Origin of the sequence: Mechercharimyces sp. CAU 1602, assembly GCF_024753565.1 — a bacterium.
Lineage (GTDB): Bacteria > Bacillota > Bacilli > Thermoactinomycetales > JANTPT01 > Mechercharimyces.
The window spans coordinates 519,042-980,414 of sequence record NZ_JANTPT010000001.1 but is presented as its reverse complement, the minus strand read 5'-3'; the positions used below and the strand labels follow the sequence as shown (position 1 = coordinate 980,414).

The 461,373-nt window shown below is 44.0% G+C and carries 459 protein-coding genes, 9 tRNA genes, 1 other RNA gene, 3 pseudogenes, 5 riboswitches and 2 other annotated features (2 of these 479 running past the window's edge); of the genes and pseudogenes, 94 read left to right on the top strand and 378 right to left on the bottom strand.

Translation table 11 applies throughout. The annotated features are described in order from the left end of the window. Together NXZ84_RS05090 and NXZ84_RS05085 are read right to left on the bottom strand one after the other, a co-directional pair. On the bottom strand, positions 1 to 437 hold the 5' portion of the coding sequence (locus NXZ84_RS05090; protein ID WP_258839186.1) for a DUF3050 domain-containing protein. 325 nt of this gene lie to the left of the window's left edge; only the first 437 of its 762 coding nucleotides appear in the window; it begins with the start codon at positions 435 to 437; the stop codon falls past the left edge of the window. A gap of 26 nt (positions 438 to 463) precedes the next feature. Next, entirely contained in the window at positions 464 to 2,602 is a 2,139-nt protein-coding gene (locus NXZ84_RS05085) for an ATP-dependent helicase (RefSeq protein WP_258840338.1), read from the bottom strand. A 210-nt stretch (positions 2,603 to 2,812) separates the two neighbouring features. Then, positions 2,813 to 3,049: a binding site (T-box leader), on the top strand. An 82-nt stretch (positions 3,050 to 3,131) separates the two neighbouring features. Between NXZ84_RS05085 and NXZ84_RS05080 the strand changes: the two genes are divergently transcribed. The 4 genes from NXZ84_RS05080 to coaA all read left to right on the top strand — a co-directional run bounded on the left by NXZ84_RS05080 (position 3,132) and on the right by coaA (position 8,110). Further along, positions 3,132 to 4,301: a pyridoxal-phosphate-dependent aminotransferase family protein gene (locus NXZ84_RS05080; protein WP_309495585.1), complete on the top strand. Its 1,170-nt coding sequence runs from the start codon at positions 3,132 to 3,134 to the stop codon at positions 4,299 to 4,301. Next, the gene (gene serA / locus NXZ84_RS05075) at positions 4,279 to 5,859 is read left to right on the top strand and encodes a phosphoglycerate dehydrogenase (protein WP_258839185.1); all 1,581 of its coding nucleotides are present in this window, start codon (positions 4,279 to 4,281) and stop codon (positions 5,857 to 5,859) included. The genes NXZ84_RS05080 and serA overlap by 23 nt, the downstream gene beginning before the upstream one ends. Before the next feature lie 235 nt (positions 5,860 to 6,094). Continuing rightward, on the top strand, positions 6,095 to 7,096 hold the full coding sequence (locus NXZ84_RS05070) for an LLM class flavin-dependent oxidoreductase (protein WP_258840336.1): 1,002 nt from the start codon (positions 6,095 to 6,097) through the stop codon (positions 7,094 to 7,096). A gap of 63 nt (positions 7,097 to 7,159) precedes the next feature. Beyond that, positions 7,160 to 8,110, top strand: coding sequence for a type I pantothenate kinase (gene coaA, locus NXZ84_RS05065; RefSeq protein WP_258839184.1), 951 nt, complete (start codon positions 7,160 to 7,162; stop codon positions 8,108 to 8,110). 60 nt (positions 8,111 to 8,170) lie between these two features. On the opposite strand, the gene NXZ84_RS05060 is transcribed toward coaA, so the two are convergent. The 3 genes from NXZ84_RS05060 to NXZ84_RS05050 all read right to left on the bottom strand — a co-directional run bounded on the left by NXZ84_RS05060 (position 8,171) and on the right by NXZ84_RS05050 (position 13,065). Next, on the bottom strand, positions 8,171 to 8,536 hold the full coding sequence (locus NXZ84_RS05060) for a hypothetical protein (RefSeq protein WP_258839183.1): 366 nt from the start codon (positions 8,534 to 8,536) through the stop codon (positions 8,171 to 8,173). 12 nt (positions 8,537 to 8,548) lie between these two features. After that, positions 8,549 to 11,542 (bottom strand): AAA domain-containing protein, encoded by a 2,994-nt coding sequence (locus tag NXZ84_RS05055; protein ID WP_258839182.1) that lies wholly within the window; start codon positions 11,540 to 11,542, stop codon positions 8,549 to 8,551. Between the two features lie 191 nt (positions 11,543 to 11,733). Then, complete coding sequence (locus tag NXZ84_RS05050) at positions 11,734 to 13,065, bottom strand: Na+/H+ antiporter NhaC family protein (RefSeq protein WP_258839181.1); 1,332 nt, start codon at positions 13,063 to 13,065, stop codon at positions 11,734 to 11,736. A 105-nt stretch (positions 13,066 to 13,170) separates the two neighbouring features. After that, a riboswitch (SAM riboswitch) is annotated at positions 13,171 to 13,284 on the bottom strand. 183 nt (positions 13,285 to 13,467) lie between these two features. Between NXZ84_RS05050 and NXZ84_RS05045 the strand changes: the two genes are divergently transcribed. Then, positions 13,468 to 15,690 carry a DNA topoisomerase 3 gene (locus tag NXZ84_RS05045; RefSeq protein WP_258839180.1) on the top strand — a complete coding sequence of 741 codons (2,223 nt, stop codon included), beginning with the start codon at positions 13,468 to 13,470 and terminating at the stop codon, positions 15,688 to 15,690. A gap of 48 nt (positions 15,691 to 15,738) precedes the next feature. Here the strand turns inward: NXZ84_RS05045 and NXZ84_RS05040 are convergent, their stop codons facing one another. Then, entirely contained in the window at positions 15,739 to 16,713 is a 975-nt protein-coding gene (locus NXZ84_RS05040; RefSeq protein WP_258839179.1) for an NAD(P)-dependent alcohol dehydrogenase, read from the bottom strand. A 159-nt stretch (positions 16,714 to 16,872) separates the two neighbouring features. On the opposite strand from NXZ84_RS05040, the gene NXZ84_RS05035 reads away from it, so the two are divergent. From NXZ84_RS05035 to NXZ84_RS05010, 6 genes are all read left to right on the top strand, one after another. Further along, positions 16,873 to 18,210: a phytoene desaturase family protein gene (locus NXZ84_RS05035; RefSeq protein ID WP_309495581.1), complete on the top strand. Its 1,338-nt coding sequence runs from the start codon at positions 16,873 to 16,875 to the stop codon at positions 18,208 to 18,210. Continuing rightward, entirely contained in the window at positions 18,173 to 19,048 is an 876-nt protein-coding gene (sigJ, locus tag NXZ84_RS05030; RefSeq protein ID WP_258839177.1) for an RNA polymerase sigma factor SigJ, read from the top strand. The genes NXZ84_RS05035 and sigJ overlap by 38 nt, the downstream gene beginning before the upstream one ends. A gap of 168 nt (positions 19,049 to 19,216) precedes the next feature. Continuing rightward, complete coding sequence (locus tag NXZ84_RS05025) at positions 19,217 to 19,813, top strand: DUF2238 domain-containing protein (protein ID WP_258839176.1); 597 nt, start codon at positions 19,217 to 19,219, stop codon at positions 19,811 to 19,813. A 92-nt stretch (positions 19,814 to 19,905) separates the two neighbouring features. Further along, positions 19,906 to 20,604 carry an SDR family oxidoreductase gene (locus tag NXZ84_RS05020; protein WP_258839175.1) on the top strand — a complete coding sequence of 233 codons (699 nt, stop codon included), beginning with the start codon at positions 19,906 to 19,908 and terminating at the stop codon, positions 20,602 to 20,604. Positions 20,605 to 20,680: 76 nt separating this feature from the next. Then, the gene (locus NXZ84_RS05015; RefSeq protein WP_258839174.1) at positions 20,681 to 21,385 is read left to right on the top strand and encodes a Gmad2 immunoglobulin-like domain-containing protein; all 705 of its coding nucleotides are present in this window, start codon (positions 20,681 to 20,683) and stop codon (positions 21,383 to 21,385) included. An 89-nt stretch (positions 21,386 to 21,474) separates the two neighbouring features. Continuing rightward, positions 21,475 to 22,236, top strand: coding sequence for a tryptophan-rich sensory protein (locus tag NXZ84_RS05010; protein ID WP_258839173.1), 762 nt, complete (start codon positions 21,475 to 21,477; stop codon positions 22,234 to 22,236). 131 nt (positions 22,237 to 22,367) lie between these two features. Here NXZ84_RS05010 and NXZ84_RS05005 read toward each other — a convergent pair whose 3' ends face one another. The 57 genes from NXZ84_RS05005 to NXZ84_RS04725 all read right to left on the bottom strand — a co-directional run bounded on the left by NXZ84_RS05005 (position 22,368) and on the right by NXZ84_RS04725 (position 74,366). Then, positions 22,368 to 24,236, bottom strand: coding sequence for a cell wall metabolism sensor histidine kinase WalK (locus NXZ84_RS05005; RefSeq protein WP_258839172.1), 1,869 nt, complete (start codon positions 24,234 to 24,236; stop codon positions 22,368 to 22,370). Continuing rightward, a complete protein-coding gene (locus tag NXZ84_RS05000) occupies positions 24,233 to 24,955 on the bottom strand; it encodes a response regulator transcription factor (protein WP_258839171.1) in 723 nt (240 codons plus the stop codon). The genes NXZ84_RS05005 and NXZ84_RS05000 overlap by 4 nt, the downstream gene beginning before the upstream one ends. Positions 24,956 to 25,047: 92 nt before the next feature. After that, positions 25,048 to 26,256: a cytochrome c biogenesis protein CcsA gene (ccsA, locus tag NXZ84_RS04995; protein WP_258839170.1), complete on the bottom strand. Its 1,209-nt coding sequence runs from the start codon at positions 26,254 to 26,256 to the stop codon at positions 25,048 to 25,050. A 17-nt stretch (positions 26,257 to 26,273) separates the two neighbouring features. Beyond that, a complete protein-coding gene (locus NXZ84_RS04990) occupies positions 26,274 to 27,866 on the bottom strand; it encodes a cytochrome c biogenesis ResB family protein (RefSeq protein WP_258839169.1) in 1,593 nt (530 codons plus the stop codon). A gap of 108 nt (positions 27,867 to 27,974) precedes the next feature. Continuing rightward, the gene (locus NXZ84_RS04985; RefSeq protein WP_258839168.1) at positions 27,975 to 28,691 is read right to left on the bottom strand and encodes a pseudouridine synthase; all 717 of its coding nucleotides are present in this window, start codon (positions 28,689 to 28,691) and stop codon (positions 27,975 to 27,977) included. Between the two features lie 164 nt (positions 28,692 to 28,855). Beyond that, positions 28,856 to 29,062 carry a capping complex subunit for YIEGIA gene (locus NXZ84_RS04980; protein ID WP_258839167.1) on the bottom strand — a complete coding sequence of 69 codons (207 nt, stop codon included), beginning with the start codon at positions 29,060 to 29,062 and terminating at the stop codon, positions 28,856 to 28,858. A gap of 1 nt (position 29,063) precedes the next feature. Further along, positions 29,064 to 29,939 (bottom strand): YIEGIA family protein, encoded by an 876-nt coding sequence (locus tag NXZ84_RS04975; protein WP_483869636.1) that lies wholly within the window; start codon positions 29,937 to 29,939, stop codon positions 29,064 to 29,066. Between the two features lie 239 nt (positions 29,940 to 30,178). Beyond that, a complete protein-coding gene (locus NXZ84_RS04970; protein ID WP_258839165.1) occupies positions 30,179 to 30,844 on the bottom strand; it encodes a type 1 glutamine amidotransferase domain-containing protein in 666 nt (221 codons plus the stop codon). Positions 30,845 to 31,095: 251 nt separating this feature from the next. Continuing rightward, positions 31,096 to 32,064 (bottom strand): class 1b ribonucleoside-diphosphate reductase subunit beta, encoded by a 969-nt coding sequence (gene nrdF / locus NXZ84_RS04965; protein ID WP_258839164.1) that lies wholly within the window; start codon positions 32,062 to 32,064, stop codon positions 31,096 to 31,098. A 28-nt stretch (positions 32,065 to 32,092) separates the two neighbouring features. Continuing rightward, complete coding sequence (gene nrdE, locus NXZ84_RS04960; RefSeq protein WP_258839163.1) at positions 32,093 to 34,177, bottom strand: class 1b ribonucleoside-diphosphate reductase subunit alpha; 2,085 nt, start codon at positions 34,175 to 34,177, stop codon at positions 32,093 to 32,095. Next, positions 34,113 to 34,529 (bottom strand): class Ib ribonucleoside-diphosphate reductase assembly flavoprotein NrdI, encoded by a 417-nt coding sequence (nrdI, locus tag NXZ84_RS04955; protein ID WP_258839162.1) that lies wholly within the window; start codon positions 34,527 to 34,529, stop codon positions 34,113 to 34,115. The genes nrdE and nrdI overlap by 65 nt, the downstream gene beginning before the upstream one ends. A gap of 404 nt (positions 34,530 to 34,933) precedes the next feature. Further along, positions 34,934 to 35,782 (bottom strand): hypothetical protein, encoded by an 849-nt coding sequence (locus NXZ84_RS04950; protein ID WP_258839161.1) that lies wholly within the window; start codon positions 35,780 to 35,782, stop codon positions 34,934 to 34,936. Between the two features lie 144 nt (positions 35,783 to 35,926). Beyond that, positions 35,927 to 36,451, bottom strand: a complete 525-nt coding sequence (locus NXZ84_RS04945; RefSeq protein ID WP_258839160.1) for a cupin domain-containing protein — start codon at positions 36,449 to 36,451, stop codon at positions 35,927 to 35,929. Positions 36,452 to 36,589: 138 nt separating this feature from the next. Further along, positions 36,590 to 37,762 (bottom strand): MFS transporter, encoded by a 1,173-nt coding sequence (locus NXZ84_RS04940; RefSeq protein ID WP_258839159.1) that lies wholly within the window; start codon positions 37,760 to 37,762, stop codon positions 36,590 to 36,592. 117 nt (positions 37,763 to 37,879) lie between these two features. Next, positions 37,880 to 37,981, bottom strand: a riboswitch (purine riboswitch). 64 nt (positions 37,982 to 38,045) lie between these two features. Continuing rightward, a complete protein-coding gene (locus NXZ84_RS04935; RefSeq protein ID WP_258839158.1) occupies positions 38,046 to 38,582 on the bottom strand; it encodes a spore maturation protein in 537 nt (178 codons plus the stop codon). Positions 38,583 to 38,610: 28 nt separating this feature from the next. Continuing rightward, on the bottom strand, positions 38,611 to 39,201 hold the full coding sequence (locus NXZ84_RS04930) for a nucleoside recognition domain-containing protein (protein WP_258839157.1): 591 nt from the start codon (positions 39,199 to 39,201) through the stop codon (positions 38,611 to 38,613). Continuing rightward, positions 39,198 to 40,352: a D-alanyl-D-alanine carboxypeptidase family protein gene (locus NXZ84_RS04925; RefSeq protein ID WP_258839156.1), complete on the bottom strand. Its 1,155-nt coding sequence runs from the start codon at positions 40,350 to 40,352 to the stop codon at positions 39,198 to 39,200. Before NXZ84_RS04925 ends, NXZ84_RS04930 begins: the two co-directional genes overlap by 4 nt. A gap of 336 nt (positions 40,353 to 40,688) precedes the next feature. Then, the gene (locus tag NXZ84_RS04920) at positions 40,689 to 40,838 is read right to left on the bottom strand and encodes an ATP-binding protein (RefSeq protein ID WP_258840405.1); all 150 of its coding nucleotides are present in this window, start codon (positions 40,836 to 40,838) and stop codon (positions 40,689 to 40,691) included. Positions 40,839 to 40,849: 11 nt separating this feature from the next. Next, positions 40,850 to 41,539, bottom strand: a complete 690-nt coding sequence (locus NXZ84_RS04915) for a DUF3885 domain-containing protein (protein WP_258839155.1) — start codon at positions 41,537 to 41,539, stop codon at positions 40,850 to 40,852. A 45-nt stretch (positions 41,540 to 41,584) separates the two neighbouring features. After that, positions 41,585 to 42,037 carry a hypothetical protein gene (locus NXZ84_RS04910; RefSeq protein ID WP_258839154.1) on the bottom strand — a complete coding sequence of 151 codons (453 nt, stop codon included), beginning with the start codon at positions 42,035 to 42,037 and terminating at the stop codon, positions 41,585 to 41,587. Between the two features lie 142 nt (positions 42,038 to 42,179). Continuing rightward, positions 42,180 to 42,554: a hypothetical protein gene (locus NXZ84_RS04905; protein WP_258839153.1), complete on the bottom strand. Its 375-nt coding sequence runs from the start codon at positions 42,552 to 42,554 to the stop codon at positions 42,180 to 42,182. Continuing rightward, positions 42,532 to 43,077, bottom strand: a complete 546-nt coding sequence (locus NXZ84_RS04900; protein WP_258839152.1) for a DUF2247 family protein — start codon at positions 43,075 to 43,077, stop codon at positions 42,532 to 42,534. Before NXZ84_RS04900 ends, NXZ84_RS04905 begins: the two co-directional genes overlap by 23 nt. A gap of 35 nt (positions 43,078 to 43,112) precedes the next feature. Further along, positions 43,113 to 43,286: a hypothetical protein gene (locus NXZ84_RS04895; protein WP_396654006.1), complete on the bottom strand. Its 174-nt coding sequence runs from the start codon at positions 43,284 to 43,286 to the stop codon at positions 43,113 to 43,115. A gap of 234 nt (positions 43,287 to 43,520) precedes the next feature. Continuing rightward, positions 43,521 to 45,620 (bottom strand): DUF7948 domain-containing protein, encoded by a 2,100-nt coding sequence (locus tag NXZ84_RS04890; RefSeq protein WP_258839151.1) that lies wholly within the window; start codon positions 45,618 to 45,620, stop codon positions 43,521 to 43,523. Positions 45,621 to 46,659: 1,039 nt separating this feature from the next. After that, entirely contained in the window at positions 46,660 to 47,205 is a 546-nt protein-coding gene (locus tag NXZ84_RS04885) for a hypothetical protein (protein ID WP_258839150.1), read from the bottom strand. Positions 47,206 to 47,604: 399 nt separating this feature from the next. Further along, positions 47,605 to 47,859 carry a hypothetical protein gene (locus tag NXZ84_RS04880; RefSeq protein ID WP_258839149.1) on the bottom strand — a complete coding sequence of 85 codons (255 nt, stop codon included), beginning with the start codon at positions 47,857 to 47,859 and terminating at the stop codon, positions 47,605 to 47,607. A gap of 278 nt (positions 47,860 to 48,137) precedes the next feature. Next, a complete protein-coding gene (locus NXZ84_RS15265; protein WP_258839148.1) occupies positions 48,138 to 48,872 on the bottom strand; it encodes a DUF4279 domain-containing protein in 735 nt (244 codons plus the stop codon). Between the two features lie 164 nt (positions 48,873 to 49,036). Further along, positions 49,037 to 49,426 (bottom strand): Imm40 family immunity protein, encoded by a 390-nt coding sequence (gene imm40 / locus NXZ84_RS04870; protein WP_258839147.1) that lies wholly within the window; start codon positions 49,424 to 49,426, stop codon positions 49,037 to 49,039. A gap of 139 nt (positions 49,427 to 49,565) precedes the next feature. After that, positions 49,566 to 50,195, bottom strand: coding sequence for a DUF3885 domain-containing protein (locus tag NXZ84_RS04865; protein WP_258839146.1), 630 nt, complete (start codon positions 50,193 to 50,195; stop codon positions 49,566 to 49,568). 25 nt (positions 50,196 to 50,220) lie between these two features. Next, positions 50,221 to 50,697, bottom strand: a complete 477-nt coding sequence (locus NXZ84_RS04860; RefSeq protein WP_258839145.1) for an SMI1/KNR4 family protein — start codon at positions 50,695 to 50,697, stop codon at positions 50,221 to 50,223. A 163-nt stretch (positions 50,698 to 50,860) separates the two neighbouring features. Then, entirely contained in the window at positions 50,861 to 51,130 is a 270-nt protein-coding gene (locus tag NXZ84_RS04855) for a hypothetical protein (protein WP_258839144.1), read from the bottom strand. A gap of 220 nt (positions 51,131 to 51,350) precedes the next feature. Continuing rightward, positions 51,351 to 51,854, bottom strand: a complete 504-nt coding sequence (locus NXZ84_RS04850) for a hypothetical protein (protein WP_258839143.1) — start codon at positions 51,852 to 51,854, stop codon at positions 51,351 to 51,353. Between the two features lie 77 nt (positions 51,855 to 51,931). Beyond that, positions 51,932 to 52,213, bottom strand: coding sequence for a hypothetical protein (locus NXZ84_RS04845; RefSeq protein WP_258839142.1), 282 nt, complete (start codon positions 52,211 to 52,213; stop codon positions 51,932 to 51,934). Between the two features lie 547 nt (positions 52,214 to 52,760). Continuing rightward, entirely contained in the window at positions 52,761 to 53,126 is a 366-nt protein-coding gene (locus NXZ84_RS04840; RefSeq protein ID WP_258839141.1) for a hypothetical protein, read from the bottom strand. A gap of 213 nt (positions 53,127 to 53,339) precedes the next feature. Next, positions 53,340 to 55,430, bottom strand: coding sequence for an SBBP repeat-containing protein (locus NXZ84_RS15080; protein WP_309495575.1), 2,091 nt, complete (start codon positions 55,428 to 55,430; stop codon positions 53,340 to 53,342). Positions 55,431 to 55,801: 371 nt separating this feature from the next. Then, positions 55,802 to 56,305, bottom strand: a complete 504-nt coding sequence (locus NXZ84_RS04830) for a hypothetical protein (protein ID WP_258839140.1) — start codon at positions 56,303 to 56,305, stop codon at positions 55,802 to 55,804. 1,012 nt (positions 56,306 to 57,317) lie between these two features. Beyond that, complete coding sequence (locus NXZ84_RS04825; protein WP_258839139.1) at positions 57,318 to 58,211, bottom strand: hypothetical protein; 894 nt, start codon at positions 58,209 to 58,211, stop codon at positions 57,318 to 57,320. Positions 58,212 to 59,185: 974 nt separating this feature from the next. Then, positions 59,186 to 59,785, bottom strand: coding sequence for a hypothetical protein (locus NXZ84_RS04820; protein WP_258839138.1), 600 nt, complete (start codon positions 59,783 to 59,785; stop codon positions 59,186 to 59,188). A gap of 154 nt (positions 59,786 to 59,939) precedes the next feature. Next, positions 59,940 to 60,107, bottom strand: coding sequence for a hypothetical protein (locus tag NXZ84_RS04815; RefSeq protein WP_258839137.1), 168 nt, complete (start codon positions 60,105 to 60,107; stop codon positions 59,940 to 59,942). A 1,332-nt stretch (positions 60,108 to 61,439) separates the two neighbouring features. Then, entirely contained in the window at positions 61,440 to 61,718 is a 279-nt protein-coding gene (locus tag NXZ84_RS04810; protein WP_258839136.1) for a hypothetical protein, read from the bottom strand. Between the two features lie 982 nt (positions 61,719 to 62,700). After that, positions 62,701 to 62,967 (bottom strand): hypothetical protein, encoded by a 267-nt coding sequence (locus tag NXZ84_RS04805; protein ID WP_258839135.1) that lies wholly within the window; start codon positions 62,965 to 62,967, stop codon positions 62,701 to 62,703. 681 nt (positions 62,968 to 63,648) lie between these two features. After that, positions 63,649 to 64,131, bottom strand: coding sequence for a hypothetical protein (locus tag NXZ84_RS04800; protein ID WP_258839134.1), 483 nt, complete (start codon positions 64,129 to 64,131; stop codon positions 63,649 to 63,651). A gap of 154 nt (positions 64,132 to 64,285) precedes the next feature. Further along, positions 64,286 to 64,585: a hypothetical protein gene (locus NXZ84_RS04795; protein ID WP_258839133.1), complete on the bottom strand. Its 300-nt coding sequence runs from the start codon at positions 64,583 to 64,585 to the stop codon at positions 64,286 to 64,288. 290 nt (positions 64,586 to 64,875) lie between these two features. After that, positions 64,876 to 65,001, bottom strand: a complete 126-nt coding sequence (locus NXZ84_RS04790) for a hypothetical protein (protein ID WP_258839132.1) — start codon at positions 64,999 to 65,001, stop codon at positions 64,876 to 64,878. A 192-nt stretch (positions 65,002 to 65,193) separates the two neighbouring features. After that, the gene (locus NXZ84_RS04785; protein ID WP_258839131.1) at positions 65,194 to 66,078 is read right to left on the bottom strand and encodes a hypothetical protein; all 885 of its coding nucleotides are present in this window, start codon (positions 66,076 to 66,078) and stop codon (positions 65,194 to 65,196) included. A 1,244-nt stretch (positions 66,079 to 67,322) separates the two neighbouring features. Beyond that, the gene (locus NXZ84_RS04780) at positions 67,323 to 67,808 is read right to left on the bottom strand and encodes a hypothetical protein (RefSeq protein ID WP_258839130.1); all 486 of its coding nucleotides are present in this window, start codon (positions 67,806 to 67,808) and stop codon (positions 67,323 to 67,325) included. Between the two features lie 816 nt (positions 67,809 to 68,624). Next, positions 68,625 to 68,768, bottom strand: coding sequence for a hypothetical protein (locus NXZ84_RS04775; RefSeq protein WP_258839129.1), 144 nt, complete (start codon positions 68,766 to 68,768; stop codon positions 68,625 to 68,627). A 308-nt stretch (positions 68,769 to 69,076) separates the two neighbouring features. After that, positions 69,077 to 69,199, bottom strand: coding sequence for a hypothetical protein (locus tag NXZ84_RS04770; RefSeq protein WP_258839128.1), 123 nt, complete (start codon positions 69,197 to 69,199; stop codon positions 69,077 to 69,079). Between the two features lie 129 nt (positions 69,200 to 69,328). Beyond that, the gene (locus NXZ84_RS04765; protein WP_258839127.1) at positions 69,329 to 70,219 is read right to left on the bottom strand and encodes a hypothetical protein; all 891 of its coding nucleotides are present in this window, start codon (positions 70,217 to 70,219) and stop codon (positions 69,329 to 69,331) included. Positions 70,220 to 70,304: 85 nt separating this feature from the next. Next, the gene (locus NXZ84_RS04760) at positions 70,305 to 70,730 is read right to left on the bottom strand and encodes an immunity 7 family protein (RefSeq protein WP_258839126.1); all 426 of its coding nucleotides are present in this window, start codon (positions 70,728 to 70,730) and stop codon (positions 70,305 to 70,307) included. A gap of 43 nt (positions 70,731 to 70,773) precedes the next feature. After that, a complete protein-coding gene (locus NXZ84_RS04755; protein WP_258839125.1) occupies positions 70,774 to 71,022 on the bottom strand; it encodes a hypothetical protein in 249 nt (82 codons plus the stop codon). 216 nt (positions 71,023 to 71,238) lie between these two features. Continuing rightward, complete coding sequence (locus tag NXZ84_RS04750; RefSeq protein WP_258839124.1) at positions 71,239 to 71,532, bottom strand: hypothetical protein; 294 nt, start codon at positions 71,530 to 71,532, stop codon at positions 71,239 to 71,241. Positions 71,533 to 71,826: 294 nt separating this feature from the next. Further along, positions 71,827 to 72,288, bottom strand: a complete 462-nt coding sequence (locus tag NXZ84_RS04745; RefSeq protein ID WP_258839123.1) for a contact-dependent growth inhibition system immunity protein — start codon at positions 72,286 to 72,288, stop codon at positions 71,827 to 71,829. Positions 72,289 to 72,521: 233 nt separating this feature from the next. After that, positions 72,522 to 72,719, bottom strand: a complete 198-nt coding sequence (locus NXZ84_RS04740; protein ID WP_258839122.1) for a hypothetical protein — start codon at positions 72,717 to 72,719, stop codon at positions 72,522 to 72,524. 453 nt (positions 72,720 to 73,172) lie between these two features. After that, positions 73,173 to 73,397 carry a hypothetical protein gene (locus NXZ84_RS04735; RefSeq protein ID WP_258839121.1) on the bottom strand — a complete coding sequence of 75 codons (225 nt, stop codon included), beginning with the start codon at positions 73,395 to 73,397 and terminating at the stop codon, positions 73,173 to 73,175. 207 nt (positions 73,398 to 73,604) lie between these two features. Continuing rightward, positions 73,605 to 74,057: a macro domain-containing protein gene (locus NXZ84_RS04730; RefSeq protein ID WP_258839120.1), complete on the bottom strand. Its 453-nt coding sequence runs from the start codon at positions 74,055 to 74,057 to the stop codon at positions 73,605 to 73,607. A gap of 36 nt (positions 74,058 to 74,093) precedes the next feature. Further along, complete coding sequence (locus NXZ84_RS04725) at positions 74,094 to 74,366, bottom strand: DUF6881 domain-containing protein (RefSeq protein WP_396654028.1); 273 nt, start codon at positions 74,364 to 74,366, stop codon at positions 74,094 to 74,096. Between the two features lie 498 nt (positions 74,367 to 74,864). Between NXZ84_RS04725 and NXZ84_RS04720 the strand changes: the two genes are divergently transcribed. Next, complete coding sequence (locus NXZ84_RS04720; RefSeq protein ID WP_396654004.1) at positions 74,865 to 75,095, top strand: hypothetical protein; 231 nt, start codon at positions 74,865 to 74,867, stop codon at positions 75,093 to 75,095. Continuing rightward, on the top strand, positions 75,095 to 75,835 hold the full coding sequence (locus NXZ84_RS04715; RefSeq protein ID WP_258839117.1) for an IS3 family transposase: 741 nt from the start codon (positions 75,095 to 75,097) through the stop codon (positions 75,833 to 75,835). Before NXZ84_RS04720 ends, NXZ84_RS04715 begins: the two co-directional genes overlap by 1 nt. A 156-nt stretch (positions 75,836 to 75,991) precedes the next feature. Here NXZ84_RS04715 and NXZ84_RS04710 read toward each other — a convergent pair whose 3' ends face one another. The 25 genes and pseudogenes from NXZ84_RS04710 to NXZ84_RS04585 form a co-directional block, all read right to left on the bottom strand. Further along, on the bottom strand, positions 75,992 to 76,498 hold the full coding sequence (locus tag NXZ84_RS04710; protein ID WP_258839116.1) for a hypothetical protein: 507 nt from the start codon (positions 76,496 to 76,498) through the stop codon (positions 75,992 to 75,994). Between the two features lie 55 nt (positions 76,499 to 76,553). After that, positions 76,554 to 76,967: pseudogene (locus tag NXZ84_RS04705) on the bottom strand (polymorphic toxin-type HINT domain-containing protein). A 451-nt stretch (positions 76,968 to 77,418) separates the two neighbouring features. Next, on the bottom strand, positions 77,419 to 77,784 hold the full coding sequence (locus tag NXZ84_RS04700; protein WP_258839115.1) for an immunity 8 family protein: 366 nt from the start codon (positions 77,782 to 77,784) through the stop codon (positions 77,419 to 77,421). 14 nt (positions 77,785 to 77,798) lie between these two features. Further along, a pseudogene (locus NXZ84_RS04695) lies at positions 77,799 to 78,467 on the bottom strand (polymorphic toxin-type HINT domain-containing protein); the annotation flags it as partial. 80 nt (positions 78,468 to 78,547) lie between these two features. Further along, on the bottom strand, positions 78,548 to 78,736 hold the full coding sequence (locus NXZ84_RS04690) for a hypothetical protein (RefSeq protein WP_258839114.1): 189 nt from the start codon (positions 78,734 to 78,736) through the stop codon (positions 78,548 to 78,550). Between the two features lie 108 nt (positions 78,737 to 78,844). Beyond that, positions 78,845 to 79,333: an immunity 26/phosphotriesterase HocA family protein gene (locus tag NXZ84_RS04685; RefSeq protein ID WP_258839113.1), complete on the bottom strand. Its 489-nt coding sequence runs from the start codon at positions 79,331 to 79,333 to the stop codon at positions 78,845 to 78,847. An 88-nt stretch (positions 79,334 to 79,421) separates the two neighbouring features. Next, positions 79,422 to 79,691 (bottom strand): hypothetical protein, encoded by a 270-nt coding sequence (locus NXZ84_RS04680; protein ID WP_258839112.1) that lies wholly within the window; start codon positions 79,689 to 79,691, stop codon positions 79,422 to 79,424. A 100-nt stretch (positions 79,692 to 79,791) separates the two neighbouring features. Next, a complete protein-coding gene (locus NXZ84_RS04675) occupies positions 79,792 to 80,160 on the bottom strand; it encodes an HINT domain-containing protein (protein WP_258839111.1) in 369 nt (122 codons plus the stop codon). A 382-nt stretch (positions 80,161 to 80,542) separates the two neighbouring features. Further along, positions 80,543 to 81,136: a hypothetical protein gene (locus NXZ84_RS04670; RefSeq protein WP_258839110.1), complete on the bottom strand. Its 594-nt coding sequence runs from the start codon at positions 81,134 to 81,136 to the stop codon at positions 80,543 to 80,545. A 73-nt stretch (positions 81,137 to 81,209) separates the two neighbouring features. After that, positions 81,210 to 92,618, bottom strand: coding sequence for a golvesin C-terminal-like domain-containing protein (locus NXZ84_RS04665; protein WP_258839109.1), 11,409 nt, complete (start codon positions 92,616 to 92,618; stop codon positions 81,210 to 81,212). 574 nt (positions 92,619 to 93,192) lie between these two features. After that, entirely contained in the window at positions 93,193 to 93,666 is a 474-nt protein-coding gene (gene ytfJ / locus NXZ84_RS04660; protein WP_258839108.1) for a GerW family sporulation protein, read from the bottom strand. Continuing rightward, positions 93,639 to 94,307: a DUF2953 domain-containing protein gene (locus NXZ84_RS04655; RefSeq protein ID WP_258839107.1), complete on the bottom strand. Its 669-nt coding sequence runs from the start codon at positions 94,305 to 94,307 to the stop codon at positions 93,639 to 93,641. The genes ytfJ and NXZ84_RS04655 overlap by 28 nt, the downstream gene beginning before the upstream one ends. Positions 94,308 to 94,372: 65 nt before the next feature. Continuing rightward, the gene (locus NXZ84_RS04650; RefSeq protein ID WP_258839106.1) at positions 94,373 to 95,125 is read right to left on the bottom strand and encodes an alpha/beta hydrolase; all 753 of its coding nucleotides are present in this window, start codon (positions 95,123 to 95,125) and stop codon (positions 94,373 to 94,375) included. 25 nt (positions 95,126 to 95,150) lie between these two features. Further along, positions 95,151 to 95,768 (bottom strand): SMC-Scp complex subunit ScpB, encoded by a 618-nt coding sequence (scpB, locus tag NXZ84_RS04645; RefSeq protein WP_396654027.1) that lies wholly within the window; start codon positions 95,766 to 95,768, stop codon positions 95,151 to 95,153. 11 nt (positions 95,769 to 95,779) lie between these two features. Continuing rightward, positions 95,780 to 96,544 carry a segregation and condensation protein A gene (locus tag NXZ84_RS04640; protein WP_258839104.1) on the bottom strand — a complete coding sequence of 255 codons (765 nt, stop codon included), beginning with the start codon at positions 96,542 to 96,544 and terminating at the stop codon, positions 95,780 to 95,782. A gap of 89 nt (positions 96,545 to 96,633) precedes the next feature. Beyond that, positions 96,634 to 97,104: a 6,7-dimethyl-8-ribityllumazine synthase gene (gene ribH, locus NXZ84_RS04635; RefSeq protein WP_258839103.1), complete on the bottom strand. Its 471-nt coding sequence runs from the start codon at positions 97,102 to 97,104 to the stop codon at positions 96,634 to 96,636. Between the two features lie 36 nt (positions 97,105 to 97,140). Beyond that, on the bottom strand, positions 97,141 to 98,340 hold the full coding sequence (locus NXZ84_RS04630; protein WP_258839102.1) for a bifunctional 3,4-dihydroxy-2-butanone-4-phosphate synthase/GTP cyclohydrolase II: 1,200 nt from the start codon (positions 98,338 to 98,340) through the stop codon (positions 97,141 to 97,143). Between the two features lie 14 nt (positions 98,341 to 98,354). Then, positions 98,355 to 99,005, bottom strand: coding sequence for a riboflavin synthase (gene ribE / locus NXZ84_RS04625; protein ID WP_258839101.1), 651 nt, complete (start codon positions 99,003 to 99,005; stop codon positions 98,355 to 98,357). Continuing rightward, a complete protein-coding gene (gene ribD, locus NXZ84_RS04620; protein ID WP_258839100.1) occupies positions 98,990 to 100,114 on the bottom strand; it encodes a bifunctional diaminohydroxyphosphoribosylaminopyrimidine deaminase/5-amino-6-(5-phosphoribosylamino)uracil reductase RibD in 1,125 nt (374 codons plus the stop codon). The genes ribE and ribD overlap by 16 nt, the downstream gene beginning before the upstream one ends. A gap of 209 nt (positions 100,115 to 100,323) precedes the next feature. After that, positions 100,324 to 100,472, bottom strand: a riboswitch (FMN riboswitch). 61 nt (positions 100,473 to 100,533) lie between these two features. Next, positions 100,534 to 101,484 carry a COX15/CtaA family protein gene (locus tag NXZ84_RS04615; RefSeq protein ID WP_258839099.1) on the bottom strand — a complete coding sequence of 317 codons (951 nt, stop codon included), beginning with the start codon at positions 101,482 to 101,484 and terminating at the stop codon, positions 100,534 to 100,536. Positions 101,485 to 101,747: 263 nt separating this feature from the next. Further along, positions 101,748 to 103,853, bottom strand: coding sequence for an SBBP repeat-containing protein (locus NXZ84_RS15075; protein WP_309495569.1), 2,106 nt, complete (start codon positions 103,851 to 103,853; stop codon positions 101,748 to 101,750). A gap of 193 nt (positions 103,854 to 104,046) precedes the next feature. Beyond that, positions 104,047 to 106,581 carry an ABC transporter permease gene (locus NXZ84_RS04600; protein ID WP_258839098.1) on the bottom strand — a complete coding sequence of 845 codons (2,535 nt, stop codon included), beginning with the start codon at positions 106,579 to 106,581 and terminating at the stop codon, positions 104,047 to 104,049. Then, positions 106,578 to 107,261: an ABC transporter ATP-binding protein gene (locus tag NXZ84_RS04595; RefSeq protein ID WP_258839097.1), complete on the bottom strand. Its 684-nt coding sequence runs from the start codon at positions 107,259 to 107,261 to the stop codon at positions 106,578 to 106,580. The genes NXZ84_RS04600 and NXZ84_RS04595 overlap by 4 nt, the downstream gene beginning before the upstream one ends. A 61-nt stretch (positions 107,262 to 107,322) precedes the next feature. Next, complete coding sequence (locus NXZ84_RS04590; RefSeq protein WP_258839096.1) at positions 107,323 to 108,588, bottom strand: sensor histidine kinase; 1,266 nt, start codon at positions 108,586 to 108,588, stop codon at positions 107,323 to 107,325. 20 nt (positions 108,589 to 108,608) lie between these two features. Next, positions 108,609 to 109,292, bottom strand: coding sequence for a response regulator transcription factor (locus tag NXZ84_RS04585; protein WP_258839095.1), 684 nt, complete (start codon positions 109,290 to 109,292; stop codon positions 108,609 to 108,611). A 264-nt stretch (positions 109,293 to 109,556) separates the two neighbouring features. Here NXZ84_RS04585 and NXZ84_RS04580 point away from each other — a divergent pair, with 264 nt between their 5' ends. The 3 genes from NXZ84_RS04580 to NXZ84_RS04570 all read left to right on the top strand — a co-directional run bounded on the left by NXZ84_RS04580 (position 109,557) and on the right by NXZ84_RS04570 (position 114,943). Then, positions 109,557 to 110,564 carry an NADP-dependent oxidoreductase gene (locus NXZ84_RS04580; RefSeq protein WP_258839094.1) on the top strand — a complete coding sequence of 336 codons (1,008 nt, stop codon included), beginning with the start codon at positions 109,557 to 109,559 and terminating at the stop codon, positions 110,562 to 110,564. 142 nt (positions 110,565 to 110,706) lie between these two features. After that, positions 110,707 to 112,848: an SBBP repeat-containing protein gene (locus NXZ84_RS04575; RefSeq protein WP_309495566.1), complete on the top strand. Its 2,142-nt coding sequence runs from the start codon at positions 110,707 to 110,709 to the stop codon at positions 112,846 to 112,848. A gap of 49 nt (positions 112,849 to 112,897) precedes the next feature. Then, the gene (locus NXZ84_RS04570) at positions 112,898 to 114,943 is read left to right on the top strand and encodes an SBBP repeat-containing protein (RefSeq protein ID WP_309495805.1); all 2,046 of its coding nucleotides are present in this window, start codon (positions 112,898 to 112,900) and stop codon (positions 114,941 to 114,943) included. 65 nt (positions 114,944 to 115,008) lie between these two features. Here the strand turns inward: NXZ84_RS04570 and NXZ84_RS04565 are convergent, their stop codons facing one another. The 19 genes from NXZ84_RS04565 to NXZ84_RS04475 form a co-directional block, all read right to left on the bottom strand. After that, the gene (locus tag NXZ84_RS04565) at positions 115,009 to 115,887 is read right to left on the bottom strand and encodes an acetoacetate decarboxylase family protein (RefSeq protein WP_258839093.1); all 879 of its coding nucleotides are present in this window, start codon (positions 115,885 to 115,887) and stop codon (positions 115,009 to 115,011) included. Between the two features lie 81 nt (positions 115,888 to 115,968). Next, entirely contained in the window at positions 115,969 to 116,295 is a 327-nt protein-coding gene (locus NXZ84_RS04560; RefSeq protein ID WP_258839092.1) for a DUF1428 family protein, read from the bottom strand. Positions 116,296 to 116,382: 87 nt separating this feature from the next. Then, entirely contained in the window at positions 116,383 to 116,958 is a 576-nt protein-coding gene (gene spoVAEA, locus NXZ84_RS04555; RefSeq protein ID WP_309495564.1) for a stage V sporulation protein SpoVABEA, read from the bottom strand. 15 nt (positions 116,959 to 116,973) lie between these two features. Further along, positions 116,974 to 117,396 (bottom strand): stage V sporulation protein AB, encoded by a 423-nt coding sequence (locus NXZ84_RS04550; RefSeq protein ID WP_258839090.1) that lies wholly within the window; start codon positions 117,394 to 117,396, stop codon positions 116,974 to 116,976. Beyond that, positions 117,380 to 118,003: a stage V sporulation protein AA gene (locus NXZ84_RS04545; RefSeq protein WP_258839089.1), complete on the bottom strand. Its 624-nt coding sequence runs from the start codon at positions 118,001 to 118,003 to the stop codon at positions 117,380 to 117,382. Before NXZ84_RS04545 ends, NXZ84_RS04550 begins: the two co-directional genes overlap by 17 nt. A 111-nt stretch (positions 118,004 to 118,114) precedes the next feature. Next, a complete protein-coding gene (sigF, locus tag NXZ84_RS04540; RefSeq protein ID WP_258839088.1) occupies positions 118,115 to 118,885 on the bottom strand; it encodes an RNA polymerase sporulation sigma factor SigF in 771 nt (256 codons plus the stop codon). A gap of 8 nt (positions 118,886 to 118,893) precedes the next feature. After that, positions 118,894 to 119,346 carry an anti-sigma F factor gene (gene spoIIAB / locus NXZ84_RS04535; RefSeq protein ID WP_258839087.1) on the bottom strand — a complete coding sequence of 151 codons (453 nt, stop codon included), beginning with the start codon at positions 119,344 to 119,346 and terminating at the stop codon, positions 118,894 to 118,896. After that, positions 119,343 to 119,738 carry an anti-sigma F factor antagonist gene (spoIIAA, locus tag NXZ84_RS04530; RefSeq protein WP_309495562.1) on the bottom strand — a complete coding sequence of 132 codons (396 nt, stop codon included), beginning with the start codon at positions 119,736 to 119,738 and terminating at the stop codon, positions 119,343 to 119,345. The genes spoIIAB and spoIIAA overlap by 4 nt, the downstream gene beginning before the upstream one ends. A gap of 74 nt (positions 119,739 to 119,812) precedes the next feature. After that, complete coding sequence (locus NXZ84_RS04525) at positions 119,813 to 121,039, bottom strand: D-alanyl-D-alanine carboxypeptidase family protein (RefSeq protein WP_258839086.1); 1,227 nt, start codon at positions 121,037 to 121,039, stop codon at positions 119,813 to 119,815. A 158-nt stretch (positions 121,040 to 121,197) separates the two neighbouring features. Then, positions 121,198 to 127,707, bottom strand: a complete 6,510-nt coding sequence (locus tag NXZ84_RS04520) for a hypothetical protein (protein ID WP_258839085.1) — start codon at positions 127,705 to 127,707, stop codon at positions 121,198 to 121,200. 158 nt (positions 127,708 to 127,865) lie between these two features. Further along, on the bottom strand, positions 127,866 to 128,375 hold the full coding sequence (locus NXZ84_RS04515; RefSeq protein WP_258839084.1) for a DinB family protein: 510 nt from the start codon (positions 128,373 to 128,375) through the stop codon (positions 127,866 to 127,868). Positions 128,376 to 128,565: 190 nt separating this feature from the next. Further along, on the bottom strand, positions 128,566 to 129,891 hold the full coding sequence (locus NXZ84_RS04510) for a pyrimidine-nucleoside phosphorylase (RefSeq protein WP_258839083.1): 1,326 nt from the start codon (positions 129,889 to 129,891) through the stop codon (positions 128,566 to 128,568). Then, positions 129,891 to 130,718, bottom strand: a complete 828-nt coding sequence (locus NXZ84_RS04505; protein WP_258839082.1) for a purine-nucleoside phosphorylase — start codon at positions 130,716 to 130,718, stop codon at positions 129,891 to 129,893. The genes NXZ84_RS04510 and NXZ84_RS04505 overlap by 1 nt, the downstream gene beginning before the upstream one ends. A gap of 60 nt (positions 130,719 to 130,778) precedes the next feature. Next, a complete protein-coding gene (locus tag NXZ84_RS04500) occupies positions 130,779 to 131,600 on the bottom strand; it encodes a purine-nucleoside phosphorylase (RefSeq protein WP_258839081.1) in 822 nt (273 codons plus the stop codon). A gap of 18 nt (positions 131,601 to 131,618) precedes the next feature. After that, a complete protein-coding gene (deoB, locus tag NXZ84_RS04495) occupies positions 131,619 to 132,815 on the bottom strand; it encodes a phosphopentomutase (RefSeq protein WP_258839080.1) in 1,197 nt (398 codons plus the stop codon). Positions 132,816 to 132,964: 149 nt separating this feature from the next. Continuing rightward, entirely contained in the window at positions 132,965 to 133,210 is a 246-nt protein-coding gene (locus tag NXZ84_RS04490; protein ID WP_258839079.1) for a YqzK family protein, read from the bottom strand. Between the two features lie 64 nt (positions 133,211 to 133,274). Then, positions 133,275 to 134,408: an alanine dehydrogenase gene (gene ald, locus NXZ84_RS04485; protein WP_258839078.1), complete on the bottom strand. Its 1,134-nt coding sequence runs from the start codon at positions 134,406 to 134,408 to the stop codon at positions 133,275 to 133,277. A 93-nt stretch (positions 134,409 to 134,501) separates the two neighbouring features. Beyond that, complete coding sequence (gene fur, locus NXZ84_RS04480; RefSeq protein ID WP_258839077.1) at positions 134,502 to 134,981, bottom strand: ferric iron uptake transcriptional regulator; 480 nt, start codon at positions 134,979 to 134,981, stop codon at positions 134,502 to 134,504. 108 nt (positions 134,982 to 135,089) lie between these two features. Continuing rightward, a complete protein-coding gene (locus NXZ84_RS04475; RefSeq protein WP_309495558.1) occupies positions 135,090 to 135,653 on the bottom strand; it encodes an NUDIX domain-containing protein in 564 nt (187 codons plus the stop codon). 127 nt (positions 135,654 to 135,780) lie between these two features. Between NXZ84_RS04475 and NXZ84_RS04470 the strand changes: the two genes are divergently transcribed. Further along, positions 135,781 to 135,981: a hypothetical protein gene (locus NXZ84_RS04470; protein WP_258839075.1), complete on the top strand. Its 201-nt coding sequence runs from the start codon at positions 135,781 to 135,783 to the stop codon at positions 135,979 to 135,981. A gap of 12 nt (positions 135,982 to 135,993) precedes the next feature. On the opposite strand, the gene spoIIM is transcribed toward NXZ84_RS04470, so the two are convergent. Further along, complete coding sequence (gene spoIIM / locus NXZ84_RS04465) at positions 135,994 to 136,698, bottom strand: stage II sporulation protein M (protein WP_258839074.1); 705 nt, start codon at positions 136,696 to 136,698, stop codon at positions 135,994 to 135,996. Between the two features lie 159 nt (positions 136,699 to 136,857). On the opposite strand from spoIIM, the gene NXZ84_RS04460 reads away from it, so the two are divergent. Together NXZ84_RS04460 and NXZ84_RS04455 are read left to right on the top strand one after the other, a co-directional pair. Beyond that, complete coding sequence (locus tag NXZ84_RS04460) at positions 136,858 to 137,076, top strand: hypothetical protein (protein ID WP_258839073.1); 219 nt, start codon at positions 136,858 to 136,860, stop codon at positions 137,074 to 137,076. Positions 137,077 to 137,262: 186 nt separating this feature from the next. Continuing rightward, positions 137,263 to 137,610 carry an ASCH domain-containing protein gene (locus tag NXZ84_RS04455; protein ID WP_258839072.1) on the top strand — a complete coding sequence of 116 codons (348 nt, stop codon included), beginning with the start codon at positions 137,263 to 137,265 and terminating at the stop codon, positions 137,608 to 137,610. Positions 137,611 to 137,749: 139 nt separating this feature from the next. On the opposite strand, the gene NXZ84_RS04450 is transcribed toward NXZ84_RS04455, so the two are convergent. Together NXZ84_RS04450 and NXZ84_RS04445 are read right to left on the bottom strand one after the other, a co-directional pair. Continuing rightward, a complete protein-coding gene (locus NXZ84_RS04450) occupies positions 137,750 to 139,105 on the bottom strand; it encodes a D-arabinono-1,4-lactone oxidase (RefSeq protein ID WP_258839071.1) in 1,356 nt (451 codons plus the stop codon). After that, complete coding sequence (locus tag NXZ84_RS04445) at positions 139,093 to 140,286, bottom strand: amino acid deaminase/aldolase (RefSeq protein WP_396654003.1); 1,194 nt, start codon at positions 140,284 to 140,286, stop codon at positions 139,093 to 139,095. Before NXZ84_RS04445 ends, NXZ84_RS04450 begins: the two co-directional genes overlap by 13 nt. A gap of 244 nt (positions 140,287 to 140,530) precedes the next feature. Between NXZ84_RS04445 and NXZ84_RS04440 the strand changes: the two genes are divergently transcribed. Then, the gene (locus NXZ84_RS04440) at positions 140,531 to 140,824 is read left to right on the top strand and encodes a hypothetical protein (protein ID WP_258839069.1); all 294 of its coding nucleotides are present in this window, start codon (positions 140,531 to 140,533) and stop codon (positions 140,822 to 140,824) included. 42 nt (positions 140,825 to 140,866) lie between these two features. Here NXZ84_RS04440 and NXZ84_RS04435 read toward each other — a convergent pair whose 3' ends face one another. Beyond that, on the bottom strand, positions 140,867 to 142,372 hold the full coding sequence (locus NXZ84_RS04435) for an SBBP repeat-containing protein (protein ID WP_258839068.1): 1,506 nt from the start codon (positions 142,370 to 142,372) through the stop codon (positions 140,867 to 140,869). 159 nt (positions 142,373 to 142,531) lie between these two features. Here NXZ84_RS04435 and NXZ84_RS15260 point away from each other — a divergent pair, with 159 nt between their 5' ends. Continuing rightward, positions 142,532 to 142,864, top strand: a complete 333-nt coding sequence (locus NXZ84_RS15260) for a four-helix bundle copper-binding protein (protein WP_258839067.1) — start codon at positions 142,532 to 142,534, stop codon at positions 142,862 to 142,864. A gap of 48 nt (positions 142,865 to 142,912) precedes the next feature. Here the strand turns inward: NXZ84_RS15260 and NXZ84_RS04425 are convergent, their stop codons facing one another. The 10 genes from NXZ84_RS04425 to NXZ84_RS04380 form a co-directional block, all read right to left on the bottom strand. Further along, a complete protein-coding gene (locus tag NXZ84_RS04425; protein ID WP_258839066.1) occupies positions 142,913 to 143,365 on the bottom strand; it encodes a hypothetical protein in 453 nt (150 codons plus the stop codon). Between the two features lie 141 nt (positions 143,366 to 143,506). Then, on the bottom strand, positions 143,507 to 143,983 hold the full coding sequence (locus tag NXZ84_RS04420; RefSeq protein WP_258839065.1) for a hypothetical protein: 477 nt from the start codon (positions 143,981 to 143,983) through the stop codon (positions 143,507 to 143,509). A gap of 130 nt (positions 143,984 to 144,113) precedes the next feature. Beyond that, the gene (locus tag NXZ84_RS04415) at positions 144,114 to 145,259 is read right to left on the bottom strand and encodes a conserved virulence factor C family protein (protein ID WP_258839064.1); all 1,146 of its coding nucleotides are present in this window, start codon (positions 145,257 to 145,259) and stop codon (positions 144,114 to 144,116) included. Between the two features lie 21 nt (positions 145,260 to 145,280). Then, entirely contained in the window at positions 145,281 to 146,402 is a 1,122-nt protein-coding gene (locus tag NXZ84_RS04410; RefSeq protein WP_258840332.1) for a M20/M25/M40 family metallo-hydrolase, read from the bottom strand. Between the two features lie 140 nt (positions 146,403 to 146,542). Then, positions 146,543 to 147,661 (bottom strand): M20/M25/M40 family metallo-hydrolase, encoded by a 1,119-nt coding sequence (locus NXZ84_RS04405; protein WP_258839063.1) that lies wholly within the window; start codon positions 147,659 to 147,661, stop codon positions 146,543 to 146,545. 55 nt (positions 147,662 to 147,716) lie between these two features. Continuing rightward, on the bottom strand, positions 147,717 to 147,902 hold the full coding sequence (locus NXZ84_RS04400) for a hypothetical protein (RefSeq protein ID WP_258839062.1): 186 nt from the start codon (positions 147,900 to 147,902) through the stop codon (positions 147,717 to 147,719). Positions 147,903 to 147,914: 12 nt separating this feature from the next. Next, entirely contained in the window at positions 147,915 to 149,456 is a 1,542-nt protein-coding gene (locus tag NXZ84_RS04395; protein WP_258839061.1) for an acyl-CoA carboxylase subunit beta, read from the bottom strand. A gap of 44 nt (positions 149,457 to 149,500) precedes the next feature. Continuing rightward, on the bottom strand, positions 149,501 to 149,917 hold the full coding sequence (gene mce, locus NXZ84_RS04390; RefSeq protein WP_258839060.1) for a methylmalonyl-CoA epimerase: 417 nt from the start codon (positions 149,915 to 149,917) through the stop codon (positions 149,501 to 149,503). Further along, positions 149,914 to 150,324: a cobalamin B12-binding domain-containing protein gene (locus NXZ84_RS04385; RefSeq protein WP_258839059.1), complete on the bottom strand. Its 411-nt coding sequence runs from the start codon at positions 150,322 to 150,324 to the stop codon at positions 149,914 to 149,916. Before NXZ84_RS04385 ends, mce begins: the two co-directional genes overlap by 4 nt. A 25-nt stretch (positions 150,325 to 150,349) precedes the next feature. Beyond that, on the bottom strand, positions 150,350 to 151,999 hold the full coding sequence (locus NXZ84_RS04380; protein WP_258839058.1) for an acyl-CoA mutase large subunit family protein: 1,650 nt from the start codon (positions 151,997 to 151,999) through the stop codon (positions 150,350 to 150,352). A gap of 136 nt (positions 152,000 to 152,135) precedes the next feature. Between NXZ84_RS04380 and prli42 the strand changes: the two genes are divergently transcribed. The 3 genes from prli42 (at position 152,136) to NXZ84_RS04365 (ending at position 154,678) form a co-directional block, all read left to right on the top strand. Further along, a complete protein-coding gene (gene prli42 / locus NXZ84_RS04375) occupies positions 152,136 to 152,231 on the top strand; it encodes a stressosome-associated protein Prli42 (RefSeq protein ID WP_258839057.1) in 96 nt (31 codons plus the stop codon). Positions 152,232 to 152,307: 76 nt separating this feature from the next. Continuing rightward, positions 152,308 to 152,475, top strand: coding sequence for a hypothetical protein (locus NXZ84_RS04370; protein WP_258839056.1), 168 nt, complete (start codon positions 152,308 to 152,310; stop codon positions 152,473 to 152,475). A gap of 133 nt (positions 152,476 to 152,608) precedes the next feature. Then, the gene (locus tag NXZ84_RS04365; protein ID WP_309495554.1) at positions 152,609 to 154,678 is read left to right on the top strand and encodes an SBBP repeat-containing protein; all 2,070 of its coding nucleotides are present in this window, start codon (positions 152,609 to 152,611) and stop codon (positions 154,676 to 154,678) included. A 128-nt stretch (positions 154,679 to 154,806) separates the two neighbouring features. Here the strand turns inward: NXZ84_RS04365 and NXZ84_RS04360 are convergent, their stop codons facing one another. The 8 genes from NXZ84_RS04360 to NXZ84_RS04325 all read right to left on the bottom strand — a co-directional run bounded on the left by NXZ84_RS04360 (position 154,807) and on the right by NXZ84_RS04325 (position 165,228). After that, positions 154,807 to 156,126, bottom strand: coding sequence for a dihydrolipoamide acetyltransferase family protein (locus NXZ84_RS04360; RefSeq protein WP_258839055.1), 1,320 nt, complete (start codon positions 156,124 to 156,126; stop codon positions 154,807 to 154,809). A 27-nt stretch (positions 156,127 to 156,153) separates the two neighbouring features. Beyond that, on the bottom strand, positions 156,154 to 157,137 hold the full coding sequence (locus tag NXZ84_RS04355) for an alpha-ketoacid dehydrogenase subunit beta (protein WP_258839054.1): 984 nt from the start codon (positions 157,135 to 157,137) through the stop codon (positions 156,154 to 156,156). A 12-nt stretch (positions 157,138 to 157,149) separates the two neighbouring features. Continuing rightward, the gene (locus NXZ84_RS04350) at positions 157,150 to 158,151 is read right to left on the bottom strand and encodes a thiamine pyrophosphate-dependent dehydrogenase E1 component subunit alpha (protein WP_258839053.1); all 1,002 of its coding nucleotides are present in this window, start codon (positions 158,149 to 158,151) and stop codon (positions 157,150 to 157,152) included. A gap of 32 nt (positions 158,152 to 158,183) precedes the next feature. Further along, positions 158,184 to 159,608 (bottom strand): dihydrolipoyl dehydrogenase, encoded by a 1,425-nt coding sequence (lpdA, locus tag NXZ84_RS04345; protein ID WP_258839052.1) that lies wholly within the window; start codon positions 159,606 to 159,608, stop codon positions 158,184 to 158,186. A 26-nt stretch (positions 159,609 to 159,634) separates the two neighbouring features. After that, positions 159,635 to 160,717 (bottom strand): butyrate kinase, encoded by a 1,083-nt coding sequence (gene buk / locus NXZ84_RS04340; protein ID WP_258840331.1) that lies wholly within the window; start codon positions 160,715 to 160,717, stop codon positions 159,635 to 159,637. Positions 160,718 to 160,865: 148 nt separating this feature from the next. Further along, positions 160,866 to 161,957, bottom strand: a complete 1,092-nt coding sequence (locus tag NXZ84_RS04335; RefSeq protein ID WP_258839051.1) for a Glu/Leu/Phe/Val family dehydrogenase — start codon at positions 161,955 to 161,957, stop codon at positions 160,866 to 160,868. 17 nt (positions 161,958 to 161,974) lie between these two features. Further along, a complete protein-coding gene (locus tag NXZ84_RS04330; protein ID WP_258839050.1) occupies positions 161,975 to 162,895 on the bottom strand; it encodes a phosphate butyryltransferase in 921 nt (306 codons plus the stop codon). Positions 162,896 to 163,176: 281 nt separating this feature from the next. After that, positions 163,177 to 165,228, bottom strand: a complete 2,052-nt coding sequence (locus NXZ84_RS04325) for a sigma-54 interaction domain-containing protein (RefSeq protein WP_258839049.1) — start codon at positions 165,226 to 165,228, stop codon at positions 163,177 to 163,179. Between the two features lie 164 nt (positions 165,229 to 165,392). Between NXZ84_RS04325 and NXZ84_RS04320 the strand changes: the two genes are divergently transcribed. Further along, the gene (locus tag NXZ84_RS04320) at positions 165,393 to 165,650 is read left to right on the top strand and encodes a DUF2627 domain-containing protein (RefSeq protein WP_258839048.1); all 258 of its coding nucleotides are present in this window, start codon (positions 165,393 to 165,395) and stop codon (positions 165,648 to 165,650) included. Positions 165,651 to 165,715: 65 nt separating this feature from the next. Continuing rightward, positions 165,716 to 166,678, top strand: a complete 963-nt coding sequence (locus NXZ84_RS04315) for a superoxide dismutase (protein WP_258839047.1) — start codon at positions 165,716 to 165,718, stop codon at positions 166,676 to 166,678. A gap of 43 nt (positions 166,679 to 166,721) precedes the next feature. On the opposite strand, the gene NXZ84_RS04310 is transcribed toward NXZ84_RS04315, so the two are convergent. The 31 genes from NXZ84_RS04310 to NXZ84_RS04160 all read right to left on the bottom strand — a co-directional run bounded on the left by NXZ84_RS04310 (position 166,722) and on the right by NXZ84_RS04160 (position 192,014). After that, complete coding sequence (locus NXZ84_RS04310) at positions 166,722 to 167,633, bottom strand: vanadium-dependent haloperoxidase (RefSeq protein WP_258839046.1); 912 nt, start codon at positions 167,631 to 167,633, stop codon at positions 166,722 to 166,724. Between the two features lie 160 nt (positions 167,634 to 167,793). Then, entirely contained in the window at positions 167,794 to 168,480 is a 687-nt protein-coding gene (locus NXZ84_RS04305; RefSeq protein WP_258839045.1) for a glycosyltransferase family 2 protein, read from the bottom strand. A 79-nt stretch (positions 168,481 to 168,559) separates the two neighbouring features. Next, the gene (spo0A, locus tag NXZ84_RS04300) at positions 168,560 to 169,339 is read right to left on the bottom strand and encodes a sporulation transcription factor Spo0A (protein ID WP_258839044.1); all 780 of its coding nucleotides are present in this window, start codon (positions 169,337 to 169,339) and stop codon (positions 168,560 to 168,562) included. A 120-nt stretch (positions 169,340 to 169,459) separates the two neighbouring features. Then, positions 169,460 to 170,791, bottom strand: a complete 1,332-nt coding sequence (spoIVB, locus tag NXZ84_RS04295) for a SpoIVB peptidase (RefSeq protein WP_258839043.1) — start codon at positions 170,789 to 170,791, stop codon at positions 169,460 to 169,462. 139 nt (positions 170,792 to 170,930) lie between these two features. Beyond that, complete coding sequence (recN, locus tag NXZ84_RS04290) at positions 170,931 to 172,619, bottom strand: DNA repair protein RecN (RefSeq protein WP_258839042.1); 1,689 nt, start codon at positions 172,617 to 172,619, stop codon at positions 170,931 to 170,933. Between the two features lie 12 nt (positions 172,620 to 172,631). Then, positions 172,632 to 173,084 carry a transcriptional regulator AhrC/ArgR gene (gene ahrC, locus NXZ84_RS04285; RefSeq protein ID WP_258839041.1) on the bottom strand — a complete coding sequence of 151 codons (453 nt, stop codon included), beginning with the start codon at positions 173,082 to 173,084 and terminating at the stop codon, positions 172,632 to 172,634. Continuing rightward, on the bottom strand, positions 173,081 to 173,953 hold the full coding sequence (locus NXZ84_RS04280; RefSeq protein WP_258839040.1) for an NAD(+)/NADH kinase: 873 nt from the start codon (positions 173,951 to 173,953) through the stop codon (positions 173,081 to 173,083). Before NXZ84_RS04280 ends, ahrC begins: the two co-directional genes overlap by 4 nt. An 11-nt stretch (positions 173,954 to 173,964) precedes the next feature. Further along, on the bottom strand, positions 173,965 to 174,480 hold the full coding sequence (locus NXZ84_RS04275; protein ID WP_258839039.1) for a hypothetical protein: 516 nt from the start codon (positions 174,478 to 174,480) through the stop codon (positions 173,965 to 173,967). Positions 174,481 to 174,537: 57 nt separating this feature from the next. After that, positions 174,538 to 175,359, bottom strand: a complete 822-nt coding sequence (locus NXZ84_RS04270) for a TlyA family RNA methyltransferase (RefSeq protein WP_258840330.1) — start codon at positions 175,357 to 175,359, stop codon at positions 174,538 to 174,540. Positions 175,360 to 175,396: 37 nt separating this feature from the next. Beyond that, positions 175,397 to 177,289 (bottom strand): 1-deoxy-D-xylulose-5-phosphate synthase, encoded by a 1,893-nt coding sequence (dxs, locus tag NXZ84_RS04265; protein WP_258839038.1) that lies wholly within the window; start codon positions 177,287 to 177,289, stop codon positions 175,397 to 175,399. Next, the gene (locus NXZ84_RS04260) at positions 177,270 to 177,893 is read right to left on the bottom strand and encodes a hypothetical protein (RefSeq protein WP_258839037.1); all 624 of its coding nucleotides are present in this window, start codon (positions 177,891 to 177,893) and stop codon (positions 177,270 to 177,272) included. The genes dxs and NXZ84_RS04260 overlap by 20 nt, the downstream gene beginning before the upstream one ends. 93 nt (positions 177,894 to 177,986) lie before the next feature. Next, positions 177,987 to 178,157, bottom strand: a complete 171-nt coding sequence (locus tag NXZ84_RS04255) for a hypothetical protein (RefSeq protein ID WP_258839036.1) — start codon at positions 178,155 to 178,157, stop codon at positions 177,987 to 177,989. Between the two features lie 473 nt (positions 178,158 to 178,630). Beyond that, positions 178,631 to 179,527, bottom strand: a complete 897-nt coding sequence (locus NXZ84_RS04250) for a polyprenyl synthetase family protein (RefSeq protein WP_258839035.1) — start codon at positions 179,525 to 179,527, stop codon at positions 178,631 to 178,633. Beyond that, on the bottom strand, positions 179,524 to 179,769 hold the full coding sequence (locus tag NXZ84_RS04245) for an exodeoxyribonuclease VII small subunit (protein WP_258839034.1): 246 nt from the start codon (positions 179,767 to 179,769) through the stop codon (positions 179,524 to 179,526). The genes NXZ84_RS04250 and NXZ84_RS04245 overlap by 4 nt, the downstream gene beginning before the upstream one ends. Next, entirely contained in the window at positions 179,762 to 181,156 is a 1,395-nt protein-coding gene (xseA, locus tag NXZ84_RS04240; RefSeq protein WP_258839033.1) for an exodeoxyribonuclease VII large subunit, read from the bottom strand. Before xseA ends, NXZ84_RS04245 begins: the two co-directional genes overlap by 8 nt. A 20-nt stretch (positions 181,157 to 181,176) precedes the next feature. Beyond that, complete coding sequence (folD, locus tag NXZ84_RS04235; protein ID WP_258839032.1) at positions 181,177 to 182,037, bottom strand: bifunctional methylenetetrahydrofolate dehydrogenase/methenyltetrahydrofolate cyclohydrolase FolD; 861 nt, start codon at positions 182,035 to 182,037, stop codon at positions 181,177 to 181,179. Between the two features lie 217 nt (positions 182,038 to 182,254). Beyond that, positions 182,255 to 182,686, bottom strand: a complete 432-nt coding sequence (gene nusB / locus NXZ84_RS04230) for a transcription antitermination factor NusB (RefSeq protein WP_258839031.1) — start codon at positions 182,684 to 182,686, stop codon at positions 182,255 to 182,257. A gap of 117 nt (positions 182,687 to 182,803) precedes the next feature. Next, a complete protein-coding gene (locus NXZ84_RS04225) occupies positions 182,804 to 183,031 on the bottom strand; it encodes a DUF2273 domain-containing protein (RefSeq protein ID WP_258839030.1) in 228 nt (75 codons plus the stop codon). A gap of 13 nt (positions 183,032 to 183,044) precedes the next feature. Next, entirely contained in the window at positions 183,045 to 183,587 is a 543-nt protein-coding gene (amaP, locus tag NXZ84_RS04220; protein WP_258839029.1) for an alkaline shock response membrane anchor protein AmaP, read from the bottom strand. 37 nt (positions 183,588 to 183,624) lie between these two features. Then, a complete protein-coding gene (locus NXZ84_RS04215; protein ID WP_258839028.1) occupies positions 183,625 to 184,029 on the bottom strand; it encodes an Asp23/Gls24 family envelope stress response protein in 405 nt (134 codons plus the stop codon). After that, positions 184,026 to 185,384: an acetyl-CoA carboxylase biotin carboxylase subunit gene (gene accC / locus NXZ84_RS04210; protein WP_258839027.1), complete on the bottom strand. Its 1,359-nt coding sequence runs from the start codon at positions 185,382 to 185,384 to the stop codon at positions 184,026 to 184,028. The genes NXZ84_RS04215 and accC overlap by 4 nt, the downstream gene beginning before the upstream one ends. 17 nt (positions 185,385 to 185,401) lie before the next feature. Next, positions 185,402 to 185,944, bottom strand: coding sequence for an acetyl-CoA carboxylase biotin carboxyl carrier protein (gene accB / locus NXZ84_RS04205; protein WP_258839026.1), 543 nt, complete (start codon positions 185,942 to 185,944; stop codon positions 185,402 to 185,404). Between the two features lie 219 nt (positions 185,945 to 186,163). Beyond that, entirely contained in the window at positions 186,164 to 186,706 is a 543-nt protein-coding gene (locus NXZ84_RS04200) for a SpoIIIAH-like family protein (RefSeq protein ID WP_258839025.1), read from the bottom strand. A 12-nt stretch (positions 186,707 to 186,718) separates the two neighbouring features. Next, positions 186,719 to 187,345 carry a stage III sporulation protein AG gene (gene spoIIIAG, locus NXZ84_RS04195; RefSeq protein ID WP_258839024.1) on the bottom strand — a complete coding sequence of 209 codons (627 nt, stop codon included), beginning with the start codon at positions 187,343 to 187,345 and terminating at the stop codon, positions 186,719 to 186,721. Between the two features lie 15 nt (positions 187,346 to 187,360). Then, positions 187,361 to 188,068, bottom strand: a complete 708-nt coding sequence (gene spoIIIAF, locus NXZ84_RS04190) for a stage III sporulation protein AF (RefSeq protein WP_258839023.1) — start codon at positions 188,066 to 188,068, stop codon at positions 187,361 to 187,363. Between the two features lie 10 nt (positions 188,069 to 188,078). After that, on the bottom strand, positions 188,079 to 189,293 hold the full coding sequence (gene spoIIIAE / locus NXZ84_RS04185; protein ID WP_258839022.1) for a stage III sporulation protein AE: 1,215 nt from the start codon (positions 189,291 to 189,293) through the stop codon (positions 188,079 to 188,081). Between the two features lie 13 nt (positions 189,294 to 189,306). Continuing rightward, complete coding sequence (gene spoIIIAD / locus NXZ84_RS04180; protein ID WP_258839021.1) at positions 189,307 to 189,696, bottom strand: stage III sporulation protein AD; 390 nt, start codon at positions 189,694 to 189,696, stop codon at positions 189,307 to 189,309. A 15-nt stretch (positions 189,697 to 189,711) separates the two neighbouring features. Next, on the bottom strand, positions 189,712 to 189,918 hold the full coding sequence (gene spoIIIAC, locus NXZ84_RS04175) for a stage III sporulation protein AC (protein ID WP_258839020.1): 207 nt from the start codon (positions 189,916 to 189,918) through the stop codon (positions 189,712 to 189,714). A 23-nt stretch (positions 189,919 to 189,941) separates the two neighbouring features. Beyond that, positions 189,942 to 190,460, bottom strand: coding sequence for a stage III sporulation protein SpoIIIAB (gene spoIIIAB, locus NXZ84_RS04170; RefSeq protein ID WP_258839019.1), 519 nt, complete (start codon positions 190,458 to 190,460; stop codon positions 189,942 to 189,944). After that, positions 190,457 to 191,431, bottom strand: a complete 975-nt coding sequence (spoIIIAA, locus tag NXZ84_RS04165; RefSeq protein ID WP_396654026.1) for a stage III sporulation protein AA — start codon at positions 191,429 to 191,431, stop codon at positions 190,457 to 190,459. Before spoIIIAA ends, spoIIIAB begins: the two co-directional genes overlap by 4 nt. A 142-nt stretch (positions 191,432 to 191,573) precedes the next feature. After that, positions 191,574 to 192,014: a CD1247 N-terminal domain-containing protein gene (locus NXZ84_RS04160; RefSeq protein ID WP_258839017.1), complete on the bottom strand. Its 441-nt coding sequence runs from the start codon at positions 192,012 to 192,014 to the stop codon at positions 191,574 to 191,576. 130 nt (positions 192,015 to 192,144) lie between these two features. On the opposite strand from NXZ84_RS04160, the gene NXZ84_RS04155 reads away from it, so the two are divergent. From NXZ84_RS04155 to NXZ84_RS04110, 10 genes are all read left to right on the top strand, one after another. After that, positions 192,145 to 193,410 (top strand): MFS transporter, encoded by a 1,266-nt coding sequence (locus NXZ84_RS04155; protein WP_258839016.1) that lies wholly within the window; start codon positions 192,145 to 192,147, stop codon positions 193,408 to 193,410. Positions 193,411 to 193,517: 107 nt separating this feature from the next. Beyond that, positions 193,518 to 193,916, top strand: coding sequence for a hypothetical protein (locus NXZ84_RS04150; protein ID WP_258839015.1), 399 nt, complete (start codon positions 193,518 to 193,520; stop codon positions 193,914 to 193,916). 192 nt (positions 193,917 to 194,108) lie between these two features. Continuing rightward, a complete protein-coding gene (locus tag NXZ84_RS04145) occupies positions 194,109 to 194,837 on the top strand; it encodes an SDR family NAD(P)-dependent oxidoreductase (RefSeq protein ID WP_258839014.1) in 729 nt (242 codons plus the stop codon). Then, positions 194,830 to 195,843 (top strand): S-adenosylmethionine:tRNA ribosyltransferase-isomerase, encoded by a 1,014-nt coding sequence (locus tag NXZ84_RS04140; protein WP_258839013.1) that lies wholly within the window; start codon positions 194,830 to 194,832, stop codon positions 195,841 to 195,843. Before NXZ84_RS04145 ends, NXZ84_RS04140 begins: the two co-directional genes overlap by 8 nt. Then, the gene (locus NXZ84_RS04135) at positions 195,804 to 196,181 is read left to right on the top strand and encodes a VOC family protein (RefSeq protein ID WP_258839012.1); all 378 of its coding nucleotides are present in this window, start codon (positions 195,804 to 195,806) and stop codon (positions 196,179 to 196,181) included. Before NXZ84_RS04140 ends, NXZ84_RS04135 begins: the two co-directional genes overlap by 40 nt. Before the next feature lie 89 nt (positions 196,182 to 196,270). Next, positions 196,271 to 196,456, top strand: coding sequence for a hypothetical protein (locus NXZ84_RS04130; RefSeq protein WP_258839011.1), 186 nt, complete (start codon positions 196,271 to 196,273; stop codon positions 196,454 to 196,456). A 49-nt stretch (positions 196,457 to 196,505) separates the two neighbouring features. Beyond that, the gene (locus NXZ84_RS04125; protein WP_258840329.1) at positions 196,506 to 196,766 is read left to right on the top strand and encodes a spore coat protein; all 261 of its coding nucleotides are present in this window, start codon (positions 196,506 to 196,508) and stop codon (positions 196,764 to 196,766) included. Between the two features lie 309 nt (positions 196,767 to 197,075). Next, positions 197,076 to 197,876: a phosphosulfolactate synthase gene (gene comA / locus NXZ84_RS04120; protein WP_258839010.1), complete on the top strand. Its 801-nt coding sequence runs from the start codon at positions 197,076 to 197,078 to the stop codon at positions 197,874 to 197,876. Further along, entirely contained in the window at positions 197,873 to 198,583 is a 711-nt protein-coding gene (locus NXZ84_RS04115) for a 2-phosphosulfolactate phosphatase (RefSeq protein ID WP_258839009.1), read from the top strand. Before comA ends, NXZ84_RS04115 begins: the two co-directional genes overlap by 4 nt. A 142-nt stretch (positions 198,584 to 198,725) precedes the next feature. Continuing rightward, positions 198,726 to 199,181: a DUF441 domain-containing protein gene (locus NXZ84_RS04110; protein WP_258839008.1), complete on the top strand. Its 456-nt coding sequence runs from the start codon at positions 198,726 to 198,728 to the stop codon at positions 199,179 to 199,181. A 32-nt stretch (positions 199,182 to 199,213) separates the two neighbouring features. Here the strand turns inward: NXZ84_RS04110 and efp are convergent, their stop codons facing one another. The 3 genes from efp to aroQ are packed head-to-tail and all read right to left on the bottom strand — an operon-like array spanning position 199,214 to position 201,321. Further along, complete coding sequence (efp, locus tag NXZ84_RS04105; protein ID WP_258839007.1) at positions 199,214 to 199,771, bottom strand: elongation factor P; 558 nt, start codon at positions 199,769 to 199,771, stop codon at positions 199,214 to 199,216. A 22-nt stretch (positions 199,772 to 199,793) separates the two neighbouring features. After that, the gene (locus tag NXZ84_RS04100) at positions 199,794 to 200,864 is read right to left on the bottom strand and encodes a M24 family metallopeptidase (protein WP_258839006.1); all 1,071 of its coding nucleotides are present in this window, start codon (positions 200,862 to 200,864) and stop codon (positions 199,794 to 199,796) included. Between the two features lie 22 nt (positions 200,865 to 200,886). After that, positions 200,887 to 201,321 carry a type II 3-dehydroquinate dehydratase gene (gene aroQ, locus NXZ84_RS04095; protein ID WP_258839005.1) on the bottom strand — a complete coding sequence of 145 codons (435 nt, stop codon included), beginning with the start codon at positions 201,319 to 201,321 and terminating at the stop codon, positions 200,887 to 200,889. A gap of 208 nt (positions 201,322 to 201,529) precedes the next feature. On the opposite strand from aroQ, the gene NXZ84_RS04090 reads away from it, so the two are divergent. Both NXZ84_RS04090 and NXZ84_RS04085 read left to right on the top strand, forming a co-directional pair. After that, a complete protein-coding gene (locus NXZ84_RS04090) occupies positions 201,530 to 202,429 on the top strand; it encodes a DUF1385 domain-containing protein (RefSeq protein WP_258840328.1) in 900 nt (299 codons plus the stop codon). Positions 202,430 to 202,465: 36 nt separating this feature from the next. Beyond that, on the top strand, positions 202,466 to 202,792 hold the full coding sequence (locus tag NXZ84_RS04085) for a hypothetical protein (protein WP_258839004.1): 327 nt from the start codon (positions 202,466 to 202,468) through the stop codon (positions 202,790 to 202,792). 52 nt (positions 202,793 to 202,844) lie between these two features. On the opposite strand, the gene NXZ84_RS04080 is transcribed toward NXZ84_RS04085, so the two are convergent. From NXZ84_RS04080 to NXZ84_RS04035, 10 genes are all read right to left on the bottom strand, one after another. Continuing rightward, the gene (locus NXZ84_RS04080; RefSeq protein WP_258839003.1) at positions 202,845 to 203,066 is read right to left on the bottom strand and encodes a hypothetical protein; all 222 of its coding nucleotides are present in this window, start codon (positions 203,064 to 203,066) and stop codon (positions 202,845 to 202,847) included. A 334-nt stretch (positions 203,067 to 203,400) separates the two neighbouring features. Continuing rightward, positions 203,401 to 203,859, bottom strand: a complete 459-nt coding sequence (locus NXZ84_RS04075; protein ID WP_258839002.1) for an SMI1/KNR4 family protein — start codon at positions 203,857 to 203,859, stop codon at positions 203,401 to 203,403. A gap of 5 nt (positions 203,860 to 203,864) precedes the next feature. Continuing rightward, entirely contained in the window at positions 203,865 to 204,128 is a 264-nt protein-coding gene (locus tag NXZ84_RS04070; protein WP_258839001.1) for an HNH endonuclease, read from the bottom strand. 20 nt (positions 204,129 to 204,148) lie between these two features. Continuing rightward, entirely contained in the window at positions 204,149 to 204,841 is a 693-nt protein-coding gene (locus NXZ84_RS04065; RefSeq protein WP_258839000.1) for a PrsW family glutamic-type intramembrane protease, read from the bottom strand. Positions 204,842 to 205,265: 424 nt separating this feature from the next. Continuing rightward, entirely contained in the window at positions 205,266 to 205,757 is a 492-nt protein-coding gene (locus NXZ84_RS04060) for a hypothetical protein (RefSeq protein WP_258838999.1), read from the bottom strand. Positions 205,758 to 205,766: 9 nt separating this feature from the next. Beyond that, on the bottom strand, positions 205,767 to 205,952 hold the full coding sequence (locus tag NXZ84_RS04055; RefSeq protein WP_258838998.1) for a hypothetical protein: 186 nt from the start codon (positions 205,950 to 205,952) through the stop codon (positions 205,767 to 205,769). 408 nt (positions 205,953 to 206,360) lie between these two features. After that, on the bottom strand, positions 206,361 to 206,786 hold the full coding sequence (locus NXZ84_RS04050) for a hypothetical protein (RefSeq protein WP_258838997.1): 426 nt from the start codon (positions 206,784 to 206,786) through the stop codon (positions 206,361 to 206,363). Between the two features lie 76 nt (positions 206,787 to 206,862). Continuing rightward, positions 206,863 to 208,338: a hypothetical protein gene (locus NXZ84_RS04045; protein ID WP_258838996.1), complete on the bottom strand. Its 1,476-nt coding sequence runs from the start codon at positions 208,336 to 208,338 to the stop codon at positions 206,863 to 206,865. A gap of 101 nt (positions 208,339 to 208,439) precedes the next feature. After that, positions 208,440 to 208,778 carry a YolD-like family protein gene (locus tag NXZ84_RS04040; protein ID WP_258838995.1) on the bottom strand — a complete coding sequence of 113 codons (339 nt, stop codon included), beginning with the start codon at positions 208,776 to 208,778 and terminating at the stop codon, positions 208,440 to 208,442. A 437-nt stretch (positions 208,779 to 209,215) separates the two neighbouring features. Continuing rightward, a complete protein-coding gene (locus tag NXZ84_RS04035; RefSeq protein ID WP_258838994.1) occupies positions 209,216 to 209,506 on the bottom strand; it encodes a hypothetical protein in 291 nt (96 codons plus the stop codon). A gap of 326 nt (positions 209,507 to 209,832) precedes the next feature. Between NXZ84_RS04035 and NXZ84_RS04030 the strand changes: the two genes are divergently transcribed. Continuing rightward, positions 209,833 to 210,732 carry a hypothetical protein gene (locus NXZ84_RS04030; protein ID WP_258838993.1) on the top strand — a complete coding sequence of 300 codons (900 nt, stop codon included), beginning with the start codon at positions 209,833 to 209,835 and terminating at the stop codon, positions 210,730 to 210,732. Positions 210,733 to 210,901: 169 nt separating this feature from the next. Beyond that, positions 210,902 to 211,240 (top strand): hypothetical protein, encoded by a 339-nt coding sequence (locus NXZ84_RS04025; protein ID WP_258838992.1) that lies wholly within the window; start codon positions 210,902 to 210,904, stop codon positions 211,238 to 211,240. Between the two features lie 422 nt (positions 211,241 to 211,662). On the opposite strand, the gene NXZ84_RS04020 is transcribed toward NXZ84_RS04025, so the two are convergent. The 3 genes from NXZ84_RS04020 to NXZ84_RS04010 all read right to left on the bottom strand — a co-directional run bounded on the left by NXZ84_RS04020 (position 211,663) and on the right by NXZ84_RS04010 (position 213,712). Next, positions 211,663 to 212,619, bottom strand: a complete 957-nt coding sequence (locus NXZ84_RS04020) for a patatin-like phospholipase family protein (protein ID WP_258838991.1) — start codon at positions 212,617 to 212,619, stop codon at positions 211,663 to 211,665. A 169-nt stretch (positions 212,620 to 212,788) separates the two neighbouring features. Further along, a complete protein-coding gene (gene mntR, locus NXZ84_RS04015) occupies positions 212,789 to 213,217 on the bottom strand; it encodes a transcriptional regulator MntR (RefSeq protein ID WP_258838990.1) in 429 nt (142 codons plus the stop codon). 51 nt (positions 213,218 to 213,268) lie between these two features. After that, positions 213,269 to 213,712 (bottom strand): PCYCGC domain-containing protein, encoded by a 444-nt coding sequence (locus tag NXZ84_RS04010; protein WP_258838989.1) that lies wholly within the window; start codon positions 213,710 to 213,712, stop codon positions 213,269 to 213,271. A 180-nt stretch (positions 213,713 to 213,892) separates the two neighbouring features. Here NXZ84_RS04010 and NXZ84_RS04005 point away from each other — a divergent pair, with 180 nt between their 5' ends. Beyond that, positions 213,893 to 214,036, top strand: coding sequence for a hypothetical protein (locus NXZ84_RS04005; protein ID WP_258838988.1), 144 nt, complete (start codon positions 213,893 to 213,895; stop codon positions 214,034 to 214,036). 110 nt (positions 214,037 to 214,146) lie between these two features. Here the strand turns inward: NXZ84_RS04005 and NXZ84_RS04000 are convergent, their stop codons facing one another. Further along, complete coding sequence (locus NXZ84_RS04000; protein ID WP_258838987.1) at positions 214,147 to 214,470, bottom strand: hypothetical protein; 324 nt, start codon at positions 214,468 to 214,470, stop codon at positions 214,147 to 214,149. 349 nt (positions 214,471 to 214,819) lie between these two features. Here NXZ84_RS04000 and hutH point away from each other — a divergent pair, with 349 nt between their 5' ends. Next, positions 214,820 to 216,346, top strand: coding sequence for a histidine ammonia-lyase (gene hutH, locus NXZ84_RS03995; protein ID WP_258838986.1), 1,527 nt, complete (start codon positions 214,820 to 214,822; stop codon positions 216,344 to 216,346). A 62-nt stretch (positions 216,347 to 216,408) separates the two neighbouring features. On the opposite strand, the gene NXZ84_RS03990 is transcribed toward hutH, so the two are convergent. Continuing rightward, complete coding sequence (locus NXZ84_RS03990; protein ID WP_258838985.1) at positions 216,409 to 217,158, bottom strand: metallophosphoesterase; 750 nt, start codon at positions 217,156 to 217,158, stop codon at positions 216,409 to 216,411. 127 nt (positions 217,159 to 217,285) lie between these two features. Here NXZ84_RS03990 and NXZ84_RS03985 point away from each other — a divergent pair, with 127 nt between their 5' ends. Beyond that, a complete protein-coding gene (locus tag NXZ84_RS03985; RefSeq protein ID WP_258838984.1) occupies positions 217,286 to 217,942 on the top strand; it encodes an SGNH/GDSL hydrolase family protein in 657 nt (218 codons plus the stop codon). A gap of 70 nt (positions 217,943 to 218,012) precedes the next feature. Here NXZ84_RS03985 and NXZ84_RS03980 read toward each other — a convergent pair whose 3' ends face one another. Beyond that, a complete protein-coding gene (locus NXZ84_RS03980; protein WP_258838983.1) occupies positions 218,013 to 221,312 on the bottom strand; it encodes a vitamin B12-dependent ribonucleotide reductase in 3,300 nt (1,099 codons plus the stop codon). Positions 221,313 to 221,651: 339 nt separating this feature from the next. On the opposite strand from NXZ84_RS03980, the gene dat reads away from it, so the two are divergent. Further along, positions 221,652 to 222,485, top strand: a complete 834-nt coding sequence (gene dat / locus NXZ84_RS03975) for a D-amino-acid transaminase (protein WP_258838982.1) — start codon at positions 221,652 to 221,654, stop codon at positions 222,483 to 222,485. Between the two features lie 45 nt (positions 222,486 to 222,530). Here dat and NXZ84_RS03970 read toward each other — a convergent pair whose 3' ends face one another. From NXZ84_RS03970 to NXZ84_RS03925, 10 genes are all read right to left on the bottom strand, one after another. Then, positions 222,531 to 224,369: a hypothetical protein gene (locus NXZ84_RS03970; protein WP_258838981.1), complete on the bottom strand. Its 1,839-nt coding sequence runs from the start codon at positions 224,367 to 224,369 to the stop codon at positions 222,531 to 222,533. Between the two features lie 227 nt (positions 224,370 to 224,596). Beyond that, positions 224,597 to 225,421, bottom strand: coding sequence for a lipoate--protein ligase family protein (locus NXZ84_RS03965; RefSeq protein WP_258840327.1), 825 nt, complete (start codon positions 225,419 to 225,421; stop codon positions 224,597 to 224,599). Positions 225,422 to 225,511: 90 nt separating this feature from the next. Beyond that, the gene (locus tag NXZ84_RS03960; protein WP_258838980.1) at positions 225,512 to 225,640 is read right to left on the bottom strand and encodes a hypothetical protein; all 129 of its coding nucleotides are present in this window, start codon (positions 225,638 to 225,640) and stop codon (positions 225,512 to 225,514) included. Positions 225,641 to 225,759: 119 nt separating this feature from the next. Next, a complete protein-coding gene (gene fadH, locus NXZ84_RS03955) occupies positions 225,760 to 226,527 on the bottom strand; it encodes a 2,4-dienoyl-CoA reductase (RefSeq protein WP_258838979.1) in 768 nt (255 codons plus the stop codon). Positions 226,528 to 226,663: 136 nt separating this feature from the next. Beyond that, on the bottom strand, positions 226,664 to 227,149 hold the full coding sequence (locus NXZ84_RS03950; protein WP_258838978.1) for a tetratricopeptide repeat protein: 486 nt from the start codon (positions 227,147 to 227,149) through the stop codon (positions 226,664 to 226,666). A gap of 11 nt (positions 227,150 to 227,160) precedes the next feature. After that, positions 227,161 to 228,327 (bottom strand): GNAT family N-acetyltransferase, encoded by a 1,167-nt coding sequence (locus tag NXZ84_RS03945; protein ID WP_258838977.1) that lies wholly within the window; start codon positions 228,325 to 228,327, stop codon positions 227,161 to 227,163. Positions 228,328 to 228,418: 91 nt separating this feature from the next. Then, positions 228,419 to 229,030, bottom strand: coding sequence for a class I SAM-dependent methyltransferase (locus NXZ84_RS03940; RefSeq protein WP_258838976.1), 612 nt, complete (start codon positions 229,028 to 229,030; stop codon positions 228,419 to 228,421). Between the two features lie 214 nt (positions 229,031 to 229,244). Beyond that, on the bottom strand, positions 229,245 to 229,790 hold the full coding sequence (locus NXZ84_RS03935) for a DUF420 domain-containing protein (protein ID WP_258838975.1): 546 nt from the start codon (positions 229,788 to 229,790) through the stop codon (positions 229,245 to 229,247). Positions 229,791 to 229,967: 177 nt separating this feature from the next. Further along, a complete protein-coding gene (locus tag NXZ84_RS03930) occupies positions 229,968 to 231,200 on the bottom strand; it encodes an iron-containing alcohol dehydrogenase (RefSeq protein WP_258838974.1) in 1,233 nt (410 codons plus the stop codon). A 31-nt stretch (positions 231,201 to 231,231) separates the two neighbouring features. Further along, positions 231,232 to 232,125, bottom strand: coding sequence for a R2-like ligand-binding oxidase (locus NXZ84_RS03925; protein WP_258838973.1), 894 nt, complete (start codon positions 232,123 to 232,125; stop codon positions 231,232 to 231,234). A 317-nt stretch (positions 232,126 to 232,442) separates the two neighbouring features. Between NXZ84_RS03925 and NXZ84_RS03920 the strand changes: the two genes are divergently transcribed. Genes NXZ84_RS03920 through NXZ84_RS03900 form a run of 5 tightly spaced genes read left to right on the top strand, consistent with a single transcriptional unit; the run spans position 232,443 to position 236,957 of the window. Continuing rightward, positions 232,443 to 234,035, top strand: coding sequence for a long-chain-fatty-acid--CoA ligase (locus tag NXZ84_RS03920; protein WP_258838972.1), 1,593 nt, complete (start codon positions 232,443 to 232,445; stop codon positions 234,033 to 234,035). Between the two features lie 44 nt (positions 234,036 to 234,079). Next, on the top strand, positions 234,080 to 235,249 hold the full coding sequence (locus tag NXZ84_RS03915) for an acyl-CoA dehydrogenase family protein (protein ID WP_258838971.1): 1,170 nt from the start codon (positions 234,080 to 234,082) through the stop codon (positions 235,247 to 235,249). A 30-nt stretch (positions 235,250 to 235,279) separates the two neighbouring features. Continuing rightward, a complete protein-coding gene (gene fabG / locus NXZ84_RS03910) occupies positions 235,280 to 236,044 on the top strand; it encodes a 3-oxoacyl-ACP reductase FabG (RefSeq protein WP_258838970.1) in 765 nt (254 codons plus the stop codon). Positions 236,045 to 236,097: 53 nt separating this feature from the next. Then, complete coding sequence (locus NXZ84_RS03905) at positions 236,098 to 236,544, top strand: MaoC family dehydratase N-terminal domain-containing protein (RefSeq protein WP_258838969.1); 447 nt, start codon at positions 236,098 to 236,100, stop codon at positions 236,542 to 236,544. Beyond that, complete coding sequence (locus tag NXZ84_RS03900) at positions 236,541 to 236,957, top strand: MaoC/PaaZ C-terminal domain-containing protein (RefSeq protein ID WP_258838968.1); 417 nt, start codon at positions 236,541 to 236,543, stop codon at positions 236,955 to 236,957. The genes NXZ84_RS03905 and NXZ84_RS03900 overlap by 4 nt, the downstream gene beginning before the upstream one ends. Before the next feature lie 110 nt (positions 236,958 to 237,067). On the opposite strand, the gene NXZ84_RS03895 is transcribed toward NXZ84_RS03900, so the two are convergent. The 5 genes from NXZ84_RS03895 to gcvT all read right to left on the bottom strand — a co-directional run bounded on the left by NXZ84_RS03895 (position 237,068) and on the right by gcvT (position 243,859). Beyond that, on the bottom strand, positions 237,068 to 238,009 hold the full coding sequence (locus NXZ84_RS03895; protein WP_258838967.1) for a DMT family transporter: 942 nt from the start codon (positions 238,007 to 238,009) through the stop codon (positions 237,068 to 237,070). Between the two features lie 214 nt (positions 238,010 to 238,223). Continuing rightward, positions 238,224 to 239,657 (bottom strand): Vps62-related protein, encoded by a 1,434-nt coding sequence (locus tag NXZ84_RS03890; RefSeq protein WP_258838966.1) that lies wholly within the window; start codon positions 239,655 to 239,657, stop codon positions 238,224 to 238,226. A gap of 292 nt (positions 239,658 to 239,949) precedes the next feature. Next, positions 239,950 to 241,413 (bottom strand): aminomethyl-transferring glycine dehydrogenase subunit GcvPB, encoded by a 1,464-nt coding sequence (gene gcvPB / locus NXZ84_RS03885; RefSeq protein ID WP_258838965.1) that lies wholly within the window; start codon positions 241,411 to 241,413, stop codon positions 239,950 to 239,952. Further along, a complete protein-coding gene (gcvPA, locus tag NXZ84_RS03880) occupies positions 241,410 to 242,756 on the bottom strand; it encodes an aminomethyl-transferring glycine dehydrogenase subunit GcvPA (protein ID WP_258838964.1) in 1,347 nt (448 codons plus the stop codon). The genes gcvPB and gcvPA overlap by 4 nt, the downstream gene beginning before the upstream one ends. A gap of 14 nt (positions 242,757 to 242,770) precedes the next feature. After that, positions 242,771 to 243,859 carry a glycine cleavage system aminomethyltransferase GcvT gene (gcvT, locus tag NXZ84_RS03875; protein WP_258840326.1) on the bottom strand — a complete coding sequence of 363 codons (1,089 nt, stop codon included), beginning with the start codon at positions 243,857 to 243,859 and terminating at the stop codon, positions 242,771 to 242,773. A gap of 151 nt (positions 243,860 to 244,010) precedes the next feature. Further along, a riboswitch (glycine riboswitch) is annotated at positions 244,011 to 244,128 on the bottom strand. 242 nt (positions 244,129 to 244,370) lie between these two features. On the opposite strand from gcvT, the gene NXZ84_RS03870 reads away from it, so the two are divergent. Both NXZ84_RS03870 and NXZ84_RS03865 read left to right on the top strand, forming a co-directional pair. Continuing rightward, positions 244,371 to 246,059, top strand: a complete 1,689-nt coding sequence (locus NXZ84_RS03870) for a DEAD/DEAH box helicase (protein WP_258838963.1) — start codon at positions 244,371 to 244,373, stop codon at positions 246,057 to 246,059. A 20-nt stretch (positions 246,060 to 246,079) separates the two neighbouring features. Next, positions 246,080 to 246,898 (top strand): YqhG family protein, encoded by an 819-nt coding sequence (locus tag NXZ84_RS03865; protein ID WP_258838962.1) that lies wholly within the window; start codon positions 246,080 to 246,082, stop codon positions 246,896 to 246,898. 85 nt (positions 246,899 to 246,983) lie between these two features. Here NXZ84_RS03865 and NXZ84_RS03860 read toward each other — a convergent pair whose 3' ends face one another. From NXZ84_RS03860 to NXZ84_RS03820, 9 genes are all read right to left on the bottom strand, one after another. Beyond that, positions 246,984 to 248,555, bottom strand: coding sequence for an FMN-binding glutamate synthase family protein (locus NXZ84_RS03860; RefSeq protein ID WP_258840325.1), 1,572 nt, complete (start codon positions 248,553 to 248,555; stop codon positions 246,984 to 246,986). Between the two features lie 840 nt (positions 248,556 to 249,395). Beyond that, a complete protein-coding gene (locus NXZ84_RS03855) occupies positions 249,396 to 250,205 on the bottom strand; it encodes a DUF4097 family beta strand repeat-containing protein (protein WP_258838961.1) in 810 nt (269 codons plus the stop codon). Then, positions 250,192 to 250,758: a DUF1700 domain-containing protein gene (locus tag NXZ84_RS03850; protein ID WP_258838960.1), complete on the bottom strand. Its 567-nt coding sequence runs from the start codon at positions 250,756 to 250,758 to the stop codon at positions 250,192 to 250,194. The genes NXZ84_RS03855 and NXZ84_RS03850 overlap by 14 nt, the downstream gene beginning before the upstream one ends. Further along, complete coding sequence (locus NXZ84_RS03845; protein WP_258838959.1) at positions 250,751 to 251,074, bottom strand: PadR family transcriptional regulator; 324 nt, start codon at positions 251,072 to 251,074, stop codon at positions 250,751 to 250,753. The genes NXZ84_RS03850 and NXZ84_RS03845 overlap by 8 nt, the downstream gene beginning before the upstream one ends. Before the next feature lie 261 nt (positions 251,075 to 251,335). Further along, positions 251,336 to 253,297, bottom strand: a complete 1,962-nt coding sequence (locus tag NXZ84_RS03840) for a hypothetical protein (protein ID WP_396654002.1) — start codon at positions 253,295 to 253,297, stop codon at positions 251,336 to 251,338. Between the two features lie 38 nt (positions 253,298 to 253,335). Further along, entirely contained in the window at positions 253,336 to 254,586 is a 1,251-nt protein-coding gene (locus NXZ84_RS03835; protein WP_258840324.1) for an ATP-grasp domain-containing protein, read from the bottom strand. Between the two features lie 248 nt (positions 254,587 to 254,834). Next, positions 254,835 to 254,978, bottom strand: coding sequence for a hypothetical protein (locus NXZ84_RS03830; RefSeq protein WP_258838957.1), 144 nt, complete (start codon positions 254,976 to 254,978; stop codon positions 254,835 to 254,837). A 60-nt stretch (positions 254,979 to 255,038) separates the two neighbouring features. Then, positions 255,039 to 255,773: a hypothetical protein gene (locus NXZ84_RS03825; RefSeq protein ID WP_258838956.1), complete on the bottom strand. Its 735-nt coding sequence runs from the start codon at positions 255,771 to 255,773 to the stop codon at positions 255,039 to 255,041. Positions 255,774 to 256,571: 798 nt separating this feature from the next. Next, complete coding sequence (locus NXZ84_RS03820) at positions 256,572 to 256,949, bottom strand: DoxX family protein (protein WP_258838955.1); 378 nt, start codon at positions 256,947 to 256,949, stop codon at positions 256,572 to 256,574. Positions 256,950 to 257,093: 144 nt separating this feature from the next. On the opposite strand from NXZ84_RS03820, the gene NXZ84_RS03815 reads away from it, so the two are divergent. Further along, positions 257,094 to 257,291 carry a YwbE family protein gene (locus tag NXZ84_RS03815; RefSeq protein WP_258838954.1) on the top strand — a complete coding sequence of 66 codons (198 nt, stop codon included), beginning with the start codon at positions 257,094 to 257,096 and terminating at the stop codon, positions 257,289 to 257,291. A gap of 96 nt (positions 257,292 to 257,387) precedes the next feature. Here the strand turns inward: NXZ84_RS03815 and gbsB are convergent, their stop codons facing one another. Together gbsB and betB are read right to left on the bottom strand one after the other, a co-directional pair. Continuing rightward, complete coding sequence (gene gbsB, locus NXZ84_RS03810) at positions 257,388 to 258,590, bottom strand: choline dehydrogenase (RefSeq protein WP_258838953.1); 1,203 nt, start codon at positions 258,588 to 258,590, stop codon at positions 257,388 to 257,390. A gap of 43 nt (positions 258,591 to 258,633) precedes the next feature. Continuing rightward, positions 258,634 to 260,103 carry a betaine-aldehyde dehydrogenase gene (gene betB, locus NXZ84_RS03805; RefSeq protein ID WP_258838952.1) on the bottom strand — a complete coding sequence of 490 codons (1,470 nt, stop codon included), beginning with the start codon at positions 260,101 to 260,103 and terminating at the stop codon, positions 258,634 to 258,636. A gap of 422 nt (positions 260,104 to 260,525) precedes the next feature. Between betB and cudC the strand changes: the two genes are divergently transcribed. Next, a complete protein-coding gene (gene cudC / locus NXZ84_RS03800) occupies positions 260,526 to 261,089 on the top strand; it encodes a choline uptake/conversion transcriptional regulator CudC (RefSeq protein ID WP_258838951.1) in 564 nt (187 codons plus the stop codon). Between the two features lie 9 nt (positions 261,090 to 261,098). Next, the gene (locus NXZ84_RS03795; protein WP_258838950.1) at positions 261,099 to 262,760 is read left to right on the top strand and encodes a high affinity choline transporter 1; all 1,662 of its coding nucleotides are present in this window, start codon (positions 261,099 to 261,101) and stop codon (positions 262,758 to 262,760) included. A 57-nt stretch (positions 262,761 to 262,817) separates the two neighbouring features. Here NXZ84_RS03795 and NXZ84_RS03790 read toward each other — a convergent pair whose 3' ends face one another. After that, positions 262,818 to 263,594, bottom strand: a complete 777-nt coding sequence (locus tag NXZ84_RS03790; RefSeq protein WP_258838949.1) for a carbon-nitrogen family hydrolase — start codon at positions 263,592 to 263,594, stop codon at positions 262,818 to 262,820. Between the two features lie 250 nt (positions 263,595 to 263,844). Here NXZ84_RS03790 and NXZ84_RS03785 point away from each other — a divergent pair, with 250 nt between their 5' ends. After that, on the top strand, positions 263,845 to 264,021 hold the full coding sequence (locus NXZ84_RS03785) for a hypothetical protein (protein WP_258838948.1): 177 nt from the start codon (positions 263,845 to 263,847) through the stop codon (positions 264,019 to 264,021). A gap of 41 nt (positions 264,022 to 264,062) precedes the next feature. On the opposite strand, the gene megL is transcribed toward NXZ84_RS03785, so the two are convergent. From megL to NXZ84_RS03725, 12 genes are all read right to left on the bottom strand, one after another. Beyond that, on the bottom strand, positions 264,063 to 265,262 hold the full coding sequence (gene megL / locus NXZ84_RS03780; protein WP_258838947.1) for a methionine gamma-lyase: 1,200 nt from the start codon (positions 265,260 to 265,262) through the stop codon (positions 264,063 to 264,065). A 50-nt stretch (positions 265,263 to 265,312) separates the two neighbouring features. After that, on the bottom strand, positions 265,313 to 265,666 hold the full coding sequence (locus NXZ84_RS03775; protein WP_258838946.1) for a hypothetical protein: 354 nt from the start codon (positions 265,664 to 265,666) through the stop codon (positions 265,313 to 265,315). Between the two features lie 68 nt (positions 265,667 to 265,734). Beyond that, the gene (locus tag NXZ84_RS03770; RefSeq protein ID WP_258838945.1) at positions 265,735 to 266,382 is read right to left on the bottom strand and encodes a hypothetical protein; all 648 of its coding nucleotides are present in this window, start codon (positions 266,380 to 266,382) and stop codon (positions 265,735 to 265,737) included. 106 nt (positions 266,383 to 266,488) lie between these two features. Beyond that, positions 266,489 to 267,133, bottom strand: a complete 645-nt coding sequence (locus NXZ84_RS03765) for a flavin reductase family protein (protein ID WP_258838944.1) — start codon at positions 267,131 to 267,133, stop codon at positions 266,489 to 266,491. A gap of 23 nt (positions 267,134 to 267,156) precedes the next feature. Next, positions 267,157 to 268,317, bottom strand: a complete 1,161-nt coding sequence (locus NXZ84_RS03760) for a homogentisate 1,2-dioxygenase (RefSeq protein ID WP_258838943.1) — start codon at positions 268,315 to 268,317, stop codon at positions 267,157 to 267,159. A gap of 145 nt (positions 268,318 to 268,462) precedes the next feature. Continuing rightward, positions 268,463 to 269,455, bottom strand: a complete 993-nt coding sequence (gene lplA / locus NXZ84_RS03755; RefSeq protein WP_258838942.1) for a lipoate--protein ligase — start codon at positions 269,453 to 269,455, stop codon at positions 268,463 to 268,465. A gap of 113 nt (positions 269,456 to 269,568) precedes the next feature. Continuing rightward, positions 269,569 to 270,084 (bottom strand): adenine phosphoribosyltransferase, encoded by a 516-nt coding sequence (locus tag NXZ84_RS03750; protein WP_258838941.1) that lies wholly within the window; start codon positions 270,082 to 270,084, stop codon positions 269,569 to 269,571. Next, entirely contained in the window at positions 270,023 to 272,431 is a 2,409-nt protein-coding gene (recJ, locus tag NXZ84_RS03745; RefSeq protein ID WP_258838940.1) for a single-stranded-DNA-specific exonuclease RecJ, read from the bottom strand. The genes NXZ84_RS03750 and recJ overlap by 62 nt, the downstream gene beginning before the upstream one ends. A 44-nt stretch (positions 272,432 to 272,475) precedes the next feature. Next, positions 272,476 to 273,369, bottom strand: a complete 894-nt coding sequence (locus NXZ84_RS03740) for a cation diffusion facilitator family transporter (protein WP_258838939.1) — start codon at positions 273,367 to 273,369, stop codon at positions 272,476 to 272,478. A 63-nt stretch (positions 273,370 to 273,432) separates the two neighbouring features. Beyond that, positions 273,433 to 274,344 (bottom strand): protein translocase subunit SecF, encoded by a 912-nt coding sequence (gene secF / locus NXZ84_RS03735; RefSeq protein ID WP_396654001.1) that lies wholly within the window; start codon positions 274,342 to 274,344, stop codon positions 273,433 to 273,435. Beyond that, the gene (secD, locus tag NXZ84_RS03730) at positions 274,334 to 275,575 is read right to left on the bottom strand and encodes a protein translocase subunit SecD (protein ID WP_258838937.1); all 1,242 of its coding nucleotides are present in this window, start codon (positions 275,573 to 275,575) and stop codon (positions 274,334 to 274,336) included. Before secD ends, secF begins: the two co-directional genes overlap by 11 nt. A 127-nt stretch (positions 275,576 to 275,702) precedes the next feature. After that, positions 275,703 to 276,020: a post-transcriptional regulator gene (locus NXZ84_RS03725; RefSeq protein ID WP_258838936.1), complete on the bottom strand. Its 318-nt coding sequence runs from the start codon at positions 276,018 to 276,020 to the stop codon at positions 275,703 to 275,705. A 335-nt stretch (positions 276,021 to 276,355) separates the two neighbouring features. Here NXZ84_RS03725 and spoVB point away from each other — a divergent pair, with 335 nt between their 5' ends. Then, positions 276,356 to 277,948, top strand: coding sequence for a stage V sporulation protein B (gene spoVB / locus NXZ84_RS03720; protein ID WP_258838935.1), 1,593 nt, complete (start codon positions 276,356 to 276,358; stop codon positions 277,946 to 277,948). On the opposite strand, the gene NXZ84_RS03715 is transcribed toward spoVB, so the two are convergent. Next, the gene (locus NXZ84_RS03715) at positions 277,945 to 278,628 is read right to left on the bottom strand and encodes a DUF421 domain-containing protein (RefSeq protein ID WP_258838934.1); all 684 of its coding nucleotides are present in this window, start codon (positions 278,626 to 278,628) and stop codon (positions 277,945 to 277,947) included. The two genes, spoVB and NXZ84_RS03715, sit on opposite strands and share 4 nt — an antisense overlap. 106 nt (positions 278,629 to 278,734) lie before the next feature. On the opposite strand from NXZ84_RS03715, the gene NXZ84_RS03710 reads away from it, so the two are divergent. The 7 genes from NXZ84_RS03710 (at position 278,735) to NXZ84_RS03680 (ending at position 284,754) form a co-directional block, all read left to right on the top strand. After that, entirely contained in the window at positions 278,735 to 279,100 is a 366-nt protein-coding gene (locus tag NXZ84_RS03710; protein WP_258838933.1) for a TIGR04086 family membrane protein, read from the top strand. A 110-nt stretch (positions 279,101 to 279,210) separates the two neighbouring features. Next, on the top strand, positions 279,211 to 280,065 hold the full coding sequence (locus NXZ84_RS03705; RefSeq protein WP_258838932.1) for a phosphatase PAP2 family protein: 855 nt from the start codon (positions 279,211 to 279,213) through the stop codon (positions 280,063 to 280,065). 176 nt (positions 280,066 to 280,241) lie between these two features. Then, entirely contained in the window at positions 280,242 to 280,967 is a 726-nt protein-coding gene (locus NXZ84_RS03700) for an ABC transporter ATP-binding protein (RefSeq protein ID WP_258838931.1), read from the top strand. Continuing rightward, a complete protein-coding gene (locus NXZ84_RS03695) occupies positions 280,964 to 281,791 on the top strand; it encodes an ABC transporter permease (protein ID WP_258838930.1) in 828 nt (275 codons plus the stop codon). Before NXZ84_RS03700 ends, NXZ84_RS03695 begins: the two co-directional genes overlap by 4 nt. 51 nt (positions 281,792 to 281,842) lie before the next feature. Continuing rightward, the gene (locus tag NXZ84_RS03690) at positions 281,843 to 282,610 is read left to right on the top strand and encodes an ABC transporter permease (protein WP_258838929.1); all 768 of its coding nucleotides are present in this window, start codon (positions 281,843 to 281,845) and stop codon (positions 282,608 to 282,610) included. Between the two features lie 9 nt (positions 282,611 to 282,619). Then, complete coding sequence (locus tag NXZ84_RS03685) at positions 282,620 to 283,315, top strand: response regulator transcription factor (protein ID WP_258838928.1); 696 nt, start codon at positions 282,620 to 282,622, stop codon at positions 283,313 to 283,315. After that, positions 283,300 to 284,754, top strand: coding sequence for a sensor histidine kinase (locus tag NXZ84_RS03680; RefSeq protein ID WP_258838927.1), 1,455 nt, complete (start codon positions 283,300 to 283,302; stop codon positions 284,752 to 284,754). Before NXZ84_RS03685 ends, NXZ84_RS03680 begins: the two co-directional genes overlap by 16 nt. A gap of 120 nt (positions 284,755 to 284,874) precedes the next feature. Here NXZ84_RS03680 and yajC read toward each other — a convergent pair whose 3' ends face one another. The 16 genes from yajC to NXZ84_RS03600 all read right to left on the bottom strand — a co-directional run bounded on the left by yajC (position 284,875) and on the right by NXZ84_RS03600 (position 303,406). Next, positions 284,875 to 285,147 (bottom strand): preprotein translocase subunit YajC, encoded by a 273-nt coding sequence (gene yajC, locus NXZ84_RS03675; protein ID WP_258838926.1) that lies wholly within the window; start codon positions 285,145 to 285,147, stop codon positions 284,875 to 284,877. A gap of 50 nt (positions 285,148 to 285,197) precedes the next feature. Next, positions 285,198 to 286,334, bottom strand: coding sequence for a tRNA guanosine(34) transglycosylase Tgt (tgt, locus tag NXZ84_RS03670; protein WP_258838925.1), 1,137 nt, complete (start codon positions 286,332 to 286,334; stop codon positions 285,198 to 285,200). Between the two features lie 24 nt (positions 286,335 to 286,358). Continuing rightward, positions 286,359 to 286,529 carry a hypothetical protein gene (locus NXZ84_RS03665; protein ID WP_258838924.1) on the bottom strand — a complete coding sequence of 57 codons (171 nt, stop codon included), beginning with the start codon at positions 286,527 to 286,529 and terminating at the stop codon, positions 286,359 to 286,361. A 5-nt stretch (positions 286,530 to 286,534) separates the two neighbouring features. Then, positions 286,535 to 287,401: a DUF7948 domain-containing protein gene (locus NXZ84_RS03660; protein WP_258838923.1), complete on the bottom strand. Its 867-nt coding sequence runs from the start codon at positions 287,399 to 287,401 to the stop codon at positions 286,535 to 286,537. A gap of 87 nt (positions 287,402 to 287,488) precedes the next feature. Beyond that, on the bottom strand, positions 287,489 to 289,189 hold the full coding sequence (locus NXZ84_RS03655) for a phospho-sugar mutase (RefSeq protein WP_258838922.1): 1,701 nt from the start codon (positions 289,187 to 289,189) through the stop codon (positions 287,489 to 287,491). Between the two features lie 57 nt (positions 289,190 to 289,246). Further along, a complete protein-coding gene (locus NXZ84_RS03650) occupies positions 289,247 to 290,596 on the bottom strand; it encodes a glucose-6-phosphate isomerase (RefSeq protein ID WP_258838921.1) in 1,350 nt (449 codons plus the stop codon). 227 nt (positions 290,597 to 290,823) lie between these two features. Continuing rightward, positions 290,824 to 292,194 carry an alkaline phosphatase gene (locus NXZ84_RS03645; protein WP_258838920.1) on the bottom strand — a complete coding sequence of 457 codons (1,371 nt, stop codon included), beginning with the start codon at positions 292,192 to 292,194 and terminating at the stop codon, positions 290,824 to 290,826. A 224-nt stretch (positions 292,195 to 292,418) separates the two neighbouring features. Further along, positions 292,419 to 292,712 carry a hypothetical protein gene (locus NXZ84_RS03640; protein ID WP_258838919.1) on the bottom strand — a complete coding sequence of 98 codons (294 nt, stop codon included), beginning with the start codon at positions 292,710 to 292,712 and terminating at the stop codon, positions 292,419 to 292,421. A gap of 93 nt (positions 292,713 to 292,805) precedes the next feature. After that, the gene (gene dapF, locus NXZ84_RS03635) at positions 292,806 to 293,636 is read right to left on the bottom strand and encodes a diaminopimelate epimerase (protein WP_258838918.1); all 831 of its coding nucleotides are present in this window, start codon (positions 293,634 to 293,636) and stop codon (positions 292,806 to 292,808) included. Positions 293,637 to 293,698: 62 nt separating this feature from the next. Then, positions 293,699 to 296,440, bottom strand: coding sequence for a calcium-transporting P-type ATPase, PMR1-type (locus NXZ84_RS03630; protein ID WP_258838917.1), 2,742 nt, complete (start codon positions 296,438 to 296,440; stop codon positions 293,699 to 293,701). A gap of 368 nt (positions 296,441 to 296,808) precedes the next feature. After that, positions 296,809 to 297,408 carry a tetratricopeptide repeat protein gene (locus NXZ84_RS03625; RefSeq protein ID WP_258838916.1) on the bottom strand — a complete coding sequence of 200 codons (600 nt, stop codon included), beginning with the start codon at positions 297,406 to 297,408 and terminating at the stop codon, positions 296,809 to 296,811. Between the two features lie 132 nt (positions 297,409 to 297,540). Then, a complete protein-coding gene (gene opp4C / locus NXZ84_RS03620; RefSeq protein ID WP_258838915.1) occupies positions 297,541 to 298,464 on the bottom strand; it encodes an oligopeptide ABC transporter permease in 924 nt (307 codons plus the stop codon). Positions 298,465 to 298,476: 12 nt separating this feature from the next. Continuing rightward, positions 298,477 to 299,511 (bottom strand): ABC transporter permease, encoded by a 1,035-nt coding sequence (locus tag NXZ84_RS03615; RefSeq protein ID WP_258838914.1) that lies wholly within the window; start codon positions 299,509 to 299,511, stop codon positions 298,477 to 298,479. Positions 299,512 to 299,540: 29 nt separating this feature from the next. Next, on the bottom strand, positions 299,541 to 301,220 hold the full coding sequence (locus NXZ84_RS03610; protein ID WP_258838913.1) for a peptide-binding protein: 1,680 nt from the start codon (positions 301,218 to 301,220) through the stop codon (positions 299,541 to 299,543). A 219-nt stretch (positions 301,221 to 301,439) separates the two neighbouring features. After that, complete coding sequence (locus tag NXZ84_RS03605; RefSeq protein WP_258838912.1) at positions 301,440 to 302,417, bottom strand: ABC transporter ATP-binding protein; 978 nt, start codon at positions 302,415 to 302,417, stop codon at positions 301,440 to 301,442. Continuing rightward, positions 302,417 to 303,406, bottom strand: coding sequence for an ABC transporter ATP-binding protein (locus NXZ84_RS03600; RefSeq protein ID WP_258838911.1), 990 nt, complete (start codon positions 303,404 to 303,406; stop codon positions 302,417 to 302,419). Before NXZ84_RS03600 ends, NXZ84_RS03605 begins: the two co-directional genes overlap by 1 nt. 296 nt (positions 303,407 to 303,702) lie before the next feature. Here NXZ84_RS03600 and NXZ84_RS03595 point away from each other — a divergent pair, with 296 nt between their 5' ends. The 3 genes from NXZ84_RS03595 (at position 303,703) to NXZ84_RS03585 (ending at position 307,072) form a co-directional block, all read left to right on the top strand. Next, positions 303,703 to 305,427 (top strand): Rqc2 family fibronectin-binding protein, encoded by a 1,725-nt coding sequence (locus NXZ84_RS03595; RefSeq protein WP_258838910.1) that lies wholly within the window; start codon positions 303,703 to 303,705, stop codon positions 305,425 to 305,427. 198 nt (positions 305,428 to 305,625) lie between these two features. Further along, positions 305,626 to 306,408, top strand: a complete 783-nt coding sequence (locus NXZ84_RS03590) for a YheC/YheD family protein (protein WP_258838909.1) — start codon at positions 305,626 to 305,628, stop codon at positions 306,406 to 306,408. A 55-nt stretch (positions 306,409 to 306,463) separates the two neighbouring features. Then, positions 306,464 to 307,072 (top strand): Maf family protein, encoded by a 609-nt coding sequence (locus tag NXZ84_RS03585; protein ID WP_258838908.1) that lies wholly within the window; start codon positions 306,464 to 306,466, stop codon positions 307,070 to 307,072. A 33-nt stretch (positions 307,073 to 307,105) separates the two neighbouring features. Here the strand turns inward: NXZ84_RS03585 and NXZ84_RS03580 are convergent, their stop codons facing one another. The 50 genes and pseudogenes from NXZ84_RS03580 to NXZ84_RS03335 form a co-directional block, all read right to left on the bottom strand. Next, the gene (locus NXZ84_RS03580) at positions 307,106 to 308,113 is read right to left on the bottom strand and encodes a DUF4003 family protein (protein ID WP_258838907.1); all 1,008 of its coding nucleotides are present in this window, start codon (positions 308,111 to 308,113) and stop codon (positions 307,106 to 307,108) included. Between the two features lie 201 nt (positions 308,114 to 308,314). Then, on the bottom strand, positions 308,315 to 308,896 hold the full coding sequence (gene pyrE / locus NXZ84_RS03575) for an orotate phosphoribosyltransferase (RefSeq protein ID WP_258838906.1): 582 nt from the start codon (positions 308,894 to 308,896) through the stop codon (positions 308,315 to 308,317). Further along, positions 308,893 to 309,639, bottom strand: coding sequence for an orotidine-5'-phosphate decarboxylase (gene pyrF / locus NXZ84_RS03570; RefSeq protein WP_258838905.1), 747 nt, complete (start codon positions 309,637 to 309,639; stop codon positions 308,893 to 308,895). Before pyrF ends, pyrE begins: the two co-directional genes overlap by 4 nt. Before the next feature lie 36 nt (positions 309,640 to 309,675). Then, a complete protein-coding gene (gene carB / locus NXZ84_RS03565) occupies positions 309,676 to 312,912 on the bottom strand; it encodes a carbamoyl-phosphate synthase large subunit (RefSeq protein WP_258838904.1) in 3,237 nt (1,078 codons plus the stop codon). After that, entirely contained in the window at positions 312,899 to 313,999 is a 1,101-nt protein-coding gene (locus NXZ84_RS03560) for a carbamoyl phosphate synthase small subunit (protein ID WP_258838903.1), read from the bottom strand. The genes carB and NXZ84_RS03560 overlap by 14 nt, the downstream gene beginning before the upstream one ends. Next, positions 313,996 to 315,303 carry a dihydroorotase gene (locus tag NXZ84_RS03555; protein WP_258838902.1) on the bottom strand — a complete coding sequence of 436 codons (1,308 nt, stop codon included), beginning with the start codon at positions 315,301 to 315,303 and terminating at the stop codon, positions 313,996 to 313,998. Before NXZ84_RS03555 ends, NXZ84_RS03560 begins: the two co-directional genes overlap by 4 nt. Before the next feature lie 50 nt (positions 315,304 to 315,353). Next, entirely contained in the window at positions 315,354 to 316,238 is an 885-nt protein-coding gene (locus tag NXZ84_RS03550) for an aspartate carbamoyltransferase catalytic subunit (RefSeq protein ID WP_258838901.1), read from the bottom strand. Between the two features lie 254 nt (positions 316,239 to 316,492). Further along, positions 316,493 to 317,029 (bottom strand): bifunctional pyr operon transcriptional regulator/uracil phosphoribosyltransferase PyrR, encoded by a 537-nt coding sequence (pyrR, locus tag NXZ84_RS03545; RefSeq protein WP_258838900.1) that lies wholly within the window; start codon positions 317,027 to 317,029, stop codon positions 316,493 to 316,495. Between the two features lie 207 nt (positions 317,030 to 317,236). Continuing rightward, entirely contained in the window at positions 317,237 to 317,974 is a 738-nt protein-coding gene (locus tag NXZ84_RS03540; RefSeq protein ID WP_258838899.1) for a sulfotransferase family protein, read from the bottom strand. A 179-nt stretch (positions 317,975 to 318,153) separates the two neighbouring features. Beyond that, positions 318,154 to 319,080: an RluA family pseudouridine synthase gene (locus NXZ84_RS03535; RefSeq protein ID WP_258838898.1), complete on the bottom strand. Its 927-nt coding sequence runs from the start codon at positions 319,078 to 319,080 to the stop codon at positions 318,154 to 318,156. Then, on the bottom strand, positions 319,077 to 319,568 hold the full coding sequence (gene lspA / locus NXZ84_RS03530; RefSeq protein WP_258838897.1) for a signal peptidase II: 492 nt from the start codon (positions 319,566 to 319,568) through the stop codon (positions 319,077 to 319,079). Before lspA ends, NXZ84_RS03535 begins: the two co-directional genes overlap by 4 nt. A 272-nt stretch (positions 319,569 to 319,840) precedes the next feature. Next, entirely contained in the window at positions 319,841 to 320,509 is a 669-nt protein-coding gene (locus tag NXZ84_RS03525; RefSeq protein ID WP_258838896.1) for a TraR/DksA C4-type zinc finger protein, read from the bottom strand. Positions 320,510 to 320,530: 21 nt separating this feature from the next. After that, positions 320,531 to 320,851, bottom strand: a complete 321-nt coding sequence (locus NXZ84_RS03520; RefSeq protein ID WP_258838895.1) for a DUF5665 domain-containing protein — start codon at positions 320,849 to 320,851, stop codon at positions 320,531 to 320,533. 152 nt (positions 320,852 to 321,003) lie between these two features. After that, positions 321,004 to 321,462 carry a hypothetical protein gene (locus NXZ84_RS03515; RefSeq protein ID WP_258838894.1) on the bottom strand — a complete coding sequence of 153 codons (459 nt, stop codon included), beginning with the start codon at positions 321,460 to 321,462 and terminating at the stop codon, positions 321,004 to 321,006. Positions 321,463 to 321,795: 333 nt separating this feature from the next. Beyond that, the gene (locus tag NXZ84_RS03510) at positions 321,796 to 326,181 is read right to left on the bottom strand and encodes a S8 family serine peptidase (protein ID WP_258838893.1); all 4,386 of its coding nucleotides are present in this window, start codon (positions 326,179 to 326,181) and stop codon (positions 321,796 to 321,798) included. Positions 326,182 to 326,441: 260 nt separating this feature from the next. Continuing rightward, positions 326,442 to 329,174 carry an isoleucine--tRNA ligase gene (gene ileS, locus NXZ84_RS03505; RefSeq protein WP_258840323.1) on the bottom strand — a complete coding sequence of 911 codons (2,733 nt, stop codon included), beginning with the start codon at positions 329,172 to 329,174 and terminating at the stop codon, positions 326,442 to 326,444. A 67-nt stretch (positions 329,175 to 329,241) separates the two neighbouring features. After that, positions 329,242 to 329,480 (bottom strand) — a binding site (T-box leader). 298 nt (positions 329,481 to 329,778) lie between these two features. Continuing rightward, positions 329,779 to 330,366, bottom strand: a pseudogene (locus NXZ84_RS03500) (DivIVA domain-containing protein); the annotation flags it as partial. A gap of 345 nt (positions 330,367 to 330,711) precedes the next feature. Further along, a complete protein-coding gene (locus NXZ84_RS03495) occupies positions 330,712 to 331,491 on the bottom strand; it encodes a YlmH family RNA-binding protein (RefSeq protein WP_258838892.1) in 780 nt (259 codons plus the stop codon). A gap of 2 nt (positions 331,492 to 331,493) precedes the next feature. Beyond that, the gene (locus NXZ84_RS03490; protein WP_258838891.1) at positions 331,494 to 331,766 is read right to left on the bottom strand and encodes a YggT family protein; all 273 of its coding nucleotides are present in this window, start codon (positions 331,764 to 331,766) and stop codon (positions 331,494 to 331,496) included. 4 nt (positions 331,767 to 331,770) lie between these two features. Beyond that, the gene (locus NXZ84_RS03485) at positions 331,771 to 332,136 is read right to left on the bottom strand and encodes a cell division protein SepF (protein ID WP_309495800.1); all 366 of its coding nucleotides are present in this window, start codon (positions 332,134 to 332,136) and stop codon (positions 331,771 to 331,773) included. Between the two features lie 86 nt (positions 332,137 to 332,222). Continuing rightward, a complete protein-coding gene (locus NXZ84_RS03480) occupies positions 332,223 to 332,915 on the bottom strand; it encodes a YggS family pyridoxal phosphate-dependent enzyme (RefSeq protein ID WP_258838890.1) in 693 nt (230 codons plus the stop codon). Further along, positions 332,912 to 333,742 carry a peptidoglycan editing factor PgeF gene (gene pgeF / locus NXZ84_RS03475; RefSeq protein ID WP_258838889.1) on the bottom strand — a complete coding sequence of 277 codons (831 nt, stop codon included), beginning with the start codon at positions 333,740 to 333,742 and terminating at the stop codon, positions 332,912 to 332,914. The genes NXZ84_RS03480 and pgeF overlap by 4 nt, the downstream gene beginning before the upstream one ends. A 54-nt stretch (positions 333,743 to 333,796) precedes the next feature. Beyond that, entirely contained in the window at positions 333,797 to 334,141 is a 345-nt protein-coding gene (locus NXZ84_RS03470; RefSeq protein ID WP_258838888.1) for a YlmC/YmxH family sporulation protein, read from the bottom strand. Between the two features lie 120 nt (positions 334,142 to 334,261). Then, the gene (sigG, locus tag NXZ84_RS03465; protein ID WP_258838887.1) at positions 334,262 to 335,041 is read right to left on the bottom strand and encodes an RNA polymerase sporulation sigma factor SigG; all 780 of its coding nucleotides are present in this window, start codon (positions 335,039 to 335,041) and stop codon (positions 334,262 to 334,264) included. 82 nt (positions 335,042 to 335,123) lie between these two features. Further along, on the bottom strand, positions 335,124 to 335,846 hold the full coding sequence (gene sigE / locus NXZ84_RS03460; protein ID WP_258838886.1) for an RNA polymerase sporulation sigma factor SigE: 723 nt from the start codon (positions 335,844 to 335,846) through the stop codon (positions 335,124 to 335,126). 21 nt (positions 335,847 to 335,867) lie between these two features. Beyond that, positions 335,868 to 336,779 (bottom strand): sigma-E processing peptidase SpoIIGA, encoded by a 912-nt coding sequence (gene spoIIGA, locus NXZ84_RS03455; RefSeq protein WP_258838885.1) that lies wholly within the window; start codon positions 336,777 to 336,779, stop codon positions 335,868 to 335,870. Between the two features lie 149 nt (positions 336,780 to 336,928). Continuing rightward, positions 336,929 to 338,047, bottom strand: coding sequence for a cell division protein FtsZ (gene ftsZ / locus NXZ84_RS03450; RefSeq protein ID WP_258838884.1), 1,119 nt, complete (start codon positions 338,045 to 338,047; stop codon positions 336,929 to 336,931). Positions 338,048 to 338,076: 29 nt separating this feature from the next. Then, entirely contained in the window at positions 338,077 to 339,306 is a 1,230-nt protein-coding gene (gene ftsA, locus NXZ84_RS03445) for a cell division protein FtsA (RefSeq protein ID WP_258838883.1), read from the bottom strand. Between the two features lie 156 nt (positions 339,307 to 339,462). Further along, a complete protein-coding gene (locus NXZ84_RS03440; protein WP_258838882.1) occupies positions 339,463 to 340,173 on the bottom strand; it encodes a cell division protein FtsQ/DivIB in 711 nt (236 codons plus the stop codon). Between the two features lie 128 nt (positions 340,174 to 340,301). Next, on the bottom strand, positions 340,302 to 341,573 hold the full coding sequence (murA, locus tag NXZ84_RS03435; protein ID WP_258838881.1) for a UDP-N-acetylglucosamine 1-carboxyvinyltransferase: 1,272 nt from the start codon (positions 341,571 to 341,573) through the stop codon (positions 340,302 to 340,304). 14 nt (positions 341,574 to 341,587) lie between these two features. Beyond that, positions 341,588 to 342,496 carry a UDP-N-acetylmuramate dehydrogenase gene (gene murB, locus NXZ84_RS03430; RefSeq protein ID WP_258838880.1) on the bottom strand — a complete coding sequence of 303 codons (909 nt, stop codon included), beginning with the start codon at positions 342,494 to 342,496 and terminating at the stop codon, positions 341,588 to 341,590. A gap of 215 nt (positions 342,497 to 342,711) precedes the next feature. Further along, entirely contained in the window at positions 342,712 to 343,830 is a 1,119-nt protein-coding gene (gene spoVE / locus NXZ84_RS03425) for a stage V sporulation protein E (protein WP_258838879.1), read from the bottom strand. 32 nt (positions 343,831 to 343,862) lie between these two features. Next, positions 343,863 to 345,233, bottom strand: coding sequence for a UDP-N-acetylmuramoyl-L-alanine--D-glutamate ligase (gene murD / locus NXZ84_RS03420; protein ID WP_258838878.1), 1,371 nt, complete (start codon positions 345,231 to 345,233; stop codon positions 343,863 to 343,865). Beyond that, positions 345,230 to 346,267, bottom strand: coding sequence for a phospho-N-acetylmuramoyl-pentapeptide-transferase (gene mraY / locus NXZ84_RS03415; RefSeq protein WP_258838877.1), 1,038 nt, complete (start codon positions 346,265 to 346,267; stop codon positions 345,230 to 345,232). The genes murD and mraY overlap by 4 nt, the downstream gene beginning before the upstream one ends. Position 346,268: 1 nt before the next feature. Then, a complete protein-coding gene (locus NXZ84_RS03410) occupies positions 346,269 to 347,657 on the bottom strand; it encodes a UDP-N-acetylmuramoyl-tripeptide--D-alanyl-D-alanine ligase (protein WP_258838876.1) in 1,389 nt (462 codons plus the stop codon). Then, on the bottom strand, positions 347,657 to 349,147 hold the full coding sequence (locus tag NXZ84_RS03405; protein WP_258838875.1) for a UDP-N-acetylmuramoyl-L-alanyl-D-glutamate--2,6-diaminopimelate ligase: 1,491 nt from the start codon (positions 349,145 to 349,147) through the stop codon (positions 347,657 to 347,659). The genes NXZ84_RS03410 and NXZ84_RS03405 overlap by 1 nt, the downstream gene beginning before the upstream one ends. A gap of 108 nt (positions 349,148 to 349,255) precedes the next feature. Further along, complete coding sequence (locus tag NXZ84_RS03400; RefSeq protein WP_258838874.1) at positions 349,256 to 351,184, bottom strand: stage V sporulation protein D; 1,929 nt, start codon at positions 351,182 to 351,184, stop codon at positions 349,256 to 349,258. Positions 351,185 to 351,290: 106 nt separating this feature from the next. Beyond that, entirely contained in the window at positions 351,291 to 353,027 is a 1,737-nt protein-coding gene (locus tag NXZ84_RS03395; RefSeq protein ID WP_258838873.1) for a peptidoglycan D,D-transpeptidase FtsI family protein, read from the bottom strand. 23 nt (positions 353,028 to 353,050) lie between these two features. Next, a complete protein-coding gene (gene ftsL / locus NXZ84_RS03390; protein ID WP_258838872.1) occupies positions 353,051 to 353,431 on the bottom strand; it encodes a cell division protein FtsL in 381 nt (126 codons plus the stop codon). Positions 353,432 to 353,468: 37 nt separating this feature from the next. Then, positions 353,469 to 354,401: a 16S rRNA (cytosine(1402)-N(4))-methyltransferase RsmH gene (gene rsmH, locus NXZ84_RS03385; protein ID WP_258838871.1), complete on the bottom strand. Its 933-nt coding sequence runs from the start codon at positions 354,399 to 354,401 to the stop codon at positions 353,469 to 353,471. A 20-nt stretch (positions 354,402 to 354,421) separates the two neighbouring features. Then, positions 354,422 to 354,859, bottom strand: a complete 438-nt coding sequence (gene mraZ, locus NXZ84_RS03380) for a division/cell wall cluster transcriptional repressor MraZ (RefSeq protein WP_258838870.1) — start codon at positions 354,857 to 354,859, stop codon at positions 354,422 to 354,424. 146 nt (positions 354,860 to 355,005) lie between these two features. Then, positions 355,006 to 356,268 carry an adenosylhomocysteinase gene (locus NXZ84_RS03375; protein ID WP_258838869.1) on the bottom strand — a complete coding sequence of 421 codons (1,263 nt, stop codon included), beginning with the start codon at positions 356,266 to 356,268 and terminating at the stop codon, positions 355,006 to 355,008. Between the two features lie 44 nt (positions 356,269 to 356,312). Next, positions 356,313 to 357,938 carry a bacillithiol biosynthesis cysteine-adding enzyme BshC gene (gene bshC, locus NXZ84_RS03370; RefSeq protein ID WP_258838868.1) on the bottom strand — a complete coding sequence of 542 codons (1,626 nt, stop codon included), beginning with the start codon at positions 357,936 to 357,938 and terminating at the stop codon, positions 356,313 to 356,315. A 73-nt stretch (positions 357,939 to 358,011) separates the two neighbouring features. Continuing rightward, positions 358,012 to 359,394, bottom strand: coding sequence for an MFS transporter (locus NXZ84_RS03365; protein WP_258838867.1), 1,383 nt, complete (start codon positions 359,392 to 359,394; stop codon positions 358,012 to 358,014). 50 nt (positions 359,395 to 359,444) lie between these two features. Next, positions 359,445 to 360,386: a ketopantoate reductase family protein gene (locus NXZ84_RS03360; RefSeq protein WP_258838866.1), complete on the bottom strand. Its 942-nt coding sequence runs from the start codon at positions 360,384 to 360,386 to the stop codon at positions 359,445 to 359,447. Positions 360,387 to 360,513: 127 nt separating this feature from the next. After that, positions 360,514 to 362,049, bottom strand: coding sequence for an acyl-CoA carboxylase subunit beta (locus tag NXZ84_RS03355; RefSeq protein WP_258838865.1), 1,536 nt, complete (start codon positions 362,047 to 362,049; stop codon positions 360,514 to 360,516). A gap of 19 nt (positions 362,050 to 362,068) precedes the next feature. Beyond that, positions 362,069 to 362,833 (bottom strand): enoyl-CoA hydratase-related protein, encoded by a 765-nt coding sequence (locus NXZ84_RS03350; protein WP_258840321.1) that lies wholly within the window; start codon positions 362,831 to 362,833, stop codon positions 362,069 to 362,071. 48 nt (positions 362,834 to 362,881) lie between these two features. Then, on the bottom strand, positions 362,882 to 363,775 hold the full coding sequence (locus NXZ84_RS03345) for a hydroxymethylglutaryl-CoA lyase (protein ID WP_396654000.1): 894 nt from the start codon (positions 363,773 to 363,775) through the stop codon (positions 362,882 to 362,884). Between the two features lie 29 nt (positions 363,776 to 363,804). Continuing rightward, on the bottom strand, positions 363,805 to 364,017 hold the full coding sequence (locus NXZ84_RS03340) for an acetyl-CoA carboxylase biotin carboxyl carrier protein subunit (RefSeq protein WP_258838863.1): 213 nt from the start codon (positions 364,015 to 364,017) through the stop codon (positions 363,805 to 363,807). A 124-nt stretch (positions 364,018 to 364,141) separates the two neighbouring features. Next, positions 364,142 to 365,485 (bottom strand): acetyl-CoA carboxylase biotin carboxylase subunit, encoded by a 1,344-nt coding sequence (locus NXZ84_RS03335; protein ID WP_258840320.1) that lies wholly within the window; start codon positions 365,483 to 365,485, stop codon positions 364,142 to 364,144. Positions 365,486 to 365,663: 178 nt separating this feature from the next. Here NXZ84_RS03335 and NXZ84_RS03330 point away from each other — a divergent pair, with 178 nt between their 5' ends. After that, positions 365,664 to 366,131 carry an N-acetyltransferase gene (locus NXZ84_RS03330; protein WP_258838862.1) on the top strand — a complete coding sequence of 156 codons (468 nt, stop codon included), beginning with the start codon at positions 365,664 to 365,666 and terminating at the stop codon, positions 366,129 to 366,131. 71 nt (positions 366,132 to 366,202) lie between these two features. On the opposite strand, the gene NXZ84_RS03325 is transcribed toward NXZ84_RS03330, so the two are convergent. Both NXZ84_RS03325 and NXZ84_RS03320 read right to left on the bottom strand, forming a co-directional pair. After that, positions 366,203 to 366,814 (bottom strand): RsfA family transcriptional regulator, encoded by a 612-nt coding sequence (locus tag NXZ84_RS03325; protein WP_258838861.1) that lies wholly within the window; start codon positions 366,812 to 366,814, stop codon positions 366,203 to 366,205. A 223-nt stretch (positions 366,815 to 367,037) separates the two neighbouring features. Beyond that, positions 367,038 to 367,811, bottom strand: a complete 774-nt coding sequence (locus tag NXZ84_RS03320; protein ID WP_258838860.1) for an enoyl-CoA hydratase/isomerase family protein — start codon at positions 367,809 to 367,811, stop codon at positions 367,038 to 367,040. A 159-nt stretch (positions 367,812 to 367,970) separates the two neighbouring features. On the opposite strand from NXZ84_RS03320, the gene NXZ84_RS03315 reads away from it, so the two are divergent. Continuing rightward, positions 367,971 to 368,198: a DUF2626 domain-containing protein gene (locus NXZ84_RS03315; RefSeq protein WP_258838859.1), complete on the top strand. Its 228-nt coding sequence runs from the start codon at positions 367,971 to 367,973 to the stop codon at positions 368,196 to 368,198. Positions 368,199 to 368,233: 35 nt separating this feature from the next. Here NXZ84_RS03315 and NXZ84_RS03310 read toward each other — a convergent pair whose 3' ends face one another. From NXZ84_RS03310 to trpE, 16 genes are all read right to left on the bottom strand, one after another. Continuing rightward, a complete protein-coding gene (locus NXZ84_RS03310) occupies positions 368,234 to 369,340 on the bottom strand; it encodes a class I SAM-dependent methyltransferase (RefSeq protein ID WP_258838858.1) in 1,107 nt (368 codons plus the stop codon). A 148-nt stretch (positions 369,341 to 369,488) separates the two neighbouring features. After that, complete coding sequence (locus tag NXZ84_RS03305) at positions 369,489 to 369,809, bottom strand: rhodanese-like domain-containing protein (RefSeq protein WP_258838857.1); 321 nt, start codon at positions 369,807 to 369,809, stop codon at positions 369,489 to 369,491. A gap of 20 nt (positions 369,810 to 369,829) precedes the next feature. Next, the gene (gene resA, locus NXZ84_RS03300) at positions 369,830 to 370,372 is read right to left on the bottom strand and encodes a thiol-disulfide oxidoreductase ResA (RefSeq protein WP_258838856.1); all 543 of its coding nucleotides are present in this window, start codon (positions 370,370 to 370,372) and stop codon (positions 369,830 to 369,832) included. Positions 370,373 to 370,405: 33 nt separating this feature from the next. Then, positions 370,406 to 371,122: a cytochrome c biogenesis CcdA family protein gene (locus tag NXZ84_RS03295; RefSeq protein WP_258838855.1), complete on the bottom strand. Its 717-nt coding sequence runs from the start codon at positions 371,120 to 371,122 to the stop codon at positions 370,406 to 370,408. Between the two features lie 22 nt (positions 371,123 to 371,144). Next, positions 371,145 to 371,753: a TlpA family protein disulfide reductase gene (locus NXZ84_RS03290; RefSeq protein WP_258838854.1), complete on the bottom strand. Its 609-nt coding sequence runs from the start codon at positions 371,751 to 371,753 to the stop codon at positions 371,145 to 371,147. A gap of 172 nt (positions 371,754 to 371,925) precedes the next feature. After that, complete coding sequence (copZ, locus tag NXZ84_RS03285) at positions 371,926 to 372,132, bottom strand: copper chaperone CopZ (protein ID WP_258838853.1); 207 nt, start codon at positions 372,130 to 372,132, stop codon at positions 371,926 to 371,928. 73 nt (positions 372,133 to 372,205) lie between these two features. After that, a complete protein-coding gene (locus tag NXZ84_RS03280; RefSeq protein ID WP_258838852.1) occupies positions 372,206 to 374,296 on the bottom strand; it encodes a heavy metal translocating P-type ATPase in 2,091 nt (696 codons plus the stop codon). Next, positions 374,289 to 374,675 (bottom strand): ArsR/SmtB family transcription factor, encoded by a 387-nt coding sequence (locus NXZ84_RS03275; protein ID WP_309495515.1) that lies wholly within the window; start codon positions 374,673 to 374,675, stop codon positions 374,289 to 374,291. Before NXZ84_RS03275 ends, NXZ84_RS03280 begins: the two co-directional genes overlap by 8 nt. 158 nt (positions 374,676 to 374,833) lie before the next feature. After that, a complete protein-coding gene (aroA, locus tag NXZ84_RS03270) occupies positions 374,834 to 376,117 on the bottom strand; it encodes a 3-phosphoshikimate 1-carboxyvinyltransferase (protein ID WP_396654025.1) in 1,284 nt (427 codons plus the stop codon). Between the two features lie 20 nt (positions 376,118 to 376,137). Next, positions 376,138 to 377,277: a prephenate dehydrogenase gene (locus NXZ84_RS03265; protein WP_258838850.1), complete on the bottom strand. Its 1,140-nt coding sequence runs from the start codon at positions 377,275 to 377,277 to the stop codon at positions 376,138 to 376,140. After that, on the bottom strand, positions 377,267 to 378,076 hold the full coding sequence (gene trpA, locus NXZ84_RS03260) for a tryptophan synthase subunit alpha (protein ID WP_258838849.1): 810 nt from the start codon (positions 378,074 to 378,076) through the stop codon (positions 377,267 to 377,269). The genes NXZ84_RS03265 and trpA overlap by 11 nt, the downstream gene beginning before the upstream one ends. Continuing rightward, positions 378,073 to 379,296, bottom strand: coding sequence for a tryptophan synthase subunit beta (gene trpB, locus NXZ84_RS03255; RefSeq protein ID WP_258838848.1), 1,224 nt, complete (start codon positions 379,294 to 379,296; stop codon positions 378,073 to 378,075). The genes trpA and trpB overlap by 4 nt, the downstream gene beginning before the upstream one ends. After that, a complete protein-coding gene (locus NXZ84_RS03250) occupies positions 379,286 to 379,924 on the bottom strand; it encodes a phosphoribosylanthranilate isomerase (protein WP_258838847.1) in 639 nt (212 codons plus the stop codon). Before NXZ84_RS03250 ends, trpB begins: the two co-directional genes overlap by 11 nt. Further along, positions 379,921 to 380,703 carry an indole-3-glycerol phosphate synthase TrpC gene (gene trpC, locus NXZ84_RS03245; protein WP_258838846.1) on the bottom strand — a complete coding sequence of 261 codons (783 nt, stop codon included), beginning with the start codon at positions 380,701 to 380,703 and terminating at the stop codon, positions 379,921 to 379,923. Before trpC ends, NXZ84_RS03250 begins: the two co-directional genes overlap by 4 nt. Beyond that, positions 380,693 to 381,733, bottom strand: coding sequence for an anthranilate phosphoribosyltransferase (gene trpD, locus NXZ84_RS03240; RefSeq protein ID WP_258838845.1), 1,041 nt, complete (start codon positions 381,731 to 381,733; stop codon positions 380,693 to 380,695). Before trpD ends, trpC begins: the two co-directional genes overlap by 11 nt. After that, positions 381,730 to 383,274 (bottom strand): anthranilate synthase component I, encoded by a 1,545-nt coding sequence (trpE, locus tag NXZ84_RS03235; protein ID WP_258838844.1) that lies wholly within the window; start codon positions 383,272 to 383,274, stop codon positions 381,730 to 381,732. The genes trpD and trpE overlap by 4 nt, the downstream gene beginning before the upstream one ends. A gap of 436 nt (positions 383,275 to 383,710) precedes the next feature. On the opposite strand from trpE, the gene NXZ84_RS03230 reads away from it, so the two are divergent. Then, positions 383,711 to 385,234, top strand: coding sequence for an L-lactate permease (locus tag NXZ84_RS03230; RefSeq protein WP_258838843.1), 1,524 nt, complete (start codon positions 383,711 to 383,713; stop codon positions 385,232 to 385,234). 149 nt (positions 385,235 to 385,383) lie between these two features. After that, positions 385,384 to 387,483 carry an SBBP repeat-containing protein gene (locus tag NXZ84_RS03225; protein WP_258838842.1) on the top strand — a complete coding sequence of 700 codons (2,100 nt, stop codon included), beginning with the start codon at positions 385,384 to 385,386 and terminating at the stop codon, positions 387,481 to 387,483. Positions 387,484 to 388,119: 636 nt separating this feature from the next. Here the strand turns inward: NXZ84_RS03225 and NXZ84_RS03220 are convergent. From NXZ84_RS03220 to NXZ84_RS03210, 3 genes are all read right to left on the bottom strand, one after another. Then, entirely contained in the window at positions 388,120 to 388,680 is a 561-nt protein-coding gene (locus NXZ84_RS03220) for a beta-class carbonic anhydrase (protein ID WP_258838841.1), read from the bottom strand. Between the two features lie 90 nt (positions 388,681 to 388,770). Beyond that, positions 388,771 to 389,412 carry an MBL fold metallo-hydrolase gene (locus tag NXZ84_RS03215; protein WP_258838840.1) on the bottom strand — a complete coding sequence of 214 codons (642 nt, stop codon included), beginning with the start codon at positions 389,410 to 389,412 and terminating at the stop codon, positions 388,771 to 388,773. A gap of 132 nt (positions 389,413 to 389,544) precedes the next feature. Continuing rightward, positions 389,545 to 389,997, bottom strand: coding sequence for a PNPOx family protein (locus tag NXZ84_RS03210; protein WP_258838839.1), 453 nt, complete (start codon positions 389,995 to 389,997; stop codon positions 389,545 to 389,547). Positions 389,998 to 390,134: 137 nt separating this feature from the next. On the opposite strand from NXZ84_RS03210, the gene NXZ84_RS03205 reads away from it, so the two are divergent. Both NXZ84_RS03205 and NXZ84_RS15185 read left to right on the top strand, forming a co-directional pair. Beyond that, positions 390,135 to 390,470: a DUF5665 domain-containing protein gene (locus NXZ84_RS03205; RefSeq protein WP_258838838.1), complete on the top strand. Its 336-nt coding sequence runs from the start codon at positions 390,135 to 390,137 to the stop codon at positions 390,468 to 390,470. A gap of 23 nt (positions 390,471 to 390,493) precedes the next feature. Beyond that, positions 390,494 to 390,691, top strand: a complete 198-nt coding sequence (locus NXZ84_RS15185) for a DUF2197 domain-containing protein (protein ID WP_396653999.1) — start codon at positions 390,494 to 390,496, stop codon at positions 390,689 to 390,691. 145 nt (positions 390,692 to 390,836) lie between these two features. Here the strand turns inward: NXZ84_RS15185 and NXZ84_RS03195 are convergent, their stop codons facing one another. The 5 genes from NXZ84_RS03195 to NXZ84_RS03175 all read right to left on the bottom strand — a co-directional run bounded on the left by NXZ84_RS03195 (position 390,837) and on the right by NXZ84_RS03175 (position 393,448). Continuing rightward, positions 390,837 to 391,112: a hypothetical protein gene (locus NXZ84_RS03195; protein ID WP_258838836.1), complete on the bottom strand. Its 276-nt coding sequence runs from the start codon at positions 391,110 to 391,112 to the stop codon at positions 390,837 to 390,839. A gap of 30 nt (positions 391,113 to 391,142) precedes the next feature. Continuing rightward, positions 391,143 to 391,427: a YlaH-like family protein gene (locus tag NXZ84_RS03190; RefSeq protein ID WP_258838835.1), complete on the bottom strand. Its 285-nt coding sequence runs from the start codon at positions 391,425 to 391,427 to the stop codon at positions 391,143 to 391,145. Between the two features lie 27 nt (positions 391,428 to 391,454). After that, positions 391,455 to 392,285 carry a deoxyribonuclease IV gene (locus tag NXZ84_RS03185; RefSeq protein ID WP_258838834.1) on the bottom strand — a complete coding sequence of 277 codons (831 nt, stop codon included), beginning with the start codon at positions 392,283 to 392,285 and terminating at the stop codon, positions 391,455 to 391,457. 40 nt (positions 392,286 to 392,325) lie between these two features. Next, positions 392,326 to 393,060 carry a glycerophosphodiester phosphodiesterase gene (locus tag NXZ84_RS03180; RefSeq protein WP_258838833.1) on the bottom strand — a complete coding sequence of 245 codons (735 nt, stop codon included), beginning with the start codon at positions 393,058 to 393,060 and terminating at the stop codon, positions 392,326 to 392,328. Positions 393,061 to 393,256: 196 nt separating this feature from the next. Further along, entirely contained in the window at positions 393,257 to 393,448 is a 192-nt protein-coding gene (locus tag NXZ84_RS03175) for a hypothetical protein (RefSeq protein WP_258838832.1), read from the bottom strand. A 284-nt stretch (positions 393,449 to 393,732) separates the two neighbouring features. On the opposite strand from NXZ84_RS03175, the gene NXZ84_RS03170 reads away from it, so the two are divergent. The 3 genes from NXZ84_RS03170 (at position 393,733) to NXZ84_RS03160 (ending at position 396,606) form a co-directional block, all read left to right on the top strand. After that, entirely contained in the window at positions 393,733 to 394,371 is a 639-nt protein-coding gene (locus tag NXZ84_RS03170; protein WP_258838831.1) for a YktB family protein, read from the top strand. A 462-nt stretch (positions 394,372 to 394,833) separates the two neighbouring features. Next, on the top strand, positions 394,834 to 395,052 hold the full coding sequence (locus NXZ84_RS03165) for a hypothetical protein (RefSeq protein WP_258838830.1): 219 nt from the start codon (positions 394,834 to 394,836) through the stop codon (positions 395,050 to 395,052). Positions 395,053 to 395,148: 96 nt separating this feature from the next. Beyond that, the gene (locus NXZ84_RS03160; protein WP_483869631.1) at positions 395,149 to 396,606 is read left to right on the top strand and encodes an aminotransferase class I/II-fold pyridoxal phosphate-dependent enzyme; all 1,458 of its coding nucleotides are present in this window, start codon (positions 395,149 to 395,151) and stop codon (positions 396,604 to 396,606) included. A 98-nt stretch (positions 396,607 to 396,704) separates the two neighbouring features. Here NXZ84_RS03160 and NXZ84_RS03155 read toward each other — a convergent pair whose 3' ends face one another. Beyond that, complete coding sequence (locus tag NXZ84_RS03155; RefSeq protein ID WP_258840318.1) at positions 396,705 to 396,830, bottom strand: GapA-binding peptide SR1P; 126 nt, start codon at positions 396,828 to 396,830, stop codon at positions 396,705 to 396,707. A gap of 188 nt (positions 396,831 to 397,018) precedes the next feature. Beyond that, positions 397,019 to 397,468, bottom strand: a complete 450-nt coding sequence (locus NXZ84_RS03150) for a hypothetical protein (protein WP_258838828.1) — start codon at positions 397,466 to 397,468, stop codon at positions 397,019 to 397,021. A gap of 313 nt (positions 397,469 to 397,781) precedes the next feature. Here NXZ84_RS03150 and NXZ84_RS03145 point away from each other — a divergent pair, with 313 nt between their 5' ends. The 3 genes from NXZ84_RS03145 to NXZ84_RS03135 all read left to right on the top strand — a co-directional run bounded on the left by NXZ84_RS03145 (position 397,782) and on the right by NXZ84_RS03135 (position 400,256). Beyond that, on the top strand, positions 397,782 to 398,183 hold the full coding sequence (locus NXZ84_RS03145; protein WP_258838827.1) for a DUF1885 family protein: 402 nt from the start codon (positions 397,782 to 397,784) through the stop codon (positions 398,181 to 398,183). Positions 398,184 to 398,262: 79 nt separating this feature from the next. Continuing rightward, entirely contained in the window at positions 398,263 to 399,480 is a 1,218-nt protein-coding gene (gene dinB / locus NXZ84_RS03140) for a DNA polymerase IV (protein ID WP_258838826.1), read from the top strand. 254 nt (positions 399,481 to 399,734) lie between these two features. Beyond that, entirely contained in the window at positions 399,735 to 400,256 is a 522-nt protein-coding gene (locus NXZ84_RS03135) for a DM13 domain-containing protein (RefSeq protein WP_258838825.1), read from the top strand. A 338-nt stretch (positions 400,257 to 400,594) separates the two neighbouring features. Here NXZ84_RS03135 and NXZ84_RS03130 read toward each other — a convergent pair. The 7 genes from NXZ84_RS03130 to NXZ84_RS03100 form a co-directional block, all read right to left on the bottom strand. Then, positions 400,595 to 400,669 (bottom strand) — tRNA-Val (locus NXZ84_RS03130). Between the two features lie 22 nt (positions 400,670 to 400,691). Next, positions 400,692 to 400,767: transfer RNA gene (locus tag NXZ84_RS03125), tRNA-Ile, on the bottom strand. A 10-nt stretch (positions 400,768 to 400,777) separates the two neighbouring features. Then, positions 400,778 to 400,853 (bottom strand) — tRNA-Asp (locus NXZ84_RS03120). Between the two features lie 101 nt (positions 400,854 to 400,954). Further along, positions 400,955 to 401,030: transfer RNA gene (locus NXZ84_RS03115), tRNA-Asp, on the bottom strand. 8 nt (positions 401,031 to 401,038) lie between these two features. Next, positions 401,039 to 401,114: transfer RNA gene (locus NXZ84_RS03110), tRNA-Met, on the bottom strand. Between the two features lie 37 nt (positions 401,115 to 401,151). Beyond that, positions 401,152 to 401,227: transfer RNA gene (locus NXZ84_RS03105), tRNA-Met, on the bottom strand. A 36-nt stretch (positions 401,228 to 401,263) separates the two neighbouring features. After that, positions 401,264 to 401,339 (bottom strand) — tRNA-Met (locus NXZ84_RS03100). Positions 401,340 to 401,843: 504 nt separating this feature from the next. On the opposite strand from NXZ84_RS03100, the gene NXZ84_RS03095 reads away from it, so the two are divergent. Both NXZ84_RS03095 and NXZ84_RS03090 read left to right on the top strand, forming a co-directional pair. Beyond that, complete coding sequence (locus NXZ84_RS03095) at positions 401,844 to 402,380, top strand: 2'-5' RNA ligase family protein (protein ID WP_258838824.1); 537 nt, start codon at positions 401,844 to 401,846, stop codon at positions 402,378 to 402,380. A 16-nt stretch (positions 402,381 to 402,396) separates the two neighbouring features. Continuing rightward, positions 402,397 to 402,831: a GNAT family N-acetyltransferase gene (locus tag NXZ84_RS03090; RefSeq protein WP_258838823.1), complete on the top strand. Its 435-nt coding sequence runs from the start codon at positions 402,397 to 402,399 to the stop codon at positions 402,829 to 402,831. 48 nt (positions 402,832 to 402,879) lie between these two features. Here NXZ84_RS03090 and NXZ84_RS03085 read toward each other — a convergent pair whose 3' ends face one another. The 4 genes from NXZ84_RS03085 to NXZ84_RS03070 all read right to left on the bottom strand — a co-directional run bounded on the left by NXZ84_RS03085 (position 402,880) and on the right by NXZ84_RS03070 (position 406,973). Next, positions 402,880 to 403,098: a hypothetical protein gene (locus NXZ84_RS03085; protein ID WP_258838822.1), complete on the bottom strand. Its 219-nt coding sequence runs from the start codon at positions 403,096 to 403,098 to the stop codon at positions 402,880 to 402,882. An 86-nt stretch (positions 403,099 to 403,184) separates the two neighbouring features. Further along, on the bottom strand, positions 403,185 to 404,648 hold the full coding sequence (locus NXZ84_RS03080) for an SEC-C metal-binding domain-containing protein (RefSeq protein WP_258838821.1): 1,464 nt from the start codon (positions 404,646 to 404,648) through the stop codon (positions 403,185 to 403,187). A gap of 170 nt (positions 404,649 to 404,818) precedes the next feature. Further along, on the bottom strand, positions 404,819 to 405,802 hold the full coding sequence (locus NXZ84_RS03075) for a 3D domain-containing protein (protein ID WP_258838820.1): 984 nt from the start codon (positions 405,800 to 405,802) through the stop codon (positions 404,819 to 404,821). A gap of 193 nt (positions 405,803 to 405,995) precedes the next feature. After that, positions 405,996 to 406,973, bottom strand: coding sequence for a VanW family protein (locus NXZ84_RS03070; RefSeq protein ID WP_258838819.1), 978 nt, complete (start codon positions 406,971 to 406,973; stop codon positions 405,996 to 405,998). A gap of 255 nt (positions 406,974 to 407,228) precedes the next feature. Here NXZ84_RS03070 and NXZ84_RS03065 point away from each other — a divergent pair, with 255 nt between their 5' ends. The 3 genes from NXZ84_RS03065 to NXZ84_RS03055 all read left to right on the top strand — a co-directional run bounded on the left by NXZ84_RS03065 (position 407,229) and on the right by NXZ84_RS03055 (position 410,576). After that, complete coding sequence (locus NXZ84_RS03065; RefSeq protein WP_258838818.1) at positions 407,229 to 408,563, top strand: cytochrome ubiquinol oxidase subunit I; 1,335 nt, start codon at positions 407,229 to 407,231, stop codon at positions 408,561 to 408,563. 20 nt (positions 408,564 to 408,583) lie between these two features. After that, positions 408,584 to 409,609, top strand: a complete 1,026-nt coding sequence (locus NXZ84_RS03060; protein WP_258838817.1) for a cytochrome d ubiquinol oxidase subunit II — start codon at positions 408,584 to 408,586, stop codon at positions 409,607 to 409,609. A 118-nt stretch (positions 409,610 to 409,727) separates the two neighbouring features. Next, complete coding sequence (locus tag NXZ84_RS03055; RefSeq protein ID WP_258838816.1) at positions 409,728 to 410,576, top strand: alpha/beta fold hydrolase; 849 nt, start codon at positions 409,728 to 409,730, stop codon at positions 410,574 to 410,576. Positions 410,577 to 410,747: 171 nt separating this feature from the next. On the opposite strand, the gene NXZ84_RS03050 is transcribed toward NXZ84_RS03055, so the two are convergent. From NXZ84_RS03050 to NXZ84_RS02985, 14 genes are all read right to left on the bottom strand, one after another. After that, positions 410,748 to 411,449 (bottom strand): gamma-glutamyl-gamma-aminobutyrate hydrolase family protein, encoded by a 702-nt coding sequence (locus NXZ84_RS03050; RefSeq protein WP_258838815.1) that lies wholly within the window; start codon positions 411,447 to 411,449, stop codon positions 410,748 to 410,750. A gap of 198 nt (positions 411,450 to 411,647) precedes the next feature. After that, complete coding sequence (locus tag NXZ84_RS03045) at positions 411,648 to 411,869, bottom strand: DUF378 domain-containing protein (RefSeq protein WP_258838814.1); 222 nt, start codon at positions 411,867 to 411,869, stop codon at positions 411,648 to 411,650. 135 nt (positions 411,870 to 412,004) lie between these two features. Next, positions 412,005 to 413,087 carry a flavodoxin-dependent (E)-4-hydroxy-3-methylbut-2-enyl-diphosphate synthase gene (gene ispG / locus NXZ84_RS03040; protein WP_258838813.1) on the bottom strand — a complete coding sequence of 361 codons (1,083 nt, stop codon included), beginning with the start codon at positions 413,085 to 413,087 and terminating at the stop codon, positions 412,005 to 412,007. A 223-nt stretch (positions 413,088 to 413,310) separates the two neighbouring features. Continuing rightward, complete coding sequence (locus NXZ84_RS03035) at positions 413,311 to 413,562, bottom strand: YkuS family protein (protein ID WP_258838812.1); 252 nt, start codon at positions 413,560 to 413,562, stop codon at positions 413,311 to 413,313. 73 nt (positions 413,563 to 413,635) lie between these two features. Continuing rightward, positions 413,636 to 413,839 carry a YqzE family protein gene (locus NXZ84_RS03030; protein WP_258838811.1) on the bottom strand — a complete coding sequence of 68 codons (204 nt, stop codon included), beginning with the start codon at positions 413,837 to 413,839 and terminating at the stop codon, positions 413,636 to 413,638. A 46-nt stretch (positions 413,840 to 413,885) separates the two neighbouring features. After that, the gene (locus tag NXZ84_RS03025) at positions 413,886 to 414,416 is read right to left on the bottom strand and encodes a shikimate kinase (protein ID WP_258838810.1); all 531 of its coding nucleotides are present in this window, start codon (positions 414,414 to 414,416) and stop codon (positions 413,886 to 413,888) included. Between the two features lie 33 nt (positions 414,417 to 414,449). Continuing rightward, positions 414,450 to 415,772 carry a helix-turn-helix domain-containing protein gene (locus tag NXZ84_RS03020; protein WP_258838809.1) on the bottom strand — a complete coding sequence of 441 codons (1,323 nt, stop codon included), beginning with the start codon at positions 415,770 to 415,772 and terminating at the stop codon, positions 414,450 to 414,452. Between the two features lie 197 nt (positions 415,773 to 415,969). After that, complete coding sequence (locus NXZ84_RS03015) at positions 415,970 to 416,356, bottom strand: hypothetical protein (protein ID WP_258838808.1); 387 nt, start codon at positions 416,354 to 416,356, stop codon at positions 415,970 to 415,972. Between the two features lies 1 nt (position 416,357). Continuing rightward, positions 416,358 to 416,798, bottom strand: coding sequence for a hypothetical protein (locus NXZ84_RS03010; protein ID WP_258838807.1), 441 nt, complete (start codon positions 416,796 to 416,798; stop codon positions 416,358 to 416,360). Continuing rightward, positions 416,795 to 417,202, bottom strand: a complete 408-nt coding sequence (locus tag NXZ84_RS03005) for a type II secretion system protein (protein ID WP_258838806.1) — start codon at positions 417,200 to 417,202, stop codon at positions 416,795 to 416,797. Before NXZ84_RS03005 ends, NXZ84_RS03010 begins: the two co-directional genes overlap by 4 nt. Beyond that, positions 417,199 to 417,633, bottom strand: a complete 435-nt coding sequence (locus NXZ84_RS03000; RefSeq protein WP_258838805.1) for a GspH/FimT family pseudopilin — start codon at positions 417,631 to 417,633, stop codon at positions 417,199 to 417,201. Before NXZ84_RS03000 ends, NXZ84_RS03005 begins: the two co-directional genes overlap by 4 nt. 6 nt (positions 417,634 to 417,639) lie before the next feature. Further along, entirely contained in the window at positions 417,640 to 417,978 is a 339-nt protein-coding gene (locus tag NXZ84_RS02995) for a competence type IV pilus major pilin ComGC (protein WP_258838804.1), read from the bottom strand. A gap of 19 nt (positions 417,979 to 417,997) precedes the next feature. Continuing rightward, positions 417,998 to 419,044, bottom strand: coding sequence for a type II secretion system F family protein (locus NXZ84_RS02990; RefSeq protein ID WP_258838803.1), 1,047 nt, complete (start codon positions 419,042 to 419,044; stop codon positions 417,998 to 418,000). Next, positions 419,037 to 420,125: a GspE/PulE family protein gene (locus NXZ84_RS02985; protein WP_258838802.1), complete on the bottom strand. Its 1,089-nt coding sequence runs from the start codon at positions 420,123 to 420,125 to the stop codon at positions 419,037 to 419,039. Before NXZ84_RS02985 ends, NXZ84_RS02990 begins: the two co-directional genes overlap by 8 nt. Positions 420,126 to 420,346: 221 nt before the next feature. On the opposite strand from NXZ84_RS02985, the gene NXZ84_RS02980 reads away from it, so the two are divergent. Then, a tRNA-Gln gene (locus NXZ84_RS02980) sits at positions 420,347 to 420,418 on the top strand. A 115-nt stretch (positions 420,419 to 420,533) separates the two neighbouring features. Continuing rightward, the gene (locus tag NXZ84_RS02975; RefSeq protein WP_258838801.1) at positions 420,534 to 421,355 is read left to right on the top strand and encodes a metallophosphoesterase; all 822 of its coding nucleotides are present in this window, start codon (positions 420,534 to 420,536) and stop codon (positions 421,353 to 421,355) included. Between the two features lie 47 nt (positions 421,356 to 421,402). On the opposite strand, the gene NXZ84_RS02970 is transcribed toward NXZ84_RS02975, so the two are convergent. The 10 genes from NXZ84_RS02970 to queF form a co-directional block, all read right to left on the bottom strand. After that, complete coding sequence (locus tag NXZ84_RS02970) at positions 421,403 to 422,077, bottom strand: TerC family protein (RefSeq protein WP_258838800.1); 675 nt, start codon at positions 422,075 to 422,077, stop codon at positions 421,403 to 421,405. A gap of 31 nt (positions 422,078 to 422,108) precedes the next feature. Beyond that, entirely contained in the window at positions 422,109 to 423,776 is a 1,668-nt protein-coding gene (locus tag NXZ84_RS02965; RefSeq protein ID WP_396653998.1) for a M20/M25/M40 family metallo-hydrolase, read from the bottom strand. Between the two features lie 113 nt (positions 423,777 to 423,889). Further along, the gene (thiI, locus tag NXZ84_RS02960) at positions 423,890 to 425,089 is read right to left on the bottom strand and encodes a tRNA uracil 4-sulfurtransferase ThiI (protein WP_258838798.1); all 1,200 of its coding nucleotides are present in this window, start codon (positions 425,087 to 425,089) and stop codon (positions 423,890 to 423,892) included. 25 nt (positions 425,090 to 425,114) lie between these two features. After that, positions 425,115 to 426,269 carry a cysteine desulfurase family protein gene (locus NXZ84_RS02955; RefSeq protein ID WP_258838797.1) on the bottom strand — a complete coding sequence of 385 codons (1,155 nt, stop codon included), beginning with the start codon at positions 426,267 to 426,269 and terminating at the stop codon, positions 425,115 to 425,117. Positions 426,270 to 426,353: 84 nt separating this feature from the next. After that, positions 426,354 to 427,055, bottom strand: coding sequence for a TetR/AcrR family transcriptional regulator (locus NXZ84_RS02950; RefSeq protein ID WP_258838796.1), 702 nt, complete (start codon positions 427,053 to 427,055; stop codon positions 426,354 to 426,356). Next, a complete protein-coding gene (locus NXZ84_RS02945) occupies positions 427,052 to 427,804 on the bottom strand; it encodes an ABC transporter ATP-binding protein (protein WP_258838795.1) in 753 nt (250 codons plus the stop codon). The genes NXZ84_RS02950 and NXZ84_RS02945 overlap by 4 nt, the downstream gene beginning before the upstream one ends. Then, positions 427,801 to 428,697, bottom strand: coding sequence for an ABC transporter ATP-binding protein (locus NXZ84_RS02940; protein ID WP_258838794.1), 897 nt, complete (start codon positions 428,695 to 428,697; stop codon positions 427,801 to 427,803). Before NXZ84_RS02940 ends, NXZ84_RS02945 begins: the two co-directional genes overlap by 4 nt. An 11-nt stretch (positions 428,698 to 428,708) precedes the next feature. Then, positions 428,709 to 430,007 (bottom strand): ABC transporter permease, encoded by a 1,299-nt coding sequence (locus NXZ84_RS02935; RefSeq protein WP_258838793.1) that lies wholly within the window; start codon positions 430,005 to 430,007, stop codon positions 428,709 to 428,711. Positions 430,008 to 430,160: 153 nt separating this feature from the next. After that, positions 430,161 to 430,967, bottom strand: coding sequence for a hydroxyethylthiazole kinase (gene thiM, locus NXZ84_RS02930; protein WP_258838792.1), 807 nt, complete (start codon positions 430,965 to 430,967; stop codon positions 430,161 to 430,163). A 60-nt stretch (positions 430,968 to 431,027) separates the two neighbouring features. Next, positions 431,028 to 431,453 carry a preQ(1) synthase gene (queF, locus tag NXZ84_RS02925; RefSeq protein WP_258838791.1) on the bottom strand — a complete coding sequence of 142 codons (426 nt, stop codon included), beginning with the start codon at positions 431,451 to 431,453 and terminating at the stop codon, positions 431,028 to 431,030. A gap of 442 nt (positions 431,454 to 431,895) precedes the next feature. Between queF and NXZ84_RS02920 the strand changes: the two genes are divergently transcribed. Together NXZ84_RS02920 and NXZ84_RS02915 are read left to right on the top strand one after the other, a co-directional pair. Continuing rightward, on the top strand, positions 431,896 to 432,780 hold the full coding sequence (locus NXZ84_RS02920) for a prohibitin family protein (RefSeq protein ID WP_258838790.1): 885 nt from the start codon (positions 431,896 to 431,898) through the stop codon (positions 432,778 to 432,780). 288 nt (positions 432,781 to 433,068) lie between these two features. Further along, on the top strand, positions 433,069 to 433,998 hold the full coding sequence (locus NXZ84_RS02915) for a cation diffusion facilitator family transporter (protein ID WP_258838789.1): 930 nt from the start codon (positions 433,069 to 433,071) through the stop codon (positions 433,996 to 433,998). Between the two features lie 58 nt (positions 433,999 to 434,056). Here NXZ84_RS02915 and NXZ84_RS02910 read toward each other — a convergent pair whose 3' ends face one another. Both NXZ84_RS02910 and NXZ84_RS02905 read right to left on the bottom strand, forming a co-directional pair. Then, positions 434,057 to 434,710 carry a YczE/YyaS/YitT family protein gene (locus NXZ84_RS02910; protein ID WP_258838788.1) on the bottom strand — a complete coding sequence of 218 codons (654 nt, stop codon included), beginning with the start codon at positions 434,708 to 434,710 and terminating at the stop codon, positions 434,057 to 434,059. Between the two features lie 133 nt (positions 434,711 to 434,843). Then, positions 434,844 to 435,392 (bottom strand): group-specific protein, encoded by a 549-nt coding sequence (locus NXZ84_RS02905; RefSeq protein ID WP_258838787.1) that lies wholly within the window; start codon positions 435,390 to 435,392, stop codon positions 434,844 to 434,846. Positions 435,393 to 435,535: 143 nt separating this feature from the next. Here NXZ84_RS02905 and rnz point away from each other — a divergent pair, with 143 nt between their 5' ends. Next, entirely contained in the window at positions 435,536 to 436,447 is a 912-nt protein-coding gene (gene rnz, locus NXZ84_RS02900) for a ribonuclease Z (RefSeq protein WP_258838786.1), read from the top strand. Positions 436,448 to 436,464: 17 nt separating this feature from the next. Next, positions 436,465 to 436,890 carry a GNAT family N-acetyltransferase gene (locus NXZ84_RS02895; RefSeq protein WP_258838785.1) on the top strand — a complete coding sequence of 142 codons (426 nt, stop codon included), beginning with the start codon at positions 436,465 to 436,467 and terminating at the stop codon, positions 436,888 to 436,890. 62 nt (positions 436,891 to 436,952) lie between these two features. Here the strand turns inward: NXZ84_RS02895 and NXZ84_RS02890 are convergent, their stop codons facing one another. The 3 genes from NXZ84_RS02890 to NXZ84_RS02880 are packed head-to-tail and all read right to left on the bottom strand — an operon-like array spanning position 436,953 to position 438,274. Beyond that, positions 436,953 to 437,201 (bottom strand): phage holin, encoded by a 249-nt coding sequence (locus NXZ84_RS02890; RefSeq protein ID WP_258838784.1) that lies wholly within the window; start codon positions 437,199 to 437,201, stop codon positions 436,953 to 436,955. A 54-nt stretch (positions 437,202 to 437,255) separates the two neighbouring features. After that, positions 437,256 to 437,489 (bottom strand): hypothetical protein, encoded by a 234-nt coding sequence (locus NXZ84_RS02885; protein ID WP_258838783.1) that lies wholly within the window; start codon positions 437,487 to 437,489, stop codon positions 437,256 to 437,258. Beyond that, positions 437,474 to 438,274 (bottom strand): ParM/StbA family protein, encoded by an 801-nt coding sequence (locus NXZ84_RS02880; RefSeq protein ID WP_258838782.1) that lies wholly within the window; start codon positions 438,272 to 438,274, stop codon positions 437,474 to 437,476. Before NXZ84_RS02880 ends, NXZ84_RS02885 begins: the two co-directional genes overlap by 16 nt. A gap of 179 nt (positions 438,275 to 438,453) precedes the next feature. On the opposite strand from NXZ84_RS02880, the gene NXZ84_RS02875 reads away from it, so the two are divergent. Next, the gene (locus tag NXZ84_RS02875; RefSeq protein WP_258838781.1) at positions 438,454 to 438,720 is read left to right on the top strand and encodes a DUF454 family protein; all 267 of its coding nucleotides are present in this window, start codon (positions 438,454 to 438,456) and stop codon (positions 438,718 to 438,720) included. 49 nt (positions 438,721 to 438,769) lie between these two features. On the opposite strand, the gene NXZ84_RS02870 is transcribed toward NXZ84_RS02875, so the two are convergent. From NXZ84_RS02870 to NXZ84_RS02855, 4 genes are all read right to left on the bottom strand, one after another. Further along, positions 438,770 to 439,932, bottom strand: a protein-coding gene (locus NXZ84_RS02870) for an IS3 family transposase (protein WP_396653997.1) whose coding sequence is annotated in 2 segments (ribosomal slippage) — positions 438,770 to 439,656 and positions 439,656 to 439,932 — 1,164 coding nt in all. Because the reading frame shifts where the segments join, the coding sequence is not laid out codon by codon here. Positions 439,933 to 440,060: 128 nt separating this feature from the next. Further along, positions 440,061 to 440,696, bottom strand: coding sequence for an O-methyltransferase (locus NXZ84_RS02865; protein ID WP_258838780.1), 636 nt, complete (start codon positions 440,694 to 440,696; stop codon positions 440,061 to 440,063). Between the two features lie 112 nt (positions 440,697 to 440,808). Continuing rightward, a tRNA-Gly gene (locus NXZ84_RS02860) sits at positions 440,809 to 440,882 on the bottom strand. Between the two features lie 115 nt (positions 440,883 to 440,997). Beyond that, positions 440,998 to 441,402: a DUF4190 domain-containing protein gene (locus NXZ84_RS02855; RefSeq protein WP_258838779.1), complete on the bottom strand. Its 405-nt coding sequence runs from the start codon at positions 441,400 to 441,402 to the stop codon at positions 440,998 to 441,000. 174 nt (positions 441,403 to 441,576) lie between these two features. Here NXZ84_RS02855 and NXZ84_RS02850 point away from each other — a divergent pair, with 174 nt between their 5' ends. Then, entirely contained in the window at positions 441,577 to 442,158 is a 582-nt protein-coding gene (locus NXZ84_RS02850) for a YqaA family protein (RefSeq protein WP_258838778.1), read from the top strand. 98 nt (positions 442,159 to 442,256) lie between these two features. Then, positions 442,257 to 443,174, top strand: a complete 918-nt coding sequence (locus tag NXZ84_RS02845) for a C40 family peptidase (RefSeq protein ID WP_258838777.1) — start codon at positions 442,257 to 442,259, stop codon at positions 443,172 to 443,174. Here NXZ84_RS02845 and dacB read toward each other — a convergent pair. The 4 genes from dacB to NXZ84_RS02825 form a co-directional block, all read right to left on the bottom strand. Continuing rightward, on the bottom strand, positions 443,171 to 444,484 hold the full coding sequence (gene dacB, locus NXZ84_RS02840) for a D-alanyl-D-alanine carboxypeptidase/D-alanyl-D-alanine endopeptidase (RefSeq protein ID WP_258838776.1): 1,314 nt from the start codon (positions 444,482 to 444,484) through the stop codon (positions 443,171 to 443,173). The genes NXZ84_RS02845 and dacB overlap by 4 nt on opposite strands. Before the next feature lie 14 nt (positions 444,485 to 444,498). Continuing rightward, entirely contained in the window at positions 444,499 to 444,924 is a 426-nt protein-coding gene (locus NXZ84_RS02835; RefSeq protein ID WP_258838775.1) for a DivIVA domain-containing protein, read from the bottom strand. A gap of 30 nt (positions 444,925 to 444,954) precedes the next feature. After that, entirely contained in the window at positions 444,955 to 445,497 is a 543-nt protein-coding gene (locus tag NXZ84_RS02830; protein WP_258838774.1) for a YhcN/YlaJ family sporulation lipoprotein, read from the bottom strand. Positions 445,498 to 445,607: 110 nt separating this feature from the next. Continuing rightward, positions 445,608 to 446,309 (bottom strand): zinc metallopeptidase, encoded by a 702-nt coding sequence (locus NXZ84_RS02825; protein ID WP_258838773.1) that lies wholly within the window; start codon positions 446,307 to 446,309, stop codon positions 445,608 to 445,610. Positions 446,310 to 446,696: 387 nt separating this feature from the next. Between NXZ84_RS02825 and NXZ84_RS02820 the strand changes: the two genes are divergently transcribed. Next, a complete protein-coding gene (locus NXZ84_RS02820) occupies positions 446,697 to 447,908 on the top strand; it encodes a cation:proton antiporter (protein WP_258838772.1) in 1,212 nt (403 codons plus the stop codon). Between the two features lie 60 nt (positions 447,909 to 447,968). Here the strand turns inward: NXZ84_RS02820 and NXZ84_RS02815 are convergent, their stop codons facing one another. Both NXZ84_RS02815 and NXZ84_RS02810 read right to left on the bottom strand, forming a co-directional pair. Then, positions 447,969 to 448,184 carry a DUF1540 domain-containing protein gene (locus NXZ84_RS02815; RefSeq protein ID WP_258838771.1) on the bottom strand — a complete coding sequence of 72 codons (216 nt, stop codon included), beginning with the start codon at positions 448,182 to 448,184 and terminating at the stop codon, positions 447,969 to 447,971. Between the two features lie 83 nt (positions 448,185 to 448,267). Next, positions 448,268 to 448,549: a hypothetical protein gene (locus tag NXZ84_RS02810; RefSeq protein ID WP_258838770.1), complete on the bottom strand. Its 282-nt coding sequence runs from the start codon at positions 448,547 to 448,549 to the stop codon at positions 448,268 to 448,270. Between the two features lie 316 nt (positions 448,550 to 448,865). On the opposite strand from NXZ84_RS02810, the gene ftsW reads away from it, so the two are divergent. Further along, positions 448,866 to 450,014, top strand: coding sequence for a putative lipid II flippase FtsW (gene ftsW, locus NXZ84_RS02805; protein WP_258838769.1), 1,149 nt, complete (start codon positions 448,866 to 448,868; stop codon positions 450,012 to 450,014). A 75-nt stretch (positions 450,015 to 450,089) separates the two neighbouring features. Here the strand turns inward: ftsW and NXZ84_RS02800 are convergent, their stop codons facing one another. The 15 genes from NXZ84_RS02800 to NXZ84_RS02735 all read right to left on the bottom strand — a co-directional run. Beyond that, positions 450,090 to 450,851, bottom strand: a complete 762-nt coding sequence (locus NXZ84_RS02800) for a thiazole synthase (protein WP_258838768.1) — start codon at positions 450,849 to 450,851, stop codon at positions 450,090 to 450,092. Between the two features lie 2 nt (positions 450,852 to 450,853). Then, positions 450,854 to 451,060: a sulfur carrier protein ThiS gene (thiS, locus tag NXZ84_RS02795; RefSeq protein ID WP_258838767.1), complete on the bottom strand. Its 207-nt coding sequence runs from the start codon at positions 451,058 to 451,060 to the stop codon at positions 450,854 to 450,856. Further along, positions 451,047 to 452,198, bottom strand: a complete 1,152-nt coding sequence (thiO, locus tag NXZ84_RS02790; protein WP_258838766.1) for a glycine oxidase ThiO — start codon at positions 452,196 to 452,198, stop codon at positions 451,047 to 451,049. Before thiO ends, thiS begins: the two co-directional genes overlap by 14 nt. Continuing rightward, positions 452,195 to 452,815, bottom strand: a complete 621-nt coding sequence (locus NXZ84_RS02785; RefSeq protein WP_258838765.1) for a thiamine phosphate synthase — start codon at positions 452,813 to 452,815, stop codon at positions 452,195 to 452,197. The genes thiO and NXZ84_RS02785 overlap by 4 nt, the downstream gene beginning before the upstream one ends. 78 nt (positions 452,816 to 452,893) lie before the next feature. Beyond that, a riboswitch (TPP riboswitch) is annotated at positions 452,894 to 452,990 on the bottom strand. A gap of 52 nt (positions 452,991 to 453,042) precedes the next feature. Continuing rightward, complete coding sequence (locus NXZ84_RS02780; RefSeq protein ID WP_258838764.1) at positions 453,043 to 453,345, bottom strand: 2Fe-2S iron-sulfur cluster-binding protein; 303 nt, start codon at positions 453,343 to 453,345, stop codon at positions 453,043 to 453,045. Between the two features lie 60 nt (positions 453,346 to 453,405). Further along, a complete protein-coding gene (locus NXZ84_RS02775; RefSeq protein WP_258838763.1) occupies positions 453,406 to 454,026 on the bottom strand; it encodes a DedA family protein in 621 nt (206 codons plus the stop codon). Between the two features lie 183 nt (positions 454,027 to 454,209). Then, positions 454,210 to 455,286, bottom strand: a complete 1,077-nt coding sequence (locus NXZ84_RS02770) for a M42 family metallopeptidase (protein WP_258838762.1) — start codon at positions 455,284 to 455,286, stop codon at positions 454,210 to 454,212. Positions 455,287 to 455,528: 242 nt separating this feature from the next. Further along, positions 455,529 to 456,206 (bottom strand): efflux RND transporter periplasmic adaptor subunit, encoded by a 678-nt coding sequence (locus NXZ84_RS02765; protein ID WP_258838761.1) that lies wholly within the window; start codon positions 456,204 to 456,206, stop codon positions 455,529 to 455,531. 3 nt (positions 456,207 to 456,209) lie between these two features. Then, complete coding sequence (locus NXZ84_RS02760; RefSeq protein ID WP_258838760.1) at positions 456,210 to 456,527, bottom strand: efflux RND transporter periplasmic adaptor subunit; 318 nt, start codon at positions 456,525 to 456,527, stop codon at positions 456,210 to 456,212. A gap of 169 nt (positions 456,528 to 456,696) precedes the next feature. Then, positions 456,697 to 456,912, bottom strand: a complete 216-nt coding sequence (locus tag NXZ84_RS15180) for a DUF5970 family protein (RefSeq protein WP_396654024.1) — start codon at positions 456,910 to 456,912, stop codon at positions 456,697 to 456,699. A 1,152-nt stretch (positions 456,913 to 458,064) separates the two neighbouring features. Next, positions 458,065 to 458,340, bottom strand: coding sequence for a hypothetical protein (locus NXZ84_RS02755; protein WP_258838759.1), 276 nt, complete (start codon positions 458,338 to 458,340; stop codon positions 458,065 to 458,067). A 68-nt stretch (positions 458,341 to 458,408) separates the two neighbouring features. Then, entirely contained in the window at positions 458,409 to 459,242 is an 834-nt protein-coding gene (locus NXZ84_RS02750; protein ID WP_258838758.1) for a GDSL-type esterase/lipase family protein, read from the bottom strand. A gap of 170 nt (positions 459,243 to 459,412) precedes the next feature. Further along, positions 459,413 to 459,832: RNase P RNA component class A (gene rnpB, locus NXZ84_RS02745), an RNA gene on the bottom strand. A 110-nt stretch (positions 459,833 to 459,942) separates the two neighbouring features. Next, a complete protein-coding gene (locus NXZ84_RS02740) occupies positions 459,943 to 461,058 on the bottom strand; it encodes a Nif3-like dinuclear metal center hexameric protein (protein WP_258838757.1) in 1,116 nt (371 codons plus the stop codon). Next, a protein-coding gene (locus NXZ84_RS02735) for a tRNA (adenine(22)-N(1))-methyltransferase (RefSeq protein ID WP_258838756.1) crosses the window boundary here: on the bottom strand, positions 461,034 to 461,373 show its end. It continues 404 nt past the right edge of the window; 340 of the gene's 744 nt are visible here — the last part of the coding sequence; its start codon lies beyond the right edge, outside the window — the gene reads right to left on this strand; the stop codon is at positions 461,034 to 461,036. The genes NXZ84_RS02740 and NXZ84_RS02735 overlap by 25 nt, the downstream gene beginning before the upstream one ends.

Here is a 461,373-nt window from a genome sequence, read left to right as displayed (position 1 = left end):
GAGACATTATGCCTAACGAAAGACTTTACCGTGTCAGGAAGAATAGCACTCGCCTCTTCTACCTTCTGTCCTGTCCGCAAGCTCTCCAAAAAAGTAGTAATCGGTTTTGTATCTGCTCCTGCTTCTTTCATAGCACGTAGATATAATTCAAAATGACTAATATACCCTCCCTCACCATCCTCATCCGTCTCCTCTTCCAACACGATCTCGTTAATAAACCGTGCATACGCCGGTTCCGCAACCGGAAACCAAGGAGTGCTTGTACAAGTGAATTCTTGCTGCAAACGCTTTAACAAAGTCATAAAATCCCACACTGCAAATACGTGATACTTCATAAATATTTTTACTCGCTCCGGATTGGTCATAGCATGATAAACGGGGTGCTCTAGTAGACGCTCCCGCTCTGTTTGAATGTGCTGTAATCGAATGGAATCCATATGGGCTAATCCTCCAGTGGTCTCTTCTAAATAACAATTAAGCCTAATTGTCGCGACAACTCATAGTGAATGCTTTTTTTCCCTGCAGTAAAATGAACAACCATCTTTCGTCCTGCTGTTAACCCCTCCAAGTACTCGATTTCCACTACATGGCCTTTACCCCACTGTGAATGATGAAGAGACGAACCCACACTGATCTCCTCATGCGCAAATTGTTGCTGGGGCTTTTCCTCACGGCGTTTCTTTGTAGTGAATCGCCGTTTCGCTCGTTCACGATCGAGCAGTGGATCATCTTGAGGTTGGAAACAATCAGGATCTATCCAACCCAACTCTTTCATAAAGGGAGAAGGTGCCACCCGTTTACCTTGCCGAGAGCGACTTATCGAAAAAACCAACTCCGATTTCGCCCTTGTCATCCCCACATATAAAAGACGACGCTCTTCTTCCCAGGCGCCTCTTTTTCTTCCTTCAGGTACCTCTAAACTTTTGCGGTGTGGAATTGTCATAGCATGTAGACCGATTAGAAACACACGCTCAAACTCTAACCCCTTTGCTTTATGAAATGTCATTAGATGGACAGCTGGCTCCCCACGCGGACGCCGAACAGCCAGCTTTACTTTTTCCACATGTACCAATAATGCTCGTCCAGAAGGAAAACGCTTTGCTGCTAACGATAACTCTTCGACCGGTTCCAACAAGCCCAATGTATCTTGGCTCGCGTGCTTTGCAAAGTCACGGATAAATCGGTCGTAACCGATCTCTTCACGAATAAACGTAATCGCCTCCGCTGCCGTACGCGTAAGTCGCAAACGATTCATCTGCTGTAGCAGTGTTTGCATCGCTTTACGCTGATATACTTTTAATCCCTCCAGCGTCGGCAACGCCTCTAACAAAGAACACCCTTGTCTCAGCGCATTCCTCTCAGCCATATGTAGCCACTCATCTCCATTGAGATAACGCTTTGGTTTATTTATAATCCGAAGAAGCGCATCTCTATTACTCCCGTCCTGCGCCAACTGGAGATAAGCGAGTAAGTCACGCACTTGCCATTGATGATAAAACCATGCATCACCACTGGAAACCTGAAACGGCACCTCTTGTTGTACCAAAGCGTCAATCAGTGCACGCGCCTGAGTCCCACTTCGATACAATATTGCCGTCTCTACTCCATCCTGTATGCGTGTGAGCAACTGATCCGCCTCTTCTTCTTCATCGGAGGGAGTTATCCAGCAGGGAGCAGAGCCTGTCCGCTTTGTCCCACTGATCTTTTTCACCTGTCTAAGTTTATTATGTTGGATCAATTTTTGACTAAGCTCGATAATAGAATCCGTACTCCGGTAATTTTTCGTCAATATAATCTTTTCACAGCCAGGAAAAGACCGCTCCAATTCCAACATCCATTTCGGATCGCTGCCACGAAATCCATATATCGACTGATCATCATCTCCTACAACAAATAAATGCTGATGCTCTGAAGCCAGACAGCAGAGTGCTTCAAATTGGACACGGTTTACATCTTGAAATTCGTCTACCAAAATCGCTTCGAAGGACGGCATCGAATAACGTCCACTCTCTTGCATGGACAAAAAAGCAATCAAGATATCATCAAAATCCCACGCATGTTCTTCTTTTTTCCGTGCCTCATAAGCCTGATAAAGTTGCTTTAAGCGAACATTCTCCTCTTTCTTTACTTGCAAAGAAGCCGGGTAGATACGCTGACTTTTACACAATCCTATGCGCTGCACCAGCGTCATTACCTCATCATCTTCCGCAGGGAGATCGGCTTCTATCAAAGATTCTCTCACCCACTTCCGCTGTCGATCTTCCCCTACAATAGTGGGAACGGGCACACCCAACTGGCGAAAAATCTTAAGATAGATAGAGTGAAACGTACCGATCATAAGATGATGTACCTGCTGCCCGATCAGTGGTCGCAATCTCTCTTTCATTTCCGTCGCCGCCGCTTTCGTAAAGGTGACCACCATCATCTTCTCTGGCGTGATCCCCTGTGCGATAAGGTATTCTACCCGCCTTGTCAGCACAGTTGTCTTTCCACTTCCCGGTCCCGCAAAGACCGCTACTGGCCCAATTGGAGAGGAAACTGCTCTGTGCTGGCTTTCATTTAACGATTTGAAATGTGCACTTGTGGCTGCCGCTGTTTCCACTATCAACTCTCTTACCTCTCTTCTTTAAAATCGCTAGACCAATCATATCATAGAAATAGTGTATCAACGGCAGTTGTAACAGAATTGCAACCAATCACTCCGCCCTTAAAAAAAGAATAAGTGTGAATTGACGTTATCTTCTCTCCATGATAAAGTGTTAAAATAACAACGAGTTATAATCATCTTAATTAGGTGATAATAGTACATACACTATCGACCATGATGGAGAAAATCATCCCCCGCTGAACCCTCAGAGAACCGGTGGTAGCTGCGAACCGGTGGTCAGAGATGATGATGTAGCACTCCAGAGTCGACCTGCTAAAAGGATTCTTCCCGTAGGCAGATCCGGATGACCCGTTATCATCAAGAAGCGCATCATAAGCGCTTTACAGAGGTCACCGTTTGGTGACAAAAGAGGGTGGCACCACGAGGTCTCTCGTCCCTCACATGCATCTATATGCGTGTGAGGGACGAGGGACCTTTTTTTCTACCTTCAACTATATCGATGATTATAAGGAGGAGCTTTACCATGATTATCCCAGACAAATGGAATTTACGCATTCCCGGACCTACTCCTCTTCCTCCTCGGGTTCAACAAGCACTGATCCAGCCGATGATTGGGCATCGCAGCCCTACTTGCCGTCAGCTTGTTCAAGATGTGAGCCTGCGGCTGCGGCCGTATTTTGGCACTGAAGAAGAGGTGATGATCATAAGCGGGAGCGGAACCTCTGCACTAGAGGCTGCGGCCATATCCAGTTTAGACCCTGCAACAGAAGAGGCGGTTGTTGTCGTTACAGGTGCCTTTGGTGATCGCTTTGCACAGATCTTAACAAAATATCGTATGAAAACTCATCGTCTTGACCTTCCCTGGGGGACTGCCTGCACACCTGAGATTCTGACACACTTTTTAAAGCAACACCCACACATAAGCGCAGTCTTTCTCACGTATTGTGAAACCTCCACTGGCATCCTTAACCCTATTCAAGAGCTGGCAACGGTCGTGCAACAAGAAAGTGACGCGCTCGTTATTATCGATGGTGTTAGTTGCATCGGAGCGGTAGAGTGCCAAATGGATGCGTGGGGTGTCGACCTCATGGTAACCGGATCCCAAAAAGCGCTGATGCTCCCTCCTGGTCTCGCTTTCATCGCTGCGAGTAAACGCGCTCAAGCACGAATGCAAAACATATCTACTCCTTCTTTTTATTTAGATTTATCCACTTATCATAAAGAAATCAAGCAAGGAAACACACCCTATACTCCTGCTGTCTCGCTCTTGTTCGCTCTTGATGCTGCCTTAAAACTGATGGAAGACGAGGGGTTTTCGCATATTATACAGCGTCACCATCTGATGAAAGAGATGACCCGTCGCGGGATCGAAGCTCTCGCACTCCCTTTATTGACGGATGATCTCTACTCTTCTCCCACAGTTACTGCTGTGCGTGGCCGCATCGATGCGAGCGCTGATGAGATACGTTCTTTCCTACAAGCACGCGGCATTCTCATAGCAGGTGGCCAAAAAGATTTAAAAGGAGAAATATTCAGGATTGGTCATATGGGCTACTGCGATCCAATGGATCTATTTCCTGTTCTTAGTGGCATTGAAATGGCACTTTCTCGCTTAACTACAGAGCCGCTGTACGGAGTAGCCGTGCAAGCAGCTGAGGAGGTATTTACTCATGTTTCAAGTACTCGTCACTGACCCTCTAAGCACTCTCGGTTTAGCCCAACTTGAGGCGGAATCTGATATTGAAGTGATTCAGAAAATAAATCCGACAACAGCTGAATTGTATACAGCCATCCAAACAGCCGATGCCTTACTGGTACGGAGCCAGACACAAGTAACTGCAAAGATTTTGGATGCTGCTCCTCGTCTTAAAGCTATCGGACGTGCTGGAGTCGGGGTAGATAATATTGACGTACAGGCTGCTACTGAACATGGAGTTATCGTCTTAAACGCACCAGATGGTAACACCATTTCAACCGCTGAACACGCCTTTGCTCTTTTAATCTCGCTAGCACGCAACATCCCACAGGCACATGCCTTCACTCAAGCAGGCATGTGGGAACGAAAACGCTTCCTCGGTACCGAATGCAGGGGAAAAGTGCTCGGTATTATCGGAATGGGTCGGGTCGGTTCCGAATTAGCCAAGCGTGCACTTGCTTTTCAAATGGACGTTATCGCCTTTGACCCTTATCTAACGACAGAGCGAGCACGCAAGTTAAATATAAACAAACTCTCCTTTACTGATGTGATTCAACAGGCAGATTTTATTACGGTTCATACCCCATTAACCAAAGCTACCCATCATTTAATCAACCGGGAAGCGTTAGCTCAGATGAAGGAAGGGGTACGCATTATCAACTGTGCTCGTGGAGGAATCGTGGATGAAAACGCATTGGAAGAGGCCCTCGCCAGCGGAAAAGTGGCAGGGGTCGCTCTCGATGTATACGAGGTTGAGCCTCCGGGAAGGCACCCTCTTTTTCACTATCCACAAGTGATCGCTACCCCTCATCTCGGGGCTTCTACCACAGAAGCACAAGAAAGTGTAGCCATTGATGTTTGCCGAGAGCTCATCCATATCTTGCGCGATCAGCCATTTCGTAATGCCGTCAACTTACCCTCCCTCCCTCCTGAAGTGCGGGAAAAGATTCGACCGTACCAACAATTAGCTGAAAAGATGGGCAAATTAGCAGCACTAACCTGCATTGGCGCACCCGCTCGCATCACACTCTCTTATGCAGGCGAGCTAGCTGAGTGGGATACATCCTATCTCACCCGACTCGCGCTAAAAGGAGCACTTTCTCCACACTTAAGTGGAATCAACAACGTAAACGCTCCTTACATCGCTGAACAGCGTGGCATTATCATTACCGAACAGCGTTCATCAAAACAACATGGCTTTACCAATCAACTTACGGTTTCTATTGAGAGCGAACACCACCATCGCACGATCGCAGGCACTTTACTAAATGGGCTAGGCCCACGTTGTACACAAATAGATGGATATGCGATTGACTTGATCCCCGAGGGAGATATCTTACTCATCCATCACCACGATCGCCCTGGGGCAATCGGGCGAGTAGGCTCCCTGTTGGGAGACTTAGAAATAAATATTGCTACGATGCAAGTTGGACGCAAAGACCGTGGAGGTAATGCTATTATGCTACTAACCATGGATCGACCTCTCCAGCCAGAAGGTATCGGCTCTCTCGAAGCATTAGATGAAATTCAATCGGTTCTCCAATTTGAATTATAACTCTCCCTTTTATAATAAATTTGTGTAGATTTTCAACCACAGACAATCTCATCAGTCTGTGGTTGAATACTCCTCCTGACCTCCATTCCAAGTTTAGATATAATAAAACAAGTAACCATCGATATAAGTGAGCACTCACTTTAATCTGTGTAACCTTTATTCTTCTGTCTGACGACCCTCTTTCTGGGGGAGAGTAAAGAGAACCGCATACCAGACTAACTCCCGAGGTGACTACATCATGAAACTAAGTATATTAGATCAATCCCCTATTCCATCTGGTAAAAACGCAAGCGAAGCATTAATGGATACCCGTCGCTTAGCACAAGCAGCCGACCAACTAGGATATCATCGCTTCTGGGTATCTGAGCACCACTACTCCCCTAGCTTAGCAGGTTCCAGTCCCGAAGTACTCATCAGTCATTTGGCTGCTGCGACCGATCGCCTGCGAATAGGATCTGGTGGTGTGATGCTTCCCCACTATAGCTCCTATAAAGTAGCCGAGAACTTTAAAGTGTTAGAAGGACTTTATCCTAACCGTATCGACCTGGGTGTTGGGCGCGCACCTGGTGGGATGCCCTTAGCAACCAAAGCGTTACAAGAAGGAAAACGACATCAGCGAGATCATTATGCAGAACAATTAAGTGACTTGATGACTTACCTTCATGACCAAGCAGATGAACAACACCGCTTTCCTCGTCTATTGGCTACACCGCTGCTGGAAACGGCTCCTCAGATGTGGCTTTTGGGTTCCAGTGGAGGCAGTGCTCGTCTCGCGGCGGAGCGAGGAATAGGATACGCCTTTGCCCAGTTTATCAATGGTGCGGGCGGAGCAGAAGTGGTCCACAATTATGTCCGGAACTTTCGTCCCACAGTAATTAACCAAACTCCACACACTCTCCTCGCCATCTTCGTCATTTGTGCAGAGACGGATGCTGAGGCCGAGCGCTTAGCCAGTTCACTCGACCTCTCCCTCCTGATGTTAGAAAAGGGTATGATTGGTGGTAGAGGAATTCCTTCAATAGAAGAGGCGGAAAAATATCCTTTTACAGCGATGGATCGCATGATTGTAGAACGTAATCGCTCCCGTATGGTCGTCGGAAGTAAAACCCGTGTAGCCGAACGCCTCTTACAACTAAGTGAAGAATACAGCACTGATGAACTGATGCTCGTTACCATCACCCATGATATTGAGGCAAAAATATACTCATATCAATTAGTCGCAGAAGCAATTGCTTAAAACTAGCACAAGTTCTCTATCCGGTGTAGAATAAAGGTGAATAGAGCTAAATAGGAGAGTAGCATGGACAAGCAATCCTTTTCACCGTACTTAACTTTTTCCAAAGAAGAATGGGCAGAACTGCGCTTTCATACGCCCATGACTATAACCGAATCAGAGCTAGAGGAATTGCGTGGCATCAATGAATCTGTGTCCATAAGCGAAGTAGAAAATATCTACCTTCCTCTAACACGCCTTATCAATCTGTACACAACTGCATCCCAGCAACTACATGCTGTTACAGACAATTTCTTCGCAAGAAGTACCCGCAAAGTGCCTTACATGATCGGCATTGCAGGTAGTGTCGCAGTTGGAAAAAGCACCACTGCCCGCATCATCCGTGCACTTCTTGCTCGGTGGCCCAACCATCCATCAGTAGAGATCATCACCACTGATGGATTTCTCTATCCCAACGCTGTCTTAGAAGAGAAAGGACTAATGGAACGCAAAGGATTCCCCGAGAGCTTTAATCTCCCAGCCCTCATCGCCTGTCTCGATCAATTAAAAGCAGGAATTGAAAAAGAGGTAGAAGTTCCCCTCTACTCCCACCATGTCTACGATGTACTGGAAAGTAAGAAACAGTATATATACCAACCCGATATCGTAATCGTAGAGGGGATCAACGTCCTACAAGTCCCGCAAAACGAAGAAGGCACTTCATTACCTAGCGTTTTCGTCTCCGACTTCTTCGACTTATCTATCTATGTAGACGCTAAAGAAGAAGATCTACACTCGTGGTATACTGATCGCTTCAAAAAACTACGCGCTACCTCCTTTAGCGACCCCGATTCCTATTTCCATCGCTTCGCCACCCTCAGCGATGAAGAAGCAGAAAGCATTGCCACTGACATCTGGAATCGTATTAACTATGTCAACCTAAAAGAAAATATTGAACCTACCCGCCGCCGCGGTGATATCATCTTAAAAAAAGCAAGAGATCACTCCATCGAACAGATCCATCTACGAAAGATATAGAAAAAGCCCGCTTAGGAGCGGGTTTTTTCTAATGGTTCCCTTTATGTCATGCTCTATCTATCACTCCATTAAAGGTCGAACGTAGGTCAATATTACTGAAGAGATACTTCCAATTCCTGATGCGGCTCCAAAAACTGATTGCCACTCTTCCAAAGTCTGAATTACCCTACGGGTACGTGACTTTTTGCTACGATGACCCTCGCTTATTAACTTCAATATTTCAATTGCCTCTTTTCTTTTATCTTCACTAATGCTATCTATCACAAGTGCATGCTGATGCAAATCTTCAATTAGCCTTTTAAAGGTGGTACTGTCATGAGACACATTAATTGAATGAGAATGAATTATTGAACCATGATTCGCATAGTTCATATTTCCAGCATTCACATTAAAAACTATATTTTCCTCGGGATTATTTTTATTCATACTCCCATCCCCTCACCTTTTAATATTTTGATTATAAATCGTTGATCCATGGTCTGCGATATTTACTGTTTCAGCAACAAGAATACTCTTACTTATGCCTTTCTTAACAGTTTCTTTGTTTTTATTTACAATTTGATCGACGGCTTTCAGATCACTATCATCAAAAGATGAAACTGAATTTACACGTCTATTTAACAAAAATGATGGGCTATTGGGATAACGACCAAAAGTTTCTTTATCACCAAATACTAAAAACGATTCTTTTGCTCTCGACACTGCGACGTTGAGAAGGTTCTTTGTCTTATCGTAAAAAGGAATCTGATTTTTGCATTTTTCACCAGAAAATGTAGGTGAAAATATGATAATATCTTTTTCTGCGCCTTGGAGAGCATGTACTGTGTTAATCGTTAAGTTATCAATACGAAACTCCGATTTAAGGTATCTTGTGATCAACCTCGCCTGCTGCTTATAAGGTGTAACCACAGCTATTACATTCGCCAAATTAGAATCGTAGTCTGTAAGTAATTTTTTATTTTTGTTTATCCAATACGCAATCGAGACTGCTTCTCGCTTGTTTTGCCAACTACTAACTATTTTCTCTGCTTCGCCTTCCACATTCACAAAACCCAGCATAGGAATATCTCTATATTTCTCTTCTCCTTTTTCTGGATTTTTCTTCTTGGGAATCAACCTTCCTTGATAACATAATTCGTTACTGTACTGAATGATATCCTCACGACATCGATAATGTTCTCTTAAGAGCATGCCTCCTAACTCCTCATGTTCCCCAAATCGACTTATTCTCTGCGCCAATCTCATCAAATTACCTTGTGAAGCAGATAGTCCACTCTTATGAAATGAATCTATCTCAGTAAATGTCTGTATTGCATATTTTTTTATATTTCCTTCGTCAACATGAGCATTAACACCTGCAATCGGCTCTAATTGTTCAGTATCTCCAACTATTACAGCTTTTTTAGCCAATGCCAACACAGTTCCTGCTTGCTCCGGTTTAACTTGTCCTGCCTCATCTACAATTAATAAATCAATTGAGCCATAAAGATATTCTTCTGGGTAAGAGGAGGTTTTAAAGAAACCAGGTGCTGAACTCATTGTAGCTACCACACAGGGAGTCAATTTAGCGTATCTTTTCCATCTTTGATAATCGTTTTTATCCAACCCTGCATTAACATCCATCAACCAGCGTGCTTCCCAATAGTGGGTCGCCAATAAAAATGCTTGAAAACGAAGCTTTTCGTCTAATATTTTAAACATTGAGGCTTCAGACTCATCATTAATATTGTTTTGATTTCTCCAATCACTCCACTCCCTTCTCATCAGAAGAAGCCTTTCCTTAAAAGCCACCATCTCAACTCTCTGTTCGCGATACGACTCATATTCTGATAAACATTTCATTTCTTCCCTTTGAATTAGTTGTCTTATATATTTATCCTTAAGTGACTTACTAGAAGAAATGAGATTCGCTTTATTCTCTCGTAAAAATATCTCATTATCTATTTTTTGTAGATATCCTATGAGAGAATGAAAAAATGAACGCTTTTTCACATGATTAAGCCAGTTACTATACAATTCTTTTGATTCCTGATAAGCATGATATTTTCCCTCTTCTTCTTTCGTATGTTTATCCACACACAATCCTAACTGATGTATTGATCCATATTCATTGTACAATCTATCATCCATTTTTTTCTTCTCAGTATACAACGTTGTTATTTTAACGATCTGCTGGCATGTATCCTCTAGCATTCTATATATCTCAACTTTAGCATCATTTAAATCGTCAATATTCTTATTTAGATAACTTGAGCAATTCTTTAAATATAAGTCTACCTTTTGATCAATATTCTCTTTCTCAAAATCTGAATGATATCCTAAAATATCCATTTTTCGACTTTGATTATTATATTTCCGAGTAAAAAGAGGATGCAGACCATCATACTTATCATACTTGCTTTGTGCAATACAGAATAAGCCATAGCTGCTTAAACCCTCGATCCATCTCTTCGATAGTATTTCTTGACTTCCATCAGAAGGAAGAGCTGCCTTAAAGCTGTCCAAGATATTTTCTATCGCTTTATTATTACTTGATGTAGCTAAAATTAATGGAGGCTCATCTTCAGTTAATGCTGATTGTATCCATGCAGATGAAACAATACTCTGAAGCAGGGTAGTTTTCCCCGTCCCAGGTGGACCGTTCACAGCAAGAAGTTGACCCTCTTCTAAGGCGAAGAAGTGATGTAAAGCCTTCCTTTGTGAGTCTGTTAGTGAATATTGATTTGTCATTTGTCCAAAGTGTAAACTGCTAAATTGATCATGATTTTTTAAAAAAGTTTGTTTCTCACCCACAGGTGCGTCTATAAGTCTGTGGAGCAAAGGTGAATACTCTCCCTTCTTCTTCATATCCGAATAGCACTGCCTAATTTGATAAGTCGCCATGTTTGAAATCCTACCAAACCAAATCATACTATGAGATAATGGTCTATACCCATCCACTATTACCTTCTGCCCTACTACTTTATTAACTAAAGACTGAGCATCTCTATAAACCATTTCCCAAGTTCCTTCTTCTGAATGCGGATTTAATCTCCTATAACTTTCTGCATCATAATTTTCACCAATTGAACTAGAATGTTCAGTCGGTTCTAAGTATTTTCGCGGAATGAAAGGAGCCACTTCTTTATGTGGATGTAAAGAACCACTCTCATCAAGCTTAGCTGGGATAACAAGTGGGAAAATTAAACTTTTCTTCTTTTTACTATGATTTTCTCTATACTGTGGACACGGACAAATAAACACATCAACGTTTTCATTCCATTTATCAAATTTTTTAGATACTGCTTCAAAGGAAGAGGGGAATAGTTCTCCAACTTTAATTTCATTCGTCGGGACTTCAATAAAGTCCAGCCTATCCTCATCAAAGTTTAGTTGATCCCCATCCTCAATACTTTTAATCCAATAACTAATTAAATTATTTATATCTCTCAAAAGCATCACTTCCTCTTTGTTGTTTACATACGCAATAACCCCACATCTTCTCTAAATACAAAATTCTCCATAACTCACTAAAATCCTCCTATTAAAGAAAAAAGGATAACAAAAAAATAACCTCCTCCCAGCTAAATGCTGAAACGAGGTTGTAGAATCTCTTCGTATTTGACTATACCTATCACATTCTCTTACTGGTTAACAACCACCTCAGCGGAAGCCACCTTTTTCTCTCTTTTCTTTCCCTCCAGACGTGGTAGGCTAAAGATGATAGCGAGGATGCCACAAACGCCGATCAGGAGTGGATAAAAAGCGTAAGGGAGAATGGTTAAAGGGGAGACACCTGCCGTATTGGCAACAAGAAGCATTTGTGCTCCATACGGGAGAAGACCTTGCACAGCACAAGAAAAGATATCGAGGATGCTGGCAGATTTACGCTTATCAACATCATATCTATCAGCGATCTCTTTAGCGACAGGTCCTGCGAATAGTATGGAAATCGTGTTATTAGCAGTCGCTACGTTAGCCAGGCTGACAATACCGGCGATCCCTGCTTCCGCACCTTTTCTGGAGTGAACGCGGCGAAGAATGCCATCCAGTAAGTATTGTAATCCTCCATTGGCACGAATGAGTTCCACCATTCCACCGATCAGCATAGAAAGAACGATTAACTCAGACATCCCCAACATTCCTTCAGATACCGTCTGTGCCACATTGCCTACTGTAAAACTTCCATCCCACCAACCGATGAAGACTGACAGCAGGATTCCTCCAGCCAAAACAGCAATCACATTTAACCCCCATAGTGCAGCCAGCAAGACTCCAATATAAGGTAACACCTTTATGAAATGAAATTGACCCGTAGCAACAGTGGACGTATTGCCTGCCCCGAGAAAAAACAGAAGCAGCATTGTAAATACGGCAGCCGGCAATACAATCCAAAAATTCGCTTTAAATTTATCACTCATTTTAGTTTGTTGCGTGCGTACCGCCGCAATCGTCGTGTCGGAAATGATAGACAGGTTGTCACCAAACATGGCCCCTCCGACTACAGTTGCCATCACCAGTGCCAATGAAAGCTCTGTCTGTGCGCTAAGTCCAACACCGATCGGTGCGAGAGCAGCAATGGTGCCCATCGATGTGCCCATCGAAAGGGAGATGAATCCGGCAATTACAAATAGACCGACTAGAAGTAAATGTTGGGGTATCCAGGTGAGTGCCAAGTTTACCGTTGCTTCCACAGCTCCCATCCCACTTGCAGTCGCACTAAAAGCACCGGCTAATAAGAAAATAAAGACCATCATAATGAGATCAGGATGCCCTGCCCCTGTGGCTATGCGTTCAATCTTATCCCCCAATTTTTCTTTCCCATTTACCATAACTGCTACAGCCAAAGCGATCACAATCGCCACAAGCGCTGGTAGTTTATAAAAATCACCTGATACAATACCTACCCCCACAAAGAGTAATAAAAATACGGCTAAGGGGAGGAGTGCTACTGCTTTACCTTCTGATTGTTTCATAATGATCCACCTCAATTAGAAAATGATAGCCACAAGAAAAAGACAACCTCTTCCCGACAAGAAGAGGTTGTCTTACATGAGCTAAACGATATGTAAGCATTCCTCTTCTCATCTCTCAAACGAATTCACTTCGCTTGCTGGAGTTGGCACAGCACTCTACGCACAGAGTCCGTTGCCGAGGTTTCATAGGGCCAGTCCCTCCACCTCTCTGGATAAGAAGATATGTCATATTCAATTCTTAACAGCTTTCTCTACTGTAAATCGTTCGACTATACTTGTCAAAGGAAAATATTCTCATAGAGCAAAACGGGCGCTTCCCACATGGTACCAAACCCTTTTCCTCTTCAACGTTACTTTGTTGTACACTAGTAAAAGAACATATATACGGGAGGGGAGCCATACATGAAACTTGTCATCACCGAAAAACCAGATCAGATGCGAAAACTAGCTGCCTGCTTTCCTATTCAAACAAAAAGCAGAGATTCCATTCGTATTAAACCTTGCACGGCTTTCCCGCAAGGAGCTGTATTTGTCACCTGTTACGGACATATTGTGCGTTTGCAAGAACCACACGAAATCGACCCTGTCTATAAACGATGGAGCTTACAACAACTACCCATCCTTCCTGAAACACTAAAATACAAGGTGGAGAAAAGTAAGGCGAAGAGCTTCCAATTGATAAAACAATATGTGAATGATCCTGAGGTGACCAGTGTTATTATCGCCACCGACCCCGCACGAGAAGGAGAAGCGATCGCTCGCCTTCCCCTGATGTTAGCGAAAAATCGCAAGCCAATCGAACGTCTCTGGACATCGTCGTTAACAGATGCCGCCATCAAAAAAGCATTCCTCCAGCTTAAAGACGGAAAAGAGACTTATCCTCTCTTTCAAGAAGCACAAGCTCGTGCCATCTCTGATTGGATGATTGGGATGAATGGTAGCCGCACGTATACGTTACTGTTACAGCGTGCAGGGATTGGAAAAGAGGTGTTTTCTGTCGGGCGCGTGCAAACCGCTCTGTTACGCTTACTCTATGATCGAGAAATAGCAATTGAACAACATGTGCCTACCCCCTATTACGAAGTATTTGCTACCTTTAATATGAATGAGAAAATATATGAAGGTAAACTATTTCTCGAAGATAGCGACCGGATTGCAAAGAAAGCGCAAGCGCTAAGGGTAAAAGAGTTTTGTCATGATCAAGAGGCTATCATCACCGACATAAAAAAAGAGAGACAGGTAATTCGTCCACCGAAACTTTTCGACCTGAACAGTTTGCAGACGACAGCCAATCGTCGTTTCAAATATCCGCCTTCGCAAACATTGAAGATCGCACAATCTCTTTACGAAAAATCACTCATTAGTTACCCTCGAACAAACAGTGCGTTTGTCTCCGCTGAAGAGATCGACTCATTCGCAGATATTTTACAACAGTTTCAGCAAAAACGGATTTTCCCTGATTTTGTCCCGCCACCTAAGAAACCTACTTCACTACTTCAAGATAAGCGCTTTTGTAATCCATCTAAGATTGAAGATCATTATGCCATCATTCCCACCGAAAAAGTACCACTGCTTGCGAAAATGGGGACTGATGAGCGAAACATCTATGAGCTAGTGGCACAGCGGTTAATCGCCGCCCATTACCCTGATGCACTTTACGATACCACCGAGATTATTACAGTCGTTTCAGAGCGCGCATTTTTTCGTACCAAGGGAAAACAATTGGTCGATCTAGGGTGGAAAGTTGTTTTTGGAGGGGAAGAAAAAGAAGAAAAAAAGAAAGGAAATGAAGACGAGATTGCTCTGCCTTCACTAGATAAAGGCGAACAGGGTAGAGTGACACAAGTAGAAATCAAAGAGAAAATCACACAGCCTAAGCCTCGTATTACCGCCGGACAGATGATCAATGTGATGAAAAATGCATACGACTATATCGAAGATAAAGATAAAAAGCGTTTCAAAAAGACTGAGCTTAGTATTGGTACACCCGCAACACGTGCTTCCATTATTGATACCTTACAGCAGAGAAGCTACATCGAAAACCACAAAAATGAAATATTTGTAACCGCTAAAGGACGTGTCCTGATCGAAGCTATTGGCGATCACTTGATTACTTCGCCCATGATGACCGCTTCTTGGGAAACATACCTTCATCAGATTGGCAGAGGGGAAAAAGAGGCAGCACCTTTTATCGCTCAATCGAAGAAGGTATGTAACGATCTCCTTCAGCATGCACAAAGACAAGCGTCTTCTTGGAGATTTACTCCCATAGCAGAGGCTCCTTCCCCTGTTAAGAAGAAACCAAAGAAAAAATCCACACCTGTGAAATCACAGACAGCTGGTGTTAACACCCCCTCTCTCGGTGCTTGCCCGCTTTGTGAGCAAGGGAAGATTACTGAAGAGCAGAATGGGTATCGTTGTTCGGTAGGCACCTGCTCTTTTCTGCTCCCCTTCAAATGGTGTGGAAAAGCACTTTCCAAACGCTCTGTGAAAAAAATGATTGTAGGTGAAGCAACCCAAGTACTTAAAGGATTTAAGAGTAAGAGCGGTAAGAAGTTTGACGCAGCCCTCACTTATGATTCCAAACAGCAAAAGATCATTCCGCAGTTTACACAGAGCAAATAGTGTGTGAGAAGAGCTCTTTAATCCCAAGAAAATAGAGGGCTCTTCATTTTATTTACTTTCATAAATAGAGAGAATCACATTCCCCTTCTTACGTCCCGTCTCCACATACCGATGAGCTGTTACCACTTCCTCTAATGAATAACGACGATCAATCATTGACCGAATCTTTCCTTGCTCACACATCTGGAGAAGGTATTGTAATTTCTCTTTTGTCTGCTTTAAGCCTGTAGCGGCAAATTTCGCTTTCTTTTTCCCCACCATTTTTGTCCATACCATCTGCATGATCCCCGATAAAGTTGGTACCGTTGTCAGATATACTCCTGTTGGTTTTAGAGCCCGCTTACAACGCGCAAACGAACTCTTCCCTACCGCATCAAAAATGATGTCATAGGTTGAAGGTGTCTGGGTAAAGTCACTACTAGTATAATCAATCACATGGTCAGCCCCGAACGACTTCACTAACTCGGTATTAGCCGTACTACATACCCCTGTCACTTCTGTTCCCATCTCTTTTGCCAGTTGCACTGCAAACGAACCGACCGAACCGGATGCCCCATTGATCAAAACCTGATATCCTGGCTTTATTTCGCACTCCTCTTTTAAAAAAGTGTAGGCAGTCATCCCTCCATCGCAAATACCAACGGATTCACTAAAACTAACTTGAGCAGGAAGAGAGACCACCACTCCTGATTCGGGTATACATACATATTCCGCATGCGCGCCTGTTTTAGGTGCTGTCGAACCAAATACACGATCACCCACGCTAAATTGAGTCACCTTAGTGCCTACGGCTTCAACGATCCCCGCGAACTCCACTCCTAACACGAGATTTTTGGGCCTCCATAATCCATTAAAGAAGCGGATGATAACAGGATCTGCTTTGCGAAAAGCACAATCTGCAGGTGTAACGATACTTTCATGTACCTTGATCAACACCTCATCTTCTTGTGGAGACGGTTTTTTCACCTCAGTTACTTGCAAAACCTCGGGTGGTCCATATCTTTGAATGCTAACTGCTTTCAAAAAATACCCTCCTTGTCATCTGAAATACTAAATATATATGAAACTAGCACACCTAAAAGCCCTCACCTCTTCTTTTTGTTTATTTCCAGAGTATATCCTGCACCCATCTGTCACAAAATTACCCCTTCCCTCGTCTTAAGAGTAAAAGGAGTGATTAAGGTGACAAACACTATCCAAACATGTGATGTAGCCATTATTGGCGGAGGGCTAAGTGGCCTAACTGCAGCTCAATATTTAGCTCAATCTGGATTGAACGTGCTCATATTAGAAAAAGGAGAACGGCTGGGGGGAAGGGCACAAACACAAGTGAGAGCAGGCGCGCACTTCAATCTGGGCCCCCATGCATTTTATCATCGGGGAGAAGGCTTAAAAATCTTGAAAGAACTCGGTCTGCAACCGCAAGGCGGATCCCCTGCCTTGGATGGTAAAATCGTGTTTCAAAAGAAAATGTATTCGCTTCCCGCATCTCCTACATCTGTGTTAGCAACAACTTATCTCCATCCAGTGGACAAAATAAGATTTATTACGATGATGAGCCAGCTTCCCAAACTTGATCCACAAAATTATCGTAATCTGTCTGTGCTAGAATGGGTACAGAAAAACATAAGTAGCAACAAACTGCGGCTGATGTTCCTCGCCCTCTGCCGGCTGTCAAGCTATAGTCATCAACCTGAAAAGATGAGTGCCACCGTCGCACTTACACAGTTACAGCGATCGATGGGGGGTGTACGATATATAGATGGGGGCTGGGAGACAGTCATCCAATCCTTAGCGAAGCGGGCACGAACACACGGCGTACAAATGAGGACAGGAACAACCGTAGCACGAATAGAGGGAGAACACCCTCAGTTTCACCTGCATCTTAGCAACGGAGAAAAAATTTCAACTACATTCGTCCTCTCCACCGTCGGCCTCTCACAAACGGCCAAACTGGTAGCTGACCACAAGCTGGGCAAACCCATTGCACAACTGGCTAGCGAAATGGTGCCCGTCTACGGGGCTACTCTCGATATTGTGACCTCCCACTTGCCAGCCCGCACATCCTTTGCCCTCGGCGCTGACCAACCAGTCTATTATGCTAATCACTCCAAGGTGGCCGCATTAACAGATAATCCTGAGCACTCCGTCCTTCACGTCTTTAAATATTTGCATGAAGAGGATATCGGAAAAGACCATAAGACAGAATTACTCTCCTTCATAGACACGATTCAACCTGGTTGGCACAAACATGTGTTGGCAAAAAGATACTTACCTCGCCTGCAGATAACTGAAGGGCTAGCTACTGTTAAACGACTACAACAAACAGAAGTTGAACAAACAGGTTTACAATGTATCCCAGGTCTCTATTTCGCCGGAGATTGGCTTTTTCAAACAGGACTTCTGGCGGATGCAGCTATCGGTAGTGGAAAACGAGCCGCGGCAGATATTGTGGGCCACCACTGGAAAGGAGAAAGGCATGATGGAGATTTCCGAACGACTATATCATCAATACTATAACCTATTATTTTCCATAGCATATCGCATGACGAGTAGTGTTTCAGATGCGGAAGATATGGTACAAGATGTCTTATTGCAATCGATTAACCGAGTAGATTGGAAAGCGATCACCAATCCCAAGGCATACTTATGTAAATTGATTACCAATCGCTGTCTTGACTATCTCAAATCAGCACGAAATCAACGCACTTCTTATATAGGCGAATGGCTGCCAGAGCCCTTAATTACAGAAATATCTAATCCACCAGAGGAACAGGCTATCTCCAGTGAACAGCTGGGGGTTGCTTATCTTCTCCTCTTGGAACAATTAATACCGACTGAACGTCTTGTCTTCGTATTTCGGGAGGTATTTCAATACCGTTACCGTGAGATCAGTGAGCTTACAGAGCTATCCGAGAGTAACTGTCGCAAGCTGTACAGTCGTGCCAAACAAAAACTGGCTATAGGATTGGAGCGAAAAGATTATCCACCAACAGGAATGCAAGAGAATCAAATATTGATGAACAAATTTATCCGTGCAATTCAATCTGGCGAACGCGATACTTTGAGTTCGCTCTTATCACAGGAAGTGGTAGTATATGCTGACGGTGGCGGTAAAGTATCCGCAGCCATGCGCCCTATTTTCAAGATGGAGCGCGTCATTGCCTACCTTCTTGGGATCGAACGCAAAGCTAAGGGAGAATACACTTATCAAATCACCACTGTGAACGGCGGCCCGGGAATCGTCTTTTTCGTTAACGAAAAAGCATATTGCGTATGCACATGCGAACTTACTGGAGACCTTATTAGTAAGCTTTTCTTTATCTTAAATCCAGATAAATTACGCCATGTGCAGTGAAAAGATAATGTCATGAGAATGCTATCTCATGACATTATTCTGTATAAATACACGTTCAGTGGACAAAACGAAAGGCATCCTCCCATCAAACATTCACATACTCTGCTTCCTAGCACCATATACTAAGCCTTCTATCCCACCTTTCTCCTCAGCAAAGGAGGCATTGATTTGAAGAATCATCTCCCTCTCTATCTTACTTACATCACAATCATACTCGCATTAGCGATCTGGTCGGGCATTCATCCCGTCGATCGTGCTATCTGGTTTTTTGAGGCTTTCCCAGCACTTATAGGGATATTGTTACTCTCCCTTCTTTATAAGCGCTATCCCTTTACTCCCATGGCTTATCTATTTGCTTTTATCGCTGCGCTCTTCATGCTTCTTGCTAGCCATTATACTTACGAGGAGGTGCCGATTCAGCTTATTGTGGGGGGAATGGAACGAAATCATTTCGATCGCTTGGGACATGTATTTCAGGGAATAGTCGTTACTCTCTTTCTACGCGAAATTTTTATTCGTGAAAATATCGTTGCGATCAAGTACCTCACCCCTATCGTTATCATACTTGCCCTCGGCTTTGCCGCAGGATATGAATTGGTTGAGTTTTTATCCGGGTTAATAAAAGGAGGAAATTTGGAGGAGTTCCTTGGATATCAGGGGGACCCTTGGGATTCGCATTGGGATATGATTTGTGCACTATTAGGGAGTATCTTCTTTTTGTGCGCCCTGGCCCCCCTTCATCTGAAGCAAGTAAAAAAGATATAAGTGTAGGCGATTTTACTATGTTTGCTCCTCTATCTTTGGTGGAAAGTATAGCAGTGAGACACATCATACATACACCAGGAGGGTTTTATAATATGGAAAAAATAGAAGGTCATGTAGCCATCGTAACAGGAGCGAGCCGAGGTTTAGGACGGGCCATCGCAACGCGGTTGGCACAAGAGGGTGTTTTCGTGATGGCAGCAGCCCGTCATGAAGGTGAATTACAGCAGCTAAGTCAAGAACACCCTCGGCAGATCACACCCGTGCAGTGTGATATTACCTCATCAGCACAAGTAAAGCAGCTCGTGCAGCAGACGATCGACCAGCACGGAAAACTGGACTTTCTTATCAACAATGCAGGACTAGGTCGCTTTGCTCCTGTACATGAATTGGACGAGAGTGACTGGGATGACATGATGAATGTCAACCTGAAAGGCTCTTTTCTCACCTGTAAGTATGCTATCCCACACCTGATTACACAGCGTGGGCACATCGTCAATATTTCAAGTGTCGCAGGTACGGTAACCTTTGCTGGTGGAGCTGGTTATTGCGCTTCTAAATTTGGCTTAGGTGCTCTCTCTAATGTCTTAACAGAAGAATTGAAGCCCCATCAAGTAAAAGTGAGCACACTTTGTCCAGGCTCAATTCAAACTTACTTCTCTAACAAGGAAAAGCCGTACGCGCTTCAACCCGAGCAAGTAGCCAATACCGTTTGGACAATTTTATCCGCTGATGAAGGCGTGATTTATAACCAAGTCATTATGCGTCCGCAAGTTCCGCCACAAAACATGTAATCATGGGAAAAGTAAGGTTTTCCACTCACTTTATACGGTATAATGACCCTGATTCGCAAAATGAAGGGGGATTACTGTGAAGAAAACACTTTTGGTGCTCGTCTGTCTACTGCTTCTTTCCGCGCCTAACTTCGATGCTCCTGCCATTGCCAAAATGGAAGATCGCTCTGTATTTCGTCAAGTTGAGATCTCTGATGCGTCTGTTCAGTTTCAGATTACAGGTGAAGCACGTGCTTTTGAAGGTGCCTATTCCTACGCTGTAAAAAACGGTGATGAACTCCTATCCGAAGGGCATGGACAAGCTTCTGTAGGTGCACCCTCATGGGGTGAGATCTCGTTTAACGTGAACGTAGCAAGAGACAGCTTTCCCACTACGGGCTCCCTTTTCTTAGAACTGTATGAATATTCCGCTCGAGATGGCTCCATCGTTAATGTGCTGCGCCTCCCTCTACAGGCTGGGGAGTACGAAGAGGAAAACATAGCTTTTCGTCAACTATCAATCGCTGAACCCACTTATCACTATATGTTAACCGGACAGGCGCGTACATTTGAAGGAGCATTTCACTACGCTGTCAGTGATGGACATAACTATCTGCTCGAAGGGAATGGAACAGCTAGTAAAGGAGCTCCGCTATGGGGCGATATGAGCGAAGAACTTATCTTTTCACAATCAACCATCCCCGTAAATGGAACGCTTGTTTTGGAACTGTACTACATGGATGCAAAAACAGGCAGACAAATATTGGACGATTTTTATGTGGTTGACCGGTTTCCATGGTAGGAAATAACGAACACCTTTTTTGATATCTATCCTTCAACCAACATATTATGGGATTAAAGAGGACGCGCTTTTAAGAATGGAGGGATCACATGCAAACGCAGCTACTGTTAAGAATAAGTAATGTAATAGCCTTACTGGCTGTCGTCTCGGTTAATTTCCTCGCTAACTGGCTTCCGATCAACGGAAAAACAACAGGAGAACTTTCCAGTCAGTACCCGGTGCTGATTACGCCTGCTCCTTATGTCTTCTCTATCTGGGGCTTAATCTATCTACTACTCGCCGCTTTTGTCCTCTATCTCCTCTTTCTTCCCGTGTCTGACACAAAAACTGTACAAACCGTGGGCTGGTGGTTTGTGATCAGCTCTATACTCAATATTAGTTGGATCTTCTTGTGGCATTACGAACAGATTGGATTATCGGTACTGGTGATGCTGATGCTGCTACTAACATTAATCGTTTTGTACAGGCGCATTCAAACAAACATCGTCGTAGATGCCACCATCGGAGAACAGCTCTTTGTGCGTCTTCCCTTCAGTATTTATCTGGCTTGGATCTGTGTCGCTACCATTGTAAATATTAGTGTATACCTGTATGCAAGTGGTTGGGATCGTTGGGGCTTATCAGAAGAGGCGTGGACGATTTGCATGATGGTGATCGGCACAGTGCTCGCCATGATTGTGAGTCGGCGGCATCGTGACTACGCCTTCGCCCTCGTCTTTGTCTGGGCATGGATAGGGATTGCCATCAAACAAATAAATGACCCTGTTCTCATTTCCGCCACTGGATATATTCTCTCCTTCGTTCTATTCCTTTGGGTCTATCTGCTGATTAGACAACAGAGACAAACTTGACACTTACCCACGCAAGAATACGAGGAATTCCTAAGAATTCCCGTCTAGTGTAAGGGTTTGTTCCAAGTATAAAAGAGCAAGGGGGGCTGATAAACGCCTCCCTTGCTCTTTTTTCGAGTATCCATCTTGCTTTAGGCAAACTGGATCCCATCTTCGCCATCTCCGATCGGTATGCGGATCGTAAACATTGTTCCCACTTGCTGTTCACTTTCTACAGTCACGCTACCTCCGTGTGCTTCTACGATATGTTTCACAATAGCTAATCCTAATCCTGTTCCACCCTGCCCGCGCTTCCGCGCCTTATCCGCTTTATAAAAGCGTTCAAAGATAAAAGGTAAATCTTCTTCTGGAATGCCACTCCCCGTGTCACGAACAGTAAGATGAATCATCTCCTTCACCGCCTCCGCTCGCACATGAACAGTTCCTTCCTCTGATGTGTGCCGAATCGCATTATCAATTAAGTTGGTTAGCACCTGCTCCATCTTATCTTCATCCCAGTAGACAAAAGGTAAAGATGTGGATGTCTTCACTTCTAGTTCTATTTGTTGCTCCACAGCAACCCCATGAAATTTACGCTCCACCCGTTCCAGCCATTCTTTTACCCCCATGCGGTCGCGATGAAGTCGTATATGTCCTGATTCCATACGTGCCAAATCTAGCAGTTCGTGCACCAATCGTCCCATTCGCAATGATTCGTCATGAATCACCTTGGTCAACTCTTTCCGTTCCTCCGGTGACTGTGCAACGTCATCCAATAATGCCTCACTATACCCTTGCAGCATCGCCAGTGGTGTGCGCAATTCATGTGATACGTTGGCAACAAAGTCTTTACGCAATTTATCTAAGCGCTTGGCCTCTGTTACATCGCGCAACACAGCCACACCTCCTCGTACTTGTTCTCGAGCGTACAAGGGGGCCATGACGACCGACCATGTACGGCCGTGAACGGTAATCTCCCCACTATGATCTTTTTCATCTTCAACCACTGTCTGAAAAATATCTTTTAAAGGGGAGGGTAAATCCTCCTCTAGCAGGTCAATATGGACGTCACCTGCCTCTTGATCGCGCCACTGCATCAACAACTTTTCCGCTGGAGGATTGGTAACAATCACTCGACCGTTGGCATCCATCGTAATAACTCCATCCACCATACTGCGTAAAATGCTGGATAACTGTTCTTTCTCCTGCGATAAGGCTGTCACCGATTCATACAACTTTCCGGCCATACGGTTAAAGGTAATCGCTAATTCGCCAATCTCATCCCATTCGTAAATGCGTACAGGTATACGGCGTGAAAAGTGACTTTGCGCCATCTCTTCCGCCGCCTTTTTCATCAGTATCAGAGGTTTGGTAATGCGGCTCGTCAAGAAAAACGCAAAAAATGTCGTTAAGATAATCCCAATCAATGCTGAGTAAAAAATGAGTTGATGCACCTGCGGCTCATCGATGGGCTGATAAAGAACGACCGCTCCAGTTACTTCCCCATCTTCCCGAATGGGAACAGCTACTAGCAAATTCTCTTCTGAGAAAAGAGAGAATTGATTAAAATGAAAGTTACTCCGCTCTTCTTCCGCTTGTGGTACAAACTCTCCCTGCAAAGTAAGCTCTTCACCTTTGTATACTTTTTCTAACTGAATTTTTTTTACGATGCTTGTCCATGCATCAGCGGGTACGTTACTTGAAGTGGCAATAGGTGTTTTTTTACTCTCTTCCCCAAATAACAACACATGCGTATCAAACTGTGAGGTAACAGAAAATACATTTTTAATATACTGTTCCACTTGCAATCCATCATCCGCTTTTGTAGCCGTATCCGACCATTCCATACCTTCCAGTGTTTGTTGCATATGATGCGCAAGTTGGAGAAGGTTTTCTTCTTGGCGTGCGCCGTATGTGTCTACCATTTGGTCACTGATAAACACACTGAGTACGATCAACACAGTTGCTACCAAAGCAATAATGGTGAGCCACAGCTTACCTACGACACTGCGCCATATCACCCTTTGGGCACCTCAAGTTTGTAGCCGACGCCCCATACAGTCTTGATCATCTCTGCCGCATGTTCAGACGCACGACTCAGTTTTTCTCGCAAACGTTTGATATGTGTATCTACCGTACGCAAGTCACCGAAAAATTCATACTGCCACACATCGCGCAGAAGATCTTCACGTGAAAACACTTTATCTGGAGAACGAGCCAGGTAGTGAAGCAGCTCATACTCCTTCGGTGTAAGAGAGACCGATTGCTCACCTGCCCGCACCTCGTGCGCATCATGGTCGATCACCAATTCTGGAAATACGATAACATTATGCATCTCCGGTTCGGGTGAGAGAAAAGCTGTTGCCGATGAGCGTCGTAACACAGCTTTGATTCGGTGTACAACCTCGCGCGGGCTAAATGGTTTGACCACATAGTCATCCGTCCCTGCTTCAAAACCTTCGACGCGATTCATCTCTTCGCCGCGAGCAGTTAGCATGATAACGGGAGTTGCCTTCTCTTCGCGCAAACGACGACAAACTTCTATCCCATCCATCCCCGGTAACATCAAATCCAGCAGAATTAAATCATAATCGCCTTCCAGTGCTTTCTCCAAGGCCGATTCCCCATCTTCTGCCTCTTCGATCTCATACCCTTCTCGTTCTAAGTACATCCGCAATAGACGGCGAATACGATCCTCATCATCGACCACTAGAATATGAGCATGCTGTTGTTCTTCCACCTTACGAACACCTCCGAATTAAGTGATTTCCATCCTCTTTTCCAAGCACTTTCCCTAACTTTATCTTGCTTAACCCTTTGGACGGTTTTCACTTAGGCATATGAATGCAAACCTGCAACCACCAAGTTGATTACTAATAGATTGATCATAATAATGATAAACCCGATCACTGCCAGCCACGCTGACTTTTCCCCTTGCCAGTCACGGGAAAGGCGCAAGTGAAGATATACACTATAAAAAAGCCACGTAATTAACGCCCAGTTCTCCTTTGGATCCCAGCCCCAAAAACGCCCCCATGCCTCATGCGCCCAAATCATAGCAAAGATTAAACCTCCCAAAGTGAAGAGCGGGTAGCCAATAACATTGGCACGATAACTAATCTCCTCTACCAATTGGGGGTTGAGACCGCGTACCATCGGATACAATCCTTCGTATAAGCGTTTGCGGATGATCAACCTGGTTATAAGCGCTAAGATTAAACCGGAGAATACAGACCAGAGCACCGAATTAAATTTCTTCGCTGCACCTTCTCCTTTCATCCATGATGGTGCATCAAAGAGAGGGGTGTCTCGACCGAGAAAAGAATCCGCTGCTACAACTTCTCCCTCATGTGGTCCTACAATAGCGGGTAAGCGATACTCTTCCTCCCCTGTTTGTCCAGTGGAGGCAGTATATTTAAAGGTAGCCTCATAATCGCTAATAGAAAAGGCAAAAGAGACAACAATAAAACCAACCACCATCATCATCAGTACCAGTGATGCTTCGAGAAAAAACCGACTCTTTGGGGTTGGCTTCTCCCCTACCACCCGTACCAGATATATCAATCCAACAACAAAGCCAATCGAAAACGCCCCTTGGCTTAAGGCGACTAACGTCACATGGATATATAGCCAGTAACTTTGCAATGCTGGAATGAGTGGCTCCACTTCACGTGGGAATACAGAAGCAAACGCAAGCAAGATTACCGCCAGTGGCATAGCGAACGCTCCAATTACCACCATCCGATATAAGTAGTAAATAACAACAAAGAAAAGGACAATCCCAAAACTTAAAAACGCCATAAACTCGAACATATTACTTGTTGGAAAGTGACCGCTGATCATGATACGTGTCACTGTAAACGCTACTTGTGCTAATAAACCGGTAAAGGTAACAAAGATCCCCGCTTTACCCCAACGGCGGACGTGCTCCTCTTCACCCGACTCTACTTTTTTCCCCACAACCGCGACGACAAAGATCACCGAGGCTGCTAAGTATAAGAAGAAGGTTCCTAAAAGTAACCAATCCATCAATTCATTCATACCCGTTCCTCCTGCACCTACCGTTTTTCCCTCAAGGTAAGTGGCCACTTCGCTTGCTCTGCAGCCTTCTCCACCTCTTTTGTGAATCCATACCAGTTTTTGTTCGTATGCGTGCCTACATACATTGTTCCCTCATCATAGCGGAACCAGACGCGGCGATGCTGCCAGTAGAAACCAACAATCAAGCCTAGCATTCCAATCGCTGCCCCGAAAAATATAATTGGCAAGCTTTTTTCTGTTCTTACCATCAAACCGGTTTCATTCGCATGCTTGATAGAACCAAAATTAATGTTATAGCGGTTCTCTGTCTGAATTTTACCCCAGTCCACACCTGCGATTACCCACATCTTTTCGCCTTCAGGCTTTTCGGGAGTAGTCACATGGAAGACCATCGCCGGTCTATTAGGAACTTCCGAACGGGTTGTCGGCTTACCGCTGTCCATCACAAAATCAGGGAAGTAATCAAGCATCTGCACTTTGATTCCATCTCCAAGATCTTGTTCGCTGTCCGGCTTAAATAGATCAACGGTAAAGCGCCCCAACTCTTTATCCCCTTTATCTTCATCGACCAGCACTAATTCCAATTCACTCTGCCGTGGTTCTAACGCAGATTGATAAAGAAGCAACTCTTCATATTTGAAGGGATGATTTACTTCAGTACTCCCTTGCTTCACTTTTTCTAACTCGCCGTCCTCACCTTTTTTAAACAACTCCAGCTTTGTGCGGTACTCTTTTACCGATTGTTGAGCCATGCTCTTATCCACACCTGGAGCGAGATCCTCCTCTTCATATAGAATCGTCTCCGCCTTTACATTTTTGAGGTGGTAATCAGCATAGGGTGCAGGCAGTTGTTTGGTTTCGCCATCGCGAATCCAGATAAACTCATCCATCGACCACCCTGGAATGAGACGGAGAAAGGTACCGAAGAAGAACAGAATTAAACCTATATGTAGAATATAGGGCCCCCATCGACTGACACGACCTTTTTCCGCTAACATCGCTCCATCGTCTCTGCGTACGCGGTAACGCTTCTTCTCCAATGCTGAGTGCATCTGATCCAGGTGCTGCTGCGCCTCGGCTGCACTCATCGTCTCTTCCACATGGTAACGCTGCCTTTGAATAAAGAGCGGACTCTTTTTCACGCGCTGGTGCTTCAACGCTTGGTAAAGTGGAACCACCCGATCTAAGCTACAGATGATGAGCGACGCAGATAACAGTCCTAGTAAGAAAACAAACACCCACGACTGATATACATCATATAACCCTGTTTCAAAGTAAACCTTCCCCCAGAAACCATACGTCTCTTCGTAATATAACTCCGGTTTGGGAGAGGGAATGTATCGCTCCTGCGGGAAGATTGTCCCCAGTGCCGAGACGATCAAAATGATAACGATCAACCAGATCGCCACTTTCACCGAAGAAAAGAAATTCCATATCCGGTCGATCACTGTATTGCTAAATGTCTGAGAGCGTCGAGCTTTTCCTTCATAACGCATATCGATGGGACCTTCGTCTACCATCTTCTCATCGAGTGGTTTCCCACAGTATTCGCATAGTACAGTGCCTACAGGGTTGGGATGTCCGCATTCGCACTTAATATCCTTTATCATTGGCCCGTTCACCCCTTACAACATCAACATAGTTAACGAAATCTAATCCCTATTATATCGTGCGCATCCCGTGCTCCCCCTCATCCATTATGAAGATTGTTTGAAAGATCATCCTCGCAATAACATGTCCAACTTTTCAATTTCATGTTTCTTCAACTCCCGAATATCACCACGCTTTAATCCATTCAAGCGTAAAAAGGCCACTTGGGTACGCACCAGCTGTTGTACAGGATGCCCGACCGCCTCACACATACGCCGTATCTGTCTGTTTCTCCCTTCGTGAATCACCAGCTTAAGCACGGTTTGATGATTGCTCATCTTCTGTCGTTCTACTTGGGCTGGCTGTGTCCATCCATCTTCTAGACGGATTCCTTTACGCAAGCGTTCTAACTCTTTTTCCTCTACTTGTCCTCTCACTGTCGCTAAGTACGTTTTTTCAATCTCGTAGCGCGGATGCATCAGCCGATTGGCCAATTCACCGTCATTCGTAAGTAAAAGAAGACCCTCTGTATCAAAGTCAAGCCTGCCCACCGGATACACACGTTCAGGAATATCCTCCACAAAGTGAGCCACCGTACGTCTTCCTTCCGGATCAGACATCGTTGTCATCACATTTATCGGTTTATAAAAAAGAAAAATGCGCTTTTGTTCCTTGTTGATGGCTCGTCCATCCACCATAATTTGATCTTTTGCCGGATCTACTTGTGTCCCCAATTCCGTTATCACATCACCGTTAACTGTAACTCTTCCTTCAAGAATAAACGACTCACACTTCCGCCTCGAAGCGACGCCTGCGTGTGCCATCACTTTTTGTAATCGTTCCATGGTTATCTTCACCTCGCTTTCTATTGTAACGATAACGACAAGTAAAAACGAGCATCCACGATGAAGAAAGAAAATAGCAAAAAAGACACACAGGCAAAGGAACATATCATAGCGAGCGCATAGATCCCTTTACAGTGCGCCTTCTCAGCAGATTCATGAACTCATCAAACACGCAGTACCATATAATCTCCCGACTTCAGTTGTACCACATCTGCTTTCATCGCTTTCGCAATATCAAGGGTTAATAATTTGGCCTCTTCCTCATCTGCCGCCCACAATGAAAGAGCCTTCCCCGCTAATACACGTTCCTTGTGCAAAGTAACATACGCCAAAATTTCGTAACTAGGCTCTAAGGTAGATTCTCTTCCCATTCTATCTTCTCCCTATAAAATTAGTATCCATAACGGAATGGCTTTTCTTTACATTTTCTAATAAGGGGGTATTTTGAATCGTCTCTTTGAGCAAATCTGGATTTTTTAACACTGGCACCAAAGTGATTACGACTTTTCCTGTGTCATACTCTTTCCGTGTAAAATGATATCTCTTCACTCCCATAGCGCGTGTTGCTTCAAATAGAATCGCTTGTCGCTGACCAAAGTGATCCAAGGTGATGCGAAGGTGATTCTCCTTTGGTTCGATAATAGCCGCTATCCCTTCATTTTGAAACATGGTACGTGCGTTTTCTGTTCCCAATAGATTGGAGATGTAGATTTCGTCAACAAACAGCTCCGACCCTTCCACCTTCACCTCACCTAGACGAACAGTAGCAATATCACCCACCGTCTTTCCTTTGGAAAAGCGCTTTAACCATAGCAATATGAGAATACCTACGGTACAACCACTACCTACATTAAGCCATATCCACTTACTATCCATCACTTGCATCGTAAGACTGGTCGCAAAAGCGACCAACAAAGAGAAATAATTACGGGCCTCAAACGTTTTGGCAATACCATCGATATACGCGTCGCCACGATAAGTATATTCTGTATTCTCCAGATCCTGCATACTTTCTTTTTCTATCTTACGAATGTCCCTAAACTGTTGAATAGCTAAAGCTAGAAATGTGACCGCAACGTAATTTTTGGTCATCAGTGCGGGGATGGCAACCGCCCCCAAAAAAGCAGCGACAAAGCTGGTTAAGACGTGAATCATATACCCGTTCGGATAACTTGGATATTGGCGATAATCTTCTTTAATGGTGCTAAAGCGCGCAATCGTACCCATGATAATCCCCGTAACAATCATGATCACATACTGGTTGGAAATGAGTTCTTCTTCCAAATCGGATTTACCCCCTAAAACAACAGCACTCCTCCCTTATCATTGGAAATAAGAGGATCTCCTATACAACACCCGTCACTACGTTTCCACTACATCAACCGAATCATGAACCCGAAAAACGAAAACCAAAAACAGTTTGAGACACCCACACTAAGCGGGTGCCTCAAACGGATGTATGTCGCTATCTACTTTATCTCTTGCCCTTATCTCTGTAATATTTTTATGACTTCCTCGGCTACACCTTGACTAGACTGTGGATTCTGCCCAGTAACCAGCGTACCGTCCACCTCGACGTGCCCCTGCCAGTCTTCGACCGTAATTACCTCTGCCCCTAGCTCCCGCAACTTACTTTCCAACAGGAATGGCATATATTCCACCATATCGACTGCCTTTTCCTCTGAATCTGTAAATGCACTGACACGTTTCCCCGCTACAAGAGGGTTCCCGTCTTTATCCTTCACATTAACCAATCCTGCGGGTCCGTGACAGACTGCTGCAACCACCTTATTTTGGGCTATGAGACTTTCCACTGCATCGATAAGCGGCTCGTGATCTGGGAAGTCAAACATGGTTCCATGACCACCTGGTAAGAAAATAGCATCAAACTGACTCACATCGATATTAGCTAAGCGCTCCGTACGTTCACATTGCTTAAGCAATGCCTCCGCACTTGCTAACTCTTCCTTACTGGAGATACTATTGGGGTCAACAGGTACCTTCCCTCCCTCAGGACTAGAAAGAGTGATATCGTATCCCTTTTCTTTAAATCTATCGTAGGGAACGGAGAGCTCCTCTAACCAGAACCCCGTTTTTATATCATTAGTAATCGTATCGTGATTTGTGATCACAAATAGGATGCTTTTACTCACTGTTATTCTCCTTTCCGTTGGATCATTTAATCCTCCTCCACACAGTAGGGAGAAGACCCTTACTATAATGCCCCATAATCTTTTTCACATCACTTCTGGGACACTACTTACGGTATACCCTTCTCCACTGCGACAAAACGTTAGTAGGAATTGTGCCTCTATTTCACCACAGTTCACAGAAAAACAGGTGAGAGAACGATCGTTCTCCCACCTGTTTTTCGTAACAAGATAAACGCTGTCTTTTACTCATTTTAAGCAAAGAGGAAATCATCATCCGTCAGCTTTTCCACATTAAGCGCTTTTACATATCCATTACCCTTAGTGGAGAAGAAATCGTGGGTCTTGGTATCCGTCTTAATCCCATTTTCCACAATCGGATTAATGGTAGGATCCGCAAAAACCGGATCTAAGCCTAAATTCATCAACGCTTTATTAGCGTTATACTCCACATATTGGATCACTTCGTCAGTAAGCCCAATCGAATCATACAGTTCAGCCGTATAAGCACGTTCTACTTCATACAATTCCTCCAGCAGAGCTGACACCTCTGCACGCAACCGCGCTTGCTTCTCCGGCATCTGAGCGAGCAGTTCTTGTGCCAATAAGCCTGTATATACGCCGTGGATCGCTTCATCACGCAGAATCAAAGATATGATCTCACCTGACGCAGTTAATTTCCCTTGTCCTGCCAAATAAAGCGGATAGAAAAACCCACTATAAAAGAGGAAGCTCTCCAAAAAGACACTGGCGACCATTGCCAAATATACTTCCTCTTTACTCGCTTCAGGCTTTAACAATGCGTGATAATATTTGAGAATAAGCCCTGCTTTCTTTTGCAAAAGGGGATGTTGCTCCACCCACCGAAAGATTTCATCGTTTTCTTCCTCCGTTACGAGGGTGGTAAAAATACTGCTATAACTCTTCGCATGAATCTGTTCCATCGCACCGAAAAGAGCAAGCACAGCCTTTTTCTGCAGACCCTCCACATGGGTGGTGAGAAGGGGCATCCCCTCTCCACCTTGCTGTGTATCAAGCAGAGTTAAACCACCCAACACCCGTTTGTATGTTTCTTTTTCTGTGGAAGATAATTCATTCCACGTATTAAGATCAGAGGAGAGCACAATTTCTTCTTCTGTCCAAAACTGAAGAATTTGTTGCCGATAAAACATTAAGCTCATCTGATCTTCTTCACGATTCCAGTTGACCGCTTTTAAACTCACGCCCATCCCTCTCCTTCTATATCTAAAACTAGACTGAACACGACAAGCATTCTTCTACATCCAACTTGCGCGAACGTGTGTAGTAGAGGCTTTTTAAACCTTTGTGATTGGCATATACATAGTATCGCGCCAACTGACGTGTGGAAATATCACTATTTACAAACAAAATCGCACTAATTCCTTGATCAATATGCTCCTGCGCCTCTGCGACCAGATCAATTACTTTCATCATGTCCATATCGTAAGCAGACTTATAATACCAGAAGTTTTCCTTTGCTAAGAACGGCATCGGATAATACGTGGTCGCATTCGCATATGTGCGCGATTCGATTGCACTTGTAATCGGCATGATGCTAGAAGTAGCATTTTGCAAATAGGAGATACTCCCTGTCGGTGCAATCGCCAAGCGGTAAGCATGATAGAGGCCATGCTGTTGAACTTGTTCCATCAAAAGACGCCAGTCTTCTTGTGTAGGAATAGCCATTCCAGCAAACAATTCTTTCACCTGCTCCGTGCGCGGTGAGAAGTCTACATTTACGTATTTGCTGAAGTAACGACCATTGGCATAATCTGAGCGGTCAAAGTCTTTAAACGTTTCCCCTCTATCTCGAGCAATCCACATCGATTTTTCGATAGAGTGGAAATTTACCACCATAAAAAAGGTGCGTACAAAGTCGCGTGCCTCTTCCGATTCAAACATGATCCGATTCTTAGCGAGGTAGCCGTGTAAATTCATCGCTCCCAATCCCACCGAATGCATCTCACGGTTTGCTTTTCGTACTGTCGGTGCGTTTTTGATGGCAGTCATATCGGAAACCGCAGTCAGTGCTTCCATTCCCGTATGCACCGCTTCGCGAATTTTGTTGGCTTCCATCACGTTAACAATATTTAGTGAGCCAAGGTTACAATTAATATCTCTTTTAATAACATCTTCTTGATCGTAATCGTTAATTTCGCTCGTCTCCATCAGCTGGAAAATCTCCGTACACAGATTGGACATTTTCACCTCACCAATATCACGCAAAGCATGTGCGCGATTCGCATTCGATTTATACATGATATAAGGGTAACCCGATTCCAACTGAATCGTCGCCACCTTACTGAGGAAATCACGGGCACTCATTAACATGCGTTTCTCCACTTGAGGGTTGGCCACCAGCTCGTCATAACGCTCATCCAAATCGATATCATCTAAATGCTCGCCGTAGGCACTATAGACAGAGTACGGAGCAAATACATACATGGGTTGGTTTTCTTTTGCCAGTTGGAAAAGTTTATCTGGTACGATTAAGCCGATAGAGAGCGAAGCTATTCGGATTTTTTCGTCTGCATTAATTTTCTTCGAATCGAGAAACTCATTTACATCCCAGTGAAAACAGTTGAGATAAGCTGCACCTGCGCCACGACGCTGACCCAGTTGATCGACATAGGAGAAGACGTCTTCTAACAGCTTGAGGACTGGCATCACTCCACTGGCCGCACCTTCGATTCCTTTAATTGGTTCACGGCGCGCACGCAAGCGAGACAAGTTAATGGCGATTCCGCCTCCATTCTTACTCAGTTGCGCCGCTGTATTAATGTTAAACATGATCGAATTTAAGGTATCGTCCATTCCCAAGAGAAAGCAACTTACCATCTCTCCCCGCCGACTCTTACCCGCATTGAGAAAAGTGGGGGTAGCTGGTTGATACCACTGGTTCATCATCGCAATCACAAAGCTCTTCGCCTTTTCTACATCGCCTTGTGCTAAATAGAGAGAAACCGCCACTACACGATCTTCATATGTTTCAAGATACTGCTTTTTATCGTTTGTTTTCAACGCATAATCCGTATAAAACTTGGTGATGGCCATATATGATTCAAACGTAAACCCTTGGGCATATGCCAATTCATATACAGATTCAATCTCCTCTAGCGAATACTGCTCGACTAATCGCGGATCATAGTAGTCTTGTTCCACCATATAGTGAAATTGTTCTATTACAGAGTTAAAACGGATAAGCTTTTCAGCTACCTCTTCTTCAAATTTTGCAATGGCCTCACGATCCTTATGTAGCTGATAAAACCCGTCTACCGTTTTCGTAACCTCGTTGTTTAACTCGATATGTTTCATGCTGTAACCTCTCCACCCTTTCCTTGATGATCTCCCGATCCGTCGGCGTACCTGATAACTCAAATTTATGAAGGACTGGAACTTGATACTGCTCTGCAATCACATCGGCACTACGTGCAAAATTTTGTGCGAAGTTCCGATTTCCACTGGCCGCTACGCCACGTAAATAATCACCATTTTTTTGCAAAAAAGTTTCCACAGTCGGTGGAACTTGTCCAAAACCAGTCGTAAAAGTGATAAGTACATATGGTTCATCTATAGTAAGGTTAGGCTCTATCTTTTGTGCGTCCCAACCCAAATGCTGAATTAGCCGATCTACATTTCCTGTTTTGGAGTCATAAATGACACGCATCTTTTTTCCCCCTAGCAAGCAAAAAGAGAAAGAATAGATATCACACATCTTTCTCTCCCGTTCAGTTCGAAACACAAGATATAGTATGTATATAGTTAATCGTATTCAAGATCATGTGTCAATAATGTTAATCCATCATTTTTTGTCAAGGAGTAATTTTGATTTCATGAGGCGAAAATGAGAGAAAAGCTTGCCCGACGGGAAAAAAAAGAGAAGAATAATTTGAGGGAATCAAACACTCATTCTATCATCAAGAAAATGTCCGTTAGGAGGATGGTGTAAACTTGTGATCGAGGGGGTTCAAGAAATATCCACCTTGAAAGTGTACTGGTGCGCGTGAGGAATGTCAATGTGTAGATCGTCAACTAGTGCAAGAAAAAAGCACCACTTGGGTGCTACGGATATTATTCGTTTAGTAGGCCTTGCTCCGCTAGCAATTGTTGCAACTGTTCCGGTGATAAATTAGAATAAGCAAACCCTGCTGGGAGGGGGGAACTACTCTCCACACCGTTGATGGTATAAATCATACGCGGCTGAAAGATCACATAATTATATGTACCAGGAACATCATAGTCTAATAGGAATCTCTGACTTTCTCCTTTTTTTATTACCTCACCCTTCTCGCCTCCCCGCTTGCGTACGTAGAGGGGATTATTGTTTTCAATGCCAACGATCGTTATCTCCTCGTCTGATACATTTTTCATATCATAAGATAGATGTAACTTTCCTTCCGGACTGTGTGAAAAACTGGATCCCTGTATATCAAGCGGGGGTTTATTTCGACTACTCCCTACATGAACAAAAAAGTCTCCCAGCCCAACCTCCACTCTCTTTTCCCCCATCGTGATATTGGTCTTTAGTCCACGTACCGTATATTCACCTTCTACTTGTGGAATCAGAGTCATAGAGACGATATAGTGTTGATACAAACTTTGACGATCGAACAGCTCTACATTCATATCAGTCACTTCAAATCCCTCCAACGTAGGGGCCTCAAAGGAATAGGTCTCTAAGTTAAGTTCATTTGAAAAATCAAGCAGATTCGCTTGTATCATCATTTCTTCTCCTACTAGGGCCGAGTAATCCACATCCGATCCCTGGATCACGACCCCCTCCACCTTACGAGCGAAACGGTAGTCATCTTCAGCCATAGCAAGATATTGAGCACCCTTAAAGAAAAGAATCGACAACACACATACCGCACATAAGATGACGAATGAAACCATTCGCCTCTTCGTACTCCTTTCTCTCACTTACACATCGCCTCTTTCTTTCAACTCATAATACTTTCACCTCTATTCCATATCAGAGTTAGTCATTCCTTTATTTTGTCTAATCCTTCTCTATATAAAAAGGCATGCAGAGAAAGTAACCCCACATGCTTTTGTCCATCTTTATCATATAGAAGCGGCCGCATTACGAGGTCGCGTCAGTGCTGTAATAACTTCTCGATGTTGAGGGTACAGCTCCAACAGCTCCTCCCGCTCAAACAACTCAAAGTCTTGAAAGTCGAACCCAGGTGTTACCATACAACCAACAATGGAAAAGCCTTTACCCCCATTAACCGAACTTCCAAAGATTTTATTTTTAGGAACAAGTGCTTGTAACACTTCTCCGTTTTCCAGATCAGGACCCAACTTAATCTGCTTATACATTCCCTCTTCGTCAATCACGTGAATGGTAAGTGAACTACCCGTATGATAATACCAAAGCTCATCCGACTTAAGACGGTGAAAGTGAGATACTTCATCATGTGGTAAGAGAAAGTAGATGCTAGTTGCTAGCATCCGTTTCTCAGTAAAGGATTGTGAAACCTCTTCATCACTAATCCATTCGGATGAACGGTATGTCTGACGGTAATATCCACCCTCTGGGTGAGGTTGTAAATCTAATTTTTCCAGCCAATAGCGATAATCTTTCATATGCCTAATATCCTTTCATCTAGAAGCACTCCAAGTTTAGAGCAAGTCTTAAACGTCCACTCACTCGCATACCATCATAGCTTCTGAACAAGGGGTTCGTCTACAAGAATTTTCACCCGCATCCCTTTGGACCGGCCATCATAGCTCGACCGCACACTGCTGAGTGATTGCTGCCTTGGCTTTAAGCTGTGCTCTTAGCACGGGTACTAGAATCAATCCCGGTAAGACCACAATGGCCATTCCTAAAAAAGAAACCCCTGGGGAGTACTCATACAAAACACTACCTACGATGGTAAGCACACCTGTTCCTAAACTAGTGGCTAAAGCTGCATATACCCCTTGTGCCAACGAGATCCATTCAGCCTCAATCTCGTCATCAATATAGCGAATAAATGTAAAGTGAGTAAGTCCAAACGTAAGCGCATGAAACATCTGAGTAAAAATAAATACCGCTGGATGTGGGAAAAGAAAGATCAACATCCAACGCAGAATCGATGCCACTAACGCAATCATAAACAGCGTAGGAATAGAAAGTGGTTTAAACCATCTGTCTGCGACAAAGAAGAAGATAACCTCACTACAGACGGCAAGCATTAAAATAAGACCAATCACAGTCCCACCCATACCGATATTCTGCAAATAGAGAAAACCAAAGCTATAGTAAACAGCATGCGCGCCCTGTAACAAGATACATATAGACAAACAGGTTATAAAAGTAGAGGAGCGGAAAAGCGTAAAGGGCGAAAGGCTACGCCTCTCCATCTTCTTATAAAGGAGAGTAGGTATGCTAAAGGAGGTCATGACGCCTAAGAGCAAACAGGAGATCGTCATAACAGTGAAAATAATACGATCTCCATACAACGAGATCAATCCGCCACAAACGATAAGTGCCATCATGAACCCCACTGAGCCCCACAAACGACTACTCCCATACACAACTTTCTTCTCTTTCAATAAGAGAGAAGCAACCGTCTCGTTCATGGGAAGCAAAACGGGATACACCATACTAAAAATAATAGTAACGACCATCAAACTAGAAAAGCCGTCCGCCCATGGATAAAGGCCCAATACAGCTACTGCCGAGAATGGGATGATGAGCGAAATACGTGCCAATGTAAAATAACCGCTAAGAAGCGGAAACAAATAAAGGTTACTAAACGAGCGCACTACCAAACCGGCAGAGATCATTATTCCAGCCTCACTTACTGTTAATCCACGCGAGGTTAAATACACCGTCCAATGCGGAAGAAAAACCCCCCACGTAAAAAAGAATAGAAAAAATCGATTTGTCAGCCACAGCTGGTTGCTCACAACACCACTCCTATCGTCATAATGCCTTAAAAGAACAGACAAACAAGGGAAGCTAGACAACTCAGTAAGAGTTTGTCCGGCTTCCCTTGTTTTCCCGCTCCAAAAAAACCGCTCATAGCGAAAATACATATCATCCGTAGTCTAGCGATTTAAGGTCGCCAGGTAGAAACTCTCAGACCATATTACTGAGGATATACGCAGTAGATTTACTATAATTTTCATAATGACTAATTTTATAGTGTCATATCTGTATTCCCTTCGTCAAGTAACATGATAAGAAAATTTAACCGCCCATCATCATCGTAACAATGATCCAGGAAGCGACTAAGCCCGCGAAGTCAGCCATAAAGCCCACTTTAACAGCATACATAGAGCGGCGAATACCCACCGCACCAAAATATACGGTTAAAACATACAACGTCGTATCCGTACTCCCTTGCATCGTAGATGCCAGCATGCCAAGAAAAGAATCGGGCCCTTGTTGTTGAAAAATGCTTTCCATAAACGCTAACGCCCCTGCACCCGAGATGGGGCGAAGCAAACCGAGAGGTAACACTTCTTGTGGGAAGTTTATCAGCGAAGTGAGGGGATAAAGTAGGCTGAGATAAAACTGAAGTGCACCCGACTCGCGAAATACGGCTACCGCCACCATCATTCCCACCAGATGTGGAATGATTTGAATCACAGTAGGAATTCCTTCCTTCGCTCCTTCAGTAAAACTCTCGTAAATCGGTACTTTTTTAGCAAGAGCATATACAGGAACAAAAGCTAATATTATCGGCAGCAGCCATTTCGAGAGCGCGGTAATCCAATCCACCATCTCCTTCCCTCCCCCATCAAAAACGCTTTTATGCTTCTTTCCCCCACGTTCGACGGCGGTACCAACGATCTAAGAGAATCGCTACCGCAGTAGAGCATAACGTTGCTAAAATGGTTGTGCCAATCACCGCCGCAGGTTCAGCTGAACCATACTGCATCCGCAACCCGATCACAGTCGTCGGTACCAACGTAAGCCCTGACGTATTGATTGCTAGTAACGTACACATGGCAGGCGTCGCTGTTTTTTTGTCCTCATTTAACTTTTGCAACTCTTCCATCGCCTTTAGTCCCATCGGCGTTGCCGCATTACCCAACCCAAAGAGATTCGCTGACATATTGGACAAGATATACCCCATCGCGGGATGATCGTGTGGAACACCAGGAAAAAGAAAGCGTGCAAATGGCCCCAACAGACGAGCTAGCTTCTCAATCAGCCCAGCATCTTGAGCGATTCGCATCATCCCCAACCAGAACACCAAGATACTTAAAAGTCCGAAACAAACAGCAATCGCATCCTTAGCCCCAGTTAATGCAGCCTCTGTCACGATTTCAATGTTCCCCTGAGCGGCAGCAGCAACAAAACCACTTACTAACATAAAGAGCCAGATATAATGGATCATATCTTCTCTCCTTCTTTCCATCCAAGTACACGCGCCAATACTTTAACCCAAGAAGAAAGAAACCCTTCCTCTGTCTCTTCTACATTTACTTGAATTGGAACGGAGCCGATCATCTCTTCTTGAAAATAAATACGCATCGTCCCCACCTCTTGACCTGCTTTCGAAATCTGATTAAGTGGTGTAGTAACCAATGGTTCCATCCTAATCTCGTCTGCTTCCCCGTCCGTCAATGGATAAGCAAATGAACGCCCTGCCGTTAAGTGAATCATTTTATCTTTGCTCGTCTGAATCTCCGCTTGAACACTCTCCCCCTCCGCTACCAGCTCACGCAGCGGATAATATTGAAACCCGTATTCAAACATCTGCATACTATCGTTCCAATCATCGGGTGCGTTTAAGGTCACCGTTATTAATTGCCGACGATCCCGTGTGGCAGAAGAGACCAACGTGCGCCCCGAACGCTTCGTATAACCTGTTTTCACTCCATCTGCACCTTCATACATTCGTAGCATTTTATTTTTGTTGTACCATTTGCGATTCCATTCCTCACCTGGCCATGGTACCGTGGCTACCTTAGATTGAACAATTTCTTGAAACTCGGAATTTTGTAATGCATAGGCACTAATACGGGCAAAATCAGCGGCGGTCGAGTAGTGTTGGGGATCATCCAACCCATGGGGATTAGCAAAGTGAGTATTGGCTAAACCTAAGTAGTCTACTTTCTCATTCATCATGTGAACAAACCCTTCGACAGACCCCCCAATATGCTCAGCAATCGCAACTGCTGCATCATTACCTGAACGTAACATCAATCCATATAAGAGATGCTCTAATGGGATTTTCTCCCCTGCTTTTAAGTAAATAGATGACCCTTCCACTCCCTCTGCTCGTGAGGTTACCGTTACTTCTTCCTCCAAGTCGCCGTGTTCGATTGCCAAGATCGCGGTCATCACCTTTGTTATACTGGCGATCTTCATCTGACTATCTGCGTTTTTCTCATATAAGATCCGTCCCGTTGAACCATCGATCAATGCTGCCGCTTCCGCGCTCACTTGTGGCAACTTTTGCTCCTGTGCATGTATCTGACCGGGGGTAATCCAGATGGAAAGGCAGAGTAGACCACAGCCGATCCATCTCATCACTCGCAACATTTCCCTGTCACCTCACTTCTTTAATCCATAGCTTGTATTTATATATATGTAGGTGGGACGAGGTTATGAGGACAAACCGTCAAAACGATAGGACTTGATCGGTTCATGATCCTTCCTCAACTTCATCCTAATAAGCGCGTTTCCGTTCATCCTACTCACAGCGAAGGGCTCAGCCCATCTTGAAAGAGTAATAATTAAAAAAGCACCTGACCAAATAAGTCAGATGCTTACTTTCTACTATTCAATAATTTCCTCAACTATATGCTTAGGAGATACAGCATATTGTCCCAGAACCACTCGAATTAGGAGATCCATTCTTCTATATACCTCGGCCTTTTACACGCCTTCCTTATAGGGGAGCGTAAACCAAAACTCACTCCCACGCTTCCCATCTGCTCGTGCTCTTATCCCAATGTGACCTTGATGAAGTTCCACTAGCGACTTGGTAATGGCGGATGCAGAAATAGACGTAGAATCTCTCCTCAAATCGTTACTATTTACCTGATAATCTCCCTAAAAATGGAGTTCATCTTATTCCTATCGTAATCCAATAGCCAATGATTATACAACTGATAGATACCTTGTATGGTTTCCTTCCTTCTTGAAATAATATCTACTCCCCTGTGATCATAGTTATGAAAAATTATATCCTTTGTTGCATTAATCATATAGAGATCTCCCATTATATGTTGATTAACCTCCATAGTACTGTTCGCATTCGCATTCAGTAGGTTATAGGTATCTATATCTTTAACTTTGCATTGAGTATAGTAACAATGTGTTACAGTACCATCTTCATCCGTCTCTGTTGGATCAGGATAACGAAAAGGAACTTCCTCTCTGACTACATAAGGCCCTCGATTATTATGTGGGCTAATATACTCGCCGAAAATATGCTGTCTTACATCCGAATCAAATACTGAAAGAGGATAATCATTCCAGCTGTCCATGAACAATATTACATAAACATCGTCTTGCGAATGAAATATTTCACTAAATAAGGTGTTTATTCGGTTATGCACTTGCAAAATATCGCTTTTGTCTACTTGTATCTTAGAGCATAGTTCAATCCTTAACCCTATGGGATAGTTGTAAAATAGAGGGGATTTCAACTCTAAATCGAGAAAATTTCTATCCATGTACTTTTTCAATTTATTAATGAAATGACACTCCTTTAAAATTTTCATCTTGCATCGAATAGCAACCTGTCAATGATCTCTCTTACATATTGTTTATAGAATTGGAACAGGTGCTACTTCACAATGATTTATCTGGTGTAGCTCTAATACATCTAGTGCCCTTTCAGACACAAAGAGATACATATTGTCTCCCAGACAAAAATCGTGTCCAGACCAATCTGTTAAACCTCCTTCTTTTATATTCACCCTGCCTAATGGTAATAGCCTTAAAAATAAAGGTAATACTGTCTTTGGATGTAACTCCAAAAAGGATTCATCCATAGTCACCTTCATCTCTTCACATTGATAACCCGTTAGATTATAAGCTTGAATACTTTTCACTAATGGCTGTGAGACAATATAGCATGGAACTGTCTCCAAAAGACTGTCTCCTAACCATCCAGAAAAAACATAGTGAAGAAATTCTACTTTTCTGTGCCCACTAGTATAAAAATCCTTGGAAAAGAGAGTGTCTTCTCCAACACCACCTGCAACCTCAGGCTCCAATCGATACAATCTCATCTAAATAATCACCTACTAACTGGAGGTTGAACAAGTGACCACACTATCCATTCTTAAATCATCAAGCATAGTGATTTCTCCATAGAAATGATCACTCTAATACAAACAACTATGTGCTTTAATTATGCTATCGATATTGATTCGGGTCGTTCTCCCTAAGTACGGGGCCTTTATTAGCAAAGCTCCATTCAATCATACGATCTGTCATCCTATCATATAAATCATCTTTCACATAAGGCTTTTTATAGTTGCGCAACGTATGGAAATCCTTTTTTATCTGTTGTAACACTTCATAACTAAAGACATCCCGATCGTCTAAGACCTCCCATAAATAAGTACAAAATCGCTCAAATCCATTATCCCAGTTTCCATTTCCATTGTTCTGGGCTTCATACCGAAGTTTTTCTATAGCTCTAAGCAGTTCCCCTTCAACTGACTCAGCTTGACCACTCTTAGGAACATACTTCTTCCAAATCACCTTAGCTTCCTCGAAATATTTCATATGACCCCCTTAAAGTAAGCCATCTTCTCTCTCTTTCTAACCAGCTATGATGCTTGGCTAACACATCTTCGTAGAATTCCTGTGAATAATACTCCTTAGGTTCCATATTAATATTACGTCCCTGCACCATATGAGGGCTATCATCCGGGTAATTGAAATCTGCCCAGAACTCTGTTAAACCGATCATTCCATAAAGAGGATCTCGAGAAAGGTACTTTAGACGTCTTTTTAATAGAACAAATCTCCATTTTCTACACTCTATCTCTTCGGTACTATCCACCGTACTTGACAACCTTTTTAAGCTTTTTTCTATATCTTCTCTATCTGATTCATAGGCGGATGCAATGGCAATAACATTTTCATCTAGTGAGTCGCTTAATACGGTACCTAGCCACTCAACAGCGAAATTAATCACCTCTTTTACTTCAATTAAGGAGTTATGATTTCCCAGACCTTTTAATCCTATCAGTAAGGTCATCCAATTGACTTGAATGCCTTCATTATTAAACAAATGCATATACATCTTATATCGACACCCCATTTTATGAACCTATCATCTTAATTTTCCATATCATCAAGAGCATTGCTAAACATATCTATCACATAGTCGAGAAAATCATCATACCTCATACAACTCTCCCCACCTAAATCCCAATCAACAACGGGGCACTCGCCATATACCATCTTGCTGGTATCCAAACACACTTGATACTCATCTACATCATGAATCACAACATAGAAAGAGGGCAGACCATACCCCTATAGCTTTCTGTAATCACTACACACGTAGGAATCCTTTCATCATTAATAAATCGTTAATTATACGAAAGTTCTTCTCTTCTTTTCTTGGTTCCCCACATTTACACCCCACGACTTCCGTAGATATCTATTATTAATTAGCTTGTTCACTCAGTCTAGCGAGTAGTACTTCAACTGCTTTTGCTTCAATACATCTGTTGTCTCTACTTATAACCCCGTCTCTCCTCCACCAACACCACGCGGACCTCTTGAACCTCTTGGACCTCTGGGTCCACGCCTTCCTCTCGGGCCACTTGGGCCTTGCGTCCCTGCTGGCCCTGCCGAACCGGTTGGCCCTGTCGGGCCAGTTATGCCTGCCGAAGTAAGCTCTCCTACTTTGATTACGAAAGCATCTGATGACCCTGCCAATTGAGACTGAAAGGACTGAGGGGTAACAGGAAAATCGGATGAGTCCGTTCGTCCCGTAAAATACGCACCTCCCTCTGAATCCACCGCTACATCCGATCCTGCATCAGAAAACCTCCCACCTAGGTAAGAGGAAAAGGAAATCCCCTGACCAGAAAAACTCATTTGGGTCACAAAAGCATCGCTATCCGTACTAACAGCACTAGCATCACTATCTTGGAATGCATCTGATGTGATGGGAAAGTTAGTGGAAGTAGTTGCACCCGTCACCCATGCATTTCCAAGAAAATTAATGGCAATGCCGTTCCCTCCATTTGATCCTCCGCTCCCACCTAAATAGGTAGAATAGACCAAAGCACTTCCCACTGGATTCACTTTTGTCACAAACGCATCCAATGTACCTGATAAGGTCATCTGAAAGGCATTGTTCGTCGTAGGGAAATCAATGGAACCCGTTTCTCCTGTCACATACGCATTCCCACCATCGTCCAAGTCGATGGCTCTTCCAATATCCCCATCTGATCCACCTAGTAAAGTAGAGTACACCAGAGATGATCCAGCAGCATTCAATTTGGTAACAAAAGCATCACTTGCTCCACCAAACAATGTTTGGAAAGCACCTGGAGTTGTTGGGAAATCGGTTGATGATGTTCCTCCCGTAAGATAAGCTTGATTGCTATTATTGATAACAATCCCTAACCCTTGAGTAAATCCATTACCTCCTAAAAAAGTAGAGTACAGCAGGGCAGTTCCTGCTGGGTTTAACTTTGTAACAAAGGCATCGATCCCTCCCCCTGAAATCTGCGTCTGAAAAGCACCACTTGTAGTAGGGAAGTTAGAGGAACTGGTAACTCCTGCTACATAAGCATGATCAGTTTCATCAATATCAACGCCAAACCCGCGGTCAAGACTATTTCCTCCGAGGAATGTCGAGTAAAGAAGAGATGATCCTGTTACACTAAGCTTCGCCACAAAGGCATCATCAACTCCCCCACCAAATGCTGTTTGGAACGCCCCTAAAGTAACAGGAAAATTGGTTGAACTCGTTCGTCCCACGATATAGGCAATCCCTGATTCATTCACAGCAATATTTTCTCCTCTATCAAATGCTGTACCCCCAAGATAGGTAGAATATAAAAGAGAACTCCCCGATTCATTAAACTTACTAACAAAGGCATCAGAGCTTCCTTCTCTGACACTTTGAAAAGCACCTGAGGAGACAGGGAAATCATCTGAGGCTGTACTCCCTGTAACATAGGCACTTTTAGCTGTGTCTACGTCAATTCCGAATCCGAAATCCGTATCTGATCCGCCTAAAAAGGTAGAGTAAAACACGATAGGATCAATAATGAGTACCTGTTCAGAATCATACTCCTTTCTATCGACCTCAAAACGAATACATCCATCTGGGTCAAGTTGAAAACGTGTATGTACGACCCTCCTTCCCTGATCAGTCCATTGAAAGCTGACCGGCTTTCTTTCTCGCAGAACACCCAGTGGCAAATGAACGAACAAGTCCCCCTGCTCACTTATTCTCACATCGTCCCCACCCTCATATCGCAGCCTAACATCCTCCACACAAGCACCTGGATGAACCCTCACATCATACTTCAGCTGCTCTCCGTACCCATAAAAAATCACATCAATCCCTTGCCATACACCTTCATAGAGGACACATTCATGTCCTCGTCTACTTAGCTCTATGCCTTTGGGAGCCACCCCATGGTGTGCACCCACAAACCGTAATACCAACTCCTCAGACTTCTCCAGCTTAAAACGTACTCCCTCCGCCAGAAACGTACACTGTATCACTGGGCTTTCTGCATATACTTTCTTTTCACTACTATCCCTTTCACTTTCACACTCCTTAAACCGCAATCCAGTCTTCTTTACGCTTCTCATCCCATACCCCTCCGTTAAATGTCACCATGATGCTTTATCCTATGATCTGCACCCAATTTGGGTATGGGCATCTATATTTGTAAATTACAGAAAGAGGTTTTTCATTAACGAATTCACCTCATCGTTGAAACGGTATGTCATCAATTCTATTAACCTTTGGTAACTGAACCTCTACCAATGGTAGGAGACGTACCCCTCTTTACTCTTTTTCCCTTATTCATATCCGACTACAAAATTTCGTTTAAGGTTCTTTCCAACAATTGTACTGATAATCCCTTTTCTCTAGCACCTACCAATATTTTATATGTATTATTAATGATTCCACTTTCAAGAAATCAGTAACTATCATTCAAATTAAATAAAGTTGCTATCTGCGGGCTAATTACTTTAGATATTATATTTTCATCCCTAGTATATATCAACATTATAAATAGCTTTATCTCCACATTTTAATTCAATAGTCGCGTTCAAGTCATAATGAATACGCATCCCTAAGGATATTTTGATTTGATTTTAATTTCGCTTCCAGCTCTTTTTTCTTCACTTCTCTCACTCCTAGATAAAATCCCATCGAGAAGTTCTTAGACTGAGGGAATTTAAATTAATAATAAGTATATTTTACCTATAAATAAAATGCTAACGACAGCTCCCTCAGATGCCCATTGTAAATGGTGATTGAAAAAATGACTACTTAATCTACTGCAAACGCTTCCTATTGAAGCCGAGGTTTCACGTATCCCTATGACTTTCTCGCTCCGACAAGCCTGGAAGAAGGAGCATCGTATCTCCCTTCGTTATTTTATCAATTAGTGTTACATGTTCACCTTCTCCCATGGTTTCTAAATTCCTTATGATTCAATTCTAACGGACACCAACAGCTCTTCACGCTTATCTCATATCAACGATTCCCCACTTACCAACCGCCATATTACTTCGTACCAGCACCTCGATTAATCCCATTCCTCACAATCCAAGAGCACCGGGGCATTCGATCGAAACCCGAAGGAATTTAAGCTGTCAAGTTAAAGATAGCGCCTATTTAATCTGAATCTGTAATACAAATCAACCATAGTTTTTTATCTTCCATGTCAAAGATTAGCCAAGAAATATCCCATGCGACATCAAAAAACCACGAGCTCCAAGGTTTAAAAGAGTTGAACGCTTTAATATTTGGAAGTTTATCTCCTAAACCAAAAACGTAATCACTAAAGTTAGCTGCTATTGTTCTTGCTTCCCGAGTTGTTCCATCGAACTTCTTATATGCCCCTCCTTCATATATTGCACAAACAAGCTCGTATTCAAAAGAAAAAGAATGACACAGTTTAAAATCAGGTCTACACTGGAGCCCTTCATTGAGATTTAAAGCTGGGACAGACGATTTGATATCAGGTAACATGAGTAGCTTCTCAAGATTTTCCTGATAATCGTTCGATAAATAAAGGATCTGAAAAATATCTTCATTTATAACCTTATAGCACTCTACTAATATTCCGCCATTCAGATGGGTTTTTTCGATTGATTTTATTACATGATCCATTTCTGCCGAATTGATAACTAGCTTTTTTAATGAGTCTCTACAATACATCAATGTCCCCCTTGCCAAGTACCTAAAGAATTATCACCACTATTACTTGAAAACTCCATATTCCACTATATCTGCCCTCAAAAAAAATAGCGCTTCATCCAATAATGTAAAAACAAACTCTTCCGCAGGAAACAAATACTTCTTATCACCCAGTTTGAATATCAAAAATTTATTTGATATCTTAAATAAACTCAAGAACCTCCCTTACAATGTTTTCTATCCCCAAACTTCAAAAAATATTATTTTAGATATGCTCCCCCTCTACCAGCTAACAACTCCTTCTCATTTATCACGGCACTTAATTGTTAATAAAGGTACGAGCTCTGTCTTTCACCAAACTATTTTTGAGTTTTTGGAGAGAAGGGCACTTATCTTTCTTCTCCTACCACCTTATATTTTTTAGGAAAAATGAAATAGTTCATCAGGAAAAACGCTACCTTCTGTATACTCGGTATAATAAAATCTAGCTAAACGTCCTGCTGCACGATTATAGTAAACCAAGCCCTCCTCCCCAGGAACCGGGGAGAGTTGATGAAACGTAAGAATTTTTGTATTAAGCTCGATTCTACCCATCAACTGTTCATTGGGTCCATACTTGTAAATTACTCCTCCATTATGTTCCTTCTCCTTCAACAAGAGAACAGAAATACCCATATGAATTCACCTCCATTCAGAGTATCAAAGTACTACCAGCAACTAGAGCGATGAATCTTCTCATAGGTGAGAACAAAAACGGCTTCCTATATAACAGCAAACTTAGCGATCAAGGAGTCTAGTTTACTTCGAAAACATTTGTCCATTTCTGTGAACAAAACGGGATTCAATAAAGTACGAGCAAGGCTGGTCCCCCTTTTGATAATGCTCCGATGGCATACTTTTTTGGTCAGCCTTTATGCCTTTTCCCGTCCCTAACACATTTTTATCCTGGTCTTTTAATCAGCATATATGTCGATGTCAAACTCAGCTTTTATTTCATTAGCAAGCTCGATAATATCTTTACCTAAATAGATTGCTGGACATCTTCCATCCACAATTTTGATTACAATAAAAAAATTAAACTCGAGATCATATTGTTCTTTTAAACTGATCAAATCACTAGTTCTATCCCCAATTAGATTAGCTATTTTCCCTAACTGTTCATTTAAATCAAAAGAATTTTCATAACCTGTACTAACAGACCAGTTAGTCTCTTTTCTTTTAATATTTCTATCGGCTATTTTCTCTCCTTTTTTCCATGTAACAGAAGGCTTGATAGATAATCGTTTAGTTATGTCATCTGGCGAAAATCCGTTTCCAAAAACAGAGAATTCCACCATTATATTCGTGCTGTTCATTCTTTCCCTCCACCTTTGGACTTGAGTCAATAAGTGAGACAGTAAAAAGTTAAGTCTAAGCTGACAGAGATTGAGTAGGTTGATCCTCAAACTGTTGAGAAGTGAGATAATCGAGTCCACTATGAACTCGGTTTCTATTATACCAGCCTTTAATGAATTGAAAGATTGCCATTTTTGCCTCACCAAAGTCTTGATAATACCTATGATGAACTTCTTCTTTTTTAAAATGGCATGGAAAGACTCGATACAGGCATTGTCATAGGGAATCCTTTTGCACTGAAGGATTGCTAGGTGCTCTTTTGTTGAAGGAATTGGGTCAGATCCGTTACCCACTTCTGATTCAATCCCGTTGTGGTGAAGTCCCTCTTTAAGAGGTTCTTGCGTTCTTGGATGGATGTCTTCTTCGAATAGGGTCGGAATTTCTTATGGGTGATCGAGAAGATGCCCATTTTACACATCAAGCGCTGCACTTGCTTTAAAGACAGCCCTAACAAAAGCTAAATATATTTACTAGCATCTCCAATTACTAATGCATAATAGTAACTTAATCCGTGTTTTTCACTATATTTCTCAATATATCCTATGGCGATTTTTTTACTCTTTAATACATATTCATCCCATGTTTCATTATCATCCTTGTTACAGTACCAATTATCATACGTCACCCTAAACCCGTCATTTTCTAATCTATAAACGTCGCCCCCTAATATTGCGAATCCTATTTTCGTAAGATAATCCATAACTTTTAAAGCATCATCTTTTCCCCATACATAGTTATGTACACCAACACTATCTAGACGGCAAGCTTTACTTAACAATTCTTCGGGATAGTCATTAGGAAGGCTAAAATGATGATTCAATTCCAACCGACACCAACAGCTCTTCACGTTTATCTCACTCCTAGATAAAACCCCATCAGAAGTTCTTAGACTGAGGGAATTAAATTAATGGTATATATTGCTAAAAGAATGAATCAGCTTTACCATAAATAAAATGATAACGACAGCTCCCTCAGATGCCCTATCCTTAATTAAACCAATAAATGGAATTCATTCTATCCTTATCGAAATCCAAGAGCCAATGATTATACTCTGTAAATACACTTATTAATGTATCTCTACTCTTCGATACAATATCCATTCCTCTGTAATCATAAAGATGGAACACTATATCTTTCGAACAATTTAATATAAATAGGTCACCCTTCAATAGAGGCTCAAGATCAAAAGACTGATTAGCACTTGCAATCAAAAGACCTTCCATATCTACCTCATTTACTTTACATTGCAAAGAATATCGAAAGGTCCTAGAATCATTGTCATAAAGACCCGAATAACGATAAGGGACTTTTTTTCTGTCTATGTTTACATGTTTAACATGTGCATTCGCATATCTTTGAAATGAAGCAATAACTTGTTCCTCTTCTTCAGGAGGGTAATCATCCCAACTATCTAAAAAAATAATAATAAAAAGTTCGTCTGTAGGTATACATAATTCATTTATCAATGTATATGCTCGGTTGTATACTTGTTCTTTTATTCCTTCCTCGCTCATCTCGAACCTTAAACCTATATCGAAATTATAGAATAGTGGTGTTTTTAACTCTAAAGAAGGGAATGAGGAAGATAAGTATTGATCTAAATTAAGATTTCTCATGTTGACCCACTCCTATATTTATCAATCAGCATTCATTTTGGTATTCTATATCGTCAAGCTGATTTTCAAACTTGTCAATAGTATAATCTAAGAAATTTTTATATACCATATAGCTTTCTCCCCTGAAATCCCAATCTACAACAGGACATTCGCCTCTGTCCATTCTATATGTATCTAAACACATATAATATTCGTCTACATTTTCGATAACTACATGAGATAAAGGCAATCCATGCTTTCTTAACTCTATGGTGTCTCTCACACATGTACACACTTCTCCTGGTATATCCCCCAGAATTTCGACTCCTCCTATTCCTCCATGGCCAAACTCTCGTAAAAACCACTTATAGCTCTCGGATAGGTTTACATCCAATGTTCTTTCTAAGTTTAAAATACGCTCTTCTTCTACTCCACCCATAAAAAAATCAGATGGTTCAATTTCTTGTGCTTTTTTAATCAAACTTAAAATCTTGCTCTTTTTCTCCTCATAAGAAATATTCATTGATGCCACTCCCAAACCAAGTATAAGGTGCTTTTTTTGACATGCAGCAACTTAATGCTACGTCTGAGTTACGGTGTTCCGTTAAACGCCGCCAAACAGTGATTAGATTCTTTATTTCGTTCAGTTCAATCGAATACTTGACCTTTACAGTATGAGGAATATTTTAGAGGATTATTGCTGTCTCCTGACATTCAATCTTCGATTCCTGTGTTGTATCTTGAAGAAGGTGAGCTTCTCCCAAAAACCTTTTCCCAAGATATTCAGGTTGAAGTGGACCGAAAAATTGGATTGCCCTCAAGCCACCATCATTTATATCGTACATCGCATGGCATCCAATAGAATTACTTGTCTCCTTTATCTCATACACATCGCCATACTTACTCACCTCAAAATCATCCACATTAAAAATTTTTCGGACTTGTTCACTAGACATCCCAAAAAAATGTTGCCTATCCTTTCATACGACTTGATCGTTAGATTCTTAATTATTCGTCACTCTTCGTTAATGATTTGTAAATCTTAGAAATCTATGTCTTAGTTTCTGCTCCACCAAAGTCAAAAATGTGCCCACTCAAATCTACTAACCATTACTACCTTACTGACTTTCAAACCATTCTAAATCCAACCCCAACGTGATCCCTTATTACGGTTTACTAGAAAGATCTCTGACTCACTTCGCGAAAAATTTCCCCCATCACTTTTGAATTGTACTTTTCTTTCCTAATAATGAACTCATCTGAAATACATTCAAAAGTAGAATCCTCCAAACAAAAGACAAAATGCTTCTTATTTGTTAGTTTGCTTTGCCTGTATAAAGGATGAATTTGAGATTGACTATCTAATTCAACTATCCATCGCGAGTTTTCAACTTGAAATACTCCATATGATTCTAATCCCTTATCCCATAGTCTATGACTTTTACGAATTTCTGCGTTTGGAGATCCAAATTGAAGCTTCATACAATTACGCAGTTCGATAATCACTATTTCATCATCATAATCATTATACGCAGAAGGGTGATTCCAGTCTGGTTCATTTACAAGATTGAAAATCATAATAGTTTTTCTGTCATTAGAAACCAATAATGGCTCTGTTATATTCCACCCATTTAGACTCTCAACAGTCTTTACTACTTCTTCACTACCTTTGTAAGACAACATAATTCTCCTCTATTTTCAATATCTGCACAGAAGTATTTTGAAAATATCCCTTGTAATATGCATAACATCTACTCTTAAAAACCCAATCCATCGTTCTGCAAAGAATAATCATCACCCCAATTAAGCCTCTCCAAAAAATATTTATATGAATCTATATCCATCCCCTCACCTTCATGAAATACGTCACTAGGACAACGCCATATATCAACTTCAGAGATGAGAAGTTCTACTGTCTCAATTTGTCCTTTTGCGATAATTTCCTCCCATTCTTTATCTGTGAATATATGTAATTGTATATCGTTAGGTGATTCTCTATTTGAAAGTACTTCACCACACTTACAGATCATACTCGCCATAATATCCCTCCTAATTTCACTCTAACACCATATTCTCACGACAGTTATTCCTTCAGCCACAAGTTATCTATTAGAATTCACAAAACTATGTGCTCCTAGTAACATTTTTTACTTAGGGAACTCAATCGTTGATTTCGAATTTTGGCTAACCCAACACTAATCACCCGCTATATGAATTCTACTAATACCCTCTTTCTATAAAATGTATATTAATTTATTTAATTCTACTGTATACCTACTATCTACTCTATTCGTGAATTTTTGTAACTGTTCTATAAATTCATGAATATCATTTCCTTGTAAAGTTAGGTTCGTTCTATAATAATCTCTCATTTTTCTAATCAAATAGTAGCTACTCCAATTTAGTTGAAGAGCTAAATATTTCTTCATGAAAATCATTCTTTATCTCAATTAATTGTCTTTCATCATTGTGCTTATTATATATAACTATGTCAAATCCCATTATAAATCCTCCTCATGTTATTTGTATCCACGTTCGTGAATGTTCAACTGTGATTAAAGCTGCGCCCTCATCCGGGAGATGGCTCTATGAATTGGAAAGATTCTCGATTGCTTGAAGAGCTAGTTCCAATGCTTTAATCCTTCTTTCTAAAAGTGTCCTTTGAGGACTACCTGACTTCGACTTAGCATAGCTGTTCTCAATTACTGGGAGTAAATCTATAAGAACATCGCGAGCTTCCACTACATCAATCTGGGTATATTGATGGGGTCTTTGATCCCAAACGTTTTCTAGTATAGCTAATCCGATTCGAACGGCTTTGAGTCTTTTTTTTACTAGAGTAATGTTTACGCCTTTCTGAGTCATTTGAGACAAAGCATTCTCTAGTTTGCTGATTGTTGATTGTAATGATTTTATTGATTCTAATCTATCTAGATTTGATACATTCTCCATGTTGATCCTATCCCCCCTTCAAGATTATGGCTCTTTAGTGGAGTAAGACATAAAATGATTTAGGCCGAAGCGACGCGCCGCCGATTGTCTCCAGCCCATTTGTGATCTATTTTGGGGAGGGGGACCATCCCGCCCCACCGATCTTATTCCGAAGAGTGGTTACTTCCATTAACAGATATATTTCTATTGCAACATATATACCCTCTAGGATCCCTACAATCCTCTCTCTCCACCACCAACACCACGTGGTCCTCGCAATCCCCTTGGCCCACGTCGTCCTCTTGGGCCTCTTAGACCTTGTGCCCCGGTTGCTCCTACCGACCCTGCTGCTCCGGTTGCCCCTGTTGCTCCGGTTGCTCCGGTTGCTCCTGTTGCTCCGGTTCCTCCTTTAAGCAAACCTACTTTGGCCACAAAAGCGTCCAGTGGACCGGTGATAAAAGTTTTAATCGCATTGGGTGTAATCGGAAAATCATTTGAAGCGGTTTGCCCAGTAAGATAAGCATTGCTGGCAGAATCCACTGCTAAACCTCGTGCTTGATCACCTCCATTTCCTCCAATGTAAGAAGAATAGATAGCATTATCTCCCCCAATGTTTATTTGTGTTACAAAACCATCGGAACCTCCTTTTAACTTTGATTGAAAGGCATCAGGTGTAGTAAAAAAATCACTTGAAGTGGTTCTTCCAGCCACCCACGCATTCCCAAATGGATCAACCCCAACGGCATTACCTGCATCCGCACCTCCTCCTTGGATATAAGTAGAATAAGTAACTCCCGTACCTGCTATGTTCATTTTTGTTAGAAAGGCGCTTGAGGAGCCTTGTTGAATTGTTTGAAACGCATCCACCGTCGTCGGGAAGTCAGTGGAATTTGTATCACCTGTTACATAAGCATGGCGAGCAGCGTCTACATCAATTCCATTTCCATCATCTACACCAGAACCTCCTAAATAAGTAGAGAATAGAAGGGATGTACCGGTAGTATTCACTTTCGTTACAAATGCATCGGAACCTTGAAATAAGGTTTGGAATGCGCCGCTTGTTATTGGAAAGTCTGGTGACGCTGTACGTCCTGTTACATAAGCATGATTTAAATCATCCACTGCGATTCCTAGCCCATTGTCTGTTGAATTCCCACCCAAAAAAGAGGAATATACAAAGTTGCTCCCGGTCAAATTTAATTTTGTCACATAAGCGTCATTAACTCCTCCTCTTATTGTTTGAAAGGCTCCTGTTGATACAGGAAAGCTATCCGAAGCAGTGGCCCCAGTAAAATAGGCGAAGCCAGAGGAGTCAACAGCTATAGCAAAACAGCTATCCGTCGCCGTTCCTCCAAAATAGGTGGAATAAAGAAGGCTAGAGCCTGATGCACTTATCTTCGTAACAAAAGCATCTAAGGATCCCCTTCGCATAGTTTGAAACGCACCCGAAGTCGTTGGAAAATCGAGTGATGAAGTAAAGCCACCTATATACGTTTGATTGAGAGAATCCACAGCTATTCCGCGGCCATTATCGGAATTGGAGCCTCCAAGATAAGACGCGTAAAGTAAGGTACTCCCGTTTCGATTAAACTTCACCACAAAAGCATCTGGGTTTCCTCCCCCGAAATTTGTTTGAAATGCTCCCGATGTGACGGGAAAATCATTCGAGTTTGTGTCCCCAGTAATATAAGCATTTCCACTCTGGTCAACTGCGGCACCATACCCAATATCCGATCCTGATCCCCCGAGATAGGTTGAGTAAAGCAGCAGCGGATCAATTACAAGTAAATGATCTCTTTCATACTCTTCAACCTCAAATCCAAACGACCGATCTTCCATCAATTTAAACCGAGACACAACTTCTCTCTTCTGTCCCTTTACCACCTGATAACTTATCGGCTTCCGTTCACACAGCACCCCCTGTGATGTAGTAACAAACAAATCACCTTGATCGCTTATAGAAATGTTTTCTCCACCCTCATACTTCAACCGAATATCTTCCACACATGCCCCTGGATGAACCACCACATCATACTTCAACTGCTCCCCGTCTCCTGAGAAAATCACATTAATACCCGGCCAAACATCTTTGTAAACTACACGTTCACTTCCCTGTTCCTCACACTCGATCCCCTTGGGCATACTCCTCTCTCTCTTATGAACAAACCGGAGCATCAGCTCATCGATCCCAGCCAGCGTAAACCGTACTCCCTCTGGCAGAAAAATGGATCGAATGTCCTGCTCTTCTGTCAAATAAGTACCCTCTACACTACCGTCCTCTAGACACGACTTATACTGTAATCTAGCCTCCTGCCCATTTCCCATCTCATACCCCTCCACTGATGAACGTAATGCATTATCCTATGATTCAGCATCCATCTTGGGTATGGGCAGAATTACACCCTCTCCTCATTCGCCACTAACTCCATCAACCTGGCTTCTCCCTCTTCCCCTTCGAGCATTTGTCGTGTCCAAATGACTGCCTCTATATGTTGCAACCCTTACAAAAGCCAGTCTCCCTCGAGTTGAAATTGAAGATATATTGTTAACTGATATATGACTATTCTTGGTGTGAAACTACTCACATGAGTTTTACCATCACGAGCTATCTTATATCCAATGCCAACCCACAGTAATTTATTACAGGCAAAGAGAATCATCTTAATCAATCCTCCTTACCCTTACTATTTAATTATCTAAGTAGGGGATCCAACTAAAGATTGATTACATTGCCTACAATAAACATCCGCTTTATTAACTTCTATAGTCTTAAACAAGCCTTTCCTTTTATCAAACCGCTTTACAAGAACCTTCTGCATAAGTGTTATTCTTAGATTTAACTGATCTTGATCTTGGTACAACGAAAAAATTGTATTACCCCTGTCTAACTCAAACTTTAGAATTGGCAACAAGTGACTACATACTAAATTTTGGGCGTAAGTTTCCCTCCAAGGGCTACCGATTGATTGCTTACATTCTCCACAGAAGTAACCTTGGTTAGAGTGTTCATGGGGGCTCCTGAACTCCCAATAGGTTACTTCCCTACTTATATCCAAATCGATTCCAATTCTCTCTACAGAAATAGCATTTTTTAAATCTAAAGTTTTACCATCTATCGGCCACCCCTCTATAAATTCATATATTTCATTCCCGATTGATAGTTCAAATTCTAGAATTGGCTGTAAGTGCTGACATAGCATATTCGATCCACCTACTTTAATAGATAAGTTTGATGTAGACTTAAGACACTTTCATAACCCTCTATAAGGTCTTGATAGCAACCTCAAATTCCATATTTCTTTAAAACTATTTCATGCTTTTTTACTGCACCCTATGTCGCCGCAGGTGATTATATTGCCCTGAGTGCCTTTTCTGCATAGGAGCTCGTCCTACATTTATAGTCGTCATAGTCATCACCATCAGCTACTTAGCGCTAATTTTATTGGCAGATGACGGAATCAAGCCGAGCTCACTTAGTAGTTTACAATTGTCCCTCAGCGCCCTTAAACACTTTTCCCCGCCACATTTCCTGTGTTCCATTGACAACACCGCGGGATTTGATATCTTTGCGGAGTCGCTCTTTGACTTGTTCAAGAGTTCACTTTAAGGATCGTTCATTCATTCAATTTCTTCGCTTCTTCAAGTTCGTCTCCCTCTGGCAGAAATCTATCACTATCCCTTGTCCTTCTGCAACAAAAGCAGCACTTGCCATTACTATCCCCATTACACGCCGCAAACTGCAATCCGGTCTTCTTCCAATCTGTTTTAAAACACATGTCGGTTGCTTACATTATTTATTCTCAGGAGTAATATTGGGTAAAAGCGGTCAAACTCAGCCCATATCTCCTCTAAAGTTAAAATTTTTACTTTTTTATAGGTTTGTCAAATCGGAATATTATAATCTTACTTGCTACCTCTAAGTCTCTATTTAATAAAAATAACATTTTATATTAAAAGGACAAAGAGAGGCATCTATATCACTTCTCTTTACCCCTTGCTATTTGGTCAAGTCTGTGTGATTGAAATCAACTTGCCGCTTAGTCACTAGATCCCCATATCCAATTTTCTACTAAATATATTTATACTCTGATTCCTTATTTCTCTTTTTACCCACTCTCACTATCCAAACAAATACTCATGTACTGTAGCTGAATGAAGGTGCCTCCTGGACATTTTAATGATAATCTTCTCCCCGATACCCGATCATACTCCCTACTTCTTATTTTCATCCATTCCATCGGGATTTCGTAATATCAGTCGGAGTTCTTTATAAAAATCAATATCACCCTCAAACATTCTAGCATTTTCGTCCATCAACTTTTCATGATTATTCTCTATCTCCATACGATCCTCTTCTGTTAGTTTTTTTTCATTTAATAATCTACTGTGATGATGGAGCAACTCTAGAACTGTTATCCATACTCTCAATTGATACCATCTGGTATGCGAAAATAAGTAACGAAGTAATTTTTTCCGATCCTCGTACGTTTTCAATTGCACATGGTTTTGATAGTATGCAGATCGCACCATTTTTTTTCGATTACGTTCGAGAATCCTACAATCTTCTAATGTGGTTATATGGGTCTGGAAAAGCCTCTTCCTTATTTTCGTTCCGTTTCTATAACACTCTCGAATCACTTTCTGCTCGTAAATGTAGACCTCTGCAACCTGGTAATAAGCCTGCCATGCTTCCTTTATGTCTTCCGACATTTCATCCCAACAATCACCTTGAATACGGGATAGCAATTTGATTATTCGTGTATAAGGGGTGACGGTGTATTTAGACCATTTCCTTCCTGTTCTTGAAATAAACAAACTTGAACCATCTGTACAATTAGCAATCCATACTACATCCTCAAAATTGTCTTGACAAATCTCATCAATATGAGGAATAGAACCGTCGGCTCTAATGATGAGCTTTACAAACCCTCTCGAATTTTGTACACCTCGATAGATGATCTCATAGTAATCCCCTTCATTCGTTCTCACCTTACAAAAGAAATGATCGGTCCATTCCCCCTCTTTCTGATACTCTTTCATGCTTCTCTTTACTGCGTCAGGCAGAGGAACTTTATTTCCAAATAAAAATGTCTTGAGCATACCCATTAGAGAAATTCACTCCTTAAAAGATGTAGCCCCACTATTCATCATAGAAAGGCGTTGTCCCCGGGGAGCGTATGTGTAGGTGCCGGTGAACCCTCCAGCGATTTCTTCACTCATCACCTATTCGGATAAGTCCAGGTGTATGTTTATGCTGTCTTTTTGGAGTTTGGTAGGCTCAATTAGGTGCGTACACAACTATCCCGTTAGAATACAAAAAATAGAAGAGGGAGATTTAAAATTATAGATTTGAGATAGAGAACCGATCTCTACCGCTTAAGCAATATGGGGTGGAAAGGAAGCAATAAAAGTTTGAGGGATTCATTTACTCTCAAGCTCCTGAAATTAAAAAGTGAACCTTATTCCTTCTCATACCATCACTTATTCTGTTGTTAAAGGAATAGACATAGTGCTCCGATGTCAAATGAAACAACTTACAGAATACTACCCCTACTCGTGCCAGTTATATCCTAAAGTTCTACAATCTTTATAATCCAGCCCGTGTTCATCTAACAATATGGATAGATGTTTAAAATTCTTGAAACTAACCTGCTCTCCTTTCTCCCAATATGCTTCGCATTCATCGCAGATGTAAATTATTTTATCTAGTGTAGTTATCTCAACTTCACTGATAATACCATTTCCATTGCATCCGGGGCATACCACTCTACCTTTAAATATCTCCATTATATCATCTACTTTAAATATTATTGGTAAAACTACTGAAGCACATTCTCAAATCTTTTTACTACCATATTACATATCTCATTAGAAAACAGCTGGTCGTAGTCTCGTCAACAATGTCGGACATTCTTCCACCACCCATATAAGATCTCAGTATATCCATATTATATCGGTTGAGGACAACACTTATAATCTAAATATTCTTTCTATTATTTGAAATGAATTGATCCCTCTCTTTTAACCGGTGTCATAAAAACCCTCCTCGCACCTCCAATCAAGAGGAGGTTATCAAGCACTCAACCCTCCTCTTTCATTCTATATAATCTTAAATCATCTGTTATTTCTTCTCCTTCTTCACTTAATCCAAATTCCTGATAGAGATCTCTAGGCAATAAATAATTTTCTTTGTATATATCCTGCAAGCGAAGTTCTCCCACCCCCATTGAGCCAGTTACCTCTTCCCCTACCATAGCAAAATCAAAAGGAGAGCTTTGGAATATAACTTTTGCTAGGTAGATCAATATATCATCTACTTCCAATATCCACGGATTTATTGAAGGTAGAAGTGGGTATCTATATGGGTATATCTTTTGAAGAGCATTCTGAGGAACGCAAATATCTATCCAATCCGATTCATCTTCAACCCTTATGATGAACAACCCAGCGTCTACTATATTCCCGCCTAAATCTATTGCGATTTTACAATTATAGTTATTTAACAGGAGTTTAACTTCTTTGTCTAAAATTTTTTCTTTATCCACATGGATAATTGACTCTTGAACAAGTGCTTCTAACGCCCTGACTATTCTTTGATGATCCCCTGTAGGATTAAATTCAATTGATAGTTCATAATATCCACCACTCGTACTATTATCTTGAGTATGTTTAACGAACATAATATCAGCCTCTCTTATTTTAATTCCATTCCTTTTGTGAGGTACCAGCTGTTCAGATGAGAGTCCCATCCGCTAACAAAATTACCTTCCAAATCAATGTACACAGCTTTATAACCTTCTTCAGCACTGTTAACATGATCTACTATCGTTTTACTCACATTTCTCCATTCTTTTTGTTGGAATTACTTGATAAACTAAATTCATGAGCATGTGCATCATACTTTTTCGAGCTTCTTTCAGGGATTGTCTGAAATTCAGGCAGAGCACGTACTGTATCCGAACCAGCTCCAGCCACTTTAGTTTTTGCACCTTTTAAAACCACCTTTTAGAAGAGTGTCTCTTCAGCATAGATATATTCATACTCATGTGTCTAAATTAAATTGTCCACATCCAACCTTCACTCCGGTCGCACCAATTGGTGTTCAACTTGATGCACTACCTCTGCTCGTGTGAGTTTATCTCTCTAGGCATGGCTGCTACAGATAGTTGTCAGGTATCAGAGCCGACTCTTATACTTTCTTCCACTCCTTGCTCTTATAGAACGCAGTGGCTTTTTTATTAATGGTTCACTTCTTTTTCATAGTAGACAGTTGACCCCTTTTCATTACAAAACAAAAACACCCTTTCGGGTTTGTGTGAGCAATAAACTGGTCGACAACTCAGTTTTAGAATAGTCCTATTTCTATTTCAAACATTTACTTCGCATCTATAATAGCAACTTCATCCTTGCTGGTTTACTCATATATTCTCGCTACCATTAGTACATCCCCCAAAAACCTCCAATTTGTATTTTCCGGCAGTGGTTATTCCGATGCCCATCTAACCTGACCCTAGAATCATGCGAGCGACAACGGTGAAACTGAGTATACCTGGTCATCAATACGTAGCTTCTTACCATCCAATTGGCCTTCTAATGTAATTCCCACTTCCATAGATTCCATCGAATCATTGCTCTTCAGAACTGAGTAAAACAAGAACACCCTCATCATGAGAGTGTTTCGCTGTTTCGTTATTTTAGTAGTGCAATGCTAAGCACCTCTATCTAGATGGAGATCCACCTACAGGATCTGTAAATCTAACTGAGTTAGTACATGATTCTTCACTAAATAATCTCATATTACCACCCCTATGTATGTAATTCACCCGCTTACTGGATCTACCTTCTCGACAAGTAACCCCACACAGGCTCCCGTTGATATCCTTCCCACTGTTCAAAATAGGAACGCACAATCATGAATTGTATTTCCTACTCTATAGTCTTTCTCTATTATATCTAAATTAAGTAATTTGAGCAAAAATTAAGCCTTATTACTCCTGACCCAAGTGGACTTGAACATAATAACGAAAAATAGGACTATCAATACCTTATATTTTTGTTTAGCTTGATCTCAAACACAACTACAAAAATGAAATCCATTGTTAAACATATTTATCTATTAAATCCTACTACACCACAATAACCAAAACACCCTCTGAATAATCTTCTATTGATTCTACATTTACCCAATGCGGTTCATCATTTCGGAGCTTATGGAAGCGCAAAATAGTTTCTTCACCATCAAAGGACAAAATTAAAACAAATTGACTCGAAGGGAAGATCCCTTTTATTTTGTACCTCCATGTTTCCATCAAGTCAAGTGAAATCCTTAAACCTTCAAGTGGATGTAACAATATCAATATAATCCCCTAGATGAACATGATTATAAGTAGCCTCAAATCCTGTTCTATCTGGACAAAACCGATTCGATCTAAATTCCTTAGGTAAGTCCGACGTATCCCCTTGCTTCAAAAGTACGCAATGATCCCAATCTATAAACGTAGGAAACAAGATCTGCTTCACTTTAGGATAATACAAAGTAATGGAGTGTTCCCTTTCAATTCTCGCTAATGATATAAGGTAGTTTCCCATCACCTTGTTTAAGTATTTCTTCATCTACCTTCATCACTTCCAATCGATTATAAGGTCTTCACCAAGCAATTTAGTCATCCCAAATTTAGTATTAACGAATTCCTTATCCTTCAAAATTTCATTCACCCTATTGGTGCTTCGTTCTCTGTAATGACCTGCGGCTTTAATATTGTCTCCCACAGGATTCCTTTGCCGCTCATCTTCTCTAAGAACATGCCCATCTAAAAAACAGTTGAATCCCTCTATATTCATCCAATGTCTAAGGAAATAACCTACATCCAGACATAGCAACTAGGTCAAGGGGAGCCAATAGTATGATTACATTTATTACAAGTATATCCTTGTTTCGAATAATACTCAGAAGGACCTGTTCTCCAATATTCTACAAATGCTTGCAAATGAATATCACAATTAATTTGCTCGATAGACATTTTCTTTTCTAATTCAACCACATAGTTGCTATTAGACCATCCTGTACTTTCCGAGAATATATTATTCCCAGATGTTACTTCAAATTTTAAAATGGGAAGCAAATGTGAACAAAGCGGCATCTTCTTTCACCTACTTTCTCAATATCTATAATTGGTGAGGAGCTAAATTATCAATATCCTCAATATAGTATTCTGAAGTTAAATTCTGATCCCTCATATATTTTATCGCTAATATTAAATTCTTTTTCTAATAAAGATTTGTTTGGTATCAAAATTTTAACATTGTACTCTTTGCCCTTGCAATGACTGTACCCTCCTCACCATATACAACTAGGCATGATATTAAATCAGATCCTATTTCTAAAGGTATCCTCATATCAGACCATCCTGCGAGAAAGGGACTTCTCTCTTAACATATAACCATTCCTTCAATATGACCATACACCCGCACTGATACTTTGTGAGGATTGGGGAGCGAAAAACCTCTTATTTACTGTTTACCATCAACCCCACTATTTTAATGACCTCTACCTCCCCTACTTTCCTACTCCCTTCCATAAAATACCCATTGGATCCTATTTCAATCTTGTTTCTATGAATTTTTTTCTTATCTCATGAGAGACAATCCACATTCTCGCTGTACCTTCAGAACGAACTTTTCGTATATCTAATATTACGTTCCCCTCGCAATCCTCAAACTCTGGATAAATCATATAGTTGTTAGTTAAATCATTTTTAAATGCAAAGTCCCAACGTATCCCTTGATAAGGAAGTGATTCTCTTCCGCCCTCTTCTTCAGAATAAATTCGATACTTTACATCAAAATCTTGAGGCTGTAACAATCTATCTTCATAGGGGATCCAAGTAAACTTTTTCTTAATTTTATTAATAACATTTGATAGAGAATAAATCAGTTCCTGTTATTCAGTCAATTTCAACAACCTTCCTGATTTAATGTTGCGCATTGAAAGTAAGGATTCCACAAGCAAGACACAGAGCAAGATCTTGTATCCAAGTACATCATGGCTCAGTTTCGACCGAACAAAAACACATGTAACGAGTCCAATCTAACCAATCGGCTCAATCGTGAGTTTCAGGCAATATTCAAGATAATTAGGACAGAGTTTGTTGAAACTACGATTTGAACGTCTGCAACAACTAGAGTTAGAATTGTTCGCTTATGTTTCCTAGTTTAATCACATTTGAATCCACAGTACTTTTAATTATTTAACTATGAGGATTTCTTTTTAAATCCTCTATTAAAACACTCAAACAAGTCATAAAGTCATCTCTGTTTCTAGCATCATAGATCAAATCAACAATCTCTATTTTTTTCATTTCATTTCACACTTCCTTTTCTAAACAATTTTCCTTCTTAAACCAAGCTTATCTTCCATATCCATCTTATCTATAACTTCTTTTAACTCAGCGGTATCTACTTGCATATCAATTTGTTCATTAATTCCTCTATCATCTCAGAAACAGAAGCAGGTCACCTAATACCTTCTTCAAACTTCAATTTATTACCCCAATACATCACTTGAAAAATCAATCGAGTAACCCCAACCGCCTTCCTCTTCTACCTTAGATTTTCTATAGGCACCTATGTCAGGAAGTGGGATATCATTCTCATTTAAAATTCGAATAACATTCATTAGAGGGTTTAGAGAAAAATGATCCCTAAAGCCACCGTATAAGTTCTGAGCACCGATATCATACACTTCCACAATTAATTTAAATAACTCTTCCCTTTTATAAGAAGATAAATGTTCAAACCCAAATGTTTTTGCATATATCATCGATTCTTCTTTCGGAAAAAGGTGACCTAGCCTATCTTCCCATTCACTCAGATCTTCTGAATGCGTAAAACTAAGCAATTCCAATATGAGATGATTCATTTTGTCCGACTTAACCCCCCATGTTTCAGTCACTCTAATTATGCAATTTACTCCAAAGGCTAGGCGACCTCGTATTGAAATCTTCTCAAAATCTTTCTTTGAATACATGATACATCACCTTTCCGACCTTCAAAAATTGTAATACCCGGGCAGTTGGGATTTATTCCAACTGTCCGGACTTCAATCACTAGTGATATAGCCACCATCTATTAAAGTGGAATTATACTAGAATGAGAGAAAGTGAAATTACAATTTCACTAAATTACCTCCATCCTCTTAAACATATTTTAGCGTCCCAGCGTTTTTCTTTGTAGCGATACGGATTGTATAGGGCAATCCCCTTTTTGTCTACTCCGGTGAAGGCGTTTTGTTGGTCTTCGCCGTACAGAGTGTAGCCGTAGGTGCCGCGGACGTTCCCCTTCTCATCACACAGCATCTCCACGTCACCGCAGGTATTGGTGCCGTAGTAGGATTCTCCTTGTTCAGGGTGCGTCATGGAAAGACACTGTCCCCCAAGGAGCGTACGTGTAAGAGCGCGCAATCTTCCCTGCCACTTCTTCACTTAGGACCTCCTCCGTTACATTAGCAAAACAAAAAACCCTTTCGAGTGCCAGTAACCAACTTACCGACATTGTATCGGTGGATATAATTGGAATACAACCTACAGAAATAGTAATGTTTCGTCTCCATATATAAACTCACTATCATAATAGTACTGCTTTACGGTAAATAGCGGTCAAATCTATGGTTTCGTTCTCTCCTGACCCGAGTGGCTCTTGAGCATCTATAATGGAGAAGCAGGGATATTCCTTATCATATATATCTAGTACCTGAGTCAAAATCATGCCCTGATCAATCTACAAAATAGTCATGAAAGGGGCATTCTCCTTCGGTCGCTATCGCGTTTGGAAGGCGATAGCCATCGATCAGTTTTGGACTCTCTTGTTTCTCACCTATCTTTATTGTGCTTGCTTCCATGCACAAACAGGAATATAAGAGCTTCACTTCATGAGGAAAAAACGAAGCCTTGGATTCGTGGAGTGTGTCTATGAGCAGTCTCAACAGAGTGCGCTCTTATCCAAGGTGAAACAGCAATTGAACATTGCCTAGGCAATGTCTACCCTATTTTGTTGGATATGTATGTTGGCTGATTTGCTCATCTCAAGTTACTTATTTACTTTCTTCACTCCCTTTGGGATTTCGTAATGCCGAGCGAATATCCCTATAAAAATCACCATCATACAACCTCGAATTATCATTCATTAAAATCTCACGAGTTTTTTTTATCGCTACACGATCCTCTTCTGTTAATTTTTTTTCGTTTAATAATCTACTATGGTGATAAAATAACTCAAATATTATTATCCAACAACCGATTTGAAACCACTTTGTATGTGAAAACAAATACTGGAGTAACTTCTTACGATCCTCATATGTTTTCAATTGCATATCATTTTGATCGTATGCAGAGCGAACCATTATAGTGTGATAAAAGTCGAGTTCATTACAGTCTTCCAAAGTAGCTATATGTGTCTTGAAAAGTCTTTCATTTATGATTTTTCCCTTTTCATAACTATCTCGAATTGTATTTTGTTTATTGATATAGCCCTTCGCAACCTGATTAAAAGATTTCCATGCTTCTTGTATTTCTTCTGGTATTTCATTCCGATGAATATTATTAATACGTGATAATAGTTTGATTACTCTCTTGTAAGGATTCGCTGGGTATTTAGACCATTTCTTTCCTTTTTTTTCGATAAAAGAACCTGAGCAATCTATACTTGTGGATACCCACACTACATCTTCAAAATTATCATGACAAATTTCCTTTACAGGAGGAATGGTACCATCTGCTCTAACGATAAGTTTTGCTACTTCTGACGGGTCTTTAGAATCACTAAAAGTGATCTCAAAGTAGTCGGTTCCATTCATTCTAATCTTGCAACAAAAATGATCTATCAACTCTCCATTTTGATGAAATTCTTTCATCCTTTTCTTTACTTCTTCAGGTAAAGGCACTTTATTCCCAAATAAGAAAGCTTTTATTACACTCATTAAAAAGCCACCCTCCTTTAAGACAATAGTCCCATGGATTAAGTTTAATCCATGGGAGACATTCACTAATTCTGAGCTTCTTCTTTTCTACCAATTGTCTTTGCTGCCAAACCTCCTCTATAAAAGCCAGCTCAAACAACGGCTACTCCAAATACGCCAAGTGCTTTCGTGCCTACTGCCTTAACACCATTCAATACAGGGGATTGTGTAATACTTTTGAATAAGTTTCCCTGTTTTAGAAAAAAGACCTCCCTTACCGAGCTCATTTTGTCCAAATCTCTTAACTGAACTAAATATATACTTATGATAATTAAAATAATCCTTTAAACCAAGAAGATGATCCACTCCAGACCAGACGTCGAAGCCTAACTTCACTTTTTCGTTATCGACAGACACTCCTGCCCCAATCTCTAAGAAATCCTGCCCCTAACTGATAACTATTTTTAGCTAATCCATCTGAGGGTTTCAGGAAATGGAGATGGAGGCGGTGGCGTATCGCTCTTCTGCTGCTTCTCATGCCGTCATTTACATACTGATCCTTCTCTTCTTGAGCGGTTCTTGATTGTTTTCGTGGTCCCGCTACAGAACCGGCTCTTTACGGAAGGTGCCAAGGTTGCCCCCATTCAACGCCCGCTCCAGTCTCTCCTTCAAAGGTAGAACATAGTGCACGACCTCGGCTGGTATGAGCTTCTCACTCCTCAAGCACCGCTGACACAGGTGATGATCTCTTGCTAGTACCAACTCTCGTGCTTTCTTCCATCCCCTACTCATGTAGAATGACTCTTGTTTCTCTCTCATACTGGACACTCCTTCGTACCCAACATCATCATGAGTAGAAGAAAAGACTCGTCATTGCATAGTAAAGCCCCGTCCCTCCTATCCAAATATCACTTGAGTTCAAAGAAACGAGGCTCTACAAATTCCCACATTACCATACTACCACGTTAACACTCTATATATAGGTCAGTAACCGGTCAAAAAGCGATCATATCCACACAAATTAATACGTACAAAGTATTAGTTACTTATACACAAGGTGATCACACAGTGAGTCTACTATTTCTAATTTGTATGGAATTAATATTGAACAAGCGGATACCTTTCTAGCGGGTAGATCTCAAGAGTTCATACACTCTCAAGCTCTTAATTAACAAACCATTCTCTTAACCTAGGTTTCTCCACGTTCAGATTATTGTCCTAACTTCCTTTCTACACACTCCGCAAACTGAACTAACAATCTACCATTAATTAGATAACCAGTAATCACGCCCCACTTGATAACCCCATCCTTCATTCTCTGTTACTTTCGATTTTAAAAAGGGAGTTAAATCAGGAAGTTTAATATTATTTTTTTCAAGTATACGAACAACTTCCAAGGTTGGTATTAAGGTTACATCATTAGAAAAGCCACCTGCCATATTTCTCATTCCAATTAATAGAACTTCATCTATTAATTCTGTGAGATCACGCTGTTGTTCTTCACTAAGATATGTATATGAAAGCTGGGACGCATTAACCCACGGCCTATCATCATCTGGTAATAAATCATATACTTTTTGATCATGGTCATCATAACCTAAGAATTCCATAAAAAGCCAAAAATTACTAATTAATTCATCTGTCTTAGTATTTCTTACATTCCATTCAAAACAAACCTTTTCTAAACATGTAATACCAAAAGCCAGTCTCCCGCGAATTGAAATTGAAGATATCTTATCAATTAAATCCATTTTATACTCCCCCATGTTTAATATTGAATTATCTCAGAGTATCTTAGAAAAGCCTTCAAATCAATGAAAATAGACTTTCAAGAGGACCCTCTTAATAATTTTGAGCACTTATAAAGGTGGAAATATCTCTTGCAAGTTTTAGTTGAAGTCCACTCCGATAAAAATATTATAAATATCTGATGGTACAGTCACTTTACAGTTAGGATATCTCTCGTACGATGCTGGTGAGGGTAGATAGAATGTTCTCTGTATACACATCTAAATTACTTGATGTTGCACCGTCCAATAACGCTGCATTACAGGCTCTAAACTCTGCACCATTGCTAGGCAATTGATTATGTTAAGCACCAGGTGCTTTCTCTGCTAACTTTTTCATATTAGGATGTATCTGATCAGGAACATCATAATTTTTACCACTTACACGGGTCCAAGTCTGACCTGTTGTTCGGTCTACTACGGTAGAAACCGCTGCTACTGAATTTAGTTTTCTTTTTGAAGCTGCAGTAGCATTTATTGCTGCTCTCTTAACTTCGTTAGCAGCCCTTGCAATATCAATGGACTTCAGACCATCCTTAACCGCCTTTGTCGGTATGACCAGTATTATAAACCCAGCAGCGGCATAAAGTCGGGAAGTTTATTCACCATTAATATAGTCATACCCGGTAAAAAAAATTGCAACAAGCAATTGCTTCACCCATGACCCTTAATATCGTAAAACGAATATCTTTTTTTACCTATCCAGAAGATGATTCCATACACCCCACAGCCCGAGGGTTCCATCTACCAGGGCAAGACCTAGGACCACCTCTTGGTTGACTATACGAAGAACCAAACTTGTTTCAGCTTACTTATTTTATCGCCATTATAAGCAAATTGAGGAACAATATGACCGTCGAGATCACTATAACTGATCAGGTTGCCGCCCGTAAAGACATAGCGTGTGTAGTTGGCCACACTCATCGCCAGTTCCATATCCTGTGCGCGTCGTTATACATATCCCGTGTGTGGAAGCGACCTAGACTCGAGTTGTAATTCCGGAAACCCTGGTCGTAACTGTTGGTATCTGCGTCCCTGGCAATCCTCGATTTGTCTACTCCGGTGAAGGCGCTCTCTTGGTCTTCACCGTACAGCGTGTAACTGTAGGTAGCTCGCACATCTTCATCCTCATCATACAACACTTCACTCTGGATATCCTTCGAATTATAAAAGCCCGCTTTCACACATTGGTGATGCGGGCAATAAAACAAACTGTCATCGTTTGATAGATATTAGTTTCGTTCTACAATCAGAGATAGTTCATAATCACCTACTACTTTGCTGTATATATAGTCATAGGTAGCAATAATGAATTGGCGGTACTTGTCGGAACTTACCTTAACTCTCTTATCCATTGAGAATCTGCTACCTCATCAAAACTTAAATCACTCTTATTTTACATGTTTCAAGCCCAGGGTCCTAGTTGTTATAATACAAAACGTTCCTCCTAGTCATTGTATTGGTAATCTTCCCTGTCATACTCCCTACTTATTTTCACCTATTTCGTTGGGATTTCGTAAAGCCAAGCGAGTTTCTTCATAGAAATCAATATCATCTTTAAATAATCTTATATCTTCTTTCATATACTTTTCGTGGTTTATCTCTATATCCTTAAGATCTGCTTCTGTTAATTTTTTTTCATTCAATAATCTACTATGATGATATAACAACTCTAGAATCGCTAGCCACAATCCCCATTTAAACCATTTATTACAGGAAAACAAGTAACTAAGTAATTTTTTACGATCTTCGTAGGTATTCAACTGAACATGATTTTGATAGTATGCAGAATGAGCCATCTTCATATGATAACGTTCGAGTTCTTTACAGTCCTCCAACGATACAACATGCGTCTGAAAAAGCTTCTCATCTATCTTAATTCCTTTTTCATAACACTCTTGAATCACTTTCTGCTTATCAATATAGACCTCTGCAACTTTGCAATAGGACTTCCATGCTTCTCTTATATCTTGTGTCATTTGATTCCAAAAAGCGTTTTGAATACAAGATAACAGTTTCATTACTCTTTTGTAAGGATATGTCGGATATTTAGACCATTTTTTTCCTGACTTAGAAATAGCGACACATGCATTATCTGTGCTGTTGGCAATCCATACTACATCTTGAAAATTATCTTGACAGACCTCTTCTATTGGGGGAATAGAACCATCTTCTCTTATGATCAGCTTTGCTATTTTCGACGAATCTCTCACATTGTTATAGACAATCTCATAGTAGCCCATTCCGCCCATTTGTATCTTACAAAAGAAGTGGTCTATTATCTCACCCTCTTTTTGGAATTTATTCATACTCTTCTTAACTGCATCTGGCAGAGGGACTTTATTTCCAAATAGAAAAACCTTAAGTGTATTCATTAGTAATCGGTATACAGACACCTAGCCTTATATGATCATGCGTCCAAATCATCCCCTAGTTTTACCTCCCTATCAGTTCAAAGGTCTAATTCATTACATCGTAAGGATCTTCAACTACTGGAATAAACGGTTTGAAAAAGGGATCTACTTGCTGATTCAAACTTCCCCTCTTCATTACATATACTTGAGTTTCAGTCCCAGTAGGATCCTCTAAGCTCTGGTGATCAATAATATACAAAAGACCATACGACCCTGGAGTTGTCGTTGCTACATACCTAAAAAACTCAATAGGACTAATATCAGTCTCCAATTTCTTTAAAGGAGCACGATTCCTCATTCCTACAGTGTGCAAATAGTAATAACCATTCACGATACCTAACTTAAGAAGATCGTTTCCCCACTTCAATTCTTTCATTCTCATTTTAATCAAATGAACAGCCCTTTCCAACTCATCATCATCTTCATCACCTGATGTTAATTGTAGTGTAACCCACCCATGAAATTCGTACATTCTCAATCCCCCTAATACCCTAACGGCTTTGTGTAGACAACATCTACTCCATATCTTTCACTATACTCCTAGAGTTTTCTTGTAACATCTCTAACAGGCTCGTCTTCAAAATGTTAATAAACCTTTCTTCCTGTCGCTTTTGCCGCTTCAAAAGTGCAACACGAGATTCAGGCGCTAACTTCGGACCCATTCTCCCCAGCATCCCTGCTCCAAACAATGACACCCTGGCTGCTTCTGCTGCCGGAGTAGGCTCCATTACCGCTAGTGCAAAAGATATGCTTGCTATCCACATTTCTTGCTATGGCGTAAGTTTTACAGGCTTCATTTTTGTATCTGAACTTGTACATCCATAACTTATTTTACTCTGATAACATGGTTTGCTCGATTTGCTGCTCGTTGATGGAGATGGAGACGGTGGTGTATAGCTCCCAACATCTCAACGTCAGCGCGGATGTTAATTCTGTAGTAGATCGGTCTTTAAAGATTTGATTCATTGAATCTTTATAATTCATGAGTTAATTAAATTCCATATTAACCTAGATTTTTCATATACCTCAACCTCATCTGAATACACACCAGGATATTTATCTCTTTCTTGAGAAGAAGGATTAAATCTAGAAGAAGTATCTGATAATTCCATATAAAATAAATGTTCTTCCGAGCTTACTGAATCATCGGGCCCATTCAGATCATAAATCAAATGATATTGTTCACAAAATGTCTTACTATCTATACTCACTGGATCACCATTTAAATAACAACTAAGAATATACTTTATTCGTTCTCTCAAAGTACTTTCCATATAACCTCCACTTTATTTTTGGGAGCAAGCTAGTTTGCTCTCATCATTTTATTATTTCACCTTAGGTATCCCCGAGAAGGGTCCCATTGGATGGTATCATAGTAGGAGATTTCTCCTTAATCATGATGTGTCATGGACAGATGCTGTCCCCAGAAAGCGTCTGTGTAGGAGCTCGAAATTCCCCTGCAAGGTCAACAAAGTGAATAAATTCTTCGATAAGCTGTTCATTTGTTGGTTCAAATATTGGATTTCTTGGTCTATGACCAGATTTTCGATTTTCGCAGATGCTCATTGTCAATCTTGTAATCTGATCTGTTGAAGTTTCTCAAGCAAGGCATCACACATCCTTATTTTATCCACTTTATCTTCTTCATCTACAAGTCCTTCATCGAAACCAATACTCATCTTAGATATTTTTGTTCGAGCCTGCGCTATTTTCAAGTAGGCCTCTTCGATAAGATCTTTGTTATTCATCCAACAATTTTCATCTAAATTTAGGAATGTGAATATCATCTGACCATCATACGAGCCACAAAGTGGCTCCAATTCTAGTCTTTTTAACGCTTCGGGTACTGTGTACTCCAAAAAGATTTCCTGCCTAACACACCTAGAAACATCACTATCATCTAGTTCTGTTAATGCATAATTCCTCACCTTATGATACCATCTCGGGAGGGGGTAATCAGACTCAAAATCCGACTCCTCATCATATTTTATATTGTAAAGTTCCTCTATATCTCTAATTCTGAGAATCATTTTACTTAACCTCCACTCCCCAGTATTTAGTAACCACCCGAAAGAAAGAATTCTCAGGGTGGCTCTAACGTTTAATCCTCGGACGTTCGTTGGTATCTGCGTCCCAGCGTTTTTGGGTGTACCGATACGGGTTGTACATGACATTCTCCGGTTTGTCTACTCTGGTGAGGGCGCTTTCTTGGTCTTCGCCGTACAACGTGTAGCCATAGGTGCCGCGGACGTTCCCCTTCCCATCATACAGCCACGTCATCGCGGGTGTTGGTGCCGTAGTAGAAGGTTTCTCCTTGCTCATGATGCGTCATGGAAAAACGCTGTCCCCAAGGAGCGTACGTGTAGGAGCGCATGATCTTGCCGGCCACTTCTTCGCTTAGGATCTCCTCCGTTAGCAAAACAAAAAACCCTTTCGGGTGGCCAGTAACCAACTTACCCACATTGTATCGATGGATATAATTAGAATATAACCCTACAGATATAGCAATGTTTCGTCTCCATACATAACCTCACTATCATAATAGCGCTGCTTTACGGTAAATAGCGGTCAAAAAGCGGTCGAATCTATGGTTTCGTTCTGATGAAAAGAAAAGCCCCTGCTTCTCCTGACACTTGAGTGTTATCAGAAAAACGGGTTTTGACTAGTTTCAAGATCGCGTTACCACTTCCTAATTAGTGGTCACAATCATTCATCACCTACTCATGCCAGGACTATCTAGTAACAATAGTCCTACCTTCTCAAAGTACTAACTTCCACAGAGATTTTAGGTTGGATTTTGATAATAACTCGTGTGTACGCATCTTCATAGTCAAAAATACCTTCGAGGATATCTTTATCTCCCCATTTTTTCACTCTCAATGCTACTCCGTTTTCAAATGACAAACGGGAAATATTATTCCCCAAATACTCCATTATCATAAGCCTGTACACTGTTAAATTTCAGTTCATAGGGGTACCATTCATATCCCAAATGATTATTCTCACAAAGCTCGCCATTGATTTCGCCAATGAATTTTAGTTGGTTTGGGGAAAACCTCTGTTCTACCGAATCTAAAAATATACTATCTCTTCCATCGATTATTCCTAACTCAGTAATTACAGGAATATGTTTATTCATAATCCACTTCCCTTATTAAACTCGGGGAAGTCCCCCACCGTTTGTTGTTGAGAATCTCCTTGTTGTAGCAAACTCTAAAAGCTAAAAGCATTAACCCATCTGCACATACAATACGGGATTATAGAGAGCAAAGGAAGCTTGTTATATAAAATCTCAATTACAGAGAACTCTTGCTCATGTGCTTTCAATTATCTGGATTCAGATAAATTATACAAAAAAAATATCGCGTTTGTACCTAAGAGACACTCTATTGATTATAGGAAACAAATCATCCCATTCACCACCTGCTAATCCGGCTCCGATTTTGTAAGGAAGTCCAATTTTCGCATCGAAATCCTGAAATCTACCATCCAATTCTTTCATCATGTTAACTAGCGCAGCTTCAAACATAGGAATTACAGTATGGTCTCCCTTCCTTCCGAATTTGTATTGACCATAAAGATTAAAAATAATACGTTTCTTTGTTTGTGCATAAGATATCTTTCCTAAACGCTCTTCCCCAAAAGAGACCTTGAAATTTCTATCCGCATCAAATGCTTCAGGATACAAATGCTTATTTTGTTTAGCCACTCCCGCTCCCATTACATCGAAACAATTACATTGGTGACCTATTACAGTACAATCTGATTTAAGTAAATCTCCAACTATTATATGCACCATAAGTTAAACAACCCCTTTTAATATTCTAATCTCACACTAACTAAGAGGCTCCACCTTAGATTCCCATATATTAAGGAATTCTTGTTTTGATATTTCTGTTGCCTCAAATTCTTTCTCTTCAGATATTTCTTCAACAGTACCTACAGGAACTGGTGATAAAAACGCTCCATATTCAATAGTTTCTGTTGCAAATTCTACTTTTCCATCTCTATACATCACTATCTTACGAATTTCAAACCCTTTTTGATCAACTTCTAAATAATACTCAGTAGGTTCATCTTGTAACTCATGAATCCAAATTACTTTCATATAGCTCAAAAGTATACACTCCTTAAGGATAATCGTATCAAGGTATCTAGATACCTTTGGTATTGGGTCAATAGATTGGACACAAGAAACCTAGAATGTTTTATGCTCGTGACAGAGATCCGAGATTCATAGTAAAGCTGTTCGTACTCACATAGTATATAATAATCAATGTTCGATGTATTTGAAAATGTTTCGTTAATCTTGTTTTCAGATCTGGAAGGTAGAGAGATAAACACACTCTCGTTTGGTGATGCTATCGATACTAACGGTATCATAGCAGTTCCCTTTTCGGCTCATTCCCCTTTCATCGTGTATTGCTGTAGTCGATCTTAGTATTCAAATGAAAGATATAAACCGTGATGAGATCGCTCAGATGTTCATCATCTTTGATGATGTAATGATGAAGGTGTTCATTTTTTTGTTTGCCAAAGAAGGACTCTATGGGTGCATTATCATAAAGGAATTCCGCCTCGTTTACATTTGGAAGAGGGACGATCGATGAGCAGTTTGACAAAAGAATATCGCTTGGGACAAGGAAGCTTAAATCACTGGGTGAAGCAGTACCGCGAAGAATGCCGAAAAACGAATGCAAATAACGGATCTATCACAGGAGACAAAGATGTCTACGATCAACTCGCTCGCCTCCGAAAGGAAAAAGAGGAGTTAGAAAAGGAGAACCGTTTTTTAAAAAAGGCAGCAGCATTCTTTGCGAAGGAAACCGAAAAGTAATGTACTCATTCATAGAAGAGCATGCCTTCGAGTACGGTGTTCGATGGCTTCTCAAGCGGTTTCAATTATCCCCTCATGCGTACTATAACAACCGAAAACAACGAAAAGCGAGCTACTATAGACGAAAAGAAGCTGTGCTTAACATAATCAAAGACATTTATCATCGTTATCAAGGCAAGATGGGTTACCGGATGATTCAACAGCAATTGACGTATGAAGGGTATCGGTATAGCCGTTTAACGGTCTATAAGTACATGAAAGAGCTGGGTCTCCGTTCGATTGTATATAAAAGGAAACCACCGCACCTGAAAGGAAAGCCTCATAAGACCTTTCCTAATATTCTTAACAGAGATTTTTCTGCTAAGGGATCCAACCAGCGGTGGTGTACCGATTTCACCTACGTTCCTTTATCGAATGGGCGAATGCGTTACAACTGCTCCATCTTGGATTTAAGAGACCGAAGCATTGTAGCAACGAAAACGGCTTCTTATATGACAGCGGACTTAGCGATCGAAACCCTTCAAGAGGCCCTAAACCAACACTCTCCAAAGGAAGGGTTGATTTTACATAGTGATCAAGGAGTCCAGTTCACTTCAAAAGCCTTTATTCAATTCTGTGAGCAAAACGGGATTCAACAAAGTATGAGCAAAGCTGGCTCTCCTTTTGATAATGCTCCGATGGAATCCTTTTTTGGTAAGTTAAAGAATGAACAGCTTCATCATTATGTCATCAAAAATTAATGAACAGCTACATTCTCTAATTACCGATTATATTTTTCTTTATTACCATCACGTAAGACCTCATAGTGCTCTAGATGGAAAAACCCCGATGGAAGCAAGGTATCTTTAATATATTCTACTATCCGTTACAACTTTGCTTGACCAGGTCACAGTCTACTAAAAAGATCTCTGACTAACTTCACGAAAAATTCCCTCCATAACTCTAGAGTCATACTTTTCCTTCCTAATAATGAACTCATCCGAAATACATTCAAAAGTAGAATCCTCCAAACAAAAGACAAAATGCTTCTTATTTTTTAGTTTTCCTTGACTGTATAAAGGATGAATTTGAGATTGATTATCCAATTCCATTATCCACGTTGAGTTCTCGACATGAAATACTCCATATGACTCTAATCCCTTATCCCATAGTCTATGACTTTTACGAATTTCTACGTTTGGAGATCCAAATTGAAGTTTCATACAATGAGGAAATTCGATAATGACTATCTCATCATCATGATCACTATATGCAGAGGGATCATTCCAATCTAGTTCATTTACAAGATTGAAAACCATAATGGTTCTTCTATCATTAGAAACCAAAAATGGCTCTGATATATTCCATCCAATTAGACTTTCAACAGCCTTTACTACTTCTTCTTTACTAGCTTTGAAAGACAAAATAATTCTCCTCCATTTTTCAATAACTGCACAGGTACCTGTGCAGTTATTGAATTTAATGTGTAATGACCCTACTCAAGATTACTTTGGAAACGTCCAATGCATCTTTATCACCTACTGATAAATCGTCTACACACTTGTTATGCACAAAGATGTGCATATTCGAAACAAAATACGTGTGGAAATCCGCTACCTCAAAGTTGTACACCTTGACGGGGTTTTCCTTCTTCTTGCGAACCACTTGTTCAACCGGAAGAATCTCTCCATCACTGGTCTCCAACTCATCTCACGCTTCAAGGTCTTTAGCTTTCATCCATCCTTTACCCTTCACCCAGAAAGGATGTTCATCCGTGGTTTCAATCATCTCTCCATCGACATGGACTTTGTAAATCTCGTCCATTTCACGCTGGAAGAGTTGGGTGACTTTCTTGTATTCCGTCTCTCCGGTTCTTAGAGAGAACTTTTTCATCCACTTCGACCCCTTCAATGGGTTTTTCGCCTTCTGAAGTGAAAATCTTCGGTACAAAGAAAAAGCACACACTAGAAGGTGTATCTATTCGAACCATTTTCAGGCCACTTTGTGCCTGCCTATTACTCCTCATCCTGCTCCAGGTAGTATTCAGTCATCTCGCAAAAATAAATCCCTGTTCCTCTTAACTTTTAACCCAAGTAGCACTTGAGCGTTTTAGAGAAACAGGGATTTGCTATATCATCAAAATATAGTCTACTAGCACCCTACATAAGAAAAAAGAACATACTTCAGACATCGAACTCCTGCTACGAATACGTTGATCTCCTTCAATTCATGCAAGATGACGAAGGACCATTTTAATAGGCGTGATTCCTATATTCAATGGGGGGAACTCACTCCCCTAATATCTAAAATTCACTTCGATAGAATTTACAATTTTTTTACTCACCTATATATGCTTATCTATATAATCTTCAAACTCCCACCTACCCAACCGACTCAATTTACCCGCCACTTCTTCCCAGTTATCCCCTGTACAACTGCTGATATATTTTTCTATAAACCCCATCAACCTTTCGAAGTCATACTTAGCCATGATCAAGCGATGTCTCCCCATAACTACTTCACTGCGATCGTATTCTCTAAGAATCCATTTTGGAGTACAGACTTCAACCTCAAATGACTCTTCTCCATCCATACCTTTTGGACCCACCAGCAATTGAAGAGAAAAGGAGAACTCCTCCTCATTAAGAGGCATGAAGTTCAAAACATCATCCACATCAGTCGAGTAGAAACCTTTCAGCTCCGCGTTCATACTAGCATTACCTCCTAGTCTTGTATATATAGGTGTGCATTAGATTGCCATCCTTTGCTCTTCTGCCCTTCAAATCGCTGTTCAAAATTTGCTTGATATATGCCTAGTCTTGGTTTAAAACTTGGTGGACGATACTGCCTCATACCATCCAAACTCACATGAGTTTTACCATCACTAGCTATTTTATATCCAGGGCCAACCCATGCTTTACCCATCAAATCAGCTTCATTAGAACTGCCTTCACCAATTCCAAAATTCCCCTTATCTGCCGCTGCTTCACGTAATTGACCACTCATTTTCGCTTCGTCTACACACTTGTTATGCACAAAGATGTGCATATCCAAAACAAAATACGTGTGGAAATCCGCTACCTCAAAGTTATACACTGTGACGGGGTTTTCCTTCTTCTTGCGAACCACCTGCTCAACCGGAAGAATTTCTCCCTCACTGGTTTCTAGCTCATCTCCTGACTGGAGATTCTTCGCTTTCGTCCATCCTCTACTCTTCACCCAGAAAGGATGTTCATCCGTGGTTTCAATCATTTCTCCATCGACATGAACTTCGTAAATCTCGTCCACTTCACGCTGGAAGAGTTGGGTGACTTCTTTGTATTCCATCTCTCCTGTTTTCTCGTTTTTGGAGAAAACTTTGTCCCCCACTTCGACCTCTTCAATGGGTTTTTCGCCCTCTGCAAGTCGCCTGCCCTACCCGACATCCTACGTATCAAGAAGGATAATTAAAGCATACTTCAACCCCCATCGGACTAACAGGTGGGGGTTATTTTACGCTTACGACTCAAGTAAGCGAAGGCGGTTGTCTCTTCCGTTTCCATGCCTGCGTTGCCCGTTTTGCTCAGGGTACGGCCCGTAGGCGTCATAGCGCTGAATTGAATAAACGAAGAGTAGAGCAAGGATTTAATTCCCCTCACTCTACTCTTCTGGACTACACTCATAAGCCTGTACAGTTTACTCCCTTCATTGTTCCCGGTCAAACTCGACCTTAATTTTCCGGTCCAATCTACTATAGCCGATCCACATATATTTGAGTAACAATGCGAAAATTATCCCTTAATTCCCTCTAACAACTCAGGAAATTCATCTAAAGCACGCTTCACATCATATGAAATCGATCCATAGCTTCCGACTCCATAATCACCGATATATTTAGGTTTATGATTTATTGGATTTCCTTCTTCATCGACTATTTTCTTTATAGTAATATCCCAAAAACCATAATCTCTTTTCATAAATTCAGTTATATCCAAGAACCCTATTGTTTGAAAGTAACCCTTTAACCATCCTTGGTTGTTAATAATTTGGGGTGGAAAAAGGAGATCTTGCGACATCAGATCCTTTGGAACTTCCTTTTTTAATGAAAGAAACTTGTATACATATACAAGGCTCATACCATTAATCATCAAATTTTCACTTGGAATCTTAATACGAACAACAAGCCCAAAAGCATAGATGCCTTCTTTCGGCTGAATAACAAACACGTCCCCTCTCTTTGGTCTTTTTCTTGAGGGAATCATCTTAACCAAATGATCCATGAGTTATAACCCCTTTTCATTATTAACAGGAAGTAGGGGATAAATATGTCATCCCCTAACCTTTTATTACATAACTACGTTGTAACTCTTAATCTGTCTTATACCCATTTTTCCTTCTCCAATTATCTCCCCATTCAACTGCATCATCATACCATGATCTTCTCAGGCTGGTGCTATTAATTTTAATCGAGAAGTGAGGATTATCATTGATGAATGACTGTTCAATTGCTCGAGCCCTCCTTCTACTCAATGGTTCAGTAGTAATTGATGTTAACAAATCAAATCTATCTCCATGCTGTTGAGCACGTTTGGCTGGATCTTTAGCAATTCCCACATAAGTAATTTCTCCATTTTTCAAACCCAAGTATACATGAGTTGGAGCCCCTTTATCTAATACACACTGATTATGCACAAATACATGCAGATTCGAAACAAAATACGTATGGAAATCCACTACCTCAAAGTTGTACACCTTGACGGGGTTTTTCCTGCTTCTTACGGATTACTTTCTCTACTGAAAGAAATTCACCTTCACTAGTTGCCAGCTCATCTCCTGACTGAAGGTCATGTGCACTCACCCAGCCTTGACCTTTTACCCAGAAAGGATGCTCTTCCGTGGTTTCAATGGCCTCTCCATCTACATGAACTTCGTATATCTCATCCACTTCACGCTGGAAGAGTTGGGTGACTTCTTTGTATTCCATCTCTCCTACTTTCTCATTTTTGGAGAGAATTTTATCCCCAATTTCGATTTCTCCGAAGGGCTTTTCGCCTTCAGAGGTAAGAATCAATGTCCCAGCAACAAAACACATTTCAGGTGTTTTCAATAACTTCCGGGCTGCTACTAATACAGGTAGTTGCCACGTATCAGAACCGACTCACGTGCCTTCTTCCACTCCTTGCTATTGTAGAACGGTAGTGGTTTCTTCACAGGTGGACACCCTCTTTATTCATTGTGGACGGTTGACCCTCCCCTTTTTATTCCAAACAAAAACACCCTTTCGGGTGCCTGTGAACAGCTAACTGACTGACAACATGTCGGTCGGTTCAACTGGAATATTCCTTATAAGTATTGTCCTGTTTCAGCTCCATGAACTACCTCACAACCATGATAGCACTGTTTTTCTGGTATAGCGGTCAAAAGCGGTCAAATAATTAGAGTTTATAGTCAGACTTAAGCCAAAACGTCCACATTATTTAGATATATATCTAACTCGGGCTACTTATCCATCCATATCCACTGTTCTTACCCCCACAATTTGGGCAACGTTTGATTAATCGATTATTTGGCTTCCAAGTATGTGTGCAATTTGTACACATGTACCATCCCTCTCCTAAATCTTCTACAGGCATTAGAGAGGATAGAACAATTTCTTCTCCAAAGCGACTCTCTCTACCCATCCAATTGGAAGCATCACGATATAGCATCCTTGAACAAGTTATTCTATTACAATCAAAATCGAGTTTAATAGTTTTTTTCCCATTCATCTTATTTTCCTTGTATTCACCAAATGCATTAGACAAATAGTTGGACTCCACCAAATCTAATTTGCTAACGTTCCCAAGTAATATCTCTATCGCAGATGGATTTTTCCATTGCTTTTGAATGAGAATCCTGAGGTTATATTGGAAATCAGCCGACATTGACAGATCACTATCTACATAGGCTTCATTTATGATATGCATCTCTTTAATTAAGCCATCATGAAGATTATGTGTTAATTTAAAGAAGTCATCAAGTTTTTCTTGTGAGTCTACATCTACAAAGCAATCGAGGGGTTTAACATCCAAAAAATTTTCCATTGTTATAACGACTCCTATTACGATTTGATTAGCAACCTGTCATGTGTGTTTTATGACAGGTTGCTTGCAATGATTATTCCCAGAAATTATAAACGAACTCTTTTCCTTTTATTCCATATCCCGGATCATCATACTTGTATTCATGTAAATGAGGAATAGAATGTGATTCAGGCATGCTGTGATCGGCAAGATCTACTCTATATTGTTGTCTACCTGCAAAGTCATAAATGACTCTAGATTCTTCCCACTTACCTTTGTAATACCTGTAGTGGTCATACTGGGTTCCTGGTGTCCCAAAGTGCTCAGCTTTTTTCTCCCAATGTTCTTCCGGAACAAATGCATCTTTATCACCTACTACACACTTGTTATGCACAAATACATGCAGATCCGAAACAAAATACGTGTGGAAATCCGCTACCTCAAAGTTGTACACCTTGACGGGGTTTTCCTGCTTCTTACGGATTACTTTCTCCACTGAAAGGAAATCACCTTCACTGGTTTCCAGCTCATCTCCTGTCTGGAGATCTTGTGCACTCATCCAGCCTTGACCTTTCACCCAGAAAGGATGTTCATCCGTGGTTTCAATCATTTCTCCATCAACATGAACTTCGTAAATCTCGTCCACTTCACGCTGGAAGAGTTGGGTGACTTCTTTGTATTCCATCTCTCCTGTTTTCTCGTTTTTGGAGAGAACTTTATCCCCGACTTCGATTTCTTCGATGGGCTTTTCACCATCTGAGGTAAGAATCAATGTCCCAGCAACAAAACACATTTCAGGTGTTTTCAATGCCTTGCGGGCTGCTACTAATGGTAATGCTGAAGTTATCGTTCTTCCAATAGAACCTCCATAATTGCCATCTCGCCAGTCTTCTACAATCCCAGAACCATTCCAAGTCTGACTTACTGCTGCTGTAGGATCATTCCATGCCAACTTGTAAAAATCAGCCGTGCTACTATAGCAACCTGCCACGTCACTACCACAAGCCCATAATCCGGTCACTCCATCGGCAAACTGCGTACCCATTCCAATAATGACTTTGTCAGCTGCATTTGGCTTAGTGCTACCACAACCATAGTTAGTTTTACTCTGATAACATGGTTTGCTCGATTTGCTGCTCGTTGATGGAGATGGTTTCGGTTTCGGCTTTGTCCTAGGCTTTGGATTTGGCTTTGGCGTTAATCCCTTGCTTGGAGAATAGTCAAACCCTGCATCCTGGATATCCTTCATCGCCGTCCTGGTATCTTCTTTTACCGGAATATGACCATCCAATTCGCTATACGATACCGGATTACCTCCTGCGAATGCGTAGCGACTGTTTGTCGCTAAACCCATCGCCAGTCCCATATCCTGTGCCGCGTCGCTATACATATCCCGTGTGTGGAAGCGGCCTAGACTTGGGTTGTAATTCCGGAAACCCTGGTCGTAGCTGTTGGTATCTGCGTCCCAGCGTTTTTGGGTGTAACGATACGGGTTGTACAGGGCATTCCCCGGTTGGTCTACTCCGGTGAAGGCGCTTTGTTGGTCTTCGCCGTACATCGTGTAGCCGTAGGTGCCGCGGACGTTCCCCTTCTCATCATACAACATCTCCACGTCGCCGCGGGTGTTGGTGCCGTAGTAGGAGGTTTCTCCTTTTTCATGATGCGTCATGGAGAGACGCTGTCCCCAGGGAGCGTACGTGTAGGAGCGCGTAATCTTGCCGGCCACTTCTTCGCTTAGTATCTCCTCCGACAAGCCCAGGTAGTGGAAGTCGGTGGTTGTCTCCTCTGCCGTCCCTGCATTGCCGGTTTTACTCATTGTCCGGTCAAACGCATCGTACGTATACTGAGATGTGTTCAGCGTACCATCTTCTTGAAGCTTGGTGTGTTCCTTCAGGCGGTCAAAGCCATCATAGGCGTAGCTTTCTTCCACCTGCTTCCCTTGGGTAACCGTGTGCAGGCGACCGGTGGTGTCGTAGTCGTACTGCTGGGTCTTCCCCTCCGCGGTCTGCGTCATCATACGATTGCGGTCATAGGTGTAGGTTTTCGTTTTCCCATCTTGCGTGTGGGAAACGATGTTGCTGTTGGCATCTAACACCACCGACTCGGTGAGCGGGTTGTCGCCCGTTTTTACCATCGAGGTGACGCGATCACGGGGATCGTATTCGTACTTCGTGTTGCTCTCCACCTTGTTCCCGTCGGCGTCCAGCAGTTGTAAGGCTTCTTCGATGCGGTGACCGTTCTCGTTGTAGGTGAGCTCGTGCTGGTTGAGCACGGTGCCATCGCCCTTGGTCGTGGTCTTCGCTTTGAGTAGGCCGTCGGCGTAGTGCTCAAAGCGCGTGACGTTGCCGTTGGGCTCGTTCGTCTGCTTCACTTGCCCCCGCTTGGTGTAGGCATACGACCACGTGCGAGGGTCGGCGCTCTCGTTGCCTTGTTCCTGGATCGCTTGTAGCATGTTGCGCTCGGTATAGGTGTATGTCTGCGTGGTGCCTCCATACGCGCGCTTGGTTAAGTTACCGTTGACATCATAGGCATACCCGACCGTCTGCTGCACCTGATCGCCCACCACTTTTTGCAGGGCTTCCACTTGACCGAGGTCGTTATAGTCGATTCGGTAGGCTTCTGCCGCTTCTGGCGTCTGACTTTCCAGCTCCGTCAGGTTGCCGTTCAGGTCGTAATCGTAGGTGAAGGTTTTCTTATCCGTCTTCATCGGCGCCTTCTCCACTAGCTTGATGCTATCGGCGATGACGACGCCATCGGCTTTGTCGGTCAAGACGACCTTCTGGCCGCTTCCTTTGTCGAACGAATAGGTACCTAGCTCCACCCATTCACTGCCGCGCTCTTGTTGGTTGACGTCTACCGTCTTCTTCCCATCCGCGTGATAGATGGTATAAGGCGCATCCGAGGCGCGATCTTTATACGACAAGTAGCGTGCATACACCGTGTACTCCATCGTTTTCGGGATATCCAGGTTCCAGGTAATGGTATCGGCTCCCGAGCCTTCTTCGTTCCAAAGATAATCCTTGCCATAGTAGCCCGGCACGTTGCTGGAGGTGGTCCAGCCACTTCCGCCCGCGTTCGCGGATGCCTCGGCATTGTCAAAGACGAGTTCGCGTGGCTCGGCTTTCACGATCTTCAGGCTGTCTGCCACAACGGTGCCATTGGCTTTGTTGGATAAGACGACCCGCGGATTTTCTCCTTTCTGGAAAGGATAGGTGCCAAGGAGGGTCCATTCGTCGCCCCGCTCCCGTTGGTTCACGTTGACGGTATCGGTGCCGCTCTCGTGATGAATGGTGTACGGTGCGTCCGTCGCGTAGGCGCTGTGTTTCAGACCTTTCACATAGATGGCGTAGGCGCCATTTTGTTTCAGATCCAGGTTCCACGTGAAGGTGGAGCTGCCATCCCCTTTTTCCACCTGCGCATAGTTCTCCCCTTCCGGGCGCTGGGCATCACAGGAGCCGATGTGTTCATCTTCGTTTTCGACCGGATCATCCGGATCGTACTCCATCAAGTGATAGGTCGAGGTGGAGTCCACGGCATGGGTGATCTCCGCTTTGGCTTCCTTGCCTTCTGAACTAGCTACGGCGCTTTTCTCGAGGAAGTCCGGATCTTCTCCGATCTTCTTCCATTCATCCCCAGAGCGATCATAGAAGGTGACGGAAGTCGATTGGCCGTCCGCTTGATCCTTCTCCAGGTAGAGTTCCGCTTTCAGTGGCGGTGCGGTGCCATCATGGTAGGCGTCGATCCCGTCCCACGTACACTCGGTGGTGACGTCGTCACGCTCCGTCCAGTCGCCTTCCGCTTTTACGTGTGCATCGTCGGTGTTGTCGATCACCGCCCCGGTCGGGCCGGCCCACACCATCTTGATGCCGTCTGCGCTTACCTTGCCATTGGCCTCATCCGAGAGAACGAGCGGATAAGACGTGCCTGCATCAAAACGATAGGTCCCCAATTTCACCCATTCGCCAGCGTACGCTTGTTGATTGACCCGCTTTTCGGTCTTGCCATCGGCGTGATGAATGGTATAAGGCGCATTGGTGGCACTGGTCGGTCCGCCCGCTGCGTGCGCGTAGACGGTGTACTCCCCACTTTCTTCGGTCTTCAGCTTCCAGGTGAAGGTGCCTTCACCGGTGCCGCGTCCTTTCCACCGGAAGCCATCCCCCAGAACGGTCGGAAGAGCATGGCTTGCTACATGCACATCCTCCAGGCCTTCGGTGTCATCTTCATACAGGTTCAGGGAGGAGACGCCTCCGAGCGGTTGCGTCACCACGATTTTCAATTTCCCACCGGGAGTATAGTTGACGCTGCTGCTCTTTAGAGTAAACCCGTCATCTTCGCCAATCTTCTTCCAGTTGCCGTCCCTTCCTTCATAAAAGACCGCTTTCGTCTTCTTGCCATCATACCTCGATTTTTTGAGGAAGAATTCGGCTTGTCCATTGGTTCCGTCTTTAAACGCATCCGCATCGTCGACGATCCATACGCTCGTAATCTCGTCGCTAAAGGTCCACTTCTGCTCCGGCTCTTTGGTATCGGCGTAGCAGACCCCCACATACTCATCGGGATTCTCTCCGTTATCATCGGGATCATACTCTTGCAAGTGGAAAGTGGATTCCCCGCCCACGGGCTGGGTAATCTCCACCTTCAGCTCCCCGGTTTCGGGGAAGGAGACGATCGCGCTTTGCTCGGTAAACGTGTCTTCGCCCAGCTTCGTCCACTTGCCCTTGTCCCCACGATAAAAGACCGCGTGGCTCTCTTTGCCATCCGCTTGATCTTTTTTCAGGTAGAGCTCCGCCATGTGGACCGGATCTTCTTTCGGGCCATCAGCATACGCTCCTGCGTCTTTCCACGTACAGGTGGTGGTCAGCTTCTCCAGCTGGGTAGTCGCATCGACGGCTTCTCCTTCGTCTTCGTCCTCATCGACGAAACGCGCTTCTTTCTCACCACGACGCACCAAGCGTACGCTGTCGGCACTCACGGTGCCGTTCGCACGGTCGGTCAGGGTGACTTTCCCACCGCTACCGGCGCGGAACGGGTACGTCCCCAACCACACCCACTGACTTCCGCTTTCTTGTTGGTTCACCTTCTTCACATCGGTGCCGCCTTCAAAGTGGATCGTATACGGCGCATCGGTGGCGCGATCCGAACCGGATACATACTGAGCATACACATCGTACTCGCCATCTTGAGGGGGGGTCACGTTCCAGGTAAAGCTTTGATTCCCATCTCCCGCTACGTTGCGCAGGGAGGTATCGACGGTACATTTCCCGATATATTCATCCGGATTATCCGGGTCATATTCATGCATCTCATAGGTCACCTGACCCCTCGCCGGCCCTTTGATCACGGCTTTGACTTCGCCTCTAGCGGGAACCACACGGCTTTTCTCGACAAACGCGGGATCCTCGCCAATCTCTTTCCACTCCCCACCCTCTTTTTGATAAAAGGTGACGGAGGATTGACGCACGGGATCCGTCGAGGTGAGGTAGATTTCGGCATCGTCATTGGTGGTTCCATCTTGGAAAGAGGATACGTCCCACGTACATACCCCGGATTTATTCCAAATCCCGTCCACTTCCACCTTGGAATCGGTCGATTCGACCACCACGATATCGCGGTTTTCCCCGATATCCACTTCTTTTTTCACCTTGCCATCCGGGAAGTAGTCCCAGGTCATCTCCCGGGTCTTCGTGCCATCTTCACCGAGCAAGGTGCGCTGGGTGGTTTGACCCAAGTCGTTATACTGATAGCGCGTTTTGATCTGATGGGGATCGGTGGTTTCTTTGATCCAGCCGTTATCGAAGTACGTCAGCTTCGTTTGGTTCCGAAGGGCTTGTCCTTCGGATGCCGGTGCGATGATGTCCGTGATCCGGCTGAGCGGATCGTACTCATACGAAAGCTTCTGCTCTTCTCGCTCGCGTGGATCTTGGCTGTTGGGATCCCGTGGATAGATCACTTCTTTGACGCGATCCAGCTCATCGTAGATCGTCTTGTGCGTATAGTCGCCCTTGGCACTCGTGGCGACGCCCCGGGGGGTGATTGTCTCCGTCAAGTTGCCCACCTGATCATACACATACTGGGTCACGTTTTCCCCGTCGTCATGCGGCGTCCGCATTTCGATCAGGTTGCCGTTCTGATCATAGCTGGCGGTCGTCACATTTCCCTCTTCGTCCGTGACGCGCGTAAGCAGTCCATCGGGGCTGTACGCAAAGGCAATGCTATTTCCGAGCGCATCCGTTTCCTTGATCGCGCGTCCATTCACATCGTACTCGTAGGTCGTGCGATAATCATCGGGATCGTCGCTGGCGACTCCCTTCGGTTCGGTCACCTGGGTGACGTTTCCAACCTGGTCATACTCATACGTCACGCGGTGACCTTGACTATTGACCACGGCTTGCACGCGGTTGAGGCGATCGTAAATATACTGGGTGCTGCCATCTGCTGTCTCTTTTTTCTCTTCGCCTTCGTTCACTTTTTCGATGCGAATCGCATCGGCAATCACGTAAGTGCCTTCACTGGCATCGTCGGATTGCACAATCTGGTTGGCTCCGCTGGCAAATGGATGAATACCAAGGTCCACCCAGGTGCCGCCATTGGTGGTTTGATCCACCCGTTTGGTCACGTCGCCATCCTTTGTTTTCAACGTGTACGGAGCATCGATGGCGCGATCCCGCGCTTGGGCATAGTTGACCGAGACGCGGTACTCTCCGTCCTCGGGAAGCTGAAAGTTCCACGTGAAGGTGTCCCCACCGCCCACACGGTTGTACTGGTAATCCTCCCCGCGATACCCTGGCATGTTGGTAGATGTTCCCCAAATGCCACTGGCTATATGAGCGTCATCCCGGTTATCGAGGGTGATCACCCCTTCTTGGTGATTCCCCTTCGGCTGGGTCTCACGGATCAGGTTGCCCATCTTATCATATTGATACGTGATTTTCCGTATCGGTCCCTTTTCGCTATCCTTGGGAAGGGTAGCGGACGTAACCCAATCGTTCTTGTTGTACGTGTAGGTCACGTGGGCTCCGTTGGGCGAGACGGCTTTGACAATGTTATCGTTCTCGTCATAAACCGGTGCCGGAATCGTGATATACTCCCCGGCGCTCGCATCCTTAGGCACCTTACTCGTCAAGGGACGCAGGAAGGTGTCGTAGGTGTAGGTGCTGGTGTTGCCGAGCGCATCGGTCACTTGCAACACTTCCCCGCGTTTCCCGTAGTGGAGACGGGTCACATTGCCCGCCGGATCGGTGATCGTTTGCGGTTGTCCATTGGCATCGTAATCGGTATAGCGACTGACGCGCCCTTTGGCATCTTTGACCGATTCCAGTAGACCGAGCCCGCCCTTGTGGTACGTATAGGTGGTGGTATAGTTTCCGCTCGTCTCGACGCGGTAGCGCTTCTTCGCGTCGTCATAAGAGGAGAGGGTATTGCCTTGTGGGGCATGTACCTTGAGCAAATGGCCTTCATCGTTGTATTCATAGGTGGTAACCCGTCCTTCCGGTGAGACGGATTGCACCAAGTCGGCCACTTGCCCCTCTTCGCGGTAGTCATAGGCGTATTGCGTGTAGCCTTTGCCTGTTGTTCCCGCTGTGCCGACGAGAGGCGCTTTCTCTACTGCTCCCGTCACCTTGTCCCACAACTTCTCCAGCACATTGGCCTCTTCCGCGGCTTGCTGCTGCGCTTGTTGCTGCTGGTGGTAGAGGGGGCTCTTGTAGGTGAGCACATTGCCGTTGTCATCGTAGGTCCAGGTCGCCGTCGCATCATTGGGGGCGATCTGTTTGACGAGATTTAGCTCATCGTCCCACTCATAGCGGGTTTTTTCGTTGTTGGCATTCACCACTTCGATGGGCTTGCCTTGATCGTTAAAGGTGGTCGCCATCTGGCGGCCCATCGGATCGGTCACCAAGGTGACCGGCTGTTCCTTGTCATCGAGGGTGGTGCGGTAATGAATCGTTGTCTCTTCCCCTTGGCGATCAATGATTTTCGTCAAATGTCCGCCATCGTCATAATACGCTTTGGTGGTGTTCCCTTTGGGGTCGGTAATGGTGCGTAAGAGGTTAAACTCATACGATAACTGGTACTTACGCTCCTCTTTCGATCCTGCCCCTTCCGTAATCTGGGTGAGGCGCCCTTCGTGATCATAGGCAAATTCCACTTTGTAGCCCGAAATATCCGTGAGGCGCTTCACTTGCTGTTGGATTTTCAGGTTGCTGGTTTCCTTGCTACTGTAGTACTCCACTTTGATGGTGCGGCGCCCTTCCGTATCGGTTAAGTAGCGCAGCAATTTCACATTGTGGTTGCCGATGCGGCGACTTTCGTACGTATATGTCATCTTGATGCCGTTGCGATCGGTCGTTTCACTCACGTAGCCTTTGTCGTCGAAGTAATACTTGGAACCGTCCTTGGCGGTAATCTTCCACATGCGGGCTTTGTCCTTCGTCGAATGCAGCTTCAGGCTCAAATGAATGCCTTTGGGGCCGACGAATTTCTTCTTCCCTTTATCGTAGGTGAACGAATACTGGGTACCGTCCCCGTCAATCATAAACACTTTGCCTGATTCGATCTTGCCGTTCACCATCTTCACGCCTTTACTGTTGGACGGCGTGCCCAGGCGCATCATGTTGGTCAAGGCAAACGACCAGCCGGGTCCGACGAGCGAGTCAGAGAAGTCGCGGCTGTTATAGGTCATCTGCGGAGCCGTGGCAAAACCGCGGGAAGGATTGGCAAACGGGGTATAGTCAAACATCGTGTTGCCTTCAAACAGGTTGGCCGTCAAGGCGGTACCCGCTCCCGTCGGCTCGGTGATCAGGCCGCGATCCGGTTCAAAACCCAGCTTTTTGGCGTCGGGCTTCGATTCCACAACAATCGCCTGTTGCAGAGCAGGGATGCCTTGGGCATGCTCGGACAGCCACTTCCCGTTGTGGTCGATCAGGTCCCACTCGATCATCCGGGATTCGCGGTACGCGCCCTTTCCTTTCAACTGCGGCGCATGCACTTCCGCTTTCAAGCGAATCGTCTCTCCCGGCTTCACGTCTTTAGGGAGATTGACGCGATCGGTTCCTTGCGGCGTCTGTAGGTCGGCCCAGCGATAGGCCACCGATTGCTCCCCTTGTTTCCAGATACGATCTGTCGTGTTGGTGAGGGTGATATCGATGTCATATGTTTCCCCGCCCTCCATCACCTGTGGGGTATCCGTCGTATGATAGGTGCTTTCCGTCGTCGGTGTAGTGTAGATCACTTCAAGGGTTGGACGGAGGGACGTTTCTTGTGCCTCGCTATTGAGGAACAAGGTTCGTTCACTATTCTTCTCACTGCCCTCATCGGCTTGCTTGAGTATAAAACCATACTCTTTCTTTTTGCCTGTAACCCAATCCCCTACAACTCCGGTCACATCAAACGTTCGCCAGCGCGAGTCATTCGATATTTCCGAGATTTCGTCCAGGACGGTAGAGTCATATTGTCCACCATCAGTCCAGTTATCTCCATTGGCCGCTATTTTCCAGGTCGCACTGGACTCATCAAAACGGTGAGTCAACTCATGCAGTCGATATTTGGCTTTTCCCGTCACCCCTTGAGGACGCCACATGTACCATGCCCATACCTGAAACTGGGCATCAAACACTTGCGCATCTTCTGGGATCATACTAAGGTCAAAATCAAACACGGAGCGGGTCGTTCCATATTCGTTCCCCTTAATGCCCACTTGAAGCCAAGGGTAGCGCTCAATATCGTTCAAGTTCGTACTCGACTTTTTACTCGATAGGGTTGTATCTTCCGCACCCCGCACCAAGACGCGTGTAAGTCCCGCTTTCGGTAGTTGTGCCATTACGGTGCTGGAAGGATGCAATTTTCCATCTTTCGTCTTCACGGCCACCATATAGTAGTAGATTTGACCGACACGGTTCTCATCTTCGATGGGGGTGGGCTCCACGGTAGTATCCGTAAAGCGAATATCGAAGCGGTCATCAATCGGAGTGACGAGCGTAGACGCATCGGGAACAAACTGCTGATCGGTACTGCGGTGCACCTGGTACTCCACAAACTCCTCCCCATCAGCAAACTTGGACCACTCCAGTTCTGCCCCTGTGCTATGAATCTTTTGTGGTTCTTTCACTGTGACACTGGGTTGACCATAGATCAGGGTCAGTTTCGGTCGCACGGGGATCGTCGGATCATAGAGTTCACTTGTGACGTAAACCGTGCCCCCATGATTGTTGGACTCCGTTTTCGCTTTGAGCAAAAACCCATAGTTTTTACTGCTTTTGTTTAACCACGACTGAACGGTGGAGGTGACATTAAAGCGGTGCCAGCGATTGGTGTGCCCAACCTGTTTCGTTTCCTGATCGAGGGCCGTCGCGTCATAAGCCCCGCCATCCTTCCAGTTATCTCCTTCGCCTGCGTACTTCCACGTCACCGAATCGGGATCCCACGCTTCTTTTACTTTATGAACCGTGATTGGGACGCTATACGTATCTCCCCCTTCAGGGAGATAGATATCCTGATCATAATACAGGGATAGGGTCGCTTGATCTAAGCGCTCCCCTTCCGGGATGGTGTCTAGGTTAAAGCGGACCAGTCCCCGGTATTTGGAACCGCCACTACTGGTTCCCACCTTCATTTGCCAAGTGTTATCATAGTTCTGATCAGGGTTTCCACTATTAATATACGTATCTTGACTCTCTTTTTCCGGTGGTGAAAGGACAATGGTGGGGTCCAACAAGACCGGATAGACCCGTTCCTCCGCTTGTAACCATTCCTCATCTGCCGCCAACGTCACCGTTAATGTATCGCCGTCGGCTTCCATCGTCTGCGTCACGTTTTCACTGTATGAAAACCCATAGGGAGACTCTGGATCTTCCTTGCTGTCCATCATAAACGGTTTCGGTATCATGTAGACCAATGTGTCATCTTTCTTACTAAAGAAGGCGATGGCACCATCTTCTTTTTGTTCTGCATACAGTCCTGTCAAGGTGAACTCAAAGGTATAGACCGGGTTCGTCGGGACACTATTCATACGAATCGTCTCTTTGAGCGAATCTGGACCAATGTCATACAAAAGATCGGTCTGCTGCCACAGCTGTTTAAACACTACCTGATGCTCTTTTCCTTCTGGAACCACATCGCTCGCTTCCAGGGCTTTCATCTCAATCCGATGATCCCCTTGTTCAAAACGCACCAATTGATCCGCTGTTTTGCCAAAGTGGGTTTGGAACGTATTGGATTCATTCGAGAGGACAAACTTGGACTCATCCGAAGCTTCTACTCCCAGTTGAATCTCTTCCCACTCCCCTTTCTCATTTTCATAGTGAACCGGGGTGGCGCTCACTTCTTTTTGCATGCGCCCATCCTCGAGCTCAAACACTTTCGTATGGGCATCGCGTTCTTCTTCCCGTTCTTTTACAATCTCAGGTGGGTCATCGCTTTCCTCCTTTCCCTCCTCCGGATCGGTGGGTTCTTCACCCTCCTTATCCTCTTCCTCTTCCGTTGTAAAAACTTCTTTTACTTGCGCCAACACCTTTTCGCCAGTCGCACGGGTCTGAAGCCACACCGAGCTAAATACGTGAGCCCAAGACCCTCCGAATAAGGCATCGTTTGTAGATGTTGGTGCGCTTCCTGCCGCTAAGGCTGCGGGAGCAGGGGCCACACTCGTAAATAGGAATATACATACAAATAAGATCATGAAACTTTTATGTATCCATCGTCGTTTTCTCTTATTAGACATTGATGTTTCCTCTCTCTTCTATTCATAAAATAGTCGCACTAGACTAGTTTAATAGAAGAAGGGAAATAATCAATGATAAATATTCCTTGTTTTGTGTCTTTCCCCTTTAAAATCAATCGACGGATCTTATTTTCTCAAGAGAGAAACCTAGTAATGTATAGGGTGAGAATAGCTATCTTTCTATTCAAAAAGATGTTTATTAATTTTAAACGAAAATTTTTCCATACAATCGGGATCCAATAATAGTTGTGCTTCATACAATTCAAACCTTCCTTTTCCCAGCACGCCTCCCTCCTCTTCTTGGGAAATATCGACAAAAATAAAAACCCGTACGTATACGGGTTTAAAGCAATGACATGCTCTCTTAAATATCGTTTTTCGGCTCCTGACACTTATCATCTTTTTTACTCGACTTTACCATGCCCTGCAGACGATCCATCAATCCGGGGGCTGCATCGAGCAGGCGATCGTAGAGGTGGGTGGAGCTATCCATATTAAGAATGCGAACCCCTTTATTATTAACAACCAGAAAAGCAACAGGGGAGATAGACATGCCACCCCCACTCCCTCCGCCAAAAGGAAGTTGTTCCGAAGAAGATCCTCCCTTTTCGGAGGAACCTCCTCCATCTCCACCATCTTCTTCTTTGGAAGAACCGCCTCCGCCGCCTTTAAACTCACTTCCGCCTGCGGCAAAACCAAAGCCAACCCTGGATACAGGGATGATAACACTTCCTTCTGGTGTTTCCACTGGATCCCCGATAATTGTATTTACATCAACCATCTGCTTAATATTTTCCATCGCAGTTGTCATTAAACCTTGTATGGGGTGCTCGGCCATTCCAGATTTCCCCCTTTGCGTGAATATCGTACGAGACGAATTCCCATGAGGATAGCTTGCCCGACACGAAAACGGATCATACACTCCAGATCCGTTTCTAATATCGCTTCATTAAAGTGTGGAACAAGCTGCAGATCTGGCTCGCAATCCCATTCTATGTATAAGCGAATTACGCTGATGAGCGTTGTTTTGATTCCCCATCCCATTCCCGTCAAAACACCCGTTTCAGCTGCATCCCCTGTCCCGATACGCGTATGCCACATCAATCGCTCACAGTACATGTGATTCAAAAAGCGTTTAATAATATCGGATAAGCCAACCACATCTTCTTGCATGCGCTTAAATTGACCTCGAAGGCGTACCACTGTCCCTGCTGTGATGCGATCCTTCCATGTTTCTTCCTTTTTTGTTGCTGAGGCGTTTGTTTTCTCCGTACGCACTTCAATATTCCCTTGTGATGAAAGATTGAGCGAAGGTAGATCATACCGAAAGCGAATCAATCCCCACAATAATAAAATCGTCAGATCAGCACGGTCATCTTCACCCACCCGCCGGTATATGAGGTGCAGGCGAACCGATGTAAACAGCAAGAGTATTAACAATAAGAACAATACCCCTCCAATAAGGAGAATGATTTTCATACACCCACCCACCTATTCTTTAATAGCATGGGCAAAAAAGGAAATTTTATGCGTAGTAATAACCCTCACATCCACCGTCGATACCAAGCAAGGGCTTGCTGAGCTATTGGCTGGATAAATCCGTAAAAATGATGCTTTGCCCCCTCAATAATATGTAGTTGTGCAGAAGCCGGGAGAAAATGAAGAGCAGATTGTGAAAGGTGGGTAAGCGCCCTTTCTTCTTCATCGCCATTTCCATGAATGATGAGTACAGGGCATTGGATGGGAGTTAACAACTGTTCTTGTTCTATTTGAGCAAAATCATATAAACTTTGCCATTCAATGAACATTTCTTTGCGCCAACGTAACGATTCTCGACGGAGCGAAGTATACCCCTCCCGTTGTAGCTGTTCCAATTCTGATACATCTAAAACCGTATCCCAATCGTACAACATAGGACCGGTGAGAGCACCCGTTAATACCATCGCTTTGACCTGGGGAATAACCGCTTCCAAACAGATGCGGCTTCCCAAGCTGTGCCCATATAGTGCTAGTTGATCGTAACCATGGCTTAAAGCCCATGATAGAGCAGCATTAAGATCTCGCACACGAGAAGCTACTGTTACGATACCTTCACCACTCTCCCCACATCCACTAGCATCAAATCTTAACACCGCGAAATCTTGCGCGAAACACTCCGCTATTTGCTCAAAACGCCCATCGGAGGATTTGTCAGAAACAAAGCCATGAACCAATATGATCATTTTCTTTGTCTGCTTTGGATAGTACGTTCCCACTAAACGTTGTCCGATCCTATTATAAAATGATATTTCTTCCATGCTATACCTCCTTTCTCAAAACCAACTACGCCTCTTCATCCGGAGTATGCGTAGTATCAAGGAGAACTTCTTGCTCTCTTCCCACACCCAGACGTTGGTAGAGTGCTTCGCGTTCATGCTCCCATTCGGCCCATTCAAACAAAGAATCTGGTTCAGGTAATTCCTGCAAATGACTTAAGCCGAAATACTCTAAGAATGACTTAGAAGTACCATATAAAATCGGACGACCTAACCCTTCTGCTCGCCCAACATCTCTAATCAACCCTTTCCGCACTAATGATTGAATCGTTTTATCACACTTTACACCGCGAACCTCTTCAATCTCCATCCGGGTGATCGGTTGACGGTAAGCAATGATCGCTAGCGTTTCCAATGCAGCACGCGACATTTGTGCACGTTGCGAACTAGATGCCATTTTACTCAAGTAGGGAGCGTGCTCAGCCAAGGTGGTTAGCTGATATGCATCTGCTACCCGCACAATCTGCATTCCACGACCGCTTGCTTTCCACTCCATTTGTAAGTCCTCAATCAACGTACGTACTTCTTTCGTACTCAACTCCAATACTTCCCCAAGTTCCCGCGCCGTTAACCCCTCTTCACCAGCTGCCAACAGCATCCCTTCGATGATTGGCTTTTTTTCCATTCCACTCTCACTCAACTTTGGCTCTCCCCTTCCCTGGTCGCCGTAATCACAACGTCGGCAAAGACGCTTCGCTGATAGCAATAAATCTGCTTCGTTTTCATCAGTTCCAGCACAGCTAAAAATGTCGTAATCACGCGCTCGCGTGTCCATACTTCATACGATAACAGCTGTGTAAAGGTTTGTTCCCCTATGGACTGTACGGTACGCAAGATTTCATCCATCCGATCACTGACGGATATCTCCTCTCGTGTCATATTGGTCATCGGCTCTTCAGCCTCCATCCGCTCTTGCTGCTGTCGCAACGCGCCAATAAACAGCTCCAATAAATCATCAGAGCGTATCCCTTGTACTGGATTAGGCTCTTCCATATAAGGGGTCAAGTCCATCGGGTCGCGTGTATATACTTGCTGCCACTCTCCCTCTTTTTCTCGGAGCTCTTGTGCTAGTCGTTTATATTTTTTATACTCCAACAGTCGTTGAACCAACTCTTCTCGCGGATCCATCGCCAAACCGTCGTCCATTATACTATCCTCGAGCAATGGGTCTTGACGTGGTAACAACATGCGACTTTTTATTGCTAATAGCGTCGCTGCCATCACCAGGAATTCACTGGCCACATCCCATTGCCGCTCCTGCATCTGGTCCAACACCGCCAAATACTGATCCGTTATACGGGCGATCGGGACATCATATATATCTAATTCTGAGCGTTCGATCAATTGTAAAAGTAAGTCGAGCGGACCTTCAAATGTTTCCAGCTTAATCTTAATATCCATGATTCTGCCCTCCTCCTTAGACGTACCACAAAAAAGAAGGAAGACTACTCTCCCTTCTTCTCCGCTCCACTTCCACTGATTCTCCCTCTTTAGTTGTTCAATTCCCGTGTCAAGTTGGCCATTTCTATAGCAGAAGTCGCTGCTTCCCAACCTTTGTTACCCGCTTTCGTACCTGCACGCTCTATTGCTTGTTCGATTGTATCTACTGTAAGAACACCAAAGATGATAGGCAGACCATGTTTTAAGTTGGCCGCAGATACCCCTTTTGCCGCTTCGTTACATACATAATCGAAGTGAGGCGTAGAGCCACGAATTACAGCACCTAAGGTGATCACGGCATCATAGCGCGCAGAAGATGCCATCTGATCCGCAATCAAAGGAACTTCAAATGCCCCCGGTACCCATGCAATATCTACATCTGCTTCATCTACTCCATGACGACGAAGTGCATCTTGAGCGCCACCCAACAATTTGCCCGTGATAAATTCATTAAACCGTCCAACTACAATCCCAATGCGAAGTCCTTTACCAACTAAATGACCTTCATAAATTTTCCCCATCACTGTCACGTCCTTTTGTCATGTTCTTTATTTCTTTTAAAAGTGTAAGAGATGTCCCAGTTTACTTTTTTTCGTATATAAGTACTGTTCATTATCTACATTGGCCGGCAACTGAATCGGTAATACCTCCGTCACCTCTAAGCCATATCCCTTTAGACCGGTGATTTTGCGGGGGTTATTGGTTAGTAGCCTCATCTGACACACACCAAGATCCCGCAAAATCTGGGCCCCGATACCGTACTCACGCAAGTCAGCCTTAAAACCCAACTTCTCATTTGCTTCTACCGTATCATAACCTTGTTCTTGAAGCTCATAAGCACGTAATTTATTTAACAGTCCAATCCCGCGCCCCTCTTGCCTCATATACAGGAGCACGCCAGAACCTTCTTCGTTAATCTGCGCTAACGCCGTATGAAGTTGGGGTCCACAATCGCAACGATATGAACCCAACACATCCCCGGTCAAACACTCAGAATGAACACGTACCATCACTGGTTTCGTCGGATCGATCTCTCCTTTTACCAATGCCACATGCTCTTTTTGATCCAATTCATTCTTATATCCGATCGCTTGAAACTCACCGAAAGGAGTAGGCATCCGCACGGAAGCGACACGCTCTACCAACTTCTCTTTTTTATTGCGATACTGAATCAGGTCCTGGATGGTGATGATTTTAAGATCGTGCTCATCTGCAATTTCCATCAGGTCGGGCACACGTGCCATCGTACCATCTTCTTTAACCACTTCGCATATCACAGCAGCCGGATATGACCCGCACATCCGAGCCAAATCTACCGATGCTTCCGTGTGACCTGCACGCCGTAACACGCCTCCTTCTTTGGCGATCAGAGGAAACACATGTCCAGGACGACGGAAATCTCGCGGTTGTGCCTGCGGATCTATCAGCGCACGAATGGTAGCTGAGCGCTCATACGCAGATATTCCGGTGGTACTATCATAGTGATCAACAGATACGGTAAAGGCGGTACCATGTGTATCGGTATTGTGGTTCACCATTAACGACAAATCCAATTCTTCTGCTCGCTCAGCCGTAAGTGGTGTACAGACCAATCCACGCCCATGTGTAATCATAAAGTTGATCACTTCTGGCGTAGCCTTCTCTGCGAGGACAACAAAATCGCCTTCGTTTTCACGATCTTCATCATCGACAACAATCACGATCTTCCCTTGCATTAGATCGTAGATCGCATCTTCTATCGGGTGAAAAGCTCCCATGAACGACCCCTCCTTTAAGCGAATCCGAGGTTGATCAATTTCTCCTTGGTCAACCCTTCACCGCTAGATTCAGATACCAACATTTGTAATTGTTTGCGCACATATTTCCCCATCATGTCACACTCCACATTAATCGGATCCCCTACACGCGCCGTTTGTAATTGCGTCTGTGCTAGCGTATGAGGAATGATGGAGACCACAATCTGATCCTCACGAACTTCAAATAATGTTAAACTAATCCCATTTAAGGCTATCGAGCCTCGTTCAATCATATAAGAGGTTAATTCCCTCGGTACTTGAAGACGGAAAAGAACCGCATTTTCCACAGGCTTACGTTCCAAGATGGTACCAACGCCATCCACATGCCCTTGAACGAAATGACCACCAAAACGTCCACCAGCTGCCATCGCTCGTTCCAAATTAACGAAGGAACCGCGCTGTAAAGAATGTAGCTGTGTATGTTTCATCGTTTCTGGCATCACGTCCGCTGTAAACGAGCGATGATCGAAGTGAACCACAGTGAGACAAACACCATTAATCGCGATGCTATCTCCAAGAGCTACTCCATCTAACACCTCTTTACACGCAATCGTCAATTTCATCGTCTGCCCTTGTTGCACTAAGTGCTGTACCGTTCCCACTTCTTCAATCAATCCTGTAAACATCGGGAATCACTCCCCTTCCTTTTGCACACCTCACCACTGATCATCACATCATCAGCTAAAGATTGAACACGAATATTGCTGATGGTAACAGCATCATCCATATTGGAAATGCCTTCTCCACCAATTGGAGAAAGGCTGTTTGCACCTCCGACCAATTTCGGGGCAATAAAGGTAACCACGCGATCGATGACATCTTCCATCAGTAAAGACCCGTTTAAGGTTCCTCCGCCTTCAACCAGCACGGATAAGATATTGTGCTCGCCTAGGTGCTCCATTAATTTTGGCAGATCAACTTGTACACCCTCTCCGCAAGTAAACACTTTTACTCCTCGCTCTTGTAATTGTGTTCGTTTGCGAGGATCCGCTGTTGCTGTACAGTATACCCACGTTTCTGCTACGCTGGTATCTGCTACAGGGGTATCGAGTGGTATTTGCAGTTTAGAATCTACGATTATACGCACCGGGTTTTTTCCCCCTTGGGGTAGGCGCGCAGTCAACTGCGGACGATCTGTCAACACAGTTCCAATCCCTACCATGATCGCATCCATACGATGCCGCATAAGATGAACGGCCGCGCGCGACTCTTCATTAGAAATCCACTTACTATCCCCACTTGATGTTGCAATTTTACCATCCAGCGTCATGGCCGTTTTCAAGGTAACCAAGGGACGACCTGTACGGCGGTGATGAAAATAAGCTTCGTTTAGCTGACGACTCTCTGTGGCTAACAATCCTACTTCCACTTCGATTCCAGCTTGTCGCAACCGTTCAATCCCACTACCGGACACGCGTTCATCATTATCTTGTACTGCAATCACCACTTTAGCCACTTTGGCCTTGATAACGGCATCGGTACATGGAGGCGTACGCCCATGGTGACTACACGGTTCTAACGTTACATATAAAGTACTCCCCTCCGCCTCGGCACCTGCCATCGCTAATGCGTGGACTTCAGCATGGGCAGTTCCTGCTCGCAGATGAGCACCACTACCCACTAACCGACCCTCTTTTACGATGACAGCACCCACCATCGGGTTGGGGGACGTATATCCTTCTGCACTCTGCGCTAACGTAAGCGCTAGTCGCATCCATTCTTCCTGTCGATTCATATATAGCCTCCCCATACATCAAAAAAAGCCCTATATTCAAATCAGGGCTTTCATGAGGGAATCAGGAGGGTCATGTTTTACGCCAACACAAAGAAGCCTTCATGCCAAACGTATCTATTCGCATCATTATCACTAGTAAAAGCGCACGAAAGAAAACTACCCGTAGTCTCCCTCAAGCCCTACAGCAATATTATTAGCGACCGCTCCTGTTCACCCTTCTCCCATCCAGACTATCACTGTCGGTCCCGGATTTTCACCAGGTCCACCGCATACACAAAGGCATAACGGGTCACGGACTGAGGTAACAGATGCTACCATCACCGCCGGTCGGGATTTTCACCCAGCCCCGAAGGATGTACAGTACTGCTATTCACTTGTGTACATCTAACGTAAAGTATACTGGATTGCAGATTGAATGTCTATTCATTCTTGCTCGACGCATTTTTCCTAAACGGCCACCCTACTTGTAAACAGAGATAGCAAAGGGCAGCAAAAAAGAGTGAGACGATAGTCGTATGGGTGAGAGCCATCACCAAGTAAAAAGGAGTCAGTACAACAGCAATGCCGCTGGCCGCTTGCAATGTAACAAAAATCACTGACGCAATACTGCCCCAGTACAAGTCCCGCCGCTGGCGATAATGACGTACAATCCAAACCAAGAGCACAATCGCCAATACCCAGGCAGTAATCGCAAATAAGCGGTGCGTTATTTGTACACCTGCTGGCGTAACCAAGTCAGGTAAATAACGGTCTCCGCATAGAGGAAAAGAGGAACATCCCATCGTTGCACCCGCATGACGTACATAAGCACCTGTATAAACGACTAGGTACACATAACACGCATATCCCCAGATAAAGTAACGTAAGCGATTGCTTAATCCGGCACGCTTCTCCGCCGTCGTCTTCGTTCGTCCAGCCGTCTTTTGAAAAAGATAAACAGATAAGAGCGCGACTGCAGCAAAACAGATCAATGAGAAACCGAAGTGAAGAGCCATCGTCATATCTTCACGCCACGCACTACCTTCTTGTCCCCATACCACGGTAGCCGCTCCCAACAATCCTTGTAGGACGATAAAGAAAACACTTGTAAAAGCTAACAACTTAACTGTAAAATCCTTCCTAAACGTACGCCATGCCCATACCGCCAGGATAACAACCACCAAACCGACAAAGCCGGATACCGCACGATGGCTATACTCGATCATCGTAGTCACGGTAGCATAGCTAGGAAAAATTTCTCCATGACAAAACGGCCATGTTCGCCCACACCCTTCACCCGATCCCGTCTTTGTCACGAGTGCCCCCATCAGGAGAATCAGATAAGTACTAAAGGCAGCAAATACGGAAAATCCTTTTAATGCTTTCTGCATATAGATGTCCTCCTCACACCAACCCACTTCAACATCACGCTCGTTTTAAAGGCGCGCGTGCGTTCACCATGCGTATATATTGTTAAGATCGATCACTTTTCTCTTATGATATCGCTATTTATTCTACCACAACCCTCTATGTAATCATGCGGCAACACCTGCATCGGCACAAGATAGTCACAGAAAAAAAGCACCCGCCAGAGCGAGTGCTATAAGCCATATCCAGATCTCTTAATCTAGCATAGGACATTTTAACTCCTGATTTACAACCCCGTTTCTCCTCCGCTACTTCCCCGCGGCCCTCTTGGTCCACGCCGTCCTCGAAGCCCCCTTGGACCTCTCGATCCCTGTGTTCCTTGCGATCCAGTGGCTCCCGTAGGTCCGGTAGGACCTGTCGCTCCTGTTTGTCCGGTTCCTAATGAAGAATCTATTCTTGTGACAAACCCATTCGGCGGAGTTAACAGTTGAGTCTGATACGCTTGAAAAGTGACAGGGAAGTTGGTTGAGTTTGTATCACCAGTCATAAATGCGCTGTCTCTACTATCAACAGCTACATCAACCCCTTCATCAGAACTCCCTCCCCCAAGATACGAAGAGAAGGAAAGGCCTTGGCCAGAAAAACTGATTTTTGTAACGAAAGCATCTGATTCTCCCCCATTACTATCCTGAAAAGCATCTGAGGTTACTGGAAAATTAGTCGATCTAGTAATACCTGTAACCCATGCATATCCAAATGAATCAATGGCCACTCCGCCACTTCCCATGATCTGGAAAGAAGTACTAAGTCCGATCACATCAGTATCACTTCCTCCTAAATAGGTAGAATACTGCAATTTTGAACCAGATGGATTTAACCTCGCTACAAATCCATCAAAGCTTCCCCCTCCGTAGAGTGTTTGAAATGCATTCGCAGTCACAGGAAAATTTGTCGAAGAACTAGTAAATCCACCTATATAAGCTTGGTTTGCTCCATCCAACGCGATCCCTCTGCCGAAATCATTTTGGCTCCCGCCTAGATATGTTGAATAAATCAATGACATTCCCAACGGACTCATCTTAGTCACAAATGCCGAAATTCCCTCTGTTGCCATGGTTTGAAAAGCACCGGAAGTGACAGGGAAGTTTGTCGAGTCTGCAAATCCTGTCACATAGGCACTTCCACTAGTGTCCACTGCAATTCCATTCCCACTGTCGACTAAATCACCGCCCAAATACGATGAGTATATGAGGGACGACCCTGTAGAACTTAGCTTTAATACAAATACTTCCCTATCCCCTGTTATCATAGTTTGAAATGACCCAGAGGTAATGGGAAAGTTGGTGGAATCCGTTGATCCTGTCACATAAGCACTACCCGTAGCATCCACTGCAATTCCATTACCCGTATCGAAAGAGGTTCCTCCTAAGTAAGTCGAATAAATAAGTGACGATCCCAAGGAATTGATTTTCGTGACAAACGCGTCTGTTCCCCCTCTATACATTGTTTGAAATGCATTGGAAGTAACAGGGAAGTTAGTAGATTGAGTAGACCCCGTCACATATACGTTATTTAACGTATCTAACGCGATATCAAAGCCTACATCAACAGACGTTCCACCCAAATAAGTCGAATAGATGAGCGACGATCCTGCAGAATTTAGCTTCGTTATAAACGCATCCCCACCAGCAAACATAGATTGAAATGATCCAGAAGTAACAGGGTAAGCAGTAGAATCTGTAAATCCTGTTACATAAGCATTGCCCACTGAATCTGCAGTTATGCCAAGATTAAGATTATTTACACCTACATAGCTTGAATAAAAAATAACAGGATCAATCACCAAAGGGCTCATCTCATCGTAATACCCCTCTACTTTAAAGCCAAAAGTAGATTCGCCAAGAAGTATAAATCTCGTTTCAATTCCTTCTTCTCTCCCCTTCGTATATTGAAAGCTGAGTGGTTTTTTCTCCAAAAAGACGCCAGTGGGTGTATAAATTTGAAGATTCCCTTGTTCATCCAAGAAAAGAGCTTGTGCACCATCATATGATAATCTAATATCTCTCACATTAGATCCAGGTTCAAGATATATATCGTATTTAAGGGCCCCCTCACTAAATGAGAAGATAATATCTATTCCTGCCCATACTCCCTTATAGACAACTTTTTCGTAACAGAAATGTAAATCATCACTCATCCTACTTTGTCCTACACCGCGAGGGTAGGCTCCCTTACATGTATTTTTAAACTGAAGCATGAGTTGGGATGATTGATTCAGTTTAAATAAAACTCCATCTTTCAGGAATTTAAAGCGTACTCTTCGATTTTCCGTCGTCTCGCTTTTTTCAAAAGAAAGGATTTTTCTCGGGGTACTCTCTTCTACACTCCTCATTTGGATACGCCCTCCTCCAAAGAAAATGTAACTATAACTGCGGACCATCGGATCACGCTAACAGTAGGATGTCAATGAATACTTATTCCTACATCTTCCCCAACATGCAACAGGAGACCATCGCTTATGAGCAAGACGAGCTGATCTAAAAAAAGCACCCGCTAGAGCGAGTGCTTTTAACTATACCTAACGATTAATCTACCATGCGAATATCTTGTATCACGTCAGTATGACGTAGTCGCTTTAGTGGAGGGAGCGTTGAGAGGATGCCGATCAGAATCGAGCTTCCTACCACGATCAGCATATCTAACCACGGGATGGTCCAAGTAACTCCAATGTCTTGTTGAAGGCCCCAATAGATGAGATAACATAAGAGTAGCCCAAAGAACAAACCATAAAACGCCCCTGTAAGTCCATACAACACACCTTCAGTCAGTACCATCTTTCGTACTTGCTTTTTACTCATCCCAATCGTCTGTAACATCGCAAATTCACGGCGGCGTAAGAGCAGATTGGTCGTAATCGTATTAAAGATATTAACACATCCAATTAACGCGACCACTGTGATAAAACCGTAAAAGAAAACGAGGATTTGAATCTGATCCGCGCGTTTTCTTTTACGCTCAGCATATTGATCAACTAGATCGAGAGATGAATCTGCCTTCACCATTTTCTGCAATTTATTTTTAATCTCTTCGTAATCTTTTTCATCATGCAGTTGAATATCATATCCCACTGGATTCGACACTTGTGGAATATAGGTATCCTGCTTCTGATACTGCGCCAGATTCCATTCCTTTAGAATCGCTTGAGCAACCTTCTTAGTTGTAATCAACTGAAATCCATATGCATCAGGTGACCCAAATGGAGAGCGGTCTAGGATGCCCAATACTTTCACCTTTGTTGTCTTCCCAGCTTGTACCTCTTCTTCATCCGGATTATCTAAGTTAAGCGTAAGCTGATCTCCTACCCTTACATCAGCAATATCGAGAAAGGTTACCCTGCTCTCTTTATCATAAATACGATTGTTCATTACAAGCCATACGCCCTTCTCTCCCTCTAACTGCTTCATATTTATTTCCCCAGATTTTATATACGATTTTGCCAAGGAGAAACGGCGTTCATCATATATATTGATACTGGTATAAACAAATTGCTTCTCGCCATCTAATCCCGAAGGTGTTGCGAACATATTCGTAGATTCATATTGCTTCTTAGAAACATTTATTGAGCTTTTAGGGATTATGGTGTGTAGAGAAAAACCTTCATAGATTGGAAGCACTTCCGCTTTCAATCGTTCAATTTCACGTCCCGTATCCTTAGGTAAAATTCGTGAGTCATCGGCACTTGTCTCCAAATGATCTACCGATTTATTTATACTAAACGCAGTCTTGCTCTCCTCATTGCTCAGATTGGTTATCACGTCTCCTATAAACATATTGCTAAACGAACTAAACGCAAGAAACATAACTGCACTAATCATAATCGAGGAGACAGTCACCCAATATCGCTTACGGTTACGTCTCATGTTTTTATATGCCATCTGTATTTCAATTCCTGAATGGCGCAACAACCATCCATTTTTCCGCTTCACCTTTTCTTTCTGAAGTGATCCGCGAGCTAAGATTGCATCGAGCGGAGAGATCTTGGCAGCCCGTCGCGCCGGTAGATACGCGGAAGCAAAAATCGATCCCAGTCCAACCAGCGCACTGATGCCTAATAATAAGGGAGAGAGATGAATCATATCTGCATTAATCCATTCGGTTCCCACAATAAAGAGCAGGGAATAGAGAGCACCGATCCCAACTATAATCCCTAACGGAATTCCGAAGATACTATACAGCATTGCCTCTGCATATACCAGCCTTCGGGTCTGCTTAGGGGAGGCACCCAAAGAACGCAATACCCCGAAGTGACGCACTTTCTCCAATATAGAAATAGCGAATGAATTGTATACCACCATGATTGTAGCGGCGACGACCAGCAAAGTTAAAATGGCTCCAACAATGATAACTCCAAAGTAGTTCTCTGGATCAACCCCGATAACTCTCAAGTAGTTCCCGTTTTCGTTATATCCATCTTCTTGCAATTGATAAAACGCTTCTAAACGTTCCCGGCTCGGCACATCATCTTTTAGTTGCACATGTAATTGCATCCCTGCACGATACTCATCTTCGATTAAGCGCGTAATAGCAATCCCTTTGCGCTCATATTGCGACAACATGTTGTTTTCCAATATGCCGACCAGTTGAAACGACTCATCACCTTCTTGCCCAGGCAAGTGAATCTCTTCCCCTATCTGTTGAGAAGTTTCCATTCCCTCTAGCACCCATTGTTCCAATACGATTTCACGTTCTGACTGCGGCATGCGGCCCATGCCCAAGTGAATCGGGAGCAACTGCAAAGCTTCCTCATTGTACGCATCAATCTGTACATCTATTTTATCTGCTATCGGCTTCGCCTCTCCAGGAATGACGATTCCTAGTGCTCCTACCTCCACATGTCCTTTTAAGGTGGTATATAACTTTTCGTCGGTATTGGTATAGCTAAAATGAGCCGTTCCATAATCAGCGATTGTTTGTTCTACCTCTTCCTGGTACAAACTGTACAACATTGTACTAAGTGAACTGATCATAGCCACGGACATCACAATGCCTAGTATGGTAAGAATGGAACGCCGTTTCGCCTGCTTCATATAACGCCAAGTGATCTGACGATAACTTTTCATCCTCTCATCACCTCATCTTGCACAATCATTCCGTCTTGCATCGTAAGGACGCGTTCTGTTTGTGAGGCAATATCTAAATCATGAGTGATCAAGATAACAGTCTGATTGTAGCGCTGTGAAGTCAGATGTAATAATTCCATTACTTCATCCGTACTTTTCGTATCTAAGTTCCCAGTCGGTTCGTCAGCTAAGAGAATAGCTGGTTTATATGCTAAAGCACGCCCGATGGCGACTCGTTGTTGTTGTCCTCCTGATAACTGTGAAGGGAGATGATGCTTTCGTTCCATTAACCCCAACAACTCCATCAATTCATCAATATACGGTTTATCTTTCCACTTGTGATCAAGAAGTAATGGAAGTCGGATATTTTCTTCCACATCTAATATTGGAATCAAATTATAGAATTGAAATATAAACCCTACCTGACGGCGACGAAAAATCGCCAGCTCGTCTTCATTCAATTGATTAAGTAATGTTCCACTCACACGCACTTGCCCTGATGTTGGGTGATCTAATCCGCCTAACATATGTAAAAGTGTGCTTTTTCCCGAACCACTAGCTCCCACAACCGCAACAAATTCACCTTGCTCGATTTTCAAATTGACATCACTTAAGGCGCATACCTTCGCCTCTCGTTCCCCATAAGATTTATGTAGTCCGATCGTTTCAATCTTCCCCATCGCTCATTCCCCCTTTCTCTTTATAATACAAAGCAAGCCTTACTTCTTAGTGACCCCATTCTTACGATTTTGTAAGCTTAGATAGATGCTTGTAGAAAACAAAGGTAACCGTTGTACCCACTCCTACTTGACTATCAACTCGAATTTCACCTTGATGCCGCTGTACAATCGCTTGCGCTAACGATAGCCCGATCCCTACACTATCCGCTCGTGCATGCTGCGCCTTGTAAAATCGACGGAAGAGATAGGGAAGATCTTGTTTGGCAATTCCCCTTCCTTCATCACCAACCGCAATTTCCGTAACTATAGGTGACTCCGTTATCGTAATCACAATACGTTGCGCAAATGACGAGTGTTCTATCGCATTTTTCAGTACATTGGAAAATGCTTCCGCTAACCAATAGGCATCGTGAATCAGTAACACTTCTTTTTCTTTCTTTTCGATTTCTACTATTATCTCTTTTTGCTCCAACTCTACTGCTACATAGGAAAGTGATTCCATTAATGTCGCCACCACATCTGTCTGCTTCTGTTCTAACTTGATTGCACCTGCCTCTAACTTAGCGGTATGTAGTAGAGTAACGATCAGCCATTCCATCCGTTGGAGTTGACCATCCATCTTAGAGAGGAAATTAGCCTGCTGTTCCCTTTTTAATTCAGGCTTCTGTAAAAGCTCTACCATGAGCGTTAAAGAAGCCAGCGGTGTTTTCAACTGATGAGAGATATCGGAAAGAAATGATTGCAAAAACTGCTTCTCTTGCTCTAGTGCAGTAACCATATGCTTCATGCGCTCCATCATATGATCCAATTGATAAGTGAGACGCGCCAGCTCCCCTTCTTCCATACTTCGCCACTTACGCATGCTTGGGAACTTCCCCTCCACTGCCTGCTCTACACGTGTCGTCATAAGCCTCATCTCCTTAAAGCCGCGGAGAAACTCGTCATAGATGAAAAGGAGCAAGATGAACGTGCTTAAGATTCCAATCGTAATCGTCTCCACTGTTGCAATTTCCAACTCCCTAAAAAACGGAGCTTTTTCTAACGCGAGCCCGATCTCTAGCCCATATCGCTGGGCAATTTGCTCTCCCTGCTTCCATTCTGCTGTAGTCACTTCATCAGTAATAAGAGGAACCATATCCCTTTCCAGCTCAGGATACTCTAATAGTACTTTTCCTAATAACGCAGTCTGCTGCTTGATCCAATCTTGCTTCAATTGATCTGCTTCATGATTCATCCACCCACCTAGTACCAGCATGCAGAGCGTCTGTATCAGCAAAACTTTCCATGTAAGGCGCCGAATCTCTGGATTTTGTAAAAAAGATTCCATTACTATCTTTTCCCCCTTTACTAAACAAAGCGATACCCCACACCTCTAACCGTATGAATATAAGAAGGCTGCTTCACATCCTCTTCAATTTTTTCGCGCAGGCGCCGAATATGAACAGACAGCGTATTATTATCAATAAAATCCCCTTCTACGTCCCATATCTTTTCTAACATAACGGAGCGCGAAATCACTTGCCCCCGGTGTTGAAACAAAAAAAGGAGCAACTTATATTCTATTGGCGTCAGTTCCAATGTAATCCCGTTCTTCATAACCCGGTGTTGCTCAGTGTCCAATACCAAACCATCGCTTTCATATTGGACACTGCGTACCTGCTGCTCCACTGTTTGACTACGCCGTAGGGCTGCATGGATACGCGAGAGCAATTCACGCAAGCGAAATGGTTTGGTGATGTAATCATCGCCCCCTAAATCTAATCCCCTCACAACATGCACTTCTTCCTCCCGTGCCGTTAGAAATAGAATGGGGACAGAACTGATCTCCCTAATCTTTCTACACAACATAAACCCATCTCCATCCGGCAACGTAACGTCTAGTAAGATCAGATCGTAACAACAAGATTGCACTTGTTGCCATCCTTCCTCCATTCTTGTCGCTACTCTTACTTCCTGGCCTTCGTTCTGGAGGGCGAATTGTAAACCCATCGCCAAAGTTTCATCATCTTCAACCAATAAAATCGTAGCCATACCCATTCTCCTCTTACTTATTATTCTCTTAAATTATAGTTGAGGAAGCACCCTTAGCATACCCTTACTACTTTAAAGCACCAGCTTCTAATTATAAATTTGTCATTGACGTCGACGGAAAGCAGATTATACAATGAGTTTAAACGGTTAATCCTTTCAACCAATTGTTTGCTTTTCTTCAACGGAGGGAATTTATACAAGCGAAAGCGATCCCTTCGTACAGATACTTAACATAACGAACTACTTTTTGAGGAGGAATTTCACATGAGCAAAACCAATCGTCAAATTATTTTCGCTGAGCGTCCAGTAGGTATGCCAAACGATTCTACTTTCCGTTTGGAAGAATCCACAATCCCTGAGGCAACCGAAGGTACTTTTGTCGTGCAAACTCTTTATCTTTCTGTCGATCCCTATATGCGTGGGCGGATGAGAGATGCGAAATCGTATATCGAACCATTCGCCGTAAATGAGCCTCTTAATGGTGGTATCGTCGCACGCGTGATCCAATCCAAGCATCCAGAATATAAAGAAGGGGACATTGTAAGTGGGATGATGCCATGGCAAGATTACTCGCTTACCGATGGCTCCAATGTACTGGGAAAACTAGATCCTGAACTCGCTCCTATCAGTACCGCTCTTGGCATCCTCGGTATGCCTGGGCTAACCGCTTACTTCGGCTTACTTGACATCGGTAATCCGAAAGAAGGGGAAACGGTCGTCGTCTCAGGTGCCGCTGGTGCTGTCGGTAGTGTAGTTGGACAAATTGCCAAGATCAAAGGATGTAGAGTAGTAGGCATCGCTGGTTCCGATGAGAAGAACGCATACTTAAAGGAATTAGGCTTTGATCATGTGATCAACTATAAAACAGAAAATGTAGCCGCTGCACTAAAAGAATCATGTCCAGATGGTGTCGATGTATACTTTGATAACGTGGGGGGAGAGATCAGCGATGCCGTCTTCGCACTTATTAATAAGTTCGCTCGCCTTATCATCTGTGGTCAAATCTCTATGTACAACGCTACCAAGCCTGACATTGGGGTACGTCCACAAGTAGGGCTTATTCAAAAGAGTGCCTTGATGAAAGGCTTTGTCGTCAGCGACTATCAAGATCGTTCGCTTGAAGGCATCACGCAATTAGCTACCTGGTTACGTGAAGGAAAGTTAACCTATCGTGAATCGATTGTAGATGGATTGGAAAACGCTCCCTCTGCTTTCCTCGGTCTCTTCAAAGGGGAGAATATCGGGAAGCAACTCGTCAAAGTGGCAGAGTAACAATAAACCAATTCACTATATGAACCTAATTATCCCGCTTGCGTGGACTCATCCGCACAAGCGGGTTTTTAAATTCTGAGTAAACAACTAATGCTAAAAGCGAATAAACTACTTCCATCATCCATAAATGAGGAGGTACGTTATGCACACTCAGGAACTTCAACATACCGTAACGCCTTCTTCTAAAAAAAGTAACAACACGTCATCCATAATTCCTGAAAGGGATGATCCCCACTCTTTCCACGCCCACAGCAACCAGATTTCCTATTATTTCTTGCCGCAACAGTGGTCTTTAACATTGGATCAACTACAATTCCAATTTCAAATACGATCCGATAAGTCCACCTCACCACAACTAGCTATCCAACACTTCTTCACTGGAAATCAGCTTGCTCCCTTACATTCGCCTATTCTGATTTATAAAGAAGCGTGGACAGGAATCGACCTTCTGTTCTATTTCCAAAATGGTCATCTCAAATATGATCTTGTGCTTGCCCCAGGTAGCAATATTCACGATATTGGGATCCAGGTACTCCATACCGATCTCATCGCGATAACGGAATCAGGTGACCTTCTCTTACATTCTCCCCATGGCATGCTAAAGCAGCCCCTCCCTTATAGCTACCAACTAAGCACTTACGGAAAAAAAGAGAGAGCCGTCTCCTATCTCCTTATCGATCAACATACTTTTGGCTTTGAGTTAGACGGAGAATACGACCCGTCACTTCCTCTTGTAATCGACCCCATCCTCCTCCTCTACTCCACTTACCTTGGAGGTTCGGGCACAGATTGTGGGCTAAGCATAGACGTTAACTCAAAGCAGGAAGCTTTCGTCACGGGGACAACAGCATCAGCAAACTTTCCCACCACATCAGGTGCCTTTCAAACCATACAGACAGGCTTTGAAAGCATTTTTGTCAGTAAATTTAATACAGCCGGCACCTCTTTACTTTATTCCACACTCATTAGTGGAAGTGAAGGAGAACGCGGTGTAAGCATCCGTGTTGATGATGGTGGAAATGCCTATGTTACTGGTGAAACCACTTCATCCGATTTCCCCATAACCTCAGGCGCTTTTCAAACGGAATTTAAAGGCATCGAGAGCGCATATATTACCAAACTTTCCCCAACTGGATCTACACTGATCTACTCTACTTTCCTCGGGGGGACTGAAACCAATAGTGCCAACTCCATTGCCCTTGATTCTGACCGAAATGCTTATGTAACTGGGATTACACAGTCAAGGGATTTTCCGGTTACCTCAGGTGCCTTTCAAACACGAAATCGCTCTGCCCTGCAAACCTCCTTTTTCTCCAAGCTAAATGCTACAGGAACCAGTTTGATTTACTCCAGCTACTTAGGAGGTAGTAACTTTGATGCGGGTTCAGGAATCACTGTCAACACAAAGAAACAAGCATATATTATCGGCTTAACAGGCTCAAACGACTTTCCGACGACACCTAATTCCTTTCAAACTATGCTTCCTGGGAACAATACGGCTGCCTATGTTAGCAGAGTAAATGCAGATGGCTCTTCCCTTATTTACTCCACTTATCTCGGTGGAACAGGGGATGATACTGGTGCTGCTATCTCTTTAAACGGCAATGACGAAGCGTATGTCACGGGACAAACGACGTCGACCAACTTTCCCGTTACTCCTAATGCCATTCAATCCCAGCTTGCAGGTACGCAAGACGCCTTTGTTGCTCGTTTTAATCAAGCTGGATCCACCCTGATCTTTTCTTCCTATTTAGGAGGAACAAACACTCAGGTGGGATCTGGCATCTCTGTTGACCCTTTCGACAATGCCTGGGTTGTAGGTGAAACGAGTTCCACCAACTTCCCTATCAGTTCCGACGCTGTGCAACCAACTTATGGTGGTGGGAGTTTTGATGCCTTTGCCACCTATCTACAGCTCCAAGCTAACACGAGTAATCGCATTCTCTATTCCACCTATCTGGGTGGATCAGCGTTAGATCAAGCAAGAGGAAACGCGAACGATAACAGTGGGAACGTCTATATTACCGGTGATACCCAATCGGCCAACTTCCCTGTGCTCTCCCGTTCCTTCCAAACCCAACTCGCGGGGGGAGAAGATGGATTTGTATCCAAAATCGGCTCACCTTCCTCTACCATTCGTGGGGCGACTGGAGCGACTGGAGCTATTGGGGCGACTGGAGCGACTGGAGCTATTGGGGCGACTGGAGCAACTGGTCCACGAGGACCACGAGGAGCACGGGGACCACGGGGAAAACGAGGAGCGATCGGAGAATCTGGTGCTTAAAATTTGTGCCAGTTGGTGTAACGTCCCACTCACTAAAGGAGAGTTTGATATGAGAAATTCTTTTATGAAGGCAACATCACCTTCACAGTTATATCCATTTCAACAACAGATAGATACGAGCGGAGCCCCCTACTATGAGGTACGAAAAAAAGAAGGATCCCTTTTTTTCTATACCGACCGCATGACCCTCGCTTTTACTAATGAAAAACCACTCACACTCCACTTTCTTCAGCATCAATCCAATATTAATATGAGAGGGCTACACGCCTCTCCTAACGCCAACCAATTTCGCGAACTCATCTACTATGATATATGGCCTAGCATCGACCTTTCGTTTTCACACGAAAACGACCAGTTAAAGTATACACTGACCGTTCACCCCACAGCTTCACCCTCTCATATCCGTTTCCACTATGAAGGAGCAAACGCTATCCACCTTTCCTCGGAAGGTTCATTAAACGTTTTTACACCACACGGACTTCTACGCGAACAAAAGCCCATTAGCTATCAAAAACAAGGCGACATTCGCACAACCATCCCTTCTTCCTTTCACCTCCACGAGGACTCTACTTTTGGATTCCACGTAGATAACTACGATCAGACCGTCCCTTTAATCATTGATCCCATCGTTTTTTATGCTAGTTATCTCGGAGGTAGACTAAATGAAGATGGAACTGCGATTACAGTTGATTCCGCAGGCAATGCTTATCTGACAGGTAATACATCTTCTAGTGATTTTCCCGTCACTTCTGGTGCTTTTCAAACGATCAAAGGCATTGTAACCCCCATTCAAGTCTTTGATGCTTTCATCACCAAAGTGGGGGCAAACGGTGCTTCTCTCGTCTATTCCACCTTTTTAGGCGGGCGTGCAAATGATATTGGGATAGATATCGCACTCGATTCAGATGATAATGCTTACGTAACAGGCTTAACAGGCTCCACCGATTTTCCCATCACTTCGGGCGCCTTTCAAACTCGCCCCAGTGGCTGCTTTGTTACCAAGCTTAATTCGACGGGCTCTTCCTTGGTCTACTCCACTTTCTTAGGCGGCACTGGTAATCTAGATATTGGAAATGGAATTACTGTAAATACGATGGGAAATGCATATGTTACAGGGACAGCAGACTCCTTCAATTTTCCTACTACATCAGGGGCTTTTCAAACCCAGCGCATGTTGGGGGGATCGGACGGATTTATCACGAAATTTTCTGTCGATGGAAGCTCACTCGTCTACTCCACTTTACTAGGTGGAAGGGGGATCGATGAAGCAACCGGGATTGCGATTGATGATACGGAAAATGCGTATATTTTCGGGCAGACCACTTCTTTTGATTTCCCTGTCACCAGCGGTGCTTTTCAAACAAGCAAAGCAGGAGCCATGGATACCTTTATCACCAAATTAAATTCTACAGGATCTGCGCTAATCTATTCCACATACCTAGGAGGAACAGAGAATGATTTTAGTGCGGGTATTTCCTTAGATGGCGGCAATAATGCCTATGTGATTGGTACAACAAGCTCCAGCAACTTCCCTACCACCACCAATGCCTTTCAGGATATTTTCCAAGGTGCCTCTGATGTGTTTGTCAGTAAATTAAATATGGAAGGAAGTTCATTAGTCTACTCCACGTTCTTAGGAGGGAGCGGACGCGACCGTGGTCGTCAAATCGCGGTTAACTCCTTCGGTTCGGCCTGGGTAACAGGTGTTACGTTCTCCACCAACTTTCCTGTCACACCCGATGCTTTCCAAGATAGTCGAAACGGCAACTCCGATGCCTTCATCACGCAAATCAGTTATTCAGGACAGGGTATCACGTTTTCATCTTACTTAGGAGGCAGTGGAGCCGAAGAGGGCAACGGCATTGCCCTTGATCCAGTTGGTGATGCCTATGTAACCGGATGTACTTCCTCTCAAAACTTCCCTGTCACCTTCCGTGTCTTTCAACCTAGATCCGGTGGTGACCAAGATGCCTTTGTAGCAAAGATTGGGGAGGGGCAAGTAGGGCCCACCGGGGCAACGGGTCCACGAGGACCTCGTGGACCACGTGGAGCCAGGGGGCCGCGAGGCAATAGCAGTGGTGAAATTTCTTCCTAGGCGAACAAGAACCCCTGCCAAATAGGCAGGGGTTTCTTGTTCGCAAATAGAGCTTACTCCTCCCTTTACGATTTGACTCCCACTTTTTCCTTAGCCAAATCAAAACAGCTATTCATACTCTTCGTATAGCGTGTTTGAAAGGGTACCTCTTCAATCTCAAGCTCTTGCAACACTTTTCCGCTCGGTGAATCTCCAATTTTCAAAATCGGGTTTTCTACCTTCCCACCAGTTTGCCATAAGCTCTTCATATTTTTCTGAACATGAAAATTTCCCTTGAAATGAGTCTCACTCTTTAATAACTCTCCCTCCAGCTTCGAATAGAGGTGAGAAGAAACATCAAACGAGGTTAGCTTTCCTTCGGTAGGAATGGATAGCTGAAAATAGGGAGTCCCATCTTCTTCTTTTGCTTCGGTAACACATTGGTTCGCTGTATTCGTTATCGTAATCTCCTGTACCTCTTTCGGCAATCCCCAGATCTTATGTCCCCGAATCCGGTTTTCCAACGATGTGACCGGCATCGAAAACACATAATACCCGAAAGAGGGGAATAATTTCTCCAACACCATCGGTAGCACCGGTGGATTCCAACCGGCATCTACCATGACCGGAATTGTCATCGCGATCTCGTTGTATGGGGGAATCCCCAAAACATTCTTATACTCATAGCAAGAAAAAATAACGAGTGAACGCCCTTTTGGCATTCGAATCGGCTTCATCCGCGGATCGATCATCATTCTTTCTGCTTTCTCATAACTACAAAAGAAGATTCCAATCGCACATGTTACATCGCTATAAAAAGTGGGGAATAGATAGTTTTTACTAATATGATCATCCAACTGTAGCGGCTGTTCACCATGCCTCAGCTCGAATCTCTTAAAGAAGTCATCATCAAATTTTTCACGGTTATCCAACATAGATTCGTCGTAGTGTAATAACGGCTTCATCTAATCTCCCCCGAATTGTAAATGATTAAAATAGTCACCCTTCATTGTACCATAGTTTAGATGGGAGGAGAGCTGTGCTTTCTACACAATGCGCTGTGAACAACTTTTTACCAACTGCTCTAATTTAATATACCGCTCCATCTCCTCCATCAACACCGTCATTCGTCGATCTTTTTCCACCTTGTTCATCACTTGCTCATAATGCTCCCGATGTTGAAAACGGCTAATCCTCGTATATATCCTTTCTCCTGCTGTAAGTGGTTCTATCCCGCTACATTCATTTGTCCGATAAGTTGCATCATCAACAGCCCCATGTTGTTTCATCATATGCGACATCGCTTGTTGTACCCGCAAGAAAGATGAAATATTCTGCTTTTTTATGCGATAAATATGTATGAGCACGTACATAAGAGATCCCCCTCATCACATTTCCTATATTATAGCAAATAAAAATAAATCAGTAAATATACCTCCTCTACAACTGCAATCTTGCTTTTATTTCCATTTAGCTAAAATCAGGCGAATCGCCTTCATCGTAACAGGTGAACCCATCTCTATATGATCATGTTGATCCATCTTTCCTATATCCCCGATCCCAACAATTAAAGGAATCTCTTCAATTTCATTTAATACCCCCACCGTATCCCCATAAATGCGAGGCTCTTTCTGTCCTGCTTTCGCACGTAGAGGAAACCCATTCTTATCTACTCCAAACCTAGCTTTGCGTCCCCAACGATCCATCGCAACATCTACTCGCGCCCAACGAGTCATACGACTATGCGAAGCAACCGCAATTACACCTAAAATCTCGATTTCTGGATGTCTCGCCACATATTTGAGCGAAAGCTCTCCCTGTCCTACTCCACGGGCTCCACAATCATCAAACATCACTAACACTGGATCATGTTTCGCCTGTTTGATACGTTTTACAATCTTTGCCCCCGTTAAGGGAGTCGGATTTCCTGCTGATGTAGAGATGCAACGTCCCCCAATACGACGCGCCATCTGCTCTAGCACCTGACATGCGATGCGATCCCCGTCTGTCACTAAGATTACCTTTCGTGTTCCCATCATAATCCCCCTTCCCTATGGAATGCCAATAATCCATTGCAGGAGTGAACCGATTACTTTACCAAATACCATTGCCATCAATAGTGTAACTACATGTCGTTCCATCCGCAGACGTTTAGACAAAATTGGAAGTACGTTGACCACTTCTGTTAATGCACCAGCTAGAAAACCGACAAAGCACCCTGCCAAAATCCCAAGAAGGATCGTTACTTCCACGGGAAAAGCTAATGAAATATCCCGAAAATCCAGCCATGTAAATACTAATGCCCCCCATACAAAAGCATATTCATAGCGATGAATTGCTTTTGGGCTGCGCGAAAAACGGGCCATGCGTGGGACAATATCTAAGACAGTAATAAAAGCCACAAACCCACTTCCAACTGCAATTCCACCCGCAAAACTGATAAATATTAAAAGTAGATTATGAAGAAGGGCCACGAATCGTCTTCTCCCGCTCTTTTTCATTATCTATCACATATTGATCTAGATTTTCTTGATATAAAAACATCTCTACTTCTAAGGGGCTAGGCTCATCATTGAAGCGACGCTTAAACAAGTGATTAAAAAACAAAATCATCCCGGTTCCAATTCCAAAAGAGTACGGAATCTGCATTAAGAGTGGACGAGTCGAATGAATACCCGTAATTAAAAAGTAAATTCGCTCTAACACCGCCTCCATGCTTACATCTTTATGAAAGTTCATGATGGCAAGCCCTGAACCGACGAAGAGCAACACCCACACAAAGCAAACTAGATATCCTTTGGGAATCCAATGTGAAGTAGGCCACTCAATAATCGTTTGCCCCCCGCCCAGATTACGTACATCGAGGGAGGGCTCGTGACGGTGAATGGTCTGAATAACATCAATCACATCAATCACTGCTAAAGTGCCATCTGACCATTTGGACTGGTATATGGGAATTTCACGGATGGACTGATATGATTCATCCACGATGATCTGGCACACATCAGCAAGACGCAACACTTGTCCCGGCTTTACTTTTACACGTTTTTGTAACCGTAAATAAACGATTTTTGCATGCATTCCCTATCCCCCTACCTCTACTCCATTTCTAGTATGCTTCCCATACGAGACAAAAAAACACCCACCTACAGGTGGATGCCCAGCGAGCGTATGCCGTTTTACTTACAAACTCTATCCCTCCTCACTTTGACCTCCAATCTCTTCGCGCATGCGCCGAATGATTTTTTTCTCTAGACGCGAAACTTGCACTTGAGAAATACCTAATCGCTGTGCCACTTCAGATTGAGTCTGATCTTTAAAATAGCGCATCATCACGATCAGCTGTTCTCGTTCCGTTAATCGCTCAATCGCCTCTTTCAATGCGAGCTTATCAAACCATGCTTCTCCAGAATCATCTGAAATTTGGTCCATCAATGTAATGGGATCTCCATCGTTTTCAAAAACGGTCTCATGGATAGAAGTGGGAGAGCGATTTGCCTCTTGTGCAAATACGATCTCCTCTGGCTCTACATTCATGCGCTCAGCAATTTCATAAATAGTGGGTAAGCGACCCATCTCTTTCATTAACTCATCTTTTGCTTTACGTACATGATTGGCTAGCTCTTTTAGAGAGCGGCTCACTTTTACCATCCCGTCATCACGCAAAAAGCGTTGAATCTCGCCAATAATCATAGGCACCGCATAAGTAGAAAACTTTACTTCATAAGTGAGGTCAAACTTATCTACTGCTTTTAATAAGCCGATACAGCCGATTTGGAACAAATCTTCCGCCTCATAGCCACGATTTAAAAATCGCTGTACCACAGACCAAACTAAGCGAATATTGTGTTTTACCAAGCGATCGCGCGCTGCTTGATCTCCTCCTTGACTAGCCACGATCAACTTCTTCACTTCCTCATCGGACAGATGGGCATGTTTGGAATTGCGAACATCTGAATCCATAGAGCGCCTCAATGACTCGTCGGCTGACGATGAGATTTTAATTGCTTGGTAAGACGAACTGTCGTTCCCTTCCCTCTCTCCGAAACGATCTCTACATGATCCATAAAATTCTCCATAATAGTAAAGCCCATTCCCGATCGTTCCAGCTCTGGTTTAGAAGTATACAAAGGCTGTCTTGCTTCATCCACATCCCCAATTCCTAAACCCTCATCCTTGATCTCAATCTTAATCCCCTCTCCGGTCATCTCTGTTCTAATCCAAACAATTCCAGCGGCATCTTCCTCATATCCATGGATAACGGCATTGGTAACTGCTTCTGAAACCACTGTTTTAATATCAGTTAACTCTTCTAAAGTAGGATCCAATTGCGAGACGAAGGAAGCTACAGCAACACGAGCAAAAGATTCATTTTCTGAGCGGCTGGCAAAGGAGAGCTCCATAAAATTATGTACCTGACTCATGATGCCACCCCACATGCTGTTAATGCAGATTCCTCAGTATCATATACGGTTAGTATTTTATGAATTCCAGATAGCTGAAATAGGCGTGACACCGAAGGTTGAACGGAGCACAACCTCATCGTCCCCTTCTTTTCCGCCATTGTTTTATAGCGTCCCAATACCACTCCCAAGCCCGAGCTGTCCATAAAGGTTAAACGTTGTAAGTTTAAAATAAGATTGCGATACATCCCTGTCTCCAGCTCTTTTTCTACTCGGGTACGCACCTCCTCTGCCGTATGGTGATCCAGTTCCCCCGCCAAACGCACCACCAATACATTTCGATAAGAAATTACATCGACATGCAAACTCATCGCCCACACTCCCTCCATTTTCCCTACCCTTTCTCCATCCACATCCCACTTCCTTCTCCCCCGACAAAATAACAGAAAAAACGAGGGAAGCTGTCTTAGCCTCCCTCGTTTTTCCCTTATTCCTTCACTTCCTTCTTTTTTTCTTGCTTATCTTCACCTTCTGGATCTTGCACACCATCGGGGAGAAACAAAATCTTTTTCGTAGCTCGTGTAAAGAGTGTCCACCAACGAGCACGATCAATATCGTCACCACTGGTCAGAATAAAGTCAGCTACCACTTCACCTTCTTTTTTTACCTGTACTTTCCCCACCGTATCCCCTTTTTTCACCGGAGCTTTTAATGGGTCCCACAAAGTAACCACTTCAAACTGCTCTAACTTATCTCCGCGCTTCATCAAAATACTCATGCGCCGATCTGCTTTTACATGTAATTGCGGATTTTCACCCTTGCTTATCTCCCGTGCTCCAATCACATCACCCTGATCAAACAATACATGAGTGCGATATTGACTAAAAGCAAAGTTCATCATTTGTGCTATCTCTTGATTGCGGGATTTTGCATCTGGTTCTCCCATCACCACCGCAATGAGACGCATCCCTTCCCGCTCAGCAGTTGCCGTCAAACAATACTTTGCTTCCTGAGTGAAGCCGGTTTTCAACCCATCCATACCTTCATAAAACTTTACTAACCGATTCGTATTAACGAGCCAAAACGGGGTTTTAGATTCCTGGCGTAAATAATCTTCATATACACCAGTAAAACGTGTTATCTCTGGATGCTTTAAGAGAGCTCTTGACATGGTACTGATATCACGAGCAGTCGTGTAATGATCTGGCTCTGGCAAACCATTGGTGTTACGAAATTTTGTATGAGTCATCCCTAATTCGCTCGCCTTGCGATTCATCTTCTGGACAAAGGCTTCTTCCGTTCCTGCTAAGTGCTCAGCAACCGCCACAGTAGCATCATTGGCAGAAGCAATCGCTATCGCCTTTAACAGCTCTTCCACTTTCATCTCTTCTCCAGCTTTGAGGAAAATTTGTGAGCCTCCCATGGAAGCCGCGTGTTCACTTGCTTGCACCTTATCTTCCATGCTCAGATGTCCTTCATCTAATGCCTCCATTACAAGAAGCATGGTCATTACCTTGGTAATACTGGCGGGCGGTAATTTCTCATCTGCGTTCTTTTCATATAAAACGGTTCCAGTATCTACATCTAGGAGTATCGCTGATTTCGCTTTATCCGCCAGTTCCTTCTCTGTTGCGGACACTGTATGGCTGGGAGTTAAACTACCCATTAACACTAAACTTATTAGCACGAGACTGAGTATACGACGAGTTCGCATCGGGTCTTTCCCTCCTCACTAAACTACGTTTATTGTGAGCCAGTGACAGGGTTATTATTCCATACAGCTAGCAGGAGATCATCGCACAAAAAAAGGACGTTAATCCAGGGGATCAACGTCCTTCTCTTGTTCAGCTTCCCATCGGTTTTGACACCAACTTATTGCTTGAAATCATCCTCCAAATAACTGCTAGAGAGTAATCCAGCCAGCTCTGCTGTTGTAAGGTTGGGTGAAATCTCCTGAATCACCGCAATCGTTTCTTCAGCTGAGTAATGATTTTTGGAGAGAGCACGCACCAACGCTTTTGGAGTCAAGTGCGGATAATAAGATTGAAACGCATCCGCCAACTCACTATCGGAACAGCCTTTTTCCTTAAGTCGTAGAATAAAGTTTTCTGGTTCTTGATACGCATAGTGAAATTGGACGAGATGACTACGTGCAGAATGTGATTGATCCGCAAAAGCACGTACTTGCAGTAGGTAATCTTTATTTGCACGAAGATGACTTGCGTCGATGGTCGCTGAATTCCCCTCGTAATTGATAGGTGGAGCTGGTTCTACTTGCTCTTTGCGCTGGTTCCACACATATAAAGTGTAACCACTCGCCTCTTTTACTTCTTCCCACTCTACAAAGACCATCGACCCGCGATTTTGTATAGATGTAATTGAAGGTACAGGTAGATCCATCACTGTTAGGAATTCGGTTCTCCAACCACTCTCCGCTTTACTCGAAATCGCCTGCACAGCAAATTGAATTTTGCGCCCAAACAGACTGGGGTACTTTTCAATTGGGAACTCTACTTCTGTTTCAGTAAATGGTAATTGCGGTTGTGACAAGAGTGAATTTCCCATTTCGTCACGGATCTCAACCACATACCCCTCCGCTTCCTTCCCTTCATCCCAAGACGCATGAACGATTCGGTTTTCACCATCATAAAAGAGACTCAGATTACGCGGCGCCTCCAACACATGAATGGTATACGGGAGAGGATCACAATAATCCCCCGTCGCATTATCTGCCGTCGCTCGGAAAGAGACATGCACCTCTACCCCATCAATCAACGAACTCCCATGAATAAACGCCTCTGTCCCGTTTAACATGATATCTGGGTGAGGGGATAGACGCTCACCATTCTTATAGGTCAGCTGCCCCTTATAACTGGTAGCACCCGGAACAGGTTGCCACCTTGCCACTAGCACAGTGTTTTGCATCTGGAGCGTCAATCCCTGCGGAGAATTTAACTTTTCGATCCTTAGCTGATTCGTCTCCGACCAAGGGCTAATCGCTGAAGTTGCTAACGCTCGCACTTGAATCTGCATGGTTCCACCTGCAGCTAACAAAGCCGTTACAATCTTCGCTGTCGTTTCTGTAGCTGTTACAGCAGCCAGTTCCATTCCCTTCTCATCACATACCCTCACTTCATATTGACTCGCATCGTCTACTCCAATCCAACGTACATGGAGAGCATCTTCTTTAAATATGGAGTTAACTTGCTGTGGTGGTGTTAACAGTTTTAACGTCGTTGGCTCACTAGGATCACTAATAAAACCACCGTCTGCTACCACTAGCTGCACTGATACTTGTTCTCCGCAGAAACGACCTTCCAGCGGTACTTCTATTTCTTGGAAATGACCTGCCGAAAGAGGTACTAGCTCCTCTCCCACCTTCAGAATAAATCCATAACACACATAGGGGAGGTTCTCATATTGCTGCCATCGTATGAAGAGTTGGTCTGTCTCAAACAACAGCTCTGGTGCCGCTGGTTGAGTTTCAGCAAAAGCAAGACAACTGCCTTCACCGTCCTGCACTTTTTCAGCTGTGATCGTTACCTCTTCCTCTGTTAATGTTGCGATCACACCTCCAATCGGAATCGGTTCACCCTCACCCAGAGGGAGAAACCCTATTTCCGCGGAAGCCGCCTGTTTCATTACGCGTTCTGCCATCTCACTTGAAAGCCCATGCCGCACCAGCTCTTCACACAACACTGACTTGCGCCACGTAATTCCTTTAAGCGCGAGTGCTTTCGCCAGAAATGAAGGTTGGTCTAATAACTCTGCTATTTGAATTTCAAGTGCGATTTTTACTTGATTGGCTAACTCTTCGACAAAATGCTCCCAGGTGAAATTCCCATCTTCCGGATACGATATTTCAAACGAAGGCACGGTAAAATCTACAGGGAAAAACCTTTCCTCTTGATATGCTCGACTTCTCACTTCCAATTCACATGAACCAGCTAGTTGAACGATTAATTTACTCCGTTCTTTATCTGTTGGTGGTTGAATCGTTAGGTCAAGCTCTAGATCAAAATTTGTATCAATTGGAAGAGAACCAATCAAAGAGGCTGGAGAAAGTGGTAATACATCTAGGTTATGCAAAGTGAATGGAGCCAACGAAAATCCGCGTAGAGTCCAATTCTTCACGCATAACCCTGCTTCGTTCCATATGAATGGAATCAATTCTTCGTCCTCCACACCCCATGAACGAGCGGGAGCAAATACCCCTTCTAAGTTCTCACCCTCCACTTGTAGCGTGACATCCCCCACTGGCTGGGAAAATAAAGATAATCCTGTCTGCACTCTCATTTCCGGTTCAGTGCTGTCGATCTCAAGACAGGGGCCTGCCTTCTCTTCTCCTTGTTCGCTCGTCTGTTCAAAGCGAACAAAGCCCCAGTCAATGCTTTCTTCCCATTCGGCATAGGCGGAAACAGACAGAACATTTTCTGCTATCACGGGGAAGGTTAATTCCAACGTCATATCTGGTAGGAAAAGAAGCTGACTACCAAATAAACCATATAATCCAGGAGGATAAGCTAACCCCTGGTGACTTATCTCCTCATTACCAGGCACAAACCAGAGCTCACCATGATTCAAACACAAATCTGGCAGAGCGGGCCACTCTTCTTTTACAAAATGTTGATATAGATCGCTAAGTGGCAACGAGATCTCCTCGCCCTTTGCATCCGTCAACGTCATACAAACTAAACTCGTATCCTCACTCGTGAGTGGAATGGTGACACGTAGCTCTTTCCCAGACACATTAACCTCACCTACAAGATCAGCGCAGTACTCTTGCATCTCACCTTTGACGAACGGACAAGTCACCATCAAACCAATTTGGTATAGGCTGATAACCGGCATACCAAAAGGTTTGGACAATACTTGTTCTGTTAGCGCATGGAAGTCAGCTTTGTCCTCCCCAACGTAGAAGGTACCTTCAAAGTAATACGACACCCCATCCACTTTTGCACACATCTGCCCATGCAAATTCAAATGCGTACTCTCACGCGTAGGATAGCTCATCTTAACATTGCAGAATGGCAAGTAACCAAATACCTCGTGATCACCCAAGTGAGCAGTTAATACCGGGGATTCATCCTCTGACAATTGACAAGAGAGCAAAAATTGATCTTTTAACCCTAGTACTACCTTCGTATTATTTGCTAATGATCCTTGGCTAAATTCTGTGAGCGTGTAAAAATAGCACCCAGGTTGAATCGACAGTCTTTCTTCTAGTGGTAGCAGCTGAGTCGTAATTTCGCTCTTTTTATCCATTGTCGAATAGGATAGGAGTCCTGCCTTCTCATCAAATGAAAATTGGTCTTGGATGCGTTCGAAGCAAGAGTGTATATCTTGCCCTCGCCAATCTTGTAATTGTGCCAGTAACAGGATTCCCCATTCATCTACGTTCTGTTTGCGCGCGATTATACATTGCACACTGTCGAAAAGAGAGGCTTCTGTTTTGTCTGTTTTAGATTTTCCATAAATAGTTAATTTTTCATCCCTAAGATCGTATTCACCCGTTATACCTGTTACTATAAGTGGGTTGGTAAACGGGGAGGATGTACCGGTCTCCTTAAACAGATCATCATCTAACCACTGGGATAATGTTGACTTTATGTCCATCGCCGCTTCTTCAGTTACATCGAGTTGAATGAGCGTTTTCCCTTCTTCTCGCGCTAATGGGATAACCGCTTCTCCCGACAATGTCCCACAGACGAACTCCGCTTGTAGCGAACCAGAAGCTTCTTTCTCACCATATCCTCCATCTACAGCATAGCAGTTAAACTGTCCTGCCACTTGCTTTAAGATGAGGGATTCCTGCGCAAGCGGGAATGTAATTACTTGTTTTCCTTTTCCTGTTAATTTAACTTCTTCACGCCAGAGATCATAGTAGAGGCTGGCTTGCTCAAAGGAAAGAAGTGTTGAAAAATCATCCTCCGGCAAAAGAGAGCTCATCTGTAGTTGCTCCAGTGCAGGTGCTACATGAAGTGCTTTAGGACCCTCTGTTTCCCCACAGAAAATCCAATCATCGTCTACCTCTTCTTTATCTGCACGCAATTGGATACTAGCCCCACCCAACTGCGCTGAACCCCATATATGCGATGATATATGTTTCTCTCCTGCGCCGATGCGGTCGAGACACAGATCAAACACAATATTCTCCAATGAGAGCGCGCCAATAAAATTTTCCCACGGAGAATGGCTTTTAAGCAGAATCCGTAGACTCGTGATCGCTAGTTCTTCTGCATCTACCTCAACTTCCCATCCCTCTAATCCAAACGTTGTATCAAGTGGCATCTGTTCAGGTAAGAATGAACTCACTTGCTCATACGGGATAAAGTTTGTCAGTGTCTGTAGCCCTGGTAATATCGAAGAGAATGTCGTCAGACGAAGAGTCCATACGCTCCCTTCTCCTTCAACAAATGATGCATATACCCCGAACTGCAATTCATTTAACTTCATGTTTCCACTTATTTTGCCACTGGCTCGCCTCTCTTCAGGTAAGTGGGGATGCTCAAACTCCCACTCCAAAGAGACATCGCCTACCTGAAACCAACTGGCATGCGGAAGTGTCCAATTGTTGCCACTTACTTTAAAGCAGAGGGAATGAATGGAGCATGGTGAACTCTTTTCACATGTAAAAGAGAGAGAATCGACACTGGCATAATCCCACGGTCCAAATTGAAGTACTTTTTGTTGAACATAGGAAGTATCGCCTTGAAAAAAGGAATGTAACTGACTAACCCCTAACTGCTGCTTCCCTACCTCCACACTTACTTCCCAATTGCCTTCCGTTGCGGGCACTTCGACTACTGCAGTTGCTACCTGTTCTCCTTCAATACATAGATCACCTTGTATTGTTCCCGTCATAATACTTGGCTTTTCATCTGCTAGTGGCCAAGTGGTCTGCACTGTAGCAATCATCTTGGAAAGCGAAACATGATCTGGTACTATCTCCCATTTAGATCCCTCATCATTAGAAGCTATCACAGCCTCTACATTCCATGTCGTTAAAGAAGCCTGATCCAGTTTCATACAAAAGTCTTGGAGCTCGTAATTCTTGCCTGATGTAATCGGAAGCGGGAGCTGCATCTCTTGCAGTTGAAGTAGAGAAGCGAGTGACGAAAAATGAGAAAAAGAATAGCTTTTCATCTCAGCTTTATCTAGTTGAATACTCCACCCGTTTTCCCCTTGTGGAAGGGTAATGATAACAGGGATACTCCCTCCAAGTTCTCCCCACACAATCCGAGACTTGGCTCTTGCCTCCCATACGACGTATTCACCATACTCATCATGCGCAATTTGTTTACTTATGAATGGAAACACCGCTGTCCAGTTAAATTGCTCTTTACTCAAAGGTAGACTCCATGAAATGGCATCCCCTGTCAATCTGAATGATTGCGTTGCTGCATCCAATGACAGTTTAACCCCACATAAAGGAGCCAATTGTTGATACCACTTGACAGAATCATGATAACTGTCTGGGAGAATTCCTCCACGGTATAAGTCCTGTACCGACGCTTCTGCCAATGATATGTCTAGTGAACATGTGATTTGCTCATCCTGGGCAGTGAAACACCACTTAACTCTTCCATTTTTAGCAAACGGAAAAGAACTCCGACCTTTTACAACTACATGATGCGGATTATATTCAATTATGCTTTCAGCAATCGGGAGCGAATCCCGCTTCTCCCCTAACAAAGTAGTTATCATGGTTTGAAAACCTGGTATGTCGATCCAATTATAGCGGAGGAAAAACTCCTTTTCTTGTTCTGCCTCCCATTTCTCCTTCATCAGCTTTAACAATTGCCGTAAGCAACTAGCATCCGGTTGTTGTTTATCTAGTGTAAATGGAGAAGCTGACACCCATTGACTAAATGATCCTTCGCGGCAGGCACGCACTGCAACTTGATAAAAAGCACCATCAATTAATTCCGATCCTGCTAAGACCAGTTGTCGCTCCTCTTTCTCTACTTTAAAAAGGCGATCCCCTTCGTCCGTTACTAAGTGAACTTCAAAGAAATCCATTTTGGTAGTGAAATACTTCCAATCTATTGTGAGAGCTCCCTGAGACCAGCTCACTTCTACATCTTCTACTGGGGTTACATTGTGGATAATAATTTTTTGAATTTCACTCCAAGGAGAATAGGCCTGCACTCGCACACAGTACTCTTCGCCTGCATTCACATCCTTCTCTAAAATCGCTTTGTTTTCATCAAACCGTATTTTCGGTTGCTCGGCTAGCGGTTCTCCCTCATCGTCGACAAATTCAACCAGCAAATCATATCCTTCTGGACAAGCCTCTTTCTCCCATATTAGATAGGCCTGACCCTCCTCATATCGGAAGTCAATTTGAGGTTTCCGCTCTGATCCCTGCTCCTCTTTCATCCTATACCCTCCCCTGTCATCATAAAAAAGAAGGTCATTCCTCCTCTTTACATCCATTATTCAGCCATCCTATAAATTAGAATGGCGGACAGGCTGATACATAAAGAAAAGACTCCGTTTAGATGGAGTCTTTTCTTTATGCATCGAAAGAGTTATCCTTACTGCTTAACAAATGGATTCTCATCCGCAGTAGGTCCATAAATAGAAGGGAGCGGAACATCGAGCAATCGTAAATATACGGTCACTTGACCACGATGGTGATAGAGATGATTACACATCATCGAACGGATCACACCAATACGTGGGGCGGTAAAGATCACGCGCTCACCATCTAGCAAGCTCCACTCCTCTAGTGCTTCCTCCTGACTCATCTCTGCGAGCATCCCTAAAAGCTTCTCCAATCCTTGATCAAACTCAGCTAACAATTCCTCTGTCTTTGAAGGTGTTTCTGGAGGAGGAAGTTCACTTACCTGCACCTTATTTTTCTTACAGATGAGAGAAAACCCTCCTAATAGGCTGGCCATGTGCATCGATAATTCACCTAATGAAGAAGAACGCTCGTGTGGCTTCCAGGAAAGCTTGTCTGTGGGTATGCGTTCAATCAGTGTGCGGGTTGCTTTTGCTTCGTGCTTAATCTCCATCATTAACCCTTGTAAAACAGCGCTCATTGTTTCACTTCCTTTTCCATAATAAGTTGCCAACACGAGTCATCAGGATTACTGCTGACTCCCTCTACTAATTCTTTCTCCTCCCATCCATTTCCTTTAGGAAGATCCACACTTTATCTCCCTCGCTTCTTCTTGACACAGCAAAATACCTTCTCCCTCATAAAGGAGAAGGTATTTTCTCAAACTAAACTTAAGCTAAATATTGAATACCATCTTTTGTGATAACAGAGTGAATGAGTGCAGGTGGCTCCACCATTTCTGACGAGATCGAAATCGCTTGTAAAAGACGTGCTCGCACTTGCTCTGCCTTGCTTTGCTCATTTGCGTACAATGTAGCCACTTCTTCGCCCATCTCTACTGCATCCCCAACTTTTTTGTGTAACAACACCCCGACCGACAAGTCGATCACAGACTCCTTAGTCTCACGCCCTGCCCCTAATTGCATCGCGCACAACCCCACTTCTTCTGCCTGAAGACTAGAGATGTAGCCCGCCTGCTCTGCAATTACAGGGATGCGATACGGGGCTTGTGGCAAAACTGTCGCATCATCAATAACCGCCGCATCTCCTCCTTGGCTCACAACAAACTGACGAAACTTTTCTAGCGCTGTCCCATCTGTTAGTTTGGCTTGTAACTGTTGCCGCGCTTCCGTTGCCGGTATATCTTTTGCCAAGGAAACCATATGCGCTCCTAGAGCTAAACACAACTCTGTCAGGTCTTGCGGACCACGCCCACGCAGAGTATCAATCGCCTCTTGTACTTCTAAAGCATTGCCTATGGCTTGTCCAAGGGGTTGATTCATATTACTGATCAATGCAACCGTTTCGCGTCCGACCTGATCTCCGATAGCCACCATCGCTTGTGCCAATTGGACCGCATCTTCTTCGTTCTTCATAAAAGCGCCCTGACCATACTTCACATCGAGCACAATACTATCCGCACCGGAAGCAATCTTTTTGCTCATGATGGAACTGGCGATCAGCGGGATCGAATCTACCGTTGCTGTTACATCACGTAAAGCATACAGCTGTTTATCCGCTGGAGTGAGATCTTTAGATTGTCCAGCTAACGCTATACTGATCTCGTTGACACGCTTACTAAAGTCCGCGTTACCCATCTCAGTTGAAAATCCAGGGATTGCTTCCAACTTATCAATCGTACCACCCGTATGCCCCAATCCTCTGCCTGAAAGCTTAGAAACGGGCACTCCGCATGCAGCTACCAAGGGTCCGAGTACGAGCGTCGTAGTGTCTCCTACCCCACCTGTACTATGTTTGTCCACTTTCTTTCCATGAATCGCTGACAAATCGACTTGAGCACCTGATTTTACGATTGCCATGGTCAAATCAGCCGTTTCTCGAGCGCTCATTCCTTGGAAATAGACTGCCATCGCCCAGGCGGACACCTGATAGTCAGGAATACGACCTTCCGTGTACCCCGCTACAAGTTGTTCAATCTCTGCTGTGGTCAACTCCTGACCATCACGCTTCTTGCGAATCCAGTCTACCATTCCCATTACTGCTTCACCTCAGACACAATCCCCTTTACCAGTTGAATAAAACGAGGGCGTGTCCGATCAGCCACTGCCATTACTTGTTCATGAGTAAGAGGCTCCAATTCTTCTCCAATCGCCATATCGGTGATACATGAGATGCCCAACACGGTTAAGCCGGTATGACGGGCTGCAATCACTTCAGGAACCGTGGACATACCGACAGCATCGCCACCAAGATTACGCAGCATCACCAATTCTGCTGGTGATAAATAGTTAGGGCCGCTGATTCCTGCATAAACACCTTCCTGTACCGTTGTTCCTTGCTCTGCCGCAACTTTTTTCGCTAGTTCACGCAAATCGGCACAGTAAGCTGTAGACATATCGGGGAAGCGAGGGCCTAGTTCATCTTCATTGCGACCGATCAATGGATTGCTCCCTGTCATATTTAGATGATCTTCAATCAACATCAGATCCCCTGCTTGGAAATCTTTATTCATTCCGCCGGCTGCATTCGTTGCCACTAAGGTTTTCACACCGAGTGCTTTCATCACATACACCGGAAAGACAACTTCTTGTTGGCTATAACCTTCGTAATAGTGGAAACGCCCCTGCATAGCAGCCACTTGCTTCCCTTCTAAAGTACCAATCACTAACTGTCCAGCATGCCCTTCCACTGTAGAAACAGGGAAATGAGGAATCTCATCATAAGGAATATGAACAGCATCTGTAATTTCATCTGCTAAGACGCCCAGTCCGGAGCCAAGAATCATACCAATCTCCGGTGCTGCGCTAATTTTACTCGCAATATAGGCACGTGCCTCATCAATCTTCATCATACGGTTCTCCATCTTTATTTCCTCCTAAAAATCATTTACTATTCTATATCCCACTTTCATATCGCACTTTCCTTATGCCTGTGCAACAATTCCTCGTACTAATTGGATAAAGCGTGGTTTCACCTGCTCAGCTACTTCCATCACTTCCGCATGTGAAAGAGGTTGTGGTAAGATTCCAGCGGCCAAATTGGCAATACAAGATATTCCTAACACTTCTATTCCAGCATGACGAGCTATCAGCACCTCTGGTACGGTAGACATCCCAACCGCATCAGCTCCCAGTTTACGCATCATGCGAATCTCAGCTGGTGTTTCATATGATGGTCCTGTCAACCAAAGATAGACGCCTTCTTGTAACTTCGTTGCGTGTTCTTCCGCCACACTGTGAGCCAATTGGCGTAAGCGAGCACTATATGCATCTGACATATCTGGAAAACGTGCACCTAGAGACTCTTCGTTTTTACCCATCAATGGGTTTTGAAATGCAAAATTAAGATGGTCGGAGATAATCATTAGATCTCCTGCTGCATAATTGGTATCAATTCCACCCGCCGCATTTGTAACGAGCATTTTGTCAATACCTAATGCCTTCATCACTCGTACTGGAAAGGTAACTTCTTGTATCGAATAGCCTTCATAATAATGAAAACGTCCCTGCATCGCAACAACTTTTTTCCCTTCCAATGTACCGATCACCAGTTGACCAGCATGCCCTTCCACCGTTGATGTAGGAAAGTGCGGGATTTGGTTATATGGGATCGTAACCGCATCTGTTATTTCACTACCGAGTACACCTAAACCCGATCCCAGTATGAGCCCCCACTCCGGTGCCACTTCCGTCTGCTGCTGAATAAACCCAGTTGCTTCCTCAATTTTTTGTAGTAACTCTTCCATTGCTAAATCCCCTCTTCTTTAATCAATCTGTTGTAAATGGAGCTCAGACAAAAAACTATGTCCATAAAGTGGCTGTTCCAAGCCAAAGTTATCTGCTATCGTCGCTCCTACATCGGCAAATGTTTCACGAATACCAAGCGAAGCACCCACATCAGCTAAGCGAGGGCCTGTAACTAATAGCGGCACGTATTCCCGCGTGTGATCCGTTCCACGATAGGTTGGATCATTCCCATGATCGGCAGTAATGATCAATAGATCTTCTTCACGTAATGAAGAAATAATCTCTGGCAGACGGCGATCAAACTCTTCGAGCGCATCACCATAGCCCATCGGATCACGCCGATGCCCATATTTTGCATCAAAATCAACCAGATTAACAAACGCCAACCCCGTAAACGGTCGATTCAACGTGTTGATTAACTGGTCGACCCCGTCCATGTTCGACTTTGTTTTAGTAGAGTCAGTTACACCTTCACCGTCGTAAATATCGGATATTTTACCGAGGGCAACCGATTCATATCCCTTCTCCACTAACCTATTCATCACTGTAGGATGCGGTGGCTTTACCGAATAATCTTTGCGATTTGCAGTACGCGCAAACGAGCCTACTTCACCCTTAAATGGGCGTGCAATCACTCGGGTTACTGCAAATCGTTCATCCAACGTCAGTTCACGTGCGATCTCACAAATCCGATACTGCTCCTCGAGGGGAATCACTTCTTCGTGAGCGGCTACTTGGAATACACTGTCGGCAGATGTATATACAATTACTGCGCCGCTCGTCATATGTTCTTCTCCCAACTCTTCAATTATCGCCGTACCTGAAGCCACTTTATTACCCAACACTTTACGTCCCACTCGTCGCTCAAATTCAAGAATCAATTCATCTGGAAAGCCGTCTGGATAAGTTCGAAAGGGAATAAAGGTAGGGACACCCATTAGCTCCCAATGCCCTGTTGTTGTATCTTTTCCCTTTGATATTTCCAACATTTTGCCGTAATGAGCGGTTGGGTGTTCAGCTGGCTGAATTCCTGCAACGGGTTCAATATTTCCCAATCCCATTCTCATCATATTAGGCATGTGAAGCCCATTACGATAGCTGGCGATGTGACCGAGGGTATGTACATCTTCGTCACCAAATTCGAGCGCATCTGGTAGAGCACCAATGCCCACACTATCTAACACAATGAGGGCGATCCGTTTAAATGAATCCATGTCGTACACCTCTCTTTACTCTCTTTTTTAAAAGCAAAAATCCCGCAAAGAGAAAAATACCTTGCGGTATGACAGATCTATGTGTGAACGCATTCTATCATTATAACAGAGCTACTGGCTAACCGTGAAGTTGAACAAAAGAGTGCCCACTATTCCCCTATCCAGTAAAAGAGGAGCCAACGCTGCTCGATATCGTACAAGTGACGAGAGGCGCTCCCTTCTTCACCATATGAGGCCATCACCTTTACTGCTCGCCCATGGGGCTCACGATATTGGTGTGTGGGCATCTTCACTTCCGAAAACCAATGAAGTACTTGAAAAAAGAGGACACATAATATAAGAAACCACATCAACCACTTACACCACTGTCCAAGTCGGCGTAACGATATAATCATATCTGCTTCGCTTCCTTCTCCATGACTTTGCTATTATCGTATGGAAAAGGATGTCCCATTATGATTAATGAACAACCCGATCTCCCAAAACATCCATCAAAGGGACATAGGGGAATTCCAGATCTTCTGCTACAGCTTCATAGGTGACCGCTCCACCCATCACATTTACACCACGTGCCAATACATGGTCGCTAAGAATAGCTTTTCCTAATCCTTGGTTAGCAATCTTTAAGGCATAAGGAATCGTCACATTGGTTAACGCAAAAGTAGAGGTTCGTGGAACCGCTCCCGGCATGTTGGCAACCGCATAGTGAACAACCCCGTGCTTTTCATACGTTGGGTTTGAATGGGTAGTTGTGCGATCTATCGTTTCAATCGATCCTCCTTGATCGATTGCCACATCGACGATAACGGAACCGGGTGTCATCCCTGCAACCATCTCATCCGTTACCAATTTGGGTGCACGGTGACCTGGGATGAGAACGGCCCCGATTAACAAATCGGCTTTCCGAGCCGCTTCCGCTAAATGAAACGTATTGGACATCAGCGTGCGAACTTGTCCACCAAAAATATCATCTAACTGCCGCATCCGATCCGGATTAACATCGAGTAGGGTTACATTGGCCCCCATCCCAAGCGCTATTTTGGCAGCATTCGTTCCTACCGTACCCCCACCGACTATCACCACTTCTCCCGGCAAAACACCAGGAACTCCGCCTAACAGGGTACCTTTTCCCCCTTTGGTTCTTTCTAAGTATTGAGCTCCGATTTGCACGGACATGCGCCCTGCAACTTCACTCATCGGTGTTAGCAAAGGTAGCGCACCATTATCAAGTTGAATCGTTTCATATGCAATCGCCGTCACTCTATTATCCATCAACGCTTTCGTCAATTCCGGAAGCGGTGCTAAGTGAAGATAAGTGAACAAAATAAGCCCTTCACGAAAGAAATCATATTCGCTCGGCTGAGGTTCCTTCACTTTTAATATCATATCTGCTTTACTCCAGACAGGTTCCGCTTCGGTCGCAATCTCTGCTCCACGGGATATAAACACTTCATCCGTGAAACCGCTTCCAATCCCCGCCTCAGTTTCAATTAACACGCGATGACCCGCACGAACAAGCACATCTACACCTGCAGGAGAGATGGCTACGCGATTTTCATTATCTTTCACTTCTCTGGGTACCCCAATAATCATGATCTACCCCTCCTTTTCCCCCTTATCATACCACTCTCCTCTATCTGTTCATACTCGAATTCATATAAAAACGCGAGATCGATAGCATCAATCTCACGTTACTTTTGCACCTACCAACTTACCCGGGTCTTTCACGAGATCTTTACAGCGGTGACATACACCATGAAAGGTTAGTCGATGGTCGACAATATAAAAATTTAATTCTCGCTCCACACGCTCTTCCACTTCACCTAACCAGTCATCAACAATCTCATCCACCGTACCACAATGGAGGCAGATTAAATGATGGTGATGATGCTCTGCCCCTTCCGCTCGAAACTCATAGCGGGTAACGCCATCACCAAAGTTTAATTTATGGATGATGCTTAATTCACTCAAGAGTTCCAGCGTTCGATATACAGTGGCTAAGCCAATTTCAGGCGATTTCTCTTTAACTAACAGATAAACATCCTCTGCACTGAGATGCTCTTCTTCATTTTCAAGGAGAACACGGACAGTTGCTTCCCGTTGAGGGGTCAATTTATAACTATGGGATGACAACTGTTGCTTAATTTGACTGACCCGATCTTCCACATCCACACCCCCCAAAAATCTCTTCCTTCATTATATTGGAGAGATAAGGGAGAAGTCAAACAGATAACAAGAGGTATTAGATAATAATGATTATAATGTTACCTTGTCTTACTTCTTTTCGTTAGCCAGTAGGAGCTGATTTTGCCAATAATAAATAGCCGTCACCGTTTTGGCATCGTGAATTTCATGCGAGGAGATTTTCTCAAGTGCTTCCGTCAGTGTCAGTTCTACCGTCTCTACAAACTCATCGGCGTCTGGTTTGGCTTCTCCCTGAGTAAGCTTTTTCGCTTCGTATATGTATACAATCTCATCGGAAAACCCAGGGGAAGTATAAAAAGAAAGCACTTCGTCCATCTCCTGTGCCAAATAACCTGTCTCTTCTTCCAACTCACGCTTCGCACAGTGTTGCGGATTCTCACCTGGGTCTATTTTACCAGCAGGAATTTCTAATATCGCCTTCTCTAAAGGTTTGCGATACTGACGAACCAATACAATCTTCTCTTCCTCTGTTATCGCGAGGATGGAGACCGCCCCTGGATGCTTCACCAATTCGCGGGTTGATGTATTGCCATTGGGAAGAGATACTTCGTCAATCTGTACTTTAATAATTCGTCCCTCAAAAAGAACCTGACTGTTGATCGTTTTTTCCTCCAGGTGACTCAACTCACTCACTCCTTATCTATAGGTAAAATCCTTCAGTCATTTTACCATACTCTGCTAAAGAAGAAAAACACGGTTTATCCAAAGAGTACTGTGGAAAAAATGAGTGCCATACAGATATACAAAGGGAGGAAACAACATGCGTATCGAAACAGGTTCAAACCAATTGCGCATCATCGGCAAAGGGTGGCAGGTAAGAGCCGTACTACGCCAACTAGCACAACACAACCTCACCGTCGCTCAATATATTGAGCGCATAAATTCTTCTCAAACTACTGTAACCACTAAGGGCGTACATACTCCTAAGGAGAACACCCATGTGATTGATCATACCTTATAACCCCCCCTCACCCTATATCAACCAAATATAAAGTGCCACTGTCTCTGGAATAGCAGTACGCATCAGCCAGGGAGAGATATATGCTTCCAATATAGAGGCGACCAAAAAGACTCCTACCAACACGACTGCAACCATAGCATAAGAGAGGAATTGTGGGTAAATGGTGCCTCTACGAGCAATCAGTCGATTTTTAATCAATAGTGAAGCAAACTGCATCGACCATACCGCTAGCATCATCATAGCCGGTACAACCAGCAGATTTTGTGGAATGATAGAAAGAGAAGCAAACCAAAGACCCTGCCAAGAGAGTTGATTAACCAAAAAACCTACAGTAAATCCAATGACTAAACCCTTAAAAAAGATGAGTAGCAAAACAAACGGAATACCAATCACCGACAAACCCAGGATCCACATCAAGCCTAGGGTTTTCAAATGGCTTCCCAGTGAATGTTGAAAAGCGATCTTGGGGTCTGCGATTGTTTGTTGATCCAAGCCTTGAAAGAAAAAGCCCATATAATGGATTAACTCTTTTTTCTGGGTTGGAGACAACGTATTAACGATTATTGCGCCAAAAATTAACCCCATAATAAAGAGGACAAGAACAAACACATATTGTGAGAGGTGAAGTTGCACATTCTGCTTCATTCTCTCACTCAAACGATTTCGTTTTAATCGCCTAATTCCACTCTTTCGTTCACCCACCATACTCCGTTTCATCTTCTCTTCCTCCCCTTGTCCACTTACGTTCTTACTTAAATCTCTATGTATAAGTGATAGGGATATGCTAGTTTCACTCTCTTTTTGTTTGGTAGAAGGAATAGTAAAGGTACATAGGTAATTCCATTAATGATATCGGAATGAAGGAGGCGTGTTGAAATGACAACCATCAGTATCCTCTTGGTGTTAGCAGGGCTGATCTGTCTATACATGGCAAAAGCGGCGCTGGGAAACCGTGACGAAGGGTATATGGATGCGCAGGTGGAAGCTAGTCGCTCAATTACAGAAAAAGAGAAAAATGGACGTCGTGCTACTCTGTATGTTCTGCTTGGATTTCTCTTATGTGGAGCAGGCATCAGCCTATCCATTTTCATATGATGTAAGCCATCTTAATAAAAGTATTTGGAGATCGAAAAGAAGTTGAAAAAGAAACCGTCCTCCAACTAGTCCAGACATTACGGTTATCTAAGTTTAAGGTATAAATATTTCGTATTTATTAAACTAACGCAAGTAATAACAAGAGAAGACAATCTTTTGTGGCATAAATAATGAGGTGAATTTAGAGTGATACATCAAATGGGTTTATATGGTGAATATTTCAATTCAATTAAAGAAGGTAAGAAAAAAGTTGAAGTACGCTTAAATGATGAAAAAAGAAGAAAGATTAAGGTCGGAGATACAATTGAATTCATAAAGGTTCCTGAACAAGATGAAACAATGCAAGTAGAAGTAATAGACCTAAATATATACGCTACCTTTCAAGCTATGTATGAGGATATTCCATTTCAGGAACTCGATTGTGAAGATTGGACAATTCAAGAAATGGTTGATGGAACTTATGAAATATATTCTCCCGAACAAGAGAAGGAATGTGGAACATTAGCAATTACAATAAAATATTTAAACCGCTAATATCTCACTTACTGGAGCATTAGTTTGATAAGACGATAACTCTCAGGACTCCCATATAATTGGAAGTCCTTTTTATAGTATCAACACTAAACTTGAACATAGCCTTTTTAAAAATGAAGATCACCTACTCGCCCTTCACTTATCCATCCATGTGTGTACTTATTTTCTCTCTCATCTCCACCCCAAACACCCGCCTTAAATAGGGATTAAGGAAGAGACCTGCAGGATCTAATTCTTCTCGCACACGCATGAACTCCTCCCATTTGGGATAACGGTTTTTCAATTCTTCTGCTGACTGTGTATGCATTTTCCCCCAATGAGGACGACCCTCATGACGGAGGAAAATCTCCTCTAGTGCAGCAAAGTACTCTTTATATGGCATTCCTTTATACATGTGAACTGCGATAAAAGCAGAATCTCTACCGTAAGCTGGACTTAGCCAGATATTATCCGCTTTCACATAACGGCATTCAAGCGGAAAATGTACAGCAAAGCGATGCTTTTCCACACATACTTCAATCTCTTCCATCACCTCAGGCAAACGATTTGCGGGAATACTGTACTCCATTTCATGAAATCGGACTAAGCGCGGACTAGCAAAAAGGCGATGGCTTTCATTTACCTCATGCAAGACTGGTACTCCTCGCGCCGATAATTTACTCACCGAACGACTCGTTCGCGGAAACAGGCGAGAACATTCGGATACTAGCCAAAAAAGACCGTTCTCTACTACTGTCTTATTAAATTGATTCCACAAAGTTGTTCCCGTCGGTGCTTCGTCTGTCTGATCCATGGTTTTTATTTGCACCCACTTTGTATAAGGAAACCAATAAAACTCAAAGTGGCGATGATTTTGATTATACTCATCTAAACGAGCCAAACAATCCTGTAACAACACTCGTTCACTCTGATATCGCAAACAGTACTTTGGCAGGAGTGCAAGCGTAAGTTTGGTAATCACGCCTAAAGAGCCGAGTGACAGTTGTGCTGCTGGGAGTAACGAAGCATTCTCCGTAGTAGAGAACGTTTTCTCCTCACCCGTAGCTGTTAACAGTGTAACCGTTTTCACTTGAGTGGATAAACTACCAAACTGAACCCCTGTCCCATGGGTGCCCGTACTAACCGCGCCTGCTATGGACTGCGCATTAATATCTCCTAAATTCTCCTGAGCGAAGCCGCGAGCAGCTAACTCTTCACCCAAAGTATACAGCTTCGTCCCCGCCCATACCTCCGCTTCAGCTCGCTCCACATCATGATGTATGATCCCTTGTAAGCCATCGAGTGAAATCATCATATCATTCGTTTGCACCAATGGACTGAAAGAGTGTCCCGAACCGACAACACGCACCTGCCTACCTTCGCTCTCACACTTTTTTAGCAAAGCTTGTATTTCTTCTATGCTTTGTGGAGTAGAAAGCTGGGCTGGTTCACACTCAACATCTCCCGACCAGTTTTTCCATTTTTGCTTACCTTCGTTCGTTGTTACAGAAAGCATTGTTCATCACCTCGGTATGTGGTTACACGTTCGACAACTTGTCCACCCTGATATAAATACAGATAGCGAAAACGTTCACATAGCTCTCCGGCCTTGCTATGACGAAAGAAGATGGGATCCCCTAATTGTAAATCCATCCAGCGTGGAGAATAGACAGGCGTCTGCACTTCCCCTGCTCCTTCCATCGCTAACAGTCGCAACCCGTCCGGAAGATATGGCTTCGGTGTCTTATCCGTTCCTGTAGACCCGGATGCAATATATCCCCCGCCTAAACAGGTGAAGTGGTTCACATCAGGCACTCGTACGATCTCCAGAGCGAAACCTGCCGCAGGTTGATAGCGAAACTCACGATAGTAATCAAAGAGCACCGGCGAATAAAAACCAGATCCCACCGTCACTTCCGTTACTACTTCCTCCTGGCATGTAGATGCAAGACTTCCTGTACCGCCACCATTTACAAAGCGGGGTTGACACCCTAGCTTTTCTATCGCTTCCACCATGATCCTTCTTTTCTTCGCCACATCACGAATGGAACGTTGCTTTAACCAATGAATCATCTTGTTTTTAACCCATTGCCCAGGATAGTGATCCCCTACTCCAGCTATTTGCGCCTCGTACCCCATGATTCCATCCAAATGAAGATGAGGGGAAGCCATAATTTTTTTCACCAACAATTCTACTTCTGAACTAGTACGTACAGGGGAACGGCGAACCCCGAAGTGAAGAGCAGGCAAAGATAAAGACATATCCACATCAATACAGACTCGAAATTGACCACCATGTGCTCGAGCGATATCCTCTAGATGCTTAAGATGCACACTAGAGTCAACCATAACGGTAAGTACTTTCCCCTCACTATTCAACTTCAACACCTGTTCCAAGTGCGATCTTTCCCATGCTGGATACGCTACCAATAAATCATCTAATCCCTGTTGCGACAGATAGAGTGCTTCAGGAATGGTAAAACACATCACTCCAGAAAAACAGTCTGCAGCTGAAAGTATACGCTTTATGAGGGCAACACTACGAAGAGATTTACTCGCGATTCGAATACGTTTTCCTTGTGCTCGCTGGATGATCTGTTTCATATTTTCTTCGAGTAGGTCCAAATCGAGATATGCGAATGGCTTAGCAATATGAGCGAACGCGGTGCGATACTCTAGATATGTTCGTGACAACATCGGACCTCCTCATTCTCAGACTTTATCTAAATAATGATATAATCTAATTTTAAGAAATATGGCGCAAAATGTACAGCTTTTATTGTGAGCTTGCAGGACACGCGAACGAAATCTCTATATTATTTTTGTAAATAAAGGAGATATCACCATAACAATTTCATTTATTCTATTTATTTGCAATCTAATTTTTATTTTGTTATTGTAATAGAGGGTTATTATCTCATGATGAACAGGTGGGGTTGTTATGAAGAAAAGTGGGATGCTTCTCTTGATGGTAGCAGTACTTTTTGTCTTCTCTACTCCTGTGTTGGCAATGTCTACCGAATCAGTCTCTCCGCAAATGAGTTCGATCTATGTTACAAAGTATGAGTATTTTTCGAAATTTGTATATCCTAATGAATGGAATATTCCATATACCCAGTATTACTCGGAATACCGCTATCCGAACTTTTATAGCGGCCATCTTTATAAAAACTACTGCTTCGATATAGGAAACAGTTGGTCCTGTAGCTACGCAGGCTACTTATACAGCTTTTAAAAGAAGAGCACCAGGGATGTGATCCCTGGTGCTCTTCTTATCTTAACCTTCTCCTCCACTACTTGCTCCACGTGCTCCACGCGCTCCACGGATTCCCCGTGTCCCTTGCGCCCCTTTTGCCCCAGTAGCGCCTCTTGCCCCCATCGCCTCCACTTCACCTAATTTGGCAACAAATGCATCACTCGTGGCCAATCCCGTCCTTGACTGGGATTGAAAAGCACCTGGAGTAACAGGAAAATCAAATGCCGTCGTTTCACCTGTAACATACACATTTTCGCTTTCATCCAACGTGATGGCAAACCCGCTGTTGATCCCTTCCCCACCGTAATAAGTGGAGAAATCAAGCCCAGACCCATTTACATTTACATGTGTGATAAAGAGATTAGATTCACCTCGCTGTCGCCTTTGAATGGCTTGATCAGTCACAGGAAAATTTCTTGCTTCCGTACCTCCCGTTACCCATGCCCCTCCTAACGAGTCGACTGCAATGCTAGTCCCTTCTGAAACATCATTTCCTGTTAACAAGGTAGAGTAACTCAAGTCTGAACCCACCCGATTAAATCTAGTAACAAACACGGCACCTCCCGTTACTCCTACTATCGTTTGGAATGCACCCGAAGTGACTGGAAAGTTAGCAGAATTAGCAACTCCTGTCACATATGCCCCACCCTCTCGGTCGATTGCGATCGCGTTACACTGATCGTTCGAGCGACCACCAAGATAGGATGAGTAGACTAGCGCTGTCCCCGTTTGATTTAATTTGGTTACAAAGCCATCGTCTACATTCCCCCCTTGAGTTTGAAATGCGCCGCTCGTCACAGGAAATTGAGCTGAATCCGTTCTTCCCGTCACATAAGCAAATCCCTCTTCATCTATCGCAATTCCTGTTCCCACATTGGACACATTATCCGCCCCGCCCCCACCTAAGAGGGTAGAATAAATAAGTGCTGAACCGGACGCATTAAATTTCGTAATAAACACATCAAAAAATCCGGCTTTTAGTGTTTGAAAAGCCCCACTGGTAACGGGAAAACCACTGGCGAAAGTAGTACCGACAACATAAGCTAACCCTTCGGTATCCACCGCAATTCCGTTGGCGCTATCTTCCCCACTCATCCCCAAGTAAGTGGAGTAAACAAGTGAAGACCCACTTTCATTTAGTTTAGTGACAAACGCATTAATATCCGGATTGGGGAGAGTTTGAAATGCTCCCGAGGTGACAGGAAAATTAGAGGAGCTTGTTACCCCAGCGATATAAGCAGAGCCGCTTTCATCGACATCGATGTCCATAGCGAAGTCACTAAGCGCCCCTCCTAGAAATGTAGAGTAAATAAGAGAGGTTCCGTTCGGATTAAATTTAGTAATAAAGGCAGTTTGGACACCACCCCTCAATACTGTTTGAAATGCCCCTGATGTCACCGGGAAATTATCAGAAGAAGTGGCTCCCGTAACATATGCAAACTCATCTTGATCCACCGCAATCCCTATCCCACAATCATTACTTTGCCCACCCAGATAAGTAGAGAAGAAAACGATCGGTGTGTTCATCAAAATCCCTCCGCTCTTATAGTGGAAGAACAACCCAGCTAAACAAACTCATATTTCCACCCATCTTACACATACTTTCAAGTGAATCTATGTAATTTCCTATACAGTTATGCGCACGATCTATCTCAATCGAAAGAAGTGTTTACCTTGACAACAACTATGACATCTCCCTATGCCGAAACTGTTCAGCAATGTATTGATGCCTGTTTAAATTGTGCTCAATCATGTCGAATCTGTTTAACCGCTTGCCTACATGAGCCTGATGTAGCTAACCGCATCGAATGCATCCGCACCCTTCAAGATTGCATCGACATCTGTGACAGTGCGGTACGATTTATGACCGCCAATAGTCCATATGCGATGCAGGTATGCGATCTTTGCGCCACCATATGTTCCGCCTGTGCACAGCAATGCACGCAAATGCAGGACGAACATTGTCAGATGTGTGCTACCCATTGTCAAGAATGCGCCGATGCTTGTCGATCCATGTAAAAACTTTATTACTGTAGCCCAGCGTAAATCGCTGGGCTACGTTTACATCTATCGGTACGTCCAAATCCCTTCACCGTGGTTGTGATTATGATTAAAGTTAATATTAAAAGCCCTAACTCGTCCTGTTGGTCCTGTTACAAACAGAGTAAACCGATCAGGATCATCATTACTCACTTCAAACTGCCTGATGCGTGCAAGCTCTACCCCGCTACGCACTACTCTTACAAACAAAGTGGAGACACTTCTCGTACAACTTGGACTAAAGCGGTACAATTTATTACCTGTCCTCACTTCCTGAATCACATCAATATCCATATTAACAGCGAGTACGCGTAGAGGACGCTGCGCTAAAATACCAGCTGGAAGCTGGGCTACAACGTTAGCAGGACATGGAGGAGTCCTTTCATTTAAAAAGTAAAACTCGTTTACTGGTTGCAAGGTGGTATAATCTCCCGTTAATGCCGCACGTACAGTTCGATCTAATGCTGACATTGAACTCATATAACACCCCTCCTTTCTTTTACTATTCTATGAATCATCTCATCCTTTTGATTGGATGATTAAGGGATAATCGAACCAAAAAATCTGCCCTTACTAGAATGGACAAATTCTTCTCATACTCAGCCTGATGAATCTTTTTATTTAGCGATACGTCCCTGTCCCCCTATTGGAACTATTGTAATCAAAATCAATATTAAATGCCTGGAATGGCCCCGTCTGCCCCCCAATAAACATGGTAAATCTTGTAGGTTGATCTGTGCGTACTTCAAACTTTCTAATACGAGCGGTTAAGATTTTCTTGCTTGGAACCGACGCATTTCTTTTTTGCACAGACAAGGTAGATACACCTGTCGTACAACTCGGACTAAAGCGTACTAAAATGTTATTTGTACCCACTTCTCGTACCAGATCAATATCCATGTTTACTGCAAGAACTCTGACGGGGGGATCCAATATACCAGCAGGTAGCTGCTCAATCACATTAATGGGGCATACCCAAGTGGAAGTTGTGTCCACCTGCCATACATATGACTGTGGTACGGGCTGTAAAGTAGTGTAGTCACCTGTTAATGCCATGCGTACAACTTGATCTTCTAAAGCAATGCTTCTGGAGTTCATCCTATCTCTCCCTTCTTCTGCTATTCTATGAAACTACCCCCTCTTTTGCTTAAATGTTTTCGATAATTGGTTAAATACATAAAACCTGCCCTTACTAAAAGGACAGGTTTTCTATCGCTGAACACTATTCCTATTTATCTCGATCTTCTTCCAAACGCCGCGTCATCTGTTGCCAAACGGAACCGCTTGCTTCATGTCCGCCTTCAATCCGCTCAATCGCCAGTTGCACCTGCATTTTCACTTCAAATTCTGGATCATCAATCGCCTTCTTCAATGCAGGCAATACTGACTCATCCCCCACCTCATAGAGAAAACGAGCGGCACGCCAGCGCACGATCCGATTCCGATCGAAAAGCGCTTCGCACATCGGCTCCATCGCCTCAGGATCTCCAATATCCGACAGCGTATCACCTGCGGTACGCCGTACTGTAGCAGATGCGTCACGGAGTGCTTCGTATAGATATGGGAGAACAGCCTCGCGGTTTTCTGCTTCCCCAAGAAAAGCAGTTGCCAGCCGACGTATCGACATATTGGGATCCTGAAGCGCTCTACCGAGCAAAGGTAATGTTTCCTCGTTAATATCAATCCGAACAAGGGCAGCATACCGCTTTTTCCAATCCTCGTCAGATAGTGCGGCTTCCACTTCATCATAAGAAAGCTTTTCTAGCGGTTCCGGTCCTGCTGCTACTTTATCTTGACGCAAAGCCCGGCTAACTAAAGTATTAAGACGACCCTCATCATATGCGGCAGCAAATTCTTGCGCAACAGTATCTGCCACTTCATCTAATTCACCGTACCGTACATCTTGTTCTATCCACTTACGCTCCAACACCATATTCTCCGCAGCCGCCTGCGCTCGAAGAACAGCATCTGCAAACCGCTGTGGTAGTGCAACGCGACGAACAGCATCACCTGCGGTCACCTTTACTTGAACTGGTAAGCCACGGAACATCTGAACTGCAACTTGAACCTCTCCAAAACCCTCTTCTAGCTCTTCCTCCGAAGTTTTTGTCGCTGTCTTCTCTCCAAACACAACTCGCACCTGCGGTAAAATCCTCTCCCAACTTACTTTTGGATGTCGATCCACAGCAATGAAATCTTTTACCTGGAAAATACTTTTAATTCCTTCAATCTCCATGATTCGTTTGATATAGGTGGGTGCTTCCTCTTTGTTTGCCGCATGTATGCTATAACGCACACCATCAGGCAAAGGTTGATCTACATTAATTTTCATCGATAATGGGCTTGGTGTCGGTTCTATTGATACAATTCGCATCCATTAGCGCTCCCTTCATTATTATTTATTTGAAGCTCCTTTAATCAAAGCCAGCACCAATTCAGCCGCTTTGACTAACTCCTGAACGGGCATTCGTTCATTGGTTGTATGAATTTCTTCATAACCAATACCTAAATTAACTGTAGGTATCCCTAAGCTAGCAATCACATTAGCATCGCTACCGCCACCACTCGCTTTTAATTCTGGTGTACGCCCTATTTCTTTCACAGCTGCGATTGCCTTTTGCACCACTTCATCTTGTTCAGAAAAGGAGTAGGCAGAATACATGTTATGAACATCAATATCTGCTCTAACACCCATCGACAGTGCAGTCTTCTCTATGGTCGTCACCATATGATCTAGTTGTGCTTGTAGCTTCTCATTGTTACGACTGCGCGCTTCTGCTACTAACTCCACTCTCTCCGCCACTACATTCATCGCTGTCCCACCATCGTATTTTCCCACATTCGCAGTGGTCTCATCATCAATACGCCCCAACTTCATGTGAGCAATAGCTCGACAAGCTACTTCAATGGCGCTCTTACCGTCCTCAGGATTAACACCAGCATGAGCAGGCTTGCCTATGATTGTGGCGAACAAACTCGCTTTGGCAACGGCTGAGTTATAAATTTGACCCACAGGTCCATTGGAATCTATTGCAAATCCGTAGTCTGCCTGTACAAAGGAGTGATCTAAATTTTTTGCTCCAACCAGTCCCGACTCTTCGCCTGCCGTAATAATAAATTGAATCTGACCGTGAGGGAGCTTTTGTTCCTGAAGCGAACGCACTCCTTCTAACATCGCTGCCAACCCTGCTTTATCATCTGCCCCTAAGGTAGTTGTCCCATCCGTCACTACATAACCCTCCTGCAAAGAAGGTTGGACCCCCTTACCCGGGGCTACCGTATCCATATGAGCGGTAAAATAGATTCGCGACGTGTTCTCTTGCGTGGGTGCTAACGTAGCAATCAGATTTCCTGAGCCATGACCTGTTACTCGGGCAGAGTCGTCTTCTACCACGTCAAAGCCAAGTTCAGTTAACTTCTTCGTTAGCAAATCACATATTTCCCGTTCGTCCCCTGTTTGACTATCTGTCTGCACTAATTCCAAAAACTCAGCTAATAAGCGTTTTTCGTTCATTATATGTCTCCCCTTGCTCTATTTCGTTTACCGGTTCGTTCAACTTCATCCCTCAATCATAAAAAGCTCCGTACACGTGTGCTTAACCCTTCCCACACGTGTTTGCGGAGCTATTTTCTTTTTACGTACCTCTCAAGCGAGAATTATTCACACGAGACCTCGATGAGCGCCACAATCAACTCTGCTGCTTTATATAACTCTGATAGCGGCATCCGTTCGTTGGTCGTATGAATCTCCTCGTACCCGATCCCGAAATTAACTGTGGGAATCCCTAATCCCGCAATAACGTTAGCGTCACTGCCGCCCCCACTAGCCAACAACTGTGGAGTCCGCCCCACCTTTTTAACAGCTGTAATCGCCTTTTGCACAACCAGGTCAGATTCAGAAAACTTGTAAGCAGGATACATCTTATCCACTTCTAATTCAACCGTAGCATTACGCTCTGTTGCCGCTTCGATAAATGCTTTCTTCATATGATCTACTTGTGCTTGCAACTTCTGTTCATCCCGACTGCGAGCCTCAGCAATAATCTCTACTTGTTCTGGGATAACATTCATTGCCGTTCCACCTTGAAACCTACCGATATTAGCAGTCGTCTCGTCATCAATTCGGCCTAGCTTCATCTTCGATATCGCTAGGCTTGCTACTTGAATAGCACTAACGCCGTCTTCCGGATTGACACCCGCATGTGCCGACTTTCCTTTGATCGTAGCTTTAAATAAGACTTGCGAAGGGGCTGAAGTGACAATATGACCTACCGGACCGTTGGAATCAATGGCAAACCCATAATCCGCCTGCACAAGAGAGGCATCTAGATTTTTAGCCCCTACCAAACCCGACTCCTCCCCTGCTGTGATGATAAATTGAATCTTGCCATGTGGAATCTTTTGTTCCTGAATCGTTTTAACCCCTTCTAACATTGCCGCCAAGCCTGCTTTATCATCCGCACCTAATGTCGTTGTTCCATCTGTAATAATATATTCCCCTTCAAGTGACGGCTTCACACCTTTTCCTGGAGCTACCGTATCCATATGAGCGGTAAAGTAAATAGCAGGAGCATCTGCTACAGTAGCTGGTAATGTTGCTACGAGATTACCTGAACCATGTCCCGTTACCGTCGCCGAATCATCTTCTACTACCTCAAACCCCATCTTCGTCAGCTTCTCTGTCAACAGATCACACAGTTCGCGCTCCTCACCGGTCTGACTATCTGTCTTCACTAGTTCTAAAAACTCGTTTAATATCCGTTCTTGGTTTATCATCGGTCTCTTCCCTTCATCTTCAAATCATCTATCTATTGGGTGATTCTCATCTAAATTAGCGCATAAAGATACATCGCTGTCGCGGAACTTTCCGTTCAACGGGCTGATCTTTCCATTTCCCACGAGTTAGCTCCTGACGCTTTCCAAACTGTGCTCGTCGACCTTCCTCTCGCCAACCAGATTCGTCTTGTGAGCCGGAAATAAAAGTATAATCATACTGGTGAGCAAGCTTTATTAACATGCCCTCCCCCCTTTATAAAGGAATGTTCCCATGTTTCTTCGTTGGACGTGTCTCTCGTTTCGTTTTCAACATCCATAATGCTTCTTTTAATTTTTTTCTTGTTTCACGCGGATCAATCACATCGTCTACCATTCCATGGGATGCCGCTACATACGGGTTTGCAAAGCGCTCACGATAGTCAGCAATTTTATCTTGTCGAATTTGTTCAGGGTGCTCACTCTCTGCAATCTCACGACCATATATAATATTAGCTGCTCCTTCAGGTCCCATCACTGCCACTTCTGCACTCGGCCAAGCATAGACGACATCCGCCCCAATCGACTTCGAATTAAGTGCAACATACGCCCCACCAAATGCTTTTCGGGTAATCACTGAAATTTTGGGTACGGTCGCTTCCGAATAAGCGTATAAGATTTTAGCTCCATGGCGAATAATTCCTCCATGTTCCTGATTAACCCCAGGAAAAAAGCCGGTCACATCTACAAAGGTGACAAACGGGATATTAAACGAATCACAGAAGCGAATGAAACGACTTAACTTATCCGCTGAATTAATATCCAAACCGCCTGCCATCACCTTCGGTTGATTTGCCGCTATACCCACGGTTTGTCCATCAATACGCCCTAATCCAATAACAATATTTTTAGCAAAACCTCGTTGCACTTCCATAAAGTCGCCATCGTCTACGATGAGATCAATCACTTTACGTACGTCGTACACTTTCGTCCCTTCTACCGGTACCACTTCGGCTAATTCTTCTCGCCACTCATCCTCTTCTTTATAGAAAAGGCGCGGGGGATCCTCTACATTATTTTGTGGTAGGAACCCCAATAAGCGACGCACTTCATCTAATACCTCAGGTTCTGTCTTCTCCGTAAAGTGAGCATTGCCACTAATAGTAGAATGTACTTGGGCCCCTCCAAGGTCTTCTGCGCTTATCTTCTCTCCTGTCACGGTTTCAATCACTTTGGGACCTGTAATAAACATTTGACTCGTCTTTTCCACCATAAATACAAAATCTGTAATAGCAGGTGAGTAGACAGCTCCACCTGCACACGGCCCCATAATAACGGAAATCTGCGGAATCACACCCGAATAAATAGAATTGCGATAAAAGATATGTCCATACCCATCTAACGACATAACCCCTTCTTGAATCCGTGCTCCACCCGAATCATTTAAACCAATGATGGGGGCCCCATTTTTTGCCGCCAAGTCCATGATACGGGCGATTTTAAGAGCATGCATCTCTCCCAGCGCTCCACCGAATACCGTAAAATCTTGCGCAAATACGTACATGAGCCGACCATGAATTTTGCCATAGCCTGTCACCACTCCTTCACCCGGAGCTTCTACCTGGTCCATACCTAAACTGGTTGAGCGATGTTCTATAAATGGGTTAAGTTCAACAAAGCTATCTTCATCCAAAAGTAGATCAATTCGCTCCCGGGCTGTCAGTTTTCCGCGCTCATGTTGTTTTTTGCGCCGCTCGTCGCCCCCACCCTGCTCCACTCTGCGCCGTCGTTCATACATATCATCTATTTTACGATACATTACGTCGCCCCCTTTATCCATCACAGCTCATATTCTGGTTTGGACTATTCTGGTTTAGATTCACACAGCTCGTACAACACACTGCCGGTCGATTTTGGATGCAAAAAAGCAACTTTGGCTCCATGTGCCCCCTGTTTTGGCTGCTCATGAATAAGTTGAATCTGTTGCTCCCCCAAATACGAAAGTTTCTCTTCAATTCCTTCCACATCAAGAGCAATGTGATGAATGCCCTCACCTCGTTTGGCGATGAAGGAAGCGATAGCGCTCTCTGCAGACATAGGTTCCAATAATTCAATCCGTGTTTCTCCAACCTTCAAAAAGGCAACACGTACCTGCTCACTCGGTACGTCCTCTGTTCCTTCCCACTTCAAACCCAAGATATCTGTATAAAAAGGGAGAGACGCTTCTAAACTGCGTACCGCAATCCCAATATGCCCTACCTTAGAGGGAGAAACTGTCATGAGTTTGCCTTCCTTTCTGCCACTGCCTGGCGAATAAAATCAGCAGTCTCCTTCGTCTTCGTTCCTGGGGTAAACACTTTCGCAATTCCTTGTTCCTCTAAAAAACGAATATCTTCTTGCGGGATCACACCGCCACCGACCACAAGAATATCGTCCCCCCCTTTTTCTTTCAAAAGCTGCACAACAGCGGGAAACAGCTCATTATGTGCACCAGATAAACATGAAAGGCCAATTACGTCTACATCTTCTTGAATAGCAGCAACAGCAATTTGTGCAGGTGATTGCCGCAACCCCGTATAGATCACTTCCATCCCCTCATCACGCAATGCTTGAGCAATGATTAAGGCACCGCGGTCATGACCATCTAAGCCTGGTTTTGCTACCAGCACTCGAATCGGTCTCTCCATCATCTTCACTCCCATCTCTACAAACCTAAACTGGCTGATACTCTCCAAAGATTTCACGCAATGCATGACAGATCTCGCCCACCGTTGCATACGCTTTCACCGCGGTAAAAATATGTGGCATTAAATTATCGCTTCCCTGTGCCGCTTGCTTAAGCGCATGCAAGCACCGATCCACTTCCTGCTGATTCCTTTGTGCGCGTACTTGGTGTAACCGCTTAATTTGCTCTCGACCGAGGGCTGGATCTACTCGATATAACTCAGGTTCCTGTTCGTTTTCCATGCGAAAGCGGTTTACCCCTACTACCACTTGTTTACCCGACTCAATCTCACGTTGTGTCTCCAGGGCAACACGATGAATTTCTCGTTGCATATATCCCTGTTCGACCGCATGAACGGCCCCGCCCAATTCATCAATCCGTTCAATGTAGCGCATTGCTTCTTCTTCCATACGGTCCGTTAACGCTTCTATATAGTAAGACCCACCCAACGGATCTACGGTATCGGCGACGCCACTTTCGTACGCTAATATTTGTTGAGTACGAAGTGCGATTCGCGCCGACTCCTCTGTCGGTAGAGCTAGCGCCTCATCACGAGCATTCGTATGTAAGCTTTGCGTGCCACCCATCACAGCTGAGAGCGCTTGCATTGCTACGCGCACGACGTTGTTATCTGGTTGTTGTGCTGTCAGGGTAGAACCACCTGTCTGCGTATGAAAACGTAATTGAAGAGAGCGCGCATCCTTAGCTTGAAAGCGCTCTTTCATCAAGCGTGCCCACATCCGCCGAGCCGCTCGAAACTTCGCCACTTCTTCGAAGAAATGATTATGAGCGTTAAAGAAAAAGGATAAGCGCGGTGCAAACCGATCCACATCTAAGCCAGCGGCGATAGCCGCTTCCACATAAGCAATTCCATCTGCTAATGTAAAGGCAACTTCTTGTACCGCTGTAGAGCCTGCCTCACGAATATGGTAACCACTAATACTAATTGTGTTCCACTTGGGTACCTCTTGTGCACAAAAGGCGAAGATATCGGTAATAAGGCGCATGGATGGCTGTGGTGGAAAAATATAGGTTCCACGAGCGATATATTCCTTTAAGATATCATTTTGAATCGTCCCTGTCAGTTGTCGTAAAGGTACGCCTTGCTTTTCACCCACGGCCAAATACATCGCCAGCAACACAGAGGCTGGTGCGTTAATCGTCATTGATGTACTCACTTTATCTAGGGGTATACCGGCCAACAGCATTTCCATATCAGCGAGGGAATCGATCGCCACTCCCACTTTCCCTACTTCACCTGCGGCCATCGGATCATCTGAATCGTATCCAATCTGTGTTGGTAGATCAAAAGCCACACTTAATCCTGTCTGCCCTTGCTCTAACAAATAGCGAAAGCGTTTATTGGTCTCACTCGCTGAGCCAAAGCCCGCATATTGGCGCATCGTCCAATATCGCCCCCGATACATAGTAGGACGAATTCCGCGTGTATAAGGATACATACCGGGTAGCCCCAACTTTTCATTCAGGGCGACATCCTCGTCTTGCGTATACAATCTCTCCACCTGAATACCCGATAAAGTAGCAAATTCCTGTTGTCTTTCCGGATACTTTTCTAACAGCTTCTGAGTATAAGCTTCCCATTCCTGATATTGTTCTTCAAATGACTTTTCAGACACGTATCGTTCCTCCCACACTCCAATTCCATTGTTAAAAAACTTCACTCCCTCTAATATATCAAAAAAATGTTGTTCTGTCGGGTACCATGGACAGGCTGATTAGATTTGGTTACAATAATATATCGAGGTGAGTGAGATGAATCCCAAATGGATCCGGTTTGTTATCTATGTGATCATTATTTCCATGGTCGTTACTACCCTATTAATGGGTGGCGGCGCATTGTTCTTTTAGTGTTCACTGTTTTTTTCTCTAACATTTGATTATAATATAAGAGACTAATTCTTATTGAGAAGCGAGGGAAATACACATGTACATGGTCATAATCCTAATTGTAATGTCCGTTTTAGCGATCATCGGAACGCTCTATAATAAACGCACCAATAATAAACCTGGCTTTATCATTGGTGGTATGTTTACTCTCGGACTGGTAGGCTCTACCCTCCTCGCCATTTTTGATACCGTTATTGGTTTGTAGTAAGAGCTGAGCCACCGCCGTTACGCTAAATGCGTAGCGGCGGTTTTTTACGCTTTCTCTAGGCGAATGTACTTCCCGCTCTTCTTCTTTTCACATATGCTGATGATGACATTCCTTTAGGAGGAAAACATCTATGCCCACTGTAGCCGAGCGTGTTACAACCCCTATCGTCCCCTATACCCTTACTCTTTCTCAATTAACGCTTCACTTTACCCCTACTCATATCACCTTTACCCCTTATGGCACCGACAACCGCGAACACCCTTTTATCCTATGTCCGCTCTCCCTAGCGCCAACATGCACGTTATTGCTCGCGTCCCCTACATCCGGCTCTTCTGCTCCTACCTTTATTTATAAGAATGTCTGGGAGGGAATTGACCTTCATTTTTATGAATGGCAAGGAAAGCTAAAGTACGATATTTTATTACAACCCGGAGCGGATATTACATCCATTCGCCTTCGCTATCAAACTGCCAACCACGTTGAAATCGACTCGAACCAAAACCTAAATGTCATCTTCTCCCATGGCGCGATCCAAGAAAAACAACCTCTCAGCTTTCAAGCGGAAGCATCCGTTCCGCTATCCACACGCTTTCTTCTCGATGAAGATGGCAGTATTGGCTTTGCCATCGACGATGAGTACGATCCCACTCTCCCCCTGACCATTGATCCCATCGTCATCTACTCCACCTACCTGGGGGGATCTTCTATAGAATCAGGCACTGGAATTGAGGTAGATTCTGACCGAAATTCCTATATCACCGGTGTCACTTCCTCAACTGACTTCCCTGTTACGAGCGGGGCGTTTCAAAGTACTTTTGCCGGGGATCGGGATGCCTTTGTCACCAAAATGAATGCCACCGGCACCTCCCTTATCTACTCCACCTATCTTGGCGGTACAGATGATGATGCTGCTAACGGAATTGATGTGGACAGCATGGGCAACGCTTATGTGACAGGAACAACGATGTCCACCGATTTCCCTATTACAAGTGGAAGTTTTCAAACCACCTTTATGGGATTTGAAAACGCTTTCGTCACCAAATTAAACAGTACCGGCACTTCGCTTCTCTACTCCACTTACCTTGGTCGAAGTGGCAGCAACGGCTCTTCTTCGATTGCCATCGATACCGCTAACAATGCTTATGTTTTCGGAACGACAAATTCCAACCTCTTTCCAGTCACAAGCGGCGCCTTTCAGACCATTCGTCCCGGTAGTCAAGATACCTTTATTACCAAATTTAATGCGACAGGGAGCTCCCTCATCTACTCCACTTATTTGGGTGGGGGTAATGCCGATACTTCAAATGATATCGTAGTCGGCTCCTCAGGAAATGCTTACGTAATAGGCACCACTTCTTCTGCGGACTTCCCCGTTACCTCAGGTGCTTTTCAAACTACCTTTGGAGGTAGCAATGATGCCTTTGTCACAAAAATGAACACCACAGGGACTGCCTTGGTCTATTCCACTTACCTCGGTGGAAATAATATCGATCTCGGAGGCGAAATCGATGTTGATGTAGACGAAAGAGCTTATGTGACAGGCCGAACCTCCTCCACCAACTTTCCTACGACCGCTAACTCTTTTCAGCCCACGTTTGCTGGTGTCCAAGATGTTTTTGTTTCCAAATTTAACACATCGGGTTCAGCTCTCGTTTACTCTACTTTTATTGGCGGAAGAGGTGGCGAATCGGGATTCGGTATTTCGGTCGACCCCTTTGGCAATGCATGGGTAACAGGATCGACCTCCTCCACTAACTTTCCCCTCACTCCAGATGCGTTTAACCCTGACTTTAGCTTCTTTATTGATAGTTTCGTCTCACAGCTAAGTCTGACCGGTGCCAACCTCCTCTTCTCCTCTTATATCTCTGGTAGTGGAACCAATGATGCTGGTTTTGCGATCGATAATGATTCAGCTGGAAATGCCTACCTAACAGGGATCACCAATTCGTTAGACTTCCCCACCACACCTGGAGCCTTTCAATCGCAGTCACCTGGCGGACAAAGTGCCTTCGTAATGAAAATCGGTATCCCTGCTAATGTAGGAGCTACCGGAGCAACAGGACCAGTCGGGGCGACCGGAGCAACAGGGGCAATCGGAGCCACGGGAGCGACCGGACCTGCTGGTCCACGCGGTCCACGTGGTAGAAGAGGGCCACGCGGGCCGCGCGGAGTAAGAACAACGGGTGAACTAGAGGGCTGACGAGATCTTCTGAAGATTGCGGATTGAATGTTTCATTAATTCTGGGTTGAGCATTTCCTTTAGTCGATAACAATAAAGGAGGGGCATTATCCGCCCCTCCTACATAACACGATCATGATCTCATAACCTTACAACTGTGTATCTGGTCCATACGCTTCCAAACGTTCTTTCACACGTTGGAGGAATCGTCCTGCCATCAAACCATCCAAGATACGGTGATCTAAGGAGAGGCATAGGTTTACCAGGTCACGCACCGCGATCATATCATCCTTGATCACAGGTTTTTTCACAATGGATTCCATCGAAATAATAGCCGCCTGTGGGTAGTTGATAATCGGCTGTGAAGCGATGGAGCCAAAAGAACCCGTATTATTGACAGTAAAGGTCCCACCTTGCAAATCTTGCATCGACAACTTGCCTTCACGCGTTTTTTCCGCTAAGCGGTGAACGGCTTTTGCTAATCCTAACACGCTTTTCTCATCGGCATCGTGAATAACAGGAACATAAAGCGCATCATCGGTCGCCACTGCGATCGAAATGTTAATCCGCTTCTTCAATATGATTTTGTCCCCGCCCCAGACAGAGTTAAGATGTGGAAACTCTTTCATCGAGTCAACAACCGCTTTGATGAAAAATGGCATATACGTAAGACTAATACCTTCACGCTGTTTAAAGTCGTCTTTTATTTTCTTCCGCAATTGGACAAGTCCTGTAACGTCTGCTTCCACCATCGTCCACGCATGTGGAGCTTCATGCTTACTTTGCGTCATGCGCTGTGCAATCGTTTTACGCACCGTTGTAAGGGGAATTTCCCGATCACCCTCCTCGAGTGAGATGCCGGAAGAGGCTGTTGATACAGACGGTGTACTGCTTGCTGCTGGTACAGAAGCAGATGCTGTCGAAGCCTGTGATTCTGCTGCGGGTGCTGATGGTGATGATGTCGCAGGAGTGCCACCTTGTTCAATCACCTGCAAAATATCTTTACGCGTAATTCGGCCGCCTTTACCTGTTCCTGCTACCTGAGTTAATTCAATATCATGCTCTTGTGCCAGCCGCATCACTGCAGGAGAATAACGCGCTTTTAAAGAGCGATCTTCTGTAGAGGCAGATGTCGCTTTCTCTTTCGCAGGGGTGGATGTGGGAGCTGATTCCGCTTCCGTCTGCTTCGGTGCGCTTGCTGCATCATCCGCTGCGGCTGTGGCTGTATCTCCCTCTTGTTGAATGCGACAGATCAGTTCGCCTACCGCCATCGTCTGCCCCTCTTCTGCTAGCAGCTCAGTAACTTTACCAGCAAATGTTGCAGGCACTTCTGCATTTACTTTATCTGTTTCCACTTCACACAAGGGTTGGTACTTAGAGACTTCGTCCCCTGGTGAAACTAGCCATTTAGAGATTGTCCCTTCGGTAACACTTTCACCTAGCTGTGGCATGGTTACGTTTGTTGCCATCTCAATTCCTCCTTCCAACACTCACGATTAAAACTGGGCTAATTGACGAATCGCGTTGGCTACTTTTTCTGGATTAAGCATAAATTCTTTTTCTAACGGACCACTATATGGCATCGCCGGTACGTCTGGTCCACACAGACGCTGAATCGGAGCATCCAATTCAAACAGGGCTTCTTCAGCAATAATGGCAGATACTTCGCCCCCTACACCGCCTGTCTTATTATCTTCATGTACAATCAATACTTTTCCAGTTTTTGCTGTCGCTTCTAAAATTGCTTCTTTATCTAGTGGTTGAACTGTGCGTAGATCGAGGACATGGGTGCTGATGCCCTCTTTTTCTAATTGTTCTGCCGCTTGTAAGGAAAAATGGAGGGAAAGACCGTATGAGATCACAGTCACATCTGTCCCTTCCCGCTTCACATCTGCTTTTCCAATCGGTAAAGTATAATCTTCCTCTGGTACCTCTCCTTTAATCAAACGATAACAGCGTTTATGTTCAAAGAACAAGACAGGGTCTTCATCTCGAATGGCCGCTTTTAACAATCCTTTTACATCATAAGGAGTGGAAGGCATAACCACCTTTAAACCGGGTACAGAGGTAAACATCGCTTCTACACTTTGTGAATGATACAACGCCCCGTGCACACCGCCACCGTAAGGGGCACGGATCACCATCGGACAGTGAAAAGTATTGTTTGAGCGGTAGCGCATCTTTGCTGCTTCACTTACAATCTGATTGATGGCTGGCATAATAAAATCAGCAAACTGCATTTCTGCTACAGGGCGCTTGCCGTAAACGGACGCCCCGATCGACACCCCCGCAATCGCCGACTCTGTCAAAGGCGTATCCAGAACGCGTTCTTCGCCAAACTCTTCGATCAGTCCAGCTGTCGCACGAAACACACCCCCACGTACGCCTACGTCTTCACCCAGGATAAACACATTTTCATCTCGACGCATTTCTTCCGCCAATGCTTTTGTTACTGCATCAATATAAGAGATTACCGGCATCTCACTCGCCTCCTATTCCGCATCCTCTGCATATACGTATTTGGCCATCTCACCTGGATCAGGTTGTGGGGCACTCTCACCAAAATCAGTCGCTTCGTCAATCTCACGCGCGATTTCATCATTCATCGTAGCTTCCTTCTCCTCTGTTAAGACGCCTACCTCGTAAAGATAAGACTTTAAAAACAGCAGGGAGTCTTTACTACGTGCCTCTTCTACTTCTTTCTTTTCGCGATACGTACTATCATCATCATCGCTAGAATGGGGAACCAGACGATAAGAGATCGCCTCAATCAACGTAGGTCCATCCCCTCGGCGAGCCCGCTCAACTGCTTCTTTCGTCGCTTCGTAGACCGCTAGTGGATCGTTGCCATCTACCTGTATACCAGGCATGCCGTAACCAGCCCCACGTGCGGCAACACTTCCTCCCGCCAATTGTTTGCTGAGCGGCACAGATATCGCATATTTGTTATTTTGACAAAGGAAGATGACCGGCAGTTTATGTACCCCGGCAAAGTTTAACCCCTCATGAAAATCTCCCTGGTTACTCGATCCCTCACCAAAACAGGTAAGTGCCACGTGATCTTTTCCTTCCATCTTCCCGGCTAACCCAATTCCCACAGCATGGAGTAGCTGTGTCGTTACGGGGCTGGAGCCAGATACGATGCGATAACGTACATCGCCATAATGACCAGGCATCTGTCGACCGCCACTGTTAGGCTCATCTCTACGCGCAAATGCACACAGCATCTGATCTTGTGCTGTCTGGCCAAAGACAAGAGCCATGCCTAGATCACGATAATAGGGGCAAAGCCAATCTTTTTCCCGATCGAGAGCAAACGTCGCTCCCACTTGCGTTCCTTCTTGCCCTTGGCAAGAAATAACAAACGGAATCTTACCTGCCCGGTTAAGAAGCCACATACGCTCGTCGATGCGCCGTGCGAGTAACATATAACGATACATACTAAGGACTTCTTCATCTGTTAAACCTAATTGAATATGGCGCGCTGTTGTCATAAAATTCCCTCCCATCAATGATGTTACTTCTATTATCCGTGAATCGCTTTACCGTCTACTTTCATTGCTCCTTCAGCATAAATCTCCGATAACGTCGGATGTGGGTGTAGGGTCGAAGCGATTTCCCATGGAGTCGCGTCCAGTACTTTAGCTAAACCTGCCTCTGAGATCAAATCCGTCGCATGCGGTCCGATAATATGCACGCCCAACAGATCGTGCGTCTTCTCATCGGAAATAATCTTAATAAAGCCGTCCACTTCACCATAGACAACCGATTTACCAATAGAACGGAAAGGCAATTTCCCTACTTTTACCGCATGTCCTTGCTCTTTTGCCTCGCGCTCAGACAAGCCGATACTGCCCACTTCAGGCCGACTATACGTACACCGTGGAATCATGGTTGCTTCTAATGGATGTGGGTCTCCCTCCATCATATGCTCTACTGCCGTAATTCCCTCATGCGAAGCAACGTGAGCCAACTGGTATCCTCCCACAACGTCTCCAATGGCATAGATATGCGACTCTGCGGTCTGCATATACTCATTTACTTGCACAAGACCTTTATCTACCTTAATTGCCGTATTTTCTAAGCCGATTCCTTCTGTGTTGGCCACCCTACCCACACTGACAAGGAGACGCTCGGCTTCCAGCTCAAGTGTATCCCCACCCTTATCGGCACGCAATCGGACTTTCCCACCTTCTACCTCTACACTCTCCGACAATACTTTCGCCTTTGTGTGTACCGTAACCTTTCTCTTTTTAAGCAGGCGGTTCATCTCTTTGCTTACCTCTTCATCCTCAAATGGTAAGATTCGATCTGCAAATTCAACCACTGTTACCTCTACCCCGAAATCATTGAGCATCGATGCCCACTCAATACCGATAACTCCACCACCGATGATCACGATAGATTTAGGTAAACTTTTCATTTCCAATGCATGATCGGAATTGAGCACATATTGACCATCTACTTCTAATCCAGGAAGTGAGCGTGGACGTGATCCCGTCGCAATGATCACGTTTTCTGGAATCAACATTTCTGCTTCACTTCCATCCTTTTTTTCCACTGCGATCGTGCCCGGTTGTGGTGAAAAAATGGAAGGCCCAAGGATTCGCCCAATCCCTTCATATACAGACACACCATTTTGCTTTAGGAGATGCTGAACTCCTTTATGCAACTGATCCACCACACCACTCTTTCGTTTCTGTACCAGTTTCATATCGAGCTGCACATCGCCTACCTTAATACCATACTCTTCACTCGCCTGCATTTGATGAAATAACTCAGCAGAACGCAACATCGACTTAGAAGGAATACATCCCTTGTGAAGACATACTCCGCCTACCTTTTCTTTTTCAACAACAGCCACTTTCTTACCCATCTGCGCCGCCCGAATCGCTGCTACATAGCCACCAGGACCTGCTCCTAGCACGACCACATCATAATTATTGGCCATTTCATCCACTCCTTTCGCTTTCTTCTTTATCCCGCTTCGTATGTAGCGGCTTCCTCTTGACCACGTAAAACACGCAAAGCCCCTTCTGTAAGCGCTTGCATCTCATTTTCTCCCGGAACCACCCGTACATCAGCAATCCAGGAAACTCGCTCTTCAATCCAGCCGCAATACTCTTTTCCGTACGCAAGCCCACCAGTTAAAATAATCTGATCCACTTTACCCTCTAAAACGGTCGCATAAGCACCGATCTCCTTAGCAACTTGATACGCCATCGCCTCATATACCAGGCGCGCTTCTTCATCTCCACGCTCCACTCGTTCTTCAACTTCCCGCGCATCATTGGTACCTAAATACCCCATCAATCCCCCGCGCCCTACAATCATTTTCATAATTTCACTCGCAAAAAATTTACCAGAAAAGCTAAGTGCGATCAGGTCACCCACAGGCAGAGTTCCTGCACGTTCAGGAGAAAAAGGGCCTTCTCCATGCAAACCGTTATTCACATCAATTACACGCCCTCGTTGATGAGCACCAATCGTTATCCCCCCACCCATGTGGGCTACGATCAGGTTGAGGTCTTCATATGCTCGTCCCATCTGAGTAGCGACACGACGGGCAACCGCTTTTTGATTGAGCGCATGAAAGATGCTACGTCGTTCGATTTCTGGGACTCCTGAAATCCGAGCAATCGGTTCATATTCGTCCACCACCACGGGATCGACAATATACGAGGGAAGGTTTAAACTATCCGCAATTTCATATGCTAAAACTGCACCCAAGTTGGACGCATGAATCCCATATTTGCCAGACTTGAGGTCGTTAATCATTTCTTCATTAACCCGATACGTTCCTCCCGGAATAGGACGAAGCAAGCCACCCCTACCGACAACTGCCTTTAAACGAGTAAGATTAATACCTTCCCGGTCTAATGTCTCTAAAATTAACTCTTTACGGTACTTATACTGATCAAACAGCTCCGTAAAACGGGAGAGCGTCTCTCCGTCGTGGCGCAACGTCTCAACTACGACTTCTTTTTCATTATCATAAACTGCGATTTTGGTGGAAGTCGAACCCGGGTTGATCGCTAATACCCGAATCGTTTCTTGCACAGCCAACACTCCATTTCTCCATACATCCACACATTAAGGTTTCTTTATCACTGAGGCTCCATTCGCTGATTCTATATTAAGTAGCGACATTCTCAAACTTACATTTTCATGCCTGAGATGACGAATGGAGCTTGATCTAAACAGACTGTTACCGGTCTAAAATACTATGTTCATTACGTAAAAACATACTGCGCGATTGACGAACGGAGGCGATCCGCTCTTCTGCCATCCGATCAGCTGCCAGGTTACTGGGAATCCCGTCTCGCTTAGCGATCGCAAACACACGCTCGATATTATCGTAAATCGTTTCCACCCTCTTCATCGCGCGTTCACGGTTATATCCATGCAGTTCATCGGCCACGTTAAAGACACCACCCGCATTGATTACATAATCAGGCGCATACACAATCCCGCGCTCTTGAAGTTCTTTCCCATGACGATCTGCCTGTAATTGATTATTAGCAGCTCCAGCAATCACTTTACATTGTAAACGAGGAAGAGTGTCGTCATTAATAATCGCACCTAATGCACATGGGGAGAAAATATCACATGCTACATCGTAGATCTTATCCGGAGGGACAGTTTCCGCTCCAAAGTCACGCACAGCACGCTCCATATTTTGTTTGTTAATATCTGTTACAATCAATTTTGCACCTTCCTCATGTAAGTGTTTACACAAGGTATATGCTACACTTCCTACCCCTTGTACCGCTATCGTTTTCCCGGTGAGATCATCATCGCCAAAAGCCTCTTTAGCAGCCGCTTTCACACCCCGATAAACACCGTACGCCGTTACCGGAGAGGGATTTCCACTAGAACCAAACTCGGGTGAAACCCCGGTCACAAAACGCGTCTCCTGGTGAATGAGATCCATATCTTCCACCGTCGTGCCCACATCTTCCGCAGTGATGTAGCGGCCATTTAGTCCTTGGATATAACGGCCAAAAGCACGAAACATCTCTTCACTCTTATCTTTTTTCGGATCACCGATGATTACCGTCTTACCGCCACCTATATTTAAACCAGCAGCCGCATTCTTGTACGTCATCCCCCGTGCGAGTCGCAATACATCTTCAACTGCTTCTTCTTCTGACTCATACGTCCACATCCGCGTTCCACCCAAGGCAGGGCCTAACGTCGTATCGTGAATACATATAATGGCCTTGAGACCGGAGTTTTTATCATGACAGAATACCAACTGCTCATAATCGTATTCTTCCATGCGTGTAAATAAGTTCATTGCAAACTCCCCCTTGTTTACTTGCTTAATTGTTGTCGCGCCTGCAACACAGCCAATGCAATCGACCGAAGCTTATTCTGATGCCCATCCGAGCGTGACGTGAGCACTACTGGAGCACTTGCTCCCACCACGAGTGAGCCAATCTGGCTGTGTGCAAAGTACGAAAGAGATTTATAAAGAATATTACCAGATTCGATATTAGGTACCACCAGGACATCTGCCATCCCCGCTACTTCACTTTCGATCCCTTTTTGCTCAGCTGCAGCCAAAGAGATCGCATTATCCAATGCCAACGGCCCATCAATAAGAGCTCCGCGAATCTGCCCACGACGATTCATCTGCGTCAGCACAGCCGCATCCATCGTTGCTGGCATATTGGGATTAACCAATTCAATGGCTCCTAGTAATGCTACTTTAGGTTCTCTCACACCGATAGAATGACTTAAAGAGATTGCATTTTCGATGATCTGTACCTTTTCCTTCAAGGTAGGGGCTATGTTAAGCCCAGAATCTGTCACCAAGACAAGCCGATCATATCCAGGTATTTGAAAAGCCGCAATATGACTTAACACTCCACCCTTAGCTAGCCCATATTCTTTATGCAGAACGGCTCGCAAAAAATCTGCTGTTTGGATCATGCCTTTCATGACAATATTCGCTTTTCGATCATGCACCGCACGGACAGCGTCCCTTGCCGTCTGTGTAAGTTCGGGTTGATGCATCACTTCTACATCCGTTAATGAAAAGGAATGATGTGCTGCAATCCGCTCCATTTTTTCTTGATCATCAATTAAAATAAATCGAGCAATCCCTTGTTGATGTGCATCTATCACTGCTTCCATCACATGATGATCGGCAGCCGCAGCCACCGCAATTGTTACCGGCTCATTCGCCTTAACAGAGTTAATCACCTGGTCAAAGTGACGTAGGGGAGTCATCTGTCCCACCTCGTCTTTCTACATTTCCTTATGTTCTAGAATTGGCGTGTAAGCCTTTCACCATACAATAGAAGCAATTCTCATGCCAACATAGCTATCCATCATCAAAAAAAGAGGGAATACGGCTTTAACACTAGAAATATTTTTTTCACATCTAGCTTTTCATTCCTCGCCTCATTCAAACTCTGCAATATTTTGCAGATATAGCGCAAGATTTTGCAGGCAAGGATTTGCAGGGAATATCTACTTCTTATTACGATTGCTGTTTGTAACACCGCTTTCTATTCTAACCCATACTTTTTAAGTTTGTAATATAAACTTCGAACAGAAATGTCTAGCTGTCTTGCTGTAGCTGTCTTGTTCCCCTGTTGGGTAAGTAAAATTTGCTCAATATGTTGACGTTCTGTTTCCTCCAACACCTCTTGTAGCGACCGCTCTCCATTCTCCTGTTTTATACTGCTGCTCTTCTCTATTACCCTCTCCTCTACTAACACAGGCAGGTGCGACAGATGCATCACTTGTTCGTGAAAAGGCATGTGGATCATTGCACGTCCCAGCATGTTTTCCAATTCCCTCACATTCCCCGGCCAATGATAGCGGCTTAATTCGGCGACTGCTTCCGCATCAATTTCCTCTACATTTCGCCCGTACTCCTGATTGTATTTCTTAATTAAATAGATGGAGAGTGCCCCCAAATCCTCCATCCGTTCTCGGAGTGGGGGAATAAAAATAGGAAACACATTTAGGCGATAAAAAAGGTCTTTACGAAAGCGTTGTTCTGTAATCGCTAACTCTAAATCCACATTGGTCGCTGCCAATACCCGTACGTTGATGGGAATCGGTTTGGTTCCTCCCACCCGTACAACCTCTTTTTCTTGAAGAACACGTAACAGTTTTGCCTGAATTCCAGGAGCTAACTCACCAATTTCATCGAGGAAAATGGTGCCACCGCTCGCCTCTTCAAACAACCCTTTTTTTCCTCCTCGGCGCGCTCCAGTAAAAGCCCCTTCTTCATAGCCAAATAACTCACTCTCCAAAAGAGACTCAGATATAGCGGCACAATTAACACGAACGAATTGATGATACTTACGGTCTGAATCATGATGAATTGCATGGGCAAAGAGCTCTTTGCCTGTACCTGATTCTCCCCGCAACAATACCGTGGCCGGTGTGCGTGCAGCTTGCCGCGCTTGCTCAAAGGCAGTCTGCATCACTTCACTCTCCCCGATAATATCTGAGAACGTATACTTCGCCTCCAACGTGCGAATAATACGCCGTGCCTTTTCTAACTCACTATACAGCGACTTCATCTCCGACATATCATGGATAATACCAACGCTTCCTTTTTGTTCACCTCCAATGATGATAGGAGCAACATTTACCACTACATCTTTTCGCAAGGGCCCCACTTTCATATGTGCCCCACGAATCGCCTTCTTCGTTCGCAACACCTTCATATGAATGCTTTCTCCTTCAGAGATATCTGTTTCCGCTGGTTTACCAATCACCTCTTCAGGAGATAGCCCTGTCAATCTCGTATATGCTGGATTGATCAACAAACCATTGCCGGCTGTATCGACCACGGAAATCGCATCATCGGAAGAGTTGATAATCGCTTGCAAGTGAGACTTCATACTCGTCAAATCCGTCACTTGTTGCGTTAGGGAAAGTACATCCGTCACATCGCGAAAAACAGCCACCGCTCCAATCACTTCTCCACTTTTCGTCGTTACTGGAACTCGGTTTGTAACGATACTAACATCATTTGGTAACCTTTGGCGCTGATTTAATTCGGGTATCCCGCTTCGTAAAACGTGATCGAGACGTGTATTGGGAATCGAATCTTCAATCCATGTATTCATCACTTCTTTCGCCGAAAGTCCGATAAGACGTTCTGCCGCTCGATTAAACAGGGTCACATTGCCATCACGATTAACCGCAATCATGCCGTCATGTGTTGAATTTAAGATGGCATCTAATTCACGTTGCCGAATTCGCCATGCATCAAACCACTTCTCTTTTTCCGCTATCAGTTGGAGCATCAGACTAGCTACCGCTCCCGATACAACCAATGTACCTGTCTCTACTTGCGAGCATAACCGCTCATACACCTGACTCTGCCCCGTTACTTCCAATATGACATCAGGGCGAAAATGAAGAAACGGCTGGACATCTTGACCCGTGTCAATACCTAAAGTACGAGCTAGCTTCATAGCGGGGGCCCCAGGGTCAAGGTCGACAACACCTACAACTGCAATATTGTTCAACCCGTGAATGGTTCGCAACAGGGCCATCCCGCCATTACCTGCGCCCACTATTAACATCTTCTTCATCGCCATCCCCCTATCCCCGCACCTTTTTCTCTATTTTATCATATGATTTTTATATGAACCTTTGTTGATTCACCTAGCACCTACATAGTCAAAGGGGAATAAATGCGTTACGATAGAGGAGGGTTTAAAAGCGATCACCTGATAAGAAAGGTAGTTGAACTCATATGGTCACCCAACGTATTATCGCCCTTTTCATCCTAGTAATTCCAGGAGGGCTCAGCATTTATGGATGGACATTAATGCGCGATGCCATCTTCAATGCCTTGGCCGGTGAAGGGTTGGCTTGGTTTCCTTTTATCGGAGGTTTCCTGCTCTTTTTCAGCGGTTTGATCTTTATCGGTGGTTTTATTCTACGACACGATGCAAAGCGAAATTATGTACAACCTATGATTCAAAAAATCCTTCGTCGAAAAAAGAAGTGATTTTGACATCCTCCTCCTCCCACACTCATACCTTATTCATAGTGACAAACGAAGGAGGAGTGATGATGTACCAATCTCATTTCCGCGAGCAATCTTTTAGTATTAGCCAGAATGGATTATGGCTCCTCGACCAATTAAAACAAACGAAAAAGACGACGATCCCCCTCTCCGATTTGAACCGAATAGAAAAACAATTTCAGTGGATTGCCCAACAGTCCCAATGGGGAAGCCATGATCTGCCTACCCTTACAACCATGACACGTACTGCTTGGCATCTATATCATCATCTTACAATGCAGATGCTTTCCAATTCTCAGCACATGCCCCAAAAAGCATCGACGACAGATCCCACTTCGGTAGACATGCCTGCCCTTACCTCCGAGACAACCCCTGTTGTTCGTAAGCCCGTACCTATTGGTGAACACCGTCTTCCCCCTCTTCCCTATCCATACAATGCATTAGAACCTTATATCGATGAAAAAACGATGCATCTTCATCATGATATCCATCATCGCGCTTATGTAAAAGGACTAAACCAAGCAGAAATTGCGCTTGCTCACGCTCGTCAAAAACGCGATTATTCTTATATATCCTATTGGGAAAATCAACTCGCTTTTAATGGAGCGGGTAATTATTTGCATACTCTTTTCTGGAATGTTATGAATCCAAACGGGGGTGGGGAACCCACAGGTGAATTACAACAGGACATTGAATCCTATTTCGGCAGTATCTCAGCGATGAAAGACCAATTTTCTTCCGCTGCAGAAAAAGTAGAGGGTAGTGGATGGGCTATTCTTACCTGGAATGCAAGCGCACGCCACCTTGAAATCTCAAGTGTAGAGAAGCATCAAAACGGGACCCAGTGGAATGCCATCCCAATCCTTCCCTTGGATGTATGGGAACATGCTTATTATTTAAAGTACAATAATCGACGTGGTGACTATATATCTGCATGGTGGAATGTGGTCTCATGGCCCTATGTAGCCCGTCGTCTCAAGCAAGCACAATGTATAAAGCTAACCTCATAAAGAAGGAGACCTTCAGCGTTTCTGAACAGGCCCCCTTATATCCCTATTTTCCCTTTGAGTAGCGGTAACCGCTCTTCTTCGACTTGCGCCTCTTTTTTTTGCATGGCGGCAAAACCTTAGACTGACACTTTTGCGGAAATGGATATGGAAGAGCCTGATCGTATGGGGGTGGAGCTAAAGCAACATCCTGGGTTTCTGTCACGGGTACATCAACAGGTGCTCCTTCACCATCGCGTTCGCGGATTAACTCTCTAATAACAGCATTCCCTATTTCTCGTCCCAAGCGCAAGCCTTGCCTATTATCGACTGGAAAATGAACAAGCGCGAAGAGACGAGACATAGCAGCTTCTTCTGCTAGATTAGTCAATTTTTGCTCATGTGAAGGAAAAAAATAAGATAAGATGGTGGAGGCAGCACCCGCAACGGCAGCATGTCCCGATACATAAGAAGGATGTCGTGGTGTACAAAGCACCGTAGCCAATTCGGGATCATATTGATTAGGACGAGCCACATTTAAACGATATTTTAGGTACCATGCAATAACAAAAGCGTCATTAATCGCGCCATGAAGGGCAGCTAAAATACGTCCACACCATGGTGCGGAAACGATCAAATTTTCAGGTTTTTTAGCTGAATAGTAAGTATCTATCAACTTATCGGCGATCGGTGTCCATTGCTTAGGAGCAGGACCTGCTCCCCAGTACTGTGCGATTGTAATCTGTTTGGTCGTTAATCGACGCGATGTCTCTTTCACCTCTGCTAATTGATCTTCCCAATCAATCGTACTCGGATCACGAACCAAGCCGACTGGGTTTCTATTGCCATCTACAAATATTCCATTTTGAGATCGCTGGATAAAGACGAGTGGCCAAGTGCCTGCATAAGGCTGTTCCGCATTGTCAGGAGGATGAGACTCCCCTGCATAAGGTAAATCTGTCCAACGTTTATATTTCACTGTCAACCACCTCACTTTCATTCCTTAGCATCTTATGTAAAAGTGAGGTTTCCTGTTCGTAAAAATAGGAGTATTCACTAGAAAAATAGTCCATTCCATCACTGACAAACATGGAGCACATAGTTTGAAAGTTCGTCCCTTACATCCGTAGATTGCCCACTTACGATGGTGCTGACAACTTAGACACCCTCCACAAATGTAGAAATGCAGAAATGATCCCAATCGCTTCCGCACAGCTTTTCCATAGATTTGCCCGCTTATAAAGGTGATGAAAGCCTAGAGGCAACGGAATTTCTTTTACCACGTAACCATTTGCGAGCGCTTGTACCATCATCCCCAGTTCCATCCCTCGTCCTGTTGGTCGGTAAATTAAACTAGACATAATTTCTCTTCGTAGTGCCCGTTGACCGGAAAAAGAGGCTTGAAACGAATGTCCGGTAAGCGTACGTACTCCATAAGAGGCTAAGCGCCGCACCAATGGAATGCAGTTGGCACTGCCTTCAGCCGGATAATGCGCAAGCGTCATATCCGCCTCACCTTGGAGAAGGGGTGAGATCAGGGCATGCGACAATTTCGCGCGTTCTTTTGCTTGCGCATCCAACAGTAAAAATATTGCCCCCCTAGCAGCCTGCATTCCTTCTAGCCAAGCTGCTCCCCAGCCCTCTTTCCTTGATATCATACGATCTGCATAACGTCTAGCTACTGCTCCGGTATGATCTGTACTTCCGTGATCGACTACGATCACCTCATCGATCCGACGAGAACGACGTAGTACTTTTAATGTTTGACGTAAGGATTCAGCCTCATTCCTCGTCGCGATAATAGCGCTAATCAACGGTTGCTCCATCAGGTTTTCTCCTTGTTCACCATTTTCTATAGTATGAGGAGCGAACCAAACCCCCATGTGGAGCAATTACTGCCATTTTCTAACCTACTTTATGCTCAATACGCAACTTATCTGCCACCATCGCGATAAATTCACTGTTTGTCGGTTTCGCCTTGGTCACATTAATCGTATACCCGAACAAACTGCGGATCGACTCCATATTCCCACGACTCCACGCTACCTCAATCGCATGCCGTATCGCTCGCTCCACCCGACTCGCTGTGGTATCGTATTTATCTGCAATGCGTGGGTATAACGTCTTTGTAATTGCCCCTAGAAGCTCCACTTCGTTATACACCATATGAATAGCGTCACGCAGGTAGAGATACCCTTTGATGTGGGCAGGAACACCGATTTCGTGAATGACATGAGTGATACTCGCTTCTAGATTTGGACCCTTTTTCTGTTGATTTGAAGAAGAGCGTATTGTATGAGTCAATTTCCCTCTTACTTGCCGAATTCGATGGGTCAATACTTCCATGTCAAACGGCTTCAGGATATAATAGTCTGCCCCTAGCTCCACCGCGCGCTGTGTCACGTTCTCCTGTCCAAATGCAGTCAACATAATCACTTTTGGCAAAGGATCAATCTTATTGCTATTTTCCTGTAACCTCTCCAATACACCTAGTCCATCGAGATGAGGCATAATAATGTCTAACACAAGTACATCAGGCGGATCTTTTTCGATCAGGTGTAGGACCTCATTCCCATGATGTGCGACCCCTATTACTTCCAAATCCTCTTGTTCTGATAAATATTCCTCCAACAACCCAGCAAACTCTCTGTTGTCGTCCGCTAAAACCACACGAATGGTATCCACTCGAACCGCTCCTTTATCCCGCAAATACACTTAATTTGTCTTATCTGGTTTCGACACCTATGGACTTCAATCCTGCAATTACCCATTGAACTTCTTCCGAAATTTACCGTAAACGTATGCTCACAGGGAAAACAGCGGGGCTGGTTGAAGACCCGCTGTTTGAGGAAAGCTTCCTGCATCTCGTAACATCCACTCGATAAATGTAGCGTAACCTGAGGTGGGATCGTTTACAAATACATGAGTAACTGCCCCAATCAGCTTCCCGTCTTGAATAATAGGGCTACCGCTCATTCCTTGTACAATGCCACCTGTCTTCTCCAACAACTTAGGGTCAGTAATGCGAATAATCATGCCTTTAGTAGCTGGAAATTTTTGATCAGTAACATGGAGGATCTCTATCGTAAACCGCTCCACTTTTTGACCCTCAATCACAGTTAAAATCTCTGCCGGGCCTTCTTTTACTTGTTCAGCGAGTCCTACTGGAATAGGTTCTTTATATTGACCGCCGTCAGGAGAATGTTTCATCACACCAAAAATACCGAATGAGGTATTACGCACAATTGAACCTAGTACATGATTTTCCTGCATAAAGATCGCTCTCTTTTCCCCTGGTTCACCTGAAGTCCCTCGTTCGATGGAGGTTACATTCGAACGGACGACATGACCGCCCCCCACTTTAATCGGTTCGCCTGTGTCAATATCAGCAATAACATGTCCTAATCCACCATATACCTCATTTTTAGGATCAAAAAAGGTAAGAGTGCCTACACCAGCTGCTGAATCACGAATGTATAAACCAATGCGGTAAATTCCTTCACTATCATCATATTGGGGTTTCACTACTACATCCTTTTTCTTACCTTTACGTAATACCTCAAGCGTCACTGTTTGTTTTTGTTGCCCCGCTTCTTGAATCGTGCGAGCCACATCCTGAACCCCTCTTACTTTCCCTCCGTTGATCGACAAGATGTAATCCCCCACAAAAACAGGCGATTTCTCGCGTCCCTGCTCCTCTTTCTTGAGATGGTGATGGCCTACAACCAATACGCCTTGTGACTTTAATTTCACGCCGATCGATTGTCCCCCTGGAACAACTCTTATCTCAGGTAATACAGAAACATGAACGGATTTAATGGGAACCTTGCCAAACAAATGAAACGTTAAGTCCGATTCGCCCCTGTGCTTTGAAAGCATCGTCATTGGTCTCTTTAGATAGGGCCCAATCTGACTCATCCCCTCACCCTTTAGTTCCACCACTTCCGGATTGGATACCGTTGCCGTAGCAAGAGCTGGCAAAGGGACATGCAATGGCATCTGCGCTCCGGTCATCAAGCGAAGTTCCTTGGGAAAGGTGATAGACGGTTGATATGAGGAAGCAAAAGCTCCCCATGCAATACACACAAAAACAATAAGTTTTATCCAGTTCTTTTTCTTTTGCTGCAAGCGGATCACACTCCTGCTCCTTGCCTACACCTCCACTAGCGATGATGGGTCATCGTAAGCTTAAGGTTTCCGTGCGTCCGTGCTTTTATGTCCCGCAAATGATTCCTGTGCACACAAAAACCCTCCATCCGAGTCTCGCAGGAAGGGTTTAAAGAAGTGCAGCTTTATTTTTATGCGCTAAGCGAAGCATCTCCTGTGCATGTTGACGTGTAGTATCCGTTACTTCCACACCACCGAGCATACGAGCCAATTCATGAATACGCTCTTCTCCTACCAATTTGCGCACTCGCGTTACCGTTCGTTCTTGCTCCACTTGTTTATATATATAAAAGTGGGTATCAGCCATGCATGCCACCTGTGGTAAATGAGAGATGGAAAGTACTTGTTGTTCTTTACCCAAGGCTGACATTTTTTCTGCAATCGATTGTGCCGCGCGGCCACTCACACCCGTATCAATCTCATCAAAAATCAGTGTGTTCATTGTACCAGTATGTGCGAACAACGACTTAATCGCCAGCATAAGGCGAGATAACTCACCACCCGACGCTACTTTAACCAGTGGTTTAAGCGGCTCACCCGGATTAGGTGAAATATAATACTCCACCCGATCATATCCTGACTCTGTCAGCTCAGGAGTAGACGTCATTTTAACGCTAAATTGCGTTCGTGCCATATTAAGATCGGCAAGCTCTTTCTCCATGCGATCCTCAATCTCACGGGCCAATTTACTTCGTTGCAGCCGAAGCTTACTTGCGTCCTCTTCCAATAAAGGACGAAGGAGAGCCAACTTCTGCTCCAGTTCCTCATTCTGCTGATCTCTATGGGTTAATTGATAAAGCTCTGCTTCCACTTTCTCTCCATGCGCAAGTACATCCTCCACCTCTGGTCCATACTTACGTTTTAGTCCAGTGATAGTATGAAGTCGCTCCCCAATCTGCTCCAAACGATCAGGATCGTATTCAATCTGATCCCGATAACGCCCCAGCTCTCTGGCCGCTTCTTCTAGCTGATAATAAGTGGAGTTCATCGCTTCTAGCAATGGCGTAAGGGATTCATCGTAAGTTACCATTTCTTCAAGATGAGTCATTGCCGTATAGATCTGTTCCAACCCTTGCTGATCTCCATGTAGATGTAAAAAAGCTTGCGAGCTTTCATTCATTAGGCGCTCTGCATGAGAAAGACGACGCTCTTCAGCTTCTAACTCCTCTTCTTCTCCACATTGAAGTTGAGCTGCACTGATCTCTTCGTGTTGAAAGCGTAAAAGATCAAGTCGTTGCGCAACTTCTTTTTCATTTTGAAGTAATGCCTGTTGTGCCTGTCTCAATTGGTAATATTCTGCAAAGCGTGTACGATACGCTTTTACGTCCGCTATATGTTTGCTGCCTCCATACGCATCTAACCATCCCAGGTGAGATTCGACATTCATAAATGATTGATGCTCATGTTGACCATGAATATCTAACAACATCGCCCCTAGTTCACGCAGAAAAGCCAGCGTCACCACACGTCCGTTTACACGCGCTAAGCTCTTTCCTTGGCTTGTGATCTCTCTACGGATTACTAGCCACTCATCTTCGGACCCCATCCCCTCCTGTTCTAGTAAAGGATTAACACGATGATTCGCATCTATAGAGAACAAAGCTTCAATTTCTAGCTTTTTGGAGCCATGCCGAATAAACTCCTGTGATCCACGTCCCCCTGCAACAAGGGAGAGAGCATCGATCAAAATTGATTTTCCTGCTCCTGTCTCCCCTGTCAAAGCGTGAAAGCCTTGGTCAAATGTCATATGTAATTGTTCGATAATAGCAAAGTCACGAATGGACAGTTCAACTAACACTGTACACCACCCCTACAACATATCGATAAAGCGACTAACCAGATGAGGAACCTGTTCGCGCTCACGACAAATGATCAAAATGGTATCATCACCCGCGATAGTGCCGATGATTTCCGTCCAATCCAAGCTGTCGATGAGCGCACCGATCGCATTAGCATTACCCGGTAATGTCTTCATCACCAACAAGTTTTCGCTTGTTTCCACTCCAACAAACGACTCCTTTAACATGCGTTTCAGCTTTTGCATTGGGTTAAAGCGTTTATCTGCTGGTAACGAATACATATATCGTCCAAAATCAGTCGCTACTTTAACCAAGCGTAACTCCTTGATATCACGAGAGACAGTCGCTTGTGTCACATTGTAGCCTGATTGCTGTAGTTCTTCTACTAACTCTTCCTGTGTTTCTATGTTTTTAGATGTAATAATCTCCCTGATGCGAATATGTCTCTGTGTTTTCGTTTTCATCTTATATCCTCCAGCAGTTCTCCATGCAGTTTTTTCCTCACTACTTCAAAGAATGAACGTTCTCTCCATTTCACCAGTGTTGTACGGTAAGATGATTGGCGAATACGGATAACATCATCGATCTGCAAACGGATTCCCAACTGTCCGTCGATAGTTAAGCCGATGTCCTCGTGAGATGCACTCACTACTATCTCAATGGTGGCATCAGCAGGTAAGACCATTGGGCGTGCCGTCAATGTATGAGGACAGATTGGAGTTAACAGCAACGTTTGTACACTAGGCCACACGATCGGCCCACCACAAGACAGCGAGTAGGCTGTCGATCCTGTCGGGGAGGATACAATTATTCCATCGCCAGAATACGTTCCCAGATAAGCATTGTCCATATAAACTTTGGTTGTAATCATGCGACTAAATGAGTTCGCAATTCCCACTTCATTAAGCGAGATGCTCTTTTCCAAAGGAATGCCGCCACGGATCACTTCAGCATCTAACATCATCCGCTCTTCCAATATATAATCCTTCGCTAACACACGATCAATCGCACATGCGAGATCTTCAGGTTCTGCTTCCGATAAAAAACCCAAATGTCCCAAGTTAAATCCTAACAATGGGAGGTCATGCGCCGCAAATTGACGAGCAATTCCCAGTAAAGTCCCATCCCCACCTAATACAAATAACATATCCACTCTGCTTGGGAAGTGCTCCAGTTCAATTCCAAGCTCAGGGCGATCAATTCTTTCAGCCATGATGGGATCAACTAGCACATCGCTTCCGCGTTCTTCTAGCAATAAGACCAGTTCTTTGGTTACACTCTCTGCTTTTGGTTTCTCTTTGTTCGCTATAATTCCGATCCTTTTTGTCACCATCTACACCTCAATTATTGCAAAAGGATGACTAAACACGCCCCCACTCCCATCGCAACTAAGTATTTGACCCATGTGCGCCGTGGGGATGGAGTATAACCAACCTCCACAGTGAAACGAATTTCCTCGATCTGCTGTTTTTCCATATCCAGATATAAAATTCCTGCTGGTTTGTATGCCAGATAATGAGGTAAAAAATAATCCCGCAAGGCGGCCCCCGTATAACGAAGAGGCTTCCGTCTCTTGGCAACTACTACAACATAAAGTTGGTTTGAGCGTGTAGCCAAATAATCAGTATACAATCGACTTTCAAAGGTGTCATCGCCGATCTGTATCCAAACTGGCGTACGCTCCTTTTCCGCAATCACGGTGTATCCTTCTTCATTTAGCCACTTAGGAACAGGACCAGTGATCTCCTCATCCTTCACTGTACCGTATGGGGAAGGGGAACGGAAAACATACGTAATCATAAAGTAGATCACACCGATCATCAACAGGAAAAGGAATACCAAGTCTCCTGAATGTAACATGATGGAAACCCTCCTTTTCCTATTGATTCGCAGATCGTACGAAAAAATCCTCTGTCCTTACTCTTTTCCCTCGTGGGCCTCTAAGATTACCTGCTCAATCCAATGGGACAACAGTGGGGCCTCACCTGTAGGTGCTAACCCCTTTTTTAAGTATGCCAGAAATTCAACATTTCCTTCCCCACCTCGAATGGGGGAGGGAGCTAGTCCCAAAACGTCATATCCAATCTCCATTGCCATCCGTGTAACTTTGGTCAGCACATCCCGGTGGGTTGCCGGATCCCTAACAATCCCTTTTTTGCCTACAGCATCTCTTCCCGCCTCAAACTGGGGTTTGATTAACGCCACCACTTCCCCATCCGCCTGCAACATACGGTATAACGGGGGAAGAATATGTGATAAAGAGATGAACGATACGTCAATCGTAGCAAAGTTCGGAGTAGGTCCTTGTAGATCCTCTGGCTTCATATGACGAAAGTTCGTTCGCTCCATCACAATCACCTGTGGATGTTGACGCAGTTTCCATGCCAACTGACCGTAGCCTACATCAATCGCATAAACCGATAAGGCTCCATTTTGCAGCGCACAATCGGTAAATCCACCTGTCGATGCACCGATATCAATAACAATGCGCCCTTGTAAATCCAACTGGAAACGCTTAATCGACCCCTCTAACTTTAAGCCACCGCGGCTGACATAAGGGTGTAAGCGCTCTGTAACGGTTACAGTCGCATCTGTAGAGATTTTCGTTCCAGGTTTATCTACTCGTTCTTGCTCCACAAAAACAATGCCTGCCATAATGGCCCGCTTAGCTTGTTCGCGACTTTCAAACAATCCCTGATTGACTAAAATAACATCTAATCTTTCTTTGGCCACATTGATCCCTCTTTACTGGTACGACAAACATGAACTGAGGATATTACGCCCGCTGCCGTTTGCTCGGCATAATAGCGCGCACCGCATCAGCGATCTTTTCCGCGGTCAATCCCACTTCTTGCAGTTGTTCCTCTACACTACCATGTTCCACATAATAATCTGGAACACCCATTACTTTAACCATCATATTATGTTGCCCTTCTGTCTCGTAATGCTCCATCACAGCACTTCCCAAACCACCCATCCTCGATCCTTCTTCAATGGTTACGATCGGGAGCTGGCGTTGGTAAAGATCTTGAAGAAGCTCCTCGTCCAGTGGTTTTACAAACCGGACATTTACGACCTGTGCAGATATCCCTTCCTGAGCCAAGTAGTCCGCTGCCGCATTGGCACGGTCAACCATCGGACCTAGTGCTAATAGAGCAACATCTGTACCTGTACGCACGACTTCTGCTTTACCCAATGGAATATCTTGCAACTGCTCATCCATCGGGACACCCAAACCTGCACCACGTGGAAAGCGAACTGCTATCGGACCCACATTATAACGTGAGGCGGAGTATAGCATGTGTTGAAATTCATTTTCGTCTTTTGGCATCATGATGGTCATGTTAGGAATACAACGCATGAAGGCTATATCATATACCCCTTGATGCGTCTCGCCATCTTCACCTACAAAGCCTGCACGGTCTACTGCAATAACCACATTTAAATTTTGCCGTGCAATATCATGGATAAGCTGGTCGTAAGAGCGCTGCAAAAAAGTCGAATATATCGCTAGAAAAGGAGTCAACCCCTGTGTTGCTAATCCGGCTGCATAGGTGGTTGCATGCTGTTCTGCAATCCCCACATCAAAAGAACGCTCTGGAAAACGCTGATCAAATTCGATGAGCCCTGATCCTTGTAACATAGCAGGTGTAATCGAAACAACCTTAGGATCTTGCTCCGCCAAACGAATCAAAGTATTCCCATATACCTTTGCGTATTTGGGCGGGCTCTTCTTCACAATTTGTTTTTCAGCTACGGTCTCCCACTTACCTGCACCCACACCATGATAGGCGATCGCATCATTTTCAGCAGGCTCGTACCCTTTTCCTTTCTTGGTGATCACATGAATTAAGACAGGCCCTTTTGTTTTGGCTCCTTGACGGACACACTCCATCAATTCCCCAATTTTGTGTCCATCGACAGGCCCCAAGTAGGTAAAACCAAACTTTTCAAAGAGAACACCAGAAACAACTAAATATTTCAGACTATCTTTTATGCGCTCCAGGGTTTTAGCTAACGGCTCTCCCACGGAAGGGATTTTCAAGAGCATGTTCTCAATATCTTCTTTTACCTTGTGATAATGCTTATGCGTACGTAAACGTCCTAAATAGTTATGCAGTGCACCTACGTTATCCGTAATAGACATCTCATTGTCATTAAGAATAACCATCAGATCTCGCTGTTCCGTACCGATATGGTTTAATGCTTCCAATGCCATTCCACCGGTTAGGGCACCGTCTCCGATCACTGCAACAACTTTATTATTCTCACCTTTAATATCACGTGCCACAGCCATCCCCATCGCACCAGACAGGGAGGTAGAACTATGACCAGTCTCCCAACAATCATGTTCACTCTCCCTCATTTTAGGAAAGCCACATAACCCCTCATACTTGCGCAGGGTGGGAAACATGGATTTACGTCCTGTCAAGATCTTATGAACATAAGCTTGGTGACCGACATCCCACAAAAATTTATCTTTGGGACTATCAAATAAATAGTGTAGTACGAGCGTAAGTTCTACTACACCTAAATTAGAGGCGAGATGCCCTCCAGTACCTGACAAGCTCTCAATTAAAAACTGCCTTATCTCTTCTGCTATCCGAGGAAGTTCTTCCACCGGTATTTGTTTTAATTTCTCGGGTGAATCAATCTGTTCGAGGTTCACGAAGAACGCCTCGCTTTCGCTTTCTTTTCTTCTTTTTAGGTTGTACATCAAACAGGCGAATATGAAATTTCTTCTCTAGTATATATAAAAACTTGCCGACTCGAAAGATAATTTCATTGGCATATCGAATGGAATAAGCTTTACCCAATGCCTTTCCACCTACTGTAAAGGCGGATAAGACTGATACCATCCCTACTTCTAAAAACCAGCGACTACTTAATCCATCATAATCATTTACTAACGCAACTACAACTGCAGCACCAGCAGCACCACTGATGATCCCACTAATATCGCCTACAACGTCATTACAAAACGTAGCGAACTTATCTGCTTTGCGAATTACCCCGATCGCATGTCTAGCACCCGCAATTTTCCGCGACGCCATCGAATGAAAAGGAATTTCTCTAGCCGCCGCTGCAGCTAAGCCCAGCATATCAAAAGCGACACCAATAATCACAATCACAAAAACAACCAACAGGCCACCGTTCCACGGTAAGCTTTGCAGGATGTTTGTCGATAATATAGATAACACCATGGCAATCAAAGCAGTGACCAGTGCAATCCCCACAGCCCAACCAATCGACCGTCGAAACGTTTCTCCCATGGATTTATCTCATTCTCCCTCTCCCTATTGTGGGAAGATGAATGTGCTACAATATTTTTACAGAATATTCGCACGCCGAATACGGGGTGGCGACTACGTAGGTAAATCCTGCGGCTTAGGTCCAGTAGGATTTCCCAAAAAAGTATCCCGATCGTTGCCAATCAGGCGGTTTCCCTTTATAACTCTTCTTGGTGCAGTCACCACACACCAGACTGGATTACCACTTAGTCCGCACTTCAATCCCTCAGTAGCCTTGCCCATCATAGAAGCAAACAGTCTAGGAGTTTTCCTCGGGCAGCCCTCACATCTTCCTAGCCTCTTTTGCAGTACAACTTTCTGGGTGCCAACTTGCCACCCTTCCCCATTGCACCACGCAAGGCAGGCTACGCTGCAACAAGAGCAATTCTTGCCCTGATTAGCAGGTTCTTCCCCCAAGCCATTAACCCCGTACGGTGACGAGTATTAACGCACTTGGGCCTCCACGGAAAACGGGTCAAACGCCCACATGCCCTTGTGGATCGCCCTTTTTCCTTAACTCCCAGCATCAACCCCCGACTGGGCGTCGAAAGCCAACACCAAGAACTTCATCGATGTGCCCTTTAGCGGATTTTTAGGCCCGCCTTCAGAAGATAGGGACCGACTAGAATACTGCGCCACCCCATATTGGTTCGATTATATCACAGGGCGTATAGCATCACAATGAAAGTCCTTACGAGACCTCAACCATTCGTCTTTTTCTAACGATCCCGTTGCATCAGGTAATCAACCAATTGCAACAGCGGCGTCGCTTTAATAGAAGGTTCATTTTGTAGTGCTGTTTTCGCTTCCCGCGCTAATCGTTCCATCCAGATGCGTGCCTGTTCCAGACCCATCAAACCAGTAACAGTCGACTTATGTTTCGCTTCATCGCTACCTACCGGCTTGCCGATTTTCTCTTGATCTCCAATGACATCAAGTATATCGTCTTGGATTTGAAATGCAAGTCCGATGCGAACAGCATACTCTTTCAATGCGTACAGCTGGGATTTATTCGCTCCTGCTAACTGTGCTCCTAAACAAACAGAAAAGGAGATAAGATCACCTGTTTTACGATGATGGATCGTCTCCAATTCAGATAGCGTAATCTCTTTATTTTCACTCTGTATGTCTCTTACTTGACCTGCAACCATCCCTTCTGCTCCCACAGATACGGACATCTTTTCAATTAACTCTAACGCCACCTCAGGAGCGAGTGACGATGCTCTACTAGCCGATGCAAACTGGCCAAATGCCTTTGTCAACAGTGCATCCCCTGCCAAAATCGCCATCCACTCTCCATATACCTTGTGATTGGTAGGGCGTCCACGACGCACATCATCGTCATCCATCGCAGGTAAATCGTCGTGAATGAGGGAGTAGGTATGTATCATCTCGACCACACACGCAAATGGCAATGCCTCTTTCTCTTCTCCCCCTAGAGCTTCGCATGCTAGCAACACGAGTATCGGACGAAGGCGTTTCCCTCCACCTAACAGCGAATATGCCATCGCTTCTTTAAGAGAGTCGGGAATATCACACCACTGCGCCACACTCTCTTCTAAAGCGCGATGAACAACCTCTTCTTTTTCTTTTAAATATAATTTAAAATCGTTCACAATGACTCTGCGTCCCCCTCCAATTGGAATGGCGTTTCGGTCCATTCATGATCTTTCTTCATCAAAATTGCCACTTTCTCCTCTACTCGCACCAATTTCTCTTCACACTTCTTTGCTAATCTTGTCCCTTCTTCGAACAGCTCGACTGCCTCTTCTAATGAGATTTCTCCGCGTTCCATCTCTTCCACCACTTGCTCCAGACGCGTCATCAAACTTTCAAAATCAGTCGTTGGTTTACTCACTGCTATCTTCCCCTTTCGCTATCACCGATGCCATAATGGTCCCATCTATCATCCGAACAATCACTTTCTCCTGCAGCTTCACCTGATTTACCGAACGTAGCGGAGTTCCTTCTTCATCACTTATAAGAGCATATCCTCTTTGCATCACCTTAAGAGGGCTTAAATCATCTAAACGCTTTAAAAGGTGATTTCTGTTTACCCTACGCACTTTCACATTTTCTATCATCGCTTGCGAAAGGCGCTGTTGAAGACGAGAAAGTTCATCACGTGCCGCAGTGCCATCTATTCCTGCTCGTTGGGCATATAAACGAAGGTGAAGCCTATCCATCACCCGTTGTTTTTGTTCTAGATACGTACCCATAGATCGGTGCAATGAACTCATCGCTATATCTAACCTCTGCTCCCACTGCTTTAAACGCACAGTGGGACTGGTTTGCCAAAGGCGATTAGATAGCCATTCCTGCCGTTTCCCTTCTTGCTTTATCCTCTGCTGTAATGCATACCAGAGGCGTTTTTGCTGACTGATCAGCTGTTCTTGCACTTCAGTTAACGAAGGAACAACCAGTTCTGCTGCCGCCGTGGGAGTAGCCGCTCGCACATCGGCTACAAAGTCAGCAATCGTAACATCTGACTCATGCCCAACAGCAGAAACGATAGGCAGGGGAGAGCGGACGATACTACGCGCCACTTCCTCCCGATTAAACGCCCATAACTCTTCTAAAGATCCGCCCCCCCGACCAACGATTAACACATCCAGATCCGAACGAGTTCCCAACTCATCGATCGCGGTCGCAATCTCTTCAGCTGCCCCTTCACCCTGTACAGGAACCGAGCGGATCAACAGAGGCACCATGGGCGCACGCCGCTGCATAGTTGACACGATATCACGGATAGCTGCCCCCCCTGCGGCTGTAACCACCCCTACCCGCCGCGGCAAATGGGGGAGGGGTTTTTTTAGCTCATCAGCAAATAATCCTTCAGCTTGCAATTGTTCTTTTAAACGTTGAAATGCTAAATATAAATCTCCAATTCCATCTGGTTGCATATATTGTACATATAGCTGAACCGTACCTCCTCGTTCATACACCGATATATACCCACGCACCAGTACCTGATCACCATCTTTCGGACGAAAACGAAGACGGCGATTATTGCCATGAAACATGACTGCCTTTATTTGTGTCGTGTGATCTTTAAGTGTAAAATACATGTGGCCGCGCTCATGGTGCCGAAAATTAGAGATTTCAGCTTGTACCCATATCCGACTGAGCACGCCATCTTTCTCCAAATGATCACGCATATATTGCATCAGCTCAGAAACCGAAAAAGTTTGACGTTCCTCCGTTAGCATATCGATCTTTGGTTCCCTCCTCTCATCGTCACTCATCAAACTAACATACGTATGTTTTACTCTTTACATCTCTGTTTTGCCGCTTCTACAGTATTATATAACAACATGGCGATCGTCATGGGGCCCACTCCTCCTGGTACAGGAGTAATGTGAGAAGCAAGCTCTCGAACGGCTTCAAAATCAACATCCCCAACCACTTTTCTTCCCTGTAAACGGTTCATACCGACATCTATCACAACGGTATTCGGCGAAATGTGATCTCTACCCAATAGATGTGCCTTTCCAGCTGCGGCTATAAGTATATCTGCCTGCTTTGTATAGTGCGCTAATTCCCGCGTGCGCGAATGACACATCGTCACAGTTGCATGTTCTCGTTGCAACAAGAAGGAAATCGGTTTTCCAACGATATTACTTCTTCCCACAACGACCACATGTTTTCCAGTAATGGAGATATCACTTCGTTTCAACATTTCCATAATGCCATGAGGCGTACAAGGTAGGAAACCATGTTGCCCAATCACGAGCCGTCCCATATTTTGTGGATGGAAGCCGTCTACATCTTTAGCGGGATCAATCCGTTCAATAATACGATCTGGATCTATTTGGACAGGCAGAGGCAATTGTACCAATATCCCATGAATCTTCTGATCATCATTAAGACGATCTATGACCGCTAGCACCTCTTCTTCTAAAACATCACTTGTGAGATAAATCTGCTCAGAGTAGATACCTACCTCCTCACAAGCACGGATTTTTCCTCGTACGTATAATTGGGAGGCTGGATCCTCTCCTACTAACACCACGGCTAGGCCGGGCATAGTTCCCTGGTGGGAAAGAGTTTGTACAGTAGCCTTCAGTTCGCTTCGAATTTGTGCCGCCATTCCTTTTCCATCGATGATATTCCCTGTCTGTGGCATATGATAAGAGGCTCCTCTCTTCATCTAACTGCTATTAAGTGTAACTTTTCAGCACTCAGATGTAAAGATAAAAAGCGAACGTTTTTTATCTTTGCAAGATAATCGTTCGCCTTTTTATAGAAAGCTGTACCTAACCCTGAGACATGTCCATCGCACAAACATCATCTCCCGTATGTACCCGTATAAAGGGTGCTATCAATCGTGGATACGCACAAAACTACTCCTGCACCGCTTCGCGCACAAGGTTGCCTAAAACACCATTGATAAAGCGGCTCGACTCTTCCGTACTAAATGTTTTTGCCAACTCCACTGCTTCATCCACTGTTACTTTGGGTGGAATTTCCTCTTCAAACTGTATTTCATATATGGCTAATTGCAAAATCCGATGATCCACTTTTGCTAGACGGTTTGGAGACCACCCCTTCTTCAAGTAACGAGCCAACGTTTCATCTAGCTGAACCTCTTCCGCTTTTACTCCCCGCACCAAGCGTAAAAAAAAGGAACGATGCTCTTCATCCTCTTCTTTTAAGCGATTCATCTGCGCAGCGATCACCTCTTCCGCTTCCTCTTTTTCCGGAGAAAATGATAGTTGATACAACGTTTGCACTACCTTCTCCCTCATCACTCTTCGTTTTGACTTCTTACTCATTATAAACCTCCCGGACTTCCTTACCCGATTGTAATAAAAAACAGGACGAGGGCTACTATCGCTACGCCTTGGGTAAAATCACTCGTCCTAGCGATACACCCCCGTCGAACAATCATATCACTTACGCACCCATTTTGTCGGCATAATACGATGAATAACATCGCTTAATTCTTCATGACGATCTTTGCGTCTACCCAAACTATACCCAATCCCGACAAACAAGAGAAACAGAAGCGTCTTCCATATACCCACAGCTAAGTAGATAAATCCACAGATCAAACCCATGGTTGTACCTATGAGGCGACCGCGGTATGCCTGCCAGAGCTCTTGCCACCACTTACCCATATCTTCCACCGCCTTACCCTATTCGCATGCGGCTTTTGGTTTTCTCAACAGTGTTCTCGACATAGACTGCAATGCTCTCGACCACAACACCCGCGGTCCCTTCCACGTGACTTTTTACTTGGTGTTGCATTTGTTCTGCCAGATGTGGAATAGACGACTTTCCATCAACCGATAGTCGCAACAGAATACCAATTGTAGGTTGGTGCTCCTCAACATACACTTTAGCTGTCAAATCGCGAGCTCCTCCAACCTGCTCTACCGCACTTAGTGCCAGGCTTTCCAATGTCGCAGATGAGATATGAAGATGCCCTGAGGAAAGGGACATCTCCACACCTGTGAGTCGCTTCTGACGACGCAGAGTAACAAAACAAAGACGAACGCTTAAAGCTAGTAGCATTCCACTGATAATCAGCACCAACCACTTTCCCGTATCTCCATAGAGCTCTAAATCTATATGGGCAAATGAAGCAAACATGCTGATCCAGATTCCGAATAAAGATACACCTACTATCAACAGACCAAGTAACAGGGTGAGCAGTCGATCAACGATCCGCATGGCGCATCCCTTTCTGAATGATAGGTGATCCTATATCTTATTTCGGTTTTTTGGTTTCGCTACTTTCTTCTTTCTCCGGTTTAGGAAATTGCACATGGTTAATCTTCACTCGTACCGTCTCCACGTGGAGACCTGTCATCATTTCAATCGCATTTTTAATTTTTTCTTGCACCGATTTTCCAATATCAGGAATAAAGTGGCCATATTCAATAACTAGGGAAACTTCTAAAGAAAGGCCCTCATCTATATGAACGCGCACACCTTGTTTAGCATTTTTACGACCCAACCATTGTGTAATATCCTTGACGACTCCTCCACCGCTTAATCCAAGGACACCTTTTACTTCGATCGCCGCCAATGCTGCAATGGTCTGAATCACTTCGGGTGCAATTTCGATCTTCCCTAATTTTGTGCTTTTATGATAGTCCTTCATTTCCGTCATTCGTCTTCCTCCTCTGACAATACGGTGCTCTCTAAGAATTGTATATGAACATCACCGGAAATAAAACGAGGGTGACGCAAAAGTTTTAAATGGTATGGGATCGTTGTCTTTACTCCCTCAATCGAAAACTCCCCGAGAGCTCGCTTCATACGGACGAGCGCCTCATCACGATCTTTCCCCCAAACGATAAGTTTAGCAATCATAGAGTCGTAAAAGGGCGGGATGTGATAGCCAGGATATGCTGCACTATCCACACGAACGCCTAAACCACCTGGAGGAAGATAAAAGGTAATCGTCCCCGGTGAAGGCATAAATTTACGTTCTGGATCTTCTGCATTGATACGGCACTCGATCGACCAGCCATTCAGTTTAATCTCTTCTTGTTTTACAGATAACGGAAGTCCTGCGGCAACACAAATTTGCTCTCGTACGAGATCCACCCCTGTAACCATTTCCGTCACGGGATGCTCAACTTGAATGCGTGTATTCATTTCCATAAAATAGAAATGATGATCACGATCCAATAAGAATTCGATCGTACCCGCACCTGTGTATTGTACTGCTTTGGCAGCAGCTACTGCTGCTTGCCCCATCTTTTCCCGCAATTCAGGTTGGAGGGCTGGTGAGGGCGCTTCTTCAATTAACTTTTGATAGCGCCGTTGGATTGAACAATCCCTTTCACCTAGATGAATCACGTTACCGTGCTTATCAGCCATCACCTGAACTTCCACATGCCGTGGTTCTACTAAGTACTTTTCTAAATATACCCCTGGATTGCCGAAGTTGGCTTCCGCCTCTTGTTGCGCTGTCTGTACAGCACGGATCAATTCCGCTTCACTGTGAACAACACGCATCCCTTTCCCGCCACCTCCAGCAGTTGCCTTAACGATAACAGGAAATCCGATTGTACGTGCACGTTGGGCCGCTTCCTCCGTAGACGAAATAATGCCCTCCGTCCCAGGAACGACTGGTACGCCGGCGGATTCCATCGTTTTGCGTGCGGTTGTTTTATCCCCCATTTGGGTCATTGCCTTCGGATCGGGACCAATAAAAGTGATATTACATGCCGCGCACAGCTCAGCAAAATCGGCGTTTTCAGATAAAAATCCATATCCGGGGTGAATAGCATCGACCCCAGTTAGCGTAGCGATGCTCATCAAATTGGTCATATTTAAGTAACTTTCTCTAGAAGGTGCTGGACCAATACAGTACGCCTCATCGGCTAGACGAACATGAAGAGCATCTTCGTCTGCCTGGGAGTAAACGGCCACTGTTTGTATCCCTAACTCCTGACAAGCCCGAATGACACGAATAGCGATCTCACCACGATTGGCGATCAATATTTTTTGAAACATCCTCATATCCCCCCCACCTACGAGGTGGTTTTTACTTGAAATAGTGGTTGTCCGTATTCGACAAGTTGTCCATTTTCAACTAGGATGTTAACCACTTCACCCCGTACTTCAGCCTCAATTTCATTCATCAGCTTCATCGCTTCAATAATACAGACCACTGACGTTTCCTCTACCTTGCTCCCTTGTTCGGTATAAGGGGCTTGATCTGGTGCAGGGGCACGATAAAATGTGCCCACCATCGGAGAGGTGATCTCATGTAAATTAACATCGCTTTCCACCTTAGCCGGTGCTTTTTCCTCCCCAGAAGGAGAAGAGGAGGCGGTGGTTGACTTTTCAGTCTCTATTACAGGTACCGCATTCTCCTGTTGAGTTGGAGGTAGTGAACGTTCCTCTTGTACCTGCGTCTGGGTTGCTGTCTCTACGGACTTAGGAATTTCTGATCGTGACGATGGCTTCTTAATCTTGATCTTAGTACCTTCATTTTCAAGTTTAAATTCCTCAATCTGTGATTCATCGACTAGTTTAATCAGTTCGCGCAACTCATGCATTCTAAGTGGCATGAGAATCACTCCTTTCCAACGGGAGAGCTTTTACGTTTCTCAGGGTATCAATAAAGTTTTGTAATCAATTTAATGATAATCTTTTTTCTTCTGATTGACTACCCCGCACACGTCTTTTGCTTTCTATTCTTAACCGAATCACACAGAAAAAACCCTCATTAGAACAGAGGGTTTCGCTGATGGTATTCATTTAAGCAGTCTCATACGAAAAATAAGAGACTAAGGGCGGTATGTTACAGAAACCTGATTAGCAGCCACACCCATTTGTTTTTTTGTCAATGTTACGAGTTTTACAACTTGTGCTGATTTAAGTTGATCACTTTGCACAATCACATTTACATGCGCATCATTATTGATCACTACTGCATCTTGATATCCCTCTTCCCGGATCAATTCTTCTAACACTGTTTCGGTATTATCTACTTCCATCAACTCATTTAGCTTCGCTTGCGCTTCATCAATTTGCTCTTCCGAGGCAGCAGGGTCTGTTATTTTTTCCATATATTCAGATGAGAGTTTAGAGCGAAGCGCCTGTCTTTCCATCTGATAGCCCACAAAATAATCCCCTGCTTCCTTAACAGCCTCCTCACTCGGCTCTCCTACACCCGACTTTGTCTTCACATCCGCATCCACTTTTTCAGCCGCTTCTTTATTTCCTTGTTCCGCAGGTTCTACAGGTCCTGTCACAATATAATAAGCTGATAGTACCACCATCAACGTGAGCATCGTAACCAACCATACCGTTTGCTTATTCATAGACATAATCTTTCCCTCCTAGCCTTTTGGCATTACAGAAATTCGATGAGCCGGTACATCGAGCGATCGTTCAATCGCTTCGATAATGGCTGCTTTTACCTTCAGATTTTCCGCTCCACGCGCTACCACCAACACCCCACGAACATTTGGTTTCACCTTCTTTATCACCAGCGGTGCCTCTGTTTCCCCATTCTTGTAAATCACCACCTTTTCATCCTCTGTCTCCTCATGGATCTTTCGTGAACCGCCACGCTGATCCGTTTCATCCGTAATTCGTTCTTGTTTGCGCCGATCTTTTTCAATCACTGTCTCCATCGAAGCATCCAGATTAATCATGACCGACACTTCTTCTACACCAACAATCCCCTCCAACAACTTTGTCATTTCATCCTCATACATTTCCTCATATTCTTGAATAGACATATCGTCGCTAGCACTTCTCTTACCGCCCATTGCTGCGTATTCATTCTTTTCTGATGGCTCCTCCGCTGCAGGAGGTGGCAATCCATCTGTCTCCATTTGAAAGAAGTCGGCTACGATCATAACAGCTAACCCCACACAACCAACAAGTAGGATCCAACGAATCGCTTGAATTCGACCCGTCCCCCATTTATCTTCCACTCGATCCAGCAGCCGTTTGAGCACCCTGTTCCCTCCTCCCTACCACTTGCTAGCGAAAACCACATTCGTCCCTTTTGGTTTTATTCCCCACTCTTGGTCAAGGTGATTTTCGATTTGCTTGATCAATGCTTTTTGGTCCGTTGATAATTCTTGTTGTAGTACCGGTTCAGCTGCTGTCTCCGATCGTTTTTCTCCCGTGATCGGAGCGATCGGTGCGATCTCCTCTACCGGCTGAATCGGTTCAATTTTATTCTCTTCCGCACCCGATTCGTCGGTCAGTGTTGTCTCTGTTAGCGGAAGCAGGTAAAGAGTGACACTTTCCAATTCCGCTGGTTGCCCTTCTTCACCCCATGCAATCTCTAACTCCGCTTCCATCACTTTGACCGGGAAACGTTTCGCCACATCGCGCGCAATCTCTTGTTGTAATGTTTTATCCACTTGCGTGCGCAACAACGTCTGCTGCTCGCGGGAAGCTGTCTGCGATTTTGTATTTATCTCTTGTAGTGATGCCATCGAATCTGTCGCCATTTCAACACTAGCATCGCTTTTCCAAGTCCAACGCGAAACATCAAGGTCATCGCTGAGAAAACGAAAGATAGGAGAAAGAATCGCGAGAATGATGAGCAAGCCCATAACCAACTTGACATAACGATCTAGGGATTGATTGGGTAAAATCAAGTCGATGAAGCTAGCCATCAGGACGAGTAGTATGATCGGTTTGAGCCAATCGCTAATCCATTCAACCATAAGTTACCACCTACCGCATCATGACGGTGATATTGCCAGCTGTGATCATGATGGTGATCGCTAAAAAGAACATCAATCCCACCGTAGCCAAAGCCGCAAAAATATATATGAGCGTCTTCCCAATAACATTGAGTACACCTATGATCGGACTGTTACCCAGTGGCTGCAGTAATGCAGCTGAGAAGTTGTAAATGAAAGCGAGCGAAAGGATTTTGATAGCCGGAAAAGCACAGATGAAGAGGAGCAATAACACCCCCGTAATGCCAACGGCGTTCTTCACTAACAAAGAAGCTCCCAACACTGTATCTGCCGCATCAGAAAACACCCTTCCCACCACCGGAACAAAGTTCCCTGTTACATATTTAGCCGTACGTAGCGTAACCCCATCAGCGACGGCAGCTGTTGCTCCCTGTACAGAGATAATCCCTAGAAAGATGGTCAGCATGCCCCCGAGCAAGCTCATCCCAATCTTTTGCATAAAACCAGCTAGTTGGTTCACCTGATACTTCTGAGATAAGCCGCTCACAATATGCAGAATAGCAGCGAAGAAGAATAGCGGAAATACGACCGTGTAAATCACCGTTCCGACAGCATGAATCATAAACACAATGAGCGGATGAAACAGCGCTACCGTCCCTACGTTACCCATTGTAGCTAGGAGAGTAAGAATTAACGGAACCAGTGCCACCATAAAGTCAATCATCTGACTGATGGCAGACTTCGCAGAGTCTACTGCCACTGAAAAACTTTGAATAGCTAGGATAATAATCACCATGTATGCGATCGCATAAGCTACATTACTTACCTGATTACGTTCAAAAGCTGTTTGTAACGTTTGCAATATCATGCTAAACACCGTAAGTACCACGATTGTCCCAATTAATTTGCCATTGTAGAGAAGTTCATGAAAGAAGAAGCGAATAAAGCCCCTCCCCACTTCTTTCCATGAAAATTCGCCCTCACCACGCGCAACGACCAGATCATACAACGTTGGCGCACTCTCCTCAGGCAAATAGCGATCATACGTTGATTGAATTTCCTTCCAAAAATCCTCTATCTCTTCTGTCTGCAACTGTTGAAACTGCTCACGAACCACTTCATCTGCTATGGAAGGCCCTCCCGGTGGTGGAGGATCTTCTGTTGTGGCCCAGCTGATGCTTGGCCACAACATAAATAGTAAGATCAATCCCCCAAAAAGAGAGGTGATTGTTTTTCTGCTGCTCATACGGCATCATCCTCTAAGCGGGAAGTATTTCCACTACCGTTTCTATAATTGTGGTAATAATGGGGATCGCCAACACCATAATAAGAATCTTTCCTGCCAATTCTATTTTGGATGCAATCGAGCCTTGTCCGGCATCACGTGTCACTTGTGCACCAAATTCGGCGATATAGGCAATGCCGATAATCTTGAGGATGGTTTCAAGAAACATCGTATTTACTCGTGCTTGTGTCGCCAGATTACTCAGAATATGAATAATCTCCGTTATTTTCCCCGCTATACTGATAAAGATCATAACCCCAGTAATCGTAGCTAACAAAAAAGCAAACACCGGCTTTTGTTCTTTTAAAATCAAAATGAGAAAGGTGGCGATCAATCCCAACCCTACAACCTGGATAATTTCCAAGAAGATCGCCTCCTCTTATGACCGAAACAAAAAGACACTTTTAATGGTTTGAAACAAATCTTCGATATAGGAGGCAACCATGAACAGTACAACAATAAACCCGATTAGAGTGACCCAGTGTGCATAATCTTCTTTTCCCATCTGCTTTAGCACTGTATGAATCATCGCCACGATGATTCCGATTCCCGCAATTTGAAAAATAGCGTCTATATCATATGGCATGGCTTGGCCTCACCCCCAAAACATTAGTACAGCAAGATGATAAGGAGGGCTCCGCCTAGAACCCCAACGCTTTTCCACATCTTCTCATACTGTCCCTGTTCCTCGCGTGCGTGGTTCTCTTCTACTTGTAGATTACTTACTGTTAGCTGCAGATGTTGCAATTGATCGTCCCGGTCTGACATCCCCAATGTTTTACCGAAGTCAAGTAAGATCTCTTTCTCTGCCGCTTGTAAATCTAAGCGTGGCCATACTTCACTCAATGCTTTTTCCCAACATTCAAAGGTAGAGGCTCCATCTAACTCTTGTAAATGAACAGCGCAGCGATGGAAGATAGAGCCGATCGCGGCTGGCTCCCGGTGTGCAATATGAGCAAATGCCTCGCTCAATGGTCGGGACCCATATACGATGTCCGTTTCCAGTAAGGCTAACGCTTGACAAAGTTGACGAATCTGTTTTGGTCGCTCTGCAAACCGTTTTGCAAACATCCATCCTGAAATAGAAGTGGATATTAGAATCAAGATAGCACCAAATAATTTCATCATGAGCTTTCAGCTACTTGGTTTGGCTGACCTGGCAAGATCAAGCGACGTCGTTCTTGATCATATACCCCTTCCACTGTTCCAGGACCTTGCCTCCTGCTCAATACTACATAGCGGGTAAACACCCCTTCGCGGATGAGGGAAGAGAGGACGGGTCGGCGACACGCGTCTTTTAGATCAAAGCCATGAGCAGTGGTAAAGCAGCGCACCCCAGCGTAAATAGCTTCATGAATCGCTTCACCATCCTCAGTACGGCCAATCTCATCTACCACTAAAACATCAGGGGACATGGAGCGAATCATCATCATCATGCCTTCTGCCTTAGAACATCCGTCCAACACATCCGTGCGCACACCTACATCGTGTTGAGGCACACCATAAACACACCCAGCGATTTCTGAACGCTCATCGACAATCCCCACCTTGTAAGCAGGACGATGCAGGTGGCCATTGCTGGTCAAACGTGCCAAATCACGTAATAAGGTTGTCTTACCACATTGGGGCGGAGAAATAATCAATAAGTTTTCCACCTGTTCTTTATGAATGACTGAGGAGATCAGAGACTGACCCACTCCTTTAACCTGGCGTGCAATGCGAACATTAAAGCCAGTCACATCCCGCAGGTGGCGCACCACCCCATGTTCCATCACCACTTTCCCCGCCAACCCAATCCGATGACCCCCAGGAATAGTTACATATCCTCGTTTTAACTCTTCTTCCATCGCATATAAGGAATGGTTGCTTACAAGATTAAGCATCTTGTGACAATCTGTTTGAGAGGGCAGATACGCTTCCTTTGCCTGTTGAGTCAACCGGCCCTTATCATCAATAAAGCAGGCACGATGGGTAAAAATCATCTCCAAAGGACGCTGTTGCCGAATACGAATCTCCTCTAGTTGTTGAATAAAGGAATTGGGTAGTGATTGCACCATATTACGAACTGTCAATGGTAGAATTTCAAGCACAGGTTTCAGGTACATACACCTCCTGTCCCATCGTTTAACTCATCCATATGAACAGCTTGTTCACAATATAACCAAGCTGTGAGAGAAACCTCGTGCGAAGCAAAATAAAAAGTTGGCACCTTTCATGGATGCCAACTTTTTTACTCCTCTTTTAAGCTGGAGGTACCGATTCATCACTGCGGTAAGGCTCTTCTGACTCACTTTCCCTCAGGAACTCCCCCTCATCTTCATCTGTCACCAGCAACACTTCCCCGCATTGCGGACACTCGATATGAACAGATTCCTCACCCGCTAACATCATCTCATCAATAATGACGGGTTGATGGCACTCTGGACACTCCATCTCCAAAAAGTCCTCTTCATTCTCATCGTAGAGAAGGACTTCAACGTCATTCAAATCTTCATCAACCGCCTCTACGTACTCCTCCAACTCCGTTTGCCTCATTTTCATATGCTCAACTTCATCAATATGATCATCTAATATTCCAATGAGACGGGTGAGCACCTTATATTCCAGTCGATTCGAATCTGCAGAGTCCATCATGCCATGTAAGTAAGACAGTTCACGACGCATATGTTCAAACGATTCCATACTTAATCCCTCCTGAGCGATGTATGCGTCTTTATTCTCACCATGGATAGACATACTCATACCCTTTTCTTTTATATATAGAGTTGGCTTGGGCATGCTATATCCATCGAAATTATGCGGAGGTTGTCAAATGAAGAAGAAAGATAGACAAGCATCCCCTCAAGTTAGCGTTCTCATCGTTTTAAGTTGGATCCCACTTTTGATGGTGCTTGGTAATTCAATGATTATTCCTGTTTTACCACAAATTGAAGAGAATCTTCATCTAAGTTCGTTTCAAGTTAGCCTCATCATTACACTCTTTTCTCTTGCCGCAGGTCTAATCATCCCCTTTTGTGGTATATTCTCAGATCGAATCGGACGAAAGAAAGTGATTATGAGTGGGCTCATTGTTTATGCCATAGGGGGGATCATTGCTGGTGGGTCTGCTCTAATCGGTGGTGGCTCCTATCCATTTCTCCTCATCGGAAGAATTGTACAAGGAATTGGTGCAGCAGGAACTGCCCCGATTGCCATGGCCTTGGTTAGTGACCTTTACGCAGCTAACCAGCGGAGCAAGGCACTGGGAGCGATCGAAGCTGCCAATGGCATGGGCAAAGTATTAAGTCCCATCTTAGGATCTCTTATAGGGCTTATCTCTTGGTATGCTCTCTTCTTTGCTTTTCCGCTCCTCATCTTTCCTGCATTACTCGCCATGTGGTTCATCGTAAAAGAACCCCGTTCGCAAGAGCCTGCCCCTCCTCTCTCGCAATATCGTGCTCACCTAAAGAAGACGTGGGTCAGACAAGGCAAGTGGATGTCTGTCGCTTTCTTAGCAGGGGCAATTACATTGTTCATCCTGTTCGGAGTACTTTTTTATCTCTCAAATTTGCTAGAGAAACGATATGGAGTCGAAGGAATTGTAAAGGGACTTATATTGGCCATTCCCCTGCTTGCCCTTAGTGGTTCCTCCTATTGGACCGGCGTACATATTCAAAAGCATGCTCACCACATGAAAGGCTTCATCGTTACTGGCTTAACCTTATCTGCATTTGTGATGATCGCTGTCCCTTTCGTACAATCTACATATCTTCTTATCGCTTTGCTTCTTTTAAATGGCGTTGGGGGAGGGGTTGTCCTACCTTGTCTAAATACCATGATCACATCTTCTGTTCACTCTGCTGAGCGCGGAATCGTTACCTCTTTATACAACAGTGTCCGCTTTCTCGGCGTTGCCTCAGGACCACCTGTTTTTAGCGCTTTATCAGGGTCACCTATGATTCTCTTTCTCGGAAGCGGCGCGATCTCACTCCTAACTGCTATACTAACCCTCCTATTCGTCCACCCTCCTCATCGCCTCATTAGCCCTCATGGACACAAACGTATCCTTATTCGTAAACCCGGCTTTCAATCTCACTAAGCCCAGCATCTTGCATGATAAATAGGCACTTAATCTCAATGAATATCCAAGCAAGATAATAGGATGACTCATATTCTATGATGTAACTATTTTAAGGAGTGATTACTTTGACTAGCATCGTCGTTGTTGATGGCAATGCCTTTCTCGTTCTCGATGATCCCCGTGGTAGACGTTCCATCATTGGTATCAGCTTATTGTATGCAGGTATTCTTAACCGTCGTTTTAGTATTCCTGTTAGGCGAGTAAGATTGCCTGATATTCATGAATCTTCGTCATCTTCGTCATCTAAAAAGGTATATGAATCCTCTTCATCTAAGAAAATCTCTGATTCCTCTTCTTCTAAGAAAGTCTTTGAATCCTCCTCTTCCTCTAAAAAGCTACTGGAATCCTCCTCTTCTAATGGACTCGGACTTCGTGAATCCTCTTCTTCCAGAGGACGCCTCCTTAGAAGATTGTTGCAAGAGGTTCAAGATAGAGATTTAGTAGACGTGGGGTTTGGAGAATAATATCGATCTACCCGTGAAAAGATCCAGCTTAAGCGTGCTGGGTCTTTTCCTTTTGCTCTATCTTCCTCCGACCAAAGTTGCAGAAGAGAACTACCACTAATTCCTGAGACTATTCCCCTTCCTCTATCCGATTTCACCGTATTTAATCGCTTCTATAATAAAAGCAACACACAATGAAAGAAGGAATACAAAATGGAAAACAAGGTTGTCATGATTAGTGGAGCAAGTAGGGGATTAGGTAGGGAATTGGCCATCGCCTTTGGAAAAGCAGGAGCTAAACTTGCCATTTGCGCACGGGGAAAGAAGCAATTAAACAACGTTAAAGAAGAACTTTCGCAGCGAGGAGTGGAAGTGATCGCTATGAGCATCGATGTCTCTCAACCTGCTGAAATCGATCGTTTTGTCTCTGTAACCGAGGCTACTTATGGACAAATAGATGTCCTCATCAACAATGCCTCACTCTTCGGCCCAGGACCTACCCCCTTGCTGGACTACTCACTCGCCTCTTTTCAAGAAGTGCTCGCCGTAAACACTATTGGTCCCTTTCTCCTCACACAGCGTGTACTTCCTGGAATGTTGACGCACGCTCATGGACGTATCATCAATATTACCTCGGAGGCTGGTCAAACCGGATTTGCTGAATGGGGCGCATATGGAATTAGTAAGTTTGCTGTGGAAGGATTGACACAAACATGGGCGGATGAGTTGCAAGAGACCGGAGTAAATATGTACATGGTCGATCCAGGTGAGTTAGATACTCAGATGCATGCTATCGCGGTACCAGACTGTGAGTATCCCTTAACACAACCTGCTGCGATCGTCCCCGTCTTCCTTTATCTAGCTGGTCCACAGTCTGCTCATCTACATGGTAAGCGACTCCAAGCGCAAAAAATGATAGAGGAGGACCAAAATCATGAATAATGCGACCCATTCTAATTTTACAGTACCTGCCCACTTACATGCCGCTATCCCCCCTGAGATCAGGGGGGATGGACGTGACCATGTTCGAATGATGGTTATAGAAGAGGCTTCCGGTAAGATTACAGACACACATTTCAAAAAACTATCCTCCTTCTTACGCTCTGGGGACCTGATCGTATTTAACAATAGTCGTACTCTACCCGCCCATCTCCCTCTACCAGAAGGATATCTTCGATTATCACAACAAGTATCCGATCATGAATGGGATGTATTAATTCAAAACCATCCTGCCCAAATTGGAACCCGTTTTCAATGGAGTCCTACATTTTCTGCTACCATTACCGGTACAGGTAGCGAACCTCCTCTTAAACGCCTTTCATTTTCACTACGGGGAGCAGCATTAATAGACTCAATCTACCGCTACGGTCAACCTATCCGCTATGAATATGTGAAGCGGTTGTGGGAGCTACCCTCCTACCAAACCGTATACGCCACTAAACCTGGATCTGTGGAGATGCCTTCTGCCGGTAGAGCCTTCACCTGGAAAATGATGCACACCCTACAGAAGCGAAACATTGGGCTTGCTTTTCTAACACTTCATGCTGGACTTAGTTATTACGAAGGTGATCACTGGCCACAACCGAGTGCACACCCTGAATTTGTACAGTTGACACCAGCAACCGCAGCACTTATTAATCAAACAAAAGCAAAGGGTGGGCGCGTCATAGCGGTTGGAACAACCGTCGTCCGTGCAATTGAATCAGCCATAAACAAAGAGGGGGAGGTCATCCCTTATCACCATTTTACAGATTTATATATCAAAGAAAACCATTCACTTCATGTGGTTGATGGTCTGCTAACAGGCTTTCACGAACCTGAAGCGAGCCATTTGGAAATGTTATCCGCATTCATCCCTCAACGTTCGTTATTTCGTGCCTATGAGCATGCTCTGAAGGAGGGGTATTTATGGCACGAATTTGGCGATCTCAATCTAATTCTCCCTTAAAGTCGTCCATCTTACGTCTGCATCATATCGGTCTTACAGTGCCCAATCTAGAATTGGCGGAATATCACTTTATGAAGAATGGGTTTCAACATGAAGCATGTATGATCTGGGAACAGGAGCGAAACCTCTTTCTTACAAAAAAAACTCTCCGTATCGAGTTGTCGCAAACCACAGTACAAACAGAACTCATTCATTTTGCGTTTGAGGTACCTTCGCTGTCAGCGGTAAGAGGATTGTATAAATACGAAGATGGGCCCTATGAATTGGATAATGGCTGGGATGTATTATTTGCAAAAGACGGGTATCATCCATGGATCGAATTTATTCAAACCACATAACCCTAAAATTAACATCATATTCTTTTCAAAAATACGAATCCTAACAACGTAAATACATTACACCTTACTTGCTAAAGGAGTCGCATGGCATGAATCAACTAACGGAATTGGAACTGCAAAACCTGCGCCACCTTATCGGTGGTCACGAAACAGTAGCGCACAAACTTGATTTTTATGCGCAACAGTGTCAGGATCCACAACTAAAGCAACTGTTGCAAAAGGATGCACAAGATGCACGCACTACCAAACAGCAACTGATGTCGTTTCTATCATAACTGAAAGGGGAAAGATCACATGAACAATAGCATAAATCCGACAGCGGGTATGGGCGTGTCATTTACCGAAAAGGATATGATAAACGACTACCTTTCTGCTATCAACGGAAATCTAAGTGGATATGCCAGCATCATCGCACAAACAGAAAACCCACAACTGCGACAAACATTACAACAGATACGAAATGGAGACGAAGCACGTCAATACGCTCTCTATCAAGCAGCGAAGCAAAAAGGGTATTACCAGCCGGCCGGACCTGCTAATCCCACCGAAATTCAACAAGTCAAATCCCAACTTAGTCAGCCATAATCAACTGGAGTTCCCCCTTTTATTGCGGGGAACTCCTCTTTTTTCTGCTTCCTCCTCATGCGGGCGACAAGCCCTATTCACCCCAATCTTTTTATTCTTTTATCCCTTTGCGCTCAATATAGATAGTAGTACCCTTGCCTTTTCCATTGAGCAAGGGGGATTCCGATTATGCCTGATGAGCACTGTAATATTGCCCTGTATTACAGCCTGCTTGCCTCTTTTTCTTCCACACCGTCATTTAGGCACATGACTGTGACTTGATGCATAGGTATACCTATGATGTATGTGGATTATGGAGGCGATGATGACATGAAGAAGTCTTTTCCAAAGTGGGAACCTGAGTTGCAAGATCCCACTTCCGCTCGTCCTACAAAGCCGAGACAGACCGGAATAACCATGTTAATTGATAAAGGACTGGGGATCTCTGCTTTTCAAGATCTGTTGGAGCTGGGTGCTAATCATATTGATTTTATCAAACTTGGCTTCGGCACCTCAGCTCTAACACCCCGCCCGCTTCTGCAAAAAAAAGTGGAGCTGGCGAGCCATTATCAAGTCGGACTTTATCCCGGCGGAACATTTTTTGAAGTAGCATTTCGTAAGAAGCTTCTCCCTACTTACTTCCAAACCTTATCTTCCCTTGGATTTGAATGGATAGAAATTTCCGATGGCAGTATTACACTTTCTGCAGCAGAACGGTCTCAAGCAATTAAAGCAGCTGTTCACCACGGCTTTCAAGTGATCACAGAAATCGGTAAAAAAGAGAGTGGTTCCATCACCGATGTGACTAACTTAACTACTGTCTACAAGCAAGATCGGCATGATGGCGCAAAGTGGATTATCGTTGAGGGGCGCGAATCAGGCAAAGGAATCGGTATTTTTGATGAAAGTGGGCATACAGATACTCAATATGTAAAAGATGTAGAACGATCCACGGGAGGCGACCATCTGATTTGGGAAACACCTCATAAAGAACAGCAAGTCGCTTTGATTCATTGCGTAGGTCCCCACGTCAATTTAGGAAATATCGCTTCCACTGATTTGCTCGCTTTAGAAGCCTTACGAAGGGGTCTACGGGCTGATACTTTCTCTTTATGGGGAGCATCATCATGAACATTACCATCGAAGCACATGTTGATGATATTCAAAGTGATCATCTGGTTAATAAAACGGTCATCGTCATTGATGCCTTCCGTGCCTCTACGACCATGGTTACAGCTTTTTATCATGAAGCAGCCGCAATTATTCCTGTCGATACAGTTGGCAAAGCACGCAACATCGGGCAAAAAAACAGTGATGCGCTTCTAGGAGGCGAGCGATTTGGCAATCGGCTCGATGGCTTTCACTTTGGTAATTCTCCAGAAGAGTATGCGACAGAGCGGATTCGCAACAAAGAAATCGTATTAACCACTACCAATGGCACCCGTGCCTTAATTAAAGCAACGCGTGGTGGAACCATACTGATCGGCACGTTCGTCAATGCAAAAGCATGTGCCGAACGTGCCAAAAGCATCCACAAAGACGTAACCATACTCTGCGCTGGCACACGCGGTTCCTTCTCATTTGAGGATGGTTTAGCAGCAGGCTGTATTTTAGATCGTCTCACTGTACTCGTACCTGCACTCCAATTGGATGACCTCGGCTATGCACTACTCTACAGCTTTCGTCAGTGTGAATCAGACCTGTTCACGATTCTCTCCCAGAGTCAATCGGGGCAACGCTTAAAACAACGAGGACTTCAAAAAGATCTGGCTGATTGTCTGGCGGTCGATCGCTATCCCATCGTTCCTCAATTTCGCAATGGCAAAATTACATTATAATAAACTATCTTTTCCTTCATTCGATCATATGCGCTAGCATGTGCGAGTGGAGGTTTTTTTGCTCTTTTTTCACCCTTTCTAAATAAATGATTCCTTCCACACATAGAGTAAACTAAATAAGATTTGGACAAGGGGTAAGCACATGAAGCCTGAACTCATCCTCGTCGTTTTGATTATTATCGGTTTACTGGGACGATCACCTATCATCGCCACTGCGGCTAGCTTGCTCTTAGTCCTCAAGCTCACGCAGTTGGAACGTCTTTTCCCTGCTGTAGAGCGCCGAGGGCTAGAATTTGGTCTACTACTCTTAACCATATCCGTACTGGTACCATTCGCCAGTGGTAAAATTACGCTAAAAGATATCCTTGCCGTCTTTAGTAGCCCTCCAGGCATGTTAGCCCTCATCTCGGGAGCAGTGGCCACCTATATGAACGGCAAAGGATTAGATCTGCTCCGTCTAGACCCTCAAATTATTATTGGCCTAGTAATCGGCTCTATCATCGGTATCGTTTTTTTACGGGGAATCCCTGTTGGCCCTTTAATGGCCGCAGGGATCACAGCACTGCTCCTACACTTGTTTTACTATTTTTGGCCATAAAAAAGCCCCATCGAGGATGGGACTAATAAACGTTACGCACGCGAGATATAATCACCACTGCGGGTATCAATTAAGAGGCGTTCTCCTTCATTGATAAAGAGAGGCACTTGTACGTTATAACCGGTTTCTAACTTAACAGACTTGGTTGCGCCTGTAGCGGTATCACCTTTAATACCTGGTTCCGCTTCCACCACTTCTAATTCTACTGTATTTGGAAGCTCTACCCCAATCGTCAACCCCTTATAAGTGACGATACTTACATCCATATTCTCTTTTAGAAACTGTAGTTCGTACTCCAACTGCTCTTTTGTCATCGTCATTTGATCGTATGTTTCATTATCCATAAAGGTGTACTCGCCACCGCTTTCATACAGATACTGCATTTGTCTCCGTTCTACATGTGCACGTGGAACTTTTTCTCCCGCACGAAAAGTACGCTCTTGAATCGTTCCTCTTTGCAAGTTACGCAATTTGGAACGCACAAACGCCGATCCTTTACCCGGTTTCACATGTTGAAATTCAATCACTTGCCACACTTCACCATCTAATTCAATGGTTGAACCACTCCGAAAATCGTTACTTGAGATCATTTACTCTTCCTCCAATTATCATTTATTTAACAATCACTAACTCTTTCGGTGTATGGGTAAGTAATTCGTACCCTGTCTCCGTAACAATCACATCATCTTCAATCCGCACACCCGCAACGTCTGGAAGGTAAATTCCCGGCTCCACCGTAATCACCATTCCTGGCTGCAGTTCCGTTATCGTTCGTGCAGAAATCCCAGGTGATTCATGTACTTCCATTCCTAAACCATGACCTGTGCTGTGACCAAACGCATCGCCATAACCCCGCGCAGTAATCACATCACGAGCTACTTTATCAATTTCACAAGCCTTCACACCAGGAGCAATTGCCTCTAGCGCTTTTTGCTGTGCTTCCAATACAATATGATAGATCTCATTCTGTTTTTCACTAGGCTCGCCTAACATAAAAGTACGAGTCATATCCGAGCAATATCCCTGATAGAGAGCACCGAAATCAATCGTCACCATATCACCATTCTCCATCACCTTGTCGGTAGCCACCCCGTGTGGCATGGCCGAGCGGACTCCAGAAGCAACGATCATATCAAAGCTTGAACTGGTGGCCCCCATCTCACGCATCATAAATTCGAGGCGCAGAGCAATTTCACGCTCAGTTTTACCCGGACGAACCTCTTTTATAATCTGAGCATACGCATCATCAGCAATTTTCGCCGCCTGACGCATCACTTTAAGCTCTGTCTCTTCCTTAATCTCACGCAATTTCTCCACGACCTGATTGGCTGGATGCAGGGTGGTTGACTTTAACGCCGCTTTCAATTCTGTCGCTTGGCGATAAGTTAAATGATCCTGCTCAAAATGAAGGGTTTTTATTCCAAACTGATCGCACTGCTCAGATACAGTATGATAAGCTTGGCGCTCCATCTCCACCAATGTCATCTGAGGCGCTTCTTCTTTCGCCTGAGACACATAGCGGAAATCGGTCAGCAATAACTGTACTTCACTTGATATAAACACCAATCCAGCTGAACCTGTAAATCCTGATATGTATTGGCGGTGAATGGGATGACTTATCAACATTGCTTCGATCCCACGCTCATCCATCAAGTGACGTAACCGCGCTATTCGTCTTTCCATCGCTTCTTCCTCCTTCTTTATTTCACTTTCGTTCCTGTGCAATCGTGTATAACGCCATCTCGTAGCTCATTAAACCAAAGCCACTAATTTGTCCCCGGCATACCGGGGCGATCACGGACACAGACCGAAAGGATTCACGCGCATGAATCGCTGAAAGATGAACCTCAATTGTCGGTATGACAATCGAGGCGATGGCGTCACGCAAAGCATAACTGTAATGGGTGAGAGCTCCTGGATTAATCACAATATAATCGGCCTTCGTCCCTGCTAGGTGGATACGATCAATCAATTCACCTTCATGATTCGATTGATAAGGAGTAACTTTTAATCCCCATTCCAATCCTTTTTCCTGCAAATGGGAGTGTAATTCCGTCAATGTTTGTTCCCCATAATGCTGCCGTTCCCGTTGCCCCAAAAGATTTAAATTAGGTCCTTGAATCACCCATACATTTATCATGCTGGATCCTCCAAATCAACAATAATCACGCCCGACGCTTACCCATCGTTATTGTATCACAATATGACAACGTGCATCGAAAAGGATTTCTCCCACTCCCTCCCCACTATGATAAAATAAGGGCAAATCAAGAGATTGAAGAAGGAGTGCACCTCATTTGAAAAATAAACCTACTCACTATGGTGGCCAAGCCGTAATTGAAGGCGTGATGATGGGTGGAAAGCATGCACAAGTTACCGCCATTCGTCGTAAGAATGATGACATCGAAATGTTTGAAATGGTTTCTGCAAAAAGTCCTCTCAAGAAGCGCTGGGGATTCCTAAATAAGATCCCCTTCATACGGGGAAACATCGCACTTATCGCCGCTAGTGCCTCCGGAGCCAAGCATTTACAATTTGCCAGTGAACGTTTTGATGTGGAGCCAGGAGAAGAAAAAGAAGAAGTGCCTTCTAAACTAGAATTAATATTGGGGGTTGCCCTGGTAGGTGTCTTGTCTCTTATCTTCGGTAAAATCTTGTTTACTGCATTACCAGCATTTTTAGCCAGTGTTCTCTTCCAACCATATGTAACAGATCTCATCTTACAAAATTTAATTGAAGGTGGCATCAAAGCCTTACTCTTATTGGGATATTTATATGTGATCTCACGTGCGCCGGTCATCAAGCGCCTTTTTGAATATCACGGAGCTGAACATAAAGTGATTAATGCCTATGAAGCTGGGAAAGAATTGACAGTAAAGAATGTATTAGCACAATCACGCCTCCATTACCGTTGCGGAAGTAGCTTTATCATTTTATCTATTATTGTTGGAGTGGTTGTCTATTCTTTTTTCAGTTATGACAATGTGTGGGAGCGGATGGGCATCCGTATACTTTTGCTCCCAGTAGTAATTGGGATTTCCTTTGAAGCTCTTAAACTGACAAACGCAGTCCGCGATATCCCAGTACTCACTTATCTCGGTTATCCTGGTCTATGGTTGCAAAAGTTAACGACGAGTGAACCAGATGAAGCGCAAGCAGAGGTAGCGATCGCAGCCTTTCAACGAATGCGTCAACTAGAGCTTACCGCTCAAACTGATTCATCATCGCCAATGAATCATGCGGGTTAATACCCATACTTCTATAATGAAAGGGGGAAGCAAAACATGAATAGTCAAAATGGGTTACGCCTTCTCATCTTTCTTCTAGTAGGGATCGGGCTCGTCAATCTTGTCATTAATCAACCTCTCTATGGCATCCTAGTTCTCGCTTTAATCGCCTTTGCTTTCTATCTCTACAAACGCCCACCCCAGTGGCTAATCCGCTTCAGCGGCTCCCCACCCAGACGTAAGGTGAAAAAACCATCAAAATCTGTAGCTGGCAAAAAAAACAGTCAGAAGAACCTTTCCTTTACCAAACGACTCAAACGGCGCAAACGTGCTTTCCGCGTCATCGATGGAAATAAAAAAGATCCTTTCCGCAAGTTTCAGTAAGAGTTGCCCATAAGAAGCTAGCAAAACAATTGTTTTGCTAGCTTCTTTACTATCATTCATCAAAATCACGCTTTCCAGCTTGCAGACGATAAGAAAGACGAGACTTCTTCCCTCGTACTGCCAAATAGCTAGAAAAAGAAAATTCTGCAAAAAATGCCTCTGCTGCCTCCACTCCTGATTGATAAAGCTCCTCTCGTTCCTTTTTTCCGATGGAAAAGTCATCATTCTTAATTATACGATTGCCCGTCGAAAACAGGAGAGTCGAGGATTTCATAAGTTATTTGGTATTCACCATTCCATCACTAAAACACCATGCTGCGCAATCAGACGTGAGCGCTTCGCATTTTGAAGCAGGCCGCTGAACACATGGGAGTTAAAGAGAGTGTTTGAACACACAAGTTTCGTAAGACATTCGCCTATCAGATTTAAATCCGGAGTTGATTTAATTTGCATAACAAAAGCGCTGAACCATTCAAGTCAGCGCGAGACGATGCGGTATATCGGTATCGAACAAAGCGATATGGATGAAATTTACGCTGGAATCGAGTTATAGAGGCGTGTTTCTTTTGCATAGAAAGAGCGACTCCAAAGTGGAGTCACCCTAAGGGTTAATCTTCTAATTCATAGAGCATTGAAAGAAAGTCGGAAAACGAATCTGCTACCTTATCCAAACTAACTTGTTCGTCTCCTGGATTATACTCGTACTCATGGTCGTACAGAACTATTATTGGTTCACCGTTTTTTACGTTTCTATAATCAAAGCAGAGGAAATTCCCTGATGGATCGTCAGCAAAAGGAATCATTTCTTTCGGTAGACCGTGTTCATTCATCAATATTTTATGTGCATCAGTTATAGAAAGACCTTCTCCACTTGCATTGAAATCAAACAACTCTCCGAATTCCTGCTCCTTACGATTATCAAGATCATACGTCGTGTGAGATTCCGGACTCCCTCCATTGTTAACTCGGACACAATTTACAAAAGATCGAGGAAATACCACCTCTAGTTCTCTTTCAACTTCTTTTATCTTTTCATCGTCAATCGGTTTTACGAATAACCAGTTCACTTATCTCACCTACCTATATTCTTTTCCCCCGCCCCAGATATCACGTCCTCCAGTATGCCTGTTTCCGAGTGAACTTCTGTCGGGACCAACTGTAGTATACCTTTCTCTTGATGATGGTGCCAAGTAAATCCAGGTATCTTTTTCCTTTCTTTATCAATTGCCACAAGCTGGTCTTTTGTTGTAAACCTTTTCTCTAGTTCAGGATTATCTATTATTTGCTGCTTTAGTTGCTTCGTAGCTTCTTTAAATTGAACTCTATCCTTTTTCAAATAAAGTGACTCATCAATTTTTAAGAAGCCATAGCGGGCATTCCAAAACTATGAGCATTCCATGCCCCATGATCGAAAGTCGCCCACACAAAAAAGAAGAGTGGGATCAGATACGCTTTTTTCCCCCATCGGTTACGAACATGTAGAGCCATTCCTATTCCTAATGTGATAAACCCAGTCCATACCCCATGACCAGGGGACATCGCTATTCCATCTGAAAAATAACCAGGGATAAGAGTAAAAACCTCCCGATTTTGTACATTATCAGAGAATAAACTTGCAAAAAGACCCCATAAGCTTCCCTCTTGATCTGCTGTTACCCAACGGCGTAATACTTCTTCCGAAAAATCAAATCCAACCCCTACTGAAGCACCCCCCAACATATAATCGGTAAGGCTAAAGCTCTTCGTTCTGTTCGTAAACAGAAATAGTAATAGAAAAGGTATTAGCTTAAAAGATTCTTCCATTATCGGACCAACGATTTCGACACTCCATCTCGCACCGACGGAGACTGAACCCTCTGCAAATACTCCATGAAACAAATAAACCGCAATCGTTGAAAGCGGGGCAATCACCCAGGCTCCCATCGCAAAAAAGCGAGCGGTACCTGTCCAAGTGAGAGTCTTACCTCGAGCCAAGAACCAAAACTGCCATAGGAGATAATAACTCCACAAAAACTGGATGAGCGCTTCCCGAGCCGCAGGGATAAACATCCATGCTAAGACAGCTGAAACCGATATATCCCTTTTTCATACCTCTACACAATGTTGGATGATTCTCTGCCCATCTCTCACGACGTAGTTTACTATAATTTGGAACGATCATTCCCCATGACCGTAGTAGTTCGAGCAAGCACATCCCCCTCCTTTCCTTTTCTATCCTCAAACACTAGTATTATAGTGTTTGTTGGTAAGACAGAAAAGAGAGTTTCAAGGTAGAAACTGAGTCTGTTCGATTCACTTTATACCTTTCAGAAAACGGATAATTAAATTATTTTTGAAAGCGGTTAACGGGATTGAATAAAGCGATATGGACGAAATCCGTCGGAATCGAATTGTAATCGTCGATTTCTTTTGCGTAAAAAAAGCGACTCCTCGAGTGGAGTCGCAAACGGTGTTAATCTTTAATTCGTCAATCTTATCCTTCTCGCATGCCTTTCTTTGCTTCTTCAGGCAAAATCGAATCGTAGTTTCCGAATTGAATCATCTCGCGGGAGTGACTCGATACATCGCATTCCCCATACTCTGAGGTGTTAGTCCCCTTTCCATTGATGAAAAAATTTTTTCGATAGCTTCCATCTGTTTCATAGAGGTAAGTAACTAAGCTGATTTCTCGCCCATCAAAATACCTCTCACTTACACTTCTCAAGAACAGTTGTTTATTCCGCCACTTATATGATTCGGAAAGCGGTGCATCTAGGTTTTCATTCAAATGTAGCACTCCACAAAAATATCCTTCGTAGTTAAAGTTCACTTTAATGATGAATCGAGGAGTTTCTCCATCTGAAATAATTCCTACATACGGCTTTTCTTTTTCATGAAAGGCTTTCGCTTGTTCTAGAGTGAGATACCCTCTCGCATTCTTCCAGATACCTCGCCAACTCTCGTAGTATTCCAACTTCACCTGCATTCACCTCTACTAGTTAAGTATGTTTCCTTTCTCATCTCGGATGGTGATATCTCTATCAGCCGCATAATCCAATATTTCCTGCGGTACTTCTTTCTGCTGAACAGGTATCTCCAAGATCATTTGTCCGTTTTCATCTAATCTATCGCCGGCTAACCCATCGCTCTGATGACCCGATCCTTTTCTTTGCGTCTTCACATCTGCAATTTCCAACCCGGTGGATACTTGTTCTTCAACTCATTGATATAGTTCTTCGCTGTTTGTGGCTGAATATCCGCCAACTGCGTATACTTCCTTGATACGATTTCTCCTGTATCAGGATTATATGAAACCAGTCGTACGTACCCACTCGGGGATTTACTGCTCTCGAAAGACTTTCGCTTACCACTGATTCAAATCCGGCGTGGAACTAACGCTAACGTATATCACAAAAGTACTGAACCATTCGAGTCAGCGCGAGACAATGCGATATATCGGTATTGAACAAAGCGATATGGACGAAATTTACGCCGGAATCGAGTTATAGACGGCGTTTTTCTTTTTGCGTAGAAAAAGCGACTCCGAGAGTGGAGTCGCGCATGATTTACCCTATTGGTTTGTTAAAACTCATCCCTCTTGTAAGCCTCTCTTTGCTTCTTCGGGTAGGATCGAATCGTAGTTTCCGAATTGAATCATATCGCGGAAATGACTCGATACATCACATTGACCGGTTTCCGCTACTTCCATCACTCCCGCTTTGTTGGAGCTACTTTTTCTATAGCGTCCGTCTGTTTCGTATAGGTAAGAATCCATGCTGATTTCTGGTCCATCAAAATACCTCTTATGCACATTTTTTAAGAATAAGTTTCGATCAATCCACACATAGGCATCCAATAACTTAGTGTCCAAGTTTTCATTCAAATGTGCTACATCGCAAAAGTACCCTTCATAGTTAAAATTCATCTGTACAATATACTTTGGCTTATCACCTTCTGAAATAATCCCTACATACGGCTTCTCTTTTTCATGGAAAATCTCAGCTTCCTTTGGCATGAGATATCCTCTTGCATTTTTCCGGATACTTCGCCAACTCTCGTAGTATTCCAATTTCATCGACATTCATCCCCTACTAGTTAAGTATGTTTCCTTTCTCGTCTCTGATGATGATGTCTCTATCAGACGCATAATCCAAGATTTCCTGCGGTACTTCTTTCTTTTGAACAGGTACTTCCAAGATCATTTCGCCCTTTAACGTATCACCCGCTAACCCATCATTCTGATGATCTGCCCCTTTCTTCTGCGTTTTCACATCCGCGATTTTCGCACCCGGTGGATACTTGTTCTTCAACTCATTGATATAATTCTTCGCTGTTTGTGGCTGAATATCCGCCAACTGCGTATACTTCCTTGATACGATTTCTCCTGTGGTAGGATTATACGAACCTAGCCGTACGTAGCCACTCGGAGCTTTACTGTTTTCAATGTACACCTCATTATTAGGGTATTCAGTGGACATCTTTCGATTAAACGCATTGCCTTGTTCAATATTACGTGCAATCGCACGCGCTTTCTCTTCGGGATACTTTTCTCGTAAGGATTGATAAAGACTGGACTCATCGATTTCTTTTTCAATCAACTCATTGACCAGTTGATCTTCATCGTCCGCTTTCGCAATGACATCCTTCGCTTCCTCTGCTTGCTTGGACTTAGGTGTAGCTGCAGCTTCATCCGCTTTCGTTGCAGCTTTCTGACCTGCCATGGGTCCTATTGGTCCAATTTTATTAAGTACGTCTCCCCCAAAAATTGAGCCAAATAAAATTCCGCCTGCCATGGCCCCGTTAATGATTGCTTTTTTCAAATCAAAGTCTTTGCCACGCAATGCATCGTCTGTGAGACTTTCTGACCCTCCACCGGCAAATCCTCCAACAAATCCCGGTAATATTTTTCTCACGATTGGACTTGCTCGGGGAAGAAGTGCCATCGCTCCGCGTCCAACCACGGCTCCAATCCCACCACCAATTAATCCTGCTATTCCTCCAATAGACATGTCTCGAGCAATGGTTTTGGCATCTCCATCAGTAAAGTAAGTCACTCCACCTCCGAATGCTGCTCCAAAAAGAATAGCCGCTCCAAACCCTTGTCCCCCTGGAATAAATAATAGTCCGACCCCAACGCCAACCGTAACACCTGCAGCAATATACTCCTTATTCTCTTTTGCCCATTCCCATACGGCTGACGCGGCTTTTGGTACGTTTTCTTTCGTCCATTCCCAAACTATTTTGGCTCCGGCCTTTGTACCTTTCCAAGACTCTTTCGCTTTCTCCTTTGTACTACTCCAAACTTCTTTCGCCTTATCTGTAATCTTATTTTTAACATCCTTTGCTTTTCCCCAGATGGAATCCCATAATCCTTTATCATCAGCAGAACTACTTTTTTCTGAGGTAGCTGTAGCTGTTTCTATCTTCCCCCCTTTACATTCAGGATTTACGGAAACATTCCCAATTGCTTCTATTTGACAATCAATTTTCTGTTCAACTTTTTCTTTCAATAGTTCACTATTTAACGTAGTAGAAAGAATCGTTGCTAACAGTACAGTGGCACCCACTTGAAGGCGGTTAAAATTCGGTTAATATGATTACACCTATTCGCAATTTTCGCTCGTCAGAAACGGTGTAGATTTCGTCTAGGACGTAATAATTCACTCAATCACACTTCCACTACGCTTACAATTCGTTGAAATGAAATCAACTCGTAATCCTCTTCGCTCTGGAGCTTGATCCATCGCTCATTCGCGTTAATCTTCGTAATGACACCTCGATCTTGCTCTATTCCGTATCTATCTGCGCAAGAGATCACCACTGGGCAACGATTGATCATCGACTTTTCAATAATGTATCCGATTTCGGTTATGGCGTCCTCCGACAGCTCTGGCTTAACGCATTCTTTCGCTTTTCGATTCTGTTCGTGAAAGCTGGCGATGTGCTCCGGCAACACCATACGGTGCCCTTCCCACATCTTATTGCCACGGTCAAGTATTCGGTCCATTCGAATCACCTCGTCTCTATTATACCCAAACATTAGTTCTCATAGAACGGATGATCCCATATTTATGAATATCAATTTCTTACATTCTGTGTGATGTGGCACCCATACTGCTTCTTCGCCTTCTCCATCCGCTTAAAATTCCTAAGCGAAGTCTCTTTGTTAACCTTCTCGATTGCCTTACGGTATAGATTCCGCTACTCCCTACTCATAGCGCCTATCAAATGCAGGCGTTTCGTTTCGATTTCGGAGAGATGCGGAGCCGTTAGTTCTGTTGTGTTGTTCATTCTTTTCTTCAGACGCGTAATGCCAGCCAACTCGCTGACGCCCGTCTAAATAACTCATTATCGCAACAAAATGAAACACCATTTCGGTTTCCTACGCCTCCTTTCGTTTTGAACGACAAAAGAATAAGCATCCGCTTTGGGATGCCGCCTGATTCACGAACGACTAAACATATTCACAATGCAATAAACAAAAGCACTTGTGACGAAAGCGATCGCAAATAAATGTATCGTTTTCTTGAGCTTTCCGATCTCCTTTCTCTTCTCAATGAACTCCATGACGTTCAATATCGCTATCATCCCAGTAACATACGCAAGCATAACATTCATCCAAATATCATTATCTGTCTTTAGCACCATAATAAAAGAGGTAATAATTACGATAGGATTCGTGATCTTGAAAAATACGTCTACTCTCTTTTTTTTCTTCGTTATGGGCTTCTCCAATATTAAATCCCCTTCTGGTATCAGCTACCCGTTATAATACCATGAATATGAATTACTTGAGGGGATGTTGTGCCCCAAAAACCGCAATAGACCAAGCACTAATGCTGCTTTACGGGTGGGATTGCGATTGTTATGGGATTGGCGATTATAGGATTCGGTTTTTCTTGTGGAAACGCAAGGCTCGTAGGTGAAGCGTAAAATAGTGATTGATTGCGATGGGGATGCTACTAATAAAAATAGCTGTAAACCTATTATTTGACACACATTCCATGTTTAATATATGATTAGAATATAAATTTCCATTATTTAAAAGGTAGATGATATTCATGGGAGATCTCGAAAAAATAATCCGAAGCTATATAAATGGTAATCGTAATCCAACTGAGCCTCCTCCTACAACTGTTTTCTTGTCTAAAATACTTTTTATTGTGATTTGTATATTTATATGGTATTCAGGGATACGGTTAATAAGCTATGATACATCATTCAAATGGCTTAATGTGGTTTTTCATCATGCCGGCTTGTTAATTTGTCTTTCCCCGTTTTTAAGCAGCTACTATTTCACAAAAAAAATAGTACCATGGAATTACCAACAACCACTAGACGAAATAGTTGGGTATAAAATATTTTCCATTATTTTGAGTGTTGTTTTTAAACACCCTAAACAATATTTTTACCATATAGGTCAATTAAACTTCGATCAAGCAAATTCCAGAAAAATAATTAGTCTATTCGGTGACACAGATAACATACTTCAGCTTTTTCATAAGGATTTCTCAGAGGAAGCCTATAGAAGAAAAAGCTCTGCCAAGGAAGAAATTAGATCTTCATATCCTTCAAAACCTTTCGCTGAATGCGTACAAGAAAAAATAGATAAATTTAGCATAGAGATTCCTACACTAAATTTCGATAACTACAAGAGATCCCTAGGAAAGATGAATTATTTCCCACATCATCTCATCCCTATGAATAAAAGAGTCCGAAATATACAGTTTTTATTCCCATTACATCCCATAACTATTGATAAAGTAGGCTGGTGTATTCCTTATACTGGTGAAGTAAAATTACTTAATCTCGGTGTGAATCCTTATCCTTGGAAATGGAAGCCGTATGTGAAAATAGATACCACCCATCAAGAAATAGAGTATATTTCGGTTTCTTATTCAATGGATGAATCCCAATCGGAATTTGAACATTTTCTAAAACACTTAAAAATCAAACCTTGAGTCACTAGAATTAAAAGTTGATCGTTTCAATAAAGAGCTGACTGCAATCATTGAAAGAGAATATAAACAAGCATTCAATAATCTATATGAAAGGATTGAACCAGACAAAAACATAGAATTCTACGTCGAAGTAGAAATAGAAAGCGAACCTGAGGAGGAAATAGATCAAATGAATCCCCCTGCAAATGGAAATCAAATTCAGATTATAAATCACGGAACGCTCACAACTGGCAATATAACACAAAGTAGTGAAAATTCAAGCCACACTGACTTTGAGTATATATACCAAAGACTAAAAAAAACTTTGCGGTCTGCCGACTTAAGCGTAGATAAAAAACATTCGTTTTCACATAGCCTAGAGGATATAAAAGCAGAAGTCCAGTCAGAAAGTCCAAATAATGAAACTATCAGTAAACGACTAGATAAATTGATGTCGATAGCAACGATTGTTTCCGGAACATCAGCGCTTGTTACCATCGTAGATGAATTAGCGGAACTCTTGCTTTAAGAAGTATGGTAACGTTTCCCTCCGAACATTTATTTGATTACACGGATTCTACTTACACCAGACGTCACACCTTCGCTACCCCCGCCTGGGGGGTTCATAGGGTATGCGAATCGCCACTCTTTCGCTTCTCTTCGTCAACGCATCCATATTCATCTGTTTCACACACCCTCTCTCAATTTACGATCCAAACTGAGTTACCTCATAGTCACGATATTCCATCCACTAAAAGGAGGTGTGTACAAAAATATTTCGCATCAGATGTTGCTTCATCAAGCAGTCATCTCTTCCTTGATCGATACAAATAACGACCACCCAGCTCTATCAAGCACCTCTTCAATCACTATGATAAACTCATCCCAGTCGCCACCCACTAAACCAGCGCTAACCCCCGATATCCCCTTCGATTCCTAGCTTCTTTACTATCATTCATCAAAATCACGCTTCCCAGCTTGCAGACGATAAGAAAGGCGAGACTTCTTCCCTCGTACTGCCAAATAGCTAGAAAAAGAAAATTCTGCAAAAAATGCCTCTGCTGCCTCCACTCCTGATTGATAAAGCTCCTCTCGTTCCTTTTTTCCGATGGAAAAGTCATCTGTTCCATACCCTAGTGTAGGAATAAGAATGGAGCGCAATTTATCTATCTCTTTAATAGCACGATTATCATGCGCATCCATCATCGTGAAAAACAGAGCACGAAAAAGTGAGATTGGGCCATCAATGGGGTAAGGTTCACCAAATTCATCTGTAATCAAACGAAAACCGAGTGTAGGCCAACGCGGTTGCTCTTCGTCGAACAACCATACAGGAAAGTTACTCAACACCCCTCCATCAACAAGATAGCTTGTGGTTTGTGACGGGGAATGAGTAATAGTAACCGGTTCGTAAAAATATGGAATGCTGGTGCTCATGCGTATTGCTCGTGCCACTGTAAGGGAATCGCTGGAACATCCATATTCATTCAGTTCATGTGGCAAAACCAAGAGTGAGCCACGACTAATATCTGATGTAATCACCCTGAGCTCACACTCTTTTAAATCAGTAAACGTATAAATACCACGTTTTGCTAATAGGCCTCCTACCCATTCCTCCAAAGCATCACCGCTATAAAGCCCTTGGCGGAACCAAAGACGTATTGCTTGTGAACCAGGGATAAAGTTGTGCCATTTTTTAGGTATTAATTCACGAAAATCTTTCTCCATCAAGATCTGATAAATCTCATCACTACTGTATCCTGCTGCATAGAGGGCAGCCACGAGCGCTCCCACCGATGTTCCTGCTAATCGTTGAAAATGGAAGCCTTTCCTCTCTGCAACACTTAGAGCCCCCACCAACCCAATTCCTTTCATGCCACCGCCTTCAAATACAGCATCTGCTTCCATATCGGTCCCCACCTCACATAAAAAAGCATGCCATACGCTTATGTATATTATTTATTCAGAATTGTAAGTGGGTGTACCTTTTTGTGGCAACGATCACATTTCGTGCCCGGTTAGATCTTAGCGGAAGTCCTGTGATCTAACCGGAAGCTGCTTCATTCGTTTAACAATCTTACTCTACTATCCCATCTTGCTTTTTCTTAAATGCCTTAAAATCATCTACACGTTCTGGTTTTTCCTGCAGAAACTGTACTAGTTGTTCAATACACATAATTGAATTCCAACTGAGATGATGCTCAATTCCTTCTACATCATCATAAATAAGTTCTTCTTTTACACCAATCGCCCGTAAAAATTCTTCTAATAACTGATGCCGCTCTAAAAGGCGTTTCCCAAACTGCTCACCCTTGGCAGTTAAGATCAAGCCACGATATTTCTCGTAGATGAGGTACTCTTTCTCATCTAATTTTTGCACCATTTTCGTCACTGACGAGGGATGAACCGATAGCGCCTCTGCGATGTCTGATACACGTGCATATCCTTTTTGCTCAATCAATTTATATATATTTTCGATGTAATCTTCCATGCTCGGTGTTGGCATACTTAGCCCCCTCCACTTTCATTCACTTAGGCAATCAAATCCACAAGATCTTCACAAATTTTTAGGTGGGTAAGGAGTAATTGTAGGTTCTTTGCCCTCGCCGATCGTATCATCGATCTCTTGCCGCACCTTATCTAGAGATTTTCCTTCGTCCAATCCTACCTTCGTATTAAGAACAATATCAACGCATATTCCACAACCGGAACCGTGCTCGTTAAAAGTAACTTTGTCACCGTCGTGCTCCCTAATGAAGCAATCCCGTACACTCTTGTGATCGATCGAACCACACTGGCAATAGCACGGGATAAAAGAGAGCTCCTCCGTATGATCCACTGCATAGGCATAGGCATCAGAAGCATGAGGGATACGCGATGTGTGTACAAAATCAGGAAAGGTTAACTGTTGTTTACTTTGATAAGAATACGCTTCCTCTTTATTATTTGCATTTTCATCTGTGCATCCTACCAAGCTTGTACCACTTAAGATTGCCATCATAAAGATTAGACACCCTCTGCGCAACATGAAGATCACCCCGTAACATTAGCGTTTCTTCATTTTAACATATTTCACATGAAAACGTTGTGCCCATTTCTCTTATCTGTATTAAAACAGTATTTACAAACGCGACTCTGTTATAGTATAATACCTGTAGATAACGAAAGCGGGGGATTAAGAATGAAACAGAAAAGGGAAGCAAAAGGATATACAACCACTTGTCCTCACTGTGGTAAGCAAATTGCTAAAGAGAGTGAAACCAAGCTAAATGACTGTTGCTCACAGTATTGGATTAAACAGCAATTAGATAACTGTTATTGGTAAAATCGAGTTCATACTTTGTTCACCTCCCACCCCATGTGGGTTTTTTTCTGTCTGTTTATTCTTAATCAAAAAAAAAAGACGCACTCTATTTTAAGAGAGCGTCTTTTTTACTATGAGCCGACTCTGCGTGCTTTGAGACGAACATTTTCAATGATAATACTGCCTCGAACCAAGGCAAACACCAAAGCTATATTGCGCGTAGTTGCGGGCGGGGGTGGCACAATAACATAAAATCGATTAAACCGATCGCGAAATTTATGTCGTGGCTCGATTTGCGCTTCTGTTGTTGTTAAAATTCGATTCGTCTCATCGAGATAGGCAATTTGTGCATATATGAATGGGGTCACCTTCATTGGATTCATATTAAAGATACGAAAGTATAGATAGTATGCACAACCATGTTCAAATGGACCGGAAATTGTTTGGGATAACACTCCCGGATGTTTAGGGCCCAATTGCAAAGATCTGATGTTCTCTCTGCGCGGATGTTGCACCATCTGTAAATTTCTACCTCTCCAGTGTCGCTTTCCATTACGAAAAAAACCATTTCTTACTATATTTCTATTAGAACATCCCATAATTTCTTCATCCTCCTTCTAACCTCTCTTCATATCATATGAACTTTCTTAGATAGAGGACTGGACAGTTCGGTAAAATGCGAAATATGTTAATATAGACGTAAAGAATCTATATGTTATTTCAACACCATCGGGAGGGGGGATCAGTGCAGACTGATCCCCCTTTTCACTTATCTCTTTATCCTGATAACGGAGGAAAGCATCTATGAAACCAATTATATTAGATGGTCATTCACTTACACTATCTCAATTTGAACAAGTAGTTTATCGTTACGCTCCTGTTCAATTAGCGCCTACCGCAATCAAAAAGATGCAGCAATCTCGTAATGAAGTGGAACAGCTCGTTCAAGAAGGAAAAACTGTTTATGGCATTACTACGGGATTCGGTAAATTTAGTGATGTTGTTATCGATCAACACCAATCTAACGAACTGCAATTAAATTTAATCCGTAGCCATGCTTGTGGAGTGGGTAAACCCTTGTCTATCCCAGCTGTGCGGGGCATCATGCTTCTACGAGCAAATGCACTGGCAAAAGGGTTTTCTGGTGTTCGACCTGAAGTAGTCCACTTTTTGCTTTCTCTGCTTGCGCTTAAGATCCATCCTGTTATTCCAGAACAAGGATCATTGGGAGCAAGTGGGGATTTGGCTCCTTTAGCACATATGACATTGCCTCTGCTTGGATTAGGAGAAGTATATTATGAGAATGAGCGCATCAGTGGAGGTGAAGCATTACAACGGGCAGGATTAACTCCACTTCGCCTAGAGGCGAAAGAAGGGTTGGCCCTTATCAACGGTACACAAATGATGACAAGCCTTACTGCACTAGCCCTTCTCCATGCTCAAAATCTACTGCTGTCTGCCGATATTATAGCTAGTTTGACTGTGGAAGCACTATCTGGAATTCCGCATGCCTATCATCCGCTTTTACATCATGCTCGTGGCCAGCTCGGACAAATCACAACCGCTAAGAATATGCTCCTTCTGTTAACAGATAGCGGTCATACTACCGAGCCCGGCGAACGCCGTGTTCAAGACGCCTATAGTTTGCGATGTATTCCTCAGGTACACGGAGCATCCAAAGACACTTATCAATACGTAGAACAGATCTTAAACCGTGAACTTAATGCCGCCACGGATAATCCACTTATCTTTAGCGATGAAGGGGAGATCATCTCTGGAGGAAACTTTCATGGACAGCCCATTGCCCTAGCCGCTGACTTCCTTTCCATCGCTCTAGCTGAGATAGGAAATATCTCAGAACGACGTACCGAACGCTTAGTTAATCCTAGCTTAAGTGATCTTCCCGCCTTCCTCACGAAAAATGGAGGGCTTCACTCTGGCTACATGATTTTGCAATACGTAGCAGCAGCACTTGTATCAGAGAATAAGACCCTTTGTCATCCAGCATCGGTCGACTCCATCCCCTCCTCTGCCAATCAAGAAGATCACGTGAGTATGGGTTCGATCGGTTCACGCAAGCTGCTACAAGTAGTCGATAACCTTTATTCCATATTAGCTGTAGAGTATGTATGTGCTGCTCAAGCATTAGAGTTTCATCCTTCACTTCAATTAGGCGCAGGGGGTCAATCCGCATATGACCTCTTACGTGAACAGGTTAGCCCCTTAACTGCAGATCGTGAGGGACACCAGGACATAGAAGCTGCAGCAAATGTACTTCGTCAAGGATCTCTTGTCAAAAAAGTTCTTCCTCACCATCCGTTACAGCTTTAATTACTACGCTCTCTCATCAATCACAAAAGCCCGTCCAGTCATCTCTTGGAGCGGGCTTTACATTATACACTTAACTTAAGCGGACGAAAGTGAAGATGATCACATGAAACAAGGTGCAACTTAATGCCGTCAATCTCTCCTTCAATTGCTTCTTTTGTTGCCCCACCATGCAAATGTCCATATAAACAAGTGGTTACACCAAATTGACGCATCACTTCCATAAACTCAGAGTTAGACGAATGCTTACTCACCGGTGGATAATGAATCATGGCGATCCGCTCCCGATCCGGCTCTTCTTTGGCAGCCACTTCAAGTGCCATCCGTAAACGACCCACCTGCCTATCATAGATACGTCGATCACGTTCTTCCTCCCAATAGCGATCCCCTGGCAGATTCCAACCCCGGGTCGCCACTAATACCTTCCCTTCCACCACCGTATAATCTCCATCCAACCATTCAATTCTTTGCGGCAGTGCTTTACGCACCTTCGCTTTACTCTGCACATAATAACAATGATTCCCAGGGGAACACACTTTTCTGCCTGGAAGCTGATCAATCCAACCAAAATCATATCGGGCTTGCTCCATTTTCATCGCCCAGCTGATATCACCTGGTATCAAAACGGTATCCCCTTCATCTACTTCCTGAAGCCAATGATCACGAATAGTATTGTAGTGTTCCGTCCAGCCGAACACATCCATGGGCTTCAAAATATCCGCTTCTGGTTGTATGTGATATAGATCTACTTCTTTATTAAAAGATAAATGCAAATCACTGATGGCGTATATAGCCACATGTGTCACGCCCTTCACAAAATGATCTAAAAAATCCGTTGTTCTCTATTATAACAAATGCGCAAAGGAGGCTGTTCGCCGTTTCGATTCCCTCTCTTCGTTCATACAATATAGCAAATGAAGCTTGTCAATAGGAGGGAGTGGTATGTCCAATCCTTATATTTATACTGCTCTGGGTGATTCCATAACAGCTGGCTACTCTGCCCCGATGAAGTTTGGCTTTGTCGATATGTTTTATGAACGTTTACAGGGAGTATATCCAGAATCTCAGCTCTACAACTTTAGTAAAGGAGGGATTACAAGCAGTCAACTCTTCGCTCACATTAGACGCTCATATGCAGTCCAATCTTCCATCTCTAAATCAAGTCTGATTACGATCACCATTGGCGGCAATGATTTGATGCGCAGTTATGTAAAGACGACGATGCTTCAGCAACCCTACGCCTTTTATCAAGCTAAAGAGCGGTTCGCCTATAATATAAATGGCATATTATCCTGGCTACGCTACTATACCGAGGCCCCGATTTATTTCATGAATTTATATAACCCATATCCCCACTCTCTTCTCTCTCGTCAACAAATCGGTGAGTATAATGCTGTGATCAATGAGTACGCTATCCGTTGGAACACTAATATTTTAGATTTGTATACTCTTTTCTATAAGCATGAAGCTACTTTTATTCATGGCTACCAAGGAGGGGGACTGACACGCATTCGCATAATTGGTGAAAATCCCGTCCATCCCAACACGTACGGACATGCCGCCATTGCCGATCTAATGTGGCAACGGGCCGCTATCTAGAAAACAAAAAGAATGACAAGACCGTCCCCAACCGAGGTACGGTCTTCGTCGTCGTCGCATGTCTCCTTTGTTACGAACAGCCTGTTGTCGCACCACAATCTAGACATACATAACAAGATCCATTACGCTTCGTCATTCCTCCACACTCTATACATAATGGAGCTCCACTACTAGCCCGTATCGCCTCACGATTACCAGACTCTGCTGCAGTTCCTGTCACTTCTTGATACGCTTTTTCCATCTCCGCTCGTGCAGATGGAGAATTCCATTCATTGCTTTCACCCGCTGCTCTTTTCTTTGTCGCATATGCACGTAGTTCCTCTGTACGAGGAGGTATTTGCACGAAGTCAGTCTTCTCCAGATACTCCATCCCTAACATCCGAAAAACATAATCAATAACAGAGGTGGCCATCTTCACATTGGGATGATCCACAGTACCTGCTGGTTCAAACCGTGTAAATGTCATCGAGTCTACATATTTTTCCAGCGGGACACCATGTTGCAATCCGAGGGAGACCGCAACTGCAAATGCATCCAACATTCCTCTCATCGTACTACCCGCCTTATGCATATCGATAAAAATCTCACCTAGGCTACCATCTTCGTACTCCCCGGTGCGGACAAAGATTTTTTGACCCGCAATTCGAGCCTCTTGCGTAAATCCTTCGCGCTTACGCGGGAGACGACGACGCACACTAGCAACATGACCTTGGCCAATCTCTTCTTCTAACATAGAGGCCGCCGTCAGCGAAACCATAGACAACGCTTCATGTCCCCGTTCAGTCTTTTCCTCCTGCTGTTCTTCCTCTTCCTCATCGTGACGACTATTAAGTGGCTGTGAACTTTTGGAACCATCGCGATATAAAGCGACTGCTTTTAAGCCTAGCTTCCATCCCTCTTCATACGCATACGAGATCTCTTCTACAGAGGAAGAGTGCGGCATATTAATGGTCTTAGATATCGCACCGCTTAAAAAAGGTTGTGCGGCAGCCATCATACGCAAATGACCCATATAGTGGATAAAACGCTTGCCGTGCTTACCACATGGACTAGCTGTATCAAAGACGGCATAATCATCTTTTTTCAGATGTGGTGCCCCTTCCACAGTCATACGACCACAAATAACTTCGCCTGCCTCTTCAATCTCTCGTTTACTAAAACCTAGTGCACGTAATAACTGAAAATCAGAAGCTTCGTACTCGCTCGCTGAAAATCCGAGACGTTCACATCCTTCTTTCCCAATTGACCATACATTAAAAGCAAAAGACAGATCAAAAACAGATGGCAACTTCTCTTCAACACGACTAATCTCTTCATCGGTTAACCCTTTTAATCGCAGGGTATCACGGTTGATATGAGGGGCATCTTTTAATGTTAGTGTTCCCGTGACATAGTGTAAAATCTCTTCGATCTCTTCAGGTTTATACCCTAGATTTTTAAGTGCTGGTCTGATCGACTGATTAGCAATTTTAAAGTAACCCCCTCCTGCCAATTTCTTAAATTTAACAAGAGCAAAGTCAGGCTCCACACCCGTTGTGTCACAGTCCATCAAAAGTCCAATCGTCCCCGTGGGTGCCAGTAGAGTGGTTTGGGCATTGCGATAACCAACTCTTTCACCCAATTCCAATGCTTCATCCCAGCTAGTACGAGCCGCTTCCAACAATTCAGCTGGACAATACTGAGGGTCGATTCCCAAAGGCTGGACAGTTAATCCCTCATATTCTTCCGCATGCGCATGATATGCCGCACGTCGATGGTTTCGAATCACGCGCAACATAGAAGAGCGATTCGACTTATACGCTGTAAAGGGCCCTAATTCAGCCGCCATCTCAGCCGAGGTCTTATACGATGTACCTGTCATCAGTGCAGTAATGCCACCGGCCAGCGCCAACGCCTCTTTAGAATCATACGGGATGCCTGATACCATGAGCAACGTACCAATATTGGCGTATCCTAGACCAAGCGTTCGATATTGATATGATTTTATTGCTATTTCCTGTGAAGGGTACTGCGCCATCAAAACAGAGATCTCCAACACGATTGTCCATAAGCGTGTCGCATGCTGAAATGCTTCCACATGAAATGTACGTGCCTCACTACTAAAAAACTTCATCAGGTTGAGCGAAGCCAGGTTGCATGCTGTATCATCAAGGAACATATACTCTGAGCACGGGTTGGATGCATTAATACGATTGTGACGTGCCCCCAATTGACCGTCCATCCCCGCTGGGGTAGTATGCCATTCATTAATGGTTCCATCGTATTGTATCCCCGGATCTGCGCATTCCCAGGCGGCTTGCCCTATTTGATTCCATAATTGTGCGGCTGGAATCCTTTTATCTATTTGCCCATCAGTACGCCTCCGCAACTCCCACTCCTCACCCTTTTGTAACTTCGTAAAAAATGTGTGTGGAATCCGCACCGAATTATTCGAGTTTTGTCCAGAAACAGTCTCATACGCTTCACCATTAAACGAAGGATCGAAGCCTGCTTCAATTAAAATCCTCGCTTTCTTTTCTTCCTTCGCTTTCCATTGAATAAAGTCTTCAATATCTGGGTGATCAATATCCAACGTCACCATCTTAGCAGCACGACGTGTAGTCCCGCCTGACTTGATAGCTCCAGCAGCACGATCACCGATCTTCAGAAAAGAAAGTAGCCCGGAAGATGTTCCTCCACCTGAAAGTTTCTCCCCCTTACCACGAATCGCAGAGAAGTTGGTCCCAGTACCGCTCCCGTACTTAAAGAGTCGGGCTTCACGTACCCACAAATCCATGATACCGCCATCATTAACCAAATCATCTTGCAAAGATTGAATAAAACAAGCATGTGGTTGTGGCCGTGTATAGGCATCTTTTCCCTGCCGTAATTTCTCCGTCTCTGGATCCACGTAGTAATGGCCCTGTGCTTTCCCAGTAATGTTATAGGCATATGCTAGTCCTGTATTAAACCATTGTGGAGAATTGGGTGCTGCCATCTGGTGCAACAACATATATACAAGCTCATCATAAAATGCTTGCGCATCGTCTTCATCATCAAAATATCCATATTGCATACCCCACTCACGCCAACATCCCACCAAGCGATGAATCACTTGTCGCACACTTGTTTCAGGCCCTGTCAGTGGTTCTCCTTCTTCATTTACACGTACATTTCCATCTTCATCTCGCTGAGGAACCCCCGCCTTGCGAAAATATTTCGAAACCATAATGTCTGAAGCCACTTGACTCCAGGATTCCGGGATTTCTGCTCCCTTCATTTCAAAAACGACCGATCCATCGGGGTTCGTAATACGACAATCTCGCTTACTATACTGAACAGATTGAAAGACGTCTTCTCCAACTCGTGTGAAATAGCGTTTTATTTTCAACCTTTACCCCTCCCACATCTTATAAGACCGTAGCTGACATTCAATTTTTAACAGGATCGTTTGATCACTAGATATAGCTATGCACCATTATATCATTACAAGATTTAGCAATCTAGGGGATAGCAGTATCTGTGTTCGCCTAGATTGATGAAACTTGACCCCAGTCAACGGCGTTCCTACTCATGTGACGCTTCTTCCTCTCCTATTTGTCACGTTCTCTGCGATAAGAAACCAAATTTGCTTAACATAGACACACAAGCAAGCACTTCAATGAAAAATAGTGTAAAATAAAGCAATCAGCAAATCATTATACTTTTTTGATATCTGGAGGTCTTATTGATGATTTTATTTGATAATCAACTTATTGAACGGAAAAACGCTCCCGTCGATATTGAAGATCGTGGCTACCAATTTGGTGATGGCGTATATGAGGTTATCCGCGTGTATGGCAGCAAGCCTTTTTATATGCAAGCCCACCTTGATCGCTTTGCTCGTAGTGCACACGAAATTCGTCTTGAGCTCCCATACGGGTTAGATATTCTCGAAGATCATCTCAAAGCGTTAATCGAGCAAAACAACCTTGTGGACGGAAATATCTACTTACAATTGTCACGCGGAGTAGCCCCCCGTTCTCATCCATTTCCTGCCCAAGCTACCCCCATCATCGTCGCCTATGTCATCCCAGCTCCCCGTCCCCTTCAAGCTCTAAAGCAGGGCGTTCATGCGATCACGACAGAAGATATTCGCTGGTTACGATGCGATATTAAGAGTCTTAATCTTTTAGGCGCAGTTCTCGCCAAACAAGAAGCGGTCGATCGCAATGCACAAGAAGCAATCTTACACCGTGATGGAATCCTCACCGAGGGAAGTGCGACCAATGTGTTTATTGTAAAAGATGGCACTCTTTACACCCATCCCGCTAATAATCTTATTCTGCATGGCATCACACGTGCTGTCACACTTACTCTGATCGCACAAGAAGGATTACAGTGTATCGAACGCCCCGTCGCCATCGATGTGATTAGAGACGCAGACGAAATCTTCCTGACGGGAACCACTGTAGAAGTTACCCCTGTCACTCATGTTAACGGTCATGAAATCGGTACAGGAAAGCCCGGGCCAATTACAAAACAGTTACAACAAGCATTTGAGCAACTTATCGCACAATCCTAGTAATAAACAGAGGAGCACACCTGATCAGGTGTGCTCCTCTGTTTATTACTTTTTTATAATTTCTAACTCAGACTCACTTTGAATCGCTACATTTTTAATATTAATTTTTTCCATAAAAGCGGGATGAATATGACCTCGATTGGAACCTTGTGCTAACTCGATACCGATTTTTGTCCCTTCTGTCAACACTTTTAACTCAGTATCCAAACCGGGTTCCCACTCCCACATGATTGTTTGTCGTACCAACTCTTTTTTCTCATCGCCATCAATTTGGCTAAAGATCAAATCCCCTTCACTCGACCAGATCAGCTCATACACTTTCCCTTTTTCCGTATCGATATATAGTTGCAGTGGGTCGCCTCTATATCCCGCTGAGCGACGAAAGATGATCGGTTGATTATCAATCTTCTTGTAACTGGATTGAATCATCACGTGCTCATAAAAATTCATACTGTACGCAGAAGCAAGCCCTACTCCTGATACGAGATCCCAAGTATGATTTAAACGCCATTCTTGTAGTTTTGTCTGAGTATGATCAATCTTCTCCGTTCTCACTTTACCCAATGACGTCTCTTTCTTTTCCCCAATCGCTTCCAACGTAAATTTGCCTGTAGGAAGCTCAGGACCCGTTGCTAACCATCGTGTTTTTTTACCGGTTTCTGTGATAGAAGCACGCAATCGTCCATTAGGGATAAAGAGAAGCTCCACTTGGTACTCTGTATTTGGTTGCATAACAAAGGACTCCCCGGAATTGGCCATCGTATACGTGACATTCTCCCCCGAACGGAACAACTCTACCCCGCCCATTTCATCCACACGCAATCCATATGTAGTAGATTCATTTGCTCCCTTTAGTTGAATCGTCACTGGCGTAACATCATTTAGCTTAAGTGGGACATTAATACTGGTAGCGCCCTTAATCTCTTCTTTCTTTGTATACAAGAATGCTCCTTCTTCAGAAGAGGTGCCCTTTCTGGTCTCTCCCTGCTTAGGGCTTGCTGCTTGGATTAGCTCAGAAGAAGTTACTTCTCCTGTAGACGGAGAGGAGCTAGAAGAAAATAAAAATAGAATCAGTCCCAGTGCAAAGATAGCTGTCATAATCGTCGCACCGATGAGAATCCAACTTTTTTCTTTCCTCGTTGTTTCAGCTAGAATGGGTAGTTTCGCCATCTTCGGTAAGGAAGGAGAAATCCCTTTTTTATTTACCAATCCATCCATACGTCGTAAGATAGCATAGATCGAATTTTTTTCAATTAACGAATCCAGGGCAAGCTCGTGTATCGATTGTGGCATTTTATGCTTGCTCAACTCTTGTTTCTTATCCTTCACACTACTAGGCTGTTTCCCAGTGAGTAGATAAAAGAGCAAAGAACGCCACTTCTCATCCGGCTCCATCTTCCATTTATTATTTGGTTCACGATGGCCGTAGGTCGCATCCCCATAAAAAATGATATAAGGGCAATCATTGTCTATAATAATATTGCGCGGATCCAGAGTGGTATAAAACGGTAATGAAATCCGTGTTAAATCCATCATAGTGTATGTCAATCTTTGCGCAAAGCGCAATGCCTTTTCTGGCTCTAGCGGACCTTCTTCTCTCATAAACAGCGGAAGAGGATTCCCTTTTAAAGGAGGGTGAACCAAGATCATCCGATCCGACTCTTCAAGCACTTGAATAACAGGAGCCAGATGGGGGTGTTTCATATGCAAGAGCATCTCTTTAAAGTCTTTTGGTAAAGACCGGGGAAGTGAAATTTCCTGCAAATAGACCTGCGATCCATCGGTATCCGAAGCCCGCAATAACTGCCCAGAGAAAAACATAATTTCGTCTTCTACCGTATAGTTTCCTATCTGACTACCAGACTGATATTGCTTTTCTTCCAACATATTCCCTCCCCAACCAAACTCTACAACTTCCCCTATCGATCAGCACTCCTATAAAAATAGCGTTCTGATTACTAGGATTTTGTCTTTATCGTACTCTTCTTATCGATAAAAATCAAGAAGTTTCGACATATCCCACACAATAGAAACTAGGTACGATTAACAGCAGTTGATTCCTTGTTTATGTAATTTCGGATATAAGTAGTTCCTACTAGAAATCTCGTTTGTTAGCGGCGCAGATTCCATTCATCTGTATTATACCGAGAATAACTTAATTGTTTTGCCAGTTCTTGTTCATAAGCAGTTAACGCCCCTGGAACCAACGTTATATCTAACCCTTTCGCAAACCCTTTTTGAAATGCCAAAATCATCTCATCCATCGTTACCGTCCGCTTACTCAGCTGTTCTATCGCAACTGCTTTTGATAAAAAAGCTTCTTTCATTTTTTGCTTCTCTTCTACGGAAGCAAAACGCAATACTTCAAATAACATCTCTACATCTAAATCTAATGGAATAGAACCATGTTGCAAAATAATACCGCGCTGTCGTGTTTGTGCACTACCTGCGACTTTACGTCCCTCCACTACAAGTTCATATGAAGAAGGGGTATCAAAGCAGGCTGCTGTCTCTGTTCTCAATTTACCTGCCAGCGGAGCTGTCATCTCTGCAGATAAGCCAAGGTTTCGAAACCCCTCCATCAATCCTCTACTAATCACTCGATACGAATCGGTAACAGAAGTAGGCATCCCAGGATACTGTTCCGATAAAATCACACTATAGGTTAATTCCCGCTGGTGGAGGATAGCACGCCCCCCCGTCGCTCTGCGCACCAGCCCTAACTTGTTCTTATAAATCTTCTCGATATCGAGTTCTTCTTGCACTCGCTGGAAGTAGCCGATCGAAACTGCTGCTGGATCCCACTCATAAAACCGAATCGTAGGTGGAGCCATTCCTTCACTACTAGCTGTTAGAATCGCTTCATCTACTGCCATATTTTCCGCTCCTGATTGCGGTCCACTCACGATAAAGCGCCATTCACTCTTCATCTTCATCCCCACCTCATCGTTCATCTTCTCTATATTGTAACTTCCCCCCGTGATTGACACAAATGATGATCAGAAGTGCGGATATTTTCTCTTATACTATTGTTTTTGTCGTCGTCTTTGCGCCGCCCATCCTAATACGAATAGTGGGATCGTAGTCAAAATTACAACGCCAACAATCATCCACATCACGCCCTCAGACATCTCATCCACCCCTTTCTCTTTCACTGTCTACTACTCTTCCCCAGAGGAGGGTACCCCATTCTTATCACAATTTATACACTAGGACATCAAAAAAGGTGCTCTCCTAAATTGGAAAGCACCCTGTTAGGTTATCTTAGCTTAGATTACATAAAGCGAGAACCGTTCAACGATTGACCTCCATCAATCGTGATGACATCGCCGTTGATATAGCCCGATTCTTCGGAAAGCAAAAATTTAGCTAGACTAGCAATCTCATCGAGGCGACCAAAGCGCTTCAACGGTACACTTTGCAATGCCATCTTATGCATTTTCTCCGAGAGGATCAACTTATCGGTTCCACCCGTATCCTCGATAGGACCCGGAGCGATACAGTTGACGCGGATGCCATAGCGCTCTCCCCACTCGACTGCCAGCGTACGTGCCATCGCTACTACACCTGCTTTGGCAGATGCCGAGTGAATAACGCCAGCTGCACCGGTTTGCGTATACGTAGTTACAATATTAACGATGGAACCCTTATGTCCATCTTTAATCCATTCTTTCCCTACAGTTTGGGTACAGTACCACGTACCATTAAGTACAATATCGATGACCGATTTCCAACCGTTGACGGATAAATCTTCCGCATTAACAAGGAAGTTGCCTGCAGCATTATTAACGAGATGATCAATTTGACCAAAAGTCTCTTTCGTCTTTTTCACCATGTCTTCAACTTGCTCTAAATTCCGAACATCCATAGAGATAGGAAGCACTTGACCTTCAAATGTTTCGATTTCTTTTTTTGTGTTTTCTAGTTTCTCAACATCGCGGCCAATAATAACCACGTTGGCGCCTTCTTGACAAAAACGGGCCGCCATGCCTTTCCCCATGCCATTACTACCACCGGTTACAATGACTGTTTTACCTTTCATTTGATCCACTCCTCTTCCTATAATTAAAAAGTTCTTAACCATTATGAATGAGACATCATTCATTAAAATAAATCAATTGCATCCGCTTTCATTCCTATTATACCGTTCTTATGAATGAAAGAAAAGGCAACTCTCCCTACCAAACCTGCTCTAGTTTATCAGAGTAAAAGAGAATCGCTTTTTTGTAAGTGAGTATATTTTCATCCTGACTGGTTTCGGCCAGAATTTCCAATAAAATCTTTATTCCTTCGCTGCTTCTCCCTTGATTGTGTAATGTGAGGCCAGGAAAGGTATATAGTGCATTATTGTGGGGGAACTCCCTTATTCCCTGTCGCAAAAGCTGTTCAGCTCGCTCGTAGTCACCTAAACAACGGTACGTGCTCCCCAAGCCTATAAATGCTCCTTCCCGATCCTCCCCACTCAATCTACCTTCCAAAGCGCGTTCATAATGGGGAACCGCCCTACTTTCCTCACCTAGATTATCGCACACCCATGCCATGCGATAATGTAAGAGTGCATCATGGGGATCATCAACTAGTAGTGCTTCATACTCCCGTTGAGCTTCCTTATATCTTCCGACTACATGTAAGTGGATCGCTTGTTGAAAAGCTTGTTCATCCATCGATACTCCTCCTAAAAAATATCTGTCATCCACGGATTAGGACCAGCAAATAGCATAGTTACCTCTGATAAGCTATCCTCGTCTTCTGTATGTAACAATCCTTCTCTTTGAAGCTGATGTGCCGTGCGGTGACTTGTATATAAAGATGCTACTCCTTTAATATCGATTCTCAATGTACCTTCTCCCCCGCGCTCCACCGACACATCTCCTTCATTCGAAACAGTTAAAATAAAGCGGCCACAATTAGCCTCGACCCAAGGATCCTTAATCTCAAAGTGAAGAGTCGTCGCCCGACCATGTGGAAAGCCACGCATGCTAAATGCTTTTTCCACGTCTACGATACGCGCCATCCATTCCTGATAAGAGGAGATTTTCGCACCTGCCGGATCGGAAAGAGAGGATAAGAAAGAATCCTGTGGCCCTCCTCGCCAAGTCAGCTCCGTAAACATAGGGGCGTGACCTTTAATCAGCTGTAAAATACGAGCTGTCGCTGCAGGTGATGACGCAAACCAGTCTCTAATCATGATGCTCTCATTTCCTGGAGTTTGCATTAAACATACATATCCCTCTGTATTCCCATTGTTTTCAATTCGATATAGATGGAGATCGTTTTCTGGCAACAAATATAGCTTCTCCCACATCTGTTTCGTACGATCTAGTAATCCCCCATGTGACCTCGCTTGTGCGCGATAAAAAACATCAATTTTTTCATCATAGCCAATCGGAACCTTCACAACCTCCATCTCACTTGACTGTAACAACTGGAGTTCAAATAAAGATAAATGATACTGCAGTCGCATCCCTGCCAATTCAAACCCAGCTTTCCGGTAAAGAGGAACTGTCGTAGGATATAGTATTGCGAGCGGAAAGCCTTCTTCATAAAGTTCAGTAATACACTCCCGCAGTAAAACAGTGGCTACCCCTTCGCCTCTTCCCTCTGGGGTAACGGCTACTGCTGAAATTCCACTAGCTGGAACCACTCTTCCACCGTACCATTGACCTATCTTAATCCAACTAAGCCCTCCCACCAGTTGATGGTCACGGTATACTCCACGCATTTGGGTGGTATTTAACCATTCAAACCATGGTTCAATATAATCGTCTGGAAAATTAAACGATTGCTTTAGTAATGAACGGTACTGTGACTGTGCCTTGGGATCTATTGGCTCAAAGTCCATTTTACTACCCCCATTCTAAATGATTTCCCCTCTACTTATCCAAGCTAAAGAAATCCCATATATCATCTAGTGTAAGCGATATCCCCGTCATTCAATCCCTTCTCTGCAGGACGACCAGGTTACCATCTAAGCCGACCCCTGCTGCATTAGAAATCATCTGAAGGGGAAGAACTGGTCCAGATGAGAAAAAGGGGTTAAAAAATTCTTGTATGACGTTTAAAGTTACGGGAACAAACGAATTATCCCATGTCGGTTTTTCACGGCATCCCCGCAATAAGATCCGTCCCCCTGGCTTTAATACACGTACCATCTCTTTTACATAATAAGGACGATCCTCTGAACCGATTAAGTGAAAACAACCCCGATCGTTCACAAAATCAAATGAGTGGTTATCCTCAGACATCTTTAATACGTTGCCACAATGAAAATCAACGTTTACCCCCTGTTCCACTGCTCTAGATTTTGCGATCGCAATTGCTTTCTCACTCATATCTATGCCAGTCACATTAAACCCTTGCTGTGCGAGAAAAATCGCCTCCCTTCCCGCTCCACATCCCACATCAAGCGCCATCGCATCGGTTGGCAAAAGTCCTGTAGCAATAAAACTGACCAACTCCTGCGAGGGATATGTATAATCCCATCGCTGTAAGTACTCTCCACTATCATACATAGAATCCCAATGCTCAGGTCGTTGTTCGCTCATCATACCCTCCCCTTTCTTCATTGATTCTCCCTACTCATTAGTGAATCCTTTGTATCTATCATACCGTCGCCAAATTAACTTTTATTTTTTTATGCAAATAAAGTGAGTTTATATATACTAATAATTCCGATAACTACACCTCTACACTAGCTGGTCTGATCTAAAAACCGCCTACACAATCTTTCGTAGACGGTTTTGCTACTGAACACTCTGCTTAATAGTAGGGCGAAATCATCAAATAGACAATCGGCCCGCTTATGCTTACATACAGCCAGATCGGCATAGTCCAGCGTGCGATCTTACGATGGCGTGGAACATCCATTTTCCAGCCGAAGTAGATAGAGAAGAGGGCTAGCGGAACGATGATGGCCGCTAAAAAAATATGCGTGATCAATAAGATAAAGTATACATACCGAATGGGACCCTCACCACCAAAAGAAGTGGATTCAGCCAGACCGTGATAGATCAGGTACGTGACTAAGAAAAAAGAGGTCGATGTAAATGCCGCCAATATAAAGCGACGATGCCACATAATATTTTTCTGTTTGATCATTATAAGCGCTACTACCAAAAAAACGAAGGTGAAGCTATTGAAGATTGCATTCATCATAGGTAAGAAAGTTAAGTCCAGATGGTTAAATTGGTCCGTCTTTGGCATCACAAAAAAGAGGGCAATAATAGCATTAATCAAAAGAGAGAGTCCGATGATCACTTTCGTTGCCGTCGATGTATTTTGTAGTCCTTTAGGTTTTTCTACCATACGTAATATGCACCTCACTTTATCTCTTTATTTTTTTTAGTGTACCACATGCTCCTTTCATCTAGACGTATCAATCTATTACAATTAGGTGTCGGCTGCCCTCTTCCCAATAAATAATCCTCTTTCATCAGTATATCTCCTGATGAAAGAGGACTTTAATTCCAATCTATAAGTTGTTTACGCTCTCTCCTCTACTTTCACTCCCTGAACCTGCTCGGCAATTGTGCAAATCGTTTCTTCTGCTAGAGGAAACATTCGCCCTAGCGGATCCTGTTGCACCGCTGTTACCAACTGGGCCATATCATCCTCTGCTGTGACCTCTTCTCCTCGCACCTCACTCGTATTCAAATGAGAGGGTAAACCTATATCTGTGCGCATTTGCTCGATTTTATCAATGACAGCATCTAAACATGCTTCTTTCTCTTTATTCTTCGTATCAACCTGCAATGCGGTGGCGAGTGCGTCGATCTTAGGAAGATATAATTCAGGTAACGCCTTCATCACTGCTGGCAAAAATAAAGCATTTGCTAATCCGTGCGGAGTGCGGTACAACGCTCCACATGCATGAGCAAAATTATGAACAGGAATGGCTGCCAGTGTGAGGCTAAATGCCGTGATCGCCATCGCACTGGCAGCTAACATTTCCATGCGGGACTCCATGTCTTCCCCGTCTGCTACCACACGGGGAAGATGACATTCTATCAATCGAATCGCCTGCAAAGCGAGGGCATCACTGTACGAGTTGAGTTGGGGTGAAGCAAGTGCTTCGATAGCGTGTGTCAACGCATCAAAGCCAGTGAACGCAGTGATGAATGGGGGTAGACCCATTGATAGTTCGGGATCTAACACTGCCATATCTGAAGCTAGATCTGGGTGAACAAGATTTGTTTTTAAGCGCTTCTCTTCATTGAAGATAACAGAGATAGGTGAAACCTCCGAACCTGTACCTGCTGTGGTGGGTACAGACAGATGAGGAATGGTTAGGGATCGTGCCTCCGGCCATCGCTCTACATGTAACCCTCTCGTTAACACATCTTTAATATCTTCTAATTCGTAAGCAAGACTATATTTCACCCCTTTTACCGCATCCATCACACTTCCACCACCCACGGCGAGGAGCGCATCTGCTCTCACATCACGTGCAAATCTGGTTGCTTCATTAACTGATGAACTCGTTGCATCCTGAGTCAGCTCGAAAAAAGTACCTACAATCTCTGGTGCCTCAGTATCCTGCGCAGAGAAAACCTCTTCGACTCGTTCTACAACCCCTGCCTTTTTCAACCCCTGATCGCTAAACAATGCAATCCGCTTTCCCCTTAGTCCCCGAAAGAGGTCTGGAATCATTGCACGCACTCCTGCCCCATTGTGAAGAGAAGTACGTACGTGAAAAGCATGGTAATCTACTCCCATTTAAAAAACCTCCATTCACGTTCAGTGAAAGCTACAAAACCGTTCCTGCTTCTTCTTCATCATATCGATAAACTTCATCTAAAGATTTGCCCCGGGCACGTTTCAACACTTCCATTCGCACGTGAGCTTGCTTCATCATAAATTGGTTATACAAGTCATTGGTCGTACCAAAAGCACTGACAGGCTTTTCTTTGATGCTTTCATGCTGCATCTTTATCGCATACGGAATAAGTTCTTCCATCTTCTGCATCACTACATCGTATAAACTGTCATCTTCGGCAATACACCGCTGGAGCAGATAAGTACCATAACTAATATGACGTGCTTCGTCTTTCTTTAAGAGGGCAATCCCTTGCAATAATCCAGGCATAATTCCCTCTTTCTCCAGTGTCGTGTGAAAAGAATAGTATCCTGTTTCAGCCAAAACACCCTCGACAAAGAGATTGTAAACGGTAGCCGCTTCAACCAGCGCTACCCGGGAATGATCATGTTCCAAACGAGTCATCGCCGTAGGTAAGATTTCTTGGAATATCTGCTTATACGTATCTGTATGATAGACGGTAAGATCCCCGTTTTCTCCCATCTGATTAAGAAAGTGGCGGAAAAACTCTGTATGCTTTGCCTCTTCGAAAAGAAATGTGGTTAAATACATCTCTTCATCCAAACGACCTTCTTTGGCAATTACCATGATAAGAGGTAGCAAATCAAGAGTAACCGCTTCCTCTCCAGCTTGAAATTGAGAAATTAGTTGCATGATCTCCCATCTTTTCCGTTCATCTAGTTGATCCCAATCGCGGCGGTCTTGGGTAAAATCAATATCTTCCGGATCCCACACCCCCAACTTTTTCGCTTTACGGTATAAGCGATAAGGAAACGAATTCTGCTTCCATCCTTCTCCACTCATCGTTACAAACTGTTCTCTCATGTTACCCTCTCCCTCCCTCATATTGAACAAAAGAAAAAAATATCGTATACTGATATCATGAGTAAGTATTCATTTGATTGCAACAATTGTAAGCGATTACAATTATCATAATCGATATTCGCTCATTTTTCCAGAGCGAAATCTGACAAACAACCAAGAAAAAAGAAATATAATCACTACCGTATGTATCGCTTACTGCTCTCAGATTAAAAGTTTGAATATTAGGCAAAGATAGACTTTCTCGTTGTAACAGACAGCTAGAATGGTTACCGCTGATGCTAGCTCTTCACCTCAAATCACAAAGGAGGAAACTAGTAATGAAGCGACCTTGGTCCCAGCATATTCCCGCAGGTGTGCCCGCCTCTGTCGATGTCCCTCTCCTTACAATACCTGAACTTTTGCAGCAGTCCTTGCATACTTATGCTGATCATACCGCTATCACTTTTTACCATCAAACGTATACCTATCGCCAATTATCACAAGCGATCGCACAATTTGCCCGCGCACTCCAGCAGATGGGGATTAAAAAAGGCGATCGTGTCGGTATCATGTTACCCAATTGCCCACAGTATCCAATTAGTTACTATGCCGCACTTCAATGTGGAGCCACGATTGTGCAACTAAGTCCCATGTACAAGCCTAACGAGTTACTACATGTCCTACAAGATAGCGAAACCTCTTTTCTGATCGTACTCGATACGCTCCTTCCTCTGACAGATTCCATCATTGATCAATCCTCTGTTTCTCATACCATCGATGTCTCTTTTAGCCAAGCATGCACGTTTGATCAGCTCCTCCATCAGTCTAACGAGGAATACTCCTTTACACCTGTCCCTATCTTCCCTAAAGAAGATGTGGCCGTCATTCAATATACAGGAGGCACGACAGGTCGTCCCAAAGGGGCAATGTTAACACATTATAATATTGTTGCAAATGCCATCCAAAGTGCCGCCACTTCAGAAATCAAGATAAAGAAAGGAGAGGAACGCGTTTTAACAATCGCACCTCTCTTTCACATCTATGGCATGACAGGAGCGATGATCCTCACCTTCTATAATGGCGGGAATATGATCCTCGTCCCCAAATTTGACGTTGAACATGTCATTGAATTAATCGAAAAAGTACAGCCCACCGCTTTTCCCGGAGCTCCTACGATGTATATTGCACTATTGCATCGCTACAGCCAAAAACCGTTTGACCTAAGTTGCTTTACCTTATGTACTAGCGGTTCAGCTCCTTTGCCATTAGAGGTGTTAGAACGCTTTAATCAGCTAAGCAAAGCGGATATTGCGGAAGGATATGGTTTATCCGAAGCCTCCCCTGTCACCCACCGTAACCCAGTCATCGGCTTGCAAAAAGCAGGGAGCATTGGATTCCCCATCGCCAGCACCGATGCCAAAATAGTGGATGCTACTACAGGAGAACGGGAGCTTCCACAGGGGGAAGTGGGAGAGCTAATCATTCAGGGACCGCAAGTAATGAAGGGATACTGGAATCAACCAGAGGAGACAGCCAAAGCTTTGCGCAACGGATGGCTATACACTGGTGATTTAGCCAAGATGGATGAAGATGGATACTTTTATATCGTCGGCCGAAAAAAAGAACTTATCATCGCCAGCGGTTACAATGTATATCCAATTGAAGTAGAAGATGTACTATACCGCCACCCCGCCATTTTTGAAGCTGCTGTAATTGGTATCCCTGATTCCTATCGTGGGGAAACAGTACATGCTGTAATCGTCTTAAAAGAAGATGCATCCTTATCAGAGGAACCGTGCATCTCATACTGCCGAGAGCACCTTGCTACCTACAAAGTACCCACCAGCGTAACGTTTCTTACAGAGATGCCAAAAAGCGATGTGGGAAAAATCCTCAAACGTAAACTAAAAGAGCTGTTGGCTGTTAAGTAAGTTCTTTATAGAATCACATCCACGCTAAAAGGGGTGCACACCGTATGCATTTACGCTTAACTGATGAACAGCGCATGGTGCAAAAAACCATTCGTAAGTTCGTAGAACGTGAATTGATGCCACTTGAGGCAGAAGTATTGCGAAACGAACGCGAAGGCAAGCCCAGCTTATCTGCAGGTACTATAGAAGACCTCCAACTAAAAGCAAAAAAGGCGGGCTTTTGGGGGATTAGTACCCCTGAAGAGTACGGGGGAGCCAATCTTGGCAATATGATGCTCGCCATCGTGTTGATGGAAGTATCCAAAACCTTCGTCCCCTTCCGCTTTGGTGGATATGCCGATAATATCCTCTACTATGCCAACGAAGCCCAAAAAGAAAAATACCTCTTACCGACCATACGCGGCGAGAAAAAATCATGTTTTGCTATGACCGAGCCCGATGCGGGTTCAGATACGCGTAATATCAAGATGAGTGCGGTTAGAGATGGAGATGAATGGATCTTACACGGTGAAAAAACCTTTATCACCGGTGGCAATGAAGCCGACTTTGTCATGGTGATCGCGGTAACGGACAAAGAGAAAAAAGAAGCAAATCCTCGGGATGGAATCACTTGTTTTATCGTAGATCGTACAATGGGTTGGCGCTCCGAATACATCGATACAATGGGTGATTGGGGACCTGCCTCCCTTATCTTTGACCAGGTGCGAGTGCCACATGAAAACGTACTAGGCGAGGTAGACCGTGGATATGATCTCGGCTTAGAATGGATCGGATTTGCACGCTGGATCGTCGGCGCTCGTGCGATTGGAGCGGCAGAGCGTCTACTGGCTATGGCTATAGATTATGCCAAAAAGCGAAATACCTTTGGCAAGCCAATTGCCGAGCGACAGGCAATCCAATTTATGATCGCTGATTCAGCTGTCGAGATCGAAGCCGCCAAATGGCTTGTACTTAACGCCGCCTTTACCCTGGATCAAGGAGAAGATAATCGCCACCTCGCCTCTATCGCCAAGCTATATGGATCCAATATGGGGAATCGTGTTGTCGATCGAGTTTTACAAATCCACGGTGGGATGGGATATACGAAGGAACTGCCTATCGAACGCTGGTATCGCGAAGCAAGACTATGGCGTATATACGACGGAACCGATGAAATTCAGCGTGTTATCATCGCACGCAACCTGTTGAAAGAACATGTAAAAGTAGGGCAGTAGTCACGTACACTACACGAGGGAGGATGAATAATGACTGCAAGATTTGACGGACGCGTTGCTTTTGTCACAGGAGGAAGCCGGGGGATCGGAAAAGCTATTGCAGAGCAATTTGCCGCCGCGGGAGCAAAAGTTGCTCTCGTTGACATAGATGAAGAATCTCTTAGTACTTGTGCACATCAATTACGAGAGCAAGGGTGCGAAGTTTATGCTCAAGTAGCTGATATTACTGACGGAGATCAAGTTGCACAAGTGACTAAAGAGATCGTGACTACATTTGGCTCACTCGACATCCTGGTCAACAACGCAGGGATCACACGAGATAACCTATTATTTAAAATGAGTGATCAGGACTGGGAGAGTGTAATGAACGTACACCTTAAAGGCTCCTTTCTTACCTGCCGTGCAGTCCAAACATATATGGTAGAACAAAAATACGGACGAATTATTAATCTCTCCTCTACTTCCGCCCTCGGCAATCGAGGACAGGCCAATTACTCAACAGCTAAGGCAGGATTACAAGGGTTGACCAAGACATTGGCCATTGAGTTGGGACGCTTCGGTATTACCGTCAACGCAATTGCCCCTGGATTTATCGAAACGGACATGACCAAAGCAACCGCTGCCCGTTTAGGGATCTCCTTTTCCGATCTGATCGCAGCCAGCATCACAACCATTCCTGTTGGACGAAGCGGAAAACCAGCAGATATAGCACATGCCGCACTCTTCTTCGCTGATGAACACTCTTCTTTTGTGAACGGGCAAGTGCTCTATGTAGCAGGAGGACCTAAAGATTAAGCTTCTTCAGGAGTCAAATGTGGTGAAATCCAAGATGAAAGAGGGAGATCTCATTGTTTGATTGGATTGGTAACTGCTCTGAAAAAGTGAAAAACGTTGTAGAAAGAGGAGCCGTAAAAAAGTTTTGTGAGGCGATTGATGATCCTCACCCCCTCTATACGGATGAGAAGACAGGGGCTTCCTCCCGCTACGGGAGGAATATTGCTCCCCCTACTTTTCCAGTCGTCTTTGACTATGGTACTATTTCTTCCCTCTATCTTCCCAAAAAAGGGTTGATTCATGGGGAACAACAATTTCACTATGAGCGCCCTCTTCTCATCGGTGAAGAGATTTTCTGCTACCAGGAAGTCCATGATTACACTGAAAAAGATGGAAAGCTAGGACGAATGGGAATTCTTCATATCAAGCGCTACGGTGAGTCGGCCGAGAATCGACTCATCTTTTCCTCTACTCAGGTTATTATTCTTAGCAGCCTAGTGCGGAAGGAGATGGGTGTATGAACCACTTACATCATCTAGCTACGGGAGAATCACTAGAGGAAATCCAATTATCCCCCGTCTCTCGGCTGGATCTAATCAAATACGCTGGCGCTTCCGGAGACTATAACCCGATCCATACCATCGATGAGGAAGCGCAAAAATTAGGGCTACCCGGGATAATCGCTCATGGAATGTGGTCCATGGGGCAATTAAGTAAGCTGTTTACACCGTATTACACCGATGGGTTTATCCAAAACTATTCCATTCGCTTCAAAGGTATGGTTGGTTTAGGAGATGTTTTAACCCTGCGCGCCACCCTAACTGAGCGTGGGGAAGAACGACTGCGCTTCAAAGTTATCGTCGTAAACCAAGCAGAGGAAGACGTGCTAGCCGGTTCAATCGATTACCACTTATATTCCAAAGCTGCAGTATAACAAGTTCATCCCCTCCTTCAAATGGAGTCAAATTTGGGTAAAACAGCATGAGAAAAGCAAATGACTCGCACACCTTTTCTGGAGGGCGAGTCATTTTTTGTACCCCTCTTCTATTCCAGATCAACCATAGCATCTCTATCTTTCTCTTTCTTAGAAACAGGCGTTGACATAAATAACACAAAGGCTATTCCTATAAGTGTAAGTAATATACCCACTAATTGTACCGCAGTTGGGCGAAAGTTCGTAATCATCATGTCGAGCAAGATCGCTACTGCTGGATCTAAAAATAATAAGGCGGATGTAATACGAGCTGGGAGAAAACGGATACTTCCGAAGAATAAATAATAAACAAAACCGGTATGAACCGATCCGATCACCACAATCGCTAGCCAATTATGGAAAGACAATTGAGTAAAAGAATCGAGCTTTATCACAGGGATTAAGAAAAATACCCCCAAAAACATATGACAAAAAGAAACTGCATACGGACTTAGGAGAGTTACTCCTTTCCCAATCAAGGTAAGCATAGAGTAAAAGAGAGCCGCTAAGAGAGCCCAAGCAAATCCAGATGCCATAAATCGGTTAATAGACCACCCTCCATCAATCCCCATTATAAGCAGAGTACCAACAAAACAAAGCAAAATCGATCCCACAGAAATCAAGGATAATCGCTCTCGGAAGATCAGGCTGCCCAACAACAAGACAAAAACTGGGGCTAGATAGTAGATAGCTACTGTTATCGTTACTGGCATAACTTCAAAACTCATAAATAAAAAGAGCCAATTTAGAACCAATATAATGCCACCTATACACACGCGTATAGTTTCGCTTTTATTCCACCGCTCTTTTTTAAACTCACCCGTCATTACCCAAGCTATTCCTAAAAAAAACGCACCAAACACACACCGTATAAAGACAAGCTCCCGTGAATGCAGCCCTGTTTCCGCTGCTACAAAACCAATAGATCCGAAAATAGCCATTACTGTGGCGAGTCCAATAATAGCTGTCCATTTTTGACGGGGCGTAACAGATAATAGATTTTCTTGACTCATTTTAAGTCGAGCTCTTCTTTCTACTCTGCCCTTTGATGTTACTATTCTTCATTCACGTTCGCGCTTCCTAATTCCTCTTCATAAGGGAAGGGGGTAGCTTTCTAAAAGAAGCGAATGATAAACATACAAAAGGGTAAATGTGTCGCCGCGCTGACTTCACATTCACCCTCTATCGATTTCAACCGTGCTTCTTAAATTATCGTAAGAACCATTATTAGTGAAACTCGATGATAAATTTCTCCCAGGAACCGATCTTAGAACGATTGGCATTCGCATCTCCGTTGTTTTCCGCAACAACATACTTACCATGACGACTTTTTAAAGATATTTGATCGCCACTTTTTAAGCATCCGTTAGCATTTGAGTGGTTGGTCAGCTGAAACTCTTCCCATGATTGAGGTTTATTTGCTTTCGCATCGAGACTCCCGTTATCTGTCGCTCGTAAATAATACCCACTACCCGTCTCAATATTAACCAGGTCTCCATCCTTCACACAACCACTACCATCATCTTGGACAGAGTTAGTAACCTTTAAATTAAATCGCTCCCAATTCCCCACTTGCGAGCGATTGGCATTCACGTTTTTGTCCCCATCCCCTTCTGCTACAAGGTACTTCCCATGATGTGAGCGAAAAGCCACATTAAAGATAGATGTAGCTGGCTCGCCAAACGTACTTGTCCAGTTAGTATTCTCATCAGGTCCTCCTGGACCGTTATTAAGGACACAAACAAACTGTAGGCTACAACCACCCTCTTCATTTCCCCACCTATCGATTCCACCACTCGCTGGATCTGCTGAATCCATACCAGCAACAGTCGAAGTGGTATCTGCACTTAACCATGCTGGCCAATCTCTGCCTGAAAGACTTTCCTTTCGATCAAAATCATAAGCCTCAACAGCTTCCCATGTGTCCCATGCTGTTCCTTTACTCGTTTTATCTTCTAGTTTATCGATGAAGAGATTGATGTACTCATGGTTGCCAGGTTCTTTCCACATTCCATGGGAGCCTTGAGCGGAGTACGTGACAATGTGGGTATCATCTACCTTCTCAAAGTCGCTCCAGTTCTGCTTGGTATTAAAAGAATGATAATTTAATTTGACTTGTTTAGCATCTCCATCGACCAAACGAATTTCAATTCCTTCCCAATCACCTACATGATGACCAAAGCCCGCTCCCCGCGGCACAAGCCAGGAGGGAAGAAAATTCATCAGCGTCTCCAGGTTGGAGGGTACTTTCCCTCGATTATACGGATACCAGATCATATACTTTAGATCGATGGTAGATGGACCTGCTTCACGCCAGCCTACGTAAATACGAGCGGAATCCAAATCTCCGCGAAAAAAATCTAGCGTTCCATTTGGGTCATTTAAAGGTTGTTTGGAGCGCAAAGAGTATTTATTACTCCCCGCTCGCTGATACCTTTCCAGGTAGTCAAACGACCACTCCACCGAAGAAGGGAAATACTTCTCATCTTTATCAAACCATACTTGCGGCGCGTATTTTTTAATTAGTTCTAGTTTTTCATCCTTGGTATAGTCACTACTTGTCTCCTCCGTCATCGCCTGAACAGAGTTGGCACCCGAGCCTAATGGAAAGATTACTCCCAATAATGCAACACATAAAGCCATTAGAAAACCTTTTTTCACACCTCATACCTCCTTCTCAATCTCCCATTTACTTACTTTACAAAACATAGATATTATATTTATCGCTAAAGATTCAAAAAATATTGCACTCTTATTCTACTAGATTCATCCTCAGTTCGTCCAGCTTTCGTTTACAATTGAATCATTCTTTCTATATTTAGGGAATCCTTTTGCCATCTCTTCGCAGCGCACTGTTGGCGCCCTCTTTCCCGTTACAAACAAAGGGTGAAGAGAAAATTTCTTCTCCTCACCCTCGCTCTATTCTCCAGCTTCTGCTATCCCGTCAATCAGATTACTTCTTTTCTCTCTCCCATCGCAAAACAGGTTTGCGCGCCGCCAATACTTCATCCAAGCGCCGTACCGGAGTATGGTGAGGAGCCTCTTGAATCACTTCAGGGTTTTCTTCTGCTTCTTTGGCAATACGGATCATCGTTTCAATAAAAGTATCTAAAGTTTCTTTGCTCTCTGTCTCTGTCGGTTCGATCATCAAACACTCATCCACAATCAAAGGGAAGTAAATAGTGGGTGGATGAACGCCAAAATCGAGTAAACGCTTTGCCATATCCAGCGTGCGTGCGCCTTGTTTCTTTTGACGTGCACCTGAAAGGACAAACTCGTGCTTGCAATGCTGCGTAAAGGGTAGATCATAGTACGGTTCCAGCTTGCGCATCATATAATTGGCATTTAGCACAGCATTTTCTGATACCTTTCGCAACCCTTTTGCCCCCATCGTACGAATATAAGCATAGGCGCGGACGTTGATCCCAAAATTACCGTAAAACCCTTTAATCCGACCCATGGATTTGGGGATATCGTAATTGAGAAAATACCCCTCTTCCCCTTTTTCTACTGTTGGAGTAGGTAGATAAGGGGCCAGTTTCGCGGTCACACCTACGGGACCAGAACCAGGTCCACCCCCGCCATGTGGGGTTGTAAACGTTTTGTGTAGATTTAGATGAACCACATCAAAGCCCATATCCCCTGGGCGTGTAATCCCCAGAATCGCATTAGCATTTGCGCCATCGTAATAAAGAAGGCCACCTGCCTCATGTACAATATCTGCAATTTCACCAATCTCTTCTTCAAACAAACCGAGCGTATTAGGATTGGTCAGCATCAAAGCAGCTGTATCTTCCCCCACTGCTTCTCGTAGTGCGGCAACATCAACGTGCCCCTTTTCATTAGATGGAACTGTAATCGTCTCGAAACCAGCTACAGCAGCACTTGCCGGATTGGTCCCATGGGCAGAATCAGGCACAATCACTTTATTGCGTCCGCTTTCCCCTCGATCTTGCAAATACGCACGAATCAGCATTAAACCAACCCATTCTCCCTGTGCGCCTGCCGCTGATTGCAATGTCACCTTATCCATGCCTGTAATTTCAGCAAGGGAACTTTGCAATTCATACATCAGTTCCAATGCCCCTTGTACCGTCTCCTCCGCCTGATACGGATGAATACGAGTCAAACCCGGAAGACGAGCCACATCTTCATTAATTTTGGGGTTATATTTCATCGTACATGAACCCAAGGGGTAAAACCCGTTGTCGATACCGTGATTAAGACGAGATAGCTCTGTATAATGGCGAACAAGATCCAACTCCGATACTTCTGGCAAGTCCGCAGGTGCTTGACGCACCATTTCTGTTGGCAACACCTCTTCGCTTGAGACTGGTGGTACGTCTAAGGCAGGCAAACTATAAGCTGTCCGTCCCGGTTTACTCAATTCGAAGATCAAGGCTTTTTCCTGGTTCATACTAATCCCTCCAATACACGAGCAAATGCCTCGATTTCCTCTTGAGTACGCAATTCAGTGACGGCAATCAGCATGCAATCTGTGTACTCTTCATCGACTCGTCCCAGATCGTAACCACCTATCATTCCCTGCGCAAGCAGTGCTTTATTTACTTGTGCCACTGGCAAGGGCAACTTCAAGGCAAATTCATTAAAGAAGGGTTGAGTGAAGCAAGCACTTACTCCAGGAATCTGTGTCAAGCGTTGTTTCGCATAATGAGCTTTTTGTAAGTTAAGTTCCGATACTTCTTTAAAGCCGGCTTTCCCTAGCGCAGATAAATAGACCGCTGCCCCCAAAGCATTTAATGCTTGGTTAGAACAAATATTAGAAGTCGCCTTCTCACGTCGAATATGTTGTTCTCGTGCTTGGAGCGTAAGGACAAATCCTCGTTTACCGTTCTCATCTACCGTCTGCCCAACGATCCGACCTGGGATACGGCGCATCAATTTTTTCGTAGTGGTAAAAAATCCGCAATGCGGCCCTCCAAACTGAACGGCAATCCCTAGAGGTTGCGCTTCTCCTACCACAATATCTGCTCCAAATTTCCCTGGGGGGGTGAGTACTCCAAGAGACATTGGATTGGTACTAACCACAAACAATCCTTTATTGCGATGTGCCAAGGGCTCAATCGCTTTTAGATCTTCTATATTACCGAAGAAGTTGGGGGATTGAATAAGAACAGCCGCAGTTTCGTTATCACTTTTATCGTCTAATACTTTAAGATCGGTTACTCCATCTTGACATGGAATCGTTACAACTTCTAAACCCAATCCTTTGGCTTGTGTCGAAATGATAGCACGTGCTTCAGGATGAACTCCCGCTGACACCAGTATTTTTCGTTTACGAGTCGTGGCGTATGCCACTCCCGCAGCTTCAGCCAGCGCCGTTGCCCCGTCATACATAGAGGAATTGGCCACTTCCATCCCTGTCAGTTCCGAGATCATGGTCTGAAACTCAAAAATCGCCTGCAATTCTCCTTGACTTACCTCCGCTTGATACGGAGTATAAGCAGTGTAAAACTCCGATCGTGAGGTCATGTGCCCCACAACGCTGGGAATATAATGGTCATAAGCACCTGCTCCCAAAAAACAGGCTGCTTCATCGAAAGAGGTATTCATTTTGGCAAGACGGTGCATGTGACGTACCAACGTCGGCTCCGCCAATGCAGGAGGCAGATTTAATTCTCCTTCAAAGCGAATATCTTGTGGGATTTCCGCAAATAGTTCTTCAATCGAATCCAGTCCGAGAAAAGACAGCATCTCCTGGCGATCTTCTTCCGTCATTGGTAGGTAACGAAACTTCATCCCTAGTTCCTCCTCTATTTCTGTGGCCGCTTATAAAATGGGGTGGCTACGATAGTTGCTTTAATCCGTTTACCGCGAATTTCAACCTCAACTTCATTACCTTCATCTGCATAAGTGCTATCTAATAAAGCTAAACCAACATTTTTTTTCAGCGTAGGAGATTGAGTCCCGGAAGTAACCTTCCCAATCTCGCGCTCTCCACTAAAAACAGCATAACCTGTGCGGGGAATACCACGTTCCACCATTTCTATTCCTACCAGTTTGCGCGGAAGTCCTTCATCCTTCATCCGCTGTAAACTTTCTTTCCCAATGAAATCATCTTCTTGTTTCAGTTTTACCGCAAATCCCAAACCAACTTCTAAAGGCGTGATATGCGGGGATAATTCATTGCCATACAACGGCAGTCGAGCTTCAAAACGCAAAGTGTCTCGTGCACCTAATCCACAAGGTTCAGCTCCTGCATGCATAAGAGCCTTCCATAGCGTAGGAGCATCTTGTGCAGACAGATAGAGTTCAAAACCATCTTCACCTGTATAACCTGTACGTGATACCAGAGCTTTTACTCCACTTACCACTACATCTTCTTGAAAGCGAAAAAAACGGATATCATCTAAATCTATTTCAGTCAATGATTGTAGTACAGATTGCGCTTTGGGGCCTTGGAGAGCTAATTGAGCCACTTCGTCCGAAATATTATTTATTTCGACATCACCTACCGCATGTTTTTCGATCCATTCCACATCTTTTTCAATATTAGCGGCATTAATAACGAGCAGGTAACAATCCTTTTGCTGTTGATATACAAGTAGATCATCCACCGTACCCCCATCTGGATAGCACATCAACGTATATTGGATTTTTCCCGGCTCCAGTTTAGAAACGTCATTCGTCGTTAGTTTTTGCACTAATGAAAATGCATCTGGACCGCGCACCTCCACTTCACCCATATGGGAAACATCAAACAATCCTGCACGCATTCTAACCGCTTCATGTTCATCCTTAATTCCAGCAAAGCGTACAGGCAATTCCCATCCTGCAAAAGGGACAATTTTGCCGTCCTCACGATACACCTCAAAAAGCGGGGTTTGTTTCAATTGCGTCACCTTCTCCACCTCCACCAATCTAATTAATGATCAAAGCATCCCTATATTTCGACTGGCTCACTCTGTCCCTGCACCAGAGAGTTCATGCGCTACCAGCTCGCATTGCCCCGTGGGTGGCCTTATGTAAATGATAAGACGCTCTCCAGAGTTGCGTCCGACGGGCCTCCTTTTGCCTGAGAGATTCATCCATGATGATTACCTGTGGCCAGATTATTCATGGATTTGCTCCTTCGGCGCCACACTCGTGTGGACTCTCCTCCCGCCTTCACCCGCTCATAATGCTGTTCCATTCCATTGTGCCACAATATCTCCTTCATTTCGATACCCTATTTAGGAACTTCCTCAATTCACAACAACCACGTATGACCATCACTACTTCCTCATAAACCAGGATTTAAAACATAATGGGAGCTACCTTTTCTCTCGCTCCTCTTTTGATAATCTCTTAGAAAAGACCACATACTATAACAGACTGTACCAACACCATATTGTTTCAAAGGGAGATGAACCGATGGACTCCGTACCTATTCGATTTGATCGCTCTTGGCTACATCCTTTTTATGACTGTGTCGAAACAGACGGGGGATGGAGTTCTTGGGAGCGATACCAAGTGGCTCTCACCGCTGCAGAGCTACAGTTAGTACGTGATTTTAATCACTTAAAATGCCTAGATACCATCCAAACTTTCACCCCACTCCCACACCAGATTGAGGCGGCCCAACGAGTGATTGGTGATATGCGTGGACGAGCCATCCTAGGTGATGAGGTAGGACTAGGAAAAACGATTGAAGCTGGCCTCATCCTTAAAGAATACTTATTGCGCGGATTAGTTACTCGCGCACTTATTCTCGTCCCTTCTTCACTTGTGCTTCAATGGACACGGGAACTAAATCAGAAGTTTCACATCCCCGCGGTAGCTCATAAAAAAGCATGGATGTGGGAAAAACACGACATTATCGTTGCTTCGATCGACACTGCTAAGCGCTCTCCCCACCGCGATTATATTTTAGCGCAGCCTTATGATTTTCTCTTGATAGATGAAGCGCATAAGTTGAAAAACCGACGCACCAAAAACTGGCAGTTTATCTCCCAGTTACAAAAAAAATATTGTCTCCTTCTCACTGCTACACCTGTGCAAAACGAATTAAGTGAACTCTACAATTTGGTCACGATTTTAAAGCCAGGCCACTTAGGAGCACAGGAGTCGTTTCAACATGAGTATGTTGCCGGAAAACGAAAGCCTAAAAATGAGGAATTGTTACGTGCAGAAATTCAACGTGTGATGATTCGTAATCGTCGTCAGGATGGAAACATTCATTTCACCAAGCGTCATGTACACACAATTCCCATTCAATTATCCGTAGAAGAACGGGAACTATATGATGGTATTACCAACTTTGTTCGTTCGCAAGCACAAAAACATAGAGAAACCGGTAGCAATATCTTATCCCTTGTTCTTCTACAACGCGAAGTATGCTCTAGCCGTGATGCAGCCTTTCTCACCTTATTTAAACTCTTCCAACGTGAAGAAGGAGAAAAGGATCAACTCTCACCTGAAGTCCAACATTTGGTACATCTATTGCGTGCTGTTAAAAACCCAGCTAAAGTAAAGCGAGCAGTTTCCCTCATTCAGTCTATATCAGATAAAGTGATTCTTTTCACCGAATACCGTGCAACACAAGAAATGGTTTTGCGCTCGTTGAAAGAGGCTGGTATCTCTGCCGTTCCCTTTCGCGGTGGCTTTAATCGCAACAAAAAAGATTGGATGATGGAATTTTTTCAAAACCGTGCTCAAGTGATGGTGGCGACGGAAGCAGGAGGAGAAGGGGTAAATTTGCAGTTTTGCCATCACATGATCAACTATGATATGCCATGGAACCCCATGCGCGTAGAACAGCGAATTGGACGTGTGCACCGCTTCGGACAAACAAAGGATGTGCATATTTACAACTTTGCCACTGTGGATACCATTGAGGAGAAAATCATATGGCTACTACATGAAAAAATCGATTTGTTTCGTATGGTTATCGGTGATTTAGAAACCATTTTGGAAAAGTTAGATCTGAAAGACACCTTAGAAAAGAACCTGATGCAGATTGTGATGGAAGCAGATACTGAGTCTGAGCTACAAGAAAAGTTAGCACAGTTGGGGAATCAATTTCATCACTCAAAACAGGAAATCACACCTATCCGCCATTAACCAGGAGAGGAGCGACTCCAATGGAGCCACACCAGATCAAATCCTTTACGAAGCAATACTTATCCGCATATAATTGTGAAATATGCACAGAGGCATCCGCCGCTTTGACGACACGTCTTTCAGTAGAAGTGGATAAAGAATTGATGAATCGCCCCTTCTATTGGATGTATGTAGATAAGATGGGGCTTTCACCTCAACCGGCTACGTTAACTTTTTCTTTTGATGGTTCTATTCCTGAAGGGCACGTACGAGCAGAATACCTTTTTTATGGCTCTCCTCGTTTTTCTAAGATGCTCTCTGCGGCGCAACAACCTCATCCATTTGTTCGCCTCTATGAAGATACAAAGGTTGGGGAGAACCATATCCACTCACCGTCACACTCACTGCCCTATCTGCCCTATTTAGGAATTAATTATAAAGTTTCTTATGTGTGCGATCAAAAGAAGGAAGAGCTATATACTCTTGGAGTTAATTTACACAGTGGTCAACTGGAAAGTGAATTTTATGCTCGCATAAAGGATAGAAAATGGAGTGGTAAACTACCTCCATACCGTCATACCATCACTCCTCAGCTAACTCTCCTCCAAGGTGTCGGTTTATTAGAGCAATACATCGAAACACATATCCAAGAGCAGCAGCACCCATGGGCTAGTGAAGCGCAAAACTGGTTAGAGCAAGAGCTTCTTCAACTTGAACGCTACTATGAGGGTGTTAGCGAAGACAACGAAAAACACGCTGAGAAATCGCAGCGTGTCCGTGATGCCTTCCGGCAATATCATCCTCGAATAGAAGTATCCATTGTTAATGCAGGTCTTTTCTATTTGGAAATAGATCAATGACCGAAGGATATACCTACCATGCGTACTGATGCATGATTCCTACTTATAGAAAATGGGTATATTCGATGCAAAATGAGTATAAGTCTTAACCCACTTCTGAAAATGGATTCTCTTGGCGAGAAGATGTGGGAATCCGTTTCAACTTCATCCATTCTTCCAACGAGTATATCTCACCAGAATCATGTTGATAGGAAACGTGATGACGCTCAAAACTCGTGGGAGAATCAATTCCTGCTGCTGCCGCTATCCGATATAACCCTTGGCGCAATGAAATCATGTAATTAAGAACACGATATTTTTTCTCCTCAACCACCAATGCCTTTTGCAGATATGGATCAGTAGTCGCCACTCCAACGGGGCACTCATTGGTATGACATTTCAATGCTTGAATACATCCCACTGTTATCATCAAACTGCGTGCCATATTCACCAAGTCCGCTCCCATAGATAAAGCAATTGCAATTCCATCAGGAGTAAACAATTTCCCTGATGCAATCAATACAACCTGTTCTCGAACGTGATATTGGCGCAAAGTTTCATCTGCACACATCAATGCTGGCTTTAAAGGTAGACCTACTCCATCTGCCAATTCTTGATACGTCGCACCAGTACCCCCTTCTCCACCGTCGATCGTAATAAAGTCAGGTCCCTGACCCGTTTCTTTCATATGCTTTGCCAAGTCCACAAGGGTTTCTTTTCCACCCATCACTATCTTTATCCCTATGGGGATGCCGCTTTCCTGCCGCATGCGCTCGATCCATTTCACCATGGTTGGAACGTCACTAAATTCATTAAATCTATTAGGGCTATCTATCGTTTGATACGGCTCCACTCTGCGAATTTCTGCGATTTCAGGTGTTACCTTACTACCACCAACATGTCCGCCGCGGATCTTCGCCCCTTGGCCTAGCTTAAGTTCAATTGCCTTTACTTGTGGAAGAGCCGCTTTTTCACGCAGTGCTTCCCAATCAAATGATCCATCTGCATTTCTCACACCAAAGAGTCCGGGACCAATCTGTAGGATGATATCCACATTTCCTTTTAAATGATAAGGGGATATTCCTCCCTCACCCGTATTCATCCATGTCCCTCTCGCCATTCCTAACCCTTCTGACAGGGCGGTGATAGCACGATCTCCTAAGGAACCGAAACTCATCCCTGACATCCCGACCAAACTGTTAATTCGAAAGGGTTGTTCACATCGCGGTCCGATTACAATTGCGTCCTCATCGGCTAAGAGAAATGAATCTACTTCATCCTCGATGAGGTGTTCTTTCCGGGAGAACAACCCGTCGTGGTCTAACTCGTATTTTTTCGTTTTTATTTTCGCATCTGATTTCATCCGCATCTCACCCATCTGTTTTGGAAATAGTGCATTACGGATAAAGAAGCCAGGGGCATCAAAGTCTCGTTGCGAACCAAAACCAATCTTCGTTTGAAAATATTTGGCTCGCTTTACGATAGACAAAAAATCTACACGTGAATACGGTTTCCCTTCTGTATCATGGTCAAACAAATATTGCCTTAACTCGGGACCCATCTTCTCAATGATAAAGCGCATTCGGCCCAAAACAGGAAAATTTCTCAGAACAGAATGTTGATCTTGTTTCCGGTCGATACCATGAAGATATAAAATAAATAGTAGTGGCGTCACCATAAAAATAGCCACTAATATAAGTAGCGCATACAAAATTGATTGAATATCCACCAAATACCTCCTTATAGATGTCTTCCCCTCATGTTCATACCCCTCGCTAGGAGAGTTTAATCATCATGTATGCAGGCCTTAATGAAAGAAAGACTCCTCTGTCACAAACATTTCCCCTGGAAAACTGCCGTCTCAACCTCTTAAAAGACCAGAGTTATAATGGTTATGCGTCTTGGAACGGTTCGACAGAAACTGTAGCATGGCGAGTCCTAGCAGGTGGGCGTTGTCCATAGTAAAAAGAAGAGCTTCGCACTGGTTTTGATACACAAACTGAGGTTGATGTGGAGGGCCCTTTCCTTCAGAAGGAAGCATTAGATTCAGCTGGAAGAATAATTGGGCGATCACAAATTTCTCCGACAGAAGAGTTTTGAATAATAGCGCTTCTTTCCTTGTGGAGATCGTTTGCACAAAAAAAGAGAGACACGATCGCCCTCTCTTTTTTAGTATTTTATTTCTTTTCCCGAAGCTGTTCTATCCTACACGTAGCTGAATGTAGCTAACTAACAACAACCGTAGTTGTATCCACCATATCCGCCGCATCCGCACAGAACAAAGACGAAAATGGTCGCAATCACCAACAAGAAGATTAACAGGCTTTGATACCCAGTACCGTAACCACCCATTACATCATTCCTCCTTTTTCATTCTATATATTGTTATGCATCAGCTGACATCGTGAAAGGGATAAATGACAGTCCCACACAGAAAATAGGTGATCGACCCTCCCCCATCTTCTGCTGGGAACAATAATAACCTCTCATGCGAGAGGATTTTTGTATTTTTTGTAAATTAGTTTTCCTGATTTACTGTGATTGAACCATTTTCCGTGGAGAGCTGAATATGGTGCTCCCCTTTACCCATGATGGCATGGTGATCCGACTTTCCAAAAAGGTCAATGCCCCCATTTACCACTTCTATGTCAAACTGTGCGTTTTGTGGACGCCTCTCTACAATCATTTCTATGGCTCCATTTACAGTCGCAAGTGTCATCGGGGACGTAATATCTTCGGTCATAATTGAAATTCCTCCATTTGTCGTCTCCCCTACCAGCTCACCTGTACATTTTTGTACTTGAATCGAACCATTTTCGGTTTGTATATGCAATGTTGTTGTTTTCAACTCTTCTAGCTGGATAGCGCCATTTTCCGTGGACACGTCTATTTTTTCTACTTTCAAATTCTTGATCGCCATTTCTCCCTGTCCACTCCTAACTTGAAGAGAGGCATACGCTCGCTTCGGTAGAGTCACTTCAAGCGACAACGATTCTGTAAACAAATTGTGATTAAACCAGGACTCATCCGTTCCATTATCGTACTCCACCTTCAAAATACCATCTTCTACCTTCGCCTTCACTTCTTTATTTGTACGATCACTCCCTTCTCCTCGCAAGCTTACACTAGCCACATCAACATCTGAGGGTAGGATTTCCAATTTAATTTGCTCCACATCCACCTGTACCTGATTAAATTCTTCACTTACACTTTTTTCATCCGCAATCGTTACTTGTGGATTCGTAAAGATATACGTAACCACACTGCCGACAATCCCTGTGAGCATAAGTAAAAATCCCACTAATACCAGGGACTTAACTTTGTTCATACTTAAACTCTCCTTTAGCAATAGAGATATTAAATTTTAAATATCGGATAAAACCCTTCCCTGCCGCTTTCGTCGCATAAAACATACCCATTGTGGCAAAAACCCCTACTCCACTACAAGCAAGTGAGAAAAACAAATCAAACCAAAAAAAGAATTGTGATTTAAACGCAGCTTCCACTAATACAATGAGTGGACTGCAAAGTAATGTGATACTAACCACCCATCCACTCAACATGATAGTCGCTATCAGCAATATTGGCCCTAGCACGAGGACTGCATTTAAAATAACAAGACCTGTTACTGCCCAAATGGTACCCAACAAGCTACGAGCGGTTCCTTCCTGCTCCGTTTTTTCTACTTGATATGAGGCGAGTACCTCTTTGGCAATCTGGGTAGGTGATCCTAGTGAAGCAGTCATTGATTCCTCAGATTCACCTTTCTCTTTACCTACCGCAAAATGCTCCTCATAATCTTGTAAAATATCATGTAATTCTTCTTTTTCAATTTCCTTTAATGAAACCGCCAGCTCTTTCATAAATTGATCTTTAGTCATCAAATCCACCTTCTTTGATCAATTGATTTACACCCTGAGAAAACCTTCTCCACTCACGCAAGCGCTCATTCAAATACTGCCGCCCTTTCTCTGTCAAGGAATAATACTTTCGTGGCGGCCCCTCAGAGGATTCCTGTAGATACGTTGTAAAATACTCTTCTTTTGTCAGCCTTCGTAAGATCGGATAGACCGAGCCTTCAGTAATTTCAATCTGACTCGATATTTTTTGTACCAATTCATATCCATAACAATCGTTCTTATCCAACAGCACGAGCACACACAATTCCAATACACCCTTCTTAAACTGTGTATTCACTATTATCACCCATCTACATGTAGCGCTTATTTGCTCTACTATTATTCATTACATAGTACTATACATTATCCATATCCTTAATTTAACACACAGTACTGTTTATTGCAAGGTAGTGTAAAAACTTATTTCCCTCACTTTTCCCCTCTCTCTAAACAAAAAGGATTCGGAGAAAATACCCCGAACCCTTTTCTTCACTCATCTGAGCCAGATAAGCTGCGTGTATTTTTATGGGGAGATACTCTCATCTCATCGTTTTCATCATCACTGCCACACATAATTTTCCCCCCAGCTGGCACGCGAAAGATCTTCTACTTGTTGAACTACCTCATCTTCGACTGCGTAAGCGTCTCCTTTTTCATAGGGGTTATAGTGGAATGCATATAGCCGGGATACAAATTGATAGAAAGGAAGAGATGCCTCGCCCTCTTGCTCACCATTGTTACGAACACTAGGTACAATTCCTTGCCCCCAATCTTGATTGCTATCGTTGTTGGGGTTATAAAAATAGATGCGAGTCCTCTCCTTCTCATCATGAGCGATACGCTGAATCGAGACTGCATGAAATCCAAGCAACTTCCCATGCACATTCGTTATAAATATTCCAACCGGATTAGGATAGATCAGGTGATGATCATCATTATAATCGGGGTGATGTGTCGCATAAAAAAGTCGTACAAAGCCCGCATAATCACTCACCGCACCTAACTGATCTATCACATTTGCAAATCCTCTGCCTACCCAATCACCGTAAAAAGCAGGGTTTACCCATTTATGACCGTCATCTCCACGCAAGGCTACACGCTTCATCATGTCGTTATAAATACGATCCAGGTGAGGCACCAACACTAAAGAAACGGCATCCAAATCTTCATGCAAACTTGGTGCTAACCCCCCTGGGAGACGCTGCGAGTGGATAGTTAAGCCTTCAAAAGTCATATCAATATCATTATCTCGCGCTGCACGGGCAATCAAATCAAGCAGATAACCAGGCGCATGTTGTGCCCATAAACTGATACCACGAGCCGATTGACAAGTGGGATTTAATCCCTGTCCAACCCCTAAGGGCTGACCAAGAACCGTAATCACTCCTCCCAGTAATACATCATTGGGTGTTAACCCCTCTTTCTCGTACGGCTTCATCAATGCCGCTTTTACTTCAGCATGGATATCTAGCTCAATCAAGCGATTTAATCCTGGAATAACTGGAGCGCTGGAAAGCACCCCCCGATCCAATAGACAGGCTAATCCGTAAACTGCTTGATGTGTAGACGGATGAATTGCCACTTTAATCAACCGATGAATCAAGTCAAAATGCTCATCTAAATTGGCTCGTCCCTTATCGCTCAGTTGCAAAGCAAGTGGTAGCAAATCCCACTCATACCGATTACAATGGCGTACAAATAGGGCATGGTGACGAGAAACAAGTCCCGTTGCACGCATAACGCGCGCAAATGTTTCCGCTTCTTTCTTCATCACCTTCCAAGATGCCCGCTTCAATTCTTTACGATAGTCCGCTAATTTAGGATAACGTTTACTCATCGGGGACGGTCCATCCACTGCCTCAATATAGAAAGTGAGTGCTTGCCGATCTTTTTTTTCCATTTCCTGAGTAATTAGTGACTTACTCTTCTCAATCATCGTCAAAATTCGCTTAATCAAGATGGGGCGTTGTGCGAGCAAGAGATCTAGCTCTCGAACCAATGCATGGGAAAATTGTGTTACCGAAATTTCCTGTAGCAGATAGTGAAACAGTTTTTCGGCACAGCTTAATTTCCCGCTCCCATCGATACGCTCACTCTCCGTTTCTTTCGGGAAAAGAAAATGAAGATTGGACGCCATCACTTCGTTTAGATACTTCTTCGCATCATCAGGCGATAATACGCCTTCTCCTTCCTCTTTTCCTTTAGCCAAAGCGAGCATACGTAGCTCATTTAGCACTTCTACTGCTGCACTCACACCTCCAGCTTGTAGGGAGCCTGCCACCAAGGCGGGTTGTAGTTTTGACGGATCTGCCCAAGGACCTTCAACAAATAGCCCTGCCTGTTGAAACCTGCCTGCATGGCGCGCAAGAAAGGCGATTCCTTCATCTGTATTCATCAAGCGCAGCACTACCTGATATACATCTCCTTGATATTGCACTTTGGCAAAGGAAGGGGCTTGCTCTAATCTGTCAAAGGTGCGCAGAAATCGCTGTTCCAGTTGTTCATTCGATTTTTCTGTCACGGTCATTGCTCCCCTTTTTACCAGTTCGATCTACTGTTTTACTCATAGAAATTATATTCCTCATAATTTTTTAAGAGGGTGCGCATCTCTTCGCTTTCGTCTCCGTACAAATATACCGTTCCATAGTGATTCCCAAAGCCTGTTCGCTCAACAACTTGTGAGCCCGTCATCGGTGCAAACACATTATGCTTCGATGTAGGTGAAAACATATTATGACGTTCAAAATAAGGATGTCCTTCTAATTCTTCAGGAAAAGCAAGCTTTTCAATGACTTTGACACGTGGATGAACCATCAAACAGCCTGCATACCCACCTGGATGCTCTTCATCATTGGGAAAGAAGGCCCGCAACTCTTCTTCCGTGGACTCAGGATCACTACATAATATTTGAGCCTGAAATGCATTAAATCCATAAACCCGCTCAATCAATTCAAAGATATGACCCCCCGGCACTCGCGCCGCTACCTCACCAAAATGAAGTGTTCCATCTGAGGTTAGAAAGTATTCCGGATGAATAACACCCCATTTGATTTCAAACGCATCTATCAATCGCTGTACCGCTTGCCGAATCAATGGTCGCTTTGACGATAAAGATTCCGAGGCGGGAACGAAGTTAGAGTATCCTAAGCGAACATACTCTGTAATATTTAAAAACTGAATCTTGCCGTTATGAACGAACACTTCGCACGAAAATTCTTGCCCATCTAAATGACTCTCCATCAAACAAGGAAAATAACTTTCGGTCAACGTTTCAATATCTTCATTGCTCCGAACTACACGATGATTAAACGACCCTGCTTTATCTAATGGTTTAATGTGAATCGGATCATTGCGATCGCCTTCCAGTTTGAGTAAAGCTTCGTTTACTCTCTTCAGAAACCGAAACACATCCTCCTTGTTGCTCGCCTCCTCAAAAACCCCAACTTTAATGCCCGCAATTTGTGCTTTCCTCTTCATCATACCTTTATTGCGAAGTAATAGGGAACGGTTAAACTCGCGTGGATTTTCCCGAAAACGACCATTTAACGCTCCTGCCCATTCTACCGTTTCCTCAAAAAGTGGAACAGCTAGTCGAACGTTTAAGGCTGACAGTTGTTTGTAAAGGGAATCGGATCCTTCATTTACCCATTCAAAATTCCAACCTATAAATTCGATCCCATGTTCTTTCGCATATGGTTCAAAACCTGGTGGACCCACCACAACAAAGGGACGCTCCATACGATTAATCGCCTCAATCGCCGGTAAACTCCATCCCAATAATGCTGTGCGATATGTTTTTACTTCCGCCATCACTTAAATTCATCCCTTCTCCTAGTAAGTGTGAGATTGCCCCACTACTTAGCTGTTACCCCAACAAAGAGTATTTAAACAATTTTAAAAAGAGTGACCTCCAGTTTATCATCACAAAAAACACGCATCTCTTCTAATGCTGGGCGTTTAACGTGTTCCCTGCTTACCTATGGGAGGATGTACAATAACAACCTAGTAGAGGAGCAAAAAAGAAAAGCCACTAAACTTAGTGGCTGAGGAGATGAAACCTATTTTTCATTTGGCACAGGTGTGTATTGTTCATTGTCAGTTGAAGTCACATCCAGAAAAGCCATAGGCAAGTATCCGAATACAACGATAACAAAGACTATTACCGAAACTACAATCAACATTATTTTTCTTTTTTTGGTCAACTGTGTTCCCTCCTCAAACCTATGATAGCTCATTGTTAATCTTATTTCTATCTACCTTACTTATATGGGTTTTACAATTACACCACTTTTTCTGTTAGCATCTCCCCATACTTTGTGATCCCAAGATTTAACTAAGCCGAAGCCTTTATAAACAAAGTTCAAAGTCCAGTACATATGAGCATTGGCTCTAGTGTAGTTATGACTTGTGTAGGTATGTCCTTTTGTCATACTATAACTAGTTAATGGCAAGTAATTGTAACTGATCCAACCGTTATTGGTAATAGGTTTATATACCTTGCCTCTTTTAACGTAGTAATACATTCTTTGACCAACCTTACTCACAGGGATTCCGAAATATCCGAAACTTGCATAAGAATCAATGTATCCAAATGTGCATCCACTACATGAGATATTGTTATTTGAAGATGATCTATACTCTGTAGTATCTAGAGAGACTGTAATGTCCCCACCATAAATTTTTTTGGTTTCACCTTTTTCTAAGGTACTTAGAGTATTTGCCATATCCTCCTGAACTTTAGGGTTAGTCATGTATTCAATAAATTTCTTTTTGTCCGAAGCTGATAGCTGTTTGAATTTAGTTAACGTCTGTTCAGCTCGAAAGTCAGTCTGGGACTCCTTTTGAAGATAGGACACGTAAGAATCTACTGTGAGCTCTTGTTTACCTAAATCAACTCCCTGTGCATTAACATTCGAAGAAACTATCAACGAGAATACTACCGCCATAGCCAGAACCAACATCATCAAATTCCTTTTGTTCAAATTTGCAATTGACATACTGTATTCACTTCCTATCTTAAAATTTGACTTTCCAAATATTAAATGTAAAGTCAAATAAATAATAGAATACAATAAAGTAGATGTCAATACATTTTTAGAATAGAGTAAATTATAATTGTATTCTATCTTTTTATAATAAAAACATGCTATTTTACAAGAATCTAATGAATGTTTTTATATTAATTATTTAATTATTTTTAATTGTCATTATTTTATAAGTTACAACCACAGAATCAAGCACTACACGAACACACATTTTATCCTAGTTATAGTATAATCAGAAAGTTAATTACAGTAAGCAAATAGAGTGAAGTGAAGGAACCGAGTCCTCGATATAAAAAACGTCTCACAGATGCGAGTCAATCATTTGACTTTGACAAAGCAAGAAAAGAATGGGCAGATGAGGACAAGATCAGAGAAAGCGGTCCATGTTTTAGAATAAACTCTATATCGAAGAGCATAAAGAAAAAGTGTTAACGAATCGGCTTTCACCCGAAGGCAAAACTGTATGGGCTTCGTTAACGCCGGTTGTGAGGCGGGATTATGTAGAGGAGAAGGCTCTGATGACAGCAATTACGCAGAATATCAAGAAGAACCCCAACCACATCTCATATGAACTAGGTGATTGGTGTTCTTCTTGATTTGAATACCCGATATAAGGTACCTTTTCATCCATATAAAATGAAAGAGTGTGGAGAAACCGATCATTTTCTTCACACTCTGACGCTAGTACATGACTGCGCGCTTTTTCTATCTGTTTTTCAAGTGACTAATTACATCCTCCTCCACCCATAGTTAATCAGCCTTATCTGCCCCACACCTTCGACGATCACCATTAAAGATCAAAAAAGCGGAAAAGAGCAAACAAACAGCCGCCGGTACCATCTCGGCCAATGATTTCTCCGCTGAAATCAACGTTCCAAGTGCACCTACCATGATAATAGCAATGACACCGGCAGAGAGTGGAACCCATTTAGATTTCCAAAAGCCGATAATCAAGCCGATTGCAGCAAGTACTTCTAACACCCCAATCGTATACAAAAACGCAATCGAGTAACCCAATTCATCTGTAAATGACTCTACCACCGACTCCAGGCCAATCAACTTCATTCCACCAAAAAATAAAAAGACAATCGCGAGTAGGAGCTGCATCACAGTGCCCAAACATTTCATCCCAAAAACCCCTCCCGAGATACATAAAGTTCCACTTCCACTCTAAGTCTATTCCACATACGTTGTCCCATATGTGAATGTAAGTAAGATCTTTCCTCAATATGTGTTAAAATAAAAACAGCAGGTATTAAGGAGGATCTTCATTTGTCAGATGGACGAGAGCGAAAAAACATACAGCCTGGGAAACGGGTACATATTGTACTTAAACAAGACCAACGCACGGGAAAAGTTACCGCAGGTGAAGTAAAGGATATCCTAACCAAATCCGCCTCCCATCCCCATGGGATCAAAGTACGCCTAACCGATGGTCAAGTTGGGCGAGTTAAAGAAATCCTAGACTAATACAAAAACCCCCTAATGACTTCGTCTCATTAGGGGGTTTTTAGTGGGGTTGTACATCATATTACATTCGTTATTCGTAACTCGTTCATAAATCGTTTACAGGATAGTAGACTCTTCTAGCCCGAGGCAACGACGGTAAATCCATCTGTAACCATCCAATCCGATAATACGAGGGTTACCAAATGTTTGTGGATCGTCATACGCCGCTTGTGCATATCGTTCAATATCGTCTGGGTTTACTCCTTGCTCAAGCAAGGTCGGAATCTCAACATCACGTATCAAGTTTTCCACTTCGATAACTGCCATTCGCGCAGCATCATCGGTTGACATCTCGGATGTATTTACTCCAAGCGCTTGTGCGATACGAGCAAATTTATCTGGACAACCCATCCAGTTGTACTCCATGACAGGTGGGAGCATGGCAGAAACACACTGACCGTGCATAACAGGAACCATACCACCTAGTGTCTGAGCCATGGCGTGCGCCGCTCCCGCAGAGTCACTACCATAGGAAAGTCCAGCCAGCATCGCTGCTTGCGCCATCCCATAACGTGCTTCAATATCTTTGCCGTTCGCATACGCACGACGCATATATTTTCCAACATACTCAATCGCCAGCAATGCATAGGCATCTGTTACGGGTTGGGATTGATGCATGGTATAACACTCAATCGCATGTGAAAGAGCATCTACACCCGTTGCCGCAGTAATGTGAGGAGGCATAGACAAATGCAATTCTGGATCAATAATAGCCAAGTGAGCCGGAATAAGCGGTCCACCTACATTAAACTTGATTTCGCGTACAGGATCTTTAATAACAGCCCACTGCGTCACTTCACTACCGGTCCCCGCAGTTGTAGGAATTGTTGTTAGCGGGGGAATACGATTTTCAAGTGGCTTACCGTTATCTGATGCCTCATAAGTTAGAAGCGGTTCTGGGTGAACTACTTCAACACCGATCGCTTTCGCAGTATCCATCGAGCTACCGCCACCAATAGCTACTAGTCCGTTACATCCTTCTTCTTTAAATACTCGACTTCCCATAGCGATCAGTTCAGTATCTGGTTCGCCTTGAATTTCATTGAATACATATACTTCTACACCAGCTTCTTTCAAGCTTTTTTCCACTGGTAAAGTAATTCCGGCATTGTAAATTCCTTTATCTGTCACGATCATTGCCTTGGTCACACCTAACGCTTTTATTTCTTCACCAGCGGTTTTAGATGCACCAATACCTGATTTAATCGTCGTCGGCAAAACAAATTCTTTCATCTCTTGCATCTGTTCAAAACGCAACATAATGTCATCCTCCTCGAAGTTATTTAGTTAGTCTCGCTATTCTTTAACCAAACCATTTCATTGGCTGAGGGTCGAGGTTTTGAAAAATGTGTTTTTGCTCTGTATATTCCTCAAAACCGGTTTTCCCTAATTCACGCCCAATTCCAGATTGTTTGTATCCACCCCATGGTGCTTGTGGGAAATATGGGTGGAAGTCATTAATCCATACCGTCCCCATACGCAATTGTTTGCTGACACGTTGAGCACGATTCATATCATTGGTCCATACTGCTCCTGCTAATCCGTACACAGAATCATTGGCAATCCGAACTGCTTCTTCTTCTGTTTTAAAGGTCTCAATAGTTAAGATAGGGCCAAAAGTTTCTTCCTGCACAATCCGCATCTCAGTGTTACATCCATCGAAAACCGTAGGCTCCACAAAGAAGCCATTTTCAAACTGAGCTCCCTCAGGACGCTTACCACCGATGAGCAACTTCGCCCCTTCTTCCATGCCCACTTTGAAATAATTTTCTACTTTTGCACGATGATCAGCCGAAGTCAGAGGACCCATCTGCGTATCCTCATCCATTCCATTGCCCAGCTTAATGTTTGCAACCCGTTTGACTAGCTCCTCCACAAAACGCTCATGCAAACTTTCCTCAATAATAAGGCGTGCACCTGCCGAACATACTTGACCTGCATGAAAGTAGACTGCATTTAGTGCATAGTCAACCGTAGTCTCAAAGTCTCCATCTGCAAACACGATGTTAGGGTTTTTCCCACCCAGTTCCAGTGCGATCTTCTTCATGTTACCTGTCGCCGCCGTCATAATTTTACGCCCTGTCTCGATCCCACCTGTAAAAGAGATTAAATCTACTTCATGGGACTCTGACAATTCCGCTCCCACTTGGGAGCCTGGGCCCGTTACGATATTGACGACTCCAGCAGGAATACCTACTTCTTCCATTAGCTCTGCAACCTTCAACGTAGTGAGCGGGGTAACCTCACTCGGTTTAAGTACCATCGTACAGCCAGCCGCTAATGCTGGTGCTAGCTTCCATGATGCCTGTAGAAGAGGATAGTTCCATGGGGTAATCATACCGCACACACCAACAGGCTCGCGCACAACTTTACTGACCGCGTTTTCCATTGGTGGATCAATACTTTCCCCACCATCTTTATCAGCAAGTCCAGCATAGTAGCGAAATACACCTGCGATATCATCCATATCGGCTTGACTTTCAATCAGGGTTTTCCCTGTATCCAGTGTCTCCAAGCGGGCTAATTCCTCTTTATGTTCTTCAATTTTATCAGCCACTTGACCGACGAGTTTACCTCGTTCCGTCGCGGGCATATTGGCCCACGATCCCTCGTCAAAAGCTTTGCGCGCAGCTTTAATTGCCTGCTTCGTATCCTCGGCATCCGCCTCAGGAACTGTCGCAATCACTTCTTGGTTATAGGGATTAATCACTTCGCGAGTGCGACCAGAGACAGCCTCTACCCACTCCCCGTTGATAAACATTTGCTTATGCAAGGGTAACCCTCCCTTTTGTTAAGTTCGTACAGTTTTTTCTGTACAAACAGTTTAGTTTGAGTATAGCACTCTTAGTTAAACCTGTAAACCGAGCAGTAAAGTTTTTGCATCTGAGTAAATTTCCATGCCTGTAATCAACCCTTCGATTATAAACCCTTTATCTGCTTTATCCACTCACGATGACAATCAAAGATCAACTCGAAAGCAGTACTGTCTCAACCTCTCCTATCTCACTTCCTGCTTACTTAAGTATTGCAGAAATAATCCCATCCACGCGGTAGTATACCCATTCACCAATTTGACAAACGGAATATTTTTGTTACGCTTGTACAGTATAAACTGTATAGCTCGTACCTATGCCGTACAAACTACATAGCGATAGTGTTCACTTCAAAACTGGTTGATATGTAAGGATCAAGGAGGTGAACATCCTGCCTTTCAATCAAAAACTTGAAGAAGCACGCCGTGACTACATTGAATCTTTAGCGGAAACCATGGAAATGTATGGTCTGAGCCCATCCATGGGTCGATTGTATGGAACGATGTTTTTACAGGAAGAACCGATGACGCTGGATGAAATGTGCCACTTAACAGGGATGAGTAAAACGAGTATGAGCACAGGTGTACGTGCACTCTCGTCCTTAAAATTGGTCCATAAAAAGTGGCGCAAAGGTGTGCGTAAAGACTTATACGAAGCTGAATACGATCAGATGCGCTCGTTCGTTGATTTTTTTTGTCAGCTATGGGAGAAGGAAATCCAGTTAAATGATAAAGCAATACAGGAAACCGAATCCCATCTAGCAGAACTTTTAGCAGACGACGAACTTGCCAGCGAGGACCGTATCCGCGCCAAGAAAAACCTCGAAAAAATACAACATTCCAAAGAATATTATGCTTGGTTACGCCATCTGGTCGATGCATTTGAAAGCGGAGATATTTTTGAATTTATCCCTATTCCAACTGACACGACAGCACGAAAGGATTGATGTGGAAACATGAGTAACGGAAGTAATAAGCCGTCAACTGGACAGGATTCTCCTTCCTTTTGGACAGGAGGAAAGATTGGTCTTGCCGTAATTCTTGCAATTTTTACCTTTGTAGTGGGGTACGCCTTAATTTTTGATACCGATGTTCATTGGGGCGGTCTCATCTTTATGTTTATCTTTTACCTTGTCATATACTATATCGGAGCAGTTACTGGCGGGGAACAATCCGACGATCTAAAAGATATGATGCTTGCCGGTCGCAATATGCCCTTGTGGGTCGCTATGTTTACTATGGCTGCTACCTGGGTAGGCGGAGGCTACATCACGGGTACAGCTGAATATGCATATTCTTCTGGTATCGTTTGGGTGCAGGCCCCGTGGGGATATGCCCTCAGCCTCATTATAGGTGGGATCTTCTACGCGCGTAAGATGCGCCGCTACGAATTTACCACCATGCTCGATCCTTTGGAGGCCCGCTTTGGTAAGAGAGTAACTGGTGTGCTCTTTATCCCCGCTCTCGCTGGAGAGATTTTCTGGAGTGCTGCTATTCTGACCGCACTTGGAACTGCATTTGGTACCATTTTGGGACTTGATGTAACTACGTCAATTATTCTTTCCGCCGCGATTGCGATCGCATATACGGTGGTTGGGGGACTCTGGTCCGTTGCATATACCGATGTTGTTCAATTATTGTTGATCGTTATAGGCTTGGTGCTCGTTATTCCATTTGCTCTTTCCAATGTGGATGGTGGCTGGGGTGCGACCTGGAGTCATTATGCATCCGAAATGGAGAAAATGGGTACCAACTATGCCAGTTTATTTCCTCCTCTAGATGGATGGAAAGATCCGGCGTGGGGTAATTATTTCTGGAACTGGTGGGATTATGCGCTGCTCTTGATCTTTGGTGGTATCCCCTGGCAAGTATATTTCCAACGGGTACTCTCTGCTAAAAACGAAAGCACCGCTATGTGGCTCTCCATCTGGGCAGGTGTATTTGCCATCATCGCTGCCATCCCTGCCGCTATGATCGGCGTTATCGGTTTTAATGCTGACTGGAGCGCGTTGGGCACAGAGGGGCCAGAGAGTGCTTCGCTGGTGTTAGCATACGTCATGAAATTTATGACTCCGGAATTAGTAGGTGCGATCGCCCTGGGTGCGTTAGCAGCAGCTGTTATGTCTTCTGTTGACTCTTCCATGCTATCCGCTTCATCGATGGCTTCATGGAACGTATACCGCCCACTCGTTCGTCCCAAAGCTACACAAGCCCAAATTCAAAAAGTGATTAAACGTACGATCGTGATTATTGGTGTAACGGCTACCTTAATCGCCATCAATGCTAAGAGTGTATATGAGCTCTGGTATTTATGTAGTGACTTTGTTTATGTGATGCTGTTCCCGCAATTGACCATGGCTCTCTTCTTTAAAGGAGCCAATCGCTACGGGTCGATTGCAGGCCTGATCGTTGGCTTTATCTTACGTTTTGGTGGCGGAGAACCGGTATTAAACATACCGATCTTAATCGATTACCCAATGATTGAAGATGGAGTCGTTCTCTTCCCATTCCGCACGTTGGCAATGGTTTCCTCTCTAATCACCATTTATGTCGTTTCGAAATTGACGGCAAAAATCGATCCACCGCAACCCCTACGCAATTTGAAAAAGGTTCATTAAGAGTATAAAAAAGACTGGCTCCAATCTGGTACAGGTTAGAGCCAGTCTTTTTCTTTCTTACAAGCGATAATAAATAACCATCCGATCTTCATACACAGGGATCATCTCACGCACGCGCGCTACTTCACTAATGTCAATATCCACAGTTAGCACTTCTTCTCCTTCTCCTGCTTCTGCAATAATATTGCCCCACGGATCGATTACCATCGAATGTCCACAGAAGCGTGTTCCGCCACCTGCTCCCACTCGATTGGCTGCAATCACAAACATCTGATTTTCAATCGCGCGCGCCTGATTCAATACGCGCCAATGTTGAAGTCGTGGATGAGGCCATTCTGCAGGGACAAATAGAAGCTCTGCTCCATCAAGTGCATAAGAGCGGATAAATTCAGGGAAGCGAATATCGTAACAGATAGCCGTTCCCGCTTTTAACTCACCTAGCTGAAAGAGCGTACGGGTATTTCCAGCCTCCAAATACTGCTCTTCTTCCATTAATCGAAACAGATGGACTTTACGGTAGGTGTTAATCAAGCTCCCCAGGGAGTTAAATGTATAACTGGTATTGTAAATCTGGCCTCTCTGTTTTTCAGCGATCGATCCTGCCACCAGAGTGATTCGTTGCTGCCTTGCTAGTGATGCTAGCCAGGATTTTACTTCCCCCTCATCAGCCAGTTCCTCAAGATGGGTTAAATCATATCCTGTATTCCATAATTCTGGTAAAAGAATCACTTCAGCGCCCTCTGCCACGGCCTCCCTTACTCTTTCTTCCACTATCTTCTTATTTTTATCTGGATTACCCCAAGCTACTTCCATTTGCACTAATGAAACACGCATAGACTCACCATCCATCTAGTAATTAAGCTTTCTCACCCAATAAAAATAAATATTCCAAATATATCATGATATCGTTTTGGCGTTCGATTCCGTGTATCTACTCCTCATTGTATATCAACATCTTTATAAATCAATGTTTATTAAAGTTACTAAAGTGTTCGCAACCGATGTATCACTAATGAAATTGAGCTTATTCTCCAGCGATCCCTCACGTAAAAACGACCATACTAAGATACAGGGAGGTGATCTTATGGCAGAGAAACACCGTACATTCCGTAGTGGAGAAGCTGTCTCCAAACCGGGAGAATACCGCTCGCATCAAGGAGAGAGACGTTCCTATCAACAAGGGGAAACCTTTGCCCGCTGTTCACGGACGGGAGAAGAAACGGAGTGGATCATCAACTACGATGATAGAGGTTGTTGTTAGATAATCAAAAGTGCGAGCTAAATATAAGCTCGCACCTTTCTTTACCTATTTGCCAGTTGCTGTAATGGATGAAGCGCCTGTTCTAAGTCAAAAATAATATCGTCTACATGTTCAATCCCCACTGCGATGCGAATCAGGTTATCCGTAATTCCCATCTGTTGTCGTCTTTCTGCCGGAATTACCGCATGTGTCATTGTTGCTGGGTGCTGTATTAAAGAAGAAACTTCCCCTAAGCTTACTGTTAATTTACATAGTTTAACAGAATCCAATACGTGTCTCGCTTCTTCTTTCCCTCCACATACGCGAAAACTAATCACTCCTCCAGCTGCTTTCATCTGCCTTTTTGCTAGCTCATGTTGTGGATGATCAGATAAACCTGGATACAGCACAGTTTGAACAGCAGTATGATGTTGAAAGTAGCTCGCAATCCGCTGTGCATTCTGTACATGCCGATCCATTCGCACTGCCAGGGTACGCACCCCTCGTAATAATAACCACGCATCAAACGGAGAGAGAACTCCCCCAATATCTTTTAAAGTAGTCTGACGTATATTTTCCATCATATCTTGTTTACCCACTGCAATACCGGCAATCACATCTCCGTGACCTCCAATATATTTAGTGGCGCTATGAACTACAATATCAGCCCCTAGTGCAATCGGTTTTTGCAGATACCCCGTGCAAAAGGTATTATCGACGACCAGCACAGCTCCATGCTGATGAGCCATACGACTAATCGCTGCAATATCAGCAATTTTCATTGTAGGATTAATCGGAGTCTCTACAAAAATCACCTTGGTTTCAGGTTTGATCGCCTGTTCTACTTGTTTAAGATCACTCATATCTACATAATTGGTCGCTACCTTAAATTTTTCTTGTAACATGGATTGGAGACCGTATGTGCACCCATAAACGCCATCCGAGCACAGCATGTGATCACCACTAGCCAACAGACTGATCAAAACGCTTGAAATTGCCCCCATGCCTGAAGAAAAAGCAACACCCGCCTCCGCATCTTCCATCTGAGCAATATGATCTTCCAACATCGCCAGAGTAGGGTTACCCAGACGCGTGTAAATATAGCCTTCTTCTGTACCAGCAAAGCGCTGTTCCCCTTGCTCCGCATCAGAAAAAACAAAAGTAGAGGTTTGATAGATCGGAGGCACAATCGCCCCCGTTTGTGAACAGGGTTGAATCGACCCGTGTACCAGATCAGTGTCCATATGCCAATTTCGTTTCATCCTTATTCTCCTCACTCTCATCGGTTCATCTTTATCTTATCTGAAAGCGCTTACATTTTTGTCATGCGCAAAATCTGAACAAGTTGAGCAGATTCCCCCATCTGACAAGCTGTATAACGATCTGGTGTGGGTATGATTCTCACCATCACTTTTAAATCAGGTACATGCAATTGTTTCACCTGTGCACCATGCAACTGATATTTCTTACCAAATGAGGTCTCTAACACCCAACATCCTCCTTCTATCGCAATATAATGCATTTTCCCTTCTACTACGATAGAGGGATGAGTCACAAGTGAAGGATCCGCTTCACTCCTTTCTGCAGGCAACATCCCTGTCAGTAGAAGCAGTAAGAGAGAGACCACTACGATCTTCTGGAGCGTTCGTTTGTTTATTACCATCATCGCCATCCTTCTTCCTTTTACTCCTAGGATGACTCCAGTTTCACCTAATTATAACGATAGGGTGATATTCATCCCTTCTTTCCTTGGTTCGTATAAGCCTGCCGCATACTCATACTTTGATCCATACGCTCAGCCTTCGCTTGCCAGTCTCCCTCCCACCCCTGCTTCCATGCAGTTAAAGCGATATGTTTTGCTTCCCCATACTCCCCTTGTTCCGCACGAATCGTGTAGAGGGTCTCATACCCCAAGTGTGCAGGTAACGCCTCTGTCATCGGATCGTCTGCGAAAGCACGTACAGCGACAGGCGCGTACTCAATTTGTGCTTCACAGAAATAGATGGTTTTTTCAGCAGCGATCGTATCGCTTTTTCTTTTTTGTGCATGGCGTTCAATTTCACGACTAAAGTAATCATGGAGACTTAGATATTTACGTGCTAACCAATGATCATGCGTACGCGAGTCAGTTACACTATTTTTTATATTCTCATACGCTTGTTTCGCCTCATTATAAACAACTGCTTCCGCTTTAGTTAGCGGCATACGGAAATCTAAATCCCGATCTTTATATTGCAGCTCAGCGACGTACGGGGATGAATCAAATTCGTGCGATGATCGCTTCCGCTTTCCAACATCGCCCCACAACTTCTTCAGGTTTGATCTACTCCAGCTCAAGAGCTGTTGAATGTACCTAAATAAAACACGTAACAGATGTAACACCATTGACTCCCCCTACCTACGCAACCTACGCATCACAAAAAGCTACTCGCCTCTCATTATATCATGCCATCTACGTTGGGCAGAAGGGGGAGCAGCTGCCACTCCTTTATTTGCTCTGCTTTCTTATCCATTCTTCATAGGGAAGACGAGGCATCGCAAAACGTTCTCCAATACTCCCATATTCCACCCCAGCTAACCTTCCTAGAGGATCTAACTGTGCTGTATCTATTTTCCCCTCAAATAACAGTTCATCTTTAATATGAAATAATATAACCTCCCCGATGATTAAATCTGCATTAGGATGGTCACCTTCTCCGGCTCCAATGGGGATTATTTGTTGTAGTCGACATTCCATATGAATCTTTGCTTTCTTCACACGTGGAGGGGCTACCTTATCACTTGGTAATAATTTTAATCCCACCATTTCCACTTCACTTACTCCACTGGGAAATTCAGTGGATGCCTCATTTACTTCCTCCACGTTATCCTTATCTACCACTTGCACAACAAATTCCCCGGTCGTACGAATATTACGGGCGGTATCTTTTTCCCTCCCTCCAGGCTTACGAATACAAGAAATGCTTATCATCGGTGGCTCGGTACCCACCACGTTAAAAAAACTAAAAGGAGCAGCATTTACCACTCCATTCGTATCCATAGAAGTGACGAATGCAATCGGTCGTGGGAGAATACTCCCGATCAATAGCTTATAGTTATCTTTGGTTGCCTGTTGAGCTGGATCAATTTGCATACATCTTCTCCTTTCCTTTTTTCCTATCGCCGTGGTAGCCAGCTGGTTAAGTACGATTCGTCTTCCACTTGTAGTGCTTCACGTGTTACTTGTAGTGGCTTAAAAGTATCTATCATCACTGCTAACTCTTCCGTCCGTTCCTTCCCAATACTCTTTTCTACTGTACCCGGATGAGGTCCATGTGGAATACCGCTGGGATGAAGAGTAAGCGCCCCTATATCGACACCCTTTCTACTCATGAAGTTGCCTTCCACATAGTAGAGCACTTCGTCGCTATTTACATTGCTGTGTGCATATGGAGCTGGAATTGCCTCCGGGTGATAATCAAATTGGCGCGGAGCAAAGGTACAAATCACAAAATTAGGCCCCGCAAATGTTTGGTGAACCGGTGGAGGTTGGTGAATCGAGCCTGTGATCGGCTCAAAATCATCAGCGTTAAACGCCCATGGATATAGATAACCATCCCACCCGACTACATCAAACGGATGTGTGTCGTACGTATAAGCGTGTAATTGGTTACGCGCTTTTACTCGTACTTCAAATTCACCTACTTCATCTATGGTTTCCAATTGCTGCGGCATACGGAAATCGCGTTCACAAAATGGACTATGCTCCATTAATTGTCCATGTTCATTGCGATACCGTTTTGGTGTTGTAATCTCCCCAGACGATTCAATCACCAAAAAGCGAGAGCTTGCACTTGTAATTTCTAGCCGATAAGTGGTGCCTACAGGTAGAACAAGATAATCCTTAGCCTGAAAAGGAATCTGTCCAAACAGCGTCTGTAATATCCCTTCTCCCTCATGTACAAATAAAACTTCGTCACCATCGCTATTGCGGAAAAAATACGTCATCGGCTCAGTCGGTGCAACCGTAGCAATCGCTACATCTGTATTAAAAAGCAGGTGCCTTCGTCCATCAATCGCATCCCCGCCCTCTGGGTATCGATCTGTACGTAACAATCGGTGGCGGTTCGCCCCTTCTTCCTCTGGGGATGGAAACCAATCTCGTACTTTACGTGCCGCCCGAATTTGAGTAGGTGGGTGTAGATGATATAAGATAGACTGAATGCCTGAAAAGCCTTTCGTTCCCATCACTTGTTCCCAGTAAAGCGTCCCATCTTCTTTACGGAATTGAGTATGCCGCTTACGTGGAATATTTCCTAAGTGGTAGTAATGTGGCATGATGCATCAACCCTTCCCTAAAATAAGAATATACCCTCTTCTCATTTTATCAGATATGAGTAAAAAAAAAGAATCTAATGATAAACTTTCTTCTAAGTGTATAAGGGTGATCCATTTTTCATATATGGATCACCCTTATACACTACTAGTAGACCAGCTGAACGAACTCTTCCTTTGTTATCTTTCCGAAGTAATGCTGAATATCCAGATCATGAACTGCTTCAGTAATTGCATCTTTATCATATCGTACCCCTCTTAATACACTTTCCACATCGGTTACATCCCCCATCCCAAAGAAGTCACCAAAAATTTTACATTCTTTAATCATGTTCTTTTCTACATCGAGACGCACGTCAATCGTCCCGATGGGAAAGCGTTTAGCATGATGTACATTAAATTTGGGAGACTTACCAAAGTTCCATTCCCAATTCTGATAACGTTCTTTCGAAATTTGATTAATCACTTTCCAATCTGCTTCCGTCAGCGTATAGCGAGATACTTCTTTTTCCCCTCTAAAGATGTAATCAAGAAGAGTTTGCTTAAACTCCTCGATCGTCATATCCTGATTTAATAACGGGCGTATATTCGTAACACGGGAGCGTACTGACTTCGTGCTTTTAGATGTAAACTTTTCAGCTTTTACATGTAGTGCATCCGCCACATCATCCAAATTAACATCAAACATTAAGGTTCCATGGCTAAACATACGTCCTTTTGTCGTAAACTGTGCATTCCCAGAGATCTTCTTTTCCCCTACTTGAATGTCATTCCGCCCCGTCAACTCAGCCTCTACTCCCATCTGGTGCAAAGCTTCGATTACTGGTTGTGTGAAACGACGGAAGTTAAGGAAACTATCACCGTCATCTTTCGTAATGAAACTAAAATTAAGGTTACCTAAATCTTGATAAACCGCTCCCCCGCCCGATAGGCGACGCACTGTGTGTATCCCTTTTTGTTGCACCTTATCTACATGAATTTCCTCTACCATATTTTGATTCTTACCCGCGATCACACACGGCTCATTTATATAAAACAGCAGATACGATTCATTCTCCACATCGAGATGTTTCAACAGATACTCTTCGATCGCCAAATTGATTCTGGGGTCGGTGTGATGTTCGTTATCAACAAATTTCATCGCATATCCCTCTTTCCAAACAATTTACTTAAAGTCGTACAATCAACATGAAACCTATCTATGTATAGTGATAGCAAAAAACCGATAGCAAAAGCTAGCGGTTTTCCCTAATACTAATATTGAATAAGCGAATTAATCTTCAGATCTTTGCTTAATTGATCCCGCCCATTAAGATAAGTTAATTCCACCACAAAAGAAGCTCCCACCACATGTCCACCAAGTTGTTCCACCAGATCAACAGTGGTCTTTACCGTTCCTCCGGTGGCGAGTAGATCATCGACGATTAGCACGCGCTGACCTGGTTGAATCGCATCTTTATGCAATGCTAACTGATCTTTACCGTATTCCAAGCTATAGCTCGCGGAAATCGTTTCTGCTGGTAACTTTCCCGGTTTACGTACGGGTATAAAACCAACCCCCAGTGCATAGGCAAAGGGCGTACCTACCACAAAACCACGCGCCTCCGGTCCAACGATGAGATCGATTTGTTCCCCTTTCACCTGCTCAATCATCGCCTGTATGGCTTGCCGAAAGGCTTTACCATCTTTTAATAGGGTGGTGATATCCTTAAATTGAACTCCCGGTTGTGGAAAGTCCTTCACTACGCGAATTTTGTCTCTGAAGTCCATTTCGGTCTCCTCCTAAATCAATTTGAATCCTCGTTTGTTCCTGTATATATGCGTATAAATCCTTATATGAAGAATAGATGAGAGCTGAAACGACTTCTACCTGCTCCTCACGGCGACGAAAGAGCGATGACTCCGCTAACTCTTTTTTCGCAGGTTGTTGCACCACATCTATCCGTCCAGCAGTTTCAACAATAAACTCCAATTCTTTAAATACGCCGATCATATAACGAACCATCTGTTCCGATAATCCTACTTGTCGTGCTAATCCCGCCAGATCTCGCTTAGCGAGAACAGACCTCTTTTGTAACAGGTATCCGTATAGTCGCTTAAATTTTTCCCGATCGAGAGAATACCATTCTCCCTCCCATTCCGTATCTCCATAGATAAAGTATATGCGCTCCACCTGATGATCCAATGTCTGCAACCATTGATTAAACTCATTTAATGAAGGTGGGATATCAGCTAATACCCAGTGCTTAAAAGATAGCGGTTTTAACACATGCCTCTCATTCCACTCCTCCCATGTCATCATGGAAGCTTGACCACACTTGTCCCGTTGCTGCTCGGGAGCGATCACAGCAACATCTGGGAGATGAGTCACTTTTTCTAGTTTATCCATCAGACTCGTATTACCACGCCAATCAAATAATTGAACATGAGGAATGGCGAGGTCACGCAACAGTAGCTGTGGCGTACGGCGACCATTCCATTCATTAATAGTTAGTTCACCTAACAGTTGAAGGGAAGCGGAAGAAGACATCTGATCCGCCAAACCTGCCATGCGAAAACCGATCACATCTAAGTGATTCTCCTCACTTTTTATCCGCAACTTAAGATGGTTTTTTTGTTGCCCCAATCGTTGCTTCCGCTCTACGGTCACGCCACTGATCCGGATAGACGGAGTTGGGTTGGCTACGCCAAAGGGTGCCAATGCCCCTAATTGTTCCAGAAGTGATAGATCAATCTGATCCAACGTAATGTCGGCATCCACACGGGAAAGGGGGATATAATCTTCGGCACTTAGCTCCTGCATCGCAATCTCACTCAAATTTTGGTGAAGTGAGGTAATATGATCTGCAGGCAAACTCATTCCCGCCGCCATCGGATGTCCACCAAACTTAGTCATCCACTCTTTACAACGGCTTAATGCTCGATACATGTCAAAGCCAGCAATACTGCGAGCAGACCCTTTTGCCTCGTTTGTCTCTAAATCAATCCCTAACACAATGGCCGGACGATAATACTTCTCCACCAAGCGTGAAGCCACAATGCCAATCACACCCACATTCCAGCCCTGCCCAGCTACTACAATCACATGTTCGTGCGCTTCCCGGTTCTGATCTACTTGTGCCACCGCTTCTATCGCGATCGTTTCCACCATTTTTTGTCTTGTCCGGTTTAAATGATCTAGCTCTTCCGCCAGCACCCGTGCCTCTTCATGATCTTCTGCCAAGAGAAGGTTTACCGCTTTGTTGGCGGAATCCAAGCGACCACTCGCGTTAATACGAGGACCAATCGAAAAACCCACATCCTCAGCAGTAATCGGGTCACTCACCCCAGCTACATCAAATAGAGCCGTTAATCCTGTCATCCGGCGCTGATTCATCTTTTGCAAGCCCAGTGCCGCTAATACGCGATTTTCATCGAGCAGGGGAACAAGATCTGCGATCGTCCCCAGAGCGACAAACTCCAATACCTCCTCAGGCATCTCACCTAGAAGAGCTTGAGCCAGTTTAAAGGCAACCCCCACACCAGCTAAACCATCAAAAGGATAAGTACAGTTAGGTTTCTTAGGATTAATCACGCTGTAGGCAGCGGGAAGAACTTCGGGTGGCTCATGATGATCTGTCACAATGAGGTCGATCCCCAGTTCTTTGCACAGCTCTGCCTCTTCTATTGCACTAATACCCGTATCCACCGTAATAACTAAATGGGCACCGTTTGCCTGTATCTTTTCTAATGCCTGTTTATTTAATCCATAGCCCTCTGAGAAGCGATTAGGGATGTAATAATCGACATTCGCATGTAAACGTTGAAATACTTTCATCATCAAACTGGTGCTACTTACACCATCAGCATCATAATCACCATAGATAACGATCGGTTCTGCTGCTGCAATCGCTTGTTGAATGCGAGCAACTGCTTCTTTCATCCCATCGAGCAAAAACGGATCGTGTAACTGCTCAGGATGAACGTGCAAAAAGCGTTTCGCTTCTACTGGATCTTCGATTCCGCGTGAAAGCAACAGAGAGGCCACTAACGGTTTCACATGAAGTTCAGCTGTCAATCGTTCCACTTTCGATTGTTCGACCGTAGCTAATTGCCAACGCGTCTTTGCTTGTAACATCGAAGTTCACCTCACTTGACCGACTTTATTATAGCACAGATAGACTAGTTATTTTGAGAGGGATTTATGTGAACCAGCACATCTGATACATGATCAAATTGTCGCATAAGTGTGAGCTTTACCTGTTTTCCGATCGCATGACCCTCTTCCACCGTGATCTGGGGGTCTACCGCTACTTTCACATCCACAATAACATAATACCCATGCTCTCTTGCACGAAGCTCATCAATCTTTAATACCCCTTTCACTTGGGCAGCTGCGTGAACCAACTCTTCAGCATCTTCCTTGTGCAACACATGATCCAGCGTGTAGTGAATCGCCTCTTGTGCTAATTTATATGCCATACGCAGGACAAGTAGAGAAACAACAATTCCCGCTAGCGCATCCAGGTAGATTAACGAAGAGATATGAAGACGTTCACCTAAAATTGCCCCACCGATTCCAATGAGAACGGCAATAGAAGAAAACACATCTGAGCGATGTTCCCATGCATTTGCAATCAAAGCATGACTACCTATTTTCTTCCCCAAGCGATATTTATATTGGAACATCGCCTCTTTCACCAAGATCGAAATAACAGCCGCGATCATCGCAAGCCCAGCTGGAGCTTCTACTGGTGTAAATAACATTTGAAACGAACCGTATCCTATTTCCACTCCAACCACACCAAGGAGTACCGACACGATAATCGCCGCTACCGATTCTGCTTTCCCATGACCGTAGGGATGGTCTTCATCAGGTGGCATCTTGGCCGCACGAACCCCAATCAACACCGCCAGTGAGCCAACCACGTCTGATGCCGAGTGAGCTGCATCAGCAATGAGAGCACGGCTGTTGGCAACCATACCAATCGTTCCTTTAAAAATCGATAGCAAAAGATTTCCAATGATCCCGATCCATGCCGCTCTTTCCGCCTGGTCATATGGCTCCCCTCTCATATCGGCACCTCTCCTTCATGGATAAAGAAGCCGCGGCTCTCCCGCGGCTTCTCTTCCTCTATCCTATTCAGCAGTTTGTGTTTTCAGCTGCTCTTTCTTCATTGAACGCCACTTCCAACTTACCCAAACTTGACTAGCAATAAAGATGGAAGAATAGGTCCCCGAAAGCAGTCCGAGTAGAAGTGCCAGTGAAAAGGTACGGATGCTCTCTCCCCCAAATAAGAAGAGAGCCGCAGCAGCAAACGCTACCGTTAACACAGTATTAAAAGAGCGGACTAGAGTTTGCTGCAAACTCTCATTTACAACACCGGCTAAGTCATCCCAACTCTTCGGTTTCGTCATGCTTAAGTTTTCACGAATTCGATCAAAGATGACGATGGTATCATTAACCGAGTACCCAACAATAGTTAGAACCGCTGCAATAAAGACCAAATCTACCTCCCAACGGAAGATGGAAAACATGCCGATCACAAAGAGAGCATCATGGAATAGGGCCAAAACAGCCGCCACCGCAAAGCGATACTCAAAGCGAATCGTCACATATAAAATAATCCCTACAGAAGCGATCAACACTGCCAACAAAGCATTTTTCGCTAGTTCTTGTCCAATAATCGGGGTTACTTTCTGTTCTTGCTTTCCTACATCATTACCGTACACATCTTTAAAGTGTTGATGAATTTCTTCTACGTCTTCATTACCTAAAGCTTCCCCTGTGCGAAACACAAAAATATCGTTATCATTACCAGCTATTCGAGTATCCGGCTTCTCATAACCGAGCGTCTCCAGCTCTTTATTTGCCTTTTCCAAATCGAAATCTTTTTCGAGCGTCAAATCTAGTCGTGTACCGCTGGTAAACTCAATCCCCAGGTTAAGTCCTTGCATCGCCAGAGAGCCAATGCTCACCAACAGAATCGCGAGGGAGATGAGAAAAAATAACTTTTTCTTACCTACAAAATCGACGGTTTTATAATTCACGGATCTCATCCTCCTTCACAGCGAACAACGCAGGGCGTTTAAGCACATTGGCACGTACAAGCAGAGTGAGCAAGATACGCGCGAGGGCGACTGCCGTCGCAAAACTGATAATGATACTTACAATCAGCGATACCGCAAACCCTTGCACGCCTGCCGTACCAAAATAGAAGAGAACCAGCGCTGCCAAGATCGTGGTCACATTCGCATCAAAAATGGTGAGAAAAGAGCGACGTGAACCGGATCGCATAGCAGCTGGAATGCTTTTACCCAGCCTCATCTCTTCTTTAATTCGTTCATACATAATGATATTAGCATCTACCGCCATCCCGATCCCCAACACAAAGGCCGCAATGCCTGCTAATGTTAAGGTGACATTAAGTAAGGAGAAGGTAAGCATGACCAAATATGAATACGTGATTAGAGTAATGACGGCTACCACACCTGGCAGGCGATAAAACCCAATCATAAAGAGAAAAATCAATATAACGCTATAAATACCCGCAATCAAACTTTTCTCGAGCGAGGTTTGTCCCAGGCTTGCACTGACGGCGAAGCTATGTTGTTCAACTAGCTTTACTGGAAGAGCCCCCGCATTAAGAAGGCTTGCTAATTCTTTCGCCTCTTCCACCGTAAAGTTACCACTAATGCTGGCCGATCCACCACTAATCACATTTTGAATCACCGGCGCACTCAGTTCCTCTTCATCTAAGTAGATGGGTACTGGTTGACCAACGTATTCCCTCGTAATCTCCTCAAATTTATCTGCATTTTTAAAATCAACTGTTACGATAGGCTGATTCATATCATCAAAACTTTGAGCTGCTCCGCCAGGTGAGATATCAGAGCCGCGCATCAACACTTCTTTTCCATCTGGGGCACGAAAAGTCAACTCCGCAGTTTTCCCTAAAATCTTACGCGCTTCATCTTGGTTAGGAACACCTGCTAACTGAACGCGAATGCGATTATCTCCTTCAATTGTAATGGAAGGCTCTGCAACCCCGATCACATCTACCCGCCGCGTGACGGCATCCGCTGCGGCGATCATCGTTTTTTCATCAATTTTCTGTCCCTCTTCTAATGGCTTCGCTTCATATAGCACTTCGAAGCCACCTTGTAAGTCCAGTCCCAATGTTATGTCATTTGCGATCTGTTTACTCGTCAACACGGTGGTTGTCAGAATTGCCACCACGATAAGAGCAAATACGATCAACCTACTCCAACGAACCTTCATCTATTGCTCCTCCTTCGCACTATACAACATTTTCATTATCCCAACTGCTAAAGTTGATGTCAATTTGTGAAAATGGAAATGAAAAAAGCCACCGGCATCCGTTTCGCCGAAGGCTTTCGTCCTTTCCTCAAGAGCTCCGATGTTCGTCCGGTTGTTTATATACGCTCAGCATTAACCAGTTCATAAAACGACCCGGTTTTAACGATAAGATATCGTTTACTAATCGGTTAAGCCGAGGCATTCCACGGCGATAATCTTCAGATATGCAAGCCCAAACTTGTTCGCTCGTCACTTCTTCGTACCCATAAAGACGAAACTCATTCGCCTTGCTATCACACAGAACTTCGATACACTCTGTCAATTCTTCTTCGCTTAATAATTCAGCCGAGGAGGATGGCAATCGTTCGCGTACTGGGCGAAGCGCTGCTTTTTTCAATCTAACCATATTTTTCCCCTCCTTCCATAGGCACATTTATTGCGGGTTTTTCGGCCATTTATTTAAATCACATTCCGATGACCCTGATGACCCACCCTAACATCACTATACTCAGCACGATTCTACCACTATCTTGCACCAAGAAGCAAACCGCGGAGAATCTCTAGCGACTTCACCTTAAATTATACCCCATTTAAGTACCACTTCTCCCTTTGTTATTTTTGTTCGTCACTCCCTTCTATAATTCCTGCTCTCTTCTTTTCGCTTCCGTAGAGTCATCTTTGAATAGGTTGCTATCATAAGCTTGTATCACTAGATACTTTATGGAAACGAGGGCGGTCTTCTTGAGTAAGCAATCATTTTTACGTGGGACAATCATTTTAGTAGGTGCTGGTTTTATCACTAAGGTACTTGGGTTTGTCTATCGCATCGCCCTTTCCCGCATCATTGGAGATGAAGGCGTTGGACTTTTTCAGATGGCATTTCCGATTCTCATCTTTATCATTGGACTAGCTACCGCAGGACTTCCCGTCGCTATTTCCAAATTGGTCTCAGAAGCGGAAGCGACCAAAAATGAAGACCGTATCCGCTCCATCATTCTCGTCTCCATTCTCATTGTAACGGGTACCAGCATTACTCTGACGGTATGTACCATCTTATTTGCGCCCATCATTGCGCAAACCCTTCTCACTGATGAACGTGCCATCTACTCCTTACTTGGAATCGCTCCCATCATCCCGATCGTGGCAATTTCCTCCGTTTTTCGTGGCTACTTTCAGGGGAGGCAGCATATGAGCCCTTATGCGCTCTCACAAATAGTAGAGCAAGTGGTTCGTATCTTTACAGTCATCCTCTTTGCTACCTATCTTCTTCCCTATGGCGTCCAGTATGCAGCCGCTGGGGCTATGTTTGGCATGGTGATTGGTGAAGGGGCGGGATTATGGTACCTTATCCACTCCTACCGCAAGGATCCTCGTCGTCCACCTCTTCGTCTTCATCGTCGTTCAGGGATGACGATACGCATGCAGATCCATACCTTAAGAGAAACCTTCCGACGCCTCATGCGTATTGCGCTTCCCGTTACAACAAGTCGAATGGTAGGCTCACTCGCCTATGCCATCGAGCCTATTGTCGTCGCACAAAGTTTAGCCATCGCAGGGGTGGCAACCGCAGCCTCCACCGCGCTTTATGGGCAACTAGAAGGGATGGCGATCCCGCTTGTCTTCTTCCCTGCCTTTATCACCTATGCATTATCCGTTTCGCTGGTCCCTGCCGTCTCTGAAGCAGCTGCTCACAATCAACATCGACTTATAGAACATCGTTTAAATCAAGCCATTCGCCTCTCTCTCATCGTAGGGGGACCTTGTGCTGTACTCTTGTTCGTTTTAGCCGAACCACTCACACTTTTGTTATATCACCACACGGAGGTGGGTCGTCTGCTTAAAATCATGGCTCCATTCGCTATTTTCCTCTATCTACAGGGTCCTTTTTCTGCGGTGTTACAAGGATTGGATCGAGCTAATGAAGCCATGCGTAATTCTATCTTTGGTGCGATAGTCAAAACCATCTTAATCTTTCTTCTCGCTTCGCAACCACGATTCGGTATTGACGGAGTAGCACTTGCTATCAACAGTGGGCTTATCATCGTCACTATCTTGCACTTCTTTACGATTTTGCGTTACATCTCACTCTCTATTGAAGCCAGAAATCTATGTAAACTGACAATTGCGCTTGGATTGATGGGAGTGACCGCACATTGGCTTTTCATCTCCAGCCAACACTCCCTCCTGATCAATGTGCTCGTATCTATCACTTCCAGTGGGCTACTTTACTTCATCCTTCTCATCCTTCTATCGCTTTTACAATACCATGATGTGATTCGTATTCCATACATCGGTTCTTATCTGGCTCACTTCTTCCCGCGTGGCTCTCGCTAGGCATCGTGTAAATCAATATAAAGTTTTCCATCCGCACCGATACTAGCGAAAAAAACTTGCTGAAGAGAGGTTACTCCATACCGCTTTAGTTCATTTCGCAACCACTCCGCATCTTGATTGATCTTACTTAAACTATCATGTTGGATTTCACTATCGATAATCAATGGTACGGCAAGTGGATAATGATCATCTTTAATCGATACGACATCTTCCCGTCGAGCGACATCTTTACTCTTTATGGGGAACACACTTAATTTCCCTGTTGTCTCTAAAATGGCATACTCCACATCAGCGAGATCATCTATATTGCGTTCACGTAGTTGCGTCATCAAATCATCCACATTGTAGCGGTTTTTCCGCATCGCCTTTTCTAAAATATTTCCATTTTGAATCAGCACAGTCGGCTGTCCGTCAATCCAGTGTCGAGCAACCGCGCTTTTCATGGAAACGTATGAAACTAAGATTTGAGCAACAACAAATGTGAAAATCGGAACCATCCCATGCCACAATGAAATCTTAGGGTTTTCAATTACAATAACGGAAAGATCCGCAATCATAATAGAGACTACTAAATCGAAAACTGATAATTTGCCAATCTCCCGTTTCCCCATAATCCGCATGATCACTAGTACCAAAAAATAAATAAAAATGGATCGCAAGAAAATCGTCATTAATTCCATTCCCTTCACCCCTACCCCTATTTTTAGCGTAGCTTTGCTCTTTTACACATAAATAGAGCGAGCCCCTCATACGCTGGTACAAACCTTGAACGGAGGATGATATACAATGAAATTCAGCTCTCCTTATTTATATGGGATTGGCATTGTATGGGCTTGTGTGCTCATCGGTTCAATGATCGCTTCTTTACTGCTGGCGTTCACTAATATGACTGAAACAGCTCTGCCCTACTTCACCTATGGAATTAACGGCGTCTCTTTACTAGCTGGAGGTTGGATTGCTGGACGTAAATCAGATCAAAAAGGATGGTTAGCAGGTGGCGGAATCGGTTTATCCTACGGTCTTCTTATTCTTCTTATCGGTTTTCTCGCATTTGACGCAGACATGATTTTACATCCGCTTCTCTTTTTATGTGCAGTAACAGGAATAAGTTCCATCGGTGGAATCCTAGGTGTAAATTCAAAAAATATATAATCAGTACTTAATGTGGAATTGATTATGATATAATAAATGGCAGACAACCGCTTCGTCGTGATGGTTCGAAGCGGATTTCTTTGTTTATATCCCTCAAGGAGTGTCGGTTCATGATTTTTTTTCAGTCACCTATTGCGATCTGGACAACATCATTCCTCACTTTCTACCTTTTGCTCTGGATCTTTCTGCGCAAAGGGCCGATCGGTGTTGTCAGTCGCTTCATTCATACCATTTTTCTTGATCGCATCTTATTATTTCACGTAGTAGGTGTTCTTCTCATTCTACTTATAAACAAACTGGAATTGATGATAGAGAACCAGATGGAGAAAGGATTTGACTATACTCCTCTCATCTTGCACTTCGAGGGAACGATCACCCCCTTTCTGCAACAAACATTAAATCACATAAATCTTACCTTGTTTACGAGTTATTTTTATGTCATCGTCTTTTCCGTTCTTCTCTTTGTTTCACTATTTGTATACTACGAAGAAAAAGAGAAACATTTACTATATATCTTACTTTACGCAATCTCACTTAACTACCTGATTGCAATTCCGTTTTATCTGTTTATACCTGTACAAGAGACATGGGTACTTCATCAGCAAGTCAGCTTTCTCATTCCCGAGGTATACCCTAACTTTGAAGCGGAATATCGCGCCTTCTCTGGATTAGATAATTCGTTCCCAAGCTTACACACTTCCTTATCGGTAACAATGGCCCTGATTGCTCTCCGTTCCCGAAACCGAGGATTTAAACTGTTCACCTTCTTTTCTGGCATCGTGATTTTATTCTCCATCATCTATTTGGGAATTCATTGGTATAGCGACCTCGTAGCAGGGATAATGTTGGCTAGTATAAGCGTCGCAGCGAGCACATGGCTAAGCAAATATGCACTGGGTGAGCGCAAACTAAAATTGCTTACCAAAAACGAATCCACAACTTCTTCCACCCGGCAAGCTTCTTAATATAAAAAAAGAAAAGAACCATTGAGCGAGGCCATCACCAACCACCTTAGCTCATATGAAAAAATTTCTCCACTGCCTGATCCCCCATCTTTTATAAAAAGATGGGGGATTTTTGTTAGTCTTTATCGTTTCTTTAGATTTAGGTTATATTCTTGTCATCAAGGAGGAGATACACCATGACCAAGATCTTAGAAGTAAACCAAGTAAGCAAAAAAATACGAAGAACAACGTTAATTTCAGATATGAGTTTTCACATTGATAAAGGGGATATATGTGGACTTCTTGGGCCAAATGGAGCGGGCAAAACAACCTTAATACGAATGCTCACTGGCTTAATCACTCCCACAACAGGCAACATCGTTATTGCTTCCAATGATGTAACAACACAACGACAACATGCCCTCTACAAGCTAGGAGCCATTGTAGAATCACCTATTTTCTTTCCCTATCTAACTGGTCGACAAATGCTACGTAATCTTGCACTGTTGCACCCTAATCTATCGAAGAAAGAGCAACTGACACAAACGGACGCGGTACTTGAAATTGTTAATCTACAAAGCCGTGCTGATGACCGCATCAGTACCTATTCTCTCGGGATGAAGCAAAGACTAGGTATTGCACAAGCTCTGCTGGGGAAGCCCGAAATCATTATTCTCGATGAACCTTCCAATGGGCTCGATCCCATCGGAATGCGAGAATTACGCCAGCTCATACTTACACTTCAAAAAGAGTTGGGACTCACTTTTCTCATCTCTAGCCATCTCCTCGATGAATTACAACAAATGTGTAATCGTCTCATAATGATCAAAGCAGGAAAACGAATTTGGTCAGGCACCATGGAGGAAATTGCTTCTACACATAACCGCCTCGAAGACGTATTTGTGGAGATGATGACACAATGATGGCTCTCTTTCGAAGCGAGTGGAGTCGATTATGGTATCGAAAAACCATCTGGCTCCTCTTTCTCACTATCCCATTAAGTGCATATGCAGCAGGTGAGTACTATGTTGCCGCTAACAGTCATCTCCGTTCCAATGTAGCCCAGTATGCTGTCATGGGTAATTTCCCACTTCTCGGTCTATCTGAAATGCTGATGACCTTGATAAACGGGATTGTCGTTCTCTTGGTTGCCCTCCTCTTTACCGAGGAATTCCAATCGGGTCGACTCCGTCTCATTCTGATTCGATCCTATTCTAGCGGCCAAATCTTTATGGTGAAGGTAGCAGTTTTACAAACACTCATCTTTTTGCTTCTTTTTTGGTACGGACTATGTAGCTATCTGATCGGTTTCATCTTATTTGATAATCCTGCATCCTATCCACTCTTTTATCACGTGGAGCAAGTAAATAATTGGCATGGATTTATTTACAATTTAAAAGCTTACATGCTCTCGTTTATCACACTCAGCGCACTCAGTTCCATTCTGCTCTTCTTTGGTACGATCAGTCCCACAACGACTGCCACGATCGGATTTGGAATTGGCTATCTCTTATTCTCTTTTCTCTATCCGTATTTAGCCAGTTATTTTGTACCTCTTATTGGTAAAAGCACATATACCTACATCTATTTTTCCTCTTTACCCAATATTCAATATGAAGGTATTGTCCTTCTACTAGCAGATCAACCTCGTCTAACAGAGTGGATAGGAGGAACACTCACACTATATATAACTATTTTTACTTGTATCGCCTATTTTATCTTTAGTAAGAAAGACCGCTGGATCTAAACTCTTTCTAAAAAAGACAAACAAACAAAACACCTTAAGGAGGAAATGAATATGAACCTTTTACATAGTGAGTGGCAACGTATATGGGGTAGAAGAAAAACCAAAGTAAGCCTGACACTCTTCTTCGTACTCATCTTATTTGAAGGTTGGTTTCTCTTAAAAGTTGGAGGAACATCTTTTTATCATCCCGATGCAGCGGTGTCATTAAACTCTCTCAACGCCGCTCCCTTTTTCCTACGTGAGCTCGCCTTGTACCTCAACCTTATTTTTATTCCTATGCTGGTGGTTGATAGTGTTAATGGAGAGTACACCTCCGGCGCTATGCGTCTCATATTAATCCGCCCCATTGACAAGTGGAAGTGGGTATTTGCTAAATGGAGTGTTCACGCCATTCTACTTGCTACTTTAACCTCCCTCATGATGAGTGCGGGCATTATATACGGGCACTTATTTATGCCCAAAGTGGAGATGACCTCCTTTTATCAAACTCCCCTTCTCAATCCACTCGAATCCTATATTTATATTGCAAAATTTTATAGTATTGCTTTCCTCACCTTTTTAACTGTCTTAAGTCTTTCCACATTCATTAGTACCCTTATGCCTAACCCGATCTTGGCCTACACCGGGATCATTGCTACCTACATCTTTGGTCTTTATGCCTTTGATCGTATGATAATTGTACTTTCAACATCTGACACTATTTTTAATGAAATCTCCAATTCGAGCATCCCTTCTCTTCTATTCTTTACAGGTGGCTGTGTTATACTAAGTTTTGCCTTCTCATTATTCATTTGGAATAGGCGAAGTAATACCATCTAGGAGGATTAAATGAATAATAAGGAAAAAATATTACTTGTTGACGACGAACCAGATATGATCACCTTTATCCGTGATGCTCTAGAAGACGAAGGGTATCGAGTAGAAGTCGCTTCTACAGGAGAAGAGGCGATCACTAAGCTCACCTTTCAACCAGACCTTATTCTTTTGGACATTATGATGCCCGGAATCGATGGTTTCGAGGTCTGCCGTACGATTCGGGACACTATCTTCTGCCCCATTCTTTTTTTGAGTGCCAAACAGGCTGAAACCGATCGCATCTTAGGCCTTGCGACAGGAGCTGATGATTTCATAACAAAGCCCTTTAGTATCAAAGAATTAAAGGCGCGTATCAACGCCCATTTACGAAGAGAACAGCGTGCTGCCACCAAACAATCTCAGCGAACCGTCCTCCGTTATGGACCACTTACCATCGACTTGACGGGCTATCACCTTCATGTTTTCGGTCAGCTCATTCACTTAACAAGCCGGGAATTTCAAATCATTCAATTTTTAGCACTCCATCCGAAGCAAGTTTTTTCACGCGAACAAATTTATGAAAAGGTGTGGGGATATGATGGCAACGGGGATTCATCCACTGTCACTGAGCACGTAAAAAAAATTAGAGCCAAACTTGCCGCTCGTGATCCGCAGGGAGCTTACATAACTACAGTATGGGGTGTAGGATATAAATGGGAACAAAAATAAAAAACGAGAATCAACCTCTTCGGAATCAATTTATCAACAGCTTTAGTCAGGTTTTAGGGTGGAGCCTTCTTTGTTCTGTCATCTCTTGGGGCATCATTTATCTCCTTTTCACCCCCCTACTCCAGCCTGCTAATCACTATGAAAAAAAATTAAATACTATTTATCACTACGTGGACGTAACGGGATCATCTCTTTTGGATGTGAATAACAGAAGCGCGCTCGAAGAAGTAATTCCAACGGAAGGAATCGAGTATGTTTTATATTCATCTGATGGAAAACCCTCCTATGGAACACTGGACACTCCTCCTATCTTTAATGCAACTACCCTCTATAAAAAAATGAATACCCAAGAAATGACGGGAAATCAAGTCACGATGTACTACCCTATCATTGATAAAAACACTGGTTATGTAGGAACAATCCTCTTACAATATACCTTAAATTTAGCAAGCTCCAATCCTAATCAGCGCCCCCTACTCTTATTCACGGTTATCACAGCTCTACTCATTCCTTTTCTCTATCTCTTCCTCTTTACACTTCTATACGGATACAAACTAGAGAAGAAAATCTCTCCTTCCATTCAGCGGCTCGTGGAGAGTGCACAAAAAATTGAACAATCCAACCTAGATTTTACTATCAAGGAAATTGGAGGCGCAAAAGAATTAGAAACATTAGGGCAATCCTTTGAAAAGATGCGTCAATCATTACACACTTCACTTCTCACACAGTGGCGATTAGAACAAGGACGCCATGAAATGGTAGCTGCATTATCACATGATCTCAATACTCCTCTCACCATTATTCAAGGCCATGTTGATGGTCTCTTAACTGGAGGAATCACTAAACCAAAACGTGTGCAACAATACTTAACGACTATTCAAAATAATACTTACCGTTCTGTTCGCTTACTTCGCGAGATTGAAGAGGTATACAAATTAGAACACCCCGAGTTTACCTTATATCCAATAGAGACAGACCTGTATAATTTTTTTATCAAAAAAGAAGAGGAATATAGTGTCCTCTCAACACAAAAACAGATTCAACTCAAAGTAACGGGGAAGACTCACTTACTCAATCTTCCAAATTTGCGACTCGATCCTTTCCGAATAGCACAGATCATCGATAATATTATGGTAAACTGTCTCCGCTATACCCCATCTAATGGCTTCATTCATTGGACGATCGCCCCCCTTGGAAATGGATTTGAGCTTACTGTGACAGATTCGGGTCCCGGCCTTTCTAAAAAAGATCTCAATCATTTGTTCGATCCTTTCTATCAAGGAGATCCTTCACGCTCTCTCGAACATGGTCATGCTGGATTAGGGCTAACCATCGCACAGAAATTAGCGCTTAAACATGGGGGCTCATTATCCGCCCACAACACCGAAGAGGCAGGGGCTTCATTCAATCTCAAAATCACAGAAATTATAACTTCCTAAACATAAGTGTAGGTCGAATTCATAAAACAGGCAGCCCTAAGTGGCTACCTGTTTTTTTACCCTTTTCATCCATATAAAAAAGAGGAACCCAGTAAACCAGGTTCCTCTTTTTTATAGAAACTACTTCTCTTCATTTTCGTCACTAATCGCATGAATAGAGCTACGCTCAAAGAGGAGACGTTGATTCTCGCCTACCTTTAGAGTAGCGCGCTCATCCGTTAGCTCGATGATTGTACCATGCAATCCGCCAATCGTAATCACTTTATCTCCTTTTTTCAGAGCCGCCAACATCGCATTGCGTTGTTTTTGTTGCTTACGCTGAGGTCGAATCAAAAGAAAATAGAAAATCGCAATAATCCCCACAATGGGTAATAACCCGCCTAAATTATCCATAAGATAGGTCCTCCTTATTTTGTACTTTCATATATTTTAAGCAATCTCGCTTAAAAAGCGCGTTCAGGTTGCTGACTCCCATAGTAAGAGTCAAAGAATTGCTTACGGAAGTCAAGCAGACGATCCTCACGGATCGCTTGTCTTACATTCTCCATCAACTTTACGAGAAAGTGGAGATTATGGTAGGTGGTTAAACGTAATCCAAATGTTTCATCCGCTTTAATCAAATGGCGTAAGTAGGCACGTGAGTAGTTACTACATGTATAACAATCACACGCTGGGTCTAGAGGCGTATAATCACGAGCATACTTCGCATTACGAACCACTACTCTTCCTTGGCTCGTCATGGTTGTCCCATTACGAGCAATACGTGTTGGCAAAACACAATCAAACATATCGATTCCCCGGATAGCCCCTTCAATAAGGGCATCAGGAGACCCTACACCCATCAAATAGCGGGGTTTTTGCGCAGGAAGAAGATCAGTCGTATATGAAAGAACTTGATACATAATCTCTTTCGACTCTCCTACACTTAATCCTCCAATCGCATAGCCCGGCAAATCAAATGATGTAATCTCGGCTGCACTTTGACGGCGCAAATCTTCATACATCCCACCTTGAACAATCCCAAATAAAGCTTGATCGTGTGGACGCTGATGCGACTCAATACAACGATTTAACCAACGAGTGGTACGCTCCAAAGATTGTTTCACATACCCATGCTCTGCCGGATGAGGGGGGCATTCATCAAATGCCATTATAATATCAGCACCGAGCGCATTCTGAATTTCCATCGCCTTCTCAGGGCTAATAAATAATTTTTCACCACTCAAATGAGAACGGAACGAAACTCCTTCTTCCGTAATCTTACGCAAGTCACTTAAACTAAAGACCTGAAATCCACCACTATCGGTGAGGATCGCTCCATCCCAATTCATAAAGGTATGCAGCCCACCTGCTTCCTGCACAATTTCATGTCCAGGACGAAGAAAGAGATGATACGTATTACTCAGAATCAAGCCCGCACCTAACTGACGAATCTCTTCTGGACTCATCGTTTTCACAGTTGCCTGTGTCCCCACTGGCATAAAGACAGGCGTGTCGATAACACCGTGCGGAGTATGTAAGCGGCCCAATCGAGCCCCCGTCTGCCTACATTCTTTAATCAATTCATAACGAACAGCCACATTGCTTTCCTCCTACTGGTACCATTATAGCGCATCAACCGCTATAGATAAACCTTCAAGCATCTCGATTGTACCACAGATGAACGTAGCCACAATATTTTTGGAGGTCTCCTTCCGATATCCACTATCTGTTCTACGCATCACGGTTACAGTCAGCAGCAAAAGCGCTCCTGTAGCAGGAGCGCTTTTAGTCACATCCATCAATCTATTTCTGTCACTAGGCTAAGATAATGAAGAGCGGGATCAATTGTTAACGGTAAGGATGAGTCCGCTTCCTCTTCAAGTGCAAAACCAATTGTTTGATCATCGTACAGGCAAAAGCGAGTTGCCACTTCTTTTTGCTCTCCCTCACACATCTGATAACTTACTGGCTTCTCTTCATAAATAATTCCATATGGAGTGTGAATCTCTAGTTTTCCTTCATCATTTAATGAAATCTTATCTGCACCACCATAAAAAAGACGAATCTTATCAATCTCTGCATCAGCCTGAACAGTAAAATCATACTTTAACTGACCTTTTCGCCCATGAAAAGTGGCATCCACTCCTGGCCACAATCCCTCATATACTACTTCTTTATACATGGGTAAACCCCGTACCCAATTCTCTTTCTTACGCCCACGAAAATAGTTAACTTTCCCTCCCGCCTCTTTTTGCCCTCGCGGCTCCACGGTAGCCGCATCTACGAAGCGAAGGATGAGGTTGATCCCTTCCGTTTTCGTTAAAGAAGCCTCTTTCTTTCTTCTCCCTAGCGCCGAACGTTCTAATTGTTCCGCTGTTTTAATGCCTTGTTCATCAGCTTTCGCTTCTTCCGGTTGCTCCTGTTTACTCCGCTTGTAAAAAGTAAGAATCACTTTCTCTTTTAGAAAGGCAAACCGAAAACCGCTGCCTGTCGCATAAAGAGAGTACTCTGCTTTTAATTGCCCCTGATTGGGAACAAAGGTGAGCGGGATCTTCCCATACTTTTGCATAACCTCATGTTTAATCTGAGCATCGTTCTTCTGCGCCTGCTCACCTGCTCTCTTCTCCTCGGGTGACCCTTGCTGCTGTTCATGATCAGATGCCATTATCCATCCCCCTTACATCAACGAACTGTCGTACTACCATTCATCTATATGCAGGATGGTTCTCGTCTCATACCTATTAGAGATATATTAGTCAAGACCGCTTGCCTCACGCACGCAAGAGGTTACAAATGATTTTAGTTCCTCCATCTTAGCTTGTGCTTCCTCTTCACTTCTGCCCACAACGGCAACATAAAATTTGATTTTTGGTTCTGTCCCCGAAGGTCGTACTGCCAACCAACTCTGATCTGTCAGCTGAAACTTGATTACTTCTGCAGAAGGTAATCCATCTATTCCACTACGATAATCTTTCTTCCGTTGAACAGGAATTTTCCCTATCTGCGTTACTGGAGAGTGGCGTAAACTTTCCATCAATTCATATATCTGTCCCTCTCCTTTTCTACCAATAAATTCATATGAACATACTTCTTCCTGATAATACCCATACTGCTGTTGCAATTCAGCTAATATATCACAAAGTGTTTTTCCCTCTTGCTTATAAACCGCAGCCATCTCTGCACAGAGGGCAGCTGTTTGCACAGCATCCTTATCCCGGACAAAATCACCGATAAGATACCCATAACTTTCTTCATAACCAAACAGGAAAGTAGATGAACCACTTCGTTCATAATCACCTATCTTCTCCCCAATAAATTTAAAGCCGGTTAAAGTCTCTTCCACTTTTACCCCATAGTGCTGAGCAAGTGCACACCCCATTTCTGAGGTAACGATCGTTTTACAAATAACCCCATTTAAAGGGAGGTTTCCTTGCTCCGCACGCTGACTTAACACATAGTAAAGAAGAAGAACTCCCAGCTCATTCCCACTAAGATGCCGATATTGATCACCCCATGAAATAGCTACCCCGATGCGATCCGCATCTGGATCGGTTGCAATCACCATATCTGCCCCGTATATCTTAGCTTCATTCAGTGCCAGAGCAAAGGCAGCTGTCTCTTCTGGATTGGGAACAGAAACAGTAGGAAAAGAGCCATCTGGCTGTGATTGCTCTTCTACCTCATGTACACGAGATAAACCTAACGATGCCAGTGCTTGTGGAATCAACGTTGAACCTGTTCCATGTAGGGGAGTATAAACAACCTCCAGTTGGTCACCCATCGCTTTCACTTTACTGGGATTTAATGAGAGCGCCTTCACCTGAGCGAGATAAGCTTGGTCCATCTCCTGTCCCAACAGATGAATATAGGGTGTCATACATGCTTGTTGCCACGACATACTCGGTAACGAAAGCTCATCTTCTATCAGAGTCATCTCGCGTAGCATCCCCTCAGAAGCATGTGGGGGTAACTGCCCTCCATCTGCTCCATACAGTTTCATTCCATTATATTGAGGCGGGTTGTGGCTGGCGGTAATCATAATACCACCATCAGCATTTAATTTACGTACCGCAAAAGAGAGTAGAGGTGTGGGTCGTAAAGCAGAAAACAAATGAGCGTGTACATCATGATGTGCCAACACCGCTGCCGCTTCTTCGGCAAATTGGCGCGATCCGTGACGTGAATCATAAGCGATCACCACATGCTTGCTGTCCTGCTTCACTGTCTGCAACATATAACGGGCCATCGCTGTGACCGCACGACGGATAGTAAATATATTCATACGGTTAGTCCCCGCACCCATAATGCCACGCATGCCTGCAGTCCCAAACGGCAGGTAACGATAAAAGCGATCTTCAATCTCAGACTGTTGGGAGAGTGAATGGAGATCCTCATATAAGGGCAGGGGTAAGTGGGTTGCTTCTAGCCACCGCTGATAACGTACTTGCATCATTATTTTTGCTCCTTTTCTTTTTATAGTTAAAGGGGGGAACGTATATAAGACACATTACTAAAATCGTTGTAACAACTGCTGTTTAGTATGGTTGTAACCTGGTCTTCCCAAGAGGGCAAACATATTCTTTTTATATGCTTCCACTCCGCCTTGATCAAATGGGTTTACCCCCATTAAATATCCATTGAGGGCACATGCCTTCTGAAAAAAGTATACCAACTGACCAAATATCTCTGCATTTAATTTTGGCATCCGTATAATGAGATTAGGAACACCACCATCCGTGTGAGCTAGCACCGTTCCTTTAAACGCTTGTTCATTTACATCCTCTAATGTCGAGCCCGTCAAATAATTAAGCTGATCCCGATTCTCTTTCTCCGCTGCTACACAGAGACTCGACTCTGCTTTATTTACGTATAGTACCGTTTCAAATAGAGTGCGCAAACCCTCCTGTATATATTGCCCGATAGAATGAAGATCGGTGGTATACTGTGCGGTTACCGGTAAAATTCCTTTATTATCTTTCCCTCCACTTTCACCAAACAGCTGTTTCCACCACTCGGCAAACATTTGGAATGAAGGGTTGTAGTAAGCCAATACCTCGACACTCTTCCCTTTTTGATATAAAAGATGACGGATGCCGGCATAACGATAGCACTCATTTTCTGCAAGTCGAGGGTGCTGATAAGCATGGTATGCTGTACGCGCACCCGCTAAAACATCCCTAATAGAAATACCACTTACTGCCATCGGAAATAAACCGACAGGGGTTAGTACGGAATACCTCCCTCCTATATCAGCCGGAATAGTAAAGGAGTCGTACCCTTCTTCTTCCGCTAACCTACGCAACGGTCCTCGATTGCCATCCGTCGTTATATAGATCCGCTCGCGTGCCTTCTCTTTTCCGTATTTTTTTTCCATCCATTGACGCATGAAACGAAAGGCAAGCGCAGGCTCCATCGTGGTTCCGGACTTGGAAATCACATTGATACTCACTTCCTTACCTTGTAACACTTCGATTAGCTGCTCTAAATAAGCCGTGTTGAGATGATGACCCACAAAGTATATTTCAGGAGCTCCCTTTCTCGTGCGTGCCAATTGATTATAAAAATGCGGCTGTAAAAAATTTAAAGCAGCACGTGTTCCAGTGTAAGAGCCGCCAATTCCAATCACGACAAATGCCTCTGCTTGTGCACGCACCCGAGCTGCCGCTCGTTCGATTGCTCGTAGTTCAGTTATATCGTCATCACAAGGGGCGTATAACCACCCTAACGCATCACGACCCGCACCTTCTTTTTGATGCAACCAGTGATGTGCTTGCTCAACATAAGGAGTTAGACGTTCATATTCTGATATTCCAATAAACGATGTTACAAATTTATCCTCAAACGATATTTGTGAAAACATCGTTGTCACCTCACTACTTTATTTTACAGAGCTTCGCTCACAAGAGCGGCGCTCGCTAATTCCTTTTAAGCCTATACGCTGCGTGTGTCAGGAAGGTGTCAACCCTTGGCACATCTTATGTAATAAGGAGTAAATGAGGTGACTCCACTAGGTAGGCAATTTTTAATCCTTGCATAAACAACACAAAAAAGACCAACCGCAAGCGGCTGATCTTTACAATTGTTCATTTATTTTTTATGGAGTGCTTCTTCAATAACGTGAGCGATCATTGTATTATCCACTGTACCAGTCAGATAACGTGAACGAGGACCATAACTGTAGACAGGCACATTTACACCCGTGTGACCCGTCGTTGTCCAACCCACATTTGCCCTTTCACTAATCACTTGTGCAATCCCTAAATAATCGTACTCTGCAGTGCGTATCGTCTCTAACTCAGCTTCAGTCAGATCTGTAATCCCAGCATACTTGGCGACGACATCCGCCGCATTACTGCGATCTTCGTTAAGTTGAGCACCCATAAATTCAGTAGTCCGCTTTTGCTTCTCAATCACTTCTTTGTTAAATGCATAAGTACCATTAGCCCCCAGCGACATGCCACCTGTTTCATGATCTGCAGTCACGATTACAAGGGTGTTTTTATCTTTGCGAGCAAAACGATACGCCTCTTTTACAGCATCGTCAAACGCCAACATATCCGTCATATTGGCAGCTGACATATTGGCATGACCCGCATGATCGATGCGACCACCTTCAACCATCAAAAAGAACCCATCTTTATCTTTATTTAAAACCTTAAGTGACTTTTTTGTCATTTCTGCAAGACTAGGTTCTTTCGTTTCTGACCGATCCAACTCATAATTCATGTGACTACTATTAAATAGACCCAATAATTTCTTAGACTTGCTTTTTTGTAAGGATTGACGATCTTCAACAAGAGTATAACCTTTTTCTTTCGCTTCCTGTAATAGATTTACACCATCGTCACGCCGTCCACCCTCAGCTTCGGTCGTAAAGTGGCGTTTTCCTCCACCGAGGAGAACGTCGATATCTCGCTGTAACAACTGTGTAGCAATTTCATTTTCTAATCCACGGCTCTCCACATGGGAGGCAAAAGAAGCTGGAGTAGCATGAGTAAGACGGGTCGTCGTCACCATGCCTGTCGCTTTCCCTTTCTTTTCTGCTAATTCTAGCACAGACTCCACATCCACCATTTCTTCTCCTGATACATGCACCTCATTTGTTGGAGCTTGTCCCACAACTCCATTATCCGTTTTATGACCAGTAGCAAAGGCAGTGGCGGCAGCAGATGAATCTGTCACCCGATTATCATGGGAGAAAGTAGTGGCATACCCCACATCACGAAAGCGATTAAGCGCTAAGCTGCCAGACGCGTAACCCTCTCCTTTTAAATAAGCTGCTGCTGAAATTTGCGTAGGTCCCATGCCGTCACCGACGAGTAAGATGATATTTTTCGCTTCTTTTTGTGGCTTATGCTCCATTTTGGCATCGGCCGTCATCCCTGCACATAAAGTCGTCACTCCTAAGACTCCAGCCAGAGCAATACCTGCGATTTTTTTCATGTTGTTTTGCTTCACCATGATTCCTCCTCCAAGTAATGCAACTCCTGACACTCATTACTTAGAGTACTAGTAAATGATCAAGAGAACATAAAGCTACTATGAAGAAGATATTAATATTGTCAATTCATCTATTATACTGCCATCTTATACAACAAAACCGACTTCCACCCACCCTTGAGAGAGTAAGTAAAAGCCGGATTCGCTTATGTAAATCGCTCATTCACACTTTTCGATCCTTCTTATTTCACTTGTTTCTCCATCTGATCTGCTTCCTTCTCCTTAATGCCTTTGTATATATAATAGCTTCCGAGCGCAATCGCAAACAGACCCATAACAATCCCTAGCGCCAAAAATCCATTTGCATACATAGATACATCCACCGCCGAAACATGCTCCACCAACTGGATTCCTAAAATTTGTAACGTAATTCCTCCGCTATCAATACCTTTATCTATTAAATCTTCTAGTTGTAAATATTTATGAACAGAGACTACTGCTATAAAAGCAAGAAATCCTGGCCAAAACCACCGCATCCTACAACGCCCCCTTGCATCCATACTGATGATGAGTATCTATTTTCTTATATCATATTTCATTTCTGCATCACACGTCAAAAAACCTCTTGTTTACAATAGCCAATCGCCATCAAACACAAACTGAGCAGGCCCTTCCATAAAGACGTGATTACTCTCACGATCCCACTCTATCAATAAATCCCCGCCTTTTAAATGAACAGTAACTTTACGTGCCGTCCGTTCATTCAGCACTCCGGCTACCACTGCGGCACATGCACCTGATCCACACGCCCATGTTTGACCTACTCCGCGTTCCCAGACACGCATATCTATTTCATCATGCTTTTTAATGGAGATAAATTCAATATTGCTCTTGTTAGGAAAGAAAGGATGGTGCTCCAATTTTGCTCCCACTGCTTCTATCGGATAATGAAGTGCATCCTCCACAAATAAAACCGCATGAGGATTCCCCATCGACACAGCTGTAATGCGATATTCTTTCCCTTCACATTGTAACGGATAGTCAACGACTCTCTCCTCATTGCTGCGGGTAGGAATATTCGCCCCATGTAAAGTGGGTTCTCCCATATCAACACGAACAGCTGTCACCCTCTCGCTATCCAACCGCATTTGAATCGCTTGTAAGCCCGCCTTTGTTTCAATGACAATAGAAGTTTTCTTCATTTCCATCCGTTCATATAAAAACCTGGCAACGCAGCGAATAGCGTTGCCACACTGTTCAGGTTCAGAACCGTCTGCATTCATGATTTTCATCTGCGCATCTGCAACAACAGATGGGAGCACATATACAACCCCGTCTGCTCCAATGCCAAAGTGACGGTCACACATTTGCTGTACAAGTGTTACATCTATATCTGGCTCTTCGTCTTGACAGATAATAATAAAGTCATTTCCCAGTCCATTCATCTTCGTAAATTTCATCTATACCTATCTCCTTTATCAGATCCTGCGCACAAATCGATACTCCACATCACTTTTCTATTTTATGCGGATTTGGCTTCATATTGATGACGACGTAATACAATGGTATCCAGTAGTCCGGCTAGAAGTGTCGGTAAGGCAGAGGCAATAATGACCAATATCCACTCTCTCATATCCAAAGATACAGTATGAAAGATGGGCTGTAATGGGGGATAATACATTACGACCATCAATAAGAGTGCCGAAGAAGTTACTGCAAGCAACAACCATCGATTATCCCACGGAGAACGCGCAAACACAGAACGTTGACTGCGACAATCAAATACATAGATCAACTGTGCAAACACTAGAGTAGCAAAAGCAATCGTTTGTGCACGCATTAAATCAGAGGGTATCTCCGTGTAACTCACCCAAAATGCGGCGAGTGTACTTAATCCAATCAGTAGACCACGCGTCATTATCTTCCACCCTACCCCCCGTGCAAAAATACTTTCTCTACTGTTGCGAGGGGGACGCTTCATGGTATTCTCTTCAGCTGGATCTACCCCTAATGCCATGGCCGGCAAACCGTCCGTCACCAAATTAACCCACAAGATTTGAATAGGGACTAGCGGTAGTGGTAATCCAACCAGCATCGCTAAAAACATGACCAATATCTCTCCAACATTACTTGCTAAAAGATAACTGATGAACTTTCTTATATTATCATAGATACTGCGTCCTTCTTCAATAGCAGCAACAATCGTAGAAAAATTATCATCTGCCAAAACCAACGCAGATGCCTCTTTAGAAACATCTGTACCCGTAGTCCCCATAGCAATACCGATGTCGGCAGCTTTAATTGCAGGTGCATCGTTTACGCCATCCCCTGTCATTGCCACCACATGCCCTTGCCGCTGTAAAGACTTAACCACACGCAATTTATGTTCCGGAGAAACACGTGCATACACTCGTATCTGATTCACTTGCGCATCTAACTCTTCATCGCTCATCTGCTGCAGTTGACTCCCATTTACAGCAAGGTCTTGATTAGTATATATCCCAATCTGCCTTGCAATGGCTTCAGCGGTGATATGGTGATCTCCTGTAATCATGACAGTTTGAATCCCCGCTTGATGGCAACGTCTAATAGACTCCTTCACTTCTTCCCGTGGTGGATCGATCATTGCCGCCAATCCGATAAAGACGAGGTTTCTCTCCATCGTCTGTTCATTTTGACTTACACTTCCTGCAACTTCACGATATGCAAATGCGAGATTGCGTAAGCCTTTGCGCGCCAGCTCTTCCATCGATTTAGCAATATCACGGCGATGTGTATCGTTTAATAACGTGATTCTCCCTTTATACACCAAGTGTGAACAGCGTGCAAGAATGACCTCCGGTGCTCCTTTGGTTAAGAGTTGTTGTTTACCGTCAGAACGCTGTACTAAGACAGACATCATTTTACGATTGGAATCAAAGGGATATTCACGTACACGTTTCCACGTCCGATGCAAAGCATCTATATCGCACTCTCCTTTAACACCAGCTACGAGCAAAGCTCCCTCTGTCGGATCCCCCTCGATTCTCCAATTTGCTTGTTTACGACGCAACATTCCAGCTCGCTGAGTATCTTGCACAAGTTGAGCATTGTTACAGAGAATACTAATCTCAAGTAATCGCTGTAGCGAATGATTATGACGAGGTGAGATGGTGCGTGACCCTTGCAGGAATGCTCCCGTTGGTTCATATCCAGTCCCTTTGACTGAAATCAAAGAGCCATCTGCCCACACATTGGTTACCGTCATCTTATTAGTTGTAAGTGTACCTGTCTTATCCGAGCATATGATAGAAGCACATCCTAGTGTTTCTACTGAAGGAAGCTTGCGCACAATCGCTCTGCGCCGGATCATGCGCTGCACTCCTAGAGCGAGGGCAATAGTAACAATTGCGGGCAACCCTTCAGGGATAGCGGCAACTGCCAAACTAACACCTGCTAAAAACATATTATAAGCTTCTTGTCCATGCCAAATTCCTGTCATAACAACAACAACGGTAAGCAATAAAGCTATCACAATTAAGATTTTCCCCAACTGTTCCAGACGTCGCTTCAGTGGGGTTTCCACTTCTTCTGTCGATTCAATCAGGTGGGCAATCCTGCCCATTTCGGTTCCCATTCCCGTTGCCACCACAATCCCGCGCCCCGTTCCTTGAACAACCATGGTTCCCATATAAGCAAGGTTTGTACGATCTCCGAGAGGAACATCTGCGTGCGGAAGACGATCTGAACTTTTCTCTACAGGTAGAGATTCCCCCGTGAGGGCGGCTTCTTCAATATGAAGATTGTCTGCACGTATGATTCGTACATCTGCCGGTACCCGATCCCCACTCTCTAAAAGAACAATATCGCCGGGAACCACTTCATTACTAGTAATACGGTTGATTTCGCTTGCGCGGATCACTTTAGCGGTAGGGGCAGATAGCTGCTTTAAGGCATCTAATGATTTTTCGGCACGATATTCTTGTACCAATCCAAGAATTGCATTAATGATAACGATAGCGATGATAGCAATCGCATCTGTATATTCCCCTAACAATCCTGAAATTAAGGTCGCAGCTAATAAGACAAGTACCATGAAGTCACGAAATTGGTCAATAAACAAGGAAAAGAATGACGCTTTTTTTGCCTGCGTCAATTGGTTAAATCCTATTTTTTTCAGGCGCTCTTCTGCTTCTTGATGAGATAACCCTTGCTGAGAGCGAACATTAAAGTGCTCCAATACTCTGTTTACATCCCAGTCAAGCCAGCGACTTTTCTCAGACACAAGTTCTCCCCCTTCTCTCTCACTTCTTCTAAACTACTCTATTCAGACAAGCCACTAATCATGACAAGCTGTGGGCAAACACTCAGAATGAAAGATGATAGGATAAAGGATGTTAGAAAAAAAGAAGTGAGATTAAAAAAAAGAGGGATATACCGTAGAAGCGGGCATAAGAGGATTCGCCCTTTTTTAGAGGCAACATGCTAACGGATGAAAGCGGACGTCAAACTTGCTAGAGATAAGACAGTCCGTCGGAATTTTTAAGTACGACACTTGGTTCGAATTTCCTTGATCACCTTCACAAAGCGATACTCATAATCAACAGCCACTTATCCAATAACTTCGCGAGGCCAGATTCCTCACTCCTATAGTTAGTTGTGCTTTTCCAATCGGGTAGTGTGTCGATTTACAACATTTAGTGCCAATTGCGTTGAAGCGATTAAGTCTCTATCACCTTTCATGTTGCGTAATCGCAGTGCTTCAGTTAACAACGCCTTCGCTTCTGTTCCTCTACCCTGCTCCCACAAACACTTTCCTAAATGTTGCAAACAAAAGTCGATATACGGGGTCACGTCGTGAGTTGTCGCTTTAGTCTGTGCTTTAATAAATAACGCCTCTGCCTGTTTCAGATCGCCTGCATATTTATATGCCTCGCCCAAACGAAGGAGTGCAACAATTAGCTGTCTCACATTATCAAGTTCCTCAGCTAAACCTAGCGCTTGCTTCAGATAGTTAAGTGCGCGCGCTACATCGCCCACCACCCGATAAGCATTTCCTAAGTAGCCACACAAAAAAAGAGCCGCTTCTTTATCTTCCTCTACCTTCTCACCAGCACATTCTACTTCTGCCTGCAGAATTGCTCGCTCTATCTGATTTTGGTCAAGGGGTACTTCACGCAAATCCTCTGTAAAAGTGGTAAGTGCTTGTAATGATGGGAGCTGCCTTTTTAATCTATCCAAATAGGAACTCACCTTAACTCCCCCTATACACTTATATTTTGCGAATAAAAAGCGCTCTGCCATATAAACAGCAGAAGCGCTAAGTGACAACCCATTACTTGTGATCCAAATTACATGCCTCTCATCGTAACACCCAGCTATGTTTTATCTACGGGTTGATTTCGTATCAAATGCGTCCCGAAGCCCATCACCAATAAAGTTGATAGCAAGAACTGTTATGACGATTAAAAATCCAGGTGGGAGCCATCGCCACGGCTCCGTAGATAACGTTCGAATACTGCGTGCTGAGTTTAACATGTTCCCCCAAGTAGGAGTTGGTTCCGGCACTCCAAACCCGAGAAAGCTAAGGGATGATTCAATTGTGATCATCAACCCCATCAATAATGTCGCATTAACGATGAGTGGGGCAATGGCATTTGGTACTATGTGACGGAAAATTATACGGGAATCACGACAACCTGCCGCGCGAGCACTGAGAACAAACTCACGTTCACGTAGAGATAAAAATTCCGCCCGTACGATTCGTGCCGTCTGTGGCCACACCACGAGCATAAGAATCCCGATCAACATCCACATCCCAGTGTTCCCTACCACAGCGATAACGAACAGGACTAGTAGCAAAAAGGGAAGAGCTAACACAAGATCGGTAAATCTCATCACCAAGGTATCGATCCACTTTCCATAATATCCTGCTATCGCACCCAGTGTTGCTCCAATAAAAACGGTTCCTAGCATGGTCATAACCCCGATCAAAAGTGAGACTCGTCCCCCAAAGAGAAGCCGCGAGAAATTATCCCGACCGGTCTCGTCTGTACCAAGGAGATTCTCACTGCTTGGCTTTGCTTCCGTATTATATAAATCTGTCTTCAGTGGGTCATGGCTACTTAATAAGGGTGCAAAAACAGCCATCAAGGTGACCAATATGAGAATAATGATTCCTGCAAGTGCCATTTTATTCTTTAAAAATCGACGTAATGCAAGTTGAAGAGGGGACTTTCCTTTTTTATCTTTCGATTCAGGTGGTGTTACTATCGGATTTATATTTGTTTCTAAATTTTGTTCTCCCATTTTTTTCACCTCTCAATCATAGCGAATGCGCGGATCGACAACCGCATATAAGATATCTGCTAGCAAATTTCCCAATAAGACGAATAACGAACCCATCATCGTTAAAGCCATCATAATAGGATAATCGCGGTTTATAATCGAATCAATTAATAATTGCCCCAATCCCGGCCAGCTGAAAATCGTTTCTGTAATCACGGCACCACTCAATATTATCCCAAAGTCCAATCCCAACAGGGTTACCAGCGGGAGTAACGCATTCCGCAAAACATGTTTGCGCAACACCACATTTTTAGAGACTCCTTTGGCATACGCAGTTCGAACATAATCTTGTGTCTTTGCTTCTAAGACACTTGCGCGCGTATAGCGGGTATAGGAAGCCATGTTGATAATCGATAATGTGACAGCTGGTAAAAACAAGTGATGTAGCTTGTCCATCATATACGCAAATGTACCGAAATTAGCACCTGCTGTTACTGTTCCACTAAAAGGAAAGATATCAAACTGAAAGGAAAACAGATATATGAGAAGTAAACCGGCAAAAAAACTGGGCATAGACAATCCTATAAAGGCGGCACCCGTAAGCGTATAATCAGCAAAACTGTATGGTCGTTGTGCTGAAAATATACCAAGCGGAATAGCGAGCAGATAAGTTAAAATCATAGCGCTAATACCAAGTAAAGCTGTATTGCCAATTCGATCTTTCACCAACTCTGACACCGGAACTTTATGACGAAAGGAGATTCCTAACTCTCCTTGAACGGCATTTTTAACCCAAATAAAATACTGCTCTACCGGGCTTTTATCTAAACCAAACTGAGCACGTACTTTCTCATAATGCGCAGCGTCGAGATTGGGATCAAACTGTCCTGTAAAAGCATCCCCTGGAGCGATTTGAATAAGAGCAAACAATATCATAGAGATAATAATGAGCATAGGAATAAAAATTAATGTGCGCCTCACCATATATTGCAACAAATGTGACAGCCCCCTTTCCAATATAAAAGGCGTACAGCCGTGTAATCCTGCTGCACGCCCGAAATTTTCCACTACATCACACTGCCTGAACTTTGCTTCTTCTACTTATCCTCTGAGACCCACCATTTATACACATCTGGGTGTTGGATCGCGCCACGCCAGTCGAATGTTACACCTTGCACCCGCTTGTTCCACGCCTCAATGGTGTTTTGAGAGTAGAGGAAAGCGTACGGAGATTCATCGCTAACTAATTCAGTCCACTTTGCATAATACTCTTTACGTTTGTTCTGATCTTGAATGGCATCTTTAGCTGTTACTGCACTCTTGATCAGCTTATCGCTCTCTTTACTATCCCAGCGCGAGAAGTTCCATTGATCTGTGCTAAGCCAAATTCCACTTGGATCAGGATCCGGGGTTAAGCCCCATCCAGCCAGGAAGAGTTCATACTTGGATTGTTCTACATTGTCATAGTAAACCGCTACTTCAGCCGGCTGATCCAACTTCACATCAAGACCCACTGCACGTAAATTCTCAGTAATCGGTTGAGCTGATTGCTCACGTACCGGATTTCCCGTTGGGTAGGACAGTTTCAGCTTCAACTTGTTCCCTTTTGGATCCTCAACAAAGCCATCACCATCTTTATCTACGTACCCAGCTTCTTTTAAAATATTTTTCGCTTTTTCTGGATCATACGGATAGGCGTCTTTCAAACTTTCGTTATACGCCCAACTCGCCTGTGGAATATGCTGGTTTAACAGAGATCCATGCCCTTTCAACAAGCCATCCACGATTCCTTGGCGGTCGATTGCATATACCATCGCTTGACGTAATTTTTTGTCTTGCAACTTTTCTTTGGTTAAGTTGAAACCCATATACTGATATCCAAAATCTTGTGTTTCCTTGATCGTTAGGGAATCATCTTTACTCAAAGTATCAAATTCTTTCGGTGCAATCTGAGGTAAGAAGTCAATTTCACCATTTTGTAAAGCACCTAGGGCAACATCTTGGGCAATTACTTTCCAAACGATCTGATCAAGATAAGGCTTTCCTTTAAAATAATCAGCGTTTTTATCAAGAACAACGTATTCGTTTGGTTTGATTTCACTAATTTTAAATGGACCATTCCCAATCGGTTTTTTCATCGTTACATCAGCATTTGGCATTTCTTTGATCGGGATATCTTTATACAAATGCTCAGGAATAGGGAAACCCCACAATTTATCAAGGTGGTTTGCCGCCGGATCTTTAAATGTAACCTTTACATTTAAATCATCAATTTTTTCAATACCAGAGATGGTTTCTGCCTTCCCTTTGTTTTTCTCTTCTGCCCCTACTATGGATGCAACATCAGAAAAACGAGGTCCTGTATAATCCTTATCAGCAATCGTCTCCCAAGCAAAGATCATATCGTCCACAGTGACAGCTTCGCCGTCATGCCACTTAACACCGTCTTCCAATGTGATGGTCAACTCTTTAGCATCATCAGAAAACTTCCACTCTTTTGCTAGGTTAGGTGTAAGGTTTAACTTCTCATCTCGTACAAACAAAGGTTCAAATGAATAGTTGAGCACATAGACATCATATTGATCCTCATAAAAAATCGGATTAAAAAGTCCCTTCGGCGCGCTAAACATTGCCAGTGTTACCTTACCACCCTCTACTGGATCACCTGCCGCGGCACCATCATCTCCTTTATCTGCATTATTAGGACCACACGCCGCTAAAAAAACAGATAATACCATCATAAGCGCTAAACTCAACAGAAAAGATTTGCGTTTCATCCTTTTATCCCTCCATCTTTTTTCTTTGTTCGTTGACGACTGTCGTCGCTGTGCTTACATTCCCTTACTATTGGTACATTCCTCCTTTCCGAAGTCCGCCCCACCCCCTTTACATCGTTTTACGAACCACTCTTCCGTCATAAATCATCACACACAATCTGCTCGTGAGAAGGGAGTTTCTTAATCCTCATTCACCATTGTATGAGCCAACCCTCCCCGTTATCCTTGTTCATCAAAGAGATGACAAGCCACAAAATGATCCTCTCCAATACGTTGCAATTCGGGGCGATCCACTTTGCAACGATCCATCACTTTGGGACAACGAGGGTGAAAAGCACATCCCCGAGGAGGATTAGCTGGACTGGGAACATCTCCCGTCAACACAATACGCTCATTCTTCCGTTTCGGGTTTGGTACAGGTACAGCAGATAAGAGTGCTTGGGTATACGGATGAGCCGGTCTGCGATATAGATCGTCTTTTGGAGCGATCTCTGCCATACGGCCCAAATACATTACACCCACCCGATCAGAAATGTGTTTAACAACACTAAGATCATGGGAAATAAAGATATAAGTTAGTTTAAATTGATCTTGCAAATCTTCCATCAAATTAAGCACTTGGGATTGAATAGAAACGTCTAGTGCCGATACTGGTTCATCAGCAATAATTAACTTTGGATTTAATGCCAATGCACGCGCTAACCCAATACGCTGACGCTGTCCGCCTGAAAATTCATGGGGGTAACGCTGGATATAGGCTCCGTTAAGCCCTACTGTTTCCATCAATGAGAGAACTTTATCTTTTCTTTCCCTCCCTGTTCCGATACCGTGGATCCGCATCGGCTCTTCAATCAGCTGACCCACCGTCATCGTCGGATTAAGCGATGCATACGGATCTTGAAACACCATCTGTAAATCACGACGTGCCATGCGAAGTTCTTTACGTGAGAGATGGGCAATATCTTTCCCCTGAAAGAGTACCTGTCCCTCTGTCGGATCCAATAATCGCATCACTGTCCGTCCAGTCGTTGATTTCCCACATCCCGATTCTCCTACTAAAGCAAACGTTTCCCCTTCCCTGATCGTAAAGCTAACCTGATCGACCGCTTTCACCTGACCGATAACTCTCTTTAAAACTCCTCCACGTATTGGAAAGTACTTACTCATGCTTTTTACTTCTAACAATGGCTGACTCATTATTTTTCTCCTCCTTTTGCATCATGGAGGAAACAACGAGTACGGTGACCCGTACCTAACTCATATAACTCTGGATCTGCTTGTAAACAACGATCCCATGCATGTTCACAACGTGGAGCAAACTTACACCCCGTCGGCCACTCATCTGGTGCTGGTACATTGCCACTAATAGAGTACAAGCGATCCACCGTGCCGTCATCGTCAATACTGGGGACAGATTTCATCAACCCTTGTGTGTAAGGATGACTTGGATTTTCAAACAACTCCTCCACCGGTGCCTCCTCAACCACACGACCTGCGTACATAACCACCACTCGATCCGCCATTTCTGCCACAACACCCAAATCATGAGTGATCAATAATATCGAGGATTCGAATTTATCTTTTACTTCACGCATCAAATCAAGGATCTGTGCCTGGATCGTTACATCCAGCGCAGTTGTCGGTTCATCCGCAATCAGCAATTTAGGGTTACACGCCATCGCCATTGCGATCATCACTCGCTGGCGCATACCACCTGAAAGTTGGTGCGGATACTCCTTCATCAATTCTTCCGTTCTCGAAAATCCAACCAACTTCAGCATTTCTATAGCCCGTTTCCATGCCTCCTCTTTATGCAGTTTGTGATGAATAAGAAGCCCTTCCGTCAATTGATCTCCAATCTTAAGAACTGGATTTAATGAGGTCATCGGCTCTTGGAAGATCATAGAGATATGATTACCACGAATTCGTTCCATCTCAATATCTTTCTTTTTCGTTAAATCAGTATCCTCAAATATTATTTCCCCTTCCACGATCTTGCCCGTTCCCGGAATCAAGCCCATGATTGACAGGGAAGTCATACTCTTACCACATCCAGACTCACCTACTAAGCCGAGCGTCTCTCCCTTCTTCACCTCGATATCAATACCGTCCACTGCAGGTACCGTCCCATCATCTGTAAAGAAGTGTGTTTTTAAATTACGAACTTGAAGTAATGTATCAGACACGTGCTACCCTCCCCAACAATAAACATATAAGATTATTTATTAAATAAATAAACATAAGAGATGAAATAATGGAATATTTCTAGTTGAACCTATTCGCCTTATGTAATAAAAAGTCCTTCTTCAACGACACAAAATATTATTGGTAATATCTTGTGTATCCGTTGTTTAGAGAAATAAATACTATTTTCCACACTTAATGAACTCTTAATATTTCTCTATAAAACCGCATATACCTCCTTTTCGTGTATACTAGAGCATAACAAAAGAAACACGTTTTGAAAGGAGGATGACTCCTCATGGCATTTGATGGTATTGTCACCCGAGCAGTTGTACATGAGTTACAGTCGCTACAGCGAGCACGAATTACTAAAATATATCAGCCGACAGAGTATGAACTTCTCCTTCACCTCCGGACGCAGGGGGAAAACAAGCGGCTACTTCTTTCTGCCCATCCAGCTTACCCACGAGTTCACTTTAGCCAGAATCCAATGGCACAACCTAAAGTACCACCGATGTTTTGTATGTTGCTACGTAAATATTGTGAAGGTGGTTTTATCGAAAACATCTCACAAGTGGGGCTAGAACGGATTATTCACATCAATATCCGAGCCCGCAATGAGTTGGGGGATGAAGGGTATCGACGTATAATCATAGAATTGATGGGACGACACAGTAATATTATCCTCGTCGACCCAGAATCAGGGAAAATATTGGATGGAATCCAACATGTAACACCTTCTATCAGCCAATATAGACAAGTACTACCTGGAGCCATCTATCTGCCTCCTCCCGAACAAAAGAAAGAAAATCCTTTACTTTTAGACCAACCATCTTTTTTAAAGAGACTCGATTTTAATAGTGGACGCATGGATCAACAGTTAGTTATGCAATTTAGCGGCCTTGGACCGATGATCGCAAAAGAAATCATTTTTCGCGCTGGATTAGGTCGTCCCACAGAACTATGGGATGCATTCAACCAAGTGTTTTCAGATGTGCGTGCCCATCGCTATACCCCAAACGTGACCACAAACGAAAAAGGGAAACAAGTATTTTCGGCTTTACAACTTATGCACCAATCACAACAACGGCGTACGGCTTATGATTCAATAAGTACCTGCTTGGAGGCTTATTATTATGGCAAAGCAGAGCGTGATCGTACCCGGCAGCAAAGTTTAGATCTTATTCGCAAACTGAAAAACGAACGCGATAAAAATGAAAAGAAGATACGAAAACTACAAAGAGAAGTACAAGCAGCTGCTGAGGCGGGTCAATTCCGTATGCATGGAGAGCTGATCACTGCCTACATGCACGATATAAAGCGCGGTGACAGCAGTTATTCTGCTATCAACTTTTATGATGAAACCACACCAACTGTGACGATCGCTCTCGATCCAGAACTTTCTCCAGCTGAAAATGCTCAAAGATATTTTAAAAAATATAATAAAGCAAAAGCAGTACGCAAATGGAATGAGGAACAAATTGATAAAGCTATCGCAGATAATCACTATTTAGAAACCGTACTCGTTCAATTAGAAAATGCCTCCATCACAGATATTGATGAAATTCGAGAAGAATTACATGAAAGTGGTTTCTTAAAAACGCAGAAGAAGTCAAAGAAGAAACAGGTGAAGCCAGAGCCGCTCACCTTCTATAGTAAAGATGGTACTTTAATCCTCGTGGGTAAAAATAATAAGCAAAATGATCGCCTAACCCACCAAATCGCAGCCGCTACGGACACCTGGCTTCATACCAAGGATATTCCGGGCTCACACGTTGTTATTCGCACTCAAGCGGTGAGCGAAGATGCTCTCTACACTGCTGCCATGCTCGCTGCCTATTATAGCAAGGCGCGAAATTCCAGTCAGGTCCCCGTTGATTACACTTTGATTAAACATGTTCGCAAACCAAGCGGTGCCCGGCCAGGTTATGTCACCTATGAAGAGCAAAAAACACTTTATGTCACACCAAGTGAAGAAACCATCTATCAATGGTTAAAAGATGCGCACCAAAAGAAAGTTTAATTCTACTTATAAGCCCTCTACTCATCCTGATGGGATGAGTAGAGGGCTCAACTGTGTGATGCGCCCTTTTCGCGATTGAAATCCACTTCTGACTCTCCTCGAATACAGAACAAAATGAAAGCCTTCTACATAAAATATAATCGACTATGTTAATCTCATAGGTCAGACTATTTTTAGCAGATTGGAGACTTGTCTATTATGAGAGAGATTGGTTATAAGTGGAGAATATACAATGAATTAAAAGAACACAAGCAGATAGCAAAATCCCTACCCGAGACGTGCTTATGGAAAACAGCGAGAATGTGGAGTATGCTAAACAAACATAAAGCGATCATTTTAAAACCTTCTGGAGGGACAGGTGGGTATGCAGTCGTTCGTGTCACCCTCTTGCCAGCAAATAAAATAGAGATTTGTTATTCGGGAAAACGCTTTTTATCAGTGAAGAAAAATCGAGTTGAGAAATATTTACGAAAGTTGGTGCGGTGGGGAGGATCACGTTATCTCATTCAACAATATATCCCGTTAGCTCAGATCAAAGGCTGTCCTCTCGATTTTCGTGTGATGATCCAAAGAAAGAAAATCTCTACTCCTTGGGTGGTAACTGGTTACCACGGGCGAAAAGCAGGTAACACTCGGATGGTCGTTACCAATGTGGCTCGCGGGAAAGCAAAAGTATTGCCAGTAAAAGAAGCACTCACTCGTTCTAATATCCAAGCTCCGCCTGACGAACTGATCGAAAAAATGGAGAAATTAGGGCTACTGATCGCAAATCATACGGGTACTTCGCCCTATTGCCGCGAGATTGGCTTGGACTTTGGCATTGATCGCCATGGCAAGGTATGGATCATTGAATCCAATCCACAACCTGATGTACAACCTGTCATCGGAGGCTTTTTAATGTTAAAATCAAGAAAGATGTTTAGGAAAATGATTCAGTATCGTGGTAGTCGTTATCCTAAGAAATTCAAAATAGTTGCTTAAGAATAAACTCCCCATCAGTTAAATATACTACTTCCTCGAAACTAGGTGATGAATAGTGAATAAAGAACTGGTCTTAGCTTCAGGCTCTCCACGTCGGAAGGAGCTCCTCACTCAATTGGGGCTTTCCTTTCGGGTACATACCAGCCACGTGGACGAAACAATCGATCATTCCCACACCTCTCCAGACATCATCGCAAAAAGTTTAGCTTCACGAAAGGTGGAAGCTGTTGCCGCCGAATATTCCGATGCCATCGTGATTGGAGCTGATACTATCGTTGTCATCGATGGAGATATATTAGGTAAGCCGCGCGATGCGAAAGATGCTACTACCATGCTCAACCGCTTGCAAGGCCGCTCTCACCAAGTATATACCGGCATTGCTATTCGAGAAGTTGAAGCACACAAAACCGTACGTTCGATCGACGATATCCGCATGACAAACGTCCATATGCGAATGCTTACCCCTGAAACGATCGCCTCATATATTCTGACAGGTCATCCTATGGACAAAGCGGGTTCTTATGGAATTCAGGGCCTAGGCTCTGTGTTAGTCGATCGGATTGAAGGTTGCTACTATAACGTCGTCGGTCTTTCGCTTCCCCTACTGGATGACATGTTCACACGCTTAAACTATCCGCTCATCCAAACTTTCGGAAGTAAATAAAAAAGAAGGGTAGCGTCTACCCTTCTTTTTTATTTAATTACCCGTCGAAGCTGAAACAGCCGTTGCCCCTACCACGGCACCTATCATCGCCATCTGCTGTGCCTGCATAATCCCTTCCACCGCTGTAAGAAGACCTGTGTTTGCTATGTTGTTATCGTAACTATAACTGCTCACATACAGATGAATCGCCATCTTTAGATTGAGATCCCTCTGCCATTTCAACAGTTTTTCGCCATCCAACTGTTTCTTGATCTCCACGATAACAGGGATGTCTTGCTCCCCGATTTCTAACAGGGCAAGAAGTCCGATCTCTGGATAATGCATCCGCTTGATCTTCATCGTAGACCCCTTTATTCGTTGATAAAGATGATAAGTACACTCAACCTTCTCCTCTACCTTCAATCCATCCTCTAAGGTAACGATCTGACTAAGTAGCTGTAGCTCATTCCCTTTCTTAAAGCCCCAACCAGCTAATTTCTTATATGCATAGTTAATCTTATCCACTAGCTCTTCGATTCTATCCTCGTGTTGCGATAATAATACGGTTAAAGGGTAATCGTCCTCCCCAGTTAGAAAAAAGTGCTCTTTTTTCATCAATCGATACATCGTTAGCGCTCTTTCCACCTTCTTCTTTGTTTCAGAGTCAGGTTGCTCATCTCCTACGAGTATAGACGCTGCAATATATGTATAAGAAGAACGCCGAAACCCTTCCGCTACCAACATATCATAACATGTGTCTAGGCGAACAAATGCATCCATTGGATCAGCAAAACGTGAATCTAATAAGGCAGCCATCGCATAGCGCACATGCGAATTTAAATACATCGACCACCTCGCTTTTTTTGTTATAAACTTATAAATACTTACAAACCTATTCAGATTAAAATCCTTTTGATTTGTTACATAAGTAGAAGCAGCAAGCATTAAGGTTTTTTTATCAGTAAATTTAAACTCTTTCTTCATAATTAAAAAAATTTCAATAAAAAGGTTTTGTAATCGCTGTTGCTCAGGTGTAATCATTCCTTTATCACTCTTTCCCATTCTATTTATTCTCTTCATTTACATACAATACTCATCTCCATCTTATACATCATTATATATTACCTTTATTAAAAAATACAACTTTTAACTACATAGGTAATTATACTATACAAATTTAGCGATGCGAACTAACTTAACTCTACAAAGAGCCAGCTTCCGTCAAAGAAGCTGGCTTTCTCATTCCCCTATCTATGATCGTAATTACTTCATCCGTTCACGACTCCCAGGCTTTATCGCGGGAGTCCCCTCTGCACACATTGGACACTCTTTTGGGTCATAACTAGCAATCGGTAGCTCCAACAAAGAGTGAAAAGGCTGTGCAAATGGAGAAGGACCACCACTGCGATTCACAAGTGCTCCTACAGCCACCACTGTTCCCCCTGCACTCTCGAGCAACTGAATGACTTCCTTAACCGAGCCACCCGTGGTGACTACATCTTCGATAACAACGATGCGAGATCCAGACTGAATCGTAAAGCCACGCCGCAATTGCATCTGCCCTTCTTTACGTTCCGTAAAGAAACAAGGAAGCTGGAGCGCGCGCGCCACTTCATGAGCAATAATGATTCCACCCATCGCAGGCCCAACGACCAAGTCAATCGATTCCTCTTGAATAAGCTTAGCTAAAGCTATTCCTGCCGCCTCTGCTTCCTCAGGAAAACATAACAACTGAGCGCATTGTAAATATTGTGTCCCGTGTCTCCCTGACGATAATTGAAAATGCCCCTCTTTTAATACCTGTCTCCGCTCCAATGCATCCGTTAGTGTCCAATCGCGCATCATGGTCGCTCTCCCCTTTCGTTTTCATGTGATAATCGCTCTAAAATGGAATCATACGCTTGTTTTGGATCGAGCGAATGCGTAATGGAACGTCCAACAACCAACAGATCTGCTCCACGCTGGACTGCTTCCTCGGGGGTTAACACCCGTTTTTGATCCCCTTTTTCATCATGGGCAAGACGAATGCCAGGAGTTACCGTCAGTAAAGCTGGAAATTCCTTCTTTACCATCTCAACTTCATGAGCAGAACATACGATACCAGTCATACCTGATTTAACTGCCACTTGTGCTAGCTGCATAACTGATGCTGCTACCGTCCCTCTAATTCCCATTTCTTCGTTTAACATCTTTTGATCCGTACTTGTCAACTGAGTAACCGCCAATAACTGTAGAGAATGATTTGTTTGTTCTATTGCTTGTCGGGCTGCTCTCATCATCTCACTTCCCCCACTTGCATGTATGGTAAGAAAATCAACACCAAGTTGGGCAACAGACGCCACCGCGCCTGCTACCGTATGTGGGATATCATGTAGTTTCAGATCAAGAAAGATTGTGTAGCCCTCACGCTTTAATTTACGCACCCAGTCAGGACCAGCATGATAAAAAAGCTGCATTCCTACTTTTACAACTGGCTTCGCCTCAGTCTCAACTTCCCATAGGGAGAGAAATTGTTCCGCTTCGATCACGTTTGGGAAATCTAAAGCGATCATAATGCGTTCACGCGCTAATATAGACACTATCTTCATCGCCTCCCCTTCTTTTACCATCCTGGTGCTCGTTTTTTACAGGCGAATATACTCCGTTCGCTCCACCAGCTGTGGTAGCTCCCGATGTGGTGGCTGGATTGGTTCAGCAGATAGATGGATCGACTCCAATGTTTGTAATAATGCATCGACGGTATCAAGAGAGGTAAGACAGGCAATACCATGTTCAACTGCTTCGCGACGAATACGGAAGCCATCGCGTGCTGGCGTTTTTCCTCGTGTCCAAGTATTAACGACCAGGTCTGCTTCCCCCTGTCGAATGAGGTCAAGAATGTGAGGAGAGCCATCTTTTAATTTATTTACTCTACGTACAGGTAAGCCCGCTTCCATCAACATGTCGGCTGTCCCTTCGGTTGCTACCAGTTGGTATCCCAACGCATGGAAGCGCTCCAGTAAAGCAATCGCCTCTTCTTTCTCTTTATCTGCGATTGTAGCAACTACTGTCCCAAATCGTGGAAGTGAGATTCCTGCCGCAAGTAACCCTTTATAAAGTGCCCGTGCAACATCGCGATCTCGCCCGATCACTTCCCCAGTCGATTTCATTTCTGGACCGAGGGTAATATCAACCCGACGCAATTTAGCAAAGGAGAAAACAGGTACTTTGACAGACACAGCCGTATCTTCAGGCCACAAACCATCGGAATACCCTTGGTCTTCCAATGTCTGCCCCAACATCACACGGGTTGCTACTTGTGCCATCGGAATTCCTGTAACTTTACTTAAAAAGGGGACGGTGCGTGAAGCACGGGGGTTTACTTCCAACACATAAATTTCCTCTCCGTGAAGCACGTATTGGATATTTAGTAAGCCCCGAATGTTTAGGGCTTTCGCAATCTGCGAAGTTACTTCCACCAATCGTTCCTTTTGTGCTTCAGTAATGGACTGGGTTGGATAAACCGCAATTGAATCCCCTGAGTGCACTCCAGCCCGCTCTATATGTTCCATCATTCCAGGAATCAACACTGTCTCCCCATCTGAGACCGCATCTACTTCTAATTCCTTCCCTTGCAAATAACGGTCGATAAGAACTGGATGGGCAGGGTTTATTTTTACCGCTTTTTCCATATAGGTGCGCAGTTCATTCGAGCTATATACAATTTCCATCGCCCGTCCTCCCAGAACATAAGAAGGCCGTACGAGGATAGGAAATCCAAGATCCACTGCACGCTCTATCGCTTCTTCTTCCGAAGTAACCGTCACCCCTGGCGGTTGGGGAATATCCAACTCTCTCATCAGTGCTTCAAACTGCTTTCGATCCTCTGCACGGTCGATTGCTTCTAGATCGGTGCCTAGAATCGGGATGCCTTCCTGTTCTAATTCACGTGCTAGGTGAAGCGCCGTCTGACCACCAAACTGGACAATGACACCTACCGGCTTCTCTTTTTCAATCACATGAAGTACATCCTCGCGATGAAGTGGTTCAAAATAGAGTCGATCCGAAATATTAAAATCTGTTGATACTGTTTCCGGATTACTATTTATAATCACTGCATCAAGACCTTGTGCGCGAATAGCAAGAATCGCATGTACCGTTGCATAATCAAACTCCACCCCTTGTCCGATACGGATCGGACCTGAGCCGAGTACCAGTACTGCCGGCTTATCGGACAGCGTTACTTCATCCTCCTGTTCGTAGGTGGAGTAGTAATAGGGAGTTTGTGCTTCAAACTCTGCTGCACACGTATCTACTATCTTGTAGACGGGCTTAATACCAAACTGCTCACGTAACTGTCGAACCTCCCGCTCACTTTGACTAATAAGGCGAGCAATCGTGCTATCAGTTAACCCCATCCGCTTTGCCCGCCACAAGCGATCACGATCACTAATTCCTTCCTCCATAATTTCACGCTCTAAGCAAACAATCCGCTCAATTTTTTGTAGGAAGAAAGAGTTAATCTGTGTTAGGGCATGAATCAATTCCACTGACCATCCACGGCGTATCGCTTCTGCTAACAGAAAGATTCGCTCATCATCTGCTTGCTGGAGACGACGTTGCAACTCTTCATTCGCTAATTGATCCGCACCTGCCAACCATAAATCCTCCGCATCCAATTCTAACGAACGAATTGCCTTCAGCAGAGATTCCTCCATCGTACGACCGATTGCCATCACTTCCCCAGTCGCTTTCATCTGCGTTCCCAATTTCCGGTTGGCTGAGGCAAACTTATCGAAGGGCCAACGTGGAATTTTACTTACCACATAGTCGAGAGTGGGTTCAAAACAAGCGTATGTCTTCTCCGTCACTGGGTTTTTCAATTCATCCAATGTGTATCCCAGCGCAATTTTAGCAGCGATACGAGCAATTGGATATCCTGTTGCCTTGGAAGCCAATGCACTAGAACGGCTCACACGCGGATTCACTTCAATGATGTAATGCTGTTTGCTATGAGGATCGAGCGCTAGTTGTACATTACAACCACCACGAATATCGAGAGCTTCAATAATTCGCAAGGAGGAAGTACGCAATCCCTGCGCTTCCCGATCACTCAATGTTTGTACAGGCGCAAACACAATACTGTCACCCGTATGAACACCCACCGGATCAAAATTTTCCATATTGCATACCACAATATTGTTTCCCTTAGCGTCACGCATCACTTCATACTCGATCTCTTTAAAGCCGGCAATGCTCTGCTCAATTAAGCACTGACCAATTGGGCTTTGTCGCAATCCATTCTCAACGATCTCACGCAGTTCTTGCTCATCTTGCGCAATCCCGCCACCAGTTCCACCTAACGTATATGCCGGACGCACAATGACTGGGTACCCTACTTCATAGGCAAACGTTATTGACTCCTCCACTGCTTCTACAATTACACTTTCAGGGACAGGCTCCCCCAGCTCCTTCATCAATTGGCGAAACTGATCACGATCTTCCGCACACGTTATAGCTCGCAAATCCGTTCCAAGTAAACGCACGTTTTCCCGTTCCAGCACTCCACGGCGTGCCAATTCCACTGCCAAATTAAGTCCCGTCTGCCCTCCCAAACTAGGGAGCAATCCATCGGGCCTCTCCTTACGAATCACCTGCGTCAAAAATTCAGGGGTGAGCGGCTCCATGTATACCTTATCTGCCATCTCCGTATCAGTCATAATAGTAGCGGGGTTGCTATTAACCAATACTACTTCTACCCCTTCTTCGCGCAATGCCTGGCAAGCCTGTGTACCTGCATAATCAAACTCTGCCGCTTGTCCAATCACAATCGGACCTGACCCGATCACCATAATTTTTTTCAAACTCTCATCTCTCGGCATATTGTAACCCCTCCTGCTCCCGTTGGAATTCCATCATTTCAATAAACTGATCAAACAAATAGGCAGAATCATGTGGACCTGGTGCTGCCTCTGGATGATATTGCACCGAGAAGACAGGTAGCGTCTGATGTCGCAGCCCTTCCACGCTCCCATCATTGAGAGCCAAGTGGGTGATAACTAGCGGCGTGGTCTCTATCGAATCAGCACAAACTGCGTACCCATGGTTTTGCGATGTAATCACTGTTCTTTTCGTCGCCAGATCGGTAACAGGATGATTACAACCTCGGTGACCAAATTGCATTTTTTCCGTATCTCCCCCAAAAGCGAGTGCTAACAACTGATGACCGAGACAAACTCCAAATGTGGGGTAGCGCTGGGAAACTTCTTTTACCACTTCAATCGCGTACGGAACATCTTTAGGGTCCCCTGGTCCATTGGAGAGAAATATCCCGTCTGGTCCTAGTCGCTCAATCTCATCCACTGTTGTATCATGGGGGACTACGATCACCTCACAACCACGTTTCACCAACTCACGCTTTAAACCCGCTTTCGCACCATAATCGATCATCACAACCCGTTTCCCATAATGTGGAATGGTATATAGATTTTTTGTGCTGACGCGTGCAACCTGATCGCGTAAAAGAGGAGTTTGTTGTAGTTGTTGATGCATCTGCTCGATCTGCTCATCTGCTGTCGTAATTCGCCCTTTCATCGTTCCATGTCGCCGTAGTTTCCGTGTCAACATGCGTGTATCAATCCCTGAAATCCCCATAATGCCATGTTGCTGTAACCACGCCCCCAAAGGGAGTTCGTTCTGCCAATGATGAGGGGAGTCTGCATGCTCTCGTACGATAAACGCATGCACATGTGGGATCATCGCCTCCATATCATGCCGGTTGATACCATAATTCCCAATCAAGGGATAGGTCATTGCTACTAACTGACCGCAATAAGAGGGATCAGTCAATACCTCCTGGTATCCCGTCATCCCTGTATTAAACACCACTTCTCCTACCGTCGTTCCTTCCGCACCAAACGATTCTCCTGTAAATAAAGTCCCGTCTTCTAAGAGCAAATATGCTTTCATGCTTGTTCGCCTCCTCGATTCCAACCTTCTTCCTGCCATACAACCTTGCCATCCACCATCGTCATCACGGGCCATCCCTTTACCTTCCATCCTGTAAATGGAGTGTTTCTTCCTTTAGACAAAAACTGCTCGGGATCGATTTCGCGCTCTTCTTCTAAGTCGATTACCGTTAAATCTGCGATCGCACCAACACGACACTGACCATCACCTAGTGAAAATAACTCTGCTGGCTTCCGCGTCATACAGTCGATCAGCTGCAGCAAAGAAAGCTCCCCGCGCTCCACCAAATGGGTGTACAAAAGAGGAAATGCCGTTTCCAAACCCACGATTCCAAAAGGGGCTAATGACATCGACTGTGCTTTCTCTTCCACTGTATGTGGAGCATGATCAGTCACGATCACATCGATCGTGCCATCTTTTAACCCCTCTAGCACGGCCGCACGATCTTCTGGGGCACGTAACGGTGGGTTCATCTTATACTGAGCAGATGGTTCTGGAATATCTTCGTCACTTAAGAGTAAATGATGTGGAGTCACTTCTGCGGTCACTTTTTGTCCCCTTGCTTTCGCTTCCCGCACTAATCGTACCGATTCTTTCGCACTGATATGGCACACATGATAATGAACCCCAGTATCTTCTGCTAATAAAATATCCCTGCCTACGTGCACCGACTCAGCTGTGTTTGGAATTCCTTTCAATCCATATTTTGCTGAAAACGTACCCTCATGAACACATCCACCATGCGCCAATGTATTATCCTCACAGTGTGCTACTACAGGTAAGCCCAATCGACTTGCCATTCTCATCGCTTCTTTCATCATGTGGCTACTTTGTACCCCCACCCCATCATCAGAGAAAGCAATCGCACCTGCCTCCTGCAAAGCCTCCATATTGGTCAACTCACGTCCAAGCTCATTTTTGCTAATAGCAGCTAGAGGATATACACGAACTGCTCCCTTTTTCTCAGTCTGCTGTAAAATTGCCTCAATCACCTCAGGACAATCCGTCACAGGCCTCGTATTTGGCATACAGGCAACTGCTGTAAATCCACCACGTGCGGCCGACATCGTTCCGCTTTCGATCGTCTCTTTCGCCTCAAATCCTGGTTCACGCAGATGAACGTGTAAGTCGATAAGACCGTGGGAAATAAGGCGGCCCTCTACATCAATCACGGTTACTCCGTCTGAGGCTAATTCCGAACCAATCTCCATTATGATTTGGTTTTCAATTCGAACATCAGCTCTTACTATCTCTTCTTTCTCCCAATCAATGATGCGACCGTTTTTCAAAATTATTGATTCCATTCTTATCTCTCTCCTCTACTTCGTTTCTCTTCCCATAGATCGGGATTCGCTTAAGATAGCGCTCGCTCCATAACGGCCATTCGCATCCACAGCCCGTTTTGTACCTGTGCTAAGATTTTTGTCCGCTCGTGCTCTACCCAATAATCTGCTATTTCCACGCCACGATTAACGGGTCCTGGATGCATAATAATGGAATGTGATTGAAGACGTTCTCCTCGTTCTAACGTCAATCCATACCGTTGATGATAAGTTTCCACCGACAATGGCAAAGCTTGCTGATGACGCTCCAGCTGAACGCGCAACATCATCATTACATCTGCTGTCTCAACCGCTTCATCAATGGAAACATACGACGCTTCCTTTTCTAACGCTGGCGCGCGCATCGCTTCTGGACCGCTCAACAGCACGGTCGCTCCCATCTTTTTTAGAAGGGAAAGGTTAGAATGGACCACACGACTATGCGCCACATCTCCCACCATCGCCACCTTTAATCCCTTCACTTCACCAAAGTGTTGTTTGATGGTGAGTAAGTCTAGCAAAGCTTGTGTCGGGTGCGAGCTTGTTCCCTCTCCTCCACTAATTAGAGTAGGACCTACGCCCTGTTCACGCATAGTACGAAGTACACCCTCTTCTTTCATTCGTATCACAGCTACTTCTACTCCGAGTGCAGCCAAGGTTTGCAAAGTATCGTATAATGTTTCTCCTTTAGTCGTACTAGAATGCCCTTGATTCAAATTTAAAATATGAAGACCCAGGCGCTGTTGAGCGGCCATAAAGGAAAAGTGTGTTCTTGTACTCGGTTCAAAAAACAGATTAGCCACTGTTCGCCCTGCAAACTCCCTCCCCTGTCCTACTTTCCGCCAGCGCTCAGCTGCTTCTAACAGCCCCTCAACCTCACCTTTTGTCAGTTGCTTAATCTCAGTGATGTCACCCATCTGATCGCCCTCCTTCCATATCTTGCGTAAAAAAGCTCCTTCTCATAAAAAGAAGGAGCTTTTTTACTCATATGCGAGGTGTTCACTTCCTCCTCAAAGAGAAAGTTAAACCTGGCACTGCTCCTTCACAGCCTCACGGGACTGTACTTAAAGGTGCTTCTCTATTTACTTGCGACAAAGCATCTACCAGAAGAGGTAAGAGGTTCCATCTCCCTTGATGCCTCTCTCGGACCTCTTTAAGGGATTAACCTTACTCACTTATACAGGACAACACCATCTTGGTCATCTACCTCTGTCAACATCACTTTTACAATTTCTTTTCCCGAAGTAGGTACATTTTTACCTACATAGTCAGCACGAATCGGCAACTCACGGTGACCACGGTCAATCAACACTGCCAATTGAATCATTTGTGGTCGTCCTTGATCAACCAGGGCATCCATTCCTGCACGCACCGTCCGCCCTGTGTATAACACATCATCTACTAATACCACTGTTTTCCCTTCCACTTGAAAAGGGATATGGCTTCCACGTACATGGGGTTGCTCTTCTTTCTCAGAAAGATCATCACGATAAAGCGTGATATCTAACTCTCCTACCGAAATTTTTTTCCCTTCGATTTGATGGATTCTTTCTGCCAACCTATTTGCTAAGTAGATGCCACGAGTACGGATACCAATCAGCACACAGTGATCAATCCCCTTATTACGTTCAATGATTTCATGAGCAATCCGCGTTAATCCCCGTCGTAATGCCGCTTCATCTAAAATCACCTTCTGTTCAGCCACCATCATGTTCCTCCTTAATAAAAAAACTTCTTACCCCCTTATCGGGTGGCAAGAAGTGGAAATATCACAATAATACACCATTAGGCTGCAATCATACACCTAACGATTATGTCCGGCTCCTTGCCAGCCTCACGGGACTGGATTAAAGGACATATTCAATTGCTTTAAGTATGCAGGATAATAAAAAAGAAGTCAAGGAAATGATCAAACTTATTCTGGCTCACTCAGACTGTAGCCAAACTGTTGAAATTCATCCTCATATTCTTCGATGAGGGGCTTACGCACTTCAAGTGAAAGCTGATTCCATTTTGCAAAGTACTTATCGTTATTATGCTGATCAATCTCACGAACATTAATATGAACATCAGCATCCACCATCCGATATACCGACTCTAGATGAGCCTGTGACCGCAACACGAACTCTTCATACCGAAAGAGAAGAAAGTTGGATAAATAGCGTAAGTCCTCCCGCATCTGTTTGTGACAGACCAACCAGTGTGAAAATAGTTCCTTCAATTGCAATGGTCTCATCCCAAAATTAGAGAAAGAGACCGCGATCGGATGGCGTTGAATGACTAAGAAATAGGATTGCGGAAACATAGCTTGTAAAAAGCGCATGCGAATAATATTAGGTGGTGACTTTTCTAGCAAGATGGGCTTCGTTATATCCCAATAACGACTCCACTCTGCAAATAGCTTCTGCCGATTTTCCTCCGTGACCAGCTCTGACTCTTCGGTAAGATAAGCTTCTTTGTTAAAACCAAAATACCCAGGACCTCCATATGCCCGTGCTGGTTTATATACACTCTGTAAAAACTGCCCTTCATCTGCCGGCACTTTGGCATCAGTAAAACCACTAATATCAGGGTGGTCCCGCAAACATTTCGCCAGAATGGTCGTACCGCTCCGATGAAGACCCGCTACAAAAATGAATTTTCTCGACTCCATCTACGCCTCCCCTTTCATACCTTCGCAACGCACTCTTATTCATCCTATAGCGAAATGAGGAGATTATGATTAAGATTCAAACTCGTTCCAGCTTACGTTAACACACCAATCCATCTTCATCTTCTGAATTCTTACACCTAACAAAAATCACCCGCTTGTACGGGTGATTTCATCTTCTCCTATTCCGTTGCTAACTGCTGATATAAAGCCTTCATATCTGACGGTAGCTCCGCCTCCAGACGAACCGTTTCGCCTGTACGAGGATGAGTAAACCCAAGCACTTGAGCGTGAAGCGCTTGCCCTTCCATAATAGGATAGCGATTTTTTTTAGGACCATACACTGGATCCGCCAGTAAGGAGTGACCGATATGCTTCATATGAACGCGAATTTGATGCGTACGACCTGTTTCCAGTTTGCACTCAATCCACGTTGTTTCCGCAAAGCGCTTCAACACGCGAAAATGTGTTACTGCTGGACGACTATTTTCATGAATAACGGTCATCCGCTGTCGATTGCGAGGATCTCGTCCGATTGGAGCATCAATCGTTCCTGTCTCATGAGGAATAATGCCACGTACAGCTGCAACATAACGTCGTTCTACCTCACGCGCCTGTAATTGCGCAACCAATGACTGATGCGCGCTATCATTTTTAGCAATCATCAAAAGACCGGAGGTATCTTTATCGATGCGGTGAACAATCCCAGGACGCAAAACCCCACCAATCCCTGATAAATCTTTACAATGATAAAGAAGAGCATGTACCAATGTTCCTGTTTGGTTGCCTGCACCTGGGTGAACCACCATACCCCGTGGTTTATTCACTACAATGACATCTTCATCCTCATAGCGGATATCGAGTGAAATATTTTCGGGCTCCACTTGCATCTCCCCAGGATCGGGTATCGTAATCGATACTTCATTGCCCGCCTTTATCTTATAATTGCTCTTTACCGTTTTGCCGTCGACCAAGACATTCCCTTCACGAATCCATGATTGTACCATCACACGCGACCAGGATTCATCTTGTTGCGCTACAAATTTATCAAGGCGATCTCCTTGATCTTCAGGCTGAACGATCATACTATTATTTTCTAATTCACTCATTGTTTCTCTCCTGCTTCTGCAAGCTTCTCATTTGCGTCTGATGATGAAAAAAAGAGCGTATCAATCAAGAGCAACCCTACGCCAATCACAATTGCAGAATCTGCTATATTAAAGATAGGAAAGTCGACCAATTTGAAATGGAGGAAGTCGACTACTTCACCCAAGCGTACGCGATCAATAAAATTACCCACTGCCCCTCCGAGAACCAGTGCGAATGCCCATAAAACCAACTTATTCCCTTCTCTATATCTCCATAGATAACCTATTAAAAAGATTACTACAACAGCTGTCACTACAAGGAACAGCCACCGTTGATCTTGCAATATCCCAAACGCTGCACCCCGATTACGTGATGATGTAAAGTGGAAAACATCTTCCCATACTTTTATGGACTCATATAAACTCATCTCAGTTAGTACAATCCACTTGCTCCATTGATCACATACGATAACGATCACGGCAAGAATATAATAACGAAGTGCTTTCAATCAATGGCTCCTCCTTCTCATCTGTTTCGCTCCACAAGATCTTCTCATCGATTGTAGCACAGGAAGGTATTTGCAACAACTTGCAGCCACTGTCCACTTACACTATCCACATGTGATTGGGTAAACCCTGGATGGGAGCCATAGTGAAAAAACCCCCTCCTCCACTATATCAGCTGGATCAGACGGGGCACATCACCTATGATGAGTTCGCATCGGTTGATACGAGAGGAGCTCGCCCATGTGAACACGTCGCGACTGTTCTAGCTTACGCTTTACTCTTCAGGGTGTAGATGAGCTTTATACTCTTCTTCCGCCCTCCGATAGGCAGCATTATGGGTGATCTCCGAAATTTCCTCCGTGTTCCCATGCAAATCAGTAACAGTAAAGCCTTCAAAGTCGTCTACATATCCATGGGGTTCATCTTCCTCGGTCGAAAAAGCTGGCGGATTAGAGGTTCCATACCGCTCCACTTCCTGCCACGCATCTTCAGCATCAAACCCTGTCTCTTCCGATCCATCCTGACCATGCTCACCGAACGAAGGATGGATCACTTTTTCCTCCACCGGACGACGCATAGAAGAGTGAGAATCCGGTTCGTGATCTATACAGTAAGCAGCTGTCGGTTTTGCTTCTAACCGTTCATATCTAATAGGATCACCGCAAGCCAAGCACTGCCCATAGGTTCCCTGAGCTAAACGGAAGAGCGCATCATTTACTTCTTGCAATTCTTCTTCTGCTTCCTCATTTAGCGCAATATCTTTCCCTCGTTCATATAGTTCCGTTCCAATATCAGCTGGATGATTGTCGTACCCGGACAGTTCTCCAAGTGAATCATTCATTCCTTGTTCCAGGCCAAAATGATTATTGCTACACAGTCGCTCCTCTAGGCGCTTCTTTTCATGATTTAAGTAATCCCTGATATTCTTCATTTGTTGATCCATCTAATGGCCTCCACTCATTTGTCATTGATACCTTCCATCTAGCTCTAACCTTGCTTGTACAATCTTTACAATATCCGCAATAAAATCACCAATGATAGGAATATTGAGTGCTCCCAACGCTTGCAAGATATAAAATAAGAGCGCAGATAATATTGTCACCCCTATGGTTATTCCCATCCCTCTGGCAATTCCCGTGAAAAAATTTACAAAGATTAAACGGCGAGGACGCCGTAACATCTCCAAGTATTCCGCAATGTACCCAACCTCTATTCGTTTAGCTAACTCATTCACTTGTTCATTAAGCTTTTGTAATAATTGGCGCTCACTTTCCTCAGCATCCACCCGGGCCCTCTCCCTTCGCTCTTTTTAGTAGCGTGCCCGATAAGAGTGACTTTTAGATCATATGATCGCAAATTTTGTAAAAGGAGGCAAACCCAAACGGAGTCTAACTTTATATGTAGTGTAGCCCAGCATCATCTGCTGGACTCATTTGCTTACCGATACGCCCATCTATTCCCACTGTGATAACCATGATTAAAGTTAATATTAAAGCGTTGCACTTGTCCCGTAGGGCTAACGTTAAACATTACAAAACGTGTCGGTTGTTCCCCATTTATTTCAAATGTCCTTATCCGCATAGTTGTCCCTATCTGGACACCTTCACTTCTACGAGCTTCGGCTATTAATGTGGAAACTTGATTTGTACAGCTAGGGGAGAAACGAACCAATATCTGGCCTGTGCTTAGTTGGCGCACTAAATCAATTGTTATCCCAATGGTCATTACTCTAACTGGAAGTTGGTTAAACAGGCCTGCGGGTAATTGAGCCACCACATTTGCAGGACATACCCAAACGCCACTTTTTCTCACAAAGTAAGACTGTGGAACTGGTTGCAACGTCGTATAATCCCCCGTTAAGGCAGCACGTATAGGTTGATCTAACCCTGAACTCATCTTCTTACCTCCCTCATCTCTTTCTTCTATCTCATCAAAATTGCTAAACTGTAACTGTTTTCTATCACGCTTTCACGCTTTTTTATTATATGATTCCATTCGTAAAACTGATTGTACAAATGACTGATAGAACTGTTTACACATACAGCCCGTCACTAAAACTTCGAGTAAGAGTCAGCCGTCTAACGATTACTAAGTACCGATCGGAAAACGATGATTTCGGTGAATCCTTTGATTTTAAAAGCTTCCCGCCAATAAAGTCGCCTGTACTGTTCCTTATCTGGAGCCGCAACACAAAACCCCCACCGCAGCGGTGGGGGTGATAACACTCATTTATTTTTGCTCGGTATTAATGTACAGCTTTCCATCTGCTAATGCTTCTGTCTCGTTCCCGAAAGCATCTTCAGCACTTACTTCAACTCGTGCACCGGCGGCAATCAGATTGGAGGTTGCCGTCCAATAGCCGACATAATGCCCTGGAGAAGTCTCCATGATCGGGAATGAAGTTGGAAGGTCAGGCATCATCATCACGCCCGGAGCCCGCTTCGTAAGCATAGGATTAATGAGCGGTGCTTGAATGACAAAGTCTGCCTTTAAGCCTGGCTCGCTCTCAAATTGAACGATAAGTGTTTGCCCAGCGGACAGGTGTTTATCCTCTGCGGGTTGCAGATTCTCAATGACCGGTTCGCTAAATTTAGCATACACTTTGATGCGCTTTTGTTTCTTGTTGCCTGCTTTATCCCTTGCTACGACCTTGATGGTATTTTCGCCTTCATCAAGCAGGATCCGCTTGGAAAAGCTCCCATCCTCCTGTACCGTTACTTTCTTATTGTTAATTTTGAGCCATTGCAACCCTTCATTATCGCTTGCGTTCCCGCGAACAGTAACGACTTCCTTATTCGTCTTCTCACCATCACTTGGTGCCTCAATCGTTAAGGCAGGTCGTTTCTTATCCACAATAATGGTTACTTCTGGCGACGGTTCGGTCATGCCTGCATCTGTCGAAGACTTCGCGCTTAGCTTATTTTCGCCTGTAGACAGGTCGACTTCTGCAGCAAATGCTCCCGTATCAGTCGCAGTTGTTGTTGCTACTTCCTCACCATGATTGTACAGATGTACTTTTACTCCTGGAGAGGTGTTTCCTTCTACAGTAATCTCGTCATGCTTCGTGTACGATCCATCAGCAGGCGATGTAATTACCGGCGCCGACACTTCATACTGCACTCGCGCCCGAATCATATAGTTGCCATCCTCTTCAGGCGTTTGCTGCCACGCACCACCGATATAACTCCAACTACGGTTTGCCAACTCGCCATCTTCATCCGCAGCAAGTCCCGGTATATCTGGATGAGCTCGGCTCTGCATGTATACCATGTAGAAGTCGCCTTCTACCATGATACCTTCACCACTCAAATCCACCTCAGTCCAATCTTCACCGTTACGAATCGCCGTGGCATCTATCGGTCCAGCCAATTTTTTACCTGGAGCGCCATCTGGACCACTCGCATCATAAACTTCTACTTGGAACTCGTCCCCGCCTGGAGATGGCCAATCTGTTCCCCAGAAGCGGAAGAGTCCACTTTGTACCAGTGCTCGCTCTTCCCCTTCCTCCAGGGACATTTTAACAGCCCAGCCATTACCCGCATCAAACATCGCGTGAGCATTTTCAGCGGTACCATCATCGTAACCGATCTCCCCGGTATAACCGATAAATGGCTTTAATGCCATCTCCACTTCAGTAGTCTCTCCACCACTTACAACAACCTCACGTTCTTTACTGTGGTATCCTGAAGCAGTCACTTTGAGCGTATACGAACCTTCATACGCTTCCATACTAAAGGATCCATCTGTATCCGTCACAACAGGCTCTATCGCCGCATCTTCTACTAGAAATACGGTTGCACCTGCAATCGGTTCTCCTGTTGCTTCATTCGTGATGGTGCCTGTAATGGTTCCTTGTGGTACAGGATCTAAAACGAAGTTGGCTACAGTTGCTTCGTCCTCAGCTATTTGGACTGTCTGTTCTTGCGAGCGGAACCCATATGCTTCCGCCAACAGCGTGTATTCACCTACAGCGTGCATCAAGTTATAGTTTCCATCCGCAGGATTGGTATTAACTGTGCGTCCACTTTCCAACACGCTCACAGTCGCTTCCAAAGGTAATGCACTTGGAGTATTATTCCCTTTCGTTTCACTTTGGTCATTCGATGCGTACCATTGCCGCTCTTCTGGCAACAACGTACTTGGATCCACTTTTCCTTTTTTATCTTTAGTCGTTGCTGACTCTTTTACATTCTCTTTATTAACCGTCGGTGCAGTAAATGGTTCATCGCTGAGACGCACCTCGTCGATGTACCAACCATCCTTAGTCACACTACCATCGGTCTCTACATGAAACCCAATCAGAATCGTTTGTCCAGCATAGGCAGTAAGATCAACCTCAGCATCTTGCCATCCAGACGTTTCACCATTTTTTTCTACTACTTGCTCCCAACTAGATCCATCCGTCGATATGACAACATGTCCATAGTCGAAGAAAGATTCTAAGTTGAACCATTCCCCGTACTGTAAATATGTCTCACCTTCTGCAGGGATAGCTGCGGGCGGCATCACCAGCGTCATGTTAGCACTATCTGCATAATGTCCTGCTAAGTTGGTGGCATACACACTTTCCCCATCAAATGCTTCCCCTGGACCGGAGGTAGGTGTGCCTCGTTGCCATGAGTCATTGGTGCCATACGAGTACCAGCCGGTTGCATCTGATTCAAAATCTTGCTCATACCCAATCGTAACAGGAGCTAAAACTTCCATCTCAAATTCTTCTGTCATTACTTCATTACCGCCAAAGTCGGTGATCTTAAACTTATAGCGACTAAAATCGCCTGTCACCTTCTCACCTGGAACTTGGGCCTGGTATAATCCATCTCGATAGTTACCACTCGTACGTTCTGCCTCATAGGTTTCCCATGATTGACCATCATCTGAATAATGAAGCACTACTTCTTTAATACTTACATTATCTTGTACCGAAGCCCCTAGATATAGTGGCATACCCGCATATCCAGGTTCGGGAGCGCCCACTTGATAGGTAGGTGCTTCCGTATCTTCACCCTCTTTTAATACCTGTCCTTCTACTGATCCTAATCCCGTCATGACCGTTGAAACCGCATCGTAAGCATTGACAAGACCTTCCCCATACCCATTATTCGGAGATTCCGGATAGGTTGAATCTGTCAAAGGAATCGCTGTCTCCATTAATATCTGCTCAATCTCATCTACTGTTAATGAGGAATCCGCCTGTTTAAGCAAGGCGACAACTGCCGATACATGCGGACCTGCCATGGATGTTCCATTCCATCCACCTTCATATCCCCCACCCGGTACCGTCGAGCGGATGTTCACCCCTGGTGCAGAGATATCTGGTTTAATCTCATCGTAGGGGGATGGCCCTAATAATGAGAAATTTGCCAACCGGTTATTGATATCAGTTGCTCCAGTTGCAAATGATTCCGGATAGTTTGATGGAGTTGCCACCGAACCTGGACCACCTGGATTCGAAATACCTGTATTACCAGCTGAAAATTCAGGGAAAATATTTGCTGCACGCCAGTTTTGCACCATTGGGCGATACCACTCATCTAAACCTGGACCACCGCCCCATGAATTATTTACTACATCTGGAGCTTTTTCAGGATGTGGATTTCCTGCAGCATCCGTTGGTGCTAGGATCCACTCCCCTGCCTCCAACAAATCGATATCGGTTCCACCCGATTCAGAGAAAGCTTTTACTGCAATCCACTTAGCTCCTGGAGCAACTCCCACTTGATTAGATCCATTCTCTTCCACACCTACCATGGTACCCATCGTGTGTGTGCCATGCGCTAAATCATCATAAGGTGTAGGCTCTCCTCCTACAGCGTCAAACCAGTTCATATTATGATCCACACTATCACTGTCTGCATCGTATCCACGATATTGATTTTTTAGCCCCGGATGATCCCATTCGACCCCGGTATCAATATTGGCCACCACGGTACCAGCACCATCAATGCCCATTTCCCACACTTGTGGAGCGAGTACCTGATCTATATTCCATTCGATTGACGCCGTATTAGCATCGTTCGTTTTGGATCCGGTCTTTTCCACAACCGATTTTTTCTGCGCCTTCTTTTCCTTCACACGCTTAGTTGGATGTAATTGCCGTACTTCGTTAGGTAACACCTTGTCCACTTCAGCAAATACGGCGATCTGTTCCATCACTTCTTTTGTTCCGGTAATCGCTAACGCATTAACAATATAGAATGATTTGATTTTAGAAACTTTTCCTTCTTTTTTCTGCTTGCCTAACCATTCTTTTAATTCATATTGTGTATCTAGTGAGGTGGAACGCAAAGCGGAGACCACTGCTGAGCGCTGCATCAATTCCGTTTTAGCAGGGCTTGCCTTTTCTTTCTTTGCCATAGCAGTTGCTTGTTTTACCGCTTTTTTTGTATCAGCTTGCTCCTTTAATTTAACAAGAAAAGTGACTTGCTCCTTATCTTCAAACTGGGCCTCTAATCTCTTACTCACTTTTTCTTTCACCTGTTTAGGGGTTTCTTCTTGCAAAGAGGTGCTCTTAGCTCCAGATGACTCCCCTTCTGGTTGTGCCCAAGCTGTTACTGGCCACACCAATGTTAATAGTAACGCTGCTACCATCATCCATGAAAGTAATCGGGTCATCCATTTTTTTCTTGTTTGCAATTGCTCATCCCCTTTTCCCACTCTATTCTCTTATTTCTCTTAAACATTTAAACTCTCGTATCCGGATGCTAGTTCCTGAGGTTGCCTCCATTTTATAACAACAGCAAAAGATTGTCATTAATTTTTTAATATTATAAATTCATTTACCGATTATATACTTTATAGCGCCTATTTAAATCCTGCTTACTCTATAACAAAAGCGACAGACCGTGGCCTGTCGCTTTTGTTTATTTTTTTATTTAAATTGACGTTACGGCACCGACACAGCGATCGCACAATGTAGGATGACGTTCTTCTTTACCAACCGTGGGTGAAATCATCCAGCAGCGTTCACACTTATCTCCTTCTGCCGGCTTTACCTCAACCCGTAATCCTTCCCCACCGTCTGGTTGATGCACCTTGACTGCTGATGTGATAAAAAGCTGGGTTAGCTCTCCCATTTTCTCAAGTAAGGCTGCATTTTCTGTAGATGGATAGAGATGAACCGCGGCACCGAGCGAATTCCCAATTATCTTCTGCGCGCGCGCTTCCTCTAAAGACTTGAGCACCATACCACGAAGTTCAATAAATTCGTCCCAGCGCGTTTCCAATTCGAGATCTTCTTCTGCCTCTAACTGCGGCCACTCCTGTAAGTGTACACTCTCCCCCTCTATACCTTGAATATACTGCCATACCTCGTCCGCTGTATGAGGAATGATAGGTGCGAGCAGTTTAGCCAAAACCACTAACGTCTCGTAAAGAACCGTTTGTGCTGAGCGACGAACATGGTCATCCTGAGGCAGAGTATACAAACGATCTTTCAAAATATCTAAATAGAACTGACTGAGGAAGACGACACAGTATTTATGAACTTGACTATATACCTGATGAAACTCATAGCGATCGTATGCTACCTCTACGTCTTGCACAAGGCGCTGTAATTTCACCAGTGCATAGCGATCAATCTCTTCTAAGCTCTTCGCCTGAATGCGATCCTTGTCTATATCGAAATCTGCCACATTCCCCAGTAGGAAGCGAAATGTGTTGCGGATTTTGCGATATGCTTCCGCAATCTGTTTCAAAATTTTATCAGAAACACGCATATCCGCTTGATAATCAACGGATGATACCCACAAACGCAAAATATCCGCACCATACTGTTGGATTACCTTTTGTGGATCAATCGTGTTCCCCAGTGACTTTGACATTTTCCGTCCTTTATCGTCCAAGGTGAAACCATGACTCACAACCTGCTTATATGGTGCCTTCCCATTTGTAGCCACGGAAGTGGAGAGCGACGAGTTAAACCATCCTCGATATTGATCGGATCCTTCCAAATAGAGATCTGCTGGGAAAGATAAATCTTCTCTACTCTCCAACACCGCTGCATGACTGCTGCCCGAATCGAACCAAACATCCATCGTATCCGTCTCTTTTACAAATTGCGTACCACCACAGGCGCCGCAAGTGGCTCCTGGTGGGAGTAACTGATCCACTTCTTTAGCAAACCAACTGGAGGACCCTTCTTGAGCAAAAAGAGTAGCTATGTGATGGATCGACTCTTCTGTAATGTGTGGCTCACGACATTGATCACAGTAAAAGATCGGTAGTGGTACGCCCCAAATCCGCTGTCGTGAAATACACCAATCCCCACGATCACGAATCATGTTATGAAGACGCACTTCGCCCCAGGCAGGCTTCCACTCCACTTTTTCAATTTCCGTTAGCATTTGTTCACGAAACCCGTCAATGGAAGCAAACCACTGCTCTGTCGCCCGGAAGATAATCGGTTTCTTCGTACGCCAATCATGTGGATATTGATGGGTAATGAAACCGAGGTGTAATAAGGCTCCCTCTTCTTTCAGTTTTTCCGTTACAGCTTTATTCCCCTCTTCATAAAAAAGACCCGCAAACCCTGGTGCCTGTTCAGTAAAAACACCTTTCTCATTAACAGGACACAAGATATCCAACCCGTACTTTTTTCCTAACAAGAAGTCATCCTCACCATGACCGGGAGCCGTATGCACACAACCCGTTCCTGATTCCAAGGTTACATGTTCCCCTAAAAGCACAGGACTTTGACGTTGATAGAAAGGATGTGCACACACCACACCTTCTAATTCTGATCCCTGCCAGCAAGCTACCTCTTTCCATTCCGACACCCCGATGGTCTCCATTACCTCAGTAGCTAACTCCTTAGCGACAATCAGTTTCCGTCCTTCTGCTTCGAGCAAACTGTAAGAAAAATCCGCGTTTACAGCAATGCCTAAGTTAGCTGGAATCGTCCATGGCGTCGTCGTCCATATAACAAACTCACTGTCAGCAGGAACCACGCCATTACCGTTCTGCACAGAAAATGCTACATAAATGGAAGCCGAACGCTTATCCGCATACTCAATCTCCGCTTCTGCTAACGCGGTCTCTGAAGTAGGTGACCAAGATATCGTTTTGAGGCCACGATAGACGTGCCCGCCTTGTACCATTTTTCCAAACAGGCGAATCTGTTCCGCTTCGTACTCCGGCTGCAACGTAACATAGGAATACTCAGGATCGTCGCTGATCCCAATACGGCGGAACTGCATCTTCTGTTTTTCAACAAAGGAAAGAGCATATTCCTTACACATCTGACGGAAAGCTACTGGATCTACTTCCTTACGTTTAACCTTCTTTTTCTTGATCATAGCATTTTCGATCGGCATCCCATGTGTATCCCATCCGATCACAAAAGGCGCACGGAAGCCAGCCATCGACTTGTAGCGAACAATAAAATCTTTTAATGTTTTGTTGAGTGCATGACCAATGTGTAAATCTCCATTAGCATATGGGGGACCATCATGTAAGGTGAAAGTAGGTTTTCCTTCATTCTTCTCCTGTCTTAACTGATACAGATTCATCTCTAACCATTTGGACTGCATTTCAGGTTCTCTTTGCGGTAGGTTTCCTCTCATAGGAAAATCCGTTTGCGGAAGATTTAACGTTTGTTTATAGTCCACTTCGTTCACCCACTCCACATATAGTTGTTATTTGCATCCAATAAAAAATAAAAAACCCTCATCATCCCAAAGGGACGAGAAGGTTCCCGCGTTACCACCCTAATAAACCCCATATACACTTATCACAGGATTCACTCCGTACTCGTAACGTGAGTGACTCGGTCCATCCTAATTACCTACGTTATGGCTTTCAGATGACAGCTCCTGGGTGATCTTCAAAAGAAGTTTCCGGTTAGGCTTCCACCATCCCTAACTCGCTGAACGCGGAATATCACTTCTATCTACTGTCCCGATCCCAGCTGATTTGATATTAAAACATGGCTTTCTTTTTTAGTTTACGCGATGTTCGCCTTAATTCACGACGAGGCTCTTCTTCTTCGGTATAACCTTGTTCCATATACCCTTGCTCTTCTTCCATCGCTGGGGCATACTCTTCATCTTCATGATACTCATCTGAAGCATATTCATCGTGATAGTTGCTTTGGTAACCCTCTTGATAGTCTCCTTGCTCTTCATAACCACTATACGTATCCTGACTTACTGGCTTGTCCAAAAGTGGTGTTTGTGCTGGCTCAGCTAATGCTTCTAGATGATCCCCTTGTTCTTCCAAACCAGTCTCCAACTCTTCTAGTGATTCCCAATCTGTATTATCTAAGATATCGAGATGAGATTGCACCAATGTACGGAAACGCGCCTTATACACCGTTGCTTTTTGACGCAGATCCAATAGTTCACTATGAATTGCGCGTGCTTTTTGTAATGCTTCATTAATAATACGATCCGCATTTTTCTCTGCTTCTTGTACAATCAATTCTGCTTCTTTTTTCGCATTTAAGCGAACCTCTTCTGCCACTTCTTGAGCAACACGAATCGACTTATGGATGCTTTGCTCCATCGAAGCCAGTACATTCTCAGTTTGGTGATTCACTTGCGGTTGTGGTTTAGGTTCAGGTGGTGCTTGGAAGCGAGCTTTTGGCGGTGGTGCCAAAGTTGCTTGAGGTTGCTGTTCTAATGAACGCTCCAGCTCCTCCTGCAGATCGTCCACCTGCTGTTCGAGTTGTTGTTTTTCCCGTACTAGGTATTCAAAATCCTTAATAATTAAATCGAGGAAATCATTTACTTCATCTACATCATATCCCCGGAAAGAACGCTTAAATTCCTTCTGATGTATATCCATTGGCGTTAATGCCATGTTCCGCACCTCCTAAATTTAGACACTGTCTTCCCTATTCGACAATGGTACCAAAATTCCTGCTTAAATGCTAGCTTTCGCCCACAGTGTAGGGTTCAGACCCTGCTAGAATGACCTTTAAATCCTTTTTTCCCTAGCACCTGACGTGGGTAATTTCCTTCTTTTACATAAAAATCATTTATGCTGGTTCCCGTGAAATGAAGTTTCAACGTATGGTAGTGGCTCTCATTTGCTTGGATGAATTTTTCTTTTCCTCCTAAGAATAGACATCTTCGACAAACGTGAGCGAATCCCTTCTCCAAATGCTACATCATTTCCTAAAATAGCCCGTCCTCTAATTAAACGCTAGATATATCGCAATAGGTTCACCCATCGCCGATCTTTTTTGGTTATACCCCCGATCGACTCCACTTTAACCCTGCCAAATCCTGTGAGTGAGATCATATCCAGGGGTGCAATTGGATAGGACGGAGAATCAATGGTTTTCCAGTTTATTCGACATTTTTGAGCACGAATCAATTGGGAAGATTTACTACGAGAAATCCCAAATCCCTCCGCTACTATCGTATCCGCACGAAGGGAGGCGACCGACGATTGGCGCTCTTTCACCTCGGGAATAGATACCTTTAGTTGGTCTCTTCCCAGTGGTTCAGGCATTACTCGATGGGATCCGACATGAGATAAATGCGCGCTTACATACTCTACCATTTCCTGAGTTAAAATGATATGTGAATGATAAGAACTAGTTGTAATATCTCCTAATTGATCCCTTCTAATACCTAGACCGAGCATAGAACCCAACACATCTTTATGTTTCCAGGGTAACTGATTACCACCTGAAGTGATCTCCATAAAAGCTAGCATAAAATCGTCTTCTCCTGGCACTGCATACTCTGGTACGATCAATGCCCGCTTACGTTCCGCTTCTAGATAACCGCCATCAAAATAAAGCTTTGTCTCTATCTCCTGATTTGCAATCGTTTCTAAGATATACTGTTGACGTGGATCCAAAAACGGTGTAAGTGAATATTTATGAGAGAGCCTTGTACGCTCAACCCAGTCTAAACATCGTTCAATGAATGGATGCTCTTCTTTCCTAAAGTGAGCAAACTCGTTTCGAACCACTTTTATATCCACCCGCTTATCATAACGAGAAGAACTACAAGTCCACGCCATGCTAATCGGAGAGCGATAAGAGCAACAATAGGCGAAATATCTATCATCCCAATAGGGGGGATAAAACGGCGGAATAATCCTAAGTAGGGTTCTGCTAAACGAGCTAATGCTTGTCCGAGAACGGACTCCCTCGCTTGTGGGACCCAGGATAAAAAAATGTACCCGATTAATATATATGAATACACCGTTACAAGCAAGTTAATTATCGTAAGTATCGTTGTCATTGGTTCACCTCAACCAATCATTAGTCATTTCATTCTTCAAAAAATCGGTCATATTACCTTGAATATCCACGTTTGCAGGGGTACAAAAGAAGATATGGCTGCCCAGCTTTTGAATGTTACCTCCAAGAGCATAAACTGTTCCGCTCAAAAAATCAACAAATCTCATTGCAGTATCACGTTGAATTAATTGGAGGTTGACAACAACGGGACGATGACTTTTGAGATGATCCGCAATTTCTTGAACCTCGTCATAGGTTCTCGGCTCCACCAATACGACTCGGATATTTTTTTGTGAATGGATTGAGACCACGTTTCTTTTCTTCGCCGTCGCAGCCATTCTCTCTTCTGGATCTTCCACATACTCCGTCATCTCTTCATCATTGACACCAAAAAAACCCATGACTCGCTCTAAGAAATTACTCACCTCAATTCCTCCTTTTCTCCTGCTATCATTTCCTATTCTTGTGTGCGACCTACCAATGTTGACCCCAAGCGAATCCATGTTGCACCCTCTTCAATCGCCACTTGATAGTCACGAGACATCCCCATTGATAAATGGGGAACTGGAGCAGCGGTAAGATCCCACTTTTGAATCTGCCTTTGAATTCGCTTTAATTCTTGAAAAACAGGGCGTGTCTCTTCTGCCTCTTCAGTATATGGAGCCATCGTCATCAATCCCACCAATTTAAGATGGCTAAAGGTGGATACCTGTCGCACAAAATCTTCTACTTCTGAACGCAACAATCCATGTTTTTGTTCCTCTTGTGCTACATTGATTTGCACAAAACAAGGTATTACCTTGTTTACCCGCTCTGCCCGCTTTTGAATCTCCTCAGCTAATGAAAAACGATCCAACGAATGAATATATTGAAAACGAGCAAGAACTTCTTTTACTTTGTTACGCTGGAGATGTCCAATAAAGTGCCATGTCCCCCTTTCTCCCAGCTGATCCCATTTCCGCATCGCTTCCTGCACTCTGCTTTCTCCTAAGTGTTCTATGCCTAAATCAAGAGCTTCTTCTGCGGTAGGAATATCAACATACTTGGTAACAGCGATTACACGGACAGTACGAGGATCACGCCCCACACGCCTGCAAACTCTTTGAATCTCTAATGAAACGTTCTGATAGTTTTGCTGTAATAAACTCATGGTGAAAACCCTTTCTTTCCGATCCATACCACTATTCGACCTGCTTTGCCCCCACTAGCACGATGAGAATGAAACAGCTTCTCATCACAAGAGGTACAGTAAGAAGAACATAATATATTTTTTTGTGGTACACCCGCGCGCACTAATAGTTCCTGATTAAATTTTTTAAGATCTAATCTCCACTTGCCTTCCTCTGTTGCTGTGGCGATCGTATCACAACTAGAGCCGAGTTGCTCTCTAACTGGGCTCATCACCAATTCGTCCACCTCATAGCAACACGCTCCAATCGAAGGACCAATGGCAACTTGGAGATGTTCGTGCTTGGCACCCTGCTCGTTCAACAAATTCACCATTTTCGTCCCGATTCCTGCCACAGATCCTTTCCAACCTGCATGTGCCACGCCGATTATCTCTTTGTCGGGGCTATAAAAGAGAAGAGGCACACAGTCCGCGTAAAATGAAGTGAGTAGAATATCTTGTTCCCGGGTAAATAGACCATCGGTTGCGGGAAGTGCATCCTCAAGTAACTTATTACCGCGTCCTCGTTCTCCTATCCCAATCTGTTCAATATGTACCCCGTGTACTTGGTTTCCACATGTCCACGCTGATAAAGAAAAGCCCAGCTCATCAACGAGCTGTTGGCGGTTTTGTCGTACACGCTCCGGGTCATCCTGTACGTGTAAGGCATAGTTGTCGCACAAACGATCCTCATCAATCTGCAATCTGCGGGCACTCACCCCAACAACGAGTGTGGGATCCATCTGCTCCCATCGGTTCAAGGTAAGATATGGTACATCCGTCGCCTGTTGGAGTTGAAAAGGTTCCATACATTTCCCTCCCTCGATCATATATTACCACATGATCTTGGGAAACTAAAATACTTATGAGCGACGATAGGGCGGGGGATAGGGTGAGTGGGAAGAAGTCGGATCAAAGGAGCGCTGTTCCAGTCTTACTAAGATAACATCTGCCCCAATCTTCACGATGTGATGCCATGGGATCACCCACTCCTTCCCACTAGACAACAACCCAAATAACTTCGTGTCACCTGGAATAATAATAGACGTAACTTTTCCTTGATGCAGATCTAACTCCAAATCATATATATGACCTAATTTGCGTCCATCTGTAATACATATCACGTCTTTAGCCTGGAGATCTGAAATCTTAATCATATTGCCATTGCCATGACCCTCGCTTATAGAGGAGTCACTCGGGTGATTCATCGATCATCGCCGCCTCTCTACCTTCTCTTTCTAACAATATATCGATCAAGGCAGAAAAACATGTTTCCTGGCTCTTATTAGTGCCAAAAAAATAGAGCTGACCCTAGGAGGGTACAGCTATTAGTGGATAAACTTTTCCATTTGATGAATGGCTGCTTTTTCAAGACGCGAAACTTGAGCTTGTGAGATCCCAATCTCAGTAGCTACTTCCATCTGCGTTTTCCCCTCAAAAAATCTCATTGATAATATCATTTTTTCACGATCATTTAAGCGACCCATCGCCTCTCGTAAAGCTATCTCCTCAATCCAATGAATATCCTTATCACGGTCATCGCTTAATTGGTCCATGACAAAGATGGGGTCTCCCCCATCTTGATAAATAGGCTCAAACAACGAGACCGGGTCTTGAATAGCGTCAAGGGCAAATACTACTTCTTCCTTCGATACATTTAAAGTACTTGCAATTTGTTGCACTGTTGGTTCAGTAGAGTGCCGATTGGTTAATGTATCTCGGGCTTGTAAGGCTTTATATGCAATATCACGTAGAGAACGGGAAACACGAATTGGGTTGTTATCACGTAAATAACGACGAATTTCACCTATAATCATCGGGACAGCATAGGTAGAAAATTTCACATTTTGACCGAGGTCAAAATTGTCAATCGCCTTCATCAATCCAATACAACCAACCTGAAAGAGGTCGTCAACATTTTCACCACGATTATTGAAGCGTTGAATTACACTTAATACGAGGCGAAGGTTTCCGTTTACTAATTTTTCTCGTGCCGAACGATCTCCCTCAGTCTGTAGAGCACGAAACAGCTCGCGCATCTCCTTATTCGTCAATACGGGAAGTTTAGATGTATCGACCCCACATATCTCCACTTTGTTTCGTGCCATCGATTCCCCTCCTAGGAAAGCTTAATGCTTAGTATCTCCTTCGGAGGAAAATTTATAATTTCATCTGCCAACAAACGAACTTTTAGACCATTTTGTTAAATTCTTTCTGCAACCGTTTGATGATACGCTTCTCTAAGCGAGAAATATATGACTGTGAAATCCCTAGCATATCAGCTACATCTTTTTGCGTTTTTTCTTCGCCCCCATTCAAACCAAACCGAAGCTCCATAATTTTGCGTTCGCGATCACTTAATTTGAGCAGTGCTGTGCGTAAGATCTTGCGATCCACTTGATCTTCGATGTCGCGATAAATAATATCCTCCTCCGTACCCATCACATCAGAGAGTAGCAACTCATTTCCATCCCAATCAGTATTAAGGGGTTCATCGAATGAAACTTCTGAGCGAATCTTATTATTGCGACGTAAAAACATCAATATTTCATTTTCTATGCAACGCGATGCATAGGTAGCCAGCTTTATCTTTTTAGAAGGATCAAACGTATTAACCGCTTTAATCAATCCGATAGTGCCAATAGAAATCAAATCTTCAATATTGATACCCGTATTCTCAAATTTGCGGCTAATATAGACAACTAAGCGTAAGTTACGCTCGATCAGCATCGCACGAACCGCAGAATCACCGTCGGGTAGTCGCTCCAGCAAATATTTCTCTTCGTCTCGTTCCAGTGGTGGAGGTAACGCCTCGCTCCCCCCGATATAATAGATCTCTTCTCCCTTTAACCCTAGATGGATTAACAGTCGATACAACATTAACTGAAAAGCAATCCTCCATTTGACCAACATCAACATCCTCCCTTTTTTAGATTAAGTCCCTGCGACGGGCATACATGAGGGATGAATAATCGCTTGATACGTACCATCTGAAGAGAGACGATGATCTTGTAAACCTAACAATACCTTCTTCGTTACATGAGTCTGATCACCCACCTTAACTTCGATGTGATCTGGCTTCAATGCTAACAACATTTTCCCGTCGTTCCCTGCACTTCTATAGGGGACAATGCGAATGCGAGTCGTCCATTCCGGTGGTAACTGGTGTATATAATCCCACCAATTATCACTCTTCATTATTTTTTGCAAAGATTCAGGTATAAATGGAAGCACAGACTCCCATTCAACCATAACCACCGGATCACGTGACATAGGATCACGAAGTTGATTACCAGTATCCACAAGACCCATACATTGAATGCGAGCTCCATCCATTACAATTACGATCGGTGTCAAAAATTGATTAATCTCGCTTTTTTCTTGTAAAGAGCGAAAGGAGATTCGTGTATAGTACCACATGACTGGGAAAGCGAGGAGAACAAAAATCCATGAAACAGGAGAGCCCCAACCTGCTGACTGTGTCAAAAATGCCCCTCCTGCCGATTGTCCACCACCCGTCATGATATAATGTAGCGCGAACATTCCACCTCCTGTCACAAATGAGATAAGATAAAACACCCCTAGGTTGCGTAAAAATGCCGCGGAAGAGACATATCCGAAGGCAATCCACACGATTCCCATCGAAACGAGCAACTTAGCGGGAAGTGTATAGGAGACCGCTCCTCCCAACCATAGGTAGGTAACGGAATAGCAAGCCCCGATCAACGCCGCTATCCCTCCTCTGCCATAACGGAAAGGCTGGCGTCTGATCACTGCTGTCAACCATAAGAGAAGAAAGTCAATGCATAAGTTCAGAAGAAAGACCATATCTGCGTAAATGACCATCTCTTACTACTCCCTCATCTGGAACCTCATTTGCAAACAGTATATCCTAATCTATATTTCAGAGTCTGTCTAATCTTGACGCTTGAATAAAACTTTTTTTGTCGAACAGAAAAAAGATGCCCCATAATGGGACATCTCCATTCTATGCGTCACTTTTTGCGTTTATGCCGTAAAAACGTAGGAATTTCTAATGAGTCTTCTTCGTCTGCTTTAAATGAGCGAATATCGAACTCTTTCTTCGTATTTCCTTTCTCTTCTTCCGTAGATCTAAACTGTGGCTTTTTCACAGTGGCACCTTTCTCACTCTCTTGCTCTTTCTGATCAAAACCAGTTGCAATTACCGTAACTTGAATATCATCTTTGAAATCTTCATTGATCACAGCACCAAAGATCATGTTTACTTCTGTATCCGAAGCCGACTGCACAATATCGGCAGCTTCATTCACTTCATATAAGCTGAGATTATGTCCACCAGTAATATTCATCAAAACGCCGCGTGCACCCTCGATTGAGGTTTCCAACAAGGGGCTACAAATGGCTTTTTTAGCCGCTTCAGTTGCGCGGTGTTCACCTGATGCCGTACCAATACCCATCAACGCTGATCCTCGCTCGGTCATAATCGTTTTTACATCCGCAAAATCCAAGTTAATTAGACCAGGAACGGCGATCAAATCGGAAATCCCCTGTACACCTTGGCGTAGTACGTTATCTGCTTCCCGGAACGCTTCTAACATCGGTGTATTTTTATCCACTAGCTCCAATAAGCGATCATTAGGAATAACAATGAGAGTATCTACATGCTCTTTTAACGCTTTAACACCCAGATCCGCTTGTAAGGAGCGCTTACGACCTTCAAAAGTAAAGGGACGTGTTACCACCCCCACCGTGAGCGCTCCAATATCGCGTGCAATCTGAGCAATAGCGGGGGCGGCACCTGTACCCGTTCCTCCACCCATCCCAGCGGTTACAAATACCATATCTGAACCTTTAAGTACATTCTCTAAGGATTCCTGACTTTCTTCTGCTGCTTTTTTACCCACTTCTGGATTGGCACCGGCACCTAACCCACGGGTGAGCTTTTCACCTATCTGCAATTTAACAGGTGCTTTAGCTCGATTTAGTGCTTGTGCATCTGTATTCACGGCGATGAATTCAACGCCTTTTACTCCACCTTCTATCATGCGGTTGACAGCATTACTACCGCCCCCACCTACACCAATCACTTTTATTTGTGCGATCTGTTCGATGTCCATATCAAACTCTAACATGTCTAGTCCCTCCATAGGCATAGGATCATCTATATAAACTCACTAAACCAACTCTTTACTCGTTCAAATGGTGATGGACCGCTTCGTTGCTTACGAGCCGCAGTGACCCCCTCATGGCTTTCACGATGATGGTTACATTTTCGGGCGATATAATATACCACGCCAATCCCACCAGAATACGAAGGATCCTGGTCACCGATTGCATCGGAGATGGCTGTACGTACGTTTACACCTCCGACCCTTTCAGCAACTTCCACCGTACCACGCAAAGAGACTCCACCCCCTGTCAGGATCCAGCCGCCAGCTAACTGTCCATAACCCAATTCTTCCAGCTTGCGCTGTACCAAGAGAAAAAGTTCCTCCACGCGCGGTTCAATGATTTGTGCAAGCTCCATCTGACTAACCATTCTCTTCTGATTGCTCCCGATACAAGGGATGTCACATGTCGTCTCATCATCTGCAAGTTTGGTTGAAGCGATTCCAGACGTTACCTTAATTTTTTCAGCCGCTTCCCGTTGTGTCCTCAAGCCGATAGCCAAATCATTTGTTATATTTTCTCCCCCAACAGGAACAACTGCCGTCGCAACCAATTCCCCTTGCTGAAACACAGTCAGCGTAGTTGTTCCTCCCCCCAAATCGATGAGCACCGAACCCAAGTTTTTCTCGTCGCTGGAAAGACAAATTTCACTTTCAGCTAAAGGTAGCAAAGTCACCCCTGCAACTGTTAAAGAGGCCTTCTCTACACAGCGTAAAACATTATGAATCATCGTCTTCGCACCTGTGACAATCATAGCCTCTACTTCCAACCGAACTCCGATCATCCCATTGGGATCTTTAATCTCGCGTAATCCGTCGACGACAAATTGCTTTGGAACTACTTCTACCACAGTACGTTCTGGTGGAAGTGAAATGACACGCGCCGCTTGCAACACGCGCTCAATATCATTAACCCCAATTTCGCGATCGTCATTGGAGACAGCCACTACCCCGTGACTGGGTGTAAGGGTGACATGTCCTCCTGAAATACCGACAAATACTTCATGAATCTCTATCCCAATCATTCGCTCTGCACTCTCAATAGCCTCGCGAATCGATGTAACTGCTTGATCAATATCAATGATCGCGCCCTTCTTCATCCCCCTCGAATGGGCTGAACCGATTCCGATTACTTGGACTTCGCGCTTGCTACAATCCGCCACTACAGCACGCACACAACTCGTTCCAATATCTAAACCGACAATGAAGTTAGAACTGCTCAAACTTCAGTACACCTCCTCGCCCATAACTCAACCCGGTGGTGGAAAGAGATAGGAACAGGGGAGAAGTGAGGGTTAACCGTTATCTTCAGCATCTTTTGCATATGATCTCTAATTCAACAGCCGACAATCGATTCCCTTTATCGCTCCTCAACTTTTTCAATCCGATGAAGAAGCCGTTTTCGCATCAGGTACAAACCAGATACTATCGAGAATATAAAGCTTTCCAGCTGGCTTATCACGGAAAAACTCATAGTTGGTAAAGCGATCAAGCTCTGCCAAACGCATAAAGACCTTATGATCGTAAACGGTAGTCATCTCAATTCCGTCGTCATACACCTCATTGGGATAAGGTGAGATCGTCACAAGATGTTTTCGCAAGTCCGGGGATAGTTGGGTGAGGGCTTGTCCGATCTTTTTTACTTGTTCCTGTCGCCATTCCTTAAGCAATAAAGTATGTTGCGCCTGCTCACTCTCTTGATGAATAATCAGACCATTTCCCAGCACTGGATATACGTTTCCTCCGCTTTGCCACGATGCGACGTGATCATGTTCTCGGATATGTACTTGTACAACGCCTGGATACTCTTTTTGTACATCCACATCTTTTATTGTGGGGAGAGTCGTAAGGCCATCTTCTACATCATCGGCACTCCAACCAAAGAATGAGGAGCCTTCCCCAATCGAGAGTTGCTTACGCACCTCTCCTTCTGTTATCCAATGGTTCCCTTGCACTCGTACGGAGTCTACTCGTCCTAGCGGTGATTGCAAAAATAATAGCAGCAGTACAGCGGTAAAAAAGAGAAAAATCAACCCGATGCCCTTCCATGAACGAAATTTAAGCGGCTTGGGTTGAGAAGATGTTGGCAACTTGGGTACACTTGGTTTCAACAAACATCTCTCACCCTTTCTTCCACGGGTAGAATAGAAACACATTTGTCGAGCTTCAAGTATATATTACCACACAAACAAAAGCAGCGACACGGGCTGCGCTGCTTTTAATGCAAAGGAATTTTGGCTACCGAACGATCCACTTTCCCACCTAGCTGGCAAAATACCTCCTCTAACCGTTCGTAACCACGATCTATGTGCGATATCCCTTCTACTTTCGTCCGACCTTCCGCACAGAGACCGGCGATCACAAGAGCAGCACCTGCCCGTAAATCAGTTGCATACACATGCGCCCCATACAATTGGGGAACTCCCCGAATTCGCACCGAGTTTTGTTCTGCAATCATGTGCGCACCCATTTTCTTTAGTTCATCCACATGTTTGAGTCGAGCATCAAAGATACTTTCTGTAATCAAACTAGACCCTTGTGCCAGTGATAATAACACCATCATCTGTGGTTGAAGATCAGTAGGGAAACCCGGATAGGGTGCTGTAGCAACACGGCGCACTGCCGACATCTGAGGCAGACCACGTAACCAAATCGTATGCTCATCATACTCAATTTTTGTACCCGTTTCCTTTAAGTGCTGAATAAAACTATCCAGGTGTGCTGCAATTGCGTGCTGCAACGTGATCTCGCCTTGCGTAGCTGCTGCTGCTGCCATCAATGTACCGGCTACAATACGATCAGGGATAATGGTATGGGAGGTGGGAGATAACGTCTTTACGCCACGCACAACGATCGTATTCGTGCCTGCACCCTCGATATCTGCCCCCATATTATTAAGGAATGATTGTAAGTCGACGATTTCGGGCTCACGTGCCGCTCCACGTATAACCGTTGTACCTTCTGCCTTCACTGCTGCCATCATTAGATTTTCGGTAGCACCTACACTCGGCATCTCAAGTGTTAACTCAGCACCCTGCAACATCGTAGCTCGGCACAATATATGCCCATCCCGCTCATCAATCTCAGAGCCGAGTAACTGTAATCCCTTTAGATGCAGATCAATCGGTCTTGCTCCAATCGCGCATCCTCCTGGTCGCGAGATACATACTTCTTGCAGGCGAGATAATAAAGGGCCCATCAAGAATATGGAAGAACGCATTTTTCTCATTAAATCATGCGGAATATGAGAGGTATTGAGATGAAAAGTATTCACCCAAATTGTATGTCCAATCCGCGTGATCCTTGCACCTAATGCTTCCAAAATATCAATCATCACTTCAATGTCAGACAGGCGAGGGACATCGCGAATTTCATATACTCCTTCAGCTAAAACAGTGGCTGCCAGGATTGGCAATGCCGCATTTTTGGCTCCTTGGATACGGATTGTGCCTACTAGCGGATAACCGCCCTCAATGTTGAAATGCGTCAATGTTCCACCTCCATTTACTCCTCGCCCACCACCAATACTTCTGGATGAAGAGATACACCGAACTGTTCTTCAACCGTTTGGATGATATGATCAATAAGGGTGAGAACATTGTTGGCCGAAGCTTGGCCCCGGTTGATGATAAAGTTGGCATGCAGTGTTGACACCTCCGCATCCCCAATGCGATACCCTTTTAACCCGGAAGCTTCAATCAAACGACCGGCATGGTCTCCAGGGGGATTGCGGAACACACTGCCTGCACATGGATATTGCAAAGGTTGAGTCATGCGACGGCGATCTTTATACTGTGCCATCGCTGCGCCTATTTCATCTCGATCGCCTGGTTTCGTTTGGAAGGTAGCCTCCGTTACAATACCAGGCAGTTCTGTTTGTAAGATGGAGGTTCGATAAGAAAAGCCCATTTCTTCATTAGTCAAACGAGTCCATTCGCCTGTTTCCAATAAGATTTCGGCTGATTCCAATACTTCCCTTACTTCCGAGCCATGTGCTCCAGCATTCATATAGACTGCACCACCGACAGTACCAGGAATGCCGCCAGCAAACTCCAGTCCGGATAGACCCATCCGAGAGATTTTGTTGGAGAGACGTACAATCGAGTAGCCCCCACCAACCGTCACACGTGTATCCTTAATTTCCATATCATCGAAACCTTCATCTAAACGAAAAACAACGCCACGTAATCCGCCATCTCGAACCAGGAGGTTAGAGCCCCGCCCGACTACGTGCCATGACAATTGATGGCGATATATAATCATCATCGCTGCTTGTAATTCTGCTTTTGTCTTTGGATAAATCAGTAAATCAGCCGGTCCTCCCACCTTCCAAGTGGTATGTCGGGACATTGGTTCATTTGGTCTGATATCTTCAATATGTGCTTGTTTTAATTCTTGTATGATTTGATTCACTTGGTTGGCCCTCCCTAAATCGATGGCATAACGAGGTATACCGTATCTTATGCCTAAGGTTCACAAATGTGACGACAGCCCAAAAAAGCAGGCGGTTTCCAAGCTCTTTTATATTCTTGTCCATCGTACACCTCTTACCACCATCGCACACTTGTCCTTTTTATCGCTGGATAACAATACAATCTAAATTAACGCTCTTATTTTAACACCACTGTTTAATAACGAGGAGAACCCGTCGCTTCTGCAAAGCGAGATATATTTAAAAGAATGCCAACGGCAACCAATGTTAGCGTTAAAGAAGATCCCCCGTAACTTAGAAACGGAAGAGTAATTCCTGTGACGGGAAACGCTCCTGTCACTACCCCTATGTTGATAACAGCTTGTATGGTAATCATCGCTGTAATCCCCGCTGCAGTTAAGCTCATAAATATAGTAGGAGCCGTGATCGCGATTCGAATACCTCGCCATACCAGTATAGCAAATAATGCAATCACACTTCCTGCTCCTAGAAAACCTAGCTCTTCTGCTAAAATAGAAAATATGAAGTCAGTATGAGGCTCAGGCAGATAAAGATGCTTTTGACGACTCATTCCAAGACCTAATCCCATCAAACCACCAGGTCCAATAGCATAAAGGGATTGAATGAGATGATACCCCGCTCCCAAAGGATCTTGCCATGGATCTAAAAACGCTGTAATTCGTTTAATCCGATAGGGCGCTGCCAAAACAAGAGCTGTAAACCCACCTAGTCCAACCATCATTAAACCCACAAGATGCTTCATGCGCGCACCCGCAGCGAAAAGAACGGCTACCCCCGTACCGACCAATACAGTGCCCGTCCCAAGGTCGGGTTGCATCATAATAAAGGCAAATGCAGTCCCTACCAAAGCTAATGGGGGAAATAATCCTGTCCAAAAACGAGTCAGCTTATGCCCATGGCGGGAAAGATAATAAGAGAGAAACAGTATAAGCGCCAGCTTCATAAACTCGGACGGTTGAATACTAAAAGCACCGATTCCCAACCAACTGCGTGCCCCTCCCCGTAAAAGACCCACACCTGGAACTAATACAATTGCAAGCAACGAAAAGCAAACAAGAATCGCAGGCTTCGACCACTTTTCAAACTTATCGGGGGGAAGATGCGCCACGATAAACATAAAAAAAACTCCTAGTGCTGCAAATAATACTTGCCTCTTCGCGTAAAAGAACGGATCTCCAAATTTATGATAGGAGAATGCCGCACTAGCACTATATACCATCATCACACCTACAGCTAACAGTAGAAATATTACAACGACAACGACATGATCATAAGAATTTCGCGTTGGAGACACGTGCTTACACCTCCGCACAGGGCTTGGCTCTTTTAATTAAGCCTATGCACAGCTTGTTTAAAAATGCTTCCCCGCACCTCAAAAGAAGGGTACTTATCCCAACTGGCACATGCCGGCGACAATAAGACAACATCTTTTGCCTGCGCCCATGCACTAGCCACTCGTGTCGCTGCTAATACGTCTTCTACTTCCTTAAATGGTACACCTGCTTCTTCAGCACGTGCCGCTAATGTTGAAGCAGCTTCACCATAGACAACCACACCACGAACTTGTTTGGCCAACACCGGAAGTAATTCGTGAAAGTCAACCCCACGATCCAATCCACCCGCAATCCAGACCACCGGTGCTGAAAATGACTCTAACGCTAAGCGTGCCGCCTGTGCGTTGGTCGCTTTGGAATCATTATAATACCGTACTCCTTTATATTCACGCACAAACTCTAACCGATGCTCTACCCCTGAAAACGTTCGCAAGGTTTCCTGGATAGCAAGAAGTGGTGAGCCTGCTGCTAAAGCAATCGCTGTCGCTGCTAACGCATTCTCCAAATGATGTTGTCCAGGTATCAATACTTCTGCAACAGGTAAAACAGACTGAACCAGTCCAGTCTCCATCTTCGCCAAAATTTCTCCTCTCTCCACCCACACACCACAAGGAACAGACTGTGTGCGGCTAAACCACCAGATGCGGGAAGAAAGCGATCCAGATACTTTGCGGCAGATCTCGTCATCATAATTGAGTATAGCCAAATCTTCTTGTTGCTGCGCTTGAAAAAGGGAAAGCTTAGAAGACACATAGTCCTCCATAGCGCCATGATAATCAAGATGAGCCTCTGTCACATTAAGTAGAGCTCCAATACGTGGGCGAAAAGTAGAAGTTCCTTTCAACTGAAAGCTGGATAGTTCTGCCACCAACCATTCATCTGTTTCCATATCGGTAACCACATCCGTTAACGCCCGCCCGATGTTTCCTGCTACTTGGTACTTCTGCCCCGCTTTAGCCATGATCGCTCCTACCAGGGTGGTGGTAGTAGTTTTCCCATTGGAACCTGTAATCCCAATTATAGACGCTTTAGCCACTCGACTAGCCACTTCTACTTCTGTCACTACAGGAATACCCCGCCCCATTGCTGAAACAATGGGAGCAATTCGATATGGAATGCCTGGGTTTTTTACAACAAAATCCACCTCTTCATTAATGAGATCATCTGGATGACCCCCACATATCACTTGTATCCCCAACGCTTCTAATACATCGGCTTCTGGGGCTTGAGAACGCTCTTTGGCATCATTAACCGTAACATTAGCCCCGTGCGCATGAAGTAACCTAGCTACAGCAACTCCACTTCTACCTAATCCAAGCACTACCACTGTCTGCCCTAAAAAGGGGGAGGGCTGCTTACTCATTTTAAAAACACCTCAGGAGAAAAGAGGAATATTCCCACCAGCGCGAAGAACAAACCTACAATCCAAAATGTAGTTACAACTCGCCACTCCGACCATCCACCCAATTCGAAGTGATGATGAAGGGGACTCATGCGGAATATTCTCTTTCCGCGCAACTTAAATGACGCCACTTGTAACATAACCGAAAGTGCCTCGATAAAAAAGACTGCCCCGATTATTAGCAGCAACAGCTCTGTCTTCGTAATTATCGACAAAGCTGCCAGGCCGCCTCCCAACGCAAGTGAACCCGTATCACCCATAAACACTTTGGCAGGATGAGCATTAAAAACAAGAAAACCGAGCAGGGCCCCTACCACTGCCGCTGAGAAGAGTGCTACTGAGCTATTCCCCTGGATAAAACCAATCACAGCATAAGCGCCATAAGCAATTGCCGCGGTTCCAGCTAACAAACCATCCAAGCCATCCGTCAAGTTGGTAGCGTTGGAAAAACCAATCATAATGATCAATAAGAGCGGAAGGTAAAGCCAATTTAAATAAATAAGGATATCGGTCCCCGGAATCGTCACTTCAAAAATAGCACTTAACGTTGACTCCGGATCAATCACTCGCACCTCTAACAACACCCAAAACAAAATCGCACCGATAAAAAATTGCCCTAATAGCTTTTGACGTGCGGTCAATCCCAAATTACGCTTCATCACTACTTTAATGTAATCATCAAGAAATCCCAAGATCCCATAACCAATGGTGGCAAATAACAAAAAAAACAAATCAGCATTTTTAAGCAAAAAGCCCCCAAATATATTGCTAATCGGAATTGTTGTCAACACAACGGCTACCATTACCATAATTCCGCCCATTGTGGGTGTGCCTGCTTTTTTCGCATGCGCCTGCGGTCCCTCCACACGAATGCTCTGACCAAACTTTAAACGACGCAACGCGGGAATCATCATGGGTCCGATAAGAACACAAATTGCAAAAGATAGCAGGAGCGGAATAATGATCATAATCTCTGCATTTAGTGGTTTGTCCATATTAGTGACTCGTCTCCCCTTCACAAAGCTGATTTACTACTGTCTCTAAGCGAGCCGCGCGTGATGCTTTCGCTAAGATAACAACATTGTCATGACCTTCTCGATTCAAGCTTTTAACGGCCTCTGTCCGTTCATCAAAGTGATATATATGCTCTACGCCACCAGCATCTTTTGCTCCTTGTGCAATCCAACGCGCGCGCTCACCCACAGTGTACAATCTCGTTACACCTTTCTGTGCGGCATATTGCCCTACTTCACGATGATAATATGCCTCCTCATCTCCCAGCTCCAATATATCACCGAGAAGTAGCCACTTTTCCATTTTCACATCATAATCCATCAACAAGTCAATACAAGCCCGCATCGCCGATGGACTAGCATTGTACGTATCATTAATGATGAGCATACCATTTTGGGCACGTCTTGTCTCCAAGCGCATTCCTGAAATACGCACCTCTTTTAAACCCATAGCCATCTTCTCTTCCGTTATGTTTAACGCCCGCCCGACAGCAATACCCATCAACGCATTCATGGCATTATGTTCTCCCAACAGAGGCAAGTCAAATTGGTGACGAGACTGACGGGAGCGAAAAGAGATACCAGTACGATCCATTTCACACTGCTCTGGCCCATCATCTGTTGACATAAACTTGCCTATCTTTATCACTTCCCACTCCACCTCCCTCAGTGGAGTCGTCAACAGCGGTTCGTCACCATTGATAATAATCAACCCTTGCTTTTTTAAACCGGCGAGAATCTCCAGTTTTGCTGCTGCAATCGCTTCACGGCTACCCAGATACTCAATATGAGCTTCCCCTATATTAGTAATAACAGCAATATCCGGCTGAGCGATATAGGATAATTGTTCGATCTCCCCAGCGTGGTTCATACCCATCTCAACAACGGCCACTTCTGTGTCTTCTTCCATTTTTAGAAGGGTAAGTGGCAGACCAATATGATTATTGTAGTTCCCTTCTGTCTTATGCACGCGGTAAGAGGAAGATAACACTGCCGCTGTTAAATCTTTTGTGGTTGTCTTCCCATTGCTCCCCGTAATCGCAACCACCGTCGCTTCACATTCCTGACGATATGCACGAGCCAGCTGCTGTAAAGCTTCCAGCGTATCCTCCACCACGATAAGAGGAATTTCCGATTCTATCGGTAATGGAAGATCGTTTTGCCACAGAGCACAAGCTGCTCCTTTCGCAATCGCATCCTGTACATAATCGTGCCCATCAAACCTCGTCCCCACCAAAGGGATATAGAGCTGATTAGTCTTGAGCGCACGCGTGTCTGTAGATACTCCCGCAACCCAGCGCTGACGGTCACTTACTTTTCCATAAAGGCGCCCAGCAGTCTTTTTAACAATCCATTCACATGTTCGCTTCATCACATTCCCTCCTCTCCTTGCCAGATTTCGCGTACAACCTGACGATCATCAAAGTCGAAACGTACACCATTTACTTCTTGATACGTTTCGTGCCCTTTACCCGCGATGAGAATCACATCACCCGCTCGCGCTAAGCTCATCGCCGTACGAATCGCTTCGCGACGATCTACAATAGTATGATAATGATCCTTACAAGAGTCGTGCACACCTTTGACCATATCCTCCAAAATCGATAGCGGTGACTCTGACCGCGGATTATCTGAAGTAAAAATAGCAACATCACTATGATGAACAGCTATTTGGGCCATCAGCGGTCGTTTGCTGCGATCGCGGTCACCTCCACAGCCAATAATGCACAACACACGTCCTGCAGCAAAACCCTGGATCGTACTTAGTACATTGGAGAGGCTATCCGGAGTATGCGCATAGTCGACAAGCACAGTATATGGAATGTGAGAAGGTGCTTCAATACGTTCAAACCGGCCATCCACTCCCACAACCGTTTGCAAACTCTTCACAATAGAAGAAAGCGGGACACCTTCACGCAATGTGACCGCAATAGCTGCCAAAGCATTATAAACACTAAATTTCCCCACCATCTGTAAATGAACGTCAGTCGTGCCCTCATAGGTAAGTAAACGAAAGGAGGTGCCTTCCGATGTAACTCTTACGTCAGTGGCACGCACATCGGCTTCATGGTCAATGGCATATGTAAGTACCTGAGCAGGGGTAATATGCTCATAGTAATGAGAGCTCTCATCATCTCTGTTTAGAATCGCCAACGGAACATTGCCTTTCATCTCTTGGTAATCATTTCCGAGCTGAGCAAATAACAAGCCTTTAGCAGCACGATATGATTCCATCGACTCATGAAAATCAAGATGATCTTGCGTAAGGTTAGTAAATACCGCTGTATGATAACGACAGCCGTGCGTTCTACCCAAACTAAGTGCATGGGAGGAGACTTCCATTACTGCATACGTGCATCCTACTTCCCGCATACGTGCTAATCCCTGTTGCAATTTCTCTACATCCGGGGTTGTGTTAGCAGTTGGAAAAATCTCTTCCCCGATGTGAATCCCATTGGTTCCAAACAACCCTGTCTGCTGTCCTGCATCAGCTAAAATACGCTGTACCAAATGTGCAGTCGTCGTCTTCCCATTCGTTCCTGTAATCCCTATTACTTTAATATCCCTACTAGGATAATCATAAAAATGCGCTGCGAGCACTGCCATCGCTCGTCGTGAATTAGGCACACGAATACTTGCTACACCGTAAGAGTGCTCCTCTTCACTCACAACCGCGCTCGCCCCATTTCGCACCGCTTGCTCTATATACTGATGCCCATCCGTATCAAAACCTCGCAGAGCAATAAACAAATCGCCTGATTCCACTTTGCGCGAATCTGTTTGGATCCCTGTAATGTCGACGGAGGATAAGCCTCTTTCTTCATAGATCAACAGTGGCTTTACCAATTCATCTAATCTCATGTTGCCTCCCCCTCATCAAGAAAACCTGATCGCTACAGGCTTAAAATTAAATAGACGCGAAAAAAGCCAGGATATATCCTGGCACGCTACAACCATCACCTATATATTTTAATCTCCTTCATCCAATTTGTCACCTAGATATAGGTGAATTGGTGTTCCTTTTTTCACTCTTTCCCCTGGTTTTGGCATTTGATCAACGACACGCGATCCGTTCCCACTTGTGTTTAAGGTGTAATGATGTAAACTTTGTCGAATACGATCCATATCTTCACCAATTAAATCTGGCACTGTAATAATATCTGGAGAGGTAAGCACTTTTTCAGGTGGAATCTGATCCTTTCGGCGCTCTACCCCCATATACATTAAACTATCCTCCAAAATGTTTTGTACGATTGGCGCCGCCACCACCCCTCCAAATTGAATGCCCTTGGGATTATCCACTGCAACATAAACGACGATTTCAGGATCATCTGCTGGAGCGAAACCGATAAAAGAAACAATGTGATTGTTGCGCAGGTAGCGACCGTCGGGCCCTACTTTTTGAGCGGTTCCCGTTTTCCCACCCACTCGGTATCCATCGATAAACGCCTTCCGTCCCGTTCCCTTTGCAACCACACTTTCTAAAGCAGAGCGAACTTGTTGTGAGGTTTCCTCTGAAATGACACGCCCCCGTTCTTCCGGTTCAAAGGTCTCAATCGTTTCGCCCGTTTCTGGATCCAACCACGCTTTTGCTAAATGGGGCCTGACCAATACTCCCCCATTTATGGCAGCAGATACTGCAGTAACCTGTTGAATGGGAGTTACGGAAACACCTTGTCCAAAGGACGTTGTCGCCAATTCAACTGGCCCTGCCCGTTCTTCTGAAAACAGAATCCCCGTCGCTTCGCCGTTTAAATCTATGCCTGTTTTCGCACCGAAGCCGAATTTACGGATATATGAGAATAAAGTTTTTTCTCCTAATTTTTGTCCCATAGAAACAAAACCAGGGTTACAGGAGTTTTCCACCACTTCAAGGTATGTTTGAGATCCATGACCCCCTTTTTTCCAACAACGGAGGCGTGCACCACTAACTTCAATATGGCCCGGATCATAAAAAGAATTTTTTAAATTAATCTTATTTTCTTCCAACGCGGAGGCTAAGGTAATAATTTTAAAGGTGGAACCAGGCTCATAAGTTCTCCAAATCGGGTAATTATGATTATAAATATCCGGATCCGTATTTGCAATATTGTTTGGTTGAAATGAAGGACGCATTCCCATTCCCAATATTTCACCTGTTTTTGGTCTCATTGCAATTGCTAACACATTATCGGGATTATGTTGTGCCATCGCTTGATCCATCTCACGCTCTAGGACTGTCTGAATATACTCATCCACAGTAAGCATAAGATCCATTCCATCGCGTGGTGGAGTATACCGCTCCTCACCTCCAGGTAACTTCTTTCCACTCGCGTCTGCTCCAAACGAAACGTATCCGCGACTGCCTCGCAGCCCTTCATCATATGTTAACTCAATCCCTGCTAACCCTTGATTATCTACACCTGCAAACCCAAGTACATGAGCGGCAAATTGGTCAAATGGGTAATGGCGCTTATTATCATCTGAGACGGCAATCCCCTGTAGGCGCAAAGCTTGTATTTTCTCTGCAGTCTCTTCTGAAACTTTCTTCCCCCCTGGGACGTATACCATCAGCGAGCGTTTGGTGAGTGTCTGGTAAATTTCTTCCTGCGAAGTAGGTAATATTTTTGCCAATGTCTGTGCAGTCCCTGCTGGATCATCAATTTGTGCTGGAATTGCTAGGATGGAAGGAGTACTTATGTTATAAGCTAATTCATCCCCATTACGATCCAAGATCTTACCCCGCTTCCCTTGAAAGGGAATGTCTCGATTCCACAAATCCTTGGCTTGCTCAGACAATTCTTCTCCTTTAATTAACTGAACAAAACCCAAACGACCGATTAACCCCGTAAAAACAAGTAGAATTGTTAACAGCGCAGCGAAAAGACGTCTACGTACCAGTCGGTTGGAGACATGCATCTGTTCTCCCCCTTCACAAGGTTGTCCTCATAAAGGAACCTATTCGCTGGCAGTTCCAGATAGAACAAAACTCCCCTCAAGCTGCTTGAGCGCTTGGCGGGGAGTTTTATGGATTCACCTGTGCACTTAATTCTAATTGCTTCAATGTATGTTCCAAAATCTTTTTCGCCACTGGTGCCGCCGTCACACCTGAGGATGGCTCATCTAATGCAACATAGACGACTGCCTCTGGATCATCTGCAGGAGCAAAGCCAACAAAAGAAACAAAATATTTCCCCTCTGCATACCCTCCAGCAGCATCCGGCTTTTGAGCCGTACCTGTCTTACCTGCAATCTCAATCTCATCTGACTGGGCTTCTTTCCCTGTTCCTTCCTGCACCACACCTTTTAACAGCTGACGCACTTGTTTGGCTGTCTCTTCCGAAATAATTTTTTCTCCACTACTTTCTGTCTGACGTACAATTTTTTTCGTTTTCGCACTCATAATCTTATCGACCACATAAGGTTGATAAAGCTTGCCGCCGTTAGCAATCGCAGATACTGCTGTCACTTGTTGAATGGGTGTCACAGCAATTCCTTGGCCAAAAGATGCTGTAGCCAGTTCAGAATCGTAAAGGGACTCCCGATTATAGTAATACCCTGTCGCTTCTGCCGGTAGATCGATCTTCGTTGGCTCCCCTGATCTCTTCGTAATATCACCAAAACCAAACCGATCGATATACTCTACCAGCCTTTCTTGCCCTAATTCTTGTCCCAATTGGACAAAAGCAACATTGCTTGATAGATTGACACCCTCACGATACGTAATTTCGCCCCAACCCACACGATTCCAATCATGGACAGTAATCCCGCCTACCTGCCTCGAACCTGATAGGAACGTATCGTCCGCACGAAAGATTCCCTCTTCGATTGCTGTAGCTAGGGTGACGATTTTAAAGGTAGATCCCGGCTCATACTGATGGCTGACAGCGATGTTATGGGCATTATTCCGTCCATTAATCTCTTTGCCATATGTTTTACTGTATTGGTTAGGGTCGAACCGCGGTGTATTGGCCAATGCATAGATACCGCCTGTATCAGGGTTCATTACAATCGCAGTGGCGGCTTTGGCTCCCGACTCCGCCATCGCTTCTTCCAATATATTTTCCACCCCTTGTTGAATCCTAATATCCAGAGTGAGTTGAATATCATCCCCATCTTTTGGTGGTTTAAATTCATCTGGTTCAGCAATCATCATTCCGCTATTATCGGATAAATAGGTTAACTCCCCTTTTTTCCCCCTTAAAACTTGATCATATGACTGCTCTAATCCACCCATCGCTTTGCCCTCGACGTCTACAAACCCTAACGTGTGAGCGGCTAAGGATTGTCCTGCATATTCCCTGCCTGGCATCTGAATGCCATTGATTCCAACCAGTCTCTTTGCCTTAACTTGCTCGTATACTTTTTTCGATACCCTATAGTTCCCACCAAATTTTAATTCCACGAATTCCTTATCCTGATTCAATTTAGCGAGCACCTTTTCTTTCTCTACCCCCATAAGCCGAGAAAGCTCTGTTGCCACTTTATCTTTATCCTCTTTCTTGATTTGTGTTAAGTTTGCAGTTAAAAGGTACTCATCCACTTCCCATGCCAAATCTCCACCCCTGCGATCTATAATCGAACCACGGATGGGATGAATCGCCTTCTTTGTTTTCCAGTGCATTTGAGCACTTTTAAGATAGGGATCCGCTTTCACTGTTTGTAAAAAGAAGACTCGTCCAATCACCAAAAATAGCGAGCACATCACAATCAATCCGATCAGAAGAGCTCGCATCTGTCTTTGTCTTTGCGATATCTTCATTCTTTCCTCCTCATACCTCTCCTCTACTGCCCATCAGACGATGGTGCACTCGGCAGTCTCTTCATGTCGTCCGTTTCAATCATGCCTTGTGTCCGAGCAAATTGCTGAATGCGCTCAATCCGAGTAAGCTCTTTCTTGTCGGTGACCAAATCTTGATTCAGCTGTTGCGCCTCTTCAACTTGTTGTTGTTTTTTATGAATCTTAACATTCCATTCGTTTACTGTAGCATGACGAGATAATACCGTCAGGGCTAATGCGACACAAACCAGCACACTAAATAGGTATAGCACTTTTTCTCCCCTTGGTAACCCTCTGACCTGTGCCAACCTTTGTTTTTTTGTCGGCTGTTGAGATGGATGATCAAGAGGATCAAGTACCGTATTCCCTTGAAATTGTCGATCCATCATAATGCCCTCCTGCTCCTTTAACTTATAACCCTAGTTACTCTTTCTCTGCAATTCTTAACTTCGCTGACCGAGCACGTGCATTACTTTCCAACTCTGTTCCGGAAGCAAGAATAGGTTTTTTATTGATAATCTTTAATGTAGGCACTTGATTGCATGAACAGATCGGAAAATCTGGTGGACAAATGCATCCTTGTGCATACTCTTGAAAAGTGCGCTTACACAAGCGATCTTCCAATGAGTGGAACGTAATAACAGAGACTCTCCCTTTGGGAGCTAAAATTTGAATCGCTTGCTCCAATGCACTTTCAAAAACACCTAACTCATCGTTTACTGCGATCCGAATCGCTTGGAAGGTTCGACGCGCGGGATGAGGACCTGTTCTTCTTGCCGCTGCAGGAATCCCCTCTTTAATCACCTCAACCAATTGGCTCGTTGTTTCTATCGGGCTAACCAAACGAGCTTCAATGATGCGATTAGCAATGCGCCGAGCAAATTTTTCTTCCCCATAACGATAAATAATACGGCTCAATTCTTCTTCGGACCACTGATTGACTACCTCATACGCACTTAATGATTGTCCTTGATCCATTCTCATGTCTAAGCGTGCTTCTTGATGGTAACTAAAGCCCCGCTCGCCCTCGTCCAACTGTGGTGACGACACCCCCAGATCAAACAAAACCCCATCTACTTGACTTATATCCAACGATTCTACTAACGAGCGCAGATGCACAAAGTTGCTTTTCAGCAAATGCACGTGACAAGCGGCGGATGCCAACCTCTCTTCAGCTACTGCGAGCGCGCGATCATCTTGATCAATCCCAATCAACGTTCCTGCTGCTCCTAAATGTTCTACAATTCGCTGACTATGTCCACTCCCCCCTAGAGTACAATCTACAATCACTCCATTAGGACGAATGTTTAATCCAGCTACTGCTTCTTCTCTAAGTACGGTTTCATGCTTAAACATCTGCTTATCGTTCCTTTACCCTATAAATCAATATTAAAATCCACTAGTTTTTCAGCGATGTCACCAAAGGACTCTTCTGATTCCGCATAATAAGCATCCCACTTCTCGTCACTCCATATTTCAAGACGACTAGAGACACCAATCACCACACACTCTTTACTCAAATGTGCATACTGGCACAATGTACCCGGTAAATTTATACGACCCTGTTTATCCAACTCCACTTCAGTAGCTCCAGAAAAGAAGAATCGTGTAAATGCACGCGCATCAGAACGGGTGAACGGTAACGCCTTCAACTTTTTCTCTAGTTGTTTCCATTCATCCTGTGGATATACGAATAGGCACTGGTCCAAGCCGCGGGTAACAACAAAGGTTTGCCCCAAATCCGCACGAAATTTGGCAGGCATAATCAAGCGTCCTTTGCTATCGATCGTATGCCGGTACTCTCCCATGAACATGTCCCATGCCTCCCCTCATCCCCCCTTTTCCTCCACTTTCCCCCACTTTCCACCACACTGTAAATTATACCACAGGCATGTTGAAAAATCCTGCACCAGAGGGCGCAGGATTTTTCAGTATCTTCATATTTATTTTATCTACTCGATTATACTTGCCAACTTGCCAGGTATTTTTCCTGTTCTTCCGTCAGCTCATCGATCTCAATACCAAGTGATTCCAGTCTAAATCGAGCTACTTGCTCATCTAAGTGATACGGTACGTCAATGACGCGGGCACCGATTTTTTCATATTTTTCATGTACATATAGAAGACCCAGAGCTTGCAGGGCAAACGTCATGTCCATAATTTCAACAGGATGCCCATCCCCTGCTACGAGGTTAACCAAACGACCCTCACCAAGCAAGTATAATTTCTTTCCATCTGCCGTCTTATACTCAGCAATGTTTTCGCGCACGATCCGTTTCGATACCGAAAATTCTTCTAGCCACATTTTGTCTATCTCTACATCAAAGTGACCGGCATTAGCCAAGATCGCACCATCTTTCATCACTTCGAGCATCTCTCCGCTGACCACACCATCATTACCGGTAACGGTAACAACAAAGTCTGCCAGAGGTGCTGCTTTTTTCATCGGCATAACGACGTGACCGTCCATATGAGCTTCCGTAGCCTTAATCGCATCTACTTCCGTTACAATTACACGAGCACCCAATCCTTGTGCACGCATAGCTACACCACGACCACACCAACCATACCCGACGACTACAACAGTTTTACCCGCAACAACCAGGTTAGTCGTGCCATTGATTCCATCCCAAACGGACTGTCCCGTTCCATAGCGGTTATCAAAGAGGAATTTAGAGTAAGCATCGTTTACTGCAACGACCGGGAACTGCAATTCCCCTTCTTTTTCGAGAGCGCGCAGACGCAAAATACCGGTCGTCGTCTCTTCGCAGCCGCCCTTCACTTGTTCCATCAAATCAGGTCGTTCACCATGGAGGATACTAATCAAATCCCCACCATCATCAATGATTAGGTCTGGACGAGTTTCTAATGTACGAATCAAGTGTTCTTTATATTCTTCTGGTGATGGATTATGCTTTGCAAAAACCGTAATGCCATTTTCTACTAAAGCTGCACAAATCTCATCTTGCGTCGAGAGCGGGTTGCTACCTGTAATTACAACCTCTGCTCCAAAGTCATGTAACAATTCCGCTAGGCACGCTGTCTTTGCCTCTAAATGCAATGAGATCGCTACGCGTTGTCCTGCTAAGGGTTTCTCCGGAGCCAATTGCTCACGCAAACGGTTAATCACTTTCATGTGTTGGCGTGCCCAATCCATTTTAAGGCGACCTTTGGGTGCTAGCTTGATATCTCTAATATCACTTTGGTTTGCTTGGGTGCTCATAATGATCTCCTTTCCTTACCCCAGAGTGGGTAGAGGACCTTCTATTATATTTTTACCACCTGATGATGTGTCTCCAAAAGAGGGGAATGGATTAACGTATCAATCCAAGCTAACCCATACAAATTCCAGTACATCGCTATATTATATACCCGTTCTTGCAGTTGATTTCCTGGATACAATGCCTCTTTCAGCTCATCGAAATGGGATAAAGATAAAGCGTGTCGTTCTCGCAATGCTTGCCACACTTTATGCTCCAAGTAGTAAAGTTCACGTTTCATTCGTTGCCGATTGGTCTCACCCAACTGATCTAGATCTGGACGAATAGGCGCAACCTTGGCAATGAGCTCGCGATGAATGCGACTCATTTCGTCACGAGCATCTGTGAATACTTTTTCTACATCGGGATTAAATTGCGACCGTAACCATTCGTCTCTTTTCTCTTCCCATTTTCCCATAATATCATACATCGTCAACTCATACTGCGATAATAGACGCTGACTTGTACGATCTACCAACGTCCAACTACTTCGTGGTTGTAAAATAGGCATCTCTAAACCTACTTGAGTAAACGCTGAGCGTAAGAGACTCCAATAGGCGATTTCACCCGGACCTGTTACAACGGCCAAAGTAGGAAAAACCCATTCCTGCATCAATGGTCGTGTTACTACGTTGGTACTTAAACGATGGGGTTCTTCTGCCGCCAGGTTTAGTAACTCAGCTACTGACCAATTAGCAGGATTTTCTTTAGTTCGAAATCCATTTCCTGTCCAAAAGAGGGGACGCCGCTCTTGATGCTCGTAAAGGAAAAGATTACTATGCTGCGGCTGCTCATGCAATTGAACTGGGTATCCATGCTCTTTCATCTTATGTGTACTTGCAGTAACCGCCTCTGCAATCTCTTCACTTTTTTTAATCAAGGTTTGAAAAAACGGTGCTTCTTGCTGACGCAACAAAGGAAAAGACGCATCCACTTGCACCAAACCATAAGATTGAAACAGCTCATGCATCACACGCGCAAAAAAACGCGCGATGCTGATACCACCTTGAGCCAATCTCTTGAAGGTAGCGACCATATTTTGTTTCTCTTCCGTATCAGGAAGTAAAACAAGCAGTTGATCAATCCAAGCTTGCAGCTGATCCTCCTCTGGAATGACATCACTGGCAGAACGACGCACGTACCGATCTAATGAAAGTACATGTTGCAAACGTGCGCCATCCGTTCCGCGCAGGTAAACATGGTTGATTTCTTCTAGGTCGTGATCTTCACCTGCAATCCAAAAAACAGGAATCACAGGGACTCCTAATCTTTCTTCTTCACGCTTTGCCAGTTTAATGATGGATATGGCTTTATAAAGAGTGTATAACGGACCTGTCAACAACCCCGCCTGTTGTCCTCCGATAACAACCACACTGCTTGGATCCAACAGACGTTCAATATTCTTATCTACTGCCGTATGCTCTAAATCCCCACGGTGATAGGCTTTAAGCACTTCTACCAATTTCGTTCGCTCCAGGCCCCGTTCTCGTTGCTGTACCCTATGCAAACGCTGTTCATAACTTCGTTTATCATAGGGATCATATGTAAACCACTCTGAAACAGAGGCGAACGAACTCATATATTTCTCTACCAATGGTTGTGATGAATTTAATTGTATCTCTTCAATCTCCATCGTCTAATCCTCCATCTGAGGCATATCGATCTGTTTTATTCACCATATCGATCTCCAGTATAGCACATGCGTTCTACTGTTGGGAATCATCCCATTTCTCTTCTATACCATCTTCTGAACTATATAACAGCATGGATAAAAATAAACCTAATAAGCAAATCACCGCTTGAAATGTCCACCCATTTTGATAGCGAAAAAAGAACGTTCCTGCAAATGCCCCTCTTCCGATCACATTGGCCAGCAACAGAAGACCGAGTGCTCCTCCCATCGCTCGAAACATATCGAGGGATAGTCGTACATTTTTTCCATCCTTCGCTTTCACATTCATAAAGATTCCCCTATGAATAGGTGCTCCCATCGTCATTCCCATACTTATGCCAAGCAAAATTAGAGAAATCAGCCCCAGCGGCCATTCCTGAACCACTGAAAGTGTAAAATATGAAATCGATCCTAACAAAAAGCCCAGTAGTAAGACTAATGTATATCCAAATCGTGTTGATAAATGCTGCACAAACGGAATTATTACCCAGACACTCGCAGCTACAATTGACAAAGAGAGCCAACCAGCTCCAACCTCATCCCATATCAACATCGCCCAGCCAGGCAGATAAACTACCGCTATCCAACTCATCCCCGTCAAAATAACCACTACATGGGTAATAATCATGTTTGGATCTTTCGCAAAATGCCCGCGAAACAGTGGACGAGGAGAAATCCGTTCCATCATATACAGAGGCAGAAACAGCCCTAAACCGATAATCCAGTATGGAAGTACCATCGGATCTAGAAAAGAATGAGGGAAATCTCGCAAATCGGCTCGTGTCACCGCCGTCATCAACGCCAGTAGCAATAGAAAAAACAGCGATAAACTATCATACGGAAGGGATTTTTTCTCCTCTGGAACATTATCATTAATATAACGAGGAAAAATAAGCATCATGAAAACAGCAGCGGCAAAGTAGAAAAGAAAAACAGTTCTCCACCCCAACCACATGAGTATCATCGATGAGACCCAGGGGCTAACGATCATGATGACAATAAAGCTACCCGTCAGTACATTACGAATCCAGGATGCACTTTGCACCATCACACGATTAAAACTTTCAGAAAAGAGTGGGACAAACCCTCCCGCACCGACCGCCTGCAACAATCTTCCACAGAGGAGCAACAACCAACTATTACTGCTAGCTGCTAACAATGAGCCCACTGAAAACCAGCAGAGGGATAGAATAAACCATTTCTTCCTCCCTATAAGTGAAGATCCCATCTCCATCAGAGGTAGCGAAACAGTGAAGACAGCTAAATGGAGTGCAATCAACCACGCTCCCCACTCAACCGGAAGCAGAAACACCCGCTGTAAATATGACAACAACGGTGCCATCATGGACAAGTCCAATGCACTGATAAAAAAAGCGATGATATACGTCTCCATAGCCAACGACCGTTGTTCCTTCATGTATGAATGCCTCCTACCTCTAACGTTCACTTAAGCGGTCTACAAAACAGTTAGACTAGATCTCCTTTATCGTATAGCGCCTCTACCAAGTGCACCAAAAGAGAGTGAATGGGGGTAGCAATCCCATGCTGGCGACCTATTTTTACGATCGCGCCATTAATAGACTGAATCTCAGTCCTACGCCCTGCTTTGCGATCTTGTAACATGGAGGATGTGTTTGCCGCGGTAAGTTGGTACACCGTTGCCACTTTTTCTTTAAGAGCACCTAACTCACCTACATCAACTCCTTCAGCACGTGCGACTGTATGTGCTTCTTGCAATATCCCTTCCATCATCTCATTCATAGGGAGACGAGTCAAAAAACCATTAGGGACATCCAATAAGGTGGTCAGTGGGTTGATGACACTATTAATCATCACTTTCTCCCACATACGTAGATGGATATTTTCTTCATATGAGAGTGGAGCACTTCTCTCCCACCGCTTAACTTCATGCAGAAACCATGAGGGGAGCCGGCGCTCTTTTGCTAATGCTCCAATCCACGTATGACCGGTTCCTGTATGCCAGATAAAATTATCATGCCGGCGCAAAGCCCCTTCCGTTGTAACCGCCGCACACAGGTGAGGATGAGGAGTTTCAACAAAATAATTGTCCTGACCTAAACCATTTTGCCACAGAAGGACAACCGTTTCCTCATGAGCACAAGCTAATATATTAGCGGCCACTTCTGGCAGATGAAACTGTTTGACGGTGACAAAGATACAATCAAAGCGAGAAGCTACTTCATCTGTCTTAAATGAATCTTCCGCGAACGCTTTTATCGGTATCGTTTCTTCTTTACCGTCTAAGTGCTTTAATGTAAGTCCGGCTGTCATCAATGCCTGTGCTTGCATTTTCGTTCGTGTAACAATCGTTACGTCGGAATTCCACCTTGCCACCCGCGCTCCCCATAGCAAACCGAGTGAACCGCCTCCCCAGATTGCTGTGCGCAATTTGTCCACCCCCAGTACTCATTTTATTTCACTTATTATATCATGCAATACAGCGGTACAGTGATATAGTGTCCTCCAAAGCGCTAACGCTATGTAAAAAGCCCACGGCTATTAGCCGTGGGAGCAATTATACTGGATATACGGGATGTTTCCGTCGCGAGAAGGTAACTGTTTTGTTTTCATACGCTGCAAAACGCAAATGTAATTCTTGTCGCAATCGTGATGGTTGAACGATATCATCTACGATTAGTTCCGCCGCTAAACGATATATATCAATGTCCTCTACATACTCTGCCCGTTTTGCTTGAATAAATGCAGTACGCTCCTCACCTTCTAGCTTCGCGATATGGTTACTGTAAACGGCATTTACCGCTGCTTCAGGACCCATAACAGCAATTTGTGCCGTCGGCAGTGCTAAACAGCAATCTGGTTCAAATGCCGGTCCTGCCATGGCATATAAACCCGCTCCATATGCTTTACGAACAACTACTGAAATTTTAGGAACCGTCGCCTCCGACATAGCAGCGATCATTTTGGCGCCGTGACGAATAATTCCGTTTTTCTCTACTTGCGTGCCAATCATAAACCCAGGCACATCGGCTAAGAAGAGCAAGGGAATATTAAACGCATCACATAATGTGATAAAGCGAGCCGCCTTATCGGCCGTATCAGCAAAAAGCACCCCACCTTTCACTTTCGACTGGTTCGCTATTATTCCAATTGATCGACCTTCGATTCGTGCCAACCCAGTGATCAATTCCCCTGCAAACAATTTCTTCACTTCAAAGAAGGAGTCTTTATCAATTAATGCTTCTATCACTTCATACATATCAAACGGCATATTTTGATGATCAGGGACAATCTCTTCGATCGCTTTCGCTGATGCAAGAGGTGCGTGCACCGGTGCTAACGGAGGTCTCTGTTCATAATTCCGTGGAAAATAAGATAAATAGTTACGTGCGAGTTGGATTGCCTCTTCCTCTGATTCAGCCAATACATCCCCACAGCCACTCTTAGTACAGTGCATCCGCGCGCCGCCCATCTCTTCCAACGTCACTTTTTCACCAATCACCATCTCAGCCATTCGTGGCGATCCTAAATACATGCTAGCGCGTTGGTCAACCATGATTACAATATCGCAAAAAGCCGGAATATATGCACCGCCAGCAGCCGAAGGGCCAAAGAGCAGACATATTTGCGGAATTTGTCCAGACAACTTCACCTGATTATAAAATATGCGGCCTGCTCCACGCCGCCCCGGAAACATTTCAATTTGATCGGTAATACGAGCCCCCGCGGAATCGACCAAGTATAAAAGAGGAACCTGTAGTCGTTCCGCTGTCTCTTGAATACGGATAATTTTTTCTACTGTCCGCGATCCCCATGAGCCTGCTTTCACAGTGGAGTCATTTGCCATCACACATACTTGTTGCCCATGAATCTTCCCCAGTGCGGTTATCACACCATCGGCTGGCAACCCTTCTTCTAAACCATTAGCAAACAAGCCGTCTTCCACTATCTCTCCATCATCGAATAACCTTTGTAAGCGTTCACGGACAAACCATTTCTGTTGCTCTTTGAGGCGCTCGTGATACTTAGGTGCTCCTCCCGTCGCTATCGTAGCTCGACGATCTTGTAATTGAGCTTCTGTCTCTTTTCTCACTGTGCTCCACTCCTTCTTCTCATTCTCCTAAATAGATCGGTTTGCGCTTCTCACGAAATGATTGTAGCCCCTCGATACGGTCCTTCGTTGGAATAAGGGTTTCATAAGATTTCGCTTCAATCATCAATCCTGTCTCAAGATCGACTTCCTTCCCGAGGTTTATAGCCGACTTTGCTTGTGCCACCGCCAGGGGTGCGTTATCACAGATAAGCGCCGCTATCCCCATTGCTGTAGGCATCAGTTCCTCTGCCGTAGTCACCTGTGTCACCAATCCGATGCGTTCCGCTTCGGCAGCATCGATTTTCCGCGCAGTAAAGATCAACTCTTTTGCCTTAGCACTGCCCACGATTCGAGGAAGCAATTGTGTCCCACCCGCACCAGGGATAATCCCTAATGAAGTTTCAGTCAAACCAAAGATCGCTTCTGTAGAAGCAAAGCGAATATCCGCTGCCAAGGCGAGCTCCATGCCTCCGCCAAGCGCCAATCCATTAACCGCTGCAATAATTGGTTTCGGCAGTTGTGAGAGTGCATAAAATGTCTCTCGTATCGTTTTTACATAACGACGTACTTGTTCAGGAGGCATACCACGCCGTTCTTTCAAATCCGCACCCGAACAAAACGCGCGCCCCCTACCCGTAAGAATGACAGCGCGTGTCGCTTTTGAATAGGATAGTTCTTCAATAATCCGTTGTAATTCGTGCAGCGCATTTAGATTAAGTGCGTTATATACTTCGGGTCGTTGCAACGTTATAACAGAAATACCCTCTCTTCTTTCCCACTCCATCGCTTTCACTGCCTTCGCCACCTCACCTCATAATGTGATGATGCCAAGCTATCTTTTCGCTGCTGCCACATAATGATGTAATACGCGAGAAGGAAGTGGTTTTTGCAACCATTCTTGCAGTTTTACACTAACTGCACAGAGATTGGATAAGTTTACTCCAGTTGACACACCGTTTCCTTCTAGCATGTAGATCAAATCCTCCGTTGCCATATTACCTGCTGCTCCAGGGGCGTAGGGACACCCTCCCAACCCACCAAAGGAGCTATCCAGTGTTGAGATTCCCTCTTCGAGAGCAACATAACTATTTGCTAAAGCAGTCCCATGTGTATCATGAAAATGACCTGCCAACGTCCGCATAGGAACGTACTCACCTAGACTACGCAACATTTGTTTTACCTGTTTCGGAGTTGCAACTCCAATCGTATCTCCTAAAGAAATTTCATATACACCATACGATAGTAGCCGTTCACAAATTTCTATCACTTGTCGGTGGGAAACCTTTCCTTCGTAAGGACAACCAAATACTGTTGAAACATATCCACGCACTTTTTTCTTAGCAGAAATAGCAAGGGCAGTCACTTCCTGCATAGACGTTAAAGAGTCCGCGATCGACTGATTTATATTTTTTTTATTATGTGTTTCACTCGCTGATAAAAAGACCGCTACCTCATCGATATCAGCTGCCAAAGCACGCTCCAACCCTCTCCGATTAGGTACGAGCGCCCGATAACTCACCTCATGTACACGTGGGAGAGATGTCACAAGCTTGTCCGCATCGCGTAAAGACGGAATCCACTTCGGATGTACGAAAGAAGTTACTTCTAGGTGCTTTAACCCAGCAGCGATTAACCCTTGAATACACTCCACCTTTATTTCCGTGGGAATAAAAGTGGATTCATTTTGCAAGCCATCACGTAATCCTACTTCTACAATTTTCACCACGGGCCCCATTCTCCTTTTCAAATCTCATTCTACTTTAGCTCTATCAATATATCCCCCTCGCCCACAAACGAGCCGCTCTCTGCTTTAATCTCATGAACAACCCCATCAGCTTCTGCCGTGATAGGCACCTCCATTTTCATTGACTCTAAAATGACAACTTCTTGACCTGCTTTTACTTCATCTCCAGCTTGTACTAACACTTTCCATACAGTTCCTGCCATTGAAGCACATATCTGACTCATCCTCATTCACCCTTTCTCTTCTCAATCTCACAACCATTTATCTTTTACTACCTAATATTGGCGCATAGCAAAAAATATCCTGCCCCGAAGCCCAGCATCATCTCTCATTTCTATTACTCTGTTACTACTTTTTGCGCGCTTCCGCTAGCATGCGTTCAAGATACTGCGTATCCACCTGACCTGCCTGAAAAGAGTTGCTCTTTAACACTTGTATCAAGAGCGGAATATTTGTTTTGATCCCTTTAATCTCCATAGAAGAGAGTGCCTCCATACTGCGCGCGAGAGCCTCTTCTCGCGTGGAACCGCTTACAATACATTTCGCAATCATAGGATCGTAGAATGGAGAGACATCGTTACCTGCCTCTACTCCGCTATCTATACGAATGCCTTCTCCCAGTGGCCACTTCAGTTCACTAATATGACCGGGAGACGGAAATAAAGTTTCTGGATTTTCAGCGTAAATACGATATTCTAGTGCATGACCTTGTGGACGCAAAGGCACATGCACGGGAAGTTCTTCCCCTTCAGCAATCTTTAACTGCCACTCTACCAAATCCCAGCCTGTCACCTGTTCCGTAACAGGATGCTCAACCTGCAAGCGCGTATTCATTTCCAGAAAATATATGTTTTCTTCCTTATCTACAATAAACTCTACTGTGCCTGCGCCTGTGTAATGTACAGCTTTCCCCGCTTTCACTGCCGCTTCATATAAACGCTCTCGGGTTGAGTCATGAATAGAAGGGGATAAACTTTCTTCTATCACTTTTTGATTACGCCGTTGCACTGAACACTCTCGTTCAAACAGATGCATGACATTTCCCTCTTTATCTCCCATGATCTGCACTTCCACATGGCGGGGGTATTGAACGTATCTCTCTAAATACAGCGTACCATTACCAAAGTAAGTGGCCGAGCGAGTTTGCACAGATGAAAAGTGTTTACGCAATTCATTCTCATCATGGCAGACAGCCATTCCAACTCCCCCACCCCCATGACTCGCTTTCACCATAATAGGATAGCCGATTTCCGCTGCCGCTACTACAGCCTGCTCTACGTCAGCTACATCCTCGGTACCAGGAATGATCGGAACACCCGCCGCTTTCATCATTCGGCGTGCTAGCACTTTCTCTCCCATCTGTGCAATCACTTCTGGCCGCGGACCGATAAAGATAATACCAGCCTTCTCCACTTCCTCAGCAAAAAGACTATTTTCAGATAGGAGACCATATCCAGGGTGAATAGCATCTGCACCGGTTCTCTTTGCAGCCTCAATAACCTTCTCCATATTTAAATAACTTTCTTTTACTTGTGATGCACCAATATGAACGGCTTCATCTGCCGCGTATACATACGGAAGTTCACGATCCGCATCAGAATATATCGCAACACTAGCAATCCCTAACCTTTTACATGTACGAATGACACGAGCAGCAATTTCTCCACGATTAGCAATCAATACTTTCTGTATCACCTTAACCCTCCAATATAACTAATAAAATTCGAAATAAAGGTTTCATGAAGAAAAATTCGACAAAAAGAGTGTTTTTCCTCCTTGGGATTGATTTCGAAAACAGTAAAAACTACCCCTCCATCAGTTAAGAACATGTTATAATAGCCTTGATGTTTGGATTTATGGAGGGATAGTCATGCAGGTAGAACGATTAAAGATCAATTACAAAACATTGGAAGAGTTTCGCAAGTTCCAAGAGTACGGATTACAAGAGCTTTCCATGTTAGAAGACTTAGAAGCCAATCTCATCGAGAATGACAGCGACTCTCCCTTTTATGGAATTCGTAAAGGTGAAGAATTGGTCGCTCGTATCAGCTTATATCGCATCAATAAAAAATACGATCCCTTTTTCCAACCTGCACAAGATTATTTCGAACTATGGAAGCTCGAAGTTCTTCCCCCATATCGCGGTCAACATTATGGCACCGCATTGGTTGAACACGCAAAAACACTAGGCCTACCTATTAAAACCAATGCTCGTCGCGGTTCGGATGATTTTTGGTTGAAAATGGGATTTACTCCTGTAAACTATAACCCTGTGCGTGATCGCGGAGAAAACCCTTATGTCTGGTTACCGATCGGAGTCCAATTACGGGACGCATAAACAAAGCGACAACTGTTCAAGATAATACCCCATAAATATAACCCACCAGTCTACTTGGTGGGTCGTCTTTTTTACTTATCCACTCTCTCTAAATTCCCATTAGAGTCCATACGAAACCTAGAGCGTAAGTGATCACTCTCTTGTTCCTCTAAGAACGCCATCTTACGCGCACGATCCATGATTTGAATAAGCGCTTTATAATCATCATTCACCACTTGATAATCGGTTTCAACATGATCGAGTCTTCCACGCATATTCATGTTTTCATGCTCTAAACGCGAGATTTTTTCTTCTCGTTCTTCCAAATCCCGCTCTAATTTTTCTTGATAAGCTTTCATGTCACGCAGTTCATTCTTATAGTGACGCAAAAAGCGGATGATCGAGTCAATTGATAAATTTTCTTCTTTACCAAATTCATCGGTAAAGGTCATACGAGCTGATTTCCCACGTGCCTGCGCATTTTTTTGCCGCTGTGACTTAGCAATTTGAATGGCAGCGTCGTACTTCTTACGAACATCGCTGTTCCAACGAAACCCACAAGCAGCTGGTGTTCTCCCTAGTTTCTCAGCTACCTCTTCAAATGCGAGTAGCTGCGTACTTCCTTCTCTTATATGGCGTAACGTTACTTCCGCCAAGATGAGATCGTCTTCAGACGTCCATGCATCCTGTCTTTTAGCAACCATCCATCGAACCTCCCATACCTCTACTTTGATAAAACCCACGTTGTTTAATCTGTATGCTAGAGATATAAAACGTAGTATATGATCTAGTATTTTTTATATCCTAAATCGCTTCTCCTTATACACATTCAACGTGATTGGTGGTATGAGGGATGATAGACAACCCCTATCTATCGCCTGTCAAATAAGATTAATTCCTCTCTTTACTCTCTATTTTCGCCTTTAATTATACCTCTTCTTTTTTTACTCTTTTTTGCAAAAATGCATCAACCGCATTCCGATGTTCTGGCGATTCCCACAATAGTGAGCATGAATGACTCTCATGTAAAAAAAACTCCCTCTCTTCTCTTTCTTCCACAGCGCGTGCCATCTTCATATATGCTTGAATTACTGGCAGAGATGCTTGCGTTAACCGCTCTGCCTCTATTTGCATCATCTCTAAAAATCCGGTTGAAGGAAATATGCGATCAGCAAGCCCTATTCGTTCCGCCTCCCTACTCGTTATACGTTCCCCACTCAGCAATAATGGAAGTGCTTTGTTGGTACCTATTTTTTGAAGCAAGCGAGTGCCACCGCCCCATCCTGATGTAATACCGAGTAATACTTGAATAAAACCAAAAGAAGCATGTTCACTAGCATAGATCAAATCGCAACTTACCGCGATCTCGCAACCGCCTCCCACAGCAACACCTTCCACTGCTGCAATGGTCGGTTTATGTATCTCCCTCAACTTTTGGAGACAGTTATTCATCCGCTTCATCAGGGGGAATATATCTTCATACGTCTCTTTCTGATGAAACTCACTTAAATCTCCCCCAGACACAAAGGTTCGTTCATCCCCAGTAAAAACAATCACCTTCACTTCGGTATTGCTCTCGTACGCTACAATAACCTCCTCCAACTCTGCCATCATCTCCTGATTAACTGCGTGACGCACATGTGGACGAGTGAAAACCACCCATCCCACTCCATTTTTTATGCTTGTCCGTAACGTTTCCAATGATCGTTCTCCTTTCTGTCAATAAATCGCCTTTAAAATCGCCTTTTTGCAACCCTCTTTTTTATGGTATCATAACTGTGGGTATCATTCGGTCAGATCTTGGGATGCTAACGAATAACGGTTTTTCATCGTTACATACGCAAAAAGGGGTGAGAACCATTGGATAAGATGTTTAGAGTACTCGGATTTTGGACATTTGTGATTGCGCTCATGTTCCTCGCTGGACAAATGTATAATTTAGCCGTTCTCTTCTTAATTGAGACTGCTTTTTTTGTTATTCTCGGCTATATGCGTTTCACGGAACGTACCTATATGTACCTCTTTCATGCTTATATGATCGTCACCTTTATTGGGATGGTCACCTATTCCTTCTTCTTCATGCATTAATAAAGAGAACTCCCGCAAGGGAGTCTTTTTCGTTTTTAACATCCTTTTGCATGAATCATGACCTTAAACACTTCACCCATCGCCTCTGGCAGTATCAACTGCATCACTGCCCTACGTTCACGAGCCGCCGCACAAAACGGATCTTGATATTCTGCCGTGACCGCTATCTCTTCTAATATTCCCGCTCCTACTAAAAAAGATCCCTGGCTCTCATAACTCACTCTTCTCCACCCTAGCTGTTCTGCCCACTTGTGTAAAGCAGTGAAGTTTACATCATATGTAATATCTGATTCTCCTGGGCAAGTAAGCCATCGACGATGGACACGATGATTGCGAAAACAGCGCAAGGAACCTTCTAAACGCCCAGAATGGTATACTTCTTCCATCTCGCCTCCGTAATCAATCGTCACGACAATGGCTTGCGTCAAATGATCTGTTATTTGCTTCCACCATTTCTGTGCGCTAAATGCCACCTCTACAATCTGCCCTTTCTCAAGGGTAGTTCCTAACAAATCAAAGTAAGCGCCTATTTGCTTCTCCATGTAGGTTGGAGGAGAACAAAAATCCTCAGCTAACCCTTGTCCGTCGGTGGATTTTGTCACCACTCCTAACTCCCATCCCCGCTCTCCTCTCCTAACCCTATGAACGGGCAGGGCATCAAAAAATTCATTGCTAATAACGATGACAGGTTCCTTTCTGCAGACATCGCTTAGCTGATCGATCCACTGACAGCGATCACTAGTTAATAGCGGCTGTAATCGATCGGATTGCAGGCAGCGATGGTACTTACTCGTTTCTAGCAAATAGTACCGTTGCGGACCACCCCCTATTTGCTCCCATACCTCCCATAAGTGAGCGCATAAACGTCCATCTCCAGCTCCCAGTTCCACTACTTGCCACTGGTCAAAGTCTCGGCTCATTTCGAGCAACTTTTTACCTAAGGATCGGGCGAAGATTGGGCTTACGACGGGGCTTGTATAAAAGTCTCCCTCCTTTCCAACCTTAAGACGATCACGCTGATAATATCCCCACTGAGGATGATACAACGCTTGTGTCATATAATGTTCGCAGGAAATAGTGTGGGACGGACTTTGCTCAATCTCTCGCAGGAGCAATGATAATAGTTTATTTTCTCTTCCCATGACTCTCCCCTTCAATCTTAAAATTTGATTGATTGGCTAAATTCTCATTACGATATCTTCACTTCCCACACTAGCCGGAGCTAGATGTAACCTCCTGCTTTCAAAGTAGCAGATAGGTTACATCAATCAATAGAACTAGAGTACCATTCTATTCAAGCGGGCCTGTCCATTCGAGCATACCTCCCTTAAGATTAAAAAGAGAAGTAAACCCTTTTCCTGCTAGAAAATGAGCGGCCAATTCACTACGCCGACCGCTACGACAAATGAGTACCAAGCTCTGATTGCGGTGCGGCTCCAATTCGTGTATTCGCTCCTCCAATTGATTGACAGGGATATGATAACTATCCGGAATATGAGCCTCCTCATACTCCTCATCCGTACGAACATCGACCCATATATACTGTTGACGCTCTTCAACCGAGGCGGTACTCAGCTCTCGTGCCTCCACATCCTGGTAAGACTGGTTCATTTTCATTCCTCCCACCTATCCTACTCTTTTTGATCCTCTGCCATCATATCATGAATCCACATCTGCATTTGCGCTTCTGTCATCGCACCTTCATACTTCCGTTGGATCTCACCCTCAGGTGAAATAAAAAAAGAGGCAGGTAGATTTCCCACATGATAATCATCCATCGCTATTCTTTTGCTATCCAGCCACAGCGGGAAAGTAAGTTCATGTTGCCGTGCAAAACTGGCAACCGTCACCTTCGATTCAGCAATATTTACACCGACCACAACCACGTCTTCATCTTTATACTGCTGGGATACTCTCTCTAAATCAGGCATCTCCGCTTCACAAGGATCGCACCACGTTGCCCAAAAATTGAGAAGCACATATTTACCACGTAAATCGCTTAATTTTACCTGTTCACCTGTCAGCGACTCTAATTGGATCTCTGGAGCTTGTTCTCCTACCTGTAACTCTTTTTCTTTCCCCTGCTCTAGTGTAAGGTAGATAGCGAAGCCTACCATGACTATTAATATAACAAACGTAATCCGCCGTACCCAAAAGCGCGTTTCTTTCTTCATGAGCGACATTCCATCCTTCCTTTAACTCCTCGCTTAAAACCCACGAAATCCTCCAAACAGATTGCTTAACCACGAAGTAATCACGGTCATTTGGTCAAAGTAAAGTAAAACACCGAAAACAACCATGATGCCCCCTCCGATCTTCATAACCGTACCTGAGTATTTTAAAATCCAACGCGTTCGTCCAACAAAAAACGCCATTATAAAAAAGGGAATCGCAAAGCCTAATGTATAAGCAACGGTATAAAGCATTCCGCGACTAGGATCAGAAGATGCCATCGTCAAAACAGCCCCCAGAATCGGTCCGACACAAGGAGTCCACCCTGCAGCGAAGGCGATTCCTACTAAGCTGGAGCCCAGATAACCCACTGGCTTGTTCTTTACCTCAAATTTTTTCTCTCTCATCATAAAGCTAGGTTGAAACACCCCTAACAGAAAGAGACCCATCGCCACGATTAAAACCCCACCCAGCATGCGGATCAGCGATTGATAGCCATTAAATATATCGCCTATCCATGTAGCGAGCGAACCGAGCGAAAGAAAGACGATAGAAAAACCTAATATAAAAAAGAACGTGTGTAATAGTGTTCCTCTCTGCATCTCTTTGCTTTGCCCCGCTCGATCAGACAGTTGACTTACTGACATCCCTGTTATATACGAGATATACGAGGGATAGAGCGGAAAACAACACGGGGAGATAAAAGATAGTACACCTGCTCCAAATGCTAACCAGATCGTTAATTCTCCCATTTTATCTATCCCTCTTTTCGACTCACTTTTTTTGTAACACCTTATCTAGGTCACGAAATAATTGCTCACGATCGTACTCGCCCACTGTTTTTACCTGAATAACCCCATCTTTATCTAAAAGATACGTTGTAGGTGTTGCCATCACTTGATATAAGTCAGCGGCTTCCCCCGTCTCATCCATTAGAACAGGAAAAGTATAGCCTTCCGCTTTCATATAATCAGGCACAGCATTCTTTTTAAACTCTTCAGAAGTCCAATTTACCATCATAAACTGCATTTCGTCTTTATATTTCTCATATGCCTCTTGTATATAGGGCATCTCATTGCGACAAGGTCCACACCATGTTGCCCAGAAGTTGATGAGAACTGGCTTTCCTTTCTCCATCTCCACTCTCTTACCATCCAGAGTGTCAAGGGAGAAGGAAGGAGGACTCTCTCCCTTGTTAAACCCCGCTTGTACTGCTTTCTCTTCCAACGTAAGGGTTTCTTCTGCCTGATTATCTGCTTCTTTCTCCACCACTTGCGGATCGGTCACTGACGAAGGTGAACCATTCCTTTCAAGGCCTTGCCACACGGAGACAAGCGCTGCGATCACCAGAATAGCAGAGATGACTATGTTACGTGTCCGCATTTCATTCTCCTCCTTGTTCACTCTATTATGTAACTATTGTAAACCATCCTAAGCCACCCTCATACTCCTACTATTATATCGTTTCCACCCTTTTTATTTGTGAATAAGTCGTGAGAAAATGAAGAGAGGCTAGAACATAAATGTTCCAACCCCTCCTACAAGCGTCAACTCCTTAATTCACATCATACCCCTGTCCCTCAATTGCCGCTACCATCTGCGTAATGGAAGTTTGTTCCGGCGTAAAGGAAACCGTAACGGTTCCCTCCGTAAGATCCACCTCAACTCGCTTCACCCCATCCAACTCTATCAAAGCAGCTTCCACTGCACGTTTACAATGATCACAGCTCATACCCTTAACATCAATCGTCTGCTCAATCATATCTGTGTCACTCCTTTTTAAGAAGTAAGATCCTTCATGTATTCATTAACATAATAACGGTCAACGCTCCCCCTTATTTATGGCGGAAAAGACGCATTCCATTAAGAGTTACGAGCAATGTCGCACCCATATCAGCCGCAATAGCAATCCATAGAGTGAGGATACCAGGAAATACAAGTAGCACTGCCAATAGCTTCGTCACAAGCGCAAAGGTAATATTTTGCTTCACGACGGTCATCGCTTTCTTTCCTAGGCGAATGGCGAAAGGCAAGCGTGTTAAGTCATCCCCCATTAATACAATGTCTGCCGTCTCCAATGCAGTATCCGAACCCGCCGCCCCCATCGCAATACCTACAGTAGCAGTTGATAGTGCAGGAGCATCATTAACTCCATCACCAATCATCCCCACATGACCATACTTCTTCGTCAAAGCTTTTACCTGTTTTACTTTCTCATCAGGTAATAATTCAGCATAGACTCCATCTATCCCCACTTGTTTAGCGATTGCATTTGCCGTCTCTTCATGATCTCCTGTCAACATAGCGAGCTCTTTTATTCCCGCTTGATGTAATTGACTCACTGTCGTTACACTTTCATCACGCAGTCGGTCCGCTAACGCAAGCATCCCATCCACCTGTTCTCTCGTGCCTACCATAATTACCGTCTTACCCTCTGCACGCAATTGGTCAGCAAGGGCATTCATCTCACTTGTCACCACATTAAAGGAAGTAAACCAAGTAGGGCTACCCACATATACTTCACCACCTTCTACCTCTGCTCGTGCTCCTTTACCCGTAAAAGCTTCAAAGTTAGCACTAGTGAGGAGGGGATAGTTACGGTGCTTAGCATCGTGTACAACTGCTCGTGCGAGTGGATGTTCTGACAACCGTTCAACCGCAGCGGCCCGCTGCACCAACAGTTTTTCATCCATGCCACCAAAGGTAATACGATCTGTTACCTCCGGCTCTCCATGCGTCAACGTACCTGTTTTATCGAAAGCAATCGCTTGCAGGCTTGCTAGCTGTTCTAAATATATTCCACCTTTCACCAACACTCCGTGCTTAGCTGCATTTCCGATTGCGGACAGGATGGTTACAGGCGTCGAAATCACCAAGGCACAAGGACAAGCAACAACCAATAGGGTCAACGCCCGGTATATCCATTCTTCCCATGCTGCTGATAACAATAGAGGGGGAAGTAAGGCAATCAGCACGGCCAATCCCATCACCAAAGGTGTGTACCATTGTGCAAATCGATCAACAAAGGCCTGGGCTGGTGCCTGTTCTGCCTGCGATTCTTCCACTAAGCGAATGATCTTTGAAATAGTCGTATCTTCCACTCGCTTCGTCACTTCGATCTCCAGTGCCCCACGTTGATTTAATGTACCAGCAAATACATCACTACCATTCTCTTTTCCTACCGGCACCGATTCTCCTGTAATCGCTGCTTGATTCACCATACTCTTACCCGAAAGTACAATCCCGTCTACAGGAATCTTCTCACCAGGACGTACCAGCACACGATCTCCTACAGCAATCTCTTCTACAGACAGTGTTACTTCTTCACCATTTCGAATAACCAGTGCTGTTCGAGGCGCTAGATCCATCACAGATTGAATAGAGCGCCGAGCGCGATCCATCGATGCTTTTTCCAATAATTCACTAAAGGCAAATAATACTGCAACGACCGCACCTTCCCGCCATTCTCCAATGAGGGCAGCACCGATTACAGCAATCGTCATCAGAACATTCATGTCAAATTGTAATCGTGGCAGATTACGTAGCCCGCGTATAAACATCGTATACCCGCCTGTAAGTGCCGCTACCCCATATAAGACAATGGCCACAATCGTTGGAGTAAGTGCAGTCCCCTCTAGTACAGCACCTAAGATTAACAAAAACGTAGAGGAAGCCACACGTACAGTTGTAGGGTCCCAGGCTTTCTTCCTCTCATTCCCTATCTGTTTTTCTTCTACTACCTTGATACCATCAAACTTACCTGCTTCGTTTAGCTCGGCCAAACTAGCTTCTCCTTCTACCCTGAGTTTAAGAGATCCAAAATAGACCGTCGCTTTCTTGACACCCTCAATGTTATTCACATTATCTTCAAACTTACTAGCGCAATGAGCGCAGGATAAATTCTCTAACTTATACGTACTACTCATCACTTTTCCCCTCTTTCGCATGGTGCAATGCCATCTGAATCAATGTGAGAACATGGTCATCATCAAGGGAATATAAAACCCACTTTCCTTCTTTGCGTGACTTTGCCAGCCCCTGATTCTTTAACAGTCGCAAATGATGGGACGCAGTTGCAATTGATGTTTCCAGTACATTCGCTACATCACAGACGCAACACTCTCCCTCCTGTGCCAACATATAGGCGATCTTAAGACGAGTTTCATCTGCCAATGCTTTAAAAATACTGGAGACACCTCCCAACTCCCAGTCCAACCCTTTTAATCGCACTACCTTCTCTTCGTCATAACAGACTACGTCACATGTTGCTTGGTGTTGCTTCATCTGCTCTCTCGTCTCTGCCATCGTTTCCCCTCTTTTCATTCTCACTATCATTTGATTATAGCGTAGCACAAGGACACGATCATTACAATGTTCAAACGATCATCTAAATATAATGGACAAAAAAACCGCCACCTGACCGGTACGGTTTTTTGTTGCAATATGCTTTTTAATACGTTTCTTCACTCCACACACAAATGCTGCACGCATTCTACAAAACCAGGAAATGAGACCTGAATTGCTCCGGCATTTTTCACTTCCACCCCACCTTCAGCTATCAAACCGGCTATTGCTGCCATCATGCCGATGCGATGATCCCCATAGCTATTACACTCATTCCCGATCAGTGGTGTTGGACCATCAATCACCAAACCATCCTCCGTCTCTTCCACACGAGCACCTAACTTTCGTAACTCCTGCGCAGTGGAATAGATGCGGTCCGTCTCCTTCACTCTTAATTCTGCCGCATCAGCAATAACAGTCCGTCCTTCTGCTTGGGTTGCCAGCAACGCCAACAAAGGAATCTCGTCGATGAGGCGCGGAATTAATTCGCCTCCGATATGAATTCCGCGTAAAGACGAAGTGCGAATGGTGATATCGCCGATGGGCTCGCCACAACAAATATCCGTCTGGTTCACATTCATATCTGCCCCCATCGCTCGTACTGCCGTAATGATGCCCGTCCGTGTCGGATTTAAACCTACATCTCGAATCGTAATTTCACTATCAGGTACCAACAAAGCTGCACCGATGAGAAAAGCAGCTGACGAGATGTCCCCAGGAACCTTCACATTCGTCGCACTCAGCGATTGTCCTCCCTGGACAGAAACCCCTTCTGCTGTCACTTCTATATCCACACCAAAACTCGCCAACATCCGTTCACTATGATCGCGTGAGCGGGTAGGTTCAGTCAAGTGAGTAACGCCCTCAGCCTGTAATCCTGCCAACAAGAGGGCCGATTTCACCTGTGCACTGGCGATTGGACTTTCGTATGTGAGCGCAGAAAGGTTTCCTCCCCGAATCGATAACGGCGTATACTTCCCATTCTCCCGTCCATCCAGCTGCGCCCCCATGCGCGATAATGGATGAACCACTCTCCCCATGGGACGACGAGCAATAGATTCATCACCTATTATGGTCGCATGGAAGGGACGACCTGCTAAGATACCGAGCAATAAGCGGATCGTGGTCCCTGAATTACCTACATCCAGCACCGTTTGTGGCTCGCGTAATCCTTCCCATCCTTTTCCGATGACTCGGAGGGAGGTATCCGATTCCGCTTGAATCTCCACCCCTAGTTGGCGAAAACAAGCCACTGTTTGCCTACAATCAGCTCCTGCTAAAAACCCATTAACACGTGTGGTTCCATTCGCCACTGCGCCAAACATGACAGCGCGATGTGAGATTGACTTATCTCCTGGTACCTGTACTTGCCCCTGTAGACGACGTGGAGGATTCATTTTAATATGATCCATGGTTTCACCTCTCATCTCTTCCCTTTCTCCTCTTCCTCATCATAAACACGATAGCCACGAGCTTGCAACACATCATGTGCCTGCATGAGTTCACCTTCTTCGGCAAAAACCAATCGCATAACACCCGCCCGCTCTTCACGGTTCTCCATTACGCCGACGTTTTGAATATTAATCTTTTCTTCCGCTAACACCGCTGCCACTTCTGCAATCATTCCCAAGCGATCTGGGACATCGACATAACACTCGTAAAAAGAAGGGAGTGCCCCTCGTTTCCGCTCGGGCAAACCTTGGCGTGAACGCCTGGCTCGTGTAAAAAAATCTTCAATCCCAGTTTGATTCGCTTCTGCGATTGCCGTATAGATCTCTTTCATCTCTAAAATCCAATCCTCCATTAAAGGAAGCAACGCTTGTTGATTAGATAGTAGGATATCCCTCCACATCACAGGATCAGCCGCCGCTACCCGTGTTAAATCACGAAAGCCACCGGCTGCAAGATGATGAAACCACTCATTTTCTTCATTATAGCGTTCTACTAAATTCACCAATCCTGAAGCAATGACATGGGGCAAATGGCTGATCGCTCCCACCACGCGATCATGATGATCTGGTGCCATGATCACCAACTTTGCCCGGGTCGCTTGTTCCAGGATGCGTGACAAGGCAGCTACTTGCGCTAAAGGGGTGTGCGGCAACGGAGTGAGCACATAATAAGCATTTTCAAATAAGAGGGAATGTGATGCCCGTACCCCCGTTTGGTGAGACCCTGCCATCGGATGTCCACCGATGAAAGTCGTAGTTATTCCAGGTAGTTCAGCGGCATGACGCACCACTTCATCCTTGGTGCTCCCTACATCTGATATAATGCAGCCTTCTTTTAGCTGTAAGTTAGATAGTTGTGAGAGCAACCGTTTTGATGCTTCAACCGGTACAGCCAGAAAAATAAAATCCGCTTCCGCCACAGCGGATTCCAAATCAGTAAACCCTTTTGTAATCACCTGCAACTCCTGCGCTATCGCCAAACTTTCTTCATTCACGTCATACCCATACACTTGTAGCTGGGTTCGTTGCTGCAAACAAAGAGCGAGTGAGCCCCCAATCAAGCCAATGCCCAATACCACTGCTATAGGTTTGGTATGTGAATTATGCTTCATCACTTCCTCCTACCATATCCCGATAATGGGTTCGAATTTCAGTCAATGCCTGGATTCGCGTCGTATCATCGAGCAACCGTTCCGCCTGCGCCTCCACTTCTCGAACCAAAGCGCTTCCAATTATTACTGCATCGGCCTGAGTAAGTAAGCTTTCCACCTGTTCACGCTGGGAAATACCAAAACCGACCGCTGTCGGGACAGATGACTCTTCTTTCACTACTCGCAAAAAAGACTCCAATCCAACTGCAAACGATGAGCGGGTACCAGTAATCCCCAGGGAAGAGACACAATAGACAAAGCCTTGAGCACTCGCCGCTATCTTTTTCACCCGTTCCTTTGAAGTTGGGGCCACTAGCGGAATGAGATCAATACCTTCAGCTGCTGTAAGTCGACGGAGCTCATCACTTTCTTCATAAGGAAGGTCGGGTATAATTAGCCCGTCGATACCCGATCGCTTCGCCTCATGTATCAGTTGCTCCAACCCATATCGCAACAACGGGTTAATGTAAGAAAATAGGATTAAGGGGATTTCGCTTCCACGGCGTCGTGATGCTTCTGCTACCTGGAGAACATCGGTAAGTGTAGTTCCTGCCTGTAGCGCTCGTGTCGAAGCGCGCTGTATAACGGGACCGTCCGCCAGTGGATCCGAGTATGGTACTCCCAGCTCAATGGCACATGCTCCTTCTTCTTCTAACATGTCTATCAATTGAAGACTAATCTCCAAACTAGGGTCTCCCACTGTAATAAAGGGAATTACTTTTCTTTGCACTTGTTGAAATGATAGTGCAATCCGGCTCATGCCATCCCCTCCATTCCACTCCGAATCGACTCCATATCTTTATCTCCCCTACCCGACAAACAGATGACAACAACCTTCTCTGGCCGCAGTTCACGTGCCAACCGTACGCCTTCTGCTACTGCATGAGCTGATTCCAGCGCTGGAATAATTCCTTCCTTCTGTGCTAGCAGTTTTACTGCTTGTAAGGCATCCGCATCAGTAGCAGTCGTATAGCGCACACGTCCACTCTCCTTCAGATGAGCATGTTCCGGACCCACACCCGGGTAATCTAGCCCCGCTGAAATAGAGTAGGGAGGAAGAATTTGACCGTGCTCATCTTGCAAAAGATAGGTGAGTGAGCCATGAATCACTCCATGGGTACCCATGGTTAGCGTTGCCGCATGCTGCCCTGTCTCTACCCCTAGTCCCCCTGCTTCTACCCCATGTAGACGTACGCCCTCATCGGCAACAAACGGAGTAAACATTCCTATCGCATTGCTCCCCCCACCGATACAAGCAACAACATCGTTAGGCAAATCTCCGGTCTGTTCCAGTACCTGCGTCCGTGTCTCTTCACCAATCACTGACTGAAAATCGCGTACCATTGTGGGATATGGATGCGGTCCCACGACGGATCCGATTAAATAAAACGTATCTTCAACGTGATTGACCCACTGACGAATGGCTTCATTCGTCGCATCTTTTAGCGTGGATGTCCCCGAGGTAACAGACACAACTTCAGCTCCCAACAGCTCCATCCGAAATACATTGAGTTGTTGCCGCTTTATATCTTCTGCCCCCATAAACACCTTGCACTCCATTCCAAACAGGGCTGCCACTGTAGCAGTTGCTACCCCGTGTTGGCCTGCACCTGTTTCGGCAATCAGCTTCTTTTTGCCCATCCATTTGGCGAGCAAACCTTGCCCTAATGCATTATTAATTTTGTGAGCACCCGTATGGTTTAAATCTTCCCGTTTTAAATAGATACGGGCACCACCTGCGTGCTCCGTTAAATTGGGGGCGAATGTAAGAGGTGTGACGCGTCCAGAATACTGCGTAAGCAAGTGCGTCAACTCCGCTTGAAAAGCAGTATTAGCTTGCGCTTCTCTATACTTTTCTTCTAAATCGATCAGTGCATTCATCAACGTCTCAGGGACAAAACGACCACCAAAAGAACCAAATCGTCCTTCTACTTGTTCGTCATTTTGTAATTTATTTACTTTATCTTGTTTAACTATCATACCGCCTCACCCTTTCTACAAATTGTTTCATCTTTAACGTATCCTTGTAACCGTTATGCTCAATACCACTGGAAACATCTACCCCTGCCGGATAGTATTCTGTAAGCAACCTCTCCACATTATCAGGTTGTAATCCTCCTGCAATCCACACCGGGATCCCTGCTTCTCCCCATATTTTAACAATCAAAGGGATGGTGCCCCATGAAAATGATTCTCCTGTTCCACCAGCACCTGCATCTACCAAGATTGCCTGCACATACGGGGCGTATGCTTGTACCAGTTGCGGATTTTTCGCCTCCTTTACCTGCAGCGCTTTCACGATCGGCACCCCTAGAGACTCATATATCGTTGCACATTGTTCAGGAGATTCTTGACCATGGAGTTGTACTCGATCAAATGCAACCTGATCCCACCACTGTTCCACCTCAGCAAGCGTTGGATTTTGAAGTACCCCTACCGTCTGCACATGAGCAGGAACTTCTTCCATTATGGCAATTGCTCTCGCAACAGTAAGTGACCGCCTGCGACCCGGCACTAAAATAAAACCTACATAATCTATATCCAATTCCGCACAAAATGCCATCTCACGTGGATGTTGAAAACCACATAACTTGACGACCGTTCTCATTGCACGCTCTCCTGTAATTGTCGCAATGCTCTACTTGGATCTGCTTGTCTCATCAAATATTCGCCGATAAGCACCCCATCCACTCCTGCCTCTGCCATTCGATCAAAATCAGCTCGACTATGAATTCCACTCTCTCCGATTACAGTGACCGAAGCAGGTAAGCGCAAACGTAGACGTTCGGTTACATTTAAGTCCGTTACAAAGGTAGATAAATCTCGATTATTTATACCGATCACATCTGCTTTCGCCGCTAAAGCAGCCTCTATTTCGCTCTCTTCATGAATCTCTAACAAAACTTCCAATCCCAGCTGGTGCGCATATTTCGTCAACGCACGCAAACGTGCAGGTGAAAGTAGGGCTGCGATAAGCAGAATGGCATCTGCACCACTCATCCTACTCTCCCATATTTGCACTTCGTCTAATATAAAATCCTTGCGTAAGACCGGTAGCGTCACCGCTTTTTTCACTCGTTTTAAATTCTCTAGCGAGCCATGAAAAAAGGGGCGATCCGTTAGAACAGAGATCGCTGCCGCTCCCCCTTTTTCATATGAAGTAGCCACGTTGACCGGATCTACTAACGCACGAATCACGCCTTTGGACGGAGAAGCGGGTTTTACCTCTGCAATAACAGCAGGGCGCTCACCTCTTACAGACAACGCTTCTTTTAATGAATAACACGGGGGCAAAGACGGAGAAATCACATCCGTCCTTAGCTCCACCTGTTCCCGTAGCAAGGCAATCTCTTCTTTTTTTGTTTGGACAATCCGATCAAGAAACATAAGAGACTCCCTCCTCTTTACCGCGAAAATCACCTGCAACCATCTCGGTCAACTTCGCCATGGCAGCACCTGAATCAATGGTCTCTGCTGCAATTGCTATTCCTTCTTGCACATTCTTAGCCATACCCGCCACAGCAATCACTGCACCCGCGTTTGCAAGGATCACATCGCGTTTGCCCCCCGATTCTCCCTGTAAAACCTGCTTTACCAATTGAGCATTGGTATGTGCGTCTCCACCCGCCAACTCCATCAGATTGGAGCGGGTTAATCCTAACTCCTCCGGTGTCACCATGTAGGAGCTTATCTCCCCATTTATTCCTTCGGTAACCCGTGTTTCGCGCGACACAGAAATCTCATCAATCCCATCCATTCCTGCAACTACCATCACTCGCTCTGCCCCCAGAGCAACCAACACACGCGCTACGGGTTCTGTTAATGTAGGATCAAACACTCCCACCAATTGACGCTTAACCCCCGCTGGGTTTGCCAAAGGACCAAGAAGATTAAAGCTGGTGCGAAAACCTAATTCTTTTCGTGTCGGCATCACATGTTTTAATGATTGGTGAAAAAGAGGCGCAAAAAGGAAGCAAATGCCCGTCGCTTCTAACGCACGCACTGCTTCCTTTTCCGATAACCCAATATTTACTCCTAATGCTTCCAATACATCTGCACTTCCGCTTTTACCAGAGACTGCTCGATTACCATGTTTTGCTACTTTCACTCCTGCTGCTGCTGCTACGATCGCCGCGGTAGTTGACACATTAAACGTACGTCCACCGTCACCTCCGGTCCCACATGTATCCACAGCATCACGATCTACACCGAACATAGGAAGTGCTTTTGCACGCATCGCAGAAACTAGCCCAGTTAGCTCCTCCACTGTCTCCCCTTTCATTCGAAGCGCGGTCAACGCTGCACCTGCTTGTGCAGGGGTAATGACGCCTTCCATCATAGCTTCCATCAAGTTTGTCGCTTCTGCCCGTGTCAAATCCTGACCGCTCACCATTTTGGCTAATGTCTGCTGAATCATCTCGTCACCCTCCTCAACTGGTTATCTGTGTGAAATACATGCTCTGCCATATTTAAGGCACGGATCATTCCCCGCGCTTTGTTACACGATTCCTCATATTCCTTTTCAGGGTTAGAGTCGGCGACTACACCTCCACCCGCTTGGATGGTTGCACGTCCCCCTTTAAAATGAAGAGTACGAATAGCAATACAGCTATCTAAATTCCCGGAAAAGGAGAGATAACAGATCGCTCCCGCATATACCCCACGTGCTCCTGGCTCCATCTCCCCTAGCAATTGCATCGCCTTCACTTTGGGAGCACCACTCACCGTTCCTGCTGGAAAACAGGACATAAACGCATCGAGCGCAGATTTACCTTCCGCTAGCTCAGCTACCACATGAGAAACCATATGCATGACATGTGAATACTTTTCTATTTTCATTTCCTCTGTTACCTTTACCGAACCGTAGCGCGCCACTCGTCCTAGATCATTGCGCCCCAAGTCAACCAACATCACATGTTCCGCTCGTTCCTTTTCATCTGCCAACAGTTCCTGAGCCAACGCTTCGTCCTCCGCCTCACTCGCTCCGCGCGGACGAGTACCTGCAATCGGACGGGTTTCCACCTTCCCTTCTTGTACGCGTACCAACATTTCAGGTGAAGTTCCTACAATCTCTTCCTCCCCTAAGGAGAGGTGGTACATATAAGGAGACGGATTAAGAGTGCGTAGTACACGATATACCGCCAATGCAGACGGGGCTTCTTCCCACGTCCACCGCTGTGAAGGAACGATCTGAAAAATATCTCCCCGTCGGATGTGCTCTTGTGCACGTTCGACTACGCTCATATATTGCTCCTTCGTCGTGTTGGAATAGATACGTTCTCCTGCAACTGCAATCTCTGTAGATGCTGGATGTAGGGAAGAGATATTAGACATTTCTGGTGCTTGCGCTTGTAGCTCTGCTGTCCAACGATCCAATTCTCGCTTTGTTTCTTCCCACTTCTTCATCAACGCCTCTTCCTCCATCCCTTCCTCCACATGAAGGTTAAGCACCAAAGTGAGATCCTGTTTTAGATGATCATAGATTAAGAGTCGATCATAGAAAGCAACATGGATATCATCCGTCATCGGATCATCATCCCCTTGCGGGCGGGGCACTGCCTCAAAAGTGGTAACTGCTTCAAATCCGACATACCCAACTGCTCCACCCAGAAAAGGCGGAGCCCCAGCTAATTGAGGAGAACGGTATTTCTCTACTAACTCTTGCAGTACATTTACCGGTTCATTGCTAGTGAGCTCCTGCTCTAACTCTCCTACTTTTATATGGATGACACCGTCACGGGAACGAAATATTAAGAAGGGGTCTGTGCCCATGAATGACCATCGGCCCCTACGCTCCCCTCCTTCTGCGCTTTCCAGTAAAAATGAGTATGGATTCTTTGTTACACTCTGATATAAACGAATAGGTGTTTGCGTATCGGCAAAAAGCTTTTTACCTACAGGAATAAGAGCATATTGCTTCGCTAATTCCCTCACTTCGGTCATACTTGGAAAATACATCAGATCCCCCCCTATATCTTTTGTCCCCTAAAAGACGGTAATATAAAGAAAGAAAGGCCTATACATGGCCTATCTTCATTCCGTTTTATCCCCTTATGAGCAGTACTCTCCCATCATTTTTCGCAATGTTGAAAATCTAGCGAATAAATCCATAAGGAAAGAAATTTTTTCTGTTCTTATAAAAAACTACGGCACAAGCCGAGAAACTACTCCTCACAAAGTTCAACTTTTAGGTAATAACAAATACTTTAAAGCAGTCAAGTACTTTTGTCAATATGAAATTCCAGCTAAACGATTCCGCTAATAAAGGAAAAGATTGCAATTAATTAGTAAGTATAGTACTATACCTGATAATACCACCCTATTAAGTGTGAATTAAGTTCATCTTAATCACGCTTTGTACTTTGTATTAGCTAATCTATCACAATAAAAAGGCGTGATCACCATAACTACTATTCTACTTGCACTTTCACCCATTCTAACCATTCTGATTTTACTCTTTCTCTTTCGTCAGTCAATTGTTCGAGCGGGCCTAATCAGCTGTCTTCTTACATTTATCGTAGCATTCTCCTTTTTTCAAAAAACTCAAAGCGAGCTCTTTACTACTACGATAAAAGGCTCTCTCACAACTGCTTCTGTTGCATACTTTCTCCTTTTCGGCATATTTCTCTTTATTCTGATGATAAACCATGGAATCATCCGTTCCTTCACTGCCATGATTGCACAAGCAACATCTGTTCCCACCCGACAAGTACTAATATTAGCCGTCGCCTTCTCTCCTTTAGTCGAGTCTGCCAGTGGATTTGGGTTAGCCGCAATCGTCATCTGCCCCATCCTGATCGCTCTCGGATTTCCTCCGTACCGTGCTACATTGATCTCCTTAATCAGCTTAACTGCCGTACCATGGGGATCACTCGCCGCGGGAACCGTAATTGGAGCAGAATTGGCAGGATTATCACCTCAGGAGTTAGGAACTGCTACTGCCCTCCTTACTCTACCTACCTTTGTATATTTCGCGCTCATAATGACAGTAATCGCAGATGGATGGCAAGCGCTCAAAAAGTATGGAGTCGAGATATTTATCGTTGCTATTACCCTAGGTATATCCACTTGGGCCTTTACTTATTGGGTAAGCGTTGAGTTGGCAGGGGTTTTCGCTGCATTGATTGCTTTATCAGTTGAAATGGGCATTATTCGCCTTCTTGCCGCGAAGCCTCCTTTTCACTTAACTTACACCGAAGTTGCTTCCTCGACAGAAGAACCCATGCATCACAATGAAAGTAAGTGGAAACTACTCAGCCCTTACCTATTCCTAGTTGGGCTATTGCTCTTCTCACGCCTTATACCTGCTGTCTCTAACTTCCTCATTTCTCATGCTGTCATCTCTCTACCAGCCTATAACTATACTATCCCTTTACTCTACTCCCCAGGATTTTTTCTGATTCTTTCTACCTTCTTTACCGTTATTCTCTTCCGTATTCCATTAGCCACGATACGTACAAGTGTGATTCAAACTTGGGGCTATTGGTACCCCGTTATCGCTTCCACGTTACTCTTCGTTATTATAGCGGAGACCATGTCCAGCGCTGGTATGACCCAAGTACTTGCACAAGCGGCAGCGAACAACTTCGGCTCCTTCTTTCTCTATCTATCTCCTTTAATCGGTGGGCTAGGAGGGTTTCTTATCGGCAGCAACACCGGTTCCAACTCCATGTTGATCCAAATGCAAACACAAGCTGCTCAACAATTAACACTCCCCTCCACCTTAATAGCCGCAGCACAAAACACCGCTTCCGCTCATCTGATCATGGCAGCTCCTCCACGTGTCGTCCTCGGTGCCTCTATCGGAGGCGTACGGGCTCAAGAAAGACAACTACTTAAGCATATGATCATCGTCGGAGTCGGTACAATCCTCTGTATTACCTTGCAGGTAGGCTTGTTACATCTATTCATATATTAAGAAAAATTTCTACCAACTAATCTAACAAAATCCCTTGCTTTTGTTTCATATCCTATGACTAACAAACATTTCATCCTAAAGCCGTAACTCGTCAACATAACATTCCATAGGATAAACCAATTAAGTTCCATATGACTGGAGGAAACAAAATGAAAAAGATCCATCGTTCACCCAAAGGATTAGATCGAGAGGATACTCAGGGAAGAAAATCAGGTTATATTGCTGAAGGTCAGGGAATTCGTTTTACATTCCGTCCAGAAGGTGTTCTGTTTACCCCCAATTCCTTGCAAGAGGGGATGTCTCCCCTCTTGCTACGTTTACTAAACACCAGTGATAAAATGATACTAAGAGCGGATCAAGAGCTAAAAAATGGATGGATTCAAGATCAAGATCATCCGTCTAGGTATCGCTATCAGAAAGTGATCTATCAAGACATATGGCCAGGAATCGACCTCATCTTTTCTGGAAACCAACAACAATTAAAATATGATCTTTTCGTTTATCCCGGCGCTTCAATCAAAGATATTCGATTTATCTATGATGGTGGAGAAGGATTAACTTGTAGTGAACACGGGGATTTGATAGTTCAAACAGGTTGCGGAATACTATATGAAAAAAAGCCCGTAAGCTTTCAGTGGAATCAACAAGATCGCTTAGAATTACCCACTTCCTTTCACCTGTATCCTGACCAAACGATCGGATTCGAGATAGAAGAAGGATATAATCCGGAGAAGTTACTCGTCATCGATCCTATTGTCTTCTTTTCTACTTTCCTCGGAGGGTCGAGTAGAGATATTGGGACTGGAATTGCTGTAGATTCATCTGGAAATTCTTATGTGACTGGCCTTTCAAGATCTACTAATTTCCCCGTAACGTCCGGGGCCTTTCAGACGATTAATATCGGGGAAAGCGTATTCGTCACCAAATTTAATCCTTCTGGTAGTTCGCTGATCTATTCTACATTAATTGTCGGCGATGCCATCGATCAAGGTAATGCCATCGCATTAGATGCGGACCAGAACGCCTATATAACTGGCCTTACCACATCCAATAACTTTCCTATAACCTCTGGGGCGTTTCAATCTATGTTAAGAGGCGAAACCAATGCATTCGTTACCAAATTAAATGCCGACGGGAGCTCCCTTCTCTATTCCACTTACTTAGGTGGTTCCGGAGGAGAAGAAACAGCAGGTGATGGCATTGTAACGGATCTGAATAGAAATGCATATGTCACCGGGTTTACATGCTCCTCCGATTTCCCAGTTACAACAGGAGCCTTTCAGACCGTATACGGCGGAGGACTGTCGGATGGATTTGTGACTAAACTTAACGCGACCGGAACAGCTCTCGTTTACTCCACCTACTTAGGTGGGCTACAAGAAGATACAGCATGTGGGATTGCCTTGGATGAGAACAATCAAGCTTATGTGACTGGAACAACCTTTTCAACGAATTTCCCTACAACTCCCGGTGCGTTTCAGACCATACTCCCCACAAACCCACAGATATTGATTAGCGATGCATTCATCACCAAATTGAACACCACTGGCACTTCGCTTGTTTACTCTACCTTCCTAGGAGGAAATAGTGATGATTTTGGTAACGGTATCTCCCTTGATGGAGGCAATAATGCTTATGTAACTGGATTGACAAGATCCTCTGACTTCCCGATTACAGAATCCGCTTTTCAAACCATTATTGGTGAACAAAATTTTTCAGCCTTTGTCACCAGCCTAAATGCTGAGGGGAGCAGTCTCAACTATTCAACATTTCTAGGTGATGTTTCAGAAGGATTTGGGATTGCAGTTGATGAATTTGGCGCAGCATGGGTGACTGGCTGTACATCTTCCGATAATTTCCCGATCACATCCGATGCTTTCCAAGACCGATTAGGAAATCCAGTTTTCGGTGGAATCACAGATGCCTTTATAACACAAATCAGCTATTCTGGACGTGGTCTCGTGTTCTCTTCGTATCTTGGAGGAAACAGCGCAGACGAAGGAAGGGCGGTCGCCTTGGATTTAGAACAAAATGCTTACTTTACAGGGTGTACATTTTCAGTTAACTTCCCTGTAAGCTTCAACGCATTCCAACGAAATTTCGGTCCCACAGGTATTATCAGTGAGCAAGCTTTTGTCTTTAAATTGGGATCACTTACCGTGCCAGGACCGACGGGTCCGACCGGAGCAAGAGGACCACGTGGTCCACGTGGACCACGTGGTAAAAGTGGCGGGGAATTTAATTCATAATCTATATGAATATCAGGTTCACCGACAGAGACAATGATGAAAACTCTCCCTCATCTACTGGTAAAGCAGCTAGTTATTTCACTTCCCTAGTGTAAGAGAGTGAATATTCCCCTTGCCTAGCTATGATTTCATATGGACTATTTGTCACTTCTCTAATGATGTGATGATGATCAATATATATAAAAGATGGATATTCAACTACCCCATATCCCCTAGCTATCTCCCCATTATCTAAGGCAATAGGTAGTTCAGAGTATAAGTGAGAAAAATGATTTTCCCCTCTTAGTTTCGTGTCTACTTTTAAATATACGAAGAAGCAAATATCGTCTCTTCCCTCGATTAATTCTAAAAATATTTCTAGCATAGGTTTACAATCTCCACATCTACTATCCACTCCGGAGCTCAGTTAGAACATGTTCAGTCATTAGCTTTCTGATTCGCCAAAGATGATACACGGAGGACAGGCTATTCATTATGTCCATTAGGTAATTAAACATTGAGGGAATGGGACATGATCCTTGCTCCTTTGTCGCAAACATGCGATCATGTCCATTATCTATTTTTTTCTTATAACAAAGTCCTTTCAACAGAAACGAAATCGGTTTGTACAGAGGGGAGCAAAGTTTGCCTGTCCCTCTACTCATATCCATCCGTTACCACATCTAACTTTCCCGTCTCAGGGTCAATTACAAGGCCATGAACATAAACTCCTGCAGGCAACAGCGGATGTTGGCGAATGAGATCAACGCTTTGCTGTACACTTTCCTCGACAGAATTGAAGCCACGCAACCATTCTTTAACACCCACACCTGCGCGTTCCAGTGTGGCGATCGTTTCAGCGTGGATACCGCGCTCTTCCATTTTTTTTAGAGTGCTTTGCGGCTGAATCGCTCCCATCCCACAACCATGATGACCCACTACGCACACTTCCTCCGCACCTAATTCATACAGAGCAACGAAGAGGCTACTCATTACCTGACCAAAAGGCTCACGCACTATCGCTCCTGCAGTTTTAATCATCTTAGCATCACCGTTAACAAGATTCATCGCCTTTGGAAGTAACTCTGTCAAACGAGTATCCATACATGTGATTACTACTAATTTCTTCTCTGGTAAACCTGATGTAAGAAACGGTTCGTACTTTTTCTGCTTTACAAACAGCTCATTATGTTGTAAAAGTTCATGTAGTCTCGGCATTTGATTCTCTCCTCACGTGTCCTTTTATTCTTAAGATTCCTCCACGCGCATAAAGATAAACCTACAGACCAGCGATACCCGAATACTTTTCTAACGCATCATACCCGTTAAAAACGGATTGGTCGCTTGTTCTTGCCCGATCGTTGTCCGTGGCCCATGGCCTGGGTAAATCACTGTTTGCCCTGGTAGTTCCATCAACACTTCATAAATAGAGTTCATCAACGCTGTTTGATCTCCTCCTGGTAAATCTGTTCGTCCAATAGAGCCTGCAAACAATGCATCCCCACTAAATGCCCCTACCCCGGATAAATAAAAGGTGACACTACCCGGAGAATGACCTGGTGTAAAAAATACGTGGATATGTTTACCTAAGAAACTAAGCTCTTCTCCCCCTTGTAAGAGTTGTTCAGCTGGTTGGCATACAATGGGTGAAAAGCCGGGCCAAAGACCCGAACCATTGCGGCTAGCATCGGTAAGCCAATCTTTTTCTACCGCATGTATATATACTGGGGCTCCTGTTTCTGCTCGTACCTCTTCTAGACCACCAATATGGTCAAAATGTGCATGCGTTAACAAAATGGCTTGTACCTGGAGGTTCTTTTCTTTTATCTCTTTTATAGCTACTCCTGGATTCATTCCAGGATCAATAACAAGGGCTTCCCTACTCTCATCATCATAAACCACATAACAATTAGTAGCCAACGCCCCCAAAGGAAACATACTTACTTTCATTTCATTCCACTCTCCCTTCCATACCTTCGACCGCCTTAACCTGACCAATCGGTCAAGTCATTGCCTAATCACACCATGGATAGAGGGACATTGGTAGATGATCTACAAAGTCCCCCTCTTTCACACCTATACTTACCCTTGCTTCAAAGCGGCCATCACTTGTTGATCCAGCTTTTCGGCCGCTTCTTTATCATACGTTTTATCGAAGCGGGGCTCTTGAATCATCTTCGCACCATAAAACATCACATCTCGAACCGTTTGTACTTCAGCTTCAATTAAGGCTAGCTTAATTTTCACATCTGGAATAGAAGCTTGTACGCCTTTAACCCGACAAGCGATTTCATACGTACTGCCCTCTGCAATCATTGTAATCGCTAACAGCGGGTGCGCTTGCACATTTTCTACAATGCGCGATTGATCATGTACTGCCATACGAATAAGTTGTTCACTTGGAGCATAGACCCAAGAGATGGCATTCATCTGTGGTGCCCCTGTCTCTTTGTCCATAGTGGCTAATAATACATACCCTTCCCGCTGTAACTTATTATACAGTGGTCGATCCAATGTTGTTATTTGCTTTGCCATACTGCATTCCCCTTTCACTCATTATAGTCGTCCTCTTCTCTGACTTCCTTACGATACCCAACATCCCCTTCGAAAATAGTCTTCTTTTGCAAAAAAACGGGTATGAGTATAGTAATTCACTTAGAAAGGAACGATGTATGATGAAACCGAATAAGATGACGGAGTATCCTGAGTGGATCAGAAAGACTGAAAAGTTAACGGAGGAAACAGATCAATTAAACCAACACCTGCATAAGCTGTCGCTGTGGATGGAACAGTCTCGTGTCCAAGACTTGCTCTTCCACTACACCGATCCAAAGCGTGTGATCTGGATTAATCTGTTGGCTGGTCTAAGCCGAGGCTTAGGGCTTACAATCGGTACCGCTATCGTCATCAGTTTGCTCAGTATCCTCTTATCTCAGCTATCCGATCTTCCCTTTTTAACAGATACAATTAGTGAACTGAAAAGTATTGTTGATCAGTCCACCCCTTAAACCATGAAAAAGGAGTTTGATCCATGGAACAGCTCACTTGCATTTTATGCGACCGGCCCTTTACCCCTAATAATAAGCAATCCCGCCGACTACAGAAACATCCGCACCGCATGTTTCTCTGTCCACAATGCGATGAGCGAATTACGTTCAAAACCATGGCCCGCAGGGGGAAAAAAGCTAGCGGTCATCCCCTTTCCTTCCCACAACGAAAGTTTGAATGAAAAGATTCCTCCTTTTATTCCCACTACGCCCACTTCATTTCTTTGTAACACAAACATCCAAACGCACTTTTCCCTTATCCCTTATCACATACTTACATCAGACGAAAACCCTCTCACTACGATAGAAGAGGGTTTTTACTATTCTTTACTGTTCATTATATTTCGGTTCTGCCTGAATCATATCTAGTAATTGTCGCGCTACCGGCTGCGGGTACTCTTTTTCCTCTTGCTTATCTTCACATGTATACCGAACACGGAAGAAAGAGTCTTCTAAACTGACATGAAGAATATCAATCCCATGATCTTCACGTAGCATGGTAGCAAAAAACTGTTCTGTATCTCTAGCTGCGCGATCATGCGGCCTGGCTTCACACACGATCTTCATCTGTAACCAATTAAGAAGTGCCTCTTCTCTCTGCATGAAAGCCCTCTCCCTTTTTGCTTTCTTTTCTTATTCTGGCTTTTCGCGGCTAGATCGCTTCGGCCCTCGCATACGCCAGCGGGCAATAGCAATAATGAACAGTGTAATCAAAAGGATTTGTATAATAGGTGCTTGCAAAATGAGATACATCAGCATAAAGAAATAACATACAATCGCCAATACAAGATAGATAACGACCGACTTTAAAATCGGCAATTCTATCGCAAATGCCACTTTGTATACAAGCATGGTTGCCAGCAAAATAACGAAATAGGCGACCCAAGGGTTTTGTAACCACGTCTCTATCTGCGCCACGAATCTATCTCCCCTCTCACAATCGGCTTACCCTTTTAAATGATGTAAGTAGCGAATTTCCTCTTCATATTCCCCTTCATCGTCTACCGGAGTTTCTAATATGACGGGCTGGTTTTGGAATGCCTCGCTGCGTAAAAACTTAGCCAGCGCCGCTTCACCAATCTCCCCTTTTCCAATCTTTTCATGACGATCTTTACGGCTGTTAAAAGGAGTTTTGCTATCGTTAAAATGAATAGCGACTAAACTATCCAGATACCCTGTCTCCTTCATGGTTGCAACTAATTGTTCAAAACTGTCTTCCGACCATGCTCCCGAAGCAAAACCGTGACAAGTATCAAAACAAAAACCAATCTTCTCCGGATACTCCGTTGCATTTCGGATCTTCACCAAATCTTCAATCTGCAACCCTAGCTCTGTCCCTTGTCCTGCTGTATTTTCTAATAATAATTTCGTTGGACCCTCGTACTCCTGTAATATCTTATTTAATGTTTCAACCATCCGCTCTGTCCCATACTCTTCTCCCTTGCCAGTATGCTTTCCACAGTGAACGACGGCTCCAATTGCACCGTAGGTTTCCGCAATATGTAAATCTTCTTTAATGGAACGGATCGTCACTTCATGTAAGTCTTCCTTATATGTGGATAAATTTGTAATATAGGGTGTATGAGCCACTAATGTAATCCCGTGCTCTTGGCAATAAGCAACACCTTTTTCCGCATCTGCATAATTAAGTTTTTTCGGACGCAACCCCCGCGGATTTTTTGTAAATACCTGAAAAGATTCCGCTCCCACTTCGTGTGCACGTTGTGACGCTTTATACAGCCCTTTGGCCACACTTATATGACAACCGATTTTCATAAATTTGCTCCTTTTCGCCAGATATAGCGCACTTCTTCCCTTAATATCCTTGATCGATCAGCTTGCGCAAACGATCTGGATGATCTGTCATAATAGCATCTACACCCAGATGGATGAAGCGTTTCATCCACTCTTCTTCGTTGACCGTGTACGTTCTTACTTTAATTCCATGCTGGTGACAACCCGTCACCACTTCTTCCTGTACTCCCATATAATATGGGTGAATAGAAGTAAAGCCTTCTTGCTGACAGTAGCGCCATGGCTTTAAAAATCCAGCCATATAGAGAGGAGCAGTCGACACACCCGCTTCTATCCTCAACAGCCGTTTTAAACGTTCATGCTGGAAAGATGAAAAAATAGTTTTCTCGAGCCAATCAAATTCTTTTACTTGTGCCAGTACTTTCTGTTCCAATTCTGAATCCCTAGCTAACGAGCTTTTCAACTCAATATTTAATTCCAACCCATGCTGACTGACTAGAGCGAGCACATCTCGTAGGGACGGGATTTTTTCCCCTACAAACTCCTGTGCAAACCAGCTACCCGCTTCTAAACGCTGGAGTTCCAACAGCGACAGGGCGGATACCTCACCTCTCCCGTCTGTCGTCCGATCCACTGTATCATCATGGATCACGACTACTTCACCATCACGGGTTAATTGTACGTCCAACTCAATACCATCAGCCCCTGCTTCAATCGCCGCCCGAAAGGCTCCCATCGTGTTTTCGGGTGCTTGGGCAGAGAATCCACGGTGTGCATACACTTTTACCTGTTGCATGATTCCTTCCTCTCTCATCCCACAATTTTAGCGCATGTGTCCACAAAAAGTATAGTCGATTCCATCATAGAATACTTTGCGTCGATTATCAAACAACTTGTCCTCTGCAAGCTGCCCACAAGACAAAAGTGCACCCCCACTTGTGAGTACACTCTATATATCTATATATTTTTATTTTTCTATCGTCTTTGTGCGTCTATAGCGCTTCTAGCATCATCATTTCCTTACGAATTTCCCGCAGTCGTGCTTTACACTGATCTTTTCGATGGGTGTTTTGCTCGACGATGGCTTCATGGAGACGTGCCAACTCATAGTCCAACTCCAACCGCAAAACAGGGATTCTTTCCTCCGGCGTCCGACACTTAAATGCTTTAATCACTTCTTCCACCGTTTCACTGCACCCCTTTTCTATTCGGTTACACTAGATGTTCTTTGTTTCTGAATCCAGCATATCCGCATTAATGAGAAAATAAACCTTGTGATCAAGAAGTCCGTATTTCTGGTTGTTACTATAATTTACGCAAATCCCCCCTCATTGGTCACAGCATTATACCAAATCATCAATATTTTCTTTCTTTTATTGCATACATTTTGCTTTTGGATAAAAAGGTGGTGCCTATGTTATTATGGGTTACATTATGGCACAACCTATAGCTAGGATGGTGATAAAAGATGAGTACACACATTCAGTTTAATCAGAATGACTTTGCCGTTTTTGCGATACCTGGATTAAATGCCCGGATGGAAGCACTTAAGGCGGAGATTCGTCCCAAGCTTGAAGCAATTGGAGAGGTTATCACTCCTTATCTGTCCGCCTCACTCGGAGCTGAATTTACACCCCATGTAGCTAAACATGCACGTCGCAGTGTAAATCCACCTGATGAAACATGGGTAGCCTGGTCAACAAATAAAAGGGGCTATAAATCCTTGCCTCATTTTCAAGTAGGGTTACGCGAAAATGAACTCTTCATCTTGTTCGCACTCATTTACGAATACCCTTACAAAGCTAATTTTGCTCAATCGCTCCAGAAGGAAGATTCGTTGTGGCAATCTCTTCCCAATCATTTTGTCGTGTCCAATGACCACACTAAACCAGATACTACCCCCCTTGAGGAATTGGATTTTACTGCTATGGAGCAGCGACTGGAACGACTCACCCGTATCAAAAAAGAGGAATTCCTCTGTGGTGTCGTCATCCCCGCCACAGATACTCGCATACAAGATGAGGAACAACTCCTTTCCTTGATAGAGTCTACCTTTGCCGCACTCTCGCCCTTATATGAACTGGCTTTACGAGTGCCCTCCACATAAAAATCTACTATTTCTTTATAAAATCGATATTGTATATATTTTTAAAAAATTATACTTTAAATATTCCCCTACGTAAAGTAGAATCTACTGGTAAAGCCCTACCTGTCCTCAAGATGGGCAAATACCCTTCTTATGATGCACGGGTGAACGCTTCTCCTCTTCCTTTCATAGGTTATCATAGCTCTTCTTCGTCACTATGAAAGGAGGATTCTTTCTTGTTCCCTTCACTATCCTCTTTCTATTGGAGTGCCCATATTCCGGGGGACATTCGGCCACCTATCACTCATCCTCCCCATCCATTCCATGCAGGATCACCCGCTCCTTTTCCCATCCTTCCTGGACGACCCGTTACAATAGAACCACGTCCCATCCGTCGCCCTCGACCCATCATCCCTACACCTGGAGAGCCCATCTATCCCTATTACCCTGGTCTTTATTAGCTCCATGAAAGGAGGTGCCTTTATGTATCCTCCCTGTCCAACTGGCTGGATTCCGATGGTTTGTGTGCACTGGGTCCCTGTTTATGGAAAAGCGCAACTTCCTGATCCTAGCCCTAACCCTCACCCTCGTCCTGCTCACCCCCGTCCGATTATAGTAGACCCTGGAAAACAAGCTCCTGGTCGTCCTGTTATACCGCAATCCCTTCAGCACACATATTCTCTTCCTCCGTATCGTTATTAATTTTTTTATGGCGATACTTCGCTTTCACTTTCACTTGGTGATTGGTTTTGCTATACTGTGCAGAGATATTTACCACAATGAAAGCAGGATATGTCGATGTCAAACAATCAAAACCAATCACCGCTATTCACTTGTCTACAAGAACATGCCAACCGGCAAACGATTCCTTTTCATATCCCAGGTCATAAAAAGGGGCAAGGCATGGATCCTGAGTTTCGTTCTTTTATCGGTCCCAATGCTCTCTCCATCGACCTGATAAATATTGAACCGTTAGATGACCTTCATCGCCCTCATGGAGCAATTGAAGAAGCGCAAACGCTTGCCGCCAAAGCATTTGGAGCTGATTATACATTCTTTTCTGTTCAGGGAACCAGTGGCGCTATTATGACCATGGTCATGTCTGTCGTCAAACCAGGAGATAAAATTATCGTTCCACGAAATGTACACAAATCTGTACTTACCGCCGTGATCTTAGCTGGTGCCCACCCCGTGTTCGCCCACCCTGTGATGGATGAACAACTTGGCATTGCGCATGGTGTAACAGAACATGAAGTAGAACGCGTTTTACGCGCTCATCCTGATGCAAAAGCCGTTCTTCTTATCAATCCAACATACTACGGAATTACCGTCAATCTAGAACAGGTTATCGCTCGTATACACCAACGCGGTATCCCCGTAATCGTAGATGAAGCACATGGTGTTCACACTCACTTCCACAATGAGCTACCACTCTCAGCGATGCAGGCAGGCGCTGATATGGCGGCTACCAGTATGCACAAATTAGGAGGGTCTCTTACACAGAGTTCTGTACTCAATATCCGTACAGAGCGTATCAACCCCCATCGTGTACAAGCTATTATCAGTATGTTGACAACAACTTCTACTTCGTATTTACTCCTGGCCTCTCTTGACACTGCACGTCGCTATTTAGCCACCAAGGGAAGGGAGCGCCTAGACGAAGCATTGCGTTTAGCTCGTTTCACCAGAGATAAAATTAATCAAATCGATGGACTATACTGTTTTGGACGAGAGCTTCTCGATGGGGATGCCCATTATGATATGGATGAAACCAAGTTAACAATCCATCTACATCAACTTGGGATCACAGGTTACGACGCAGAGAAGTGGTTGCGTAATGAGCACCGTATAGAAGTAGAGTTAAGCGATCTATACAACATCTTGTGCATCATTACACCAGGCGATTCCGAAGCTTCCATCTCAGCACTACTTAATGCCCTTACAGAATTAGCTTCACGCTTTTATACTCCCGATGAGCGCAACCGTGAAACCGTACGTCTTCCTGACATTCCCGAACTGGCTGTCTCGCCACGAGATGCTTTTTACGCGGACACCATCGCAATTCCTTTCAAAGAATCAGCAGGAGCGATTACCGCCGAATTTGTTATGATTTACCCACCAGGCATTCCAGTCCTCTTACCGGGTGAACGCATTACGCAAGAGAATATCAGTTATATTGAGAAGCATATTGATGCCGGTTTACCAGTACAAGGCCCGCAAGATCCAGATATTAACACCATTCATGTGATCAAATAAAAAAAGAGCATCCCGTGGTACTCACTGTGGATGCTCTTTTTTTATTTGACATCATATCCAATTATGGAGTTCCTTCTTTCCCAATTCCTTATCATTTACTACTTTGTTCGTCTCTCTGCTTTGTGCTTTCCATCCTTACATGAGTCGCAACGGCCGTACAATGTCCCGCACTTCTCCGCATTCATGTACGACACCACTTGATCACATGATTGACAAACAATCATCTCCATACATGTTCCCCTCCTAATTCGTCTTTATTTCCCTCTATAGTGTGTTACATTTATTATATTGCGTCACACTAATAGAAGTCAACGCCTAAATGAAGGTAAACAAAAAAAGAGAGCTTAAGACCGCCCTCTTCTTTCCCACTCACATCTATTCAATCTATTCATCTGTATCGTCACGCTACAAACTAGCCCTCATCTCGGATCGCGTCCTTCACTTTTGTTTCAAATAAAGAGGCAACCTCGCTAAATAGCGCAACGTCCTCCTCATCAATACTTCCAAACTCTTCTCCCATAACCACTAACTCACCCACTAAATGATGACCATGGTAAAAAGGAACATATATCTCTATATTTACACCTACTTTTTCACGCACTACACTGCCACGTACTGCTGCCAAACTATGTAAGCCTTCACCAAAACGGATAACGGGTGGATAGGGACTATACCCTTCCTGAAATACGCACTCAAACTGAGTCCTATTTGACAGGTAGACTGCTACGGACTGATAAGCAGGCACTTTCTGATACATAATCTCTCCCGCTATCTGATACAGTCTTCCGATATCTTGACCGAGTTTATCGGAAGCAAGACCGATGTCAGCACGGACTTCGTCCAAAAGATCCGCTTTATGCATCCGTTCATCTCCCATCGCATCTTTATCCAGTCGGCTTCATCTTATCATAGAAGCCACCTTTTTACAATGTGAAATCATAATATTTTATAGATTCTATCTCACACGCATTTCCTGATTCCATCCAACGAACCTTCATTATTCCATTGATTTCAAATCATTCTCAGCATTTACATTCCATTTATTCACATAAACTTGAACACTTATTCATTCTAAATCTAGTGGATTGGTTATTTTTATCATACCCGCTCTTCCTTTATCTACCGATACCATTCATGCTATACTGTGAATAGTTCGGTATTTCAGATAGAAAGGGATGGATCTGATGACAACTTGCGCCTATATTCACCTACAAGAAACCATATCGTTAGCCGATCTACATCACACGCTTATAGAATATCAGCAAAAGTTAGCCCGTACTGGTAAACAACTGAGTTGGCCTTATGAAGAGGCAGCTTTCCCCTATAAAATCCAAATGTATCATCAATATTCTGACGAGTGGCTTCTATTGAAGAGCACTTCCCCACCGCGCTATCGCACCTTGATGATAGGAGTGCAAGAGGAACCGAGTGGGACTAGCACGATTCATGTACTACTTCCCTCGACAGCTTCTTTCGGAGATAAAGGGAAGGCTAATGAACTGTGTCGCTATTTAGCTACTCTACATCAGGCTAAACTTACGTTATTTAACGGACGCGTCCAATCCTTCCAAGATTGAAAATATTCCCTGTTGTTTTCTATCCTCCAGTTCATATAATAAGAATAGGAACAAACGTTCTATACATGGAGGAAACACTATGGAAGATAACCGTACTATCCTACTTGCCGACATGAACGCTTTTTATGCCAGTGTAGAGCAAACGCTACATCCACAGTACCAAGGAAAGCCGCTCATTGTTTGTGGTGATCCTCAAAAACGGCGTGGCATCGTTTTAGCCGCCTCTTATGAAGCTAAACATTATGGCGTAAAAACAGCGATGCCCGTTCATGAAGCTAAAAGCCTTTGCCCAACTGCTCAACTAGTTCCTCCCCATATGGGTACCTATATTCAAGTCTCTACACGGATTATTCAACTTCTACAACAATTTTCTCCCTCGGTTGAGCCCTTTTCCATTGATGAAGCGTTCCTTGAACTAACGGGTAGTGAAAAATTGCTGGGAAAAAAAGAGCATGTCGCTCATCAAATCAAGCAACGTATTCGCACAGAGCTAGGTGTCTCCTGTTCAATCGGTATCGGACCAAACAAATTGCTCGCCAAAATGGCAGCTGAGATGGAAAAACCAGATGGACTCACTTCAATCACTGCTAACCAGGTTCCTAGGAAGATATGGCCACTCCCCATCAACAAGCTGTTCGGGGTGGGTTCGCGCATGAATTTTCACTTCAATAAGATGGGGATTCGCACAATTGGTGACTTAGCTCATACTGATCCAACCCGACTAGAACATCGCTTCGGTATTATTGGTCGCGTCCTTTATCAATCTGCACATGGAATGGATCAGAGTCCCGTCGATCCGCATTCACTAGATATCAACCACTCCATCGGCCACCAGTTTACCCTCCCTTACGATTACATTGAGGCGAAAGATATTCTACTCGTCCTCTATGAGTTAGCAGAAAATGTAGCACGAAGGGCACGATTGGCAGCTTCCTTAGGACGAACAATCACGTTAGCCTTGCGCGGAAACGACTTCTCCATCCACCGCAGCCTCAGCCTCGATGAAGCGACCCAGATTGGTCGCATGATTTATCAAGCCATCGAAATACTGTTCCAGCGCCATTGGAATCATCGACCTGTGCGTCAAATCGGGATCACGTTATCCAATCTCCAGCGAGAAGAGAATGGCGTCCAACTAGATTTATTTGGAAATAATGAGAAATATAAAAAGCTAACTACAGCAATCGATTCGATCCAACAGCGCTATGGAGTAAAAAGCATGTGTTATGCTCACTCACTCTTAGAAGCAAGTCTATTCAAAGATCACACAACTAAAATCGGCGGACACCATATCTAAGGATCACTGCACTCGCTAAAGTTAGCAATATACAGTTATGCACTCTAATGGGTGCTTGCAATCAATTAGAAATTCTTTTGAAATTTATATGTAGTAAGATGTCTGTATCCCATGGTTGACCTCTGTGTGTGTTGAAAGATACTTATACGAGGCTATTTATGTTTTCAGTGGTGCTCATGCTTGCGTTATTCCTCGCTTTTGAGTAAGCAACAGGCTACGAGAAAATCATGGTTTCCACTCTAAGAGATGAAGGAATGGTGAAGATGACGAAAAACAAGTGGATTCTATGCGGTCTTGTAGTGGTCGCGTTCCTCGGATTATGGCTGGTCTTCCGTCCCGAAACACTCATTTTGGATCAACAAGTAGATGAAGAGTTCCCTCATCCTCAATCCCAACCATCACAAACGTCTCCAAATGAAAGGACAGAAGAACCTCAGATACTCTACCAAGGTAACTTCCAAAAAGGGGACCGTTCTCATGATGGAAAAGGAAAGGCTACCATATATCAATTGGCTAATGGTAAACGTATGTTACGGTTTACACAGTTCGAAACCGATAATGGGCCTGATGTCAAAATCTATCTTGTTGCACTCCCCGAAATCAAAAAGAGTACGGATATCTCGAAAGATAACTACATCTCGCTCGGTAAAATGAAAGGAAATAAAGGTGATCAGAACTATGAAATACCGGATCATGTAGACCTGGATAAATTTCGTTCCGTCTCTATATGGTGTGAAAGGTTCTCTGTTAATTTTGCTTCTGCTTCTTTAAAGTGACTTTATATAAGGATTTCTATAAGATTATCTTTTCTGTAAGCTTACTAAAGATTACAACAGATGAGCAATTAGTTGAAAACCCCTTTTGAACAGATCTATTAAACGCTGTCATAAAGGTAGATTTCATCATGCCATCCGTCTAAACACAGCGATTAGATATTTTTATTGGTTCATTTGCTCATCTGTTGAAAATTACATTGTTTCAGCAACAGATGAGCAAATCGTCTAACATCACTGCTGATCAAATTAAAAAAACATTTTTCTGCGCTAGAAAAATGTTAGAAACTTTTATATTTCTCCTTGCTACATACTCCATAAAGTATAACAAAGATTGCATCTGGTGGGCAGTATTGGAATCGAACCAACGACCTCTTCCGTGTCAAGGAAGCGCTCTCCCCCTGAGCTAACTGCCCTTACGTTATCTTATACAACGACTGGTGGGCCCAACAGGACTCGAACCTGTGACCTATCGGTTATGAGCCGACTGCTCTACCAACTGAGCTATAGGCCCTTAAGTAAAGTGGCGGAGCTGACGGGATTCGAACCCGCGATCTCCTGCGTGACAGGCAGGCATGTTAACCCCTACACCACAGCTCCATTATTTGGTTGCAAAAGATAAAGTAACGATGGGCGCTAACGATCTCGAATATGCGTAGCAGTCACTTAATTCACTGTACCATATATATCTTTAAATAACATGGCGGAGCTGACGGGATTCGAACCCGCGATCTCCTGCGTGACAGGCAGGCATGTTAACCCCTACACCACAGCTCCGCATTATTTGGTTGCGGGGGCAGGACTTGAACCTGCGACCTCCGGGTTATGAGCCCGACGAGCTACCAACTGCTCTACCCCGCGTCAATGTATGTGCGATAATCAAATCTGAGATGATATGTGGTTGCGGGAGCAGGACTTGAACCTGCGACCTCCGGATTATGAGCCCGACGAGCTACCAACTGCTCTATCCCGCGTCAATGTATGTGCGATAATCAATCTGATATGATATGTGGTTGCGGGAGCAGGACTTGAACCTGCGACCTCCGGATTATGAGCCCGACGAGCTACCAACTGCTCTATCCCGCGTCAATATTTCGCCTCTAAAAGCGAAGCATGTTTATCAGCGACAATTAATACTATACTACATACAAAAAAAATGCGCAAGGGTTCACTCGAATATTTTATATAAAACTGCAGGATAAACGCATATTTCATTCATGAGCGGATACCAGTTCTTCTACGTTTCGCATACTATAGATCAGCAAACGAAACAATCGTTTGCCAAAGACCATCTGTACCTGCCATTGGACAGATGTTCCCTCCTCGAACATGAGCAGCTTTGACGCTGCTCTTTTTTGATAATCGCTCTCTCCATCCCTCGCAAATGAAGCGTTTTTTTGCTATAATTTCTGCCAAAGACCTTTATTTACACTCTGTGGGGCATAATATAGAAATCAACCCTCCACCTGGCAACCATTCTTATTTCCAACACCACACAGAAAAGCAAAACTATCGCTAGCTCACTATCATACGCTCAGATGGGTGTCTAAAGTCATATCATCTTTCATTTACTAGAAGGAGGCGATTTTCATGAAATATGGAGTAGCGATATTCCCTGAAAAAAAAGTACAAGACATTGCCAACTCATATCGGAAACGATATGATCCCCATTACGGTCTCATCCCACCACATATCACGTTAAAAGAAGCGTTCACGCTCGAGGAGGAAACAGGGAATCAAGAGGAGACGATCACCAATATTGTACAGCATTTAGAAAAAGTAGCTGAAAGGACAGCTCCCTTCACCATCTTCCTCAACAAAATCGGCACCTTTCATCCCAACAGCAATACGATATACGTCTCCATGTACGACGGGGCTGATATTATCCAACTACACGATCTGATCAATGAGGGTCCGCTCAGCCACCCTGAGACCTACGCTTTTATCCCCCATATCACAATCGGACAAAAGCTTTCTGAAGATGAGCTTCTCGATGTGTACGGAAGTCTCAGAATGACTAACATAAGTATTGAAACCAAGATTGATCGCTTTCATCTTCTCTACCAGTTGGAAAATCAATCGTGGTGCTTATACCAAAGCTTTATTTTAAATGGACATAAGGAATAAAAGGAGAAAAAATCCCGTGAACCTAAAAGTCATTACAGCCAAATCGCGCCAACAAATCGAGCAGGCTTTTTATATTCGTAAAATTGTCTTTGTGGAAGAACAACATGTCCCTGCCGACGAGGAGATAGATCATCACGAAGAGGATGCGACCCACTTTCTCATCATCACCCCTGACGAAAAACATGTTGCCACCAGCCGAATCCGCTTCATAGATGAAAACACAGCCAAAGCGGAGCGTATCGCTGTACTCAAAGAATACCGTAAAGGCGGAATCGGAATGAAGCTCCTCCAAAAGATGGAGGAGCATGCTAAAGAGAAACAAGCAACTGGCATCATCTTAAATGCCCAAGTACAAGCCCAGGGATTTTATGAACGTGCCGGCTACCAAGCCGAAGGGGATACCTTCATGGACGCAGGGATCGAACACATCCGCATGCGCAAAAAGTTGTAAAAGATAAAAACAGAGCACCCCTAATTAGGGGTGCTCTTACACTCAACATCAGGTCAATTTTTTCAACTCTTCTTCTAGCATCTTTCCGATTTGCTCCTTACTCGCATCAGACCCTTTCGAGTCTTTCCCTTCCTTTTGCAAAAATTCCTCGCCAAATTCATTCATGAGTTTCTCCAAATTCCGATCATCACCTGGAGTGCTACCGGCCTGTTTATCATCGTCACCCATGTTCATATTCCGCGCAAATTTTTGTAGAAAGCGGAGCAATGAGAGCGCCTCCTCGCCTATTTGTTGAGTGCCCTCATAGTATATCTCAAGTTAGTGATCTCCATCAGTACACCAACAAGAAATATCTACCTACTCCAACTCTCCTTCTTCAATTGCTCCTGTGACGCACTCTCTTCTGCCATCATGGGATAAACCCGCTCTAATCGCTCAAACTCCACTTGCCCTTTAACAACTCTAAGTACTCCCTGTACCCAGAAATCCATCTCCACGCACGGTGAAGGTAAACCTTTACTTTTAACTGGTGCCATCTTGCCATCGATCCAAGCCACTGGTCCAGTAGCCGTAACATCGACACGAAATATCCCCGCACGATTCTCTTCAGCAGATGAGACAGGATCTGTGCCAACACTTTCCTCGATCATCCAATTCTTTGCCTCGAAAGCAGCGGGCAGCGCCCCGATCAAAACATGATATAAAGGACGGAAATGCGTATAGACAGGACCTATCTTTACTTGGTCTAACCAGCGAAATAATTGTTTAAGCGTATTGAGAAAAATCTTCGCTCGTACAGCGCTTTTCGGACCTACTTGTGGGTACCATACAGCGAGGAAATGAAGGAGTGCCTTTTCATCTAAAGAATTCCAGTGAAAAGAGAGTCCGAAATAGGAGGAGATGTACTCACATAGCCAATCCAATGTTTGTTGGTATAGATTGCGTGTTCGCTCTTGCAATGTGGAGACGTACTCTGAGTAGAAACGACTCAGCTGTTCCGCTATTCCATCTGAAAGGCCCGTCTCACTAGCAAGAGGCGGCGAGAGCAAACGTCGTTGCTCCTGTGTTGAGGGAGAAGAAATTAAAGTGGATTCTTTATTCTCACGCTCTTCTCGTCCCCGTTCCTGCGCACGTTGGAGCGACCACCCTACTACTTGAAGTCGATGCCTCTCCCAATAAGTGGATTCTGATTCTCCGCTACGTTCTGCATTTTTTCGTATGTGCAAGAGAATCTCCTCCTTTAAACTTGATCTAAATAATGTATAGGGACCAATCATCTGATAGCGATTACCTAAACGAGAAAGACGAGCAAACACAAGCATTTCTTCCTGCAAAGGTTCAGCCACATACACTGTATAATAATCCTGCGACAAAGGAGCATAGAGGCGCACGCGGCTTCCTTGTACCTGCATCACTTCATAGTACGTGAGGTGAACAGAACAGAGATCTTCTACCACGGGTTTGTCCCATTTTTGCGGTATAAACGATTCAGCCCAGCACTGAACTGGACGTCTGCCTGCAAAGCAAGGCGTGTCGAAAATCATCCAATAGTGGTAGGCAAAATAAAGACTCTCCGGGAGAGGCGCATGAAGTGATAAGCCCATCTCTCGTTTAAATAAATCAGTCCATTCGTCTATGTTCCTCTTCAGCAGCTGTTTTTCATACCAACCATACAAATCATTTAGTAATCCCGACTTCTGCTTTCCTTCCCGTACATCACGCGCACTCTCTGCTGCCTTAATCGCCACCACTCGCTCACAACATTTCTTATATTTCCTCCCACTACCGCAGGAGCACGGATCATTACGGCCCGGCATGGTATACACCTCGTATCTAGGACATCATTGGTTCCAGTATACAAGAAAGATAGATTCGACAAAAATCCAAACAAAAAGTCCTTGTCCACACATTTTATACTGATAAACGAAATCTTTCAATAAATGTTCGCCTTTATTTACAAAAAAAAGTTACAGCATCAATGCTGTAACTACTTGAGGACATAAATAGTGACGCCACGTCTGCCCCACTGCAATGCTTCGCTACGCGAGGTAAAAAACAAATCAATAATGTTTCCATTAACTGCACCACCCGTATCTTCAGCAACACCATAACCATAACCGGGAATATAAAGTTTCGTTCCTAATGGAATCACGCTAGGATCGACAGCAATCGTTCCACGTTTCGGCACGGTTCCCGTCGCTGTGCGGTTACCAGTAGCCGTGTACCCAGTCGCTTCACCTTCAATCACTTTGCTATACTCTAACCCTTCAATCGAACCCGAAGCAACCTCAACGATCTCCTTCGTTCCCACCGTTACTTCCTTATCAACAGCGGCAATCTCTTTAACCAGCCGCTTTCCCGTTTCAGATTCAACTAATTTTCCATTTTTGTAAATCATGGAAACTTCATAAATTTTCTTACCTTCTTTACCTGCACGAACAACTTTCTCTTCCCCTTTAGCAAGATCATCATCATCTTTTTTCTTTACTTTATAATCGATCGTTTTTACTTCTTTTTTCACTTTCTTTTCAATTCGATCGACCGAGACTTCCATACCATCGGTAATCGTCTGCTCTAAGGGGTGATTTACTTGATCCCATTTTCCTAATTCCACTTCTTGCTCCTTCAACAAGTCGCCTACTGTCCTCACACTCGTCTCTACAGTGCCCAGATCGTCATCTCCCACTTGGAGATTAACTTCACAGCGACAAGTTAACGAAATCTTCATGCCGTTCTTCACCGGTTCATCCCATGCTATATTGGATTCATATTTATCTTTAATCTCTTTGAGATTATATCCACTCTTCTCTAAAGCCTCTTCTACAGTTCCGCCCAACACGGTTACCTCTACATCCTCTTTCTTGTCACTAAAGGCAACCGCTACATCTGCTTTCATCGAATATGCCGTCACTACAACGGATACGATGAGCAACGCAACAACACTTAACGTTATGATGAGACCCTTCTTCATCCAACGCCTCCTTTGTGTTAAACAAATAAGCACAATGATGCCTACAATTATACCAGAGAAGGAGCAAATGATCCAGAAGATCATCGTGAATAACATGCTTTTGGAATATAAAACCAAATCGAGCCCCATCATTCCCAATTTCGACCTCACTAAAAAACTCCCTAAGTTGGAATGATTAATCCCTAATACTTACTTAATCCACTCTTGCAGGAGCAGGTTGTGTCCGAGGTTCTTTTTCTGGAGCACGTGGAACCTCACGCGTCTGATGTGCAATCTCTTCAGTTCCATATACCATAATCGTAAGCCAACCATGACTTACCTTAGCAACAATTAATACGGGGCGGTTCAACTGGTTTTGAAATTGAAAATCGGGGCCACCCCAGGAAACCGTAGCGTCTCGTTTAACAGGTACATAGGTTACTTCCTTACTATGACTTACCCGCTGGACAATACGTAAGCCCGCCCCATCAACTGCATTAAACAGTGTCGAGGAAGTCTGACAAATCCCCCCACCTATCCCCTCAGAATATTCCCCCCGCACAATAACAGGCGCTTGACGATAGCCACGTTCCACAGTTCGCTCTCCCACCACTTCATTAAAAGAAAAATACTCTCCAACATCTACAACACGATGATCCAATGCTTCCACTGATAACATAATATTATGGGCTCGGTTCTGATTAGAAGGATTAAATCGAGTCATATACGACCCCAATTTTTTCCCTTTGATTTTTCGCAAAGTTTCAGTCGTAATCGCTGGGGGAATCTGAATAATGGGTAGGGGTTGCGGTTGGTGTAGATAGAGATGAATCATCTCCAACCAATCGTCAATTTGATTTCGATCTATCTGAATGCCATTACGATGGGGCTTAATTTTGTGATCCCTAAAATAGGCATTCTGCGGTAGACGATTTACTTGCAACTCCAATACTCGCAGCCATTCATAAAAAGCACGTCGATCTATGCTCATCGGATCAATACCATCATAGCCGATCTGAGCGAGATCCAATTTCCAACGCTGACCCTTCCATTCCATGACTAACTCGGTCGTTCCTTCTTCCTGTAAGAGAGAAACCACAGAGGAGGGTACATGTACCGACATAGAAGACGAAACCGATAGCAACATAACGACACAGGTCATAAAGACACCAATATACATTTTCATCCGCATCCACCTACCTCTTCTCTTCGTTAGCTTGTGTCGAAAAGAGAAAAGGTATCACAAACTCCAACACTCTATTGCAATTGTGTGATCAGCTTGTGAGGAGGCTGTGAACACGGCGTGATGCTTTTGTGAAAAGAATCACATATAAGTATCCTTCTCCCCTGTTTCCGCTATGATAACGATATAAAACAATACCTGGACAAATGGATTCACTGCATCCATCACATATCAGACTGTGTCTGGCACAAAGGAGGAATCACCATGGATAGCACCATGCTTAGTCGAATCTTAACGGGAGAAACCCTCGCTTTCCACATTATTTGGGCGACCATCGGTGTCGGGTTGCCACTTCTAATCTCGTTAGCTGAAGGGTGGGGCATTTATAAAAGAGATCCACACTATATTCTTCTTGCCAAGCGCTGGACGCGTGGGTTTGTTATCACCGTTGCTGTCGGTGTTGTCACCGGAACATGTATCGGCATGATGCTTTCCTTACTATGGCCAAGTTTTATGCAGTTGGTGGGAAACGCCATCAGCCTCCCTCTCTTTATGGAAACGTTCGCTTTCTTTTTCGAGGCTATTTTTCTCGGGATCTATTTATATACATGGGATCGCTTCAAACCGATTGTTCACTGGCTTACTTCAATCCCGATTGTGATTGGATCAACAATGTCAGCCGTCTTTATTACAACGGTAAACGCATTTATGAATACACCCGCTGGATTTACGTTAAAAGATAGAGAACTTACCAATATTGATCCCATCGCCGCAATGCTTAATCCGGCTACGCCAACGAAGGTAGCACATGTAGTCTCCTCTTCTTACCTTACAGGTGCCTTTTTATTAGCTGCAATCAGTGCATTCCTGATACTACGCGGACGCACCCATGTGTACTATAAAAAAGCGATCAAATTTACGATGGTAACAGGGCTGATCTTATCGCTTGCGACCATCGTAGCCGGAGATTTATCTGCCAAGTTTTTGGCACAGTATCAACCAGAAAAATTAGCGGCAGCTGAATGGCATTTCGAAACAGCAAAAGAAGCACCTTTAATCCTCGGAGGAACCCTCGATGAAGAGACACAAGAGATCAGAGGAGCAATCGAGATTCCTTATGCGCTCAGCTTCTTAGCTACAGGGAAACTGGATGGTACAGTAGAAGGGTTAAATGAGACACCAGCAGAGCTCCGCCCTCCTCTTTTCGTCCATTACTACTTTGACGGCATGGTAATGATCGGTATGTATCTCTTTTTTATCTCTGCCCTTTTTATCATATTATGGGTGTGGAAACGTGGAAACGAATGGAATCGGTGGCTTCTACGGGGTATTCTTTTAGGTGGTCCGCTCTCCTTCATTGCAGTTGAACTCGGATGGATGTATGCCGAGCGTGGACGACAACCCTGGATGGTAACAGGACTTTTGAAAGTGAGCGAATCCGCTACCACTGCAAATAATGTGGGACTTCTACTCTTGGTCTTCACCCTACTCTACATTGCACTTGCTACCATTGCGATCGCAGTGCTGCTACGCCTATTCCGGAAAAATCCAGCTGAACCAGAGCTGGCTCAAATCGATCACATGACTGATCACAACTAACATCTAGAAGGAGGACGCATATGGACTGGCTTCCGCTTGAATATATCGGGATCACTGTATTATGGACTTTCTTATACGGATACCTGATCATTGCTTCCATCGACTTTGGAGCAGGATTTTTCTCCTATTACAGCATGTTAACCAAGAAAGATTCCATCGTAGGCAAAGTGATTAATCGCTATCTGTCACCCGTGTGGGAAGTAACCAACGTTTTCCTCGTCTTCTTCTTTGTCGGGATGATCGGTTTCTTTCCTGATACCGCTTATTATTATGGTACTGCCTTACTCTTACCCGCAAGTGTAGCACTGGTACTACTCACGATTCGCGGCTCCTTCTATGCTTTTGCTCAATACGGTGCCCGTCAAAGCCGTATCTATATGTTTCTGTATGGTATAACGGGTCTTTTCATCCCTGCCTCACTGGCTACTGTACTCACCATATCAGAAGGAGGATACATCGCCATTATTGAGGGAGAAGTCACCTTTCTTGTCAAAACATTTTTCCTCAGTCCTTATTCCTGGTCAGTCGTTTGGCTTGCGCTTATCAGTATTTTGTTTATCAGTGCGAGCTTTCTCACTTACTATGCTCATCGCGCCCAAGACGAGCCTGCATTGTCCATTCTGCGTAACTATGCATTAGTATGGAGCTTGCCAACTATCCTAGCGAGCTTTCTCGTCTTTGTCGCTTTGGAAAACCATAATCCTATTCATTTCGCTAATATGATGAGTCTATGGTGGATGTTTATCTTGTCCCTGCTCTTCTTTATTGTCGCTGTCATTTTAATTTGGAAAAAACGATATCTGGGATGGGCCTTTCTATGTGTGATGCTTCAGTTCGCCTTTGCTTTCTATGGATATGGGGCATCACATCTACCTTATTTACTTTATCCGTATATTACGATCGATTCTGGATTTACCAATGGGGCGATGGGGTGGGCACTCGTCATCGCTTTTCTCGCAGGATTAATCTTGTTAGTACCCTCGCTCTTATTACTCCTGCGATTATTTATATTTGACGCCAACTATGTGCGCGGAGAGACAAAGTAAGGCGCGCGCATAGAGAAACCTAAGCCCTTCATATCCCTTACAAGAACGGATGATACTTCGATGAAAAAATCAAGATATAACTAGTACAGTCTATTACTCTATACAAGGAGGAAATGACATGAATCCCTTTGTAGATAGAAAGAAGAGCACTGTGAATGGAAGTTCACTCTCTTATTTAGAATCTGGTCCAAAAGATGGACCACTTGCTCTTTTGATCCATGGTATCCCTGCCAATGCTGAGTTATGGAGAGGTGTAATGGAGCTTTTAAGTAATGAAGGATGGCATTGCTTAGCACCTGATTTACCAGGTTACGGAGAAACAGAATTACCGCCAGATGGAGATTACTCAATAAAAGGAGCCGCTAACCTTCTAGCTAATTGGATTAAGGAAGAAAGAATGGAAGATATTTGGTTGATAGGTCATGATATTGGTGGCGGTGTAGCTCAAATACTTATTACAGACATAGAAGAAAAATTTAATAAGTTTACGCTGAGCAATTCGATCACCTCTGATTCATGGCCAGTTCCAGGAATAGAGGCGCTGATTAAGCTTGCCAAGCTAAAATTATTCACACCCATTGCCTCAACCGGAATTTGGAGCACATCTATCGGTAGATCTACCCTTCAAAATGCAGTATCTGACAAAAGACATTTAACCAAAAGCGTTGTTTCAAGGATATTTTGGGATAAAAAAGTAAGTACTAAGAATGGCCGCACGAAATTCCAGAGAATGCTTGGTCAACTGAATCCACAGCATACCATCGAAATTATGCCCGCCCTAAAAAAAGTTCAAGTACCAGTCTCATTAGTGTGGGGACTTAAGGATCCCAATCAACCATGGGATGGACCGGGAAAAATACTTAGGGAAACATTTCCGTCAGCAAAAATTAAAACCTTACCAAATTCAGGGCATTTCCTCCAAGTGGACTCAACGAAAGAATATGCCACAGCTCTGTTAGAAACTTAGAGATCAAGCATCAACTAAAACTTCAAGGAAGCAGAGACTAAAAGGTTATCTCAAATAACTAAAGGGCCAAGTTTGACCCTTTAGTTATTTGAATTCCTAAGTAAAATTCTCCTTCAGCTTATTTCAAAACCTTCCCACTTTGCATTCTTTAATATTTAGGTGCTCTTTGTTTTAATTAGCATTGGCTGCCCGAATAAAAGCCCGGTATAACTTTTGTGTACCCTCATCATTACTACAATTTTCGGGATGCCATTGCACCCCTAACACAAAGGAATGCTCCTTACTTTCGATTGCTTCGATCAACCCATCTTTGCTATGTGCACTCCCAATAAAACAAGGAGCTAATTGACGTAATGCTTGATGATGGAAACTATTTACTCGCGCTTCTTTTTTTTGATAGATACGAAAAAGGCGCGAATCTTCTTCGATTTCAATGCTGTGTGAACAATGATGACGGGCTGCTTCTTGTTCGTGTTGTAGTACGAAATTACATTGGCTCGTAATATCTTGGTACATATCCCCCCCCTGAGCGATGTTTAACATTTGACAACCGCGACAAACAGCAAAGATAGGTTTATCCAGCTCCATCATTCGACGAATAAGCAGAACCTCCATCTGATCCCGCTCCCATATAATCTCACGCAATCCCGGTAATGGTTCTTCATGAAAAAAAGAAGGGTCGATGTCACCTCCTCCTGTTAAATATAAACCATCCATATGGTACACCATCTCCTCGATCAACTCCGCCTCCACTGTATACGGAAGAGCCAATGGCATTCCCCCTGCACGCAGAATGGCGTCTACATTATCACGATGCAGTGCTAAAAATGTTTCTTCCCGTAGTGATGCTGTAACCCCGATCAAAGGTCTCATCTAGCTCCCTCTTTCTTTTAATCAAAGTGGCAATGCCTCATGCCTTCTTATGTATTCATATGTATACGTAAAAGAGATGCTTCATGTCCACAAAAATCTCTTCTCATCCACGCAAAAAGGGTGCAGAAGATGTAATCACATCCACTGCACCCCACCTGCTATTGTATAACTGTATAACCTACCGAAAAATGTGGATTACTACTGCGCTCGCTCAGTGGAGCTATCAAATAAGAACCGAATGGCATAGATACCCGCCAGTCCTACTAACACGTATACAATGCGACTGATACCCGAAGACTCACGGACTATATCTCCACCGAAGATAGCAGTTACTAAATCCCATTGAAAGAGACCTACAAGTAACCAATTTACTGCTCCAATAATAACTAATACCAATGCTGCTCGTGAAAATCCACCCATCCACTATTCCTCCTAACTGCGAATTAGAGTGATTTAGTCATAGTCTCCCTCGCTTCAATTCAAATTATCCTTAACTGCTACAAATAAACAAAAAGGATGTGGAGAGACTCACTCCACATCCTTGATTGTACTTCCTTATGCTTCTTGCTTTGCTTGGTGCTCAGCAGCCAATTTATCAATTTCTTTCTTCAGCTCTTCTACCATTTGATCTTCAGGGATTTTACGAATAATCTCTCCATGACGGAAAAGTAACCCTTCTCCACGTGCACCCGCAATCCCGATATCTGCTTCCTTCGCTTCGCCTGGACCATTTACAGCACAGCCGAGGACAGATACCTTGATTGGCGCTTTAATATTGGAGATATACTCCTCCACTTCGTTGGCAATACTGATCAGGTCGATTTCAATACGTCCACATGTCGGACAGGAGATCAATGTAGCCGCGTTAGCTGCCAATCCAAAGCTTTTTAATAACTCACGCCCCACTTTTACTTCTTCGACCGGATCAGCACTAAGTGAGATCCGCATGGTAGAACCAATTCCTTGGGCAAGCAGGGCACCCATACCGGCGGAGCTCTTCACAGTGCCAGAAAAGAGTGTACCTGATTCGGTTATACCCAGGTGAAGTGGATAACGAAAAGCTTCTGCCGCTTTCTGATACGCTTCAATCGCCAATCGCACATCAGATGCTTTTAAAGAAACAATAATATCATGGAAATCTAGCTCTTCTAAAATACCGATATGAAATAAGGCACTTTCAACCATACCTTCTGCGGTCGGATAGCCATACTTATCTAAAATTCGTTTCTCCAGAGAACCTGCATTCACTCCGATACGAATCGGAATTCCACGCTCTTTAGCCGCTTTTACAACTGCTTCTACCTTATGGCGCTTCCCAATATTCCCTGGATTGATACGAATTTTATCGATTCCGCCTTCAATCGCTTTTAATGCTAACCGATAATCAAAGTGTATATCCGCTACAAGAGGGACATCCACTTGTTTTTTTATTTCTGGAATCGCTTCTGCTGCACGCATATCTGGACAAGCTAAACGTACAATCTGACACCCTGCCTCCGATAAACGTTGAATTTCAGCTACTGTCGCTTCTACATCATGAGTTTTCGTAGTGGTCATACTTTGAATAACCACTTGATCATTCCCGCCAATCTGCACATCTCCTACAGTAACAGGGCGGGTCTCTCTGCGATGAAACATTTTTTAAGTCGCTCCTTTAGAAGCATGGTGAAAAGAACTTTACATACTTTCTTCCTCACTCATCATAACACATTGACTTGCTTCAAGTTAAAAATCATTCTCTAGTATATCATGCAAAGCAGTAACTGCCTACACATGATCTGTCCATCATTCTATCCTACACAACAAAAAGGAGCCAACGGCTCCTCGTGGTGATCCTACATCTATTCTGATGAGTTATACTTTAGATAAGATTGACACGCTCCGCCACTTCTTGCAGAACATCTTGCGGGGACATCCCACGTGCATTAATCACAGATACTCCAGTTGAGATGTCACTCGCTCCCGTCATATCTTTATCCATTCCGGAAATGACACAGCAATCACAATCCCCTGAACGAAGCTCTTGGGAAAATTCAACCACATCGAAACCCTGATTCTTCAGCAGCTCAGATACAGGGCTTAAACCATTTTCCACTGCTACTCTGCGGTTCAATGCAATCCACCTCCTGGAAAATAGGATTCCACAAGAAATCAGTCCGTACTCCCACACAAGATCTATCTTCCCGTTAATTTTCTTTTTTACGGAAACGATGTTGCTGTTGCTGAGCAAATAACCGAACAGATAACGGAATTAAGCCAAACCACCTCATCAAAAACGGCATCCGCTGCTGTTTTTTCTCTTCCTTTTTTTTCTTTATTTCCTCTTTGGGCATATCCATATAGGTTACCATCTCTTTAACCAAATACTTCAAAAACGCTTCTGAAGACATGCCACAACTCCCCCTTTGTCCCTAGCATGACCGCAGAAGCGTCTTCTTAAACGTAAAATTCTTGTTCGTATCGCACTCGGATTGACGTGCTTATCTCTTCCACTGTACGACCCGTGGTATCCATCGTCCAATCTGCACACTTGTACGAATCCCTTCTCACTTGCAGCAAGTCATAAACCTTTTGTTCAGCGTTTTCCAGCAACAAGGGACGGTTGCTCGCATCACGTAAGCGTCTGATTAATTCGGCTTCACTAGCGGTAAGAGCAACAACCCAACCTAATGCCTGTAACAGCGGAATGTTTTCTTTATTTACAGCGATACCACCACCGGTAGCAATTACATGGGGTTCTGATAAGATAGCAAGAAAGTGGAGTGTTTCCGTTTCTAACTTTCGAAAGTGAGTCTCCCCATCCTCTGCAAAAATCGCATTGATGCTTTTCCCACTCTTTCGTTCCACCTCGTTATCTGTATCGATAAACGCACGTCCCATCGCTGTCGCTAAACACTTCCCCACCGAAGTTTTGCCTGTACCCATAAAGCCGATTAATATAATATGGTGTATAGATGTTTGACGCATGCTCCATATCCACCTGCCTTCTCACTTACCCAACTACAGTATACCTTCAAAAGAAAAATCGCCCGAAATCTCTTTCTGCACATAAAACATATTGGTCAATTGCTCACGAAATTCTTGCTGGTCGCCACCTTCCAGACATTTTACTAGACGGAAGAGAATTGCGTGCTTCTTCTTATTAAGGCCCAAACCTTCAATTCGCTCAAGTGATTCTCGATAATAGGTAATAGCTTGTTCAATATTCCCTTTCTCTTTTTGTAGATCTCCCATGATAACTAAGGCATCTATAAGGTACAGCTGTGCGCTCGACCTTTTCCCGAGCAAGATAGCTTCCTCCAACTTCCGTTCTGCGCCCGGTAAATCCCCTTTTCTCATATAAAGGATTCCATGTTTGGTAAGTGTAGATACATATGGATCTTTAATGTGAACTTTCTTTTGTACCATCGTCGTAAAGTCAAAGCAAACTTCAGCTGTTTTCAAATCATTTAAGCGCAGGTAAACACTTCCTAGAGAATCCCAGAGAAGAAGAATGCGATCGTATTCATTGGTCATACGAGCCCGACGAATCCCCTCTCGTCCAGTCTCAATCGCTTCTTCATAATGACCCGTCTTTCGTAAGAGATTAACACGCAAAAAGTACAACAATAAAAGTAACGATGGCTTTTGAATTTCCTCTTTCCGTGACCAGATTTCGCTTATCATCGAAAATGCTTCACCCACACGGTTGAGGCGATTGAGACAACTAATCTTATTGACCATGAGCACATCATACATATGCTCATGCTTCCCTTCTGGTACAAATGCATCTAGTCCCTTTTCCGCATAGCGCACTGCTTGTTCCAAATCATTTGTATAATATGCCTGGCGCATAAGCTCACAGTAAGCACACGCTTCAATATTTTCTAGTGGATGTGAAGGAGAGAGTCGAATCGCATTTAAAAGCTCTTTCCTCGCTTTCTCCCACTCCCCTTTTTTGTTTAGACACTTCCCTTTTATATACGAGATTAAAAGCGCCGTTGGGTGTTCCGAGGAGATATTGCGGAACTCCTTTAGCTTCTTTAAAGCCTCGTCTACTTCATCCACATCGCTCATGGTCTCAATTGCGAGTAACTCTAACTCTACAAACGACCACTCTTGCTCTACCCCTTCTTTTATTCGCTTCAGATCCGTTTCGTCAATTCCTAATAGGTCCATCAAATATTGGATCTTTTCTAGCATTACATGAGGTACACCACGCTCAATATTGCTTATAGTAGCGGAGGAAATATGTTCATCTGCCAAATCCTCAATTCGTAGCGCTTTCTCTTTACGAATTCGTCGGAGGATTTCACCCACTTCTTTAGTATGTAACTCTCCCATCCTACTCCTCCTCTAACTCTATTTTTCCTTTTATTATACCCTATTCACTTATCATTGAATAGACCGATTTATTCGTCAATTATTACAGAAATGCTTCTACATCATTAATCAATAAACCGTTAACTGTTCACTCCACCTTTTCGAAACGATTACTCCTTCTTCGTCTCAAACAGAAAAAAAGAGAGGTGGGGTGCTTGCTACCCCTCCCACTCTATGATCGTATATTTTTCACTTTCCAACACGACTCGAATGGTTTGTTTCACCCCTTGCTTAGCTCGACCGATGGATACGATTGTTATTTGACCGTTCCCATTCTGAAATACAGTGATCGTCACGTCCACATCGTTCCAGCGCAACTCTTCTTTTCCTTGCCACTGCGGCTGATCTCTAAGCCGTGCTTGCATCTTCGCAATTCCACTTTCCGCCGCTGTTTGGGCTGCATACACTTCCCACTGGATTCGGGTACTATACTGACTGCGAACGGTATGCGCAATCGTGGCTGAGAGCAATAAAAATATGATAAATGTAACCGCTACAGCGGTGGGAAGCGCAAACCCTTCTTCCTCGTGCCATCCTTTCCGCACCTTAATCCAACCTCTCCCTCCGACTGCGAATAAAGGTGTTTATCTCTAAATCTGCTGTCCAGTTCTGCAAGCCTATATCCACGTACACTCCCTCCTGCATCGGAACAAAAGCCGCATAATACACCTCCTGTAACAACACTGTTCTCCCCTTGTAATGCGACTCATTCACTCGCTTCACTTCCCTAACAACGCTCCGAGTACGACTATCTTGGCGATAACGCACCCTTCTTCCATCCCCCAGTTCAAAGTGAAAATCTCCTCTTTCATCCAGACGAAAATCACTGCCTTCCCCAATCTCCTCATAAAGATCGCCGTAAAAAGTATCCCATGCCACCTCCAGCCGCTGCCTACCCATCATCTCCTTCATCTCTTTTTCCACGATCCATCCTAATGAGAACAGTGTCGGCAAAAGTAGCGCCAATAACGATAGCGACAGAATCACTTCAATATAAGTGAAACCCCGCTCTCCACAGGAGCATACTGCAAGGCACTTCGACTTACTGTCTGCTTCTCTCCCTGTCTGCCTTTCCATGTCACTTTTACTTCTGCTTTGTACAAAAACCTGTCGTATCGCGTTTTTCGCCATATCACCTGGTACGTAACTCCTTTCGTCCACTTACTCTCCTTTTCTTCCATCCCCTGCTCAGGAACCCTCACCATCGCACGTTGAGTCTGTTCTAGTCGCGCTTGCAGGTGATGCATCGCTTCAAATCGCTCATCTTGCTTCTGTTGTTGTGTACGCAGTTCCACTACCATCGGCAATGCCGCACCTGCTACAATACTAAGAATGAGCAACGAAGTAACGACTTCTACGAAAGTAAAACCTTGCTCCGATCCTAACTTCATGGAATCCGTTCCACCCTGGGACGTCCCGAGGCAACCTGCACAATCACCTCTGCAACCGCCTCTTCTCCATACATCAACACAAACCGCCCACCCCGAGCCTGGCCGGTCGCATGAAAAACAAGTCCTTTCTCTGGATAGTTGTGCTGTAAATGATAACCCCCCGGTAACTGTACAGCTTGTAGTAGACTACCTCCCTGTAGCAAACGGTAGCGCTCTTCCCCGATTACCTGCACATACACCGCCTCTTCTTTGCTCTCTGCTTCCCGCTGTGCAAATCGCAAATCAGAAACCAATTGCTGTAGAAACAACCCTTCCTTACTTTGTTGTCCCAATGCGCTCCATGCCGGTAATACCACTGTCAACACAGTCCCAACAACGAGCAGTGTAATGGATAGTTCAATCACTGTATGTCCTTCTGTTCTGCGTATCACCCCTATTCACTCCTTATGTGGATGCTTGGTACAAACAACACGCTTTTCACTTACTGCCCCTGTATCGATTGTGTACTTTCCCCCGGCTGGACACGTGGGAGTAGAACGTAAATACTGTGCCTCAGTCAATGCTGCGACCGTGGCTGGATACTTTCCCATTTCCAAAAAATAGTTATCGGCTTGAGCTCCAATCATTTTACGACTAGCCGCACACGCACGCTGCTGTGCTTTTTCACCCGCAGAGATCAAATTAGGGAGTGCAATCGCTATCACCACTCCAATAATAAAGAGAACAACCAGCATCTCAATCAAGGTAAATCCACGTTCATCTCGCCATGCCTGCACCTTATCTCCCCCTATTCATCTAAATCGTTTGAATTAGCTTAAGCATAGGTAAAAACAACGTGATTACTGTAAAAGCAATCCATATTCCAATCATGAATATCAACAGCGGTTCTAAGCTTTTTGTTAGCTGTTGGGAATGTTCTTGTATCGTCGTTGCAATGCTTTTTGCTAGAGTTAACAGCGATTCATCCAATTTACCTGTCTGTTCTCCTATGGCAACCATTTGAGGAAGCGTCGACAAAAACATATGTTGATTTACAGCACGGATCGCCTCATGTAAGGGATAACCGGCTAATAAATGCTGTTCCAACTTCTTCAGGCGAATGGAGAGCGGATACCAAGGAGAGAATTGACACATAAGCTGTAGTGCATCCAGCAACGGTAGCCCCGCCCGTAACAATGAGCCTAATTGAATAGCTAAATAGTGAGTCATCCGTTGTTGAATATAGAAGCGAATCCAAGGTAGGCGCATCGCTACCTCCAACCAGCGACTGCGCTGATAGGGAGAGAAAAATCTGCTGGTTAAATAGCAGAATAAAGAGAAAAGAAAAAATATAGAGATTAAGATTATACCAGTCCGGATCCATGTATAAGAAGAGAGCATCATCTGAGTAAAGATAGGCAACTCTACGCCCATCGAATCATAAAGAGTGGCAAAACGAGGAATCACTATAAATAGTAGAAAGAAAAGTGCGCTCACAACAAAGATCATGACCACTGAGGGATAGAGCAATGCTTGTCTCAACTCGCGCACCAACTTTTCCCGCGCCCGATAGTAGGTAGTACATTGGTCCAGTCCGAATGCGAAGTCTCCGTGCTCTTCTGCCGCCCGCAAAAAAGACAAGGAGAGGCTGGGTAAACGCTCATACGTCAGTACTTCCGCCATCCCTTCTCCTTCCCGCAAACGGTCACAGATACGGTCTGCTTCTGTTCGTGACAATACTTTTTGTTCTGCTAATAAACGAATGCTGGCCAGTAATGGAAAGCCGCTTTTCAGTAGATCGGATAGATGCAAACTAAATGTAGCTACCTTATTATCACTCCATTCCCTTCTATATCTAAGCAAAGGCTTCCACCACCCGGTGAAACTCATGAAGGTCAATCTCTTCAGCCTTCACTCGCGCTTGTCCTATCTCTGCCAAGGTAGCAATCCTCTCTTCCCTTAAACGCTCACGAAACTGTGAAAGCGATGAGGTTTGTACAATCATGCGTTGCCAATGCTCTGTAATGCTTAGCACCTCAAAAATCCCTTTCCGACCGCGATACCCCACCTGGTGGCAAGATGTACACCCTTCGCCCTTACATATGGTGCAAAGAAGTCTTACTAAGCGCTGGGCCACCACCCCACTTAACGCAGCCGCAACACGATACGGGGCAATATTCATATCTAAAAACCGGGTAATCGCACTACAAGTATCTACGGTGTGTAGTGTTGTTAGCACCAAGTGTCCTGTCAAGGCGGCACGCAAAGCAATTTCAGCAGTCTCCTGATCTCTAATCTCTCCCACCATCATTACATTGGGATCCTGGCGCAACAGAGCTCGCAAACCAGAGGAAAACGTAAGCCCAGCCTTGGGCCTAATCTGCACCTGATTAATCCCATCCAACTGACATTCGATTGGATCCTCGAGTGTAACAATATTAACCTTAGTCTGATTTAACTCCTGTAGAAGGGCATACAGCGTACTTGTTTTCCCACTACCCGTCGGACCTGTTACTACAATCAAACCATGCGGTTGCGTTATTAAACGATGAAGTCGCTTCCGCTGGAGTGGCTCTAAGCCCAGATCCGTTAAACGAATACTGTGAGCGCGGCTGTGAAGAAGACGTAGCACGACCTTTTCACCAAACACTGTAGGCATCGTAGAAAGACGTATATCTACTTTGTCCACTCGTCCTGTAATCAGTAGCTTACATGCTCCATCTTGTGGCAATCTCTTCTCTCCGATATCAAGCTCCCCCATTACTTTAAGGCGTGATATCACAGCCTGTCCCTCACTGCGAGAAATCCGAGTCACCTCCATCAATAACCCATCTACACGTTGGCGTATACGCAATCCGTCACGCATAGGCTCTAGATGAATGTCGCTAGCATCCATCAAAACAGCCTCTGTTATCATCTCATCCATAAACGAAATAATATCCAACTCCCACCACCTCTGCAGATATAAAGAAAATCTTTTTCGTAGTCATAATTCAACAAATATATTTATTATTCCTCTTTATTTTCTAAATAATTAATGCAAATTTGGAAATCACGTTCTATTCTTCGCGATGATAACGTTCACATTCTCTTCACTTCATCATTTACTCTTTTTATCTTTGGATAAATTGGACGATACTTGTTCATCCTATCTCTTGAGAACAATGGGGAGTAGCCAAGTGGTAAGGCAACGGACTTTGACTCCGTCATGCGCAGGTTCGAACCCTGCCTTCCCAGCTCATCCTTTTTAGCGCATAATATGACATATATTGCACTGGACGTTATCCTCTCTCTCCCTATATAATGGGGGAGAGTTTTTTCGCAATACATTTACTCGTGAGGGGTGAATCCTATGTTTGTGTTATCGTCAATTGTAGCTGGGACGATCTTATCGCTATGGGGATTTGCCCGTCTAAACACCTACCGACCAGAGGTTAATCATATTGACCTCAAGGTTAAACGACCCTTGGATAAAGAGGGTTTACGTATCTTACACCTGTCCGACCTACACATGGAACGACTGTCGGTCAGTCCCCAAAGTTTAAAAGAGTACGTATCCGATGGAAAGCCGATCGATCTGATTGCCTTAACCGGTGACTATATGGATACTGAACCGATGATAGATCGTTTTTTTGCATATATGGACGAACTGGCGTCCCTTAAGCCCCGTTACGGCATGTATGCTGTATTCGGAAACCATGATTATAAAATTGCTCATCGCATTCCTGAAATCCGTAAGCGCATGGAACAGTATGGATGTGTGGTATTACAAAACGAAAATCATACCTTAAACATTAATGGCCGTACCCTCAACATCATCGGCATTGATGATCATCATACTCGTCGCAGTGACGCAGAGAAGTCTTACGCCGGCATCGATGAAGAGAATGGGATTAATCTCGTGTTAACCCATGATCCTAATATCGTTTTGCAGATGGAGAATCATTCATTCGACTATCTCCTATCTGGACACTTTCACGGTGGACAAATCCATTGGCCACGTCCCTATCATCTACGACGCATGGGACAACTACCCAAATTAAAAATGATCAAGGGACTTCATTATCATGAGGAACGTGCCTTTTATATTAGTGAGGGGCTAGGACAGACCGCATTTAACCTGCGACTCCGTTCTCGTCCAGAAATCACCTTTCATCATCTACAAAAGTCTTAATCATAACGAAAGCCCAATCACCTTCTGGTGGTTGGGCTTGTTTAATTTCATTGCATCCGCGCTCTTCTCTTTAAACCCCAGCCGACAGCAACCACGATCATCGCTAGGATAGCTGAGATCATCCAACTCATCTCTTCAAACTGCTGTTCTCGTAACCACGTACTGAACCAATCATCACTCACTAATAATTCACCTGCTGTATACCCTAAAATTGCCGATCCAATATATTCAATCGAAGGAAACCGATTGATGATGCCTGCGATCATCTTACTTCCCCACATTAGAATCGGAATGCTCAAAGCTAATCCAAATAAAACCAAATAAAAATTACCGTGGGAAGCACCTGCCACCGCCAAAACGTTATCCAAGCTCATAATAACATCTGCTACGATGATTGTCTTAATCGCACTTTTCATGGTAGGACCGCCTGCACCAATATGACTATCTTCACTTTCATCTGCCAGTAAGCGAATGGCGATCCAGATCAACAAGATACCGCCCACCGTTTTTAATAATGGAATCGACAACAATGTTAACGCTACCAGTGTAAGTGTGATTCGCAAAAAAACCGCTATCAAGCTACCATATATGATTGCTTTCTTCCGCTGTTCCAATGGCAATTTTCTTGATGCCATACCAATAACAACAGCATTATCTCCACTTAATACAAGATCCAAAATAATAATATTGATAAATCCAGACCAAAACTGTAAATCTGTCAACGTCTAACCCTTCCTTCCACCGCACACATCCTCATGCGTGATCCTTCCCATCCTCTAGTAAATAGCGAATAATTCGATACGACATCTCCGGTACGATTTCCATCGAATATGGAATTTCAACGCGCTCCCACTGTTTATGCGCATCCATGCCATAAGGGCCTACATTAACTACCGGTACATCGAGGGCTCGAATCGCATCTACATCCATTTTTAACTTGACACCCCATGCAGGAATGTTCTTCTCCAATGCATGAATGCCATCTGGATCATCGCTGATAGAAACGAAACTCATATCGGAAATGTATGGAAAAAAATTGCGGATTTGAATAGGGTGAGGATATGAAGTTTGAACCGCATCAACACCGTGATTTACTGCATTAATTAATCGACGATCACGCTCATCTTCTTCCTGTAAAACAACCCTAGGCTGATATAAAGTTGCATAAAAAAGAATAACTGCAGGAGCTAAATCTTCTGCCCACTCCCACATACGCTCCACCATCTTACAACAAAATTGGCGCATATCTAATTCTTTGTCTTGCTTTAATTGACTAGCAGCCAGGCGCATCGCTTGTTCAAAATCTTCACCATGTTCCTCTTGACATATCTGATAAAATTCCTCATACGTATAGACACGAGCCTCCAGCTCTTGTCGCACATATGGTTCGCCACTCAAGTCACAAAATTTCCGATATCGGGTTTGAAAACGATTAATCGCCTGTTCAAAAGACGTTCGCGCTACCTCTTTAAGGCGCTCAAGCACATCTTTAGGTGACCAACTGTGTACAAAGAAATTATAATACACGAACGCAGACAACGGTGTTTGCACATCATATGAGGGCTTTAAATCTGTCTGTTTGAGAGAGACGGGCGGCGTCGTAACTTCACCGTACATTTCATCACAAAAATCAGTGTTATAATCCAAGCGGGTTGTCAACTCCGCTGCGACCAAATTGGGATCAAATCCTTCAAACGCTTGCCCGGCATGGGTCTCTTTTCCAATAATAAAAAAGGCGGGTAACAACTTGCCTACGGTGCCTAAATACACATACCGATTCTCGTCCCCTTCAAAGCGTGGCGAGGTATAGTCTGAATTGATCGCTGCCACGTAATCAAGCCGTTCCTGATGAGAAAGTGCTAGTAGATCAGTTAAAACGGATAATATCCCTTGCGAACTATCTTCTTCATCACATTCCACCAGGAGTAGCAAGTTTCCTTCTAATTCTTCACGATGTTGAGCAAAGTGACGGGTCAACACCAGATTGCTCGCCACTCCGCTTTTCATATCAACAGAGCCGCGCCCACACATCCATTCACCCGTTTCCAAGTCTCGCTGTACAGTAGGCTTCACTTTTCCCTGTTTCCACTTTTCTAACAATGCGTCTGGAGAAAAGGCAAAGCGTTTCCACTTGCCATAATCCTCGATCCCTACAGTATCTAGATGCCCCAGTAGTATAACCGTCTCTTCATTTTGTGGTTCCAACCCTTTTACCAAAGCCAATACATTATACCGCTCGTGTGCGTCCCCTTCTGTCTGTACAATCCGTAAATGACCAGGATTATCCTGAAAATAAGGGATCTCCTGAAGTAAATCATGAATCTTAAAGGCGATATCCCGTTCGCCTGTCGTACCAACGATACTAGGGTGTTGCACCAATTCTTTCGTCAATGCGAGCACGTCTTCTCGAAATTTTGGCACCATCATTCCCTCCTTATTTACGGATGTACGTCACACTCCTCCAAGATGGAGACCGATATATTTTATATATTTTACGCAATCCACCTTCATTTGACCCCTACGTCACAGGTCATTTAGAAAAAGGAAAATTCGGATTCACCGCTTGCAGGTGTCAGTACCATCGTTTCTGTACCTTCCACTGCAGCAGTAACCAATGCTTCCACATCCAATCTGGATTCTGTTCGTTCCGTATCCTTTAAACTAGGCCGTGTCTTCGGTGCCTTCGGCAGAAAGACAGTGCAACAATCTTCGTACGGGAGAATCGAAGTTTCATAGGTGCCCATGCGCTTGGATAATTGCATAATCTCCTGCTTGTCCATACCGATTAATGGACGTAATACAGGTAATTGAACCACGTGACCAATGGTACGCATACTCTCTAACGTCTGACTAGCTACCTGGCCTAAACTCTCTCCTGTCACCAAAGCTAACGCCCCATGTTTTTCTGCCAATCGCTCCGAGATGCGGAACATGATCCTGCGCATAACTGTAATAGAGTAGGCTTCGAGGCAATTTTGATTAATGGCCGTTTGTGCTTCAGTGAAGGGCACTACATGAAGGTGGATTTTACCACCGAACCGTGTTAACAGCTCTGCCAAATCCTCCACTTTTTTACGTGCGCGTTCACTTGTAAAAGGGTAACTATGGAAATGGACAGCATGTAATTCAGCTCCACGCTTCAAGGCTAAATAACCCGCAACAGGACTATCTATTCCACCTGATAATAGCAACATCACGCGACCACTCGAACCCACCGGAAGCCCACCTAAACCAGGGCGATCATTTCCGTATACATATGCCGCTTCTTCCCGCACTTCTACATGTACTTTTAATTCAGGTTGATGAACATCTACTTCTAAATCGTTCAGTTCTTGCAACAGATGTCCACCCACTTGACGATTCAACTCTTGTGAGCGGATTGGAAATTGTTTATTTCCTCGTTTGGCAATCACCTTAAAGGTGCGAGCACGCGGCGTAGAATTTTCTACTATTTGCACAGCTGCTCGGCAAATATCATCATATTCTAACGGCACACGCATAGCAGGACTAAAGCCAACGATGCCAAATACATCTTGGAGTCCCTCCATCACTGGCTCCGCTTCTTCTCCACCTAACTCAACAAAAATACGTCCTTGTGTTTTCGTAACCTTTACTTTATAAAATGCTTTTAGTTTCTGTCTAATATTGCGGAGAAGTCGATTCTCAAACTCCCGTCTATTATTCCCTTTTAACGCTAACTCCCCATAACGTACCAAAATACAATCAAATACCATACCGCTTTTCCTCCTTAAGATGAAGTCAACTGGTCAGTCGTTTGAGACGACCCACAGAGGCACATACTGCTCTACCTGCTTGTTCGATTTCATCTTCTCTTGTCATCTGTCCCATACTGATTCGGATAGCTCCAATAGATTCGCTCTCCGAACATCCCATCGCTGTCAACACTCTGCTCGGACTTTCCTTTTTCGAAGAACATGCCGATTTGCTTGACACTAATACTCCTTCTTCTTCCAAAGCATGAACAATCACTTCTGACCGTAATCCAGGAAAAGATAGATTAAGGATATGAGGGGCTCCTCCTGCAAATGAGGCATCACCATTTAAAACCACTTCTGAACCAAAACATCGCTGCACCTTTTGAATCAATTGCTTCTTCCATTGATACCACTGCGCCATCTTCTCTTGTCGGTGCTCATGCCCCATGACTGCCGCTTTTACCATACCTGCAATACCGGGCACATTTTCCGTACCCGAACGGACACCTGACTCTTGTCCCCCCCCTACAATCAGAGATCGCAAAGGTAAACCTTTTCTAATATAGAGACAGCCAATCCCTTTTGGTCCATGAAATTTGTGTCCTGATATCGTAACCAAATCTGCACGTAACGCTTTGGGACGCATGTCAATTTTACCAAACGATTGAACTGCATCCACATGGAAACGAACTTTAGGGTACTTTTGTAACGCTTTACCTATTTCTTCGATCGGTTGAATCGTTCCCACTTCATTATTTACATGCATAACCGAAACAAGCACTGTCTCTTCCGTCAAAGCTTCTTCCACCTGCTGTGGATATACCCTGCCGTGAGCGTCCACCGGTAAATATGTTACCTTCCACCCTAATCGCTCCACCTCCTGTGCCACTTGGTAGACTGAATCATGTTCCATTTCCGTCGTAATCATATGACGACCACGCTGCTTCAAAGCATATAAACTTCCTTTGATCGCTAAATTGTTTGCTTCCGTTCCACCAGAGGTAAAAACCACTTCAGTTGGTGCTACTGCCAATAATTGCGCCATTGTTTTACGCGCATGATTGACAAACCGTTCTGCGGTCAACCCTGATTGATGAAGCGAAGATGGATTCCCATATATTTCCGACATCACCTGTTTCATCACTTCTATCACCGCTGGATCGGGAGGTGTCGTCGCACTGTTATCTAAATAAATCATGATTTCTCTCCCTTTAAAAGATCCTTCCCCTAACATTCACTGCTCTTAACTGTTGACAATCATACCATAAGAGATACGTCGGTGTTAATCGGCACCTTCCTTCTCGTTTTTCGGGGTTGGCTCCTCTATTCCATTCAATATGATTTTTGTCATCCATTTAATTTCCTCTTTCTCCGAAGAGCAGGCTAAAAAGTGTGGTGCCACATTGCTCCCCACTATATATCCCATCCCCAACGACATAATACTGCGGACAATAATGTGGACAGGGATATCAGCTCGTACTTTCCCTTCTTTTTGAAACTGTACGATTCGCTCGGACATCACATGATACACAGAGTGGATCACATGCTTTTCCAATGCTTCTCTCAGTTCGGGATGAAACATGCTTTCTACCAGTAATACCTTTACTTTTTCCCAGTTCTTCTTCACCAACCGAATCCGATCTTTATACAGCTCTTCCAGCATCGTTTGAATAGGAAGATCCTCCTGCAAAATATCAAGTAGAGAATGAACAATATAAGGGGTAGCCACTTTAGAGATCACAGGAATAACCAAACGTAACAGGAGCCCCTTTTTCGACTTATAATGCTTGAATATCGTTGCTTCTGCCACCCCTGCTTCCTTTGCAATCAGCTGTGTGCTCGCTCCGCTAAACCCACGTTCAGCGAACACACAAATGGCGGATTCCAAAATTCTGCGTTGTTTATCTGTCAGTTTCTTCGACTCATCCAAATCCAATTCATACTCAGTAGCCATTGCTTCTACCCAATCGTGCCAATCGCTCATCTTTCATTTATCCCTTCATGTTCCATCACATAGACGAACATCTCTTCTAAAGAAGGCATAGCTTTTGCAATCTTTCCCTTCCCGCTATAGTGTTGTCGCAATTCTTCTAAGCGACCCATTGCAACCATACGGCCTTGATTCATCAGGCCGAGACGATCGCACTGCTCAGCCTCATCCATATAATGCGTAGTTATGATCATCGTGGTTCCTGCCTCCGTCAGTTGATAGACATGCTCCCAAAATAAGCGGCGTGTCAATGGGTCAACACCACTAGATGGTTCGTCTAAAAAGAGAAGTACAGGTCGATGAATAACCGCACAAGCAAATGCTACTCGTTGTTTGGATCCATCCGCAAGTTCGCCCACTTTTTTATGGCGCATATGGGCTACTTCGTATTGTATCATTTGCTCATCTACCAGACTGCTCACTTTTCCCTTCACCCCATACAGGCGAGCATAAAAAAGGAGATTTTCTTGTACAGTTAAGTCTTTGTAGAGAGAAAATTTCTGTGACATATAACCAATATGGGGGCGAATGTTAGACTGTTCATGCTGGATATCCCAACCTAACACTTCCCCTCTTCCAGCGGTTGGCTTTAACACACCACACATCATCTTAATCAGTGTTGTTTTACCTGCTCCATTTCCTCCTAAGAGCCCAAATATCTCTCCTCTTTCCACCTGGAGACTCACTTCATCTACTGCTGTAAACGAGCCAAACGATTTACTTACTGATTGGAGAGTAATCATGCCGATGTCCCCCCATTCTCAGGAATTTTTCGCAGTTGTTCCAATACGACATCTTCAAAGGACGGTACAGTTTGCACAACTTGATTTCCCCCCCAACCAAAGCGATCCATGACCTCTTTTTTACAGCTCTCTTCTTCACACACAAGCATGAGAGATTCACCTCGCCAATAAACATCGACCACAAAACGCAACTGTCTCGCCTCATGCAATTGCTTCACTGTCGGACGAGTAGACACCTTCATCTCGTATAACAAAAACGGAAACTGCTCTAGTAGTACCGCAGGATCTTCTTGAAGCAATAGCTTGCCTTTGTATAAAAACAAAACTTCATCGCAGTAACTCGACTCTTCCAAATACTGTGTAGATACAATCACGGTTGTCCCATGTTTCCTGATCTCTTTTAATAACTTCCAAACCTCCCGTCTCGATAAAGGATCCACTCCATAAGTCGGTTCATCCAAGATTAACACCTTGGGCGCATGAAGAAGGGCCACTGCAATCGCCAACTTCTGCTTCATTCCACCTGAGAGTGCTCCTGTTAAGCGGTTTTGAAAGGAACTCAACCCAATCCAGCGCAATAACTCGGTGCTCCGCTCTTTAATCTGCTCTTTGTCAAGCCCGTATAATCCTCCATAGAAACGTAGGTTTTCAGCAATGCTCATCTCTTCATATAATCCAAATCGACTTGATACATAACCTAAAGAGTGCCGATTCACCTCCACCTGTCCGCTACTAGGGAGAAGCGCACCGCTCATACAACGTAAAAGCGTAGATTTCCCTGCCCCATCTGGACCAATCACCCCATAGATACGAGCAGAAGTAAAGTGAAGGTCTAACGGATGTAAAGCTACTTCATCACCATACCTCTTACTCAATTTTGTTACCTGAATCATATTCACACCCCCTAAGATAAGCTTCTCCGAAACCGAACAGCGGCGAGTAGAATGAAGAAACAAGCAAAACCAGTCATCAGTATCATCTCCAAAGGAAAGTCCCAAGGCGTCAAACCTTTTAAAAAGATCGCACGACTGACCGGTATAAAATAAGTAAGAGGCATCAGATAGGCAATCCAACGAATGCCCCACGGCATTGCTTCCAGTGGAAAGACAAAGCCTGATAATATAATTTGCGGTAACAATGTCAACATCGCCAACTGCATTGCCTGTTGTTGATTCTGCGAAACCGTAGAAATCAACAGACCCAGTCCTAACGACCCGATTAAAAAGAGAAGAGCTACAACCATAAAAGAGAAGAATGGACCATGGAAGGGGACCGCAAATATCACGACTCCTGCGACAAATACAAGTAAAAAATCAATAAAAGCAATCAAAATGTACGGTAGTAACTTCCCTAAGATCAATTCCAATGAACTGAGAGGTGAAACGATCAACTGCTCCAATGTTCCTCGCTCTTTCTCCTTTACCACACCCAAAGAGGTCATCAAAGTGGTAATAAAGATAAGGATCAATCCCACTAACCCAGGTAACATATAATTGACACTTTTTAAATCTGGATTGTAGAGAACATCCACTTCTGGTTCTAGCTGCTTAAAATCAGGAAACCAGTCTTCGATCGTCTTTGCACGCTTTTCCGTCTGGCTTGCAATGCCTTTTTCTATTTCTTCATTAAGTCCTTCCTCTACTTGCTCGATTTGAGCATCAGTAAGCAGTCCCAGAAGTGGTTGAAGTTGTTCAACTTGCGTAAGCTCCAGTGATGGAGAAGGGGATTTTGCTAAAATTTTTACCAATTCTTCTTTTAATTCCGTCATGTTTTCCTGCTGCAATTCATATAAAAATTGCGATGTGCTGCGCACAGCTGATTGTGCCGTAAAAAGTCGGCTCCCATCCACTTGGAGGGTCAGCTTTTGCTCTTTCTCAGCTGGGAAAGAGCGAAACCCATTCGGCAACGTTACGATCACATCTGTCCTGCCCTCTTCCAATGCTCGCTCGGCTGTCGCAACGGGTACGATTTCATCTACTATCAAATCTTCATATTCTTCCAACTGTTCAATCACATCTTTGCTAGCTTCGTTCTTGGCCTCATCCACTACCATCACGTGAATCTCCTCAATATCAAAACGAACCGCGTAACCGAAAGCAATTAGCCAAATGAGCGGGAGAAGCAGCATCATCGCTAATGTTCGCCGATCTCGTCGCAATTGAATAAACTCTTTCCATACCAAATAGAGCACACGCCGTACCATCAGGCAGATCACTCCTTACCAGTTAAGTGAGTATTCACTTATATTTTATAGAAAATTCACTTAACATACAACACTTCTCCATGTCGACCGACATCAAAACGAGGGCTGATCCCTAGCCTCAGCCCTCGTCCTTCCTTCTTATCATCTACTCTTTTACACTTGATCCACCTCGATACGAGCGCTTTTGTTTACATTTTCTGCGCTTACAGTAGCCAGGGCATCAAAAAAGTGCACTTTAAAATGAGCCGGGGTTGCTGCTTGCTGTGCTCCACGCTCACCCGCAATACCATACGTAGCAAGTCCCACAGTAGCCGCCAGCCAGTAATCGCGTTCCACTGCCGCACACGACGCAATCACGGAAGCAGCCATACAACCGGTTCCCGTCAAAGCCCCCATTAAAGGATGGCCATTATGGACATGAGCTACCCGTCTTCCATCCGTCACGATATCCGTGGCACCTGTGACGATCACCGTTTTCCAGCCATCTGCCAAAGAGATCGCTACTTCTTCCACGTCCGCTGTCACATGACCCGTATCCACACCACGCATCTCAGCTCTCTCTCCTGCCAATGTTGCAATTTCTCCTGCATTCCCCTTAATGATTTCAATCTCAACCTCAGCGAGAATACGTCTTGCCATCTCTGTTCGGAAAGTGGTTGCACCCACTCCAACAGGATCAAAGATGACTGGAGTACCAAGAGCATTTGCCTTCTTACCTGCCAAGATCATAGCCTCTACTTGTTCTTGCGTCAGTGTGCCGATATTGAGGACGAGAGCAGCCGATGCTGCCACCATCTCCTCTACTTCTTCCTTTGCATGTGCCATCACGGGTGATGCTCCCATATGCAAGGTAACATTAGCACTGTCCTGGATGGAGACAAGGTTGGTAATATGATGAATAAGCGGCACATCGTCACGAATGCGATCTATCAGAGTAAAATCATTGGACGTGATTCGCATACTTACCCTCCTTCAATAAAAAAACCGGGGAATTTCTTCTCCCGGTTTATATTTTTATCCTTACACCTTCTCAGCGCGGTATTCAGCAACTACACTCGTACCCAGTCCCCCGCGGGGGTTCCACAACGCTTCGATTTTCATATACTTGGGCTTTGCCAGTGCAACCAGATCATCTAAGATACGATTAGTCGCATGCTCTTGATAAATCCCTACATTGCGATAAGAAGTTAAGTAATACTTCAACGACTTCATCTCAATAAGATCATTTTTAGGAATAAATGTGATCTTAATCTCTGCAAAGTCAGGTAATCCAGACCAAGGGCAAACCGACGTAAACTCATCAGTCGGAATCACCACTTCCGTCTCTTTATCCGGATATTCATAAGGAATTGTTTCTAAGATATCCACCATAATCGTTGATTCATCCTGTGTATCAAAACGGATGTTTTGATACTTGCTATGATCAACCGTTACTTGTTTTTCCATTGCTATTCCTCCTGTTTCCCCAAACAAAAAAGCGCTCCATCTATCGAGACACTTCTTTTCTCGCCTCCTATTATACAGGAAGTAGCGTGGGAGATGAATGAACTTTTATCGTCTAATATTTTCAACACTAGTCATAGGGACATGTCTATATCCACCCACCTCTCCCCTCACAATTACCCATAAAAATGGTACAATGTCACTATGAGGCTATTTGCTTCACTATGTACTATTGAATCGATGTACATATGCATGAAACGTGTAGGAAAGGAGAGTCGATCTTTACAAGCTCAAAGCGTAAATAATCCAATACAGACTCGTACTAACAGCATGAAAGGAGTGAAGAAAGTGGCTTGGAAAATCTTCCTGCTAGCTATCTTCCTCTATATTACTTATCTCGTTATGAAGAACATCAAATAACTGAGTACAGGGAGAGGAAAGCATATTGGAAATAAAAGAAGAACAAGAAGTTCTGTCCGTACAAAAGAAGAAAAAGAATTCTCTCTTTAGTTGGAAAAAGCTTGTCGTAGGTGGACTTACATTAACAGGACTTATCATTGGCTTTTCTGCGTTTACAGAAACGATTAACCAAGGACATGCTGGCGTCGTCTACTCCCGCAGTGATGGGGTGAAAGAGACGACCTTAAGCCAGGGGCTTCACTTTGTAAATCCAATTGAGCGAATCACAGAATATCCTGTTTCTACTGAAACTGTGGAATACAATTCCCTGCCCCTCGCCACCCGAGATGGTAAGCCGCTAACCGTTGATATGGTATTGGAGTACTTCAACGATGTAGAAAAATTACCTTATATCTATGACAAGTTTAAAGGTCAGGATCCTGAGGCTATTGAACAAACCTGGTTAAAAGCACGCTTAAAAGATACCGCACTTGAGGTAACATCAAAGTATACCATCTTAGAAGTGTTCCAGAATCGAGAGAAAGTAAAGACCGAAATTCTCGACAAGTTTTCCAAGGACTCTAAGAAACACGGGTTTCTCATCGAAAATGTAGTGTTCGGTACACCTACGCCAGATAAAGAAACACAGCAAGCGATCCAAGAGGTAGTAAACCGGCAACAAGAGTTGGAAGCTTTAAAAATTGATAAACAAAAAGCGAAAGAAATTGCTGAAAAACAACTGATCGAGGCCCAAGGAATTGCTGATGCCCAAATCGAAAAAGCGAAAGGGGAAGCTGAAGCAAACCGTTTGATTGCTGAATCTGTCACCCCTGAGCTACTTGAAAAGATGGAAAAAGAGGCCCGTTTGAAACACGGTTGGGTTACCATAAACGGCGTGGATAGCATTATTGTAGACGAAGATAAGAAATAGCTCTCTTCGTCATATCAATATTCAGCCCGTACTGTGGCGAATGCCCCTCCACAGCACGTATAACAAACAAGAGCCTTCATCTCAGTAAAATGGATGAAGGCTTTTGATCGTTCGTTCGTGTTCAGGGCTGGGGATCGTGAAAGTTGATTGGCATCTCTCTTCCCCCTTCTGTTTCATTATATGAAACCTTGTTTTATATCTTTATACCCCAAGGATATTTTTGTAAACTATTGTTTCCCAGGATATAATAGGGGGAAGATGACGGATAAGCATCATTTCCTAAACAGAATGCTAAAAAGGATGAGTTTAATGCATAGTCACCATCATGAACATGGTCATCACCAGCGTCGCGAAAGCAACAAGCGCGGCTTAACGATTGCTCTGGTCATTACCGCTAGTATTATGATTTTGGAGTTTTTTGGAGGACTTCTCACCAATAGTTTAGCCCTTCTCTCCGACTCGGGACACATGTTAAGTGATTCCGCCTCCCTCGCCCTCAGTCTATTTGCGATGTGGTTTGCTGCAAAACCACTTACCGCCAAGAATACATATGGATATTACCGTGTTGAAATCTTAGCCGCTCTTTTCAACGCTGTTACCCTGTTTGCCATCGCAGCCTTTATTATTTGGGAGGCGGTGGATCGTTTTAGAGAGCCCCCAGAAGTAGCTGGTGGCACCATGATGATCATCGCTTTTATCGGTCTTGCTGCCAATTTCATCAGTGCTTATTCGTTGATGAGAGTGGGGGATGTAAAAGAAAATGTAAATGTACGCAGTGCTTATTTGCATGTGATTGGAGATGCACTCGGCTCAGCCGGAGCACTTCTCGCTGGCTTTCTAATGATCACCTTCTCTTGGTATATCGCCGACCCTATTATTAGTGTCATCGTCTCCTTACTCATCTTAAAAAGCGCATGGGGATTGTTAAAAAGAAGCATCCACATTTTGATGGAAGGAACCCCACACGAAGTGGACCACGACGAACTACATGACGCCTTAAAAGCAATTCCTGGGGTGATTCGCTTACATGACCTTCATATCTGGACCATTACCTCAGGGATGGACGCACTCAGCTGTCACCTCGATATAATAGATGAAGCAAATGAGCAAGAAGTGTTACAAACAGCTATCAATCGGATAAAGAGAATCACCGGTATTACCCATACTACGATCCAAATAGAGAAATCAACAATCCAGCATGACCCTATCCACAAATAAAAAAGGACGACGTTTTCCAAGGGGGAAGACGCTGTCCTTTTCCATTGATGTTTTACTTCTATACTTCTTTCATCGGAGATGTAAAAAGTGGCCCCACTACCTTTAAGAAAAACTGAACCAGCGGACCCACAAGAAAGGTAATCATAACCGTCCCAATCCCAATCGGCCCACCGATAAGCCAAGCAATCACTAACGCAATCACTTCACCGATAGTCTTAGAAAGGCGCAAACTAAAGCCTGTACGAGTATGAATGGCATACATCAATTTATCAACCGAAGTAGGCGCGAAATTAGCCTGCAGATAGGTAGCTACACCTAAGCTAATCACAAACATGCTAATAAGAAACAAGCCCCCCTGCTGCCAAAAAAGGGTCGGCTCCCATGTAATCACCAATAACCATCCATCTAATACAACACCAAGTAAAAGAAGCGTGCCCAGCGCCAGCCAGTCCAAACGTTCCCAAAGTAGTAGTGCATTAATGAGGACCAATATAAAGCCGACAATGATAACCCAACTGCCGACAGTTAAACCAAACAATCCATAAAATCCTACATACAGCGCATCCCATGCCCCTGTGCCTAAGCCAGCTCGAATAGCGAGTGCGATACCCAGAGCGAGAATACTTAGTCCAATAACATAAGCGATCGTGCGCCGTCCATATTTATTTATCATCTCTTCATTGTATACAGGGTTATAGCGTCCACTCCTCATCCATGTGTCTCTTAAATGAGACATTCCCCCTGTATCTCTCCACCTTCCTTTTTCCGCTACCAGTCATTATAAAGGAAAAACTAACGATCTGCACTAGTGAACATTGGGAAAGGCTACTTCCGTGCAACAAACGCTACTCACTCCAATCCACTCGTGAGCAATCCCCGACAAAAATCTTTCCTTTTACTAGCATATGAGGAATAAAATGAAACAATCCAAAAGGCCGTTTTAGATGTAGAGACTGTTCAAAATACTTGATCGTTTCTTCGGGAAGAAAGGTTAATTCTTTATAATGCTCTATGGTCATTATGGAGCAATCCTCTGCGGAAACCTCACTTCCCACCCCTTTCCAATGTGTTGGAGAATAATGATAGCATACCACCGGTAGCTTAGCCACCTGCTGATACGGAATTCGAAAAAACAGACGGGATGCTGGCTCCACACCCAGGGCGGACAGAGCACGATACAGATATGCTGGATGAAGAGGTGAACAATGAATGACATCGTTCCACAAACAATTTAGGTAAGGTACTTTTCTCTGTGGGAGGCTGATTCGACCTGGATGATCCTCATATTTTTTCTTTTTCTGTTCGGATATATGAGGATAAACAGACGCTAACTCATTAAGCGGGTATAAATACTCACCTTGCAAATCATCCGGCACCTGGTGATACATGAACATATCTATCCCCTCTTCTCCCGATTCATCTCTATTTCATAAGACATCCTTCCCTCCGCATTCTAGCATCTGGTGATTACAAATGGCAGTCTTATTTTGCCAATACATCTGTAGTATAATAGAAGAGAGATAAGGAGGGGATTAGAGTGGAACTTACATTCCTCGGTACTGGTGCTGGCATCCCAGCAAAAGAACGGAATGTTTCAGCTCTTGCTTTACGGATGCCGGAATATGAAGGACAGACATGGCTTTTTGATTGTGGCGAAGCTACGCAACACCAAATCCTACACACTTCGCTCAAGCTAAGTAAAATTAATCGTATCTTTATTACACACTTGCACGGAGATCATATCTTCGGCCTCCCTGGAGTGTTAGGAAGCCGCAGTTTCCAGGGTGCCACCTCTCCACTAACCCTGTATGGTCCAGCTGGGATCAGAAAATTTGTGGAAGCCGCTTTACAGACATCACAAACCTACTTACGCTATCCCTTAAATATCATCCAATACGATGAAGAGACCGAGTGGGAATTGGACTCATTCCACATACGGGCACAAAAGTTGGAACATGGACTATTATCCTATGGATTTCGTATCGAAGAACATGATCAACCTGGAAAGTTAGATGTGCAGCGACTAAAAGAGTTAGAAGTCCCTCCTGGCCCTCTCTATAGTCAACTGAAACGAGGGGAATCAGTACGACTCCCAAATGGGCGCTTACTCTGTTCTGAAAGTGTTGTTGGACCCGCGAAGAAGGGGCGTGTCCTCGCTATCTTTGGTGATACCCGTCCGACAGAGACGGCTGCCACGCTGGCACACTCCGCCGATGTATTGGTTCATGAAGCAACCTTTGGCATGACTGAGGTAAATACTGCCTACCAGCACTACCATACTACCGCACAGCAAGCAGCCTTATTCGCTAAAGGTTGCCAAGTAAAACGTCTCCTCCTAACCCACATCAGTCCTCGCTACCAAGAGGATTGTGCTGCATTACTGCAGGAAGCGAAAGACGTTTTCCCACATACCCATCTCGCCCACGATTTGTGGAGCTATACATTTTAAAAAGGAGATTTTAACTCATGCCGATAAAAGAGATTACTAGCCATGCCGATTGGCGCGCATCTTACGATGTAATGCGAGAACTTCGTCCCCACCTTTCTCTCGAGGCATACCTTACACTATTGGAAGAGATGCGCTCACAAGGCTACCGCTTGCTTGCCCTCACTGATGAAACCGACAAGATGATGGCACTGGCTGGCTTCACTATTCAAACTAACTTTTATCATCACCGTCATCTCTTCCTCTATGACTTAGTAACACAGTCAGAGCAACGTTCGCGTGGATGTGGAAAAGAACTGCTGTCTCACCTCGAAAGGTGGGCAAAAGAAGAAGGGTGTCAATATCTTGAACTCACATCCGGACTTATTCGTAAAGATGCCCATCGTTTTTATGAAGAAAAAATGGGGTATACTTGGACCAGCAAAGTGTTTGTTAAGGAGCTATAACAAAAAAGGGATCATAAGGAGTGTTTCCTTCCGATCCCCTTTAACCTATTTCTTTTGCTCTCCTACTTCCTTCTTCTTCTTCCATGACTAATAATTGCTGGTCGCAAAACCTTATCATCCCCATACCCGCGCGATTGTGTATCCGGATTATTGATCACTCCAAACACTACCAAGACAGATAAAATTGCATTTACGATCACCTCGTACTTAGCGGGTACAATATCAATACCAAATAGTTGTAAAATGATAGGAATCAGTGCAGCGATAGCAGCCCAAAAACCGTAGTTTCGTAAGCGATTTTCCCAACGCATGATACCCCTCTTCCCTAGCTACCTGAACCGTATAAAATGTAATATTCTCCTTAGTCATGCAAACGGTAGGCCACTTTTGCGAATATCTTCACTCGGATCTTCTTCAAATGTTACGCTTGCTGTATCTTCTCTCGCTCCATTCATCTCTACTTTTCCTTCCCTCCACGTAAAAAGCAAATGCTTGACTAACCCGCTAAAGTTCGTAGTTTTCTCCTCAGCGAAGTAAAGCAGCTCCCGCTCCAAAGGGTCGGACATATTAAAACCCACACGTTTTATTTGCTGTTGCATTTTACCATCGCCCTTCCCACCTCGAAAAATCCACGCACATTAGCCATTTGCGGATCATCTAACGTAAAGGCATACGGAAAGTGTTCTTGTAAATGAGGCTCTACCTTAGAAGCAACTCCACCAATGAGCATGACCATATCTTTTGCTTGCCATTTTTTTGATACGGTTCCTGCAATGTGATTGGCCATTTCCTCCACATTAGATTCACTCACCGTCTCCCATCCAATCGGAAGTGTACCCGAATCACGATCAATAAAAACTTTGTCTTTGAATGTAGCGTAATTGGTTGTTTTCGCACCTACATCCACAATTCGAACTAACCCCATGCGCGGGGATGTAAAAAATGCACTACCTCCCTCAATCGTGATATAAACACGTTCAATTTGAAACTTGCGCATCTCACCATTGATTGAAACCTCGTGCATTCCTTCTAATAATTTGCGTAAGGCTACTCTCTCACCTTCGTTGTAATTTTGAATCGGCAACCCCATAATCAACTGGATTCTTCCTGCACCCTCAGCCAAATGAATTGCTGCCAATGTTAACAAAAGCGTTTCATCTACTACTTTTGTATCTTGCATCGCCTGCCTGGTAAACTCTCCTTCACGCTCAGCTAACTTACCAATAAACCAGCAGCGATCATTATAGATCAGTTCGATGTCCCCTTCTAGTTCCTGCCGAAAATTTCGCTTGCGCCACGTGCTGATCTTACTCGGAAACGAAAATGTCTTCTTTTCTGTCATCACCTTAACGTGACTCCGTCCACAATCCACGGCAATTATCATTGACCATCCCTCCAATACATGCATATGCCTTTTTTTCAATGCTTATTCTTTTGTCAGCTCACCTTTTCCATTTGCAAAACTCTTGTATTCACCTTTATAATAGAGAAACGAGAGTAATAGAAACACAAAAAGAATTTAAAAATACGTAGTTTATGTTTATGCGATAAAGGGTGATAACAGTGGCGCAAATATCTAACTTTTTAATGATTTGTTTAGGTTGGTCATTCGTTGGTTTAGGCTTTCTCGGCTTGTTCCTCCCTATTTTACAGGGTGTACTCTTCTTAGTTATCGGCTTTGCCATCCTCTCCAAACGCTCACCCGCTGCTAATCGCTTCCTTCGCTATTTAGAACGTAGGTTCCCAACTATGGCAAAAAAATACGAACAGATTAAACAACACAAATGGTACAAGCGCTTCGTAAAAACTACACCCATCAAAGAAACCTAACGTAAAAATAGACTGACCTAGTCATTTGAGACAATAATAAAACACCTTCTTAGGCTGTCATGTCACCAAATTCTATTGGTGTATGGTAGCCTAATTTTTCTTGGATACGTACTTCGTTATAATACCTCATAAAGTTATCTACACGTTCTCTTACTTCTTCTAAAGATAATGAGTTGAATTTAACAAATTGAAATTCCTCTGATTTTAGATTTGAATGAAAAGATTCGATTACTGCGTTGTCCCAACAATTCCCCCTGCGTGACATACTACTGACTAAATCCTTCTCTTTTATCTGGTTTTGATAAGCATAAGATGTATAGACGCTTCCTTGATCTGAGTGGATAATCACTCTTTTAGGGTTCCCTCGTTTTTCTAGTGCTTCACTCAAGGTATCCATCACTAAAGGAATTTGTTGATGAGTATAAAGCTTATAAGCAATGATCTGATTATTAAACAAGTCCATGATCGTTGATAAATATAAAGTGTCTGAACCATATTGAATGTAGGTAATATCCGTTACCCATTTTTGGTTGGGCTTGAGGGCATAAAAATCTCGCTGTAATAAGTTTGGAGCCACAATGACAGATTCCCCTTGAGATTTCCACTTTCTCTTTTTCTTCACTCTACACTGGAGATTATATTTCTGCATGATCCGTTGAACAGTATTACGGTTTAATTTCATCTGATATCGACGTTTTAACAACTCTCTGATTTTTCGATGACCATAGCGATACGTTGTTTCTTGGCAAAGGAAAATGATCGTCTTCTCTTCCTTAGACAAGTGGACGGGTGGCGAAGATGCCCAGCGATAATAAGTTGATCTGGGAACATTTAAAGCGGATAAAATAGCGGACACTGTATATTTCTTTCGTAATGTATGGACTAGTTGGAGGACGACTTCTTTTTCAACTCCTTTTCGATCTCCAAATACTTTTTTAAGATTTCATTCTCCTGCTGTAAGTGCTTCCTTTGACGTTCTTTTTTTTCGTCATCACTTGGACTGGCAGGTCCGTGCCCATACGAATATTGTTTGCCTATTGGTTGATCAAATCGATGAATCTGATTTTCACGATACCATTTCATCCATGTTTTAATTTGAGAAACATTTTTAATCCCGTACTTCTCCATGATTTCTTGATTCGTGAATTGACCATTCATCTTATCTTTAACTACTGCCCATTTAACTTCGCTTGAATACACGTTTTTGCTCACGCAAAAACACCTCCGATTCAGTACTTTTTTAAAGTGTACCATATTCGAAGGTGTTTTATAGTGTCCCATTATTTTAGGTTAGTCTAAAACCCCTCACCAAGGTGAGGGGTTTTTGTTAAGTACAACTGCTATTCGCCTATCACGCGAGCAATCGCTACACCATCTCCGATCCGCAAGAGCGTCGCTTCAAAACGATCGTCTTCTGCGATGGTGCGATTATATTGTTGCATTGCTAATGTAGCAGGGTCATCACTACCCTCTTCTAAGACGCGCCCGCCGAGTAGGGCATTATCAGCAATAATGAGTGCTCCTGGATTGGCAAGCTTCACGGCATGCTCTAAATAGTGAACATAATTTTCTTTATCTGCATCAATAAAGAACAGATCGTATTTTTCCCCTCGATCTTCCAGTTTGCGAAGGGAATCACGCGCATCACCCACATGGTACATAATTTGTCCTTCTAAACCAGCACGCTCAACATTTTGAGCCGCAACATCAGCATTCTTTTTATTGATTTCTAACGAGTCAATTCGCCCCTCTGGCGAGAGAGCCCGTCCCAGCCAGATGGTGCTATATCCGCCCAGGGCACCTATTTCTAAAATCCGTTTCGCTCCCGATATTTTTACTATCATATAAAGCGCCTTCCCCACCTCAGGTGGAACTGATATTTGCGGCATATCATTTTCATCCAGTATAGCAGGAATAGATTGTAAAACTTCATCTCCTTGTGCAAACAAAGATGCTACATATTTTTTACTATCCACGAGATCGCCTCCTCTATTCTCCTCTTTATTTTCGCTGATTCCACAAGTGTTGTCTAGAAATTTTTCTCATTAAAAAAACCTACCGTTAATAATATAGGTAGGTTTCATACTATGGAGCGGATGACGGGAATCGAACCCGCGCCGCTAGCTTGGGAAGCTAGGGTTCTACCATTGAACTACATCCGCAAAAAATCAATTAGATGTAAATTATAGCATATGTCATCGTACATAGCAAGAATAATATACAAAGAAAATCGCAGCAAAAAGGGGGATGAGCCCATCCCCCTTTTCATATTACCTTTTAATATACGCGCAGTGGCGCCATCATAAATGACAAAATTAATGCCAGCGCTCCTATCCCAACAGCCCACCAACCAAATCCGCTCCCCTGACGCGCCCCAATAAATCCGAGGACTATTCCCACAGGTGCTGTAAAGTAAGGAAGAAGAAAAAATGCGACGATGGAAAAAATCACTCCTGCAATTGCCAATCCACGTCCTTCACCTTCCATCCCCTCACCGATCGGCTCTTCCAACTCGGTAGAGCCGGAATCACTTCTCCCTCTGGAAAAAGTACCAGTCATCTGCATAGGGGCTATCTCTTGGGCCGCCTCCACATCATCTTCTCGAGCTGAATTAAACTCTTGGTCCAACTCTTCATTGACTGCTTCTCTGTGCTCACGTTCGTCATTTGTCTTGTTAGCCATCCAGTCCACCTCTTTATTAAAATGCCTATAAAGGTAGTATGAGTTGATCCGTCCACGCTTATGTTACCAACTTCCACCTTGTCTCTTTCTTCGGCTCCATGCTAAGATAATGAAGCATACTGGAAGAGTGGACACTGAATTTCCGGATAAATCCGGCTTCTTAGGAGGATATACATGCTCGATTGGTTAACAAAATTGATGGAGATTTTAGAGGAGTATGGCGTTTGGGGACTAGGGATTGCCTCTTTTGCTGATTCTTCTTTTTCTCCTCTCCCACCTGATTTCATCTTGATTCCACTAGGGATTGCCAACCCCCATTATGCTTTTGGCTATGCACTTGTTACTGTTATTACCTCGGTACTTGGAGCATTATTTGGCTGGTGGATTGGTAAAAAATTAGGCAGACCGGTCTTGACACGGTTATTTGGGGAAAAACGCGTAATCCAAGTAGAGGGGTATTTCAATCGTTTCGGTGGTTTTGCATTATTCGTGGGAGGACTCACTCCCATTCCCTACAAGATCTTTACCATTGCTTCAGGTGTTTTTTCTGTTAAAAAGCGAGAGGTGCTTTTCTGGTCTACCCTTGCCCGCTCCATTCGTTTCTTTCTGGAAGCCTCCATCATTGTTTGGTTCGGAGGACCAGCTGCAGAAACATTTATCGCTGATAACTTTAGCTGGATCACAATTATTGTTGCAGCGGTTATCTTGCTTGCCATCTTCCTATATCAAAAAACAAAAAAGCGTCGTCATACCTAAAGAGATTTCTCTTTAGGTTTTTTTGTATCCCCTACAGGTACTGCTCCCTCTAATGGAGAAGCATAGAAGAATCCATCTATGCTAAAGGGGGTACACCCATGTCCCGGTATACCGTCTGTACAAGTATCGCCAATGTATGGAGATCTCCCCAATCCCCTCGCTCTTGCGATCAACTCTCACTCACATCCTCGTTTGATCCGCGGCTATGGTTAGAACAGTTAGATAACCATGGGTTGAAAGGGCGACTTCAACTGCAGGGGCGACTCGAAACTCAACTGCTGTATGGTGAATCAGTGGAGGTCACCTCCGAGCAGGGGCAGTGGTTACATATATGTATCCCTCAGCAAAAGATCTCACTGCAACATCCAGGCTATACTGGCTGGGTTCCTCGCGAGCAAGTCTGTTTATCGCCCTCAAGAGATTGGAATTGTCCTCAAGTCATCATCACAGACACCACATGTACCCTTACACTAGATGGAACACGCACAAGACTTCCGCTAAGCTTTATGACCTCCTTACCATGGGTCGGTGAGCTACAAGACGAAGTGATTGTCTCCACACCATCAGGGAAGATCGGAAAACTTCCGCTTCAAGCCGTTACGATCGTCCCCTCACAATCAGCAATGCCCCCATCTATATCCCGCCGGCTTCAATTGGCGCAACATTTTCTCGGGCTTCCTTATTTGTGGGGTGGCACTTCTGCTTTTGGATTTGATTGCTCAGGATTTATGTATCGCGTATTTGCTGCTAGTGGAGTTCAAATTCCTCGCGACGCTTCCGTCCAAGCCCAATTTGGGCAAGCGATTTTAATGAGTGAGATACAAGCAGGAGATCTGCTTTTCTTCGCACATGAACAAGGAAATGGCAGCATTCACCATGTTGGTATGTATATTGGTGATGAGCAGTTTATTCATGCACCTAAAACAGGAGAACATATTCAGATCGCTTCACTTGCTTCCTCCCCTTATTTAGAAGAGCTTTGTCAAGTGAGACGATATGATGGGTCTGAATTTTAGCTTCCACGCCGTCCTTGCCAGTCTATAAGCATGGCCAATAACTGATCTTGCAGCCACTCGCCATCTTGTTCATGCAAGAGATGATTGATCAGCAAAGAAAAGATCCATTTGCATTCTCCCTCAACACTAATATAGCCCGATATATTTTTCACATCTCTTAGGGTCCCCGTCTTCGCTTTTATTTCTACACCCTTAGGAAGAATGAGTGCACGCTCTTGCAATGTCCCTGACCGACCGTAGGAAGCAAAACTATTAATCAGTTCGGGGGCCCACGGTAATTCTTTATACAAGTAATGTAGCAATTGTACCGTTTGTTCAGGAGAAGCGAGATTGTGCACCGATAAACCAGAACCATCCCTATACGAAGGGTGTGGCGTCAATCCCCAACGCTCGATACAATGATGGACACGCACTCTCCCCTTTTCGATGTTGCCATTTCCCAATGTTTTTAGCAGCACTTCAGCAATAAGGTTATCACTGTCGCCATTCACTTCCGCAAGCAGCTTTCGTAAAGGGGGGGATCGATGCTCCCACAATAGAGGAAGATCCTCTGCAAAATAATACGGTAGAATAGAAGTTTTATTTCGAATATTAAGTCCCATATCTTTTAATGTCGTTACGATCCCGTTCGCAAAGTGATGGGGCCCTCGCTTTACTGCTACAAATACTTCTGGATGATTTCGATCCAGCTCTCCTTTAATATAAATGTGGTGGTTATCTCTACGTATGCTTAGCTTTGTCTGTTTCCCTGGTTCAGCCCATGTCACTCGTTGCTCCAGACGGATCCACTCACATGGTGATTGTCGTGTAAGCTCAGGATGATTACTGGATGGGTCAGCCCTAAATAACATGCGGTTACGATCAAAATTAAGGGCATGAATAGGTGCAGCATATCCCAGAATCCGTTCGTCCCATTTCCAACCTTCTCCCCAAAAAGGAGCCTTCCATGCCTTATCGTCTACATACACATGACCACTTATCTCTGTCACACCTGCACGTAAAAGCTCTTTTCCAAGTGCTTTAGCTTCAGTAAATGAAAAGGCAGGATCACCACCACCCTGCAGCCAGAGTCCTCCATCGTGGTCTAATCCCGCCCTTGTTTTCCATTGATAATCTAGTCCCAATTCTGCAATCGCTACCGCTGTCGTCCATATTTTCTGATTTGAAGCGGGAAGAAACCACCTTGACGCTTCTTCCATAAAGAAAGGGAGACCTGTCGGGGTGTAGATCGCGCAACCTATATGCGCTCCCCATTCTTTTGTTCTCTTCCTCCATTGGTGAACCATCTTATCCCACTCTTGACGAAACATACGGGTGCCCCCTTTTATCTGCGATAAACGTATTGTTCCAATTGGGCAATTCGATTCATCACATCACGTAGTGCTTCTTCTACATGGCTATCTGAAGAAGAAGAGTGTGGTTTTTGTTTTTGAAGTCGCAGCTCTTCCTTCAATTGCTTATTCTCTTCGGTGACATCTTCATAATTCTTAATGACCAGGTCTAAAAATTCATTTACCTCATCCACATCATAGCCACGCAAAGCCGTTTTAAAATCTTTTTGAAAAATATCCATCGGTGTCAGCTTTTTAAATTGCATCATTTTTTCCTCCCCCACAAGCCAGTTACCATTCTCATTATCATAAATGATTTTATCATGAATACCATGAGCTGAAAAACAAAAATCTTTGATTTCAGTCGGTAAATAAAGAAGAATAGGTTGAATCGAACCAAAAGTCCAATTCAACCCCATATCAATGTTATGATGAGATGATGAGTCCTACTACATGTTAGGAAAAGTACGCTTAATCATATCCATAAAGTTATCCCTCATACCTTCAACAGGTTTACCGGCACGCACATCATCCGCGTATCTCCCCATATGTTCCATAAAATCAGGGTTTGCTGATACGTACACCTCTTTGATATTGGGATCTACCGCTTTCACTTTAGCAGAAATATCATCTTTTAGTTTCTTCGTCACTTCGGCTTTGTTTCCATCTGTCATAACAGCCACATATGCCGTTCGATCTGTCCGCATCACTGTACAAGAATTTACTTCATTCATCTTTGATACCACATCTGCCATATTTTCAGCAATCCGAAAGTTTTCACCCGTACGTTCTCCTACACGCATGTTACGATCTTCACGCAGTCGGTTCATGTTTTCCGCCGCTCCACGCTCCGTATTGTATCGTACTGGTGTTGTATTCTGGTTATACCCAGTTTCTTCTTCTGTATCTGTACTATTCCCGCAACCAGCTGCTCCTAACACAACCGTTGCTGCCAGTGCTCCCGCCATCCACTTTTTCACTGCTCCCTGCATCACTTCGCCTCCTTGCGAAAAGATTACTCCTAGTTTGTCGCATACCGAGGTTACTATGCAGAAAAAAACTGGAGCCCGTGGTAAGGGTCCAGTTTTTTAGAGAAGCTTATTTAATCTTCGTTAGAGGCTAAAAACAAAAAGACAAAGCGGAGCAATTCCAGAATGGCGTACAAAGCTGACGCCACATAGGTAAGTGCAGCTGCGTTTAACACTTTACTTACACCACGTTCTTCCACATTGCGAATGAAGCCTCTCTCCACCATAATCGTCTTTGCCCTTGAACTGGCATTAAACTCGACAGGTAATGTAACCAACTGAAAGGCTACCGATGCCGCAAAGAAAATAATCCCAACAAAAAATAGATTCATCATTTTAAACAACAGCCCTGCGATTAACAGAAAGGGGGCCACATTGGAACTAAAATTAACCACTGGGAACATGCGATGGCGTAACACTAAGGCTCCGTACGCCTCTTTATGTTGAAGTGCGTGTCCACATTCATGTGCAGCAACAGAGATCGATGCGATCGAATCACCTGCATACACCTGCTCAGACAGACGCACTACCCGGGATAACGGATCATAATGATCAGTTAACTTCCCACGTGTCATTTCTACAGGTACATCACGCAAACCATTATCATCTAAAATCTTACGCGCAACATCATGTCCGGTCATCCCGCTCGACGCAGACACTTTTGCCCACTTCTTAAAGCTTCTCTTCACTTTAAATTGCGCCCACAGCACTAAAATAAAGGCTCCAATAGATAAGAAAAACAAGAGAAACGCAATCGCACTATAGGACATATCCATCACCCGTGCTCACAACTGATCCTCTCCTCAATCATAATCATTCCCTTTAACTTTCCTAACACCATTATACCATATTAGTGGAATTACCTACGAGAACCTATGCCGTCTCAAAAATGAAATATTTACCTATATTGCTTCTCTTATGATCCCATTGTGAACTGAATCACCATGCCACCAACCAATACGAGAAACAAAAATAAAATAATCCATAACCCTACATTTGATTTGCCCATGTATAACCGCCTCCCTTTGTAAAAACTATACGCTTAGAGTACCTGAAACCCTTACTAATGTAAACGCTTTGTGCCACTCTTGACTTACCCTAGAATTGACCCCCTCCAATCTGCTAAAATGGAAGGAAGACAATCGATACATAGGAGGTTCTCGATGGAAGCTTATAATATCTTTATAGAGCATTTAAAAGAAGATCCATACTTCTTTCTCCTTGAGTTTTTCGTAATCCTGCTGGCCGTTAAAATTGCAGGACATTTGAGTAAGAAGTTAGGACAACCTGCCGTTTTTGGCGAACTACTTGTAGGGATCATCCTTGGACCGGCTCTTCTTGGATGGATTGAAATACAGATCGGGGAGCATAGCACTCTTTCCAGCCTAGCTGAAGTTGGTGTCATCTTGCTCATGTTTTTAGCAGGGTTGGAGACAGATGTGGATGAATTTAGAAAGACTGCCCTCGGCTCCTCTCTAACCGCAGTAGGGGGTGTCGTCTTACCTCTAGTTGGGGGATATGCCGCTGGGATTATGTTTGGGTTTGATCCAATGACATCCATCTTTATCGGTACCCTGCTTGTTGCCACCAGTGTAAGTATTTCCGTACAAACATTACGCGAACTGGGAGAACTACAATCTAAAGAAGGGGTAACCATCCTAGGTGCCGCCGTTCTCGACGATGTCCTAGGCCTTATCACCCTCTCCGTCGTACTAGGCTTTGCTAGTAGTAGTGGTTCCGGTTTCAGCGTGCTGGCGCTCATCTGGCTACTTGTACGCATCTTGTTATTCTTTGTTATTACGATCGTGTTTGGTCGTTATGTTCTTCCGCGCATCTTCGATTACGTGTCTGGTTTGATGACACAAGAAGTGATCCTCACATTTGGGATTATGACAGCACTTGGATTTGCCTTTTTTGCCGAACAAATGGGGCTTGCAGGCATTATCGGTGCCTACTTCGCCGGTTTAATGTTGAGCATGACGAAGTATCAACACGAGTTGTTCCATAAAATCGAAACAATCTCTTTCTCATTCTTTGTACCGATTTTCTTTGTCAGCATTGGCGTAATGGCAAACTTAGCAGGTCTTAACCAGGATATCTTGATACTGATCGCCGTACTCACTGTAATTGCCATCATTACCAAGTGGCTCGGTGGAATTATTGGTGCCAAGTTAGCTGGTTTTAGCTGGCGCAGCTCCTCTGGGATCGGGGCTGGTATGATTGCTCGCGGAGAAGTAGGTTTAATTGTTGCCTCGATTGGTCTTAACAAGCACTTAATCGATGAGGGACTTTTTACCGCTATGGTGATCATTGTATTGGTAACCACACTGGTTACACCCCCTGCCCTCAAGATGAGTTTTAGCAAGCGATCATAAGTTATTCTCCCTCAGCAAAAAAACCCCCACAAGGTGGGGGTTTTTCTGTAGGCACACCTTTTATGCGCCTTTCTTCTTGAAGGTGTGACAACATGTATCCGCTGGTTTACTTGCATTATAGTCCTGATGACGGGTGTCAATCATTTCGCCACCAATTTCTTCGTTGTAATTCTTTCCATCATGACTATCCACATCCACCATAATCGCATCAGCACTACAATTGTTGCCTTGCTCCCAATAATGGCAATTGGCCACACTACATTTGACTTGGGGCATTATCTTCACCTCCTGCCTAACAGTGTTGACAAAAGGCAAAGAATTTATTTCTCCTTTTTTAATGCAAAGCACCTATTTTTTAATTAATCTTCCTGGTCTATCGTAATATCGGCCTGATTTAATTCATCCAAAATGCGATGGAGTTCACGTGGATCTATTCCCCGTTTATTACGAGCGGATACCGTAAAATAAACATCTCCACTAAAACGTGGGATGGTTTCTTTTACTTCCACTTCCGTATCTCCATATATCTTTCGGAAGATAGGCTGATTTTTCACCTTTTCCCAACCACAACGAGTTAACTCTTGTTCATACAAATCAAAATCGTCCTCTTCAATACGCATATCAATGCTCGTTACTTTCACTTGCTATACCTCCCTATATTTAATCACGTCGATTTTTCAACACCCTTTGACAAGTTCGTCCATTCTCGGTATCATCACTAGAAGATTGAGAGGAGAAGAACGATTCCATCTCGAAAAGATACAGATACGAAGGTAGACTGTAAGGTGTAACTCCTGCTGCAGATGGCAAGAATAAGGACGAGAAAACCGATCTTATCCATCCATTTCTCTACATGCTAACATATTTAACACTTGATTTACATTCACAAGCGCGGAAAAAAAGAAGTCCCACATGGGATTGATCAAAACGTATATACATAGAATGAGGGGATCAACAATGGTACGTGGCAAACCTAGCTTCTGGTTTATATTAATCGTCTTTATGCTAGTCGGGTTCGGACTCGTGATGGTCTTTAGCGCCAGCTATTATAAAGGCATTACAGACTACGGCAACAGCTACTTTTTCTTCCGCCAACAATTAATCGCCGCAGGCATTGGTCTGTTTTTATTCTTCACCATCGGAAACATTCCATATACTTTGTACTCTCGATTCATTGGCTGGATTCTATTGGGGAGCTTAGCCCTTTTACCGCTAGTTTTTCTACCTGGGATCGGTAGCACTATTAACAACGCCACACGCTGGATCGAGATCGGCTCTTTTAGCTTTCAACCGTCTGAGCTTGCTAAATTGGGGGCTATCTTTTATACAGCCTATATTATGAGCAAAAAACAACAGCAACTGCATGATTTTCGTAAAGGGCTGCTTCCTCCTTTAATCATTATTTTTCTTTTTTGTTTCCTGATTGTAATTGAACCTGACTTTAGTACAGCCTTACTTCTGCTTAGCTCGTGTATGATCATCATCTTTTGTGCTGGAGCACGAATCAAACATCTACTCTTGTTAAGTACTATCGGTATTCCCATAATCATTAAAGTTATGATAGACGCTGACTATCGTGTAGATCGGCTTTCCGCCTTATATGACCCCTGGGTAGACCCCACAGGTAATGGATGGCAAACGATTCAATCACTCTATGCAATCGCTCCTGGCGGCTTATCTGGAAGTGGATTGGGAAACAGCATCCAAAAAATGGCTTACTTACCCGAGGCACATACGGACTTTATCTTTGCTATCGTCGCTGAAGAATTGGGGTTCCTGGGAGCTACTTTTTTGGTACTACTCTTCATCGTCTACACAGTGCTAGGGATGCGAATCGCGCTACGCACACCGGATACCTTTGGTAGTCTACTCGGTATTGGAATTGTTTCTCTTATCTCTTTGCAAGCAGTACTAAACCTTGGAGTAGCTACAGCTATTCTCCCCGTCACTGGAGTGACGCTCCCTTTTATCAGCTATGGGGGGACATCCTTAATTACTTATTTGACAGCTTCTGGAGTGTTACTTAACTTGTCTCGTTATAATCAGGCTCATTCCATTCGGTCCCGTCAATCTTCTAAGAGCAAAGTATCCATGGAGGGGTTCTAATTAACCATACTCTTGTTACCAGTGAGGACGTCTACTATATGTAGACGTCCTCACTCGTTCTCACCATCAGTATTCTTATAACAGCCCTTCGGTCGGACTACTTGCAATCGCATACGTTTTCTTCGAAATCCGTCCCGCCTCAAACCCAAGACGCCCTGCTTCTGTAGCCAGCCTCATCGCAGTGGCCATCTTAACGGGATCTTTCGCACCCGAAACAGCAGTATTAAGGAGCACACCATCCGCCCCCAACTCCATCGCCTGAGCCACGTCTGCTGGCGAACCAATGCCAGCATCTACAATAACAGGTATATCCACCGCATCTCGTAAGAGTGAGAAATAGAAAGGGTTTAATATCCCCTGTCCCGATCCTATAGGTGCTGCTCCGGGCATAATCGCATGCGCCCCCGCTTCTACTAAATGGCGCGCCAAGATGGGATCATCTGAAGTATAAGGTAAAACCGTAAATCCTTCTTCCACCAATTGTTTCGTCGCTTCCAAAGTAGCGAGTGGGTCAGGAAGAAGGGTTTTCTGATCTGCAATCACTTCCACTTTGATCATATCGCATAGTCCTGATGCACGTGCAAGTCGCGCAATCCGAACCGCCTCTTCTACTGTTGCAGCCCCTGCAGTATTAGGAAGAAGAGTAAATCGCTTTAAATCCAACTGTTCTAACAGGTTCGGTTGATCCGGATTACTCAAATCTAAGCGTCGAACAGCAAAAGTAAGCACTTCGGTCGCAGATGCTTCCACTGCCTCTTTTTGCTCTTCTAAAGAGTGAAATTTCCCAGTTCCCAAAAAGAGACGTGATGAAAATTGATGATTCCCAATTATTAGCATAATTATCCTCCTCCTACAAAATGAACAATTTCGATTTCATCCCCTGCTCGTACTTGAGCATTATCATGATGTTCTCCTGCTAATACGATGCGGTTGTGCTCCACAATTACCATGCGTTCAGATAGTGAGAGATGGTCGAGTAAGCAGGTTACTGTAACTACCTCTTTGGGAATCTCCACCTTTTTTCCATTCAGTTTAATTGCTATCATATTTCACCACCTCTCTTCTGTCAGCTCCTGTATCAACCCCGAGTCGATCCAGAGAAAACGATGATAGCACAGGGTTCTTCTTCCCCATCATCGCCTCCGCTATCCACTTGCCTGTAATGGGACTAAGTAAGATGCCATTACGAAAATGACCACATGCCAAATAGAGATTGCCAACCTCGGTTACAGGTCCCAAAAATGGCATCCGATCTGAAGAGCCAGGTCGAATACTAGACCAACTCCGCAAAAAGGTACTTTCTTTCAATGCCGGAACGAGTCGAATCGCTTCTGATAACAATAACTGTATCGCCTCTGCAGACACACCCCGTGTAAAAGTATGATGAATTTCTGTAGCGCCTACGATTACTTGTTGCTCCGCTTTAGGTACCAGGTAACACCCTTTGGAAAAATAAGTCTTATTAAATAGCGGTACAGGTACTTGTAGGGCAAGCGATTCTCCTTTAACTGGAACAATCGGTACCTTAACCCCTGCTGTACGGGCTAAGGCTGCACTCCAGGCCCCTGCTGCCAGGACAACTTGATTAGCTTCAAATGAACCTAGCGCTGTTTCCACCCCGCTAACGCTACCCTTTCGCATCAATAGCGCTTGTACCTCCATCCCCGAGTAAAACTGAACCCCCAATTGCCTCGCTCTTAGTTCCATCGCTTTTAGCCAGCGAGGTGCATGTAGTTGCACATCAAGGGGGAGCGATAAAGCTCCCTTCACTGCGCGCGATAACTCCGGTTCATCCCGCCACAGCGCATCTCCTTCACACCAGTGCGCACACTCACCTTGTCTTTGCTGCCACTGACCGCGCTCTTGTAACCTCTTTTTCTCTTCCTCATCCCATGCTAATCGAAGCATCCCTGCCCGATTTAACTCTACATCTACCCCTGTCTGCTCCCACAGCTCATGTTGGAGCTCGGGAAACATCCTTCTGCTAGCAAGACACAGATCTACCATCGGCCCTGGAAAAGACATTTCCACCTGCGCCCCCAACATACCTGCGGCTGCACTCGACGCATGGGCTCCAACGTGATCCCGTTCCATAACGGCTACCTCTGCTCCCGCTTGTGCGAGAAAGTAGGCGATGGTACAGCCAATAATCCCACCCCCTACAACGATCACTTCATGTTTCAAATCGACATCCCCTCCCCTCGTAAGCTCTTTCCCACTATCCATAAGCGGTGTGCTGCTTCTTCTATATCAGGCTGCTGAAGAATGGCTGAAATCACTGCTACTCCTGATGCCCCCGCTGCCGCTACCTCCGCAAGATTAGTAATGGAGACACCCCCGATAGCGAGCACTGGGATGGATAAAACAGTAACAAGTTGACGAAGCATATCTACTCCACGCGCTGGTAACCCCGGTTTGGATGGAGTAGCATATACATGACCAAATGTTACATAGTCAGCTCCTAGCCTTTGAGCTTCGTGGGCGGATGCAAGTGAGTGAACAGAGACCCCCAACTCCCGCACATAAGGAGAGTGGCGACGAACAAGTGGAGGTGACATCCCACGTTCTGGAAGGTGCACTCCGCACCCAAGCGCCCGTGCAATGTCAATGCGATCATTTATCAAGAGCTGTTCTTGCTTCCACCCTGTTTCAAGCAGGCGAGCTCCCAGTTGAAAGGTGAGCAGGGCTGTCTGGTGCTTCAATCTCAGTTGAAGGCGATCTACGTAAGGAGCCACAGCCTCTAAAGGCGGGAGCCTCCCCTCCTGTATACAGCGATCCGTAATAATAAGATCAATCCGCATCTTTTCACCCCTCGCCTATTGCTTTTTGCAACACAAAAAACGGCACCCAAATAGATACCGTTTGCATTAAAATCAGTGGTTAAATTAACTCCACATCCTTACGCTGGTATCATCCAGGTCAAGTTCGAAGGGTTGAGGTTATCCTCTCTCAGCTTACGCACCCCTTGTGGGAACACTATAAAATTATCTTCTTCCTCATTGTAGCAAGCTTGCTTTTCATCCGTCAATTACCAACCAAATCGGTTAGGAGGTACTTCTATCGTAAGAGGACCATATACATCCAGCTGACAAGCTAGGCGATACCCGTCTTCCACCGCATCTTCACCTAGTCTCAGCTCTTCATTCTCCCCTACTTCATTCACATTTTCCCTACCTGCAACTATTTTCACTTTACAGGTTCCACATCGTGCTGATGTGCAGTTGTAGGGAATAGGTACCGACTGCATAATCGCCTCCACCAATAACGGCGCTCCTTCGTCAACCGACACCTGATACTCTTCTCCCTTACACTTTACCGTTACTTGCGACACTCTCTTCCCTCCTCATGCTTGTGTGTAGCATTCATGCACCACCTTATTCCGATGGGCTACCTACTTACGAAATATACGCCGCAGCTGACTTGTGTTTTGTGTACGAAACCATAAATAAATCGCCAGCGGTGCGAAAATAAAAGACAAAATTAGTAGCCAGCTACCGTAATGTTCAAAAAGAGCAAACACTCTTTCCCACTGCTCTCCCAGTATAAAACCTAAGCCAATAAAAGTGAGACACCAGGTTACTGCTCCGCTATAAGCATAGAGACCAAAACGCCGGAAAGGCATATTAGAGATACCGGCGACATATGCCGTCAAATGACGAACACCCGGGATAAAATAACCAAAAAAAAGAACCCAGTTCCCATACTTTCGAAACAAGAGTTGGGTGACGCGAAACCGTCGTCTCGTCAGCATAAATTTACTCCCATGCTTTTTGACGAAGGGGTACCCTAGTTTATTACCTAAAAAATAGCTAATCGAAATACCAGATATCGAACCGCTTACTGCACTTAAATAAGTATAATAGACGATTAATTGACCCTCAGATGACAGGTATCCAACGAAAGTCATCATAATCTCATCTGGTAAGGGCAATCCGACAATTCCCAAAACCAAAAAAACATATATCCCTATATATCCATAATTAAGGAGAAAATCGATCCATGATTGTTCCATAACCCAACCCCGTTTTTTCTACATACCATTATCCCCAGAATATCATACTTTTCCGTAGTCGAAAAGGAAAAATGCCGTGTCTTGAAGGTGAACATCTGCTTTTTTGAAGATCGGGTTACGAGAAAAAGACGAAAACTCCTTTCACTTAAGAAGCATTCGTCACGAACAAAATAAGTGAGCTAATTACTTCCTCCCCGCAAATTGCGTAAATTCATCTACTTTGCGCTGGTCTAGCCCTTTAATCAGCTCTACTACAAGCCGCTTCGCCCACTCTAAATCTTTTTTACTCACCATTGATACATGACTGTGAATATAACGAGCTGCCACTCCGAGGACAATGGAGGGTACCCCACGTTTGTACATGTGTATACGACCAGCATCCGTGCCTCCGCCCGTCATCGTCTCCACTTGATATGGAATTTCGTGTTTACTGGCAGTCTCAATCACAAAGTTACGAAAACGAGTGTTTGGAATCATCGTCGCATCTAAAAAGGTAACGAGCGGGCCATTTCCTAGACGCAACTTGTCACTCCCTTCAGTGCCTGGTCCATCCTCTGCTACTCCCACATCTAAAATAATAGCAACGTCTGGATCGACTGCATACGGAGCTGTTGTTGCACCACGCAGACCCACTTCTTCCTGCACCGTCGCACCGGAGTAGACTACATTGGGATGAGAGTGAGCACGTAACTCTTTCAGAGATTCCAGCGCTAAGTAACAGCCTGCCCTATTATCAAATGCTTTACCGAGCAAGGTATCTTCATCGGCTAATATTTCAAATGGACAGATAGGAACGATGGGATCACCAATATGAATACCCCATTCTTCTACCTGCTCTTTGCTTTTGGCCCCCACATCAATATACATTTCTTTGAGGGGATATACCTTATTCCGTTCTTCTGGCGTTAAAATATGAGGGGGTTTAGAGCCAACCACACCTGTATAATTCTTGTTCTCAGTCATAATAGTAACCCGTTGTGAGAGCAGAACTTGACTCCACCATCCCCCGAGCGGAACAAAGCGAAGGTGACCACTACGGCTAATTTCCGATACCATAAAACCTACCTCATCTAAGTGACCTGCAATACAGATCGTTGGCCCTTCTTCAGCTCCTATTTTCTTACCAAAAATACTACCCATGTGATCCGTAACAACTTCCGCATCCATATTACCTAGTTCCCGCTGCACAATACGACGCACTTCTTCCTCATAACCAGGGACACCTTTCGCCTCCGTCAGTTCCTTAAGTAAAAAGTCCATCTCTTCATCTCCTTTCATCGTTAGATTATCCAGCGAAGAAGAAACTCAGTCATGCTTATCACGAGCATACGCCTTGGATTTAATCTTAGAGATAGGGACTTAGGACTTTTAATCAAACACCTAGTAAATACTCCTTACTCATACCCTTTTATTATTTAATGAATTCCTCAAGTTAATAGCAGGAAAAACCAGAATGTCTAGCTTACCTGAATGGTAACTCTTATGGACATCAGACAACACAATTATGGAACAGTCACTTCCGTTCCTGTCTCCAAGACTTCTGGTGGATCTTCAATCACAATATCATCCACACTCAATCCGCTTACAATCTCCACCTTTCCTCCGTGGGACAAGCCCGTCTTAACTTTCTTTTGCACAGCTTTCTTCTCTTGCACAAAAACAACAAACTGACCCTCCCTATCGAGGATAGCTGATTCCGGCAGACTATCCACTTCTGCTTCTCTGGTTTGGATCTCTACAATAAGGCTTGAACCGAGTTTCGCTGGTATACTCTCTTCCAATTTAATTTCCACTGGGTACTCAATCTGGCTGTCTCCAGTATCCGCTACTTTCTTTTCCGGAGTAAATCCAATCGCTGTCACTTTCCCTATCCATTCTTCACCAGGAAACACATCAGATTGTACTGTGACATGCTGTGCTTTCTTCACTTCAACTACATCCAACTCCGATATTTTGGCTTCTACCTTGAGATTCCCCATATTTGCAATAACCACAAGCGGTTCGCCCCCATCGGTTGCATCTTCTATTGAAGAAACTGATACCACCGTGCCCGAATGCTTACTCTTCACTGTTAGTTTTGTTTGCTGATTTTTCACCTGCTGCAATTGTTCCTCGGCTTTCTTCATTTCCAACTCTGCTAATTGTATCTCATGCTGAATTTGGATCTCACTTTTCCCCATTGGTCAAGTAGCTGTCACTTCTCCAGATTGTCCTTTAAGCTCTCCCGATTGTTCCATACCTTCCTTTGATTGTTTTTTGACCTCTTCTAATTGTTCGTGTAAGATAGAAAACTGAATTTTTGAACGGTCTAGGCTTAACTTCGCCTGATGTTGTTCTCCGATAAGTGCTGAATTCTCATATTGTACAAGTGTAGTTCCTTCTTCCACCTTATCCCCTACTCGTACATTTATTTTTTCTATACCCCCGAGCTCTGATTGCAAATAAACAGTCTGTTGTTCATTCGAGGTAAGTTTACCAGGGGTAATAATAGTATCCTTCATTTTCTTTGCCTTTAGACCGGTAGTCCTCACCTTTATATTTTTTCTCCATGACTTAAAACTGTAAATACTATCGACATAATCATTACGAGAACAATAACAGCCCAAATCCAAATGTTTTTATTTTTCATGGCTTCCTTCCCCCACACAGACAAAATTTTCACTTAGGTCATTAGATAGCTAATATAATAGTTGCAAACAGATTAATCACAAAAATTGTTATAAGAAATATTTTAATCCACTTATCTCTTTTCCATATGGGATGAAATAGAAGATATAAAGATGTAAAACCAAATGTTAATAAAGGGACAAGAAATGAAACAAATGAACTTATCCATAAGCCGAGTAATAAGATTAATGGTATACCAAGGTAATATATTCTTTCCATTTTAATCATTCCTTTCATTATAAATATTTAAATATAGGAGTTATTTCGGCCTCAATCATTGCGGCTATAAGGACTAAAAAAAGATTAATACAACCATAATACAAACGAATTTATTATTTCAATGATTTCGACAAAAAATACTTTTGTTAGACATTATTCAAGGGTATGCAGGATATATTTATATTAATTTATAATTATATAAAATAAATAGATATATTTATAATCTATTTGATCCCTACCCTTTCCTACTCCGAAACCATGAAAACAGCGGTTGGAAAATAGTTGAGCAGTCTCCTTTTTAATACGGTGTTTATGTGTTTATCGCCATCCAGGAAGAGCGTTTTGCTGTTCTATACAGTAAAACATACAGTAGACCGAATGTTCTTGTCCAAACCATGGCAGCCTTTTGATCCTGAAAGAACTAAACCGGCTAACTGATGAGGAGCTCATTGATGAGTTTTTATATTGACTAACATTTCATCACACTTTAGGAATTGAAGAAATTGAATCGGAAAACAGAGGGAAATCTTCAGATGAAGAAATCGCTTTTTTTATCGGATTGCCTGACTGAATCGATTCTATTAGATCACTCCTTCGATCGAATGGATCCGATGTAATCGCGAGCAATTGAAAACGATGTCTCGGGTTGAACTGATCTACACTATGAGTCGCAAAATGGTACAAGCGCTGTCGTCTCTCGATGGAATCGACATTCAGAGACCTTTGAGACCAACTTGGCGCCCTCTTATCAAAAGAAGACCCTTTATCGCTTACATACGGACGAAATCCAAACGCGTATCTATTTTCTTCTTGGGTAATCGATGGATCTCTATCCTCACACGACTTCTCTCAATACCTTACAAGACACCGAGGCTTTTGTTCATCTTTCTCGCTTGAATGGGGAACAGACGGTCGACCGCCTTCAAGGGGTATTATTTTCTTCCTGTTTATTTTCTCACACCAGGGATCCCAACTGATGATGATTCTCTATAAATAATATCCTCCAATAGGCTTTCTGAAGGGAAATCGGAGTATCACTTTTAAATCATTGACCGATGTGCAACCTTTTCATTGGTCGGCCGCTTACAACTTTTTTAATAACTAGAGTATTACATTTACAAACAAAGAGCTTACTCTCCCTGAGTAAGCTCTTTAGTCATGTTGATTTGTTAAAAAGTTATCCATGCCATCCGCAATGGCAAGCTTGTTTTCCAGATAATGAATTACATTCCCATAATAGTGAGCAGCCTCTTCTTCTTTCCCACTAGCGATAAGATCTTGATACGTGGAATAGCTCTCCTTCATCAGCTGAAAAGTACTACTAAACTCGTGGGGGGACAATATCGAAGGGCGACCGTCTCCCTCCTCTGACCAAAACATCGTATACCGTTCTCGATACGCTTCATAAGAAGAAAAATTAGGATTCATCTATATCCCTACTTTCACTGTTCATACTAACTGCTATCCTCTCCCACCCACCCTTTCCTTATTCCTTTTTACCGATTAAACTGTGCATTGGCAGATGCCTGTGCATTTCCACGTATCTCTTTTACCATCTTAGCTGCCATCAGTGCATATCCCTTACCATTGGGGTGAATTTCGTCTGCCAGCCAACTTCTTTCTGGATTAGGTGTAAGCACTTCGTCAACATCAACCACATAGCCCGTTGAATATTGGTAGACGACTTCTTTCAATCCCCGGTTCCAGATTGTTAACATATTATCACTATGATCGTAGTACGATTCTTGAGGTGAAAGTGGATTGTAAAGAGTGGTCACAATAATCGGAGCTTCAGGATTTAAGGTAGTAAGCTGGTCCATGATCGCGGTTAAATTCGTTTTAAACTCCGCCTGTATTTTAGGAAACTCTGTTAGTACCTTCATCGGATTCTTCTCTTCGAGCACCACCTTTAACAGGTCGTTGCCACCAATCGTCAATGTAATAAAATCTGCTTCCTTTACTTTCGTGGATAAGCCTGACTCTGTCTCTAAGGCAGAGCGTAATTCAGCTGATGTTTGCCCAGAGATTCCTTGATTGTCCAGTGTAACTTGTAAGTTTTCCTTCTCTAATTCCCTCTCGATATGACTCGTATATCCCTGCTCATCTTGTTCCGATCCTTTTCCCATTGCCACTGAATCTCCAATACTGAGGTAATCTACTTGTCTATGCTCCGAATTAATTTTTAATGTATTTAAAATACTTTCTTGCGCTTGATATACAGGTTCTGGCTCCTCTTTAAAAAACAGCTCCAGATAAGGCGTTGCTTGCCCTAGCCAGGTTCCTGTAATTAAGAACAAACCACTAACTCCGGCAATTAACCATTTTTTCATATCCAATTCATCCTTATAGTTATGATGTTATTTTAATTGTACCCGCTTTTCTTTACGAGAGTTTTTCATGCATATAACAAAAGATAGAATTGAGATAACAATTTAACGCAAAAAAGCAGAGGGCGCGACCCTTTAGGATCACATCCTCTGCTTCCAACCTTTTTATGTACTCGGAAAGCAAACTATAAGCCGAGTTCTGTCCTCCCAGTGGTGCACACGGCGCCAAGCGCCTCCCACCATTGGAGTGGCAATCATCTGTCTAGGCGATACATTGCTATATCGCTCAAGCGACCAACCCGGGGTCTCTGCGGGCTACAGTTGCCTCCTATAAGGAAGCTCGACCCCCTCTTAGGTCTTGCTCTAGGTGGGGTTTACCTAGCCAGTATGTCTCCATACTGCTGGTGCGCTCTTACCGCACCGTTGCATCCTTACCTGTGGAACTTACCGTTCCCATCGGCGGTCTACATTTCTGTGGCACTAGCCTTAGGGTTGCCCCCACCGGCCGTTAGCCGGCACCCTGCCCTATAGAGCTCGGACTTTCCTCCCGTGGGGCCTTGCGGCACTCCACCGGCGATTGCCTAGTTTACTTTCCGTTTAAAAACAAGCAACAGGATCTATTATAACAACTTTCACCGTTACCTGCAAGGAGAACAACTGCCACGATCGTATATACAGCTTGTTGTTCCCCACTTCCATCATCTTATACAAAACGAAACGGTTCGGTATGGGCACTAGCTGAGTAAAAAGGAATTACACCTTCCCCTATTAGATCTGTCAGCTTTGCAATCACTTTGGGGACGACCCAATGCTCAACATGATGCCCAACATCCACTAGCGAGAGCCCGAGACGCTCTGCTTCCTGGGCATCATGAAAGCCAATGTCTCCTGTAATGTATGCATCTACACCTAATCCATGTGCTTGGGGATAAAACTGACTACCCGATCCACCCACGACAGCCACGGTTTGAATGATTCTATCCTGTTTTCCAACGATGCGCACAGCTGGCAGTTGGAAAACCTGCTTACAATGCTCTGCTAATTGAGGCAGTGTCATTTTCTTGGCTAAAGATCCTACTCTACCCAAACCTTGTGCACTCCCTTTTTGTTTTAAGGGATATAAATCATATGCTACTTCTTCATAAGGGTGGGCTTCTATCATCGCTTGTACTACCGATTCTACCTTCTTTTTAGCTACGATGGTTTCGATGCGAACTTCCGGAACTCGCTCTACTTCCCCCGTTGTCCCAATAAAGGGATTAGAACCTGCACGTGGAAGAAAGGTGCCTGTACCATCCAGGTGGAACGAACAGTGACTGTAGTTCCCAATCCAACCCGCCCCTTCTTCACTAATCGACTTAAATACCTGATCACGATAATCCTGAGGTACAAAGACGACCAATTTATATAACGGTTCGTATCGTTCCGGCAGAAAAACTCGTGTATCCCGCAGTCCTAATCGCTCAGCGAGGGCATCGTTTACCCCTCCTTCTACCACATCCAAATTAGTATGGGCAACATACACCTGCAAATCGTGTTTAATTAGCTTTTGCATCAGCCTGCCTGTTGGCTCATCTGTGCGTACAGCTTTTAATGAATGAAAAAGGGGAGCATGGTGAGCAACAATCCAATTTGCCCCACATGCGAGCGCTTCATCTACTACTTCTTCTGTCACATCGAGTGTCACCATAACGCCAGTTACTTCGGTTCGGGGATCACCCACCTGCAGTCCTATTCGACTACGATCCCATTCGGCTGCCAACTCCTGTGGACACCACGACTCAAATGTACGAATTAGGTCCTCTCCTCGCCATACCATGCTTTCACACTCCTCCATGTAGATAATTGCGTGCGTATATCGTGCGCGCGTGCTTCTGCTTCTGCGGATTTTCCTCGTTGGAGTTGCTCTAGTATCCGCTCATTTTCCGCAATCAACCCTTGCAAGCGTAATACGAGCTTGGGATGAGATTGCTGCCACAAACAAGGTCCTAGTATCATAAGTTGCTTTTGCGAGAGTTGATGATGCTCGTATTGCTCCTTTCCATTTCCACGCTCTGCTACAATTATTTCATACAAAATATCTGCCTCTTCGATCAAATCCTCATCCACTACTCGCCATCCATGCTCCAATAAC

What these genes read in the sequence shown, in the direction of transcription:
- NXZ84_RS05080 (WP_309495585.1), top strand. Translation starts at nt 3,132, where the DNA reads ATGATTATCCCAGACAAATGGAATTTACGCATTCCCGGACCTACTCCT.
- serA (WP_258839185.1), top strand. Translation starts at nt 4,279, where the DNA reads ATGTTTCAAGTACTCGTCACTGACCCTCTAAGCACTCTCGGTTTAGCC.
- coaA (WP_258839184.1), top strand. Translation starts at nt 7,160, where the DNA reads ATGGACAAGCAATCCTTTTCACCGTACTTAACTTTTTCCAAAGAAGAA.
- NXZ84_RS05060 (WP_258839183.1), bottom strand. Translation starts at nt 8,536, where the DNA reads ATGAATAAAAATAATCCCGAGGAAAATATAGTTTTTAATGTGAATGCT.
- NXZ84_RS05050 (WP_258839181.1), bottom strand. Translation starts at nt 13,065, where the DNA reads ATGAAACAATCAGAAGGTAAAGCAGTAGCACTCCTCCCCTTAGCCGTA.
- NXZ84_RS05045 (WP_258839180.1), top strand. Translation starts at nt 13,468, where the DNA reads ATGAAACTTGTCATCACCGAAAAACCAGATCAGATGCGAAAACTAGCT.
- sigJ (WP_258839177.1), top strand. Translation starts at nt 18,173, where the DNA reads ATGGAGATTTCCGAACGACTATATCATCAATACTATAACCTATTATTT.
- NXZ84_RS05020 (WP_258839175.1), top strand. Translation starts at nt 19,906, where the DNA reads ATGGAAAAAATAGAAGGTCATGTAGCCATCGTAACAGGAGCGAGCCGA.
- NXZ84_RS05010 (WP_258839173.1), top strand. Translation starts at nt 21,475, where the DNA reads ATGCAAACGCAGCTACTGTTAAGAATAAGTAATGTAATAGCCTTACTG.
- ccsA (WP_258839170.1), bottom strand. Translation starts at nt 26,256, where the DNA reads ATGAATGAATTGATGGATTGGTTACTTTTAGGAACCTTCTTCTTATAC.
- NXZ84_RS04990 (WP_258839169.1), bottom strand. Translation starts at nt 27,866, where the DNA reads ATGATAAAGGATATTAAGTGCGAATGCGGACATCCCAACCCTGTAGGC.
- NXZ84_RS04985 (WP_258839168.1), bottom strand. Translation starts at nt 28,691, where the DNA reads ATGGAACGATTACAAAAAGTGATGGCACACGCAGGCGTCGCTTCGAGG.
- NXZ84_RS04980 (WP_258839167.1), bottom strand. Translation starts at nt 29,062, where the DNA reads ATGGGAAGAGAATCTACCTTAGAGCCTAGTTACGAAATTTTGGCGTAT.
- NXZ84_RS04975 (WP_483869636.1), bottom strand. Translation starts at nt 29,939, where the DNA reads ATGATTGTTACGGGGATTATCATGGGTACGATTGCGCGCTTTAGCACC.
- nrdE (WP_258839163.1), bottom strand. Translation starts at nt 34,177, where the DNA reads ATGAAACATATCGAGTTAAACAACGAGGTTACGAAAACGGTAGACGGG.
- nrdI (WP_258839162.1), bottom strand. Translation starts at nt 34,529, where the DNA reads ATGCGTGTCATTTATGACTCCAAAACAGGAAATGTAGATCGGCTAATT.
- NXZ84_RS04945 (WP_258839160.1), bottom strand. Translation starts at nt 36,451, where the DNA reads ATGAAAGATTATCGCTATTGGCTGGAAAAATTAGATTTACAACCTCAC.
- NXZ84_RS04935 (WP_258839158.1), bottom strand. Translation starts at nt 38,582, where the DNA reads ATGGTGGATTGGATTACCGCGCTCTCGAAATGGCTGCTGCCGATAATA.
- NXZ84_RS04930 (WP_258839157.1), bottom strand. Translation starts at nt 39,201, where the DNA reads ATGATCCATTATATCTGGCTCTTTATGTTAGTAAGTGGTTTTGTTGCT.
- NXZ84_RS04925 (WP_258839156.1), bottom strand. Translation starts at nt 40,352, where the DNA reads ATGTTGCGAGTGATGAGATGGATCGGCTGTGGTCTACTCTGCCTTTCC.
- NXZ84_RS04915 (WP_258839155.1), bottom strand. Translation starts at nt 41,539, where the DNA reads ATGAAAATTTTAAAGGAGTGTCATTTCATTAATAAATTGAAAAAGTAC.
- NXZ84_RS04905 (WP_258839153.1), bottom strand. Translation starts at nt 42,554, where the DNA reads ATGAAATATTTCGAGGAAGCTAAGGTGATTTGGAAGAAGTATGTTCCT.
- NXZ84_RS04900 (WP_258839152.1), bottom strand. Translation starts at nt 43,077, where the DNA reads ATGTATATGCATTTGTTTAATAATGAAGGCATTCAAGTCAATTGGATG.
- NXZ84_RS04890 (WP_258839151.1), bottom strand. Translation starts at nt 45,620, where the DNA reads ATGAGAAGCGTAAAGAAGACTGGATTGCGGTTTAAGGAGTGTGAAAGT.
- NXZ84_RS04885 (WP_258839150.1), bottom strand. Translation starts at nt 47,205, where the DNA reads ATGTATTGTAGAGACTCATTAAAAAAGCTAGTTATCAATTCGGCAGAA.
- NXZ84_RS04880 (WP_258839149.1), bottom strand. Translation starts at nt 47,859, where the DNA reads ATGGGTATTTCTGTTCTCTTGTTGAAGGAGAAGGAACATAATGGAGGA.
- NXZ84_RS04865 (WP_258839146.1), bottom strand. Translation starts at nt 50,195, where the DNA reads ATGAGAAATCTTAATTTAGATCAATACTTATCTTCCTCATTCCCTTCT.
- NXZ84_RS04860 (WP_258839145.1), bottom strand. Translation starts at nt 50,697, where the DNA reads ATGAATATTTCTTATGAGGAGAAAAAGAGCAAGATTTTAAGTTTGATT.
- NXZ84_RS04855 (WP_258839144.1), bottom strand. Translation starts at nt 51,130, where the DNA reads ATGTCTAGTGAACAAGTCCGAAAAATTTTTAATGTGGATGATTTTGAG.
- NXZ84_RS04845 (WP_258839142.1), bottom strand. Translation starts at nt 52,213, where the DNA reads ATGGCGAGTATGATCTGTAAGTGTGGTGAAGTACTTTCAAATAGAGAA.
- NXZ84_RS04840 (WP_258839141.1), bottom strand. Translation starts at nt 53,126, where the DNA reads ATGGAGAATGTATCAAATCTAGATAGATTAGAATCAATAAAATCATTA.
- NXZ84_RS15080 (WP_309495575.1), bottom strand. Translation starts at nt 55,430, where the DNA reads ATGGGAAATGGGCAGGAGGCTAGATTACAGTATAAGTCGTGTCTAGAG.
- NXZ84_RS04830 (WP_258839140.1), bottom strand. Translation starts at nt 56,305, where the DNA reads ATGCTATGTCAGCACTTACAGCCAATTCTAGAATTTGAACTATCAATC.
- NXZ84_RS04825 (WP_258839139.1), bottom strand. Translation starts at nt 58,211, where the DNA reads ATGGGTATGCTCAAGACATTTTTATTTGGAAATAAAGTTCCTCTGCCT.
- NXZ84_RS04820 (WP_258839138.1), bottom strand. Translation starts at nt 59,785, where the DNA reads ATGTTCGTTAAACATACTCAAGATAATAGTACGAGTGGTGGATATTAT.
- NXZ84_RS04810 (WP_258839136.1), bottom strand. Translation starts at nt 61,718, where the DNA reads ATGAAGAAATACTTAAACAAGGTGATGGGAAACTACCTTATATCATTA.
- NXZ84_RS04800 (WP_258839134.1), bottom strand. Translation starts at nt 64,131, where the DNA reads ATGTATTCAAAGAAAGATTTTGAGAAGATTTCAATACGAGGTCGCCTA.
- NXZ84_RS04790 (WP_258839132.1), bottom strand. Translation starts at nt 65,001, where the DNA reads ATGGAAGCAAGCACAATAAAGATAGGTGAGAAACAAGAGAGTCCAAAA.
- NXZ84_RS04785 (WP_258839131.1), bottom strand. Translation starts at nt 66,078, where the DNA reads ATGAGTGTAATAAAAGCTTTCTTATTTGGGAATAAAGTGCCTTTACCT.
- NXZ84_RS04780 (WP_258839130.1), bottom strand. Translation starts at nt 67,808, where the DNA reads ATGGATTTAATTGATAAGATATCTTCAATTTCAATTCGCGGGAGACTG.
- NXZ84_RS04775 (WP_258839129.1), bottom strand. Translation starts at nt 68,768, where the DNA reads ATGAGTGTGGCCAACTACACACGCTATGTCTTTACGGGCGGCAACCTG.
- NXZ84_RS04770 (WP_258839128.1), bottom strand. Translation starts at nt 69,199, where the DNA reads ATGGATAAGAGAGTTAAGGTAAGTTCCGACAAGTACCGCCAATTCATT.
- NXZ84_RS04765 (WP_258839127.1), bottom strand. Translation starts at nt 70,219, where the DNA reads ATGAATACACTTAAGGTTTTTCTATTTGGAAATAAAGTCCCTCTGCCA.
- NXZ84_RS04760 (WP_258839126.1), bottom strand. Translation starts at nt 70,730, where the DNA reads ATGTACGAATTTCATGGGTGGGTTACACTACAATTAACATCAGGTGAT.
- NXZ84_RS04755 (WP_258839125.1), bottom strand. Translation starts at nt 71,022, where the DNA reads ATGTGGATAGCAAGCATATCTTTTGCACTAGCGGTAATGGAGCCTACT.
- NXZ84_RS04750 (WP_258839124.1), bottom strand. Translation starts at nt 71,532, where the DNA reads ATGGAAAGTACTTTGAGAGAACGAATAAAGTATATTCTTAGTTGTTAT.
- NXZ84_RS04745 (WP_258839123.1), bottom strand. Translation starts at nt 72,288, where the DNA reads ATGATTCTCAGAATTAGAGATATAGAGGAACTTTACAATATAAAATAT.
- NXZ84_RS04735 (WP_258839121.1), bottom strand. Translation starts at nt 73,397, where the DNA reads ATGAATAAACATATTCCTGTAATTACTGAGTTAGGAATAATCGATGGA.
- NXZ84_RS04730 (WP_258839120.1), bottom strand. Translation starts at nt 74,057, where the DNA reads ATGGTGCATATAATAGTTGGAGATTTACTTAAATCAGATTGTACTGTA.
- NXZ84_RS04725 (WP_396654028.1), bottom strand. Translation starts at nt 74,366, where the DNA reads ATGAAAGTAATTTGGATTCATGAGTTACAAGATGAACCTACTGAGTAT.
- NXZ84_RS04720 (WP_396654004.1), top strand. Translation starts at nt 74,865, where the DNA reads ATGAGCAGTTTGACAAAAGAATATCGCTTGGGACAAGGAAGCTTAAAT.
- NXZ84_RS04715 (WP_258839117.1), top strand. Translation starts at nt 75,095, where the DNA reads ATGTACTCATTCATAGAAGAGCATGCCTTCGAGTACGGTGTTCGATGG.
- NXZ84_RS04700 (WP_258839115.1), bottom strand. Translation starts at nt 77,784, where the DNA reads ATGAACGCGGAGCTGAAAGGTTTCTACTCGACTGATGTGGATGATGTT.
- NXZ84_RS04690 (WP_258839114.1), bottom strand. Translation starts at nt 78,736, where the DNA reads ATGAGTGTAGTCCAGAAGAGTAGAGTGAGGGGAATTAAATCCTTGCTC.
- NXZ84_RS04685 (WP_258839113.1), bottom strand. Translation starts at nt 79,333, where the DNA reads ATGGATCATTTGGTTAAGATGATTCCCTCAAGAAAAAGACCAAAGAGA.
- NXZ84_RS04670 (WP_258839110.1), bottom strand. Translation starts at nt 81,136, where the DNA reads ATGGAAAATTTTTTGGATGTTAAACCCCTCGATTGCTTTGTAGATGTA.
- ytfJ (WP_258839108.1), bottom strand. Translation starts at nt 93,666, where the DNA reads ATGGCCGAGCACCCCATACAAGGTTTAATGACAACTGCGATGGAAAAT.
- NXZ84_RS04655 (WP_258839107.1), bottom strand. Translation starts at nt 94,307, where the DNA reads ATGAAAATCATTCTCCTTATTGGAGGGGTATTGTTCTTATTGTTAATA.
- NXZ84_RS04650 (WP_258839106.1), bottom strand. Translation starts at nt 95,125, where the DNA reads ATGGAAGAAATATCATTTTATAATAGGATCGGACAACGTTTAGTGGGA.
- scpB (WP_396654027.1), bottom strand. Translation starts at nt 95,768, where the DNA reads ATGGAAAAAAAGCCAATCATCGAAGGGATGCTGTTGGCAGCTGGTGAA.
- NXZ84_RS04640 (WP_258839104.1), bottom strand. Translation starts at nt 96,544, where the DNA reads ATGGATATTAAGATTAAGCTGGAAACATTTGAAGGTCCGCTCGACTTA.
- ribH (WP_258839103.1), bottom strand. Translation starts at nt 97,104, where the DNA reads ATGGGGAAAATTTATGAAGGTCATTTAGTTGGTAAAGGACTTCGCATT.
- NXZ84_RS04630 (WP_258839102.1), bottom strand. Translation starts at nt 98,340, where the DNA reads ATGGGAGCTTTTCACCCGATAGAAGATGCGATCTACGATCTAATGCAA.
- ribE (WP_258839101.1), bottom strand. Translation starts at nt 99,005, where the DNA reads ATGTTTACAGGATTGATTGAAGAAGTGGGAACGGTACAGCACTTAGTG.
- ribD (WP_258839100.1), bottom strand. Translation starts at nt 100,114, where the DNA reads ATGAATCGACAGGAAGAATGGATGCGACTAGCGCTTACGTTAGCGCAG.
- NXZ84_RS04615 (WP_258839099.1), bottom strand. Translation starts at nt 101,484, where the DNA reads ATGCAGAAAGCATTAAAAGGATTTTCCGTATTTGCTGCCTTTAGTACT.
- NXZ84_RS15075 (WP_309495569.1), bottom strand. Translation starts at nt 103,853, where the DNA reads ATGAGGAGTGTAGAAGAGAGTACCCCGAGAAAAATCCTTTCTTTTGAA.
- NXZ84_RS04600 (WP_258839098.1), bottom strand. Translation starts at nt 106,581, where the DNA reads ATGAAAAGTTATCGTCAGATCACTTGGCGTTATATGAAGCAGGCGAAA.
- NXZ84_RS04595 (WP_258839097.1), bottom strand. Translation starts at nt 107,261, where the DNA reads ATGGGGAAGATTGAAACGATCGGACTACATAAATCTTATGGGGAACGA.
- NXZ84_RS04590 (WP_258839096.1), bottom strand. Translation starts at nt 108,588, where the DNA reads ATGGAATCTTTTTTACAAAATCCAGAGATTCGGCGCCTTACATGGAAA.
- NXZ84_RS04585 (WP_258839095.1), bottom strand. Translation starts at nt 109,292, where the DNA reads ATGGCTACGATTTTATTGGTTGAAGATGATGAAACTTTGGCGATGGGT.
- NXZ84_RS04580 (WP_258839094.1), top strand. Translation starts at nt 109,557, where the DNA reads ATGAGCAAAACCAATCGTCAAATTATTTTCGCTGAGCGTCCAGTAGGT.
- NXZ84_RS04575 (WP_309495566.1), top strand. Translation starts at nt 110,707, where the DNA reads ATGCACACTCAGGAACTTCAACATACCGTAACGCCTTCTTCTAAAAAA.
- NXZ84_RS04570 (WP_309495805.1), top strand. Translation starts at nt 112,898, where the DNA reads ATGAGAAATTCTTTTATGAAGGCAACATCACCTTCACAGTTATATCCA.
- NXZ84_RS04565 (WP_258839093.1), bottom strand. Translation starts at nt 115,887, where the DNA reads ATGAAGCCGTTATTACACTACGACGAATCTATGTTGGATAACCGTGAA.
- NXZ84_RS04560 (WP_258839092.1), bottom strand. Translation starts at nt 116,295, where the DNA reads ATGTACGTGCTCATACATATTTATCGCATAAAAAAGCAGAATATTTCA.
- spoVAEA (WP_309495564.1), bottom strand. Translation starts at nt 116,958, where the DNA reads ATGGGAACACGAAAGGTAATCTTAGTGACAGACGGGGATCGCATCGCA.
- NXZ84_RS04545 (WP_258839089.1), bottom strand. Translation starts at nt 118,003, where the DNA reads ATGCATGCAAAAATCGTTTATTTACGGTTACAAAAACGTGTAAAAGTA.
- sigF (WP_258839088.1), bottom strand. Translation starts at nt 118,885, where the DNA reads ATGGATTCAGATGTTCGCAATTCCAAACATGCCCATCTGTCCGATGAG.
- spoIIAB (WP_258839087.1), bottom strand. Translation starts at nt 119,346, where the DNA reads ATGAGTCAGGTACATAATTTTATGGAGCTCTCCTTTGCCAGCCGCTCA.
- NXZ84_RS04525 (WP_258839086.1), bottom strand. Translation starts at nt 121,039, where the DNA reads ATGCGAACTCGTCGTATACTCAGTCTCGTGCTAATAAGTTTAGTGTTA.
- NXZ84_RS04520 (WP_258839085.1), bottom strand. Translation starts at nt 127,707, where the DNA reads ATGAAAGAGGAGCAGGGATCAGAGCGGAAACCTCAAATTGACTTCCGA.
- NXZ84_RS04515 (WP_258839084.1), bottom strand. Translation starts at nt 128,375, where the DNA reads ATGAGCGCTGTTTTACAAGGGTTAATGATGGAGATTAAGCACGAAGCA.
- NXZ84_RS04510 (WP_258839083.1), bottom strand. Translation starts at nt 129,891, where the DNA reads ATGGGAATGGTAGACTGGATTCGCAAGAAGCGTGATGGTCAGGAGTTG.
- NXZ84_RS04505 (WP_258839082.1), bottom strand. Translation starts at nt 130,718, where the DNA reads ATGGAGAACCGTATGATGAAGATTGATGAGGCACGTGCCTATATTGCG.
- NXZ84_RS04500 (WP_258839081.1), bottom strand. Translation starts at nt 131,600, where the DNA reads ATGGAAGAGTTACTACAAAAAATTGAGGAAGCAACTGGGTTTATTCAG.
- deoB (WP_258839080.1), bottom strand. Translation starts at nt 132,815, where the DNA reads ATGGATTCATTTAAACGGATCGCCCTCATTGTGTTAGATAGTGTGGGC.
- NXZ84_RS04490 (WP_258839079.1), bottom strand. Translation starts at nt 133,210, where the DNA reads ATGATTATATCGTTACGCCGACTTGGACAGTGGTGTAAGTGGTTGATG.
- ald (WP_258839078.1), bottom strand. Translation starts at nt 134,408, where the DNA reads ATGATTATTGGGGTACCCAGAGAAGTGAAAGATAATGAAAATCGCGTA.
- NXZ84_RS04470 (WP_258839075.1), top strand. Translation starts at nt 135,781, where the DNA reads ATGCGTATCGAAACAGGTTCAAACCAATTGCGCATCATCGGCAAAGGG.
- spoIIM (WP_258839074.1), bottom strand. Translation starts at nt 136,698, where the DNA reads ATGAAACGGAGTATGGTGGGTGAACGAAAGAGTGGAATTAGGCGATTA.
- NXZ84_RS04460 (WP_258839073.1), top strand. Translation starts at nt 136,858, where the DNA reads ATGACAACCATCAGTATCCTCTTGGTGTTAGCAGGGCTGATCTGTCTA.
- NXZ84_RS04450 (WP_258839071.1), bottom strand. Translation starts at nt 139,105, where the DNA reads ATGCTTTCTGTAACAACGAACGAAGGTAAGCAAAAATGGAAAAACTGG.
- NXZ84_RS04445 (WP_396654003.1), bottom strand. Translation starts at nt 140,286, where the DNA reads ATGTTGTCACGAACATATCTAGAGTATCGCACCGCGTTCGCTCATATT.
- NXZ84_RS04440 (WP_258839069.1), top strand. Translation starts at nt 140,531, where the DNA reads ATGAAGAAAAGTGGGATGCTTCTCTTGATGGTAGCAGTACTTTTTGTC.
- NXZ84_RS04435 (WP_258839068.1), bottom strand. Translation starts at nt 142,372, where the DNA reads ATGAACACACCGATCGTTTTCTTCTCTACTTATCTGGGTGGGCAAAGT.
- NXZ84_RS15260 (WP_258839067.1), top strand. Translation starts at nt 142,532, where the DNA reads ATGACATCTCCCTATGCCGAAACTGTTCAGCAATGTATTGATGCCTGT.
- NXZ84_RS04425 (WP_258839066.1), bottom strand. Translation starts at nt 143,365, where the DNA reads ATGAGTTCAATGTCAGCATTAGATCGAACTGTACGTGCGGCATTAACG.
- NXZ84_RS04420 (WP_258839065.1), bottom strand. Translation starts at nt 143,983, where the DNA reads ATGAACTCCAGAAGCATTGCTTTAGAAGATCAAGTTGTACGCATGGCA.
- NXZ84_RS04415 (WP_258839064.1), bottom strand. Translation starts at nt 145,259, where the DNA reads ATGCGAATTGTATCAATAGAACCGACACCAAGCCCATTATCGATGAAA.
- NXZ84_RS04405 (WP_258839063.1), bottom strand. Translation starts at nt 147,661, where the DNA reads ATGATAAACCAAGAACGGATATTAAACGAGTTTTTAGAACTAGTGAAG.
- NXZ84_RS04400 (WP_258839062.1), bottom strand. Translation starts at nt 147,902, where the DNA reads ATGTTAATAAAGCTTGCTCACCAGTATGATTATACTTTTATTTCCGGC.
- NXZ84_RS04395 (WP_258839061.1), bottom strand. Translation starts at nt 149,456, where the DNA reads ATGTATCGTAAAATAGATGATATGTATGAACGACGGCGCAGAGTGGAG.
- mce (WP_258839060.1), bottom strand. Translation starts at nt 149,917, where the DNA reads ATGACAGTTTCTCCCTCTAAGGTAGGGCATATTGGGATTGCGGTACGC.
- NXZ84_RS04385 (WP_258839059.1), bottom strand. Translation starts at nt 150,324, where the DNA reads ATGGAGAGACCGATTCGAGTGCTGGTAGCAAAACCAGGCTTAGATGGT.
- prli42 (WP_258839057.1), top strand. Translation starts at nt 152,136, where the DNA reads ATGAATCCCAAATGGATCCGGTTTGTTATCTATGTGATCATTATTTCC.
- NXZ84_RS04370 (WP_258839056.1), top strand. Translation starts at nt 152,308, where the DNA reads ATGTACATGGTCATAATCCTAATTGTAATGTCCGTTTTAGCGATCATC.
- NXZ84_RS04365 (WP_309495554.1), top strand. Translation starts at nt 152,609, where the DNA reads ATGCCCACTGTAGCCGAGCGTGTTACAACCCCTATCGTCCCCTATACC.
- NXZ84_RS04360 (WP_258839055.1), bottom strand. Translation starts at nt 156,126, where the DNA reads ATGGCAACAAACGTAACCATGCCACAGCTAGGTGAAAGTGTTACCGAA.
- NXZ84_RS04355 (WP_258839054.1), bottom strand. Translation starts at nt 157,137, where the DNA reads ATGCCGGTAATCTCTTATATTGATGCAGTAACAAAAGCATTGGCGGAA.
- NXZ84_RS04350 (WP_258839053.1), bottom strand. Translation starts at nt 158,151, where the DNA reads ATGACAACAGCGCGCCATATTCAATTAGGTTTAACAGATGAAGAAGTC.
- lpdA (WP_258839052.1), bottom strand. Translation starts at nt 159,608, where the DNA reads ATGGCCAATAATTATGATGTGGTCGTGCTAGGAGCAGGTCCTGGTGGC.
- NXZ84_RS04335 (WP_258839051.1), bottom strand. Translation starts at nt 161,957, where the DNA reads ATGAACTTATTTACACGCATGGAAGAATACGATTATGAGCAGTTGGTA.
- NXZ84_RS04330 (WP_258839050.1), bottom strand. Translation starts at nt 162,895, where the DNA reads ATGACTCCCCTACGTCACTTTGACCAGGTGATTAACTCTGTTAAGGCG.
- NXZ84_RS04325 (WP_258839049.1), bottom strand. Translation starts at nt 165,228, where the DNA reads ATGAAGAAGATGTTAATAGTGGGCGCAGGTAATGGCGGGATGGCCCTG.
- NXZ84_RS04320 (WP_258839048.1), top strand. Translation starts at nt 165,393, where the DNA reads ATGGTCACCCAACGTATTATCGCCCTTTTCATCCTAGTAATTCCAGGA.
- NXZ84_RS04315 (WP_258839047.1), top strand. Translation starts at nt 165,716, where the DNA reads ATGTACCAATCTCATTTCCGCGAGCAATCTTTTAGTATTAGCCAGAAT.
- NXZ84_RS04305 (WP_258839045.1), bottom strand. Translation starts at nt 168,480, where the DNA reads ATGGAGCAACCGTTGATTAGCGCTATTATCGCGACGAGGAATGAGGCT.
- ahrC (WP_258839041.1), bottom strand. Translation starts at nt 173,084, where the DNA reads ATGAAAACGAAAACACAGAGACATATTCGCATCAGGGAGATTATTACA.
- NXZ84_RS04280 (WP_258839040.1), bottom strand. Translation starts at nt 173,953, where the DNA reads ATGGTGACAAAAAGGATCGGAATTATAGCGAACAAAGAGAAACCAAAA.
- NXZ84_RS04275 (WP_258839039.1), bottom strand. Translation starts at nt 174,480, where the DNA reads ATGTTACATTCAGGAGACTTGGTATTCCTTTTCCTGTTGATGATCGGT.
- NXZ84_RS04260 (WP_258839037.1), bottom strand. Translation starts at nt 177,893, where the DNA reads ATGGGAGAAACGTTTCGACGGTCGATTGGTTGGGCTGTGGGGATTGCA.
- NXZ84_RS04255 (WP_258839036.1), bottom strand. Translation starts at nt 178,157, where the DNA reads ATGATGGGCAAGGCTACTGAGGGATTGAAGTGCGGACTAAGTGGTAAT.
- xseA (WP_258839033.1), bottom strand. Translation starts at nt 181,156, where the DNA reads ATGAGTGACGATGAGAGGAGGGAACCAAAGATCGATATGCTAACGGAG.
- folD (WP_258839032.1), bottom strand. Translation starts at nt 182,037, where the DNA reads ATGCCACAGACAGGGAATATCATCGATGGAAAAGGAATGGCGGCACAA.
- nusB (WP_258839031.1), bottom strand. Translation starts at nt 182,686, where the DNA reads ATGAGTAAGAAGTCAAAACGAAGAGTGATGAGGGAGAAGGTAGTGCAA.
- NXZ84_RS04225 (WP_258839030.1), bottom strand. Translation starts at nt 183,031, where the DNA reads ATGGGTAAGTGGTGGCAAGAGCTCTGGCAGGCATACCGCGGTCGCCTC.
- amaP (WP_258839029.1), bottom strand. Translation starts at nt 183,587, where the DNA reads ATGCGGATCGTTGATCGACTGCTCACCCTGTTACTTGGTCTGTTGATA.
- NXZ84_RS04215 (WP_258839028.1), bottom strand. Translation starts at nt 184,029, where the DNA reads ATGACGGAAATGAAGGACTATCATAAAAGCACAAAATTAGGGAAGATC.
- accC (WP_258839027.1), bottom strand. Translation starts at nt 185,384, where the DNA reads ATGTTTCAAAAAATATTGATCGCCAATCGTGGTGAGATCGCTATTCGT.
- accB (WP_258839026.1), bottom strand. Translation starts at nt 185,944, where the DNA reads ATGCCACTTAGAATGCATGAGTTGCGCGAACTGATTAAACTAGTCGAT.
- NXZ84_RS04200 (WP_258839025.1), bottom strand. Translation starts at nt 186,706, where the DNA reads ATGTCTATGAATAAGCAAACGGTATGGTTGGTTACGATGCTCACGTTG.
- spoIIIAF (WP_258839023.1), bottom strand. Translation starts at nt 188,068, where the DNA reads ATGGTTGAATGGATTAGCGATTGGCTCAAACCGATCATACTACTCGTC.
- spoIIIAE (WP_258839022.1), bottom strand. Translation starts at nt 189,293, where the DNA reads ATGAGCAGCAGAAAAACAATCACCTCTCTTTTTGGGGGATTGATCTTA.
- spoIIIAC (WP_258839020.1), bottom strand. Translation starts at nt 189,918, where the DNA reads ATGCCATATGATATAGACGCTATTTTTCAAATTGCGGGAATCGGAATC.
- spoIIIAB (WP_258839019.1), bottom strand. Translation starts at nt 190,460, where the DNA reads ATGATGAAATTATTTGGTGCTATCTTGATTCTAATATCCACTTCTATT.
- NXZ84_RS04160 (WP_258839017.1), bottom strand. Translation starts at nt 192,014, where the DNA reads ATGGAATCGTTTGAACATATGCGTCGTGAACTGTCTTACTTACATGGC.
- NXZ84_RS04155 (WP_258839016.1), top strand. Translation starts at nt 192,145, where the DNA reads ATGAAGAAGAAAGATAGACAAGCATCCCCTCAAGTTAGCGTTCTCATC.
- NXZ84_RS04145 (WP_258839014.1), top strand. Translation starts at nt 194,109, where the DNA reads ATGGAAAACAAGGTTGTCATGATTAGTGGAGCAAGTAGGGGATTAGGT.
- NXZ84_RS04140 (WP_258839013.1), top strand. Translation starts at nt 194,830, where the DNA reads ATGAATAATGCGACCCATTCTAATTTTACAGTACCTGCCCACTTACAT.
- NXZ84_RS04135 (WP_258839012.1), top strand. Translation starts at nt 195,804, where the DNA reads ATGGCACGAATTTGGCGATCTCAATCTAATTCTCCCTTAAAGTCGTCC.
- NXZ84_RS04130 (WP_258839011.1), top strand. Translation starts at nt 196,271, where the DNA reads ATGAATCAACTAACGGAATTGGAACTGCAAAACCTGCGCCACCTTATC.
- NXZ84_RS04125 (WP_258840329.1), top strand. Translation starts at nt 196,506, where the DNA reads ATGGGCGTGTCATTTACCGAAAAGGATATGATAAACGACTACCTTTCT.
- comA (WP_258839010.1), top strand. Translation starts at nt 197,076, where the DNA reads ATGAAGAAGTCTTTTCCAAAGTGGGAACCTGAGTTGCAAGATCCCACT.
- NXZ84_RS04115 (WP_258839009.1), top strand. Translation starts at nt 197,873, where the DNA reads ATGAACATTACCATCGAAGCACATGTTGATGATATTCAAAGTGATCAT.
- NXZ84_RS04110 (WP_258839008.1), top strand. Translation starts at nt 198,726, where the DNA reads ATGAAGCCTGAACTCATCCTCGTCGTTTTGATTATTATCGGTTTACTG.
- efp (WP_258839007.1), bottom strand. Translation starts at nt 199,771, where the DNA reads ATGATCTCAAGTAACGATTTTCGGAGTGGTTCAACCATTGAATTAGAT.
- NXZ84_RS04100 (WP_258839006.1), bottom strand. Translation starts at nt 200,864, where the DNA reads ATGGAAAGACGAATAGCGCGGTTACGTCACTTGATGGATGAGCGTGGG.
- aroQ (WP_258839005.1), bottom strand. Translation starts at nt 201,321, where the DNA reads ATGATAAATGTATGGGTGATTCAAGGACCTAATTTAAATCTTTTGGGG.
- NXZ84_RS04090 (WP_258840328.1), top strand. Translation starts at nt 201,530, where the DNA reads ATGATGGGTGGAAAGCATGCACAAGTTACCGCCATTCGTCGTAAGAAT.
- NXZ84_RS04085 (WP_258839004.1), top strand. Translation starts at nt 202,466, where the DNA reads ATGAATAGTCAAAATGGGTTACGCCTTCTCATCTTTCTTCTAGTAGGG.
- NXZ84_RS04080 (WP_258839003.1), bottom strand. Translation starts at nt 203,066, where the DNA reads ATGAAATCCTCGACTCTCCTGTTTTCGACGGGCAATCGTATAATTAAG.
- NXZ84_RS04065 (WP_258839000.1), bottom strand. Translation starts at nt 204,841, where the DNA reads ATGTTTATCCCTGCGGCTCGGGAAGCGCTCATCCAGTTTTTGTGGAGT.
- NXZ84_RS04060 (WP_258838999.1), bottom strand. Translation starts at nt 205,757, where the DNA reads ATGCAGGTGAAGTTGGAATACTACGAGAGTTGGCGAGGTATCTGGAAG.
- NXZ84_RS04050 (WP_258838997.1), bottom strand. Translation starts at nt 206,786, where the DNA reads ATGCCAAAGGAAGCTGAGATTTTCCATGAAAAAGAGAAGCCGTATGTA.
- NXZ84_RS04040 (WP_258838995.1), bottom strand. Translation starts at nt 208,778, where the DNA reads ATGGACCGAATACTTGACCGTGGCAATAAGATGTGGGAAGGGCACCGT.
- NXZ84_RS04030 (WP_258838993.1), top strand. Translation starts at nt 209,833, where the DNA reads ATGGGAGATCTCGAAAAAATAATCCGAAGCTATATAAATGGTAATCGT.
- NXZ84_RS04025 (WP_258838992.1), top strand. Translation starts at nt 210,902, where the DNA reads ATGAATCCCCCTGCAAATGGAAATCAAATTCAGATTATAAATCACGGA.
- NXZ84_RS04020 (WP_258838991.1), bottom strand. Translation starts at nt 212,619, where the DNA reads ATGGAAGCAGATGCTGTATTTGAAGGCGGTGGCATGAAAGGAATTGGG.
- mntR (WP_258838990.1), bottom strand. Translation starts at nt 213,217, where the DNA reads ATGCCAACACCGAGCATGGAAGATTACATCGAAAATATATATAAATTG.
- NXZ84_RS04010 (WP_258838989.1), bottom strand. Translation starts at nt 213,712, where the DNA reads ATGATGGCAATCTTAAGTGGTACAAGCTTGGTAGGATGCACAGATGAA.
- NXZ84_RS04005 (WP_258838988.1), top strand. Translation starts at nt 213,893, where the DNA reads ATGAAACAGAAAAGGGAAGCAAAAGGATATACAACCACTTGTCCTCAC.
- hutH (WP_258838986.1), top strand. Translation starts at nt 214,820, where the DNA reads ATGAAACCAATTATATTAGATGGTCATTCACTTACACTATCTCAATTT.
- NXZ84_RS03985 (WP_258838984.1), top strand. Translation starts at nt 217,286, where the DNA reads ATGTCCAATCCTTATATTTATACTGCTCTGGGTGATTCCATAACAGCT.
- dat (WP_258838982.1), top strand. Translation starts at nt 221,652, where the DNA reads ATGATTTTATTTGATAATCAACTTATTGAACGGAAAAACGCTCCCGTC.
- NXZ84_RS03965 (WP_258840327.1), bottom strand. Translation starts at nt 225,421, where the DNA reads ATGAAGATGAAGAGTGAATGGCGCTTTATCGTGAGTGGACCGCAATCA.
- fadH (WP_258838979.1), bottom strand. Translation starts at nt 226,527, where the DNA reads ATGAAAGGTAAAACAGTCATTGTAACCGGTGGTAGTAATGGCATGGGG.
- NXZ84_RS03950 (WP_258838978.1), bottom strand. Translation starts at nt 227,149, where the DNA reads ATGGATGAACAAGCTTTTCAACAAGCGATCCACTTACATGTAGTCGGA.
- NXZ84_RS03945 (WP_258838977.1), bottom strand. Translation starts at nt 228,327, where the DNA reads ATGGACTTTGAGCCAATAGATCCCAAGGCACAGTCACAGTACCGTTCA.
- NXZ84_RS03940 (WP_258838976.1), bottom strand. Translation starts at nt 229,030, where the DNA reads ATGAGCGAACAACGACCTGAGCATTGGGATTCTATGTATGATAGTGGA.
- NXZ84_RS03935 (WP_258838975.1), bottom strand. Translation starts at nt 229,790, where the DNA reads ATGGTAGAAAAACCTAAAGGACTACAAAATACATCGACGGCAACGAAA.
- NXZ84_RS03930 (WP_258838974.1), bottom strand. Translation starts at nt 231,200, where the DNA reads ATGGGAGTAGATTACCATGCTTTTCACGTACGTACTTCTCTTCACAAT.
- NXZ84_RS03925 (WP_258838973.1), bottom strand. Translation starts at nt 232,125, where the DNA reads ATGAGAGAACAGTTTGTAACGATGAGTGGAGAAGGATGGAAGCAGAAT.
- NXZ84_RS03920 (WP_258838972.1), top strand. Translation starts at nt 232,443, where the DNA reads ATGAAGCGACCTTGGTCCCAGCATATTCCCGCAGGTGTGCCCGCCTCT.
- NXZ84_RS03915 (WP_258838971.1), top strand. Translation starts at nt 234,080, where the DNA reads ATGCATTTACGCTTAACTGATGAACAGCGCATGGTGCAAAAAACCATT.
- fabG (WP_258838970.1), top strand. Translation starts at nt 235,280, where the DNA reads ATGACTGCAAGATTTGACGGACGCGTTGCTTTTGTCACAGGAGGAAGC.
- NXZ84_RS03900 (WP_258838968.1), top strand. Translation starts at nt 236,541, where the DNA reads ATGAACCACTTACATCATCTAGCTACGGGAGAATCACTAGAGGAAATC.
- NXZ84_RS03895 (WP_258838967.1), bottom strand. Translation starts at nt 238,009, where the DNA reads ATGAGTCAAGAAAATCTATTATCTGTTACGCCCCGTCAAAAATGGACA.
- gcvPB (WP_258838965.1), bottom strand. Translation starts at nt 241,413, where the DNA reads ATGAACCAGGAAAAAGCCTTGATCTTCGAATTGAGTAAACCGGGACGG.
- gcvPA (WP_258838964.1), bottom strand. Translation starts at nt 242,756, where the DNA reads ATGAAGTTTCGTTACCTACCAATGACGGAAGAAGATCGCCAGGAGATG.
- NXZ84_RS03870 (WP_258838963.1), top strand. Translation starts at nt 244,371, where the DNA reads ATGGACTCCGTACCTATTCGATTTGATCGCTCTTGGCTACATCCTTTT.
- NXZ84_RS03865 (WP_258838962.1), top strand. Translation starts at nt 246,080, where the DNA reads ATGGAGCCACACCAGATCAAATCCTTTACGAAGCAATACTTATCCGCA.
- NXZ84_RS03860 (WP_258840325.1), bottom strand. Translation starts at nt 248,555, where the DNA reads ATGGTGACGCCACTACTATTTATTTTATATCTTCATGGTATCGACCGG.
- NXZ84_RS03855 (WP_258838961.1), bottom strand. Translation starts at nt 250,205, where the DNA reads ATGAACAAAGTTAAGTCCCTGGTATTAGTGGGATTTTTACTTATGCTC.
- NXZ84_RS03850 (WP_258838960.1), bottom strand. Translation starts at nt 250,758, where the DNA reads ATGACTAAAGATCAATTTATGAAAGAGCTGGCGGTTTCATTAAAGGAA.
- NXZ84_RS03835 (WP_258840324.1), bottom strand. Translation starts at nt 254,586, where the DNA reads ATGGCGGAAGTAAAAACATATCGCACAGCATTATTGGGATGGAGTTTA.
- NXZ84_RS03825 (WP_258838956.1), bottom strand. Translation starts at nt 255,773, where the DNA reads ATGTCAATTGCAAATTTGAACAAAAGGAATTTGATGATGTTGGTTCTG.
- NXZ84_RS03820 (WP_258838955.1), bottom strand. Translation starts at nt 256,949, where the DNA reads ATGAAATGTTTGGGCACTGTGATGCAGCTCCTACTCGCGATTGTCTTT.
- gbsB (WP_258838953.1), bottom strand. Translation starts at nt 258,590, where the DNA reads ATGTTGCGTTTTGAACAGATGCAAGAGATGAAAGAATTTGTTTTGCCG.
- NXZ84_RS03795 (WP_258838950.1), top strand. Translation starts at nt 261,099, where the DNA reads ATGAGTAACGGAAGTAATAAGCCGTCAACTGGACAGGATTCTCCTTCC.
- NXZ84_RS03790 (WP_258838949.1), bottom strand. Translation starts at nt 263,594, where the DNA reads ATGCGTGTTTCATTAGTGCAAATGGAAGTAGCTTGGGGTAATCCAGAT.
- NXZ84_RS03785 (WP_258838948.1), top strand. Translation starts at nt 263,845, where the DNA reads ATGGCAGAGAAACACCGTACATTCCGTAGTGGAGAAGCTGTCTCCAAA.
- megL (WP_258838947.1), bottom strand. Translation starts at nt 265,262, where the DNA reads ATGAAACGAAATTGGCATATGGACACTGATCTGGTACACGGGTCGATT.
- NXZ84_RS03775 (WP_258838946.1), bottom strand. Translation starts at nt 265,666, where the DNA reads ATGATGGTAATAAACAAACGAACGCTCCAGAAGATCGTAGTGGTCTCT.
- NXZ84_RS03765 (WP_258838944.1), bottom strand. Translation starts at nt 267,133, where the DNA reads ATGCAAATTGATCCAGCTCAACAGGCAACCAAAGATAACTATAAGCTA.
- NXZ84_RS03760 (WP_258838943.1), bottom strand. Translation starts at nt 268,317, where the DNA reads ATGCCACATTACTACCACTTAGGAAATATTCCACGTAAGCGGCATACT.
- lplA (WP_258838942.1), bottom strand. Translation starts at nt 269,455, where the DNA reads ATGAAATTTGTTGATAACGAACATCACACCGACCCCAGAATCAATTTG.
- NXZ84_RS03750 (WP_258838941.1), bottom strand. Translation starts at nt 270,084, where the DNA reads ATGGACTTCAGAGACAAAATTCGCGTAGTGAAGGACTTTCCACAACCG.
- recJ (WP_258838940.1), bottom strand. Translation starts at nt 272,431, where the DNA reads ATGTTACAAGCAAAGACGCGTTGGCAATTAGCTACGGTCGAACAATCG.
- NXZ84_RS03740 (WP_258838939.1), bottom strand. Translation starts at nt 273,369, where the DNA reads ATGAGAGGGGAGCCATATGACCAGGCGGAAAGAGCGGCATGGATCGGG.
- secD (WP_258838937.1), bottom strand. Translation starts at nt 275,575, where the DNA reads ATGAAGGTTCGTTGGAGTAGGTTGATCGTATTTGCTCTTATCGTGGTG.
- NXZ84_RS03725 (WP_258838936.1), bottom strand. Translation starts at nt 276,020, where the DNA reads ATGGTTAGATTGAAAAAAGCAGCGCTTCGCCCAGTACGCGAACGATTG.
- NXZ84_RS03715 (WP_258838934.1), bottom strand. Translation starts at nt 278,628, where the DNA reads ATGGAATTAATGACGATTTTCTTGCGATCCATTTTTATTTATTTTTTG.
- NXZ84_RS03710 (WP_258838933.1), top strand. Translation starts at nt 278,735, where the DNA reads ATGAAATTCAGCTCTCCTTATTTATATGGGATTGGCATTGTATGGGCT.
- NXZ84_RS03705 (WP_258838932.1), top strand. Translation starts at nt 279,211, where the DNA reads ATGATTTTTTTTCAGTCACCTATTGCGATCTGGACAACATCATTCCTC.
- NXZ84_RS03700 (WP_258838931.1), top strand. Translation starts at nt 280,242, where the DNA reads ATGACCAAGATCTTAGAAGTAAACCAAGTAAGCAAAAAAATACGAAGA.
- NXZ84_RS03695 (WP_258838930.1), top strand. Translation starts at nt 280,964, where the DNA reads ATGATGGCTCTCTTTCGAAGCGAGTGGAGTCGATTATGGTATCGAAAA.
- NXZ84_RS03690 (WP_258838929.1), top strand. Translation starts at nt 281,843, where the DNA reads ATGAACCTTTTACATAGTGAGTGGCAACGTATATGGGGTAGAAGAAAA.
- NXZ84_RS03685 (WP_258838928.1), top strand. Translation starts at nt 282,620, where the DNA reads ATGAATAATAAGGAAAAAATATTACTTGTTGACGACGAACCAGATATG.
- NXZ84_RS03680 (WP_258838927.1), top strand. Translation starts at nt 283,300, where the DNA reads ATGGGAACAAAAATAAAAAACGAGAATCAACCTCTTCGGAATCAATTT.
- yajC (WP_258838926.1), bottom strand. Translation starts at nt 285,147, where the DNA reads ATGGATAATTTAGGCGGGTTATTACCCATTGTGGGGATTATTGCGATT.
- NXZ84_RS03660 (WP_258838923.1), bottom strand. Translation starts at nt 287,401, where the DNA reads ATGGCATCTGATCATGAACAGCAGCAAGGGTCACCCGAGGAGAAGAGA.
- NXZ84_RS03655 (WP_258838922.1), bottom strand. Translation starts at nt 289,189, where the DNA reads ATGATGCAAGTACGTTATCAGCGGTGGCTAGAAGCAACCCACTTACCC.
- NXZ84_RS03650 (WP_258838921.1), bottom strand. Translation starts at nt 290,596, where the DNA reads ATGTTTTCACAAATATCGTTTGAGGATAAATTTGTAACATCGTTTATT.
- NXZ84_RS03640 (WP_258838919.1), bottom strand. Translation starts at nt 292,712, where the DNA reads ATGCGGTGGTTTTGGCCAGGATTTCTTGCTTTTATAGCAGTAGTCTCT.
- dapF (WP_258838918.1), bottom strand. Translation starts at nt 293,636, where the DNA reads ATGAAATTTACGAAGATGAATGGACTGGGAAATGACTTTATTATTATC.
- opp4C (WP_258838915.1), bottom strand. Translation starts at nt 298,464, where the DNA reads ATGGGAGAACAAAATTTAGAAACAAATATAAATCCGATAGTAACACCA.
- NXZ84_RS03610 (WP_258838913.1), bottom strand. Translation starts at nt 301,220, where the DNA reads ATGAAACGCAAATCTTTTCTGTTGAGTTTAGCGCTTATGATGGTATTA.
- NXZ84_RS03605 (WP_258838912.1), bottom strand. Translation starts at nt 302,417, where the DNA reads ATGAGTCAGCCATTGTTAGAAGTAAAAAGCATGAGTAAGTACTTTCCA.
- NXZ84_RS03595 (WP_258838910.1), top strand. Translation starts at nt 303,703, where the DNA reads ATGGCATTTGATGGTATTGTCACCCGAGCAGTTGTACATGAGTTACAG.
- NXZ84_RS03590 (WP_258838909.1), top strand. Translation starts at nt 305,626, where the DNA reads ATGAGAGAGATTGGTTATAAGTGGAGAATATACAATGAATTAAAAGAA.
- NXZ84_RS03580 (WP_258838907.1), bottom strand. Translation starts at nt 308,113, where the DNA reads ATGGGAAAGAGTGATAAAGGAATGATTACACCTGAGCAACAGCGATTA.
- pyrE (WP_258838906.1), bottom strand. Translation starts at nt 308,896, where the DNA reads ATGATGCGCGATTGGACACTAACGGATGCATTGGAGCGGAGACAGGTA.
- pyrF (WP_258838905.1), bottom strand. Translation starts at nt 309,639, where the DNA reads ATGAAGATAGTGTCTATATTAGCGCGTGAACGCATTATGATCGCTTTA.
- carB (WP_258838904.1), bottom strand. Translation starts at nt 312,912, where the DNA reads ATGCCGAGAGATGAGAGTTTGAAAAAAATTATGGTGATCGGGTCAGGT.
- NXZ84_RS03560 (WP_258838903.1), bottom strand. Translation starts at nt 313,999, where the DNA reads ATGAAAGCATATTTGCTCTTAGAAGACGGGACTTTATTTACAGGAGAA.
- NXZ84_RS03555 (WP_258838902.1), bottom strand. Translation starts at nt 315,303, where the DNA reads ATGGAATCAATAATTTTGAAAAACGGTCGCATCATTGATTGGGAGAAA.
- NXZ84_RS03550 (WP_258838901.1), bottom strand. Translation starts at nt 316,238, where the DNA reads ATGGGTGACATCACTGAGATTAAGCAACTGACAAAAGGTGAGGTTGAG.
- pyrR (WP_258838900.1), bottom strand. Translation starts at nt 317,029, where the DNA reads ATGGTGGCTGAACAGAAGGTGATTTTAGATGAAGCGGCATTACGACGG.
- NXZ84_RS03540 (WP_258838899.1), bottom strand. Translation starts at nt 317,974, where the DNA reads ATGGAGTCGAGAAAATTCATTTTTGTAGCGGGTCTTCATCGGAGCGGT.
- NXZ84_RS03535 (WP_258838898.1), bottom strand. Translation starts at nt 319,080, where the DNA reads ATGAGTGAATTAGAAAATAATAGTATGATCGTTCAGCCTGAAGATCAA.
- NXZ84_RS03525 (WP_258838896.1), bottom strand. Translation starts at nt 320,509, where the DNA reads ATGGATCAACAAATGAAGAATATCAGGGATTACTTAAATCATGAAAAG.
- NXZ84_RS03515 (WP_258838894.1), bottom strand. Translation starts at nt 321,462, where the DNA reads ATGAGTTCAGGGTTAGATCAACCTATACGTGCTGCCTTAACGGGGGAT.
- NXZ84_RS03510 (WP_258838893.1), bottom strand. Translation starts at nt 326,181, where the DNA reads ATGACCCGATTACTTTCATGGATGATGGTAGCAGCGTTACTATTAACA.
- NXZ84_RS03490 (WP_258838891.1), bottom strand. Translation starts at nt 331,766, where the DNA reads ATGACAACGATACTTACGATAATTAACTTGCTTGTAACGGTGTATTCA.
- NXZ84_RS03485 (WP_309495800.1), bottom strand. Translation starts at nt 332,136, where the DNA reads ATGACGGAGTATGTGGAAGATCCAGAAGAGAGAATGGCTGCGACGGCG.
- NXZ84_RS03480 (WP_258838890.1), bottom strand. Translation starts at nt 332,915, where the DNA reads ATGAGTTTATTACAGCAAAACTATCAGAACGTTTCATTAGAGATTCAA.
- pgeF (WP_258838889.1), bottom strand. Translation starts at nt 333,742, where the DNA reads ATGGAACCTTTTCAACTCCAACAGGCGACGGATGTACCATATCTTACC.
- NXZ84_RS03470 (WP_258838888.1), bottom strand. Translation starts at nt 334,141, where the DNA reads ATGAATCACCCGAGTGACTCCTCTATAAGCGAGGGTCATGGCAATGGC.
- sigG (WP_258838887.1), bottom strand. Translation starts at nt 335,041, where the DNA reads ATGGCACGAAACAAAGTGGAGATATGTGGGGTCGATACATCTAAACTT.
- sigE (WP_258838886.1), bottom strand. Translation starts at nt 335,846, where the DNA reads ATGTTGGTCAAATGGAGGATTGCTTTTCAGTTAATGTTGTATCGACTG.
- spoIIGA (WP_258838885.1), bottom strand. Translation starts at nt 336,779, where the DNA reads ATGGTCATTTACGCAGATATGGTCTTTCTTCTGAACTTATGCATTGAC.
- ftsZ (WP_258838884.1), bottom strand. Translation starts at nt 338,047, where the DNA reads ATGTTAGAGTTTGATATGGACATCGAACAGATCGCACAAATAAAAGTG.
- murD (WP_258838878.1), bottom strand. Translation starts at nt 345,233, where the DNA reads ATGAGTAAGCAGCCCTCCCCCTTTTTAGGGCAGACAGTGGTAGTGCTT.
- mraY (WP_258838877.1), bottom strand. Translation starts at nt 346,267, where the DNA reads ATGGACAAACCACTAAATGCAGAGATTATGATCATTATTCCGCTCCTG.
- NXZ84_RS03410 (WP_258838876.1), bottom strand. Translation starts at nt 347,657, where the DNA reads ATGAAGCGAACATGTGAATGGATTGTTAAAAAGACTGCTGGGCGCCTT.
- NXZ84_RS03405 (WP_258838875.1), bottom strand. Translation starts at nt 349,147, where the DNA reads ATGAGATTAGATGAATTGGTAAAGCCACTGTTGATCTATGAAGAAAGA.
- NXZ84_RS03400 (WP_258838874.1), bottom strand. Translation starts at nt 351,184, where the DNA reads ATGCATGTCTCCAACCGACTGGTACGTAGACGTCTTTTCGCTGCGCTG.
- NXZ84_RS03395 (WP_258838873.1), bottom strand. Translation starts at nt 353,027, where the DNA reads ATGAAGATATCGCAAAGACAAAGACAGATGCGAGCTCTTCTGATCGGA.
- ftsL (WP_258838872.1), bottom strand. Translation starts at nt 353,431, where the DNA reads ATGGATCGACAATTTCAAGGGAATACGGTACTTGATCCTCTTGATCAT.
- rsmH (WP_258838871.1), bottom strand. Translation starts at nt 354,401, where the DNA reads ATGTTTAAGCATGAAACCGTACTTAGAGAAGAAGCAGTAGCTGGATTA.
- mraZ (WP_258838870.1), bottom strand. Translation starts at nt 354,859, where the DNA reads ATGTTCATGGGAGAGTACCGGCATACGATCGATAGCAAAGGACGCTTG.
- NXZ84_RS03375 (WP_258838869.1), bottom strand. Translation starts at nt 356,268, where the DNA reads ATGAGCACCCAAGCAAACCAAAGTGATATTAGAGATATCAAGCTAGCA.
- bshC (WP_258838868.1), bottom strand. Translation starts at nt 357,938, where the DNA reads ATGGAGATTGAAGAGATACAATTAAATTCATCACAACCATTGGTAGAG.
- NXZ84_RS03365 (WP_258838867.1), bottom strand. Translation starts at nt 359,394, where the DNA reads ATGAAGGAACAACGGTCGTTGGCTATGGAGACGTATATCATCGCTTTT.
- NXZ84_RS03350 (WP_258840321.1), bottom strand. Translation starts at nt 362,833, where the DNA reads ATGGAGTGGGAAAGAAGAGAGGGTATTTCTGTTATAACGTTGCAACGA.
- NXZ84_RS03340 (WP_258838863.1), bottom strand. Translation starts at nt 364,017, where the DNA reads ATGAGTCAGATATGTGCTTCAATGGCAGGAACTGTATGGAAAGTGTTA.
- NXZ84_RS03330 (WP_258838862.1), top strand. Translation starts at nt 365,664, where the DNA reads ATGCAGGTAGAACGATTAAAGATCAATTACAAAACATTGGAAGAGTTT.
- NXZ84_RS03325 (WP_258838861.1), bottom strand. Translation starts at nt 366,814, where the DNA reads ATGGTTGCTAAAAGACAGGATGCATGGACGTCTGAAGACGATCTCATC.
- NXZ84_RS03310 (WP_258838858.1), bottom strand. Translation starts at nt 369,340, where the DNA reads ATGGGAAGAGAAAATAAACTATTATCATTGCTCCTGCGAGAGATTGAG.
- NXZ84_RS03305 (WP_258838857.1), bottom strand. Translation starts at nt 369,809, where the DNA reads ATGAACCAGTCTTACCAGGATGTGGAGGCACGAGAGCTGAGTACCGCC.
- resA (WP_258838856.1), bottom strand. Translation starts at nt 370,372, where the DNA reads ATGAAGAAAGAAACGCGCTTTTGGGTACGGCGGATTACGTTTGTTATA.
- NXZ84_RS03295 (WP_258838855.1), bottom strand. Translation starts at nt 371,122, where the DNA reads ATGGGAGAATTAACGATCTGGTTAGCATTTGGAGCAGGTGTACTATCT.
- NXZ84_RS03290 (WP_258838854.1), bottom strand. Translation starts at nt 371,753, where the DNA reads ATGCGGACACGTAACATAGTCATCTCTGCTATTCTGGTGATCGCAGCG.
- copZ (WP_258838853.1), bottom strand. Translation starts at nt 372,132, where the DNA reads ATGATTGAGCAGACGATTGATGTTAAGGGTATGAGCTGTGATCATTGT.
- NXZ84_RS03280 (WP_258838852.1), bottom strand. Translation starts at nt 374,296, where the DNA reads ATGAGTAGTACGTATAAGTTAGAGAATTTATCCTGCGCTCATTGCGCT.
- NXZ84_RS03275 (WP_309495515.1), bottom strand. Translation starts at nt 374,675, where the DNA reads ATGGCAGAGACGAGAGAGCAGATGAAGCAACACCAAGCAACATGTGAC.
- NXZ84_RS03265 (WP_258838850.1), bottom strand. Translation starts at nt 377,277, where the DNA reads ATGAAGCATAATTCACATACCAAACCTATAGCAGTGGTATTGGGCATT.
- trpA (WP_258838849.1), bottom strand. Translation starts at nt 378,076, where the DNA reads ATGAGCCGGATTGCACTATCATTTCAACAAGTGCAAAGAAAAGTAATT.
- trpB (WP_258838848.1), bottom strand. Translation starts at nt 379,296, where the DNA reads ATGATAGTTAAACAAGATAAAGTAAATAAATTACAAAATGACGAACAA.
- NXZ84_RS03250 (WP_258838847.1), bottom strand. Translation starts at nt 379,924, where the DNA reads ATGAGAACGGTCGTCAAGTTATGTGGTTTTCAACATCCACGTGAGATG.
- trpC (WP_258838846.1), bottom strand. Translation starts at nt 380,703, where the DNA reads ATGTTTCTTGATCGGATTGTCCAAACAAAAAAAGAAGAGATTGCCTTG.
- trpD (WP_258838845.1), bottom strand. Translation starts at nt 381,733, where the DNA reads ATGATTCAGCAGACATTAGCCAAAATGGTGAGCGGTCAGGATTTGACA.
- trpE (WP_258838844.1), bottom strand. Translation starts at nt 383,274, where the DNA reads ATGTATTTTCCAAGTATGACCGAAGTGAGGGAATTAGCGAAGCAATAT.
- NXZ84_RS03225 (WP_258838842.1), top strand. Translation starts at nt 385,384, where the DNA reads ATGAAAAAGATCCATCGTTCACCCAAAGGATTAGATCGAGAGGATACT.
- NXZ84_RS03220 (WP_258838841.1), bottom strand. Translation starts at nt 388,680, where the DNA reads ATGCCGAGACTACATGAACTTTTACAACATAATGAGCTGTTTGTAAAG.
- NXZ84_RS03215 (WP_258838840.1), bottom strand. Translation starts at nt 389,412, where the DNA reads ATGAAAGTAAGTATGTTTCCTTTGGGGGCGTTGGCTACTAATTGTTAT.
- NXZ84_RS03210 (WP_258838839.1), bottom strand. Translation starts at nt 389,997, where the DNA reads ATGGCAAAGCAAATAACAACATTGGATCGACCACTGTATAATAAGTTA.
- NXZ84_RS03205 (WP_258838838.1), top strand. Translation starts at nt 390,135, where the DNA reads ATGATGAAACCGAATAAGATGACGGAGTATCCTGAGTGGATCAGAAAG.
- NXZ84_RS15185 (WP_396653999.1), top strand. Translation starts at nt 390,494, where the DNA reads ATGGAACAGCTCACTTGCATTTTATGCGACCGGCCCTTTACCCCTAAT.
- NXZ84_RS03195 (WP_258838836.1), bottom strand. Translation starts at nt 391,112, where the DNA reads ATGCAGAGAGAAGAGGCACTTCTTAATTGGTTACAGATGAAGATCGTG.
- NXZ84_RS03185 (WP_258838834.1), bottom strand. Translation starts at nt 392,285, where the DNA reads ATGAAAATCGGTTGTCATATAAGTGTGGCCAAAGGGCTGTATAAAGCG.
- NXZ84_RS03180 (WP_258838833.1), bottom strand. Translation starts at nt 393,060, where the DNA reads ATGCAACAGGTAAAAGTGTATGCACACCGTGGATTCTCTGCCCAAGCA.
- NXZ84_RS03170 (WP_258838831.1), top strand. Translation starts at nt 393,733, where the DNA reads ATGAGTACACACATTCAGTTTAATCAGAATGACTTTGCCGTTTTTGCG.
- NXZ84_RS03165 (WP_258838830.1), top strand. Translation starts at nt 394,834, where the DNA reads ATGTATCCTCCCTGTCCAACTGGCTGGATTCCGATGGTTTGTGTGCAC.
- NXZ84_RS03160 (WP_483869631.1), top strand. Translation starts at nt 395,149, where the DNA reads ATGTCAAACAATCAAAACCAATCACCGCTATTCACTTGTCTACAAGAA.
- NXZ84_RS03155 (WP_258840318.1), bottom strand. Translation starts at nt 396,830, where the DNA reads ATGATTGTTTGTCAATCATGTGATCAAGTGGTGTCGTACATGAATGCG.
- NXZ84_RS03150 (WP_258838828.1), bottom strand. Translation starts at nt 397,468, where the DNA reads ATGCATAAAGCGGATCTTTTGGACGAAGTCCGTGCTGACATCGGTCTT.
- NXZ84_RS03145 (WP_258838827.1), top strand. Translation starts at nt 397,782, where the DNA reads ATGGATCTGATGACAACTTGCGCCTATATTCACCTACAAGAAACCATA.
- dinB (WP_258838826.1), top strand. Translation starts at nt 398,263, where the DNA reads ATGGAAGATAACCGTACTATCCTACTTGCCGACATGAACGCTTTTTAT.
- NXZ84_RS03135 (WP_258838825.1), top strand. Translation starts at nt 399,735, where the DNA reads ATGGTGAAGATGACGAAAAACAAGTGGATTCTATGCGGTCTTGTAGTG.
- NXZ84_RS03095 (WP_258838824.1), top strand. Translation starts at nt 401,844, where the DNA reads ATGAAATATGGAGTAGCGATATTCCCTGAAAAAAAAGTACAAGACATT.
- NXZ84_RS03080 (WP_258838821.1), bottom strand. Translation starts at nt 404,648, where the DNA reads ATGCCGGGCCGTAATGATCCGTGCTCCTGCGGTAGTGGGAGGAAATAT.
- NXZ84_RS03075 (WP_258838820.1), bottom strand. Translation starts at nt 405,802, where the DNA reads ATGAAGAAGGGTCTCATCATAACGTTAAGTGTTGTTGCGTTGCTCATC.
- NXZ84_RS03070 (WP_258838819.1), bottom strand. Translation starts at nt 406,973, where the DNA reads ATGCGGATGAAAATGTATATTGGTGTCTTTATGACCTGTGTCGTTATG.
- NXZ84_RS03065 (WP_258838818.1), top strand. Translation starts at nt 407,229, where the DNA reads ATGGATAGCACCATGCTTAGTCGAATCTTAACGGGAGAAACCCTCGCT.
- NXZ84_RS03060 (WP_258838817.1), top strand. Translation starts at nt 408,584, where the DNA reads ATGGACTGGCTTCCGCTTGAATATATCGGGATCACTGTATTATGGACT.
- NXZ84_RS03055 (WP_258838816.1), top strand. Translation starts at nt 409,728, where the DNA reads ATGAATCCCTTTGTAGATAGAAAGAAGAGCACTGTGAATGGAAGTTCA.
- NXZ84_RS03050 (WP_258838815.1), bottom strand. Translation starts at nt 411,449, where the DNA reads ATGAGACCTTTGATCGGGGTTACAGCATCACTACGGGAAGAAACATTT.
- NXZ84_RS03045 (WP_258838814.1), bottom strand. Translation starts at nt 411,869, where the DNA reads ATGGGTGGATTTTCACGAGCAGCATTGGTATTAGTTATTATTGGAGCA.
- ispG (WP_258838813.1), bottom strand. Translation starts at nt 413,087, where the DNA reads ATGTTTCATCGCAGAGAGACCCGCCCTGTTACTGTAGGAGATGTGCAG.
- NXZ84_RS03030 (WP_258838811.1), bottom strand. Translation starts at nt 413,839, where the DNA reads ATGTCTTCAGAAGCGTTTTTGAAGTATTTGGTTAAAGAGATGGTAACC.
- NXZ84_RS03025 (WP_258838810.1), bottom strand. Translation starts at nt 414,416, where the DNA reads ATGCGTCAAACATCTATACACCATATTATATTAATCGGCTTTATGGGT.
- NXZ84_RS03020 (WP_258838809.1), bottom strand. Translation starts at nt 415,772, where the DNA reads ATGGGAGAGTTACATACTAAAGAAGTGGGTGAAATCCTCCGACGAATT.
- NXZ84_RS03005 (WP_258838806.1), bottom strand. Translation starts at nt 417,202, where the DNA reads ATGAAGTTAGGATCGGAGCAAGGTTTTACTTTCGTAGAAGTCGTTACT.
- NXZ84_RS02975 (WP_258838801.1), top strand. Translation starts at nt 420,534, where the DNA reads ATGTTTGTGTTATCGTCAATTGTAGCTGGGACGATCTTATCGCTATGG.
- thiI (WP_258838798.1), bottom strand. Translation starts at nt 425,089, where the DNA reads ATGGTATTTGATTGTATTTTGGTACGTTATGGGGAGTTAGCGTTAAAA.
- NXZ84_RS02955 (WP_258838797.1), bottom strand. Translation starts at nt 426,269, where the DNA reads ATGATTTATTTAGATAACAGTGCGACGACACCTCCCGATCCAGCGGTG.
- NXZ84_RS02950 (WP_258838796.1), bottom strand. Translation starts at nt 427,055, where the DNA reads ATGAGCGATTGGCACGATTGGGTAGAAGCAATGGCTACTGAGTATGAA.
- NXZ84_RS02945 (WP_258838795.1), bottom strand. Translation starts at nt 427,804, where the DNA reads ATGATTACTCTCCAATCAGTAAGTAAATCGTTTGGCTCGTTTACAGCA.
- NXZ84_RS02940 (WP_258838794.1), bottom strand. Translation starts at nt 428,697, where the DNA reads ATGATTCAGGTAACAAAATTGAGTAAGAGGTATGGTGATGAAGTAGCT.
- NXZ84_RS02935 (WP_258838793.1), bottom strand. Translation starts at nt 430,007, where the DNA reads ATGGTACGGCGTGTGCTCTATTTGGTATGGAAAGAGTTTATTCAATTG.
- thiM (WP_258838792.1), bottom strand. Translation starts at nt 430,967, where the DNA reads ATGCGAATCACGTCCAATGATTTTACTCTGATAGATCGCATTCGTGAC.
- queF (WP_258838791.1), bottom strand. Translation starts at nt 431,453, where the DNA reads ATGGAAAAACAAGTAACGGTTGATCATAGCAAGTATCAAAACATCCGT.
- NXZ84_RS02915 (WP_258838789.1), top strand. Translation starts at nt 433,069, where the DNA reads ATGCTAAAAAGGATGAGTTTAATGCATAGTCACCATCATGAACATGGT.
- NXZ84_RS02910 (WP_258838788.1), bottom strand. Translation starts at nt 434,710, where the DNA reads ATGAGGAGTGGACGCTATAACCCTGTATACAATGAAGAGATGATAAAT.
- NXZ84_RS02905 (WP_258838787.1), bottom strand. Translation starts at nt 435,392, where the DNA reads ATGTTCATGTATCACCAGGTGCCGGATGATTTGCAAGGTGAGTATTTA.
- NXZ84_RS02895 (WP_258838785.1), top strand. Translation starts at nt 436,465, where the DNA reads ATGCCGATAAAAGAGATTACTAGCCATGCCGATTGGCGCGCATCTTAC.
- NXZ84_RS02890 (WP_258838784.1), bottom strand. Translation starts at nt 437,201, where the DNA reads ATGCGTTGGGAAAATCGCTTACGAAACTACGGTTTTTGGGCTGCTATC.
- NXZ84_RS02885 (WP_258838783.1), bottom strand. Translation starts at nt 437,489, where the DNA reads ATGCAACAGCAAATAAAACGTGTGGGTTTTAATATGTCCGACCCTTTG.
- NXZ84_RS02880 (WP_258838782.1), bottom strand. Translation starts at nt 438,274, where the DNA reads ATGATAATTGCCGTGGATTGTGGACGGAGTCACGTTAAGGTGATGACA.
- NXZ84_RS02855 (WP_258838779.1), bottom strand. Translation starts at nt 441,402, where the DNA reads ATGGCTAACAAGACAAATGACGAACGTGAGCACAGAGAAGCAGTCAAT.
- NXZ84_RS02850 (WP_258838778.1), top strand. Translation starts at nt 441,577, where the DNA reads ATGCTCGATTGGTTAACAAAATTGATGGAGATTTTAGAGGAGTATGGC.
- NXZ84_RS02845 (WP_258838777.1), top strand. Translation starts at nt 442,257, where the DNA reads ATGTCCCGGTATACCGTCTGTACAAGTATCGCCAATGTATGGAGATCT.
- dacB (WP_258838776.1), bottom strand. Translation starts at nt 444,484, where the DNA reads ATGTTTCGTCAAGAGTGGGATAAGATGGTTCACCAATGGAGGAAGAGA.
- NXZ84_RS02835 (WP_258838775.1), bottom strand. Translation starts at nt 444,924, where the DNA reads ATGGGGTTGAATTGGACTTTTGGTTCGATTCAACCTATTCTTCTTTAT.
- NXZ84_RS02830 (WP_258838774.1), bottom strand. Translation starts at nt 445,497, where the DNA reads ATGCAGGGAGCAGTGAAAAAGTGGATGGCGGGAGCACTGGCAGCAACG.
- NXZ84_RS02825 (WP_258838773.1), bottom strand. Translation starts at nt 446,309, where the DNA reads ATGGATATGTCCTATAGTGCGATTGCGTTTCTCTTGTTTTTCTTATCT.
- NXZ84_RS02820 (WP_258838772.1), top strand. Translation starts at nt 446,697, where the DNA reads ATGGAAGCTTATAATATCTTTATAGAGCATTTAAAAGAAGATCCATAC.
- NXZ84_RS02815 (WP_258838771.1), bottom strand. Translation starts at nt 448,184, where the DNA reads ATGCCCCAAGTCAAATGTAGTGTGGCCAATTGCCATTATTGGGAGCAA.
- ftsW (WP_258838769.1), top strand. Translation starts at nt 448,866, where the DNA reads ATGGTACGTGGCAAACCTAGCTTCTGGTTTATATTAATCGTCTTTATG.
- NXZ84_RS02800 (WP_258838768.1), bottom strand. Translation starts at nt 450,851, where the DNA reads ATGCTAATAATTGGGAATCATCAATTTTCATCACGTCTCTTTTTGGGA.
- thiS (WP_258838767.1), bottom strand. Translation starts at nt 451,060, where the DNA reads ATGATAGCAATTAAACTGAATGGAAAAAAGGTGGAGATTCCCAAAGAG.
- NXZ84_RS02785 (WP_258838765.1), bottom strand. Translation starts at nt 452,815, where the DNA reads ATGCGGATTGATCTTATTATTACGGATCGCTGTATACAGGAGGGGAGG.
- NXZ84_RS02775 (WP_258838763.1), bottom strand. Translation starts at nt 454,026, where the DNA reads ATGGAACAATCATGGATCGATTTTCTCCTTAATTATGGATATATAGGG.
- NXZ84_RS02770 (WP_258838762.1), bottom strand. Translation starts at nt 455,286, where the DNA reads ATGGACTTTTTACTTAAGGAACTGACGGAGGCGAAAGGTGTCCCTGGT.
- NXZ84_RS02765 (WP_258838761.1), bottom strand. Translation starts at nt 456,206, where the DNA reads ATGGGGAAAAGTGAGATCCAAATTCAGCATGAGATACAATTAGCAGAG.
- NXZ84_RS02760 (WP_258838760.1), bottom strand. Translation starts at nt 456,527, where the DNA reads ATGAAGGATACTATTATTACCCCTGGTAAACTTACCTCGAATGAACAA.
- NXZ84_RS15180 (WP_396654024.1), bottom strand. Translation starts at nt 456,912, where the DNA reads ATGGAAAGAATATATTACCTTGGTATACCATTAATCTTATTACTCGGC.
- NXZ84_RS02755 (WP_258838759.1), bottom strand. Translation starts at nt 458,340, where the DNA reads ATGAATCCTAATTTTTCTTCTTATGAAGCGTATCGAGAACGGTATACG.
- NXZ84_RS02750 (WP_258838758.1), bottom strand. Translation starts at nt 459,242, where the DNA reads ATGAAAAAATGGTTAATTGCCGGAGTTAGTGGTTTGTTCTTAATTACA.
- NXZ84_RS02740 (WP_258838757.1), bottom strand. Translation starts at nt 461,058, where the DNA reads ATGGTATGGCGAGGAGAGGACCTAATTCGTACATTTGAGTCGTGGTGT.